Raw genomic sequence first — 445,673 nt, 5'->3', positions numbered from 1 at the left:
CCTCCTGGTCAGCGATCTCGGCCAAACCCAACTCAAGAACATCGCCGAGCCGATGCGGATCTATTCGCTCGAGGTCGGCGCCTCGGCGAAGGCGGGCGCTGTCACGCCCCTGGCCGCGCCCGTCCGACCTACCCCCCCGATAGGGCTTCCAGAAAAGCCTTCGATTGCCGTTCTGCCATTCACGAACATGAGCGGCGATCCCGAGCAGGAGTACTTTGCCGATGGGGTCACTGAGGACCTGATCACCGCGCTGTCGCGTATTCGGTGGTTCTTCGTGATCGCCCGCAACTCCTGCTTCGCCTACAAGGGGAAGTCCCCGGACATCCGCGCGGTGGCCCGCGAACTCGGGGTGGCATATGTGCTCGAAGGCAGTGTGCGCAAGGCAGGCAACCGCGTTCGTGTCACCGCGCAATTGATCGAGGGCGCCTCGGGCAATCATGTCTGGGCGCAACGCTACGACCGGGACCTGGAAGACATCTTCACCGTCCAGGACGAGATCACAACGACATTGGCCGGCGCGATTGAGCCGGAACTTGGCCGGGCCGACCGGGAGCGGGCAAGGGCCAAACGCCCGGACGACCTGCGAGCATGGGATCTTTGCCAGCGCGGCTTCTGGCACATCTACAGACGTACCGAAGCGGACCTTGCACAGGCGCAGCATTTTTTCCGCCAGGCGATAGAAGTCGATTCCGGCCTGGCTCGTGCCTATGCCGGTGCCGAGGAAGCCTGTTTCTTTCAGATCATAGGCGGCTACGTCGACACGGTGGATGCGAAAGCCAATGCACTTCGGTTGGCAGGGAGGGCAGTCGAACTCGACGGCCAAGACGCGTTCAACCGCTACGCTCTCGGACGAGCGCTGACGATGGTGCGTCGCCACGAGGCGGCCATTTTTGAGCTTCGCAAGGCGACCGAACTGGATCCAAGCTTTGCACAGGCCCACTACGCGCTCGGCATGGCGCTCTCCACCAGCGGACACCCGGAGCAAGCGTTGCCGCATATAGACATCGCGATGCGACTCAGCCCGCAAGACGCATACTATGGCCAGTTCTTGCTGCGAAAGGCGGAAGCCTGCCTCTTTCTGGGAAGGCTGGATGACGCGGTTGAATGGGCCGAACGGTCACTCCGCGAGCCCAATGTCCAATGGTCGCGGTGGGCCATCTTGTCTGCCGCTCAAGCACACCTCGGGCGCCTGGACGAGGCGCGGCGTAGCGTCGACGGGCTAAGGGCTCTGCGCCCCGATATAGATCTGGCATTCGTCCGCGACTATTGGCCGATCGCGGACATCGGAGCGCTTGATTGCCTGGTCGAGGGTCTACGAAAAGCTGGATTGCCGGACTGAACGCATGATCGCCGATATTGGCGCAAAACCGCTCGCGGTATGCTCGACGCGAAGGTCGGCTTTTCAGCCCAATCACCCCGAAAGGGGATCTTCCGCTGTCGGCCCGTTACTCGCCCGACTTGCCGCGGAATGAGGGGCTCGCGGTAGCTGTCAACCTCCATGTGACGGCGACGGGTGTAACTCGCTGCGCTTCACTCACGGAATATCAAACGTGACAGTGGTGGATGACCGTGACGAGGTCCAGAACGTACCTGCAATTCGGTCGCGCGTCGTAACCCCGATGTCCAACTAGGAAATGGACAGGATCTCGATTTCGCGCTGCCCTAGCTGGACAACGTCGCCAACGGTTTTGCCAATCAGCGCGATGGCAACCGGCGAACCATGCGATATGGAAGCTTGAGACGGGTTGGCCTCATCCTCGCCGACGATGCGGAAGGTCTGAGTGCGGCCATCATCACGCTCGAAGGTAACGGTGTGTCCGAAGGCGATCACTTCATTAGAAGTGGGGACCGACATAAGCCGAGCCGTACGGACGCGTTCCGAATAATAGCGCATATCTCGAACCGGGACCGCCGACTGCCGTCGCCTCTCGTTGACATCTTCCAGCACGTTAGCGGCCTCGAGAGCCTGCTGAGCGCGAGCCAATTCATCCTGCAGCATCTTGAGGCCCGCGTCTGTGACGAGGTTGATCCGATCGGAGATAGGGCGAGCCGGCAGGATCGTTTCCGATGCTGCCTCGGCGCTTTCCTCCTTGGCAAAGGCTACGCTCAATTTGTCGGGACTCCGTGTCGAACACTATTAGTAATCGGATAACCTACAGCCGACAACAAAGTTGCAACAATTTGACGACTGGCTTGGGCAGAAACGGAATGTCCACGAGTGGTCGGTAGCGGCAGCGCTGCTCCCTTGCCTTCAATGCCAGAACCAAACGGTCCTCATTCGGCCTTCAGCGGCGCCAGAAGGGCTTGGCAATTTCCGCATTCACCTCAACCATGGTCAGCCCGATGTCGTCGATCAATTCGGGCGTCTCCCTGGCCATTCTTGCAAGCTGCCAGCGAAAATAGGCGCGCTTGTCCCATGCAGCGATCAGGCTCCTCAAGCCGTATCGGCCCGACGTCCCGGTCGCCACGACCGGCGGTACGCGAAGGTCGAGCTGCACGGCATCGCAAAGCTCGGATACGGTGGTCAGCATAGTTCTCATCCCTTTGCTCCTCGGCATGTGCCCTGTTAGGGGCATGCGAGAAGCTTCCGCCTCAGTCGGCGATCACGCCATCGGCCGGATGCTGTGTTTGGGGTCCTGCATCTGTAGTATTTTGCAGCAGATGCAGTTGAAACCGTGCGGATCCGATGGCAGGAAACCTTTCATGAACCGCATCGCGACGTCTTCACCGGCTGACGCGCTATCGGACCGCGAGCGCGCGGTGGCGGAAAAATTTGCCTCAGGTCTGACCTATCGCGAGATCGGCGAGGTGTTGTTCATCGCCCCTTCAACCGTCCGCACCCATCTCGCCGCGATCTATGACAAGCTTGGCGTCCGTAACAAGATAGCGCTCGCATCGCACTTCAACGGTCCCCAAGCCGCGCAGCCTGACGCATTTCCGTCCTTGTCCGACGAACTGCCGGTGCTCGCGGTGTTCCCGATCGAATGCCTGAATTCCGAAGAACGCTGGCACCGCTTTGCCGCCGGTCTGTCGTCGGATATCACCATCGACCTGGCGCGCTACGCGGATCTGCCGGTCATCGCTTTCCATACCATGCAAGCGCTGGGCAGCAAGCCCGCAGACTTCGCCGCCGACGGCAAGGCGTTGGGCGCCACCTATATGGTGTCGGGCCAGTTGCGCGCCGATGACCGTCGCATCCGCCTAACGATCGAACTGGCCGATGCGCTGAACGGCGTAAGCTTGTGGAGCGATCGCTTCGATCGCCCGATCGAGGACGTGTTCAACTTGCAGGACAGCCTGACCGACAGCGTCATCAATGTGCTGGCCGGCTGTGCTGGGGCTATCGCCACGGTCGGTCGCAACGCCATTCGCCGCAAGCCGCCCGCCAGTCTGCGCGCCTATGACCTCTATCTGCTGGGCGTCGAACAGCACAACACGTTCAGCCGCGCTGGCAATGCCGAGGCAATCAGGCTGTTTTCGCGCGCGCTCGAGCTCGATCCCACCTTGGTAAGGGGTTGGATTGAGCTCGCCTACGCCTATTCGATTCAGTCCTGTCACGGCTTCAGTGGCGATCTGAAGGGAGCGCTCGAGAGGTGGCGGACGGCGGTCGAAAATGCACTTCGGCTTGACCCAATGGATAGCAGCGCCCAGACTTGCCTCGGCGATCTCATGGGGTGCCTGGGCGATTTCGAGGCAGCGGAGCACGCCTACCGGCGCGCTTTCGAATACGGCTCCAATCATGCCGACACGCTTGCGCTGCTGGCTGGCAGCAGGGCGCTGGTCGCCGGCGATCCGGCCGAGGCGATATCGCTCATTGAGCGCGCCATGCGCCTCAACCCGCTGACCCCGCCCTGGTATTTCGGCATGCAGGGCCGAATCCTGTTCGCCGCCGGCAGGCATCGTGCGGCCATCGCATCACTACATAGGGGCACGCCGGATTCCCCAAATATACTGATGTTCCTGGCGCTGGCCCACGCGGCGGTTGGGGAGGGCTTGGAGGCGGCCGGGTTGGCGGCCCGGTTGCATACCGAGTTCCCGGAGTTTTCGGTCGAACGCTTCATCTCCGGCTACCCCGTGACCAACCCGGATGCCGTCAAGGCCATTCGTCAGGCGGCAAAGCTGGCGAAACTCGGATAAGTTGGCGCAGGAGCCGGGTGGTGCGCGCCGAACTGCTTTTCCCCCAACTCGGGCTTAGCGGCGCGGTTGTACCCCAGAAGCGCAGCTGGGACGTCGAGTTCGGACGCCCCAAGGTCGCCGCGTCCGCTTCGTGACGACCTGCCGGCCACAGGAGGGGAAGGCGCCGCGCAATAGCACGGCGCCTGTCGTTCAAGCGCGGCTGGAGGCAGCGACGAACGGATAGTCCGTATATCCCTCGGCGCCGCCGCCGTAGATGGTCTGCTGGTTCACCTCAGCAAGCGGAAAGGCAGTCTTCAGCCGCTCAACGAGATCAGGATTGGCGATATAGGGTCGGCCAAACGAAAAGAGATCCGCCGACCCCTGCGATAGTCGCGACGATGCGCGTTCGACGTCAAAGCCATTGTTCGCGATGTAGGTATTTCCGAATTTTGCTCTAAGGTCTGCGTAGCTGAAGGGAGCGACGCCCTGCAATCCGGCTGTCGCACTTTCAACAACATGGAGATAGGCAATTCCCAACTCGCCCAACTTTTCGGCAATGTAGTTGAATTGTGACTGCGGATCAGTTGAAAAGACCCCGTTAACCGGTGAGATGCGGACACCCGTACGCTCGGCTCCAACCTCCGCAGCCACAGCGGTCGCAACCTCGAGTATCATCCGAGCACGATTTTCGATCGAGCCGCCATAGGCGTCGGAGCGTTCGTTCGAACCGTCCTTGGCAAACTGTTCCAGCAGATAACCGTTGGCACCATGGACTTCGACACCATCGAAGCCTGCAGCAATTGCGTTGGCGGCTGCCCGGCGAAAATCAGCGATGATGCCATGAATTTCATCATGTTCAAGCGCGCGAGGTTCGGACACATCGACGAACGCATTGTTGACGAAGACTTTGGTCGCCGGCTTGATCGCTGAGGGCGCGACAGGCGCTTGTCCATTCGGCTGCAGATCCACATGCGACACACGTCCGACATGCCAGAGCTGCAAAAAGATATGCCCGCCTTTGGAATGCACAGCGTCGGTCACTTTTCGCCAACCGTGGATCTGGGCTTGCGTGTAAATACCCGGCGTATCCTGATAACCCTGCCCCTGCTGGGAAATCTGTGCACCTTCAGTTATGATCAAGCCTGCGGCGGCGCGCTGGGAATAGTATTTGGCGGCAAGGTCACCGGGGACGAATCCGGCGCCGGCTCTGTTACGAGTCAAAGGCGCCATGACGATACGGTTCGCCAAGGTCAGAGTGCCGAGCTTATAGGGTTGAAAAAGGGCGTTATCCGTCATTTTACGTCTTCCGTCTGGAGTTGCAGTCTCTGAGATGTCAGGTTTCGCGCTGGCAGACAGGCAGGCTCTAGCGACACCGGGTGCCTGTCCTCTTGGCGGAACGTTGCCGTCTCGCCACGGCGCTTTCTAAAGGGCAGTGCGGTAGCGTTCTGCGGCAAGGACTTGCGCAAATTCGGGAACCATCGTTTGGCGCGCGGCGTGATACGCATCCCACTGGGTGGCATCGTGCAGCGTTGGGATTGTCACACCCTCGCGCCGGTCGAAGCCGACCATTGCTGCGTCTACGAGTTCGTCTACTTCCATCACGGCCGGGAGCGTGTTGACGTCGATGCCAGCAAGCTCCCAGATTTCCGTTCGTGTCGCCGCAGGCAAGACTGCTTGTACATAAATGCCCTTGGAACCGAGTTCGAGGCTCAGTCCCTGGGAGAGGAACGTCACGAATGCCTTGGTCGCGCCGTAGACGGACATTCCGAATTCCGGGGCAAGCCCGACGACCGAGGAGACGTTGACGATCGCGCCGGAGCCTGCCTTGATGAACCGTGGCGCGACGGCACTGGCGAGGCGCGCAACCGCCGTCGCATTGAGCGCGATAAGCTGGGACAGATCACTGGCAGTTTGATCTACAAATGTCCCTCCTAGGCTCGCACCGGCATTGTTGACCAGGATCCCGATCCGATCATCGTCGCGCAGACGCTTTTCCACAGCTGCAAGATCGTCGGAGTTCGTTACGTCGGCCTGCAGAACATCGACGGCAACGCCATATTCATTGCGGAGCTGTTCCGAGAGAGCCTCCAGTCTTGCCTTGTTGCGGGCGACCAGAACCAGATCATGCCCACGTCGGGCAAAACGTTCTGCATACGCAGCGCCGATACCTGCGGAAGCACCGGTGATGAGGACGGTTTGAGTTTCAGTCATTCTCTTGCTCTCTTTCGATGAGGTGCTATATTGATGATGGCTATCATGATTGTTGCCTTAACATGATGACTATCATGAAAAAGTCAATGCCAAAGGTGGAGAAATCTGAAATGAAGGTTAGCCGCGAACAGATGGCCGAAAACCGCCAAAGAATCCTGGAGGTCGCAAGCCGATTGTTTCGAGAAAAAGGGTTTGAGGCAGTCGGCGTCTCGGAGGTCATGCAGGCCTTGGGACTAACGCATGGCGGCTTCTACGGTCATTTCAGCTCGAAGGATGACCTCATCGTGCAGGCGCTCGCTCACGCGCTTGGCGAACGCAGTGGCGCGACACTTCCCCTTGGAGCATACATCGACGAGTATCTGTCGCCGCGCCACCGCGACAACAGGGCTGGTGGTTGTCCTATCGCCGGGCTTGTCGCCGACACGCTGCGCCAGACACCAGAGGCCCGTGCGGCGGTGACAGATGGCGTGCGGGTACAGCTAGACTGGATGAGTGAGAAGTCTACAGAGGCCGCCGAAGCCGATCGACGACGCCGGGCGATCGGAAGTTGGTCCGCGATGGTCGGGGCAACTATCCTGGCCCGGGCCATTGTCGATCCCGACTTGTCGAGGGAGATCCTAACGGAGACCCTGGCCTGGATCGATGACCGCCCCCGCCGGCCCGCCTCCGCACTTTCAGAACGTCAATGAGGAACTATGGCGCACGGTTTCCGTGTCTCGCCGCCCTGTGACATGGTCATGCCATCGCCGGAGCAGTCGTGCGCTGGCGTCCAAAACCCCTGCCTCCAGCCGCGCAGCCAGCATGGCGTCGCTCCGTTGCATCGCCCGTGAGCAAAGGTGAACACGGGTGCTATCGTTTCATGGTGACGACGACCTTGCCCTTGGCGCGCCCTGTTTCGACGTAAGCCAGAGCCTCATTGGTCGCTTCGAAGGGAAAGACCCGATCGACAACCGGGCGGATCGCTCCGGATTCGACGAGGGAGGTGATTTTGCTCAGCTGATCACCTTGCGCCCGCATGAACAGGAACGAAAACCCCACGCCCCGGCGCTTGGCTTTGCTCCGGATGCCGCGACTCAGCAGGCGCAGCACCAGCCTTAGCACCAGGTTCAGTCCCTGCTTCCTGGCAAATTCCGGATCCGGCGGACCGGAGATGGAGATGAGCTTGCCACCCGGTTTCAGCACAGTCAGGGACTTTTCAAGCGTCTTGGCGTCCTGGCTATTCACCACGACGTCGTAGCCCGACAGGACTTTCTCGAAGTCATCTTTCCTGTAGTCGACGACGACATCGGCGCCGAGACCCTTGACCAGGTCGGCACTCGCCGCGCTCGCTGTTGTCGCAACGGTCGCGCCGAGGTGTTTTGCCAGTTGGATGGCGAATGTCCCGACGCCGCCGGAGCCAGCCTGGATGAAGACCTTTTGGCCTTTCTTCATGTTTGCCCTCTCGATGAGAGCCTGCCAGGCAGTCAGGCCAACCAGAGGAATAGAAGCCGCTTCTTCCATGCTGAGGTTCTTTGGCTTCAGGGCCACGTCGGCTTCATCGATTGCTATGAATTCGGCGAATGTCCCGATCCGGCCATCACGCGGCCGCGCATAGACATCGTCGCCGGGTTTGAACTTGCGGACTTTCGGTCCCACCCGGACAATCGTCCCGGCCACGTCGTGGCCCAGGATGAAGGGCCGGCGATAGGGCAGGATGAGCTTGAACTCTCCGGTCCTGATCTTCGAATCCAGCAGGTTCACCCCCGCGGCATGGATCTCGACCAGGATATCGTTTTCCCCGAGCTGCGGCACCGGCATCTCGGCCAACCGCAGGATGCCTTTCTTGTTATATTTGTCGACGACGAATGCTTTCATGGCAGTTACTTTCTAAAATTGTTTCTTGGGCGCTAGGCCGCGAGGAAAGACTGGGCTTTCGGGACGAAATCGGCGTAGTTCTGGAAGACCCCGCCATGCCCGGCATCCGGGTAGATCACCAGTTGTGCCCCCGGGATTCGCCGGGCGAGATCGTGGGTATTGCTGCTCGGCACCATCCTGTCCTGGTCGCCATTCGCAACCAGGGTAGGAATGTGGATAGCGCTCAGATCTTGCGGCGCCTGCAGTCCATAGGCCTTGATCGCCTTGAGTTGCGCACCGAACGCGCTCAGCGATATCGGCTTGTCCCGGTTGGTCCGGCGCTCCTTCAACCGCTCCAGAAATGCGTTCGCGGCGCGCCGCCCATTCAGCGTCGTTGTGAAGAAGAGATAGTATTTCGGATCCCGAAAAGTCAGCGCGCCCTTGATCATGTCCACGATCGTCAGCGACGTCACCTTGTCGATGCCTTGGCCACCGGCCGGCCCCGTGCCGGCCAGGATGAGTTTGCGCACGAGCCTGGGCTCGGTCAGCACAATCTCCTGCGCCACGAAGCCGCCGAGCGAAAAGCCGAAGAGATCGACTTCTTCGAACCCCAACGCCCGGATAAAAGCGACCGCATCCCGTGCCATCTTGGAAATGGTCGACGGAGTTTTGCCACCCGAAGCACCAATGCCGCGATTGTCGAAGGCAATCACCCTCCGGGCCGCAGCGAGGCCATCGACAATGCGTGGATCAAAGTTGTCCAGCTGGGCGGCCAGATGGTTGAGCAGGATCACCGGCACGCCCGTCCTGGGCCCGAGTTCCCGGTAGACAAATGCGGTTCCGCCGACATCGACAGAGCGAGTTGGCGCGTCTTGGAACAATGCCGGGGAACGGGGCGGCTTATTGAGTGTATGTGTCATGCTTGGCACCTCCGTCTTGTGGGGCCTGGCCAATTGCGTTGTGGTTGCTGGTCGCATGTGCGTGAAATCCTTCTCCTCGCTGACGTTCAGACCGGCAGGCGGAACTGATTGCGCAAGGTCTTGTCGAACATCCCCGCGGGGGCAAAGCGGCGCAGCAGGCTGACCTGCCGCGCAGCCTTGCCCGCGGTGTAGCGCCGTCGCGGACGGGCATCGGTCGCGGCCTTGACGACCACATCCGCCACCACTTCCGGCCGATCGGCCTTGGGCATCACATCGCGAAGGAGAGCGTCGACCCCGGCCCGAGCCTGATCGTATTCCTTCAACAGCGAATCCGGTTCGATGCCGTTCTGGTCGAAGACGGTACGCACGTATGCCGGCTCGATGACCGAGACACGGATATTAAATGCACGAACCTCGTGGTCGAGCGATTCCGAATAGCCCTCGAGCGCGTGCTTGACCGCCGAGTAATGCGCTGAGTATGGGGCGGGTACCAATCCCAGAATCGAGCCGATGTTGATGATGCGCCCTTCGCCGCGCCGCCGCATCGACGGCAACACCGCGTTGGTCATGCGGATGACACCGAACAGGTTGACGTCGAACAGGGCCTGCACCTGTGCGATCGAGGATTCCTCGGCGCCTCCGAGCAGGCCGACGCCGGCATTGTTGACCAGCAGGTCGATCCGGCCGGTCCGCGACAGCACCGTCGAAACGAGTGCAGCGACGGCTTCACCGTCGGTCACGTCGCAAGCCAGCATGGTCACCCCGTCCGGCCCGTCGCTGGCTTGGCGGCGGCTCGTCCCAAAGACAGTAAACCCCGCTCGCGCCAGGGCCTCGGCGCTGGCGTGACCGATGCCCGACGAGGCTCCGGTCACGACAGCGGTTTTTCCGGAATTCATATTCATTTCGTGCTCCAAACGCATGAGGGCTAGCTTTTTCGCCCCGATTAAATTACACTCATAATATCAAATTATGACCATAATGCAATAGCGGAAAGGAAGTGCAGCCATGCGCTACGAAAAGGGCCGAAAGGACGCGTCACGCGGCCGGATCATGGAGGTCGCCGCCGACCGTTTTCGCAGCGACGGCATAGCCGCGTCCGGACTGGCAACCATCATGAGCGACGCCGGGCTTACCAACGGCGCCTTCTATCCCCACTTTCAATCCAAGGCGGAGCTTGTCCGTGAAAGCGTGGCAGCGGCCATGGAGCTTCAGTCGCAGCAACTGGCCGAAGCATTGGCCGCCGGTGGCCCGGAGATGGGCATAGAGGCATATCTGTCAGCCGAGCACCGGGACAATCCGGAAAAAGGCTGCGCGTCTGCCGCGCTGCTGCCGGAGCTCGCGCGTCAGCCATCTGAAACCCGCGAAGTCTATACCGACCACTTGCTGACGTTGGTGCGCCAGCTGGCTGAAGCACTTCCGCAGGCCAGGGATCCGGAAGGCGCGGCGCTGGGTGTCTTTGCAACGCTCATCGGCGCGCTGCAACTGGCCCGCGCGGTGGAAGGAACGGAGTTGTCGGATCGCATCCTCGCGGCGGGGAAAGATGCGGCGCGGTCACTGATTAAGCCGCGTTAGGGGCAGCGGCCCATCCTTGCAAACGCCCCGACCTTGCCGCCCCTCGCAAATCCGCGCGAAGGCCGCGCACGCCACGTCCCAGGCGCTGGCGCAGGAGCGTGCGCGATGTTGCCCCGTCGATGTAGCCGACCTCGGCCGCTATGGCGTCGGGGCGGACACAACGATGCGCGCCAAGCCATCTCCTATCAGTGCGCGGTGCCACGACCGGAAGGACCAGCGTCTCCCACCAGCACCAGTTCCGCATCGTCGGCGACATAGCGGACATAGCGATAGTCGCGAATGAAGCTGATCCGCCCTTCCCGCCACTCCAGCCACGTGAAATAGCCGGGCTTCGGGTCGCTCCGCCGTTCGAACACCGCGATCACCTCGCGGCCCTCGAGCCAGGCCGGCGTCACCCATACGCCATCGTCCTTGGCATAGATTGTGAAGAACATGCCGACATCCGCGGCACCCGAGCGCGGCGGGTGCAGGGACTGATTGAGCTTCACGTCGTCGGCAAGCAGCGCGCGCAAGCCGTCCCAGTCGCGCTGGTTGAACAGGGTGACATAGCGGACCACGGCATCGGATGGGATGCGCGCATCGGGCAGCGGAGTGGCATCGGCATTGATCTCCCGAAGCCGGGCCCGACCACGAGCCAGATGCCCTTTCACGGCATCGACCGTGATATCCAGCAGGCCAGCGATCTCGGCCAGCGGCTCGTCGAGCACGTCTTTCAGGATGATGACGCTGCGCTGGAGGATCGGCAGTTCCGCAAAGCGCGACACCGCGGTTTGGACGGCTTGCCTGCGCATCAGCACCTCCACGGGGTCGGCTTCGGCGTCGTCGACAATTTCGAGGGCCGCCTCGATGGGCTCGGCAACGCGGATCGCGCGACTGCGCAGCAGGTCCAGCGCACGGTTGTGAGCGATCCGGAACAACCAGGGTCGCAGTTGCGGCACCTCGCACAGCTCGTCGAGGGCAATGAAGGCTCGGGCAAAGGTGTCCTGCACGACGTCCTCGCCGTCGATGACCGATCCCATCAGGCGCGAGCAATAGCGGTGCAGCTCGGGCCGCAACGCGACAGCAAGGGCAAGCAGCCCCTCCTGGCGGTCGTGATCCACGGCAGGTCCTCTATCGCTCAAGGCGTCGCGCCCTCCATGACCGTGACTCCCGCGTCGCCGTTGAGGCCGAAGACGACGCCCTCGGCATATTGCGGATCTTCCAGCACGGAAACCACCCTATCGCCAAACGCACGGGGCGGCATCGGCGCACCGAAGCGGGCGACGAATTGTTCCGGCGTGATGCCCATGGAGCCCGCGTAGGCGTTGGCCGCAGCATCGCCGATCCCGGTGCCGAGGATCATCTGGCGCGGCACGATCGCCTGGAAGCGGATTCCGAGGTTCTTCTCCTGCGAGACGCCATTGGCGTATTTGGCCATGAACCACAGCATGCGTTTGGAGCCACCATAACCGCCCGACATCTGCGATCCGGTAACGGCCGCGCCACTCGATCCCACCAGCACGCGGCTCCCCGGCTTCAGCGGCAGGTTGAGCGCTGCCTGCAGCCAGTAGAGTCCCGCCTTGACGTCGGTTTCCCAGGCCACGGAGAAGTCCTCCCACTTCAACTGATCCAACCGGCCCATACGAGGCGTCGCACCGGCATTCAGCGCCAGGATATCCGGACGAACCTCGCCAAGGATACGGTAAGCAGAGTCTTCGTCCGTAACGTCGGCGGCGATGGTGGCGACCCCGAGCCGCGCACTGACCGCTTCCAGCGCTTCGGCACCGCGGGCGACGACCGTCACCCTGGCGCCCTGTTCGACCAGCGCCTCGACCAATCCGAGGCCAAGTCCGCGGCTTCCACCGGTGACCACGACAGTTTTATCCCTGAGGTTCATTGAGCCTGCTCCAATGCTTGACTGAAGCTATGACGTTTGACGTTCGGGAAAAGAGTCAGCCCTGCCGCGCGGCTCGGGCGTCAGAGAGGAGAAATCGCCTGCGGATGTCTTTACCCCATAGGCGCCGTAAAATGATCAAAATCAGAGCAAGATCCGCCGACTCCCCATGGTTTCGGATGCATTTGGAACCCGACCGTTACCGCTGAGCTCAATAGCCAGACCAGTGTGCGAGTGCAGGTCGAGGCATGGCGGGAATGCAAAGCGACGACTCCATCATTGCAGGCTGGGCGAAAGCGCGATGACAATCGGATGGTCACTGAGCGTAATTTCGACCGAACGCACGTTGCTCAGTGTTCCGACAGGCTCAACGCCAAGTGTTGGATCGTAGGTTCGTACCGACGCGCGCGTCTCGCCAAATTGGACCGTCACACGATCTTGACCGCTCAACCGTTCGCCCCACACAATAAGTTGGAACGTGCCGTCGCTGTCCTGCAGGAGTAGATCGTGAACGGTCTCGGGTTGATCTGCGATCGTGAAGTCGAGTTGGCCGGGTCTGGCGAGGATACCTTTGTCCGCCAAAATCGTCGTAAGGTTGTGAAGGTAGATCGCGGCCAAGCGGCGTGAATAATCAGCCTTGTAGAAGCCAAAAGATTGGTTGCCGTCTTCGTCGCTGCGGTCCCGCAACAGATAGACCGATGTATAGGCGTAGCCGCGCTTGAACTGCGCGAGGTACAGGCTCATCAAATTCAAGCCGTGCATTTGCTCCGTGACCGGACCTCCGATCTTGGTCCCGGTCTCGGTCGAGACACGCGGCAGGGTATTGAGTTGCTCCTGGGTATAACCCCGAAACCCTCTCGCCCACGTGACGCCGAAGTTGCCGAATAGCCCGTCCACTCTGGCTGCGGCGGTCGGATCGGCAGCGTGCCACGTCTTGTTGTCCGCCGGATACGGCGAATGTGGGTGGTAGATGTAGTTGTGCACATTGGCGTAGTCGGCATACGTCGTGCCGTCCGGCATCTTGGTTTGTGCGCCGGGCGGGATCGTAAGGAACTGAAGGCCGACATTGTCTCGCTGCGCGCCGGGTTCGGAGATCGACCAGACAGGATACTTCGCAAGGACCGGATCACTTTTGACAGCCTGATAGAGATCGCGCTGAAGCTTTGCGACCGCCATCCACGAAGTCTCCGCACCGCCGCCTTTCTCGCCCTGATAGGTGACACCCCAGGTGTTCGGCTCGTTGTTGCCCTCGAACGCGAGTAGCGCGCCGGCATCAGCGAGCACCTTACCTGTTTCGACCAACTTCTTCACATCCGTCCCACCACTGACCAATCCCCAACTCAGGCGCACGCCGGTTTCGCGATGTAGATCCAGAAAGGTTTGGATGGTTGTGGGACCCTTGTCGCTCAGACCTTCTATTCCCGCCCTTACCCATCGAAAGCCGCAATAGCGGACCATTTCGACAGTCCTGGCCAAAGGCTGGCCTCGATCGGGGAATGTGGTAACGACGCCGATGCTATTGAGAAAGTCGTTCGTCGCAACGGCGGTTTTGGGCGCTGCCAATGAATGGCGAGGTGATATCGACACCACAGCCAGCGCCACCCATGCGCCGACGAGGGAGCGAAGCATTTTGGACGGATTGATCATCACCTGGGACTTCAAGCCTCCTCTAACCCGCATGTCGCCACGGCGCATCGCCCGCCTTGGCGAGCCGATCAATTCTCACCGGCCGCGCGCTCGGAAACCTAAACAGAGTACCGCTGATGATGTCGCTCCCTCGATTTGTCGCCTGTGGGATCTCATACCGGTTCCGGGTGAAGCCGCACATATCGCAATTTGGATGAATCATCGACAAATGGGGCACAACGCGTCGGACTTGACCCGGAGGGGTATGGAGCTTGTTCAATACGTCGCGCGGGGTCTCTCATGGCACGACCGACCGGCCGGTCGAGGTCCTAAAGATCGAGAGTGACCATCATGCCGCGGACTTCGGCCATTTCGAGCAGCAGGTCCTGCAGGCTTTCGTCCAGTGCGGCACCGGTCAGCGCCAAAAGCTCGGCAATGCTCTCTCTCATCGATATGACGGCGGCGCCGGTCTTCTCGGCGAGCAACCGCCCGATGGCCGTGCGGATCAGGTCGTCCTGATCAGACATCGTGTCACCACCCACAGCTCCACGGCCTCCCCCATACTCCCCATGCCTCACCGGCGCTTTCTACGACAGGGCGTGGTTTCCCTTACGGTATGATTTTTGAAGCGGCGTCCGCCGCTGTGCTCACGCCTGCAAATCATCTGAAAGCGGCCGATCGTCTTCAGGATTTCAAAACGACCCATTCCCCACCCTGCACAAAAGTAGCGGCCAACGCCGGTGCTAGCCAATAGCGCACAGCTTGGCTTCTGTCATGCAAACCAGCCAATGCCGCGGCGCAGCACAGGTAAAATCACTGCGCACCATTTTAAAACTTGACGCGTGTCAATTTTTTATAAAACATGCGGAAATGCTGGCAAGTCATCGGCCAGCGCTCTGGGAGGAGCAATGCCTGACACGAAAGAGCGCCCGAACCTGGGCCGCAACCTTCGCATCCGAAGGCCGGCATCGGCTTGTCGGCAACTCGTTACGCCAGGCGTTGGGGTCGCTTGCGTCGTGTCAGCCATTTCAGTCGCCGAACAGCGAACCTTATGCAGGTCGTCGAAATAATCAGGAGGAGGAAACCATGCGCATGTTCAATTGCCCGAAACTCAGCACAGGCCTGCTTGGCGCAGGCATGCTTGCAATCATCATCTCAACGCCCGTCCACGCCGAGGACGCGGCGAAAGTCGCCGCCATCGTCAAAGGCCTCGACAACCCATTCTTCCAGACCATGCAGAAGGGCATCGAAGAGCAGGGCAAGGCCAGCGGCGTCAATGTCAGTGTCCAGGCCGCCGCCAACATGGGTGACGCCACCGGCCAGGCCGACCGCCTGACCGCCATGGCCATGCAGGAATTCGATTGCTACCTGGTCAATCCGATCAGCGTCTCCAACCTCGTCCAGGCGCTGGTGCCTGTCGCCCAGAAGAAAAAGCCGATCGTCAACATCGACAGCACCATCGACGCCGAGCAGGCCAAAGCCGCCGGTTTTGCCGTTTCGACCTATATCGGCACCGACAACGTCGCCGCTGGCGCGCTGGCCGGCGAGGAGATGCTGAAGCTGGTGCCGAAAGGTTCCAAGGTCGCTCTCATTGCCGGCATCGTCGGCGATGTCGGCAGCAACGCCCGCATCAAGGGCTTCAAGCAGGCCGTCGAAGGCAAGCTCGAGGTGGTGGTGATGGTCAGCGCCGACTGGGACCGCGAGAAGGCGCTGACCGCCGCCACCGATATCCTCGCCGCGCATCCCGATCTCGCCGGCTTCTTCGCCGCCAACGACATCATGGCGCTCGGCGTCGAGCGCGCCGTCCAGACCTCCGGCAAGGACGTCAAGGTGATCGGCCTCGACGGCATCGTCGACGCGCTGAAATCGATCGCCGCCGGCGAACTCTCCGCCACCGTCGCCCAGTACCCCTATGTCGTCGGCGCCATGGGCGTCGAAGCCTGCGCGGTGGCCGCCAAGGGCAAGGAACTGCCCGCCAACGTGCCGGCACCGGTGCTGCTGATCAACAAGGACAATGCGGAAGCGTCCTTGAAGAACTTCCCGCGCCCCGGCGGCGACTATCCCGATCCCTTCCGCGAGATGCTGAAGTGAGCTTGCCTTCGGACAACGCACCCGCCGCCCATTCGGCGGGCGCGGCGGAGGAGAGCCGCCCCTCCCTGTCGGCTCTCCTCCTTGATCCCTCCTTCTGGGCCGACTGGGCATCCGTCGTCGGCCTGGTCGGCCTCGTCATCGTCTTCGGCATTGCCCAGCCGGTCTTTCTCAGCGTCGCCAATCTGCAGGCACTGCTGCTGGCGGCGGCGATCCTGGTCGTGCTGTCGATCGGCCAGACCTTCGTCGTCGCGACGTCAGGCATCGACCTGTCGCTGGCGGCCGCCGTCATGCTCGGCGCCATCATTCTCGGCCTCGTCAACGGCGCCGGTTACGGCATCTTCATCGCCTGCGTGCTCGCCGTCGCCGCCACCAGCGCCGTCGGCTTCCTCAACGGCCTGATAATCACCGCCGGAAAAATCCCCGATTTCGTGGTGACGCTCGGCACGCTGTCGGGCATCACCGGCCTTGGCCTCATATTGTCGGGCGGCGAGCCGACCATGGTCGGCTCGACCTTCCTGCTGCGCCTGGCGTCGGGTTCCTTCGGACCGTTCGGCTATCCGGTCTGGGTGGCGATCGCGGCCGTCATCGTGGCCCATATCGCGCTCTACCACACCCGCTTCGGCGTCCATCTGCTGGCGACCGGCGGCCAGACCGAAAGCGCCGGCGCGCTCGGCATCCGCACCGACCGGGTCAAGATCGCCGCCTATACGATTTCCGGTTTTTGCGCCGGCATCGCATCGCTGCTTCTGGTCGCGCGCATCGGTTCGGCCGAGCCGCTGATCAACACCAGCCTGCTCCTGAACTCTGTGGCGGCGGTGGTGCTGGGCGGCGTCAGCCTGTTCGGCGGCCGCGCCAGCATTCTCGGCCCGGCCATCGGCGCGCTGATGCTCACCGCGCTCGTCAACGGCCTGACTCTGCTCAACGTGTCGGCCTTCTACCAACCGCTTGCCGTGGGCGCCATCGTGGTGCTGGCGGCGCTGATCATGCGGTACCAGAAATGAGCGCTGCCAATCACATCCTCGCCGCCGATGCGATCATCGCCTGCGAAGGGCTGAGCAAGCATTTCGGCGGCATCCGCGCCTTCACCGATGTCGCCTTCCAGGCCCGCCGCGGCGAGGTCACCGCCGTCATCGGAGACAATGGCGCCGGCAAGTCGACGCTGATCCGCAGCCTGGTCGGCGTCCATCAGCCGGATGCCGGCAGCCTGTTCTTCGACGGTCGCGCGCGACCCTTCGCCAATCCCGACGAGGCGCGCAAGGCCGGCATCGAGACGGTGCACCAGAACCTGGCGCTGATCGACGAACTGACGGTCGCGCAGAACCTGTTCCTCAACCGCGAGATCGTGCGCCGCATCGGCCCCTTCGCCTTCCTCGACCGCAAGGCGATGAAACGCGAGGCCCGCTCCATGCTGTCGCGGCTGTCGATCAACGTGCCATCGATCAACCAGCGGGTGCGGCGCCTGTCGGGCGGCCAGCGGCAGGCGATTTCGATCTGCCGCGCCGTCGGCTCCGGCGCCAAGCTGGTGGTGATGGACGAGCCGACGGCCGCACTCGGCGTGCAGGAAACGGCCAATGTCGAAGCGCTGATCCGGCGCCTGCGCGATCAGTCGGTCAGCGTCATCCTGGTCAGCCACAATTTTGATCAGGTCCGCCGCCTGTCCGACCAGATCTGGGTGATGCGGGCGGGAAAGATGGTAGCGACCGTGCGCGCCTCGGAAACATCAGGCAACGAACTCGTCGCGCTGGTCACCGGCGCGGTGTGAAGACAAACAAGTTGGCTGAAGTTGAAACAGGAGTGTGCCGTGGCGGTGATCCGTGTCGGGCTTGTCGGTCTTGGAGAAGTCGCGCAGTCGATCCATTTGCCGGTGCTGAGCGATCAGCGCGACCGCTGGGTGATCGCTGGCGTGCACGACGTGTCGCCGAGCCTGGTGGCGCTGTGCACATCGCAGTACCCGTCGGCAAAAGCCTTCGAGACGGCCGAGGCACTGATCGCTTCGCCCGACATCGACGCGGTCTTCGTGCTGTCGTCCGACGACACCCACAGCCGCTTCGTGCGTGCCGCGATCAAGGCCAACAAGCATATCCTGCTGGAAAAGCCCGCCTGCCTGACGGTGCGCGAGATCGACGACTTGCTGGCGTTGATGCCGGGCTACGACAAGACGCTTTTTGTCGGCTACATGCGCCGCTACGCGCCGGCCTATCTGGCGGCAAAAGATGAACTGCCCGCCTTCGCCGACATCACCCATGTCCGCATCTTCGATCTGATCTCGGAAGGCCGGCATTTCCTTAGGAAAAGCCACAACGTCCTTTACCCCCAGGACATCGATCCTGCCCTGCTTTCGCGTGGCGCCAAGGAACGCGATGCGCTGATCCGCGAAGTCGTCGGCGCCGACGCGCCCGCCGATCTGGTGCGCGCCTATCGCGGGCTGACCGCGCTGTCCTCGCACCACATTTCGGCGATGCGCGGGCTGCTTGGCGAGCCGGCCCGCGTGCTTGCCGCGCACCGCACCAATGGCGGCGCCAACACCAGCGTCACCTTCGACTACGGGCATTTCGCCTGTCTGTATGACGCGGTGGTCGACGATCTCGGCCTGTTCGACGCCATGATCGAGGTGCGCTCCAACACCAGGCGGGTGCGCATCATCTACGACACGCCCTATATCCGCAGCCTGCCGACCCGGCTGGAGGTGACCGACGCCGGCCCGCTCGGCCCGGTGACCAGGGCCATCGCCCCGCTCTATGGCGACGCCTTCTCCAACGAGTTGGAGGCTTTCCACCGCCACATCCGCGAAGGCACCAGGCCACTGACCGACCTCGCCGATTCACGCCGCGATCTGGCGCTGATGGCCGATATCATCGAGCGGATGAAGGAGAGCGGCCGGCACTGAGCCTGTTCGAAACTCGCTCTGGTGAGTCATATGGTGGTGGTTTCGAGAACCGGCGCGCAGCGGACATTTGGGTCCGTGAGCACCGGAAGCGCAGAAAACGCCATCACATGGCCGCCAGAGTAGAGTTTCTACTTCCCGCAATGATGATCGTTGATCTTGTTCAATGCATACGCGTCGGGTCCAACGCGATCGTAGGAGCACGCGCCGGCCGCCGTGGTGACCAACTGCTGATCATAGTAACGCGGGCCGCCGAACAGGAAATTGATGAGATCGTCCCCGGCGGGAACATGGCGTTCGGATTGGGGCCGGTGATGCCGGTCGCCCGCGAATGCCGAGGCGCAAAAGCTTGAGCCTGTCGCGAAAGCAAGAGCCAAGATCGCAACGCATTTCGTGGTCATCGGCAACCCTCCCGGCAATTCGGAATCACACCATACATCCAAAATCGCCAGCCGGACAAAAGTTCCCAAAGACCGCGGTTTCGTGAGCCCGGCCAGACGCGATACCGCAGGAATGCCAAGTCCCGCCGAAGACCAACCGCGTTTGGCTCTTGCCGAAGCCGGCGGCCTCGCTCATCCATGACGCTGTGCCGACAGCCTTGGAACCAGCGATGACCGATGCCAGCCTTTATTTAGTCGAAGCGACGATCGACCAATTGCGCCGCGCGCTCGACGAGGGCACGGTGACCAGCGTCGAACTGGTCGGAGCGTATCTCAGGCGCATCGCCCATTTCGACCGCCACGGCATCACGCTGAATGCTGTCCCGGTGCTCAACCCAACGATGTTCGAGGAGGCCGCCGCTTCCGACCGGCGCCGCCGCAACGGCACCGTGCTCGGGCCGCTCGACGGCATCCCCTACACCGCCAAAGACAGCTACAAAGTCGCCGGGCTGACGATGGCTGCCGGCTCGCCGGCTTTCGAACATCTCGTCGCCAACGAGGATGCCTTCACCATCGCCCGGCTGCGCACCGGCGGCGCCGTGCTGATCGGCCTCACCAACATGCCGCCGATGGCCAATGGCGGCATGCAGCGCGGCGTCTATGGTCGCGCCGAAAGCCCCTACAATGCCGACTATCTGACCGCCGCCTTCGCGTCGGGCTCGTCCAACGGTTCCGGCACGGCGACATCAGCCAGCTTCTGCGCTTTCGGGCTTGGCGAGGAAACCTGGTCGTCCGGCCGCACACCGGCTACCAACAACGCGCTGGTCGCCTACACGCCGTCGCGCGGCGTCATTTCGGTGCGCGGCAACTGGCCGCTGGTGCCGACCATGGATGTCGTGGTGCCGCACACGCGCAGCATGCCCGACATGCTCGAACTGCTCGACGTGATCGTCGCCGACGACCCGGAGACGAGAGGCGATTTCTGGCGCGCGCAGCCCTGGGTCGCGCTGCCGAAAAGCTCCGACGTGCGCCCGCCGCGCTACACGGACCTCGCGCTTATGGGGTCGCTGAAAGGCATGCGGCTCGGCGTGCCCAAAATGTATATCGGCCGCGACAGCGGGGCCGATGCGCCCATCGAAACCCGCGCCTCGGTGCTTGCTTTGTGGGAGCAGGCGGCGGCCGATCTGAAGCAGCTTGGCGCCGAGGTGATCGAAGTCGATTTTCCCGTCGTCTCCAACTATGAGCGCGACCGGCCCGGCGCGCGCAGCATGGTCGAGCGAGGGCTGGTGCCGGAAGAATTCGCCGACCGCGAAATCTGGGATCTCTGCATCTGGGCTTGGGATGATTTCCTGCGCGCCAATGCCGACCCGGCGCTGCCCGATCTCGTCTCGGTCGATGGCGGAAAGATCTTTCCGCAGCCGCCGGGCACGCTGCCCGACCGCTATGAGGGCGGCTTTGACCTCTCGGAATATGTCGAGCGGGCGCGGTCCGGCGTCACACCGGTCGCGGAGATCCCAGCGCTCGCAGACGGCCTGAAGGGGCTGGAAGCGACAAGGCGGATCGATTTCGAGGACTGGCTGGACACGCAACGCATCGACGCCGTGGTGCTGCCCGCCGCCGCCGATGTCGGGCCGGCCGATGCCGACATCAACGAGGCGTCCGCCGCCCTTGCCTGGCGCAACGGCACCTGGGTCGCCAACGGCAATCTGGTCTGGCGCCATCTCGGCATCCCGACCGTCACCGTGCCGATGGGAACCATGGCCGACATCGGCATGCCGGTCGGCCTCACCTTCGCCGGCAAGGCCTATGATGACGAAAGGCTCTTGCGCATAGCCGGCGATTTCGAACGCTCCACCCAGCGCCGCCGCCGCCCGCCGCGCACGCCTGAACTGGCCGACGATGTCTTTTCGCACCGTCCCGGCCAAGCCGGGAACAGCACGGCGCCTGCGCTCTCCATCGCGCTTGCCGCCGAGACGCGGCCGTCCGGCGATCAGCACGAGATCGCCATCACGCTCGACCTGCCTGGCGAGGCGAACGAAGCGACCAGCGTCAAGGTGCACGTCAACGGAAAGGCCGTCGCACTGCAGCAAAGCGGTTTGCGCTTCAGCGGATGTGTGCTCGTCCCGGCCGCCGAACATCAGCGCTTCCACAGCGTCTGGCGCGGCTCGTACGGCTCGATCGTGACGGCAGTGGTGCGGCTGGAGGATGGCCGCACCGCCGGTGCCTATGCGGTCACCGGCGGCATCGGCTGAATATCGCCTTGCGGATCACGCGGCGTTCAGAGACCGTTTCGAAACTCGCTCCTGCGAGTCATATGGTGGTGTTTTCGAGAACCGGAGCGGAGCGTGCATTTTGAGTACGTGAGCACCGGAAGCCCAGAAAACGCCGCCAGATGGCCGCAGGAGTAGAGTTTCCAAACGGTCTCTCAATCCGTCCTGATCCAGACCCCCTTGGTGTTGAGATATTCGTCGAGATGCTCGGCACCACCCTCGCGGCCGTAGCCGCTCATCTTGTAGCCGCCGAAGGGTACCGCCGGATCGATCGCGTGATAGGTGTTGACCCAGACGGAGCCGGCGCGCAGGCGGTTTGCCAGTTGGTGCGCCTTGCCGACGTCGCGGGTGAAGACGCCGGCACCCAGCCCATAGGGCGTGTCGTTGCCGCGCCGCACCACCTCGTCCTGCGTATCGAACGGCAGCGCCGAAATCACCGGGCCGAAGATTTCTTCCCGGGCGATGCGCATATCGTCGGTCACGCCCGAGAACACACTCGGCGCGATGAAATTTCCCGCACCGAGCCCGCCTTCGGTGATGCGGTTGCCGCCGGTGACCAGGCGGGCGCCCTGCCTGGTGCCGTCCTCGATGAAGCCGGTGACGCGTTCGAGCTGCCTGGGCGAAATCAGCGGCCCGATCTCGGTTTCGGGGTCGGCGCCGTCGCCGATCCTGAGTTTTGCCGCATAGGCCGAGACCCGCTCGACGAATTCCTCGTAGATCGGCCGCTCGACGAACAGCCGCGAGCCGGCGATGCAGATCTGGCCGGAATTGGCGAACACCGACATCGCCGCTATCGGCACGGCGCGTTCGAGATCGGCGTCGGCGCAGACGATGACCGGCGACTTGCCGCCAAGCTCCAGCGAAACGCGCTTCATGTTGCCGGCCGAGGCGCGCAAAATGCTCTGGCCGGTCACTGTGGAGCCGGTGAACACGATCTTGTCGACGTCCATATGGGCGGCGAGCGGCGCGCCGGCCTCCGTGCCGGTGCCGGTGACGACATTGACGACGCCGGCGGGCACGCCGGCTTCCATCATCAGCGCGCCGATCAACAGCGGCGTCAGCGGCGCTTCCTCGGAAGGCTTCAGCACGATGGTGCAGCCGGCCGCCAGCGCCGGGCCGATCTTCCAGATCGAGGCGGCTGTCGGCGCGTTCCACGGAATGATCGCGCCGACGACGCCGACCGGCTCCTTGCGCGTGTAGGAGACGATGTCGCCCGGCAGCGAATTGCCGATCGTGTGGCCATGGATCGACGTCGCCATGCCGGCATAGAAGCGTAGCATGCCGAGCACGCGGTTCTTGTTGGCGAGCGTGCGCACGATGGGCATGCCCATGTCCGTCGTGTCGGAAAGCGCGATCTCCTCCCAGTGGCGTTCCATCAGGTCGGCGATCCTGAGCAGCAGCACCTGGCGCTCATAGGGCTTGAACCGGCTCCACGGCCCATCGAAGGCGCGCCGGGCAGCGGCCACCGCGAGGTCGATATCGCTGGAATCGGACAATGGCACGGTGCCGATCACGGCGCCGGTAGCGGGGTTTCGGGTCTCGAAAGTCCGGCCACTGCGCGCGTCGCACCAGGCGCCATCGATCAGCATCTTGCGGTGCCGGCCATCGATCGGCGTGTGCAGCGGCAGGCCTTTAACCGACACCGTCATGCTCCTGTCCTCCTTCCGCAACCGACCGACCTAGCGGGCGGCCCAGACAAGGCCACGCTCGACAATCAGCGCCATCTCCGGAACCGCGAACTCGTCGGCATTGTGTCCGAGCGCACTGTAAAAGACCTTTCCAGCCCCGTAGCGACGCTTCCAGACAACCGGCATGACGACACCGCCTATCCCGGGGAAATGTGCGTCGGTGAAGGTGGTCGTGGCCAGCACCTCGTTGCCCGGATCGACATGCATGTAATATTGCTCCGATCGATAGGCGAAATCACTGATGCCGCTGGTGATCGGATCATCCGGTCTGGTGACAGCGACCGTGTAGTCGATGATGTCGCCGGGATGGGCAACCCATTGGCCGCCGGTCATGAACTGATAATCGGTTTCGCTGCGGAAACTGTCACACATCGTGCCGTGAAAGCCGCCGAGCCCGCTGCCTTGGCGAACGGCGAGAACCAGGTTCTGAAGTTCGGCCTTTTCGATCGTCGACATCGTGATCACGGGCACGATGAGATCGAAGGAGGCAAGCGCCGGATCGGCGAACATCGCCGTGCCCTCGCCGAGCGTGACGTCGAATCCGTTGCGCTCAAGCAGCGCACGCACAACTTTCGCGCTCTGCTCCGGTGTGTGTCCTTGCCAGCCGCCCCAGGCAATCAAGGCTTTCTTCGGCATCTTGTCTCTCCCTGCACTATCCGCCCTGATCGATCCGAGGTCAGCGCCAGCCCAGCGCCGGAGCGACATGGGTCAGGATCGCCTCGATGACATGCGCGTTGTAGTCGACGCCGAGCTGGTTGGGCACGGTGAGCAGCAGCGTGTCGGCCTCGGCGATCGCCTCGTCCTGCGCCAATTCCTTGACGAGCACATCCGGCTCGGCCGCATAGCTGCGCCCGAAGATCGCCCTGGTATTTTCCTCGATGAAGCCGATCTGGTCGCTGCTCTGGTTGCCGCGCCCGAAATAGGCGCGGTCGCGGTCGTCGACCAGCGCGAAGATGCTGCGGCTGACCGAGACGCGCGGTTCGCGCTGATGCCCGGCCGCCTTCCAAGCCTCGCGGTAGATGCGGATCTGCTCGGCCTGCTGGACGTGGAACGGCTTGCCGCTCTCGTCGAATTTGAGCGTCGAGCTCTGTAGGTTCATGCCAAGCTTCGCTGCCCATTCCGAAGTGGCGTTGGTGGCCGCACCCCACCAGATACGCTCGCGCAAGCCCTCGGAATGCGGCTCCAGGCGCAGCAGGCCGGGCGGGTTGGGGAACATCGGCCGTGGATTGGGCTGTGCGAATCCCTCGCCCCGCAGCGTGTCGAGGAAGACCTCGGCGTGATGGCGCGCCATATCGGCGTCGCTCTGTCCTTCCGGCGGCACGTAGCCGAAGTAGCGCCAGCCATCGATCACCTGTTCGGGCGAGCCGCGGCTGATGCCAAGCTGCAGCCGGCCGCCGGCAATGATGTCGGCAGCACCGGCGTCCTCGGCCATGTAGAGCGGATTCTCGTAGCGCATGTCGATGACCGCTGTGCCGATCTCCATGCGGCTGGTCCTGGCGCCGACAGCCGCCAGCAGCGGAAACGGCGACGCGAGCTGGCGGGCGAAATGATGGACGCGGAAATAGGCGCCGTCCGCGCCCAGTTGCTCGGCGGCGACGGCGAGGTCGATGGACTGCAGCAGCGCGTCCGATGCCGACCGCGTCTGTGATTGCGATGAGGGCGTCCAGTGCCCGAATGACAGGAAACCGATTTTCTTCATGCCATGCGATATATGGAAGTGGCGGATGGATTGCAAAGCGGTTCGCCCTGGCTGCAGCCTCCCAGCCATCGCGGCGGATCGATGCTTTGCGAAGGGAGAAGCCGATGCTGAAAAGGACCTGCATCGTCGAGATCGAGGCGCTTGTGTCGCGCCCTTCGTCGCCATGTTGCTCGGCGTCGGCCAGCGACGCTGGTCCCATCAAATAATCCTGATCCGCGTGGCGCTCCCGTTGCGAAACCGGCTAGAAGTGGTAGCTACCATTGCATATAATTAAATCAACTTGATTTGTTTTCTGCGGAAAGTTTGTTGGTAACGCACACATGACCCCTAGGAAAGCCATCGCTGGCACCAATCTCGAACAGGCCAAGTCACACAATCGGCGCGTGGTGATCGAAGCGATCAGGACCAACGGCGCATTGTCGCGGGCAGCGATTGCGCGCCTGACGGCGCTGAGCACGCAGACCATCTCCAACATCGTCGAGGAACTCGAGCGGGAAGAGCTGCTTTGCGCGCAAGCCACGCTGAAGGGCGCGCGCGGCCAGCCGGCGGTCCCCTATTCGATCAATCCCGACGGCGGCTATTCGATCGGCCTGCAGCTCGACCACCAGCTGGCGGCGGGCGTCATCACCGATCTCTCCGGCACGGTTCGCGCCCGCATCGAGCGCCGGATCGACCGGCCGACGCCGGCGCAGGCGATGCCCCTGCTTGCCGCGATAGCCGGGGACCTGATGCGCAAGTTTCGTTTCGACCGCAACCGCCTGCTTGGCATCGGCATGGCGATGCCGGGCCCGTTCGACGTCGAGGGCATGACCTCGGTCGGACCGACCGCACTGCCCGGCTGGCAGGATTTCCCCGTCGCCGAGGAATTGCAGCGGCTGACCGGCATTCCAGTGACGGTTGAGAACGACGCCACTGCCGCCGCCATCGGCGAACGGCTCTATGGCGTTGCCCGCAACCTCAGCAGTTTCGTCTATTTGTTCATCGGCACCGGCCTTGGCGCCGGCCTGTTCCTTGACGGCCATCTCTACAAGGGCAGCCGCCACAATGCCGGCGAGATCGGCCACATGATCGTCAAGCCCGGCGGCCTCGAATGCGGCTGCGGCAAGCGTGGCTGCCTCGAACGCTATGTCTCGTTGCGTGCCGCCTATGAATGCCTGGAAATCCCCGACCCCGATCATGCCTCGCCGGAATTGCTCCAGGCATTGCTGGCCAATGGCGACAGCCTGGAAGCATGGGTCGCCCAGGCAATCGATCCGCTGCGCCAGGCCATCAACATGCTCGAACTGGCTCTCGATCCGGAAACCGTGGTCCTTGGCGGCTTCATGCCGGTCGGCGTCATCGAGCTTCTGGCGAGCCGGCTCGACCCATTGTACCTCTCGGTCAGCTCGACCAGCGCCCGCACCGTGCCGCGGGTCCTTGTCGGCGCTGCCGGCAAGGACACTTCGGTCCTTGGTGCCGCCGCGCTGCCGATCTTCTCCGAGACCAATCCGCAATTCGACGTTCTGCAGAAGCCGCATGCCGGCTAGGCTCTCAGGCTGCCCCCGTAGAGCACCGGCATCAGCCCGGCGAGCGCCTTGAACCGTTCCCAGGATTTCCGCTCCGGCCGCGTCCAGCCGGTTTCCGCCAGCGCCGAGATGCGGGGAAACACCAGCCGGTCGAAGACGGCGCGGTCGGTCATCGGCTCCGACCAGATGCAGGCCTGCACGCCGAGCAGTTTGGTCTTCTGATCGTCCGTCCAGCCCTCGACGGGATCGAAGCCATACAGCTTTTCCGGGTCGGACCAGCCGGCCCAGGCCGCACCCGGTTCCGACCAGGCCGGGCTGTTGGCCATGTCGAGGTAGTAGACCTGGCCGGGGCAGACCACCATCGCATAGCCCTCCCCCGCAAGGGCGGCCGAGGCTTCGACCGTTCGCCAGCCGCACAGGTAGCTTTTCTGCTTGTCGATGACGTTGCCGTGCGCCGCCTCCTGCCAGCCGCCGGTGATGCAGCCGCGAGACGCAAGGAACGATTGCATGCGCTTGAGAAACTCCGCCTGCAGCACCGCCGCGCCGGAGCCGTCGATCTCATCGGCGCCATGCGTGTTGGTGACCACGTTGAGACGCTTGGCATGTGCTGCCGCCAGCCCCTCGCCGCCAACCTCCGTGAGCCGCGCCAGCGCCAGCGGCGAGCCCGACCAGGCGCCCAGCGGCACCTCGTCGGCGCCGATATGGATGGTCTTGAACGGAAACAGTTCGATCAGTTCGTCGAGGATTTTTTCCAGCACATGGTAGGTTTCCGGCCGCGCCGGATTGATGCAATTGTTGGGAAACCCCTGCACGGAGAAGTACTCGCCGCTCTCGCCGGGGTCGCGCAGCTCCGGGATCGCCTGCAGCATCGCATAGCAATGCCCCGGTACGTCGATCTCCGGCACGACCTCGATGCCGAACTGGCCGGCCAGTTGAACGACCTCGCGCACGGCAGCCTTTCTGTAGTAGCCGCCGCTCGGCTCCGGGCCGGAGCCCAGCAAGGGCGGCACCGGCAGCCCATGGCCGCGCCATGCGCCGACCTTCGTCAACTCCGGATAGGCCGATATCTCGACCCGCCACGCCTCGTCGTCGGACAGATGCCAGTGGAAGCGGTTGAGCTTGTTCCAGGCAAGGATCCGCAGGAAGGTCTTGATCTCGGCCGTTGCATAGAACTGCCGGGCGACGTCGAGATGCGTGCCGCGCCAGCCGAGCGCCGGCTCATCACGGATTTCGCCCTCGGCCGGGAAGAGAAACGTCTCGGGGTGCGACCGCGCCCCGCGCAGGATCTGGCCGAGCGTGACCAGCCCGTAGACCAGTCCGGTTTTCGTCCCCGCCGAAACCGCGACGCCATCGGCTGAAAAGCGGATCGCATAGGCCTCCGGGCCAAACCCATCCGCGATGCCGAGATCGATCGGCAAGCCTCCTTCGGCCTCGTTGCGCACAATGCCTTCGACAGCAAACAAGCTGTCGACAAGGTCGCCGAACGCGCTGACCGCATCGGCGGCTGCCGCACCGTTCGGCAGAAGTGCCAGGCCTTGCGGAACCACGCGCCGGCCGGAGACCGCAACGGTTTGCGGCCACGGTATGATCGAGACCGGCACGGGCGCCCGCGCGGGAACCGGATAGATTTCGGCGCCGCGCTTCAACACCGCATTGTCGCCGATCGCCTTGGTCGGAACCAATGCAACGGGGGCTACGGTACCATCGGCAAGTACGAGGTAGGCAGCCGTGGCGCCGTCGGTCCAGTGCCGCAGCGGATAGCTCAGCCCATGCGCGGTGACGGTCCATGTCTCGTTCGGCTCCAGCACGAATCCGTCCGGCGGCACGAATTCGGAATGGTTGGACAGCCGCTCCGCCAGCCTGCCGCCTTCGACGGTGACAGCCGGATCGATGCGGGCCGGACCGCTGACGCACAGCGCAAACCCTTCAATCGCCTTCGACGACAAATTGGTGAGCGTCAGTGAATAGGCGAGCTTCTCGGTGGCGGTGGCCGGCGACCAGGTCGTTTCCAGACGAAATGCGGATTTGGATTGAAGTGTCATGATGAGCTTTCGAAATCAGTAATTGGTCTTGAGCAGGCCAGCATAGACCCCGGGCGCGGAATCCGGGATCTGCCTGGCGCCGACGGTGCGCTCGTAGAATTCGGACGGACCGACATCGCCGATGATGCCGTAGCCATAGCCCATGACGCGCATGTCGATCAGCGTGGCCAGCAGCAGCGCGTGGCCGATGCCGGCGCCACGCGCGGCCTCGTCGACGCCGGTCGGGCCGAAGAAGCCGCGCGCGATTGCATCGTAGACGGCAAAACCGACCAGCCTGCCGTCGCGTGTCGCCAGGAAGCACGAGACCGGCTGGCGCGAAAACGCCACCGTCGTCTCGCTCGACCAGCCCGCGCTGAATGTCTGCCGCACCCAGCCGGTCACCAGTTCGAGTTCCGGCGCCAGCGCCCGGCGGATGGTGACGGCGGCGCCCCGAATGCGCGCATCGAGTTCGGGATCGGGAGCAAGCAGCGAAAGATTGACGAGATAGTCCATGGAAACCCTGTGATTCAGTTCAGGAAACGGCGCCCAGCGCGCGGACGAAATGGTTGGGGCCGACCTGATCGACCTTGGCGCAGGATGGCCGGCTCAGCCGTCGCACCTCCTCGGCGTGGCCGAGGAAGCGCGCGCTGTCACCTGCCACGAACGGCCGGTCGGGGTCCGGCACCGCCGAAAGCAGCAGTTGCGTATAGGGATGGCGGGCATTGCCGATCACCGAGAGCGTGTCGCCCCACTCGACCATCTGGCCGGCGAACATGACGATCACCTCCTCGGCGACATGGGCGGCGGTGGCGATGTCATGCGTTATGTAGAGCAACGCCAGCTGCCGCTCCTGCTTGATGCGCGCCAGGAGTTCGAGGATGCCGAGGCGGATCGAGACGTCGAGCATCGAGGTCGGCTCGTCGGCGACCAGCACATCGGGCTGCACGGCGAGCGCACGCGCGATGTTGACGCGCTGGCGCTGGCCTCCCGACAGTTCATGCGGAAACTTGTGCGCGGTCAGCGCCGGCTCCAGCCCGACCCAGTTGAGCAGATCGGCGACGCCTTGCACCTGCTCCGCCTTGCTTTTGGCGTGGCCATGCAGCGCCAGCGGCCGCGCCAGATGATGCTGCACCGAGAACACCGGGTTGAGCGAGGCGAACGGATCCTGGAACACCATCTGCACGGCGCGGCGGTAGGCCTTTTCCTCGGCGGCCGTGCCGATCTGCGTGATGTTGCGGCCGCGGTAGAGCATCTCGCCGCCGGTCGGGGTGTCCATGCGCGAAATGATGCGCGCGCAAGTCGTCTTGCCACAGCCGGATTCGCCAACCAGCGCCAGCGCGCGGCCGCCTTTCAGCGACAGCGAAACACCGCGCAATGCCTGCACCAGACCGAAGCTGCGTTCGATGCCCTCCAGCCTGACGATCGGCTCGGCCGCAATGGCTGCCGGGGGAACAGTCGTCACCGCATTCATGCGATCGCGTCCTTCACCGCGGGGTGGCCGGGCAGTTGCGGGATCGCGCCCCAGAGCTTTCGAGTGTAGTCATGCGCCGGCGCGCGGCTGACCTGCCGGACATCGCCGACCTCGACCAGTTCGCCCTTCAGCATCACCCCGATCCGGTGACAGAGCTGCGCCATCAGATGCAGGTCGTGGGTGATGAACAGCACCGAGAAACCATAGCCGCGCTGCAGGTCGATGACCTGCTCAAGGATTTCGCGCTGCACGACCACGTCGAGCGCCGTCGTTGGCTCGTCCATGATGATCAGCTCCGGCTTCAGCGCCAGGCAGATGGCGATGACGATGCGCTGGCGCATGCCGCCAGAGAACTGATGCGGATAGTCGGTCAGCCGGCTGGCTGGAATGCCGACCAGCTTGAACATCTCTTCGGCGCGCGCCCGCGATTTCTCGCGTGTCGAGCCCGTGTGCCGGCGCAGCACGTCGTGGAACTGCGCCTCGACCCGCATCAGCGGATTGAGCGAGTTCATCGCGCTCTGGAACACCATGCCGATCCCCCGCCAGCGTACCTCCTGCAGCCGGCCTTCCGGCAGCTTCAGGAGATCCTGGCCGTCGAGCAGGATCTCGCCGCCTGCCACCCAGGCAGGCGCCTTGGCGAGCCGGGTGATGGCGTAGGCGATCGTGCTCTTGCCGCAGCCGGATTCGCCGGCAAGCCCGAACAATTCGCCACGGCCGATGTCGAAGGACACATTCTTGACCGCGCGGAAGGCGCCCTTGTCGAGCAGGTAGTCGACGCTGAGGTCACGGATTTGCAACAGCGCCTCGCTCACCGTGCCGCCTCCAGTTCGCGCTTGCGCAGGCGGCTGAGGCGCAGCCAGCGGCTGAGCGCCGGGCCGGAGCGCAGCTGCGGATTGGCGATCTCGTCGAAGGTGAAGTTCAAGAGCGCAAGGCCCAGGCCGACCAGTGCGATGCCGGCCGCCGGCGCGCTGATGTCCCACCACGCACCGACGATGATGGCGGACGAATTCTGCGCATTGTAGAGCATCGTCCCCCAGGTGACGTTGAGCGGGTCGCCGAAGCCGAGATATTCGAGCGTCGTCTGCGCGACGATGGCGTAGATGATCGAGCCGACGATGTTGATGCCGATCAGCGGCACCAGATTGGGCAGGATCTCGACAAAGATGATGCGCCAGGCAGGCTCGCCGACCATGCGCGCCGCGGTCACGAACTCACGGTTTCTGAGTGCCATCGTCTGCGACCGCGTCATACGCGCCCCCCACGGCCATGAGGTCAGCGCGATGATCATCATAATGGCGACCGGCCCGACCGTGCCCGCGAAGGAAGCGAGCAGGATCAAGAGCGGAATGTTGGGGATGACCAGCACCGCATTGGTGATGAGGTCCAGCGTCGCGTCGGTGCGGCCGCCAAAATAGCCGGCGACCAGCCCGATGATCGTACCAAGCGCGGTGATGAACAGGCCGGTGGCAAAGCCGACGGCCAGCGACGGGCGCGCGCCCCAGACGAATTGCGCATAGACGTCGCGGCCCATCTTGGTGGTGCCGAAATAATGCTCGACGGTTGGCGGCTGGTGCGAGCGGCCGACGCGCTCGCCCGGATCGGTCGGCGCCAGGATCGGCGCCAGCAGCGCCATCAGGCACAGCGCCGTGACGATGATCAGCCCGGCGACGGCCTTCTTCTGCCGCCACAGGAGTTGCCAACCGAAGTTCATGCCCGTTCCTCCCGGATGCGCGGATCGACGACACCGTAGAGGATGTCGACCAGCAGATTGGCGCCGAGCGTCGCCATCGTCATCAGCAGCAGCTGGCCTTGGATGACCGGATAGTCGCGCGCGACGCTGGCGGTGAACAGTGTCAGCCCGAGGCCGGGATAGTTGAAGACGATCTCGGTGACGATCGAGCCGCCGAAGACAGCGCCGAGCATAAGCGCCAGATTGGTCAGCACCGGCAGCATGGCGTTTCGCGCCGCATAGGAAAACATCACTGCGGTCTCGCCGAGCCCCTTGGCGCGGCCCATGGTGACATAGTCCTCGCCGAGCACCGATATCATCGAGGAGCGCATCGTCGTCTGAAACTCACCGATCAGATAGGGCGACAGGGTCAGCACCGGCATTACCGCGTGCCAGAAGACACTGCCGAAAAAGGTGAAGTTCAGGCCCGGATCGAGATCGGGATTGTAGGCATAGCCGACCGGAAACCAGCGCAGCGTTACGCCAAAGGTGAACAGGGTCGCCAATCCAATGATGACCGGCGGGATGGCGATCAGCACGACAGAAAACGGCGAGACGAACGCATCGAAGCGTCCGCCTCGCCGCCAGGCTGCCACTGCGCCGAGGGAGACTCCGACGCAGAGGGAAAAGATGATCGCCGTGGTGACCAGGAAGGCGGTCCAGCCGGCCGAACGGGCGAGGACCTGGGTGACGGTCTGCGGATAGTATTTCACCGACACGCCGAGATCGAACCTGGCAAGGCCGGTGATGTAGTCGACGAATTGCCCCAGGATCGGCTGTTCGACGGCGCCGAAGCGGGCCTTGATCGCCTCGATCGCCGCCGGGGTCGCACGCGGCCCGAGCTGCGCGATCATGCCGTCGACCGGGCTTCCCGGCATCAGCCGGGGAACGGTGAAATTCATCACGATGGCAAACAGGAAGGCGACGAAATAGACCCCAAGCCGTCGAAGAGGAATCCGCATCGGCTATTCCTTGTGCTCGGTTTCCTTCTCCGTCCGGCGGAGAAGCTGTCGCCGAAAGCGACGGGCGAAGAAGCGACTGCAGTCGTTTGTCCATGTCCGGCGTCTGGCCCCGCAGCGACCGCCACCGAAGCCAGAGACACTGACCCTTCTCCCCTCATGAGGGGAGAAGGGCGTACCGGTAGGCCTATTGTACCGGCTTCAGGCGCAGCAGATGCATCAACCGCATGCGGTTGTTGTCATGGTCCTCCGGGTTCATCACCGGTTCGTCCTTGGTCACCCAGCCGGTGAAGCGCTTGGTCGAATACTGGTACCAGGTCGGTCCGTTGAACACCGGCACGACCGGGAAATTGTCGGCGATGATCACCTGCACCTGGTCGAACAGCTTCTTGCGCTCCTCGTCGGTGGTCGCCTTGCGGTAGGCGTCGAACACCTTGTCCAGCTCCGGATTGGAGTAGCGCGACGGCGCACTGGTGATGCGCCCGGCAAAGGCCGTCGATAGCGACTGGTAGTAGCCGCGGAACGGCGTCGGTCCGTCGGCACGCGAGTTCATGACCGCATCGAACGAGCCATCGAGAATCTGCTTTTGCCACTGCTCGTATTCCGGCGTCGCCACCGAGGCGTTGATGCCGGCCTTGCGCAGGCCTTCGGTGGCGATCTGCACGGCATCGATCCAGTCGGTCCAGCCATTGGGAACGATGATCGAGAAGGCGATCGGCTGGCCCTTCGGCGTGGTGCGCATGCCGTCGGCGCCCTTCTTGTAGCCGGCGTCGTCAAGCACCTTGTTGGCCTTGTCGACGTCGTAGGTCATCCATACGTCCTTGTCGCCTTCGGCCGCCTTGTTGCGCCAGGCGTCGAAGCGCGGCGGCAGGCCGCTGGCGTGCAGATTGACCACCGGATAGCCGAAGCCGGCAATGTCGACCATCGCCGTCCGGTCCATGACCAGGCTGAAGGCGTGGCGGAAGTTGATGTCATTGAAGGCTTCGGCCAACGCCGGGTTGGCGGTCTTGAAGTTCATCTGGAAGGCGATGGTTTCCGCCGGCGGCTGCCAGTAGCCATTGTGGTCCTTGTCGAGCGCGACATAGGTCTTGTCGATCTCGGGCAGGAACGAGCCGATCCAGTCCATCGAGCCTTCCGGCAGCAATGCCAGCATCTGGTCGTTGCCTGAGATCTGCGGCAGCTTCAGGCAGTCGACATGCAGCGAGGCGGCATCCCAGTAGTTCGGGTTGCGGCACTGCTCGTAGACCTGCGGCGTGAAGCGGCGGATCTCGGTCATCGGACCCGACCCCACAGGCTTCTCGTTCTTGAAGGCGAGCGGATCGGCGACATCCTTCCAGATGTGCTCGGGCACGACAGGGAAATCGGCCATCGATTCGGGAAAGTGCGTGTCGACGTCCCTCAGCGTGATCTTCACCTCGGTCGGCGAAGGCGCTTCGACCGAGGCGACGCTGCCACCGACGCCGACAATGTCGACCGCCGGGTTCTTCAGCATCAGCTCGAGCGTGAATTTCATGTCGGCCGAGGTCAGCGGCTGGCCATCAGACCATTTGACGCCGTCGCGCAGCGTGTAGGTGATCGACTTCAGATCGTCGGAGAATTTGTAGCCCGTCGCCAGCCGGAAGATCGGCTTGCCGCTGTCATAGTCGTTGAAGATGACCAGCGGCTCATAGACGAAATCCATGGTGCTCTGCCGGCGCCCGCCAAGGTCGAACGGGTTGAAGTTCTGCACCCAGCTCGTCTGCTCCTCAATGTGCATGGCGAGCACCGATTCGGCGGACGCGGGCCGCGCGCCGAAGGAGAAAGTCGTGGCAATGGTCGCGGCGACGAACGCCGCGCTCAACAGCCGCCGGCGTGAAATGGCCGTCGACGGGTCTTGCGGATAACGCATGTGCGGGTCTGGCAGCCTGGCAGTCATACTTCGTCTCCCATTGTTGATCGGCATTTCCGCCTCTTCGGGCGAGTAACGTAAATCAATTTGATTTAATCCTAGGAGGTAAAGGGGGCCACCGTCAACGGCCCTGTTTGGCCGTCCCCATAAAGCGCGCTGCCCCGCCCTGTCGGGCTGGCAGCGAAGATGGAAGGATTTTGCCGGCGGAAGGATCGCGATCGCTATGCCGGGGGATTGGCATCGAGCCCTATCCTGGGCGCTCAACGCACCCGGCTTCGCAAGGTCACGACCGACAGGATGGCATTCCGCTCCGCCATCACCCCGTGATGGCGGAAAAAGATCAGGACCTACACATCACTATTTTCGAAGGCACCTATGCCTTGCGCGATGAGATTGGTCGCCATGACCAGGGAAACGATTGCGGCGGAATTGAAGACGACGACCCACCATTTGCCGCCGGTCAGGAAGCCGTAGCCGTCGGCGACAGCCAACCCCCAGTCGGCGGAAGGCGGCTGGATGCCAAGCCCGAGAAAGCTCAGCGTGGCGATCGAAAAGAACGCGTAGCCAAGCCGGGTGACGAGCTCGATCAGGATCGTTTCCCTGATATTGGGCAGGATCTCCAGGAACATGATGGCGAGCGCACCCTCCCCGCCAAGCCGGGCGGCGCTGACATAGTCGCGCTCTTTCTGCTCGCGCACGGCGGCGCGGACGGTGCGCGCCACCAGCGGCGCGTAGGCGATGGCGATCACCAGGATGACAGTCAGGTTCGATGGCCCGATCGCCACGAGCGTCATGGTGACGAGGACTATGAACGGGAACGCCATCAGCGTGTCGAGCAGCCGCGCCCCGATGGCATCGACGAGGCCATCGAAATAGCCGAGCACAAGGCCGATGATGCTGCCGGCGGCAACACCAGCAAGCGTGGCCAGCGGCGCAACCAGCAGGATGTCGCGCGACCCGACGACGATGCGGGACAGCACGTCGCGGCCGAGCTGGTCGGTGCCGAACCAGTGCAGGGCATCGGGCGGCGTCAGCATCGCGAGAAAATCCTCGGCATAGGGATCGTAGGGAACGAAGACATTGCCGAACAGCGCACAGGCGACCCAGAACAGCAGCGCCAGCGAACCGGCCACGACCGACGGGGGCAGTCGGGCAAAAGCACTGCCGATCCTGCGCGCTGCCGGCAGCCCGACCGCAGCGCGCCGCGGCGCGGGAAACTCCGCCAGATCCGTCATCACGATACCCGGCGGCGTTGCCGCGGATCGAGCAAGGCCAGCACGAGGTCGCCTGCCGCTGCCGAAAGCACGAATATTGCTGCCATCACCAGGACGCCGGCCTCAAGCATCGGGAAATCGCGGGCCTTGGCCGCGTTCAGTACCAGATTGCCAAGGCCCTGGATGCCGAACAGCGCTTCGATCACCACCAGCCCGCCAAGCATGTATCCGGTCTGGGTCGCAAGTACCGCGACGGTCGGCGTCAGCGCGTTGCGCAGCACGTGCCGAAAAATGATCTCGCGCCGCTCGAGCCCTTTCAGGACGGCGGTGCGTGTATAGTCGGCGGCCATCGCCTCGATCACGCCCGCCCGCGTCATCCGGGCGATATAGCCGGCAAGGTTCAGCACCAGCGGCAGCGCCGGCAGGATCAAATAATAGCCGTTCGTCCAGAAGCCGGCGCCATCGGGCGCGACACCCGAGATCGGGAACCAGTTCAGCCACAGACCGAAAACGATGAGCAGCATCAGGCCGGACACGAAGTCAGGGACGATGCCGAAGGAAACGCCCGCCATCACGATCAGCCGGTCGATCAAACGGCCGGCGTTGAGACCGGCGATGATTCCGGCGCCGACCCCCAGCGGAACGAGGAAAACCAGGATGATGCCGGCAAGCGCCGCGGAGCGCTTCAGGCTTTCCAGCACCAAGGGCGCCACCGGCGCGCGCATCGACAGCGAGGTACCGAAATCACCCGTGAGCGCGTTGCTGAACCAGTGCCAGTACTGGACGAGAACCGGCTGGTCGGCGCCCAGCCGCTTGTTCAGTTCCGCCACCGCTTGCGCGTCGGCGAAGGGCCCGAGCATGACGCGGCCGACATCGCCGGGCAAAACCTGCCCGGCAAAGAACACCAGGATGCTGACCAGCCACAAGGTCAGCAGAAGCGTGCCAACGCGCGCCGACAGAGTGCGGCCGGTCACCATCGCGTCTTGCCGCCTCGCTTGGACCCTGCCCCATCCCGATGCGATCGGGACAGGGCTCTGTTGCCGTCTTCCGACATCATGCCTGCACGAAGGTAACGCGGTCGAGCAGCAGATGCGAAATTGCGGTGAAGCGCACGCCCTCGACCTTGTTGCTGGTGATGCGGCTGTACTGCGAGAAGTAGCTGATGATCACTGGCGTCTCGTCGAGCAAGAGGTTTTGGATCTTGCCGGCGGCCAGGCGCTGCGCCTGGAGGTCACGTGCCTTGGAATAGTCGAGCAGCAAGGCATCATAGGCCGGGTTGTTGAAATGGGCTGCGTTCCAGGCCCCCGAACTCTTCAGCGTGGCGTTGAGGAAGATGTCGGGCGTGCCGCGATGGCCGAAATCGGTGATGCCGAGAACTGAATCCAGCCAGGGCGAGCTGCCGAACGTCGCCGAACCGTAGTAGGCGTCCTGCGGCAGAACATTGAGCTTGACGTCGATGCCCGCCTTCTTGGCGAAGTTCTGGATCAGCACGGCATAGTCGGGAATGTCATAGGCACGCTCGGTGGTCAGCGTCACCTCGAAGCCGTTCGGCACGCCCGCCTCGCCAAGCAGCCGCTTGGCCTCGGCGATGTCCTGCTTGCGCTGCGGCACCGACGGATCGGCCGAGGGGAAGATCGGCGCAAACGGGGTGTCGTTGCCGGCGATGGCACGGCCTTTCAGCAGCCCCTTTACAATCGCCTCGCGGTCGAGGGTGAGCGCCAGTGCGCGGCGGATGCGCTTGTCGGTGAACGGCGCCTGGTCGGTGCGCAGATGCACCTCGTCATGCGAGCTCGCCTGCACGCTGAGGAGCTTGAAATTGGGATTGCCTTCGATCGCCAGTTCGAGCCGCGTCGTGCTCGGGATGACATCGAGCTGGCCGGCCTGCAGCGCCAGCACCTGGGCCTGCTCGTCGTCGAAGAACTTGATCTCGACGCGGTCAGGCAGCGCCTTGTCGCCCCAATAGTCGGTATTGCGCACGAAGCTTGCGCCTTGCTTGGGACGGAAGGATTCCAGCTTGAACGGGCCGGTGCCGTTGAACGTCTTCTCGAAATCACCGGCATAGTCGGCCGGCAGGATGACGGCATTGTAGACGTCGGAGGAGACATAGAAGGGGAAGTTGCTGTTCGGACCGTCGAGATCGAAGGCGACGGTCTCATCGTCGACCAGCTTGGCGCCACCCTTGGACAGGATGCCCTTGTAGGCCGACAGTGCCGACGAGCCGCTGGCCGGATCGACAAGCCGCTCGAAGCTCGCCACCACGTCCTTTGCGGTCACCGCGCGGCCATCGTGGAATTTCACCCCTTGCCGCAGTTTGAAGGTCCAGCGACTGGCCGTCTCGTTGGCCTCCCAGGACAGAGCAAGCTTCGGTTGCAGCCCGTCCTTCGGATCGTCGAGGATCAGATATTCGCCGACCTGGCTGATCACCCCGATGCTGGCCGGATCTGTCACCGAGACCGGATCGATCGCCTTGGTCGGCTGGCCGAGGCCGACGCGGACCGTGCCGCCGCCGGCAGCTGCGGCGCGTGCGGCTCCAAGCCCCTGCGAGGCGGCAAAGCCGGTGAGGCCGAGCAGCGCGGCATATTTCAGGAGATCCCGGCGCTTGAGAAAACCGCCCTGATATTCGTCGACGGCGACATTCCAGATGTCTCCCGACAGATTGCGAAGTGCGTCGATGTCGTTGCGTCCAGTCATGTTGAAACCCCTGTCTGAAATGAAGATTGAAAGAATGCTCTAGGCGACGGGTTCGCCGTCGAGATGGATGCGGTCCACCGCCTGCGGATAGAAGGCGACGAGACCCTTGATCTTGGGCATCTCGGCGATCGGGTCGCGGTAGCTCCAGGCGATGTCCGGGCGCACCGAGCCGTCGCTCAGCAGGCCCGACCAGTAGGAGGCGATGCCCTTGTAGGGACATCGCGTCGTTGTGGCAGACGCCGTCAGCCGCTGCAGATTGATGTCATCCGGATGCAGGTAGAAGCGCGTCGGCAGATGCGTCTCGAACAGCAGCACCGGGCGGTGGCTGTCGGCGATCGGCGCGCCGTCGAACCAGACCTGCACATGGCTCGAGCTTTGCAGCACGTCGATGCGCGCGTAGGGATCGCGCGCATGGACGAAGACCTCCTCGTCCTCCTCGAACCACTGGTCGACGAGCTTCCAGCTGAAGGCGATGCGCCCGGCCAGCGGCGACAGGTTTTCACCCGGCGGCGACACGAACGACCAGGCCGCGTTGGCGCTCCGCCTGTCGCCGGTATCGATGTCCCAATAGGCGGTCTCGCCACCGACCGCGTGCGGTTCGCGATGCAGCGAGGGCTTCAGCACTGAGGCATCGACCGACGCCACCGGAAAGAAGTAGATCGGCAGGAAATGGTTGGAGCGCAGCACCAACACATTGCGGCTGTCGGCGATGATGCGGCCGCCGAACTTGACGCGCACGCGCTTCGGGCTGTGCAGGACATTGATGAGGTGCGGAGCGGTCGCTTCGCGCGGCTGCAGTCTTGGTGCGGCGGTCATCATCGGTCTCCGGGGTCAGGACACGGCGCGCGCAGTGTCGCGCTGCTCGGCGAAGCGGTTGGCGGGCCGCGCCAGGCCGAAGCGGTCGCGCAGCGTTCCCGGTGCGTATTCGGTCGGGAACACGCCGCGGCGCTGCAGCTCCGGCACCACCTGTTCGGCGAAATTCACCCAGTCCTCCGGCAGCAGCGGGAACATCAGGTTGAAGCCGTCGGCGGCACCCGAGACGAACCAGTCCTGCAACTGGTCGGCGATCTGTTTCGGCGTGCCGGCGAGGGTCGGCACCGAGCCGCTGTTGGCGAGCTTGCGCGCGATCTCGCGCAGGCTGAGATTCTGCTTCGACCACTGCTTGACCCGGTTGAGCGACGTGCGCCCGCCATTGAAGGTGCTTTCGTCCGGCAGCGGCGGCAGCGGTCCGTCCGGCGGATAGACGGAGAGATCGATGCCGCTCCAGCTGGACAGAAGGTCGATGCCGACCTGATCGGGAAGTAAGGTCTGTAGATACTCCTGCTTTTCCCGGCCTTCCGCCTCGGAGGCGGCGACGATCGGCAGAATGCCGGGCAGGATCTTGAAGCTCTCCGGCCGCCTGCCGTGCCGGGCAAGGCGCTCGTTGATATCCTGACGATACTTGATGCCGTCTTCCTTGGTGCTGTAGATGGCGAAGTGCGCATCGGCCTGGGCCGTGGCGAAGTTCTTGCCGTCCTCGGACGAGCCGGCCTGGACGATCAGCGGATGACCCTGCGGCGGCCGCGAGACATTGAGCGGCCCGCGCACCTTGAAATGCTTCCCCTTGTGATCGATGGGATGGACCTTGTCGGGGTCGGCGAAATAGCCCGATGCCTTGTCGATCAGCAGCGCCTCGTCTTCCCAGCTGTCCCACAATGCCTTGACGATATCGAGGAATTCGGCCGCTCGCTCATAGCGGAACGCATGTTCGATATTGCCGTCGCGGCCGAAATTGCGAGCCTCCTCGTCCATGGCCGAGGTGACGACGTTCCACGACGCCCTGCCCTTGCTGATATGGTCGAGTGAGGCGAACATGCGCGCCACATTGTAGGGCTCGCTGTAGGAGCTCGATGCCGTGGTGATCAGGCCGATATGCTTGGTGACGCCGGCCAGCGCAGACAACAGCGTCAGCGGTTCGAGGCGGGCATTGGCGTAGTGAGCGACGCCGCTCTTGACCGAATCCCAGATCGACACGTGGTCGGCGACGAAGATCGTGTCGATCCTGGCGCGCTCGGCCGCCTGCACGAGATCGCGGTAGAAGTCGAAGTCCAGCACCTCCCGGCCAGGTGCTCGCGGGTGGCGCCACGACATGCGGTGATCGCCCTGCGGGTTGAAGAAAAATGCGCTGAGGATCATGTGATCTCGAGCCATGCCGGCCTCCTTCCAAATCCGCTCCGGAGACCGTCGCGCTGCTTCGGCAGGCGGCGACAAATCTCTCCTGAGCGATGAAAGGTAGATTGCGTTCCAGCTTTATTCGAGTAATTTTATAGAGATTATGTATTGCGAAAGCGGAAGCGATTGCCCTCGATGGCGGCGCTCGAAGAAAGTGGTTTCAAGCTCCCAATGTCCTCCTCGGTTCTCAAGGTAGATCAGCTCTCCGTCGCCTATGACGGGCGCAAGGGATCGCATCCCGCCGTCAGCGGCGTGTCGCTGCACATAGGCGAAGGCGAAGCCCTTGGCCTGGTCGGCGAGTCCGGATCGGGCAAAAGCTCGGTGGCGCTCGCCATCCTGCGCTATCTGCCGAAGAACGCCCGCATCGCGGCGTCGGCGCTGGAATTCCAGGGCCGCGAAATCCGCAACCTTTCCGCCGAGCAGTTGCGCCAGCTGCGTGGCAATCATATCGCGGCCGTCTACCAACACCCGGGTGCTGCCCTCAATCCAAGCATGACGATCGGCCGGCAGATCACCGAGACGATCATGCGGCATCGCCCGGTTCGCCACGACGAGGCCCGCGCGCGCGCCGCCGAACTGCTCGGGCGGGTCCGGGTCAGCCATCCGGACCGGGTGCTGGATCTCTATCCGCACGAATTGTCCGGCGGCATGCAGCAGCGCGCCAACATCGCCATTGCCATTGCGCTCGACCCGTCGCTGCTGGTGCTGGACGAGCCGACGACGGCGCTGGACGCCAGCGTCCAGTCCGAGATCATCGCCATCCTCTCCGATCTGCGCAAGGATCACAAAACCAGCGTGCTGTTGATCAGCCACGACATCAACATGATCCGCCGGTCCTGCGACCGGGTGGCGGTGATGCAGTCGGGAGCGGTGGTCGAAAGCGGCGACGCCACTGACGTCTTCGACAACCCAACCCACGCCTACACGAAGGCGCTCATCGCCTCGATCCCGGCCCTCAACTACACCAAACGGGACGGCAGGCTGGCGGAGACGGACGGACCCAGTCTGGCCGCAATCCAGCTTGAAGACGCCGGCGCACGGAAAGAGCGCCGGATCGCGATCGCCTGCAAGGGCATCAGCCACTCCTTCGGCAGCCAGCCAGTGCTCAGCGATATCGACCTCGACATAGGCCAGGGTGAAACCTTCGGGCTGATCGGCGAATCCGGTTCCGGCAAGTCGACCTTAGCGAGGATCGTCACCGGCCTGCAGACACCAGACTCCGGATCGGTCGAGCTGTTCGGCAGGACGGTCGCGCCGCGCGTCGAGAAGAGAAACCTTGCCGAACGGCGCGACGTGCAGATGGTCTTCCAGTCGCCGGATCGCACCCTCAACCCGCGTCAGCGCATCGGCAGGATCCTCGGCCGTCCGCTGCGGCGGCTCGCCGGCCTTCGCCGCAGCGAGGTGAGAGCCCGCGTCAGCGACCTCTTGCAGTCGGTCCGCCTCGCCGGCACCACGGCCGAGCAGAAATCGCGATCGCTGTCCGGCGGCCAGCGGCAACGGGCGGCCATCGCACGGGCCTTCGCCGGCGTGCCGAAGGTCGTCGTGCTCGACGAACCCACCTCGGCGCTCGACGTTTCCGTCCAGGCGACCGTCCTCAACCTGCTTAACGACCTGCAGCGCGACAAGGACACGACCTATCTGTTCATCAGCCACGACCTCAGGGTCGTGCGCTACATGGCCGACAGGATCGGCGTGCTCTATCGCGGCCGTCTGGTCGAAACCGGTTCATCCGACCAGATCTTCCAGGGACCCAATCACCCCTATACGCAACTGCTCCTGGCGGCGTCCTCCGATGAAGCAGCGCCGAAACTATCCGCGCCGGTCGAGATCGAGACCATCGGCATCGCCAGCAAGGGATGCTCCTTCGCCGATCGCTGCCCCCTGGTGCTGCCCGATTGCAGAAAGGCGGAGCCACCCGCCAGGCAGGTCGCGGCCGGCCACCGGATCGCCTGCTGGCGGCAGGGGTCGTAAACGGACCACCCGCGTCGAACACCGCAACGGCGCGTTTCCGGTCAGGCACAGTGCGATGCCGTCATTGGCTCTTGAACGGCCAAGCCGGACACGCGTAACATCGCATCATCTGAACTGAGTCTGCTTCATTCATCCGGGCCAAGTCCCGGATTGGTCTGGATATTTCCCTTGCATACGCAAGCAACCAGCGGCGCCGAGAAGCGCGGCAAATCGTTTGCCCATGTGGCGGAAGCCTCCTGGGGCAAGGGCCTCAGCACCTTGCTCCGTATCGTGCGCATGACGCTGCGCCATCCCTGGCAAGTCGCGATCACCCTGGTCTCGACCTTCATCGCCGCGACGCTGCAGCTTTTCATTCCCCGCCTGCTGGGACGCGCCATCGACCAGGCGCAGGGCGTCATGGCCGCGGGAGCCGGTGCCGCGGCGGAGCACGCGCTGTGGAACACAGCGCTTACACTGCTCGTCGTCAGCATCCTGCGCGGCCTCTTCACCATGGCGCAGAACTATTTTGGCGAGGCCGTTGGCCACCGGACCGGCTATGAACTGCGCCTGGCCTTCTACGAGAAGATCCAGCGCCTGAGCTTCTCCTTCCACGACCGGGTCCACACCGGCGATCTGATCACGCTCGGCCTGCTCGATCTCGACGGCGTGCGCATGTTCTTTTCCACCGGCATCCTGCGCGTCGTCCTGCTCGGCGTGCTGATCGGCGTCGGCGCCTATCTCCTGATCAGCACCGATCTGGTGCTTGGGTTGTTGAGCCTGAGTTTCGTGCCGTTCGTCGCCTGGCGCTCCTCGGTCACCCAACTGGCGCTGCGCAGCACCTGGCTGACTTTGCAGCAGCGACTGTCGGTGCTGAGCCGCGTGATGGATGAGAACCTCGGCGGCATTCGTGTCGTGCGGGCCTTTGCGGCACAGCGGCACGAGCTGGAAAAATTCGACCGCGCCAAGCAGGACGCGCTCGACCTCGCCAACCAGCGCGTCGATATCCGCGTCGGCAACACCAGCGCCATGAACTTCTCGTTCCTGGCCGCCATGGGCCTGGTGCTGTGGTTCGGCGGCCAGAAGGTGATTGCAGGCCAGATCAGCGTCGGCACGCTGGCCCAGTTCCTCACCTTCATGACCATCCTGCAGATGCCGGTGCGCCAGATCGGCCTGATGGTCAACTCGTTCGCGCGCGCCTCGACCTGCGGCACGCGGCTGTTCGAACTGCTCGACGCCGAACTCGACATCGAGGACGCGCCCGGCGCCAGGGACCTCGCCGTCACCGATGGCGTGCTGCGCTTCGACAATGTCGGCTTCCGCTATGCCGGCGCGGGCGGCCGGCCGACGCTGTCGGGCATTTCCTTCGAGGCGAAGTCCGGCGAAACCGTCGGCATCGTCGGCCCGCCGGGCAGCGGCAAGTCGACCATCGCGCATCTGATCCCGCGCTTCTACGATGTCACGTCAGGCACCATCACCATCGACGACCAGGACATCAGCAAGGTCACACTGCAATCGCTGCGCAAGGCCGTCGGCGTGGTGCAGCAGGACGCGTTCCTGTTCACCACCTCGATCGAGAACAACATCGCCTACGGCAATCCCTGGGCGCGCGAGACCCGCATCGGCCAGGCAGCCGAATTCGCCCAGTTGCACAACTACATCATCGGGCTTCCCGCCGGCTACACCACGGTCGTCGGCGAACGCGGCGCGTCGCTTTCCGGCGGCCAGCGGCAGCGCCTGACCATCGCGCGCAGCCTGATGCTGCGGCCATCGGTGCTGGTCTTCGATGATTCGACCGCGGCCATCGACGCCGGCACCGAGCAGCGGATCCGGGCGGCGATGAAGCGCTTCGCCAAGGATCGCGTGACGCTGATCATCTCGCACCGGCTGAGCTCGCTGATGCATGCCGACCAGATCCTGTTCGTGGAGGGTGGCCGGATCGTCGAGCGCGGCACGCATGAGGAGTTGCTGGCGCTCGGTGGACGCTATCGCGCACTCTACGACCTGCAGCTGCGGCCGGACGATGAGCGGCCCGTGGCGGGAGCAATTCTAGGAAAAGTGGAAACCGGTTTTCCGTCCGGAATCGCGTCAAAATCAAAGAGATAGAGCCGCGTGATGTCGACACAGAGCGACGACGAGAAGGAAGACACCAGCAGGCGGCCGACAAAGGCTGTCGTCGGCTCGCACCGCGACGAGGAAGAGGTTTTCGGCAAGGCCTACGACCCGCGCATCGTGCGGCGCATCTGGAGCTTCGTGAAGCCGTATCAGGGCCGGATCTTCATCTCGGTCGCCGCCGTGCTGGTGTTCACGCTGACCCAGCTGGCGATCCCGCTGGTCATCCGCTACGCCATCGACCACGGCATGGCGGCTGGCAGGCTCGACCAGTCGGTTATGATCTCTGCGATCGGCGCTTTCACGCTGATCATTCTCATCAACTATGCCGCCAGCCATGTGCAGGAAAGCGTCGTCGGCAAGGTCGCCGAGAACGTTCTGTCGGACCTGCGCCGCGCCATGTTCAGCCATCTGCAGCGGGTCTCGCTGAGCTTCATGGACAAGACCGAGGTCGGCCGGCTGATGTCGCGCCTGCAGGGCGACGTCAATTCGATGCAGGAATTCCTCGAGACGTCGGTGATGTCGGTGGGCGACATCGTGCTGTTGTTCGGCATCGTCAGCGTGCTGCTCTGGCTCGATTTCCGGCTCGGTCTGCTGACGCTGTCGACCATGCCGGTGCTGTTCATCGTGCGCCTGTTCTGGCTGCCGCGCGCCAAGGTCGCCTTCATGGCCGCGCACGAGACCAACTCGATCGCCAACGGTGCGCTTGCCGAAGGCATCCATGGCGTGCGCACGGTGCAGAGCCTGGAGCGCCAGCACGTCAATTTCGACCTTTATGACGAGAAGGTGCTGGCCAATCTCAATGCCCATTTGACGTCGGCGAAGTACGCGCAGGTGATGGTGCCGATCGTCGACACGCTGACCGGCATCGCCATGGCGACGGTCATCGTCGTCGGCGGTTCGATGGTGCTGTCGCACAGCCTCGACGTCGGCGTCATGGTGGCGTTCCTGTTCTACATCCAGCGCTTCTTCGACCCGATCCGCTCGCTCACCATGCAGTACAGCGTCATGCAGCGCGCCATGGCCTCGGGCCAGCGCATCTCCGAAGTGCTCGATGTGCCGGTGGACGTCAGCGACAAGGATGGAGCAGTCGCCCTGTCGCGCGACATGGACGGCTCGGTCGAGTTCAGGAACGTCACCTTCGGCTACCGGCAGAACCAGCCGGTGCTGAAGAACATCTCCTTCCGCGTCAATCCGGGCGAGACCGTCGCACTTGTCGGGCCGACCGGATCGGGCAAGTCGAGCTCGATGGCGCTGGTGCACCGCTTCTACGATGTCTGGTCAGGCCAGGTCCTGGTCGGCGGACATGATGTGCGTGACCTGACCCAGGACTCGCTCGGCGATCAGGTGGCCATGGTGCTGCAGGAGCCGTTCCTGTTCTCCGGCTCGGTGCTGGAGAACATCCGCTACCACAAGACAGGCGCCAGCCGCGAGGAAGTGGTCCGCGCAGCACAAGCCGTCGGTGCCCACGACTTCATCGAGAACCTGCCCGAAGGCTACGACACCGAACTCGAACAGCGCGGCGGCAATCTCTCGCTTGGCCAGCGCCAGCTGATCAGCTTCGCGCGGGCGCTGGTGGCCGACGCCAAGATCCTGGTGCTCGACGAGGCCACCGCCAGCATCGATTCCTACACCGAGATGCTGATCCAGAAGGCGCTGATAACACTGCTGGAAGGCCGTACCGGGCTGGTCATCGCCCACCGGCTGGCCACCATCCGCGGCGCCGACCGCATCATCGTCCTGCAGAACGGCGAGATCATCGAAGGCGGCAACCACGAACAGTTGATGGCACGAAAAGGCCTCTACGCCCGCCTCTACAACATGAACTATGCCTCGTTCGACGACATCTCGGAAGGCGAGTTGGAGCTGGACGCGGCGGTCGGCAAGGCAACATGACCGTCGACGACGACAGCCGATTTTTTGGCTTCAGGGCTTAACTTTCGCGGCAGCGGTTTTTACATGTTGGACAGCTGGGGACGATCGAGCTTGAGGAGGCTCCCTTGCAGCAACCAGAAGACATCGCCGCCCGCAGATTGGGCATTCTCATCGAGCAATATGTGGAAGCGCGCAAAAAGCGCTACGACTATGTGTCGACAGAGCAGGCCTACCGGGCCATCCGGCAGGTCCTCAAACCTGCCATTTCCGATCGCGAACTCGACGACATGGTCGCCTCGCTTGCCGTCAAGAACGGGCTGGCGGTGGTTTTCGATCGCCAGACCAAAGCCGACGATCGGGCGCCAAGTACATAGACATCAGCAGTGATTTTCAGGTGGCCATGCGAATTCGCTTGCCATGCGGGTTCACTTAATAGCATGTTAAGTGAACCCTGAGATCACCATGAAAATTGCCGAGGATCACATCCCAGACGACAGCGCCACGTCCAGCGCGGAAGCGCGCCGGTCGACGGTGTTGGGCAACCGCATCAAGGCCTATCGCACCGCGCGGCGCCTGACGCTGCGCCAGCTCGGCGACATGATCGGCACCACCGCCAGTTTCCTGAGCCAGCTCGAGCGCGGCCTTTCCGGGGCCAACACCAGCACGCTTATGCTGATCGCCAATGCGCTCGGCATCGGCCTCGCCGATCTTTTCGACGAATGCGAAGTGTCGCCGCACGCGGTGCTGACACGCGCCGAGCGGCCGGCGCTGCCGACCAGCGAAGGCTACCGCAAGACATTGCTGTCGCGCCGGCCAATCCGTGAGATGGAAGTCTATTGCGGCGAATTCGCCGTCGGCGGCTCGACCGGCGACGTGCCCTACACGCATGGCAACGCGCACGAAATGTTCCTCGTGCTGCGCGGCCGGGTGCAACTGACGCTCGGCGACGAGAGCTTCATCCTCGAAGAGGGCGACAGCATCGAATATGCGACCTCGACGCCGCACAGGACCATCAATGTCGGCAACACGGTCGCCGAAGTGCTGTGGATCATCGCACCGCCGACAAGCGGCGCCGTCGATCTCGACCAATATGTAGCCCGGAAACCACTCGCAGCCGGGCTGCCAAAATCAAACAGCGAGTCATCGGAGGGTTAGAAAATGGGAAGCAGATCAATAGTCACCGGATTTCTCGGTGCAGCCGCACTTGCCTTGATTACAGCCGCCGCGGCTCATGCGCAGAGCGCGCCGCCGGCCGGCACCGTGGTGGACGGTTCGTTGAAGGGCAAGACACTGACCTTCGTGTCCTATGGCGGCATCTACCAGGACGGCCAGGTCGCCGCCCTCAAGGAGTTCGTCGACAAGAGCGGCGTCAAGCTGCTGAACGATGGGCCGACCGAAATCGCCAAGCTTCAGGCGCAGGTCGAGTCCGGCAATGTGACCTGGGATGTCGTCGACACCGACGATTTCCCGCCATTCGTGCATTGCGGCAAACTGTTCCAGAAGCTCGACCTGACCAAGCTCGACGTTTCGCACATCCCGGCCGGACAGGTCGGCGAATGCAGCGTGCCGGCGATGAACTACGGCACCGTGCTGATGTACAAGAACGCGACCTATAAGGACAATCCGCCGAAGGACTGGAAGGATTTCTTCGACACCAAGAAATTCCCCGGCACGCGCGCCATCGATGGCAGCGGCAGCCCGATCGGCGGTCTGATCGAACAGGCCATTCTGGCTGACGGCGGCTCGGTCGACAACATGACCCCGGCCGACATCGACAAGGGCATCGCCAAGATCAAGGCCATCGGTCCGGACACGATCTTCTGGAAAACCGGCGCCGAGTCCCAGCAGCTCGCCGAATCCGGCGAAGCCGACATGATCATCATGTGGACCGGCCGCGCCATGACGGCGGTCAAGAACGGCGCTGCCTATACGCCGGTGTGGAAGGACTGGCTGGTCGTCATGGATCAGCTGACCATCCCGGTCGGGGCCAAGGACACCGACGCCTCCTACGCGCTGATCAACGCCTATCTCGGCAAGAAATCGCAGGAGATCCTGACCGAGCAGACGTCCTACTCGCCCATCAACACCGAGGCACAGCCCAAGGTGGACGCTTCCGTCGCCGCCTTCCTGACCAACACGCCGGAACACGCCAAGCAGGGCTACCAGCAGAACATCAAGTTCTGGGTCGCCAACTTCGCCACAGCGTCCGACAAGTGGACGGCGCTGATGGCCGGCAACTGAGCCGGCTGAACGCCAGGGTGAAGGCGTGAGCCAGACATGGCATACGCTGGCGGCCGGGGGTGAAAATCCCCGGCCGGTGGGTGCCCTGCAGGGGCCGCAACGGCGCCTGCGGCTTGCCGCCTATCCTTCGCTGCTGGCGTTGCCGGCCCTGCTCCTGCTCATCGCCGCGATGGGCTATCCGCTGCTGACCGTCACCCTGCGCAGTTTCTCGGATCCCGCCTGGGGCCTGCAGAATTACGTCTGGTTCTTTTCCACGCCGGTGAACGTCACGGTCCTGTGGCGCACCTTTTCCATCGCCGCCTGGGTCACCATCGTCTGCGTCATCGCCGCCTATCCCTATGCCTATCTCATGACGGCGGTCGGGCCGCGCATGCGGCTCGTCCTCATCCTGTGCGTGCTGGTGCCGTTCTGGGTAAGCGGCGTGGTACGCACATTGGCCTGGGTCATCCTGCTGCAGGATTCCGGCATCATCAATTCCATCATCAGGCTGCTCGGCTTTGACTCGGTAAAGCTGATCCGCACGCAGACCGGCGTGGTGATCGGCATGGCGCAGGTGCTGCTGCCGTTCATGATCCTGCCGCTCTATTCGGTCATGCGCGGCATCGACCTGCGCCTCGTCCAGGCGGCGCGCAGCCTCGGTGCGCGGCCTTCGCTCGCCTTCCTGCAGATCTATCTGCCGCTGTCGCTGCCCGGCGTTTTCGCCGGCGCCATCATTGTCTTCATCCTGTCGCTCGGCTTCTACATCACGCCGGCACTGCTTGGCGGACCCCGCAGCACCATGCTGTCGACGCTGGTTCAGAGCCAGGTGCTCAGCCTGCTCAACTGGGGCCGTGGCGGCGCCATGGGCGTCGTGCTGCTGGTCGCGACCTTCGTGCTGCTGGCGCTCGCCGCACCGCTGATGCGCCAGCGCCACAAGCAGGCGTCGAGATCATGAGGCTAGCCCCGTTCCGCATTCTGCTCGGCCTGTTCTGCCTGCTGGTCGCGGTGTGGCTGGTGATGCCGACGCTGGTCATCATCCCGATGTCGTTCAACGAGAAGAAGTCGCTTGCCTTCCCGCCGTCAGGCTTCTCCTGGCAGTGGTACGAGAATTTCTTCACCAACCCCGATTGGCTGTCCAGCTTCTTCAATTCGCTCAAGGTCGCCGGCCTCGTCGCTGTCGCCGCCACGCTCCTCGGCACGCTGGCCGCACTTGGCCTCAGCCGCATGAAGCATTCAGGCGCCGGCCTGCTGCGCGCCATCCTGATCACGCCGATGATCGTGCCTGGCGTGGTGCTGGCGATCGGCATCTATGCCGTCTATCTCGACTACCATCTCGTCGGCACCACCACCGGCTTCGTCATCGCGCACACGATGCTGGCCATACCCTTCGTCATCATCGCCGTATCTGCGAGCCTCGAGGTCTTCGACGTGCGGCTGGAGACGGCGGCGGCAAGCCTTGGTGCGGACCGCTTCACCGCGTTCCGCACCGTGACCTTGCCGTTGATCGCGCCCGGCATCCTGTCGGGACTGCTGTTTGCCTTCGTCACCTCCTTCGATGAAATCATCGTCGCGCTGTTCATCACCAGCCCGTATCTGAAGACCTTGCCGGTGCAGATCTTCACCAGCATCACCCGCGACGCCGACCCGACCGTAACCGCCGTCGGAACGATCATTTTCATTGCCACGACGCTGGTGATCAGTGCCGGGCTGATCATCAGCTCGAAATCGACGAGGGGTTGAGATGGCTGCGTCCAACAGCAAAGAACGTGGCGCGGCCATCGACATCAAGGGCGCAACCAAGCGTTACGGCAATTTCACCGCGCTCGACGATGTCAGCCTGCATATCGAGCCGGGCGAGTTCATGACGTTGCTGGGCCCGAGCGGCTCGGGCAAGACCACCACGCTCAACGTCGTCGCCGGCTTCACCGACCTGACCTCCGGCGACCTCGCTGTCGGCGGCAAAAGCATCGTCGCGTTGCCGGCGCACAAGCGCAACATCGGCGTCGTCTTCCAGCACTACGCGCTGTTTCCGCACATGACCGTCGGCAAGAACGTCGCCTATCCGCTCACCCTGCGCGGCATGGACAAGCAGACGCGTGATCGTCTCGTCGCGCGCGCCCTCGACATGGTCAAGATGGCCGACTTCGCGCATCGCTATCCGGCCGAGCTTTCCGGCGGCCAGCAGCAGCGCGTGGCGCTGGCGCGCGCCATCGTCTTCGATCCGCCGCTGCTGCTGATGGATGAGCCGCTCGGCGCCCTCGACAAGAAACTGCGCGAATGGCTGCAGCTGGAAATCAAGCGCATCCACCGCGAACTCGGCACCACTTTCGTCTATGTGACGCATGATCAGGAAGAGGCGCTGGTGCTCTCCGATCGCATCGCCGTGTTCAACCGGGGGCGCATCGAACAGGTCGGAACCGGGCGCCAGCTCTACGACGAGCCGGCGACCTTGTTCGTGGCGAAATTCATCGGCGAATCGACCAGTTTGCGTGGTGATTCCCAAACGTCGGGCGGCGAGACCAGCCTGACGATTGCCGGCCAGAAGATCGTTGCCGGCGGCAGGCTCGCCGGCGGCCAGAAACCGGTGGTGCTGCTGCGGCCGGAAAAGCTTTCGCTTGCCAGCACGAAGACGCCTCCAGCCGCCGGGCAGAACAGCCTCACCGGTCAGGTCAGCGAAGCGATCTATCTGGGCTCGGGTTCGAAATACCAGGTGACGCTCGGCGATGGTTCGGTAGCCATCGTGCGCTCGTCGCTGGAGGCCACGCCCTTCTCGATTGGTGACGCGGTCGATCTGCGCTGGTCGGTCGTCGATGCAAAACTTCTTGCCGACGACGACCGCGCCGACATGACGATGACCTGACCGCTCCCTCCCCCGCAGGATTTTTAGACATGGACGCCAAAGTCAACGGCAACGTCTCGTTCTGGTATGCCGACATTGGCGGCCTGCCAGCCTATCGCGCGCCGCTTCCGGGCGACCTCGAAGCCGATGTCTGCATCGTCGGCGCCGGCTACACCGGCCTGTGGACGGCCTACTATCTGAAGCAGGCCGATCCTTCGATCCGTATCGCCATCGTCGAAAGGGAATTCGCCGGCTTCGGCGCGTCCGGCCGCAATGGCGGCTGGCTGTCCGGCGGCTTCAGCTGGTCGCGCGAGAAATATCTGCAGACATCGACGCGCGGCGCCGTCATCGACATGGAAACCGCCATGCATGGCACGGTCGACGAAGTGATCGCAGTGACCGAGGCCGAAGGCATCGATGCCGATATCCGCCGCGTCGACAATCTGACGGTTGCCACCAACCCGCCGCAGCTGGAGCGGATCAGGGCCGCCTATGCCGACGCGATCGGCTGGAGCGTGCCACAGGAGCGCGTCAGCCTGATCGGCCAGGCAGAGGCCAAGGCCCGCATCGACATCCGGAACGTGCTTGGCGGTTATATCCACCACGGGACCGCCCGTGTGCAGCCGGCCAAGCTTGTCCGCGGCCTGTCCGAAGCAGCCGAGCGGCTTGGCGTGCCGATCTACGAGCAGACGACCGTGACGAATATCGAGAAGGGCAAGGTCACGACCGATCGCGGCACGGTGCGCGCGCCGATCATCATACGCGCCACGGAAGGGTTCACGGCCGGGATATCAGGCAATGAGCGGCTCTGGCTGCCGCTCAACAGCGCGCAGATCATCACCGAGCCGCTGCCGCAATCGCTGTGGGACGAGATCGGCTGGCAGGGCCACGAGCTTCTGGGCGACGCCGCGCACGCCTATTGCTACGCGCAGCGCACCCGCGAAGGCCGCATCACCATGGGCGGACGCGGCGTGCCCTATCGCTACGGATCGCAAACGGACGTGCGCGGCCAGACGCAGCAGGCGACGATCGAAAGCCTGCACGCAATCCTCACCCGCCTTCTGCCGCAGACGAAAGGGCTTCGCATCGACCATGCCTGGTGCGGCGTGCTTGGCGTGCCGCGCGACTGGTGCACGACCGCCGGCCTCGACCTTGAGACCGGCATTGGCTGGGCCGGCGGCTATGTCGGGCTTGGCGTGTCGAGCTCCAACCTTTCCGGCCGTACGCTGCGCGATCTCATCTTGCGCCGCGACACCGAACTGACCCGCCTGCCCTGGGTCAACCGCCAGGTCAGCAAATGGGAGCCGGAGCCGATGCGCTGGCTCGGCGTCCACTCGATGTATCAGCTTTACCGCGTCGCCGACCAGCGCGAGGAAGCCGGCCTCCGGCACACGTCGAAACTGGCCGCCATCGCCGACCGCATCACCGGGCATTGAGCCCTGCGACGCCACACATCGGATTCAAAAACATTTTCAGTGCCTGCCCGGAGACTGTCATGACCGACTTCCAGACCTTCGCCCATCTCGCCTCGATCGATCTCGGCGAGCCCGAGCCCAAGCCGACCTCGATCAGCGGCGATCAGCTCGAAGCGTCGAGGACACTGTGGACCTCACCGGACGGCACGCTGGAAGTCGGCGTCTGGGAGTGTACGCCCGGCCGGTTCACCGCATCGCGCGACAGCAATTCCGAAACCTGCCACATCGTATCGGGCCGGGTCTCGCTGCATGGTCTCGATGGCCGCAGCAAGGACGTCGGCCCCGGCGAAATGCTGGTGCTGCCGAAAGGCTGGAAGGGCGAATGGACGATCCACGAACCGACGCGCAAGCTTTACATCCTGCACTTCGAGGCGGCGTGAGCTAATCGCCGTTCCCGGCGGCGTTCGGCCTGCCTTCTATTGCCTGCCGCAATGCATCGTTGATCCGATCCTGCCAGCCGGGCCCATCCGCCTGGAAATGGTCCAGCACGGCTCGATCGATCCTGATCGAAACGAGCTCCCTGACACCTGGCGCGGCCGAGGGCTCGCGAACCGGGGCAACCGGCTTCTTGATCGGCTTGAAGGCGGCTTCCGCCGCCGTCATCGGATTTGTCGGTCGGCGCGGGGGATTTGCCATTGGGTGACCCTGACTGGAGACAATTCATGCTCGCCGGGAAGGCTCAAGCTTGCGCCAGCATAGCCCAACTAGTGCCATCGCGCAGGCCCATTCGGCCAGGACCGTCTCGATCCCCGCACGGCGCGGTTCGCGTGCCGCCTTCGCGGCACGCGCGCTGCTGCTCGTCACTCGGCGGCCTGAAGAATTTGTGCGTCGACGATGATCCTGATTTCGGCACGGCAAGAGCCGCAATTCGTGCCGGCATGCAGGGCAGTGCCGATCGCCTCGACGCTGGCGCAGCCGCCGCGCACTGCCTGCGCGATCTGGTTGGCGCCGACGCCGAAACAGGAGCAGACGATGGCGCCGCGGTCGACGTCGACCCCGCCCGGCCGCCCGGCCACGATCGCCAGCCTGCCGCGCCGGTCGGCATGATCGGCAGTCAATTGTTCCGCCGCCCAGCCGCGCGACACCGCGACCGGACCGGGCGCGACGAACAAGGCGCCGGACAGGTGATCGCCGTCGAAAGCCGCGATGCGATGCTGGCCGGCATCGCGGTCATGATAGGCGAGCATTTCGGCGGCCCCCGGCGGCGTGCCGAACAAGGCTCCGGCGAAGCCGGCCCAGTCGATGTCGTCATCTCCAAAGGCAAGTTCGACCCGCCAGCCACCCCTGCACTTGGCCACGGCCCAGTAGCTTGCCGTATCAGGCGCCGGCCTCTGCCGCATCACGGCGAAGCCAAAGGCTTTCGCGGCGAATTTCTCGATGCGGGCGGCGACATGTTTCAACGCCGGCTGGCCGGAGACCGGATCGGTGAGCGGCGCGGTCAGCGCGTCGAGCCGGCCCTTAGCCGAGAACTGATCGGTCCAGTGCATAGGCGCAAACAGGCTGCCCTGGCGCTGGCGTGCCGTCACCAGCGCGCGCACCAGCACGTCGCCGCGTGGGCTGGAAACGCGCACGATGTCGGCGTCGCCGATGCCGAAGCGCAGCGCATCAGCCGGGTGGATTTCGACGAAGGGTTCGGCAATGTGCTGGGACAGCCGCGGGCTTTTGCCGGTCCGCGTCATGGTGTGCCAGTGATCGCGGATGCGGCCTGTGTTGAGGATCAGCGGATAGTCCGGGCTGGTACGGGTCTCGACGCTGGGGCGAATGGCGATGAAGCGCGCCTTGCGGTCGGGCGTGTAGAAATTGCCGTTAGCGAAGAAGCGGCTGCTGGAAGGGCCATGTCCAGCCTGGGCGCCTTCCTCTGGCTGACGTCCGGCTTGAACTGGGCCCGGCGCTGGCCACTGGAACGGCTCAAGTGCTGCGTAGGCCTCTGCATCAACCCCCGCAAAGGCACCAATGTCGAAATCCCGCGCGCCGTCATTCTCGAACCCCGACAGCGCGGCGTGCTCGGCAAACACCTCCGACGGCGTCGCATGCGAAAATGCCTCGTCAAAACCCATCCGCTTGCCGACTTCGGCGACGATCTGCCAGTCGGGCCGCGCCTCGCCGGGCAGGTCCAGGAACGCGCGCTGGCGCGAGATGCGGCGCTCCGAATTGGTGACGGTGCCGTCCTTCTCGCCCCAGGCGGCGGCGGGCAGCCGGACATGGGCGTGGCGGACGGTGTCGGTCCTGGCCAGCACGTCCGACACCACGACGAACGGACAGGCCTTGATCGCCGCTTCGACGGCATCGGCGTCAGGCATCGAATCGACTGGATTGGTGGCCATGATCCACAGCGCCTTGATGCGCCCGTCGGCGACCGCCTGGAACATCTCGACCGCCTTCAGGCCGGGCTTTTCGGCAATGGCCGGCGCAGTCCAGAAGCGCTGCACGCGCTCGCGGTGTTCTGGATTTTCGATCTCCATATGGGCGGCCAGCATGTTGGCCATGCCGCCGACCTCGCGGCCGCCCATGGCGTTGGGCTGGCCGGTCACCGAAAACGGCCCTGCCCCCGGCCTGCCGATACGGCCGGTGGCGAGATGGCAGTTGATGATGGCGTTGACCTTGTCGGTGCCCGACGACGACTGGTTCACCCCCTGGCTGTAGACCGTCACGGTCCTGGAGGTCGCGGCGAACAGGCTGTAGAAACGGCCAAGCTCGTCCTCGCCAAGGCCCGTGGCAGCGGCGACGCCGGCAAGGTCGAGCGCCGATGCCGCGAAAAGCGCCTGCCCGAAACCGGTCGTGTGCGCCGTGATATAGGCACGGTCCAGCGCGTTGTGCTGGCCGAGATAGGCGAGCAGCCCGGTGAACAGCGCGACGTCGCCATCGGGCGCGATCGCCAGGTGCATGTCGGCGATGTCAGCGGTCATCGTGCGGCGCGGATCGACCAGCACGATCTTCATCTCCGGCCGCTTTTCCCGGGCCGCCACGATGCGCTGGTAGAGCACGGGATGGCACCAGGCGAGATTGGAGCCGACCAGCACGATCAGGTCGGCAAGCTCCAGATCCTCGTACGTTCCCGGTACGGTGTCGGAGCCGAAGGCGCGGCGGTGGCCGGCGACCGACGAGGCCATGCACAGGCGCGAATTGGTGTCGATGTTGGCCGAGCCGACAAACCCTTTCATCAGCTTGTTGGCGACGTAATAATCCTCGGTCAGCAACTGGCCGGAGACATAGAAAGCGACGGCATCGGGGCCGTGCTCGGCGATGGTTTGCGAGAAGGTCGAGGCGACAAGGTCGAGCGCCTCGTCCCAGCCGGTGCGGCGGTCGTGGATCTCGGGATAGAGCAGCCTGCCGTCGAGATCGATGGTCTCGGCCAGGGCCGAGCCTTTGGAGCAGAGCCGGCCGAAATTCGCCGGATGGTCGGGGTCGCCGCGGACGGACACTTGCCCGTCCGCGGCGACCTTCGCCAGCACGCCGCAGCCTACCCCGCAATAGGGGCAGGTGGTCCTCACCTCGCGCGCTACGTCAATCTCCATGGTTCAGGCCGCGCGGCTGGCCAGCGCTTCCAGCGCAATGAACAGACGCTCGCCCTCGACCCGCACCGGAATGGTGCGCACCGCGCCCTCGTCCGCGCCCAGTGCCTTGCCCGTCTCCAGCGAAATCACCCAGCTGTGCAAGGGACAGGTCACCGCCGTGCCGTGCACGATGCCCTGGCTGAGCGGCCCGCCCTTGTGCGGGCAATGGTCGTCGATGGCATAGACCTGATCGTCGGCGGTGCGGAAGATGGCGATCTTGCCTTCCGGCGTGTCGACGCAGCGCGCGCCACGGCGGGGGATGTCTGACAGCGAGCCTATCGATACCCAGTTCATCTCCATCACTCCGCCGCCTGCGCAAACCCGACCGAGGCCATCGGCCGGAACTCGTGCTTGTCCTTGCCGGACACGCGTTCCGACCACGGGTCGACCTGAGCGAATTTCTGGCTGAAGACGAAGCGATCGAAATAGGCCTTGCGCTTCTCGCCATCGTCCATGATCTGGCGCTTGATCTCGGGGATCCCGATGCGCTTGGCCCATTTGTAGATGCGCTCGAGATAGCGGCCCTGCTCGCGGTACATCTGCGTCAGCGCCACGATATGCTCCAGCGCCTCGTCCTCGGTCCTGACCAGGCCGAGCACTTCGGTGCCCTTGATGTCGAGACCGGCCGCCCCGGCGAAATGGATCTCGTAGCCACTGTCGACGCAGATGACGCCGACATCCTTGCAGGTCGCCTCAGCGCAGTTCCTCGGGCAACCCGACACCGCCATCTTGACCTTGGCAGGGGTCCACGAGCCCCACATGAATTTTTCGATGCGGATGCCGAGGCCCGTCGAATCCTGCGTGCCGAAGCGGCACCAGTCGGAGCCGACGCAGGTCTTCACGGTGCGCAGGCCCTTGGCATAGGCGTGGCCGGAGACGAAGCCGGCCTGGCCGAGGTCGGCCCACACCGCCGGCAGGTCCTCCTTGCGGATACCGAGCATGTCGATGCGCTGGCCGCCGGTGACCTTGACCATCGGAATCTCGAACTTGTCGACGACATCGGCGATGGCGCGAAGTTCGGCAGCGTTGGTAACGCCGCCCCACATGCGCGGCACCACCGAATAGGTGCCGTCCTTCTGGATGTTTGCATGGACGCGCTCGTTGATGAAGCGCGACTGGTAGTCGTCGGCATAGTCGTCCGGCCAGTCGCAGACGAGATAGTAGTTGAGCGCCGGCCGGCATTTGGCGCAGCCACAGGAAGTCGTCCATTCCAGCTCCTGCATGACGGCTGGAATGGTCTTCAGGCGCTTGGCCATGATCAGGCGGCGCACTTCGTCATGGCCGAGCGTGGTGCAGCCGCACATCGGCTGCACGGCGGCCGGGTTGTATTTGTCGCCGATGGTCAGCACCATCAGCTTCTCGACCAGCCCGGTGCAGGAGCCGCAGGATGCGGATGCCTTGGTGTGGGCGCGCACATCGTCGAGCGAGGTCAGGCCCTTGGCCGTGATCGCGCCAGTGATCTTGCCCTTGCATACGCCGTTGCAGCCGCAGATTTCCGCATCATCCGGCAAGGCTGCAACGGCCGCCATAGGGTCCAGCGGGGCACCCCCCTGGTAGGACTGGCCGAAAATGAGCGTGTCGCGCATCTCCGATATGTCGGTCTGCTTCTTCTTGAGGTCGTTGAACCAGGCGCCATCCGCCGTCTCGCCGTAGAGCACGGTGCCGATGATGCGGTCGTCCTTCAGCACCAGGCGCTTGTAGACGCCGGCCGCCGCATCGCGAAGCACGATCTCCTGGCGGTCCTCGCCCTCGGCGAAGTCGCCGAGCGAGAACAGGTCGATGCCGGTGACCTTGAGCTTGGTGGGCGTGTCCGAATGGACGAAGGCCGCAGCCCCGTCGCCGGCAAGCTGGCTGGCGGCGACGCGCGCCATCTCGTAGAGCGGCGCGACCAGCCCATAGACCTGGCCATTGACCTCGGCGCACTCACCGAGCGCGTAGATATCGGGATCGTTGCTGCGCATGCCGGCGTCGACGACGATGCCGCGATTGACGGCAATGCCGGCCTCCTTCGCCAGCGCCGCGTTCGGCCTGATACCGACAGCCATCACCACCAGCGTCGCCGGGATGACTGTGCCGTCGGCGAGCTCAATTTGCTCGACCTTGCCGTTGCCGGTGATCGCCTGCGTGTTGGCCTTGGTGATGACCTTGATGCCGCGCTGCTCCACCGCGCGCTGCAGGAGGTAGCCGGCGGCTGGATCGAGCTGGCGCTCCATCAGCGTCGGCATGACATGCAGCACGGTGACGTCCATGCCTTGCGAATTCAAACCGGCTGCGGCCTCGAGCCCGAGCAGGCCACCGCCGATGACCACCGCCTTGGCCCGCGACTGGGCCGCCAGCATCATCGCCTGGACGTCGTCCAGGTCGCGATAGGTCAGCACGCCCGGCAGATTGTGGCCGGGCACCGGGATGATGAACGGCACCGAGCCGGTGGCGATGACCAGCTTGTCGTAAGGCTCGGTCACGCCATGATCGGACATGACGGTCTTCGTCGCCCGGTCGATGGCGACGATCTTGTGACCTTTGTAGAGGGTGATGCCATGCTTGATGTACCAGCCGTCGCCATGGATGATGATTTCCTCATAGGCCTTTTCGCCCGACAACACCGGCGACAGCATGATGCGGTCGTAGTTCACCCTGGGCTCGGCATTGAAGATGGTGACCTGGTAGCGGCCGGGCGCCTTTTCCAGGAGATGCTCCAGCATGCGCCCGGGGGCCATGCCGTTGCCGATGATGACGAGTTTTTCGGTCATGGTCCTGATCCGCTCCAGTCTCACTCAGCCGCGTAGGAAAGGGCTGGAGCTTCGGCAGCCGCCACGCGCTCCATCCGCCGGATGCTGAAGTGCATCCAGGCAAAGCCAGCGACGACGATCACGAAGAGCAGCATGAAACAGCTCGACCACAGGCCCGTGAGGTCGTTCAGCGCGCCGAAGGCGATTGGCAGCACAAAGCCACCGAGCCCGCCAATCATGCCGACAAGGCCGCCGACCGCGCCAACGCTGCCCGGATAGTAGGCCGGGATGTGCTTGTAGACGGCAGCCTTGCCGAGGCTCATGAAGAAGCCGAGGATGCTGGCGACGGCGATGAAGGCGACCGGCCCGATGGCGAAGTGGAAGGCGATCGGTCCGCTGGTGCCGTGCACGACATAGTCCGCGGGGGGCAGCGACAGGATCAGCGTGGCCACGGCAGACACCGCGAAGGTCCAATACAGCACTGTGCGAGCGCCGATCCGATCGGAAAGCACGCCGCCATAAGCACGGAAGATGCTTGCCGGGATCGAATAGGCTGCGCCGATCATGCCGGCGGTCGCGAGCCCGAAGCCGTAGACACCGATCAGATAGCGCGGCAACCACAGCGATAGCGCCACGAACGCACCGAAGGCGAAGAAATAGTAGAAGGCGAAGCGCCAGACCTGCAGGTTCTTGAGCGGCGCGAATTCCTGCCAGAAGCTTCTCGGCGGTGCGACCTTGCCCGCGCGGCGCTCACGGATCACCGGATCGTCGCCGGTCGTGAACCAGAAAACGACGGCCATGACGACGAGCGCGGCTGCCCAGATCTGCGCAACCGACTGCCAGCCCCAGGCGAGAAGAACGAACGGTGCCAGGAACTTGGTGACCGCGGCGCCGACATTACCGACGCCGAAAATGCCGAGAGCCGTTCCTTGCTTGCCGGCGGGGAAGAAGCGCGAGACATAGGCGACACCAACGGCGAAGGCGCCGCCGGCGAGCCCGACGCCGAGCGCGGCGATCAGCATCTGCCCATAGGTATGCGCAAAAGCGAGCAGAAAGGTCGCGACCGCCGCTGCAAGCATGGTCGCCGTGTAGACCAGCCGTCCGCCGTACCGGTCGGTCCAGATGCCGAGCACCATACGCACGAGCGAGCCGGTGAGGATCGGCGTGCCGACGAGCAGGCCGAACTCCGTCTCGTTCAGCCCCAGCTCCTGCTTTATGCGCACGCCGATGATTGAAAAGATCGTCCACACCGCGAAGCAGACGGTGAAGGCGATGGTGGACATCGTGAGTGCCTGCCGGGAAGCATTGTCCTGGCTCGGCGCGGCTGGGAGATTTGCGGTCATTGTCAGGCTCCGGATTGCGGCGTGGGAGGCACCGCCCTTGTCTCTTCGTTCGCGAATGTCAGCGGTGCGGTATCGGCGAAATTGTTGAAACCGACCTTTGCGCGAACACGTCGAGACCCTTGCCGTCAGTCTTGGCGCCCGCGGGAAAGAGGAGGAGCGCGGCGGTGAACAGCGCCGCCGTCAGCGCGCTGCTGGCCAGGAAATCGCGGCGCGTGAAGTCCGCGAGGGACGCGCCAGTTCCGATCCGTTTCGTCATCGTCGTCTCCGGTTGGGCGCCGCTTGGGACCAGCGCCGTCGTTTGCGTGTTCGGTCAAAACAAAAAAGCTGCCGGCCAGGCCGCACGCGTCCCTCCATCCGGGATCGCGCATTGACCTGAGCGGCAGCTTTGCCTGTAGCGCCCGCCATTGGACGCCGTGTCACTTGGCCCTACGGACCTACGTTCTCAAAAGCAGGAAGCGTGCCAATTGGACAGCGCTCTGAATTATCGAATGAAATCAACGTGAACCGCAGCCGAACGACGTTCGACCAAGCCCGGCGACGGTTCAAAGATTAATCAGAATGCCTTGCACGGCAGCATAATATTTGTGCAATGCGGTAGACTGCCCATTGCCGATGCAGATTGCCAATTGCCGATGGTGAAGTGTCTGTCGCTCATGATGCTATTCCGCGGCTTCGACGAAGCGGTGGCGTTCGTAGAGGAACTTCAGTACCGCCTCGCGGCAGCGCAGGAAGGTGCGGTCCGAAGAGAGTTCGACGCGCCGGCGCGGGCGGGCGAGCGGCACCGCAAGCACCTCGCCGATGGTCGCCGCCGGACCGTTGGTCATCATGACGATGCGGTCGGAGAGCAGCACCGCCTCGTCGACGTCGTGGGTGATCATGATCGTCGTCGAGCCGAGCCGCGAATGGATGTCCATCACCGCGTCCTGCAGATGGGCGCGCGTTAGCGCGTCGAGCGCGCCGAACGGCTCGTCGAGCAGCAGGATCTTCGGCTCCATGGCCAGCGCCCGGGCAATGCCGACGCGCTGCTTCATGCCGCCCGAGATTTCAGCCGGGCGCTTGTCCCTGGCGTGCGCCATCTGCACGAGGTCGAGATTGCGCATGATCCAGTCATGCCGCTCGGCCTTGCTTTTGCTGCGGCCGAAGACTTTCGACACCGCCAGGTTGATGTTCTCGTAGACGGTCAGCCACGGCAAAAGGCTGTGGTTCTGGAACACCACGGCGCGTTCGGGTCCGGGGCTGTCGACCTCCTTGTCCTCGAGCAGCACGGCGCCGGCGGAAACCTTGGTCAGGCCGGCGATCAAATTGAGCAAGGTCGACTTGCCGCAGCCGGAATGACCGATGATGGAGACGAATTCGCCCTTGTCGATGGTCAGCCTTATGTCTTTCAGCACCTCGCTGACCTGATTGCCGCGGGCAAAGGTTTTGTCGATATGGTCGAGTTTCAGATAGGCCGTCATCGCCCTCTCCTCACTTTGCCGTTGTGCCGCGGGTGACGAAGGCGCCGACCGCCGCGACCAGGCGGTCGAGGCAGAAGCCGGTGACGCCGATATAGGCGAGCGCGACGATGATGTCGGGCAGCCGCGACGAGTTCCACGCGTCCCAGATGAAGAAGCCGATGCCGACGCCGCCGGTCAGCATTTCGGCGGCGACGATGGCGAGCCAGGACAGGCCGATGCCGATCCGCAAGCCGGTGAAGATGTAGGGCGCCGCTGCCGGCACCATGATCCTGGCGAAGAACTCGAACTGGTTGAGCCGCAGGATGCGCGCGACGTTGCGGTAATCCTCCGGGATGTTGCGCACGCCGACGGCGGTGTTGATGATGATCGGCCAGATCGAAGTGATGAAGATGACGAACAGCGCCGACGGGCTGGAATCGCGAAACGCCGCCAGCGACAGCGGCAGCCAGGCCAGCGGCGGCACGGTGCGCAGGATCTGGAACACCGGATCGAGGCCGCGCATCGCCCAGATCGACTGGCCGACCAGCGCGCCGAGCGCGACGCCGACGATCGCCGCCAGGCCAAAGCCGATGGCGACGCGCTGCAGTGAGATCAGCACCCGCCACGCCAGCCCGATATCCTGCGGGCCATTGTTGAAGAACGGATGCGCGATCAAGTCGTAGGCCTCGTTCCACACCTGGCTCGGCGGCGGCAGGCTGGCGGTCGGCGACGAGCAGGCGATCTGCCAGACGATCAGCATGAGGGCAATGACGATGGCCGGCGGCACCAGCGCACTCGCCAGTTTGCCGGCGATCACGATCGGATCGAAGCGGCGCCGCGCCTTGACGGTCAAGGCGATGACCTCCGCTGGCTTGGCCGGAAACGCTTTCACCGTTGTGTCCTCGATTGTCTGGATCGACATGTCTGGGAAAACTCCGTGCGGCAGGTCCTGGATCGGAATTGAAGGCGGCAAGCGGCGCCATGGGCGCCGCTTGCGCCGACTATGCCGAGGCCTTGATTTTCAGGCTGTCGAGATAGGCGGACGGGTTGGCCGGATCGAAGATCTTGCCGTCGAAGAAGGTCTCGGCGCCGCGCGACGAGGACGCCGGAATGTCGGCTGCCGCGACCCCGAGGTCCTTGGCCGCCTCGCGCCAGAGATCCTCGCGGTTGACCTGATCGACCAGCGCCTTGATGTCGGTGGTCGGCGCGAACTTGCCCCAGCGGATGTTCTCGGCAAGGAACCACGAGTCATGGCTCTTGAAGGGGTAGGACACGCCGCCCTTCCAGAACTTCATGTAGAGATCGGTTCCGGTGGCGACGCGGCCATTGCCGTAGTTGATGTCGCCCTTGAGGCGGCCGATGATGTCGGCGACAGGCACGTTCATCCATTGCCGCTTGCCGATGATGGCGGCCATCTCGTCCTTGTTCTCCTTGGCCTCGCACCATTGCTGGGCTTCCATGACGGCCATCAGGATGGCCTTGGTGGCGTTCGGGTATTTGTCGATGAATTCGGCGCGCAGGCCGAGCGCCTTTTCGGGGTGACCCTTCCACACTTCGCCGGTCGTGGCGGCGGTGAAGCCGACGCCCTGGTGTACGAGCTGCTCGTTCCACGGCTCGCCGACGCAGAACACGTCCATGTTGCCGACCTTCATATTGGCCACCATCTGCGGCGGCGGCACGACGATGGTCGAGACATCCTTGTCAGGATCGATGCCGCCGGCGGCCAGCCAGTAGCGCAGCCACAAATCATGGGTGCCGCCCGGGAAGGTCATGGCAGCCTTGACCTCCTTGCCGGCCGCCTTCTTGGCGGCGAAGGCGTCCTTCAGCTTCGAGGCATCGAGACCGACGCCGGTGCCGGCATATTCCTGGGCGACCGAAATGCCCTGGCAGTCGTAGTTGAGCCGCGCCACGATCGCCATCGGCATCGGCTGGTTGTTCTGCGTTACCTTGCCGGTGTGCATCAGGTAGGGCAGCGGCGTCAGGATATGCGCGCCGTCGATGCCGTTTGCAGCACCCCCGAGCATCAGATTGTCGCGCGTCGCGCCCCAGGAAGCCTGCTTGAGCACCTCGACATCGGGCATGCCGTATTTGGCGAACAGGCCCTTCTCCTTGGCGATCATCAGCGGTGCGGCATCGGTCAATGCGATGAAGCCGAGCTTGGCGCCGGTGACTTCCGGCGCGGTCGTGGCGGCGTAGGCGCCAGAGGGGAAGAGCTTGCGGGCCGCCATGAACAGCCCCGCCGTCAGCGCGCTGCTGGCGAGGAAATCGCGACGCGTCATGTCCTTGAGTGTCGTTCCAGTTCCGATCCGTTTCGTCATCATCGTCTCCCGTTGGGCACTGCTTGGGATCAGCGCCGTCGATTGCGTGTTCGGTCAAAACAAAAAAGCCGCCGGCCAGGCCGCGCGCGTCCGTCCATCCGGGATCGCGTGTTGACCTGAGCGGCAGCTTTGCCTGTGGCGCCCGCCATTGGACGCCTGTTCCGTGACCCGAGAAGAGTCTGCTTATTGCAAAGCAGGAACCGTGCCAGTTTCGCAATGGATAACAAAAAACAATGAGATCAACGACATGTCACAATCGTCAGTGCGCCGGCCCGCCGGGTGAGCAAGCCAAAGATTGTTCATTAGCGCAGGTGGACGCACAATTTTTGTGCAATGCACAAGAATGGCGCGGAAATGATCAGGCTTCCGCGCGGACCGATTTCTGGCCGGCAATATAGGCGCCGATCTCGTCGGGATCGAAGATCTGGCCGTCGAAGAAACCATCGGGACCGAGCACCAGGCTTGCCCCCGCCGAACCGACCGGAGTCGCGGCCTTCAGCGCGCCCTCGACCTTGGCATTGGCACCGGGAAGTGCGACGCCAAGCGGCTTCAGCGCCGAACGGTAGAGGTCGGGACGGTAGCAGTCGCGGGCGATGGCGAGATTGTCCGGCGTGTGTTCGACATGCCCCCAGCGGACCATCTGCGTGTAGAACCACAGCGCATGGCTCTTCCAGGGAAAGTTCGCCGCCTTGTCGAAGGGCAGGAAGAAGTCGTCGATGGTCCGCTCGGCGCCACCGCCCAACTCGAGGCGTCCCGTCAAGATCGGCATCTGGACTGCCGGCGGTAGGCCGAGGAAGCCGGGCTGCGCCATCACCGCGGCCAGTTCGCCATGGTTGGCCGGATCCTGGCACCAGCGCGCCGAGTGGTGCAGCGCGCGCAGCAGTGCCGCCAGCGCCTCGGGGTTCTGCTCGGCCCAAGCCTTGCGCACGCCGATCACCTTCTCCGGGCTGTTGCGCCACAACAGTGCCTTCACGGTGACGATATGGCCGGTGCCGGCGGCGACCGAGGCGCTGTTCCAGGGCTCGCCGACGCAGTAGCCGTCGATGCGGCCGGCGGCCAGCGCGTCGGCCATGAAGGGCGGCGGCACGATGACGATCTCGATCTCGCGCTGTGGATCGATGCCGCAGGCGGCGAGCCAGTAGCGCAGTTCGTAATTGTGCCCGGAATGCGGATGCACCACGGCGAAGCGCAGCGGGTCGTGGCCGGCCACCGCACGCTCACGGATGAGCGCGCCAAGTGCGGCACCGGCGCGCGCCGGATCGAGATCGGGCGCAGCACCATGCGCTGCCATGCCGGCCCAGACGGCGTTGGAAATGGTGACGCAATTGCCGCCGAGACCGAGGGAGAACGGCACGATGGTCTCGGAGGCGAGCGGCGTCAGCCCGAGATTGCAGGCGAGCGGCATCGGTCCCAGCATGTGCGCGAGGTGGAAGTGGCCGATGGCGATACGGTCGCGGATGTTGGCCCAGGACGTCTCGCGGTGCAGCGTCAGGTCGATGCCTTCCCGCTCGGCGAAACCGAGTTCGCCGGCCGCGACCAGCACGGCGCTGTCGAACAGCGGCATGAAGCCGGCGGTGATCTGATGCCTGGCGCCCATGCTCATTCGTCCTCCGCCGGTCCCAGCAGCCCGGCGGCGGTCACCAGGCTCTGGGCGATGTCGCTTATCTTGCGGTTCTGGTTCATCGCCGTCTTGCGCAGCAGCGTGTAGGCGGCCTCTTCGCTGAGGCCGCGCGACTTCATCAGGATACCCTTGGCGCGATCGATCACCTTGCGGCTCTCGAGTTCGCTGCGCGCTTCTTCCAGTTCGCGCGCCATGCGTGAAAAGGCGTTGAAACGACTGACCGCCATGTCGAGGATCGGCTTGACGCGCTCCTGCCGCAAGCCGTCGACGACATAGGCTGAAACGCCGGCATCGACCGCCGCCTCGATCGAGGCCTGGTCGGAGCGGTCGACGAACATAGCGATCGGCCGCTTCACCGCGCGCGACAGCTGGAACATGTTTTCCAGCATGTCGCGGTTCGGATTTTCGAGATCGATGACGATGACGTCGGGCTGGATCTCGGCGATGCGCCGCGCAATGCCGGTCACGTCATGGACGACGGTGACCCGCTCATGGCCGGCCTCGCGCAACCCCGCCTCGATGATCGCGGCGCGGATGCGGTTTTCATCGATCACCAGGACGGCGAGTGCGGTTCGAACCATGCCCTGCATTGTCACCAAGCGAACGAATTGTGCAATGCGGGATGATCCAAAGCTCGCAACATTCGCCGAGCATGGCGATGGTTTTGCCGGCCTGCACCTCATGGGCGTTCTGCTTGTTGAACAGGCCTAGCGCGGCATCTGGGGCACCCGCAACTGCTGCAGCGTCAGCCTGAACAGCCGCTCACCTTGGCGCGGTCAGCGCTTTGGGCGGGTGTTGTCGCGCTCTCCGGTGCCAAAATCGCGGCACGGATCGGTTTCACGTCAGCCCATCCGCAACAAAACCTGTGGCTAATCCCCCCTCCCCGCCTTCGCGAATATCCGCATCACCTCAGCATTTGTAGTAGTCTCAGCCTGAAAATCTCGGCTGAGAATCAGCCGGGGTGGCGGGCGGCTGGTTGTGGCGACACTCAACGCGCAGGTTCTGGATTTTTTCGACTGGTGGCTCGATGAGTTGCGAGGCGTCTGGTCGCGGGTCGCGCCCAGGCAAAAGCAATCTTCCACAGGCGATTGGATCGTCAGCCTGGCGGACGACGGCATCCGCGCCCGCGAGGCCAACGGGCCGGAGTTCCAGTCGATCCCGCTGGCGCTCACGGCGTCCTCGGACGAGATCCTGGCACTTCTCCAGGGCGGGCCTCGGCGCAAGCGACCGAGCTTCGACATCGCGATCCAGCCCGGGCTGTTCCTGACCCGGCAACTGGCGGCGCGGCGGCTGCCGCTTCGGCAGGCGCGCGACATGGCCGAGCTCGACCTTCTGGCCTCGACGCCGATCGACCCGGCGCAGGTGCATGTCGTCTTCGCCAGGCAGGTCGAGCAGGACTGCGTCTACCATGTCGTCAAGGCGAAGACGCTTGCCGCGGTCCTTGACACGGTTCGCCGGGCCGGCGGGTCGGTCCGCTGCCTGACGCTGTCGCAACCGGAGAGCAGGCTGCGGGCCGATCCGCTCAGCCTCGCCGCCATCTGGCCACCGACCGCGCGTGACCGGCGCGCCAGGACCGTCTGGGTGACGGCCTGTTCGATGCTGGCCGCGGCAGCGCTCGTCACCTTCGCGCATGCGCATTGGCGCACCTGGCAGGCCGGCGCGGAACTCGACGCGCAGATCGCCGACGCACAAGTATTGGCCAAGGCGGCACGCACCGCGCTGCAGAAGCGCCAGACCGGCATCGAGCAAATTGAAAAGATCCGCACCGAAAAGAAAACGACGGCGTCGCTGGTGCGCGTCTGGGCCGAGCTGACGCACCTGCTTCCCGACTCAGCCTGGCTGACCGATCTGTCGGCCAGGGGCGACGACCTGACCATCACTGGGTTTTCCGCTTCCGCCGCCGAGCTGATCAAGCCGATCGACGCATCGCCGCTGTTTTCGGCGCCCGAATTCGCCTCGCCGGTGGTCAGGGTTCCCGGCCAGGACGGCGAACACTTCACCATTTCGGCAAAGATCGGAGCGCTCTGACCATGCTCTCCGCCATCCTCAACACCAGCCCGCTGGTCCGTCGCCTGATAGCGCTCGCCCTCGCGGCGGTGACGGCCTGGGTCCTGGCCTGGGCGGTGCTCGCGGGGCTCGACAGCGTCGCCTCGGCGCAAGCCGGGATCGAGGAAAAGCGGGAGCTTCTCGGCCAGTTGCAAAGCGTGGCGGCATTGGCAAAGCGCCTCGACAGCGCCGCCAGCCCCGTGGCGGCGGCAAATCCCGAGTTTCTCACCGGCGAAAGCGAAGCGATCATTCGCGGTGGGCTGCAGACCCGACTGAACACGATAGCCACTACCAATGGGGTGAATGTGCTATCAGCCGGCAATGCGCCGCTGTTGAGCGAAGCCGGCGTCGATTACATCGGGCTGCGGGCAAACCTTTCGGGGCCGCTGGAAGGCATTCACAACGCCATTCTCGCCATCGAAACGTCGCTGCCGGTGCTGTTCATTCGCGAGGCCACGCTGCGCACGACCGATGTCGGGCCGGTCGCAGGGCGCAGCGGAGACCCCGAGATTTTTGCCGAGATTCTGTTTTACGGCCCGCTGCAAACGGCGGTGGCGCCGGCGCCCGGCGGGGTCAAACCATGACCGGGAAATTCGCCGGCCTGGCGATTGCGGGCTTGATCGCGGGCCTCGTCCTGGTCAACGTCGCGCTCTACGACACGCCGGTCGACATCTCACCTGTCGCTTCCGGCAAGGGACATGACGGCGGCGTGGCTTCGGCGACAGGATCGCTGCAATTTCCAGAGGGTGGCGATTTCAGCGAGACGTTCCAGCGGCCGCTATTCACGCCGACACGCCGGAAATTCGTGGCCCCGCCGGCCGGGCCGCCGCCGGTCGAGGTTGTCGCGGCCGCCGTCGAACAAGCACCGTCACCCCCCGAGGCCCCGCCCGCCGCCGCGCCTTCGCTTCTGGGCATCAGCATTCACGGCGGGGCGGCAAAGGCCCTGCTGCGCGTCGCCGGCAGCGAAACCGCGATCTGGTACGGCAGTGGCGAGACCGTCGACGGCTGGACGGTGTCGGCGATCGACAAGGATCAGGCCGTGCTGGAGCGCAACGGCAAGGTGGCGCGGGTTCCGCTCTATCCTCCATGGAAGAACGCCCCGCCACCACCCCCAAATGCTCAGCTACCGGCCCTGAATGTCCCGCTGCCAGCCACGAATGAACCGCAGCTATGAGCGACCGCCACGAAACCCCAGACACAGGCGGCGACGGCGCGAGCAGCGGCTTTTCACTGGTCGCCGTGCTGGTGTTCATGCTGATCGTCTCGGCAGTCGTCGTCCCCTTCGCCGTGACCGCGAAAACGCGGCTGATGATCGCCAACAACGAGGTCGAGCAGGAACGCCTGTCGCTGCTTGCCGAAGGCCTGGGCAATGTGGTTGCGAGCGAATTGGTCGGTGGCTCGGGAGCGAAAACATTCCCGCTGGATTCCACACCCGCGGCGTGTCGGGAGGGAGACTTCAGCTTCGATGTCCGCGTCCAGGATCATGACGGGCTGATCGACCTCAATGCCGCGGACGATCAATTGTTGGCGCTTGGTTTCGCATCGCTCGGCTTCGAGCGGGAGAGAGCCCAAGCCTTGGCCAAGGCCGCGATCCGGTTTCGTGACAATGCCACGCTGTTGGCTGGCCAGCCCCAATCCAGAAGCCCTGTCGGACCGCCCGAAGACAAGCTGGCGCCGTTCGAATCGGTTTCCGAACTGCAGGAGTTTTCAGCACTTGCGTCGACCCCCTTGCAGACCCTCCACGCTGTTTTCACGGTCAACTCGGAGCGCGGCACGATCAGCGCCGATCGTGCGCCGAACCGTCTTCGCGCTGCTCTTGCCGGCAGCAGCAGCGCGTCGGTCACTGAAGCGGCGGCCGATGCATCGGCCTACACGGTCGACGTGGTGGTAAGACGCGACGAATCCGGCATCACAGGCGAAGCCGCGTTCATCATCAAGAGGTCTCCGGTCAGCCCCACGGCATTCCAGCGCGTCTCCCGGAGCCCGGTCACCGACCCTGGCACACTGCCAGCCGTCGCCGCCACCGCCGACTGTGAGGTGCTTTTCGGCACTGAGGCGGCGCAGCTCCTGCACGGGTGGAGCTCATGAACGCTTCTTCGCAGCCCCTTGGCCAGACCCAGGGGATCGAAGCGTTTCTTGCCTTTCTCGAGGGTGAGAAAGTGCTGACCGCGCACGCGGCCCAGCGCGCTTTGGGGGCATCGCGAACATCCGGGCACCCGTTCGATACGGTGATGACCGAACTCGGCCTGATCGGCGAGCAGGAGCTTGCCAACAGCCTCAGCCGCTACCTCAACGCACCGACGCCGGTCGAGATTCCCGAACAGGTCAGCCCCGAATTGCTGGCAGGCGTGCCGCTGGCCTATCTGCGCGAAAACGCGATCCTGCCGCTGCAGATGGATGCCGAGCGGCTGGTTGTCGCCGTGGCCGATCCGTTCTCGTCGGCAACCATCGACGCGCTCGCCTTTCACTATGAGCGGACACTGGCGCTGCGCATATTGCCAAGGCGCACGATTGGCGAATGCATCGACCGCATCGAGCAATCGGTCATGGCGGCCGTTTCAAATGGCGGCAACGGCGGCGAAACCCTGGATTTCGGCCCCGACGACCTCGAACGGCTGAAGGATTTTGCCCGCGAGGCGCCGATCGTTCGCTTCGTCGCCGAGACCATCCACAAGGCGGTCGATGCGAGAGCCACCGACATCCACATCGAGCCGCTCGAGGATCACGTCCGCATCCGCTTCAGGCATGACGGCATGCTGTCCACCGTCGACACCGCATCGATTGCGATGCTGTCCGGCATTTCCACCCGCATCAAGATCCTGTCGCGGCTCAACATCGCCGAACGTCGCTTGCCGCAGGATGGACGCATGCGCATTGCCGTGCGCGGCCGCGACATCGACCTGCGCGTCTCGGTCATTCCGTCGATTCACGGCGAAGCCATCGTGCTTCGAATTCTCGACCGCGCCGGGGTCGAATTGCGGTTGGAGAAACTGGGTTTCGACGGCGCCGCGCAAGCGAAAATCCGCAACATGTCGCAAGCCGCCAACGGCATCGTGCTGATCACCGGGCCGACCGGAAGCGGCAAGACGACGACGCTCTACTCCATCCTCGCCGAGCGTTCGCGACCGGATGTCAAGATTTTCACCGTCGAGGACCCGGTCGAATACCGGATGGCCGGCATCACCCAGCTGCAGGTCAATCCGGCGATCGACCTCGACTTTGCCGCTGCCCTGCGTTCTATCCTGCGGCAGGACCCCGATATCATCCTGCTCGGTGAAATTCGCGACCGCGAGACGGCGCAAGTCGCGGTCCAGGCGGCCCTGACCGGCCATCTGGTGTTTTCGACACTCCACACCAACAGTGCGGCGGGGGCGCTCACGCGCCTTCGCGATATGGGCATCGATGGCTATCTGCTCGGCGCGACGATCCGAGGCGTCATCGCACAGAGGCTGTTGCGTCGCATCTGCCCGACCTGCCACGGCGCGGACCAGACCGTTCCAGCCTGCCGCACCTGCAACGGCTCCGGCTACAGCGGGCGCACGGTGACCTACGAAATGCTGCAGGTGTCGCCACGCATCGCCGAGCTCATCGACCAGGGTGCCGGTGAAATGGAGATCGGGAAAATTGCCGCCGAAGACGACCTCGTGCCGATGTCCGTCCACGCAACCGCACTTGCCCGATCGCAGATCACCACGATGGACGAAGTCCGGCGTGTCATCGATCTCGCAGGAGGCGGCTGATGCCGGCCTTTGCCTATCGAGCCTATCTCGTCGACGGTAGCACCGAGACCGGCGTTCTCGATGCTTCGACCAAGCAGGAGGCCGCCCGCAAACTGGCGCAGCAGGGCCGCCGTTCCTATCATCTTGCCCCGGTGAACGGCGAGAGGCAGCAGCTTCGCCTGCCGGGGCGCAGCGCGCTGACTTTTACCCGCAGGGTCGATCTCGGCCGTCTGTTTTCCGAGCTCTCGGTGCTTCTGAACGCCGGTTTCACTGTCGATCGCGCCTTGAGCGCGGTTATTTCGGGCGAACCCAACCACCAGCGGCGCCAACAGCTGCAATCGGTGCTCGATCACACGACAGGCGGCCGGCCGATCGCCGAAGCATTCGCCGGCATGCCGGGCATGACCTCCGACGTTGCCGCCTTGCTCGCCAGCGGCGAGCGCAGCGGCAAGATGGCCTATATATGCCAGCGGCTGGCGGATACGTTTGAGGCGACAGCCAAGCGCCGTGCGGCAATCGTCGAGGCTTTGGCCTATCCGGCTTTCCTGCTGCTGGTCATGAGCGGTGCGCTGGTCATTCTGGCGACGGTTCTGGTGCCGGCACTGGAACCTATCTTCGAAGGCTCATCCGCGCCAAAGCCGTTCACCATGACCATGCTTTCGGCGCTCGGCACGGTATTCAGGGACTATCCGTTCGTCTTCCCGCTGGGGGCGGTCCTGGCCCTGCTTTCCTATCTTTTGCTGTCCCGGTCCGCCGACGCCAGAAAGCGCCTGTCGCATTTGCTGTTGAAGATTCCGCTGATCGGCCCGCTGGTCAAGGATGCGGTGATCGCGCGCTATCTGGAAACGCTTGCGCTGCTGCTCGGCAATGGCGTGGCGATGACCGAGGCGCTTGGCCTGGCCGCCAAGGTTTCCAGGCAGAGCTCACTGGCGGCGAGCTTTGCAACGATCGAAGAAACCGTCGCGAACGGCGCCCGCCTGCATGGCGCGATCGTCAAGGCGGGGATTTTCGACAACGCCACGATGTCGCTGGTCTCGCTGGGCGAAGAGGCGAATGCACTTCCGGTGGTGCTGGATCGCGCCGCGAAAATGCTTCAGCTGACGCTGTCGCGGAGGATCGACACGGTGCTGAAGCTGTTGACGCCGGCGCTGACGATTTCGCTCGGTTTTCTCGTCGGCAGCCTGGTCATTTCAGTGATGACCACGATCCTCAGCATCAACGACCTGGCGCTGCAATGACAGCGCCGGGAGCCACCGCGCCGGCGGACGCAACGGCCGGATTCACACTGGTCGAAATGCTGGTCGTGCTGGCGATCATGGCCCTTGTCGCGGCTATAGCCGCACCGGGGCTCGTCAGCAATTATCGGACCAGGAACGTGGAGACGCTGGCCGGCGAGATCACCATGCGGCTGCGCCTGTCGCGCACATCGGCAATCGCCAGCGCCAGGCCGAAGCAGGTCGTTGTCGATCTCGGCGCTCGTGTCATCCGTTTTGGCGAGCGAGACATCGTCACCCTGCCGGACGACGTCAAAATGACGGTCGTCACCGGCCAGGAGACTGTCGTCGCTGGCCGGCAGACGGTCCTGACCTTCCTTCCTGACGGCAGCGCTTCCGGCATGGATATCTCCCTGCAGAAAAAGGGACGGACTACGCGCATCGCCGTCAACTGGCTGACCGGGCTTCCAACGTGGCGCGCACTGCCATGACAGGACCATCGTCGCGAGCCTCCTCCGAAGACGGGTTCTCGATCCTGGAGATGATCGTCGCCATGACCATTCTGGCGCTTGTGCTGGGCATCGCCAGCCAGTCGATCGTGCTGGCGAGCCGCAGCATCGCCGCCGCCAAGCGCCAGGTCGAAGCCGCCAGGACCGTCCGTATGATGCTGGCCGACTACGAAGCCCACGTCCAACCCATGGCGCAGAACATGACGCAAACCGGCTGGACCCTGAAGACCCGCACGATGGACGTGTCGAAGGCAAAGGTAACCGCTGTTCTCATCGAGAAGACCGGTGGAGCGTTTCCAGGCAGGTCGTTTTTGACCTTCGTGCCCGTGCAGGACCCGGCGCGCCGATGAGCGGCCTGTTCTCTCGCGCTCGCTCGAAGGTCCGCGCCGATCGCGGACGGTGGCGTCTGTCAGGCGCCCCTCCGCTCGGCCGCAAATCGCCGCCGGGACCATCCGCGTCGGTTGAGGGTTTTGCGCTCATCGACGTGTTGGTCGGACTGGCCCTGATCGGCGTGATCACATCGCTGATGATGGTCTTCCTGAGCCAGGCCCGAACGATGGTGCGTATTGAAAAGGCAACCGAATTCCAGATGGAGGTCGACGCCGCATCGCGGTTTCTTGAAACCGCGATCAGCCACGCCGAGCCATTGCCACTGTCCAAGTCGTCGCCGGATATGGTGCTTTATCTCAACGGCGACAGTGCCCGGATCGAATTCAACGCCGTCCAGGCGATCGGCTTCAAATCCTCCGCACTGCGCGAAATAGCTGTTTCGCTTGGCGATGGTGGCCACGCCGGAGGCGCGCTGGCCATTGTCCAGAAGACACGGCGCGGCAGCGGAGCCGGCACGTCGACGCAGAGCCAACCGGTGCGGCTGATCGGCGGTGTGAGTGCCATGAAATTCGAATATTTCGACGGTTCGGCGGCGGCCTCATCGTGGTCGCCGAGCTGGAATGTGCCACGGCGCCTGCCCGCCGCCGTGCGGTTCACCATCTCGGTTCTGCGGGATGGTGCGGCCTATTCGGCGAGAGGTTTTGCACGCCTCGACCTGGCACATGCCCAGGTGCAGCCGCGCACGAAATGAAGACCTCGTTCCTGTCGGAATGAAATCCGGTCAGTTGGTGACGTCCTGGTCTTCGCCGGTTCCATCCGGCTTGCCGTCTTTGCCAAAGGTGCGGATGATCACGCCGCTCGCATCGGCCTTCACTTCGTACGAATAAGGCCTCCCCCACGGATCCTTCAAGCCGGTTGTTCCCTTGAGGTAGGGGCCGTTCCAGCGCGCTTCGCCGGCGGGCGCCGTGACCAAAGCCGAGAGCCCCTCTTCCGCGGTCGGGTATTTCGCGTTGTCGACATAGTAGAGTTCGAGCGCACTTTCGATGTTGCGAATTTGCGCCTTGGCCGCATTGGTCCGGGCCGAGCCGAGATAACGCAGGACCTGTGGCGCGGCGAGCGTCGCGATCAACGCGATGATGGCCAGCACGACCAGGAGCTCGACCAGGGTGAAGCCGCTTTCGCGATCGTCGCGTTCGCCGACAGATTTTCTGGCGCGCCCTTCGGAAGCGTGTTTGTCGGAAGGTTTGATAAAGCGCAGAGTGATCATCAGAGCAGTCCCATGTTCAAACCGGCAAATTGCTCCAGCGCCCAGCTGCAGCCGAGGCCGATGGCGACAAATGGACCGAAGGCGACGCGGGCCCGCGCCGCCGCAGGCCCTGTCGCAAGCACTTGCCCGCCGACGAACAGCAAAGCGCTGGCGCTGGCGATGAACAGCAGCATCGGCAGCAGTAGCGGGCTGATCCAGCACGCGGCGGCGGCGAGCATCTTGACGTCGCCGAGGCCGAGACCGATCCTGCCGGTCATCAGGAAATGACCGCGTCGGATCAGCCAGGCAGTGGCAAGAGTCGCGGCGGCGAACAGTAGCCGCACGGGGACGCCGTCTGCGTCTGTCGCCATCTGGTAGCCAAGGCCGACGCCAGCCAGAGCCAGGTTGAGCCCGTCCGGGATGATCTGCCTGCGGAAATCGGCAATTGAAATGGCGACGAGAATAGCCGCCAGGGCGACCGTCGCAGCCAGCACCAGAGATGGGTGCGTATCCATCGTCAATACGCCAGCCTCTTCAGATCCTGTTGCAGCTTGGTGCCGCCGCGCCGCTTCTGGATCGGTGTCTGCAGGCTGATCTTGCCGCGGAATTCGTCCGTCACTTCACGGGCTTCGTTGATGTCACGGACCACATGCGGCCTGATAAAGATGATCAGTTCGGTGCGTCCGATGCTGTCCGTCTTTTGCTTGAACGCGTTGCCGATAATCGGGATATCGCCGAGGATAGGCACTTGCGTGCGGTCGACATTGTTGCGCGACTGGATGAGACCGCCCAGCGCCAGACTCTCGCCATCGTTGACCAGGACGCGGGTCTGGATCTTGCGCTGCTGGATGGTCGGCGAATCGATGCCGGAGCTTGTCGTCTTGGTCACATTGCTGACCTCCTGCTCGATGTCGAGCATGACCCTGCCGGCATTGTTGATGCGTGGCGTTACCGTCAGGATGACGCCGGTGTCCTTCATCTCGACCGAAACGACCGGCGAGCTGCCGAGCGTCTGGTCCACCACTTGCCGTGTGGCGATCGGCACCTGGTCGCCGACCTGTAATATCGCTTTCTGGTTGTTCAGGGCCATGATGGTTGGCGCCGAGATGACATTGACGTCTGTGATGCTGGACAAAGCGTTCAGCGTCACCTGGATATTGTCGGTTGCGTAGCTCCAGTTGAAGCCAGGCAGTGCTGCCGCGGCAACTCCCTTTGCCACATCGGACACCGAGATCTTCATGCCACCATTCTCGAAGAACCAGCGCAGGCCGTATTTCAGGTCGTCGTTGAGCGTGACTTCGGCGATGACGGCTTCCAGCATGACTTGCGTCGGCAGCACGTCGACCTTGGTCAGGATCTGCTCGATGCGTTCATAGTCGCGCGCCGTGGTCTGGATCAGCAGCGCATTGTTTTCGATATCGGCGACGACCGTGGCGTGGGCGGGAGGCTGTCCGTCCTGCGCGGGCAGCGAAGGCGAAGGCCCAGTCAACGGCACCGGCGTGACGCCGTCCGACTGCATGGCGATCGGTGTCTGGTCGGGCGACACGCTCGAGCCGCCCGAGTCTCCTTCGGTCTTCACCGTGGTGCCGAGGACGGAGCTCAGCACCGCGGCCAGCTCCTTGGCCGGACGGTTCTGGATCTGGTAGACGAAGAGCTGGTTTTCATTGGTCTCGGCCAGTCTGTCGAGCTTGTTGATCCACGTCGCGGCACGGGCGAGATAGGCCGGGCGCGACGTGATCACCAGCACCGAATTCAGCCTGTCGTTGGGAATGAACTGGATGAGCTTGGCGCCCGGCCCATCCTTGGTGCCGAAGATCGAATCGAGTTCGGCGGCAACCGCTTCCGGCTTGGAGGTCTTCAGCGGATGAAGCGCCACGGACATGCCGCGCATCCAGTCGACGTCGAACACCGAAACCGCTTCGCGAATGGCATTGAGGTCGCTGTCGTTGCCGGCGACGGTGATCAGGTTGCGGGTGGAATCGACCCGCAGCACCGAGCCCTGGCGGGTAATCGGTTCGAGAATGGTCTTCATTTCGTCAGCGGCGATGAATTGCAGCTGCAGCACCTGCACCTTGACGCCGGGGCCCGACGGCGAAACCGACGGCACGCTGACCGGCGGCGTGCTCGACATGATTTCGGAAAGCGGCACGACTTGGTAGGTGCCGGCGCGGTTGGTGATGCCGGCACCGTTCACCGCGAGCGCCGATTGCAGGATGTCGACCAGCGCATCCTTCGACACCGGCTGCGAGGTCTGCAGCGTCACCGTGCCTTGCACGCGCGGGTCGACGATGTAGTTGAGGTGCAGCGCGTCGCCAAGCACAGCCTTGGCCGCCTCGGTAATCGGCGCATTGACCAGATTGAGCTCGAACTGGCCCGAGCCGTCGGTCGTCACCTTGGTGACAGGGGCGCCGGAGGAGACGAATTGACCCGAGCCCTGATACTGCGCACCGTTGAAGCGCCGCGCCTGGCCGGCGGCCGACGTGACGGCGCCAGGCCCGGTATATCCCGCCCGCAAGGGCGAGTTCTTGGCGTGCAGGCTGTCGATGGTTTCGGTGAAGAAGTCCTTGCCCGGCGCCGACGTGCAGCCAGCAATCGCCAGCAGCGTGCACAACACGACGCGATGACACGGCTTGATCGACATTCACCCGATTCCCCTAGGTTTTTAGTCTAGGGCTTCTTGCAAGCGGATGTTTGGAATGATGGGGGTATTCGGGGTCTATCCACAGGGATGGTGGCGAAGGGCGGGGACAGTAGAACTGCGGAACTTGACCACTTCTGGCGGGTTTATCCAGTTGACCATCGGGCGCCAGAAATGCCGTCGACCGTGATCCGAAACACCAGATACGATCCGGCAACCCGAACGCTCTCCGTCTGGTTTGTACCGAGCGGCAATCGCTATGACTATGAGGATGTTGCCCCGGCGACTTATGCCGCTTTCAGAAAAGCCTCCTCAAAGGGCCGTTTCTTCAACGAATTCATTCGGAATCGCCACAGATATCGTCGTTTGGGGAAAAGCAGGAAGCCGGGGGATCGAGTGTTTTAGGGCTACAGTCCCGACAGCTTCCAAGCAGAGGTCGGGTGAGGACACGTGCCGATCCTCACCTCGACCAACTCAGAACATGATCCTTTGCCTCAACCACGCAAGGAAACCGTTTCCTTCAACTGTTGCGCGAACTCGTTTGGCAGCCCAATGCGCTTTCATGGTAGCGCCGACATGGCAATCGCAGACGATCTCGTGCAGTTGCCAGTCGCTCAGTTTGAAGAAACGCCTGGCCTCGCCATACGTGTCATCTTTCAGGCCCGACGCGCGCAATACCGGGTCGTCGAAGGCAACGGCAATTGCTGATCCGTCCCCACGCAAGCTGGCACGTTCTTCCATGTGCAAATATTCGGTACCTGTAAACGCGGCAACGCATCGCTCGGGGTTTTGCTCGAGAAGTTCGGCCCAGCGCTCGATACGCTGGTTCCGTGTCATTGCCGAATACGCCGCCGAAGATTCAATCTTGGCGACCGCATGCAGTTCATCGAGTGTCTGGTGTTTCATGGCCGGCTCCTGTTCGAGAGGGAAACGCCCACGCCTTCAAGCAAATTATCGCGCGCTGATGCTTCGACAAGAGCCGGAAGCCGCAGCAAGAAACCTATATTCGACACCGTTCAGGCCGGGTCGGCTGCGATCATGAACACCTACCCGGCGGTCATGGCAGAGCCGGTAGCGCAGCCCCGGGTCAGTTGCCAGGTCGTCGCCGCAACACCGATGGCACCCTGACATTGGTCATCCAGACAACAAGCTGGATTGATTGGCCATCGTCGGTGCGCCGATCAAGATCTTTGTGTTCTTGATTCTCGAATGAAGCCCACCGGCGCAAAGCGCCGCTGCGCGCCCGCGCCTCTCACGAGGAGACCGAGCGCCGGCAAACTGGAGAGTCTGGTGAGCGCGAGTTTGCCGACGCTCGGTGGTCGCAGCGCCCGGGGGGGTTGGGGTGTTTTTGGGGCTGCGGCCACAGTACGTTAGCACAAGCTAATATAGAGGTATATGGCCATTTTGCTGGCTAACCCCGACATCGCCGGTTTGATGAAGGCGCGTTTTGCTGCGCTTCAGATCACCGGGCCAGAGTATTCGCAGGCGCGCCGGCGTTCGATCACCGAAATGAAGACAAGGAAGGAAATAGCATCGGCGTCCTACGCCTGTAGGCCTCGTATTCGGGGAAGGCCGATTGCAGGACCTTTTCCTCATTGACCAGCCGCCGATATTGGAAGGTGAGAGCAATCGCGCAAATTGCAACTGATTGCCATGTCGGAATGCGCAGGACAATGCCGAGCATGACGATCGCCTCGCAGGCATAGAGAGGGTGCCGCACGATCCGGTAGGGGCCTGCTGTGACAAGCCGCCTGGCCTGGGCGACGATGCTGAACGATCTGCCGAGCCACCACAGGCACAAGATGCAAAGCGCGAAACCGCCGAGGATGATGAAGTCCGCAACCAATTCAAGCTGCGGCGGGATCTGGACACGAGGCACAAGCACCAACGTCCCAATGGCGAAGCATCCAATCAGCGCCGAGATTCGGGGTTCAATTCCCTGCGCTGTCTTCACCGGCGGAAGACGCGTCACGGTTGAAACACCCATGAGCACCATGAAGCCGAGAGCGGCAACATCCGCCGCAAAGTCGACGCTGGATGCTGTCGTCCACACAATATCGCGCAGAACCAAGATCAGAGCTGCCACCTTGATGACCGCGCCGAATGTGAAGTAAAATGTCAGCGTTGCGCGACCGATAAAGTCACGCGTCGCTGGTGGCGGGAGCAAGCGCATGGATCGCTGAAGAATGCCTTCCTGAACACCTTCCGGCGACGTCTCAGAGCAAACGGATATGCGATCCCTTTCAGAATTGGAAATGTTCATTTGGAGCCCCACCAACAAGATGCAATCCAAGCATTTTGCCGGCTCCACGGCAAGTTAATGGTTCCCAAAGGGTTAATCTGGTTATCAAAACTTCGGCGAAATCCACCGAGTGATTTTGTAAATTAGCCCCGTTAGGCAAATAGACTGCCAGGGGCGATAAAGCTGCTTACGATCTGGAATGCGATCGTACATATCGACGCCAGGGCAATCGGCACTCCAAACGGCACAACACCTTTGCGATCCAAATGCTGAATGTATACGCGGAAGGCGCCTTCCGGCAGCAGCGTTGGGTTTTTCACGACCAGCGCCGTGACGAGAGCAAAAAGCAGCATCAGAAAGGAAAAGACGACGAGCGCGCTGCCACCGATCAGAAAAGGCACGGTCGCCATCAGCTTGATATCGCCGGCGCCAACCTTGCGCAGCACCCAGAAAGGCAAGAGCGCGACAAACAACAGAAGCCCGGCAGCGGCACACAACCCCATGTCCAACCAGGATCCGGACTGCAGCGACAGCAGCAACTGCGACCCTGCCCCCAGGCAGAGCAGCAGCAGAACGTCGCGATTGGCTATCTCCTGGGTGGTGAAGTCGAGCCACGCAATCCTTGCCAGCAGGGGAATGGCGAGCGCCATCAGCAGCAGCGATTCGACAAGCAGCATGCTAGCGCTCGATATTCTGCACGCTCGACGACAAAAGCTTCAGATTGTTGGTCACCGTCGGATCGTTGGGCGCCAGTTCATACGCCTTGAGGAAATTCGCGCGCGCATCCTGCAGCTTGCCGCGCAGCAGGTAGGAATAGCCGACGTTGTTGTAGTATTCCGGCGTCGCGCCAAGCAGCTTGAAGGCTCGGGCATAGGCCCGATCGGCGAGGTCGAAGCGGTGAATGCGGTCGCTGCAGGCAGCCAGCCCCATCCACGCGTTACCGTCATTGGGCGACAGTTGCGTCGCCTTGAAGAACAAGGCGCCGGCATTGCCGTAGTTTTCCGCGCGGAACTGGTTCTTGGCTTCGGCCACGGCCTGGTCCGAGGCGTGATATTCGACGTCGCTGACCGTCTTCAGCCCGTCGAAAGCATCGCCAAAGGACGTTACGTCGCCTTTCGACGGCTCGTTGGTGCGAACGACACCATCGAGGGTGTCGTTCGTTTGACAGCCCGCAAGGACCATCAACAGACTGGCTACGGCTGCGAGGCGCATTGGCCCTGTCATTTTATCCCCCAAGAGCGCTCCGACTCAGCTCATTTTAGGACCAAAGCATATATACAACTAGAAGAAAACGCCTTTCATTCGGATGACGACCGGCAGCATAACAATCATCATCACGACTGGAAAGATGCAAAGACCGAGCGGAATCATCATCTTGACCGGAAGAGCGTTAGCGATCTCCTCCGCACGCAGGATTCTCTGACTGCGCATTTCGTCGCTGTAGACCCGCAAGGCGTCTGTCAGGCTGGTGCCGAGCTCTTCCGATTGCCGGAACAGCACCGCCAGGGATCTCGCCTCTTCGAGACCGATTCGGTCCGCGAGCTCGCGCAGAGCTTCCCGCAACGGCTTGCCGGCGCGCAACTGCAAATTCATGATCGTCAGCTGAATGCCGAGCCATTTGTGGGTGGCGGCAAGTTCTGTTCCGACGCGCTCGACCGCCGCCTCGAGGCTCATGCCGGCATCGGCGCAGGTGATCATCATGTCCATGAAATCGGGAAAGCCACGGCGGTAGACCTTCTTTTGTGCGCTCTCGAACCGATCCAGAGCAATGCTTGGTATGACTATGCAGGCCAGCCCGAACACGGCAGCGATGGCAAAGGCTACGACTCCTGGTACCTGAGACGGCAGTATACGCGACAGAACAGCGTACATCACGGAGAAGCCTATCAAGACCGCACCCAGGCGCGACAGGGTGTAAACCGCCGGCGCGGTTGATTGATAGAAGCCGGCACGGAAAAGCTTCGCGTCCAGGGCGCTGGGTTCGTCCCGTTCCTTTTCTATCGACCGGAAATATGCGTCGACCGGAAGCTGCGCCGAAATCTTGGCCAAATGGTCCTGGCCCATCAGCGAGCGACGGCTGGCAATTCCCTCGGCCAGCAGGCTTTGCGCAACCAGCTTCCGCGTCTGCATGGCCGGAAGGATTATCAATGCGCCGAACAAGAAAATCGCCATCGCCGCCATGAAAACGGCGAGCGAGATGAGCAGTCCCGAATTCTGAAGGCTTGCAAAAACGGTCATGGCGCCCTCCTCAGAAATCGAAATTGATCATTCGAAACATGATGAAATCGCCCAAAAGCGCCAATATTCCAAATATCACGAATACCGGCGTTATCAGCGGGCTACCCCAAATATCTCCATAATAGCTGGGGGCAACTAAAAAAAGTATTCCAAACATAACGAAGGGAAATAGAGATATTATCCATGCCGATGCTCGGCCCTCGGCGGAAAGCGCCTTGATCTTCAGCCTCAATTTCTGCCGCTCGCGGAGCGAAGATGAAAGATTCGATAGCATCTCGGTCAGGTTGCCGCCGGTCTTGGCCTGAATGGAGAGTGATATGGTAAGGAGATGGAGACCTTCGAAGCCGACGCGTTGCGAGAGTTTGCGCACGGCCTGTTCAAGGCTGAGTCCAAAGGTGATTTCGTCGGAGACGATGCCGAATTCGGTGCCGAGCGGGTCGGGCATCTCGCGTGCCACAAGCCCGATTGCCACCGATGTCGGATGACCGGCACGCAACGAACGCACGATCATGTCGAGTGCGTTGGGAAGTTGGGCGGCAAATTTCTGGATTCGCTTGTTCCGCGCACGGCGCAAGACGAGAAGCGGCAGGATAAGGCCGACGACAAAAAACGCGATGATCCCGACAACAGTCGAAAAGCCCAGAACCAACGGCAAAACCAGTGCCGACACCAGACCGGCCAACAGGAATACCGCTGCAAAGGCCAGCGGGTTGCCGGTTATGCCGGATTGCGTGTAAAGTCGGTTGAGCGCGACTGCACCGAAGATGTAGTCGCCACTCGCCGTCAGGCCACGTTCCTGCAACAGCCCCTGCAATGTCTGTTCGGCCGGGGCCTCCTCTTGCAACCGCTTGATACGCCTGTTGACGGTGGTGATGCGCGCGCGCCGCCCTGAAAATGACACGTAGAACGATTCCGCGGCGAGAATGACCGAGGCCGCTGCCAGCACGTAGATGAAGTAGAGCAAGGTCTGTCCGGTCGGCATCAGAGCGGAACCTGAGGATTGAAGGCATCCTTGGCGAACTGATGGCCAAGCGTCGCCGCCTCCTGGGCGAAGCGCGGTCGAACACCGGTGGCGCGAAAGTCACCGATAATGGAGCCGTCGGCGCCGACATCGCGGCGCACGAAATGGTAGATTTCCTGAAGCTGGATAACATTGCCTTCCATGCCGGTGATCTCCGATATGGACGTTACGCGCCTGCCGCCATCCGAAAGACGCTGCGTCTGCACGACAATATCGATGGCCGAGGCAATCTGCGCCCGGATGGAATCGTTGCTCATCGGCATGCCGGCCATGCCGACCATCTGCTCCAGCCGCGAGATCGCGTCGCGTGGCGTGTTGGCGTGGATTGTGGTCATCGACCCCTCGTGGCCGGTGTTCATCGCTTGCAGCATGTCGAAGGCTTCCTCGCCGCGCACCTCGCCCACGATGATCCGATCGGGCCGCATGCGCAACGCGTTCTTCAGCAACTCGCGCTGGCGCACCTCGCCCTTGCCCTCGACATTGGGCGGACGCGTCTCCAGCCTGCCGACATGCGGCTGTTGCAGTTGCAGTTCGGCCGCATCCTCGATGGTGATCAGTCGCTCTCTCGAGGGGATGTAACTCGACAGAGCGTTGAGCAAAGTCGTCTTGCCGCTGCCGGTGCCGCCCGAAACCAGGATCGACTTGCGCGACTGCACGGCGATGCGCAGGAGATCGACCATCGGCGGGCGGATGGAATTGAATGCCATCAGGCGCTCGAGCGAATAGGGATTCTTTGAGAATTTGCGGATCGACACCAGCGGCCCATCCACCGAGATCGGCCGCACCGCGATGTTCACGCGCGAGCCGTCGGCCAGCCGCGCATCGACCATCGGCGCCGATTCATCCACGCGCCGCCCGATTGCCGAGACGATCTTGTTGATGATACGCAGCAGATGCGCCTCGTCGCGAAAGCGTATCCCTGTCTCCTCGATCACACCATATCGCTCGATGAAGACGCGCTTGTGGGTGTTGATCAGGATGTCGGCAATCGAATCGTCCTTGAGCAACGGCTCGATCGGCCCCAGCCCGAGCATCTCGTCGGCGGTGTCGCTGGTCAGTTGGTCGAGTTCGCGGGCATTCAGCGGCACGTTGCGGGCACGAACGAACTCACGCACGATCGGGCGGATTTCGTTCAGGATCTCGTCCTTCGACGCTGTATCAAGCGCCGCGAGGTTGAACCGGTCGATCAGATGTCGATGGAGTTCCACTTTCAAGGCCAGGAATTCATCGCCATGCGGCGCAAGATCGGGGATTGCTGGCGTTGGCGTCACAACGGGCAGCGGCGCAGCTTGCGCCAGCGGCTCGGCTGCCCCCTTGATGAAACGGCCTAACATTTTGTGCTGCCCCCGAATTCTGGTTCCCTGAGATTATTTGTTGACCGCGAGCTGCGCGCACCGCCGGCCTGGCCCATCTGGGTCATGCCGCATGCACGATCCTGAGCCGGTCTCGCGAACCGCTCCCCGCTCCCCGCCTGCCCCTTTTCCGATCGCCTCGTCACAACGATTAGCCCCCGCTAAATTCGTAAGGCATAAACTAACCATTAACCACGGGAGGGGGCAAGCGTCTGGCGGCGAACCGCAAGTCAATACTTGCAACATAGTTAAGCAGGCTCTGCCGAAAATATCGTTTTGATTTTGCCTGAAGCGCCCACTCACCCAACCTCACGGAACCTTACAAAATCGCAACAGGTGGCGCGGAGCCATGAACAAGGCGTAACCCCTTAGATATAAAGGAATATGCGATACACCTAATGTATTAGCGGCATACCCCGAACTGGGACTGAATTATGAACGAATGGTTAAGAACTCTCGAAAGATTAGTCGAATCAAGCTCTTGATAAAATCAGAATCGGCTTGTGACGCGATAGATCAGGTATTCAATCGTTAACGAACCCTTAATCCGATTTGACTCTGCTTTTTCGCGAGACCTAGGATCGAGATGACGGGGGATGCTTGGGTATGGGATTTCATCTCTGGCTCGTCTCGTCGGGTTCAAACCTCCAAAGGGAGAAATTGACATGAAGAAGCTCATGACGATGACCCGGCAGTTCCGCGACGACGAAACCGGCGCTGCCATGGTCGAATACTCGATCCTGATCGGTCTGATCAGCGCCGCGGCAATTGCGGCGATTGTTGTGGTCGGTACTTATGTGTCCACGTCGTGGAACACGCTGACCAACGTGCTCAACTCCGCGGCCTAACGACATTTTGGGCTAAGGCCCGGTCCCGGCTCCACGGGCCCAGCATCTCGTCGGCGGTGCCGCTGTCAATTGGTCGAGTTCTCGAGCATTCAGCGGCACGTTGCGGCAACGAACGAACTCACGCACGATCGGGCGGATCTCGTTCGGGATCTCATCCGTGGACGCTGTTTCAAAGCGCCGATTGGCGATGAATTCCTTGCCTTGAAAGTGGATTTCCATCGACATCTGATTGACCGATTTAACCTCGCGGCGCAAGATCGGGGATGCTGGCAATGGCGTCACAACGGGTAGCGGCGCGGGTTGCGCCAGCGGCTCGGCTGGCCCTCAAAGAAACGGCCTAGCATCCCCGAATTCCCTTGTCCTGAAATTATCTGTTGGCCGCGCGGGCGGATGCTCGATGAAGAACGGTTTCAGTGTTCTCAGTGCATGGAATTGCTCCAGGACGCCGGAATTGGCTGCACCGTGGAACACCACATAGTCGACGCCATCGGGCAGTTGATCACCCTTGACCGCGTCCCAATGTTGCCATCTCGCGGGAAGGTTGCGAGATCTCTATGCGAGGAGCGCTGCTGTCCCCTAGTCGGAAACCATCCGCTTGCGTCAGGGACGCCCGAGTGGTTCAATTGATGGGCTTTGGGGGAACTATCCGATGAAGAAGACTTGGCGCAAAACGTATAGCGAATTGATCCCGCCAAGCACAGATCGCCTGATCCCGATAATCATCGTGCTCGTCGGCTTGATCTTCTACTTTTCCAACAGAGACCCGCATTTCCGCGAGGCTGCCACCCGTTTCTGGGATGGCTTATGGCGCTAGATTATTCTTCGCCTTCAACGCGACGAATTGGCATGTGTGCGATCGCAATCGCAGGGTTTGCAGTTAGGCTGGTCTTTCGTGATCACGTCACGAACGACACTACCGTCTATCTCCTGCCATGGTACGATCAGGCGTTGAATGGGGGCGTCACGGCACTCGGCAGGGGCCTTACAAATTATGCACCGTTCTACAGTTACCTGCTGCTGGTTGCGACTGCATTCGACGGCCTCCTGTCGCCGCTCTTGCTCGTCAAGAGCATCTCCTTTGTCTTCGAGTTGGGCTGTGCAGTCGTCGTCTACATGATGGTCGCGGCTATTACCGGCTCACGCTTTCGTGCGGCGATCGCCTTTGCCGCGATATTGCTGGCACCAAGCGTCCTTTACAATGGAGCCATGTGGGGCCAGGCCGATTCCATCTGGACGTTCTTCGTCCTGCTCAGCATCTATTGGATCGCTGGTGAGCGTTACCGCCTCGGCGTTTTGGCTTTTGCGTTCGCCGTCAGTGTAAAGCTGCAGGCCGTATTCCTGGGGCCGTTGATCTTCGCCCTTGTCCTGAGACGCAGGTTACATTGGGCATGGCTGGCCTCAATCCCGGTCGCCTATCTATTGCTCGCACTACCCGCATTGATCGCCGGACGCCCGGCGATGGATATCCTTCTGATCTATTTCAGGCAGGCAGAATTTTTCCACGAACTATCGATGAGCGCCCCGAACCTCTGGCTGTTCGTCCCAACGGAATTCTATGCCCTCGGCGTAGGTGTCGGGTTGATCGCCGGTGCGGTCGCTGGCCTCCTGCTCTCCGTCGCAATTTCGCGGCGCGAGTGGTCGGCCGAGACCGTCGTCATTTCGGCGGCGACATCTTTGATCCTGATGCCATGGATACTGCCGAAGATGCATGACCGATATTTCTACGCCTTCGAGCTTGCGTCGATCGCGTTGGCATTCATAACGCCGCGACTGGCCATCGTCGCCATCATTTCGCAGATGGTGGCGGTGCTTACCTATCTCACCTTCGATGTCCAGAGAGGGATGGCCCTGCTCGGCCTCCCGCTCGCTGCTATCCTGAACACCGCGACGGTCATGTTCGTTGCCGCAGCTTTTTTCTCAGGCCGTATCAATCTCAGAGCCTACGCCTGCGCGGTTGCCGCAAGTCTGACAGTGTACGTCATATGGGTTGTCGGGATCACCGCATTTATTGACACCCCGCAGTTGTTCAAATGGTGGCCAGCTTACCGGTTCGATGTAGCTGGTCTGCTTGGCTATCTTGCAGTGACTATACCGACAACCGCCCTAGTGTACGGTTCGGTCGGGCGCACTAGAATGCGGCTGAAATGATCCGCCTCTAAAGCCGGGATCGCGCCACGCCCCACAGGCCCCTTGTGGCGGGCTCCAGCCAATTGCCGGTATGAGCCCAAGCGGTCGGCGAACGAGAAGCCAATACTTACAACATAGTTAAGGCCCCGCCCCCCGAAAATATCGTTTTATTTTGGCTGAGGCGCCCTTCCACCCAGCCTCACGGAACCTTACAAACCGCAACAGATGGTGCGGTGCCATGAACAAGGCGTAACCCCTTAGATATAAAGGAATATGCGATACACCTAATGTATGAGCGGCGTACCCCCAACTGGGATCGAATTGTGAACGAATGGTTAAGAGCGCTTGAAAAATTAGTCGAATCAAGCTCTTGCTTAAATCTAAATCGGCTTATAGCGCGATAGATCAGGTATTCAAACGTTAACGAACCCTTAATCCCATTTGACTCTGCTTTTTTGTGGGACCTAGGATTGAGATGACGGGGGATGCTTGGGTATGGGGTTCATTCCTAGCTCTGTCTCGTCGGGTTCAAACCTCCAAAGGGAGAAATTGACATGAAGAAGCTCATGACGATGACCCGGCAGTTCCGCGACGATGAAAACGGCGCTGCCATGGTCGAATACTCGATCCTGATCGGTCTGATCAGCGCCGCGGCAATTGCGGCGATTGTTATAGTCGGTACTTATGTGTCCACGTCGTGGAACAAGCTGACCCTCGCGCTCAACTCCGCGGCCTAACGACAATTTGGGCCCGGGCTTGTCCCGGGCCCAAAATTCTACAAGGGGCGACGAGTGTTTGCCCGGGGAATCTAAGGGGCTAGGGCCATGCGCGCAAATACAGTTATCATGATTGTTCTCGCCGGCGTGTTCGGCGTTCTTGCGGTCGTGCTCGCCAACTTCTGGTTGGCAAATCAACGCAGCGCGATGGCGCAAACAGGTAATATCCCCCACGATACGGTCGTCGTGGCGGCGGAGGCGCTGAAGTTCGGTGACATTCTGACCGCCGAGAAATTGCGCGAAGTCGAATGGCCGTCGGGCGCGGTTCCGGCCGGCGCTTTCAAGACCACACAAGAACTTCTCACCAAAGACCTTCCGGCCGGCGGAGGCAACAAGCAGGCATTGCAGGCGATCGGCGTCAACGAGCCTGTCCTCGCCACCAAGATCACCGGCCCCGGCCAGCGCGCCACGCTTTCGGCAGTGCTCGGCGAAGGCATGAAGGCGGTTTCCATTCGCGTCAACGACGTGCTTGGCGTTGCCGGCTTTGTCTACCCCGGCGACCGGGTCGACATTTTGCTGACGCGCACGGTGCGCGTCAATGATGGCCCGGACCAGAGTTTTGTCGACGTGCTGCTGCAGAGCATGAAGGTGCTCGCCGTCGACCAGGTTGCGGACGAAAGCAAGGACAGCCCAACGGTCGTCAAATCGGTGACGCTCGAGGTCAGCACCAAGGACGCGCAGAAGCTGACCTTGGCCGCCGGCGCCGGCCAGTTGTCCCTGGCGCTTCGCCAGGCAGCGGCCAGCAAGGGCGAGACGACCGAGCGCGTGACCCTTTCCGACTTGACCGGGGAAATGCCGGCTGACGTGGCCAAAAGGCAAGCCGACCTCGCCAAACAGGCTGCAGCCGACGCTGCTGCCGCGGCCGATCGCCAGCTCGCGGAGGACGCGCGCAAGCGTGCCGACGACAAGATCGCAGGATTGGCACAGGCAGTCGACAGAGTCGGAAACAAGCTCGACGATCTGAGCAAGATCAAGCCGGCTCCGGCCGTGGCAACGGCCCCGGAAGTCCACGAAGTTGTTAAGGAAGTAGTCAAATATGTCACACCCGAGCCGCCGTCGCGTGCTAGTGTGGGCGTTTTCCGGGGCGTGAAGCTTGAGACGTATGACGTGCCGAGACAACCATGATAAGGTGCAGTGAATAAAGTGGCTGCCACCGGCGAATAAAGTGGGGCTGCCACCGGCAGCGAGTGGGGAGTTGGGGATGCAGGGGTCTTGGTTGAGGATGGCGGTGGCCGCGTTGTCGTGTCTGGCAGCGCTGTCGCTTTCGAGCCTGGCGGCCGATGCCGCAGACCGTTTCATCGACGTGTCGAACCCCAGCGTCCATAAGGTCTTCCTGCCGATGTCGCAATCGGTCACGATCCAGGTGAATGCCAATCTGGGCGACATCGTCGTCGGCGACGAGAAGATCGCCGATGCCCAGCCGATGACCGACCGCACGCTCTATGTCATCGGCAAGGGCGCCGGCACCACCACGGTCAATCTGTTTTCCACGGACAAGCGTTCGCTCGGCGTTATCCAGATCGAGGTCGGCGTCGACGTCAGCGACATGGCGCAGGCGATCCGCCAGGTGGCGCCCAAGTCGCGCATCGAAGTGGGCTCGGTCAACGGCAGGGTCAGGCTCGGCGGTCACGTCAAGGACGGCGCCACGCTGGCGGCGATCATGGCCGTTGCTCAGCAATATGGTCCCGACGCCATCATCAATTCCGTCATCGTCGACGACAGCCAGCAGGTCAATTTGGAAGTGCGCGTGCTGGAAGCCAAGCGCAACACCGGCCGCGATCTCGGCGTGTCGATCAGGAGCAGGAACGGCGATGGCACGACCCGTACCGGTACTGGTGTTGCTGCTGTCGACGAGGACAATGTCGTGCTCGGGCCGGGCGCCCTGCTCAGCGGCCTCCTGTCCAACTCCTCTCCCTTCGGAGCGCTGATCACTCGCGTTATCGACAGCAACATCAAGGTCGATCTGATCATCGAGGCGCTCGAGTCCAAGGGTGCGGTGCGCACGCTCGCCAACCCCAACCTCACCACGCTATCCGGCGAGCAGGCCAGCTTCAACGCCGGCGGCGAAGTGCCTATTCGCACCCTCGACAAGGACGGCGAGATAAGCATCGTCTACAAGCAATTCGGCGTCAATCTGCTGTTCACGCCGGTCGTACTCGACGACGGTAAGATCCATATGAGCCTGTCGCCGGAGGTCAGCGACCTGACCGGCTTCACCACCGCCGGCGATCCGATCTTCACCAACCGCAAGCTGTCGACAGTCGTCGAATTGCGCGACGGCCAGAGCTTCGCCGTCGGCGGGCTTTTGTCGAGCAAGACCACCAAGCTGCAGGACCAGGTGCCGTGGCTCGGCCAGGTGCCCGTTATCGGGACGCTGTTCCGCAATTCGAGCAACCAGAAAGAAGAGACCGAGCTGGTCGTCATCGTCACGCCGCACATCGTGCGGCCGGTGAAACCCGGCGAGCAGCTGGCAACGCCATTCGACAAGACGCGGCCGGCCAACGACCCGGAGTTCTTCGTGCTTGGCCAGCTCGAGGTGAACAAGGACATGATCCGAAAATATGAATCGGGCGACGGCGTTACCGGCCCCTATGGCCACATGCTGGATTTCAAATCGAAGGACAAGATGCTCTATGTCAAGAAATAGCGCCTTGATCCTCGTGCTGAGCACCGGTCTGCTGTCAGGCTGCGCCGCGGACTATTTGAACAACTACGATACGGTCACTTTGGCCGCCGGCGACACGCAGAAATACAATTCGCTGCTGCAGACGGTCGACCCGTTCAATCCGGCCTCCAAAAACACCAGGATCGAAGGCGACGGCACGCGCGCCGCCGCTGTTGCAACCCTCTACAAATTTCCGCCGCCGCCGCCGCCACCGCCAGCGATCACGGTCAATGTCGGCGGGGCGGGTGTGACGACGAACCAGTGAATTGAGATGCCGTGAACTGAACAGAAGGATGCGGTTTTAGTGCGCCAGGCCATACGAGGGAACCTGGCGACAGGGGAGCAAAGAGTAAGGCCATGCTGCGGACCATTCGCGCGTTCTGGCACGATCAGAGAGGAATAGCGCTGATCCTCGTCAGCGTCACGCTGCCGGCGATCATCGGCTTTTCCCTGCTTGCGATCGACATGAGCCGGGTCAACAACCTACACAACGATTTACAGAAGGCGGCAGACGCGTTTTCGTTGGCTGGGGCGGCGGAACTTGACGGCTTGCCCGGTTCATGGGCTAGAGCCGAGCGCGCCATGGCAAATCTGGTTATCAACGAGGCCACTTTCACAACCGTTGGCGTTACTGGCCGGTTCAATTTGACTTCCGGGCCACCAGTCGGCACCGCACGATGCAACAGCGCCGGCAACATTTCGTGGTGTTTCCTCAAGAGTTTGCCAACGTCTGACGGCACGGCGATCACCAGCGCAAACTATGCCGATGCAATTCAAACTGTTGGGGAAGACGAGACGCGATTCATTGAAGTGAAGGTGATACCGACTGGTTTCGCCGCGATTTTCCCCGCGTCGTTTCTGACGGGCAACTCGGCAAGCAACGCCTTCAACGTTGCTGCCGCGTCGGTCGCCGGTTTCACGTCGGGCGTTTGCGATTACACGCCCGTTTTCATGTGCAACCCGTATGAGGATACAAGCCTCACCGGGGGTGTCACACTGGAACAGGCGGCGCAAACCAGGCAATACCGTCGCCGCCAGATCAAGCTGCGCGGAGACGGGGCTTACGCTCCCGGCAACTTCGCTTTCCTGGCTTCGCCGTTTGGCAACGGCGCACAGCAGCTCGAAAAGATGCTCGCTGACTCCAAGCCGCAGAATTGCTACTCGCGCGACGGCGTCGACACTGAGCCGGGACAGAATTCCGGTCCGGTGCTAGATGGCATCAACTCGCGCTTCGGCATCGATTCATCCTCGTTCTCGGACGGACCTGCGGTCAATGTGCGCAAGGGTGCCAAGAACTGGGACCAGTACGTCAAGAACAACAAGGTCGACTACGAAACGGACCCGACCAGAGGCATCGGGCTTGAACGCGACTCGTGCCAGATCTCAGGCACATGCACCATGATGGGCACCCGCATGGGTGCCGGCGATTGGAACTTCGCGCGCTACTGGGCTGCCAATCATCCGTTACGAGCCGTGCCTTCGGCTCTATCTGGAACCGGAAACGATCTCCCGACGCGGTATGAGGTCTATCGCTATGAGATCGACAACAACATTGTTTCGGACGCGTCCGTCGGCGGCGAACAAGGCACCCCGCCGGCTGGAGCCCTCACGCCGATCGCAAACCCCGATCGCCGGTTGCTTTACGGTGCAGTCCTGGACTGCAATGCAATTCAGGCTGGGGGCCTGAGTTTCAATGGCCGCGTAAATGTTCCGGCCAGGAGATTTGCCAGTTTCTTCATCACGGAGCCCATCATCGACGGCAAAGACATCATGGTGGAACTCGTCGACATCACAGGCAAGGGCGGCAGTGGCACGCTCGACAACTTCCTGCGCGACGAACCGCAGCTTTACCGGTGACCGCGATGTTCAAGATGCTGTCCCGATATCTCAGTCGATTTCGCCACGACCAACGCGGCGCGGTGCTGGTCGAGATGACCCTGATCACGCCGCTGATGCTGTTCCTGTCGGCCGGGGTGTTCGAGTTCGGCAATCTGATCCATGACAAACTACTGATGGAGGCCGGGCTTACGGACGGCGCGCGCTATGCAGCGCGCTGCAACAGCAAGCTGTATACAGACGCGGGGCTGACGATCGACTGTGCGGCCGTGGCCAAAAATATTGCGGTGTACGGCAAGCCGACGGTGACACTGGCGGACAGCCCGCGCGTCAGCGGCTGGACGACATCGGATGTCACGGTGACCTTGAACAACTCCTGCCAGGACGCCGTGTCGTCGACTGGCGTTACCCAATATCGCTCCACCACGGCACAAGTCTGCGCCGTCCGCGCGGCCGGCACCTACGCATACACCGGGGTCGGGATGCTGTCGATCATCGGCATCGGCCCACTCACGCTTCATGGCGCCCACGACGAGCGGTTGATCCGGTTCTGACCATGATCCAGCGTTTTGCAAAATCGGAAGACGGCGCGGCGATGGTGGAAATGACCATCGTCTCGTCGCTGCTGTTTGCGCTTGTCCTCGGCTTCGTCGATTTCGGTTACGCGTTCTATCAATGGAACGAGGCGACCAAGGCCGTGCAGGTCGGCGCCCGGCTGGCGTCGATCTCCGATCCGGTTGTCAGCAATCTGACGGCCGCCGCCCCCATCTCAGCGCCGGGCGCCCCAGTCGCGGCTGGCGCCTACGGGCCGTTTGTCTGCAAGTACACCGGAGCCACCGGTGCATGCAGCAATGGCGGCACATTCGATGCTGTCGCCTTCAGCCGTATCTTCCGCGGCGACACCGCAAACACCGCCAATGACGTCTGTCCGGCGCTGGCCGCCAACCAGCGGCCAGGCATGTGTCACTTCTTCGCGGGACTGCACCGCGACAACGTCGTCGTCACCTACTCGGCCACCGGCCTCGGCTACCAGACCCGTCTGGGCGGACCCGTGCCGACGATCACCGTCAACCTGCAGAACCTGACCTTCCAGTTCTTCTTTCTGAAAGGACTTATGGGTTTTAATGACATCTCCATGCCCTCCATGCTGAGCACGGTCACGGGCGAAGATCTGAAGAGCGCAGCGCCAACATGAACGCCATCAACACCAAGGTTACGCCGACCAAGCGAAAGCAAGTGGCGTTATTTTCGTCGGATCCGAACTTCAAGCGCGACGTGGCGACACGGCTCGATGCGCTGGCCATCTACGATGTCCGGATTTCCGAGACGGGTGACTTTCTCAAGGGTCCGCCCGCGGAATCGCGCCCGGGGATCGTCATCCTCGATCTCGGCAATGGCGAGTTGCTCGGCAGGCCCGGCATCGTCGAGGCGCGCGCCCTGTGGGCGACCGTGCCGCTGATCGCCGTTTCCGGAGAGCTGACCTCGGAACAGACGCGCGTGCTGGTGCGCATGAACGCCTCGGACTGGCTGCACAAGCCGCTCGACGGCAAGGAGTTGCTCAACGCGGTGACCTTCCACGACACCGGCAACCAGGGAACGAAAAGCCGGATCATCACCTTCATCGGCGCCAGCGGTGGCGCCGGCGCCACGACGCTCGCGCTGTCGGCGGCCGAATTCCTGGCCTCGAAATCGACCGAACGCGCGGCGTCCACCTGCCTGGTCGATCTCGATTTCCAGAGCGCCAATTGCGGCGCCTACCTCAACCTGTTCAACCAGTTCGACCTTGCCGGCATCATCGGCCAGCCGGAACGGCTCGATGTCGAACTGATGGATGTCATCAAGCTGTCGCGCCCGTCCGGCCTCACCCTCTACGCGTTCGAGAGGCCGCAACTGCCATTCGAGCCGCACGGCAGCGATTTCGTCTTCCGGCTTCTGGACCTCGTCGCCTACCGCTTCGACGACATCGTCATCGACCTGCCCAATCTCGAAACGCCCTGGCACAATTCCGTGCTGTCGACGAGCGACGAGATCTTCATCGTCTTCGAACTCAATGTCGCTTCGCTGCGGCAAGGCAAGCGGCTCTACAGGAAGATCCGCGAGCTGCGCGGCAATGCGGTCAGCATCACGCTGGTTGCCAACAAGCACAAGCGCAAATGGTTCGGGAACCATTTCTCGCGCAGCGAGCTCGAGAAGATCTTCAAGGCGCCGCACATCAAGTCGGTCGCACTGGACAACGCCCTTCTGACCGACGCGCTGAACAGGGCCATCACGCCTTCCGAAGTGGATGGGCGGGCGCGCTTCAACAAGGATCTCAGTCGGATGTTCAAAGAGCGGCTCGATGAAGCTGCCCGATAGACATCGGGTCGCCACGAGGCTGGCCGGCGCCTGCGTGCTCGGCATGGCGCTGGCGCTGTCCGTCCAGGACTTCGCCGGCGCGCGTTCGGCGCTTTCGGATCGTCCGCCGCTGCCGGCGATGGGGCCCAGCCTGCGCAAGACGGTTGCCTTCGCAACCACCGAGCAGCCCGGAACGATCATCATCCGCAAGAACGAGAAGGCGCTTTACCTGGTGACCCGCCAGGGCCAGGCGCTCCGCTACCAGATCAGCGTCGGACGCGACGGGTTTGGCTGGACGGGCGTCGTCAAGGTGGGAGCCAAGACCGAATGGCCGGAGTGGCGCCCGCCGCAGGAAATGCGCGCCCGCCAGCCGGAGCTGCCGAAAATGGTGCCCGCCGGCCCCTACAACCCTCTCGGCGCAAGGGCGCTCTATTTGCTGCGTGACGGTCGCGACACGCTCTACCGGATACACGGCACCAACGATCCGTCTGGTGTCGGTTTTGACGGGACATCGGGATGTTTTCGGCTTACCAACACCGATGTGATCGATCTTTTCAAGCGCGTCGCGGTCGGCGCAAAGGTGGTTGTTCAATGACGACGATCAGCGAACCGGAGATGCCGACGATCATTGCCGAGCAGCATGAACCGCCACTGCTCGACCGGACCACTAGCCGCTCCCGGCTGGCAATCGCGGTCGGCGTCGGACTGACGCTGTTTGCCGTCCTCAATGCCACGGCCGCCGTCTATCTCTTCCGGGGGATCTCCGACCTGCGCGTCGTCGAGGCGCGGCTCGAGGAACTCGGAGCGTTCGAGCAACGGATCTCAGCACGGCTCGACACGGTCAACAACGGCTTCCAGAGCCGGTTCGAGAAACTGGACCGCCAACTGCAAGGCAGCTTCAACGAGATCAACAGCAACGTTGCCCAACTGGCACTGACTAGGCCGATCGCCGGCGGCGAGGCCACGCCGGGTGCGGTGGAGCCGCCGCAGATGACCACCAGCACGCTGGCGGAAGCGCCCGAAGCTCTCGAAGGCGAAAGCGCGAGCGAACCCGGTGTCATCGAAGCGCCGCGTGCGCCCAGGAAAAGGGCCGCACCGGCAGCGCCCCCTCCCCCAAGCTCCAACTACCAGCGCATCCAGCAGGCTGACGGCAAGGTCACTTACCGCAGGATCAATTAGACCTTGTAGGGCATAGACTTGGCGGGGACGCAGGCGGCGAATGCTGCCTGGAATGGTTTAGATATCCCGCTGCAGGGCCAGGATGCGGACGGTCCGGGCTTCGGACCGCGCCCGCGCTTCGGCGAGGAAGGCGACGTGGCAGTATGCACACGCCGCGGTGCCCAGAAGCAGCACCAGGCTGCTCTTCAAGGTGAAATCAACCGTCAGCGAGAACGGAAGACCGCTGGGCGACGTGAACGCGGCGATCGTGCTCGCCGTTTCCGAGTTGCCGCCGACCGCGATCATCAGCCCGGCGAAAATCAAGGCGACGTGGTTGGCGAGGAAGAAGAAAGCCGACTTTCTGGTGTGGCACGCCATCCAGCAGGCGATCGCTGCGGCAGCAAGGACGGCCGCGTCGACAGTCATCGATTCACCCAGATTGAAATCGATCTGCTGCCAAAGCATCGTCGACCAAGGGCGCAGTTCAAGCCATATCCACCATGCGGTGGGGCTGGCTGGATAGGTTCCCAGCAAGACGGTCGCCATGCGCTCCGCTGCCAGGATCGCAAGAATGAGAAACGGGAAGGCAAAAAGCAGAAGCGGCTTGCGTTTCATGTTCCCCTCGACAATCTGCCAGTCAAGATAGACTGCATAGATTGCTCAAGGCTTAACGGCCCTCACCGCCACTGGCAGTAAAGCCGATCGTTGTCGTCGCAATGAGCGAAGTCTTTGCGGCCCGGACAACGGCCCCACCGAGACCAGTGTCTCGATGTGACAGTCAAATCCGGATCCGATTATGGACTTTCCCAAGAACTGATATGGAAGGTCGAATCGCAGAGCAGTTGGCTGTCGAACCTGGTACGGACGCGTCCGCTTACTCAATTGGGCGATGCAACTACGCTCTATTTGGTACTCATCACTGCTGATCGATCTTGCTAGGCTCACGCCGTGAGCTTTGTGCTGCGCGTGGTCCGTGAGCCTTTGTGCTGCGCGTGGTCAGTGAGTCATGGAGGTCCAGTGATGGATCATGTCCACAGGTCCAAGCCGGATTGCCACAGCCCTGCATTCCACGGCGGTAACCGGCGATTCTCAACCACGGCAGCCTCGTTTCACGACACCCGCAAGAGGTCGCGCGGCGCCACGATAAGCCTCATCCCGTTCTGCCTCATCCTGTTATTTGGTGCCCCAGCAAGGGGTCAATCGGAGACTGACGACAGGCTCGTCCCCCAAGACACTGTCGAGCTGAAGGTCTCGGGGTGGGATGCCTTGCGCGGCGGTGTTACGGAGGGCGTGGAGCTCAACGGTGCTTTTACGATCGGTACAGCCGGGGCGCTGGACCTTCCGGTCATTGGGCACGTTCCGGCTGCGGGTCTGCGTGAGAGTGAATTGGCAAAGCTGATCACCGATCGCCTACAGGCCAGAAGTGGGTTCGACGTGCGTCCCGTCACGACCGTCCAACGCAGGCAATCGGCAGCGTCTTCGGGCGACGCCAAGGTCGAAGGACACCCGCTCGGGGCGCCACCAGACGTGAACGGTTCTCGCACATTGGTGGCGGCTGCCGCGACCGGGCTAGAACGGGAACGATCCAAGACGGATGCGTCACCGGATGAACTATCGGCCGTTCGCAAGGAGCTTGAGGCGGCTCGCCAGCAGGCGTCTGCAGATCGTCAGTCCGCAGACAAGGTGGAGCAAGTTCTCCGCAGCGAGCTGGAAGCGGCGCGAGAACAACTTGATATGATGCGGCGCGTCACAGCCGACGCAGGCGTGCGGGCGCGTGCGATTGCAGACGCGACGGCTCTTCAAGGGCAAGCCCTTGACGAGCAGAAGCAAAGAGCCGAACGGCTCGCGCAGGATCTGGCGACGGTGCAGCGCGAAGTCGAAACCTTGCAGGCCAAAGCCGCTCTCGCCATCCACGAAAAGGCCGAAGCACTCGGAGCTCACCAGGCTGCGGAGGCATCCTTGTCTGGAGCGAGGCGCGCGCTTGACGAGGAGCGGCAGAAGGTTGAGCGCTTCGAACGCGATCTTGCCGCGGCACACCAATCTCTTGATGTTCTGGAGGCAAGCGGAAAACTGGCCGCGGCTGCACAAGTGGCCAGCATTCAGGGCCGCCAGGTTGCCGAGGCCGCTGCAAAGCGAGCCGGCGAAGAGCTCGCATTGGAACGCGGGAGAGCAGATGCTCTCGAGCGCGATCTCGATGTCGCTCGCCAGGATCGCGACGCGGCAAAAGACGAAGTCGCCCGGCTCTCTGCTGCTTTGGAGCAACAGCGCGAAAGCGCCATTGTCCTAGCCCGCGACCTCGCTGCGGCGCAAAACGAAACCGACATCCTGAAAGCGCGCGATGCGCCTCGCGATCAGCGCATCGAGCCCGCTCCCAAAGCACCCGCCGGTGATCGCGCAGGCCCTCGTACCAGTGCACTCACAGGGAAACGGGCCCGCGAGCCCGAACGGCGTGAAATCCGCAAAGTGGTGGTCCGCAAGTCACCGCGACCTGTTCGGCTGACGACGATTAGTCTTCCCGCCGCGTTGCTCCCGACGAGGGCGCCATTGCGCCCAGCACAAGGAATATGGTGATGCGCAAGTTTCTGGCTGCCGCATTGGCGATCGCAGTTGCGATCGGGCCTGCTTCGGCTCTTGATGCAGGCCTTGGAGGCAAAGTCGGTGGTATCGGGGTCGGCGCCGGCCTGGGCGTTGGCTCGGGCGGCGCCTCCGTTGGCGTTGGTGCGAGCGTCGGCGGAATCGGGGGAGCAACCGTTGGAGGATCGGTCGGCACGAGCGGGGGATCGGCGAGCCTTGGCGGCAACGTCGGTGGCGTCGGGGTCGGCGCCGGTCTGGGCGCCGGCTCGAACGGCGCCTCCGTCGGTGTAGGCGCGAGCGTCGACGGAATCGGGGGAGCAACCGTTGGAGGGTCGGTCGGCACGAGCGAGGGATCGCTTGGCGCCAACGTGGGAGCCGGCACCAGCCTCGGCGGCGTAAGCGGCGGCGTTTCGGCGCCCGCTGCGGGAGACCAATCAGCCGGTGCTGGCGCAGCTCCGCCCGGCACGGTAAGTGGTCGAGCGGACGCTGCGTTGGGGGGCGCCACAGGGCCAGCGAGTGTCGGTGCCGGCAAGAAGGCGGCTGCCATAGTCGTGGCCAGGGGCGTGCGACACGCAATCGCCCTACCACGCAGCCTCTGGCCTTCCAAAGGTGGTCGCGACACGTTCGGGTCGAGCACCACAGCCTATCCCATGCGACGGCTTCCGGTGCCGTCAAAGGCGATACCTGGCACTCCGCCTGCCGTGGTTCGCGTCTGCCGTCAGGCGATCATGGCGGCTGCGAAGCCCCTTGGCGCCGTGCGTGTGCACGCAGCCAGCGCAGGTGCCCTGCGCCGGCATCGTCGCGGCGCCCTCACCGCACCGATTGAGGTGCGGATAGACTATGCAAGACAAGGCGGCATCGAGGTTCGGCAGGCGCGGGTCGGATGTCGCCTCGACGCGGCGGGCTGGGTCGTCGCGGTGATATAGGTTTGATGAATCTGGCTGGTGTCCGACGTCTCACTGGCAGCCACCTCACCTGCGCCGGCGGGCAGAATGTCGCGGCCGATCGCGCAGTATCGGCCACCAGCTCTCCGGCTGCGAGCGCCTGATCAGGCGCTCGGCCGGGACGCCGCGCGTGCCCTACAAGGCGACCCGCCGTCACTACGCTGCGATCTACGCCAGGCCGGCGCGATGCATTCCGCATTCGCCTAGTTCCTTGCGATCGACCAGAAGGACGTGGCCGACAACCTCAAGCCGATGGAGACGAAGCTGACGATGCCTGTGCTCCGCATCGGCGCCGAGAAGGTCTTCGGCGCCAACGTGGCGGTGCAGATGCGCGACGCAGCGACGAACGTGCAGGAAGTCACCGTGCGGAACGCCGGCCACTGGCTGATGGAGCGCCTGCGGCGACGATCGCCGCGGTGAAGGGCTTCCTCGCAGCGCAGTGAGTCCGGCGGCCGCTCCTTCGCCCAAGCCACCTCGATGCCCGTGGATCGCAGGAGCGAATGCAGGGCCATCAGCGGACCGTGGCATCAGTGATAGGGATCTCAAGCCGTGCGAGGCAGCCCGCCCGCGTGACGCTGGCAACAGGGAAGTTAGAACGGCAGAACCACTGAAGTTGGTAACCTAGCTTGAAACTGCCGGAGCCGCCGGTGTCCAACGCCAAAAGTTACAAAACGGCCGCAGAACCCTCCGGGCGCGGTGCGCTCAATCCTTGGCGAGATTGCGTCTCATGCCGCATGAGAAAACGCTCTGACAAGCGAATGATCGCAATCAACAACAGATTGATGACCAGATAGAGTATTCCGGCAATGGCGAAAATCTCGAAGATTGCGAAGGTCTGACTCATGAGCCGCTTCGCATAACCAGTGATTTCGAGCACAGTAATCGTGGATGCCAAGCTTGTGCCTTTGACGACAAGAATAAGCTCATTTCCATAAGCTGGCAGCGCTTGGCGGATCGCAAGTGGGAACTCGATGCGACGGAAACGCAGCATACGCGACATGCCGCAGGCCTGGGCCGCCTCGACAAGACCTGCCGGGACGGACATCAATCCTCCGCGCAGAATCTCGGACGTATATGCGGCGGTGTTGAGCGCAAGTGCCAGTACAGCGCAGCGCGAACCATCGCTGATGATCCACCATAAGAGAGCATTATCCCTGATCAGGGAGACTTCCCCAAGCCCATAGTAGAACAGGAAAATCTGCACCAGCAGCGGCGTTCCGCGAAAGATATTGCTGTAATATTTGGCGAAGCCTGACAGGAAGCGATTCGCAGATAACCTCATCAGGGCCAATCCCAGACCAAGATTGAAGCCTATCAGAACCGAAATCAGTGTTAGCGCGGCCGTAACCCATAGGCCTTTGAGCAGAACTGGAACCGCGAGCTGGATGAGGTCCATCGTGTTACTTTCTTGTCCGGAGCCTGAGCACGCGTTCGATCCCGTCGAACCCGGCTTGGCTTACAAGCGTGACGACAAGGTAGACGACGGCCGCGATCAGATAAAAGATGAACGGATGGCGGGTGGAGTTTGCACCTACGTATGAAATACGCATCAACTCCTGAAGGCCAACCACCGAGACCAAGGCCGTATCCTTGATGGTGGTCTGCCAGACGTTGTTTATACCGGGAACTGCGATGCGCAGCATCTGCGGCGCGATAATTCGGCGAAAGATACGGCTACCTGGCAGCCCGAGAGCGCGCGCAGCCTCGATGTGCCCGTTGGGAATCGCTCCCAATGCCCCACGCACGACCTCGGTCGAATATGCGCCAGAGATAGCGCCGATGGCGATCACTGCGATGACGAAGGCGTAGCCGCTCTCCGCTACCCCTGCGTAGCCGAAAGCGGTGACGACCTTCGTCACGAATTCAACCGAACTGAAAAACAGCAGGTAAATAATGAGCAGTTCAGGAACGCCGCGCACCACCGATGTGTAACCGTCGACTAGAACTGAAAGGGGAAATATTCTGGCCCACTTGATGAGACCGCAAACGATGCCGATCATCAGCCCGGCCGCCATACTGACCACGCCTACGGCAATCGTTATCGCAGCACCTCGCAAGATGGCGGTCACCCAACCAGCTTCCCAAACCTGCCAGAGACCGAATTCCATCTGAGTTGCCCTAGTCTGCCGCGCTAAAGAGACAAATTTGGATGTGAACCGCGCTGGCCGAGATTGTCAGCCCCGAGGCCGGCGCCATCAGACGAGCGGTAAGCCCGACTTTCGCATGCGCCTGGCTTGGCCAGGCGCACGCGGTGTCGTTTTTGAACGCTGTTATTTGCAGGGCCGGGAAATGTCCGATTTGAACCATTTCTGGCTGGCCTTGCCGATCGAGCCGTCAGCGATCAGCTCGCAAAGTGCCTTGTCGATATTGGCCTTGAGCTCGGTGTTCTCCTGCGCGATGCCAACGCCTATTCCCTCGCCAAGCGTGGGATCGAACGTGCTCTGGATCTTGACGCCGACCAGCTGGAAGTTTTTGCCATCCGGTTTGTCCAGGAAGTCCTGCAGCGCGGATTGATCAGCAAAAGCAGTGTCGATACGACCACTCGCAAGGTCGATCTGCATTTGGTCGAGCGTATCGTATGTTTTCAGGTCGGCATTCGGCGCACGCTTCTCAAGAAAATGGGCGTGTTCAGGTCATTGATGGCGTATATGTAGGAGCTTAACCGCTCCTCGGCCGAAGGCTGGGGAACCATGAATTCGAGCGCGATGAACCCAAAGGTGTCCGCGGTGACGACACCGGTGTAGTTGCCTTGACTGTCTTTCTCAAACTCCATGCCCGGCAGCGCAGGGAACTTGTCGGTTCCCACGCCGAAAGCCTTCATGGCAAGCTCATTCAAGAAGGCGCGGTTGTATGCATACTGGACAATAAAGGGACGGTTGGGGACGGCTTGTCTGAGCTCGTCTGGCGTGGGGAGGCGGTTCTCTTCGAACTGATAAGGCGACCACCCCCCGATCACTTTGACCCACTGGCCATCTGGTGTTCGTTTGGCTTGTTCGCTCAGCATTTCCAGCGCCCGCTGTAACGTAGGCACCCCGTCCCACCTTACGGTGTAGTTGTAGCTGAACTCATTGAGCACATGGATGTGTGCGTCATGCAAACCGGGTACGAGACGCTTGAGACCGGCATCGATCACCTGGGTGTTGGGCCCCTTGAGGCTCAGGATCTCGGAATCAGTTCCGACCGAGTAGATTTTGCCGTCTTTGACGGCAAGCGCCGATGCTGAAGGCTGAGAGGGTGCCGGTGCTGATCTTCGCGTTGAATACAATCAGATCAGCACCGGCTGGTGTCTCTGCAGGTTGAGCGTACGCAACGGCAATCCACATCGTTGCGGCCAGTAGGGTGATTAGCCATTTCATAGGGATGGTCTCCAGTGGGCGGTTAGGGCGCGAGCAGGAAGGGCCTCGAATTGGGCTCGCGTCCGGCGGCAGAACCTCGGCGGGAAATCGAAGATTTGCCGGCGATGTCTCGCGATGCCGTCAGCAATGTCAAACTTGCTCGGGGCCGAATAGCCTGTTTTATTTGATGAAAAACATCGGACTGACCGATGGATCGCGGAGAGCGCGCTTCTGGATGGTCTCGCCAAGTTCGTGACCTGTAATTTCTATTATCTTCAACCTTAGCGTATCAGGCAGGCCGCCGGCCCGAAACTCTACCCGTCGATAACCGCCGATCGAAATCGGCGTGATTTATATTTATTTTCGGTTACTTAGGTCGCATTCTAGCGCAAATTCGGCGGCTTCCGGATGGGGTTCCAAATCACTTCGCTTCGGTTTCGCGATCAGGGCCGACGAAAGCTAGGCCTATGCCCGCCAGATGCGAACCAGCGTGCTCCGTGAGTGCCCGCGACACTGCACTTCGCGCGCGATAAGGGATTTCTGTTCAAACGCCGTCCAGAAAGCCGCCAGTAAAGCCGGCCCGACGGAGTCCACTAATTATGTGGGGAGAGCGCGACACGATCTCCCAGAGGAAGCCGGATCTGTAGTTTTCGATCATTAGGGCGATTGGCCCCTGATTGATGCCTATATGCTCGGGGGCGACCCAGCCTCGTTGCGAACCGTCGTCGCAGAGTGTCGGGTTGAAACTGGCCGTGAAGCCGTAAGGATGGTCGTCACGCAGTCCGATCTTGTGGAAGTGACGAAGTGCCGGCATGACGATCTCAGGGGCAAAAGGCAGAGACGCTGCCGTAGCCCATGGCGATAGCGTACCATCGTCGGGTCCACTGGGCGCACCTCGCGCCATGTAGCCATGGAACATGCGCCGTTTGCCATTGATCGTTCGGCGCAGAGGCCCCGGACCGTCGCTCGCCGTTATGCCCCAACTGTTTTCGTGATAACCGCTGAAACCTCGAGGATTTTCGCAGGCGTAACTACGCTGAGCATAGGTTGCGCGGCGGCTATTCTCGAAATAGTCGATGCCGACTTGACGCATCGGTGCGTCCTGCATGCCACGGAAATCGATCCAGATGTGCGACATTTGGTGAATGAAGAGTGGTCCGGCGTGAAAATGCTCTTCGCCCCCGACTTCTGCCCAATGGTATCCGCTGGAGCGGGCTTGAGGGCAGGTGTCCTGGGGGATCGGATGGGTCGGCGACCCCAGCGCTAGAACGTACAGGATCAGGCTTTCGTCGAAGCCGGTCCACCGATGCCGCAGAAATCCCTGGTGCGGCTTCCAGCCATGGGTGAGCGTGGCCCCGCCGTTCAGCGCCCAGGCCCAGTCGACACGGCGATAGAGCCGGTCAGCATAGTTGCGGATCAAGACCTCGGTCTCGCTATCCTCCTGGTAGTATGCGGCTGCGGTGACGATACCCGCCATGAGAAGCGCGGTGTCGATTGTCGAAAGTTCGCAATTCCAAACCCGGCGACCCGTATCGATATCGAGAAAGTGGTAGAAAAAGCCTTTATATCCTGAGGCATCAGGCTCGCGCCCCTGAGGCAGTTCGTAGAGGAATCGGAGGGCGTTCAGCGTATAGTCCGCCGCTTCCTCGCGCGTAACTACTGAGCGAGCGATGCCTAGCGGGAGAGCACTTAGGCCCATACCAGTTGCTGCTATCGAGGCTGGCGCGCCGTCTCGATTTCGGTCGCGAACGAGACCGTTCTTTGAATTGACGACCTCAATGAAGTACTGGAACGAGGCATCCTGCAGATCGGCCAGCAAGGCTTCGTCCGACCACTCAGCCTGCTTGTCCGGCTCGACACCAACCTTGGGCAATTTTTACAACCTATCGATCCTGCTCATGCCAAACTCTCGCGTCCGGAGGGGAAGTCGAAATCGCAGTCGGGTCCAACGGGAACGATGCCGCTTGGATTAAGCCAGAGATGGCTGCCATAATAGTGACCCTTAATGTGCTCGAAATCGACGGTCGGGCGAATAGCAGGATGCCTGAAGAGATCTCGCGTGTAAGCCCAGAGCGCCGGATAATCGACCAATGCCTGTCGGTTGCATTTGAAGTGCCCGTGATAAACCGGATCAAAACGCACCAGTGTCGTAAACAGCCGGATATCCGCTTCAGTCAGAATCCCGCCGACGAGGTAGCGTTGCTGCGCTAGTCGCTCTTCGAGCCAGTCGAGCGTCTCAAAAACTTCGCCGACGGCTGTCTCATAGGCCGTTTGTGTCGTGGCAAACCCGGACCTGTAAACGCCGTTGTTGAGACATGCGTAGACACGTGCGTTGACGGCATCGATCTCGTCGCGATGGTCTGCGGGGTAATAGTCGCCGTCCGCAGCGCCCACGCCGTCAAAAGCGGTGTTGAACATACGCAGGATATCGGAGGATTCGTTCGAAACGATCCGGCGATGGACTTTGTCCCATAGCACAGGCACGGAGACGCGCGACGTGCAATCCGGATCCGAAATCGTGTAGATCTCGTGCAGGAATCTTGCGGCGTTCACCGCGTCGGAACTGACGCCGTCACCGGGATCGAAGGTCCAACCATCTTCGCCCATCAGCCAGTGAACGACGGAGACGTCGATCAAATCGGTGAGGCCCTTGAGGTTGCGCATGATCAGGGTTCTATGCGCCCAGGGGCAGGCGAGCGAGACATAGAGGTGGTAGCGGCCGGGCTGTGCCTTGAACGGGCCGCCTCCTGCAGCGGTGATCCACTCGCGAAAGAGAGACGGCGGACGGCGCAGTTCGCCGTCAGTCAGTACGGTCTCCATTCCGCTGCGCCGCCATGCACCAGAGACCAGCTCACCCATGATAAGGCGCCTTCCCGAGCGCTGCTCTGACCGCCGGAGCGACCTCGGTGCCAAGCAACTCGATGGAGCGTTGCATCGCCTCGGTCTCCAGCATGGCGGAACTCATCTGGAAGGTGAGGCGGGAAATGCCGCCGAGCGCCTTGTCTGCAGCGATGATCTTGTCTCGCACCGTTTGTGGGCTTCCGATCAGGAAGGCACCATGCGGACCACGCATGGCATCGAACTGGGCGCGGGTTGCGGTCGACCAGCCGCGCTCGCGGCCGATCTCGGTGAACATATACGCCCAGCCCGGGAAGAATGCATCACCGGCGCCCTTGTCCGTATCGCCGACGAAGCCCATTGCGTGAATCCCGACCTTCAGCGCCTCAGGTGCATGGCCTGCGCGATGCCCGGCCTCCCGGTAAAGGTCGATAAGCGGACGAAACCGATCGAAACTGCCGCCGATGATCGCGACCATCAGCGGAAGACCGAGGCTTCCTGCGCGCGCGAAGGACTGCGGTGTACCGCCGACGCCGACCCAGACCGGCATTTTGGCCTGATGCGGGCGCGGGAAGACGCCCTGACCGGTGAGGGCCGGCCGAAAACGGCCCTTCCACGTCACGTTCGTCTCTTCGCGCAGTTTGAGAAGGAGATCCAGCTTCTCGACAAAAAGCGCGTCATAGTCGTTCATGGCAAAGCCGTACAAAGGATAGGCTTCGCCGAAGGAGCCGCGTCCGACAACGATCTCGGCGCGACCTTTGGAAATCAGGTCGATTGTCGCGAAATCCTGAAAAACCCGTACCGGATCGGCGGCACTCAGTACTGTCACGGCACTGGTGAGCCGGATGCGTTTGGTGCGCGCCGCAGCGGCAGCCAGAATGATGGCGGGCGCGGAATCAAGAAATTCCACGCGGTGATGTTCGCCGATGCCGAAGACATCGAGACCTGCTCGATCTGCGGTTTCCACCTCTGCAAGCAACGCCTCCAATCGGTCTGCAGGCGGCACGGTCTGGCCGGCTGCAGGGTTGGGAATGGTTGCTGCAAAACTGTCGATACCAATTTCCATGTTCATTCCAGTGTCGTGTTCGATCGGGACCAGGGGGGCCGGTCAGTGATGACCGGCCCATCTTCGTTTTACGCCGTGCGAAGACGGCGGGCATCGAGGCTGAGGGCACCTGCTCCAAATGCTGCGACCTGTAGAAGCCCGCCGGTGATGGAGATGTTTTTCAGGAAGTGGATCATCTGGTTCTGGTCGGCAAAGTTACTGTGGAAGAGCACAGCCGCCGTCAACGTAAAGGCCGCCAGTGCAAGGCTGGCGATACGGGTCTGGTAACCGACGAGAAGCAGAAAGCCGCCACACACTTCGACGACGATGGCAATCAGATAGGAGAGCATCGGCAGGGGTAGCCCGACCGACGCAATATACCCTTGCATGGCTTCCGGCGCGCCGACTTTGCCGAGCCCGCTGAGGATAAAGAGAATGGCGAGCAGCAAACGGCCGACGGCCGCGAACAGGTTGGTCTGGGACATGATGTATCGAGCCTCGGTCTCTGGGATGGTTGGGAAGCAGATGGGGGATCAGGCGGCGAGCGCCTGGATCTGCGTCTTGGCGCCAGCGATGGCTGCGGTCTTGGCATCTTCGCCGAGCGCCAGGCCTTCTGCGCGGATGATTGTCACGTCGGTGAGGCCGATGAAGGCGAGGACGCCGAGCAGGTATGTTTCCTGGTGATCGAGACCTGCAGCAGGGCTTTCACCGGTGTAGACGCCGCCGCGCGCCGATGCCACGAAGACCTTTTTGCCCTTGACGAGCCCTTCTGGGCCATTGGCGCCGTATTGGAACGTGCGGCCGGCAACGCAGACCCGATCGATCCAGCCCTTCAGCTGCGTCGGGATCGTAAAATTGTACATCGGTGCGCCAATGACGATGATGTCGGCGGCAAACAGATCGTCGATATAGGCGCTGCCGGTGGCCAGGTCCTGGCCAAGCGCGGCATTGCCGACCTCGCCGCCCTGGAAGACGGCCATGTGCGCATCCGAGAGATGCAAGGCCGCGTCAACGACGAGATCCCGCCGAATGACACGGGCGTCGGGGTGCAGCGCCTGTTGCTTGGCGACGATTTCCGCCGTGAGCGTGCGGCTCACCGAGTAGCCGCCGAGAATGCTGGAATCGATATGAAGAATGGTTGTCATAGGATGATTCTCCGGCCGCCCGGTCAGGGAAGCTGTGAAAGTGCGGGACAGGAATTTCTTGATGGCGTTGAGCATAGAGCAATCACATGCCATGGCTTCCTATCCCACGAGAAGCCGGTATATCTTGATGCTATCCATCGGTAAAAATGATGGATGGTGTCAATGGCATTTGAAGCTGCGCCGAGCGCAACAGGCCCCGACTGCATCGGCTGACTGTCTCGGAGGGTGCCGCACATCGACATAGACGAAATTCGCTGCCGCCCGCGCGTTCGAATGCAATAGCGGTGCCGATCCCGTCGCCGGTGTGTCAAATGCGACGTGTGCATGAACAAGGTCGGCATGTATTGTGCGACGAGATCTATCGGTTGGGCCGATAAGAGGAGAAAAACATGCTTGATGGCGTATCTCTTGATCAACTGCGCACCTTTGTCGCCGCCGCTGATGAAGGAAGCTTTTCAGCCGCCGCCCGCCGCTTGAGGCGAACCCAGTCCGCTGTCAGTGAGAGTATCGCGAATCTCGAGGCCCAGCTTGCCGTGACGCTGTTTGATCGCTCATCTCGCTATCCGCGACTGACGACGCAGGGAGATGTGCTGCTTGCCGATGCGCGATCCGTTGTCGGTGCTGTGGATGGCATGAAGGCCCGTGCGAAGGGCATCGCCGGGGGGCTGGAGTCTGAGCTCACTGCAGTGATTGACGTCTTCTTTCCGATCGCGGCGATTGCCGATGTTTCACACGCGTTTCGGGCAGAATTCCCGGCCACCCCGTTGCGGCTCTATGTCGAAGCACTGGGGGGCGCGGTCCAGCCGGTTATGGATGGCCGGGCGAGTTTTGGTCTGGTTGGGTCATTGCCAACATTGCCTCCCGGCCTGCTGGTCGAGCGTATCACAAGTGTCGAGTTCGTTATGGTCGCCGCGGCACGACATCCGCTGGCGTCGCATGAGGGTTTGATCCCACGGGAAGAGCTGGCACATCACGTTCAGCTTATATTGACGGATCGATCTGAACTCTCAGCCGGCCGTGAGTTCGGCGTCATGTCGCCCTCGACCTGGCGCTTGGCCGACCTCTTCGCCAAGCATGCTTTTCTTGTCAGTGGTCTTGGCTGGGGAGGGATGCCCCTACACGCCGTTGAAAAAGACATTGCCGAAGGCCGGCTGATCAAACTCTCGATCGAGGATATACCGCCAGATGGATTGAAGCTGCCAATGTCGGCGGTTTATAGAGTAGACGCTCCACCTGGACCCGCCGGGCGTTGGATGATCGACCGTCTCAAACAGCACTCACAGTAAAATCGGGTAAATATTGAATCCACGACAATTCGACTGTGGAATGGTGATGATTGCATACCAGTGGCGACCCGTTTGGTCACTGTGTCTTGCGCGTGCGACAGTGTTTGGGTTTGTCCATTCAATATTCTCCGATAAGGATTTTTCTCCTCCGTAGCTCGCCGACACCGTAACTTATGATGGAGCATTACGGTTGAACACCAAAACCAGTTCTTACTGCTAGGCTGACGGTATCTGCCTTTCACTCGGCCTTGGGCGTCACCGAGGTAGCCATGCCGCTTAGTCGCGCAAGAAGCCAGCGGCCGGCCGGCCCCAAGGGTTCATCCCGCCGATGTGCTACAACCAGCCGTAGACTTACAAGCCGCTGAAAGCCGTCGCTTTTAATCGGCAGCTTTACGAGGCGACCGGCAGCCAAGTCGTCCTCGACCAGCGCTTCAGGCAGGCTTCCCCATCCGATACCAGCGAGAATGAGAGAATGTCGGACCGATTGCTCGGTGACGCGCCAGGTGTTCAGTGCCGCCACCTGGACGTCCTCACCTGCCATCGCCGACGAGGTGATGACGGGCTGGGGACGAACAGGAACCATGTTCGCCTGCGAGCAGGCGTCCGTCTCGCCGGATATCCTTTGCACCTCGAAAGGCCTGACCGGCGGTGCCATCCCGCTGGCCGCCACGCTTGCGACCGATGCCATCTTCCAGGCCCATTATTCCGTGAATCGGCAGAAGACCTTTTTCCACTCGAGCTCCTACACCGCCAATCCGATTGCCTGCGCGGCAGCACTCGCCAATGTCGAGATCTGGCGTGACGAGCCGGTGACCGAGCGGATCGCGGCCTTGAGCGCGAGGCAGGCCGCCGGACTTCGACGCTTCCGCAACAACCCCTTCTTCAGCGACAGCCGGGCGACCGGCACGATCGCGGCGCTCGATCTGCGCGCCGGCTCGGCCGGCTATCTGGCTGAGATCGGCCCGAAGCTGCGGACTTTCTTCCTCGACCAGGGGCTGCTTGTGCGCCCGCTCGGCAACGTCCTCTATCTCCTGCCGCCCTATTGCATCACCGGCGAAGAATTGGACGGGCTCTATGACGCCATCGAGGAGGCCGGCGAACGCTTCGGTTCGAGACCATGAGCAGGTCGTCGCGCATTCTCGGATTTGGCCATCACGCGCCTGGGCGCAAAGTGGCGAATGCCGAGATCGAGAGCCGTCTCGGCCTCGAACCGGGCTGGATCGAAAGGCGTACCGGAATCCGCTCCCGTTTCTGGGCAACGGACGAAGACACGCTGTCTGGTCTTGCCACGCAGGCCGGCGACATGGCCCTGACGAATGCCGGCATCGACCGCAGCGACATCGGTCTGCTGCTGCTTGCCACCTCGACCCCCGACCACCTTCTGCCGCCCAGTGCACCCTTGGTCGCCCACAGGCTCGGCTTTGGCCGCGCAGGCGCGGTCGATCTAACCGGCGCCTGCGCCGGTTTCATCTATGCGCTGATGTTCGCCGACGGCTTCACCCGCCTGCACGGCAAAGCGAGCCTTGTCATCGCCGCCAACATCCTCAGCCGCCGCATCAATCCAGCCGAGCGCGCAAGCTCGGTTCTTTTCGCCGATGCCGCCGGCGCCCTGGTGATCGGCCCGTGCGAGGACCCCGATCGCGGCATTCTCGGCGCTTCGGTGGATTCCGACGGCTCGCGCTACGGGCTGATCCAGATTCCGGCAGGCGGAAGTAACATCCCGTTCCATGGCGACCTCGATCTCGGGCAGACCCGTATGACGATGACCGACGGCCGCGAAGTGTTCGCCAAGGCTGTCGAGATAATGACCGATTGCTCGACAAGCGCGCTTGCCGCTGCCGGAGTGCGACCACAGGATGTCGGCCGGTTCGTGCCGCATCAGGCGAATGCCCGCATTTTCGATGCGGTCGGGAGGAACCTTGGCATAGCGGATCATGTAATCGTCAAGACGATCGCCGACTACGGCAATTCTTCCGCAGCAACGATCCCGCTCTCGCTCTCGCTGGTCCATCAGACGGAGCCATTTCGGTCGGGTGAAAAAATACTCCTTGCAGCGGCAGGTGCCGGCCTCAGCGGCGGTGCACTCGTCGTCGGAATTTAGCGGGCAACCCGGCCCCCAATGGGACGGCAAGACTGACCTTGTACGATCGATAGGGACAACGGAACCAATGCGAAAAATAGTCGCCGGCAAGCTGCACGGTATCCACGTCACCGAAGCGAACCTCAACTACCATGGTTCGATAACGCTCGACCCTGTCCACTGCGAGGCAGCCGGGATCCTGCCCATGGAATTCGTGGAGATATGGAACAAGGATTCCGGTGCGCGGATTTCGACCTATGTCATTCTTGGCGAGCGAAGCTCGCGGTGCTGCATCCTCAACGGTGCTGCCGCCCGCACCTGCCAGCCTGGCGACCAGATCATAATCTGCAATTCCATCTATCTGGATGAAGAGCAAATCACTTCGCTGAAGCCGCGGATCGTCACGTTCGACCAGGACAACCACATACGCGACCGCCTGAGTTACTCCGTCGATCTGGACGCAGATGGCCGATACAGTTTCTCCATCCTTGACGAGGCTAATGCGGCTTTGGCCATTCCTGCCTTGGTCTCCGGTGCCTGACTTGCACCGACTTAGCTCGAGCTTTTCCGTAGCGGTCGTGTGAGCCCGCTCGCCGGTTGCATGAAATAGCTGCGCATTCATCCAACCGAGCAGCAAACGACGCACTACAGGGGGAAGGCGCAACGACGCCGGATGGCTGGAGAGGCTAGGCTGCCATCTCCTGGTTATCCCGGAACAAAATCTGGACGGATTTGTCCGATCGAAAAAGTCGGTGGCGAAAAGTGGGACAAAAAAGCAGGAAGAACTCCGGCAAATCAATACCTGCTTAGAGGTGGTGGTGCCCATAGCCGTGGCGGCTACTTTGTGGCGCAGCAGCGACCGTTTGCATGGTATCCGGGAGGTCTGCTCTTGCGGCGCCGCACCCGACTTTAATGGCCGAGTTGCGGCGCATTGCTGCCATTCGGTAGAAGATCCATGCGGTCAGCGAGTGGCTGGATCAGCTTCTTGAATCAATTTGGGCGAACCGCTTCGTAACCTATTGACAAATAACGATTATGTTAGTCGCAGAGGGACGTCGTCTTTTCAACAAAATCAAACAGTTAGCGAGTGGTTCGCTACACCATATCCTCCGTATGTTCTCGTATGGTCTGGCGAACCGAACAAGGAGCCCGACTAATGCAGACCACGAATCCGCGAGCCGGATTGAAGAGACCGACACGCCGCAGCCCGGAGTATCTCGCAAGCCTCCCCAGTGCCAATGGCGACCGCGAGCCCGGTTTCAGACGATGGCGTCGATCACTTCTGTCTGTTCATCGATCAAAAAGCGGGTCCGGGCGTTGACCTGCAGCGGATTCGAGTGGCGTTCGCCGTCTGCCAGTGCCACAGTCCGCCAGCAATCGGCGGGGCGAAAATGGCACGCGTAGTGATCATTGGCGGCAGCGGGCATGTCGGCACGTACCTCGTGCCGCGGCTGGTCGAGGCCGGATATGAAGTGGTCAATGTCAGCCGCGGCCAGCGCGCGGCCTATACGCTGAATGCGGCGTGGAAATCGGTCAAGCCAGTGATGATCGACCGCGACGCGGAGGAAAAGGCTGGCACCTTCGGCGAGAAGGTCCGCGCTCTGAAGGCCGATATCGTGGTGGACATGATTTCCTTCACCCTCGACAGCACCATGCAGATCGTCGGCGCGCTGCGAGGCGAGGTGCAGCACTTCCTCCATTGCGGCACCATCTGGGTCTATGGGCATAACACCGCGATCCCGGCGAGAGAGGACCAGCCGAAAAATCCGTTCGGCAGCTATGGCACGCAAAAGGCCGAGATTGAGACCTGGCTGCTCAACGAAGCCAGGCGAAACGGGTTTCCAGCCACGGTGTTTAGGCCCGGCCATATCGTGGGGCCTGGCTGGGAGCCGCTCAATCCGGCCGGGCACTTCGACGTCGGCGTGTTCTCCCAGATCGCCCGTGGCGAGCCGCTGGTGCTGCCCAATCTTGGCAATGAGACAGTGCACCACGTGCATGCCGACGACGTAGCACAGATGGTGATGCGAGCCATCGCGAACTGGAGCAACGCGGTGGGCGAGGCCTTCAACACCGTCTCGCCACAGGCGATCAATCTGCGCGGCTACGCCGAGGCCTTGTACAACTGGTTCGGCCACGCCCCGCAGCTGAGCTACGAGCCGTTCGATACGTGGAAGGGCAAGCAGACCGAAGAAAACTGGCGCGCCACCTGGGAGCACATTGCACGCAGCCCGAGCCATTCAATCGCCAAAGCGCGGAACCTCCTGGGATACGACCCGCGGTATTCGTCGCTGCAGGCGGTGTATGAGTCCGTCGAGTGGCTGGTGGCGAATGGGAAACTCAGCCGGTAGTAGTGCCCGGATACTTCACGCGGCCGATCGGCCCCAGCTTGACCCACTGCGTCTCCGCCGCAAAGCTGGGCGTGACCCATCGCCTGGTAATAGCCACCCATCACGCCGAAAGGCATTTCGGTCCGACCGTTCTTGACAAGCATGCCGGGGATAATGGTGTGCATCCGTAACAACTACGCATTCCGGCTCGCGGAGGGGAAGGCAGGAAGCTCATCGGGCGATTGACATAAGCGGCAAGAGAAAGGCCGACCTGCTGGCTCGCGCCGCGGGCATGAAAACGGCTCGCATCGCGGCAAAACGGCCCTGCAGACCAAGACCATTTCGCGCAATAGGCGGCGTTACGGACTTGCGATCGCCACAGTCAGTTAGCAGCCTACTTCGGCTGGACAAAAACGTCGTTCGGAAAGGTCGTGTAGTTCACGATTAGTCGAATGTTTTTCACATCCGACACACACACGGTGTTGTCCTCGGCGGTCAACTGCTTGGTGGATGTAAAGGGTGACCCGAGGGTGAAACCGAAACCAGGATTCCCACCGATTGGCATACCCGAATCGGCTTGCCATCGGAAGGCTTCTGTCACGTCCCACTCGCCGCGGCGAATCTGGGTCGTTCCCGGCTTGGTGTTGAACGGCATCAGACCTTTGGGCCCTCCCCGGTTCTGCCAATCGATATTGGGGACACGGACCGTGACACACCCTGTAGGCTTGTCGACCGCCGCACCGCTCCCGCCCTGCCAACAATTACTGTAGGGAGAGCCAACAAACACTGTGCAGGCCGCGAACGGAGCCTCGTCATATGTCAGGACGACCCGATCAAGTCGTTTGCTGGGGATTTGCCTGTATGGCCCTGTATCGAACCCCACCGTGTGCTCAACGATGAACGACATGCAAGGGTCGTTGCCCCATTCGCCTTGACCGAATCCCACTTTCCCCTGAATGGGGCCTGGGAACGCGTTATACTTAACGCAGGTAACCCCATGGCCCGTAAAAGAGCCGATAACTGGCGTATCATGAAAAAGTCGGTCCTGCCACGAATCCCACGCCGAGTTTGGGGTAATCGTGAGCGTATGGTGCTCCTCAGCTGGGGCAGCGAGCACTTGGTGACTGGTCACGCCGAACCCGCAAATTGCCACGATTAAGAGGTACCGTCTGATCTGCTCCATTGCTTCCTGCTCCGCTCGCGAAAATCTTTCTGCTTGGATAGAAGTGCAAGGGGATCCCTATGGAGTTCCTGGTCCTCCCCCGCCACTTGAGCCAGCTGGGAGCACCTCTCCAGTAGCTCCCGGGATTTGGCTAATCGGGATTGTTCCCGTTCGAACCGGCATTAGCGCATAATTTTTTTGGTCGCCGCCTCTGCCGCACCATACCCAGCCCTTTCCCCCGGGCACTGCGTCCCCTTCGACCTGGCACCAATGGTCCTTCCGCTTGACCAAGAGGTTGACGGTGCTGTTGGCCCGCAAGTGCTCCTTCCGAGGCTTCCCTTCGCCGCCCGGATGGTCGTACACGTCCACGTCGAGCGGAACTGAGACCATTTCCGCCGCGGTACTGATCGCGGGTAAACTTACGAGGTGTAGCGCTGCCACTGCTGCGCCGCACACAAGACCCCAAAGCAATCGGCTCTTCATTCAAGGATACTCCCTTGTACCGGATCAGGGTAATATGGACCTGACAAGAGTCTGTCTCAGTCCGCACGCACTGCGACCTAATCTAAATAGCAGGCTGTTAAAAAACTGTTTTGCTCACGGAACGCGTCAGAATCAGACCGAGCACGCTGCCGATCTCTCGGACCTATCGAACCAAGGAGCGCGTGGTCGGTCTGCCTGCACCTGATCAGCCCGGGTTCAAGGAGGCTTATCACGCTGCCGTTGAAGGCCGAAAAATCCCTAAGGCGTCCGTCGCCAGGATGCCGGGTGCTGCCCTGCCAGGCACATTCGGCGCGGCCACCCAGAGGCTAAAAGTATCGGTCAAATGGCTGGCCCACGACGAAGCCACAAGACGAAAGAACACTCGTCTAATCGATGAGTTCCTGGACCTGCGGGTTGTGCCTGACCATTCGCTTACCTGGCGCGACGTGCCGGTCAAGAATCTCAGGCGTGCCCATGTCGAAGAACTTCTGGGCCGTTTCATTGCCACGCCTCACAAGGCCAAGCACCTGTTGGTCGCAATTCGCAAATTGGTCTATGTCGGGCTGCGCCAGGATTGGATCGAGACAGACCCTACCGCTTCGGTTGAATGGCGGCCTGCCTATACCGGTTGGAAGGCGTGGCCTCGCGAAGCAATGGAACAATTTGAACGGCGCTGGCCAGTCGGTACTTCCGCGCGCACGTGCTACGGGCTTGCTCTTTGGCTTGGCAATCGTCGAGGCGATGTCGCAGGCTTGCGATGGGACCAGCGCGTAACCCACCGCGTCCTGATCGATGGTGTCGAGCGCCAATTCGACGGATTTGATATTGTTCAGTCCAAGAACAAGGGACGGACCGGCGGCAAGCGGCTTTTCGTTCCAGTAACTCCCATGCTCGCTGAGATCCTAGACTCCGCGGACCGGCGTGGCGAAACAGTCCTAGTCACGGGATATGGCCGGCCTTTCTCGGCTAAATCTCTGACCGGTGCCATGGCACACTGGTGCGCTCTCGCCGGCTTGCCGAAGGGCCTTACGCTGCACGGCCTGAGGAAGTCACTCGGGGTCTATCTCGCCGAAGCAGAGGCATCCACCAGGCAGATGATGGACGTTCTCGGCCACGACGACATCCACCATGCAGAGCTCTATTCCCGGGAAGCATCGCAGGTGCGTCTGGCTGTGCAGGGCATGGACCGAGTCGTACGGCTGGTGACGCGGAAGCCGCTGCTTGGCGAACCTGTTGGCGAACCTCGTGGCGAACCCGTCAATAAGTCATTGATAAATAACGATAATGGTGGGCCCGGAGGGACTCGAACCCCCAACCAAGCGGTTATGAGCCGCCGGCTCTAACCATTGAGCTACAGGCCCCACGCGGGCTGGATTAATGTTTTTCGCATCGCGGCACAAGGCTTTCCCGTCAGGCTTCCGCAGATCGCCCAAATCAACCCATAATCGCGCTCTACGCGACCTTTGCGACTTGATCGCAGACCAAGGAGATTTTCATGACCAGACACCTTTTGCCGCTCGCGCTCGCCGCTGCAATCGCTTTTCCGGCGATGGCTGGAGCCACCGATTTGCCGACGCCGCCCCGCATCATTGTGTCAGGCGAAGGCGAAGCAACCGTAGCCCCCGATCTGGCGGTCCTGACGCTCAGCGTCATGCGCGAGGCCAAGACCGCGCGCGCAGCGCTCGACGCCAACAACGACGCCATGGCCGCCGTGATCGCGGCGATGAAGTCGGCCGGCATCAAGGATCGCGACCTGCAGACCGCGGGCATCCAGATCAATCCGCGCTACAACTACACCAACAAGCCGGACGGCAGTCAGGAAGCCGAACTCGTCGCCTATCAGGTGACCAACACGCTGTCGGTGCGGGTGCGCGATGTCGACAAGACGGGCGAGATTCTGGACAAGGCGGTGTCGCTCGGCGTCAACCAGGGCGGCGGCATCGCCTTCACCAACGACAACCCGGCGGCGACCGTCACCGAGGCCCGCAAGAAGGCGGTCGCCAACGCCATGGCCAAGGCCAAGACGCTGGCCGAAGCCGCCGGCGTCAGCATCGGCCGGGTGCTCGAGATCACCGACCAGAACATCGCGCCGATGCCAATGCCGATCAACGCCAAGGCGTTCGATGCCGCAGCCGGTGCCGCGGCTCCGGTGCAGGCTGGCGAGAACTCCTACAACGTCCAGGTCACCGTCACCTTCGAGTTGAAGTAAGCGGCGTTGACGATCCTGGACCGAGCCTTGCTCGGCCCAGGATATACCGTGCATGAAAAACCCCGCGGGATTGCTCCCGCGGGTTTTTTTCGAGCCACACCCTTCAGACGGAATGGGGCTCAGCTACCTGCCGACCTTCGAGAAGGTCGTGTCTTCGAGCTGATCTCAGCGATAAATCACCGGGCAGCCGCGATCATTTGCGAACACGACGACAACACGGTCGCCGTACTGGCGGCCCGCCACCTTTACCGTACGACGGTTGACGTCGACGATGCGGACACGGTGGAGACCCATGCGCTCGGCCTTGTCGAGGGCACGGTCCGGCGAACAGCCACGGCGCCACTCGCCACGGCGTTCATCGCGGCGATGACGATAGCCGTCGTCACCCGCATAGACGCCGAAACGCGTGTCGTTGTTGTTGCCGAAGCCGAGATACAGGCTGTCGGCGTGAGCGGGGATGGCCGCCAGCGTGCCGAGGCCGACCAGTGCCGAAAGGGCTGCCGTCTTCATGGTGTTGAACATCGTCTTCTCTCCTTGTTGCGGGCTCTCGCCCGTCCTCGTGAACCGATGGGGGGAGAATGCACTTGTCTGTCTGAACTTATTGCGAACCGGCTGTTCATCTCCGGTTCATGTGGCGAAAAGGCATTCGCCGGGCATTTACCATCGACCCTTGCCGAGGTGAATGTTCCAAAACGCCTCAGCCAGGGCCCGGTTCCCAATCCAGCAGATCAGCTTGAAGATCAGGGCTCGTCGTCGCTGCGCGAGCTGCCGTTCGTCGTCCCTGCGCGAGCCTAGGGCTCGTCGTCCAGCATGTAGTCAAAATAGTCTTCCGGCTCGGCCAGGTCGGTCTCGCTCGCCTTGACCCGGCCGCGCATTGAGATTCCGGCTTCATGCACGGTCTCGGCGCTGCCCGACACCAGCCGGTGCCACCAGTAGAGATCATGGCCCTCGGCCACCAGCCGGTAGGCGCAGGTGCTGGGCAGCCAGCTGATCGTGCGAACATTCTGCGGCGTCAGCCCGACGCAGTCGGGAACGCGCGCCAGCCGGTTGGCGTAGTCCGAACAGCGGCAGCTCTGCGCATCGAACAGCCGGCAGCCGACGCTGGTCCAGTAGATCTCGCCGGTATCCTCGTCCTCTAGCTTTGACAGGCAGCATTTGCCACAGCCGTCGCACAACGATTCCCACTCGGCCGGGCTCATCGCCTCCAGCGCCTTGGTTTTCCAGAATGGCGTTTCCATTCCCGGGATGTGGCCCCAGCCGCCGGCAAGGTCAAGCACGACGAAGGCCCAAAATGCGGCGGTCACCAGGAGGAATGACACGAAGTTGCCTTCAAAAGGTCGGCCATTCGCCCCGTACGGCCTCTATCCCAACCAAACTGGAACCAATCGGCCCGAGATCGGTTTCGGCAAGGATGGGACCCCACAAGGAGAATTTTCGATGAAACGCCAACCACGGATTCTGGCAGGCACCGCACTTGGCCTGCTGATGGCATCCGCGCCGTTGGGCGCGTTCCCGCTTCAGGGAAGCGGCCCCGCCCAGCACACGTCAGCCGCGTTCATCTTGGCGCAGGCAGCGTGCGCCGAGGGCGAATCGGCCGAGGCCTGCGCGCAGAAGCAGCAAGCGGAGCCGAAACAAAAGCACGAACGCAAAAAGGCCGAGCCGGAGCAGCAGGCGGCGCCCGCCCAGAGCGAGCAGCCCGCAGAGCAGGCGCAGCCGCGCAAGAAGCGTGAGCAGCAACAGCAGACGGAGTCCGCCCCTGCCGAGCAGGCCGCTCCAGCCGTCGAGGAGCAGCAGCCGCGCAAGAAGAAGCGCGATCAGCAGCAGCAGACCGAGCAGGCGCCGGCGGAGCAAGCCGCTCCAGCCGCCGAACAACAGCAGCCCCGCAAGAAGAAGCGCGACCAGCAGCAGCAGACTGAGCAGGCGCCGGCGCAAGCGGCACCCGCGGAGCAGGCAGCACCGGCTGCTGACGAACAGCAACCGAAACCGCGCAAGAAGAAGCGCGATCAGCAACAGCAGACCGAAGCCCCGGCCGGAGAGGCACCCGCCGGCCAGGCCGAACCGGCCAACGACAACCAGCAGGTCGAGCAGCCCAAGCCGCGCAACAAGCAAAAGCAGGATCAGCAGGCCGCGCCGACGGAGGTAGCGCCAGCCGTCGAGCCCGCGCAGAAGCCTGAGAAGCAGAAGAAGCCTGTCGAGGTAGCCAAACCGGCCGTCGTGCCGGAAGCCGCGCCGACGCCGACCGAGAAGGCAGCTCCTGCCGGCGAACAGCCGGCCGCCCAGGGCGAGCAACCGCAGGACAAGACCAAGAAGCGCAAGAAACCGGTTGGCGAGCAGCCTGTCACCGGCGAGCAGCCTACGACGGCCGAACAACCGGCCAGTGGCGAAAAGCCTGCCACCGCCGAACAGCCAGCCAATGGCGAGACGGCCGCGCCTGTCCAGGGCGAGAATCCTGTGCAGGGCGAAGCGCCTGCCGATCCGAACGCCGCTCCGGTTCTGGACAGCCAGAAGGATGCCGAGCGCAAGGGAGGCAGGAAGCAGGGCAACAAGAATGCCCAGCAGAATGGTGGGCAGAATGCCCAGCAAGGTGCCGATCAGAGCGAGAAGCCCGTGGTCGCTCCTGTCGATCAGGGGCCGCCGCCCACCGACGACAAGGCCGCCCAGCAGGAGATCAAGCCCGAAAAAATGGTCCCGGTGACGGAGGAAAAAGGCACGCGTGTCGATCGTGCGCCCGACGAGAACATCCGTGACCGCCGCCGGCCCAAGGGCGTCGACGTGCTCAAGGAGATCGGCGACCGCGTCATCATCCAGCTCAACAACCAGACGATCGTCCAGAGCAATGACGGTCCGCGTATGAACCGCGGCGCCAAGGACGTCTACTACGAGGATCTGCCGCAAGGCCGTACACGCGAGACGGTCGAGCGCGCCAATGGCGTCCAGATCGTCACCATCCGCAACCGCTACGGTGATGTCATCCAGCGTTCGCGCATCACGCCTGATGGGCGCGAATATGTGCTGAGCTATGTCGACGAGCAGGACTATCAGGACGAGGGCGACTGGCGCGATCCCGGCGACGACCTGCCGCCGATGCGGCTGACCATCCCGCGGCGGGAGTACATCCTCGATTCCGAGGACGTCGAGAGCCCGGACGACTACTACACCTTCCTCGAACAGCCGCCGGTGGAAAAGGTCCAGCGCCTCTATTCGATCGATGAGGTCAAGCGTTCGGCCCGCGTGCGCGACATTGCACGCCGCGTCGACCTCGACACGCTGAACTTCGAATTCGGCTCGGCCTCCATCTCCGACACTGAGGTGCAGAAGCTCGAAGGCGTCGCCGGCGCCATGGAGAAGCTGTTGAAGAAGAACCCGGCCGAGACCTTCCTGATCGAAGGTCATACCGACGCCGTCGGCAAACCGGAGGCGAACCTTGCCCTATCCGATCGCCGCGCCGAATCGGTGGCGGAGGCCCTCACCAATGCCTTCGGCATCCCGCCGGAGAACCTGACGACGCAGGGCTATGGCGAGGAGTATCTGAAGGTCAACACGGCCGCGCCCAACCGTGAGAACCGGCGTGTCGCCATTCGCCGCATCACCTCGCTGGTGGCGCCGGTCGCCAGCAACAATTGATCTGCTTTTCCAGAGGCTTGAGAAGACTTCTGGAATCAGATCGGCAAGAAAGGATCCATCCCGGCCTACCGGGATGGGTCGGACCGCGGACAGCATCCCGGTTCAACAAGAATTGTACCGGCATTAGAGCCGGCTCATTGAATCGAAGGCTTGCCCACCCCAGATTCTGACCAGGGCATCCCTGCCCCGTCCCGACTCCAGCGGGACGCATTGAGCCCCGCCGGTCCCTCACCGGCGGGGCTTTTTGTCTTGCAAACGGGGGCGACCTGATCGAAATACGACCCACTGCCGTACGGCCACTATCCAAAGAGAACCAACCGGAACCACTGCATGAAGCGTCTCGAACTCGCCATCGAATCGATCATCCTTGCCTCGCGCTGGCTGCTGGTCGTCTTCTATCTCGGGCTGGGCGTGGCGCTTGCCATCTATGCGCTGTCCTTCGGCAAGAAGCTCTACGAGTTCGTCACCGTGGCCTTCACGCTCGACGACACCGACACCATCCTGAAGATGCTCGGACTGATCGATGCCGCACTGGTCGCCTCGCTGGTGGTGATGGTCATCATCTCGGGCTACGAGAACTTCGTCAGCCGCTTCGACGATGAAGACGGCGGCGTGCATTGGCTGGGCACGATCGACGTCGGTTCTCTGAAGGTCAAGGTCGCCTCGACCATCGTCGCCATCTCCTCCATCCACCTCTTGCAGGTGTTCCTCAACTCGTCCTCCTACTCGACCGACCAGCTGATGTGGCTGACCATCATCCACCTCGCCTTCGTCGTCTCGGCGTTCATGCTCGCCTATATCGACCGGCTGATGGGTCTGAGCAAAGGCAAGAAGGGCGAGGAGTGAGGCTGGCGCCTGCCCGGGCGTTGAATCACTCCGGCAGGATCGTCACCCTATCGCCTTGCAAGAGCAGGATTTTCCGGTGATCGAGGATTGGCTGTTTGGCTGCCTCGAGTCTCTAATAAATCCCCTTGATCTTCGTATCCGTCCGCGCAAACACCTCGTCCGGCACAAAGAAATCCCCGGCCAGCGGCCCGGTCGCACCTGGCGCATAGACCGAAAAGTCGCTGACGCCCTCGGCGCGCAGCACCTCTTCGTCGATGTAGAAATTGCCGGTCGCCTCGCGTGATGGCCGCATGAAGATCGCGTGCGCGGCATCGGCCATGATGTCGGGCGAACGGCTCATCGCCGCCACCGTCGCGCCGCCAAGCAGATTGCGCACTGCGGCCGTGTCGATGGTCGAGATGGGCCACAGCGAATTGACCGCAATGCCGTCCCTGGCGAACTCGACACTCATGCCCAGCGTGCACATCGACATGCCGAACTTGGCCATGGTGTAGGCAACGTGGTTCTTGAACCATTTGGCCTTCATGTCGAGCGGCGGCGCCAGATTCAGGATGTGAGCATTGCCGGCCAACTTCAGGTGCGGAATGCACATTTTGGAGACGAGGAAGGTGCCGCGCGTGTTGATCTGGTGCATCAGATCGTAGCGCTTCATGTCGGTTTCCAGCGTGCCGGTGAGCTGGATGGCGCTGGCATTGTTGACGCAGATGTCGATGCCGCCGAACTTTTCCACGGTCCTTGCGACCGCCTCTGCAACCTGCGCCTCCTCACGGATGTCGCACAGCACAGGCAGTGCCTTGCCGCCGGCCTGCTCGATCTCTTCAGCCGCCGTGTAGATCGTGCCCGGCAGCTTCGGATGCGGCTCGGCGGTCTTGGCGGCGATCGTCACATTGGCGCCGTCACGCGCGGCGCGCAGCGCGATCGCCAGCCCGATGCCGCGCGACCCGCCGGAGATGAACAGCGTCTTTCCCTTCAGCGACATTTCCTTGCGCCTCCCTTGCAACATGGCAGGCGCAAACCTTTGCGCGGCAGGGGACCGCAGCGCAAGGCCCGAGGCGCTGGATGCCGAGTTACGCTGCGTAGGGTTTGTTACTAGACCAGCACCAGCCCCTGGCGCATCGCAATGGCAATGGCGTCGGTGCGGTTGGCGGCACCGAGCTTGATCAGGATCGCGGCGACATGGAACTTCGCCGTGTGCACGGAAATGTTCAGCCGCCGCGCGATCACCTTGTTGGGCGCGCCCTCGGCCAGCAGCGCCAGCACTTCAGCCTCGCGTGGTGACAGCGAAGGCCGGGCAGCGTGCTCGTCGGAGGCTACATCCTCGAACGGCTCACCATCGCCGGCATGGAAATCCTCATTGCGCCCGCGACTACCATCGCCCGATACGCAATAGCCGGCCGCCGCCAGCCGCGCCGCGGCGGCGATCAACAAATCGTCCACACCCGCGGGCAGTATCGCCAACACCTCGCCGGCAGGCCGCTCGCGGCTGCCCGACAGCAGCACCCTTGGCGTGGAGGCTGGCACGGCGTCACCACTGCTGTCGTCAACGATGGCGACATCAGCGGTACCGCCGCCAGCCACGACCGGCAGCAGGTCGTCGCTCGCGGCGAGCGAGGCAGCCAGGCGCTCGGCGCGCCCCGCATCGCCAAGCGCAACCAGTACCACCAGCCGCCGCGAGGCGGCGCCGTCATGCATGATCCGGTCGCTGGTGGGCGTGTCCATCACTCCTCTCAGGAAAGCGGCTTTTCGCCGATGGTCAGCACGACGTCGCGCTGTTCGCCGCCGCGCACGACGCCGAGCGTCACCGAAGCGCCGGCGCTGTCCGGTCCGAGCCTGCGGATCAGGTCGCGTGGGCCATGCACGGCCTCGCCGTTCCACGCAACGATGATGTCACCCAGCGAAAGACCGGCGGCCTTGGCCGGGCCTTCGTCGTCGAGGCTCATCACCATCGCGCCATGCGCGTCGCGGTCGCGCACCGGATGCAGGCCGGCGCCGAGATAGCCGCGCGCGACATGGCCCTTCTCGCGCAAGGTCGCAACCGCCCGCTCGATCGTCTCGTACGGCATGACCAGCGCCCGGTGGCGCGGCCCGAACAACAGCATGCCGATCAGCGCGCCCTTGGCGTCGAGCACCGGGCCGCCCTCGAAACGGCCGCCGGCACCGACGGCAAGATTGATGCGCTGGTCGATGGTGCCACCACGCATCGAGCGCCAAGCCGGGCCGACCTCGCCGACCGAGCCCGACACGACCAGCGCCGATCCCTGGCTGTTGCCGATGGCGATGGCGATGTTGCCGGGCCGCACCGCATCGGCCTTGGCAAGCGTAGGCGTCGTGGCCGCATTTGCCGGCTTCAGCAGGGCGACGCCGGTGGAAGGATCGCGGCCGACCAGTTCAGCCTTCACCGTCTCGCCCGACGCCAGCGTCAGCTCGATCTCCTCGCCAGCCTCGACGGCTTCCTCGGCGGTGACAAAATAGCCGTCGCGCCAATGGAAGGCGCTTGCCGTGCGATGATGATGCGCGGCGAAACTCGCCGTTGCCGGCGCCGCCTTGGCGGCGAGATCGGCAATGGCCTGGGAAAATGCGCTGAGATTGAAATCGCTCATAGTGGTCTCCTGGGTTTCTTGCATAGCCCAGATATCGCTCGGCAGCGCGCTTGAAGGTACTCGCCTGACGGCTAGTTGCTGGTTTGACTGGCCATCTGGTCAGGTCGCGGTGGTTCCACCCGCTCCGCACATATAGTCATCGTTACGACTGAAAACACGGAGCCCGCCATGGCCCTCGCCGCCGCCCAATCCGACGACACGCTGCTCGATGCCTATTCGACGACAGTTGCCGACGCCGTCGACCGCATCGGCCCCGCTGTCTGCCGCATCGAGCGCATTGGCGGTCAGGGCGGCCAGGGTTCCGGCTTCGTCATCGCGCCGGACGGGCTGGTCGTCACCAATTTCCATGTCGTCGGCGATGCGAAGACGGTGCGCGTCTCGATGCCGGACGGCGCCTCCCGCGACGGCCGCGTACTTGGCCGCGATCCCGACACCGACATCGCGCTGGTGCGCGCCGACGGCAGCTTTGCCGATGTCGCCCCCCTTGGCGATTCCAAGCGGCTGCGGCGCGGCCAGATCGCCATTGCCATCGGCAATCCTCTCGGCTTCGAATGGACCGTCACTTCGGGCGTCGTCTCGGCACTCGGCCGCTCGATGCGCGCCTCCACCGGTCGCCTGATCGACGACGTCATCCAGACCGACGCAGCGCTCAATCCCGGCAATTCCGGCGGGCCGCTGGTGTCGTCGGCCGGCGAGGTCATCGGCGTCAACACCGCCATGATCCACGGCGCGCAAGGCATCGCCTTCGCGGTCGCCTCCAACACCGCCAACTTCGTCATTTCGGAGATCATCCGCTTCGGCCGCGTGCGCCGCGCCTTCATCGGTGTTTCCGCCGACACGACGAACCTGCCACGCCGCGCAGCCCTCCTGTCGCAAGTCTCGACCAGCACGGCGGTGCGCCTGCGTAGCGTCGAGAAGAATGGCCCGGCGGCCAAGGCCGGCCTGAAGGAAGGCGACATCATCGCCGCCATCGACGGCCGCCCGGTCACCGGCGTCGACGATTTGGTGCGCCTGCTCGACGCCGAGCGAATCGGCCACGACACGCTGTGCACCGTCGTGCGCCGCACCGGCGTCAGCCAGGTAAGTGTGACGCCGGTGGCGCGTAGCTGAGGTCTCGCTGCTCGAGCACCCGCCCAAGCAGCGACACCAATAACGCCGCCAGTTCGCCGGTCGGGTCGAGGTCGGGATCGAAGATCGTCATGTCCATGCCGATGCAGGCAGGACCGGCAACCAGTGCGGACAGGATAGCGACGAGATCGTCGGGATCGATGCCGGGACTGCCGGGCGAATCCACCGCCGGCATCACCGCCTGGTCGAGCACGTCAATGTCGAGATGCAGCCAGTAGGAAGACTGCGCCAGCGTTGCCCGGGTCTTTCCCAACACCCTCGCCACGCCAAGCTCGCGCGCCGCAAAGACGTCGATCAGCGTCATGGCGGTGGAGCTGATGTCCGGCCAGGCGAAGTCGGCATCACGGCTCTCCCGTTCGCCGATCTGGATCACCCGTTCGTCGGCCACCAACGGCCCGGCAATGCCTGGCCACTCGGTCAGCAGCGGTTCGCCGCGCCCGGTGGCGAGCGCGAGATCAATGCCGGCGGCCGAGCCGAGCGCGGCATCGGCATCGTAGTTGCCGGGATGACGGAAATCGCTGTGACCGTCGACATGCACCAGGGCCAGTGGACCGGACCGCCGTGCGGCCGCCAGCGCGCCAAGCAGGATCGAACAATCGCCGCCGATTCGCCCTGTCCGATCGCGCCGGCGACAAACTCGGCGAGCTCCAGATTAAACCGGCGGATCGCAGGGCCATTGCGCAGTCGGGTGCCCGGCTGCGGTTCGGTGCCGTAGGCGGGCCGTTCGAGATCGACCACCTTGGCGGGCGCAACCACCTCGACCAGGCCGGCCTCGCTCAGCGCCTGCGGCGCCCGCCATGTCCCCGGCACATGGCCGGGCCGCAGCGGACGAAGACCAAGGTTGGACGGGGCGCGGATAAGGCAGATTTCACGCATGGAAGAGCCTGGGTTTGCCAAGCCCACCATAGACCGCGAATGCCCGCCAGGTCACGCAGCCGGAGCCGCCGCACATCTCTGCCGACAGTTGCTGCCAGATTCAGGCACCCCCGGTAAATTGCGCCTGAAACTCCGGGCTCGGCGGGATCGGCTTGATCACGTCGATCAACACGCCATTGGGGTCCTTGGTGATGAAATGGCGCTGGCCAAAGGGCTCGTCGCGCAGGCTGCACAAGATCGGTAAGCCGGCGGCGGTGATCCGTTCGTAGACAGCATCTGGGTTCCTGACCTCGAAATTGATCAGCAGGCCGGACGTGCGACCCCGCCCCTCTTCGGGAATCGTTTCATGATCGCCATGGACGATGCCGAGATTGACGCGGCGATCCTCGGCCGATTGCAAATGCACGTACCAGTCGCTCTCAAACAGCGGCTTGAAGCCGAAATGCTTGATATAGAAGGCTTTTGTGCTGGCAACATCGCCTGTCATCAGCACCGGGTAATAGCTCGTGGTCTTCATCTTTCCTTCTCCCGTCAAACAACATACAGTCTGCATGTAAGTCGAAATAACATACAGGCTGCATGCATGCAACAGGATTCCACGCGCCGCTCCAACCGCGACCGCACCGAGGCGACCCGCGCCGACCTGATCGCCGCGGCGCGCAAACTGTTCACCGAAAAATCCTATGCCGAGACCGGGACGCCCGAGATCGTCGCCGCGGCGGGCGTCACGCGCGGCGCGCTCTATCACCATTTTGCCGACAAGCAGGCGCTTTTTGCCGCCGTGGTCGAGCAGGAAGCGGCAGCTGTCGCCGAAGAGATCGAGCGCGCCTCGCCGCCCTCGTTGTTTGCCCGCGACGCGCTGATTGCGGGGTCGGATGCCTATCTCGCCGCCATGCGCGCGCCCGGCCGCACGCGGCTGTTGCTGCTCGATGGTCCGGCCGTGCTCGGCCGCGCCGCCATGGACGCGATCGACGACCGCCATGGCAACCGCTCGCTGCGCGAGGGGCTGGTCGCGGCAATGCGGGCGCAGGCGATGACGAGATTGCCGGCCGAGGCGCTGACCGCGCTGCTTGCTTCCGCCTTCGACCGCGCGGCGCTGGCTATCGAGGCCGGCGCGTCAGCCGAGGATTACCGCGCCGTTCTCATGGCGCTGATCGATGGATTGTCTCCGGCTCCTCATCCGGCACCTCGCCCGGCTCGAACTCGTTGAAGCAGCCGAGCTGGCGCTTGAACTGCTCGATCAGCCAGGCCGCCGCCGGCTTCGGGCTGCTGTCGCTGCGATGCATGGCAAACAGTGGCGAGTTCACCTCCCTGAAAGGCTCGAGGTCGATTTCCACCAGCCGGCCACTGGCCAGATCGTCAGCGATCAGCCAGCGCGGCAGCCCGCCCCAGCCCAGCCCCTCGCGCATCAGCATATGCTTGGTGCGCATATCCGTAAGCCGCCAGGTTCGGTAGGCGAAGACACCGAAGTCGCGTCCCTTCGTGCGTTCGGACTGGTCGGTGACGACAAGCTGGATGTGTTCGCGCGCATCCTCGATCGCCACCGGCTTCGGCAGCAGCGCCAGTGGGTGGCTGGGCGCAGCAGCCAGCACGATCGACATGAAGCCGATGCGCACAAGATGGACATCATCGACCTCGCCCAGCAGGCCGCCAATGCCGAGATCGGCCTGTCCATTGACGACGTGATCCGGGATTAACCCAAGCGAGCCGATATGCAGGCGCAGCATCACGGTCGGAAACTGCGCCTCGAATGCCTTCAGCACCCGAACCAGCACTGGCGAAGGCAGCGCAGCATCGACCGACAGCGCGACTTCGGCCTCCAGTCCCTGATGGTGGCCATCGGCACGCGAGCGGATCCGCTGCAGCACGCCGACCATGCGCCGTGCATCTTCCAGCATCGCCCGGCCGATCTCGGTCAGCTGCGGCTCGCGCGTGCCCTCGCGCTCGAACAGTTTCAGCCCAAGCTGCGCCTCTAGGTTGGCGATGCCATAGCTGATGACCGATTGCGCCCGGTTGAGCTTGCGGCCGGCGGCCGAGAAACTGCCGGTTTCGGCGACAGACAAGAAGATTTGCAGTTGGTCGAGCGTCGGGTTGGGCTGCATGGCCATATCCACTTTATGGATGGATTGTATAGAAAATATACCAGTTTCTCAAATGGGTCGATGGCCCCATATCAGCCGGGACAAATTATTCCAACCCTGGAGAGCCAACATGTCCATCCTTCTCGTCACATCGAGCCCGCGCGGCGCTGCTTCGCACTCGACCCGCATCGCCACGGAATTCGCTGAAAAGCTTGTCGCCGCCGACCCGTCGAACACGCTGGTCGTGCGCGACCTCGTCGCCAACCCGCTGCCGCATATCGATGCCGACTATTCGACCGGCATCTACACACCGGCCGAAGCGCGCACCCCGCGCCAGGCTGAAGTGGTCGGCGTTTCCGACGTCGTGCTCGACGAGCTTTTCGCCGCCGACACGGTGATCCTCGCCACCGGCTTCATCAACTTCAACATCTCCTCGACGTTGAAGTCATGGGTCGATCACGTCGCCCGCTCCGGCAAGAGCTTTGCCTATGGCGAGAACGGCCCCAAGGGCCTCGTCACCGGCAAGAAGGTCTATATCGTGCTGGCCTCGGGCGGCATCTACTCCGAAGGTGCCGCCGTGCAGATGGACCACGCCATTCCCTACCTGCGCAGCGTGCTCGGCTTCATCGGCATGACCGATGTCGACGTCATCCGCATCGAAGGCGTCGGCATGGGTCCTGACGCGGTCATCGCCGCGCTCGCCAAGGCGACCGCCAAGGTCGATGCCGTGGTGGCAGCCAGCAGGGATGTTGAGGCAGCCGCGTAAAGCACTGATCGTCATCCGCATCGAAAAGGCAGGCGCCCTCGCCTGCCTTTTTCGTTCTAGCCGATGAGGTGTCTCAAAAGGCCCGCCGAAGCGACCCCTACCAACACAGTCGGCAACATCGAAAGCCGCGTTGCAGCGACAAAGGTAATGGCCAGCGCCAGAAGGTCGGCCGGGTTCCTCGACACGAAGGCCGGCGCGATCACCGAGATCAGCACGCAGCCGGGTGCTGCTTCCATCACCGCCGTCGCGCGGGCGCTGAGCGTGCGGTTGCGCAGCACCACATAGCCGCCGATCCGGGTCAGATAGGTGACACCGGCCATCAGCACGATGGTAAGCAGGGTCGCCGCGTCGATCATGTTTCTCTCCAGAGGAACCAGGCCGAGACCAGCCCTGACACAGCGCCCGCGGCGACATACCAGGCGCCGGGAGCAAAGAGGTAGACCAATGCCGCGACGACCAGGCTGACCAGCCAGGGCCGCGCGGCGGCCACGCCCTTCCACATGCCGCGCATCAACACCAGGAAAACGGCCGGGAAAGCCATGTCGAAACCATAGGTCTCGACATGGCCCAGCATCGGGCCGAGCAAGGCGCCCGTCGTGGTGAAGACCACCCAGGTGAGATACATCGCCAGCGCCGCGCCCATATAATAGCGCGGGCTGAAAGCCGGCGTGACACCGGCCGCGGCACGCTGTCTGGCATCGGCAAGGCCCAGCGCCCAGCTTTCGTCGCATAGGAAGAACAGCGCAGGAAACATCTTGCGCCGCGGCAGGTGGCGCAGGAACGGCGCCAGTGCCGCCCCCATCAGCAGATGCCGGCTGTTGACCAGGAAGGTGATGGCGACGATGAGCACGATGTGCGGCGGCGACGTCCACAGCTGGATCGCAGCGAATTCCGAGCCGCCAGCAAAATTCAGCCCTGTCATGGCCGACAGTTCGACAACGCTCAAACCTTTCTGGGTGGCCTGGGCGCCAAGCACCAGCGCATAGGGGATGGTGCCGAACAGCACCGGCGCGCACGACGCCACGCCACGGCGGAACTCGGACCTCGAACCATCGCCTGCCGTCTCGACTGCCTGTGAAATGCTCATGGTTTTCCACGGGCTGGCCTCGCGGCCGCCGCTTTCGGTTGCGTTTGAAATCACGTGATGTCGGCAGCAACCATACTGATAACGTCTCGCAATTTGGTTGCGAAGATTGTTGTACTTCATCGAATTTTGGCATTGACTGCCGCAAATTGCCAAACGAATGGAATCCATAGCCATGAAGCTGGACGAGATCGACAAGCGGATCCTGCGGGCGCTGCAGCGTGATGGCCGCATGGCCAACAACGATCTGGCCAACGAAGTCGGGCTGTCGCCATCGCCTTGCTTGCGGCGCGTGAAGCTGCTGGAGGAAGCCGGCGTCATCGACCGTTATGTCGCCGTGCTCAACCCGGCCAGTATCGGCAAGGGCCTGACCTTCTTCACCCGCATCTGGCTGAAAGCGCAGGACGAGGACACGATCGAGCATTTCGCCACTGAAGTGGCCAAGCTTCCGCAGGTGATGGAATGCTACCTGATGCTCGGCGATTGCGATGCCATGGTGCGCGTGGTGGCGGCCGGCATCGATGACTACCGCCGCTTCCAGTCCGAGCATCTGAGCCGCATCAAGGGCGTGCAGAACGTCAAGACCGACGTTCCCAGCCAGACGATCAAATACACGTCGGAACTGCCGATCTGACGCATGCCGCTCAAAGCATATCCTTCGGGCTCGACTCGGGGTGTGAAGCGGCTTTGGGACAACGCCCGTCATCCAAATTGAAAAGCCAGACGCTTCGGCGCCCGCCTTTCTGCTTCAGGGTGAACCATCCTGGCGTGAGATTTTCGGGCCAAGCGAGCCAATCAATGGAGTGGCCCCGACAGACGGAGTGGCCCTTGTGCAGAAATAGATCGCACTGGTGGTTGCCATGCTCGACAGCGTAGCGAAGACATAAGCAAAAGGCAGCCAGTGGTCGGACAGCGCCAAAGCCACGACCGTGAAGAAGGCCGCGAAAGAGAACGACCCGACGATAACGCCACGCAACAGATTAGCGGCGGCGGGCGCTCGGCCGCTGATGATGGGTGAACATCGCCAGGACAAGAACGAATACGGGAAACGGTGCCACAAGCCCACTGAGCTCCGGCCCAAGGTATCTGGTCGATAGGGTGATCAGAAAGACGAAGCCAGTCGAAACGGCCATCCGGGCGGGAAGGTCCCATCTGGGCGCTATCCTGGCCAGTGCTTCCATATTCACCGGTTTGGTGAGGAAGGACAGGAAGAACAACGTCACCAGAAGCAGCCCAATAGCCTGCGCGAATGTCCAGGCGGACAGGTTCCAGATAAAAGTGGCGAGAAAGAAGGCGCCGACTCCGGTGATCATGCTGACCCAGCAGTTGAAGCGCCTGGCGGCGCGGGCATAGACGAAGCAGAAGATGCACGTTGACACCTGGCCCACCAGATTGCCCACTGCCGCGTGCTGAGCGAACGCCGCACCATTTTCCAATGCGGTGAAGACCGATACGGGGCCGGTCACCAATGGAATCCCCATCAGCAGCCCGCCCACCGCCGGCCCGAAACGCCGGCTCAGCAATGTGAGACAGAGGATAAGGAGCGGCGTGCTGAGCAGCTTGAAGACCAAGATCATGAAACGGATGTCTTGGCCTTGTCCGACCGCCCTGAAGAAAGATCGCCCATCAATACCGCAGCAAGTCAGCCGATGCCACACCGATCATGAATAGCGCCGGCGGAATGCGGCCCGGCCGACGGGAAAACACCGTCACGTCAAACTGGATAAAAAATGCAACCGGATTGTAGGATCGGCCTCTGCGTCAGCGTCCTTCGGGATGCAAGCAGCGCGTAGCGCTGCCCTCTGGCATGGGAGAAAAACATGAACCTTTCCTATCGTTGGGTCATCGTCGCGGCTGGCGCGCTGATGTCCTGTGTCGCCATCGGCACGATGTTTTCGCTGGCGATCTTCCTCGAGCCGATGGCGATCGACACCGGCTGGTCGCGCGCCGGCATTTCGAGCGCCATGACGCTCAACTTCCTGGTGATGGGCCTCGGCGGCTTCGCCTGGGGCGCCCTGTCCGACCGTTTTGGCGCCCGCATCGTCGTGATGATCGGCGCGGTGCTGCTCGGGCTGGCGCTGGTGTTGGCCAGCCGCACCGGCTCGCTGCTGACCTTCCAGGTCACCTATGGCGTGCTGGTCGGCCTCGCGGCCAGTGCCTTTTTCGCGCCGATGATCGCGCTGACATCAGGCTGGTTCGACACCAACCGCAGCCTTGCGGTTTCGCTGGTCTCGGCCGGCATGGGCGTCGCTCCAATGACGATCTCACCCTTCGCCCGCTGGCTGATCTCGGCCTATGACTGGCGCACCGCCATGTTCGACATCGGCATCACCGCATGGGTGCTGCTGTTGCCGGCCGTGCTGCTGGTCCGTCAGCCGCCGAAGCCGGCCGTGGCCGATATCGGTTCCGCGCCGGTTGCCGAGGGCGCCGGCCTGACGGTTGGCCAGGCGCTGCGCTCGCCGCAGTTCATCGTGCTGGGGCTGACCTTCTTTGCCTGCTGTGCCGCGCATTCCGGGCCAATCTTCCACATGGTGAGCTATGCCATGCTGTGCGGCGTGGCGCCGATGGCGGCGGTCTCGATCTACAGCGTCGAGGGCCTTGCTGGCCTGGGCGGCCGGCTTCTCTACGGCGTGCTTGCCGACCGGTTGGGCGTCAAGCCGGTGCTGATCGCCGGCCTGGCGATCCAGGCGATCGTCATTGCCGCCTATCTCAGCATCAGCCAGCTCGGGCAGTTCTATATGCTCGCCGTCATCTTCGGCGCCACCTATGGCGGCGTCATGCCGCTCTATGCGGTGCTGGCGCGAGAATATTTCGGCCAGCGCATCCTCGGCACCGTGTTCGGCGCTGCAACCATGCTGTCCAGCCTCGGCATGGCGCTCGGACCGTTGGCCGGCGGCATGGTGTTCGATGCCTATGCCAACTATTCCTGGCTGTTCATCGGCTCCGCCATCATCGGGCTCGGCGCGGTCGGCATCGCCATCGCCTTCCCGCCACTGCCGCGCCGGGAACTGCAGACCGCGTAATCTCGGGGTTACGTGAGATTGTTTGTTCGTGAGAAATGGGCTTTCAGCACGGCCCTAAATTTTTGCATGGTCTTTTCGGTTGTCTGCGCATCGGCAGCCGCAAAGCCCATGACAAGACCGTTCTGTTTTGTGCCGTGACGATACTGGATCGATAGAGCCGAGACGTTGATCCCTTGCTGGAGCAACGCCTCGGCAATGGCCGCGTCGTTACATTTCTCGCGGAAAATGCCGACAACCTGAATGCCGGATTCGGTGGCATGGAAATCCAGCCATTCTCCTATATGCCTTTGAGCGCTTTCCAGGAAGAACTGGCGCCTTTCCGCATAGAGACGCCGCATGCGCCGGAGATGGCGGGTAAAGTGGCCCTCGTTCATGAAGTCCGCCAGCGCAGCCTGGGCAAGCAATGGGGCGAACTGGCCGGTCACGCTCAGCGCCGAGACGATTGTATGGTCTATTGCCTTGGGCGCCACCAGAAAGCCGAGGCGCATGGCCGGAAACAGGATCTTCGCGAAGGTTCCGACATAGACCACCCGGTTTGATGCACCGATGCCCTGCAGCGCCGGAATTGGCTGCCCTTGAAAACGGTATTCGCCGTCGTAGTCGTCCTCGATGATCCATGAACGCCAGGTCTCGGCCATGTGCAGGAGATTGAGCCGCTGTTCCATCGGCATGGTTATGCCCAGCGGGTGATGGCAGGAGGGCGTCACGAAAATCATGCGCGGAATGACGGGAGGCGGATCGAGGTTCCAGCCAGCATTGCCCACGCGCAGCGGTGCCAGTTTCGCCCTCGCCGAGACGAAAGCCGAACCCGCTCCGTAATATCCTGGCTCCTCCATCCACACCGTGTCGCCTTCATCGATCAGCAGGCGGGCCAGGAGATCGAACGCCGACTGGGCACCGTTGGTCACGACGATCTGCTCGGCGGTGCACCGAACGCCCCGCGAAGCGGTGAGATAGCGGGCTATCGCCTCGCAAAGCGGTGGATAGCCTTTGACGTGATAGGTCCCGAAAAGGTCGATATGCGCGAATTTTGCCCGGCGGCTGAGCAGTTTCGACCAGGTGTTGAACGGGAAATTATCCGGGTCCGGCATGCCGGGATGAAAGGCAAGCATGCCGGGCCGGCCGTGATGATATGGCTGGGCGAGCATGGTCTGCCCGCGCAGAGATATCGGGTTCTCGTCCTCGGCCGACACATGCTCCGCCGCGGTCGAACGGGTCGGCAGATCCATGACCAGCGAGGGCCTGCGTGGCCGGATGGCCAGATAACCTTCCAGCGCCAGCTGGTCGCAAGCGGCAATCACCGTGTTGCGGCCCACCTGCAGATCCCGTGCCATGACCCGTGTCGAGGGCAGCGCGTGGCCGCTCGGCAGCAAGCGCCGTTCGATCAGGCTGCGCAACTGGGCATAGAGCTGCCGGTGCAGGTTGGCGGAACTGCCGCGATCCAGTGCGATGCCGTCGATCGGAAAACTGGTCTTCATCCTGGTTCCGAAAAATCAATGCAATCTGGTTCTAACAATGGAACCAAAGCAGTCCTAGGCTCAAGAAAAATGCGTTCGGGTTCAGATGGGGCTGACCGATGCAGTGCATAAAGGTGGGAGTGATCGGTGCGGGTGGCGTCGCCCAGGTCGAGCACATTCCGAATCTGCTCAGATTGCACCGGCAGTTCGAGATCCTCGGCGTCTATGATCCTTCGCGCAAAGTCCGCGCCTTTGTTGGAGAGGAATTCGGACTTACGACATTCGCCGATCTAGACCAGCTTCTTGCCATGCCGCTTGACGCTGTGGTCATAGCCTCGCCCGATGCCTTGCACTGGGAACAGGCTCTCGCCGCCTTCGCCAGGGGGCTGCACATCTTCTGTGAAAAGCCGCTTTGCTATAGCGCCGAGGATATCGACGACTTGATCGCCGCCAGGGATCGCGCCGGCAAGGTGCTTCAAGTCGGCTACATGAAGCGTTTCGATCCGAGCTACGAGGCGGCGCTGAAAATGCTGCCAGGCACGGCGCGGACGCTTCGCTACATCTCGGTCGAGGTCAATGATCCCGACGCGTGGCCGTTCGTGCGGCATCACTCCACATGCCGGGGCGACGACGTGGCGGCGGGGTTGGTTGCCTCGACCGAAGCCAGGCAGCGCGAGCAGGTGGACCGCGCGGTGTCCGGTTTGGACGATCCCGACGCCTTTCGCGGCTTTGTCGGCGCCTATTGTTCGGCGATCGTGCACGACGTGAACGCGGTCCACGGCTTGCTCGATGCACTGGGGATCGCGGAGGGTGACATTGTCGGCGCCTCGCTTTTTGCCAGGGGCGAAGGCGCCCAGGGTGCCGTGCGGCTGCTCGGCGGCCAGGCGCTGTGGAACATGGTTCATCTGGCCGTACCTGGGCTCGCCGACTACCGCGAGCGCATAACCCTCTACTTCGACCACGCCTCGCTCGAACTGGAATTTCCCTCGCCCTACCTCAATCACCAGGCGACGCGGCTGACCATCCGCACCAGCGACGGCCACACCCTGTCCAGCCGCGACATCCGCAGCGGCTACGAAGAGGCGTTTGTCGAGGAGTTGAAAGGTTTCTGGTCGGCGATCGTCGAAGGCACGCCGGTGCGCAACACCGCCGAGCACGCCCGTCGCGACATGACGCTGCTGGCCGGGCTCACGCGGCATCACCTTGCCCAACTCAAGCAGCCAGGAGTTCGCCCGTGACGGTTCGCATCGGCATCAATCCGATCACCTGGAGCAACGATGACGTGCCCGAACTCGGCGGCGACACGCCGCTTGAGGTCTGTCTTAGCGAAACCAGACAGGCCGGCTATTCCGGCACTGAACTTGGCGGCAAGTTTCCGCGCCGGTCGGCTGACCTGAAGCTGATCATGGAACGCTATGGCCTTGCCGTGATTTCCGGCTGGTATGATGGCCGCTGCGACGAGAAGGATGTCAGCGCGGAAATGGATGCGATCATGCCGCATCTCCAACTGTTGAAGGATATGGGCTCGACCCATGTTGTCTATGCCGACACCTCGCGCGGGCGTCATAACGCCATCTGGGGGCCGATCTCGCAGCGCCCGGCCCTGAGCCCGCAGGAGTGGCCGGCCTACGGCCGCAAGCTGACCGCGCTGGCCGAGCGGATGGCGGATTTCGGCGTGCGCATGGCCTTTCACCACCATATGGGAACCATCGTCGAGACCGATGCCGAGGTGGGCCTGCTGATGCGGCACACCGGCGAGGCGGTTGGCCTGCTCTACGACACCGGCCATTCGATATTTTCGGGCGGCGACCCGCTGGCTTTGATCAAGGCGCACGTCAAACGCGTCGTGCATGTGCATTGCAAGGACGCGCGCAAAGCCGTCCTTGATCGTGCCCGCGCGCAAGACATGAGTTTCATGGGCGCGGTCATGGAAGGGATATTCACCGTTCCCGGCGACGGGTTCATCGACTATCCGGCCATTTTGCGCGTGCTTGCCGACAACGGCTACAGCGGCTGGCTGGTCGTCGAGGCCGAGCAGGATCCCAGCAAGGCCAACCCGCTGACCTTTGCGACAATGGGATTCCAGAACCTGTCGCGCATGGCCAGCGAAGCCGGATTTACCATCATGGAATGATCGGGGCCGCCATGCGGCCTCTGGGGAACCAGTGCTGATGAATGAAACTGGACAAAGGTGTGCGAAGATCGAGGTCAGGTAATAACAACACACCTTGAAGGGGCAACTGGACTGCCGACCGTAACTGCGGCGGCGGAAAACAAACAGGAGGTTGTTATGTTTTCACTTGCGAAATTGATAAAGCCTGCGCTCGGCCTGCTGGCCGGCGTCACAATGATGGCGGCGGCCACCAGCCTTGCGGCCGCCGACGAGACGCACGTGGTGTTTGTAACCCATGGCCAGAGCGGCGACCCCTACTGGTCGGTGGTGAAGAACGGCATGGACGACGCGGCCAAGACTCTGGGCGTCAAGGCCGAATATCTGGCGCCGGAAACCTTCGACATGGCCAAGATGGCGCAGATGATCGACGCCATTGCAGCCTCGAAGCCAGATGGGATGGTTGTTTCGATCCCTGACGCCGCGGCCCTTTCAACTCCGGTCAAGAATGCCATTGCTGCCGGCATCCCGGTCATCGTCATCGATTCCGGCGGCTCGAAGCTGACCCATGATCTTGGCGGCCTGCTGTTCATGGGACAGGACGAATTTCAGGCCGGCGTCATGGCCGGCGAGCGCATCAAGGCGCTCGGCCTCACCAAGGCGGTCTGCGCCAACCACGAGGTGGGCAATTCCAGCCTTGACGATCGCTGCGCGGGCTTTGCCAAGGGCCTGGGCGTCGACGTTCCGGTGATGAATGGCGTCATCGACCCGACGGAAATGAAGAACCGCATGATCGCCTACATGACCGCCCATGCCGATACGCAGTTTATTCTCGCTGTCGGCGCCAGCGGTGCCGAACCGACACTGGCCGCGCTCGATGAAATGGGCCTCGGGGGCAAGGTGAAAACCGGCACGTTCGATCTGTCTCCCACGATCCTGCAGGCCGTTGTTGACGGCAAGATGGAGTGGGGCATCGACGCCCAGCAATATGCCATGGGCTATATCCCGGTCGCGATGTTCGACCTTTGGAAGAAGTACAAGATCATGCCGATCTCCGACTATCCGACCGGTCCCGGTTTCGTCACCAAGGACACTGCCGCCTCGGTCATCGACCTGGCAAAACTGGGGAAGCGTTGACTGCTCGCGGCCGGGCCTCGGCCCGGCCGCTTTCACCGATGAAGGTAACGCATCCATGGCTGCAGAGATTCGCGACGAGCGGGTCCGGTCCGTCTCCCGCCTGAGCCGTCTGCTGAGCAGGCCGGAACTCGGTGCGGCGGCCGGGACCGTTCTGGTCTTTGTGTTCTTCGCCATCACGGCGGGAAATACGGGACTTTTCAGTGCCAAGGGGATCATCAATTTCCTCGAGGTCTCGGCCCAGCTTGGCATTCTCGCCGCACCCGTGGCCCTGTTAATGATCGCCGGCGAGTTCGACCTGTCGGTTGGCTCGATGATTGGCTTTGCCGGAATCCTGATCGCCATCCCCTCCGTGTTCTGGGGCTGGCCGATCTGGCTTTCACTGCTGTTTTGCTTCGCAGTTTGCGGCGGTATCGGCGCGCTCAACGGGCTTGCCGTTGTCAGGACCGGACTGCCCTCCTTCATCGTCACGCTCGGAAGCCTGTTCATGCTGCGCGGCCTGACGCTCGGCCTGACGCGCGGCATATCCGGGCGAACCCAGGTGTCGGGCGTGCATGAACTGGCGTTGCACGATCCTCTCAACAGCCTGTTTTCGGGACAGGTGTTTTCCGGCCTCATCGCGTGGCTTTCGGACATCGGCCTGGTCGGCAAGCGGGCCGACGGCTTGCCGTCGATCTCCGGCATTCCAGTGTCGATCGTCTGGTGGATCGTACTGACCCTGCTCTGCACCTGGTTGCTGACGCGTAGCCGCTTCGGCAACTGGATCTTCGCCGCCGGTGGTGAAGCCAATGCCGCGCGCAATCTCGGTGTGCCGGTGGCGCGCACCAAGATCACGCTGTTCGTCATGACGGCCATGGCGGCCGCGCTTTTTGCGGCGATCCAGGTCCTGGTCACCGGCTCGGCCGACACGTTGCGCGGCACCCAGAAGGAGTTCGAGGCCATCATTGCCGTCGTCATCGGCGGCACGCTGCTCACCGGCGGCTACGGATCGGCAATCGGCGCCATGTTCGGCGCGTTGATCTTCGGCGTGGTGCAGATGGGCATCTTCTACACCGGCATAGACACGGACTGGTTCAAGCTGTTCATGGGCGCCATGATGGTCATCGCGGTGCTGTTCAACAGCTATGTGCGCAACCGCGCCATGAGGAGCCGGTGATGACCGAGCCCTATGTCGAACTGAAGTCGGTCAGCAAGTATTTCGGGTCGGTCGTTGCACTGAAGGATGTGTCCTTCGACGTATGCCCCGGCGAGGTCCATTGCCTGCTCGGCGACAATGGTGCGGGCAAGTCGACGCTGATCAAGACGCTGTCCGGCGTCTACGCGCCCGACGAGGGTGAGATCCGCGTCCAGGGCAAGCCGACACGATTTGCGTCGCCGGCCGATACGCGCAACAGCGGCATCGCAACGGTCTACCAGGACCTGGCTCTGGTGCCGCTGATGAGCGTGGCGCGAAACTTCTTTCTCGGGCGCGAGCCGATGCGCAAGTTCGGCCCGATCAGCCAGTTTGACGCCGAGTTCGCCAACCGCACCGCGTATGACGAATTGTCGGCGATGGGCATCCAGCTGCGCGATCCGGAACAGCCCGTCGGCACGCTTTCGGGCGGGGAACGGCAGTGCCTGGCCATCGCCCGCGCCGTTTATTTCGGCGCCAAGGTGCTGATCCTGGATGAGCCGACGTCGGCGCTGGGGGTGCATCAGGCGTCCGTGGTCCTGAAGCTCATCGTCCAGTCCAAGGCGCGCGGCATCGGCGTCATCTTCATTTCCCACAACGTTCATCACGCTTATGTGGTCGGCGACCGCTTTACCCTGTTGAAGCGGGGCAGATGCACGGGCACCTACGCGAAAAGCGAAATCGATCGCGATCAGCTGCTCAATCTGATGGCCGGCGGCAAGGAGCTGGTGGATCTGGAACAGGAGCTGAGCAAGGTCGCCAAAAGCAGTCCCGCGTAGGCTAAGCAGATGGTCAAGCGTTGAAGCGGAGCTACCCGAATATCCGCTCGCCCTGCTCGTCGACCAGCTGGATGCCCTTCTTGATCGAGATGTCGACGGCGTCGTCGAGCCCGGCGAAGCGGTCGGCGCGGATGAATTTGTGCTCCTTGATGACGCCATCGATCTCCTTGGAGACGATGCCGCAGGTCTGGTACTGGCCCTCGGCCTTGTAAGGCGTGGCGCTGATCAGGAAACCCTTGTGCTCAACCTGCTTGGCTGGCGCGGCACTTTTTGGTTCACCAGCCTCAGCACCGCCACCGCCGCCGAAAAGACGTTTTAGAAAAGACATCGCTCAAATCTCCCTGTTCGCCTTGCAAATCGCGGCCTGCCCTGTTCGCGATTCACGGCGTTGTTGTCCCAGCATGCGCGAATGTGCCGCCGCGTTCCAGCCCCCTGATGAAGACGTCGACCAGCAGGTCGATCTGCTGGCCGATCTCGTCCGCCTGCCGGCGGACCGATTTGGCCGCATAGCCGCTGGTGACGATGCCATGCACGCTTGACCAAAGGGTCCGGGCAGCGATCCGGCGCGTCTCATCGTCAAGGTCGAAGTCGCCGCCGGCAAGCACGCCGGCAATGATCTCGAACAGCTGGTCGAGGCGCGCTTCATAGGCATCCGGCTCGGTGCGCACGGCGCGCCGGCGGTTGAAGGCGAGCAGCGCCGGCCAGCTGCCGGGATGCACTTCCACGAAGCGCACATAGGCGCCGGCGAGCGCCAGCAGGCGTTGGCGAACATCCGTCACTCCGCGCCGACCGAGATCGGCCATCGCCGCCGCACCCGCTACGCCCAGCCGGTCGAGCAGCCGCATGTTGACGGCACGGTGCACCTCATCGAGATCGGCGAACAGATTGTAGACCGACCCGACCGAGATACCCGCCTGCTCGGCGATGGTCCTCGCCTTCAGATTATCCATGCCGCCGTCGTTGATCAGCGTCTCGGCAATGGCGAGCACCCGCTCGCTCATCTCTTCCTTGTCCAGTGCCATATCGATCCTTCTTGCCTGCGCGTCCACTGTGACGCGCCACGCTCTCACAGCCTCGTTCTTTCCTTTGTTTACCATATCCTGGAATTCGTGAACAGCGTTCAAAAACCTCTTGAACAATGTTCATTTCCTGTTATGTTGGGTTCGTGAACACGTTTCAACCACTTGGAACGAAGGGAGAAGAAAATGCTTAGCCTGATCAGAACATTGCTCGACGGCGCCAGTGCGCGGGCCGAGGACGGCCTCAAGGACCGCTTCGCCATCGACCTTCTGGCGCAGCGGATCCGCGACGCCGAGACGGGTCTCACCGCCGCCAAGCAGACGCTTGCCTCATTGATTGTCCGTCAGCGTGCCGAACAGGCCAATCTCGACCAGCTCGATCGCCGACACGCCGATCTGGAAAGACGCACAATCAGCGCGCTGGCCGCGGGCAACGACGCGCTTGCCGAAAGTGGCGCGGCAGCCGTTGCCGAGCTGGAGAACGAACGCGAGGTCCGCCGCGCCACCGTGCATAGCCTTGGCGAGAAGACATTGCGGATGCGCGTTTCGGTGGAGCGGGCGCATCGCCGGATCATCGACCTCAACCAGGGCATGATCTCGGCCCGCGCCATCGATGCCGAGCGCAAGGCGCAGTCACGCCTCGTCAGGTCGATCGGTCAGTCGGCAAGTCTCAACGAGGCCGAAGACCTTTTGGCCCGCATCAAGGCAGGCAGCGACCCATTCGAGGAGGCCGGCATCCTCGACGAGATCGATGGCGAGCTGCGGCATGAGGCTATCCGCGACCGCCTCGCCGACGCCGGGCATGGCCCAGCGGTGAGAGTGCGCGCCAAGGACGTGCTCGAGCGCCTGAAGACCATCAACTGAAAACGCATTTCCAGACCTGATTTCCATCAACCCAAATCCATCAAAGCCACGTTTCGTCAAACCAACGGAGAACTTCAATGAACGCCAACCAGACCTACATCATGTTCAACACCATTTCGGTCGGTGCCGCCTATTTCATGCTCGGCTTGTCGCTGTGGCTGGCGCCGGTCGACCTGTCGACCAAGGGCTATTGGGCCATGGGCATCCTGCTGCTCACCGGCAGCCTGGTGAACCTGGTCAAGTACCGCACCGACGAGCGCCTGTCGGCCGAGATGACCGCCAAGATCGAGAAGGCCCGCAACGAGAAGCTGATCAGCGAGTATGTCGGTAAGGAATGATCCAGCACGCCTGGAGATGAAAAAGCCCGGGTCTCCCGGGCTTTTTTGTCTGTGCTGGATTAGACGGCCTCAGCTGCGCGACAGTGCCTCCAGCGCCTCGGCGGCGCCTTCGAGAATGGCGATCGCTTCGGCCTGCTTGTCGGCCGGGGCATCGACGAAGTCGCCGAGGGCCGCGCGCAGCCGGTGCCGCACGGCGCGGAACTCGTCACGCGCTTCCGAGCGGCCGCCACGACGTCCGCCCTCTTCGCTCTCGTCGTTCCAGCCGAACCAGTCGCGCGCCTTGGCCATCTTGCGGCCGAAGCGCTCGAGATGCTCGAGCACCCCGTCGATCATCTCGCGGTTGTCGTTGAGATGCGCCTGTCCGGCTTCGGTGATCGAAAACACCTTCTTGTTGCCGTCGGCGGCGGAGGCGGCATAGCCGGCCTCTTCCAGGAAGGTCAGCGTCGGGTAGACCACGCCCGGGCTCGGGCTGTAGATGCCGCTGGTGCGCTCTTCGAGGGCCTTGATGATGTCGTAGCCATGGCGCGGCGCCTCGGCCAGCAGCGACAGCGTGATCAGCTTGAGGTCGCCGTCGGCCAGCATGCGCCCGGCGCGGAACATGTCGCCGGGGCCACCGCGTCCGCCGCCACGACCGCCATGGCCGAATGGACCGAAACCGCCGCCACGGCCGCCGAGCTTGCCGGCCATGTGCATGAAAGCGCGCAACGGGTGCTCGCCAGAATGATGATGTCTGTGCATTGATTGCTCCTTGAGTTCTATCTTACGATATATCTTAATTAGGCGCACCAGACGCTGGAGTCAAGATATATCTTACGATGTATCTGACTGCCGCGCCAGAGGCTTGATTTTGCCGAAACGTGCCGCTAGAAGGCCCACGGGCAGCTCGGCTGCTCCGTAAGCGTCTGACGTCAAGCAACGCATCCAACCCCGGTCTTTCCGGGCAATTGCGCCGATCACCGGCGAATGGATGCCAAATGCGAGCGACCGGACACTTCAGGGAACCTCCCAAAATGACTGCAAGAAATCGGCGCAGGAAGCTGCCTGCGCGCTATGCTGCCATCCTCAGCCCGCTGGTGCTGTCGCTGTTGATGACCTTCATCGTCTCGCTCATCTCGACGCTGAAAAGCCTTGGTTTCCACCCCAACCTGCCGTCCATCTGGATGACCGCATGGGGCCTGTCCTGGCTGGTGGCGTTTCCGACGCTGCTGCTGGTGCTGCCGGTGGTGCGCCGCATCGTCGGCGCGCTCTGCGAGCCGGCCGGCCGATAAGGCACGGCGACTGGAGGTCCGCCAATGTTTTCCTCCATTCGCCCTGGTCACCGATGACGAGCCGCTACCAGCGGCCCCTGCGGCGGTTCCAGGCGTAGAGCAGGTCGGCGAAACGATCATAGGCAAAACGCGTCAGCGGCAAGACAACCGGATTGCCGAACAGCATGGCCAGCCAGCCCTCGCCCGGCGTTATCAGCCACACGGCAATCGCGACATCGGCGCCGACCAGCAGCCGGCCGTCCGCGTCGGTGGCGTGCAGCCGGCGGCGGATATCCGCGAGCGACGCGCCAGATCCGGCAAGTGCTGCCGGTTCAAGGTTGATGTCGCGAAACTCGATCCGCCCGGCCCTGACCGCTTCGAGCAGGCGCCGCTTTTGCCGGCTGATGCCGGCATCGCAAACCGGACAGCGCGTGTTGTACCAGACGGTCAGCAAAGGCTTGGTTCGTTGTTCGGGCATGATGCTTCCAAAAACCCGCACCTGTTTTTTGGGATCATGCTCAGCCGTGGCCATGCCTGTGGTGCAGGTCGGGATAGTGCGGGTGCCGGTGACGCATGGGCGCATGCCGGTGCCAGTGCGAATGCGGCTCGCTCACCGGTCCGTCATGATCGTGCTGGTGGTGCTCGTCATGCACATGGCTGTGTTCGTGCTCCATTTCCTCGTGCTCGTGCTCGTGCTCATGGCGTTCCGACAGATGCAGCCAGAGGCCGACGCCCATCAGAAGCCCGGCGACCGCCAGCCTGAGCGTGACGGCGTCACCCAGGATGGCGATTGCCAGCAGCGCGCCGATAAAGGGGGCGAGCGAGTAATAGGCCCCTGTCCGTGCAGTGCCGAGATGGCGCAGCGCCACGATGAACATCACCAGGCTGACCCCGATGGCAAGGAAGCCGACGGCCGCGGTGACAGCGACGATTGACATCGGGGGAAACGAAGTCCCGCCGGCAAGCGCCAGCCCGACATTGACGACACCCGCCACCAGCCCTTTGAGCATGGCGATCATCACCGGGTCGGTGGCCGAGATCCTGCGTGTGAAATTGTTGTCCAGCCCCCATGCCAGGCACGCCGCGGCGACCAGCACGGCGCCAAGGTTGAAGGTGACGCCTTGACCTTGCCACGACAGCAGAACGGCACCGGCAAGGATGGAGAAGGCGCCCAGGAGCAGGCGCCGGTCGACATTCTCACGGTAGACGAGCCAGGCGATCGCCATCGTCGCCAACCCTTCGAGGTTGAGCAGCAGCGCGGAACTGGACGCGGTGTTGAGGCTGAGGCCGAACATCAGCAGCACCGGCGCAACGATACCACCCATGCCGATTGCCAGGGCCAGCCAGGGAATATCCCCAGCGGTCAGCTGCGCCTCGCCGGCTGCAGCCTGCTTGCCTCGAAGCAAGCGATACAAGGCCAGCCCGGCACCGGCGCCGAGATAGAGCAGGCCAGCCAGTATGAAGGGGTTGACGCTGTCGAGCAGCAGCTTGCAGAGCGGCGGCGCCGCGCCGAACAGGATGGCTGAGCCAAGAGCAAGCGGCACGCCGGGCCACAGATGCGCATGTGAATTCGGTTCGGACATGGCCGCATTCTAGTGCATGTCGCCCAAACCGCGCAGCGGTTTTGGGACAACGATATGCATGAAACAGAGACTTGAAGCGCGTCGGCTGAACGATCAGGCGCCGTCAACACTGCGCCTGATCGTCAAACTGTCCATCCCGCTTTTCAGGGCTCTATCCGAGCGAGGTGATGATCTCGCGGTAGGCGAATTCGGGGAAGGCTTTCAGCGTCCGCGTCCTGATGTTGCCACTCGCCGCCAGCATCAGCGAGAATCGAGCCAGCACCGCGTCGTCGGGCGCTTCGAGCACCGCCACCATGTCGTATTCACCCATGGTCAGATAGAACGCCTTGAACGATCCGCCCATGTCTCCCAGCTGTTTCCTGGCGGCGTCGAGTCGTTTCGGTGAATCGCGCACATTTCTGGCGCCCTGTTCCGTCCAGTTCATCAGCACGATGTAGCTTGTCATGCACACCTCCCTCCGGGCCACGGAGCACGGCGGCTTCGCCGGGGCGGGCATCCGGGTTTGTCGCCCAGAAAATGCATCCGATGCGAAACTATCCTCCCGCGGCGAACGTCCTGCAAGGACTACCGCGCCGGCGCCCTATTGCCGGGTGAAGGCGAGCCTCGCGCCAAGCGCCTTGAAGGCTGCGGCAAAGCGACCGTAAGACAGTCGGTGCCGACCAGCGAAAGTCGGTTCAAAAACCCGCCTGGTTGCGGCAATCTCCGTCGTGGCCGTCGATCTGGCGAAAATCCCCGGCCGACGTCCGAAACCGATCCAGCTGCCGGAGAGCTTCATGCGCGAGACCATCGATCTGCCGCCGGAATCGATCGAAAGTCCTGCTGCATGGACCGGCGAGGAGATGGCGAGGCATCCCCAGCATTGGCTGATCGAACTGGATGCGCGGGACGTCGCGGAACTGGAATTGGCGGCAACCGGCTTTCTCGCTGGTTCGCAGGACATCGGTAACCTGACAAAGGCCGATTTTCCGCTGCCCCGGCTTGCCGGTCATCTTGCCGCCCTTCGCGAAAAACTGATCGTAGGCATTGGGTTCGAGGTGCTTCGCGGTCTCCCGGTGGAGAGATACTCCGCGCAAATGGCGGCAACGATCTTCTGCGGGATTGGCGCGCATCTGGGAAGCGCACGATCCCAGAATGCCCAGGGCCATATCCTCGGCCATGTCCGCGACATCGGCGCCGACGCCAAGGACGCCACGACACGCATATACCAGACCTCGGAACGCCAGACATTTCACACAGACTCGGCCGATGTCGTCGGATTGCTCTGCCTGCGCGATGCCATGCAAGGCGGCGAATCTTTGCTGGTAAGCACTGTGACGATCTACAACGCGATGCGCAAAAGGCGACCCGATCTGGTCCGCCTGCTGTTTGATCCGATTGCGACCGACCGGCGCGGCGAGATACCGGAAGGGGAAAAGCCCTATTTCGAAATCCCGATCCTCAACTGGCATGCGGGATTGCTGACCGGAATCTATCAGCGCCAATACGTCGACAGCGCGCAGCGATTCCCGGATGCGATGCGGTTGAGCGCCGCCCATGTCGAAGCGCTGGATCTCTTCGACAGCCTTGCCAACGACCCGAAGCTAAACCTGTCGATGCGGCTGCGGCCCGGCGACATGCAGTTTGTCTACAATCACTCGCTGCTTCATGACCGCATGGGCTTTCGGGATTGGCCAGACCAGGACAAACGACGCCATATGCTGCGCCTGTGGCTGTCGGTCCCGGGCGACCGTCCGCTGCCTGAGTGCTTCAGGCAACGCTATGGCTCGATAGAGATCGGCAATCGAGGCGGCATCATCGTCAAGGGGGCGCGGCTGAACATGCCGTTGTAGGAGCAATTCGAGGACAAGTGTGAAACGCCCTCCGCCCCTGAATTATAGAGCGGTCCGGCGTTTCCTTGATGAACCACTTGAAACGAAAAAGGGCGCCAATCGGCGCCCTCAACTCTTCGCAACAGACAAATCCCAACTCAGCTATCCAGGAAGCTCCGCAGCTTGCGGCTCCGGCTCGGATGCTTGAGCTTGCGCAGCGCCTTGGCCTCGATCTGGCGGATGCGCTCGCGGGTGACCGAGAACTGCTGGCCGACTTCTTCCAGCGTATGGTCGGTGTTCATGCCGATGCCGAAGCGCATGCGCAGAACGCGCTCCTCGCGCGGCGTCAGCGAGGCCAGCACGCGCGTCGTGGTCTCGCGCAGATTGGCCTGGATCGCTGCGTCGATCGGCAGGATCGCCATCTTGTCCTCGATGAAATCGCCCAGATGCGAATCCTCCTCGTCGCCGACAGGCGTTTCGAGCGAGATCGGCTCCTTGGCGATCTTCAGCACCTTGCGCACTTTTTCGAGCGGCATGGCGAGCTTTTCGGCCAGCTCTTCCGGTGTCGGCTCGCGGCCGATCTCGTGCAGCATCTGGCGCGAGGTGCGCACGATCTTGTTGATCGTCTCGATCATGTGCACCGGAATGCGGATCGTGCGCGCCTGGTCGGCGATCGAACGCGTGATCGCCTGCCGGATCCACCATGTCGCGTAGGTCGAGAACTTGTAGCCGCGGCGGTATTCGAATTTGTCGACCGCCTTCATCAGGCCGATATTGCCTTCCTGGATCAGGTCGAGGAACTGCAGGCCGCGATTGGTGTATTTCTTGGCGATGGAGATGACGAGGCGCAGATTGGCCTCGACCATTTCCTTCTTGGCGATCGCGGCTTCGCGCTCGCCCTTCTGCACCTGGTTGACGATCTTGCGGAATTCCAGGATCGAGATCGCCGTTTCGGTGGCCAGATGCTGGATCTCGGCACGCAGGTCGCGGATGGCGTCCTTCTCGTTCTTGGTGAATTCCTTCCAGCCGCGCGAGGTCAGGTTGCCGATCGCGCGCGTCCAGTTCGGGTCGAGCTCCGAGCCCTGATATTCCTTCAGGAACTCCTCGCGGCGCACGCCGTAGCTTTCGGCTAGCCTGAGCAGCTTGCCCTCGTTCTGCACCAGGCGCTTGTTGATGTCGTAGAGCTGCTCGACCAGCGCCTCGATGCGCGCCGTGTTGAGCGACAGCGACTTCACCGCCTTGATCAGCTGGTCCTTCAGCTCCTTCAGCCGGCGGTCCTGGCTGGGCGACAGCGTGCCGGCCGCGGCCAGCCGGTTCTCGACCTGCTGGTCCTGCAGCTTGCGCAGCTTCTTGTAGGTGTCGGCGATGACGTCGAGCGTCTCCATCACCTGCGGGCGCAGTTCCGCTTCCATCGCCGCCAGCGACAGGCTGGCCTCGTCCTCGTCTTCCTCGTCGTCATCGACCAGCCCGCGCGTGTCGGCGCCGACATTGGTGACGTCTTCTTCCTCGTCGCGCGAACGGCGCGGCTTTTCCTCGACCTTGGCTTCCTCGATGCGCTCGACCACCGGCGCCTGCTTGGCCTCGGGACCGGCATAGGTGGCTTCGAGATCGATGATCTCGCGCAGCAGGATCTTGGATTCGTTGAGCTCGTCGCGCCAGATGATGATGGCCTGGAAGGTCAGCGGGCTTTCGCACAGACCCGCGATCATCGTCTCGCGGCCGGCCTCGATGCGCTTGGCAATGGCGATTTCGCCCTCGCGCGACAGAAGCTCGACCGAGCCCATCTCGCGCAGATACATGCGCACCGGGTCGTCGGTGCGGTCGGTCGGCTCTTTCTTGGTGGTGGTGGCGGCAACGGCGGTGCCGGTCTGCTCGGCCAGCTCGTTGGCGTCTTCCTCGGCGTCGGCAGCGGTATCGCCGGCCTCCGGCTCCTCGCCCTGCTCGTCGTCCTCGACCACGTTGATGCCCATGTCGGACAGCATCGCCATCGTGTCCTCGATCTGCTCCGAGGTCACTTCCTCGGAGGGCAGCACCGAGTTCAGCTCGTCCATGGTGACATAGCCGCGCTTCTTGGCGGCCTTGATCATCTTCTTGACAGCATCATCGGAAAGGTCGAGCAAAGGCCCATCGGTGGCGCCTTCGCGTTCGGTTTCGACCTCTTCCTTTTCCTTTGTCGCCATAGTCTTTATCTTCTCCTAGCGGCCGGACATCTAAGCCGCGTAAGCTGTCGGACCAGTCAAATCGGATGCGCTCGCTTATGAAACGCGCTTCACCGGGCCAGTAACTGCATCTATCGTTAAGTCCAGATTAACCCTGATATCTGTGGCAGGCAGCCTGCCTGTCCAGTGGACCAGTACCTCACATCGCCTATTTCCCGTCGACGCGGGTGCGGGTTAACGTTTCGAATCGTCCTGATTCCGCCATTCTGCCGGAAGGTCAAGCGCCTCTCGCATGATTCGCATGAAAAAAGCGAATCAATTACCCGACTTAGCCCGCCACGCGCCATTTGGACGCGCAACAACGCCTTCACATTTCACTCTCTTACCAACCCCGTCCCGCCGCTGGGCCGGCAAGGGCTCTGTCTTCATGTGGTGGAAGCCACGACCTTGTCCGAAAACCGGTCCCACTTTTCGGGATCATGCTTTTGGTGGAAGCATGACCTTGTCCGAAAACCGGTTCCCACTTTTCGGGATCATGCTCTAAGCCCGCCCGGCCCTGCCCGAGGACACGCCGAATCCTTCGATCAGCGCTTCCGTCGCTTGTACATCCTGGAATTGCGCCTGAATTTCGATCAGGTGCCGGTAGTTTTCGTCTGTGGGATCGGTGGCGAGCGCCGCTTCCGCCTGTTTCAGCTCCTTATGTAAGGTGCGCGCGCTGCGCTGCAAGTGCAGTGCCTGGCTGAAAGCGTCGCGGGCATCCTCGAGCGCGGCGGTCTCCAGCGCCGGCCATTGCCGCGCCCGCCGGATCAGTCCGACCGCCCGCTCCCAGATCTCGGCGCAGCCGGCGCGCTCGATGGTGGAGATAACGGCCTGGCGGTCATTGGCCATGTCATGCGCCATCGCATCGAGGATGGCGCCGTGCAGCCGCCTCAGATCGGAGTTGGCGAGATCGAGAAACTCGATATGAGCGAAATTCTCGTCGATCAGCGCCGGATGGTTGACCAGCGCGACGATGATCGTCGCCTCGCGCATCGACATTCCCTCGTTGCCGCGCTTGACCAGTGCCGATTGGCCAAGGCTTTCGGTGATCGCGATGCGGCCGCCACCAGCCTTGGCGAACTGTCCGCCGGGCGCGGCCTTGCCCTGGCCGCGCTCGCCTGGCCTGCCCCCATCTTGCCGACCTTGGCGCGCACTGCGCTGGTTGCCGAAGAAGCTCAGCACGCGCTCGCGCATCTCCTGTTGATAGTGGTAGCGCAGGCTTTCGTCGCGAATGCGGCTGGTCAGCTCGCGCAGCGTCTTCTCCAACTCCGCCCGCCGCTCCGGCGTATCGAAGACGCCGCCCGCGGTCTCGCGCATCCACAGAAGATCCGCCAGCGGCCGCGCCTCGGCCAGTACGATGCGGAACGCATCCGGCCCTTCGGCCTTGACCAGGTCGTCGGGGTCCTTGCCTTCCGGCAGCAGCGCGAAGCGTGCCGAGCGCCCGGCCTGCACCGAGGGCAGCGCCATGTCGGCGGCGCGCCACGCCGCCTTAAGCCCGGCCTTGTCGCCGTCGAAACACAACATCGGCTCCGGCGCCATGCGCCACAGCAGTTCGAGCTGGTTTTCTGTGAGTGCCGTGCCGAGCGGCGCCACGACGTTCTCGAAGCCGGCCTGCGCCAGCGCGATCACGTCCATATAGCCTTCGACGGCAATCACGGTGCCGCCCTTGGCCAGCGCCTTGCGCGCGCGGGCGAAATTGTAGAGCACATTGCCCTTGTGGAAGAGCTCCGTATCGGGCGAGTTCATGTATTTGGCCAGCGCATCGGGCGCCAGCGCGCGTCCGCCAAAGGCAATGATCTTGCCGCGCGAATCCGGGATCGGAAACATGATGCGGTCGCGGAACCAGTCATAAGAGACCGGGATGTCGTCGCCGTGGCGCACCAGTCCGCAGGCCTCGATATCGGCCTTGGGAACACCCCTGGCGGCGAGATGCTCCTTGAGCGCATTGCGGCTGTCGGGCGCAAAGCCAAGCCGGAACGATTGCTGCGTCGCCGGTGTCAGCCCACGGTCGCGCAGATAGGCGCGGGCTTTCGCGCCTTCCGGTCCCTGCAGCCGCTCCTGGAAGAAGGCGGTCGCCATCTCCATGACATCGGTCAGGCTGGCGCGTTCCTTCTCGCGCCGTTCCTCCTGCGCATCGCGAACCGGCATCGGCACGCCGGCCATGTCGGCGATCTTCTCGACCGCCTCGGGAAAGCTCATGCCGTCGAGTTCGGTCAGGAACTTGAAATGATCGCCCGACACCGAGCAGCCGAAACAATGATAGCGGCCCTTCTTGTCCTCGCAGTGGAAGGACGGGCTCTTCTCGCCATGGAACGGGCAGCAGGCCCAGTAGTCGCCGCGCGGCGCATTGGTCTTCTTCCTGTCCCACGCGACGCGCTGGCCGATGACCGATGAAATCGGCACGCGGTCGCGGATCTCGTCGAGGAAGGCGGGCGGAAAGCGCATCGGGAAACTCGTTTCGCCTCCATATAATCATGCCTGCGAAGTCCGACGACCCCTAATGCGGGCCATACCCGGTTTCCACAGGGCAAAAAGAAAGGCGGCCTTTGCGGGCCGCCTCCTTTCAAGTTCCAGCCTTGTGCCGGCTCCGCCAGGTCTACTGCGCGGCAAGCGCGCCGAAGATGACGCCGGAGAGGACGCCGACCAGCACATAGTCATTGCCGACGCGGATCCATTCCTGGCCGCGGCCGGGGCGATGCAGGCCATAGCGGCCATAGTCGCGGATCGGCTGGTGACGCTTCCAGCTGGAATATTTCTGGCCATTGCGCCAGTTGTTCCGCTTCACGACGACCTTCTTCTTGAAGACGCGCTTCTTCACATCTTGGTGGCCGGGCTTCTGCCAGTCGACCTGGCTGTAGTTCGACTGCGGAGCGTTCGGTGCATTCATCGGTGCGGCCTGGCCGGTGAGCGACGTGGCGGCCAGCATCGAGAAAGCGAGGGCGGAAAGGACAATGCGTTTCATGGGAGGTCTCCTTGGTTGTCGATGTCCGAGGGATAGCCACCCACCGATGAACCGAAACTGAACGCCTGCATTACAATTGTGTAATGAATTCCTCCATTTACCCCAGAAAATTGAACATCATCGCAAAGGCAGCAGCCGCCGTGCCACAGCAACCATTTGCGTGTCCGTCCATTTTCCGACACCGCCTGTCGCGCGGCAACGGCCCCTCGAAATCGACAAGATTTTATTATCCGGCTAAAATAGTCGGGTTATTGTCGGTCACTGCCATGAATATGATTCGCAACTTCGCTTTTGCCCCCGATCGCCGCGCCGTCCGCGTTGCGGGCCCCGTCCGCACATGGGCGGTGAAATGAGCGGTTCCGTCGTCCTTCTGCATCTGGCCGGCGCCGTGGCGCTGATGCTATTTGCCACACGCATGGTGAAGACCGGCGTCGAACGCGCCTATGGCGATGTGCTGCGCCACAAATTGCGCGCCACCATGCGCAATCCGATCATGGCGGTGCTGGCCGGCACCGGCCTCGCCATCGCCCTGCAGAGCTCCACCGCCGTCACGCTGCTGGTCGGTTCCTTCGCCGGCTCCGGCATCGTCTCAGGCGCCGCCGGCCAGCTTGCCGTGCGCGGCGCCGAGATCGGCTCGGCGCTGGTGGTCAAGCTGCTGACCTTCGATCTCACCCTGCTGGTGCCGCTCTGCCTGATCACCGGCACGGTGATGTTCATGGCCACCGAGCGGCGCGACTGGCGCCAGTCCGGCCGCATCCTGGTCGGCATCGGCCTGCTGATCCTGTCGCTTGAAATGATCGGCCAGGCATCGGAGCCGCTGCGCAACAGCCAGCTCATGCCGGTGATCATCAACTACTTCTCCAGCGATTCCATCACCGCCTATCTGCTGGCGGCGCTGATCACCTGGCTGTTCCAGTCGAGCATCGCGGCGGTTCTCCTCATGGCGACGCTGGCCGGCCGTGGCGTGATCAGTCCGGAACTCGGCGTCGTTCTCATCCTCGGCGTCAATCTGGGCTCTTCCATCATCGCGCCGATGCTGACCCGTTCGGCCGGGCCTGCCGTGCGCGTCGTGCCGATCGGCAACCTCTTGATGCGCGGACTTGGCTCGCTGGTCATGCTGGTGCTGTTCATGACCTTCAGGCCGCAGGTCGCCTTCCTCGGCGCGACGGCGGCGGACCAGATCGTCAACGCCCACATCCTGTTCAATGTGCTGATCCTGCTCGCCGGCCTGCCGCTGGCCGGGTTCGTCTACCGCGCCTCGGAGAAGATCGTGGCACTTGGCACCAAGGCCGTGCCGGCCGCCACGCTCGACGTCGTCGAGCTTTCAGCGCTCAACGAAAGCGCGCTCGACGTGCCGAGCCAGGCATTGGCCAACGCCACGCGCGAAGTGGTGCGGGTCTGCGAGACGGTCGAGATCATGCTCAAGCGCATCATCGAGCTCTATGAGAGCGCCGACGCCGACAAGATCAAGGCACTGGCAGCCCTTGACGACCGCGTCGACCGCAAGCACGCAGCGATCAAGCTCTATCTGGCCAAGCTTACCAGGAATCCGCTGACCGAGGATGAGGCCCTGCGCTGCCAGGAACTGATCGGCGCGTGCGTCAAGCTGGAGCAGGTCGGCGACATCATCGTGCGCAATATGCTGGTGCATGTGAAGAAGAAGTTCGAGCGCGGGCTGGAATTCACCGACGAGGGCTGGAGCGAATTGTCCGCTTTCCATGGCTCGGTACTCGCCAATGCGCGGCTTGCCTTCAACGTGCTGGTATCGCGTGATCCCGAGACCGCCCGCCAGCTGGTGTTGGAAAAGGACCGGCTGCGCGACCGCGAGAAGGAAACCAGCGCCAGCCATTTCGTACGGCTGCGCGACGGCACCGCCAAGAGCGTCGAGACCAGCTCGATCCACCTCGACACCATCCGCGACCTGAAGCAGATCAACTCGCTGCTGGCGTCGATGGCCTATCCCGTGCTCGAAGAGCGTGGCCTGCTCACCGGGTCGAGGTTGAAGGCGAGCTGATTTTTGCGACGCCTTCACCGTCCTCGTCTCGGCGGCAAAATACCTTTGCTCTGTTTCCACCAGTCGGGATATGGGTCGGCTGGCCCAACCTTTCGGAGGAAATCGATGGACACCCATTCGCGCAGTTTCGCCAAGGCGCTTTCCTGGCGCGTGACCGGCACCATCGACACGATGATCATCTCGCTGGTCGTGACCGGAAGCATCAAGCTCGCTGCAGCCATTGGCCTGACCGAGGTCTTCACCAAATCGCTGCTCTATTATTTCCACGAGCGGGCGTGGCTCAAGATACCATACGGACGCAAGGCCCCGGCTTAGCCACCCCGGGGCGCGACTCGGTAACGCGAGAGTTCGATCAAGAAAACCTAAACCGGCGTCCACAATTTCTGGATTGCCCGCGACGCCCATCCGTGGTTTGAGGCCGTTCCAGCTAGGGCCTTCCCCATGTCGCTTCCGCTCATCGCCCTGTTCATTGCCGCCTTCGCTTTCGGCACCACCGAATTCGTCATCGCCGGCGTGCTGCCGCAAGTGGCCGAAGGGCTTGGCGTTTCGGTTCCCTCCGCTGGCTATCTCGTTTCCGGCTACGCCTGCGGCATCGCCATCGGCGGGCCGCTGCTGGCGCTCGCCACCAAGGCGCTGTCGCGCAAGACCTTGCTGCTCGGGCTCGCCGTCGCCTTCACCATCGGCCAGGCGGCCTGTGCGCTGGCGCCCGACTTCACCTCGATGCTGCTTCTGCGCATTGCCGTGGCGATAGCGCATGGCGCCTATTTCGGCGTCGCCATGGTGGTCGCCGTTGGCCTCGTGCGCGAGGACCAGCGCGGCATGGCGGTTGCGGTGATCCTGTCCGGCCTCACCGTTTCCAATGTCATCGGTGTGCCGGCCGGCACCGCGATCGGCAACATCTGGGGCTGGCGCGCGACCTTCTGGGTGATGTGCGCGCTGGGCGTGGTGGCAACGCTTGCCATGGCGGCCCTTTTGCCGCGCACCACCGGGTCGTCGACCAAGCCCGCCGGCCTGGCGCGCGAGGTTCGCGTGCTGGCGCGCCAGCAGGTCTGGACCTCGCTGATCCTCATGCTGATGCTGATGATCGGCCAGTTCGGCCTGTTCACCTACATCACGCCGACACTGCTCGAAATCACAGGTCTTGATGAAGGCCTGGTGCCGTGGGTGCTGCTGCTGAACGGCGTCGGCGCCACGCTCGGCGTCTTCCTCGGCGGCAAGCTCTCCGACTGGAAGCTGATGCCGTCACTGATCACAATGCTGGCCCTGCAGGCAGTAACGCTGGCGGTGATCTATGCCGTCAGCCCCTATCCCGTGCCGATGGTTGTCGCGATCGTCATCTGGGGCGGTCTCAACTTTGCCATCGGCACGCCGATCCAGACCCGCATCCTGGCCTGGACCGCGGATGCGTCCAACCTCGCCTCCTCGCTCATTCCATCCGGCTTCAATGTCGGCATCGCGCTTGCAGCATCGCTGGGCGCGGCCATGCTGAATGGCGGCTATGGCTACCGCAGCCTGCCGTTGCTTGGCGCCATCGCCATGCTGGTCGCCGTCGCGGTGGCGCTCGCTTCTTATGTCTGGGAGGGACGCAGCGACGCCACGCCGCCGCTGACGGCCCCAGCCGAGTAGAGCACGCGGCAAAGGCGCTCATCCGCGCCAGCGCAGCAGGCGCATGGCGTTGGCGGTGACCAGCACGGTGGCACCGGTGTCGGCCAGGATCGCCGGCCACAGGCCGGTGATGCCGGCAATGGTGGTGACCAGGAACACCGCCTTCAGCCCCAGCGCCACGGTGATGTTCTGGCCGATGTTGGCCATCACCGCGCGCGACAGCCGCACCATGCGCGCGACATCCATGACCCGGCCATGCAGGATCGCAGCATTCGCCGTTTCCAGCGCCACATCGGTGCCGCCACCCATGGCGATGCCGATATCGGCTGCGGCCAGCGCCGGTGCATCGTTGATGCCATCGCCGACCTTGGCCACCTTCAGCCCCTCGCGCTGCAGCTCTCCGACGATGCGCTGCTTGTCCTCAGGCAAGAGCTCTGCCCGCGCCTCGATGCCGAGCGAAGCGGCAATGGCTTCGGCGGTGCGGCGGTTGTCGCCGGTCAGCATCACCGTGCGGATGCCCTCGGCCTTGAGCGCCGCAATGCCGGCCGCCGCATCCGGCCTCGGCTCATCACGCATGGCGATCAGCCCCGCCACCACGCCATCGGCCACCAGCACCGAGACAGTCTTGCCCTGGCCGTTGAGGCTGTCAACGGCAACGCGCTGCGCCTCGGTCATCACGGCCCGTTCCGCCGCTGCCGAGCCGGAGCCGAGGAAGACCGCGACGCCGCCGACGCTGCCCTCGACGCCCTTGCCTGAGATTGCCTTGGCGGCCAAGGCAGGCGGCACCGGCGCCCGGTGGGCCTTGGCTCTGCCGAGGATCGCCATTGCCAGCGGATGGCTGGAGACCTGCTCGAGTGCTGCCGCCAGCGCCAGCACGGTGCGTTCGTCGCGCCCATACGCCACGATGTCGGTGACCACCGGTTTGCCGGTGGTCAGCGTGCCGGTCTTGTCGAAAGCGATCGCGGTGATCTGGCGAAAGCCTTCCAGCACAGCACCGCCCTTCATCAACAGGCCGCGCCGCGCGCCGGTCGCCAGGCCCGCGGCGATCGCCGCCGGGGTCGAGATGACCAGCGCGCAGGGGCAGCCTATCAACAGGATCGCCAGGCCCTTGTAGATCCATTCGCTCCAGTCGCCGCCGATAAGCAGCGGCGGCAGCAGCGCCACCAGCGCGCCGACCGCCAGCACGGCAGGCGTATAGATGCGCGAGAAGCGGTCGATGAAGCGCTCGGTCGGCGCCTTGGCCTCCTGCGCCGCCTCCACCAGCCGCACAACGCGGGCTATGGTGTTGTCCGACGCGGCAGCCGTCACCCGCACCTTGAGCACGCCGTCGGTGCTGATCGTGCCGGCGAAGACAGTTTCCGCGATCCCCTTGCGCCTCGGCGTGCTCTCGCCGGTCACCGGCGCCTCATCGATATCACTCGACCCCTCGACGATCTCGCCATCGGCCGGGATGCGATCACCCGGCCGCACCACGATCACGTCGCCGACCGCAAGGTTTTCGGCTGGAACTTCGGCCGTGCCGCCGGCCCGCTCGACAAGTGCCGTCTTCGGCACCAGGTCGGCAAGACCCTGGATGCTGGCCCGCGCGCGGCCGGCGGCGACGCCTTCCAGGAGTTCTCCGATCAGGAACAGCACCACCACGGCGGCGGCTTCCTCTGTGGCGCCGATCATCACGGCGCCGGCGGCGGCGATGGTCATCAGCATCTCGATCGAGAACGGCGTACCGGCCAGCGCGGCCATCAACGCGCGTCGGGCGATCGGCACCAGGCCGACCAGCAGCGCGGCCAGGAAAACCCAGCGTTCGGCCGCCGGAAACAGATGGCCGATGCCGTAGGCGGCAACAAGTGCCGCGGCACAAGCCAGCGTCAGCATAGCGCGTCGGGTGCGCCACCACGGCTGCCCCGGCTGGGCATCGCCGTGGAGATGGGCGGCTTCGGCTGTCGGCCTGGCCGGTTGCTTGCCAGCGTCATGGTTGTGGCTCGCATGATCGTGGCCCTCGTGATCACGGCCTTCATGGTCATGGCCTTCATGGTCATCGTGGCCGTGATCAGCGCGCGCCTTGCCCGACACCGGCACTGTGCGCGCCTCCGCCCTGACGATGCCGTAGCCGAGCCGCGCCACCTGCTGCAGCACCTTGTCTTCCGGCAGTGCGCCGCCGTGACTGACCGTCATGCTGGCGCCGGTCACCGAAACCGAGACATCGGCGACACCGTCGAGGCGGCGCACCGCCGTATCGATCTTGGCCGCGCAGGAGGCGCAGTCCATGCCGCCGATCCTGAACCGTGTCTGCCTGATACTTGCCTGCTTGAGGGGCGCCGTCATCGCATCACCTGTCTGCCTTGCCCGCGCGGCGTGCCGCCGCATGGGCCTTGAACCCTGATGCCAGGCACTGTAATTGCTCTAGTCACTAGAGCTTCAAGAGGCAAAATTCATGTTTTCGATCGGTGATCTTTCGCGCAGCACCGGGGTCAAGGTGCCAACCATCCGCTACTACGAGCAGATGGGCCTGGTTGCCGCACCCGAGCGTTCGGAAGGCAACCAGCGCCGCTATGGCAGGCAGGAGCTGGAGCGGCTGGCCTTCATCCGCCACGCCCGCGACCTCGGCTTCGCCGTCGAAGACATCCGCTCGCTGATCGAATTGAGCGGTCATCCCGAACAGCCTTGCGGCCACGCCGATCGGATCGCCGGCGAGCAACTGATATCCGTCCGGGAGAAGATTGCCCAGCTCAAGCGGCTGGAGTCCGAACTCGAACGCATCGCCTCCTGCTGCGACGGCAAGACGGTCGGCGACTGCTACGTCATCCGCGCCCTGTCCGACCACGCGCTGTGCGCCGACGAGCACGGGTGAGGACGGGTCGGGCTACAACTCGATCCGGAACCGCAGGCTTTCCACCCCACCATAGGCTGCATCCTCGAAGAAGCGCTCGACGAGCTTGCCGCCATTGGCAAGGATCACCTTGTGCGAGGCCGGATTGCCCGGCTTGGCGGTGATCTCGACATAGGGCAGGCCGACTGCCCTCGCCTCGCCCAGCATCAGCCGCAGCGCCTCGGTGGCGTAGCCGCGTCGCCGCTTCCACGGTACCACCGCATAGCCGATATGGCCGAGCACGTGCGGCGGCAGCGCTGCCGTACCCTGCTGCCAGCGGAAGCCGATCGAACCGGATGCCTCGCCATCCCAGATCCAGCGGCGGAACCCCGGCAGGCGCGGCACCTTTCTGCCGTCGGGCAAGGTGATCGGGCCGCCCTTGGCCTGGGGATCATCGAGGTCGGCGAGAAAAGCCACCGGATCCCTTTCGATCGCGGCAAGCTGCTCGCGAGTCGCTTGCTCGAGCCGCACATTGTCCGGCGACCACCCACGTTCGAGCGCCGCCTTGTAGGACGGCAAATGTTCAAGCGCGGGTTTGACGATTTCGACCATGTTGCACCGGCGGAGAAGTTACGCCGATAAATAGCAGCATTGCCCGGGAGGACACGGTCCACCAAGGCGCGGTCTCTTGCGACAAGGCCGCGTTCCCATCGCTGGAAACGCGGCCCTGGTCTTTTGCCCTTGGGAGGAACCGACGCTCCGGCCCAGCCATTTCCAGGCCGTGCCGGACTGTCGTTATGTGGGCTCAGGCGATGTCGAAACGGTCGGCGTTCATCACCTTGGCCCAAGCCGCCACGAAATCCCTGGTGAATTTCGCCTTGGCGTCCGCCGTCGCATAGACTTCGGCCAGCGCGCGCAGCTGCGAGTGCGAGCCGAAGATGAGGTCGGCGCGGGTGCCGGTCCACTTGACTTCACCGGTCTTGCGGTCGCGGCCTTCGAACACGTCCTTGGCGTCCGAGGCGGCCTTCCACTCCGTGCCCATGTCGAGCAGGTTGACGAAGAAATCGTTGCTCAGCGTTTCCGGCTGCATGGTGAAGACGCCGTGCTTGGACTGCCCGGCATTGGCCCCGAGAACGCGCAGGCCACCGACGAGAACCGTCATCTCCGGCGCCGTCAGCGTCAGCAACTGCGCGCGGTCGACCAGCGCCTCCTCGACGGTCAGCCGCTGCTTGCCGCTGACATAGTTACGGAAGCCGTCAACGGTCGGTTCCAGCGGCGCGAAGGAGTGGATGTCCGTCTGCTCCTGCGAGGCATCCATGCGTCCCGGCGTGAAGGGAACCGTCACACCGTGCCCGGCGGCCTTCTCGATGGCCGCTCCGCCGCCGAGAACGATCAGGTCGGCAAGCGAGACCTTCTTGCTGCCGGTCTGCGAAGCATTGAACTCCTTGCCGATCGCTTCGAGCTTGTCGAGCACCTTGGCGAGTTCAGCCGGCTGGTTGACGGCCCAGTCCTTCTGCGGCGCAAGGCGAATGCGCGCGCCATTGGCACCGCCGCGCTTGTCGGAGCCACGGAAGGTCGAGGCCGACGCCCACGCCGCCGAGACCAGCTGCGACACCGACAGGCCCGACGCCAGGATCCTGGCCTTCAGCGCCGCAGCGTCCTCTTCGTCGATCAGCACATGATCGACTGCCGGAATGACGTCCTGCCAGGGCAGTTCCTCCTTTGGAACCAACGGACCGAGATAGCGCACGAGAGGGCCCATGTCGCGGTGCGTCAGCTTGTACCAGGCGCGTGCGAACGCGTCGGCGAACTGATCCGGATTCTCGTGGAACCGCCGCGAGATCGTCTCGTAGGAGGGATCGAACCGCAGGGCGAGATCGCTGGTCAGCATCGAGGGCGCGTGGCGCTTGGCCGAATTGTGCGCATCGGGCACTGTGCCGGCGCCGGCACCACCCTTCGGCGTCCACTGGTGGGCGCCGGCCGGGCTCTTGGTCAATTCCCAATCGAAGCCGAACAGATTGTCGAAGAAGTCGTTGCTCCACTTGGTCGGCGTCGTCGTCCAGGTCACTTCCAGGCCGCTGCCGATGGCGTCGCCACCCTTGCCGGTGCCGAACTTGCTCGCCCAGCCGAGGCCTTGCTGCTCGATGTCGGCGCCTTCCGGCTCCACGCCCACCAGCGTCGCATCGCCCGCACCATGGGTCTTGCCGAAGGTGTGGCCGCCGGCGATGAGCGCGACGGTCTCCTCGTCGTTCATGGCCATGCGCGCGAAGGTGTCGCGAATGTCACGCGCCGAGGCGAGCGGATCGGGCTTGCCGTTCGGCCCTTCCGGGTTGACATAGATCAGGCCCATCTGCACCGCGCCGAGCGGATCCTGGAGATCGCGGTCGCCGCTGTAGCGCTCGTCGGCCAGCCACTTGCCTTCCGGACCCCAATAAATGTCTTCCTCGGGCTCCCATACGTCGGCGCGGCCGCCGGCAAAACCGAAGGTCTTGAAGCCCATCGATTCCAGCGCGACGTTGCCCGTCAGGATCAGAAGGTCGGCCCAGGAAATCTTGCGGCCGTATTTCTGCTTGATCGGCCACAACAGCCGCCGGGCCTTGTCGAGGTTGACGTTGTCCGGCCAGCTGTTCAGCGGCGCGAAGCGCTGCTGGCCGGCCCCGGCGCCGCCACGGCCGTCGGCGATGCGATAGGTGCCGGCGCTGTGCCAGGCCATGCGGATGAACAGCGGCCCGTAATGGCCGAAGTCGGCCGGCCACCACTCCTGCGAGTCCGTCATCAGCGCATGCAGGTCCTTGATCACAGCGTCGAGGTCGAGACTCTTGAATTCCTCGGCGTAGTCGAAGGCCTCACCCATCGGATCGGACAGCGGCGACTGCTGATGGAGAATCTGGACATTGAGCTGATTCGGCCACCAGTCGCGGTTGACCCTGCCAACGGCGGTGTGCACGACCGGGCATTTGCCCGTGCTGGGATCGTCAGTTTGTGCGTCCATGTTTTTCTCCGATCGTGGCTGTGTTGAGCTGTTTTCAACTGCTGCGTGAACAAGGACAATGGATGTCCCTGGAAGCGGTCCGTTTCATGGCTGGCGCAATGACCATATGCCCGATACGCGACCGAATATCTTGGATGTCCTGTTGCTGGGGGACCCTGGACGAAGCCGTCCCGGCTGCTCCTCATCTCCCTTGCAGATCCTATAGCAAAGCTGCGCGATTAATTTAAGTTGGATTTCCTGATTGCAGCGATAAGATCACATTATGACAAATCTGACATTGAAGCAGCTGCGCTATTTCGAGGCGCTGGCGCGGCACAACCACTTCGGACGCGCGGCGGACGCCTGCGCGATCTCCCAGCCCGCCATCTCGGTGCAGATCAGGGAGTTGGAGGAAACGCTGGGCACGGAGCTTTTCGAAAGAGGTCCGCGGCAGGTTCGGCTGACCAATTTCGGCGAAGAATTTGCCTTGCGCGTCCGCGACATCCTGCGTTCGGTGGACGAACTCGCCGACCTCGCACGCTCTTCGCGCGACAGGTTGGTCGGTCGGCTGCGCATTGGCGTCATCCCGACGATCGCGCCCTACCTCCTGCCGACCATCATTGGCAACCTCTCAAGCATGCATGATGGCCTCGATATCCATGTGCGCGAGACGCAGACGCAGAAGCTGATCCAGGAACTGGCGGACGGTCGGCTGGACGCCGCCATCGTTGCCTTGCCGGTGTCCGAACCGTCGCTGACGGAAATCGTGTTGTTTGCCGAGAACTTCGTGCTGGTCCGGCCCGGCGAAGACGAGGGAAAGCCGGTGCCCAATCGCGAGATGCTGCGTGAAATGCGGCTGCTTCTGCTGGAAGAGGGTCATTGTTTCCGCGACCAGGCACTGTCCTTCTGCAACATGCATTCGACACGGCCACGCGAGTTGCTGGACGGCAGTTCGCTGTCGACCCTGGTCCAGATGGTCAGCGCCGGCATCGGCGTTACCTTGATCCCGGAAATGGCCGTGCCGGTGGAGACACGCTCTGCATCGGTCTCCATCGCACGCTTCAGGAGTCCCCAGCCGTCGCGGACGATCGGCATGGTCTGGCGCAAGACCAGCCCGATCGCCAAACAGCTGCTGCGGATTTCCGAAGTCGTTCGTCAGTCGGCCGACACGCTGCGCGCACAGCACAATCCGACGCCGATTGCGCACCTGCTGAACCTGACGGCTGCCGCCCAATGAAGGCAGCAGCGGCGGCCGGATCGTCAACTCGACGCCTGGAACCGGATTTCGCCCTTGTTCAGGAAGCAGGTCTTGTTGAAGAGCGACAGATCCAGCGGGTTCGGCAACCGCACATCGCTGAGATCGGGAACCGGCTTGGTCGCCGGATCGTATGACCGATCGATCTGCGAGATGAAGACGAGGATCAATCCCTTCTCTCGGGCAAAGTCTTTCAGTGTCCGAACCTGCGCCATCAGGTCGGGATTTTCCCGCCTCTGATCGAGCAGCTGCAGATAGTCGATGACCACCAGCGTACCGCGTGGCGCCTGGCCCATCGTCTTGACGATGTGGTCGGCGCTGATGGCATCGGAATTGTCGAACACGAACCGGTCGTTGAACTGCGCCGGCTCCGCCCCGATGGCGCGAAACCGGTCGAGCACATCCCTTTCCGTATACTCCAGTGTGAAGAACACGCCGCGATTGCCGGACTTCATGGCTTCGATCGCGAGTTCGAGGCTCATCAGCGTCTTGCCGTGGCCCGGTCGTGCGCCGACCAGAACCAGGTCGCCGGGCTCCAGTTGCGCAAACAGTCTGCCGGCGGGCCCCGCCGCCTCGGCTGCCTTGGCCGCAAGCAGGCTCCAGCTGGCGAAACCTTCCCGTGCCGCAACACGGTCAAGCGCTTCGTGCAGCGCAATCCCGCCCTCGCGCGACAACAGCCTGGCTTGACGCTTCAGATGGTAGATGGGTGCGGACAGCTTCATCGCAAAACCTCCTGGTGCGAGCAGTTTTCGCAACCCCTCCTTATGCCTGGTGCTCGAACAGTCGGTTCAGTGATCGGATGACCCCGCATGCATAATGCTTCCCCGGCGGAGGGAGGAGGAGTGGGCCGCGCCAGAATCAAAATGATAGCGCAATCCCCGCGGATCGAAAATCGCCTGTGTCCGACACAAGTGAACCCTGTCCGGCGGCAGAATCAACGCCACCGCCCTGCCCAGCCAGGCGATCGCCAATGTCACCCCCGGCTGCCATGCTGCATATTTCGTAACGTGCAAGCTTCCTTGCGAGGGCGCTAAACAAGATGTGTTTCGCCGATTGGCGCGAGGCGATTTATGATTGCTTCCGGTGACAACACCGCGATGATTCGCAAGATGGCTTTGGCGGGAGAAGTGATCCGATGCGATTGAGATCTGTCCCTCTGGGTGTCGTCGCCAGCCTCCTCCTCGTCGTCGTCGCCTTGACGGTATCGGCGCGGTCGTTTGCCGCGCTGCAGCCAGCGGATGTTCCCGCCTGGCTGCAGGCCCATGTCGGCGACGGCGACGGGCAAATCTCAAAGATTGTCCTGGAGCGGGCGCGGGCGCTTTACCTGAAAAAAGTAGCGCAAGGTGCCGTCGAGAACCCTTGTTACTTCGCCATGGATGCCACACGTCCCGGCGATCTGGGCAATGGCGTGCCCGGGCGCCGGTATTATGTCATCTGCGAAGCCAGCCAGTCGTTCCGCGCGATCTCATCGGGTCACGGCGGCGGCCGGAATCTGAAAGGCACTGTCGATTTTTCAAATGGCAGGCGGTGCTCGAAGAACTTCGGCAATGCCATGGATTCGGAACTCACTGCCGGCGGGGCCTATATGACCCGTGAGTCGAAAACGTCGTTCAAGGGCTTCTATCGCACCGGCGCGAAACAAGACGCGGCTTTCCTGCGCACCTTCATACAGTTTGACGGCGAAGGTGAAGCCGCCAACGCCAGGCAGCGTGTGATCGGCGGCCACGCAGCGCAGGTGCTGCGCGGCATGTGCCTGCGCAAAAGCCCGAACAGCTCATACGCCGACCATGACGGTTACGTGCCGTTTGGCAAGCTGGTGGATTACGCCGGCGGCCGCAGCAATGGCTGCACCAGCTGGTCGCCGGCGGACGCGCAGCAGATCATCTCAATGGTGAAGGACAACCCGACGACGCTCTACATCTACCCTGAATCACGCGATATCGCCGCAGTGGCGGCCAACCGTTCGCAGTCGGGCGGTAGACCCTACTGGAACGCGTCCTGTTTGAAAGAAATCGGCGCTCCAAAATTCTGGCCGCGAAAAACCCTCGAGCCGATGATTGCTCAATACAAAAAGGATCATCCGGCACCGCCATCGCAGCCGCTGCCAATTTGCAGGGGGTCTTGAAGTCCCGCACCCGAAGAGGCTGCGAACTTCACTGGTGGTTTCGCGCGCCCGTTCACCGCAGAAAATCGAGCACGGCCTGCATGAAATCGGCATGGTATTCGACATTGGACAAGTGAACAGCGGGCAGGACAACCAGCTTCGCGCCAGGCACCGTCGCCGTGATCAGCTCGCTGTGGCCGGCAGCCGTCACAGTGTCATGCTGGCCGGCGATCACCAGCGTCGGCCGGGAGATTAGCGCCACCGTACGGCGAAGGTCCGCATCGCGAACCGCCGCGAACAGGCCCGCCAGGCCTTGCCGTGGGATCATATCCAGCAGGAGGCGCCAGCGTTGCGCCGTGCGCTCGAGCCGCGGAAACGGCCCGGTAGGGTCACCAGCCAACCAGCTAGCCAAGGGCGCAAACCGACGACTGCAGGCAGCCGGGCTACGGCACCTGCGTGATTCTGCCGCTGCCCCTTACCTCCGAACGCCGCATGGTCGGGTGCCCATACAGCTCTACGTCACCGCTGCCGGAAATCGAAACGTCCGCATCCGCTTGCGCGGTTATCTGCGCATCGCCGCTGCCACGAATCTCGATCTGTGCGGATTGGGCAATCAGGTTTTTGAGCCGCCCCGAGCCCGACCCGGAAATCTCCAGACCGACCGTCTGGGCGGTTCCGGTGGCAGCGACGCTGCCGCTGCCGCGGATGCTCAAGCGCAGTTCAGGCTGATTGATCTGCGACAAGGTAACGTCGCCGCTGCCGAGCACCTTCCAGTCTGAAATCGGCGGCCCCGACAGGTTGACATCGAACCGGGGCGCGAACCAGCCCGGCTCGCAGTCCAGACTGAGCCTGCTGCCTTCCATCCGCACATGGTCGAGCAGCGCTGGGTCGCCGGTTACGACGGCCTCGGCCTTGTCCCCCGGCTGGTAGTGAACCGAAGCCGGCAACTCGATCGTCAGACTGTCGCCGGCGCTGAAGGGCAATGTGATCTCTTTTCTGGTGGATGTGGCCGCTCCGCAGGTGGATTGCCCGCCAATCCACGCCCCCCCGGCATGGACCCAATCCGGTCCGGAAAGGCCAATGCCCAGAGCCAGAAAGACGACGGCGCCGATCAGTCCGGCAGTGGCGACGAATGCCAATTTTCCAGTCATTGTCGGTTTCCTTCAACGTAATGACAAACAACGCTCAAACGCGGTTGCGGTCCGATTGAGTGAGACGGGAATGCAGCCGCGCATAGCGCCCGAGGACCCGTATGCCCGCACTCGAGCCTAGTAACAGCAAGGCGCCGCCACCGAGCAGGCTGCTGACCAGTCCGGCGCCGATGAGCAGGCGACCCAGCGTAGCTGTGAGCGTCCCGCCGCTGGAGAACACCAGTGCGGTGAGAATGATCTTGACGCCGAGCGCACCGATGGCGACGAGCGTGATGCCAAGGCCGAGCGCAAGGACGGCCGCGATGATGAGCAGCGGCAGCAGGAAGACGATGTCGACGAAGGCAAGACCGGCCAGGGCGAGCGTCGCCGCCAACATGTTCGACACGCTCCAGTGGGCTTCGAAGCGGCGCAGCCCGGCCTCGGCCTGCAACTCGCGGGCAAGCCTGGCCGGATCACCCAAGGCAGAAGCGACCTCAGCTTCGCTGCGGCCCGAGGCATCGGCGAAATGAGCGCTGTAGTCGCCAACAATATCCTCGATCTCCTGAGGCGGCAGGCCGGCGAGCCCCACTCTCAGCGTGCGCAAGAAGGCATCCCTGGTCATGGCAAATCCTCGAGAAGTTTATCGACCGCGCCCGCGAACGAGCGCCAGTCACGGCTATGAGCTTCGAAAGCCTTCTGACCCAGCGGCGTGAGCCGGTAATATTTGCGCGGCGGCCCGCTGCTCGACTCGACGATGCGGGTCGCGACCAGGCCGTCATTCTGCATCCGCCGCATCAGGGGATAGATCGTGCCTTCCCCCATGCTGACCGCGGCGACCAGCGTGCTGGCGATTTCATAGCCATAGCTTTCGCCCCGCGACAGCACGGCCAGGACGCACAGATCAAGCGCGCCTTTTCGCAACTGCACCTGGATCGAGTCGGTCATGGCAGATCTCGGTTTCCAGAGGTGTATATAACACGCTACCTGTTTATGCAAGGTAGTGAATGGGCGTTCCTCGGCGGCTCGCGCAATCGGGAGGCGGGAGCTGTGCTCGGCGAAAAAATCCGATCAATGCGCGAGGTCGCGTGCCGCCGCGACGTCAGCTACCTGTTTCATGGAAAGAGTTCAGGACTTCCGTGCGCCTTTGCGGGGACCCTTACTGCAACAGGCCCTTGACGATGCCGCTCGCCTTGCCGAAATCCATCTGGCCGGCATATTTCTGCTTCAGTGCGGCGATCACCTTGCCCATGTCCTTCTGGCTGGCCGCACCCGTCGCCACGATCGCCTCGCGCGCCGCCGCGGTCACCGCGGCATCGTCCAGCTGCATTGGCAGGAAAGCGCGGATTATCTCCATCTCGCCACGCTCCTGCGCGGCCAGTTCCGGCCTTTTGCCGTCGTCGAACGCCTTGGCCAATTCCTCGCGCTGCTTCACCATCTTGGCCAGGATCTGCAGGATCTCCTCATCGCTGGCCGGCTCCTTGGCGGAACCGCGATTGGCGATGTCGCGGTCGTGGATGGCCGCCTGGATCAGCCGCAGCGTCGGCAGCCGGTGCTTGTCCTGCGCCTTCATCGCACTCTTCAGGGATTCGGCGATTTTGCCACGCATGGTGCTTTCTCCTTCGATCGGCGCGGACAATAGCGCCGCGAGCAGGCCAAGGCAAACTCTGATATTGTCAGGCAAGCTACTGATATTGCTTGACGAAATAATTCGGATCTCGATTTCGCATGATCATTGACCGCTCTGTCCCCTTCCCCTATGTACTGGGCCTTGCATGAACTGAAGCCTGAGTGCGTGAAAGCTGCGAAATCGCCGCTTTGCGCCGTTTGCTGCGCAGATGGCCCGCCGGGCCGGTTGAAGCGCGCAGCCTCATAGGAGTGCCGCATGGCCGAGATGACCGCCCCCTGGGCAACCGAAAAGCCGACTGCCCTTCTGGTGCTGGCCGACGGCACCGTCATTGAGGGTCGCGGCCTGGGCGCCACCGGCTCCGCCGTCGCCGAGGTCTGCTTCAACACCGCGCTGACCGGCTACCAGGAGATCCTTACCGACCCGTCCTATGCCGGCCAGATCGTCACCTTCACCTTCCCGCATATCGGCAACATCGGCACCAATGACGAGGACATCGAGGACCTCAATCCGGTTGCCCGCGCCGGCGCCGTCGGTGCCGTGTTCAAGGCCGAGGTCACCAACCCGTCGAACTACCGTGCCGGCACCGGTCTCGACCAGTGGCTGAAGAAGCGCGGTATCGTCGCCCTGTCGGGCATCGACACCCGCGCGCTGACCGCGCTGATCCGCGAAAAGGGCATGCCCAACGCCGTCATCGCGCACGCACCCGACGGCGTCTTCGACCTCGACGATCTGAAGCAGCGCGCCGCCGCATGGTCGGGCCTGATCGGGCTCGATCTCGCCAAGGAGGTCACCTCAGGCCAGTCATCGGTCTGGCGCGAGACGCCATGGGTCTGGAACGAAGGTTTTGGCGAACAGGCGGAGCCCTCGATGCATGTCGTTGCCATCGACTACGGCGTCAAGCGCAACATCCTGCGCCTGCTCGCCGGCCTCGGCGCCAAGGTCACCGTGGTGCCGGCCAACACGGGCGCTGAAGAAATCCTTGCCATGCAGCCCGACGGCATCTTCCTCTCTAACGGCCCCGGCGATCCGGAAGCCACCGGCGACTATGCCGTGCCGGTGATCCAGGACCTGCTGAAGACCGACATCCCGGTGTTCGGCATCTGCCTTGGCCACCAGATGCTGGCGCTGGCGCTGGGCGGCAAGACCGCCAAGATGCATCAGGGCCATCACGGCGCCAACCATCCGGTCAAGGACCACACCACCGGCAAGGTCGAGATCGTCTCGATGAACCACGGCTTTGCGGTCGATGCCGACTCGCTGCCCGCCGGCGTCGAGGAAACCCATGTCTCGCTGTTCGACGGTTCCAACTGCGGCATCACGCTGACCGGCCGGCCGGTGTTCTCGGTCCAGCATCACCCCGAAGCCTCGCCGGGCCCACAGGATTCGCACTATCTGTTCCGCCGCTTCGTCAATCTTATCCGCGAAAAGCGCGGCGAAGAATTGCTGGCCGAGCGGGCTTAACTCGAGCCGTTAGCGCTGCCCCTCGTCTGGTTGCCGTCATCTTCTCCCCTTCAACGGGGAGAAGGGGCTGGCCGCAACCTTGGCACTTTCTTGCAACGTCGAAAACTGGCGAAAGCCACGGCGCGGCTTCTTTCTCCCCCGTTCTACGGGGAGAAATCCCGGCAATGAGCGGCAGCGCAAACCTCTGCCCCAAGGGACATGTCACAATCACGTCGCGCCTTCGGAAGGTCTACGCCACCGGCCGGCCTTCGCTGGCTTCCAGGATGGCGAACCATTGCTGGCGGTCGAGGCTGATCTCCAGCGCGTTGACCATGGCGGCCAGCCGCTGCGGCTTCATCGTGCCCAGCACCGGCACCAGCTGCGCCGGATGGCGCAGCAGCCAGGCGATGGCGACGGCGGCGAGGTCGCCGGCACCGATCTCGGCGGCTACAGCCGCAAGCGCTGCACGCACCCGCGCTTCTCGCCCTTCCTTGCCGGTGAACAGCGAGCCGCCGCCGAGCGGTGACCAGATCATCGGCGCATAGGAAAGCCGCTGTGCGTGATCGAGGCTGCCATCGGTCAGCGGCGACGTCTTCAGCACCGACATTTCGATCTGATTGGTGGCGAGCGCGAAGGGCAGCCGCGAGGCCAGGAGATCGAACTGCGACGGCGTAAAATTGGAGACGCCGACCGCCCTCACCTTGCCGGATTTGACCAGCCCGGCCAATGCCGCCGCCGTGTCGTCGGCATCCATCAGCGGATCCGGCCGGTGCAGCAGCAACAGGTCGAGATAATCGGTGCCGAGATTGGCGAGCGAGCGGTCGACCGAGGCCGCGATATGGGCGGCACTGGTGTCGTAGTGCTTCAACCGGTTCTGAGGCCGGTTGTCCGACGCCAGCATGATGTCACATTTCGAGATCAGCTCGATGTCTTCGCGCTTGCCTTTCCAGCGCGCCAGCCCGGCACCGAAGGCCGCCTCGACCTCGTAGTTTCCATAGATGTCGGCATGGTCGAAGCTGGTCACGCCAAGATCGACGGCGGTGCCGATCAGCCGGGCCACCGCTTCGGCATCCGGGCTGACGGCGCTGTCGAGCAGGCGCCAGGCGCCGAAAACCAGCCGCGACAGCGATAGCCCGTCCTCGGTCAGGGCAATGCGGCTATCGTGGCTCATATCTGCGCTCCATCTTCCGCGACGCCGGCAGTGACGTTTCTGAGCGGCGCCGGTCTGGCCACTTTGGTGACGAAGACGATGAGCGCCAGCGTCAGGAAAAACGCGCCAACCAGATAGGGCGCGCCGCCGAAGGTCACAGGCGCATTCGGCCCCGTGAACCAGGAAAAGATCGCCGTATAGAGCAGCGGCGTGATGATCGAGGTGATCGAGAAGATCGAGGTCATCGCACCTTGCAGTTCGCCTTGCGCCGAAGGCGGCACCTTGGCGGCGGCGAGGCTCCTCAGCGGCGGATCGGCCAGCGCTTCCAGACAGCCGACGACGATCACCGCATAGATCATCCAGCCTTGCGACGCGAAGGCGTAACCGAACGCGCTGAGCGCCGTGAAGGCAAGGCCGATGACCGCCGTCTTCCACTCGCCAAGCATGGGAATGACGCGCGGCAGCACCGTCGCCATGACGATCGCGCCGCACAGACCGAAGGCGCCAAGCGAGAAGCCGATCTGCTGCTCGCTCCAGCCATAGCGGTAATTGGAGACGAACGACCACACCGCCGGATACATCATGTGCCCGAGCGTCATCAGAAAGAAGACAAGCCCGACCCAGCCGATGCCTTTGTACTGGCGCATCTGCAGAAGCGTCCCGACCGGGTTCGCGCGTTTCCAGTCGAAGCGGCGGCGGTGCTTGTCATCGAGCGTTTCCGGCAACAGGAACAGCGCGATCAGGAAGTTCACGAAAGCCAGCCCGGCAGCGAAATAGAACGGCACGCGCGGCCCGAACGTGCCGAGCAGCCCGCCCAGAACCGGTCCGATGACGAAACCGACGCCAAAGGCGATGCCGAGCAGTCCGAAATTCTTCGCCCGGTTCTCATCATTCGAGATGTCGGCGATGAAGGCGGATGTCGTCGAATAGCTGGCACCCGAAATGCCGGCCAGCACGCGGCCGATGAACAGCATGGGATAAGACCAGGCGACGGCGCAGATCAGATTGTCGATGGAAAAGGTCAGCACCGAGGCGAGCAGGATCGGCCGCCGTCCGAACCGGTCGCTCAAGCCGCCCATGATGGGCGCGAAAAAGAACTGCATCGCCGCATAGACGAAGAACAGCCAACCACCCTCGATCGCCGCGCCGCTGATGCTGACGCCGGTCAACTCCCTGAGATAGGCCGGCAGCACCGGCATGATCATGCCGAAGCCGATGATGTCGAGCAGCAGCGTGGTGAAGACGAGCGCAAGGCCCCGTCTGGCGGTTTTGGGGTCGATCATGAAGGGTCAAGCTCCTCTGCTCGCCCTGGGGCGCAGGCGGACGCACCTTATAGGCGAGCCCGCCGCAAGGAACAATGAGGGAACAGGCCGAAGTTCTTCATCCTGACATCCCCTGACGGTGCCTTCGCCGTCAGATCAGCCTCGAGAAACAGTCTCTCAGATTGGGCCGCTCAGCGTGTTGCAGTCCGAAAGCTTGCCGCTCTTGTAGCCACGCGTCAGCCAGGTCTGGCGCTGCTGCGACGTGCCATGGTTGAAGCTTTCCGGCACGACATAGCCCTGCATCTTCTTCTGCAGCGTGTCGTCGCCGATCTGCTTGGCGGCATTCAGCGCGCTTTCGAAATCGCCTTGCTCCAGTATGCCTTTCTGCCCCGTGTAATGCGCCCACACCCCGGCGAAGCAGTCGGCCTGGAGTTCGATGCGGACCGACAGCTGGTTGGCATCGGCTTCGCTCATGCCTTGCCGCATCTGGTTGAACTTGGACATGATGCCGGTCAGGTTCTGGACGTGGTGGCCGACCTCATGCGCGATCACATAGGCGCGGGCGAATTCACCCGAGGCGCCGAACTGCTGGTCCAGTTGCTGGAAGAAGGTCATGTCGAGATAGACCTTGTGGTCGCCGGGACAATAGAAGGGCCCGGCCGACGACGAGGCCGAGCCGCAAGCCGAGCGGATCTGGCCGCTGAACAGAACCAGCTTCGGGTCCTCGTAGGTCAACCCCTGAGACTTGAAGATGCCAGTCCAGGTGTCTTCGGTCTCGGCCAGCACGGTGGCGACGAACTGCTTCATCTCGTCATTGGCGGGCGCACCCGCGCCGCTGTCCTGGCCGCCGCTGTCGTCGGTGATCTGGCCGCCGCCGCCCGGCAGCAGTCCGCCATCGCCACCGCCGAGGATCGTCGACGGATCGAAGCCGAAATACCATCCGGCGAGAACAACCAGGATGACCAGAAAGATGCTGCCGCCGCCGCCGGCACGGCCGCCGATCGGGATGCGGAACTGGCCGGGGCTGCCGCCGCCGAGACCGCCGCCGCTGTCGCTGCGGTCGTCCTCGATATTGTCACTCTGACGACGGCCTCTCCAGAGCATGGCAACTCCTCGTGCTGCAAACTTCCCCGTTGTTCCGGCAAGGCCGGTTCAACCCAACAAACAATTATCCCAATGGTTGCACCAAGTCACAGCATTTTTCGAGGCTGATATGGCGGCCTCGCCACTCTGGCCGAGACCAGGGAAGGCCTGTAGCATCGCCGCAAACGGAGGGGTACGCGAGGCTTGAAGACCATCGGTGAATTCCTGTCGCTGCTCGCGGCACTGCTCTGCCTTGGTCTCACAAGTGCCGGCGCGGTGACGCTCGATTCCGGCGTTGCCGTCACCGATCCCGCCACCTTGCAGGCGCTGGAGCGTGGCGGCCTGTCGATCAGCCGCCTGCTAGGCCCGGCACTCGGCCTCACCCGCGACGTCGACAATCGCGGCCTGTTTTCGGTGCCGGCGCTGGCGACGGTGCGCGACACCGTAAAGCAGCAGATCGCCGACGAGCCGAAGACCAGCCCCGACCCCTATGTCGCGGCCATGGCGAAGTCGACGGACACCAGTCCGAAATTCAATCCGAAATACATCGATGACGACGGCTCGACGCTCGACCTGACCGGCGTCGTCAACCGCATGGACCGGGGCTATCTCGGTCATACCGAATGCGGCGAGGTCCGGCTGATCTACCGCTTCCACTATTCGGTCGCGGAAAAGCCGGTGAAGGGAAAGGTCAGCCAGCGCATTTCCTCGCGCCTGCCGCTGACCATGAGCCTGGTGTTCAACGCCAAGCCGACGCGAGCGCAGGCCCGCGCTTCAAAGGACCTGCCGAGCGCGACGGACGCGTCCTGTGCCGACGTCGCCGGGCGCTGGCTTGCCGCCGGGCGGAAGGACCTTGCGCCGGATCAGCTCGCTGCCTGGCTGCGCTCCGACGAAGGCCCACTCTCCGGCGCCATGCTGAATTCGTCGCAGATCATGCGGCTCGAACTCAACATGCAAGTGCTCAGGCTATCGGCCTCGACGCGGCGCGATTTCGGCGGCCATGCCGAGTATCTGCTGAAGATCTTCAAATGGGATCCAGCCGCCTCGAGCTTCTACGAATCGAAGATGGAGAACCAGATCGACCGGGCGACGGTTCTGGCCGACAAGCCGGCCTTCGCCAAATGGCTGCTCACCGACCGCAACATCTACGACCTCGACCATGGCCGGCTGGTCATCGACGAAAAATTCCTGGCCAAAAGCGCCGTCTCCGTCGCGCCCGGCGGGCTGAGCCGGTCGCAGAACAACATCGCCTACGGGCTGGTCGAAGACGCCGATATCGACCAAGCGCTGAAGGACTATGTCGCCAGGGGCAACACGCTCGCCACCATAAAGTCGGTGGCCGGCTTCGAACTGCGGCTCAACGAGATGACCTGCACCGGCTGCCACCAGACGCATGGCATTGCCGGCTTCCACTACACCGGCGCCGACCCGGCCAGCGAGCCGCGCCGCAATGCCGTCTTCGTGCCGGGCTCGGCCGTGTTCTTCGCCGACCTGCCACGCCGCCGCGCCATCGTCGAGCAGTTTGCCGCAGGTGGCCATCCGGATTTCACGCGCGGCTTCGCCGCCCGCCCGGACCAGAAATATGCCGAGGCGCTGAAAGGCACCGACCTCTACGATGGCTGGGGCTCGATCTGCTATCGCGGCGAGGATCCAAGCTTCAAGGACTGGAGCTGCGGCGAAGGCCTGCGCTGCGCCGGCGTCCACGAAAGCGCCATCCATCCGGGCTTCGGCACCTGCGTCAGCGAGGCTGGCACGGCAGTCGGCGATCCCGTCGAGTTTGGCGAGATAAGAATGTCGGCATGGGGCAGCGACCAGTATTGCCGCCTGTCGCCGGCCACCGCCAAGGCATGCGCCATCGATCCGGCGCGGGACAAGAAGCCGCTGGTCAAGCTCGCCGGCTATGGCGCCGCGCGCCAGCGCTATGACAATCCCGAACAGAAGACCGGCGGCTTTCCCGGCGGCATGCTGCGCAAGGCGAGCTGCGACAAGCTTCCCGACGAGGCGACGTGCGGCCGGTTGGCCAAGACCGGTTTCAACGACTGCATCGCGTCGGGCAAGGACCACAAATTCTGCACTAAGGAATTCACCAAGACCGCCGGCCTGCGCGCCTGCGACAAGGCGCACCCCTGCCGCGAGGACTATATCTGCACCGCAGGCTATGACGATCTGCCCCAGGCCAAGCCTGGCACAGGCACATGCATCCCGCCCTATTTCATCTTCCAGTTCCGCGTTGACGGCCACCCGCGCAGCTGGGTCCAAGATGTCAAGGAGTGAGCCACATCCCAACAGGCGGCATTCGCCTACAACCGCTCACATCGGTCTGACAACGTCAGCATAACAGGTGCCGTTGTTTATTTCTGCTTGGTGCCGGCGCTCTTGCCATCAGAACTTTTCGAGCGCTCCTCGAACCGCGCGGCGCCCTTCTTCAGCGGGTGGCCGGTCTCGGCCTCGGTCTTGCGCTCGTCCTTCGCCGCCGCCTGTTTCAATCCCTTGGCCGCCTGCTTGCCCTTTGCGGTCGGTGCCTGTTCAACGCCCATCGCTTCCTCCCTTGGCGCGCGCCAATCGCGCGGTGTCAGGAGCAACGTGTATAAGATCAGGCGGTTCCGGCGGCTCGTCGCTGGTCGGGAGCTGACGTGGCTCAGCGTGCCGCCGTCATCGCCTTGCGGAACGCTTCCAGCGTCTCGGCGCTGACATGGTGCTCGATGCCCTCCGCATCGATGCGCGCGGTCTCGGCACTGACGCCGAGCGAACGCAAAAAGGCTTCCACCGTCTGGTGGCGGATGCGGCTCTCCACCGCGACCTTGCGGCCTGCATCGGTCAGGAACACGCCGCGATAGGGCTTTCTCGACACCAGCCCATCGGCGCACAGCCTGGTCAGCATCTTGGCCACCGTCGGCTGGGCGACGCCGAGCCGTGCGGCGATATCGACCTGGCGGGCCTCATTGCCGTCCTCGATCAGGTCGGCGATCAGCTCGACATAGTCCTCGACCAGCGCGCTGCGGCGCGCTTCGCGCGTCTGCCGGAACCCTTCCGAATGGACGTCGGCGTCAGGCAGCGGCTTCTCGCGCGGGACCGGTCTGTTCTTCAGCGCCAATGCGCGCTCCTCCTGAGACTTTTGCCGTCCATGCATTCATAGCACGGGCTCTGATTCTTCAGGCCGTTTATTTGCATTCCCCCGCAGGTGCAACCGGTGTCTGCGGTTGCTCCTGTTGTGCCATCACCAGGAGCTCGAATAAAAAGCACCGACAATGAAATATAGCATATTGCATAATGTTGAGCCATAGCATACGTTAAGACAACATCAGCACGTCTCGCGGAAAGCCCCCCTTATGTCTGAAGTCGAAGCCACAGCCTCCCGATCCACGTGGCGGTTCGCCAGGCCCGAGGACGACGATCAGCCCAGCCTGCGCGAGGTCAATTCCTCCATCAGCGTGCCGAGTTCGGGCGTCTGGTTCCGCCGGCTGTTCGCCTTCATGGGCCCCGGCTACATGGTCTCCGTCGGCTATATGGACCCGGGCAACTGGGCGACCGACCTCGCTGGTGGCGCGCAGTTCGGCTACACGCTGCTGTTCATTATCATGCTGTCCAACCTGATGGCGATCCTTCTGCAGGCGCTCGCCGCCCGCCTCGGCATCGCCACCGGCCGCGACCTCGCCCAGGCCTGTCGCGCCTACTATCCCCGCCCCGTCAATTTCATGCTGTGGATCGCCTGCGAGCTGGCCATCATTGCTTGCGACCTGGCCGAAGTCATCGGCACGGCGATCGCGCTGCAGCTTCTGTTCGGCATTCCGCTGATCGGCGGCGCCATGCTCACTGCACTCGACGCCTTCCTGGTGCTTCTCTTGATGAACAAGGGTTTTCGCTACCTCGAGGCCTTCGTCATAGCGCTTTTGATCATCATTTTCAGCTGCTTTGCCATCCAGATCTTCGTCGCCGCCCCGCCGGCCGGCTCGATCCTGCATGCCATGTTCGTGCCGTCATCCGAGATCATCACCAACCCGGCGATGCTCTACATCGCCATCGGCATCATCGGCGCCACCGTCATGCCGCACAATCTCTATCTGCACTCCTCGATCGTGCAGACACGCGCCTATGAACGCACCGACAAGGGCAAGCGCGACGCCATCAAATGGGCAACGACGGACTCGACCATCGCCCTGATGCTGGCCTTGTTCGTCAACGCCTCGATCCTGATTGTGTCGGCGGTCGCCTTCCATGACACCGGCCATCAGGACGTCGCCGAGATCGGCCAGGCCTTCGAGCTGCTGTCGCCGCTGCTGGGTCTCAGCATTGCCTCGATCCTGTTTGCGGTGGCGCTGCTCGCCTCGGGCCTCAACTCGACCGTGACGGCGACGCTTGCCGGCCAGATCGTCATGGAAGGCTTTCTGCGCCTGCGCATCCCCAACTGGGCACGCCGGCTTCTGACACGCGGCCTCGCCATCATCCCGGTGGTGATCGTCACCGCGCTCTATGGCGAAAAAGGCACCGGTCAGTTGCTGGTGTTCAGTCAGGTCATCCTGTCGATGCAGTTGCCCTTCGCGGTCGTCCCGCTGGTGCAGTTCGTCTCCGACAAGAAGAAGATGGGCAACCTCGCCATTCCGCGCGGCGTCGCCGTACTGGCCTGGGTGGTCGCCGCGGTCATCCTGGTGCTTAACTTCAAGCTGCTCTACGATACCATGTTCGGGATCGGCTGAGTCCCGAAAATCGACTGCCCCGGCCAGAGATAGTCCCGCGACAAATCGGCAATCCGCACTATCTTGTCCCGCGTGACCGGGATCGAAGACATCAGGAAGTTCTACGCGCGGCTGATGGCCGCCAATTCCGGCTCGCCTGATCCGCGCCTGGAGGCGGCGTTCGCCGAGGTGCCGCGCGAAGCGTTCCTCGGCCCCGGGCCGTGGACGGTCATCGCCGGCAACGGCAGGATAACAACGCCGAGTGCCGATCCGGCCCACGTCTACCAGAACGTGCTGGTGGCGCTCGACGACGCCAAGGGCATCAACAATGGCGAACCGTTCCTGCACGCCATGTGGATCGGGAAGCTTGCGCCGAAACCTGGCGAGGCCGTTTGCCACATCGGCGGCGGCACCGGCTACTACACCGCGGTGCTGGCCAGGCTGGTTTCGCCCGGCGGTACCGTCACCGCTTTCGAACTGGACAAGCACCTGGCCGTGCTCGCGCGACAAAATCTCGAAGCCTATGGCAATGCAACCGTCGTCCACGGCGATGCCGTGACGACGCCCCTGCCGCCGTCCGACATCATTTATGTCAATGCCGGCGTCGCCGCGCCGCCGGCGGGATGGCTGAAGGCGCTGCGGCCAGGCGGCCGCATGATCTTCCCGTGGCGCCCGGCCGAGCGCGTCCCGCTGGCGGTGATCGTGACCCGGACCGAAAGAGGCTTTGCCTGCGATCCCTTCATGCGCTCGTGGTTCATTCCATGTGTCGGCGCCTCGGTTGCAGACCATGCGGCGAAGATCCCGACGCGCGAGCAGGCCGCGCGCAGCCGGTCGATCTGGCTGACATCCGACAAGGCACCGGACCGCACCGCCACCGCCATCTTCGGCGAGGTCTGGTTCTCATCGCGCAGCCTCGATGCCAGGCCTCGCGGTTGACGCATCGAGCGTGGGCTTGCCAAAATTTTGCAAGCGATGTCGGACGGACTGCGGGTCACCCGTCCTTGGGCTGAAGTCCGGCCGCGACGGCGTGGATTGAAAGAAACGGGAGCATGGACAATGAGAAAGATCATCGCCGCGACATTCGTCAGCCTCGACGGGGTCATGCAGGCGCCCGGCGGTCCGGAAGAGGATCCGGTCGGCGGCTTCAAGTTCGGCGGCTGGACATTCCACTACTGGGACGATGCCATGGGCGCCTTCATGGGTGAGACCTTCGGCAAGCCCTTCGACCTGCTGCTCGGCCGCAAGACCTACGACATCTTCGCCGCGCACTGGCCGTATCGGGACAACGACCCGATCGCCGAAAGCTTCAACGCCGTCACCAAATATGTGGCGACGCACCGGCACGACACGCTGACCTGGAACAACAGCCAGTCGCTGGGCGACGATGTCGTGACGACACTGCGCCAACTCAAGCAGCAAGACGGCCCCGACCTGCTCATCCAGGGGTCGAGCGACCTGATCCAGACCTTGCTGGCCAATGATCTGATCGACGAGGTCAGCCTGCTGATCTTCCCGCTGGTTCTGGGCAAGGGCAAGCGGCTGTTCGGCAACGGCACGCTGCCTTCCGCCCTCAAGCTGACCCGCTCGCAGGCTTCGAGCACCGGTGTCATCATGGCGACCTACGAGCGCGGCGGCGAGATCAAGGTTGGGTCGTTTGCGCCGGAGAAGCCATCCGAGGCAGAGATCGAACGGCGCAAGAACTGGAAATAGCAGAACCCCAGTTCTATCCTCAAGCCGCCTGCGGCCGCCGCGCCAGCCCATCGCGGATATGGCGCGCGAACTCCTGCGCCGCAGGCCCGACGCCGTGCATGGGCAGGTGCAGGTTGATGGCAAAATTCGGCAGCGGCGGCAGTCCGGAATCCAGGGGCACTATGTCGAGATCGGGCGGCACTGTCGACGCTAGCCAGGTGGTGACGGCAAGATCCGAGCGCACCGTCGCTGTCGTCGCGTCGATGTTGCCGTTCTCGAACACGGTGCGCCATTCCAGCCCATGCTCGCTCAGCGCCGACAGCACCGCTGGCCGGAAGGCGCAGGTGTCGGCGACGATCGAGACCGGCAGCGGCCGCTTGGCGAGGGCGACGCCGCCTTTCGCGCCGACCCAGACCAGCCGGTCGATAGCAAGGCACTCGCCCGCCGTCGGGCCGACCCGTTCCTCGATCACCGCAAGGTCGATGGTTCCACCTGCAAGGGCAGCTGCCAATTCCGGCGACGAGGCGCAGACCAGCGATATCTCGACCTGCGGATAGGTCTCGGCATAGGTCTTCAGCACCGGCGCCAGCAAGGTGCCGACAAGGTCGTAGGGCACGCCGAGCCGCACCTGGCCGGCCACCGGGGTGCCCGCCATTTCGGTCCAGATCTCGTCATTGAGGCCAAGCAGCCGCTTGCCCTTGCCGAACAGCCGCTCGCCGGCGCGCGTCAGCCGCAGGCCGCGCCGGTCGCGCTCGAACAGGCTCGAGCCGAGCGCCTCCTCCAGCCGCTTGACCTGCTGGCTGACCGCACCTTGCGTCAGATGCAGGGCATTGGCTGCCGCCGTCATGCTGGCCTTGTCGGCGACGGTGACGAACGTGCGGATCAGCGCCATGTCGAGATTTCGGATCATGGTTGCATTATACTTGCTAATGCAAACTATGGCAAACATTGCATTTACTGAAGTCGGCGCGTGGCTAGGATAGCCGCATGCTCGAGCCCATCATCCCCCTCATCCTGTTTGCAATCGTCGCCACCACCACGCCCGGCATCGCCACGACCCTGTCGACGGCGTCCGGCGCGCAGTTCGGCTTTCGCCGCTCCGTGCCTTTGCTGGTCGGCAGCGCCGCTGGCCTCGCCACCGTGACCGGCGCTGCCGCCGCCGGGCTCGCCGGCCTGCTGCTTGCGGTGCCCTCGCTGCAACTGGCGATGAAGGTCATCGGCTCGCTCTATCTCGTCTGGCTGGCGATGAAGATCGGCCGCAGCGGACCGCCCAACCTGGATGTGACCATGGCCAGACCGAACAGCTTCCTCGGCGGCGCCGGCATTCAATGGATGAACCCAAAGGGCTGGGCCATGGGGCTGGGCGCCGCGGCCTCTTTCGCGGCCTTGGCCACCGGCCCGATGCAACTCGCACTGCTGCTCGGCGCCACCTTTGGCCTGGCGGCGGCTGCCTCGCTGTCGCTGTGGTGCGTGGCCGGTATGCTGCTTGCCCGGCTGCTCAAGACCGAGTGGCAATGGCGCGCGCTCAACATCGTGCTGGCGCTGGTGCTCGCCGCCTCGATCATTCCGATGTGGCGGTCGGCCTAGAGCCAACCGCCACGCTCTCATCAAGCCGCGTAGCGGGTCGCCGGCTTGTCGGCATGCAGGCTGCCGAAGAAGGCTTGCCGCGCACCGAGGAAAGTGTCCAGCTTGGCGGCGTCGGCAAGCCCCGGCACGGTGACGGCTTCGCCCTTGGCCAGGCCGACAAGTGCGGCATCGACCAGATCGTCGGCCGTCATGACGATCTCCTGCGGAAGGGTGTCGATATCGCTGCCGGCGAGCTCCCAGAAATCGGTCCGGGTCGCGCCCGGCAGCACGACCTGCACCTTCACCCCGGTATCAGCGACTTCGCGCTGCAGGGGTTCGGTGAAGTTGACGACATAGGCCTTGGTGCCGCTGTAGATGCCGCCGAACGAAGTGTCGAAGGCAAGCACCGAGGCGATGTTGACGATGGCGCCACGGTTGCGCGCCACCAGCCCCGGCAGCACGGCACGGGTCAGCCGCGTCAAGGCAATGACATTGACCTTGATCATGCGCTCGGCCGCATCGGCATCGGCGGTCGCCACCACCTGCTGGCCGCCTATGCCGGCATTGTTGACCAGCAGCGTCACGCTGTCGTCGGCGGCGATCGCCTGCTCGACGCGGCGGATGTCATTGTCGTCGGCGAGATCGGCGCTGATCACGCTGACCTTGCGGCCATAGGCATAGCGCAGCTTCTCCGCCAGTTCCTCCAGGCGGTCGGCGCGCCGCGCCACCAGCACCAGATCATAACCCTGCCCTGCCAGCCGGTCGGCATAGACCGCGCCGATGCCTGCCGAAGCACCGGTGACGACCGCCGTACCCTTGTTGCTCTGTCCACTCATTGTCCTGTTCCTTCTTCGACCGATTTGCTGCGCTTCAATCTGGCCGCCGGCAACCGTGGGCAACCGCCCTCGCCTTGCGGCAAAGCCATCCGATTTCATTTAGTGGTATATACCACCATTAATGAAATAGGTATATGCCACTATCTTGTCAATGATCGGAACGGGGATTATTTGAGGGGCAGCGGTCGGGCGTGATGCAGCCGTCGCCGAGAGAAAAAATGTCAAAAGACACCTTGCCCGGCCTGACTCTCTGCAACAACGCCATGCTGCGTCGCGCGGCGCGCAAGCTTGGCCAGTTCTATGATGATGTGATGGCGCCCTCGGGCCTGAAAGCCACGCAGCAAGGCCTGCTCTATCAGATCCATATCGGCAACGAGCCGGCGATGGGCGCCATTGCGGCGTCGCTGATCATGGATCTGTCGGCGCTCGGCCATACGCTGAAGCCGCTGATCCGCGACGGCTATGTCGAGACCTTTTCCGATCCCGACGACCGCCGCATCAAGCGCGTGCGGCTGACGCCGCGGGGTCTGGTCAAGCTCGATGAGGCGATGAAACTGTGGCACGTCGCCCAGCAGCGCTTCGAGGACGTGGTCGGCAAGGAACAGGCGGCAAAGCTGCGCGCGGTGCTGGATGACATCGCCGCGCTGGATTTTGATTTGCCGCCGGCCACCTAGGGCAATTCCAGGAAAAGTGTGAAACGGTTTCCGTCCGGAATTGCGTCAAAGAAATAGCCGGCCGACGATTCTAGACAGACTCTACTCGGCAGGCATGGCGATCGGCCGCGCCGCCCAGCGGCCGGCCAGCACGATGCCAAGCCCGATCAGCGGGAAGGCTGCGGCGACCAGGCCGAGATCGGCCGGCGCGCCGTAGCGCAGCACGGCACCACCGACCACGGCGCCCAACGCCACGCCGAGATAGAGCGCCGAACCGTTGAGCGACAGCACGATCGGAGCGGCATCGGGCGCCAGCTTGATGATGCGGCTGGCCTGCGCCGGCGGGAACGCCCAGCCGACTATGCCCCACGGCACCATCATCGCCATCAGCGCCGGCCCGGCAATATGTGGCGGCAGGAAGGTCGGGATGACCGACAGCATGACCAGCATGGCGGCGCTCAGCGCCAGCGACCAGCCGACGGTGCGGGTCGCGCCGAAACGGTCGGCGGCCTGGCCGCCGGCAATGTTGCCGATCACAGCGCCGACACCGAAGGCGAGCAGCATGCCGGGCAGCGCGATCTGGCTGAGCCCGCCGCCCTCGATGGCCAGCGGCGCGACATAGGCAAAGACGGTGAAGGCGCCGGTCAGCGCCAGCAATGTCGTCAGAAGGATCGGCATCACTCCGGGACGCATGGCTGCCGCCAGCCTGCGCTTCAGCGGCAGCCTGGTGCCGACGATGCCGCGCGGCAGCCGGTACCACAAGATGGCGCCGGCAAGCGCGCCGAGGCCGGCAATAGCGTAGAAGGTGCCGCGCCAGCCGGCGAAGGCCGCCACCAGCGCGCCGAGCGGCGCACCGACGGCGACGGCCACCGTGGTGCCGCCGACGACGACGGCGATGGCGCGGGCCCGGTGGTGGTCATCGACCAGCGCCACGGCGGTTCCCTGCGCGGTCGCCGCGAACAGCCCCGACGACAGCGCCATGACGATGCGCGCGATCAGCAGAAGCTCGAAGGAGGAGCTGAGGGCGGCGGCGATGTTGCCGATGACGAAGAACACCAGCGTCCACAGGATGACGCGGCGCCGGTCCCATTCGCCGGTCAGCGTCGCCAGGATCGGCGTGCCGATTGCATAGGCGAGCGCGAAGGCGGTGATCAGCGTGCCGGCGAGTGGAATGGAGATGCCGGCATCCGCCGCGATGTCGGGCAGAAGACTGGAGATGACGAAGCCTTCGGTCGAGATCGTGAACGATCCGAGCGCAAGCCAGAAGAGGCGCTTGTCCATGGGGCGGTGTCCTTAGTTCAAAAGTTATTGAACAATTGGACATAACAGGGCATGATGTCAATGAAGCCAGGGAAAAATAGCTGAACCCTCCTGACAGCCCTGTGTCAGCACGGTCGGTCGGCACGGATCATGAAACGGAGACCAGTGTGCGGGGCCACGGCGGGATGGATGCGTTGAAATCGGCCCGAACTGTGCTTAGGTTCCAGCCATGACCTTGCCCCACCCCAATACCGACCAGATCAGCCTGCCGATCGTGCTCGGCGTACTCGGCGACCCGACCCGGCTCGCCATCGTGCGCTATCTCGCAAGCAAGGAAGGCGTGCCGCTGAACTGCAGCCAGTTCCTCGATCTCGGCTCGAAGACCAATCTCAGCTACCACCTCGCCAAACTGCGCGAGGCCGGCGTCACCCGCGCCGAAGTGGTCGGCACCAACCGGATGATCACTCTCCGCCGCGCCGACCTCGACGCCCGCTTCCCCGGCCTGCTCGACAGCGTTATCGCCGCGGCCGGCGCTGAGCCGGCGCTGCCGGCGGTCGGTGGCCACGACCTCGAAATCCCCGCCTGAGGCTGTTTCCCCGCCCTCGCTTGAGAAACGTTGCCTCACCACCGGAGCCACAAAAATGCGCATTGCCGTCCTCGCCGATATCCACGGCAATGTGCTGGCGCTGGACGCCGTGCTTGACGATCTTCGGCAGCGCGGCGGCGCCGACCTGACCGTCAATCTCGGCGACAGCGTTTCCGGTCCGCTGTGGCCGCGCGAGACGATGGAACGGCTGCAAGCCCTCAACCTGCCGACGGTGCGCGGCAATCACGACCGCCGTGTCGCCCGTGATCCGGCCGACGAGACCATGTGGGCTTCCGACGTCTACGCGCAGGAACGGCTGACGCAGCCGCAGCTCGAGGTGCTGTTCGCCCAGCCGCTGACGCTCAAGATCGCACCCGGCGTGATCGCCTTCCACGCCCGCCCCGACCATGACGAGAAATATCTGCTCGATGCGATCGTCGATGGCCAATTGGTGCGCGCGCCGCTGGCGGCGATCCGGCGGCGGCTGAAGGCGCTCGACCCGGCCTGCCGCATCGCGCTGTGCGGCCACAGCCATCGGGCAGAGCTGATCCGCATCCCCGATGGTCCCGTCATCTTCAATCCCGGCAGCATCGGCTGCCCCGCCTATGACGATTCGACGCCGTCGGCGCATGTCTCCGAGCAGGGCTCGCCGCATGCGCGCTATGGCATCGTCACCCTGGGCAGTGCGGAACAGCCCGACCGTTTCGAGGCTATCGCCGTCGACTACGACCATGAGGCGGCGGCCAGACAGGCCGAACAGGCGGGCCGACCGGAATGGGCCCACGCGCTCAGGACGGGGTTCATGCCGGCCGGCTGAACTGGCTCACAGACGAAACGGCGGTCGAATTTTCGGGCTTACATGGCAGCGCGTCGTCCCCTATAAAACCGGCCGGGCATGCGGCGGGCTCGACCCGCAGCGTGCACGGTGTCTTTGAGTATCAGGGCACGGCCAAACGATGAGGCGCACAGTCACGCTCCGAACAACCCTGCATGCGCTGATTGCCGTTCCGCTGTTGATGGCGGAATGGCCAGCCGTTGCCGAAGAGGCGCCGGATCTCGTCATTTCCATCGTCACCGGCCTGGCGCCGGACGATCTTCTCAATGTCCGCACGACCGCATCGCCGACCGGCAAGGTCGAAGCGCGCCTGGCCGGCGGCGCCAGCGTCACCAATCTCGGCTGCAATGACATCAACGGCCACAAATGGTGCATGGTCGAGAGCACTGGCAAGGAGAAGTTGAGCGGATGGGCGCCGGCGCGCTACCTCACCCCCCTCAATCCGGCCCCCTATGTCGAAGGCCAGGCAAGACCGGCCGACGGACCGGGGGTCGCCTCCAGTGGCAACGGCAACGAGGCCGAGCAGGCATCGGCGCCGAGCGCACCGCCGTCCGACCTGGCGGCGCGTCTGGGTGGCGCCGGTCCGGTGGCTGGAGCAGAACGCACGCAGAAATCAGCCGCCGAAATCGGCCGGACGGCCATGCAGGATGCCTACGGCCTGGCCTTCGCTGCGCAGGAAAACCCGACGACCGGCGAGATCGAAGAGCCGGTCGCGGCCTGGGCATCCACTGCCCCGCCACCTGACTCCCAGACCGTCGCGCGGCTGGAACCGCCGTCCGGCCATGCCGCCAATGAAATTCCGTGCGCCCGTTATGTCGGCGAACCGATGACGCGTTGCGAGGTCAGCGTCGTGCACAAGGGCAGCGACAATGCAGACGTCACGGTCACCTGGCCCGACGGCGGCACCCGCGTCATCTCCTTCGTCGCCGGCCAGCCCGCCGGCTCCGACGCGCGCAGCGACTTCCGCTTCACCCGCGAAGGCAGCCTGAACATGATCCGTGTCGGCGTCTCCGAACGCTTCGAGATCACCGATCGGCTGGCGCTGGGGGATTAGGTTTCAGGCAGCAGGCAGTAGGGAATAGGCATTGGGCGCTGAAACCTCCCCCAACTGCCCATTGCCTACTGCCTACTCCCCTCATTTTCGGGGTTACATCGGGCAAACTCTTCCCTATAAGGCCCTCCTAGCCTGATACCAGAATCGCGAGCACAACCGGCCGGGTCTTCCCGTCCCGGTTTTTTGTGCAAGCCGCCCGCCGAACGGAACTTCGCCATGCCAAGACGCACCGACATCAAGTCGATCCTGATCATCGGGGCCGGCCCCATTGTCATCGGCCAGGCCTGCGAGTTCGATTATTCCGGCACCCAGGCCTGCAAGGCGCTGAAGGAAGAGGGCTTCCGCGTCATCCTGGTCAATTCCAATCCGGCCACCATCATGACCGACCCGGAACTGGCCGACGCCACCTACATCGAGCCGATCACGCCTGAAGTCGTCGCCAAGATCATCGCCAAGGAGCGACCCGACGCGCTGCTGCCGACCATGGGCGGCCAGACCGCGCTCAACACCGCTTTGTCGCTGCGCCGCATGGGCGTGCTCGACCGCTACAATGTCGAGATGATCGGCGCCGATGCGCATGCGATCGACAAGGCCGAGGACCGCGCGCTGTTTCGCGAGGCGATGAAGAAGATCGGGCTCGAAACGCCGAAGTCGATGCTGGCCAACGCCACCGACGTCAAGAACACCGACCGCAAGACGCATGAGGCCGAGCGCGCCGCCGTCAAGGCCGAGGCCCCGGCCGATCTCGACGCCGCGCTCGACGCGCTGGAAACCCGCTGGAACCTCGGCGAAGGCGATCGCAAGCAGCGCTACATCAGCCATGCGATGGCGATCGCCGCCCAGGCGCTCGACCATGTCGGCCTGCCAGCCATCATCCGCCCGTCCTTCACCATGGGCGGCACCGGCGGCGGCATCGCCTACAACCGCGCCGAATTCTACGAGATCGTCCAGTCCGGCCTCGACGCCTCGCCGACCACCGAAGTGCTGATCGAGGAAAGCGTGCTCGGCTGGAAGGAGTATGAGATGGAGGTTGTCCGCGACAAGGCGGACAATTGCATCATCGTCTGCTCGATCGAGAACATCGACCCGATGGGCGTGCACACCGGCGACTCGATCACCGTCGCCCCTGCCCTGACGCTGACCGACAAAGAATACCAGATGATGCGCAACGCCTCGATCGCGGTGCTGCGCGAGATCGGCGTCGAGACCGGCGGCTCCAACGTGCAGTTCGCCGTCAACCCGGCCGATGGCCGCCTCGTCGTCATCGAGATGAACCCGCGCGTCTCGCGCTCCTCCGCCCTGGCCTCCAAGGCGACCGGTTTCCCCATAGCCAAGATCGCAGCCAAACTCGCCGTCGGCTACACGCTGGACGAGCTGGAGAACGACATCACCGGCGGCGCCACGCCGGCGTCCTTCGAGCCGTCGATCGATTACGTCGTCACCAAGATCCCGCGTTTTGCCTTCGAGAAATTCCCCGGCGCCGAGCCGGTGCTGACCACCGCCATGAAGTCGGTCGGCGAAGTCATGGCCATCGGCCGCACTTTCCAGGAATCCTTGCAGAAGGCTTTGCGTGGACTTGAAACCGGCCTCACCGGATTGGACGAGATCGAGATCCCCGGCCTTGGCCATGGGACTGCGCCCGCCAACCATGCCGACGACCGCAACGCCATCCGCGCAGCATTGGGCACGCCGACTCCCGACCGGCTCCGCATGGTCGCGCAGGCGATCCGCATGGGCACCTCGCTGGAAGACGTGCACGCCATGTGCAAGATCGACCCGTGGTTCCTCGAGCAGATCGCCGGCATCGTCGCCATGGAAGCCCGCATCCGCGAGCACGGCATCCCTGAGGACGCGGTCAATCTGCGCACGCTGAAGGCGATGGGCTTTTCTGACGCCCGCCTCGCTTCGCTGACCAAGAGCGACACCGAGGTGATCCAGAAGGTCCGCGAAAAGCTCGACGTTCACCCGGTCTACAAACGCATCGACACCTGTGCGGCCGAGTTCGCCTCGCCCACCGCCTACATGTACTCGACCTATGAAGTGCCGTTCGCCGGTGCGCTGGCCAACGAGGCGCAGGTCTCGTCGCGCAAAAAAGTCGTCATCCTCGGCGGCGGCCCGAACCGCATCGGCCAGGGCATCGAGTTCGACTATTGCTGCTGCCACGCCGCCTTCGCGCTGCGCGACGCCGGCTACGAAGCGATCATGATCAACTGCAACCCGGAGACCGTGTCGACCGACTACGACACCTCGGATCGGCTCTATTTCGAGCCGCTGACGGCGGAAGACGTGCTGGAGATCCTGCGCGCCGAGCAGGCCTCGGGCGAACTGGTCGGCGTCATCGTCCAGTTCGGCGGCCAGACGCCGCTGAAGCTGGCCGATGCACTGGAGAAGGCCGGCATCCCGATCCTCGGCACTTCGCCCGACATGATCGATCTGGCCGAAGACCGCGACCGCTTCCAGAAGCTGTTGCACAAGCTCGGCCTGACCCAGCCGAAGAACGGCATCGCCTACTCAGTCGAGCAGGCGCGCCTCGTCGCTGGCGAGCTCGGCTTCCCGCTGGTGGTGCGCCCGTCCTATGTGCTGGGCGGCCGCGCCATGCAGATCATCCACGACGAGGGCATGCTGCAATCCTACCTGCTCGACACCGTGCCGGGCCTGGTGCCGGAGGACATCAAGCAGAAATACCCCAACGACAAAACCGGCCAGATCAACACGCTGCTGGGCAAGAACCCGCTGCTGTTCGACACCTATCTCTCGGGCGCCATCGAGGTCGATGTCGATTGCCTGTGTGACGGCAAGGCGACCTTCGTCTCCGGCATATTGGAGCACATCGAGGAGGCCGGCATCCATTCGGGCGACAGTGCCTGCTCGCTGCCGGTGCATTCGCTGCCTTCGGAGTTGGTCGACGAGCTGGAACGCCAGACAGCGGCACTCGCCCGCGCGCTCAATGTCGGCGGCCTGATGAACGTGCAGTACGCGATCAAGGACGGGACGGTCTATGTGCTTGAGGTCAATCCGCGTGCGTCGCGTACCGTGCCGTTCGTCGCCAAGACCATCGGGCGGCCGATAGCGAAGATCGCCGCCCGCATCATGGCCGGCGAGACGCTGGAAGACGCCTTCGCCCATTACGGCGCCATGCCCGACCCCAGGAACCCCGGCCACATCGCGGTCAAGGAAGCGGTGTTCCCCTTTGCCCGTTTCCCCGGCGTCGACATCTTGCTCGGCCCGGAAATGCGCTCGACCGGCGAGGTCATGGGCCTCGACCGCGACTTCGCGCTCGCCTTCGCCAAGAGCCAGTTGGGCGCCGGCGTCGACCTGCCGCGCTCCGGCACGCTGTTCGTCTCGGTGCGCGACGAAGACAAGAAAGGCATATTGCCGGCCGTCAAGCGCCTGGCCGGCCTCGGCTTCAAGGTGATGGCAACCTCGGGTACAGCCCGCTTCCTCGCCGAAAACGACGTCGTCGCCGAGAAGATCAACAAGGTGCTGGAAGGCCGCCCCCACATCGAGGACGCCATCCGCAACCGCCAGGTCCAGATCGTCTTCAACACCACGGACGGCCAGAAGGCGGTTTCGGACTCGAAATCACTGCGCCGCGCCACCCTGATGCAGAAGGTGCCGTATTACACGACGCTGTCGGGTGCGGCTGCGGTGGCGGAGGCGATTGCGGCGCTGAAGGCGGGGAGCCTCGAGGTCAGGCCTCTGCAAGAGTATTTTGCTTAACTTTGTGCCCGCTACTTTTGGGAGAATATCAAGCGACTAAGTTCTGGGCTTGTAACGGCGGGAGGGCACAGCCGGCCCCTGTCTAACCCGTAAATGTGTGGCGCTGGCTCACGCCACCGCCACACACTCGATCTCGATATCGAACTCCATCGGCCATGACGCCACCGGCACGAAGCTGCGCGCCGGCGGGTTGACGCTGAAGTACTTGGCGTAAACCCGGTTGATCGCGCGTTGTAGAAGCCGGAATTGACTGCGTAGATGCGCACCATCACCACGTTGTCCAGCGAGGTACCGGCCGCCTCCAGGCAATGTTTCAGCGCCTTCAGCGAGGCATCGGTCTGCGTTTCGATGTCGCCGCGCACCATCTCGCCGGTCACCATGTCCACCGGCGGCGTCGCCGAGATGAACACGAAGCCGTTGGCCTTCACCGCTGTCGAACAGGGCAGGCCAAGCGCCCGCACCTTGGCCGACATGACCGGCACTTCGATGACTTCCTTCTTCATTGGCAATCCTCCCTTTGTTTACAGGGAGCTTATCGCGCCGCCGGCCGAACGCCAGAGCCGAGCCATGGTCCAGGCCGGCTCAGCTCACGCCACCGCGACACACTCGATCTCGATATCGAACTCCATCGGCCATGACGCCACCGGCACGAAGGTCCGCGACGGCGGATTCTCGGGAAAATGCCTGGCATAGACGCGGTTGATGGCGTTGTAGAAGCCGGAATTGACGGCATAGATGCGCACCATCACCACATTGTCGAGCGAGGTGCCGGCCGCCTCCAGGCAATGTTTCAGCGCCGTCAGCGACGCCTCGGTCTGCGTTTCGATGTCGCCCTTGACCAGTCTGCCGGTCAAGATATCGAGCGGCGGCGTGCCGGACACGAAGACCAGCCCGGCGGCCTTGGTCACCAGCGACAGCGGCACGCCCAAGGCACGCACAGCCGCCGACAGCACCGGCACTTCGACGATTTCCTTCTTCATGGCAACCTCCCTCTCCTGCATTTTGCAGGGAGCTTATCCGCCTGCCTTGGGAAGGCCAGTGCCGATGCTCGGTTTAACCAGACCATGATCCCGAAAAGTGGGAGCCGGATTTCGGATGAGATCATGGTCAAACAAGGACATAGAGCCCCATCCCGATTCCATCGGGATGGAACGGGCTCTAGAGAAAACCGATGAACCGTCCGGCGAAAAGCACCGAGGTCCACAGCAGCATCGAGAACACAGCCAGGATGGCGGCGGTCTCGCCTGTCGGCTCGTCACCGCCTGTTGCGCGGCAGACGCGCAGGAAGGCGAGGAAGTTGACGCCGGCAAGAAGGATGAGTGCCATCTTGGCGAGGAAAATCGGCATCGCCGCATATGTACTCGCCTTGACTGAAAAGAGCAGCGAGCCTGTGACAAGCGCACCTGCGAACACACCCAATGCGGTACGGCGCAGCAGCGCAACGAACGCCGCGTGCGGCAGCGAGCGGAAGGCGCCGCAGATCCTGAGGTCCATGAGAACGACGCTGGTCAGCAACGCGCCGATCGACATGATGTGGAGCCCATTGACTATGGGATAGGCGACGAAGGAGGCCTTCAGCCACCGCGCGAAGGTGAGTTGCTCGATGCCGGCGAGGAACTCAGCCATTCAGGCCGGTGGCACACGGTCGGGATAGACATCATACGTCTTCCCCTTGACGATGACACGGACCGCTTTCATGCGCTTTTCGGTCGCGTCGAGCGAACGGTTGCCGATCGCGGTCACCTCGTCGCCGACCTTGGCAACCTCCTCGGTGAAGCCGGCGGCGATCGTGCGGGGCGGCGGCGCCATCTCTACCCGCCAGGCCTCTCCCTCCGCATCGACATCCAGCGTGGCGTGCGGATTGCCGATATAGATGGCCGTGATCTTGCCCCTGAGTTCGAAAAACCCGTCCTGCGTCCACGACCAGCCATGATGGGCATAGGCTGCGGTGCCGGCGGCTAGCATCACGGCCGCTGCCAGCGCGACGCTGCGAATCCCGTTGAAAGGTGACTGCATCACTCGTCTCCTCGGTTCATCCAGCAGGCATCCGAGACTAGGACACGGCGCGGCAACGTCAAATCACATCGGACGAAAGACCGGCACCGCAGGCGCCCGCTCGATCACCGGCATGAACGATCCGGCCTTGCTAATGACATCCATGCGCGCCACTCTCGCCTCCGCTGGCCGCTCTTCTCCCAGGCTGAAGACCGGACTCCCATCTGAACGAGGCAAACCATGAGCAGCATGAGAGACCGTCAGGAAGGCTTCGAAAAGAAGTTTGCGATGGACGAGGAAACGAAGTTCAGGGCGATGGCGCGGCGTAACAAGCTGCTCGGCCTGTGGGCCGCCGAAAAGCTCGGCAGATCCGGTGCGGACGCCGACGCCTATGCGAAAGAAGTGGTGCACGCGGACTTCGAAGAGGCAGGCGACAACGACGTGTTCCGCAAGGTACGCGCCGATTTCGATGCGGCAGGCGTCGACCAGTCAGATTCTCAGATACGCGCCGCTATGGAAGAACTGCTGGTGACCGCGGTCGAGCAGATCAGGACGACCTGAGCACGCTCAGCTTTGATCTGGATAGGGCGTGCCATCCTTGTGCAGGAAACGACCGTCGGCGCTCGGGCTCGTCATGTCGATGTCGGAGCATGTGATGACATCGTCGGGGTTGCGCGAGCCGACCTCCAGATAGAGCGCCGTCGTGGACGACCGGTTGATCAGGTGATGGCCGTTGCCGCTGTTTTTGGCGAAGGTCGCGCAGTCGCCTGCCTTGAGCAGCGTCTCGCCGCCGTCCTCGACCAGCGTCAGTTCGCCTTCCAGCACGGTGACGAACTCGTCCTCACGGCTGTGCCAGTGGCGCTGGCTGGACCAGCCGCCGGGCGGCAAGGTCATCAAATTGACGCCGAAATCGGTGAGCCCGCCAGCATCGCCCAGCCGCCGCCGCGTGCGGCCGGCGCAGGGTTGATCGAAAGGCGCGGGGTAGCCGGAGCCCTTGCGGACGGGCACGGCTGACAGATCGATCTTGGGCATCGGTGCTTCCTCGGGTTGTGCCGACATTGTAGTTCATCGCGGAGCGATGAAGCGCCTGCCGTGGTGCTCTACGGCGCTGTAGAGCGCTGATCTTCGGGTAAGGCGTGCTCCAACTCGGCGACGCCTGAAGGCAAGCCCTCCTAGTGACAGCACGCCTCGCCATATTGCAGCTGCTCGTGCCAGTTCGGCCGGCCCTCGGGTGTGAAATCCATCAGGTTCCACAGCGTCTCGCAGGTGCCGACGCCACGCGGATCCTGGCCTGGGTCCGTTGGCGCGAAATCCAGTTCGGAACTCCAGAAATGGCGGATGCCGTCGGCGTCGCGATGGAACACCGACAGCAGCGGCGACTGTGCGCCGTCGGCCGTCTCGGCATTGTAGTCGCGCTTGAAGCCGTTGTTGGCCGACGACACCAGCCGCATGTTGCGCCAGCCGCGGTCGCGGCCGAGCGTGACCAGGTTCTCGAGCGCGGTTTTCGCCACCACGGCGAAATTGAAGCCCGCGGCTTCGAGATGGCCGACCGCGCTGTCGAATTGGTCGAGCAGCGCCGTGCAGGATGGACATGGCTGGTCCGGCCGTGCGAGCTTCGCCGTGCCGCCGCTGGTCGCCACGTCGCGCGTCTCCCGCGGGTGGCGGGGAAACATCATGTTGTAGAGGATGAGGGTATCCCTGCCCGGCGCAAACAGCTCCGACAGCTTTGCCTTCGCCGGCTTGCCGTCCGGTCCCAGCGCGTCGAACTCATAGTCCTGCGGCACCAGCCCGCCGGGCGGCAGCGCGCGGCGCGCAACCGCAACCTCTTCCATGGCGCGGCGCAGCCCTATTTCCTTCTGCAGCAGTTTTTCGCGGGCGGTGCGGTATTTGGCGGATTCGTTGGGAAAGGTGATCATGATCGGCTCCTTCGGTCGCGGCGCCGGCGTCCCGGCGCGGTTGCTCTGCGACCCAAGGACGTTTGGCGGCGATCGGCTCCGACATTTCTGCGAACGGCCAAACGACTTTCTCGCAGCGGAACCTCCCTGACTTTCCAGCATTCTCACCACAGGATAAGCCGGCGGATCTGGGGGGACCAAATGCACGACGACGATGGCGACGAGATCAACCTGCGCTGCCCGCAAGTGGTGGCCGACAATGCCGCCAAGGGCCTCAGGCTGCGCACAGAATTCGGCCGTGGCGGCACCGAGATCGGCGTGGCCCGCGCCACCGAACTGAAGAACCGGCACAAGCTCTCACCCTCCACCATCCGCCGCATGGTCAGCTATTTCGCCCGCCACGAGGTCGACAAGCGCGGCAGGAATTACGGCAACGAGCAAAACCCGTCGGCCGGCTATATCGCCTGGCTGCTGTGGGGCGGCGACGAAGGCCGCGCCTGGGCGCTGGACCTCAAGCGGAAGATCGGCAACGCGCCGGACATCTGAGTGATCGGCTCGGCCTCCGCTATGGCTCCCTGCCCTTCCGGCGTTCAAAGCCTTTGAAACGTCCACTGGACGTTTCAATCCGCCCGAAGGGCAGATCGGGGTTTCATCGTTCGTCGCTTCAATCGACAAATCGTTGTCGATTGATCGGCTTCGTCCTCACCCCTTGACCCCGCCGGCGGTGAGGCCGGAGACGATCTTGCGCTGGAAGATCAGGACCAGCACCACCAACGGCACCGTGACGATCACCGATGCGGCCATTATGTTGCCCCATGGTATCTCGAACTGCGAGTTGCCGGAGAGCAGCGCGATTGCCACCGGCACGGTCCGCTGTGCGTTGTTGGAGGTGAATGTCAAGGCAAAGAGGAACTCGTTCCACGCACCGATGAAGGCCAGCAGCCCGGTGGTCACCAGCGCCGGCCACATCAGCGGCAGGAAGACCCGCGTTATGATGATCCACGGCGTCGCGCCGTCGAGGATCGCCGCCTCCTCGACCTCGATCGGCAGGTCGCGGACGAAGGTGGTGAGCACCCAGACGGTGAATGGCAAAGTGAAAATCATGTAGGAAAAGATCAGCGCGAAGAGCGAATTGTAGAGGCCGAACGTCCGGATCAGTTCGAACAGCCCGGCCAGCACCGCCACTTGCGGGAACATCGACACCGACAGGATGGTGAACAGCAGGGCCGAGCGGCCGCGAAAGCGAATGCGTGCGAGCGCATAGGCGGCGGTGACGCCGAGAAACAGCGAGAGGACGACGACCGCGCCCGAGACGAACAGCGAATTCATCAGGTTGCGCACGAAGGTGCCTTCGGTCAGCACGTTCCTGTAGTTGGCGAGACTGACCGTCGTCGGCCAGAGATCGGTCCGGAAGAGGTCGGTTCCTGATTTCAGGCTGGTGACAATGGCGTAGTAGAACGGGAACACCGCGACGAAGACGATCCCCCCGACCAGCAGGTAAAAGGCCGTGCGCTTCAGGATCCACATGTCAGCGGCCTCCGTCCAGGCTTATCCGGCCGATCCGGATGGTGACAATGGTGAGCAAAGCGAGGATCAGGAAGAGCAAGGTCGAGGCGGCGGAGCCATAAGCGAACTTGTCGAACTCGAACAGGTTCTCGCGGGCGAACACCGACATCGATTTGGTGTGCACATTGTTGGGCGTCAGCACATAGATCAGGTCGAAGATGCGCAGGGCATCGAGGGCGCGGAAGATCACCGCCACCATCACCGCCGGGCGGATGAGCGGCAAGGTCACCCTCCAGAAAATCTGCCTCGGGTTGGCGCCGTCGAGCTTCGCCACCTCGATGATCTCGCCCGGCAGCATCTGCAGCGCGGCGAGGATGAGCAGCGCCATGAACGGTGTCGTCTTCCAGATATCGACGATGAGGACGGCCGCCATCGCGGTGTCGGCGCTGGCCGTCCAGGCGATCTTGCCGCTGATCAGGCCGAGGTTGAGCAACACGACATTGATGATGCCGAACTGGTCGTTGAGCATCCACTGCCACATCTTCGCCGAGACGATCGTCGGGATGGCCCAAGGGATGAGGATTGCCGCCCTGACGATGCCGCGGCCAGCGAACTCGGCATTGAGAACCAGGGCAACGATCATGCCGAGGATCGTCTCGCAGGTCACCGAAATCACCGTGAAACGCACCGTGTTCCAGACGGCGCGCCACCAGACAGGGTCGACGAGCAGTCCGTCATAGAGGGTCCGGCCGCTCGGCATGCGCAGCACCGAGAAATAATTGGCGAAGCCGACCCATTGGCGCGTGTCGAGGTCGGCCAGCGAGGCGTCGGTGAAGCTGAAATAGACCGTGCGGGCGAGCGGCCAACCGGCGACGGCAGCGAGCACCAGCAGCATCGGCGCCAGGAACAGCCATGCCGAGCGCACACGCTGGCGCATCAGCCGCGAGGGCGGGCGCCGGACCGCGGCAGTGTCAAGCGCCGGTTCCGCTCTTGCCATCGCAGACCCGCTGGCTCTTGCCTCCTGCTGGCTTGGATGGCTCGGCCGGCTTGGCCGCTGTAGAGTCACCAGGCGCTGCCCTTCAGCTTGGTCAGCGAAACTTCGAGATCGGCCAGATTGTCGGCGGCGCTGCCTTCCCCCGACATGGTCTTGTGGACGGCGTTCCAGAACTGGCTCGACGCCTCGTTGTACTTGATCTTGACCGCGGCCGACGGGCGCGGCACCGCGTTGAGGAAGACCTGCTTCCAGCGCGGAATGATCGGCTGTTCCCGGGCGATGTCGGCATCGTCATAGAGCGCCTGGATGGTCGGCAGGTTGGACGTCTTCAGCGTCCGGTACTTCTGCATCTCGGGCGAGGCGATGAACTTGACCAACTCGATCGCCGCTTCCGGGTTCTTCGAATATTTAGACACCGCAAGGTTCCAGCCGCCCAGTGTCGCGGTCGGCCGGGCGCCTTCGCCCATGCCCGCAGGCAGAGGCGCCACGTCGAACTTGCCCTTGATCGGCGAGCCTTCGCCGTTGCCGAGCGCATAGGCATAGGGCCAGTTGCGCATAAAGACCGCGTTGCCGGTCTGCCAGACTCCGCGCGATTCCTCTTCCTGGTAAGCGAGTACGCCGGGAGGCGAAATGGTTCCAACCCATCCCTTGGCCATGTCGAGCGCGGCCGCCGCTTGCGGATTGTTGATGGAGATGGTGCCGTCCGGTTCGATGATCTGGCCGCCGCCATTCGACACCACCCATTCGAGCGCGTCGCAGGTCAGTCCCTCATAGGCGTTGCCCTGAAAGACGAAGCCCCAGATATCCTGGTTGCCCGCCGCACGCTCCTTGTCCATCACCAGCTTGGCGGTGTCGGCCAGCTCCTTCCAGGTGGCTGGCACCTTGGCGCCGTATTTGTCGAGGAGATCCTTGCGGTAATAGAGCGCCGGCGCATCGGTGAAGATCGGCAAGGCGACGAGCTTGCCGTTGACGGTCTGCGACTGGATGATCGACGGGAAATGCGCGCCGACGATGTCCTTGGTTGCTGCGGTCAGGTCGACGAGTTGGCTGGCGAGCTGCGGCGCCCATATGACATCGGTCTGGTAGACGTCGATGTCGCTGTTTCCGGCGGCAAGCCACAGCCTGTACTGGCCGAACTGGTCCGTCGTCGACGGCGGCATGACGACGATGGTGACCTTGTTGCCGCTCTCCTTCTCGTAGCGGTCGAGGATCTCGCGAAGCACCTTGATGCCGTTGCCGGTGTCCCCCGACACGATCGACAGGTCGGCAGCCCGCGCCTGCGTGCCAGCCAGCATGGCGGCAACCGAAAGCGCCAGGAATGCGTGAAAAAGCTTCATGGCGGTGGATCTCCCTTTGCAACTGGCAACGGGAGACTTCCCACGCGCCGGCAGCTTGTCAGACCCCACCCTGCATTGAATGCGGAGCGGCGCTTTGGGTTCCCAACGCAAGCCATTCCATTCCTGATGATCGGCATGACCGGCGATCAGCCGACCCACGCAGCCTAGCCTTCCCAGGCCACAGGCTTCATCCCCAGCCGCTCGTAGAGCCGGACGGCGGCAGGGTTCTCGACCGTGTTGGTCTTGAGGTCGACATAATCAGCGCCGCGATCGCGAAAGGCGCTGAAGGCGTGCCACATCAGCGCCTCGGCAATGCCCTTGCCCCGCGCCTCGGGGTGGACCGCGAGGTCCTTGACGAAGGCCGAGGTCCAGCACAGCGCCGCTGCGGCAAGCCGGCCCTTGACGTCGATGACGAGGAAACAGAGCGCCGGATCGAATTCAGGATCGCCTGATATACGCGGCCACCAGTCCTCGAACGGGCCATCGGCGCCGTCGTCGAACACTTCGGTCAAAAGCGCATGCAGCGCCGACGCGTCACCGGGCTCGAAGCAGCGCATGACAAACCCCTCCGGCCAGTGCGGAAGAACCAAGGTCTCGTCGAGGATCTTGCGCAGCCGGATGTCGTTCAGAGCCGGCGGGCGCGGTTCAGGCATCGCGCTCAGGCGTCGGGCTGCAGGCGGCGCTGGCGGTCGTGGCCGAGGCCGGTCGCTTCGAGCAGGCCCTTGCGCTTGGCGTCGAAATAATAGCCGGTCTGATAGAGCCAGTCGGCGCGCTTGGCGTTGCCGCCGGCCACAAGCCATGCGCCGCGCAGATATTTGACCGCGTATTTCAAATTGGTCTCGGCGTCGAACAGGCCCCTGGCCGGTCCGTCATAGCCCATGCCGCGCGCCGTCGCGTGCTTGATCTGCATCAGGCCCCAGTGGCCGTTGTTGTAGGCTTTCGGGTTGAAGGTGCTCTCGCGTTGACGACATGACGTACCAGGTCGACCGGCACCTGGTAGAGTGCGGCATATTTCTCGATCAGCCGCTCGACATCGCCGCGCACGCCCGGCGCGTGCTCTTCTTGCACGGGCGCCATGGGGAACTGGACAAGGGCAGCCGGATTCTGCGGCACGACATAGGCGACCTGCTGCACATCGGGCACGACTTTCCGGTCGCCCTTGGCGGTCGCCGGCATGATGAGCCTGGCGGTCGTATAGGTCTCGGCCGCCTTGATCGGCTCACTCGCATTCGCCGGCGGGGGCGCCTGCCAGGCATTGGCGGTCATGACGGCGGGCACTGCCGGCGCTGCCGGGGTCGATCCGGCAAAGGCCGCGGTCGCTGCAGCCGGCTGGACGGCGGGATCGAGTGCCGGCGTGGTCGGGCCGGGCGTCAATTCAGCCGTCTGAGCAGGTGCGATCCCCGACGATTCTGGTAGCACCGAAACCGTCTCAGGCAGCGGTATGGTGAAGCCGGCATCAGCGCCGGCGGCGGTCGCGGTTTCGGTCAGGGCAGGCGCGGACTTCATCTGCGAGGTCGACGTGCAACCACTGACGCTGGCGGCGGCCAGGATCACGCCGATCGCGATAAGAGTGTGTTTTGCTGGCAAGCCGCGCTCGGGTCCGATTTGTCCGGTTGTTAAGAAATCCCTTACACCAGCGATTCATGACCGGCAATCGGGGCCATCAGGTGGTTTTCGGGTGGCGGGACTTGAGGCCTGATGCCATATTGTTCTGGATATGTACCGGGTCGAGTCCCGGTTTTCGCCACTTTGCGGAAAGGAGCGCATCATGGAAACGACACCTTCGATCACAGCCGGCCACACAGTGTTAGAAACAGTGATCGGTTTCATGGGCATCGCCTGGAGTGAAAAGGGCCTGATCCGGCTCTGCCTGCCCGAAAGCAGCCGCGATGCGGTCGAGCGGCGCCTGCTGCGCCATGGCGGCGTTTCCGCCTCCACAGCGCAGCCGCCATGGGTCGTCGAGCTGATCGCCGCGATCAAGGCCTATACGGCCGGCGAGGACGTCGACTTCACCGGCGTGCCGGTCGATCTCGACGGCGTCGACGACTTCCGCCTCGCCATCTACGACGCGGCGCGAAAGCTGGGCTATGGCGAAACCACCACCTATGGCGAGTTGGCCAAACGCGCCGGCCATGGCGGTCTGCCGCGCGAAACCGGTGCTGCCCTTGGCGCCAATCCGGTGCCGCTGGTCATCCCTTGCCATCGCATTCTTGCCGCCGGCGGCAAGATCGGCGGCTTCTCGGCACCCGGCGGCTCGAACACCAAGGAGAAGATGCTGGCCATGGAAGGGGTGCGCGTCGGTCCGCCACCGCCGGCGCAGGTTTCCTTCGGGTTTTGAACGAGGCGCACCGGACGGAAACCCGCTTCACACTTTTCCTGGAATGGCTCTAGTTGTTGTGGAAGAACCGCCGGCGGAAATGCCGATCATTGTCCGGCCGCTTGCAGTTGTAGACCGGACAGGACTTCGTGTCGGCGCTCGGCACGTAGGCGCGTGTCCTCACCTCGCCCATGGTACAGAATTGCTGGCTTTGCACATAGCGGTCGTAAAGCGGCAGGCCCGGCACCCGGGTCGACTGGTAGCGCAGGATGACGGCGCCATGGCGCGCGATCGTCGACTGGACCTTGCCGCAGCTCATATGCGTCGGATCGTAGCGCGAGATCGCCTGCGCCTCGGCGGCCACCAGCGTCAGGCAGGCGGCAAGTAGAATGGTTTTCATGATCCTCTCCCCTCTCCCAAGCGAGCGGATGGAGCGCGCGAGGGCCCGATCCTGTTGCGACGCTCTCACGCGATTGGGGCGGCCATTGGGCGGCCTTTTGATCACGGCTTTCTCACGCAGTCTTGTTTTTCGTGCGAAAGCAGACTATATGCGTCCCATTGATATTTCGGCCGATCGATCCGGGCCTCGCGATATTCGCGTTTGCTGACGTCTATCTCCAAAATCTCGATACACACCGGCTGGACCTCGGTCCGGTCAATCTAAAGCAAATGTGAAGGACTATCTAAATGGCAACTGGAACGGTCAAGTGGTTCAACGCCACCAAGGGCTTCGGCTTCATCCAGCCTGACGCGGGCGGCGCGGACGTTTTCGTCCACATCTCCGCTGTCGAGCGTGCTGGACTGTCGACCCTGGTCGAAGGCCAGAAGATCAACTTCGAGATCGAGCAGGACCGCCGCACTGGCAAGTCGTCCGCTGGATCTCTGAGCAAGGCAGCCTGATTTTGCGAATGGCGCGCGCCGGGCGAGAGCCCGGGGCGCGCGGCAAGTCACGGATGTACTGACAGTCGCGCGAGAAGCGCGCCGGAGCGGAAAGACCCGACAAGCTGGATCAGCAGATAGCTGCCAGCCCGGACCAGACGCTCCCGATCAGGCTACCGAAAATGGGAAGGCGGGATTTATCCCGCCTTTTTGTTTGTCTGGGGTGAGGAGTGGTCCGCGCAGCGGACGAAAAGCCAATTGCTTGGCTTTCGAACGACGAACGCCCGGCAGGGCGATGACGGGCAGTGCGGCCTCAAGGCTGCCCGCCGCCAAACCCAATTGTGAAAAAGGCTGGCGCTGCCCCTGATCTGGCTGCCGCCATCTTCTCCCCATAGGGACGGGAGAAGGATGCTTTCGCCGAAGTTTTTTGGCCAATCGCCGAGTTAGCCCAGCCATTCCATCGGCACGTGCCCCGGATCCGCCTCAACCCTCTTCAGCCAGCCCGCGACCGCTGGATAGGCGTCGAGTTGGAAGCCGCCCTGCTCCGCCGTGTGCGTATAGGCATAGAGCGCGATGTCAGCGACGCTGAGCGCGTCGCCGGCAAAGAAGGCACTGTTTTCCAGATGCTTGTTCATCACGCCGAGCGCCTTGTTGCCGCGCTCCAGCGTCACCGCCAGCCGCTCCGGCGTCGCATCCCTGGCGCGTTCGGGAAAGGTCAGCAGCGCCTTGCGCACGGCGATGTAGGGCTCGTGGCTATATTGCTCGAAGAACAGCCATTGATAGGCCAGCCCCCGCTCATATTTGTCCGCCGGCAGGAAGCGCGTGCCTTCGGCGAGATAGAGCAGGATGGCGTTGGATTCGGCCAGCCGCCGGCCATCGTCGAGTTCGAGCAGCGGCACCATGGCGTTCGGGTTCTTGGCGACATAGTCGGGCTTGCGGGTGTCGCCGGTGTGCGAACTCACCTCGACATTGGTGAAGGTGAGCCCAAGCTTGGCCATCAGCAGGCGCGGCTTGTAGCAATTGCCGCTGTCGATCATGCCGTAAAGGATCATTGTCAGTCCTCGAAGCGCTGCCTCTGCCGGCGCGATTATCGCAGCGACTCCAGCCGCAACCAATGATTTGTTTTGGCACGACCATCAGCGCCGCTGATGTGATGAACTTTGCAGGCCGCTCAAGGGCGTGTTGAGATTCAGGTCAGGCCGGAGCCGAGAATTGTGGATTCCGAGAACCGGAGCGGAGCGTACTTAAAGTACGTGAGCACCGGAAGCGCAGGAATCCGCCATTCGCAGGCCTCATCTGAATATCGACGCGCCCTAGCCGAACAGCGGCACCACCTTGCTATCCCTGCCCAGCAGCGTGTCGATGGCGAGCGGCTTTTCGTCGAAGATGGTGCCAGCAAGTGCCGGCCGGGCGAGAAGAAAACCCTGCAGCAGGTCGACGCCGCCTTCGAGCGCAACGCGCAGATGGGTGGGCTGCTCGATGCCTTCGACCAGCACCTTGGCACCGCGGTCGTGCAAGGTCGAAACCAGCGGGCGGAAGAACCGCTCGGCGGCGGCATGGCGGCAGAACTCGGCGAACCAGGTGCCGTCGATCTTGACGATGTCGGGATGGAGCAGGCTGACCCGCTCCGCGGTCGAGTGGCCGGTGCCGAAATCGTCGATGGCAACGCGCATGCCGTCGCGGCGCATTTCGCGCACCAGCCTGGTGAGAAGCGCGTCGTCGGCCGCCTGTTCGGTGATTTCGCAGACCAGCATGGCTGGCGCGAGGCCGAACTCGCCGAGATGCCGGGTCATCAGCCGGATCTCGGCCAGCGCCCGCCCGGGATGGTCGTTGATCAGCGGATTGTAATTGAAGAACAGATCGAGCCCGTCGACGCCGATGTTGTGAAAATTCCTGAGGTGCAGCGCCCGGCACATTGTCTCGACAAACAGCCGGTCGGAGGCGGCAATGCTTTCGAAAAACACCTTCGGCGCACTGGGGCGGCCGGCACGGTGCGGCTCGATCAGCGCTTCGACCGCGACGGCGTGAAGGAAGCGGCCTTGCGGTGCAAAAATCGGCTGATAGGCGCTGCGCAGCCGGAACTCGCCATGGATGCCATACTCGATGCCGACCTCGTCGGCAAAGATCGCATCGCCGACATTGCGCCGCCGCTCGGGCCTCATGGCGTCACCCTGCGCCCGAAGGCTTTCGCCCCCCGCCGCGTTGCTTGCGGTGGAGCCGGTTGGACAGGCGCGGCTCCAACGACCGCGGCGGTGGGGTGCTGCGTGGTTTTGCCGAAGACGCGAAAGCTGGTCGGCGCCAGCTCGGGCCGCGCCAGCACGAAACCCTGCACCATCGACGCTCCCGATTTCTCGGCGAGTTCCAGTTGCCAGCCCTCCTCGATGCCCTCGAACACCGTGCGGATGCCTTGCTCCTCGAAGCTTTTGACCATGGTGGTCAGCAGCGCGAAACCGGCCCCGGACTCCATCAGCTGCGTGATCCAGTAGGCGTCGAACTTGACGATGTCGGGCTTCAGCTCCCTGATGCGGTTGATGTCGGAATCGTCGGCGCCGTAATCGTCGACGGCGATGCGAAAGCCGTTGCCCCTCAGCGCGGCGACGAAGCTGTGCAGGGTTTCCTGCGACGCCGACCGCTGCTCGGTCACTTCGCAGACCACCCGGCCTGGATCGATACCAGCCTCATGCAGCACCAGCCGCATTTCGCGCAAGGCATTGTCGGCAACGATCCGCTCGGTGAACACCGACGGGTCGAAATTGACGAAGATCGCCGCCTCCTGCGGCAGGCAGGCGCCGGCGTTCAGAAGGTGCAGCGTCCTTGTCAGCGCCTCGATATGCAGGCGATCGGCGGCCGGGCAGGTGCTGAAAAAGCTCATCGGCGATTGCGGCTCGCCATCGCGGAACGGCCGGATCAGCCCTTCGAACGCGGCCACCGACAGCTTGCCTTCGTTGAAGGCAAAGATCGGCTGGAAGGCGCTTTGCAGCGTGTAGATGCCCCAGACACCGGTGGAGGTGCCGTCGTCCTGGCGGATGATGTGGGCAAGCCCGATGCTGCGCGACACGGTTCCTCGCTCCGCGAAACTGGCGGATTGGTGTGCGATCCTGCCACGCAAGCGTCTACCGCTCGTTAATGAATTTATTGTTGCCGATCACGGGTCCTTGAGATCTGGATCAGCCGACAATGCTTGCACTGCGCGACATCATGCGACATGAGAAGCGCCGCGGCCGTTCCTGGCCGTGCCGATCCTCTATGGAGAGTTCAAGGTCATGGCCTTTCTTGCCGACACCCTTTCCCGCGTAAAGCCTTCCGCCACCATCGCGGTGACGCAGAAAGCGCGCGAGTTGAAAAATGCCGGCCGTGACATCATCGGCCTCGGCGCCGGCGAGCCTGATTTCGACACGCCCGACAACATCAAGAATGCGGCGATCGAGGCGATCCGCCGTGGCGAAACCAAGTATCCACCGGTTTCGGGCATCGTGCCGCTGCGCGAGGCAATCGCGAAAAAGTTCAAGCGCGAGAACAACCTCGACTACAAGCCCGAGCAGACCATTGTCGGCACCGGCGGAAAGCAGATCCTGTTCAACGCCTTCATGGCGACACTGAACCCCGGCGACGAGGTCATCATCCCGCGTCCCTACTGGGTCAGTTATCCCGAGATGGTGGCGATTTGCGGCGGCACGTCGGTGTTTGCCGATACGTCCATCGACAACGGCTTTAAGCTGACCGCCGCTGTGCTGGAAAAGGCGATCACGCCGCGCACAAAATGGCTGCTGATGAACTCGCCGTCGAACCCGTCGGGTGCTGCCTACACCGAGGCCGAACTGCGCGCGCTGGCCGACGTGCTGTTGAAGCACCCTCATGTCTGGACGCTGACCGACGACATGTATGAGCACCTGACCTATGGCGACTTCGTCTTCAAGACCATCGCCGAGGTCGAACCGAAGCTCTACGAGCGCACGCTGACCATGAACGGCGTGTCGAAAGCCTATGCCATGACCGGCTGGCGCATTGGCTATGCTGCAGGCCCCGTCCAGCTGATCAAGGCGATGGACATGATCCAGGGCCAGCAGACATCGGGCGCCTGCACCATCGCCCAATGGGCGTCGGTCGAGGCGCTCAATGGCCCGCAGGACTTTATCGCCAGGAACAAGGCGATCTTCCAGGGCCGGCGTGACCTCGTCGTGTCGATGCTCAACCAGGCGCGCGGTATAACCTGCCCATCGCCGGAAGGCGCCTTCTATGTCTATCCGTCCTGCGCCCAGCTGATCGGCAAGAAGACCAAGGCCGGCAAGGTGATCGACACCGACGAAACCTTCTGCTCGGAACTGCTCGAGGCCGAAGGAGTCGCGGTGGTGTTCGGCTCGGCTTTCGGCCTTGGTCCGAACTTCCGCATCTCCTACGCCACTTCGGAGACGCTGCTTGAGGAAGCCTGCACCCGCATCCAGCGCTTTGCGGCATCGCTGACCTGATCAGCCAGTCTTGAAAGTGAAAACCCGGCTTCACCGCCGGGTTTTTTGTTGCCAGCGACTTCTGCTTCGCCTCGCTGGCCGAAAGCGCCTCGGGCTTGACTAGAATTCCCGAATTCCTCACCGGCTTGGCACTCAGCCGCCATATTGCGCTGGCGTCACCTCCTCCAGCCAGTCGGCGTGGACGCCGTCCAGCGCCTCTTGCATGGCAATATGCGTCATCGTCGATTTCGGCGCCGCGCCGTGCCAGTGCTTTTCGCCAGGCGCAAAGGAAATGACATCGCCGGCCCTGATTTCTTGGACCGGCTCGCCCCATGTCTGGGCAAGGCCGGCGCCTGAGGTGACATAGAGTGTTTGGCCGAGCGGATGCGTGTGCCAGTGGGTGCGCGCGCCCGGCTCGAAGCTGACCAGCGTGGCCCGCAGCCGCGCCGGCGCCTCCTTCTCGATGATCGGCGTCTGCAGCACGCGGCCGGTGAAGTACTTTTCCGGCGCTGCGATGGTCGGCACGCTGCCGCAGGCAATGATCTTCATGGTGGTGATCCTGGAACTGGTGAAGCGATCGGCAACAAACACCGCCCGACCTTGAGGCAAAACCGCATTTGAGGCGAAACGCATTCTCGGCCGATATCACCCCTGGCGCAACCGGCCGTTTCGCCCGCCGCCGCAAGACCCGTTTTCTCACCCTGGCCATGGCCGCTGGCGGCAATCGGTTCCAGGTTTTTTCCGGCCGCCCGCGGCGTAACGCCAGGCTCTATTTTTCTTGCTCTGCCGGCAAACAAGTGGGACGATGGCTTTGGGCAGGTGGCGAAACCAAAAGAACCCCGCCCGCGACGGTCGAACAGGCCGGCCGCCGCTCAGGACCGATCGACCACGCCTGAACCATGCATGCCAGTCGGTCCTACGGGAAACGCCTGAGTGGAGGTCAGTCATGGGTACTCGCGCCGGAGGACGACGCACGGGACCGAAATGCATTGCCATAGTCGGTCCCTTCGCAAGCGGTAAGACGACACTTCTCGAAGCCATATTGGCCCGCACGGGCTCCATCCCCCGACAAAATCCCGTCTCATCGGGCAACACCGTTTCAGATTATTCGCCGGAGGCGCGCGCCCACGCCATGAGCGTCGAGGCGACGATCGCCACCACCGAATTCATGGGCGAGCAGATTACCTTCGTCGATTGTCCCGGCTCCATCGAATTCTCCTTCGAGGCCGAACCGGTGCTGGCCGCATGCGACCTCGCGGTGGTCGTTGCCGAGGCCGACGAAAAGAAGATCCCTGCCCTGCAGCTGATCATGCGCAAGCTCGACGATCTCGGCGTGCCGCGTATCCTGTTCCTCAACAAGGTCGACAAGGCAATCGCCGGCGTGCGCGACACGCTGAAGATGCTGCAGCCGGCAAGCTCGGTGCCGTTGCTGCTGCGCCAGATTCCGCTGCGCAAGGACGGCGTCGTCATCGGCTCGATCGATCTCGCGCTGGAGCGCGCCTACATCTATCGCGAATATGCCGAGAGCGAGGTGGCTGAGATACCCGGCGACGACAAGGCGCGCGAACTGGAGGCGCGCTTCTCGATGCTGGAGACGCTGGCCGACCATGATGACCAGCTGATGGAACAGCTGCTCGAGGAGATCGAGCCGCCCAAGGACGCCGTCTTCGACGACCTCGCCGCCGATCTGCGCGATGGCGCGGTAACGCCGGTGCTGATCGGCACCGCCGAGAAAGGCAACGGCGTGCTGCGCCTCTTGAAGGCGATCCGTCACGACGCACCCGACATCGAGGCGACCCGCAAACGACTCGGCGCGCCTGATGGCGCGGCAACGGTGGCTCAGGTGATGAAGACAATCCATACGCCGCATGGCGGCAAGCTGTCGGTGTCGCGCATCCTATCCGGCCAGGTCGTCGACGGCTCCGAACTCTGGCTGCCCGGCGGCGACACGGCGAAAGTTTCCGGCATCTACCGAATGCTCGGCAAAGACCAGGTCAAGCTTACCATCGCCAAGGCCGGCGACACCGTGGCGCTGGGCAAGCTGGACGAGGTCAAGACCGGTCAGACTCTGACCTCGGCCAAGGGCGGTACCAAACAGCTGTTCGAATTCGAGCCGCCGCAGCCGGTCTTCGCATTCGCCCTGCGCCCCAAGGAGCGCAAGGACGAGGTGAAGATGTCGGCCGCCATCCAGCGGCTGGCGGAGGAAGACCCCTCGCTCAGCCTGCGCCACAATCAGGACTCGGCCGAGACCGTGCTGTCAGGCCATGGCGAAATGCATCTGCGCGTCGTGCGCGAGCGGCTGGAGGGCAAGAACCAGATCCCGGTCGAAGGCCATGCTCCGGCGGTGCCCTATCGCGAGACGATCCGCAAATCGGCGCAGCAGCGTGGCCGTCACAAGAAACAGTCCGGTGGCCATGGCCAGTTCGGCGACGTGGTGATCGAGATCAAGCCGCTGCCGCGCGGCACGGGCTTCCAGTTCACCGACACCATTACCGGCGGCGTCGTGCCGAAGACCTACATCCAGTCGGTCGAGACTGGCGTGCGCGACTATCTGAAGTCCGGCCCGCTCGGCTTTCCCGTCGTCGATGTCGCGGTCAATCTTTCGGACGGCTCCTACCACGCGGTCGATTCCTCCGACATGGCCTTCCAGATGGCGGCCAGGCTGGCGATGAAGGAAGGCATGGCCGCCTGCTCGCCGGTGCTTCTGGAACCGGTGATGAAGGTCGAGATCGTCACGCCGTCCGACGCGACCTCGAAGATCATCGCGCTCATCCCGCAGCGGCGCGGCCAGATCCTCGGCTACGACGCGCGGCCTGACTGGCCGGGATGGGATGTCGTCGAGGCAACCATGCCGCAGGCCGAGATCGGCGATCTGATCATCGAATTGCGCTCAGCGACCGCGGGCGTCGCCAGCTATCGCGCCGTCTTCGACCACATGGCCGAACTCACCGGCCGTCTCGCTGATGAGGCGATGAACGCCAACGGCAAGGCTGCTTGATTCCGTCGCGGTGCCAACGCCCCTCGAACCTCGGTTCGAGGGGCCAAAATGAAAACGACGCCCGGCGGGACCGGACGTCGTTTTATTGCGGACCGTTTCCTTGGGAGGTAAAAACGGCAGGTCCGCCGCATCTGGCGCCGCCGAGCTTCGGCGGCAGAAATGGTTCGGACGCGGTAGCCGCCTGAGCCCGGGCCGTCCGAGTGATGCCCCCATCTCCCGCACGACCACACCGCGTCCTATGGTCTGCATAGCAGGTGTTGGGCGTCCGTGTCATGTTACCTGAGGTTACATGACACTGTTACGCGGCAATTCTGACAAATTTTTGAGTTGCCCAGGCAGGGCTCCGGCAACAAAAAAGCCGGATCAACGAAGATCCGGCTGAGTTTGATTGGAAGTGCCTGTTAAGGCTAACCTCCAGAGGGGAACACTCGAGGGCGCTAATGGGAGGAGAACGCGCCCAGGAGATGATCTATATATGTGCTCATCATGCCCAAGAAACAAGCATCTATTTTGCAACACACGCATGCAAAAAGACGCAGGCTGTGGTCTAACCCGTATCCGAGACCAATAGGACCAGCAAAATCACCGAAAACGAGCGCTAGGTGCCCCGATTCACACTACAGAATCGCCAATCACGATCGGTTTCTGGTCTGAAATGTCAAAATCGCGTGATGACTTGGAAGCAGGCAGCACGCGTTCATTTCTCAGGCAGTCAAGGGGAAGCATCCAATGCGTACGGTTTCGGCGATTGCCGGCAGCGCGGCATTCTTCGTCGCCGCACCCGGCGTGGTTGCCGGGCTCGTGCCCTGGCTGTTGACCGATCGTTGGGGCTTGCCATGGTCGAGTCTGCCGGGCTTTGTCCCTGTCGGCGGCCTCCTGATCGTTGCCGCGATCGCTGCGCTGCTGCATGCCTTCGCCTGCTTTGCGCTCGAGGGCCTGGGCACGCCCGCTCCGGTCGCGCCGACCGAGAGACTGGTGATCGGCGGCATTTACCGCCATGTCCGCAACCCGATGTATGTCGCGGTGCTGTCGATCATCCTCGGTCAGGCGCTGCTGTTCTCGAGCTGGACGCTTGCCGCCTACGCCGTCATCGGCGCGATCGCCATGGTGTCGTTCGTCAGGGTCTACGAGGAGCCGACATTGGCCCGACGCTACGGCGCGCAATACGAGACCTACCGCCAAAACGTGCCCGGCTGGCTGCCGCGGCTGACACGCTGGCGTGGCTGAGCCGAAGAAACGAGCGGCCTCAGGATACGTTGAGATTGAGGTCAGGCCGAGCCGATCGACATGACCTCAGAAGGACCAGCTACGGGCCTTGGCAATGATGAAATCGCGGAACACATGCAGCTTGGCCTGGTTCTTCATCGCATCGGGATAGGCGAAATAGGTGTCGAAGGACGGCACCTCGGTCTCGGGCAGCAATTGCACCAGGTCGGAGTCCTTGCTGATCACATAGTCGGGCAGCATGGCGATGCCGGCACCACCTTGCACCGCACGCTTGATCGACAATATGTCGTTGATCTGCAGCGTCGGCACCCTTTGTCCGCCTTCGAAATCGCCAACCGTTTCCAGCCAGTTCAGCTCCGACAGATGCGACGGCACCGGCACGCCGAAGGTGACGATGCGATGGCTCTTCAGCTCGGCCACCGAAGCCGGCTTGCCGTGCTTGGCGACGTAGGTGGGTGAGGCATAGAGGTGGAAGTGCACGGTGAACAGGCGGCGCTGGATCAGGTCCGGCTGCTGCGGCTGGCGCAGCCGGATGGCGCAATCGGCTTGGCGCATGGTGAGGTCGAGCTCCTCGTTGGCGAGGATCAGCTGCAGGCTGATTTCGGGGTAGAGCTCGATGAACTCCTGCACGCGCTCGGTCAGCCAGCCGGCGCCCAGCCCGACGGTGGTCGTCACACGGAGCACGCCGGAGGGGCGATCCTTGGTCTCGGTCAGCCGCGACTTGATGGTCTCGAGCTTCATCAGCACGTCATGCGCCGTGCGGAACAGCATTTCGCCCTGCTCGGTCAGCACGAGACCGCGGGCGTGGCGGTTGAACAGCGGCACGCCGACATCATGCTCGAGCGCGCTGACCTGCCGCGAGATCGCCGATTGCGACAGATGCAATGTCTCGGCCGCGTGGGTAAACGACCCCGCCTCTGCCGCAGCGTGAAACACGCGTAGCTTGTCCCAGTCCAACGCCATGATACCCCTCGTTCTGTTTTTGGCGTCTGAATGAAAAATCAGGCTTTTACACGGCGTTTCTAAGCCGCTTTCTGAACTCTTTACTCCGCCGCTTCGCGGTGCACTTCGATACCGGCCAGATACTTTTCCGCCTCGAGCGCTGCCATGCAGCCGAGCCCCGCCGCCGTCACCGCCTGGCGGTAGATGTCGTCGGTCACGTCGCCCGCCGCGAACACGCCGGGCACGTCGGTGCGGGTCGAATCGGGCGCCGTCCACAGATAGCCGTTCGGCTTCTGCTTTAGCTTGCCGGCAAACAGCTCGACCGCCGGCGCGTGGCCGATCGCCACGAACACGCCGTCGACCTTGAGATGCGTTTCCTGGCCGGTCACCGCATTGCGCAGCTTCAGCCCCTCGACCGAAGGCGGCAGTGGCGTCTTGCCGGGACGACCGGTGATCTCGTCCACGATCGTGTCCCAGATGACGCGGACATTGTCCTTCTTCAGCAGCCGCTCGCGGAGGATGCGCTCGGCGCGGAAATCGTTGCGCCTGTGGATGACTGTCACGCTCTTGGCGAGGTTCGACAGATAGAGCGCCTCTTCCACCGCCGAATTGCCGCCGCCGATCACCGCGACATCCTTGCCGCGATAGAAGAAACCGTCGCAGGTGGCGCAGGCCGACACGCCGAAGCCCATGAATGTCTGTTCAGTCGGAATGCCCAGCCATTTGGCTTGCGCACCGGTTGCGATGATCAGCGCGTCGGCGGTGTAGGTGGTGCCGGAATCGCCCTTGGCGCGGAACGGCCTCACATTGAGGTCGACCTCGGTGATGATGTCGTTGATGATGTCGGTGCCGACATGTTCGGCCTGCTTCAGCATCTGCTCCATCAGCCACGGACCCTGGATCGGATCGGCAAAGCCGGGATAGTTCTCGACGTCGGTGGTGATCATCAGCTGGCCACCCTGCTGCAGGCCGGCGACCAGCATCGGCTTCAGCATGGCGCGGGCGGCGTAGATCGCCGCCGTGTAGCCGGCGGGGCCGGAACCGATGATGAGAACGGGCGCGTGCTTGGTGGTCATATGGAAGCCTCTGCGGAGGGCTGCCGGCAATTGCGGCATGGAAAACTCGTCGATATCGCGCGTAATGTAAGTGTTGCCCACGACGCCAGCAAGGCAGGTTGGCGTTCGTCCCCGGAAAGCTTTGTCGCACCCTGTCCCTGCTTTGCCCCTCCGAAATATTTCGAGCAAGGGATGGAATGGACAGCGAAGTCGTTTAATTACAAAATCACGCAAGATTCTTGCGTATTGCCCCTGACTTATCGAGAGCCCTCATGCCGCTCAAGGCCGATCTCGACGCCATCGACTGGAAGATCCTGCGCGAACTTCAGGCCGATGGGCGCATGACCAATGTCGAACTGTCGAACCGCGTCGGCATTTCGGCGCCGCCTTGTCTGCGCCGCGTCAAGCGGTTGGAGGAAGCCGGCATCATCCGCGGCTACCGCGCCCTGCTCAACGCGCCGGCGCTTGGCCTCGATGTCGTCGCCTTCTGCCTGATCGGCCTGCATCACCAGGCCGACGCCGAGCTGCGCACCTTTGCCGAACGCACCCGCAGCTGGCCGATCGTGCGCGACGCCTGGATGGTGTCGGGAGAATCCGATTTCCTGCTGCATTGCGTGGCGAGCGACCTCGGCGCCTTCCAGACCTTCGTCATCGAGGAGCTGACGTCGACCCCGAACGTCGACACGGTGCGCACCGCGCTCACCATCCGCCGGGTCAAGGACGAAGGGCTGGTCTCGTTTGCACAGCCTTGAGGCCGGTCGACGGCAGCCCCACATCGTGCCTGGCCGATGCGGGCTGCGGGCTTTGCCATATCAGAGCCGCTTTGGCATTCGATGGGCTCTGGTGTAGAAAGCCTGATCGTTCTGCCGTGGCCGTCCGGAATTGCGTAAAAGCAGATGGCGCAAGCAGCTTAAATTCCGAGAGCAGTGTGCCGTGGATGGGACTATGACTCGATTTTCTAGCCCGGTTTCGGCGCTTGTCATCTGCATGAACGAAGCCAAGATGATCGGGCCGTGCCTGGAAAGCGTCGACTTCTGCGCCGAGATCGTCGTCGTCGATTCGGGTTCGACCGATAACACCCTGGACATCATTCAGGAGTTCATCGCCAAGGGCTACCCGATCAGGCTATTCCACAACGACTGGCCGGGGTTTCCACGTCAGCGGAAATTCGCGCTCGATCAGGCTACGCAGCCATGGTGTCTTTCGATCGAAGCCGATGAGGCCGTCGACGACCTGCTCAGGCAGTCGATCATGACCGTGACGCAGCCCCAAAATGACGTCTTCGACGGATGGTACGTAAGGCGTCGCGACAAGTTGAAGGGCTATGGCTATGCACACCGCTGGGTGCTGCACAACCGCCTGCTGCGTCTTTTCCGCCGTGACAAGGCCACCATGGACATCAACTTGCGGGTCCATGAATCGTTCGAGGTGCCGGGCGAAACCAACACGCTTGAAAGTGGCGTGCTGTTGCATCGTCGCGAAGTGACTGTCGCGGAGGACCTGGCAAGGGCCAACACCTACTCCAGCCTCAAGGTTGCCACGCTGGTCGAGAGAGGCCAGAAGCCTGGCCTGATAAGGCTGGTCCTGTCACCGCTCGGCAACTTCCTGAAGTTCTACGTGGCCAAGCGCTACTTCCTGTGCGGCCGGCATGGCTTCGTCTATTCGATGATGGTGATGGTGTATTCGTTCGCCACCGAGGCCAAGCTTTATGAAGCTTCGCGAGACAACGATCCGGACTTGAGCGGTCACGACTCGCCTGACACGGCGCCCAGTGCCGCTATTGCGGCGAGCAGGCCGCCGAAATCCTCGCGGTAGCACCAGGGCCTGACCGCGAAGCCGGATTGAACGGCCGCTTCGCCGTCGACCAGCCAGCCCTGCGAGAGGCCGGCGCGCTGTCCCGCCTCCATGTCCGCCTGCTTGTCGCCGACGATCAGCGAACGTCGTAGATCGAGCCCGAGACGTCTGCCCGCCTCCAGCAGCATGCCTGGATTGGGCTTGCGCATCGGATGGTCGGCGATCGCAAGCGGCCCCTCGCCCGCCTCGTGATAGGCGCAGGCCAGGACCATGTCGACGGACGCGTTGTCGGCGGCGAGCAGGTCGAGCACGCGGCCGTTGACCGCGGCGAACTCGCTCCAGCCGAAATAGCCGCGCGCGATGCCCGATTGGTTGGTGACGATGATGACGGGAATGTTGGCCTGATTGGCGACACCGATCGCCGCGGCGATATCCTCGCGCAGCACAATTTCGGCCGGATCATCGGGATAGTCGGTATCGACATTGATGGTGCCGTCGCGATCGAGGAACAGCGCCGGAGTGCCGGCCGGAAAAATCCTGGCGCCGATCCGCTCGACCCACAGTCCGGGCTCCTGGAGCGGATAGGGTCCGGACTTCACGACAGCGTCCGGTCAGCCATTGCTGAGACGCGCTTCGACCACTTCGCACAGATGATGATAGAGGCACAGATGCCCCTGCTGGATGATCGGCGTCGAGGTCGAGGGCACGTTGAGCAGGATGTCGGACAGCGGCTTGAGCTTGCCGCCGGTGTCGCCGGTCAGGCTGATCACCGTCATGTCCATCATCCGCGCCTGTGCGGCGGCGGCGAGGATGCTCGGCGAATTGCCACTGGTCGAGATTGCCAGCAGGACGCCGCCCGCCGAGCCATGCGCCTCGACCTGGCGCGAAAACACCGTGTCGAAGCCGTAATCATTGCCCCAGGCGGTCAGCACCGCGGCATTGGCCGGCAGCGCGATGACATTGTAGGCCTTGCGCTCCTTCAGGAAGCGGCCGACCAGCTCGCCGGCGATGTGAATGGCATCGCTGGCGGAACCGCCATTGCCGCAGATCAGCAAGGCCTTGCCCGACGAAAGTGCCGTCACGACGGCGCTCGCCGCCCGCTCCATCTCGCTGGTCAGGTCGCGCTCGACCATGGCGGAAATCGCGGCCGCCGAGCGGACCAGGTAGTCGTTCAAGTCAGACATGAATTCCTCAGCTTGTGGTGCCGCCGGCACGCAATTTGCCAATGGTGCTGGTGGTGCTTTTGCCGGCGACGAGATCGACCAGCACGACGCGCCCGCCCGCCTTCTGCACCACATCGGCACCGACCACGGTGTCGATCGTGTAGTCGGCGCCCTTGACCAGTATGTCGGGCAGCAGCGCTCCGATCAGCGCCAGCGGCGTATCCTCCTCGAACACCACGACCGCATCGACCGAGGCAAGGGCGGCGAGCACGCAGGCGCGGTCATGCTGGTCGTTGACCGGCCGCCCGGCACCCTTCAGCCGCCGCACCGAGGCATCGCTGTTGAGGCCGAGCACCAGCCGGTCGCACTGGCTGCGCGCCGCGTGCAGCAGACTGACATGACCGGCATGCAGTATGTCGAAACAGCCATTGGTGAAGCCGACGCTCAGTCCTTCTTCCTTCCACGCCGCCACCATGCGCGCGGCCGACGTCGCATCGAGGATGGCGTCCTTGTGGGCGGTCGGTCCATGCGAACGGAACAGCGCGCCGGTGAGCTCCTCGACCGTCAGCCGCGCGGTGCCGCGCTTGCCCACCACGACGCCGCCGGCGGCGTTGGCGATCGAGGCCGCGGCAACAGGATCGGCACCGGCGGCCAGCGCCAGCGCGAAGCTCGCGATCACTGTGTCGCCGGCGCCCGAAACGTCGAACACTTCGCGCGCCTGGGTGGCGATGTGGCGCGCCTCGGTCGGGCCGACCACGCTCATGCCCTTTTCGCTGCGCGTTGCCACGACGAAGTCGAAGCCATGCGCCGAAATCAACTGGCGTGCCGCCGCCACGATCTCCTCATCGGCGAACACCGCATGGCCGACAGCTTCGCCAAGCTCCTTGCGGTTGGGGGTGATGGCGGTCGCTCCGGCATAGCGCGCATAGTCGCGGCCCTTCGGGTCGACCAGCACCGGCTTTCCCGCCTCGCGGCAGATGGCGATCAGGTCGCCGGCGACGCCGTCGAGCAATGTGCCCTTGCCGTAGTCGGACAGTATGACGATGTCGGCGCGCGTCAGCGCGTCGCGGAAATGCCGGATCAGGCTCGCCCGCTCCGCGACGCCGAGCGGCTTGATCTCCTCCTCGTCGAAGCGCAGCACCTGCTGGTTGAGAGCGCTGAAGCGGCTCTTCGACGAGGTCAAGCGGCCACGCTCCTGCGCCAGGCCCGCCGTGTCGGCGCCGAGTTCGTGCAGCATGCGCACGAGATTGTCGCCGGCGGCGTCGGTGCCGATCACCGACACTGGAATGGCAGATGCGCCGAGCGAGACGATGTTGGCGACGACATTGCCGGCACCACCCATCGTCGAGGTCTCACCGCGCCCGTGCAGCACCGGGATCGGCGCTTCCGGCGAGATCCGCTCGATGACACCATTGACGAAACGGTCGAGGATGAAGTCGCCGACCACCAGCACGGTGGCCTGGCCGAATCGCGCAATGGCGCGGTGCAGGGGTTCGGGAGAAGGCGGATTGTGCTTGATCATGTCACTGGCAACGCGTGGAAAGGCCGATTTCAATCTTGCTGGGTATCATCAATTGACGGGCCCGATCGTTCATGGCGAAGCCGATATACCGCAATTCCGCGCAGCGCAACGGCAGGCCATGGCCGCGATGGCCCGGGCGGTCAGCTCTTCTGCAAGGCGACATGGACACCCAACCCGACCAGAACCGCGCCGCCGGCCCTCTGCATCAGGCGCTGTGCGCGGCTCGAGCGCCGCAAACGGCCGATCACGGCACCCGCCAGGAACACGCCGACGACGTCGGCCGAAGAGAACATCAGATTGACGATAGTGCCCAACACCACGAATTGCAGCCAGACCGGGAATGCCGCCGAGGCGTCGATGAACTGCGGCAGGAACGCCATGAAGAAGATCGCAGTCTTGGGATTGAGCACCTCGACGGTGATGCTCTCGAAAAAGGCACGGCGGGCGGACTTCCGCTCGATCGAGGGCAGCGCCGCATCGCCCTCCACGCGCTTGCGGAACAGCGAAACGCCGAGCCAGATCAGGTAGAGCGCGCCGACCAGCTTGACCGCCATGTAGAGCGTCGGCACCGCGTGAAACAGCACCGACAGGCCGGCGGCGGCGGCGAAGACATGCACATAGCCGCCCAGATGAATGCCAAGTGCCGCCGTCAGGCCGGACCAGCGGCCGCGCGCCATCGTCTGCGCGGCTGCGTAGAGCATGGCCGGGCCGGGAATGTAGGCGAAGATCGCCGTGGTGGCGAAAAACGCGATGAGCAGTTCGGTCGATGGCATTCTTTTGTCCTCACGATCATGCCAGGCGGCACATACCGACAGAAGCGGAAGCTTTGCGGCGCCACTGTGACATCCGCTCCACTGCCTGCTTTATCGACAGCCCACCCTGCCTCCCTTATAAGGGCCGGAATCGGCAAGCGAAACGCGTATCAGGGCCAACAATATGATCATCGTCACAGGCGGCGCCGGCATGATCGGCTCCAACATCGTCGCCGCGCTCAACGCCGAAGGCCATGACGACATCCTGGTCGTCGATGACCTGACCGACGGGCACAAGATTTCCAATCTCGCCGATTTGCAGATAGCCGACTATCTCGACAAGGATGATTTCCTGCCCCGCATGGAGGCAGGCTCGCTCGGTCGCATCGAAGCCGTCTTCCACCAAGGCGCCTGCTCGACCACCACCGAATGGAACGGCAAGTTCATGATGGAGGTGAACTACGCCTTCTCGAAACGGCTGCTGCATGCCAGCCAGACGCTGCGCGTGCCGTTCCTCTACGCTTCCTCGGCGTCCGTCTATGGCGGTGGCGCCGAGTTTCGCGAGGATCCGGCGTTGGAGCGGCCGCTCAACGTCTATGCCTATTCCAAGAAGCTGTTCGACGACTATGTCAGGCGCACCGTCTTCGATGCCGACCATTCGCAGGTTGCCGGCCTGCGCTACTTCAACGTCTATGGCCCGCGCGAGGCGCACAAGGGCGCCATGGCCTCAGTCGCCTTCCACCTGTTCAACCAGGTCGAACGCGGCGAGAATCCGAAACTGTTCGGCGCCTATGACGGATTCGGACCGGGTGAACAAAGCCGCGACTTCATCCATGTCGGCGACGTCGCCGACGTCAATCTGTGGCTGTGGAAGCGGGGCGAAAGCGGCATCTTCAATTGCGGCACCGGCCGCGCCCAGCCGTTCCGCGCCATCGCCGAAACGGTGATCGACACGCTTGGCAAGGGCGAGATCGAGTTCATCGAATTTCCCGACCACCTCAAGGGCAGCTACCAGAGCTTCACGCAAGCTGATATGTCCCGTTTGCGCGCGATCGGTTACAATGGCCAATTCCGGACAGTGGAAACCGGTGTCAGAGACTATGTCGAATGGCTGAAAGCCCAACGATCCTCGTGATCGGCCCACGCTGGGTGGGCGACATGGTGATGGCGCAGTGCCTGTTTTCGGCGCTGAAAGAGCTGCATCCCAACGCCGCGATCGATGTGCTTGCGCCGGCCTGGGCCGCACCGCTGGTCAAGCGCATGCCCGAAATCCGCCAGCAGATCGACTTTCCGCTCAAACCCGGCGCGCTCGAATTCACCCATCGCCGCCGTTTCGGCCGCCTGCTTCGCGGCCGCTACGACATGGCTTATGTCCTGCCGGGCAGCTGGAAATCGGCACTGATCCCATTCTTTGCCCACATTCCGCGCCGTTTCGGTCATCTGCGCGAAATGCGCTATGGCCTGCTGACCGACATCGTGCCGCTGCCCGATGCCGTCAAACGACGCACCGCGCAGGCCTATTTCGGCCTCGCACAGGGCGGCAGCTTCCGGGCGCCACGTCTGACCGTGGACATCAAAAGCCAGGTCACCCTACTCGACCGTTTCGGGCTGGCGCCGCAGAAATTCGTTGCCCTGATGCCTGGTGCCGAATTCGGCCCGGCCAAGCGCTGGCCGAGTGAAAGCTATGCCGGGCTTGCCCGTGACCTTATGGCGAAGGGCTTGAAGGTGGCGCTGTTCGGATCGAAGAACGACCGCGACGTGACGGCGGAGATCGTAGCCCTTGCCCCTGGCGTTGTCGACCTCGCCGGCCAGACGCGGCTGGAAGACGCCATCGACCTGATATCGGCGGCAAGACTGGCGGTGTCCAATGACAGCGGACTGATGCATGTCGCCGCCGCCGTCGGCACGCCGATCGTCGCCGTCTACGGCTCGACCTCGCCGCAAAATACGCCGCCGCTGGCCGAGCGCCGGGAACTGGTCTGGCTCGGCCTGTCCTGTTCGCCCTGCCACCAGAAGGTCTGCCCGCTCGGCCACCTCAACTGCCTGAAGACGCTCGAAGTCGGGCAGGTAGCGGCGGCGGCGGAGCGCCTGCTGGAACTGCCGGCGGCCGCATGAAGGTCCTCATCGTCAAGACGTCGTCGATGGGCGATGTCATCCACACCTTTCCGGCGGTCGAGGATGCCCGCCTCAACCGGCCGGACGTATCCTTCGACTGGTGCGTCGAAGAGGCATTCGCCGGCATCGTGGCTTTGCATCCGGCGATCGACAGGATCCACACGGTGGCGATCCGGCGCTGGCGCAAGGCACTGCTCGACGGCGACACCTGGCGCGAGGCGGCCGCGTTGCGCCGCGCCTTGCGCGAATGCCGCTACGACCTCGTCATCGATGCGCAAGGTCTGCTGAAATCGGCTCTGGTGGCACGACAGGCCGGCGCACCAATCGCCGGCTTCGACCGCTCGAGCGCGCGCGAACCGTCTGCGACGCTGTTCTACGACGCCACCAACACCGTGCCGCGCGACCTGCACGCCATCGAACGGACGCGGCGGCTGTTCGGGCTGGCGCTCGGTTACCAGCCCGATCTTTCGGCACTGGATTCCGGCATCGTGCCGCCAGTTAGCGATATCGCGGGCATCGGTGGCAGAACCGCCTTCCTGCTGCACGGCACCAGCCGCGAAGACAAGAAATGGCCGGCCGAAGACTGGATCGAAACCGCCCGCCTGCTGGTTGAAAGGGAAATGACGCCGGTCACCACCTGGTCGAACGAACGTGAGAAGGGCGTGGCCGAAGCAATAGCCGGAGCCGTTCCATCCACGATCCTGGTGCCCAAATCGCCGCTTGCCGACATCGCCGCGATCATCGGCCGCTCGACCTTGGTCGTCGGCGCCGACACCGGTCTCACCCATCTCGCCAGTGCCTTCGGCCTGCCGACGGTTGCGGTGTTCCTAGCGACCGAGCCCGGTCTCACCGGCCCGCGCGGGCCATATGCGTCGACGCTTCTGGCGGCGCCTGGGGAACGAGTGACGCCGGCGAAGGTGATGGCGGAGACCGAAAAGCTATTGGCACTCAAATTACGAGCGCCGGCTTAGGACCTTTCAGAAGCTCTGGCGAATAGCGCGGTTCTTCGGCGTCGCCCCGCGACGAGAGGAGCGTACTTTTAAGTACGTGAGCACCGGAAGCGAAGAAACCGCGCTAGTCGGCCTCCAGAGTAGAATTATCAAAGGTCCTAGATGAACTGCACCTGGACGATCTCATAACCCCTTGCACCGCCGGGCGCGTTGACCTCGATGGCGTCGCCGACTTCCTTGCCGATGAGCGCGCGCGCGATCGGGGAGGAGATCGAGATGCGGCCGGACTTCACGTCGGCTTCCTGGTCGCCGACGATCCGGTAGGTCTTCTTTTCCTCGGTGTCCTCGTCAACCAGCACCACGGTGGCGCCGAACTTGATCTTGTCGCCGGTGAGCTTGCTGACATCGATCACTTCGGCGCGCGCGATATAATCTTCGAGCTCGTTGACCCGGCCCTCATTGAGGCTCTGTGCCTCTTTGGCGGCATGGTATTCGGCATTTTCGGAAAGGTCGCCATGCGAGCGCGCCTCGGAGATGGCCTCGATGATGCGCGGCCGCTCTTCCTGCTGACGCCAGCGCAGCTCTTCCTTCAATGACGCGAACCCCTCGCCTGTCATCGGGACCTTGTTCATGATGCCTGACCTTTCCTGCCGCCACCCCCGCGTTTCGGGGAAAGCCTTGTCGATGGGTACAAAAAGAAAACGGTCCGACAGCCTCGGGCTAACGGAACCGTTTCACCGCAATTTCCTTGAATATAGCAATCTTCGCGGGTTTTTCACGCCAAAAAATCGGTTTTGCAAAAATCATCTACCGCTTTCACAAATGCCGTTGCTGCTTTTGCAAATGCGGTCGGGGTCAAATGCCAATTGCGGATGGCCGGCAACAAAAATCCGGCCGCGATCGCTCGCGGCCGGATTGAGAAGCATAGGGGGCCGAATCAGCTCCGCATGAAATGATCGATCTGCTCCGACAGCATGCCGTATTCGCGCGACCCCTTGCCGGTCCGCTTCTCGATCTCCATCAACTGCTGCTGGGCGCCGGCCAGATCGCCGATCTGCAGATGCGCCTCGCCGAGATACTCGCGCACCAGTGTATAGTTGGGATCGATGCGCAGCGCTTCCTCATAATAGCCGAGGCCGACGGTGACGCGGCCGGAATGGCGGTGCGAGTAACCGAGATAGTTGAGGATGCGCGGATCCTGCTTGTTGGCGGCGAGGCTGAGCACGGCGATCGCCTCGTCATAGCGCCCGGCCAGCGCCAGCGCATGGCCTGCATCATAGATGCTGTCGTCGTCCAGCATGCCTTCCTGGGGTGCGACGCACTTTTTCTTCTTCTTGTCCCAGACTTCGCCCTTCTTGCACTGGGTGACAGTCTGATCGCTGCCACCACTGCTGCCGGCGGTGAACGCCGGAACGGCAAGGAACTGCAGCGCGACAAGGGCAGTCGCCGCCTGGATCAGCATTCTTTTATGCATCGAAGCCTCCTTGAGGGGTGAGAATGCAACACTAACGCCGGATGGCCTGGGTTTCATCCCGGAAAAAAGCATACGGCAGAACATCAGGTGACGGATGCTGTAAATCCGCTATCATCCAAGCAAACGACCTGACGGAGACGGCCCGTGCAGCGGCGGCTTGAAAAGGACTGGGAGCTTTCGATCGGCCCCGACACCGTGCGCCTGTTTATCCTCAAGGCCAAGGCACTGAGTGCCGCCGTCAACGAGGATTATGCCGATGGCGCCGAGCATGAGGTCGAACTCGATGGCGAAGCGCATGCCAACCACCATCATGACGGCCTCGCCGAGGAGAGTTCCGAAAACCTCACCGAGGAAGAGCTGCGTGAGCTGATCAACGATCTCAATGTCGATGAGGCAGCCGAACTGGTCGCGCTGGCCTGGGTCGGTCGCGGCGACTACGACGCCGCCGAATGGGTGGACGCGCTTGCCGCGGCGCGCGAACGCGCCAACAAACGCACGGCGAAGTATCTGCTTGGCATGCCGCTGCTTGCCGACTGGCTGGAGGAAGGGCTGGAAGCGATCGGCGCGTAACGCCGTGGTTACCGTTCGTGATGGGGCGCAGGCAACCTCCTTGCGTTGGCGCCGTTGACGGCGATGGCGTCGTTTATCTTTTCCCAAACCTGCAGGGTAGCATTGGTCGTGGCCGTCACGGCTATGCTGGTTGCGCCAGCCGACGCCAGGCATCGCCACCGGCACCACAAGCTGCGTGCGCCGCATGTGGAGCAGCCGCTGACACCGCGGGTCGACCAGCCGCTGAAACGGCGGGCCGAGCGACCGCCGAAACGGCGGAGCGAGCTGCAGGTCAAGCCGAGCCAGACACAGCAGAAAACGCTGGAGCCGCTGCCATCGCTTGCCGTTGTTCCCGTGCCTGAGCCACGCCCGCCGGACGCGCCGAAGGCCGACGCTTCGAAGACCGAGGGCAGCCAGAAGACGGAAGCTCCAGGGAGCGGCGCAGCGGGCCGGTTTAATGAAGGAAAATCCCATCAAAAAAAGCAGGCGCGCCCCGAACCGTCTGCCGACGCGGAAAGCGAGCCGGAGCCGCCGCCTGTAGCACCGACGCCGCCACAAAAGCCCGACACCGCAGAACCTGAGGTTCAGCCGCCGGCCATCGCCCCGCAACCGCCACAAAAGCCGGCCGATGCAGGCGACAAGAAAATGCTCCCCGACCCGCGCTCGGCCGATCTTCCCGACGCGAAAATGCCGGAAGAGGAAGTCGCTTGCCGCGAGCGGCTGAAGACGCTCGGCGTCGAGTTCGAGGAGCACAAGGCGGAAAGCAATCCCGAAATCGGCTGCTCGATCCCTTACCCGATCGTGCTGAAGTCACTTGGCAAGTCGATCGCCATCGCTCCCGGCACCGAGCTCAATTGCCCGATGGCCGAGGTTGCCGCGCGTTTTGCCGCAAATGTCATCCAGCCAGCCGCGAAAGCCGATTTCGGCGCCGATCTGAAATCGATCAACCAGGCATCGGCCTTTGTCTGCCGGCCGCGCAACGGCACAAGAAAACTGTCGGAACACGCCTTCGGCAACGCACTCGACATCGCCAGCTTCACGTTGTCGGACGGCAAGAGGATCGACGTTGGCCCGACGCCGCCGGAAAAGGACGCGAAATTCCTCAACGCCGTGCGCAAGGCCGCCTGCGGGCCGTTCAAGACCGTGCTCGGGCCAGGCGCCGACCCCGACCATGCCTTGCATTTCCATCTCGATCTCGAACCGCGCCGGCATGGCGGCACATTCTGCCAGTGAGCGTTGGCCAGTGCCGCAATTCAGCCGCAGGCGTGAACGCAGGCGCTGAGTTTTCCTTTACCCTTGATCGTTAAAATGCCGGATATCTGGAAACAGGATTCCGCCGATGGCCGGCAAATTTCGTGCTGTGTTTTTCGCCGCCGCGCGCCAATCGAAGCCTGCAGCGATGCTGGTTGCCGGCCTTGCCCTGGCGGCCGTTTCGGCCTGCAACACCGGCAGCGTGCTGTCACTTGAACCGGCTGTCGATGTCGGCTCGCAAACGGCTGCCGTGCCGCAGTACACGGGCATGCAGAAGCTTGTCCCCTCCAATCCCTACATGACGAGCGCCGCCTATCCGCGCATGGATGAGCCGATGTCGCCGGTCGAACAGATGCCGGCCAGCGAAACCGACTGCCGCCAGCAGCTGAAGCGCCTCGATGTCGCCTACACCGATCTGGCGCCGATCCACGAAGGCCAGTGCGGCATCGATTATCCGGTCAAGGTCTCGGCCATCGGCAACATCCAGATGAAGCCCGCCGCGACACTGACCTGCGACATGGCCGCCACCTTCGCCGGCTGGACGAAGAACGAACTCGTTCCCTCCGCCCGCTGGCGCTATTTCTCCGGCGTCAAGACGATCCACCAGGGCTCCAGCTATTCCTGCCGCACCATTGCCGGCGAAGGCGTGCTGTCGGAGCATGGCAAGGGCAACGCGCTCGACGTCATGAGCATCGAGCTCAACAATGGCGACGACATCGATGTGCGCAAGCCCGGCCTGTTCGCCTTCCGCACCCGTGGCTTCCTCAACAACGTGCGCGCCGACGGCTGCCAGTATTTCACCACCGTGCTCGGCCCCGGCTACAATTACGACCACCGCAACCATTTCCATTTCGACATCAAGAACCGCAGGAACGGTTATCGCGCCTGCCGCTAGAGCAATTCCAGGAAAAGTGTGAAACGGTTTTCCGTCCGGAATTGCGTCAAAACAAAGAGATAGCGTGGTTCGCCGTTTCCGTGAAACGGTGAATCGCTCTAGAACATCGACCAGCGTGCCGGTACCCTTTGCCGGCGGGTCAAGACACCGCGTAAAGTGATGCCGGAACGTTCGGGCGGCGGTGATGAGCCAGCGAAGTTTTCGGCGACGCGTTGCAATCTGGGTGGCGGCCTTCCTGGCCGCCTATCTGGCGCTCGCCTATTTTGCCGCGCCGGAATTCTGGACATTCCGGGATCGCGGCTTTCGCACCCAGCGCTTCGAGATGGTGACGCACACCCCGCAGGGCATTCCGGGCGACCCGATCAATGTCGGTCTGGTCGGCACGCAGAAGGAGGTGGTCCACGCCTTCGCTGTCGCCGGCTGGGACACCGCCGACGCCATTACACTGAAGACGGCGATCGAGATCGGTGAGAGCGTGCTGTTTGACCATCCCTATCCCGATGCGCCGGTCAGCCGGCTGTTGTTCGACGGCCGCGCGCAGGATCTCGCTTTCGAAAAGCCGGTCGGAGCCAGCGCCGACCGGCGCCATCATGTCCGCTTCTGGCAGACCAGCGCGACCGGCGATGACGGCCGGCCGCTATGGCTGGGCTCGGCCAGCTTCGATCGCGGCGTTGGCCTGAGCCACGACACCGGCGCCATCACCCATCACATCGGCCCCGACATCGATGCCGAACGCGATTTCCTCATGCGCGACCTGGCCACCGCCGGCATGCTGATATCGACCAGCGACATTGCAGGCGTCGGCGCCACCAAGACCGGGCGCAATGGCGGCGGCGATCCCTATGTCACCGACGGCGAGGCCGTTGTCGGCGTGTTGAAGCAACTGCCATGAGATCATGTGTTCTGGGACCAGATGGTCCGGGATCGAACTGAAATTGCTCGTGAGCTTTCCGATGCCGCGAGGCGATGTCGGTTGAGAGCTGCAACTGTCATTTTCTAAAAATCATGGCGGACTATTTTCGAAAACCGCGCCGCAATGCTATGGACCGCTCATGCTATACGTCGAAATCGCTATCGTGGTCGTCCTCATCTGTGTGAACGGCCTTTTGTCGATGTCCGAACTCGCCATCGTCTCGTCGCGCCCGGCCAGGCTCAAGGCGATGATCGACCGCGGCGTCAATGGCGCCGGCCGTGCTCTTGAGCTTGGCTCCAATCCCGGCAAGTTCCTGTCTTCGGTGCAGATCGGCATCACTTTGGTCGGCGTGCTCTCCGGCGCGTTTTCGGGCGCCACGCTGGGCGACCGGCTGGCCACCTTCCTGGCCTCGAACGGCATGCGCGAAACCGTCGCCGATCCGCTCGGCGTCGGCATCGTCGTCGCCATCATCACCTATTTCTCGCTGATCATCGGCGAGCTGGTGCCCAAGCAGATCGCCTTGCGCGATCCCGAGCGCGTTGCCGCGCGGGCGGCGCCGGCAATGACCATCCTCGCCACCGTCTCGGCCCCCCTGGTCTTCCTGCTCGACATTTCCGGCCGCGCCATATTGTGGCTGCTCGGCCAGCGCGGCGAAAGCGAGGAGAAGGTCACCGACGAGGAGATCAAGATGCTGGTCGCCGAGGCCGAGCACCACGGCACCATCGAGTCCGACGAACGGCGCATGATCGCCGGCGTCATGCGGCTTGGCGACCGCGCCGTGCGCGCCGTGATGACGCCGCGCACCGAGGTTGACTGGATCAATTTGCAGTCAGACGAGAGCACCATTCGCAAGCTTTTGATGGAAACCCAGCATTCCCGCCTGCCGGCGGGCGACGGCGGCGTCGATGTCATGGTCGGCGTCGTCCAGACGCGCGACGTGCTCGCCGCACTGCTTGCCGGTCGCGTGCTCGACCCGCGCAGGCATGTGCGTGCCGCTCCCATCGTCTATGACCAGGCCGACGCGCTGGATGTGCTGCAGAAGCTCAAGGAATCCGACGTGCCGATGGCGCTGGTGCATGACGAATACGGCCATTTCGAAGGCATCGTCACCCCGGCCGACATTCTCGAAGCCATCACCGGCGTCTTCCGGGCGGATACCGACGCCGGCGACGAGGAGAATGCCGTCAAGCGCGAGGACGGCTCGTGGCTGCTCGCCGGCTACATGCAGGCCGACGAGATGGCCGAGGTTCTCGGCTTCGACCTGCCGGAAAACCGCGACTACGAGACCGTCGCCGGCTACGTGCTGTCGCACATGCACCATCTCCCGGCGACCGGCGAATGCGTCGACGCGCAGGGCTGGCGCTTCGAAGTGGTCGACCTCGACGGCCGCCGCATCGACAAGCTCATCGCCACCCGCCTGCCCGGCGCGCACCGCGAGGTGGTGCGGTGACGATCAGCGCAATGTAGACCATTCGAGGGTTGGCTTTTCGGCCCACCCCGGCTTGGGATTTTTCCCCTAGGTATTTGCGGTACCCGGAGCTAGCATGGGCCCACTGGGAGGTGGGCGATGACAAACGTCTCGATCCGCCGGGCGGACTTCATGATGGTCCTCGCCTACGCTTCGGACCTTGCCACCGGCCATTCTCGCGACTTCGCGCTGAAATCCTGCGTGCTTGCAATGCGGATCGCCGAGCTTGCGGGCGTTTCCGATGAGGTTCGGCGCAATGCCTACCACCAGTCGATGCTGCGCTATGTCGGCTGCAATGCCGACACGGACCTTCTGTCGGCCACCTTCGGCGACGAAATCGCGCTCCGCCAGGATCTCGTCGGTCTCGACATGGGCAATCGTGCCGAACTGGGCAGGGTTTTCGTGCAGGCCTTCAAGCGGTTATACTACGATCTCGATCCTGACGCCCAGGCCAGGGCGGTCGAGGCCGCGATGTCGCAGGCGCTCGCGGTGGCCCGCCCGGTGCTCACAGCGCATTGCGAGGTCGCGCAGCGGATCGGCGAGCGGCTCGGCCTGTCCGACGAGATCCGGCGCAATCTTGGACAGATCTACGAACGCTGGGACGGCAAAGGCCTGCCGCGTGGGCTGAGTGGCGAGGATGTCCTGCCCGCCGTGCGCCTGATCACATTGGCGCAGGATGCGATTGCGCTCAGCGATGCCCTCGGCATCGACGAGATGGCCGAAACCATCGCCAGTCGCGGCGATGGCCCATACGAAGCGGGTCTGGCCCGGCTCGTCTCGGCTAACGCGGCGGGCCTGATGGAGGGCATCGGCGCGACGGTCGACCGCGAGACCATTTTGGCGCTTGAGCCCGATCCGCCGGTGACGCTGGATGAGGGGGCTTGCGATGAGGCGTTCCTGGCCATAGCCGACATGATCGACATGCGCATGCCGTTTACCCAGGGCCATTCGCGGATGGTGTCGGAACTGGCCACGGGTGCGGGGAAACGGATCGGGCTGCCCGACCCTGACGTTCGCGCGCTGCGCTGGTCGGGCTGCATCCATGATATCGGCGAACTGGTGGTACCGGTGGCGACCTGGATGCGCAACGGCCCGCTGTCTGTCCGCGAGCGCGACGCGGCACAACTGCACGCCTATTACGGCGAACGGGCGCTGGCCTCGTTCGGCCGCGAGGGCGATGCGGTGGCCGCCCTCGTGCTTCGCCATCACGAACGCCTGGATGGCTCGGGCTATCACCGCAAGGTCGGCGCCTCCGATCTGTCCCCGGCGGCAAGGATCCTGGCCGCTGCCGAAGCCTTCCAGACGTGGCGCGAGGAACGTCCGCACCGCAAGGCGCTGTCCAGCGAGGCGGCGGCGACACAGCTGCGCGCCGCGGTACGTGACGGTTGTATCTGCCCCGACGCCGCGGAGGCCGTGTTGTCTTTCGCGGGCCAGCAGTCGCGCCGGGCTTTGCCGCGGGCGCTGGCCGGCATGACGCCGCGCGAAATCGAGGTGCTGCGCCTGATCGCCGCCGGACTGACGGCGAAGGAAGCGGCACGCAAACTCGATATCTCGCCCAAGACCGCGGACCACCATATCCAGAGCGTCTATTCCAAGATCGGCGTGACCACCCGCGCCGCGGCCGCTCTCTACGCGGTCGAGCATGGCCTTATCCGACCGGGCGAAACGCAGGCATAGGGAATCCACCCCATGTGCGCCTGATCCGAGACGCGCATCGTGATCCTGTCGACGGACCAATGGTGGCCGCGACCGACAGGAGGAAATCAGATGCTTCTCGCAACGACCAAGGTGGCTGATGTCGACCACTTCATCCGTATCTTTTCAACCAAGGGCGCCGACAAGCGCCGGCTGCACGGCTCGAACGGCGCAACCGTCTTCCGCGACCCCAGCGAGCCCGACCGCGTCTGGGCGATCTTCGACTGGGACGCCGAGGGCTGGAAGAATTTCGTGTCGGATCCGGAAGTGCCCGCGATCCTGCAGGAAGCCGGCCATGTCGGAAAGCCGCAGGCGGCACTGCTGCTCGGCCACTACGAGGCCTGAGGTCCCGCACTGCGTGCCGCCTGCCACCCGGCGGCGGCGCGCCCGACGAACCCCCATATTTGGAGAAATGAAATGGATCCGAAACCCATCAAGATCGGCCTTATCGCCGAACTCACCGGCCCGTTGTCATTCATGGGCATCGCAAATGCGAACCTCACCACCATGCTCGTCGACGATATCAACGCCAAGGGCGGCTTGCTCGGCCGGCCGCTGGAGCTTGTCATCGAGGATGGCGAAACCATCGACGGCGTCGCCAAGGCAAGGACCGCAAAACTGATCGACGTCGACAAGGTCGATGTGGTCGTCGGCGGCATCTACAGCTCGACCCGCCAGGCCATCAAGAGCGAGGCGGTTACGCGGGGCAGGACGCTCTACATCTACACCGAGCAGTACGAGGGACAGGAAAACGATCCCCTGATCTTCTGCACGGGGCCTGTGCCCGCGCAGCAGGTTGAACCGCTGATACCATGGCTCATGAACAGCACCGGCGCGAAGAGGTTTTATTTGCCGTCGGCCGACTACATCTGGCCCCATTTGCTGAACAAGGCCGCGAGCCGGGTGGTGCGCGCCAATGGCGGCGAGATCGTCGGCGAGGAGTATTTTCCGCTGGACACCGTCGATTTCCGGCGGACGGTGCAGCAGATCATGGCGAGCGGCACCGACGTGGTTTTCAACACGATCGTTCCGCCGGGTCTGACGCCGTTCCTCGAAGAACTGCACAAGGCCGGTTTCGGCAAGCGCGGCGGCAAGATCGTCTGCACCTACTTCGATGAGAACTTCTTCAATCTGGTGCCGTTCGAGCAGATCGAGGGCCTCTACAGCTGCCTCGACTATTACCAGGAACTCGACGATCCGTTCGGTCGCGCGCTCTTGCGCCGCTACGGCGACCGGTTCTCCGGCAGTGCTATGTTGACCGCCGGCAGCGGGTGCACAGGCCACTACCGGGCGATCAGGATGTGGGAAGCGGCGGTGGAGGAGGCCGGCACGGTGGAGCGCGACGCGGTCATCCGGGCGCTCGATCACGCCCGCATAATCGAGGGACCGGGCGGCCCGGCCGAAATGGTTCCCGGCCAGCACCATGTTCGCATGAACATGTACATCGCGCAGGCGCAGGCAGGTCGATTCCGGGTTGTGAAGAACTTGGGTCTGATCGATCCCAATGAGCGTGCGCTTGGCGACGAACTGCAACCAAGCAACGCAGGCTGACTCGGGCGTTGATCACTGTTCTTCCAGGTGGCGGGGCGGATAGATGGTTGCCCTCGCCACCGGCGATCCGCTTGTGAGCACAAGTCGAGCAGGATCCTAAGGTATCATCACAACACTCAAGCCATCAGCACGACCTTGCCCGTCGAGCGGCGCTCGTCCAGCAGCCGGTGCGCTTCTCCCGCTTGGTCGAGCGGGAAGCGGCCGCCGATCGCAACGTGCAGCCGGCCGCTCGCCGCCAGCTGGAACAGCTCGGACAGGCTGGCTTTCAGCACGTCGGGGGAGAGCAGCGGCAGCAGCGCGAAACCTCTCAGCGACTGGTTGCGGCCGATCATCGCTTCCAGGTCTGAAGCCCCGAGTGCATAGCAGCCGAGCGCCGCGAACACCAGCTCACCGCCAGGTGACAGCGCCTGCAGCGACGCAGCCGTCAGCTTGCCGCCGACCGTGTCGTAGATGATGTCGGCGCCCTGCCCGCCCGTGATGTCGCGGACACGGGCGGACCAATCCGGCTTGATATAGTCGACGGCGGCATCGGCGCCGAGCGACAAAGCGAGATCGAGTTTTGGATTGCCGCCGGCGGCCGCGACCACCTGGCGTGCGCCCTTTAGCCGGGCCAGTTGGATAAGCAACGAACCGACGCCACCCGACGCGGCCAGCACCAACACCGACTTGCCGCCGGGCGGACTTTGCCGAACCAGGTGAAGGGCTGTAAGGCCTTGCACCATCACCGCCGTCGCATCCTCGAACGACAGGGTGTCCGGCAGAGGCACGACCAGATCGGCGTCGATCGTCACCTGCTGCGCATAGCCACTGTGAGGACGCTGTGACACGAACAGCGGCGCGGCGACGCGGCTTCCCAACAGCGCGACATCCACCCCTTGCCCAACGGCCTCGACGACGCCTGCCGCCTCGACACCCAAAATCATCGGCAGCTGAGGCGTCACCGCGTAGCCATCCCTGCGCATCAGCACTTCGAAGAAGTTGATCCCAGCGGCGTGGACGCGAACCAGCACCTCGCCGGCCAGCGGCGCCGGCGATGGCAGGTCGATCACCTCGAGCACGTCCGGGCCGCCGAAGCGGCTGAGTTGAATGGCTTTCATGGCAAACTCCTATTGCGCTGGCATCGGCCACGGTTTGCCACTATCTGCGGAGCCTCGACTACACACTCATTTGTCCCCTGCTGACCGGGAGGTGACCATGGCCAATCCGAGCAAGAAAATGCCCGTCAAGAGATTGCCGATGCTGCCGGCGGAACGCGCGCTGAAAGTGATCGCCGGGCGCTGGAAGGCGGTCATCCTCTACCACCTCTTCGATGGCCCGCGGCGGCTGTCGGCACTGAAGGCACTGATGCCCGGCATCACCCAGAAAGTGCTGATCCAGCAGCTTCGGGAGATGGAAGAGCACGGCGTCGTCCGTCGCGAAATCTTTGCCGAAGTGCCTTCGCGCGTCGAGTATTCGGCAACAGGCCTCGGCCTCAGCCTCGAGCCGATCCTGCTGGCGCTCTGCCAATGGGGCCAGCACCACGCCGACGAACTCAACGAGATGGATCGCCTCGCCGATTGCATCATCCGCCCAAGGCCGGCGCGGGAGACGCACGCCTCCCACAATTGAAAAAGGGCGGCGCAAGCGCCGCCCCGGATCCTTGGGAGGATAATTCGAACCCGCGCTCAGGCCGCCTTGACTTCCTCGGCGACGGCGTCGGCCTGACGCGCGGCCTTGAGCACCTTGGCCCACCAGGCGACGTCGTTGACCAGTGCCGTGGCGGCCTGGTTCAGGTGCTCGAGATCCTCCAGCTTCTTCTCGCCCTGTCGGACGGCGAGGAAATCGCCCCAGGCGATATGGACAGCCGACTTGACCGGCGCCATCTGCAATTCGACCGCATGCAGGCGGAGCTGCTCGACGGCGCGGGCGCCGCCGACACTGCCATAGCCGACGAAGCCGGCCGGCTTCTTGTTCCATTCGTTGGCGGCGTAGTCGATGGCGTTCTTCAGCACGGCCGTCGGACCATGATTGTATTCGGCGGCGGTGAAGATGAAGCCGTCATATTCGGCGACCTTCTTCTGCCAGCGCTTGGCCACTTCGTTCTGCGACGGCGCCCAAGCGGAGGATGCGACCTCGTCGAAGAACGGCAGCGGGAAGTCGCGCAGGTCGACGACATCGACGTCGATGTCGGCATGCGATTTGGCGATCTTGGCGATCCACTGGGTTGGCACGTCGGCGAAGCGCGCGGCGCGCGTCGAACCGACAATGATGGCGATCTTGGGTTTTGACATGGGGGGCTCTCCTTGCAAGTAAAGCTGGTATCGTTTGGATACCGGCGCTATATGAGATACTGTCAACTCGATGCGCAAGGAGGCACCTTTTTGTTACTGAGGAACCCGCTCAACACCGAAGATTGCCGCGCCGTTTCGGAAATCCTGCAGCGCGTCGGCGACAAATGGACTGTTCTGGTGGTCGGCAAGCTCGGCCAGGGACCGTTGCGATTCAATGAGTTGCGTGCGGCTGTCGGCGGCATTTCGCAGAAGATGCTGACCACCACCTTGCGCGGATTGGAGCGCGACGGCTTCGTCACCCGCACCGTATTCCCGACCATACCGCCGCGCGTCGATTACGAGCTGACCGAACTCGGCCATGAGTTGCTGATCCCGGTCAGCGCACTCGGCGAATGGGCGCGCATCAACACCACGCGTGTGCGGGCAGCGCGTGAGAAATTCGACGAGATGCACACCTGAAACCCTTGCGTTGCAAGGTTTTTCGCCGACGGCTGCGCCGGCGGAATTTCCATTCCGTCGGGGGCTGTTGATCCGGTTTCGGGTCTGGCTTTCAGACGAACGCCGTCAGCGGACAAGGTCAAGGCCACGGCGGTACCTCCCAGCGGCGTTCAGCAATCGTTGACTGATTGTCTTCGTTCATCAAAAGACCGTGCGGCGGCTCGTTTCGCATCTGCCGCGCGATCACCCCGGCATGGTCAGCTTTCCGCCGGAACCGCCTTTGGCTTGCCCTCGCCATCCAATGCCACCATGACGAAATCGGCATGGGTGACCTTCTCCATCAGGTCGGAGAGGTAGCGCTGCGCCCAGGCCTCGACCTTGAGCGTCATCGAGGTGCGGCCGACGCGCTCGACATGTGTGTAGATGCAAAGCGTGTCACCGATTTTCATCGGCTTGGCGAACGACATTTCCTTGACCGCCGCCGTCACCACGCGGCCCTTGGCGCGCTCTGCCGCACGGATGCCGCAGGCCAGATCCATCTGCGCCATCACCCAGCCGCCGAAGATGTCGCCGGCCGCATTGGCGTCCGAAGGCATGGCCAGCGTGCGCAGCGTCAAATCGCCGAGCGGCCGTCCTTCAGCGTACTGCACCATGGGGAAATCCTTCGAGGTCAATTGCCCTCGATCCCGTAGCGTCAAGGCGCCGACAGGTCAACGCGCCGATGGACAATGTCGCGTCCTACCGCCGCCCGCATTGCCCAGCGAAGCTCACCTGGCCGCTAGAAGTAACGCTCGAGGTTCGAACGAATGCGATCCAGGACGTTGGCCCCGGACAGGTCAGGAGAGAATTCTCTGCCGGTGATCGCCTCATAGGCCTGCGCATAGACCCTGGAGGCCTGTTCGACGATCTCCTCGGGTATGTCGGGAATCGGATCGCTGTAAGGATCGCACCTTGCCGAGACCCACGACCGGATGAAATCCTTGTCGAAGCTCTCCGGCCGGCTGCCACTTGCGAGTGCCTGTTCGTAACTCTTTGCGATCCAGTACCGGCTGCTGTCCGGCGTATGGATCTCGTCGGCAAGGATTATGGTCCCATCCTTGTCCGTGCCGAATTCATATTTCGTGTCGGCGAGGATGAGACCGCGTTCGGCGGCGCGCTGCTGGCCGCGGGCGAACAACTGCAAGGCGTAGCCTGACACGGTATCCCACTGCGCCGGCGTGAGAAGGCCCTGTTCAAGGATCTCGGCCTTGGACAGGGGCTCGTCATGGCCACCATGCGAAGCCTTGCTCGTCGGCGTGATGATCGGCTCGGCCAATTTTTCATTGTCGCGCAGGGCGTCCGGCAGGCTCAATCCATACATGTCCCGATCACCGCGCCGGTACCTTGTCAGGATCGAGGTGCTGGTGGTTCCCGCCAGATAGCCACGCACGACGATCTCGACCGGCAGGATGTCGAGCCTTGTGCCGACGACGACGTTCGGGTCGGGGTATTCGAGAACATGGTTCGGGCAGATATCGGCGGTTTCCTCGAACCAGTACCGGGCCGTCTGGGTTAGGATCTCGCCCTTGAACGGGATCGAGGCCAGGATGATGTCAAAGGCGCTGATGCGGTCGGTGGCGATGATGATGCGCCTGCCGTCCGGCAAGTCGTAATTTTCGCGGACCTTGCCGCTGTAATGGCCCGGCAGTTCCGGAATGAAAGCGTCAGGAAGGGTCCGCATATGATGTTCCGCCTTCCCGAAGTTGATGGATGTCATCGCATAAGCCCTCGACCCCAGGCATATCAAGCAGGATTGTCAGCCTCTCAATCCAAACCTTGTATCGGCAGTCGCTTTTTTCACAACGCATGCCGGATGGCGCGGCGTCGTTGCGCGCCCGCCGCGTCTAGGCTGCAGCCGGATTTCCGGAGCCGCCCACCAATCATGCAGACCTATGACTTCATCATCGTCGGCTCCGGCTCGGCCGGCTCGGTCCTGGCGGACAAACTGTCGGCCTCGGGGCGATTTTCCGTGCTGGTGCTGGAAGCCGGCGGCACCGACCGCCGCTTCTACGTGCAGATGCCGCTCGGCTACGGCAAGACCTTCTTCGATCCCGCGGTCAACTGGAACTACAAGGCCGAGCCGGACCCGGGCCTAGCCGGCAATGCCGACCACTGGCCGCGCGGCAAGCTGCTCGGCGGCTCGAGCTCGATCAACGCTATGGTCTGGATCCGGGGCGCGCGCGAGGATTTCGATGCCTGGGCAGCCGCTGGCAATCCCGGCTGGGGCTATGACGACCTGTTGCCCGCCTTCAAGGCGCTGGAGGACAATCAGGCCGGTGCCGACGCATGGCGCGGGGTCGGCGGCCCACTGCATGTCACCGACTGTTCGGACGCCGTCCATCCGCTGACCAAGCGCTATCTCGCCGCCGGCCAGCAGGCCGGCCTGCCGCTCAACCCGGATTTCAACGGCGCCGCCCAGGAGGGCGTCGGCGTCTACCAGATCTCGACCCGCAACGGCCGTCGCATGTCGGCGGCGCGCGCCTTCCTGCGCCCGGCGATGAAGCGCGCCAACGTCCGCGTCGAGATGAATGCGCTGGCGACCCGGGTCCTGTTCGAAGGCAAGCGCGCCGTCGGCGTCGAATATCTGCAGAACGGCGAGACCAGGACGGCGCGCGCCGGCCGCGAGGTCATTCTGTCCGGCGGCTCGGTCAACTCGCCGCAGCTTCTGCAGCTGTCCGGCGTCGGACCGTCTGCTCTGCTGGGCGGTCTCGGCATTCCCATCGTCCACGCCAACGAAAACGTCGGCGCGCATCTGCAGGACCATGTCGGCATCAACTACACTTTCAAGGGCAGGCTGCCGACGCTCAACCAGACGCTGCGGCCATGGTGGGGCAAACTGCTGGTCGGCATGCAATACATCCTGACGCGTTCGGGGCCGCTGTCGTTGTCGATGAACAATGCCGGCGGCTTCTTCCGCACCGATCCGGCCGCGACCCGCCCCAACATGCAGCTCTATTTCCAGGCCTTCTCGACCGTCATTCCAAAGAGCGGCGAGCGCCCGATCCTGACGCCCGATCCGTGGCCGGGCTTTTCCATCGGCCTGTCCAACTGCCGCCCGTCGAGCCGTGGCGAGATCATGATCCGCTCCAGCAACCCGCGCGACTATCCCAGGATATCGGCTAACGCCTATTCGACTGAGGCCGACGTCGCCGAGATGCTCGACGCGGTAAAATTCGTGCGCAGGATCGCCTCGATGCCGGCAATGGCCGAGATCATCGAGGAAGAGGTTCTGCCCGGCCCGTCGATCACCTCCGACGCCGACCTGATCCAGGATTTCCGGAAGCGCTCGGGCACCGTCTATCACCCGGTGTCGACCTGCCGCATGGGGCCTGATCCCTCGCGCGCCGTCGTCGATCCACGCCTCAAGGCGCACGGGATCGAGGGCCTGCGCGTCATCGACGCCTCGATCTTTCCCGACAACATCACCGGCAACACCAACGCCGCCTCGATCATGACCGGTTGGAAGGGCGCCGAACTGGTTCTGGAGGACCAAGAATGAAAATCACCGACGTCAAGACCTGGGTTGTCAGCAACCCGCCGCCCGGCATCGGCGGCAAGTATTTCATCTTCGTCAAGCTGACCACCGATGGCGGCGTGGTCGGTTATGGCGAGGCCTACAACGCCACCTTCTCCGCCCATGTCACGGCGAAAATGGTCGAGGACATGGCCGAGCGTTATCTGATCGGCCGCGATCCGCACGACATCGAGAACTTCTTCCGCCGCGCCTATTCGTCCGGCTTCACCCAGCGGCCGGATGTGTCCGGCATGGGCTGCTTCTCGGCGCTGGAAATGGCCTGCTGGGACATCATCGGCAAGGAGGCCAACAAGCCGGTCTACAAACTGCTCGGCGGCCAGGTGCACGAGACGCTGCGCTCCTACACCTACCTCTACCCGCACACCGGCAGCGTTCACTCCGAGGATGCGCGCGGCAAGAACGTCTACAACGACCCCGATCTCGCCGCTGCCTGTGCGCTCGAATATGTCGAGCAGGGTTTCAACGCCGTCAAGCTCGACCCGGCCGGCCCCTACACCGCCTTCGATGGCCACCAGCCGCGCCTTGTCGACATCGACCTGTCCACCCGCATGATCAAGGCCATCCGCGAGGCGGTCGGCACCAGGGCCGACATCCTGTTCGGCACCCACGGCCAGTTCACCGCATCGGGCGCGCTGCGCATGGCGCGCGCCATCGAACCCTACGACCCACTGTGGTTCGAGGAGCCGGTGCCGCCCGACATGCCCGAAGTGATGGCGCAGGTGGCTCGTGGCACATCGATCCCGATCGCCACCGGCGAGCGGCTGACGACCAAGTTCGAGTTCGCCCGGGTGATTGAGAACCGTGCCGCGACCATCCTGCAGCCGGACCTCGGCCGTTCCGGCGGCATTCTCGAAACCAAGAAGATCGCCGCCATGGCCGAGGCCTACCACATCCAGGTCGCGCCGCATTGCTATTGCGGACCGATCGTGGGTGCCGCCAACATCCAGCTGGCGGTGACGCTGCCCAACTTCCTCATCCTGGAATCGCTGAAACAGTGGGATGGTTTTCACGCGACGCTGCTCACGAAGAAGATCGAATGGCAGGACGGCAACGTCATCCCGTCGAAGGAGCCCGGCCTTGGCGTCGAGCTCAACGAAGCGGTCTGCGACGCGCATCCCTACACCGGCAAGGAGCTGCACCTGCAGATGATGCAGACGCCGCTGATGCCGTGAGCGAAAGCTACGCCTTCATCGGCCTCGGCCATCTCGGCGGCAACCTTGCCGCCAGCCTGATCCGCAACGGTTTTGCCGTCACCGTCTTCGACCGCGATCCCGCCGCCGTCGAGCGCCTCGTCGCGCTCGGCGCCACAGCCGCCATCAGTCCCGCCGAGGCTGCCGCCAGAGCCGGCAACGCCATCACATGCCTGCCCTCGCCCAAAGTCAGCGAAGCGGTGCTAGCTGGCCCCGGCGGATTGCTCGAAGGACTGCCCGAGGGCGGCAGCTGGATCGAGATGTCGACCAATGGCCGCGACGAGATCGTGCGCCTTGCAGCCCTCGCCTCAGCCAACGGCATCGACACATTGGAATGCCCGGTCACCGGCGGCGTGCACCTGGCGGCGGTTGGGAAAATCACCGCTTTGGTCGGCGGCGACGCGGCGCTCTATGCGCGCCACCGCGCGGCCATCGAAGCGATGTGCGCGAAGTCGTTCCTGATGGGTCCGGTCGGCTCGGCGGCGGTGATCAAGGTGATCACCAACATGCTCGCCTTCATCCATCTCGTTGCCGCCGGCGAGGCATTGATGCTGGCCAGGCAGGGCGGGCTCGACCTCGCCCAATCCTACCACGCCATCGTTGCCTCCTCCGGCAACAGCTTCGTCCACGAGACCGAAAGCCAGCTCATTCTCAACGGCTCCTACGACATCGGCTTCACCATGGACCTGGCGCTGAAGGACCTCGGCTTCGCGCTCGCCATGGCTGAACAATCCGGTGTGCCGCTCGACCTGGCATCGCGCGTCAACGCGATTTTTGAACAAGGCAAGGCGGCCTATGGCGGCGGCGCCTGGTCGACCCAGATCGTCAAGCTGCTGGAAGATGCCGTTGGCACCGACCTGCGCGCGCCCGGTTTTCCGGCCAAGCTCGAAGTCTGACGCCAGCAGGAAATCAAGCGATTTCAGGGTGTTGGGCCCATCACCGGATTCACCTGAATCGATCTGTTAACGACTTGAATCAGTACCTGAGTGTCAGCGCGCCGGGCAGGATCTCGAAAGTCGCGGGTATGCGTCCCGGCGACTCGCCGTCTATGTCGACCATCGCGCCGTTCTTCTCGACATCGCCGAGCGGCTCGACCACCACTTTCCTGCCGCGCAGGATTGTGATCGCCGGATGGTTGCGGTGGCGTCCGCCATAGAGCAGCCGGATATCCCAGATCAGCTTCAGCTTGCCGGCAGCGCGCAGGATGACGATGTCGAACTGCCCGTCTGTCAACTCGGCATCCGGCGCGATCATCATGCCGCCGCCGAAGAACTTGCCATTGGCCACAGCCACCAGCGCCATGCGCGCTTCGACCGGCGCGCCGTCGTCCACCGTGATCCTGACATCCTGGAACCGATAGCGGACGAACTCGACCACGGTGCGCCACAGGAACAGCGCCTTGGCCGACATCTTGCCCTTGCGCTTGTCGGCATTGACGGCGCGGTCGGTGGCGCCCGACAGCCCGAGGCTGGCGATGTTGATGAAGTGGCGGCTGGCCAGCGCGCCATGGTCGTCGATGTAGCAGATGCGTCCGGCGTCGACCTTCCGAGCCTTGGCCTCGGCTAGCCGCTTCAGCACCGCATCCACCTCTTTCGGCAGGCCCAGCCCGCGCGCGAAATCGATGCCGGTGCCGCACGGCAGCAGGCCGAGCTCGGTCGTCCTGCCGCTTTCCTTGGACGCCTGCAGCAGCCCGTCGGCCACTTCGCTGGCGGTGCCGTCGCCGCCCGCCGCGATCACCAGGTCGAAACCGCTCGCCGCGAGATCGAGCGCCAGCCGCTCAGCGTCGCCTTCGGCCTGCGTTTCGCGCAGTTCGAAATCGCCGAAATGCTTTTTCAGCGATGCGGCGACCTCAGGCCAATGCCGTTTCAACCGGCCGCCACCGGCAATCGGATTGAGAACCACCCCGACTTTCAAGCACATCCTCCCGCAGGGACATCACGGCGCCCGGCGCCTCGAGAATCCTTTGCCGGCATTGAAGACCGCGCCCGCCGGCAGGGCAAGGCCGAATGTCCGCGGATACCGCTCACCATGACGGATCAGGAAGTCGCGTTATCCCTGGTTGATCCCCGATAACCCCGTTATCCACAGGGCCGCGGCCATTCCCCACGACCCTTACCCGGCGTAAGTTCAACCCATCTCAGGCGGCTACCGATCGCCCAGCCGAAAGGCGAAGTGAAAGGCGGATTTCCTGAGGCCCGTACGGCCCAGATCGAAGAGCAGGCTCGCCTGTTCGAGGGGCGGATGCCGAGACCTACGGGGCCGCGGAAAGCGTGCCAACGCCGACGGCGGACCGATGCTGCCATGAAGGACGGCAAAAACCTTCGATGGTGCGCAGGGCAAAGCCCGCAAGGGTGTAGACCGGCGTGGTCCCGAACGGACGCTGCTCTCGGGCGGCGGACTGGCAGGACCGTCAAAATCAAGGCCGGCATGGCGCGACGACTTTGCGGAAGTTGCTGCCGCGACCGTGTCCTGATCTGACAGGGAGGCGCTGGGAGAAATCCCGGCGCCGACTGTCTTTTTCTCCCCTCCATGTCCTTGCCGGTGATCTTGCCGGCGCCGCTTCACCGCGCGCCAAAATCGGTTAGTATTGCTGCGTCGTCAGAGTCTGTTTGCAAAACAGGCTCGCAGAAGGGGGATACTTCATGACGTTGATCCAGAAGCTTGCCGTTGCCTATGCTTTCCTGTTCTTCAGCGTCGTCGCCATCGGCTACATACCGGCGTTCAACGATGCCAACGGCAATCTGTTCGGCCTGTTCTCGCTGCAATGGTATGACGACCTGCTGCACGCCTTCTCCGGCGTCTGGGCGCTGGCCGCTGCCTTCATCTCGCACCGCCAGGCCGTGTTCTATTTCAAGCTGTTCGGCTCGGTCTATCTGTTCGATGGCGTCCTCGGCCTGGTCACCGGTTCCGGCTGCCTCGATGCCGGCATCTTCATCAACGGCTTCCGCTCCCTCAACGATATCGAATTCCCGGCCCGCTTCTTCGCCAACCTGCCGCACATCGTCATCGGCGGCTTCGCCGTCTATGTCGGCTTCTGGCTGTCGAAGCGCATACACGACCACTTCGCCACGGCCTGATCGGGCATGTTCCTGTTCCGCTGGCTGAAGCGCATCATCAAGGCGATCCTGTGGTTGATCGTCATCGTCATCCTGATCCCGATCGTCGGGCTGAGCTATGGCTTCCTGACCACGTCGTCACTCGACAAGGCGCCGCTGCCCGGTATTGCCGACGGCGCTCCGCCAAAGGCCTTGGCCGACAAGGTTCGCACCGAAATCCCCGGCTACCAGAGGCCGGAGGAATCGACCTTCCTCACCTACCCGGAATGGGCGATCGTCTACGCCGCGCGCGAATATGCCGGCTTCGTCGACAAGAACCAGCCGAGCGGCTTTCCCTACTGGTCCTATGTTGGCCGCTTCTGGCAGGACTACGCCATGGTGATCCGCGCCAGCTCTCCCTACAAGTTCAACTTCGCCAACCACCAGATGCTGGTCATCATCGGCACCAGCCACAGCATCGAACATATCTTGCAATGGGCCTATGAGAACACCGTCGGCCGCATCACCGAGGCAACCGCCGGCAAACGCACCGCCGCCGACATCTATCAGGCCAAGGTGGCGGCCGACTATGCCGCTTTCCTCGACCAGGTGCCGTGGTATCAATTTCCCTATGCCGAGAAGCGCGCCGGCCTGTTTGCCGTGCAGCCAGCGCCGGGCGACAGCTCCATCCGCACCAGCGAACGCAAGCTTGCGTTCGGCCTCGCCGATACCATCAAGCAGGGCTACGCCGACCTGATCAAGCAGGCACTCGCAGCCACATCCCCACCAGCCTTCCTCGATATCCACGTCTGGGCCAAGGGGCCGGTCGGCGAAGCGACGCACAACGAGCCCGACACCTTGCTCGAGCGCGACTTCGGCGCAGACGGCACCGTCTTCGTCACCAAACGCTATCAGGTGTTTACGCAGATGATCCCGCGCCTGATCGACAAGGGCGTCTCCTTCGTCGAGATCGGCGGCAATGACGAGATCATGGTCACCGTGCTCTCCACCGACTCGATCGCTGTCCCCGATGGCATCCGCATCCTGTTCAGCTATCCGCTGCCGGCCGATCCAGCCACACGCCGCACCGGGCTGACCGTCGCGGTGCGCAAGCTGCATCTCGTGCTGCCGGCTCTGATCAAGTCAGGCGCCAGGCTCGAACACGTCTATGATTATTGAGACGATAGTCTGGCCATGCGTCGGTTGATCCGCATCGTCGGCTGGCTCGCGCTCACGCTGGTCGTGCTCATTGTGGTCGTGCTTGTCGGTTTTCGTGGCGCCGCGGCGCTGCGCGAGAACCTGTCACCCGAGGAAGCAGCCCCGGCGGGAGCGCTGTTCGTGACGGTCGACGGCCTGAAGATTCACTATCAGGTCTGGGGGCCCCAGGATGGGCCGCCGCTGCTCCTGTTCCACGGCACGGCCTCCTGGGCCGAGACATACCGCGATATCGCCGCGCCATTGGGAGAACAGGGCTTTCGCGTCATAGCGCCCGACATGCCTCCCTTTGGTTATTCGGAGAGACCCGCCGACCAGGATTATTCGCGCGCCGCCCACGCAAGACGCGTCCTCGGTTTCGCCGACGCGCTCGGCCTTCGCCATTTCAGTGTCGGTGTCCACTCCTATGGCGGCGGTGGCGTGATCGAAGCGGCCTTCTCGGCCCCGGCTCGCATCGACGCGCTGATCCTGCTCGACGTGGCACTTGGCCTCGGCCGGACCGAGGCACCGGCCCTGCCGTTCGCATCCTTCCTGAACAGCGACTGGCCACGCCAGTTGCTGACCGCCTCGACCTTCACCAACCCGCTTATGGTCGGACCGGGCCTGCGCTCCTTCATTGAGAACGACGACGTGGTCACCGCCGAACGTATCGCGATCTACGCAAGGCCTCTCAATGTTGAAGGCACCACCAATGCGGTTGGCCACTGGCTGTTTACCGGCCTGTTCAACGACGAGCGAAAATCCCTGGCCGCCAACCCCGCGAACTATCGTACCTTCACGCCGCCCGTTCTCGTCATCTGGGGACGACAGGATACGACCACGCCTCTCCAACAGGGTGAAGAGATTGCCTCGCTGTTTCCGCATGCCGAACTGGCGGTTCTCGATGGCGTCAACCACATCCCGCAGGTCGAACGACCGCACGACGTGGTGCGGCTGATCGCGAATTTCCTCAAGCGAATCTTGCCGGCCACGCGATAGTTCGACTGTTCGGCGCTCCGCCACGCTCATTCCACAATCGCGGCCAAATCCCGCCTTGTTCGCGCGCGATTGATGGTTGCATGTCACCCAAGAGTGGATACCGGTTCAGGGACAACGACATGCGCTGAAGTGGGCTGCCAAGGGGCATCTCGAAGGGACAAGACCGTGATCAAGACCGCCCTTGTCGCCATGACCATCGTCGGCTGCGACTGCGACGCCAAGCTTTGCGAATATATCGGCGAGACACCGGCCAAGTGGTCGACCGTCGCCGAGTGCGAAGCGGCGATGAAGAGCCAGATGCTGCACGAGCGCAATTTCAACTATCCGCTCATCTCCGGCATTTGCCGCGCGAAGGGCTCCTCGTCCTCTTCGCAGCTGGCTGCGACCGCGTCCCGACCTGAACTGAAGCCCGCCAGCCGGGCGGTTGAGCCCGAAAGCCCGCTGCCGCCGGAATTGAGCCATCGGCCGAGCGTTCCCGTCGGCTCGCCGACGACGGCCATGGAAGCGGCCGCCGCCCGGCCCGTCGCCTATGAACAAGTGGTCGATGGCGGAACCGGCGTGCTCTATCGCACGAAGAACGGCTACGCCGTGGTCAAGACCGATCTTGGCCGCGCCGCCTCAGCGACCGCCGACATGGCGAAACGTTCGGCGAACTGGCTGGCTGGCTTGGTGCCGAAGGGCCTCTGATCCCTATAGCTTGACCTTCAAGCTCTGCCAGAATTTGTCGATCAACGGCTTTTCGGTCGCCGCGTCCTCGCCGGCAACACGGGTGATGAACAGCAGCCCCCGATCGGCAAGGCCGAAGCCGACGATCTCGAAATCGGCGGTGCCGGTGCGTGTCTTCACCTTGGCGAGAATGCCGGTCAGTTGCTTGCCGTCGGCAAGCTTGCGCGTCGTCGGCTCCTGCGTCAGCGTCGCACCAGCCTGCACCGATTCCTTGGTCATCTCCTGCAGCATCAGCTGGTTGAGCGACACCGGATTCATCTTGCCGTATTCCTGCACGACGACGATCGTGCCCAGCGCCGAGGCCATCAGATACTGCGTGATGTTCTCGCCGAGATCGGTCTTGGTCACCGAAATGTCGCTCGGATGGACGAAGGAAAAACTGTCGCCGGAAAAGGTGGCGAAGTCGTTGCGCTCCAGCGTCACCTTGCTCTGTTTGCCACCCGGCAGCGTCACATCAGTGCTTTCGCCGGGATCGATGTCGACCGTCACGCCGTCGATGGTCAGCTTGAAAGCCTTGAGATCCTCGGCGTGGACCGGTCCAGCGCACAGCGCGATGAGGGTGAGTGCCGCCGCCGATACCATCCGCATTGGTTGTTCTCCTGACGTCTACGCCACCCCGCTCAGTGCCTTGATGGCACGGTAGAAGGTCGAGGAAAACAGTTCCGTCGGGTCATATTGCCGTTTCGAGGCGAGGAAGGCCGGCAGCTCGGGATAGGAGACCAGCAATTCCCTGGCGGTGTAGTGCAGCTGGTAGGGCAGGAAGAACCGCCCGCCATGCTTGATCGTCACGTCGATCAGCGCCCGTGTCAGCGTCCGCATTTTCGCATTGCCGTCGGCATCGGTCGGCTGGTTGATGTAGAGCACAAGCGAATAGGCCGGCTCCGGCGCGTAGGTCAGCGCGACATCCTCCTTGTGGACGATGCGCACCGAGGCATTGAGCACCGGCAACGGCTGGTTGCGCAGGATCTCGCGGGCCTCGGTGATGAACTCGATATAGGCGGCGCGCGGGATGAAATACTCGTGCAGGATGTCGGTCTCATCCATCTGATCGTTGAACAGATAGGGCACCGAATCGTGCATCGGGTTGTTGCGGGTGACAAGACAGGCCTCGCCTTCGGCCATGGCTGAGGTGCGCGCCACCGTGCAGCTTTCGAATTTCGGCTCCAGCGTCTTTTCGGTGAACCATTTCAGCTCCTGGAACAGGCTGCCCCATTTCGCCAGATTGATGATCACCCGCTTCAGCCCGACCGAACCTGGCTCGCCGATCTCAGGCTGATCGGCCGGCGGCTGGTCGGCGACCTTGTCGTAGCGGTAGACGATCATGTCCTCGAGGAAATTGCCCGGCGCGGTCGACAGGTGGCCGTAGAACAGGCCGATCTCCTTGTTCGGCTCCAGCACATCGGCGAAGAATTTCGGGAAATCGTCCGATTTGATGATTTCGCGCGAGGTGCGGTAGACCACGTTGTCGACGATATCGAGCGTCGCCTCGAGCACCACGCCGAACAGGCCATAGCCACCGACGACGTGGCGGAACAGGTCGGTATTCTCGCTCGGCGAGCAGGTCGTCACCGAACCGTCGGCCAGCATCACCCGCATCGAGCGGATCGAGCCGGCAACCGAACCGGCCTGGTGGTCCATGCCATGCGCGTTGACCGAGATCGAGCCGCCGACCGAGAAGATGTCGGTCGACTGCATCGCCTTCACCGCGAAGCGGGGATGCAAAAGGTTCTGGATATCATGCCAGCGCGCGCCCGGCTGCAAGGCCATGGTCTTAGTCGCGGCGTCGACCGTCACCTTGTTGAACTTTCTGAGGTCGAGCACCAGCGCGTTGTCGTCGAAGGCATGGCCGCCCATCGAGTGGCGGATGGCGGCCAGCGACACTTTCAAGCCGTTGGCGCGCGCGAAGGCGAGCGCCTGGGCGATGTGGTCCTCCTCGGTGACCTCGACCACGCCATAGACCGGTGTCATCGACAGGCCGCTGGCATCGTTGATGTCGCCACCCTTGGCCGACCACGGCAGCGAAGCATCGAAGGCCGGCGGGCTGGCAATTGGCTTCAGCGGCAGCGCGATGCCGTCGATATCGGCGATGCGGCCTGCGTTCTTCGGTCCCGAAGGCCCGCGCGCCAGCCGCGCCACCGTGGTGCCGCCCCACAGCACCGCGCCGCCGACGACAGCCGCACCCAGCAGCAATCGCCGCGACAGGCGAAACCCTTTTTGTTCCTCGGCCATGACTATCCCCCGACGGCCAAGGGATAGCGCGGCTCTTTGGCAAAAACCATAGCGGCGCTGTCGGGGCAGCGCTCCGCCTGGTTGCCTGGCGTTGAGTGGCGAAGACCATGAAAGTGGCCGATCCCCGAAGGAACCGGCCAGGTAGTGTGGAACAGGGTCTGAAAAGTTCAGTCAGCAGGTCTGCTGACGCACGCGCGTCTACGAAGCCTTCTTGATCGACGTCACCATGCCGGTCTTGTCATCGACAGTCACCGCCACCTTTGCGCCAACCTTCAGCTTTCCGACCGCCGCGTCCGGCGACAGCTGGTAGATCTTGCCGTCGTCGAGGGTGATCGACTTGGTCGTCGGGTCGACGGACTGGATGGTACCCTGAACGGTTGCGGCATAGGCCGTGCCGAGGAAGGCGAGCATAGCGACGGTGGTTGCGAGGGTCTTCTTCATCGTTGGCACTCCGTGTCTGTTTCGGTTTTCCGGGCTGCCATCTTGGGAAACGACAGCACCGAACAACCCGAAACTGGACCGGAAAGCTCGGCCCGAGCAAATCACGTTGAGTGAATTTTTGCAAACAATATCATAGGCTTAATTCCGACACATTGCTGATGGCGGACGCGATTTCCAATCGCTTCAGTCTCCCCTAAGCGCACTTCTTGCCACGGAAAGAGTCATTTAGCGATTGCGGCGGGCGGCTTTCGACCACCATGCAGCCGCCGCAATCCACCTCGGGCGGCATCACGGAACAGACTGCTGACCGGTCATCGGCACAAATTTTGTTTCATGGATCAGTTGAAACCGGCCGCAAAGCGAATGAAACTCGCGCTCTGGTTGCAAACCAGGAATGGATGCCGGATGGTGTCAACCGTTGCGATGAAGGGGGCCCTCGATGAAGTTTGCAGTCCGGACCATGATAGGACTTATGCTGGCGTTTGCTCCCGGATTGGCCGGCGCACAAGCCACGGATCCGGACGACGACAAGACGGTGATCTTTACTCCCGGCGACCCCGAGATGGCGGCAGCGACCGCGAAGGCGCTCGCCAGCCTTGATGAATTCCTGGCTTTGTCCGAGGCTCCTCCCTCCGGCACGGACAGGTTCAAATTGAAGGTCAAGGTGCGGGAGGGGAGCGTCACCGAACACTTCTGGGTCATACCGTTCCGCCGCACCGATGCCGGATTTGCCGGCCTATTGGCAAACCAGCCGGAGAAAGTGCACAACGTCGTCCTCGGCCAGAATATAGAATTCACCAGGGGCGATATTTCCGACTGGGGATACACGCGCGACGGGCGTCAGGTCGGCAGCTTCACTGTCTGTGTGATGTTCAAGAAAATGTCGAAAGAAGAAGCAGACTACATGCGCGACAAATACGGCTTCGACTGCTGACGCGATTAACCGATCTCGTCTTTCGCGCCGATCTTGCGCACAAGTGCTGCCGTCGCCAGCATGGCGCCCATGTCCGCGATCATCGGTGCGACATGCCTGGTGTAGTCGAGCGGCACAGAGATAGCCGGCAGCTCGAAGAAATTCTTCGTCTGCGGCAACAGCAGGAAACCGTCGCTGCCGTTGAGCGCGACCCGGGCCGGATCGTCCGGCCAGGTTTCGCCAAGCCATTTCAGTGCCTGCGCCAGGCGGCCGGTCACCAGCGGCCGTGCGGCCTCGATGTTGTCGGTGCGGAATTCATAGGCGGCGTCGAGCTCCGGCACACCGGACGACAGGTCCTGCATCTTGCTGGCGAACATGCCGCGGAAGAAGCCGACGACCGCATTGGTCCGCCGCGTCGCCACCAATATTCCCGGGAACGGCTCGATCGCCTCGAAAGCGACGATGACACCCTTGAAGGCCGTCGAAGAACCCTTGCCCGACCCTTCCCGCAATTCTGCTTCGTAAAGCTCGAACGGAAACTCCTCGTAGCGGCCCGAAACGACATCGTCGAACGACTGCCGGTTGAAGGCCCCGACCGCCTCGCGCGGCAGCCGGTCGAAAGAGTTCGGCCGCCCTCCATGCTGGTAACGCATATCCGCGATGAAGCCGAAGATGATCGGCAGCAGCGTTTCGCGGAACGATTGCTGCAGCCGCCTCGCCGGTTTCATGGCCTGGAAGTAGAGCAGGATCGATGCCGCGAAGCCAATGACATAGAGAAACACATGCGGCGTCGAGAACCATTGCTCGTTGGGATCGGCGACCTTGTTGAACAGCCAGGCGACCAGCACCAAGAACACCAGCACCAGGCCGACGAACAGCGGCACCCGCCAGCGGACCCGCCGAACCGCCGAAGCCCTCGCCGCCTCATAGGTCTCGATGTCTTTCCGGATGCCGGCCGTGATCGCCTCGCTCGGCATGAAATCCGCTGTTTCCATCGCCACCCCCGCAAGCCTGACTATGCCAATGCATGATAGTCGGTTTTGCAGGGGCCGCCAGACGGTTAGGCGGTGACACCGTCCTGGCTTGGGGGAGAAGGAAAGATAGCCCGCAGCCGACCCTCCACCTTGCCGCGCACTCGCCCCTTCAACCCTTCCACCAGGACCAGTCGCTCATGATCGCCGGAGCGCAGCCGCACAAAGGGATGTAGCCGGTAAGACGCAACGGCGCCGCGTGTATCGGCATCGGCACTGACATCGACGACGAAGATCCCGCCGATGCGGCCCGGCCATGGCTGGCGGGCAAGGGCGGTGCCGAGGAAATCGCCGAGCCCATAGGCGACGATCGTCCGACCGATCCGCTCCACCGGCTGCACGACATGGGCGTGATGGCCGGCGATCAGCCCGACGCCCTGCCCGGCCAGCCGCCTGGCCAGCGCCTGCGTTTCGGCGCGTGGAAAATGCCGGAACTCCCAGTCCCAGTGCGGTACCGCACAGAGAAGGTCGAGACCATGGCGCGGCCACTGCGCTGCATCGCACTCCATCGACACGCGGCCGGCGAACAGGTTTTCATTGGCGTTGCGCCAAAGCGTGAAGGCGGCGAAGCCCAATGTCAGGGGCCCGACGGGGACGGCGTCCACGGGACCGCCGGCGACCAGGCCGACGGTACGGATGCCGAGCCGCTTCAGCGCTGCCAGCGTGTCGTCGAAACCGGCGACGCCCTGGTCGAGCACGTGATTGTTGGCCAGCGACAGCACGAGTTTTTCGCGTGGGATGCCGGCGGCCGCCAGCGCCTGGCTTAGAAAGCGCTCGCTCATGGCATGGTGCGTGCCGAGCTTTGTCCCCAGCACGGAGCTTGGTCTGTCCACGATCGGGCTTTCGCAATTGCCGATCACCAGGTCGGCAGCGCCGAGCAACGCCTTGATTGCCGGGTCGCAGTCAGGCGCACTCCGGTTGGCCACCGCCGAGATGTCGCCGATGAAGGCGAGCCGCACCGCCTGCTTCGGCGGTGGATCGAGCATGGTTGCCGCGGCTGACGCAAAGCCGTGGACGTCGCCGCCGAGCGACGGCTTCAGGAAACGGGGCAGCCACGACAGTTTGTAGGAAAGCGGATAGTTCGACACGCCCATGCCCAATCGTTTGCCCTGTGTAGACTGTCCATCTCAAGGGTTGAAGCGCAACCGTCGACAATCGTGCAACGATGGCGATCTGCGCCGACAGGCGCGGCGCTGCAAATACGTGTATGGTCGCATGGCGCGACCAACGCATGGGAGGAAAAGATGACACGAACAGCAAGCCTGCTGGCATCCGCCTTCATCCTGCTTGTGCCTTTGTCTTCCGCGCGCGCCGCAATGCCCGAAGCGGCAACCGCTTTGTTCGAGGCCAAGACCGTGGCCGCGCGCGACACTGCCCTGTCGACGCTGGAGGCGGCCGCGCCAAAAGATCCGGCATCTGCCTATGCGGCCGGCGCAGGCGAGTTCTTCACCGCGCTGGAGCTGCTGGCCAATGGCCTGCACCGCCACGGTTTCGAGAGCCCGCAATCCTTCATGCTACCCTTGATGCGGCTGCCGGTGCCGGACAACCCCAACCCCGAGCCGCTGACCTACGAGCAGTTCCGCGCCATTCTGGTCGCCTTCCGCGAGCGGCTGGAGAAATCCGCCGCAACGCTGGGCTCGGTGCCCGCCGATGCCGATATCGGCATGGCCATCGACCTCACCCGTGTCGGCATCGACCTCAACGAGGACAGCACGATCACGCCGGATGAGAGCATGGCCGCCATCATGGCCTCGCTATCGCGCGGCGGCAGCGTGCCCGACGACGCAGTCCCTTCTCTGACCTTCCGCTTCGATCGCGCCGACGGCTATTGGCTGCAGGGCTATGCCGAGTTCCTGATGGCGCAGGCCGATTTCTGGCTGGCGCATGATTTCAGGAGCACCTTCGACGGCTCGTTCCACATGCTGTTCCCGCGCGCCAAACTGCCGTTGCAGGACATTCTCGTGCCGCCGAGCGGCGACATGGGCAGCACCATCTTCTCGTCGGAATGGCGCATTGCCGATTTCATCTCGCTGGTGCATCTCGTCAACTGGCCGGTGGCCGAACCGGAACGCCGGCAGGCGGCGCGACGCCACCTGCTCGAAATGATCCGGCTGTCGCGCGAGGACTGGAAAGCGATCCGCGCCGAGACCGACAATGATCGCGAATGGCTGCCCGGACCGCAGCAGAAGGGCGAAAACCCACTCACCGGCCTTGAAGTCGGCGAGGAGCAGGTCGAGGCCTGGCTCGCCACCTTGACCATGGCCGAGGATCTCCTGGAAGGCCGTCTGCTGCTGCCGCATTTCCGCATCACCGGCAAGGGCATCAACATGAAGCGCTTCTTCGACGAACCAAAACCCTTCGACCTGGTGCTGTCGATCACCGGCCCGGCCATCGCGCCCTATCTCGAAAGCGGCAAGATCCTGACCAGCGACGATTTCGACCAGATCCAGCGCCAGTTCGGCGGCGCAGGGTTCCTGACCTTCGCCCTGTGGTTCAACTAGGTCGCTGGAAGGAACCTAGAAAATAGCGCCCTGATAGAGCACTGCTTCCGCCTCCTCCGGCGCAAAGCGGCGGCCCAGCGTGCGAAACGCGCTGTGCACACGCCGTCGCGGTCGATGTTGCAGCTTCTGAGATGCCGCACCGCCAGCGTCGGGCGAAGGCGCTGCGACCATGCATGACACGCTGGTGACCTTTGCCAAAACCAAGCACTTCAATCCGATTGCACTGCCTCCCAAAACAAGTCATGGCCGTCGAGAGCCGACCGTGCGGACGGATAAATTGTGGCAAGGAGGGCAACAGTTTTGCCGGTCACGACGGCCTCTTCGGCAATGCTCAATGGCGCGCGCTGTTGTCGCAGGACTCGCTGAACGGCCTTTTGGATAAATTAGCAAGAGCTGTTTTGCTTGACTTGGGCGGCAAAAACAGGCAGCAAAACAGCATTGGAGGGGCTCCAATACCGCGTTCATGGTCGTGGACAGGCCTTCTAGGGCACAAAGTCCACGTCTTCTCGTTAGGTTTTGAGAGGGATTGGTTAACCAACTTTGTCCATATTTTGAAGCAATCGGCAACTAACGACAGGCGCGGCAAACGCGTCGGGGACCACCTGGGATCACTCACAGAATGGTCGTCGCGGCTATCACAGCCGCGGACGTGGGAGCCGATTGGAGCAAGATTGGTGCATGGCGTTCTTGAGTAAAAAAATTGTCGGGGATGTGCGTTGGGACGGCGAGACCGCCTGTGACGCGCCACGTTCCCCTTCCCTCACCCCTGAACGGATCGTCCGCTGGGTCGCGGTGCCCGGCGTCAGCGCGGCCATTGGCCTGTGGCTGGTCGGCACCATGGCTGGCCTCAGTTCCGTCGGCGCTTCGCTGTCGGCGACATCAGGTGGCCTGCCACAGACGCTTTCGATGCCGAGGTCGCTCGCCTTGGCCGATCCGCTGAAACAACGTTTCCTGACATCTTCGGCGCCGTTCGTGCTGGCCAATGCCCATGGCGGCACAGAGGCGCTGCATGACCATGCCGTGCAATGCGGCGCCCACTGCTTCAAGCTGGCGGGGGTCAGCCCGCCGGCGGAGAAATCCGCTCGCCTCGTGGTCCAGGCAAAGCCAGCCCCGATGGCCGTAAAATCGAAATCGCAGGAGCGTTTCGAACGCATGGAGGCGTCGCTGTCGCCGACCAGGCTTGCCGCTGCCTTCGCTAGCGTGGGAAAACCTGTCGTCGCAGCCAACGCACCCTCGCGCCCCGTCATTTCCACTGTCGCGCCGCAAATTGCCGAGGCATCCCTGGTGCCATCCGTCAAGGTCATGGCCAGCTTGGCGGATGACATGCCGGCTCCGGCGGCGGAACGCTTCGCCCGGATGGATGCCGGCTCCGTCGTCGTGCAGACGGCGCCGCAGCCGATGGGCTTTGCCCAGCCGGATGGGGAGACGCCAGACAACGCGCAGTTGGCGCTTGCCCTCGCCCAATCGCTGCCGGTCGACGACGAGGTCGCCTCACTACAGCCGATTGAGGAATCCTCGGCCGATGTCGCGGTTTCGCCTGTCGAAACCCAACAGGAACAGCCCGGCGATACCCCCTCGCTGTCGGATGCGCTGATCGACGACGTGCCGTTGCCGACCCGACGCCCTCAGTTCGACGCGCTGCAGCAGCCCAAGGTCATGCAGCCGTCGAAGCCCGTCGTCGTGCAGCAGTCGAAGCCCGCCCAGCAGCAGAAACCGGTTCGTGAGACGGTGCAGCAAGCCCAGCCGTCCAAGCCGGCGCGGCAAGGTCGGCCGGCCGATGGCGGCGACGTGCTGGCCTATGCCAAGCCGGACACACCTTCGGGCGGCCTCGGCAAGGCATTCAAGAATCTGTTCAACGCGCCCGGCGGCTCCAGCAGCGGAGCCAGCAATGGCGTCGCCGTCTACGACATCAGCGCCGGCACCGTCTACATGCCTGACGGCTCGAGGCTCGAGGCGCATTCGGGCATCGGCGCCATGGCGGACCAGCCGCGCTATGCCAACCAGAAGAATCGCGGCCCGACACCGCCCAACACCTACAATCTGTCGCTGCGCGAGTCGCGCTTTCATGGTGTGGAGGCCTTGCGCTTGACACCGGTCGATGGCCGCAACAAATACAATCGCGACGGCCTGCTGGCCCATACCTACCTGCTTCGGGGCCGCTACGCCCAGTCGAGCGGTTGCGTCGCCTTCAAGGACTATGCGCGCTTCCTCGCCGCATTCAAGAAGGGCAAAATCAAACGCCTCGTTGTGGTGCCGCGCCTGTCGTCTTCGCCGACGCGGGTCGCATCCGCCGCTAGGGGCGCGTAGTGCGAAAAGGCATTCGGTAACACCCTATCGCCGGCTCCTGACAGCCTACTGTCAGGAGCCGCGTCGTCTGATAGGCCTGTCCCCACCGCACTCTTTCCATTTTGGCCAAGACCTCCCATATTCGGGACATGGCCAAATCCCCCGATAAGAAAACGCCGCCGACGGCGAATGACGACCGCGCCGCACCGAAGCGGCGCAGCCCGCTGACTGATTTCCTCGACGCCTCGGAGCCGCTGCACAGAGGCGGCTTCGCCGAGATGCCGCAGCCTGAGTTGTCGGGCACCCCGCTGACCGGTTCGATCGCCGATTGGGCCGAGCAGATCGAGCAGGAGGCCGAGAAAGAAGGGCGTCTCGTCGGCAAGGGCGATGGCGGCAAGTCGCCGAAGCCATCGAAGAAGATCCCCGAGCGCTCAACCTCGCCGGGTCGCAGTTCGCGCGGCACCTCGATGGGTGGCGCGGCGACCGCCAGGGAACGTACCGCCGCCGGTCTCAACCCGGTCGCCGGCCTCGACATTTCGCTGGAAGACGCCGAGACGATGGCCTCGGGCAGCGTCACCGCAACGGTCGCCGCGCTGTCAGCGCTGATCGAATCCGGCAATCCCCTGCACAAGGACGGCGTGCTGTGGACGCCGCACCGCCCTGCCCGCCCGGAAAAATCCGAAGGCGGCATCGCCATCAAGATGGTGTCGGATTTCGAACCGGCCGGCGACCAGCCGACGGCGATCAAGGACCTGGTCGAAGGCGTCGACAACAGCGACCGCACCCAGGTGCTACTCGGCGTCACCGGCTCTGGAAAGACCTTCACCATGGCCAAGGTGATCGAGCAGACGCAGCGCCCTGCCCTGATCCTGGCGCCGAACAAGACGCTGGCCGCGCAGCTCTATTCCGAGTTCAAGAAATTCTTCCCGGAAAACGCCGTCGAGTATTTCGTCTCCTACTACGATTACTACCAGCCTGAAGCCTACGTGCCGCGCACCGACACCTTCATCGAGAAAGAATCCTCGATCAACGAACAGATCGACCGCATGCGCCATTCGGCGACGCGCTCTTTGCTCGAGCGCGACGACGTCATCATCGTTGCCTCGGTGTCCTGCATCTACGGTATCGGCTCGGTCGAAACCTACACGGCGATGACCTTCCAGATGCAGATCGGCGACCGGCTCGACCAGCGCGCGCTGCTCGCCGACCTCGTCGCCCAGCAATACAAGCGACAGGACATCAACTTCGTCCGCGGCTCGTTCCGCGTGCGCGGCGACACGATCGAGATCTTCCCTGCCCACCTTGAGGATCGCGCCTGGCGCATCTCGATGTTCGGTGACGAGATCGAGCAGATCACCGAGTTCGACCCGCTGACCGGCCAGAAAACCGGCGAGCTGAAAAGCGTCAAGATCTACGCCAATTCGCACTATGTGACGCCGCGCCCGACCCTCAACCAGGCGATCAAGTCGATCAAGGAAGAGCTCAAGCACCGGCTGGTGGAACTCGAGCGCGCCGGCCGGCTGCTGGAGGCGCAGCGGCTGGAACAGCGCTGCCGCTTCGACCTTGAGATGCTCGAAGCCACGGGCTCCTGCGCCGGCATCGAGAACTATTCGCGCTATCTGACCGGCCGCCAGCCGGGCGATCCGCCGCCGACCCTGTTCGAATACATTCCCGACAATGCGCTGGTCTTCATCGACGAAAGCCACGTCACCATTCCGCAGATCGGCGGCATGTATCGCGGCGACTTCAGGCGCAAGGCGACGCTGGCCGAATACGGCTTCCGCCTGCCGTCCTGCATGGACAACCGGCCGCTGCGCTTTGAGGAATGGGATGCCATGCGACCACTTTCCGTCGCCGTCTCGGCGACACCAGGCGGCTGGGAAATGGAGCAGGCCGGCGGCGTCTTCGCCGAGCAGGTCATCCGCCCGACCGGGCTGATCGACCCGCCAGTTGAAGTGCGCCCGGCGAAAAGCCAGGTCGACGATGTCGTCGGCGAGATCCGCGAGACCACCAAGGCCGGCTACCGTACACTGGTGACGGTGCTGACCAAGCGGATGGCCGAGGATCTGACCGAATATTTGCACGAGCAGGGCGTGCGCGTGCGCTACATGCACTCCGACATCGACACGTTGGAGCGCATCGAGATCCTGCGTGACCTGCGGCTCGGCGCCTTCGACGTGCTGGTCGGCATCAACCTGCTGCGCGAGGGCCTCGACATTCCCGAATGCGGCTTCGTCGCCATTCTCGATGCCGACAAGGAAGGTTTTTTGCGTTCGGAAACCTCGCTGATCCAGACCATCGGCCGCGCGGCCAGAAACGTCGACGGCAAGGTCATCCTCTATGCCGATCAGGTCACCGGCTCGATGGAGCGGGCGATGGCCGAAACCAGCCGCCGCCGCGAAAAGCAGATGGAGTGGAACGCGGCCAACGGCATCACGCCGGAATCGGTCAAGTCGCGCATCTCGGACATTCTGGATTCGGTCTACGAGAAGGACCATGTCCGCGCCGACATCTCGCAGTTCACCGACAGCGCAGGCGCCATGATGGGCAACAATCTCAAGGCCCATCTCGACGCCATGGACAAGCAGATGCGCGACGCCGCCGCCAATCTCGATTTCGAGAAGGCGGCCCGCATCCGCGACGAGATCAAGCGGCTGCGCGAGATGGAACTGTCTATCTCCGAAGACCCGCTGGCCAAATATGCCGATATGGAGAGCCCTGTCTCGGGCCGCGAGAAGGGCAAGCACAACAAGGGCCGCGCCATCCACCGGACGGCCGACGACCAGGGAAACATCCCTGTTTTCGCAGTCAACAAGCCGGAGGGGACCGCAAACGATCGCGTCAAATCGGCCCTGTTCCGCAAGCCGGCGCTCGACGAGATGGGCGCCGATGGCGCGGTACCGGTGAAGAAGACGCTATTTTCGAAACCGTCGCTCGACGCCATGGGGCCAGGCACCGACATGCCTACGCCTGCCGGCGCCGTGTCGCGCTCACTGTTCAAGAAACAGTCGGCCGAGGAAGCGCACGGCTCCGACTTCGGCATTCCCGGTGAGCCGACCAAGCCGCTGTTCAAGAAGAACTCGCTCGACGAGATGACCGTGCGGCGCACGGAAACGCCGATCGAAGGCGACAAGCCGGTCAAGCGCGAGCGCGCCGGCATCGGCTCCTATGAGGACCCCGGCGACGCGCGCCGCGAGAAACGCCGGCCAGGCAAGACCGGCAGGCCGGGGAGGTAGCACACCTCTCCCGTCTCCCCTTGCGGGAGAAGGTGGATCGGCGCGGAGCGCCGAGACCGATGAGGGGTGCTGGAAGGAATAATGCGTTGGTGTTTTCTGGAACGCCCCTCATCCGACCTCGCTTCGCGAGGCCACCTTCTCCCACAAGGGGAAGGCAGGCGCGTCCTTCGGTGCAATGACGTTCCCGCTTTGCGACACCTGGACCATGCGTCTGCCCTTGTCAGTTGCATGTCGAAACGATACGGGCCGTGCAGCCTCTCCGCTTCCAGCCGCAAGAAACTCCCACGATCCACGAACCATGAAACCCAAGGACATCGCCGCCTACGTCTTCTTGGCCGTCACCTGGGGCCTGTCGTTCCTGGTCCTGCTCAAGGTGGTGCATGCCTTTGGCTGGATCGGTGCGGTCACTTTGCGGTCGCTGATCGCCGGCATCACGCTGTTGCTGCTGGCGGGGGCAACGAGGCGCCGGCTCGACTTCAGCGCCGGCTGGCGGCCTTTCGCGGTGGTTGGCGCGACGACGGTCGCGGCACAGCTGATCGGCCTGTCCTATGCCACGCCGCGCATCGGCACGGCGATGGCGGCCATCCTCGTTGCCGCGATCCCGCTGTTCTCGATGATCATCGGCCAGTTGTGGGGGCTCGAGCGCATCACCGTTCGCGGGCTGGCCGGGCTGCTGCTCGGTGCCGCCGGCATCATCGTCCTGGTCGGCTTCCCCGCCGTGCCCGTCACGGCATCTTTCGCGTTCGGCTGTGCCGCCTCGCTGTTCAGTTCCTTTTCGGCGGCGTTCGGCAGCAACTACGCCAACCGCCATCTGCGCTCGGCCGGCTCGCTCGAACTCACCAGCGCCGCCTTCCTGTTCGGCGGGCTGATGACGCTGCCTCTGCTGCTGGCCGTGCCAGTTCCGGCGATGCCGCGCGCCATCGACTTTCTCTATCTGGCCCTGCTCGCCTGCGTGATGAGCGCGCTGACCTACGTCGTCTATTTCCGGTTGGTCGCCAGCATCGGCGCCACCAGGACGATCAGCGTCGAGTTCGCCGTGACCGTTGTCGCGATCCTCGTCGGCACGGTCATGCTTGGTGAGTCGCTGACCATCATCCAGGGCCTCGGTGCCGTGGCGATCATCGCCGGCTGCGTGCTGGTGCTGGACCCATTCCCGCGCCGGGTGAAGGCGGTAGCCTTGCCATCGGCCCCGCCTTTGATGTAGTCAATCACCACACTCGAACGTTTTGAAAGGAGGGCTCACGTGTTTACGTTTTTTCGTCACCATCGTCAGCGTGGCCCGATTTCTGCCCTGCGAGCTAGCTTGCAGGGCTGACCAGGGACGGTCCGGGTTTTTCCCGCTTCGATTTTTTGGTCTGCCCTTCGTGGTGCCGCAACGCCTGTTCTGATGGCCAGCACGCGCACCGTCAAAGTGCATTGGACCGGAGTTGTCTCCGGCAAGACCAGAGAAATCAAGATGGCCCTGATCAGCCTCAAATCCCTCGGCGTCACCATGAGTGCGCCGCTCTTTGCCAATCTCGACCTCACCATCGGCGCCGGCGACCGGCTCGGCATCGTTGCCGCCAACGGCCGCGGCAAGTCGACCTTGCTCAAATGCCTGACCGGCGAGATGGAACCGACCTCCGGCGACATCACCCGCACGCGCGGCCTGCGCGTCGGCCATGTCGAACAGTCCGTTGCATCAGCCCTTCTGAGCCGCACGTTCCATCAGGTGGTGGCCGACGCCTTGCCGCCGGAGCAGGCCGAAAGCGAGCTGTGGCGGGTCGACGTGGTTCTCGATTCGCTCGACGTGCCGGAGCCGATGCGCGAGCGAGAAATGCAGGCGCTGAGCGGCGGCTGGCAGAGGCTGGCGCTGATCGCCCGCGTCTGGGTCACGGATCCGGATGTGCTGCTGCTCGACGAGCCGACCAACCATCTCGACCTGGCCAGGATCAGCCAGCTCGAGACCTGGCTGAACACGCTGCCGCGCGAGGTGCCGGTGGTGATCGCCAGCCATGACCGCGCCTTCCTCGACGCCACCACCAACCGGACGCTGTTCCTGCGCCCGGAACAGTCGCCCGTGTTTGCGCTGCCCTACTCCCGGGCAAGGCAGGCGCTCGACGACGTCGACGCCTCGACCGAGCGAAAATTCCAGCGCGACATGAAGGTGGCGCAGCAATTGCGCCGGCAGGCCGCCAAGCTCAACAACATCGGCATCAATTCGGGCAGCGACCTTTTGACGGTCAAGACCAAGCAGCTCAACCAGCGCGCGGAGCGCCTGGAAGAGGCGGCGGCTCCGGCGCATCGCGAGAAATCGGCCGGAGCGATCCGGCTTGCCAATCGCGGCACCCATGCCAAGGTGCTGATCACGCTCGACGACGCGGCGGTGGAGACACCCGACGGCACGCTGCTGTTCAGGACCGGCAAGCGCCACATCTGCCAAGGCGACCGTATCGTCCTGCTCGGCCGCAACGGCGTCGGCAAGTCGCGCTTTGTCACCCTGATCCGCAACGCCATCCTTGAGCCTGAAACCGTGCAGAACGTGAAGGTGACGCCGTCGACGGTGCTCGGCTACAGCGACCAGGCGCTGTCCGGCATCAGCGGCGACGACACGCCGCTGGCGATGGTCTCGCGCCGCTACGATGTCGGCGAACAGCGCGCCCGCTCGCTGCTCGCCGGTGCCGGCGTCGGCATCGACATGCAGGAGCGGAGGATCGGCGTGCTGTCGGGAGGCCAAAAGGCGCGACTGATGATGCTGGCGCTTAGGCTCGCCAACCCCAACTTCTATCTGCTCGACGAGCCGACCAACCATCTCGACATCGATGGCCAGGAAGCGCTGGAAGCCGAACTGCTGGCGCATCAGGCAAGCTGCGTGCTCGCCTCGCACGACCGCTCCTTCATCCGCGCCATCGGCAACCGCTTCTGGCTGATCGAGAAGCGGCGGCTGACCGAAGTCGAGGACCCGGAAGATTTCTTCCGCTCGGTGGCCGAAGCGGGCGGCTGAGGAACCAGAGACATGGGCCGCATGGCGATGCGGCCCATGTTTTCGCATTGTCCCTGCAAAATTTTCGACGCTCTGTCGGATCGCCTGAACTTGCCGCGTCCTTGGGATGCCGACAAGATGATGCCGGCTTCAATCGAGGAGAAAGCATCATGTCCATTCTGTCATCCATAGGCCGCATCGCTACCAGCTACGCCGCCACCCGCGCCCGTCACCGCAGCCAGCGCGAGCTGCTTTCCCTGCCGATCGAACTGCGGAAGGATATCGGCTGGCCGGAAATCGTCATCGACGCGGAGAACGGTCCGCGGATCTGCAGGGCGCCTTAACGCATGAGGGTCGGGAGTGGCGTCGTTGGCGCCGGCTGCCCAAAGGCGACCGCTGGTCAATCATGCGTATCGCCCGAAAGCGGCGTCGCCTGCATCGATGCCCGCTTTTCGAAAGCCTCGAACCAGTGCGTGAGCACCGCCCGCGAGCGAAAAGGCGGAAGGTGACGAAACGCCATCCAGGACAGCGTGGTGGCCAAGGCGATATGGCCGACATGAAGCAGCGCTTCGTCGTCCAGCACGCTTTCGAGCCAGTCGTAACTTGCCTCGATCTTTTCCCGGTATCCTTCGGCAAGTGCACCATAACGCAGCTGTTCGGGTCTCCTTTCCGTCTCCCAGCGCAAGGCAATGCCCGTCTGCGCCAGACCCTGAGCGACCGATTGCAGCCGCAACGCCTGCCAGCGCGCCTCGCCGTCTTGCGGCAGCAAGTTGCGGCCGCCGTGCAGCGTGTCGAAGTAGGCGCAGATGACATCGGAATCGAAGATCGGCGACGCGCCGGGCCGCAACAGCACCGGCACCTTGCCGAGCGGATTTTCGGCGTAGACGCTGGCATTGCGCAATGTCGGGCTGGTCTCGTGATGAATGACCTCGAGCCGATCGGCAATGCCGACCTCGTGCGCGAAAACGAGCGCCTTGCGCGCGAAGGGCGAATGGGTCTGGTAATAGAGGATCATGGTCGTCTCGAGGGCGTGAGGAAGCGACGTAGCCCACCTGTTCTATCCTGCGAGCCGCGAGGATTGCGCTCTGATTGAGGCCCGCCGACGCAAGTTCATTTCACGGCTCCCGCTGAAGACCAACGGCTACCAGGTCTGTGCGGGCGGCTTGCGAAAAATTTCCACGGCCATGTAGGATTGCCGTCACCTCATGCGTCCTATGGTTCGCAAGGCCAGCCAAACGCAAAGAGGAGCAAGACATGACTGACCAGACCCCCGTTCAGCCCGCGGCGAAAGTGCTCGGCGGATTGACCCCTTATCTGCAGGTGGACGGCGCCTTCAAGGCCGCCGAATTCTACAAGAAGGCCTTCGGCGCCGAGCAGGTATTTGCCTATCCGGCCGACGAACAAGGCCGCACCATGCACATCCATCTTCACATCAACGGCTCGACGCTGATGCTTTGCGACGCCTATCCCGAGCACGGCCATCCGCATCAAAAGGCGCAGGGCTACACCATGCAGCTCCATCTCGATGATGGCGACATCGATGCCTGGTGGCAGCGCGCCGTCGATGCCGGCTGCGAGGTGGTCACGCCATTGCAGGTGATGTTCTGGGGCGACCGCTGGGGTCAACTGAACGATCCGTTCGGCGTGGCCTGGGCGATGAACGCACCGGCGAAGTAGGTTTTCTCATCGAGCAGCAACGCCCTTGCCGCCGGCGAGGATGATGCGCTCACCTGCGCCGGGTTGCACCCCTGCCGGCCCGGCGTTCTATTTCAGCAAAGGAGACCCACCATGTCCTATGTCGATGGCTTCGTGCTTGCCGTGCCCAAGGCAAAACTCGACGACTACAAGAAGCTCGCCAACACCGGCGGCGCCGTCTGGATGGAACACGGCGCTCTCGCCTATGTCGAATGTGTCGGCGACGACGTGCCTTATGGCGAGACCACCTCGTTCCCGCGCGCCGTGCAGGCCAAGGAGGACGAGATCGTCGTCTTTTCCTGGATCGTCTATGAATCGCGAGAAAGCCGCGATGCCGTCATGGCCAAGGTGATGGCCGACCCGCGCCTGACGGCCGACTGGGCGACGATGCCGTTCGACGGCAAGCGCATGATCTTCGGCGGCTTCAAGCCGTTCATGGAGCTGTAGGCGTCCGCGTCAGTCCAACTTGTCCAGCAGCGGCTTGAGCCGATCGCCATAGCGCTTCCACAAATCGACCGAGCCCTGATACATCGGCTGGCGCACCTGCGCAGCGGAAGCCGTGCGCACCGGCCGGTCGGTTTCGTGGAACGACAGGACAGCATCGTTCCATGGCAGGCCGAGATGGGCGATCAGCGCCCGCGTCTGCCCTTCCTGGTCGGCGACGAAATCCTCATAGCGCACATCATGCACCACCCCAGGCAGCACGGTATGCCAATGCGCCATGATGTCGGTGTAGAGGTTATGGAAATCGGCGAGCTCGCCGAGGTCGTAACCGTAGCGGTGGCTGTCGCCGCGGAAATGCACCTTGTAGATCGACAGGCACGTCGCCGCCGCATCGCGCGCGCAATGGACGATCTTCGCCTTCGGCAGCATCAGATGGAGGAAGCCGACGAGCAGGAAGTTGCCCGGCATCTTGTCGGTGACATGCTTGAAGCCGGGATAGCGGGCGCGCAGCATATCGAGATACGCCTCGCCAGCCTCGGCAAAAGCCTTGTCGGGCATGTCGGCGATCCCTGCAGGAAAGCCGCCCTTCATGGACAACGGAAACTGCTTGCCGACCGCCGTTTTCAGGATGCTGAGCTCGCCAGCGCCATAGACCTGGGGATGGCTGGCGATGATCTGCTCAATCAGCGTCGTGCCGGAGCGCGGCATGCCGACGACGAAGATCGGCGTGTCGTCACTGATCGTGCTCGGCCGGTGTTTCTCGAAGAAGCCGGCATCGAAGGTGGCCTTCATCGCCTCAAATTCGGCCCGCGTCCTGGCCGGATCGTAGTCGATGCCCTTGCGGCGGATCGCATTGCCTTCGGCGAAATAGTCGAAGGCCCTGCCATAGTCTTTCAGATCGTCATTGGCCTTGCCGAGGCCGAAGGACAACTGCATGCGCGCCAGACTGTCCTGCGGCGCCTTGGCATGCTGGGCCTCCATGCTGGTCAGCTCGACATCACGCTCCTTCTGGCGCTTGACCTGCGTCAGCAGCAGCCAGGCTCTCGCCATGCCGGGGTTGATCGCCAGCGCCTGCCGGAAATGATCGGCCGCTTCATCGAGCTTGCCCTTTTCCATCAGCCCGACGCCCAACCCGTGCAGCAGGTCGGCATCTTTCGGGCGGATGGTCAGGGCCTCGCGAAAGACGGCCAGCGCCTCGTCCAGCCGACCGGCCTCCTGCAGCGTTTCGGCAAGTCCGATGCGGGCGCGAGCATGGAACGGATTGCGCCCGATCGTGCCGCGGTAGATCTCTTCGGCCTCCTCGAACTGGCCGAGCTGCTTCAGTGACGAACCAAGATTGTCGCGCGCCGCGAGCTGGTCCGGCCGGATATCCACCGCACCGCGAAAGAAATCGATTGCCGCTGCGATGCGGCCGAGATCGCGCATCACCGTGCCGAAATTGTTGAGGAAATCGGGATTCGTCGGCTGCAGGCTCACCGACTGTTCGATGAGATCCAGTCCCTCTTCGCTGCGCCCGGTCTGGTGGAGCAGCAGGCCCAGGAAATGCGCCGCAGCCGCGTGATTGGGCTTGCGCGCCAGCACCTGACGGTAAAGCGCCTCGGCTTCCTGCCGGCGCCCGGCCTGGTGCAGCTGCAGTGCCTGCTGCACATACTGGTCCAGCCCCAGCGGCGGCTGTCCTCCAGCGCCAGATCTGGCTCCTGCACCCGCCGCTCTTCTCTGATCTCTGTTGATGGGAAACCTGCCGTGTTTGTCTGCCTGCCGCGATCTAGGCCATTGGCGCGACAGGTTCAAGTCTTCACGTGGTTTTGCGCCCCCCCTCAGCCGGTGTGGACGATCAGATCAGCCGGTTGGTCTCGGCAACCTGTCTGGCCCGCCTCACGGTGCCGTCGGTATCAGCGATCGTTCGCCTTGCCGCCTCATCGCTTCTGATGGTCAGCCGTGCTGTCTTGACGATCATCGGCTTGCCATTCGGGCCAACGGCATGGGCGTGCAGGATGGCTGGCTTGATGATCGGGTTGATCGCTACGGTCGTGCCTCTCGGGGTTCTGACGGAAACCATGGCTTTTGTCCTTTCGAAAATAAATAAAATACAAGTGCCGGGACAATCGTCCCAGCATAATCCTAAGCATTTTTTTAGAAGCGCCTGATCCATATCAGAATTTTTCAAATGGTTACAGCGATCTATTTTTTAGATAAGCCGAGTGTTTTTTAGAAATCTTCTTGAACAATTGGGTCTGACGAGCTATGTAAGCAGGATCGCTTTGGGCCAGAATTGACATATCGCGGCGTCAGAGGTTCTCGACCCGCCAATCTCATTCCAATCATCGATACCGGGCGCGCGGCAGATTCGCTCCGCGACCATTTCTCATTCTTCGAAAGACCCACATGAACACCGGAACCGTGAAGTTCTACAATGGCCAGAAGGGCTTCGGCTTCATTCAGCCGACCGATGGCGGCAAGGACGTTTTCGTCCATGTCAGCGCGCTGGAGCGCGCCGGTTTCCCTGGCCTCGCCGAAGGCCAGAAGCTGCAGTTCGACCTGGAGCGTGACACCAAGGGCCGCGAGTCGGCCGCCAATTTGCAACTGATCTGATCCGGCCGAATTCGATGAACGCTGACCACGGATGTACTGGCAGCTCTCGAAAGAGGCTTATTTCCAGCGATTGCCGGAAATAGGAAAGCGGGGCTCGTCCCCGCTTTTTTGCTTTCAGGCGGCTGTTTACGTCGCGCCGCGAGGCGCAATGCTTTCCGGTTGATGCCGGGAAACATCAAGGCCGGAAACATCAAGGTAAGACAATGCCGGACCGCACCACCCACTCCATTGTCCATTTCGCTGCACCCTTCGTGCTCGGCGGACTGGAGGGACAGCTGCCGGCCGGTGACTACGACGTCGATCACGACGAAGAGGTGATCGAGGGTATGTCGCGGCTTGCCTGGCGCCGCGTCGCCACCTTCATCCATCTGCCGGCAAGGGCAGTGAAGAACCCGACAACCAGCCAGCTTGTCGCCATCGACTACCTCGAGCTCGAAACAGCGCTGAAGCGCGACCGGGAGAATGCAGCATGATCCGTTTCCAGCAGAATGCGCGCCCGCGCACCGACACGCCCTCGCACCAGTTTGCGATCGGTCAGACTGTCCGCATGAAGAGCCGCACTGGTCTCGTCCAGAAGACCGCGGAACTGTTCCAGATCAAGAGCAGGCTGCCGGTCAAGGATGGCTCGCCGCAATACCGCATCCGCAGCGAGCAGGAGACCCATGAGCGGGTCACCACCGAAGACAATCTCGAACCGGCAGACAATCCGGTTGCTACTGGCAACCCGGTTGTCACCGACAACCCGGTTGTGGCCAGCAACTCGGTCGTCTGAGACCTATGTCGCCCAAAAGTGCGCAGCGGTTTTGGGACAACGACATGTACAAAACAATGACCCTAAGGCGCGTCGGATAAGACGCGCTTTGGCAAAGCCAACCCAGCACGCACCAGGAGCAGGACATGTCCAAAGGTCAACAGCGAAGCAATCGCGAAACGCGCAAGCCGAAGAAGGACAAGGTCGTGGCCAAACCCGCCTCCCCGTTCGGCTCGTCGGTCAAGCAGGCCGAGAGCAGCCTGAAGCCGAAGTCGAAGGGCTGACAGCCCAGGGGCGCCTCGTGCGCCCCCCGTCGCCCACTATGTAAGGCGGCGGACTGACGCAACAGGCCTGCGCAACACACCCCCGCACGGAGGCGCGCTTGAACTTCGTCATCGAGTTCTACCGGTCGCGCGACGCCGACGAAGCCACGCTCGACAAGGTGTCGCTGGAAGCGCCGAATCTGCGCGCCGTCCTCCAGGGTGCCACCGCGCTGTTCCATACGCTGGCCATGCCGCAAATCCCCGATCGCCTGCGCATTTCCGACGACAACGGCAGCGAGCTCTACGCCGGCCCGGCCGATGGAGCCTATCCGTCGGAGGTGTGAGCGAACGCCTCGGTTTTCCCTACTCCCCTTGTGAGAAGGCAAGACACGCCCAGCCCCCTCAGCACGGTCCGTCGCCAACGACGCGATAGTCCGCGGCGCGGGCTTCGCAGGAATTGGGGAAGGTCCGCAGTTCGCCATGCCGGCGCGCGCACACGGGAGCGTATTCGCGGGTGCAGAATGTCTGCTCTTCACCGCCGCCGCCGCCACCGCCGTCGCGGCACGGGCCGTCGCGCACGATGCGATAGCCGGCACGGTCGGCAAGGCAGGCATTGGCGAAGGTCTGGCGGTCGCCACCGCGCCGGGCGCAGACCGGCTCGTATTGCCTGCTGCAATATTGCGGTTCGGGCCGGGGCGGACGCGGACCTGGTCCCTCGTCGACGACGACGGTGCAGGCGGCAAGAATTGCCGACAGGAACAGGACGGCAAAACCTTGCCGCGAAAAGGTTGCCGCCAGAAACTTCATGTTGATCTCTCCCTCGATCCCGTCCCGGGAAGACGATCCTCGCCATTCCCTTGCCAAATGCAACCCCTGTTCGCACCCCCACGGCAACGCCGCCAGGGGCTGCGGCAGCTATCATCCCATCTCGCAGGCACCATCGCACCTGGCCCATTCGTGGCCCGGTTCTGGCCGATGACCCAGCCTGCAACCAAGCCTATGTCCAGCCGCATCGATGCTCAGGTCAGTCGATCCATGCGTCGGGATGCGCCCAGTGTGGCGGCCCGCGGCGCTATCTTGCAACCATCACGTTTCCGTGCGATAAATTCCGTGTTCGGGCATTTGCGACCCGGAGAGCGGAACGTTTTGGACGACCTTTCCCCGATACTGTGAATCTCTGACGGCCCCGTTTTCGGCGGGGGGTTTGACCATGCGCCAATGCATGACTGCCGAAGCAACCACCGGGACTTGCCCATTGCGCCAGGCGGCGGGCAGGACCACCAGACTGAACGGGTGAAGGAGTTTCCCCAATGGCCCAGACCGGCACCGTTAAATTCTTCAACGCGACCAAAGGCTTCGGTTTCATCACGCCCGATGGCGGCGCCAAGGATGTGTTCGTCCATATTTCCGCGATCGAGGCCTCCGGCCTGCGCACGCTCGTCGACGGCCAGAAGGTCACCTTCGACGTCGAGCCGGATCGCATGGGCAAGGGCCCCAAGGCCGTCAACCTCCGCGCTGCCTGAGCCATCGGCACGCCGCACGTCTCTCGGACGTGCGACGGAGGCTCCAATGCCTGGACCTGGCTTGGAGAGGGATTTGAATTTTGAAAGGCGCGGCGGTTATCGTCGCGCCTTTTTCGTGTTGCGAGTTCAGCCCAATGCATGTCGCTCAAAAGCGCACAGCAGCTTTGAGACAACGACATGCATAAAAACAAAGGTTTAAAGTGGGTCGCGCCCGAATCCCTTACAAGCGCGGCGCGCTTCAGGGCCCGCAAAACTTTCTCTTGCCGATAGCGCTAAAATAAAGGACAAATTTCCACTCGGGCATTTGCCGGCCCGAGACTGGACTTTATGGGATCAAAGGAGCTTCCCATGCCGCAGACCGGCACCGTCAAATTCTTCAACCATGCCAAGGGCTTCGGCTTCATCACGCCCGATGATGGCGCGAAGGATGTTTTCGTCCATATTTCAGCCGTGCAGGCGTCAGGTCTTCCTGGTCTCGAGGATGGCCAGAAAGTGTCCTTCGACACGGAGCCGGACAAGCGTGGCAAGGGCCCCAAAGCCGTCAATCTGTCGGTCGGCTGAGCCGGCTTCAGACAGGCGATGGCTCCGGCTGGACAGCCCCGCTCCCTTGAGGGGTCTTTTACGCTTGTTTTGACATGGATGCGTCGAAATCCGTTCAGCCCCGGTTCAGCCATGGTCGCATATTAGTCTTTGGTAAAGCCGGCCCGCATCCCCCCGAAACTGCACGGGCCGGTACGAAGGAGACAGACATGAACCGAATTTTCAAGACCGCCGTCCTGTCCGCTGCCGTGGTCGCCACCACGCTCGCGACCTTACCCGCTGCCAACGCGGGTGACTGGCGCCGTCACGGCCATCACGACAACGGCGACGCGATCGCCGCCGGCGTCCTCGGCCTTGCGGCCGGCGCGCTGATCGGTGGCGCGTTGGCCAATGACCAGCCCCCGGCCTACGCTGACCGCTACTACGATGACGGTTACTACGATCGTGACGTGGTGGTACGGCCGGCGCCGGTCCGCCGCTACTATGCAGAGCCGAGGGTTGTCTACAATGAAGGCTACGCCGAGCCGTGGACCCGTGGCTGGTATGACTATTGCTCGGATCGCTACCGTACCTTCAACTCCCGCACCGGCACGTTCACCGGCAATGACGGCGAACAGCATTTCTGCACGGCCAACTAAGATCAAGGGCTTCCCTGCCCCAAACAAAAAAGCGATGACCGCGAGGCCAGCGCTTTTTTGTTGTTGGGCTCGACGTCCCAGATTTCTCTTGAGTTCGGCGCTGCCCCTTAAAGCGCGTCGCATGGATCCGTTTCGACGCGACCGGCTTTAAGTCAGAAAAGGGTTGGTCCGGCGCTCCTCGCCGAAGCGTCCGCCGGGACCATGGCCGCATATGAAGCCGGTGTCGTCGCCGAGCGGCAGGAGCTTGTCCTTGATCGAGGCGATCAGCGCCGCATGGTCGCCGCCCGGCAGGTCCGTGCGGCCGACCGAGCCGCGAAACAGCACGTCGCCGACATGGGCGAACTTGGCCGCGCGGTTGTAGTAGACGACATGGCCGGGCGCATGGCCGGGACAATGCAACACCTCGAACACATGCGAGCCGAACGACACAGTCTCGCCTTCGGTCAGGAACCGGTCGGGCACGCAGTTGCGCGCACCGGCGATGCCGTAACGCCTGCCCTGGTTTTCCAGATTGTCGAGCAAAGACTTGTCGGCTTCATGCGGGCCGATGATGTCGACGCCGAGCGCCTCCTTCAACTCCATGGCGCCACCGGCATGGTCGATATGGCCATGCGTGATCCAGATGGCCCCGGCTGATATCGCATTGTCCTTCAGCACCGCCAGCACCTTGTCGATGTCGCCGCCCGGATCGACGACCACCCCATGCTTGTCGTCCATGTCGAACAGGATGGTGCAATTCTGCTGGAACGGTGTGACCGGCACGATGCCGGCATTGAGCTGACCCATGATCGTCCTTTCGCTATTCCAGCGTGATGTAGAGGCGCGGGCGAAGGGCGTCCACCCCTCGCAAGACCAACAATCAGTCGCTCTGAAAACGAAAATGGGCGGCCGAAGCCGCCCATTTAGAACACCTAGACCGAATAGCTTACTTCTTCATGGCGCCCATGACCGCGCCGAGAATGCCGGTCAGGATCGCGCCGCCGCCGGCACCGCCGATGATGTTGTTGAGGTTCAGCGCGCTGCCAAGACCGCTCGTTGCCGCTGCCGCAGCCGCCGGATCGACCGCGCCGCCACCAAGCAGGCTGCCGAGGATCGCCGCACCGCCGACGCCACCAATGGCTCCACCCAGGATTTTGGGAAGCTGACCCATCGCCGCCGTCTTGAGCGCCGCACCGACCGCCTGACCACCGATGATACCCGTAATCACCTGTATAATGATCGGAAGAAGCGTGTTCATGTCCATATGATTAGTCCCTCCATAGCTGCCAGCCTCCCGGGCCGACAGCTTCATGAGACGCCGAATTGGGTGAAAGTCAAATGCAGAAACGCTTAAATAAAAGGGGCGGCCCCAAAACCGCCCCTGCTTGCTCGAAAAGCTGTGACTATCGTTATTCTGCTGCGATCGCGTGCTTGGGCTGAACCGCAGCAGAATAGTCATTCATGAGATTCTTGGCAATTTCACCGACCTCGAATCGGTATGGTCCGATCTCCGAAACCGGTGTCACTTCCGCTGCCGTCCCGGTCAGGAAGCATTGCTCGAAGCCTTCGAGCTCTTCCGGCATGATGGCGCGTTCGATCACCTCCAGGCCGCGATCCTTGGCCAGGCCAATGACCGTGCGGCGGGTGATGCCGTCGAGGAAGCAATCCGGCTTGGGCGTATGGATCTTGCCCTCCTTGACGAAGAAGATGTTGGCGCCGGTTGCTTCCGCGACCTGACCGCGCCAATCGAGCATCATGGCATCGGCATAGCCCTTGGCCTCGGCAGCGTGCTTGGACATGGTGCAGATCATGTAGAGACCGGCGGCCTTCGACTTGGACGGCGCCGTGCGCGGGTCGGGCCGGCGCCATTCTGCGACGTCGAGGCGGATGCCTTTCAGCTTCTGCGCCGGATCGAAATAGCTCGGCCACTGCCAGATGGCGATAGCGCAGTTGATGCGGTTGTTCTGCGCCGAGACGCCCATCTGTTCGCTGCCGCGCCAGGCGATCGGCCGGACATAGGCGTCCTGGAAACCCTGCTTCTTCAAAAGCGTGGTGGAAGCGTCGTTGAGCTCTGCCACCGAATAGGGAATCTTGAAGCCGAGCAGGCGCGCCGATTCATGCAGGCGCTCGGTGTGTTCGTTGAGCTTGAAGATCTCGCCGCCATAGGCGCGCTCGCCCTCGAAGACGGCGCTGGCGTAGTGCAGGCCATGGGTCAGCACGTGGATCTTGGCGTCACCCCATTGGACGAACGCGCCATTCATCCAGATGAAACCGTCCAGTTGATCGAAAGGAACGGATGCCATGGTAACCTCCCGCGGGCGGCAGCCCGCATAGTGTTGTATCATTGTTGTTTCGTGTCGGGCCGCGCAAAGCGGCTTTTATGCTGGAGCGTAAGCGGATAATGGCGCTCTGGCAAACTCAGGAAGTTCCGGAAAAACCGGCTTCGCTTGCCTTTTCGTTCGCAATCCGCCCAAAAGCTTGTCAAAAATTACCATTGCAGGGAAATTACGTCAATAGTACTGACATAATCTCTCTTTCAAGCGGAGAAAAGATGACGGATCGAAGCCACGCAGCCGGGAAACCGATCAGGACGGCAATCACCGACGAGGACGGCATCGACTTCGCCATCATCGAACTCTTCTTCTTCGCCTATCGTGACTTCACCTCCGATCCGGATCAGATCCTGGCCGATTACGGCTTCGGCCGCGCCCACCACCGGGTGCTGCATTTCGTCAACCGCAGGCCGGGCCTGACGGTCGCCGAACTGCTCGACGTGCTGAAGATCACCAAGCAGAGCCTGGCGCGGGTGCTCAAGCAATTGATCGACACCGACCATGTCGTGCAGTTGCAAGGTCCGCGCGACCGCCGCCAGCGCGAGCTGTATCCGACAGCCAAGGGCCGCGCGCTGGCGCTGGCGCTGGCGCGGCCACAGTCGCGCCGCATCCATGCTGCATTGGGAGATTCCGGAGTCACCGAACGGACCTTGGTGGAACGGTTCCTCGAAGCGATGGTCAATCCGGAACTGAGAGCGCAGATCGACGTTGGGTCCGCAAAAATGTCAGGGAAAAGCCATGGAGAGCACTGAACGCGTCGATCACGCGGCCGCACCGGACGACGATGCGCCGCATTTGCTTGTCGTCGACGACGACACCCGCATCCGTAATCTTCTCAAGCAGTATCTGACCGAAAACGGCTTTCGCGTCACCGTCGCCGGCAATGCCGGCGAAGCCAGGCGCAAGCTTGCCGGCCTGGACTTCGATCTTCTGATCCTCGACGTGATGATGCCCGGCGAAACGGGCGTCGACCTGACCAAGTCGCTGCGGGCCGAAAAGAACGTGCCGATCCTGATGCTGACGGCGCTGTCGGAAACCGACAGCCGCATCACCGGGCTCGAAGCCGGTGCCGACGACTATCTGCCAAAACCCTTCGATCCGCGCGAGCTGATCCTGCGCATCAACAACATCCTGCGCCGCGGCGGCCCGGCGACCACGCCGAAGGTCGAGCAACTGGTCTTCGGCCCCTACACCTTCCAGATCGCCAGACGCGAACTGAAGCGCGGCGGCGAGGCTCTGAAGCTGACCGACCGCGAGCAGGAGATCCTGGCGATCTTCGCGGCTCGCGCCGGCGAAACCATCCCGCGCCACGAGCTGGTCGGCGACGATTCGGAGGTTGGCGAGCGCACCATCGACGTCCAGATCAACCGCCTGCGCCGCAAGATCGAGCGCGATCCGTCCAATCCGGTCTGGCTGCAGACCGTGCGCGGTATTGGGTATCGGCTCAGCGTGGAATAGAATGCCGCCCGCGGCCGGCTGAACGGTCGCGGGCAAGCGAAAAGAGCGAATGGCAACCACGGAATTGCAACAGCCGGATAATGGCGGCTTGAGCGCACGCGCCGCGCGGACGCTGAAGGCGGTGCCGCGCGCCTGGAACCGGTTCTGGCGCCTCGTTTCGCTGTACATGCCGAAGCGGCTCTATGCCCGCTCGCTGATCATCGTCATCGCGCCGATGATCCTGCTGCAATCGGTCGTCGCTTTCGTCTTCATGGAACGCCATTGGGCGACCGTGACGCAGCGCCTGTCGCAGGCCACCGTGCGCGACATCGCCGCCATCATCGACTTGATCGAGACCTACCCGCACGACACCGACTACGCCAACGTCATCCGCATCGCCCAGGACCGCATGCAGCTGAAGGTCGACCTCCTGCCGCCCGACCCGTTGCCCGCACCTGGTCCAAAGCCGTTTTTCTCAATTTTGGATGATGTTCTCTCGGCCGAAATCACCCGCCAGATCAACCGCCCGTTCTGGATCGACACGGTCGGCAATTCCAACATCGTCGAGGTGCGCATCCAGCTTGAGAACAGGGTGCTGCGCGTCTTCGTGCGCCGCAGCCAGGCCTATGCCTCGAACACCCACATCTTCCTGATCTGGATGGTCGGCACCTCGCTGGTGCTGTTGATGATCGCCATCCCCTTCCTGCGCAACCAGATCCGGCCGATCCTGACGCTCGCCGAAGCCGCGGAAAGCTTCGGCAAGGGCCGGCCGATGCCACGCGATTTCCGGCCGCGCGGCGCCGAGGAGGTTCGCCGCGCCGGCTTTGCCTTCATCCAGATGCGCGAGCGCATCGAACGCCAGATCGAGCAACGCACCGCCATGCTGACCGGCGTCAGCCATGACCTGCGGACCATCCTCACCCGCTTCAAGCTGCAGCTGGCGCTGGCCGGCGGCAAGGCCGACACCAAGGCAGCGCTCGACCAGGACATCGACGACATGCAGTCGATGCTCGAAGGCTATCTCGCCTTTGCCCGTGGCGAGGCTTCGGAAGACGCCGGACGGTTCGATCTCGAGGCCTATTTCCGGAAGCTCGACGAGGAAGCCAGGCTACGCAAGCGCAAGCTGTCGACGACGCTGACCGGCGACCGCGATGTGCATGTGCGGCCGAACGCCTTTGCGCGGCTGATGTCCAACGTCATCGGCAACGCCTTCCGCTATGCCAAGACGGTGGAGGTCAACGCCAACCATGGCCGCGGCTCGTTGCTGGTCACCATTGACGATGACGGCCCGGGCATCCCTGCCGACCGGCGCGAAGACGTGTTCAAGCCCTTCGTGCGGCTCGACGAGGCGCGCAACCTCGATGCCAGCGGCACCGGGCTCGGCCTGTCGATTGCACGCGACATTGCCCGCAGCCATGGTGGCGACATCACCCTCGACGACAGCCCGCTCGGCGGCCTTCGCGCCGTGATCAAGGTTCCCGCTTAGGCTGGCCAGATACAGGGCTTCATCCGCCCGTCATGAAACCATGGTCAAGAGCGCGCATGAAGCGCGCGACCTCCATTGATTCGGCCCCGCCGCCTCACTTCGATCCCGTGCCCGCCCGGGTGCGTTGGAGCGAAGCGAGAGCCACGGGCTGGTCGCCGTTCCGTCATCGTCTCAAGGCAACCGTCGACCTTTCGAGCAAAGGGCCGCCATGCGCATATTGATGGTCACCGACGCCTGGCGCCCACAGGTCAATGGCGTCGTCCACACGCTGGAGCGGCTCACCGAAACGCTGAAATCCTTCGATGTCGCGCTGGATTTCCTGACGCCCAACATCTTTCGCACGCTGCCCCTGCCGACCTACCCCGACATCCGCCTGGCGCTGACCACGCCCGGCCATGTCGCGCGGCTGATCGAAGCCGGCAAGGCGGACCACATCCACATCGTCACCGAGGGACCACTGGGCATCATGGCGCGGCGCTATTGCCGCAATGCCGGCCGGCCGTTCACCACCAGTTATCACACCCGCTTTCCCGAATATCTGAGCGCGCGCCTGCCGGTCCCGGAAAGCTGGGCCTATCGCTGGCTGCGCGATTTCCACAATTCCGGCCAGGGCACGCTGGTTGCCACCCAGTCGCTCGCCGACGACCTTGCGGCACGTGGCTTCAACAAGCTGCGGCCCTGGACGCGTGGCGTCGACACCGACCATTTCCGGCCGGACAAGAAGAAGGAACTCGGCTTCCCCGGCCCGGTCTTCCTTTGCGTCGGCCGGGTCGCCATCGAAAAGAACCTCTCGGCCTTCCTCGACCTAGACCTGCCCGGCAGCAAGGTGATTGTCGGCGAAGGTCCCGAGCTTGCCAGGCTCAAGGCGAAATACCCGCAAGCGCATTTCCTCGGTCACCGCCCCAATGACGAACTGGCTGAGATCTATGCGTCGGCCGACGTCTTCGTCTTCCCCAGCCGCACCGACACGTTCGGCAATGTCATCATCGAGGCACTGGCCAGCGGCACGCCGGTCGCCGCCTATCCGGTGACCGGTCCGATCGACATCGTCGGCGACGGTTTTGGCGGCGCGGTGTCGACCGACCTGCGCGAGGCGGCGCTCGCCGCCCTCGACGTCGACCGCGCCGAGGCGCGCGAACGCGCCATGCGCTACAGCTGGAAAGCCTGCGCCGAAATGTTTCTCGACACGGTCGAGGATGCACTCGGCACGACCCGGAAGCTGGCCGCCTGAGAAACGTCGCGGCTTAGGATGTGTTGGGATTCAGGTCAGGCCTGAGAATGGTGGGCTCCGAGAACCGGAACGGAGCGTGCGTTTGGGTACGTGAGCACCGGAAGCGGAGGTATCAGCCGTTCGCAAGCCGGCCTCACCTCTGACCATCGACGCATCCTAGAACAGCCGACCGCCATTCGGCACCTTGCGCTCGATGGCGCCGAGCACCACGGCGCCCTCCTCGTCGGGAAAGCCAAGCGTCAGCACTTCCGACATGAACGGGCCGATCTGGCGCGGCGGGAAATTGACCACCGCGAACACCTGCCGGCCGATCAGCGTTTCCAGCGCATAGTATTTGGTGATCTGCGCCGACGATTTCTTGATGCCGATGTCGGCTCCGAAATCGATCTTCAGCTTGAACGCCGGCTTGCGCGCCTCCGGAAATGGCTCTGCTTCGACGATCGTGCCGGCACGGATGTCGACACGATCGAAATCGGCGAAACTGATCTCGGGCTTACGCTCGTTGCTCGAACTCATCTCGGTCTTGTTTGCCTTGGCTCAGGCGTTGCCGTAGGTCTCGAACAGCACGCCGGCCAGCGCGTCCTTGGCCGAGGTCCCCGACCAGACGACGAACTGGAAGGCCTGGAAATAGCATTCGCAAGCTTCCAGCGCCGACGACAGCAACACCTCGACCTGCTGGCTCGACGGCTCGACCCCGCCGGCCAGGAGCAGCGACTGGCGGAACATGATCGCGCCCTCCTGCTCCCAGAGGTCGAAATGACCGAACAGCATCTGCTCGTTGATCAGCGAAAGCAGCCGCATCACTTCGAGCGCGCGAGCCTCCGGCACCTTGATATCGAAGGCGCAGGCCAGGTGCAGCGCCTCGAAATCCTCCATCCACGAGAAGGATACGTGATAGTCGGTCCAGCTGCCGGCAACCGAGATCGAGATCTCGTCATCGCCTGCCCGCTCAAAGGACCAGTCGTTGTTGTGGGCCACCTGCTCGATAACATCCACCGGATGGATTTCGCGGGAGAATTCGAGTTCGAGAAGTTCCATGGAATGCTTCCTGTCGTTCTGAGGAGCGCCGCCACACGCTCCGCGGGAGGGCACACACAACGAACAATCTTGTCTAGAACTCGGACGGCCAGGACTTCACGACGCAAAGACCCCAGACCGGACCCCACCGCCCGGCCACATGACCCGGCTCCGAATCATGCAACAAATTCAGTCTATTGATCGGGAGTCGCGTGAACAGCCCAATTTTTCGCACTGCGTCATTCGCATGTGGAAAGCCGCTGTCACAAAGATTCACGCAATGCCGTTAAGCGATTCACGGCAAAGCGCTTTTCAGGATCGGGCTATGTGGAAAAGTTTAATGATTATTTTTTTGCGCGGGGCTTTGCCGCCGCCGCCGGTGTGGCTTGTCCGGTCAATTCGGCAAGTTTCGCCTCGAGCACCTCGATGCGCTCGGCAAGTCGGGCGTTTTCTTCCCGAGCCTTGGCAGCCATCTCGCGCGCGGCCTCGAACTCTTCGCGCTGCACCACGTCCATCGTGTTGAGGATGCGTTCCGCCTGGCCCTTGAAGGCGGTCTCGACCTCGCGGCGCACGCCTTGAGCAGCGCCGGCGGCATCGGTCATCAGCTTGGCGAATTCATCGAGAATGCGGTTCGGTCCGGTCGACATGGCAAATCCTCGCTTACCACAATTGAGTTAGTAGCGCGGCACTTGGAATGCAAGCATGTTGCGCCCTGGTGCGGCATCAAGTCGAGAGCGTCCGGCTTGCCTTGACCCTGCCAAAACCCTGCCGCATGGTCCGCGCCCAAACGCGATCGCAACCGAGAGTTCCCCGTTGAACGACTATTTCCTGCTGCCGTTGGCCTCCCTGCCCTTTCCCAACATCAACCCGATCCTCATCCAGATCGGGCCGCTGGCGGTGCACTGGTACGGCATTGGCTACATCGTCGGCATCCTGTTTGCCTGGTGGTACGCCAAGCGGCTCGCCGCCAATGCGAAGCTGTGGCCGAACGGCGTCCTGCCGATGAAGCCGGAGGATCTTGATGATTTCATCGTCTGGGCGGCCATCGGCGTGGTGCTGGGTGGACGCACCGGCTATGTGCTGTTCTACGATCTGCCACGCTACATCGCCCACCCGCTCGATATCTTCGCGGTCTGGCAAGGCGGCATGTCGTTCCATGGCGGCCTGCTCGGCGTCATCCTGGCCATGATGCTGTTTTCCATCAAGCGCGGCATCCGCACCTGGTCGCTGTTCGATGTCGTGGCCGCCGGCGTGCCGGTCGGCCTCGGCCTGGTGCGCGTCGCCAACTTCATCAATTCCGAACTCTGGGGCCGGCCCACCGACGTTCCGTGGGCGATCGAATTCCCCAATGGCGGGCCGTTCGCCCGCCACCCGAGCCAGCTCTACGAGGCCCTGCTCGAAGGTTTGGTGCTGTTCCTCGTCCTGCGCATCCTCACCCATTCGCGCCTCAAGCTGAAGACGCCGCGCTTCGTCGGCGGCGCCTTCATCTGCGGCTATGGCCTGTCGCGCATCTTCGTCGAGTTCTTCCGCGAACCCGACCAGCAGCTGGGCTATCTCCTTGGCACCAACTGGCTGACCATGGGCATGATCTTGTCGTCGCCGATGGTGCTGGTCGGCATCTGGGCGATGCTGACCGCCAAACCGGTGACGAAGACGCAGCCGGCATGACAAGGCTGAAAACCCGCATCGTCGACCTGATCGAGGCGTTGGGGCCGCTTCCCGTCAACGAATACATGGCGCTGTGCCTGTTCGATCCCGAGGATGGCTACTACACGACGCGCGAGCCTTTCGGCGCGGCTGGCGACTTCATCACGGCGCCCGAGATCAGCCAGATGTTCGGCGAACTCGTCGCCGTCTGGCTTTACCAGGCCTGGCAGGCCAGCGGCCGGCCGCTCCCTCTGACCATCGCCGAGATTGGCCCTGGCCGCGGCACGCTGATGAAGGACATGCTGCGCACCCTGTCGCGGCTCGATCCGGCCCTCACCAACGGCGCCACCTTTGCCATGATCGAGACCAGCCCGCGCCTGACAGAGGTGCAGAAACAGACGCTTGGCGCGACACCCTTCGCGATCGGCTGGCACGAGACCATCGACACGCTGCCACGGCAGCCGATTTTCCTCGTCGGCAACGAACTGTTCGACGCCGTGCCCATCCGCCAGTTCGTCCGCGCCGGCGCCGGCTGGCGCGAGCGCATGGTCGGCCTCGACGAGACCAACGAGCTGCGCTTCTTCGCCGGCGCCGGCTCGGTCGACCCGACGCTGCTGCCTGACGACGCCGCTGACGCGCCGCACGGCGCGATCGCCGAGGTCGCGCCAGCCCGCGCAGCCCTGATGACGGCGATTGCCGAACGCATATCCAGGCATGGCGGCGTCGGCCTGTTCCTTGACTATGGCCACCTCCAGCCGGGTCTCGGCGACACGCTGCAGGCCTTGCGCAACCACAATCACGAAGATGTGCTGGCCAATCCCGGCGAGGCCGACCTGACGACCCATGTCGATTTCGCCGCCCTTGCCGCAATCATCCGCGCGCATGGCCTCGACGCCCATCTGTCGACGCAAGGCGACTTCCTGCTCGGCATGGGCATTCTCGAGCGTGCCGGCCGGCTCGGCGCCGATGCCGACCAGGCGGCGCGCGACAAGATCGCCGACGATGTCGAGCGCCTCGCCGGTCCGCAGGCGATGGGCGAGCTGTTCAAGGTGCTTGCCATCCTGCCGCGCGACGTGGCCGTCCGGCCCTTTGCCACGGCGGATTGACTTTTCACTGCTGCCCCTCCCAATCTCGCGTCCGGCAAAGAACGGTCGAACCGCCGGCCAAGCTCTGCCCCGCCTTCTTTTCGACGAAGCACTTTTTCTTGACGAAACCGCCCACACGGACAACAACGCCCGCATGCTGAATCAGACCAAACCGGATCCCGTTCGGTCGCCCCTGCTGGACAAGGCGCAGGCGCAAGGCATCCGCCACGGCTATTTCACCCGCGTCGGCGGTGTTTCCAGCGGCATCTACCAGGGCCTCAACATCGGCACCGGATCGAATGACGACCAGGCGCTGGTGGCCGAAAACCGCAGCCGCGTCGCCGCCTGGATGGGCGTGCCGGCAAGCCATCTGCTGACCGCCTGGCAGATCCATTCGCCCGACGTCATCATCGTCAGCGAGCCCTTTGCCGGCCAGCGCCCCAAGGCCGACGCCATCGTCACCGACCGGCCGGGCATCGCCGTCGGCGCCTCGACCGCCGATTGCGGCCCGGTGCTGTTCGCGGATGCTGAGGCGCGCATCATCGGCGCGGCACATGCCGGCTGGAAAGGCGCCTTGACCGGCGTCCTCGAAAACACCATCGCGGCGATGGAAAGCCTCGGCGCCCGCCGCGAAAACATCGTTGCCGTGCTCGGCCCCTCGATCGGCCCCGAGAACTATGAGGTCGGGCCGGAATTCGTCGCCCGCTTCGTCGAGGCCGACGCTGGAAATGACAACTATTTCGCGCCCTCGGCAAATCCCGGCCATGCGATGTTCGACCTCAACCGCTACACGGTCGACCGGCTGGTCAGGGCCGGCGTGGCCGCTGAAGGCCTCGGCCGCTGCACCTATGCCGAGGAAGAGCTGTTTTACTCCTACCGGCGCACCACGCACCGCAAGGAGCCTGATTATGGCCGGCAGGTTTCGGCAATCGTTTTGGAGGGGAAATAATGGCGCTGCATTTTGAACGATCGGAATTTGACGCGCGGCGTGACCGGCTGATGATCGAGATGGCCGAAAAGAAGCTCGACGCCATCCTGCTGTTCGCGCAGGAAAGCATGTACTGGCTGACCGGTTACGACACGTTCGGCTTCTGCTTCTTCCAGTGCCTGGTGGTGAAGGCCGACGGTTCGATGGTGCTTTTGACCCGCTCGGCCGACCTGCGCCAGGCGCGCCAGACCTCGATCATCGACAACATCGTTCTGTGGACCGACCGCAATGGCGCCAATCCGGCGGTCGACCTGCGCAATCTGCTCAACGAGCTCGACCTGCTCGGCGCCCGCATCGGTGTCGAATACGACACCCATGGGCTTACTGCCTTCAATGGCCGTCGGCTGGACGAGCAGTTGCAGACCTTCGGCCAGATCGCCGACGCGTCCGGCATTGTCAGCCGGCTGCGCCTGTTCAAGAGCCCGGCCGAGATCGCCAAGGCCGAGAAGGCCGCCAACCTCTCCGACGACGCGCTGGACGCTGCCTTGCCGCTGATCAAGCAGGGCGGCGACGAAGCGCTGATCCTGGCCGCCATGCAGGGCGCGATCTTTGCCGGCGGCGGCGACTATCCGGCCAACGAATTCATCATCGGCTCCGGCGTCGACGCGCTGCTTTGCCGCTACAAGTCCGGCCGCCGCAAGCTCACCAAGAACGACCAGCTGACGCTCGAATGGGCCGGCGTCTTCAACCACTATCATGCGCCGATGATGCGCACGGTGCTGACCGGCAAGGTCTCGAAGCGCCATCAGGAGCTGTTCGACGCCGCCCGCGCGGCCCTTCTGGCCGTCGAAAAGGCGATGACGCCTGGAAACAGCTTCGGCGACGTGTTCGACGCCCACGCCCGCACCATGGAGGCGCACGGCCTGACCAAGCACCGGCTGAATGCCTGCGGCTACTCGGTCGGCGCCCGCTTCACGCCATCCTGGATGGACATGCCGATGTTCTATCAGGGCAACCCCGAGCCGATCGCGCCGCACATGACGCTGTTCGCCCATATGATCATCATGGATTCCGACACCGAGACGGCAATGACGCTAGGCCGCACCTACCTGACCACCGAATCCCAGCCGAAGCCGCTCTCCCGCCATGATCTCGACTTGATCGTACAGTGAATCCATAATGGGAGGCGTTCTTCGCCAAGGAGTTAGAAGGCAAATGAGACGATCGCATGTGACGACCGTGTCATTGCTTGTGGCATTGGCTCTTGGCGCCTGCACCAACGCAAAGGACGTTCTCGAACCCTCTGCCATCACCCCGCCGGCGACCTCGACGCCAGCCCCCCAGGGCAGCGCCGCCGCCGTCCCCGCCCCGTCGCCCGCCGACCCTGCCACGACCACGTCGGGCGCTCCTGCAACCGCCGCCACACCGGTCACGCCAGCCCAAAGCGCTGCCGTCCTGTCGAAGACCCGCCTGCAGATCGCGCCGATCGTCGGCGCTTCGGTGGAAGCCGCGACGCCGCTAACAGCGGAGCTGCAGACACGTGCCAGGCAGCGCGGCATCACGCTGGCCGGCAGCAGCGACCAGACCGCGACCCATGTGCTCAAAGGTTATTTCTCGGCGATTTCGGAAGGCAAGGACACCACCGTCATCTATGTCTGGGACGTCTACGACCCGGCCGGCAACCGCCTGCACCGCATCAACGGCCAGATGAAGGCGCCTTCGGTCAATGGCGCTGACAGCTGGAAGGCGGTCTCGCCGGCCACCATGCAGACGATCGCCGACCAGACCATCGACCAGTTCGCGGCGTTTCTTGGCGGCAAGGCGGGCTGAGGTGTTGCCGGCCCGCGATGGCGCGAAGCTTTCTTAGGATTAGCCGGCGGATTCCCGATCTCGGCGCTTGCAATACCGGCGCGGGCCGCTAAAAGCCCGGTTAAAGGGCGCAGGCGAGTCCGTCAGGTCTCGCCATCCTCCACCAGGAACCGTGCATGAAACTCTTCGCGGGCAATTCCAACAGGGTGCTGGCCGAGGCGGTCGCCCGCTATCTCAACATCCCGTTGGGCAAGGCCAGTGTCAGGCGCTTCGCCGACCAGGAAATCTTCGTCGAAATCCAGGAAAACGTGCGTGGCGAGGATGTCTTCATCCTGCAGTCGACCTCGTTTCCAACCAACGATCACCTGATGGAACTGCTCATCATGATCGATGCCTTCATGCGTTCGTCGGCCAAGCGCATCACGGCGGTGATTCCCTATTTCGGCTACGCCAGGCAGGACCGCCGCGCCTCCGGCCGCACGCCGATCTCGGCCAAGCTGGTCGCCAACATGATCACCCGCGCCGGCGTCGACCGCGTCTTGACGCTCGACCTGCATGCTGGCCAGATCCAGGGCTTTTTCGACATCCCGACCGACAATCTGTTCTCGGTGCCGGTGATGGCCCGCGACGTGAAGGCGAAATACAAGCAGCTCGGCAATGTCGTGGTGGTATCGCCCGATATCGGCGGCGTGGTGCGTGCCCGCGCGCTGGCCAAGCGCTTCGATGCCCAACTGGCCATCGTCGACAAGCGCCGCGAACGTCCCGGTGAATCGGAAGTCATGAACATCATCGGCGCTGTCGCCGGCAAGGATTGCCTGCTGATCGACGACATCGTCGATTCCGGCGGCACGCTGTGCAATGCCGCCGATGCGCTGCTGGCCAACGGCGCCACCAGCGTCACCGCCTATATCACCCATGGTGTGTTGTCGGGCGGCGCCGTCGCCCGCATCAGCGGCTCGAAGCTGCAGGAACTGGTGATCACCGATTCCATCCAGCCGACGCAAGGCGTGCTCGACGCGCCCAACATCCGCGTCATCTCGATCGCCGACCTGATGGGCGAAGCCATCTCGCGCACGGCGACCGAGGAATCGGTTTCGAGCCTGTTCGACTAGACTCGTCCCGAAACAGCCTCAACCTTCGAAATAGCTGGGACGATCGAGGTCGGCAATCAACCTAGGCTGTGTCGGCTGCCATCCCAGCACATTGCGGGTCTGCTCGCTGGACGCAGGCCAATCCATGCCGAAGAAGTGGCCGAGGAAGCCGAAATGGTCGGCTGCTTCCTCGCGGGTTTTGGACACCACCGGCAGGTTCAGGCGCCGGCCGATGATGTCGGCGATCTCCCGTGTCGGCACGCCCTGGTCGGCGACGCCGTGATACCGGGCTCCGCCGGCCCCCTTCTCGAGCGCCAGCCTGAAGAGCGTGGCGGCGTCGAGCCGGTGCACCGCCGGCCAGCGGTTCATTCCGTCGCCGATATAGGCCGAAACACCCTTTTGACGCGCGATGTCGATCAGCATCGCAACGAAGCCGTGATCGCCGTCACCGTGGACCGACGGTGACAAGCGCACCGCCGAGGCGCGCACACCGCGCGCCGCCAGTGCTTCGGCCGTAACTTCCGAAGCACGGGGATAGGAGGCGGACGGAGGAACAGGCGCGTCGTCCTCGCTCGCCATGCGGCCGGCCGGCGTCAGCAGCGCCAGCCCGGAGGTGACGAGCAAGGGCCGCTCGGAGCCTTCGAGCTCCGTCCCGAGCGTCTCGATGGCGCGCCGGTCCGCCTCGCAGCTTGCCGCGAATTTCGAGAAGTCATGATTGAAGGCGGTGTGGATGACGCCATCCGAAAGGGCCGCCCCGCTGCGCAGGCTCTCCAGGTCCTCGATATCGCCGCGATGCGCCTTGGCGCCAGCGGCGACGATCGACCTGGCGCCTGCATCCGAACGGGCAAGACCGAGCACCTGATGGCCCGCTCCAACGAGCTCCCTAACAACCGCGGAACCGACAAAACCAGTGGCACCGGTTACAAAAACACGCATCGCGATTTCTCCTTTGTTTTAGTCAAGGGCCGTATGGGCAGCCCGTTGCCGAAGGAGATACGGGATTGAGGAAATACGATCTATGCTGTAAAGTCCGTATTATCTTCGCAATCGTCCGGAACACCCATGGATCCGCTCTCAGACGTGCTGTCGCTGCTGAAGCCGCGCAATTATTTGTCCGCCGGCCTGGAGGCCGGTGGCGACTGGTCGATCCAGTTCCCCGACCAGCAGGCGGCCATCAAATGCGGTGCCGTGGTGTCAGGCGAATGCTGGCTGTCCGTGGAGGGCGTCTCGGATGCAGTCCGGCTGGAGGCGGGTGACTGCTTCCTGCTGCCGCGCGGCCGGCCCTTCCGCCTTGCCAGCGACATGGAGCTGCCGGCGGTCGACGCCCGCACGATCTTTTCCCCTGCCCGCACCGGCGGCGTCACCTCGCACAATGGCGGCGGCGATTTCCTTCTGGTCAGCAGCCGCTTCGCCCTGTCAGGCGACCATGCAGGCGTCCTGTTGCGGATACTGCCGCCCATCGTCCACATCCGCAGCGACTCGGACCACTCGGCGCTGCGCTGGCCGGTGGAGCGGATGATGCAGGAATTGCGCGAACGGCGGCCCGGTGGCTTTCTCATCGTCGAGCATCTCGCCCACATGATCCTGATCGAGGCCTTGCGCCTGCATATGGCGGAGGGCATCCGAGGCGGCGTCGGCTGGCTGTTTGCCCTGGCCGACAGGCAGATCGGCGCGGCGATCGGTGCCATGCACGACGATCCGGCGCATGGCTGGACGTTGCAGGCGCTGGCCGAGCGGTCCGGCATGTCGCGATCGACCTTTGCGCTGAAATTCAAGGCCATGGTCGGCGCCTCGCCGATGGACTACCTGACGCGTTGGCGCATGCTGCTGGCCGGCGACAGGCTGGCGAGTTCCAGCGATCCCGTTTCCGTCATTGCGCTGTCGCTCGGCTATGAATCCGAAAGCGCCTTCAGCACCGCCTTCAAGCGGGTCATGGGTTGTTCGCCACGCCAACATGGCCGTGGCCGGGAACCGGCTTCCGCCTCACATGGCGGGGAGACCGTCCACACCAGCCTGCCCGAGCCGGTCGCGGGTTGAACCGCCGGGCATCACGACGAAATCATGGGCTTTCGGGTCGAAGCGAACCGCTTGGCCGACGAATGCCATCGCCGCTGTCGCGTGCGCCGCGCATATAGCCGCGCGGCGCGGCACCCAGCATGCGCTTGAACATGGTGATGAAGGCCGGCACGCTGTCATAGCCGAGATCGAGTGCCACCCTGGTGATCGGCTCGCCGTCGGCCAGCCGCGGCAGCGCCGCGAACAGACAGGCCTGCTGGCGCCATGTCGACAGCGACAGGCCGGTCTGGCGTTGGAAGGCGCGGGTGAAGGAGCGGCGGCTCATGCCGGCGGCATCGGCCCACTCGTCGATCGTCGCATGCGGCGAAGGTGCCGCCACGAAGCGCCGGCAGAGCGTCGCCAGCCTGGGATCGGACGGGAACGGCAGGCCGAGCGGCCGTTCCGGCAGGGTCGGGATTTCGTGCAGCAGGAGGTTCATGATCAGCCCGCTACGTCCTTCCAGCACGCCGCCCTGCGGCAACTTCTCGGATTCCACGATCAGGCTGTGCATCAGGTCGGTGACGCCGACGACGCGCAAGCCTTCCGGCAGCCCGGGAATAGCCTTCGGCATGACATAGACCGAACGCATCGAGACATCGCCCAGCATCTCGACGGAATGTTCGGTACCGGCCGGAATCCACATCGCGTGATCGGGCGGCACCATCCAGCGCCCATGCCGTGTCGTCACCAGCACGACGCCGACCAGCGCATGCAACAGCTGGCTGCGGCTGTGGCGGTGTTGCGGCACATGGTAGCCGTCGGGGTATTCGGTCGGCAGGGCCACCGCCGGTCCGACCACTTGCTCCAGCCACTGCCAGCGACTTTCGTGCAATTGCCCGAGATCGGCATTGCCGGCGTGAAAGATTTCCCTGCCATGAGGCATTGGGTATGGCCCACTTGCGAAACTATTGGACCAAACCACGAAAGAAGTCGTCTCGCAAGCAGCTTATAAGGCAACCGTCCTCCAAGGCGGGCCGCGAGAGCGTCCGCCATGTTGCCCTGCGGGCATGCCCGCCAAAAAGACCACGGAGCCTGCTTTGACCGATACGACAGCCGCCAGTGTCGCGCCACCCGCGACAGCCAGTCACGCTTCAGCCCAGGCGACGGCCTTCACCGTCATCCTGGCGGTGAGCTTCTGCCATTGCATCAACGACATCATGCAGTCGCTGCTATCGGCCATCTATCCCTTGCTGAAAGAGAATTACGGCCTCGACTTCTGGCAGATCGGCCTCCTGACCTTCACCTTCCAGGTGACCGCGTCGCTGCTGCAGCCGGTGATCGGCATGATCACCGACAAGCGGCCGATGCCCTATTCGCTGCCCTACGGCATGGCGTCGTCGCTGATCGGCCTGGTCGTGCTGGCCTATGCCGGGCATTACACGCTGCTTCTGATCGGCGCCTCGCTGATCGGCATCGGCTCGGCGATCTTCCACCCGGAATCCTCGCGCATCGCCCGCTTCGCCTCCGGCGGCCGGTTTGGCCTGGCGCAGTCGCTGTTCCAGGTCGGCGGCAATTTCGGCCAGTCCATGGGGCCGCTGCTGGCCGCCTTCATCGTCGTGCCCTTCGGCCAGGAAAGCATCGCCTGGTTTGCCGTCGGCTCGCTGATCGGCATCGTCGTGCTGTGGCAGGTCGGCGGCTGGTACAGCCGTCTGCGCGCCGCGCAAGGCAACCGCAAGACAGCAAGCTTCGTCTCGCCCTTCCCGCGCCGCAAGGTGATGTCGGCATTGGCGGTGCTGACGCTGCTGGTGCTGAGCAAGAACGCTTACATCGCCAGCCTTGCCAGCTACTACACCTTCTACTCCATCCATAAGTTCGGCGTTTCGGTGCAGATGTCGCAGGTCATGCTGTTCCTGTTCCTCGGCGCCTCGGCACTGGGCATCCTGCTCGGTGGTCCGTTTGGCGACCGCTATGGGCAGAAGGCGATGATCTGGTTCTCGATCGTCGGCGTGCTGCCCTTCACGCTGGCCCTGCCCTACGCCAACCTCGAATGGACGATGGTGCTGACGGTGCTGATCGGCCTGATCCTGTCGTCGGCCTTCTCCAACATCGTCGTCTTTGCGCAGGAGTTGGTACCGGGACGTGTCGGCATGATCGCCGGCATCTTCTTCGGCTTCGCCTTCGGCATGGGCGGCATCGCCGCCGCCGTGCTCGGCGTCGTCGCCGACATGAAGGGCATCGAGTTCGTCTTCCAGATCTGCTCGTATTTGCCGTTTCTTGGACTGCTGACCGTGTTCCTGCCGAACATGAAGGAAGCCAGGAAGCTGGAGGCGGCGATCAGATAATATCAGCTGGTGTTCGGGACATTGACGTGAGGGCGTGGCAGCTGCCATGCCCTCAATTGTTCTTCGTCATGCGCCGGGTGAAAAGCCTGCTATTGTTCGAAAACGCACAAATGGCGCTGCTAGGCTGGTCAGCGAACGCCTTCAAGTTGAACATAAGGCACCGGGCTCTGCGCGACTGATCGATGCGCAGCGCTCCGAGTGAGGAAAGGCATCTGTTATGTCCAGACTCAAAGGCAAGGCCGCGCTGATTACCGGCGGCACCAGCGGCATCGGCCTGGTGACGGCGCGGCGTTTCATCGAGGAAGGCGCGCGCGTCGCCATCACCGGCACCAATGCGGGCCGTCTCGAGGAGGCGCGCAACTTCTTGGGCGGCGATGTGCTTGTCATCGCCGCCGACGCCGGAGATGCCGCCGCCCAAAGCGACATTGCAGGGCGGATCGGGGAAACCTTCGGCAAGCTCGACGCTCTCTTCCTCAACGCCGGCATCGCCGATCTGCGCCCGCTTGGCGACTGGACCGAGGCAGCGTTCGACAGGAGCATCGATGTCGACCTCAAGGGGCCGTACTTCCTGGTCAAGGCGCTCCTTCCCCTGTTTTCGAACCCGTCGTCGATCATCCTCAGCGGCTCGGTCAACGCGCATATGGGAATGGCAGGAACGCACGTCTATTCGCTGGCCAAAGCAGGCATGATTTCGCTGGCGCGAACGCTGTCTGGCGAACTGATAGGGCGCGGCATCCGCGCCAACGTAATCAGCCCGGGCCCGATCGACACACCGCTCAACGACAAACTTGGGCTGGATCCGGCAGCGGCGAAGGCACGCGCGAAAGCGGTGGTCGGCCTGGTGCCCGCGGGCCGTTTCGGAACCGCCGAGGAAATTGCCAATGCGGTGGTGTTTCTGGCTTCGGACGAATGCCCGTTCATGGTCGGTGCGGAAATGCTGATCGACGGCGGCCTGAGCATTGCCTGAATCGGCAGGGCCTTACACGGATGCACCCGCCACATGGCGGGTGCATCTTTCTGTCTAGCGAAATCCTAGGCCTTGAAGAAGGCCAGCAGGTCGGCGTTGATGATATCGGCATGGGTCGTGGCCATGCCATGCGGGAAACCCTTGTAGACCTTGAGTTCGCCCTTCTTGAGCAGCTTGATCGCCAGCAGCGCCGAGTCGGCGATGGGGACGATCTGGTCGTCGTCACCGTGCATGACCAGCACCGGCACGTCGATTGCCTTCAGGTCCTCGGTAAAGTCGGTCTCGGAGAAGGCTTTGATGCAATCATAGTGTGCCTTGGTGCCACCCATCATGCCCTGGCGCCACCAATTGTCGATGATCCCCTGCGAGACTTCCGCGCCCGGGCGGTTGAAACCATAGAACGGGCCGGCCGGAACATCGCGAAAGAACTGCGCGCGGTTGGCTGCCTGTGCGGCACGGAACCCGTCGAAGACCTCGATCGGCAGGCCGCCGGGATTGGCCGGGGTCTTGAGCATGATCGGCGGCACCGCGCCGATCAGCACCGCCTTAGCGACACGACCACCCGCGCCATACTGGGCGACATAGCGCGCCACCTCACCACCGCCGGTTGAATGGCCGACATGGATGGCGTCCTTGAGGTCCAGATGCGCCGCCAGTGCCGCGACATCGGCGGCATAGGTGTCCATCTCGTTGCCGATATCCGTCTGGGTTGAGCGGCCGTGGCCGCGGCGATCGTGGGCAATGACCCGGTAGCCCTTGGACAGGAAGAACAGCATCTGGGCATCCCAGTCATCGCTGCTCAATGGCCAGCCGTGATGGAAGACAATCGGCTGACCGGTTCCCCAGTCCTTGTAATAGATCTGCGTTCCGTCCTTGGTTGTGATCGTGCCGCTGCCGGAGCCGGGCTTGGATTGCGAGGTCATCTCAATCTCCCTTTGATTGCTGTCGCGATAAACAGTATCGCGATATCTATACGCCTAGCGCAGCTCGCTCCCCTTGTCCATGGGAAATATTATCGCGATATCATTTTTCGTGGTACCGAGTTGAAGGCCATATCGGCAAGAAGGAATGCGTCGTGCCTCTCCCGTTGGACAATCAGCTCTGTTTCACCCTCTACGCCACCAGCATGGCGATCAATCGCACCTACAAGCCGATGCTGGACGAGATGGGGATCACCTATCCGCAATATCTCGTGCTGAACGCGTTGGGCGAGACCGACGGCATGTCGGTCGGCTCGATCGCCCACCGGCTCGCTTTGGAATCGAGCACGGTCACGCCGCTGGTGAAGCGGATGGAACAAGCCGGGCTGGTGACCCGCCAACGCAGCCAGGTCGACGAGCGCCAGGTGCAGGTCGACCTGACCGCAACCGGACGCGCGCTGCTGGTCCAGTGCAACTGCCTGAATGAGACCCTGATCGAGCGCTCGGGCATGACGCGGGCACAACTCGATACCCTGAACCGGCAGATCCAGGCGTTGCGCGACGCGTTGACCGGGGCCCGATAAGCCCGGATGCTGGAAGGAGGCGCGGCCGCAATGCCGCCGCCCGCGCCGCTATCATGCGGACTTGAGGACGGTAAATGGGCGTTTGCGAATGGTCCGCTTGGCCTGGAAACTGACGGCGGGAGCGGGACGGCCGACATGAAAGCCCTGGACCTTGTCTATGCCGAATTCGCTCATAAGGGCCATCTGCTCGTCGGTTTCCACGCCTTCGACCAGGATTTTGTGGCCGCGATTTCGGACCAGGGTAATGATGTCCTGGAGCATTGCCCTGCCGTTCGGGGTGCTGCAGTCGTGAAGGAACGAGCGGTCGATCTTCACCGTATCGAAATCGATCAGACGAAGCCACGAAAGGCCTGCGAAGCCCGTTCCAAAGTCATCAAGCCATATCTTGATCCCGAGCAGCTTCAGGTCGCTGATGCAGCGAAGAATGTCCGAGTGCATCTCCATCTCCAGCCCTTCGGTGATTTCGAAGGCCAGCCTGCTGCCGGCGACGCCGGTCTCGCCCAAAATCGCGACAGACGTTGCGAAGCCAGGTGTCTTGAGCTGAATTGGAGAGACGTTGACACTCACGACACGGACATGGTCGTCCGCCAGAAGCTCGGCACACACTGTCCTGATTGCCCAGCGCCCGAGTGCCAGGATCGCGCCGGTTCGTTCCGCGACGGGAATGAACAGGCTCGGCGGAACCGATGTTCCGTCCAGCATCTTGAGGCGCATCAGAGCCTCTACGGCCTCAACCCGGCCTGATTTGACATCCTGGATCGGTTGATAAACGAGCGAAACCAGATTCTGGCCAACCGCGATCTTCAGCAGAGCTGCAATATTCTCACTCTCGTCGCTGCTCTGGGGATCGGTCGGGTCAAACAGCCGGGCACAATTCCGACCACCGGCTTTTGCCAGATAGAGCGCGCGATCGGCTTCGTGGATGATCTTCTCCAGCTTGGCGCCTGTCTGCGTCCTGGTGAAGGCAGCGCCAACGCTCACTGTCACAATGGAGACCCCGTCCCGCGCCGCAGCTCGTGGGTAAGCGCCAGGTTCTCCACCGTGCTGCAAATGGCTTCCGCGAGATCCATGATCTGCTCTTTTTTCTCCACGCGAGCCAGGACAATGAATTCTTCACCGCCGTAGCGGCCGATAGAGCCATTGTACTGCTTGATCATCTCGCTAAGGGCATTGGCGACATGGATCAGGCAACGGTCGCCTTCCTGATGGCCGTAGCAGTCATTGAACTTTTTGAAGAAGTCCACGTCGATGAGGATCGCTCCAAAACTGGTGCCAACCCGCTGCCAGTCGCTCCAGTAATCCCGCAGCTTTTCGTCGATCGCCCGCCGGTTCTCCAGACCCGTGAGTGGATCGGTCCGCGACAGTCTCAGCAGGGCCTTGCCGCGTTCGGTCGCCTCGTTGTGCTGAATTTTGGCTTCCAGGGCATTCAGGAAGACGTTGAAGCGCTCCTCATTCAGTTTCCAATTCACGTATGAGGTAAACGTGAAGCAAGAGATGTAGAATGTCCCAAACACCATTTTGTAAGTTAGCGTAGAAGGCACAAAGTAGTTTACGATGTACAATATACATAATATTATAGTTGAGGTTATAATAGAAACCTTAAATCTAAATGTGAAGAATAGATTGGCACTCATCATGAAGATGGTGCCGAAGACCATATAGTAGGAGACACTTTCCTTTTCCGCCCCCATGACTGCTGGGGACAACCAGCCGACATAGCCAAAGATAATGGCCCCGGCGCAAGTTATGTCGAGCCATTCCGTCCCGACGCCCCGGCGAAGCTGCTCTTCCAGGATCAAAAGCGCGGTCAGTCCGACCGCGAAGCGCGCCGTGATCGTGTAGGCGGCCACATCTGGAATGAGCAGGAGGTCCGTTGCCGAAAACAGCACATAGATGGCAACGGCCATCCAAAGCCCGGGCCTGGCTTCCCCTCTTCGCGTCGTTTGGGCTTCCGTGCGGTAAAGGGCGCGTAGCTCGTCGGACGCCAGTTCGTAGCGCGGTTCGTACGGTTCCGCATCAACAGCTTCGGCCAATACGGATGCCACGCGTTCGTCCATCACACCAAACCCCGGTTGAAGAGGATCTTGTATTCCGAACTCATCTCTAGCTTCTGCCCCCACGCAGGCCGGCTCCTCGGGACGTGACAGCGATTGCGACGCCGGACAAACAAATGCAATCGCGCAAGACAAGTTTCCGTTAACTCGAACGCGGAATCCGACCCGGAATCTGACTAACGATCGAACATGGTTTGCGGGAAATTAATCATACCGATAAAATGCGTTCGACCCGGCATTGGCAAATGGAGCATTCTACGCAATAAGTTAACTGACTGTTAACTATGGAGTGATGCGTTGCAAACCGTGTTTGATGGCAAAAGCCTGATTACTGCCAAGATGATCGCCAACAGTCTCCGTCGAGGAACGCTTGAGCATCACGGCGAAGCATTCGAAAACGCTCGCGTCGAACTCGCCCTCATTCTCCACGCGACACACCAGCAAATCGAACAGCGAAAGGACCCCGCCGAGATCATTCGCCGTCTGATGTCGTACCTCAACGCGACGCGTTCCAAGGTTCATCCCGACGTTTGGCAAGCATTGATACCGGTGGTGCAGAACCACCCGATCCTGGAGTACTTTCTCGAGGATCCACTGACGCGCTGGTCCTTCAGCAAGCCCAGAGGGTATTCTGGCGACGCGGAGTTGCTCGACTACATCTATTGCGATCCGCACGTGGCCGAGAGCGTGGCAAACGCCTCGGAGATCGGCAAGGCGCTTTATACCCATACCCAGGACGTGCCGTCATGCGTCGCGGCCCGGGAACGACGCGATCTCTTGACCCGGTACGTCGATGAGAGTGCGGCCAAGAACGGAGCGCAAACCGAGGTTCTGGCGATCGCGGCCGGCCATCTGCGGGAGGCCAATCGTTCGACCGCCTTGGCGGAGGGCCGCCTCAAGCGTTGGGTTGCGCTCGATCAGGATCCTCAGAGCGTTGGATTGATCGCGCGCGACTTCCAGGGCACCGCGGTCGAGGCCATCGACGGCTCGGTGCGAACCGTGCTCACCAGGGGCCACAAGCTGGGCAAGTTCGACTTGATCTACGCTTCCGGCCTTTACGACTACCTCGCGCACAACGTCGCCGTGAAGCTCACGAAAACCTGCCTGCAGATGTTGAAGCCGAACGGGACATTCCTGTTCGCGAACTACGCGGAGGGCAATCCTGACGCCGGATACCGCGAAACGTTCATGGACTGGGTGTTGCTGCTGCGATCGGAGGTCGACATGTGGAACATCGTCAATGCCAGCGTCGACCGCAACGCCGTCAACGCTCAGGTGTTCTTTGGCGAGAACCGCAACGTGCTGTACGCCGTGATCGAAAAGCGCGGCTAGCCTTTGGCTTGCACCTCCGGCCGCCTTCCGCTATAGAGCCGCCACCCGCGTAGACACCCTTGGAGGCAACGCGGCGGAAAGCCGCCTCACCCGGCGGCTTTCGACGTTTACGGCCAAGCACGTTGCCGGCCGCGAACGCTCCAGAACAAACCGAAAGGAAATGCCATGAGCCACGACACTTACGAGCTCAAGGCCGAAGCACGCGAACAGGTCGGTAAGGGGTCCGCCCGTGCAGTTCGCCGCAACGGTAAAGTGCCTGCAGTAATTTATGGTGACAAGCAGCCTCCCCTGGCCATCGCGCTCACCTACAAGGACATCTACTACAAGATCCATGGCGGCGGGTTTCTGACCACGATCGCCACGATCGATGTCGACGGCAAGAAGATCCAGGTCCTGCCGAAGGACTTCCAGCTCGACCCGGTCAAGGATTTCCCTGTCCATGTCGACTTCCTGCGCATCGGCAAGGACACCCAGGTCAATGTCGACGTGCCTGTCCACTTCATCAACGAGGACAAGTCGCCCGGCATCAAGCGCGGCGGCGTGCTCAACATCGTGCGTCACGAAGTCGAGTTCCACTGCCCGGCCAATGCGATCCCGGAATTCATCACCGTCGATCTCACCGGCACCGACATCGGCGATTCGATCCACATCTCGGCGGTCAAGCTGCCGGCCGGTGTGAAGCCTGTCATCTCCGACCGCGACTTCACCATCGCGACGATTGCCGGTTCTTCGGCGATGAAGCCGGAGACGGAAGTCACGGCTGAAGTAGCGACCCCTGAAGCGGCGCCTGCCGCCGAAGAGAAGTAACTCTTTCACGCCCGGAGCAGACGATGCTGCTGTTTGCAGGTCTCGGCAATCCGGGCGCGAAATACGCCGATAACAGGCACAATGTCGGTTTCATGGCGGCGGACGCAATCGCCCGCCGCCATTCCTTTTCGCCCTGGTCGAAGAAGTTCCAGGGCCTGATCGCCGAAGGCACGCTTGCCGGCGAGAAGATTATCCTGATCAAGCCGCAGACCTTTATGAACCTGTCCGGCCAATCCGTTGGCGAAGCGCTGCGCTTCTACAAGCTCGGCCCTTCGGCGCTGACTGTCTTCTATGACGAGATCGACCTTGCCGCCGGCAAGCTGCGGGTCAAGGTCGGCGGTGGTTCCGGCGGCCACAACGGCATCCGCTCGCTCGACCAGCATGTCGGCAAGGACTATCGCCGCGTGCGCATCGGCGTCGGCCATCCCGGCGTCAAGGAAATGGTGCATGGCCATGTGCTTGGCGATTTTGCCAAGGCGGACCACGAATGGCTGGACGTGCTGCTCGACTCGATCGCCGACGACGCCGGATTGCTGGCCAAGGGCGACGACAATTCCTTCATGAACCGCGTGACTCTGGCTTTGCGCGACAAGCTCGTGCCGACCGGCGACGATGACCGCCCGCCGCCCAAGGTGCCGAAGGCCCAGAGCCCAAAAGGCCAAAGCCACGTCCGCCAGGCGCGCCCGCAGCAGCCGGCGGTCAAGCTGCCGGAAAGCGGCCCGATGGCCGCGATGCTGAAGAAACTCTTCGGCAACAAGGACTGAGTGCAGGAGCATGCGGCGTTACAGGGCTTGACGATCATCCGCCCTATCGCCCATAGCCCTGATCAAATTTCGATTTCCCGATAGGACCGGACAAAAATGGGTTTCAAATGCGGCATCGTTGGCTTGCCCAATGTCGGCAAGTCGACGCTTTTCAACGCGCTGACCAGGACGGCGGCGGCGCAGGCCGCCAACTATCCGTTCTGTACCATCGAACCGAACACCGGCGAAGTGGCGGTGCCCGATCCGCGCCTGCAGAAGATTGCGGCCATCGCCAAGTCGAAGGAGATCATCCCGACCCGCATCTCCTTCGTCGACATCGCCGGCCTGGTGCGCGGCGCCTCGAAGGGCGAAGGGCTGGGCAACCAGTTCCTCGCCAACATCCGCGAAGTCGACGCCATCGTGCATGTGCTGCGCTGCTTCGAGGATGACGACATCACCCATGTCGAGGGCCGCATCGATCCCGTTGCCGACGCCGAGACGGTCGAGACCGAGCTGATGCTCGCCGACCTCGACAGCCTCGAGCGCCGCATCGTGCAGATCCGCAAGCGCGCCGGCAGCAAGGACAAGGAAGCGACCACCGTGCTGCCGCTGATGGAAGCAGCCCTTGAGTTGCTGCAAGCCGGCAAGCCGACCCGCATCCTGCTCAAGGGCATTGCCGCCGAGGACCTGCGCATCCTGCAGGGACTGAACCTCCTGACCTCGCATCCCGTGCTCTATGTCTGCAACGTGGCCGAGGCCGACGCCGCCACCGGCAACGAGCACACCCGAGCCGTGGAGACGATGGCCGCGGCGCAAGGCGCCAGCACCGTGGTGATCTCGGCCGCGATCGAGGCGGAAGTGGCCCAGCTCTCGGACGAGGAGGAGATGGAATTCCTCTCCTCGCTCGGCCTCGACGAACCCGGCCTGAACAAGGTCATCCGCGCCGGCTACGAGCTGTTGCAACTGATCACCTATTTCACCGCCGGACCGAAGGAAACGCGCGCCTGGACCGTGCACAAGGGTGCCAAGGCGCCGCAGGCGGCCGGTGTCATCCACACCGATTTCGAGCGCGGCTTCATCCGCGCCCAGACCATCGCCTACAACGACTTCATCACGCTCGGCGGCGAAGTGGCGGCCAAGGAAGCCGGCAAGGCGCGCGACGAAGGCAAGGAATATGTCGTCCAGGACGGCGACGTCCTGCTGTTCAAGTTCAACACCTGAACCAGCCAACAGCCTTGGTATCGGCCTCGTGGTCGATCGCGGTCGCGCACGCCGGGCATGTGGCAACGCTGGCATGCTGACGAAGGTTGCCGTCCCACCCCCCTTCGCACACGAGGAAGGAGCCTTGGCCTTCGCTGCTTTGGCCTGCCTTGACCTTGTCACATCGCAGGTCTAATCGGCTGGGGCACACGGTCGGCGCTTTCGGCGAAAGTGCCCGTCTCGTGCAATCCGACATGACGCGTCCGTTCAGAACGCACCCTTTGGCCCCAGCAAGGGAGACCCGGCGATGATCAAGGCCTTCGTCGTGGACAATGACCGCCTGCGCGCCGTCGATGATCTCCTGGCAAACAGCGACACTGTCGTCTGGGCCGACCTGCTCAACCCGACAAAGGAAGAGGAAGCAACCATCGAGAGCTGGCTCGGCGTCGCCATTCCGACGCGCGAGGAGATGGAAGAGATCGAAATTTCGAGCCGCCTCTATGTCGAGGACGGCGCCTACTTCATGACCGCCACCCTGCCTGCCCAGACCGAGATCGACGACCCACTGATGTCGCCGGTCACCTTCGTGCTGGCCGGCGCCAGGCTGATCACCGTGCGCTACCACGAACCGAAGGCGTTCAAGACCTTTCCGCAGCGCGCCGAAAAGGTGGCGACGGGTTGCACCAGCGGCGACACCATCCTGATCGGCTTGCTGGAGGCGATCGTCGATCGCCTGGCCGATATTCTGGAGCGCGCCGGCCGTGACATCGAGGCAATCTCGCGCGATATCTTCGAGGCGAGATCGACCAAGGTTTCCAAGCGCAATCGCGACTTTCAGGAGCTCCTGAAAGCCATCGGCCGCAAGGAGGACATCGCCTCCTCGATCCGCGACAGCCTGATCTCGCTGCAACGCCTCGCCGGCTTTTTCGCTCATGCCTCGACCCGGACCAAGATGAGCAAGGACACCAAGGCGCGCATCAAGACGCTGTCGCGCGACGTGCTGTCGCTCGCCGACCACGCCACCTTCCTGTCGCAGAAGATCAGCTTCCTGCTCGATGCCACGCTCGGCATGATCTCGATCGAGCAGAACGCCATCATCAAGATTTTCTCTGTCGCCGCCGTCATCTTCCTGCCGCCGACGCTGGTCGCTTCGATCTACGGCATGAATTTCGACGTCATCCCCGAGCTGAAATGGGAACTGGGCTACCCCTTCGCCATTGCCATGATGGTGCTGTCGGCGATCCTGCCCTTCTGGTATTTCCGCCGCCGCGGCTGGCTCTGACTGGTCCGCCAAAGGCCGTGCAGCCACGACGTGGCGCCATAGAAATCTCTTGACCAAACGGCGCCCTGCCTGCATCCGGAAACCCCGATCCGAAATCGTGGGTCTATGAACCGGATACCAGACATGACCGCAAAAACCTGGGCCTATGAGGATTTCGTCGAGGGCACATCGCTCGATCTCGGCAGCAAGCTGGTCAGCGCCGCCGAGATCATCGAATTCGCCGGGGAGTTCGACCCGCAACCAATGCATCTTGATGAAGAGGCCGGGAAGGCCAGTATCCTTGGCGGGCTGGCGGCGTCGGGCTGGCACACCTGCGCCATGTTCATGCGCATGCTGTGCGATGCCTTCCTGCTGGACTCCACTTGCCAGGGCGCGCCCGGCGTCGATCAGGTCAAATGGAAGAAGCCGGTCCTGGCCGGCGACATGCTCACCGGCAGCCTGGTGGTCGTTGCCAAGCGCCTGTCGAAATCGAAGCCGCAACTCGGCTTCGTGACGATGCGCAGTGAACTCCTCAACCAGCGTGGCGAAAGCGTCTTCGAGCTCGAGAACTCCGTCATGTTCCTGCTGCGTGATGCCGCCGGGAGCCGTTCATGACCCTCGACGAATTCTTCCGCATCGGCACCACCGTTACCCTGGGCTCGCATACATTCGAGCCCGAAGCGATCAAGGCGTTCGCCCGCAAATACGACCCGCAGATCTTCCATATAGACGAGGAGGCCGCGAAGAAAAGCGTGCTCGGCGGGCTCTGCGCGTCCGGCTGGCACACCGCCGCGACCTGGATGAAACTCAATCTGGAAAACCGCATGGACGCCGAGGTCGCGGCGTGGAGCGGCCCCGGCCCGGTGCCGGAATTCGGCCCCTCGCCCGGCTTCAAGAACCTGAAGTGGCTGAAGCCGGTCTATGCCGGGCAAACCATCACCTTCACGCGCACGGCGCTTTCCCACCGCCCGATCGCATCGCGCCCCGGCTGGCGGCTGCTGGCGCTGCGTTCCGAGGCCTTCGATTCGGCCGGCGACAAAGTGCTGGAGTTCGAAAGCGCCGTATTGGTGAAGGTGGAGTAGCCGGTTCGCGTAAGCGAATTCATCGTGCCAGTGGCACGATGAAGGGCCGACGAACGCCGGGACGCTGCGAAGCAGCGGGGAACCCGGCCGGGCGGTTGAAATCGGTCATCTGCCCTTCGCATAGCTCAGGGCGTTCTAAGCCCAGGGGAGAAGGTAAGAAGCGCCACTCAGTGGCCTTCAAACCCGATCAGCGTCCTCACCGGCACACCGAGCGCTTCGAGCTTGGCGCGGCCGCCAAGGTCCGGCAGGTCGATGACGAAGCAGGCGGCAAGGATGTCGGCGCCGATCTGGCGCAGCAGCTTGACCGCCGCTTCCGCGGTGCCGCCGGTGGCGATCAGATCGTCGACCAGGATCACCTTCTCGCCGGGTGAGACGCCGTCCTTGTGCATCTCCATCTCGTCCAGCCCGTATTCCAGGCTGTAGGCGACGCGCACCGTCTCGAAAGGCAGCTTGCCCTTCTTGCGGATCGGCACGAAGCCGGCCGAGAGCTGATGGGCGACGGCGCCGCCTAGGATGAAGCCACGCGCTTCGATGCCGGCGATCTTGTCGATCTTCTGGCCGGCATAGGGATGCACCAGCTCGTCGATGGCGCGGCGGAAGGCGCGAGCATTGCCGAGCAGCGTGGTGATGTCGCGAAACAGGATGCCGGGCTTGGGATAGTCCGGGATGGTGCGGATCGCGGCAAGCAGTGTGTCTTCGAGGGAGGATTTCATGGTTCGAGATTACCTGAAACGGAGGTTCTTGCGCGACAATTGTTCGATCGAACTGCAGCCCATCAGCTTCATTCCGCGTTCGATCTCGACCCGCATCTGTTCGAGCGCCCGTTCGACGCCTGGCTGGCCGGCCGCCGCCAGCGGAAACAAATAGTAGCGGCCGACGCCGACCGCCTTGGCGCCGAGCGACAGCGCCTTCAGCACATGCGTGCCGCGCTGCACACCGCCATCCATGATGACGTCGATCCGGTCGCCGACCGCATCGACGATCTCGGCAAGCTGGTCGAAAGCCGCTCGCGAGCCATCCAGTTGGCGGCCGCCGTGGTTCGACAGCACGATGCCGCTGCAGCCGATCTCGACGGCGCGCCTGGCATCCTCCACCGACATGATGCCCTTGAGGCAGAACGGGCCCGACCATAGCCTGACCATCTCGGCGACATCATCCCACGTTATCGACGGATCGAGCATCTCGGTGAAATAGCGGCTGATCGACATGGTGCCGCCCCCCATATCGACATGCTCGTCGAGCTGCGGCAGCTTGAAGCCCTCATGCGTGAAATAGTTTAGCGCCCAGCCCGGCTTGAGCGCGAACTGCGTCATCCCGGCCAGGTTGAGCTTGAAGGGAATGGCAAAGCCGGTGCGTTTGTCGCGCTCACGGTTGCCGCCGGTGATGCTGTCGACGGTCAGCATCATCACTTCGACGCCAACCTCCTTTGCCCGCTGCATCATCGCCCGGTTGAGGCCGCGATCCCGGTGGAAGTAGAACTGATAGACCTGCGGGCCGCTGCTGATCCTGCGCACCTCCTCGAGGCTGATGGTGCCAAGAGAGGACACGCCAAACATCGTCCCGTATTTGGCGGCGGCCTTGGCGACCGCCCGCTCACCCTGATGATGGAACAGCCGTTGCAAGGCGGTCGGCGAGCAGTAGACCGGCATCGCCAGCTTCTGGCCCATCACCGTCACCGACATGTCGATCTCGCTGACCCCGCGCAGGACGTTGGGAACCAGGTCGCAGGTCTCGAAGCTTTCGGTGTTGCGGCGATAGGTGACCTCGTCGTCCGCCGCGCCGTCGATGTAGTTGAAGATCGGCCCCGGCAGCCGTTGCTGCGCCATGCGGCGGAAGTCGGAAAAATTGTGACAGTCGCTGAGCCGCATCATCGATTCCAAATGCCATGGTGAGGCGAGCCGTCGCCATCGTTTCCTGCGTCGAATATCAACCGGAAGTCATCGTGCCAACGGCCTAATTGCCAAGCTGCCGCCCGAGCCCTGGCCGCGAGCACAAAAAGGGGCGCCCGAAGCGCCCCTTTCATCGAAAATCGACTGCCGGCGAAGATCACATGCCGAGATCGGAACGAAGCTCGGCCTTGGCCACCTCGTATTCGGCTTTGAAGTCATCCCGGTTGAGCAGGACCGCGGCAATGACGTTGCCCGAAATCTTGCCCATCTCGATATCGGAGGCGTAATGGATGCCGCCGACCTCACGATTGTGGGCGTATTCAGCCGCACGCGCCATGATCGCGGCGCGCTTTTCCGGAACCATGTCGGACAGGATGATGCCCATCATCGTGCCGACGGTCGCGTGGCCCGAAGGCCACGAACCGGAGCTCGACAGCTTGACCGCGGGCTTGACGAGGTCGCTGAGCTGGTGCGGACGCGGACGCTTCCAGACATCCTTGGCCGGATCAACGACAGCGCCTTCTGTGGCCACCACGCGATCGAAGAAAGCGCTGAATTTCGGCAGTGTCTCCTTGTTGAATCTCGGCCCCATGACGTTGGCGAAGCGCCAGACATTCTCCTCGGCATCGGCAACGGCGCTGGCCACCATCTCGGGCGTGCGCGTCACCTGCAGCGTCAGCACCTCGCCGAGTTCGGCCTTGGTCTGCGCCGAATCGTTTGCCGGCGGCGGCGGCAGGATCATCGTCAGGTCGATATCCTTGCTGGTGACGAAGGGCTGGGCGTCTTCCGCTTGCGCGGCCGAGCCGACGATGAGCAGCAGCAGGCCTGCCGCGAGCGATGCGTATCTTTTCATGGGTGCGATCCTTTGATGAGAGCGGCACAGGATCGCCAGACGCAAGTGACGGCCATGTGACACCACCGCTCTCCACAAATGCAAAAGGGCGCCTTTCGGCGCCCCTTGCGATCACATGGCTGTGTGCGGCTTAGTGCGCCACGCCTTCCCACACCTTGCGCTTGGTGAGATAGACCAGCGCGCCGAACAGGAGCAGAAACACCAGCACGCGGAACCCGGTCTTCTTGCGGTCTTCCATGTGCGGCTCGGCCGCCCACATCAGGAAGGCCGACACGTCACGGGAATACTGGTCAACGGTCTGCGGCGCGCCGTCGTCATAGGTCACCTGGCCGTCGGAGAGCGGCTTGGGCATTTTCAGCGACACGCCGGACATGAAGTACGGGTTGTAGTGGGTGCCTTCCGGTATCACCATGCCGGCAGGCGGCGTCTCGTCGTAGCCGGTCAGCAGCGAGTGGATGTAGTCGGGCCCGCCCGCGGCATACTGGGTGAAGATGTCAAAGACGAATTGCGGAAAGCCGCGCTCGACGCCGCGTGCCTTGGCCAGCAGCGACATGTCGGGCGGAGCGGCGCCGCCATTGGAGGCAGCGGCGGCTTCCTCGTTGGCGAAGGGCGCCGGGAAATGGTCGGACGGCTTGCCGGGGCGGTCGAACATGTCGCCGGCATCGTTGGGGCCGTCATGGATCGTGTACTCGGCCGCCAGCGTCTTGATCTGGGCGTCCGAATAGCCGAGGTCCGAAAGCGTGCGGAATGCCACCAGATTCATCGAATGGCAGGCCGAGCAGACTTCCTTGTAGACCTTCAGGCCGCGCTGCAGTTGCGCCTTGTCATAGGTGCCGAACGGGCCGGTAAAGCTCCAGTTCATCTCCTTCGGCTCGTCGATCGGGAAATGCGTCGGCGCGGCCGCGTTGTGTGCCTCTTCGGCGGCGATCGCCCAAGTGGCTGCGGCCCCAGTGCCGGCGGCCACAAGGCCGATCAGCGCCAGCGAGGTGAGAATCTTCTTCATGCCAAATCCCCTTAGATTCTCTACCGCTCAGCCCTTGGTCTCTGGTGCGGCCGCTGCACCCGCCGGATGCCCGCTGCCGCCCTTGTTCTTCTCGAGCACAGCCTCGGTGATCGAGTTCGGCAGCCTTCGCGGCGTCTCGATCAGGCCGAGCACCGGCAGCGCAACCAGGAAGAAGGCGAAGTAGAACAACGTCGCCATCTGCGCCATAAACACATAGCTGCCTTCGGCAGGCTGCGAGCCCAGCCAGCCAAGCAGGATGGCATCAGCCACGAACAACCAGAAGAACAGCTTGTACCAGGGCCTGTAGACCGCCGAACGCACCTTGGAAGTGTCGAGCCATGGCACCAGGAAAAGCATGACGATGGCGCCGAACATGCACAGCACGCCGCCGAGCTTGGAGTTGATCGGCCCGACATTGAAGGTGATGGCGCGCAGGATCGCGTAGAACGGCAGGAAGTACCATTCCGGCACGATATGGGCCGGCGTCTTCAGCGGGTTGGCGACCGTGTAGTTGTCGGGATGGCCGAGATAGTTCGGCAGGTAGAAAACGAAATAGGCGAAGAAGAACAGGAACACGATCATGCCGAACGCGTCCTTGATGGTCGCGTAAGGGGTGAAGGCGACGGTGTCGGTCTTCGACTTGACCTCGATGCCGGTCGGGTTCGACTGGCCGACGACATGCAGTGCCCAGACGTGCAGGACGACGACACCGGCGATCATGAACGGCAGCAGGTAGTGCAGCGCAAAGAAGCGGTTCAGCGTCGGATTGTCGACGGCAAAGCCACCGAGCAGCAGCTGCTGGATCCATTCGCCGACCAGCGGGATGGCGCTGAAGAAGCCGGTGATGACGGTGGCGCCCCAAAACGACATCTGGCCCCAAGGCAGCACGTAGCCCATGAAGCCGGTCGCCATCATCAGCAGGTAGATGATGCAGCCGAGGATCCACAGCAGCTCGCGCGGCGCCTTGTAGGAGCCGTAATAGAGGCCACGGAAGATGTGGATGTAGACGGCGATGAAGAAGAACGACGCGCCGTTCGAATGCATGTAGCGCAGCAGCCAGCCCGAATTCACGTCGCGCATGATCTTTTCGACCGAGCCGAAGGCGAGATTGGTGTCAGCCGTGTAGTGCATGGCAAGCACGATGCCGGTCAGGATCTGCGCCACCAGCATGATCGCCAGGATGCCGCCGAAGGTCCACGCATAGTTCAGGTTGCGTGGCACCGGATAGGCGATGAAGCTGTCATAGACCATCCGCGGCAGCGGCATACGGGCGTCGAACCAGCGTTCGATACCGGTCTTGGGCGTATAGGTCGAGTGTCCCTCGCTCATCGAAATATCCCCTGCCTCAACCGATAAGGATCTTGGTATCGGAAATGAATTTGAATACCGGCACCGCCATGTTCTCGGGCGCCGGGCCTTTGCGGATGCGGCCGGCCGTATCGTAAACCGAGCCGTGGCACGGGCAGAACCAGCCGCCGAAATCGCCTTCCTGGCCGAGCGGAATGCAGCCCAGATGGGTGCAGACCTGAACCATGACCATCCAGGCTTCCTTGCCGGGCGTGGTGCGGTTGGCGTCGGTCGCCGGCGCATCGGCTGGAAGGTTCGCGTTGCGCGCGATCGGATCCTTGAGGTCTGCCAGCTTGACCGCCTCGCCGTCCTTCATCTCCTGCTCTGTGCGGTTGCGCACCACGACAGGCTTACCACGCCATTTGACGATCAGCGACATGCCCGGCGTCAGCGAGGCGACGTCGACCTCGACGGAGGCCAACGCCAGCGTCGAGGCGTCGGGGCGCATCTGGTCGATGAACGGCCAAGCGAAGGCACCCGCGCCGACCACTGCGGCCATGCCGGTGGCGACGTAGAGAAAATCACGACGGTTGGGATCCTGGATGTCGGTTGCGCTCACGGGTGCCTGATCCTTTCGCCTCTTCCGCGCCGGTGGCTGAGCCTTGTTCCCCGCTCAATTGCGCCAACCCGACTGCGCATGGCGAACAGGCTTGCGAATTCCTCCGGCATTTGGACTTCGGTTTATGCGTGAAGCCCGTTTTTGTCCAGACGGGTGAAGGCACAAGGGCAGATTGTCGCGGGGACAAAATCCGCCGCCTGGCACCGCGATGCCGAATGGCCGCCGAAGATCGCTAAACAACAGGGAAACAACCGCAATTCCGGGCTTCGCCGCCACCTCGACACCCGACACGGGCCTGGTCTATCCTCGCCGCCATGGCACACGTCATAGACCGCGACACTTGGGCTGTTCGCTCCGACCGCTGGAAGGGCGAGCTGCAATGCGGCGCCTACGGTTCGAACTCCTGCCTGATCTTCAACTATCTGCCTGATGTCGGCGGCGGTCCGCGGCTGCACGCGCATCCCTACGCAGAGATCTTCATCATCCGCCAGGGCACCGGCCTGTTCACGGTCGGCGACAAGGAGATCGAGGCATCCGCAGGCCAGATCGTGATCGTTCCGCCCAACATGCCGCACAAATTCACCAATCTCGGCCCAGGTCCGCTGGAAACGACCGACATTCACGAGAACGGCAGTTTCATCACCGAATGGCTTGAGTGACCATGATCCCGAAAAGTGGAAACCGGTTTTCGCTGGAGATCATGGTCGAACAAACAGACAGATAGAGCTATTTCGCGCCAAGCCTGACCAGTACCGCCTTCGGGATGTTGTATTCGCGGATGACGGCGTCGTGCTTGCGCAAGCCGCACAGTTCGCGCTGGATGAAATAGCCGTGCACCGCTTCGGCGGCATCCTTGAGAAGCCTGGGGCGCAGCTGCTCGTCGCCATTGTCGCGCAGCCTGGCCAGCGTTTCCTCGACCCGCTGGCCGGCGCGGCCGAGTGCGGCCGCCTTCTCGGCGAGGATCTCATGGCCGAGCGCATCAAAGGCGGCTTCGGCGGCAGAGGCGCCGGCGAGATGAGATGGCGGACGCAGCGACATTTCAGCCCCCTTTCCCAAAAATCATGCGGTGTGTGACGAATTCTTCGCCCGCCACCGGCAGAAAGCCAAGCCGCTCATAGAAAACGAAGGCTTCTTGCGGTGCGCGGGTGTTCAGCACGGCGAAATAGGAACGGGCCCTGTCGATGACGGTCTCGACCAGCATACGGCCAAGGCCGGTTCGGCGGTGACGCGCACTGACGAACAGGTGCCGGACCCGGCCCTGGTCCCCGCCCTCGAAATAAGGATCGATGTTCAGCCCGCACACGCCGGCGAGTTCCCGGCCATGCCATGCCCCGTACAGCGCCTCGCCCCGCTTCAGGAACTTGTTGCGGCCGGCTGCCCAGCCATCTGCCAGGCGCACCAGCATCCAGTAGCCTTCCAGCCGGCTTTCTTCCTTCAGCGCGTCGAACGCCGGCGTGGTTGGCCGGAGCCGCTTGAGCACGTAGCTGCCCTCCGCCGATCCAGCCATATCCTCACTCCGCCGGCCGCGTCTCTTCGAGCACGCTGTCCTCATGGTAGAGGAAGCCGCCGGACTGCCGCTTCCACAGCCGCGCATAGAGCCCGTCGAGCGCCACCAGTTCGTCATGCGTGCCTTGCTCGACGATACGTCCGCCGTCGAGCACCACGAGCCGGTCGAGTGCCGCGATGGTCGACAGCCGGTGGGCGATGGCGATGACCGTCTTGTTCTCCATCAGCCGCGTCAAATTCTCCTGGATCGCCGCCTCGATGTCGGAATCCAGCGCCGACGTTGCCTCGTCGAGGATCAGGATCGGCGCGTCCTTAAGGAAGACGCGGGCGATCGCCACGCGCTGGCGCTGGCCGCCCGACAGTTTGACGCCGCGCTCGCCGACAAAGGCCTCGTAGCCGGTACGGTCCCTGTTGTCGCGCAAGGTCTGGATGAACTCGTGCGCTTCGGCCTTCCTGGCCGCCGCGATGACTTCGGCGTCGGTCGCGTCAGGCATGCCGAGCTTGATGTTGTCGCGCAGCGAACGGTGGAACAGTGCCGTGTCCTGACTGACGACGCCGATATTGGCGCGCAGCGAATTCTGCGTCACATCGGAAACGTCCTGACCATCGATGGTGATCGACCCGCTTTCCAGATCGTAGAGCCGCAGGATCAAATTGGCGAGCGTGGTCTTGCCGGCGCCGGATGGTCCGACCAGCCCGACCTTCTCGCCCGGCCGCACGACGAGGTCGATGCCGTTGAGCACGCCGAACCCCTTGCCGTAATGGAATTCGACATTTTTCACCTCGATGCGGCCACCGGTAACCACGAGCTCTTTGGCGTCGGGCGCATCGGTGAGGCCGAGCGGCTGCGAGATCAGCGCCTTGGAGTTTTCCAGCACGCCGAGATTCCGCAATATGCCGTTGAGCTGCATCATCAGCCGGCCGAGCAGCATGTTGAGCCGAAGCACCAGCGACAGCGTGAAGGCGACCGCGCCCACGGTGATCGAGCCTTCGAGCCAGAGATAGACGGCAAAGCAGCCGATCGTCGTGATCATGATGCCCGACAGCGTTGTCAGCGCCATGCGCACGCCGGTCAGCCGGCGGGTGAACGGGCGCAGCGCGTCGAGATAGATGTCGAAACCGTTCTTGATGTAGCGGTCGTCGCCGTCGGCCGAGAACAGTTTCAGCGTCTGCACGTTGGAATAGGAATCGACGATGCGGCCGTTGATCATCGAGCCGGCCTCAGCGGTTTCCTCGGCATGCTTGCGGATTGCCGGCACATAGAGCTTGGCCAGCCAGCCGAAGGCGGAGATCCAGATCACCACCAGCCCCGCCAGCCTGAGATCCAGCCCGGCGACCAGCGCCAGCGTCGTCACCGTATAGACGATCATGAACCAGACGACCTCGATGAAGCTTTCCATCAGGTCGCCGGTGGCTTGCCCCGCCTGCCAGACCTTGGTGGCGATGCGACCGGCGAAATCATTCTGGAAGAAGGCGTAGGACTGGCGCGACACGTGGCGGTGCGCCTGCCAACGCACCAGATTGTAGAAGCCGGGCGTGATCGTCTGTTCGTCGACCAGCGCCGACAGGCCGACGACGACGGTGCGGATGACCAGCACCACCGCGATCATGAACACCAGTTCAGGACCGGCGGCGGTCCACAGCGCGTGCCAGCTGCGCTCACTGGGAAGCTGGTCGAGAATATCGACCAGCCGCCCGACGAAGTAGAACAGGCCGGCCTCGACCAGCGGCGCGATGCCGCCGATGACCAGCATGGCGAAAAAGGCGAACTTCGCCTGGCCGACATAGTGCCAGAGAAAACCGCCGACGCTGGTCGGTGGCCGAAGATTCGCGGGCTCCCTGAACGGATAGACCCAGTTCTCGAACCAGCGATAGACGGCAGTCATCATTCGGCAGCTTGGCCCTTTGCAAGTGCGTCATTGGCGACGTCGGCCGGGCCATCCTCGAGCAGGAAGCCGCCCGACTGGCGCTGCCAGAGCTGCGCATAGAGCCCGCCGCTGGCAACGAGCTCGTCATGAGAGCCTTCCTCGATGACCCTGCCCTTGTCCATCACCACCAGCCTGTCCATCGCCGCGATGGTCGACAGCCGGTGCGCGATGGCGATGACGGTCTTGCCTTGCATGAGCTTGTAGAGATTCTCCTGGATCGCCGCCTCAGCCTCGGAATCGAGCGCCGACGTCGCCTCGTCAAGGATAAGTATCGGTGCGTCCTTCAACATAACGCGAGCAATGGCGATGCGTTGCCGCTGGCCGCCGGACAATTTGACGCCGCGGTCGCCGACATGGGCGTCGAACCCTTTGCGGTCATTGGCATCCGAAAGCCCGACGATGAAGTCCAGCGCCTCGGCGCGCCGTGCTGCCTCGACAAGCAGTTCGTCGCTGGCATCTGGCCGGCCATAAAGGATGTTCTCGCGCACGGAGCGATGCAGCAGTGAGGTGTCCTGCGTCACCATGCCGATCTGGGCGCGCAGCGAATCCTGTGTCACCGCGGCGATCTCCTGACCGTCGATCAGGATCTTGCCGCTCTCCAAGTCGTAGAAACGCAGCAGAAGGTTGACCAGCGTCGACTTGCCGGCGCCCGAGCGGCCGACGATACCGACCTTCTCGCCGGGCTTCACCGTCAGCGACAGGCTCTCGATGACACCCTTCTGCTTGCCATAGTGGAAGCGGATGTCGTCGAAGCGGATCTCACCCCTGGAGACGGCAATGTCCTTTGCACCCGGCCGGTCCTCGACCAGGCGTGGCAGCGAGATCGAGGCGATGCCGTCCTGCACCGTGCCGATGTTCTCGAACAGGCCCGACATCTCCCACATGATCCACTGCGACATGCCCCACAGCCTGAGCACCAGCCCGATGACCACGGCGACCGCGCCGATCGTCACCGACTGGCCGAGCCACAGCCACAACGACAGCGCGGTGACCGAAAACAGCAGCAGCGAATTCATGATGTAGAGCAGGCCGTAGAGCACCGTCACCAGCCGCATCGACCGGTAGACAGTGTCGAGGAAGCCGGCCATGCCCTCCTTGGCGAAGGACGCCTCGCGGCGAGCATGGCTGAACAGCTTGACCGTCTGGATGTTGCTGTAGCTGTCGACGACGCGGCCGGTCATGGTCGAGCGCGCATTGGCCTGTGCCTCGCCGACCTTGCCCAGCCGCGGGATGAAATAGCGCAGCAACAGGATGTAGCTGATGAGCCAGACAACAAGCGGCGTCGCCAGCCGCCAGTCGGCCGAGCCGACGATGAACAGCATGCCAAGAAAATAGACGATGACGTAATTCAGTACATCGATCAGCTTGATGACGCATTCGCGCACGGCGAGCGCCGTCTGCATCAGCTTGGTGGCGATGCGGCCTGCGAACTCGTCCTGGTAGAAGCTCATCGATTGTTTGAGCAGGTAGCGGTGCACCTGCCAGCGGATGCGCATGGGATAGTTGCCCATCAGCGTCTGCTGGTTGAGCAGCGAATGGAGCCACACCGTGCCCGGCAGCGCGAACAGCACGATGAAAGCCATGCCGGCGAGTTTCCAGGCTTCGGTCTGAAGGAAAGTCTCGCGATTCTGGCCCGACAGCCAGTCGACGATGCGGCCGAGGAAGCCGAACATCCACACTTCCGCGATGGCGATCGCCGTCACCAGCACCGCGTCGATAAGGATATAGGGCCAGGCGCCGCGTGTGTAATGCACGCAGAAGGCCACCAGCGTCTTGGGCGGCTCGACCGGTTCCGCTGCCGGGAACGGATCGAGCCTTTTTTCAAACCAGCCAAACAACATAGATCATGCTCACAAATCTGTTTCCGCTTACGCGGCACGCGAACGTACGATGTCCCCGGAACGCATGGCGTCGCTGGCCGACGGACCGGAATCATCCGGGCCGTCGGCCTTGCTTTGCGCAATATAGGGGCTCGCGGGCATTTCGCCGACAGGCTCTTTTGCTGATCCTGACGGCGTACTGTCCACGATCCGGAGCTTCGGCCCGGGCCGCATCAGTCGGATCAGCCGGCGCACCAGCGACGGCCGGCTGTGGTCGGGAACCGCGCTCGAGAAATCGACATCCGGCAGCATGCCGCGATGCGGCCGGCGGCGGACTTCGGCATGAACCGCCGACGAATAGGTTTCTCCGATCAGCAGCGCCCAGGTCGCCATTTTCCGGTCGTGCAGGCTCCTGGAGCCAGGTATTCTGTAGGGATCGAACATCGGCCCGTCCTCCGTGTGAAAATAGAGATAAAAGGGCGAATCCATATCGTCCGCCGGCATTCGGCCGGAGGCATGGATTGCGTCGGTCGAGACATGACGGCGAGCGTCGGTCCGGACTCGTTCAGGTTGGGCGGTCAGCCCCTTTGACAGTTTGAAAAACATCGCAGGATTCCTTCGAGAGCCGAAAAAGCGTTTCGGCGGGAATCGGTGCGATCAAGTCTTAGAGCGTCAGGAGAATCGTCGTACCGAAACCGCCGTGGGGCGTACAAGCCCACAAGAGGGGCGCTGGATGTGCATGGTCATCATGAATTTCCCCTCCATCGGTTCGGGTTGACAATGGTCGGCATATACAAGACTTCGCAGAAAATGGCCACCCGCAGGTCCAGCAATTTCCAAAACCGCGAGCCCGCTGTGGCCGATCTGCCACTTATTAGAAGGACGCGGAAATGAACGATCGTCTTCGCATCGCGCTCTATCAGCCTGACATCGCCGGCAACACCGGAACAATCCTGCGCTTCGCCGCGTGCCTCGGACTTGACGTCGACATCATCGAACCGGCCGGCTTCCCGCTCTCCGACCGAGCGCTCAAGCGAGCCGGCATGGATTACCTCGAAATGGCTGATCTGACCCGGCATGTCGACTGGCACGCCTTCGAGAACTGGCGCAAGGCCGGCGCGCGCCGGCTGGTGCTCCTGTCGACCAAGGCCGCGATTCCCTATACGAGCTTCCGTTTCGCCAGTGGCGACATCCTTTTGTTCGGCCGCGAATCCGCAGGCGTGCCGGATCCCGTCCATCAGGCGGCGGATGCGCGCCTGACCATCCCCATGCAGGGGGCGGCGCGCAGCATCAACGTCGCGCTTTCCGTCGCTATGGTGGCGGGCGAAGCCCTCCGGCAGCTTGGCTAGGAGTTCGCTGTCAACTCCCGTCATCTTGACCCAGGCGCACGTCGCCGTCTCCTTCGTTTGCACATCCAGGCCTTCTTCGCTACAAGCTCAACTTAACTTGAGGTCAAGCGGAAAAATTGGAGCGGAAAAGTAGCGATGGCGCCGGTAACGGAATTGACGGTCGGCCAGGTGGCTATGCGCAGCGGGGTGGCAGTGTCGGCGCTGCATTTCTATGAAGCCCGTGGCCTGATCAGCAGCCACCGCACATCGGGCAACCAGCGCCGCTACGGCCGCGACGTGCTGCGCCGGGTGGCGATCATCAAGGTCGCGCAGGAGGTCGGCATCTCACTGGCCGAGATCGGCGCGGCCTTGGCATCCCTGCCCGAAGGCCGCACGCCGACGCGCGACGACTGGAACCTTTTGTCGACCGCCTGGCGCGACGGGCTCGATCACAAGATCGCCCAACTCAAGAAACTGCGCGACGGGCTGACCGACTGCATCGGCTGTGGCTGCATGTCGATCGACAAATGCCCGCTGCGCAACAAAGGCGACCGGCTGGCAAGGCAAGGCACCGGCGCGAGGCGGCTTATGGCTGGCTGAGCCCCCTTTGTCGGGGAGCATGCGCACTTCAGTCTGCCGCCGGCAACCGCCTGATGGTGAACTCGATCAGGTCGCCCGGCCGCTCGAACCAGCTTTCGATCTCGGTCCAGTAGGCCTGCTTGGGAAACCGTTCGAACCATTCCTTGGCCTTGAGACGCGCATCTGAACGCGGCAGGACGAAGGTCTCGCGCAGAAAACCGTCCCGCGGCATGCGCACGCGCTCAGCCCGGCTTTGATCGAGCCTCTTCTTCAGGCCATCCAGCGGCGGTCTTGCCGGGGTGCGCACGAAACAACTCCCTTGCACCTTAATGACACTTGACCCTTGCCCCTAAGAGATTAGGGATCGCGCCGGCAAAAGACGAGTCATTTGTAGGGACTAGCTGCCCACAACCGGAGACGGCACTTGGAACGACCTGAAATACCGGCAGGACTGCCCGCCGACATCGAACAGAAGAAGATGAAGGCGCGCCTGTGGTTCGAGGCGCTGCGCGAACGCATCTGCGGCGCCTTCGAGCAGATCGAGGAGGATCTTGGCGGTCCGCTGGCCTCGTGGTCGCCGGGCCGTTTCGAAAAGACGCCGTGGGAACGCGATCAAGGCAAGGGCGGCGGCGGCACCATGTCGATGATGCATGGCCGCGTCTTCGAGAAGGTCGGCGTCCACACTTCGACGGTCTTTGGTGAGTTCTCACCCGAATTCAGGAAGCAGATGCCCGGCGCCGAGGAAGACCCGCGCTTCTGGGCATCCGGCATTTCGCTGATCGCACACCCCTGGAATCCCAATGTTCCGGCTGTGCACATGAACACGCGCATGGTCGTCACGTCTAGCCAATGGTTCGGCGGCGGCGCCGATTTGACGCCGGTGCTCGACCGCCGCCGCACCCAGGACGATCCCGATACCATCGCCTTCCACCGGGCCATGCAGTTCGCTTGCGAGAAGAGCCCCGAGGTCGCCGACTATCCGAAATTCAAAGCATGGTGCGACGAGTATTTCTATCTGCCGCACCGCAACGAGCCACGCGGCACCGGCGGCATCTTCTTCGACTGGCTGCATTCGGGCGAGGACAAGGGCGGCTGGAATGCCGATTTCAACTTCGTCCAGGATGTCGGCCGCTCCTTTCTCGTCGTCTACGGCCACCTCGTGCGCGCCAACTTCAACGAGAACTGGACCGACGGCGACCGTGACGAACAACTCATCCGCCGTGGCCGCTACGTTGAATTCAACCTGCTTCACGATCGCGGCACCATCTTCGGCCTGAAGACCGGCGGCAATGTCGCGTCGATCCTCTCCAGCCTGCCGCCCGAGGTCCGCTGGCCGTAACAAAATGGTGAGCGCGATGTGAGCCGCATTGATGTCCCATTTGCTCGAAATGGGCAGGGAATGTGGCACGCAGCACCCCGAAAAATTTCTTTTTCGTCTAATAGGCGATTGAAAAGACTGGCCTATTTGTTGCGCCGGGTCGGGAAGCGCCGGCGGTTCGCCCGAGCGCAATTCCAGGAAACGAAACCGGTTTCCGTCCTGAATTGCGTCAAGACGAAAGCGAACCGCGACCCGACGCGACCGGACGGCCCAAGACGATGCGGGACATCTTCGTTAAGAGGATGCCCGCCTTCCCAGGAGTACTTCGCAATGCGCAAGATCATTGTTTCGGCTGCCGCCGCTGCCCTTCTCGCCTCCGGTTCGGTGGCATTCGCCGCCGTCAAGCACACCACCGGAACGATCAAGACCTTTGACGCGACGGCCATGAGCCTGGTCCTCGATGACGGATCGTCTTTTACGCTTTCCAAGACCTTCAAGGATCCTGGCCTGCAGGTCGGTGAAAAGGTCCGCGTCTCATGGGAGATGAGCGGCAAGAACAAGGTTGCCGAGGCCGTCAAGGTCGCAAAGTGACGGCCTGACTGCCACGGCAGGACGAGACGATGTCTGGTCCTGTCTCGGGGTAGCGCTAAAAGGCGGAGCAGCTGCTCCGCCTTTTTGCCGTTGACCGCAACCAATACCACCCCATCTGTGTTATGGTTTTCACCCTGCTCCCGGTCCGAAGATTCAACCTTGGACCATGAGCCAAAAAAGTATCGGAGCCTCAGGCTCCACGGAGGAAAAGGAGAAATCCCATGAAGCAATTTCACTGCGGGTCGCTGGTTCCCGGCTGTGACTGGCACACGCGTGCCGACGAGGAGGCCGAGGTCATGCGCCGCGCCGTCGAGCACATGCGCGAGACGCATGGTGAGACGGTCATCCGCGAGACGATGATCGAGGCGATCCGCTCCCGCATCGAGAAGGCCCGCGACGCGGCGTGATCCCACCAATTCCCGGAAAAGTGTCCCGCGGTCTTTCTGTCCGGAATTGCGTTTGACAGATACTCTACCCGGCTTTCAAGGCTTCTGCGGCGCGTTCAAGCAACGCGCCGCGATCGGGCGAAAATCCCGCTTCGACCCATTCCGCCTCAAGGTTCTTGAGGATTTCGCCAAGCTTCGGCCCTGGAACTGCCCCGAGCGCGGTCAGATCGGCGCCCTTTAGCGGAAACAACGGTTTTTCCCATTTCAGGGTGAAGGCAAGCAGGCGCGAAAAACCACCGGCTTCAAGCAGCGCGTCATTGTCCTCGACAGCGCGCACCCGCGCCGCCGCAAGCGACAGCCGCAGGCGGTCGGCAAACCCTTGCCGGTCGCCACGATAGAGCCGCTTCGCCAGTTCGCCCTCGGTCGTCTTCGGCTCGACGGCAGTGGCCAGCGCCCAGTGGCGCAGGCGATCCGCTTCGGCAGTCGAAAACTTAAGTCGCTCGGCGAGCGTCTTCACGCGCGCCGCATCCGGCGGCACGATCGCTTCCAGCCTGAGCAGAGGGTCTGGTGCCCAGCCCAGATCCTTCTCGGCCTTGGTCAGCCCATGGATCGCATCGATGCCCCATTTCTCGCTTTCCGGCAGCGCGGCGGTCAAGACGCTGGCCTGCCGCATCCACAGCAGCGCCCTCGAGGGATCAGGCGCCGACAACAGCTTCTTCAGCTCCGACCAGATGCGCTCGGCCGAAAGCTGGGCCAGCCCTTGCTTCAGCCGGGCACAGGCTTTCAGCCCCTCGGCATCCGGCCGGCCATCGCCATACCAGGCGAAGAAACGGAAGAAGCGCAGGATGCGCAAATAGTCCTCGCGGATGCGCGCTTCCGCATCGCCGATGAAGCGCAGCCGGCGCGCCTCGATATCGGCGATGCCGCCGACCAGGTCGATGACAGCGCCGTCGGCCCCGGCATAGAGCGCGTTGATGGTGAAGTCGCGCCGCTCGGCGTCAAGCTTCCAGTCGCGCCCGAACGACACCTTGGCGCGACGGCCATCGGTCTCGACATCGGCGCGCAAGGTGGTGATTTCATAGGGCTTGCCGCCGGCGACAACGGTGATCGTCCCATGCTCGATGCCGGTCGGCACCGCCTTGAAGCCTTCCGCCTCGGCGCGGCGGATGGTCTCCTGCGGCAGACACGTGGTGGCGATGTCGATGTCGGCGACCGGCTGGCCCATCAGCGTGTTGCGCACGGCACCGCCGGCGATACGTGCCTCTTCACCACCTTCCGTCAGCGCGGCCAGCAGGCGCTGCAGATGCTTGTCGCCGAGCCAGTCGGCCCTGCCCGCGATCGAGACACTCACGCATAAAGCCTTTCGTAAAGCGCACGGATGATGCCGGCGGTGACGCCCCAGATGCGCCGGTCGCCATAAGGCATGTCGTAGAAGAACCATTCGAGATCGTTCCACATGCGGCTGTCGCGCTTGTGGTTGGCAGGGTCCATCAGGAAATGCAGCGGCACTTCGAAGGCGGCATCGACCTCGTCGGCATTCAGGGCGAGCTGGAAACCGGGCCGCACGATGCCCAGCACCGGCGCGATGCGGTAGCCGCTACCGGCGACATAATCGGGCATGCGGCCGATGATCTCGATGCGATCCGGGGCAAGGCCGATCTCCTCGAAGGTTTCGCGCAGCGCCGCCGCTTCCGGACTGGCATCGGTCGGATCGATGGTGCCGCCGGGAAAAGCCACCTGCCCCGAATGGTCGCGCAGCCTTTCGGCCCGTTTGGTCAAGAGAACCGTCGCATCGCCCTCATGATCGACCACCGGGATCAGCACCGCGGCATTGCGCAGCGGCTTGCCCTGGTTGAGGCGCGGATGGCCGGGATTGAAACGATGATCGCCATAGTCGTCGCCGGCATGCGCATCCGGCTGCGCGGCAAAGCGCGCGCGAAAATCCGCTGACGAAAATGGCGCTGGCGGCACCTGGTCCATCACGTGCTCAGCCGCTTCAACTGGTCCGCCGGCATGATCGGAAAGACCGCGCCTTTCGAGCGCACGGCAAACATGGACTTGCCGCCGATTTCGATCTCCTCGCCATGCCCGACCAGCTCGTACATCACCGGCCGCGCCACCAGCGCCTCCAGCCGCCCCCGAACCAGCACATAGGGCTTCAGGCCGCCGGTCTCGTTCTCGTCGACGAAGCGCAGCGGCCGCTCCGGTCCGGCTTCGACCACGTCGCCGACATTGGTGCGGAAGGTGATGATCTGTGCCTCGCCGCTGCCCGAAACATCCATCTCGACGGCGATGAACGGGGCATCGGCGACGCGGATGCCGACCCGTTCCACCGGTGTCACCAGATAAGTCCTGCCGTCAGGGTCCTTTCGCAGCACCGAGGAGAAAAGCTGCACCAGCGGCATGCGCCCGATCGGCGTGCCCAGATAGAACCAGGTGCCGTCGGCCTTGATTTCCATGTCTAGATCGCCGCAGAAGTCGGGATTCCAGCGCTCGACCGGCGCCGCGCCCTTGCCGGCGCGGGCCGCGCGCGAGATCAGTGCCTCGAGGCCGCGCGCCTCAGTGGCGGTCGTAAGGCTTTGTTCGCGATGTTCGGAGTGTTCCGTCATGGTCACGAAATAGTCACTGTTGTTCCGCTTGTCAGCCTAAGTCTGTGATTTAAGTTCGAACATAGGCGCCACGCGAGGCCGAATCGCGGCAACCTGTGCTATGGTGCGGGCCGGTATTTCCAACCACAAGGATCGATGCTGCATGAGCGTGATGGTCAAGGAAAGCCCGATCAGCGAAAAGGACATGATCGCCGAGGCCGAGAAGGCGCTGGCCGACATCTCCAGGATCCGCGACGGGGTCGGCCGGGTCATCTTCGGCCAGGAAAGTGTCGTCGAGCGCACGCTCGTGGCGCTGCTGGCCGGCGGCCATGCGCTGCTGGTCGGCGTACCGGGCCTAGCCAAGACCAAGCTGGTCGAGACGCTGGGCGTCGTGCTCGGCCTCGATTCGCGCCGCATCCAGTTCACGCCCGACCTGATGCCGTCCGATATCCTCGGCTCCGAGGTCATGGAGCAGGACGAATTCGGCAAGCGTTCCTTCCGTTTCATCTCCGGGCCGATCTTCGCCCAGCTTCTGATGGCTGACGAGATCAACCGCGCCTCGCCGCGCACCCAGTCGGCACTGCTGCAGGCGATGCAGGAGTACCACGTCACCATTGCCGGCGCCCGCCACGACCTGCCGGCGCCCTTCCATGTGCTGGCGACGCAGAATCCGTTGGAGCAGGAAGGCACCTATCCTTTACCCGAGGCCCAGCTCGACCGCTTCCTGATGCAGGTCGACATCCTCTATCCCGAAATCGAGGCAGAGCGCCGCATCCTTCTGGAAACCACCGGCATCGAGGACGCGAAGGCGCAGAACGTGCTGCAACCGGTTCGGTTGAAGGAAATCCAGACGTTGATCCGCCGCATGCCGGTGCCGGAAAGCGTCGTCGAGGCGATCCTGACGCTGGTGCGCTCGGCACGTCCTGGCCAGGGCAATGCCGAGACCGACAAGCATGTCGCCTGGGGCCCCGGCCCGCGCGCTAGCCAGGCGCTAATGCTATGCACAAGGGCGCGCGCGCTCTACGATGGACGGCTGGCGCCCTCCATCGACGATGTCCGTGCGCTGGCCGAGCCGGTGCTGCAGCACCGCATGGCGCTGACCTTCGCCGCCCGCGCCGAAGGCACCAGCGTTCGCGACGTGGTGGCGAAGCTTGTGAAAGGGATTTGATGGCGCGCATCGGCGAGGTCCAGGCTCCGGCAGCGACGCGCGACGCGCTCGCCCGTGGCCGGTTGCGGGCCTCGCTTGTGCCCGACCTGCTGGTCGAGGCGCGCCGCATCGTCAACACGGTGATCGCCGGCTGGCATGGCCGCCGCAAGCGCGGCATCGGCGAGAATTTCTGGCAGTTCCGGCCCTATGTCGAAGGCGATTCCTCGCGCATCGACTGGCGCCGCTCGGCCCGCGACGACCATACCTATGTGCGCGACCGCGAATGGGAGGCTGCCCATACGGTCTGGCTGTGGGCCGACCCCTCGCCGTCGATGCTCTACAAGTCGACCGGCGCCAGCGTCTCCAAGCAATCGCGCGCGCTGGTGCTGACATTGGCGATGGCCGAGTTGCTGTCGCGCAGCGGCGAGCGCATCGCCTGGCCGGGCCTCACCGATCCGTTCACCGCCCGCAACGGCGCCGAGCGCATCGCCGCCCAGCTCATGCACGCCGGCGAACTGCCGGCAAAACCCGATTTGTCCGACATCCGCCGCTTCTGCGACATCGTCATCGCCAGCGACTTCCTCGACCCGGTCGAGGAAACGATGGCCTGGCTCGACGTGCTGGCCCGCCACGGTGTGCGTGCCCACCTGATCGAGGTCGCCGACCCGGCCGAGGAAACCTTCCCCTATGCCGGCCGCACCGAGTTCACCGATCCCGAGACCGGCGACAAGCTGACCGCCGGCCGCGCCGAGATGCTCGGCAATGAATACCGCCTGCTCTACACCGCCCGCCGCCACGAACTGGCTGCCTGGTGCAAGCGGCTCGGCTGGAGCTTTACCGTCAACCACACCGATCGGCTGGCTTCCGACGCACTGGTGCGCCTGCACCTGGCGATGACCGCCGACGGCGGCCATGCCGGGCTGACCTCTGGTCATGCCGGGCTGAGCGGTGGCGGTCAGCCCGGAAAGGCCGTCGCATGAGCTGGCTGCCGCTCTCCTTTGGCGCCCCCATGGTGCTGTGGGGCCTGCTGGCGCTGCCGGTGATCTGGTGGCTGCTGCGGCTGACGCCGCCCAAGCCGCAGATGGAAATCTTCCCGCCGCTGAAGATCCTGGCGCGCGTGCTGAAGCGCGAGGAGACGCCGCAGCAAAGCCCGTGGTGGCTGACGCTGCTCAGGCTCCTGATGGCCGCCCTCATCGTCGCAGCACTTGCCGAACCGGTGTTCAACCCGCGCGAGAAACTGCCGGCCGAGGGTGCGGCCCTGGCGCTGGTCATCGACAATGACTGGGCAAGTGCCGCCGACTGGAACAAGCGCGTCGCCACCGCCGAACGGCTGATCAACGACGCCGGTTCGAACGGCGTGCCTGTCATCATCGCCTTCACCGCAGAAAAGCCCAATTCGGAAATCGGACCGTTCGATGCCGCCGCCGCCCTCGACCGGCTGCGCGCCGCCAAGCCGCGACCGATCCCGACCGACCGGCCCGGCGTCTATGCCCGCGTCGCCGGCGTGCTGGACAGCTTGCCCGGCGCCAGCGTCGCCGTGCTTGCCGACGGCCTGGCGGCAAAAGGCGACCAGGCCGCCTTCAACACGCTGTTGTCGAAAAATGCCGCCCGCGTCGTCTGGGCCAGTTCCGACCGGCTGTCGCTGACTGGCCTGACCACCGCCGACAATCAGGTCGATGGCTTTGCCTTGACCGCCATCCGCGCGCCGGGCGACCCGGCCCCGGCGCAAGTCACGGCCGGCGCCTTCGACGACAAGGGCCGCCGCATCGCCGACGCGACGCTGACCTTTTCGCCTGGCGAAACCACCGCCACCGGCACCATGGCGGTGCCGTTCGAGTTGCGCAACGACTTCGCCTCGATCGCGCTCGACGGTGAACGCCAGGCCGGCGCCGTGCGCGTCCTAGACGAAAGCTCCAAGCGCCGTCGCGTCGGGCTGCTATCGCAGGCCGAGGCTGACCAGGCGCAGCCGCTTTTGTCACCGCTCTACTACATCAGGCGCGCGCTGCAGCCCTTCGCCGATCTTGTCGAACCCTCCAGCGCCGACCTCGCCGACGCAATCCCGCAGATACTCGACCAGAAGCCGGCGATGATCATCATGGCCGACATCGGCACCATTCCCGCACAGGTCCGGCAAAGGCTGGTCGACTGGGTCGACAATGGCGGCACGCTGGTGCGTTTTGCCGGGTCACGGCTGGCCGCCGCCGGCAATGACGACGACCTGCTGCCGGTCCGCCTGCGTACCGGAGAGCGTTCGCTCGGCGGCGCGCTGTCCTGGACGTCGCCGCAGCCGGTCACCGAATTCCCCAAGGCCGGCCCGTTCGCCGACCTCGCCCCGCCCACCGAGGTAACTGTCAGCAGGCAGGTGCTGGCGGAACCGACACCCGACATCGTCGAGCGCACCTGGGCGGCGCTCGCCGATGGCACGCCGCTGGTCACCGGACTGAAGAAGGGCAAGGGCACGCTGGTGCTGTTCCATGTCACACCCGAGGCGACCTGGTCGAACCTGCCGATCTCGGGCAGCTTCGTCGAAATGCTGCGCCGCATCGTGCAGCTGTCGCGCAACCAGGGTGCGGCGATCGCCAATGCCGAAGCCGCCGCCACCTCGCTGGCGCCCTACCGCATGATCTCAGCCGACGGCTCGCTGGTGCCGCCGACACCGGACGCACGGCCGCTGGTGCCGGGTCCCGCGCTGGCGGTGACCTTCGAGAACCCGCCCGGCCTCTATGGCTCCGAGACCGGCGTCTTCGCCCACAATTTGCTCGATGCCGCGAGCACGTTCGCGCCGCTGGCGCGCCCGCAAATCACTGTCTCCGTCACATCGATCCAGTATGCCTTTGACGAATCACGCAACCTGAAGGGTGCGCTGGTCGCGGCCGCCCTGTTGCTGATGCTGCTCGACACGCTGGCGGTTTTCTGGATCGGCGGCCTGTTTACACGCCGGCCGCGCCGTGCCGGTGCCGTGGCCACCACCGCCGCGATCCTGATTGGCCTCGGCGCACTGTTTAGCCATGCCGACCTTGCCCGCGCCGACGACGCCAAGCCGGGCGACGAGGTTGCCATCGAGGCCATATCGAAGACCCGCATCGCCTATGTGCTGACCGGCGTGCCGGGCGACGATTCGATCAGCCGCGCCGGGCTCGAAGGCCTGACCCGTTTCCTGGTCGAGAAGACAGCACTTGAACCGGGTGCGCCGGCCGGCATCGACATTGCGAAGGACGAGCTGTCTTTCTACCCGCTGATCTACTGGCCGATTGATCCGGCCGCACCCATGCCGAGCCAGGCCGCGATCGCCCGCATCGACGCCTATATGCAGCAGGGCGGCACTGTGCTGTTCGACACCCGCGACCAGTTCGCCAACGGCATCGGCGCCGATTCGACCAGCCCGGCGACGGAGCGGCTGCGCGACATTCTCGGCAATCTCAACGTGCCGCCTCTGGAACCGGTGCCGTCAGACCACGTGCTGACCAAATCCTTCTTCATCCTGCCCGAATTTCCCGGCCGCTTCAGTGGCAGCCCGCTCTGGGTCGAGGCCTCGCTCGACGCCAGCAATGCCGAGAACCGGCCGGTGCGCACCGGCGACGGCGTCTCGCCGATCATGATCACCGCCAATGATTTCGCCGGCGCCTGGGCGGTCGACGAGAATGGCGATCCGTTGCTGCCGACCGTGCCGGCGGACCCGATGCAGCGCATCTACGCGCTGCGCGCCGGCGTCAACATCATGATGTACATGCTGACCGGCAACTACAAATCCGACCAGGTGCACGTGCCCATACTGCTTGAACGGCTGGGGCAGTAGGATGACGTTCCTCGTAGCGCTCCCTATGCGGATCGACCCTCCCCACACGGGCGAGGGTAACGCATGAACTGGTCGATCTCGCTCGAACCGCTGATCTCCTGGCCATTGCTGGCCTTGGTGCTGGTGCCGCTGGCGCTGCTGGCGCTCGTCGGCCTGTGGTTTCGCCAGCGTGGCGCCATCTTCCGTTTCGTCGCCCTGCTCGCGCTCGCCGCCGCCCTGTTCAACCCGGTGTTCCTCAACGAGGAGCGCGAGCCGCTGAAAAGCGTTGTCGCGCTCATCGTCGATCGCAGTCAGAGCCAGGATATCGGCGACCGCACCGAACAGACCGACGAGGCGCTCGCCGGGCTGCAGCAGCGTCTTGGCCGCTTCAAGCAGTTCGACGTGCGTGTTGTCGAGGCCGGCAAATCGCAGGCCGCCGAGGAGCGCACCGAGACACGGCTGTTCGGCGCGCTCGAAGGCGCCTTCCGCGACGTGCCGCCGTCACGCATTGGCGGCGCCATCATGATCACCGATGGCGAGGTGCATGACGCGCCCGCGGGCGCACCCGATTTCAACGCCCCGCTGCATGCCCTGATCACCGGCAACGACCACGAAAAGGATCGCCGCATCCGCTTCGAGAACGCGCCGCGCTTCGGCCTTGTCGGCAAGCCGCTCGACATGACCTACCGCGTCATCTCGACGGAAAACGAGACCGGCCCGGTTGATGTCCGTGTCTCGGTCAATGGCGAGCAGGTCGCGGTCGAGCATGCCACCGTCGGCCAGGCCATGCCGCTGCAGGTGACCATTCCTGGCGCCGGCCGCAACATCGTCGAGCTCGCCATCGACCGCCAACCGGGCGAACTGACCGACACCAACAACCGCGCCATCGCGCTGATCGACGGCATTCGCGAAAACCTGCGCGTGCTGCTCGTCTCCGGCGAGCCACATGCGGGCGAGCGCACCTGGCGCAACCTGTTGAAATCCGACGCCTCGGTCGATCTCGTCCATTTCACCATTCTGCGGCCGCCGGAAAAGCAGGACGGCACGCCGATCAACGAATTGTCGCTGATCGCCTTCCCGACCCGCGAGCTGTTCGTCGAGAAGATAAAGGATTTCGACCTCATCATCTTCGACCGCTACCAGCACCGCGACGTGCTGCCGATCCTCTATTACGACTACATCTCCGAATATGTTGAAAAGGGCGGCGCCTTGCTGATCGCGGCCGGCCCCGAATATGCCGGCGAAAGCTCGATCGCGCGCACGCCGCTGATGTCGGCCCTGCCGGCAATGCCGACCGGCGAGGTGGTCGACAAGGCCTTTTATCCGCGCCTCACCGATCTCGGCCAGCGCCATCCGGTAACGCGCGGGCTCGACGGTTCGGCCACCGAGCCGCCGCACTGGAGCCGCTGGTTCCGCACCATCGGCGTGCAGAATCCCGAAGGCGAGATCGTGATGAAGGGCGCCGACAACCGGCCGCTGCTGCTGCTCGACCGCAAGGGAGAAGGCCGCGTCGGCATGCTTCTGTCCGACCAGGGCTGGCTGTGGGCGCGCGGCTTCGAGGGTGGCGGCCCGCATGTCCAGCTCTACCGGCGCATCGCCCACTGGCTGATGAAGGAGCCTGAGCTCGAGGAAGAGCGGCTGACCGCCGACGGCCGCGGCATGGTGTTGGAAATCCGCCGCCAGACGATGGCCGATGATCCAGGCCCGGCGCAGATCATCACACCTTCCGGCAAGACACTGACGGTCAAGCTCGAGAAATCGGAGCCCGGCGTCTTCCTCGGCAGCGCCGAAACCAGCGAGATCGGCCTTTACCAGGTGGCCAATGGCGACCTTACTGCGCTCGCCCATGTCGGGCCGGTCAACGCGCCGGAATTCGCCGACGTCATTTCCACCGAAAACCGGCTGAAGGCGCCGGCGGAAGCCACCGGCGGCAGCGTGCGGCGGCTGGCGTCATCCTCGGCCCTTGGCAGCGACGTGACGCTGCCTTCGATCGTGCCGGTGCGCTCGGCCGGTGATGCATCCGGCAGCGACTGGATCGGCCTGCGCACGACGGACGACAGCGTGCTCAAGGCCGTCTCGCGCGTGCCGCTGTTCGGCGGCTTCCTCGGCCTTGGCCTGCTGCTTCTGGCTATGGGTTCGATGTGGTACCGCGAGGGGCGGTAGGACTACTCTTCGGGCTCGGTCGTGAACAGCAGCGGATAGCCCTTGGCCTTGCCGGCATCGGTGGCCCGCGTCGCCTTGGTCTCGGCCACATCCTTGGTGAAGACGGCAACGACGCAGACCCCACGCCGATGCGCCGTGATCATCACCCGGTGCGCCTGGTCCTCGCTCAGCTTGAACTCGCCCTTCAGCACCGTCACCACGAATTCGCGCGGCGTGAAATCGTCATTGATGAGGATGACCTTGTAGAGCTTTGGCCGCTCGGTCTGCGGCTTGACCTGGGTACGCGGTTTTGTGGTGATTTCAGGCATTCGAACCGACAATTTGCGTAAGCGACCTGGCTCGCATTCTGGCATCGGCGAGAGCGGCCGTCTATTTTGATTGGCGCGCAAAAACCGGTGTCCGACGGGTGCGGCCACTCACAACTATGTGGGAAAGTGTCGGTTGCCGTTCAACGGTCCTGACGGCCGAACATCCGACGCCCCGGAATCAGCCGCGCGGCCGTGACGGACGGCATATCGGACCGAAGGCGGTTTCCGCCCGCATCCGCCCGGCGTTCCAGCCATGCCGCGATCGGCCAAGCGGCGACGCAGATCAGCGTTGTGCCGGTGAGCACGATCAGCAGCCAGGTCTGTGCCGGCGTGATGTAGTCCCAGTTGGTGGAAATCGCCGGCGCGAACAGCGAAGGCTCGGTGCGTCCGCTGGCCGGGTCCGGCACCGGGCTGGCAGTGAACAGGATCACCACCCTGGCGGCGCCAGTGGCAACCAGGCCGCCGAACACAATCGAGCGCAAAATGGACGAAAGCCGCTTTTTCATGCGGACTGCCCTACACGGCCGGCATTGCAAACGGGTTAAAGTCGGTCAAGGCGGAAGCTGCCGGCGCCGGGCTTCAGCCAAACATCCGGACCCATCCGTCCGCTTCATCGCCGATACGGGGGCTTTCAGCGGTTCGGACAGGAAGAAGGCCGCTCCAGCCGAAACCAGCTGGAGCGGCCTTGTCACTAGGCAGGCATGTTATGCCGGACCTGGATCAAGCCTTCGGGGCGTCCTTCTTGACGGCCTTCTTGGCAGCCTTCTTGTGCTTCTTGACCGTCTTCTTGACGACCTTCTTCGGAGCAGTCGTGGCCGGAGCGGCGGTAGCCGGAGCGGTGGTCGTGGTGGCAGCCGGAGCAGCGGTCGTGGTGGCAGCGGCGTTGCCGAGAGCCGGCATCGAGAAGGCGAGAGCGACGGCAAGACCGGTGGCGGAGAGGAGGGACTTTTTCATGGCTTCATTTCCTTTTTATGCGGGTCGAATTTTCGAGCGTCACTGAACCGGGTCGTTCGGTGTCACTCCAAGCAGCTTCAAAGCGTTGGCGAGCATCCGGATGCCCTGTGCCTGTTTCTTGGCGGCGCAGTACCGGTTACCCTTTCTCTGAAGTGCCTTTGCCGCGGTGACCTGCGTTGCCGTGGCGTGGGTTTCGAGGGCTTCATCAAATTGGTGGCTGAGATTGGCGCACCGTTCGCTCCGGGTGGTGGGCGTCACCTTTGCGTCCGATTGTCCGACAGCGGCAGTAACCAGGCAAATGCCCAGCAACGCACCCAACAAACTGATCGACAACCTTGGCATCGGTTTTTCCGTAAACCCGGAGACTAGCGTCGCAGCCGATGACCTGACCGCCACGAGATCAGTTATGCCGTTGAATTTTTTCAGGAGTTTTTCTGAACTGTAGAATTTTGTTTCTGGATTGTGTCTGAGAAAGCCGGTGTGAACCCATCATCACCACTGGCCAACATATGGCCTGAATTCTATCGTGTGGGTTGCGACAGAAGGGCTTGGCAATCAACAATGACAGGGCTGCTGTGAAATCCGACGCACACATACTGATCGTCGACGACGACAAGGGCATCCGCGACCTGCTGCAGGAATTCTTCCAGAAGCGGGGCCTGCACACCTCGGTTGCCGCCGACGGCACCGAGATGGAGACCATCCTGCGCCGGGCGCAGGTGGACCTCATCGTCCTCGACGTGATGCTGCCCGGCAAGAGCGGGCTGGAGCTGTGCCGCGACCTTCGCGCCCAGTATTCGACACCGATCATCATGCTGACCGCCGTCACCGAGACCACTGACCGCGTCGTCGGGCTGGAGATGGGCGCCGACGACTATGTGCCCAAACCGTTCGACCCGCGCGAGCTGCTGGCGCGTATCCGCGCTGTGCTGCGGCGCAACGGCGCCGCCGAACCCAAGCGCGCCACCAGCAAGCAGATCTACCGTTTCGCCGGCTGGACGATGGACTGTTCGCGGCGCCGGCTGATCGCGCCTGACGATGTCAGGGTCGAGCTGACCATGGCGGAATTCAACCTGCTGCAGACCTTCGTCAAGAGCGCGCAGCGTGTGCTGACCCGCGACCAGCTCATCGAACTGTCCGGCGGCGACAGCGACTACTCCTTCGACCGCAGCATCGATATCCTGGTCAGCCGGTTGCGGCGCAAGATGGAAGACGACCCGAAAACGCCCAAGCTGATCCTGACCGTGCGCAGCGGCGGCTACCAGTTCCTGCCCGAGACGACCTCCGAATGAGACGTTTCCTGCCGCAGACCCTGCCTGTCTGGGTGCTGCTGATCGTCATTGCCGGCCTGCTGATCAGCCAGGTCGCGACCCTCTACATCGTGTCGCGCGACCGCGCCGCCGCCAACGACGTCGTCGACCTCTATCGCCTCAACGACCGTGCCTTCTCGCTGGTGCAGCTCATGCACGACGCCAGTCCGGAGCAACGCAAGGCGACGGCGACCGGTCTGTTCAATGCCACCTACGCGCTCACCGTCACGGACACGCCGGCGGTGACCTCGTCGATTGCCGGCGACGACGAACTGGCGGAACTCGAAGACATCCTCGTCGGCCGGCTGTCGAAGTTCGGCATCACCGATGCGCGCGTGCGGCGCGATCCGGCGACGCGCGAGGCCGACGATGCCACCGGCATGGCGCCGGGACCCGATATCGGCCAGGTCGAACGCGACCTCCTGGTGCTGGCCGCCGACTTCGCCCAGAGCGACAAGCTGACGGCGTCGCTGCGCTTCGCCGACGGCCAATGGCTGAACTTCACCGAGCCGATCACACCCGTCGGCCCGATCCTGAGCTTCGACAGCCTGCCGCTCTATTCGCTGATCGCAGGCCTGGTGGTGATCATGTCGATCTGGTCGCTGCGCCGGCTGACGGCGCCCTACCGGATGATGGAAACCGCCGTGAACCGGATCGGCAAGGATTTGAAGAGCCCGCCGATCGCCGAGAGCGGCAGCCGCGAGGTCCGTGCCGCCGCCAAGGCGATCAACGCCATGCAGACCCGGTTGCGCGAATATGTCGAGGACCGCGAGCATCTTGCGGCGGCGCTGGCGCATGATCTGCGCACGCCGATGACACGGATGCGCCTGCGCCTGGAGCTCTTGCGCAAATCGGCGGTTCGCGAGGCGCTGGCGCACGATCTCGCCGATGTCGAGAGCATCGCCAGCTCGGTGATCGACTTCGCCACCTTCGAGGTAACCGAGGAAAAGAACGAACGCATCGACTTCTGGTCGCTCGTGGAGTCGATCGCCGACAGCTATGATGAGGTCTCGTTCGACGACGACACCCGCTCGCGTGGCCTGATCTGCATGGCGCGGCCGGTCGCGCTCAGGCGCTGCGTCACCAATCTGATGCAGAACGCGATCACCTACGGCAAGAAGGCGCATCTCTCGCTGCGTCGGTCGGAAAACATGATCCTGCTTACCATCCGCGACGAGGGGCCAGGCATACCGCAGGCGCAGATCGATGCCGTGTTCGGCTCTTTCGTGCGCCTCGAACAGTCCCGCAACCGCCAGACCGGCGGTCTCGGCCTCGGCCTGACCATCGCCCGCAACATCGCCCGCGCCGCCGGCGGCGAGGTCCGCCTGTCCAACAACCCGGGCGGTGGCCTGCTGACCGAACTGCGCCTGCCGCTGGCGGCCTGACGCCGCTCGCCCCCAAAGACCCTCGCAAGCGGATCTTTACCGCCGCAGCACCGCGCTCAGCACGTCGCGGATGCCGATGGCGCCGACAAAGCGCGACTGGTCGTCGAACAGCGCCACCGGTGCGGTCTGCGAACGATGCATGGCCAGCATGACGGTTTTCAGCGAGGTGCCTGGATTGGCCCAGAACACTTGCGCCGCTTCCTCCGACTGGGCCTCGACATCGGCGCACGACACCCAGACCGCCGGCTTGCCGTCGCGTTCGGCGGCCGCCACCAGCCCGTGCTCGTCGATCTTGAAGCGCGTCGTCTTGCGCCGGTCGAGCCATACCCAGCCATTGTCGCCGTGCTCCAGGTCACGACGGTCGCGCATGACGTTCCAGGCGGTCAGCACCGACAGCGGATTCACATTGGCGATGAAGTCGCGGACGTAGTCGTTGGCGGGCCGCAGCACGATGTCCTCCGGCGCGCCGGTCTGCACGATGCGTCCGCCTTCCATGATGGTAATGTGGGTGCCGATCTTCAGCGCCTCCTCGAGGTCGTGGCTGACGAAGATGATGGTCTTCTTCAGCTCGGCCTGCAGCTGCAGCAATTCATCCTGCAGCTTGGTGCGGATCAGCGGATCGAGCGCCGAGAACGGCTCGTCCATCAACAGGATCGGCGCCTCGGTGGCAAAGGCGCGCGCCAGGCCGACGCGCTGCTGCATGCCGCCCGAAAGCTCATGCGCGTATTTCTTCGACCATTGGTCGAGATTGACCAGCTTGAGCTGGCGTTGCACGCGCTCCTTGCGCTCAGCCTCCGGCACGCCGGCAAGCTCAAGGCCGAGGCCGACATTCTCCTCCACCGTGCGCCACGGCAGCAGGCCGAATTGCTGAAACACCATGGCGACCTGCTTCTGCCGCAGCCTTCTCAGCGTCGCCTCATCGCAGGTGACGACGTCGACCGTGCCGTCGCCGTCCTTGACCAGCACCTGGCCGCGCGAAACGACGTTCAACCGGTTGACGGCCCTGAGCAGCGTCGATTTGCCGGAGCCGGACAGGCCCATCAGCACGGAAATCTCGCCCTCATGCACGGTCAGGCTGGCGCCGGCACAGCCGAGCACATTGCCGGTCTTTTCGAGGATCTCGGCGCGGGTGGCGCCGGCGTCGACCATCGCCAGAGCGCCGGCCTGATCCTGGCCGAACATGATGTCGACATTCCTGAAGTCAACGGCGACGGTCATTTCTTGCCTCCCACGCCGATGCGCGTCATCCGGTCTAGCACGATGGCGAGCACGACGATGGCGAGGCCGGCTTCAAGCCCGAGGTCGATCTTGCGCGAACCCAGCGCCCGGTTGATTTCGGTGCCGAGGCCGCCGGCGCCGATCAGTGCGGCAAACACCACCATCGACAGCGACAGCATGATCGACTGTGTCAAGCCCGCCATGATGGTCGGCAGCGCCGAGGGCAGCTCCACCTTCCAGAGCAGCTGGCTCTTGGTGGCGCCGAACGCCTCGCCCGCCTCGACGATCGACTTCGGCACCGAGACGACGCCGAGATGCGTGAGACGAACCGAGGTCGGAATGACGAAGATGATGGTGACGATGAGGCCGGGAGCATTGCCGAGGCCGAACAGCGTCAGCACCGGGATCAGGTAAACGAAGGTCGGCAGCGTCTGCATCAAGTCGAGCACCGGCAGCATGATGCGGTAGACCTTCGGCTTGTGCGCGGCCCAGATACCGAGTGGCACACCGATGGCCATCGAGGCGGCGGCAGCTGCAACGACCAGCACCAGCGTCTCCACCGTCTGCTTCCAGAGGTTCTGGTTGAGGATGAACAGCAATCCGAGAAAGACGGCCACCGCCAGGCCTCGCGATCGCTGCAGATAATAGGCAAGCAGCGCAATCAGAGCGATGAGAAGGACGGGCGGTACCAGCAGCAGCGTGTCGACCACTCCGTCGAGCAGGAAATTCAGGCCGCCGGAGAGGCCGCGGAAGAAAGTGTTGAAATTGTCGGTGAGGAAGGTGAAGAACGCTTTGCCCCACTCGCCTATGGGGATCTTATAACTGACAAAGAATTTTGAAATCGGATCCATCTTGCCCCTCTTTGGCAGTCGCCGTCCTTGCCGGACGGTCATCTTGTCACAGGATATGAAAAAGGGCAGCCCTTTCTACAGTGACTGCCCTTCTTGATCGGTCACGCCGAACGCAAGGCCGGCTCAGCTTCCGAGCGCAGTCTTCACGGCTGCAGCCGAGTTGCCGCCATCGAAAGTGGTCACGCCGGCAATCCACGGAGCAACCGCGTCCGGATGCTTCTTCAGCCAGTCGGTCGCGGCCGTGTTGGCGTCGGCGCCCTTGAGGATCGCGTCCATCATCTCGCCTTCCATGTCGAGATTGAACTTCAGGTTGGCGATGAACTTGCCGGCATTCGGGCACTCGGTGGTGTAGCCCTTGCGCACATTGGTATGCACGGTGGCGGCGCCGAAGCCGCTGTCGCCCATGCCATCGAGATAGGTGATCTTCATGGCACCCATCACCGGATGCGGCGTCCAGCCGAGGAAGGCGATCCACTCGTTGTTCTTGATCGACTGCTCGGCCTGGGTGAGCATGCCGGCCTCCGAGGATTCGACCAGCTCGAAGCCTTCGAGATTGTCCTTCGGGTTCTTGATCATGTCGAGGATGATGCGGTTGCCGTCATTGCCGGCCTCGATGCCATAGATCTTGCCGTCGAACTTGTCCTTGAACTTACCGAGGTCGGTCAGCGTCTTGACTCCGGCGTCCGCCACATAGGTCGGCACGACGATGCCGTAGCCGGCGCCACTGAGGTTTTCGCTGATTGTCTCGACCGAACCGTCGGCGGTGTAGTCCTTGATGTCGTTGGTCATCGACGGCATCCAGTTGCCGAGGAAGACATCGAGATCCTTGTTCTTCAGCGACGCCATGGTCACCGGCACCGACAGCTGGATCGTCTGCGGCTCGTAGCCGAGCGCGGTCAGCAGCACCGAAGCAACGCCGGTCGTCGCCTGGATATCGGTCCAGCCGACATCCGAAAGACGCACCGCCTTGCAGCTTGCCGGATCACCGGCGAAGGCAGCGCTCGTGGACAGCAAAGCCGCCAGGCCGAGGCCGGCGACAAAGGAATTCATACGCGACATAGATATTCTCCCATTGCGATTCTTTGGCGAAGCGAAGTTACGGTTTCTCTGCCCGCCTTGTTTCGTCAACCAAACACCATTCTGGTGTGGTTTCAAGCATCAAGGCAATCACGATCAACGGCGCGGGCTGGCCAATCAGCGACACGCTTCCTGCTTTTGCACTTCGCGGCCGTCGTTTTTTGGGGGCGGGGGTCGTTTCTTGGGGGAATGCGGCCCGCGCCCCCTCCCCGCGCGGCAGCAAGTCGGCTTAAAAGGGCGGCATGGCCAAGCTGTATTTCCACTATGCGACGATGAACGCCGGCAAGACGACAATGCTGTTGCAGGCGTCGTACAATTATCGCGAGCGCGGCATGCGTACCATGCTGTTCGTCGCCGGCCACTACCGAAAGGGCGACAGCGGCCTGATCTCGTCGCGCATCGGCCTGGAGACGGAGGCCGAGATGTTCCGCGACGGCGATGATTTGTTCGCCCGCGCCGCCGATCACCATGAGCATACGACCGTGCATTGCGTTTTCGTCGACGAGGCGCAGTTCCTCGAGGAGGAGCAGGTCTGGCAGCTCGCCCGCATCGCCGACCGGCTGAACATCCCGGTCATGTGCTATGGCCTGCGCACCGACTTCCAGGGCAAGCTGTTTTCCGGCTCGCGCGCGCTGCTGGCCATCGCCGATGACCTGCGCGAGGTGCGCACCATCTGCCGTTGCGGCCGCAAGGCGACGATGGTGGTGCGCCTGGGCCCCGACGGCAAGGTGGCACGTCAGGGCGAGCAGGTGGCGATCGGCAAGGATGTCTATGTCTCGCTCTGCCGCCGCCACTGGGAGGAAGAGATGGGCCGCGCCGCGCCCGACGATTTCATCGGTTTCACCCAGGGCTGACGGGCCAGCGGCCAAATGCATGTCGCCCAAAAGTGCCCAGCGGTTTTGGGATAACGATAGGCATAGGCAGAAAACAAAGGCCCTGCCCGGTGCGGCCGATCTGGCATCCCTCCCCATCCCGCCGCGATGCAGCGTTTGTTAAGGCCTCGGTCCTATAAGACCGCCAGCCAGAGCCCTCCGGGGTCAGCCATGTTTCGAGCCGCTTCGTGCGCCAGCACTCTTCTCCTTGCCACCTCGCTTGCCGCTCATGCCGGCGGTGATCCGGCACTGGGCAAGCATGTTTTCAACCGGTGCATCGCCTGCCATGAAGCGACCACCGACCGCGACAAGGTCGGCCCGCATCTGCTGGGCGTCGTCGGCCGCACCGCTGGCAGCGCGGAGAGCTTCCTTGGCCACTATTCGGAAGGCATGAAAAGCGCCGGTGCCGCCGGACTGGTCTGGGACGAAGCCAACCTCGCCGAATATCTCAAGGCGCCCCGCCTCAAGGTGCCCGGCAACAAGATGATGTTTGCCGGCCTGACCAACGACGACGACATCGTCAATGTCATCGCCTATCTGAAGGCCGATCCCAAGCCGTGAGCAATCGCCAGTGCGTTGCATGACGACGCCGGCTTCGCCGGATATGTTGCACCGGCAACTGGATCAGTTCCATGTCGAATTTCAGGGCATCCGCGCCGGCGGAAATTGACTGCTTTGCCGGCACAGAAGTTCAATGGCAGTTGAACTACGCTTGACCTGCAAGCTAATCACGCCATGATCCCGCCTTCACTATCTTTCAAGACCGTGGCGGATTTTTTTGTTTTCGGGCCGGGTCTTGTCTTGCGTCTTTCAATCCCCGGATGCCCCACATATATTCGCCGCTGTTCGCGACCAGCGACGTGATGCCGAAGCGGGAGGCCCCAATGGCGACATTGCAGAATTTCGATGCCGAAATTGCCAAGACCAAGCAGGTCGTGCAGGACATGCGCACCAAGATCGAGCAGTCCGGCACCGTGCTTGATACGCTCGCCACCGCCGACAAGAAGATCGGCGACGCCAATTTCGACATCGAGAACGCCCGCATCGAGGACGTGCTGAAGCAGCAGAAGGTGATGGAAGGCAACATCGCCGACCTGATCATCGGGCTGGAGGACGCCACCAACGTCTTCGGCGCCGAGTTCGAGAGCATGAAGAACTACACCGGCTGGGAAAATTTCATCGGCGTCTTCTCCAGCCAGAGCAAGCAGCGCATGCGCACCGATCGCGTCCGCAACATGTCGCTGGCCGGCAATCTGCAGGAATTGCTGGCCAAGTCCGACACCATTGTCGGCATCCTGAAGGCGCAAAAAGAGGTCCTCGACCAGCGCTACAAGACCTCCGAGGCCAGCCTGTCTCAGGTCATCGAACGTCGCAAGACCACCATGTCCAACCTCGAAGCCGTGCAGAAGCGCATCGAGGAACTCAACCCGATGCTGCTCGACATCGAAAACAAGATCGCCGCGTCCACCAGCCAGAAGGACCGCACGCAGCTCGAAGGCGAGCGCTCCAAGCTGGCCACGGAATACAACGAAAAGCAGGCCAAGGAGCAGGAGCTGCTGGCCGAGAGCCAGACGCTGGAGCGCTACACCTCGATGTTCCAGACCTTCGTCGATTCGCTCAACAACCAGATCGCCGCGCAGTCGACGCTGATCAACAAGCTGACCATCGATACCGAACAGCGCATCGTGCTTTACAAGGCGCTGGAAGATTCGCTGAAGACCGCCGCCCAGCAGGACGTCGCCCACAAGATCAACACGCTGGGCAGCCAGGTCGACAACACCGCCGAGGAAACCATGGCCGGCATCGGCGCCGCGTCGCAGAAGCACATCGGCGATCTGCTCGAAATGCACGAGAAGAACATGGTCGCCAGCGCCGATATCCAGCGCCGCAAGAAGTTGGCCGACGATGCCTTTGCCCGCCGCTTCGACGAGGTGCTGAAGAAGCACAACTCGGCAAACTACGTGCAGTCTTAGGGGTGACAGGACTGCCCGCGAGCGCACAGGCATGACCCCCGAAAACGAAGCGGCCGCACGGTATTTCTCCGCCATCACGGCCGCATTGAGCGGCCTTGAAGTGTTCATGCGCGACGACCGCTCGCCGCTCTACCGGCATGGCATCGTCGCCAAGATCGTCGCCGAATACATCGCCCGGCTCGACAAGTCCTTTTCCTGCTGGCGCAACCGGCTGGGGTTCATGGACACGTTCCGCATTTCGCGCGCCGAAAGCGGCTTTCCGGTCTTCCAGAACCTGCTCGAACTGGAAAACGACCGTCGCCAGGCCGACGCGCGGCTTGCCAACATTCCGCTGGCCGGCGAGTTGCGCGAGGAAATGGCCGACTTCATCCTGCGCCACAAGGAATTCCCCGAGGCGCTGCAGAAGTCGATGGCCGAACGGCTCTATCTCGAGGACGTGAAAAGCGAGAACACGTTCGGTCCGTTCACGCTGGCGCAGACGGCCAAGGTCTCGGTCAATCCGAAGACGGCGCGGCCCTATTATCTCGTCCACTGGGCGACGTTCGACGGCAGCGCCAACCTGCCGCTTGTCTACATGGTGACGGTGGAGGATTCTTCCGAAGCCATGGTGCGCCAGCTCGTCGACAGCAACGGCAAGCTCAATGACAAGGTCGACATTCCGCTGCCGGTCGACGGCTTGCTCAATCCCGAGCTTGCCCACCGTTTCGACGATTTCACCGAGAAGAACTCGGCCTACACGCTGTCGCCGGCGACCATCGCCGTCAACCTCGACAAGGATTTCGAGCCGCTGCATCCCAAGCAGCTGCGCCGCGTCGTGCTCGGCCCCTTCTATTCGGCGGGGATCACCGACAACAATTCGACGGTGACCGAGGTGCTGGCCAAGGTGCGCAAGCCGGAAAATGCCTGGCTGCTGACCTGGACCATCCAGGAGGTCTATTCCAAGGGTGAGAAACCCGGCCGCAAAGGGCTGTTTTCGAGCGAGAAGACGACCCAGGAATTCTTCATCAACACCGACGACCTGGAAGCTGCGCGCCAGGGCGTGTCGAGCTACGAGAACCATGCGCTGATCCCGCACGAGGCCTACCAGGCACTCTACGCCGCCGGCGAAGCGCAGAAGATCTTCGCCGGCTACAAGGTTCACATCCTGTCCAACGGACAGGTCATCTCAGACGTCTGACCGTCACACCACGGAGCACACTTCATGGATACCGGCCTGACCACCATCCCGGAAGCGTCGATCGAGAAGCACCGCGCCACCGCGCAGAGCTTCATCACCCGCATCGTCGTGCTGGAGGATCCGTCGCGCGAATCCGGCACGGCACTGGCCGGCACCAACCGCCGCTTCGTCTCAACCGTTTCGGTGGGCTCGGTGCGCCGCACACGTGAGGTCGAGCTGTCGAAGACCGTCGGCGCCGTCCATCCCGACGACCAGTTGTTGACCATCCCGCAGCACACGCTGTTGTTCCGCGCCCGGCGCGGCACGGCGATCGCACTGGCCATCTCGGACGTGTTTGCCGAAGGCTCCGACCTCGAAAGCCTGCAGGCAAGGAACACCCGTGCCCCGCTCGAAGGCGACGAGGCGTCGACCTTCAAGAAGCTCTTGTCGGCCTCGGCCTACATCTCGGCTTTCAGCCTCGCCTCGTACCTGTTCCAGCTGATCGACAGCGACGGCGAGGCGCCCAACGACATCCCCGAACCGGACTTCCTGTTCGACACGCGGCAGGATGCGGTGAAGTCGATCCTGGCCGGCCTCGACAAGGCGATATCGGGTTCGTCCGACGACACCGACCTGATGACCAGGGCTCGTGCCTTCGCCCGCGTTGCCGTCGATGGACTTCTGGCGCGCAAGGGCCGCTTCGACGGCATCGGGCCGTTCGAGAACGCCCATATCCACATCGATGCCGACGATTTCACCCTCGACGGTTTCGACGTCGCGCCCGGCAAGCGGTCGAAGCCGCTGGTGATGACCTTCAAGAAACCGGAAGAGGTGGTCGGCAACCACATCGCCAAGTACCAGTCGGTCAAGCTCGCCAGGATGCTGATGGCCTACGACTTCGAGCGGGAGCTGAACCCGTTCGTCGAGCTCGGCGGCTTCCTGTTCACCTTCATCGGCGATGGCGCGCCCGGCACCGGCAAGACGACGCTGATCCAGATGATCGCCGGCCTCGTCAACGGCTACTGCCAAGTCGCCGGCTATCCCTTCGCCTATGAGAATTTCGGCGTCGACCAGATCTCCTCCTACCAGGGCAAATCAGGCCAGAACTGCCGGCAGTTCATCAACAATGTGCTGAACCCGCGGGTCATCGGCTTCGGCACCATCGACGACATCGACCAAGTGGCGGCGCGCCGCTCCGACGACCGCGCGTCCGCCGGCCAGCAGGAGATCACCGGCGTGTTGATGGATGCCTTCGCCGGTGCCGGCACCGTGGTGCGCGGCAACTGCTCGTTCGGCATGTTTTCCAACTATCCCGAAAATGTCGACGATGCGCTGCGCCAGCGCGCCGGCGCCCGCTGGCTGGTCGACGGACCGCAGACGCGCGACGACTATATCGACATCTTCGTGCTGCTCGCCGGCAAGAACCACGAGATCCCGCTCGGCGACCACGATCTCTACGCTGCGCAGGAGATCCAGCGCGCCGTGACAGAAGCCTATGAGGAGCATGAGAAGCCGCAGGAAGACGGCCTGATGAAGGTCTACGAGCGCCACATGAAAGAGAACGGCGCGCCGAAATCGATGGCCGACATCGGCACCTATCTGCACCTGATCAAGGATGCCGAACCGCGCTTCACCGGCCGCGCCATCAAGAACGTCACCGACGCCATCAAGATGCGCGCCATGGACATCGAGCTTCCCGACGACTGGTTCGAGAAGCCGGAAGCCTTCATGCACAAGGGCTATGACGAGAAGAAAGCGATGATCGAGGAACTCCGCGGCCCGTTCTCGATGGACATGGTCATGCAGGAAATCAACCGCTACGCCGATTCCGAGTTCCGCTATTCCGACAAGTCCGACGACTCCGCCGTGGAAAAACTGCTGCGCGACGCCCGCCTGCGCGAACGCGCTGCGCGCGAGATGGAGGAAATGAAGAAGAAGGGGCTGTGGAATGCGTGATCTTCCTTCTCCCCGTTCACGGGGAGAAGGTGCCCGAAGGGCGGATGAGGGGCAGCGCGATGCGAGGCGGTAATGAGCCAAAGGTGGCGAGAGCTCGTCAGCTACGGAAATTCGAAAACGAGGCCGAGGAAAAACTGTGGAGCGAATTGCGCGGACGGCGATTGAATGGCCACAAATTTCTTCGTCAACTGCCAATCGGTCCATATTTCGCAGACTTTGCCTGCCGTGAAGCCAACCTGGTTGTGGAAGTCGATGGAAGCCAGCACGCAAATCAATCTCATGATCGATACAGGGACGAGACCATGAACAGGAATGGCTGGTCGGTATTGAGGGTGTGGCACGCTGATGTCCTAGCGGATCGCAAAAGCGTGCTGGAGACGATTGTTGCGGCCTTGGACGGTCGGCTCGATAACAAAATGATTGCCGTCGACGCTAAATTTTTGCCCTCTTCAACGTCAGAGGAAAGATGATGAGCGTTTGCGTCGCCCCTCATCCGCCCGTCGGGCACCTTCTCCCCGTGAACGGGGAGAAGGAAGGATGACCACCAAGAAACCCGATCTTCTGCGCGACAATGAGCTGATCTATGGCCGGCTGCTGACGGTCGACGAGCCGCATCTGGTCCAGCGTTACAACAAGGCGCTGGCCGCGTTCGGCTTGAAGCCGACGAAACTCAAGAGTTTTCAGATCGACCGCACCGGCTTCTCGCCCGAAGTGGCCGAGGAATGCGGCGACTATGATTATCTCGACCCCAACGAGGTCAATCGCCGTTTCATCATCCTGACGCCGTCACAGATCGACCTGCCGGTGGTGCACACCGCCTTCTCCAACACTTCGCAGCTGATGTTCGAGTTCATGTCCAAGAACCAGCGCGCCATCGACGCGCTGACCATCAAGGACGTCATCTACGGCGAGATCGAGGATTCCGTTCCCAAGGTCAACGACATCGAGGACCTGTTGTCGATCAGCCAGGTCGAGTTCAAGGTGCTGTCGGCCGAGGACGTGCTGGGCAAGGCCGCCGAACTCGGCAAGCTCGTCGACCGGCTGAAGCAGGAGCCCGACGCCTGGCGCGACAACGCCATGCTGACCCGCATGGTGGAGCTCGCCAAGGTCTGCGGCGACATCCGCGAGAACGCGCTGGTGCCCGACCAGGTGATTTTCCGCCACAATGCCTACTGGACCAGCCATTTCGGCGGTCTCTACGTGTTCGTCGATCCAGACATGACGACGGTGATCGGCGATCCGGCCGCACCCGGTTTCCGCCGCTCGCGGCCATGGCAGGTCAGCTATCTCTCGATCAAGGACGCCGACAAGGTGTTCAAGTTCCTCGCCACCACCGGCCGCATCGAGCTGCCGCGCGCCTCCTGGATCGAGGCCTCGGGCTATCTCGAGCACCGCGCTGAAATGGTGGTGCGCGCGCTGATCCGCGACGCCGAGCCCGACCGCAACCTGACCGACGTCGACAAGGTCTGGCTGCAGACCTGGATCCAGAGCCATGCCGACCTGATCACCCGGGACGGCAACTTTCCCTTCCTCAACGCCGCCAAGCGCGAGATCGCCCAGCTCGGCCACCTCAAGATAGAGGATGTGTTCCCGCAGCAGCGCTTCCTGGTGATCCGCGCCAAATCAGACCATCCCGACGCCTGGCTGACCAACCGGCTGATCTCGGATTTCGTGCCGTCGGACTTCGTCTCGCGCTACATCTTCAACAAACAGGGCTTCTACAAGGACTATGACGGCTTCAGCGACGCCTGGCGATCGCATGTTGTGGACGTTCTCAAAACCACATATTTGAAGGACAAGGTGGCGTTTCGCACACGCCTCTACGGCCTGACTGACTAGAACGAAATGAACCGTCATTTCGTTCTAACTTGTTGTTTTGGCGCATGATGTTATCCAAAAAGTCTGCAACTTTTTGGCATCATGCTTTGAGGGGGTGACATCGCCATGCTCGATCCGATCGTGAACTTCTTCACCCGGATTTTCCAGTGGATCGGCCGTGGCATCGGCCTCTTGGTCGGCGTCATCCTGTGGCCGTTCCTATGGGCCGGACGCTGGTACACGCAGCGCGGCTGGATCCTGAAGGCGGTGGTCGGCGTCGCCCTGCTGGTGCTGATCGGCCTCTATGCCAACTTCTTCTACGCCACCCAGTGGTGGAACAATTTCAACCCGAACTATCCCGACACCTACACTTTCGAGAAGCGCAACGTGTCCGCCGGCGAACAGGTTGCCGCTGGCGCCGGCACGGATACAGCCAAGACCTGCGGCAACTCCGGCATTGCCCAGATCGCCGCCGACCTGACCGACTTCAACGTCAACCAGAATGCCTGGATCTCGTCGATGATCCTCTACAAGCTCGGCCTGTTCGGCATTGACTGGGACCACACGCCGTGGATGGACAACAAGGCCTCGTTCCAGCGCGGCATCAACCAGGCGGTGCGGCGCACCGCGACCGAACTCGCCGACAATCTCGGCCGCGTTCGCACCACCTCGCAGATCGACAGCGATCTGCAGAATGCCCGCGGCAATCTGCAGTTCGACGAGGAGACCTGGTATTTCGGCCTGAACCCGTTCGGCCCCAAGACGCCGACGCCAAGCTATTACCGCGACGCCGTGCGCATGCTGCGTTCCTTCAACGCTCGCCTCGCCACCTGCCAGGCGACCTTCGACGCCCGCGCCGACAATCTGAAGCAGTATATCGACCGCATCTCATCCGACATCGGCTCGACCTCGGCGATCCTCAAGGAGCGCGCCGAGAACCACAACAATGGCTGGTTCGACTTCCGCGCCGACGACCGTTTCTGGTTCGCCTATGGCCAGCTCTACGGCTATTACGGCCTGATGAAGGGTGCCCAGGCCGACTTCGAGGACGTCATCAAGGAAAAGCATCTGCAGAACCTGTGGGACACGATGGACTCGCAATTCGTCTCGGCGCTGCGCATCCAGCCCTTCATCATCGCCAATGGCCGCGAGGACGGCTGGATCATGCCGACGCATCTGACGACAATGGGCTTCTATGTGCTCCGGGTGCGCTCCAACATGGTCGAAATCAGCAACGTGCTGACACAGTAACGCTGCTCCGCCACGGCCATCGCGATGGCGAATTTGCGCCGTCGCTTCTGTCGCATTCCGTGCATTGTGCGGCTGTTTTGAGACGGCGGAGCGCCGCGTCCTCTGGCTTCTATACGGCGCGGTAACGGAGCCAGGAAGAACCGATGACAGGTCGGCCGATCCGCAGAGGAATTTTCTTCATAGGAAACATAGTTGCATGCAAGTTGACGCCGCGGCAGCGACAGGGTTAGAACATGCCCGCGCCCGGTTCCAACCTGTTTGCGAGTGAGATCAAACCCGTCCCCTCCACCGTTCAATCCAGAGGAAAGCCGTCATGGCCGAAGTGAAGTCCGACATCGAAATCGCGCGCGGCGCCAAAAAGAAGCAGATCCAGGAGATCGGCCAGAAAATCGGCATTCCGACTGAACACCTTTTGCCCTACGGCCACGACAAGGCCAAGATTTCGGCCGAGTTCATCAAGTCGGTGAAGGGCAACAAGGACGGCAGGCTGATCCTCGTCACCGCCATCAACCCAACGCCCGCGGGCGAAGGCAAGACGACGACCACGGTCGGTCTCGGCGATGGCCTGAACCGCATCGGCAAGAAAGCGATCGTCTGCATCCGCGAGGCTTCGCTCGGCCCGAATTTCGGCGTCAAGGGCGGTGCCGCCGGCGGCGGCTACGCACAGGTCGTGCCGATGGAGGACATGAACCTCCACTTCACCGGCGACTTCCACGCCATCACCACGGCGCACAACCTTCTGTCGGCACTGATCGACAACCACATCTACTGGGGCAACGAGCTCGGCATCGACACCCGACGCGTCGTCTGGCGCCGCGTCATGGACATGAACGACCGGGCGCTGCGCGAGATGATCTGTTCGCTCGGCGGCGTCGCCAACGGCTTTCCGCGCGAGGGCGGCTTCGACATCACCGTCGCCTCGGAAGTGATGGCCATCCTGTGCCTGTCCACCGACCTGAAGGACCTTGAAAAGCGCCTCGGCGACATCATTGTCGCCTATCGCCGCGACAAGTCGGCCGTCTATGCCCGCGACCTCAAGGCCGACGGCGCCATGGCCGTGCTGCTCAAGGACGCCATGCAGCCCAACCTGGTGCAGACGCTGGAGAACAACCCGGCCTTCGTGCATGGCGGCCCGTTCGCCAACATCGCGCATGGCTGCAACTCGGTGGTCGCCACCACGACGGCACTGAAACTGGCAGATTATGTCGTCACCGAAGCCGGCTTCGGCGCAGACCTTGGCGCAGAAAAGTTCTTCGACATCAAGTGCCGCAAGGCCGGCCTGAAGCCGGCAGCAGCGGTCATCGTCGCCACCGTGCGCGCCATGAAAATGAATGGCGGCGTCAAGAAGGAAGATCTCGGCAAGGAAAACGTCGAGGCGGTGAAGAAGGGCTGCGCCAACCTCGGCCGCCATATCGAGAACATCAGGCAGTTCGGCGTGCCGGCGGTGGTGGCCATCAACCATTTCTATTCCGACACCGACGCCGAGATCCAGGCGATGAAGGACTATGTCGCCTCGATGGGCGAAGAGGCGATCCTGTGCAAGCACTGGGCCAAGGGCTCGGCCGGCATCGAGGAACTCGCCAACAAGGTGGTGGCGCTGGCCGAATCCGGTGCCTCGCAGTTCGCGCCGCTCTATCCCGACGCCATGCCGCTGTTCGAGAAGATCAACACCATCGTCCAGCGCATCTATCGCGGCTCGGAAGCGATCGCCGACAAGTCGGTGCGCGACCAGCTGCACGCCTGGGAGCAAGCCGGCTACGGCCACCTGCCGGTCTGCATGGCCAAGACGCAGTACTCGTTCTCGACCGACCCGAACCTGCGCGGCGCGCCGACCGGCCACACCGTGCCGGTGCGCGAGGTCAGGCTGTCGGCCGGTGCGGGCTTCGTCGTCATCATCTGCGGCGAGGTCATGACCATGCCAGGCCTGCCCAAGGCGCCGTCCTCGGAGAAGATCTTCCTCAACGAGATGGGCCAGATCGAGGGCCTGTTCTAGAGCAATTCCAGAAAAAGTGTGAAACGGTCTTCCGTCCGGAATTGCGTCAAACACAGGATCCTTCAATTCCAAACCGCAAAGGGCGCCGCATCGCTGCGGCGCCCTTTTTTGTTTCCGGATATTGCTATGCGGCGTTGCGCGACAGCGCCCGCTGGTTGGAACCGAAGATCGTGTCGCGCTCCGGCAGTGTCCCGGTCTTCAGGCACTCGACCCATTCGCCGGTCTTGAGCACCGCCGCGAAGCGCGACTGCAGGATGATCGTGACCACGCGGTGGATCTCCTCGGCCGAAGCGTAGCCGGCGCTGTTGGCATAGGGCACCGAGCCGGTCGCGTCGGACAGGAACTCGACGGCAAAGCCCATATGGACGGCGTGGATGATGGTCGACAGGTCGCAATTGTGCGTCATGTAGCCGACCACCGTGATCGTATCGATGGCCTGGGCGCGCAGCCAGTCCTCCAGATCGGTGCCGGTGAAGGCGGAAGGCAGGTTCTTTTCGACATGGTGGTCGCGGCTGCGCCTGGCGATCTCGGGGTGCAGTTCGCCGCCATGGCTGCCCTTGGCGAAGATCGGCGATGTCGCGGGCGCCATCTGCTTGACGACCACCACCTTGATGCCGGCTGACGCCGCCGCATCCATGGCGCGTGCCACATTGACGACACTGTCGCGGAACGGCGGATGCTGGATGGCGAGATTACCGCCATCGTAGTCGTTCTGGACGTCGACGACGATCAGCGCGCGGCGCGGCGTGGTGTTGGCTGGGTCAGTCATGGTGTTTTCCTTTCCGGCTTGAATGCGAATGGGGCCGAAAATAGGTGGGTCGCCAAGCAGTCGAAAGTGTCCCAATTGACATCATTCGAAAGAATTGGGACAATCCCATCTTAGCCGCTGGAAGCATCATGACCGACCCGATCATCGCCGTCCTTGCCTTCGACGGCATCAGCCCTTTCCATCTCTCGGTGCCATGCCTGGTGTTCGGCGAGGACAGGACGGCGCTTGGGCTGCCGCGCTTCGAGTTCCGTATCTGCGCGGTCAGGGCAGGTCCGATCCACACCGAAGCCGGACTGACCGTTGCCGCACCGCATGGGCTCGAGGGCCTCGACGGCGCAGACATCGTCATCATCCCGAGCTGGCATCATCTCGGCGAGGCTCCAGCGCCAGTGTTGATGGAGGCGCTACGCAGAGCGCACGAGCATGGCGCATTGATTGTCGGCCTCTGCCTGGGAACTTTCGCCATTGCCGCGGCCGGGCTGCTGTCAGGCCGCCGTGCCGCGACGCACTGGGCCTATTCCGAGCGGCTGCAGAAACTCCATCCCGACATCGCGGTCGATGCCTCGGTGCTGTATGTCGACAATGGCGATGTCGTGACATCGGCCGGCGTCGCCGCCGGCCTCGACTGCTGTCTCCACATCGTGCGCGCCCGCTATGGCGCCGAAGCGGCACTGCGGCTCGCCCGCCAGATCGTCCTTTCCCCGCATCGCCAAGGCGGGCAGGCGCAGTTCATCGAGCACCCGGTGGCGAGGGGTGCGAATGCCGACCGTTTCACCCAGGCGCTCGACGCGGTTCGCGCCACACTTGGCGAGACGCACAGCCTGGACCGCGTCGCCGAAGCCGCCGGCCTGACCCGGCGCACCTTCACCCGCCGCTTTCAGAAATCGATCGGCACCAGTTTCGGCGAATGGCTGACCAGCCAGCGGATCGAACTGGCGCAACGGTTGCTGGAGGCCACGGAGAAATCGATGGACATGGTGGCCTTCGAGGCCGGCTTCGGCAGCGCCACCTCACTGCGGCAGCATTTTTCGGCACGGCTCAAGACGTCCCCGGCGCAATACCGGCGCGAATTTTCCAGGCGGTCCGATCAGAAGGACGAACGCACGGCGCTTTTGTCCTGATCTGTTCAATCCCGCTTGACCGCCCGTGCCGGATTGCCGACCGCCGTGGTGTTCGCAGCCACGTCGCCGGTCACCACCGCGCCGGCACCGATGATGGCGCCATCGCCGATGCTGACGCCGCCAAGGATGATCGCGCTGCCGCCGATCCAGGCATTGCTGCCGATCTCGACCGGCCTGGCGATCTCCAGCCCCGCTTGCCGCCCGGCGGCCTCCTTGTGGTGCTCGGCGCAATAGATCTGCACGTTGGGGCCGAGCAGCGTTCCCTTGCCGATGCGCACGCATGCCGTGTCGAGGATGGTGCAGCCGGCATTGAGAAAGACGCCGTCCCCAAGAAAGATGTTGAAGGCGTAGGCGCAGTGAAACGGCGCCTCGATGCGGGCGCCCTCGCCCGCTTTGCCGAGCAGTGCCTTCAAGCCCGGCCCGAGGTTTCCACGCTGCCGTGGCGGCAGCGAATTGTGCTCGAAAACCGCGTCGCGCGCGCTGACGCGCAGTGCCTCGAGTTCGTCATCGAGGCAAGTGTACCATTCGCCGGCCACCATCTTTGCGCGCTCGCTTTCAGCCATGACGATGTCTCCCTGTGACGCCCTTGCCAAAGCACAATTGCAGTGAACGGGAAAGTGCCAGCGTCCCGCAACACCGGGCGCAAATCCATTCGAATTTTTCGAAGTCATGTGCTGGTCAAATGCCCGGCCTATGCTAGCCTGTTCTTGCAAGGCTGTCCTGGCCGGCGATGAGGGGATCGACCATGTTGTATATTCTTGCACTTCTGATCGGCGTCATTGCCGGCCTTCGTGCCATGACCGCGCCGGCTGCCGTCGCCTGGGGCGCCTATCTCGGCTGGCTGCCGGTCGCCGGCACCTGGGCCAGCTTCATGAGCCACTGGGCCGCTGTCGGCATCTTCACCATCCTTGCCATCGTCGAGTTGGTCACCGATCAGCTGCCGTCGACGCCGAGCCGGAAGGTGCCGCAGCAGTTCGGCGCCCGCATCATCATGGGCGCCTTCACCGGCGCCGTCATCGGCGCCACCGGTGGTTCCACCATCGGCGGCCTGATCGCCGGCGCCATCGGCGCTGTCATCGGCACGCTGGGCGGGGCCGAAGCACGCGGCCGGCTGGCGGCCGCCTTCGGCAAGGATCCGCCCGCCGCCTTCATCGAGGACGCCGTGGCGATCATCGGCGGCCTGCTGATCGTAGCGGCGGTGGCATGACGGCCAAGACTTTCGACGCCATCATCATCGGTGCCGGACAGGCCGGCCCGTCCCTGGCCGGCCGGCTGAACGCTGCCGGCATGAGCGTTGCGCTGATCGAGCGCAAGCTGGTCGGCGGCACCTGCGTCAACACCGGCTGCATGCCGACCAAGACCATGGTCGCCAGCGCCTATGCCGCGCACCTTGCCCGCCGCGCCGCCGATTATGGCGTGACGCTCGGTGGCCCCGTCGGCGTCGACTACAAGGCGATCAAGGCGCGCAAGGACAAGGTATCCAACGACGCCCGAACCGGGCTCGAAACCTGGATCGCCGGCATGGACAAATGCACGCTCTATCGCGGCCATGCGCGGTTCGAATCCGCCAACACGGTGCGCGTCGGCGACGACCTTTTGACCGCCGAAAAAATCTTCCTCAACACCGGCGGCCGCGCCTCGGTGCCGGACCTGCCCGGCATCAACGACATCGACTACCTGACCAACTCCTCGATGATGGATCTCGACGTGCTGCCGCGCCATCTCATCGTCGTCGGCGGCAGCTATATCTCGCTCGAGTTCGCGCAGATGTTCCGCCGCTTCGGCGCCGAAGTCACCGTCATCGAAAAGAGCCCGCGCCTGACCGGCCGCGAGGACGAGGACGTCTCTGCCGCCATCCTGTCGATCCTCGAAAACGAAGGCATTGCGGTTCATGTCGGTGCCGACGACATCGGCTTTGCCAGGCAAGGCAAGGACATTGCCGTCACCTTCTCCGCGGGCAAGCCGCCTGCGGTCGGCTCGCATGTGCTGCTGGCTCTAGGGCGCACACCCAACACCGACGATCTCGGCCTCGACAAGGCCGGCGTCGAGGTCGACAAGCGCGGCTTCGTTGCCGTCGACGACCAGCTGCGCACCAGCGTGCCCGGCATCTGGGCGATGGGCGACTGCAACGGCAAGGGCGCCTTCACCCACACCTCCTACAACGACTACGAGATCGTCGCCGCCAACCTGCTCGACAACGATCCACGCAAGGTCAGCGACCGCATCGAGGCCTACGCGCTCTACATCGACCCGCCGCTCGGCCGCTGCGGCATGACCGAGGCCGTGGTGAAGAAATCCGGCCGCCGGGCGCTGATTGGCCAACGGCCGATGACCCGCGTCGGCCGTGCCATCGAAAAGGGCGAGACGCAAGGCTTCATGAAGATCCTGGTCGACGCCGACACCAGGGAAATCCTCGGCTGTTCGGTGCTGGGACCCGGTGGCGACGAAGCGGTGCACTGCGTGCTCGACCTGATGTACGCCAAGGCGCCCGTCGACACGCTGGCGCGTGCCGTGCACATCCATCCGAATGTCTCGGAGCTGCTGCCCACCATCGCCCAGGCGCTGAAGCCGCTGGCCTGACGTACCGGCCATCAAGCTCTCGACTTTATGCATTGCTGCATTGCAGCAATGCATGTTGCGCGTGGAAAGAGTCTACGCGCATTCTCGGATTGAACCGATTCAGTCTGGACGCTCCATGCCCTTGCCGATCCTTGCGCTTGCCATTGCGTCCTTCTGCATCGGCACCACCGAATTCGTCATCATGGGCCTGTTGCCGGAGGTCGCCGCCGACCTCGGCGTGTCCATCCCTTCGGCGGGCCTGCTGGTCACCGGCTATGCGCTCGGCGTCGTCTTCGGCGCACCGATCGTTGCGATGGCCACCGCGCATCTGCCGCGCAAGCCGGTGCTGGTTGGCCTCGCCACGCTGTTCGTCGTCGGCAATCTGTTCTGCGCCATCGCACCAAACTACTGGATGCTGATGGCCGCACGCGTGTTCACCGCCTTTGGCCATGGCGCCTTCTTCGGCATCGGCTCGGTCGTTGCCGCCAGCCTGGTGCCGCGCAACAAGCGCGCCAGCGCCATCGCGCTGATGTTCGCCGGGCTGACGCTGGCCAACATCCTTGGCGTGCCCGCCGGCACCGCCCTTGGCGAAGCCTTCGGCTGGCGCGCCACCTTTTTGGCCGTGGTCGGCATCGGCCTGATCTCGGTCGCTTGCATCGCCTGGCTGGTGCCATCCGACGTCACTGAACCGAGCGGTGGCGGCCTGCGCGGCGAGCTGCGCGTGCTGGGCAAGCTGCAGGTGTGGCTGGCGATGCTGATCGCGGCGCTGACCTCCGCCAGCCTGTTCACGGTCTTCACCTACATCAAGCCCTATCTGACCGACGTCTCTGGCTTGTCCACCTCGGCGGTCACCTGGGTGCTGTTGCTGTTCGGTGCCGGCATGACCATCGGCAACATCATCGGTGGCAGGCTGGCCGATTGGAAGCTGATGCCGACAGTCATCGGCACGCTGCTGCTGATGACGCTGCTGCTGCTCGGCTTCACGCAGTTCGGCGCCATAGCCAGCGTCGCCATCGGCATCGTCTTCCTGTGGGGCCTGCTCATCTTCGTCGTCGTGCCGCCGCTGCAGATCCGCGTCGTCGAGGCGGCTTCCGAAGGACCCAACCTCGCCGCCACGCTGAATCAGGGCGCCTTCAATGTCGGCAATGCCAGCGGCGCCTGGATCGGCGGCGTGGCACTTTCGGCGGGCGTTTCCTATGCCAATCTGCCGCTGGTCGGCGCCGCATTGGCACTGCTTGCGGTCACCGTCGCGGTGCTGTCGCAGGCGCTGGATCGGCGCACACCTGTCCCTCTGCAGGCACCGGCTGAATAACCGCTTGCGCCCATAGCGCGGCCGGCTGGACCAATCGACATCGGCACCTTCAACTGGGCATGTCTTGTCGCTCTTGATGGAGGAAAATCATGCAGAAATCGATCGAACGCATCGCCGGCGAAAGCGAGGGTGTTTCCTACGAATTTCCGCTGTTCCGCTTTGCCGGAACCGACAAGGCCGCTCCGTCGGCCTATCTGCAGGCGGCGCTCCACGCCGGCGAGTTGCCGGGCGTCGTCGCCATCGACGCGCTGATGCCTATGCTGGCCAAGGCCGAGACCGAAGGCCGCATCAAGGGCGACATCGCTATCGTGCCCTGGGCCAACCCGATCGGCCGGGCGCAATATCATTTCGGCGAACATCAGGGACGCTTCCATCTCGGCACCCGCACCAACTTCAATCGCGGCTTTCCGTTGCTTGCCGCGCCCGATGCGGCACTCCTGCCTGACACCACCCTTGGCTCAGTCGACCAGCGGCTGAAGACCCGGCTGGTGCAGCTGTCGCTCGGCCACGACATCGTGCTCGACCTGCATTGCGACGATGAGGGCCTCGCCTATCTCTATGTCCATACCAGCCTGTGGCCGGCAATGGCCGATTGCGCCGCCGCCATGGACGTCGACGCGGTGATGCTGTGGAGCGAAGACACCGACGGCACGTTCGAGGGCGCCTCGATCATGCCCTACCAGAACGTTCCCGGTGACGTGGCGAATCTCGATCGCCGCGTCGCCACGACGGTCGAATACCGCGGCATCCTCGATGTCGACGGCGCCTTGGCCGCCTCCGACGCCGAAGGCCTCTACCGGCTGCTGGTGGCGCGCGGCGTGATCACCGATACCGCCCTGCCGGTACCTGGTTCTTTCACCGGTGTCGTGGCCCCGTTGGAAAACATCGACATGATGCCGGCGCCTCGGGCGGGTGCCGTGCTTTACGACGTGAAGCCCGGTGACCGCGTCGCCAAGGGCGCTCGCCTCGCCACCATCGTCCATGCACCGGGTGAAACCGATGGCCGCACCGAAGTCTTCGCGCCGCAGGACGGCATCATCCTGACCCGCCGCTCGCGCCGCATCATCCGCGCCGGCGAGGATCTTTTGAAACTCGTCGGCGACAGCAGGAGCGCCGACGCCAGATCAGGCACGCTTGAGGACTGAACTAACCCGAAATGGCCAGCCGCGCTTTTGGGTACGGGAGCACCGGAAGCACAGGAAACCGCCATTTGCAGGCTGGCATCACCTGAATATCAGCATGCCCTAGCCTGAAATAGCCAGCCGCGCCTTGCCCTCCAGCCATTCGGCCATCTGCCGGTATGGCACCGGGCCGTGGCTGATGCGGGCAACGCCGAGTTCCGCCAGCCGCTGGCGCGGCGGCACATGCGCCAGCGCAATGATGTTGACCGGCAGCGCAATTGCCTTGCACAGCGCCTCGATCAAGCCCTCATCGCCAAGGCCCGGCGCAAAGAAACCGTTCGCTCCAGCCTTTTCAAAGGCATGCGCCCGCTCGATCGCCTGGTCGAGCAGCGCCTTGTCGTGGGTATCCGGCTTCGCCTTGAGGAAGATGTCGGTTCGGGCGTTGACGAAGGCCGGGACACCCGAGGCCTTGACCGCTGCTGCGGCGGCTTCGATCCGCTTCACCTGGACGGCGATGTCGTGCAGGCCCGTGCCGCCGACAATCTGATCCTCGAAATTGAAGCCGATGGCGCCGGCCTGTATGGCATGCGTCACGGTGCGGGCGACGGTTTCCGGATCGACGCCATAGCCACCCTCGAGATCCATGGTCACCGGCAGGTCGACGGCGGCAACGATGCGCCTGATGTTGTCGAGCGCCAACTCCAGCGGGATTTTCTCGCCGTCGGCGTATCCAAAGGCCGCAGCCACCGGCCAGCTCCCCGTGGCGATCGCCTTGGCCCCTGCTTTCTCGACGATCTTGGCCGAGCCCGGATCCCAGGCATTGTAGAGAACGATCGGGTTTCCCTTGACGTGGAGGGAATGGAACGTCCGTGCGCGGTCGATCTGCTCGGTCATTGGTGTTTTTCCCATGTTTCTGCTGTTGGACATCCAGCCTAAGCAGGACCGCCGGCTGTGGCGATGTGCCATGAGCTGCAGAAGGGGCAGCCACCGGACAGATTTTCAAACCTGTTGCGCATCCTGGTTTTCGCAGCTATGGATTTCGCCATGAACATGCGTTCGACCAAGACCATTTGGTGGTGGGCCTGCTGACAGCGGCCTGTTCGAACGCGTGCGCGTGAAAATAGAGGGTGGCCGCAGCGGAATGTCCGGGCGGCCATTTGTTTTTTCAAGCCATTCCCGGGTCCGTTGCCCCAAGAAGCTGATGGAGACGGCAATGACGATGAAGGTTCTGGAAAACGGGGCAGAGAGTTTCGTGACGGCGGGTGGCATCACCATCACCCGCGAACGCCACGACCGGCCCTATGCGGGCGCCATCGACGCTTATGTCGACGGGCTGAATGCGCGCCGGGGCGCCGTGTTTTCCTCGAATTACGAATATCCCGGCCGCTACACGCGCTGGGACACCGCCATCATCGATCCGCCACTGGTGATCTCGGCGCATGGCCGCGCCATGCGCATCGAGGCGCTGAATGGCCGTGGCGAGGCGCTGTTGCCGGTCATCGGCAAGGCGCTCGGCAGCCTGGCCGATGTCACCATCGCCGAGAACTCGAAGAAACTGATCCGCCTCGACGTCGCCAAGCCGGGCCGGGTCTTCACCGAGGAGGAGCGCAGCCGCGTTCCCTCTGTCTTCACAGTGCTGCGCGCCATCACCGCTCTGTTCAAGACCGAGGAAGACGCCAATCTCGGCCTCTACGGCGCCTTCGGCTACGACCTCGCCTTCCAGTTCGACCCGGTCGACTACACGCTCGAGCGCAAGCCAAGCCAGCGTGATCTTGTGTTGTTCCTGCCCGACGAGATCCTCGTCGTCGACCACTATTCGGCCAAGGCCTGGACCGATCGCTACGACTATGCCGGCGACGGGTTTTCGACCGAAGGCCTGCCGCGCGATGAAATCGCCGAGCCGTTCAAAAGCCCCGACCGCATCCCGCCGCGCGGCGACCACGAGCCCGGCGAATACGCCAATCTGGTTCGCAAGGCGATGGATTCGTTCAAGCGCGGCGATCTGTTCGAGGTCGTGCCCGGCCAGATGTTCTATGAGCGCTGCGAGACGCAGCCGTCCGAGATTTCGCGCAAGCTGAAGGCCATCAACCCCTCGCCCTATTCCTTCTTCATCAATCTCGGCGAAGGCGAATATCTGATCGGTGCCTCGCCGGAAATGTTCGTGCGCGTCAACGGCCGCCGCGTCGAGACCTGCCCGATCTCCGGCACCATCAAGCGCGGCGACGACGCCATTTCGGACTCCGAGCAGATCCTGAAGCTGCTCAATTCGAAGAAGGACGAATCCGAGCTCACCATGTGCTCGGACGTCGACCGCAATGACAAGTCGCGGGTCTGCGAACCGGGCTCGGTGCGCGTCATTGGCCGTCGCCAGATCGAGATGTATTCGCGCCTGATCCACACCGTCGATCACATCGAGGGGCGGCTGCGCGAAGGCATGGATGCATTCGACGCCTTCCTGTCGCATGCCTGGGCGGTCACCGTCACCGGCGCGCCGAAACTATGGGCCATGCGCTTCATCGAGCAGAACGAGAAGAGCCCGCGCGCCTGGTATGGCGGCGCGATCGGCATGGTCAATTTCAACGGCGACATGAACACCGGCCTCACCCTGCGCACCATCCGCATCAAGGACGGCATTGCCGAAGTGCGCGCCGGCGCCACATTGCTCTTCGACAGCATTCCCGAGGAAGAAGAAGCCGAAACCGAACTGAAGGCATCCGCCATGCTCTCCGCCATCCGCGACGCCAAGACGGGCAACTCCGCCAGCACAGAGCGCACCACCGCCCGCGTCGGCGACGGCGTCAACATCCTGCTCGTCGACCACGAGGACAGCTTCGTCCACACGCTGGCCAACTATTTCCGTCAGACCGGCGCCAACGTCTCGACCGTGCGCACGCCGGTGCCTGAGGAGGTCTTCGACAGGCTGAAGCCCGACCTTGTCGTGCTGTCGCCCGGCCCCGGCACGCCGAAGGATTTTGATTGCGCCGCCACCATCAGACGAGCCCGCGCCCGTGACCTGCCGATCTTCGGCGTCTGCCTTGGATTGCAGGCGCTGGCCGAAGCCTATGGCGGCGAACTGCGGCAACTGCATGTGCCGATGCACGGCAAGCCGTCGCGCATCCGCGTCTCGAAGCCGGGCATCATCTTCTCCGGCCTGCCCAAGGAAGTCACCGTCGGCCGCTATCACTCGATCTTTGCCGATCCGGTGCGACTGCCCGATGATTTCATCGTCACCGCCGAGACCGAGGACGGCGTCATCATGGCGTTCGAGCACCGCAAGGAGCCGATCGCCGCGGTGCAGTTCCACCCGGAATCGATCATGACGCTCGGCCACAATGCCGGCATGCGCATCATCGAGAACATCGTCGCCCACCTGCCGCGCAAGGCCAAGGAAAAGGCCGCCTGACGAACATGGCCGAAACCGGGAACACGATGGCGATCGCGGCCAAGGCCGCGGCGAAGCGCAAGGTCGCCAACCTTGCCTTCTGGTCGATCATCATTGCCGCCATCGTGCTCGGCCTGAAGCTCGTCGCCTGGTACATCACCGGCTCGGTGGCGCTCTATTCGGATGCCCTGGAATCGATCGTCAACGTCATTGCCTCGATCGCGGCCTTCTGGGCGATCCAGGTCAGCTACAAGCCGGCCGACCAGGACCATCCATTCGGCCACCACAAGGCGGAGTATTTCTCGGCCGTGCTCGAAGGCGTGCTGATCGTGCTCGCGGCACTGCTGATCCTCAACGAGGTCTGGCGCTCCTGGCAAACCCCGGCGCCGCTTGAACAGCCTTGGGAAGGTCTTGCCGTCAACGGCGTCGCCACGGTCATCAATGCCTTCTGGGCGTGGACGCTGATCCGCGCCGGCAGGGCCGAGAAATCGCCGGCGCTGGTTGCCGACGGCAAACACATCATGACCGACGTGGTGACTTCGATCGGTGTGTTCGGCGGCCTGGTCGGGGCGATCCTGACCGGCTGGCAGATCCTCGACCCGGCGCTTGCCGTCCTCGTGGCACTCAACATCCTGTGGCAGGGCTGGCATGTCATCGGCTCGTCGATGAACGGCCTGATGGACCGCGCTGTCGACACGGCAGAGCACATGCACATCCGCGACGTCATCTCGGCCAATTGCAAGGGCGCGCTCGAGGTGCATGACCTCAAGACGCGCATCGCCGGCCGCGCCACCTTCATCGAGTTCCATCTGGTCGTCGATGCCGACATGTCGGTGGGCGCCAGCCATGTCATCTGCGACCGCATCGAGGACGCGCTGAAGGCCGAAATCCCCTCGGTGCGCGTCACCATCCATGTCGAGCCCGACGACGAAGCCAAACTGCCGAAAGGCACGACCGCCGTGCCGTTCGCCTGAGGTCAGCTCACGGCGCGCAGGCCGATTGCGGCATCGGCTGCAGCCGGTAGATCTTGTCGTCGGACTTCGTCTTGCCATCGGCGGCCTTCGAGCACAGGTCGACGATCGCCAGGCTGCTGTTGGGATTGGCCAGCATCATCATGCCGTTGGCGCCGCGCTTGAGAAAAATCTCCTTCTGCGCGATGTCGCAGGAAAAATCGCTCATCTTCGAGCTCGCCGCGCAACGCCACTGGTCGGCCTCGCCCTGGCAGGAATAGGTCTGCGTGACCTTGGCCGATTTCTGCCGCGTCGTGACGGTGACGGCAATGTCGGCGCCATCGGGCCAGTTGGCTGCGTCGCCTCCTGAAGCAAAAGACGCCAGTTCCACCGAGCCGCGGAAAACCCGGATCGACTGCGTCAACTGGTCGGGGTGGGAAGCCATATGCGCTGCATCGTAGTCGCGTCCATAGCAGAAGGCCTGGTCCGGCTTCAGCCGTTGGCGCAGCGGCGGCCCGAGCGCCGGGTCGATCGGATCGATGCGCGCGAACTCCGCCTTGCAGGTCGCTGCCGGCATCGGGTCGAGGCGGAAATTGTCATCCTCCTTGCCCAGCGCCTGCCTGTCATATTCCGCCGCGCCGAGTTCCTCTTCCGATCCGGCATCGAGATAGAGATCTGGCTGTACGTCGGTGAGGATCAGGCGTCCTTTGTCATCGACTTTCAGTGACGCCAGGGTGCGGTCGCAATCCATGCCGCAATGGATCGGGCCTGTCTTGCCGTCCTCCGACTCGTGGTTGCACCAGCCGCCGGCCCATTCCGGTGCCTTGGCGCCGCGCACGGTGGTGGCGACGAAGGCATTGTAGGACGAGTCGGAATTCGCGGCCGGCTCCTCATTCGGCCGGCTGACAGGATCATGGCCGTAGTAGAAGAAGATCCGCGCCACCTTCTGCTTCGGATGTGCCTTGAGGTGCGCGGCGTCATAGACGCGGCCGAAACAGGCGTCGGCGCCGTTAGGGCTGAGTTCGGTGAGCTTGAGCGCATCATCGGCTCCGGCCTTGCCAGCCAGCAGACCGAGCAGTGCAACACCCCAGGCGACGCGCGCCAATACCTTGCCTAACGCCATGTGACCCTCCTCCGCATCGACAGGACGCGACGTCAATTTATGCTAGTATTGCGGCCGGAGCCACGCATTTTGCGGTGAGCCGCCAAGCGGAGGAGGATGCGATGCGCCGGCGCGATATGTTCCGCACGGTTCTTGCCGGAACCGGAACGCTTTTTGGCCTGCGGATGGTGCAGGCAGCCGCGACGGAGCCCGCCAGGCTGAAGGTCGCCTACCACCTCAGCGATCTCGACAAGGTCAATTTCGTGCTCGGCAACATCAAGAACCACTATGATGGCACCGGCGGCAATATCGACATCGTGCTGGTCGTGCATGGTCCAGCCCTCGCCGCCTTCAAGTCGAAAGGCATTTCGGCCGCGATTTCCGGCCGCTTCGCCAGCCTCGTGCAGCAGGGGCTCAACCCGCATGCCTGCGCCAACACCATGCAAGGCATGGATGTTTCGCTGACCGACCTGCTCGACGGTTTCCATGCCGCCGACAAGGGTGGCGTCGTCAAACTCGCCGAACTGCAAGGCCAGGGCTACGCCTATCTGCGCCCGTAAGGCTTGAACATCCGGGTGGCAACGGCTTACGAAGGACGGGCGGACATCCGGAGGAACAGCAGTGCCAGCCACCACCTCACTCAACATTCCCGATCTCGCCGGCAAGGCGGTGCTGGTCACCGGTGCATCGACCGGCATCGGGGCGGCCCTGGCATCGGCCTACGCCGCGCAGAAATGCAAAGTGGCGCTGCACTACAATTCGAGCCGCGACGCCGCCGAGAAGCTGGCCAAGACCATTGCCGACGCAGGCGGCGAGGTATTCCTTGTCCAGGGGGATTTCTCCGTTCCCGCCGATGTCGAACGCGTCGTCGAGGACAGCGCGCAGCATTTCGGCCGTCTCGATGGGCTGGTCAACAATGCCGGCGGCATGCTTGGCCGCGTGCCCTATGCCGAGCAGACCGAGGCGCATTACGACGCGGTGATGGACCTCAATGCGCGTTCGGTGCTGACCGGCTCGCGCAAGGCGATCCCGTGGCTCAAGAAACAGGGCGGCTTCATCGTCAACACCTCGTCGATCGCCGCGCGCAACGGCGCCGGCGGCGGCGCTGGCCTGTACGGTTCGGCCAAGGCCTTCGTCTCCAACGTGACCCGCGGCATGGCCAAGGAGCTGATCGGCTTCGGCATCCGCGTCAACGCGGTGGCGCCGGGCACAATCCTGACGCCGTTCCACGAGCGCTATTCGACCGACGAGCAGATGAAGGGCATGGTCGTCACCATTCCACAGGGACGTGCCGGCACCGCGCAGGATTGCGTTGGCGCCTATCTGTTCCTCTCTTCCGATCTCCTGAGCGGCTACATCACCGGCCAGGTGATCGAGGTGAATGGCGGCCAGTTGATGCCTTGAGCGGCTATCTGCATACTGGCGATCTGCATACTCTTGTCGAAGACTTCAAAGGGAGACAAAGGAATGTACGGACTGATCGGCAAGATGCGGGCGTCGCGCGGCCAGCGCGACGCGGTCATGGACGTCCTGCGCGCCAGCACCGGCGCCCTGCCGGGTTGCCTGAGCTATATCATCGCGCGCGATCCCGCGGATGCCGATGCGATCTGGGTCACCGAGGTGTGGACCGACGCCGAAAGCCACAAGGCCTCGCTGCAGCTTCCCGAAGTCCAGGCGGCGATCGCCAAGGCGCGGCCGTTCATCGCCGGCTTTGAATTCCAGGTCGAGACCCACCCTGTCGGCGGCTTCGGCCTGGCCGATGGCAAGACCGGCTGAGGGCAGGCATCCTTTTTCGGCGCAGCGGGGTTCGCATCGCCCCGCTTCGGGTCTAAGAGCGAACCATGGATTCCTCGGCCGAGCCGCCACCCCCGGATCTGCCCACCATTGAGCGCATGGCGCGGATGCGCAAGCTCTGGCAATGGCTGGCGATCCTTACCGTCTCCGCCCTGTTTGCCGGCGCGCTGGAACTCGCCGCCCTGCCCGCGGCGCTGCTGATCGGCCCGATGCTCGCGGCCATCGTCGCCGGCACCAATGGCGCCACGGTGCGGGTGCCACGTCTTCTGTTCGGCGCCGCCCAGGCGATTGTCGGCTGCCTCGTCGCCAGCTCGATCTCGGCCGATATCTTTCCGGTCTTCTACCAGGAGTGGCCGCTGTTTCTCGGCGTCGTTGTGGCCACAGTGACGGCCTCCAGCCTGCTCGGCTGGCTGATCAGCCGCTGGCGCATCCTGCCCGGCACCACCGCCGTCTGGGGCTCGTCGCCGGGTGCCGCCACCGCCATGGTGCTGATGGCCGGTGCCTTCGGCGCCGACCAGCGCCTCGTCGCCTTCATGCAATACCTGCGCGTCATCTTCGTTTCGATGACGGCGGCCCTGGTGGCAAAGATGTGGGTCGACACGTCGGGCGTCGAAATCCCGCCCATCATCTGGTTTCCGCCGATCGATCCACAAGCCCTCGCCGCCACCATCGGGGTAGCGCTTGTCGGCGGCCTCCTGGGAAAGCTGCTCAGGCTGCCCTCGCCGTTCTTCCTTGGCACCTTCATCTTCGGCACCGTCATCCATCTCGGCCTTGGCGTGGAAATGCAATTGCCGCCATGGCTGCTGGCGGTGAGCTACGCGATGGTCGGCTGGTCGATCGGCCTGAATTTCACCCGGCCGATCCTGCGCCATGCGACGCGCGCCTTGCCGCAGATCATTGCGTCGATCGTGGCGCTGATCGCCTTTTGCGGCGGCCTTGCCTTCATGATCAGCCATCTGCTCGGCATCGACCCGCTGACCGCCTATCTGGCGACAAGCCCCGGTGGCATGGACAGCATCGCCATCATCGCCGCTGCCGCCCAGAACGTCGACATCTCCTTCGTCATGGCGTTGCAATCGGCGCGCTTCCTGATCGTGCTGCTGATCGGGCCAAGCGTCGCGCGGCTGGTGGCCAGAAGCGTCAGGCAATAGGCAAAGCCGCCTCCCCTGAGCCCACAACCCGACTGTCATTCGACGACCCGGTTGGTCGAATCCCCGTCAGCGGTGCCGCTGTGCAAGAACCCAGCGACAGCTTGGGTAGCAGCGGCAAAAAATACTTGACTAACACACTCATATTTGAGAGCGCGGGAGCGCAATCCTGCATGAGACAGTGGAGACGAGTTGATGCGAACGCGGCCGACGACATGGCGCCTGGGTATATCATTGCTGGGTGGCGCGGCGATGCTCGCCCAACCCGGCGCAGCACTCGCCCAGGACAGCGAGACCGCCCCCGTCCTTGGCAAGATCGAGGTGACCGCGCAGAGCAACGAGATCCTGGTCCAGGATGGTTACGTCGCCAAGAAGGATCGCATCGGCACCAAGATCGATACGCCGATTGCCAGGATTCCGCAGGCCATTTCGGTGGTGACGCAGAAGCAGATCGAGGATCAGAAGCCGCGCACGTTGAACGAAACGCTCGGCTACACGGCCAGCGCCAATCCCAACAGCTTCGGCTTCGACACCCGCTACGACGCGTTCTTCCTGCGCGGCTTCCAAGCCTTCTACAACGGCATGTTCCGCGACGGGCTGCGCCAGTACAACGGCCCCTCGGCCTGGTTCAAGACCGAGCCCTACGGCATCGAGGGCGTCACCGTCCTGAAGGGGCCGGCATCGTCGCTGTACGGCGTCAGCGGCCCGGGTGGCATCGTCAATGTCGTCACCAAGCGTCCCAAGGATGAGCCCTTCCGCGAAATCGAACTGCTCGCCGGCGAGCACAACCGGTTTCAAGCCGCGCTTGACGCTTCCGGACCGGTGACCGAGGACGGCAGCATCCTCTATCGCTTCACCAGCCTCGGCCGCAAAAGCGAGACCGAATTGCCTGCCTATCCCGACGACAAGATCTATCTGGCGCCGGCTGTCACCTTCAAGCCGGACGAGGATACGAAGCTGACAATCCTCGGCGAATATTCGAAATCGGTAACCGGCGGCACGGCGGCCTTCTACAATTCGAGCTATGGCGTGCTGTCCAACGTCTATGAGGGCGATCCCGCCTGGAACGATTTCACCCAGAGTCAGGGCCGTATCGGCTACGAGTTCGAGCACCGTTTCAACGACCTGCTGACGGTGCGGCAGAACCTGCGCTACAACGCCGTCGACAGCGACATCGAGTACAGCGGCCATTACTCGATCGGCGCCGACCAGCCACTGCAGCGCTACTGGGGCCACTACACCGAGGCGATGAGGAACTTCGTCGTCGACAACATGGCGCAGTTCGAGTTCGACACCGGCCCGATCAAGCACACCGCTGTCGGCGGCATCGACTATGCCTGGTCGGACTATGATGCCGGCAGCGGTCTGTCCTATGTCTCGGTCGACGACATCAAGGCGGCAGCTGTTCCCCATTCCGGCGGACAGCAGATGAACCAGCTCGGCGTCTACCTGCACGACCAGATGGAGTGGAACGACTTCACCCTGTTCACCAGCGGTCGCTACGACTGGGTCGACACGACCTCCACCGCCGCCGACTTCAGCACATCCAGGCAGAAGGACAGCGCCTTTTCCGGCCGGGTCGGCCTGTCCTATCAGACCGAATGGGGCATCACGCCCTATGTCAACTATTCGACCTCGTTCTCGCCGAACATCGGCTTCGTCTATGACGACGTCGCCAGCACCGTCGGCCGCGTCGCTCGACCGACCATCGCCACGCAGAAGGAGATCGGCGTCAAATACGAGATGTCAGAACATAATGCCACCGTCAGCGCCGCGCTGTTCGACATCGACCAGAAGGACGGCGTCGTCTTCGACGCCTCGACCGGCATCAACAAGCAGCGCCAGCTCGACCTGAATTCGCGCGGCGTCGAACTGGAAGCCAATGCCTCGCTCGACAACGGCTTCAGCTTCATCGCCTCCTACACTTATCTGCGCGTCAGGATCGAGCGGGGCGCCGAGGAAACCGCAGGAAAGGAGCTGTCGGCGACCCCAAATCATATCCTGTCGCTGTGGGGCCACCACCAGTTCGAGAACGGCACGCTGGAAGGCCTGGGGCTCGGCGCGGGCGTCCGCGTCGCCGGCTCGAGCTATGGCAACGACACCAACACCTTCAAGAACGACGCACGCGCCTTCGTCGACGCTTCGCTCTCCTACGATTTCGGCACCCGCAATCCGAAGCTCGAAGGCGTCAAGCTGCAGCTCAACGCCAAGAACCTGTTCGACAACCGGCAGACCATCTGCTCTGCCGGCTATTGCTACCGCGACGAGGGCCGCTCGCTGTTCGCCAGCCTGCGCTATCGCTTCTGAAGGAAGGCTGGAGCCGGTTTCCATCCCGATGGACTCGGGATGGGGCTCTATCTTATTGTTTGAGCCTGATCTTTTCCGAAAACTGGACTCCCCTTTTCGGGATCGTGCTTTTAGCTCGCCCTCGGATGGTGACAGGCGACGAAGTGGTTCTTGTCGACGAGCGAAAGCACGGGGCGTTCGTGGCGGCACACCGAAGTCGCCGCCACGCAGCGTGTATGGAAACGGCAGCCTGACGGCGGATCGAGCGGGCTCGGCAAATCGCCCTTGAGCATGATCCGCTGGGCCGGCCGGTTGTCGACGTCGGGAACCGGCACCGCCGAGCGAAGCGCCATGGTGTAGTGATGTCGCGGCGCCGAAAAGACGGCGTCGACCGGTCCGGTTTCGACGATCGAGCCCATATACATCACCGCCACTCGCGACGAGAACTGCCTGACCACCGAGAGGTCGTGGGCAATGAACACATAGGTCAGGTTGAACTCGTCGCGCAGATCGGAAAGCAGGTTGATGATCTGCGCCTGGATCGATACGTCCAGCGCCGATACCGGTTCGTCGGCAACGATCAACCGCGGCCGCAGCGCCAGGGCGCGCGCGATGCCGATGCGCTGGCGCTGTCCACCCGAGAATTCATGCGGAAAACGCTGGGCATGATCGGGAAGCAGTTCGACGCGGACCAGCAGATCCTCGACGCGATCCGCCATTTCCGATCGCGACAGCTTTTCGTGCACGCGGAACGGGTCCGCCAGGAGATCGCCGACGCGGCGGCGTGGGTTGAGCGAGGCGGCGGGATCCTGGAACACCATCTGCATCTGGCGGCGTATCGGCCGGAGCTGCCGTTGCGAGGCCCTGGTGATGTCCCGGCCCTCGAATTCCAGCGACCCGGAGGTGATTTCGGTGAGCCGGACCAGGCAGCGTCCCAGCGTCGATTTTCCGCACCCCGACTCGCCGACGATGCCGAGCGTCTCGCCCGGGAAGATGTCGAGCGAGATCTGCTCCACGGCATGGACGATCCGCCGTTGGAAGGGTGAGCGCCCCACCGGATAGTGTTTCGATAGATCGTTGGTCCGCACCAGCGGTTGGGGCCTGGTCTCGGTCATGCCGGCACGGCCCTGGCGGCAAGCGTCCGGCGCAGATCCTGACGGCTATCCTGCGGAAGAAAACAAGCCGAGCGGTGTCCTGCCACGCCGCCAAGCGAAGGCTGCTCGGCACAGGCCTCGTGCCGGAACGTGCAGCGCGGTCCGAAGGCGCAGCCCTGCGGCATCTGGCTAAGTTTCGGCGGACTGCCGGGGATGGCTGTCAGCCGCGCGGGACGCGGACCGTGCATCGGCGGAATCGAGCCGAACAGGCCCCATGCATAGGGGTGAAGCGGTTCGCGGAAAAGCTGGCCCTTGCCGCCCTCCTCGACAACGCGCCCGGCATACATCACCAGCACGCGATCGGCGACTTCGGCGACCACGCCGAGGTCATGGGTGACCAGGATCACGGCGGATCCGAAATCATCGCGCAATCGAGCGATCAGCTCCAGGATCTGCGCCTGCACCGTCACGTCGAGCGCCGTCGTCGGCTCATCGGCGATCAGCAGCGCCGGATTGCAGGACAGCGCCATGGCGATCACGGCGCGCTGGCGCATGCCGCCGGACAGCTGGTGCGGGTAGCGGTCGACGGCACTGTCGGGGTTCGGCAATCCAACCGCGTCGAGCAAGTCCACCGCCCGCTTGCGCCCGGCGGTGCGCGAAACCCGCTCGTGCGCGCAGATCTGCTCGATGATCTGGTCGCCGATCGTATGAACCGGCGTCAGAGCCGTCATCGGATCCTGGAAGATCATCGCGATCTGCCGGCCGCGAATGGCGTCGAGCGCACGGCGCTTGAGCCCCAGCAACTCCTGGCCGAGAAAACGCACCGACCCGGTGACGACGGCATTAGGACTGCTGATCAGCCCCAGGATGGCAAGAAGGGTCTGGCTCTTGCCCGAGCCGCTTTCACCGACGACACCGATGATCTCGCGCGGCGCGAGCGAAAACGAGACGCCGCTGACGGCAGGCACCACGCCACCCTCCGTGCGGAATGAGACGCAAAGGTTCTCGACGACCAGCAGCGGCCTGTCAGTGGGCGTCTTGTCAGTGGGCATCTCTAACCCTTGGATCGATGAAGACAAAGGCGACGTCGACGATGAAATTGGCCATGACCACGAAGAACGAGGCATAGATGACTGTCGCCAGGATCATCGGCAGATCGAGCGTCTGCAAGGCCCCGTAGGTGAGCTTGCCGACCCCTTGCAGGCCGAAGACCACCTCCGTCAGCAAGGCACCGCCGCCGACCAGGGCGCCGAAATCAAGCCCGAACATAGTGACGAAGGCGACGAGCGAGGTTCTGAGCCCGTGATGCAGCAGCACCCGCCGCTCGCCGATGCCCTTGGCGCGCGCGGTTCGGATGAAATCCTCCTGCATGGTCTCGATGATCGAGGCCCGCAGCACGCGGCCGTAAAGTCCGATGTAGAGCGTGGCGAGCGTGAACCAGGGAATGACCAGCGCCTTGAACCAGCCCCAGGGATCTTCGGTAAAGGGGATATAGCCGAGCGGCGGCACCCACGAGAACAGCCAGCTGTCGTGCCAGCGGCTCTGTGTGACCAGATTGGCGACTTCGCCCAGCCAGAAGACCGGGATCGATACGCCGATCAGGCTGAGGATCATCAGCGTCCGGTCGAGCCAAGTGCCGCGCGTCGCCCCGGCGACCACGCCGACGATCAACCCGCCGAGAACCCAGAACACAGCAGCGCCGAACACCAGCGACAAGGTGACCGGGATCGCCTCGAGCACCGTGGGAACGACCTTCTGGCCGCGATTGACGAAGGAGGTCAGGTCACGGCTGATGAACAGCCGCTTCATCATCAGCGCATATTGGACCGGCAGCGGCCGGTCGAGCCCGAAATCGTGCCGCACCTGGACCAGCGTCTCCTGCGAGGCGTTGCGCCCGGCAATACGCGCCGACGGGTCGGCGCCAGGGGTGGCGAAAAAGATCAGGAAGGCAACGACGCTGATGCCGAACATCACCAGCACCATCTGGCCGAGTCTGGAAACGAGCGCCGTCAGCATCAGGCGACCCTGATCGAGGATTTCGGGTCGAGTGCGTCGCGCACCCCGTCGCCCAATATGTTCAGCGCCAGTACTGAGATGACGATTGCCAGCCCCGGCGCCAGCGCGACGATCGGGCGCGAATAGAGAAGCCCCTGGCCGTCCTGGATGATGGTGCCCCAGCTGGCGTCGGGCGGCTGCACGCCTATGGACAGGAAGGACAGTGAGGATTCCGTCATCATGTTCAGCGCCAGGATGAGCGGCACGAAGACGATCACCCGGGTGATCACATTGGGTAGGATGTCATACAACAGGATGCGCCAGGGCGACGCGCCGATGCCGATCGCCGCCGTGACGAACTCGGCCTGCATCAGCGACAGGACATGGCCACGGATGGGCCTGGCGACATAGGGGACGTAGACGATGCCGATGATGAAGATCGGCAGCCAGAGACTGCCGGAGCGGATTTCGATCGGCCCGATGGTGATGCTCTGCGTGATCAGCACGATCGATAGAGAAATCGCCAGCAGGAAGATGGGAAACGCCCATAGCACGTCGAGAATGCGCGACAGCAAGGTATCGACCAGCCCGCCGAAGAAGCCGGAGACGACACCGAGCATTGTCGCCAGGCCAAGACATATCAGCGCCGCGGCGCCGGCGATCAGCAGCGAATTGCGTCCGCCGTAGAGCAGGCGCGCGGCGACATCGCGGCCCTGATTGTCTGCGCCCAGCATATAGGGCCCGAAATCCCAGGTCGGTCCGAGCGGTGTGAACCCCAGGCCAAGGCCTTCGGTCGAAGGCTCCAGCACCTGCCTGGTTTCGCCGTTTATGACGATCTCGCCATTGAGATTGGTGGCGAAAGGATCGGTCCGCGCCACATGGCGGGCGTAAAGGGGGGCTGCCAGGCAAGCAGCGGTGATCAGCACCAGCACACCGAACGCCATGATGGCTGCTCGATCGGCCTTGAGCTTGCGCCAGGCGGTACGCCATGGCCCCTCGGCGCCCCGGCGGTTCCGAACCAGCGCTTGCCCGACACTCGTATTGTCCATGATGGATATGAATTTCAGATCGGCGGGAAAAGCAACCGCGGCGGAAGATTGCGCATCGTTCCGCCGCGGATCGGACTGGGCCTGATCACTCAACCCCCGATCACTCGACCCATGACTGGCTCATGATCCAGTAGAATTGCGGGCTGAAGACGAAATTCTTCAGCCGCGGTGAGATCAGGTCGACGCGCTTGGGTGTGAAGAGCACGGCCACCGGCGCTGCGTCGGTCACCGCCTTGTCGACGGCAGTCCACAGCTGCGCACCCTTGGCCGGGTCGGCGATCGTGGCGGTCTGCGCCTCGCTCATCTTCTGGTCGATCGACTTGTCGCAGAAGCCGGAGATGTTGACCGAGGCGTCCGAGCCGGGGGTAAACGAGGCGCAGCTGAACAGCACCTGCAGGAAATCCGAAGGCGCGGGATAGTCCTGGAACCACTGCGAGATGGAGATCTGCACCTTGTTGTTGGTGTTCTGGATGTAGGTGAACTGGATGTTCTGGGAGATCGGCTTGACCGAGGTCTTGTAGCCCAGGCCGTTCAGCACATCCTGCAGATACACGCCGATCGATTTCGACACTTCGGTGTCCTCGGTGATGATCGTCACCTCCTGGCCGGCCGTGCCGGAGGCGGCGACCAGCGCCTTGGCTTTCTCCAGGTCAGGTGCGGACCATTTCTCGCCGGGATTGGCAGAGAATGGGCAATAGGGCGCGTAGGACGGGAAATCCGGCGGCAGGATCTGGCAGGACGGCTGCGCCAGATTGCTGCCACCGAACAGCTTGACGATCGCCGCGCGGTCGATGGCGTAGTTGACGGCCTGCCGCACGCGGATGTCGTTGAAGGGCGCCAGATTGGTGTTCATCGGCGCGTACCACATCGCGGTCAGCGGATGCAGGGATACCTGTTTGGCGTATTTGGTGCCCAGTTCCGCCAACCGGTCCGCTGGTGGCGGATCGAACATCCAGTCGGCCTGGCCGTTCTCCACGGCAGTGACCGCCGCCTCGTCCGTGAGACCGAAGCCATAGTCTATCTCGTCGGGATACCCGGCCGGCTGCGCCTCCTTGCTCCATTCCTTGAAGTGCGGATTGCGCACCATCTTGAGCAGGCTGTTGGGATCGTAGCTGGCGATCATGTAGGGCCCGGTGCCGGGAATGGGCACGGTCCCCGAATCCTTGAGAGGCGCCTCGGTGGGCAGGATCGCCGCATGCGGGATCGAGATCTTCTGCAGGAAGTCGGGATCTGGCGCCACCAGGTTGAAGGTGACGGTGCTTGCCGCCTCATCGGCAACGACGCCGCCCTCGAGCGTGCAGGTCGCCGGCGTCTTGAGGCATAGGTCGGCGCCGACGATGCCGTTGTAGAGCGTGCCCGTCGTCGGACCGCTGATCTTGAACATGCGCTGGAACGAGGCCACGACATCGGCCGTCGTCAGGTCCGACCCGTCAGAGAACTTGATGCCCTTGCGCAGCTTGAAGACGTATTTCTTGCCGCCGTCTTCCGGCTTGGGCAGGCTTTCGGCAAGGTCTGCCACCACCTCGAAACCGGTCTTGTCGCCGGTCTTGCGGAAGGTCACCAGCCCGTCATAGAGGATGTAGTTGATCTGGAAATATTGCAGCGTGTAGTTGATGTGCGGATCGATCGTGCCGGCTGCGGCATTGGCGAGAAGCTTGAGCGTTCCGCCGACCTTGCCTTCCTGTGCTACTGCACCGGTGATGGGCGCCATCAGCATGAGGCCAGCCAGGCCGGCACCGGCCATCATTGCGCTAAAAACCTTCCGGGATCGCATCGTCTTGCTCCTCTAGGGAAAGTGGGTGATCCGCAACGTGCGCCAGGCACACGCCGGACCGTGATCCATCGCACACAGCCTATGGCGCTCGAAACCCGCCGGGATAGCTGTGAATTAAGATAGTTTTGACCCTCCGGACGCGTCGCGGTCGACAAGCTGTGATCGCATATTGCTCATTTGTTGGGCATTTGGCGAACATGCCCGTTTGACAAACATTGGCCGGCGAGTAAGCTTTTGCTCATGCAGGGTGTGTCCGGCGATTTCGAAAGTGAATTTCACATAGGGATGGATGTCGACGCCGCGATGGCGGCAGCGATGCGCGTGCTTGCGCCCGCAGGCTTCACCTCGCTGATCTACGACTATACGCCGGTCCCGGTAAGCCATGACGGCGAATTGATCACGCCTTCGCTGATGGCGCTCGCCAACGTGCCGACCGGCATGCAGGATCTCTGGTGCAAGGGTGGCTACTATCAGATCGATCCGGTGCAGGAGGCGGCACTCGCGGTGTCACGGCCGTTCCTGTGGTCGCACAAGGGGTCGCAGAGCCCGGTCATGCGGCGCATCCTCCAGCGCAAGCATGATCCGGTGGTAGGCTACCTCCTGGACACCAAGATGACTTGCGGCGTGACGGTGCCGATCCGCTTCGACGGCGGCGATCTCGCCACCTTCACCGCAATCCGCCTCGATCCGGAACCGCATTTCGAAGCCGAGGCACAGATGATGTTGCCCGGCATTGGCGACCTTGGCCACCTGTTCCATGATTGCGTCTATGCCGGTTTCGATCAGCGCACCAGGACAAGCCAGTATTTCCACCTGACATCGCGGGAACGCCAGTGCCTGAGCCTCGCGGCTTGCGGGTTGACGGCCAAGCAGATCGCCCATGAGATCTGCCGCAGCGTGCCGACAGCGACACTGCATCTCAACGCCGCCAGCCGCAAGCTCGGCGCCCGCAACCGCTTCCACGCCATCGCCCTGGCGGCCCATTACCGGTTGCTCGGACCGATCAGCCAGGGCCAGAACCTCTCCCGCCGGATCAGTCAAAACTAACGTTATTGCTAGCTGGTCGGCTGCCGGTCCGCCTCTGTACCCTTTGCCGCGAACAACTCGGAGACCGCTGATCGGCGGTCGCCGCCGAGCCAGCAGGGCGGAGGAACACGATGGATAATCTTGCAGTATCGGAAGGTTTCAGCGTCTACGGACCATACAAGACTTGGTACCGTGTGACAGGCGACCTGGGTTCCGCCAGGCTGCCGCTGGTCGTTGCCCATGGCGGGCCCGGCTGCACCCACGACTATGTCGACAGCTTCAAGGATATTGCCGGCTTCGGCCGTGCCGTGATCCATTACGACCAGATCGGCAACGGCCGATCCACCCATCTGCCGGACAAGGGCGGCGACTTCTGGACTGTTGAATTCTTCCTTGGCGAACTGGATGCGCTGCTCACCCATCTGGGCATCCAGCAGCGCTATGCCCTGCTTGGCCAATCCTGGGGCGGCATGCTCGCCGCCGAGCATGCGGTGCGCCGACCATCGGGCCTCAAGGCGCTGGTGCTCGCCAACTCGCTTGCCTCGATGAAGCTGTGGGTCGAAGGCGCGAGGCAATTGCGCGCCGAGCTGCCGGCCGAGGTGCGGCAGGCGCTCGATCGCCACGAGGCGGACGAGACGACTGACCATGCCGACTACCTCGCGGCGACCCGGGCGTTCTACGACCGGCACGTCTGCCGCGTGGTGCCCTGGCCGGCCGAGGTGGCGCGCACCTTCGCCGCCATCGACGCCGATCCCACCGTCTATCACACGATGAATGGTCCCAACGAATTCCACGTCATCGGCACTATGCGCGACTGGACGATCATCGACCGGTTGCCACTGATCGAGGCGCCGACATTGGCCTTTCGCGGCTTTTTCGATGAAGCCACGCCAGCCTGTGTCCAGCCCTTCCTCGACCATATTCCCACGGTCGAAGGCCATGTCTTCCCGCTCTCCAGCCACATGCCGCATGTCGAGGAAAGGCAGGATTGCATGGCCGTCACCGAGGCCTTCCTGGCCCGCCATGACTGACTGCCGTTTCGCGCGGTGACTGGAGATCGATTACTCTTCGCCGCCGTCACCCTCGCCGCCACCGTTCGCGTCTTGCACGCCGCGGCGCCAATAGGCGGTGACCAGATGCCTGTCGCGCGCCAAGCCCCACTCCTTGCGCACGATCTTGCGAATCTCGCGGAAATCACCGAATTCGCAACCGGCCCAGACAAAGAGGCCGTCGGCAAGCGCCATGTGGCTGCGCTCGCGCAAGGCGGCCGGCAACAGGCCGGCGGTGCCGGCCTCGCGGTCGTGCCGGTAAAGCCAGGTGACGTCGATATTGTCTCCTTGCGCCAGCGCGATCCGGTCTTCCGGACCGTCGACCTCGATGAGTGCCTCGGCGCGGCTTGACGGCGGCATATGCTCGAGGATCCTGGCAATGGCGGGCAGTGCGGTATCGTCGCCGACCAGCAGCAGGGTCCCCACCACGGGGGCTTCGCCGCCACCGGGTCCGATCATGCCGAGGACGTCTCCAGGCTCTGCGTTCTGCGCGAAGGTGGCGGCCGGCGTGTCCTGGCCGGGGTGCAGCACGAAATCGACATCGAGCCAGCCGCTTGCCGCATCCACCGCGCGGATCGTGTAGACCCGCACGGTGAGCGCGTCCTCGTCCGAGGGCCAGACAAGCAGGCCGTCGGCGCCGATCGACGGCCAGACCGGCTGCCGGCCACGCGGCGGCAACAGCAGCCGCATGTGCAGGCCGCCATGGGTAAACCGGCCGAGATCCGTGCCGGCAAAGCGCAGCCGCTGCAGGTGCGGCGAAATCCGCGTCGACGATATCACCGTGATCTCGCGGAAAAACACCGGCGTGCCGGCATCGCTGCCGTCGCCTTGCCAGCGCAATCCGCTGGCCGTGCCGAGATGCTCGGCAACGTGGCCGGCCACCGTCATCTTCATGTAGGACAGGCAGGTTTCATCGATCGCCGCGACACGGACCAGCATGCCGCCATCCTCGAGCGTGGCGATCAGCGACCCATAGTGCAGGCGAAGCTCCCAACGATCGGCAGCGCCGGTATCGACCTCGAACTCGACGTGCTCGGCGCGCAGCCGCTCCATCGCCGACCGGGTTGCCTTATCGCTGATGCGGGTTTGCGCGCTCAGTTGGTCCATCGCCCAGCCTTTCGATAGCGGTTGAAACGAAGCTGCCAAGAGATTTCAGCGTCGCCATCATCGGGCATGCCACAGCGTCATCGGCGTTTCCACAAGAAACTTGATGAACATAATCATATTTTATTTGTTGATTGGGAGGCACCAGGGAATGAGGCCGGGACTATGCCGGCGCAGGCTCGCTATCGTCGAGGTCGAAGCGCAGACGCCCGGCATCGATACGCAGGCGCAGGTGGCGATACTTCACGAAGTAGCGAATCCCGACGAGCGCCGCCGCGAACCCGGTAACAGCGCCCACACCAAGCGCCCAGCGTGGACCGAAATCATCGGCTACCCAGCCGACCATCGGCGCGCCAATAGGAGTGCCGCCCAGCGCAATAGCCAGCAGGATCGCCATCACCCGCCCACGCATGGCAGGCTCGGTGGAGAGCTGCACCAGGCCGATCGTGGAGGTTGTCACTGTCTGCGCGGAGACGCCGATGATGACGAGCGCGAGGCCGAACAGCCAGTAGTTGGGCATCGCCGCAGCCAGCGCGAAACCGAAGCCAAAGATCGCAGCACCCGCCAGAAGAAATGCTAGGCGGGGTTGCTCGCGCCGCGCGGCCAGCAGCGCGCCGATAACCGATCCGATCGCCATAATCGACGTCAACAGCCCGTACTGGCTGGCGCCCGCGTGAAAGACCGAGACCGACATGGTTGAGATGAAGATCGGGAAGTTGAGCCCGAATGTGCCGATAAGGAAAAGCATGAGCAGGATAGCTTTGAGATCGGGACGCTTCCAGACATAGCGGAAACCTTCCACAAGGCTCCCCCGGCTTCGCTGTGCCTTGTCCTTCAGGTGAAGTTCGCCGACGCGCAGCAGGCAAAGCGAGGCAAGGACGGCGGCAAACGAACCCGCGTTGATCAGGAAGACCCAGCCAGAGCCGACCGAAGCGATGAGAACCCCGGCGACAGCCGGGCCAATCATCCGCGCGGCGTTGAACGAGGTGGAATTCAGCGCCACCGCGTTCGACAGATCGGCCTCACCGACCAGATCGGAGACGAATGTCTGGCGCGCCGGCGCGTCGAAAGCCGTTGCGCAGCCAAGCAGGAACGCGAACACGTAGACGTGCCACAACTGGACGAGCCCGGCGACGGTAAGCAGACTGAGGCCCAGAGCAAGCAGGCCCATGGTGCCTTGCGTGGCGAGCAACAGCTTGCGCCGGTCGAGATGATCGGCGGCAAAACCCGTCCATGGCAGCAGCAGGACCTGCGGCGCGAACTGCAGCGCCATCACCACGCCCATGGCGATCGCGTTGTTGTGGGTCAGCTGGGTCAGCACCAGCCAGTCCTGCGCGGTACGCTGCATCCACGTTCCCACATTGGACACGATCGCGCCGCCAGCCCAGACCCGATAGTTGAAATTGGCCAGCGAACGAAAAGTGCCTTTTGCCGGACCGCTCATCCGTCCACCGTGGAATTGCCACCGTTGAAGCGGCCGAAGTGGCGCGCCGAAAACAATCCTATCAGGAGGGCGCCCAGTCCCAGTGCGACGGCATCAGCCGTGGATCGCAGGTCGAAATCTCCGACGCGGATCACCAGGAGATAGCTGATCGCCAGGTTCAGAAACCCCCAGAGCATGTTGACGGTCGAAGAGGAATGCCCCTCGCCGCGCGGCTTGGCGAACGGGCTTTGAAAAGATCGCCCCATCACGCCGCTGACATAATGCGGCACGGCATTCGCCAGAAAGGCGCCACCAAACAGATAGGACACAAAGTCGATCCATTGCATTTTCAGGCACTCCTCTTCGCCAAGAGATCAAGGATGTCCCGTGTCGTGCCGGTTTCGCCCAGCCTTGGGAAAACATTCGCGATGCTGCTGGCGTGGGCATCGAGGCTCATGTCGGTCATGGCGTCGAGCGCCAGCGTGACGTTGAACCCGAGATCGCGGGCATGACGCGCTGTCGCCTCGACACCCATGCTGGTGGCGACGCCGGCGATCACCACCTGGGTAACGCCTTTGCCCTTCAGCCAGGCTTCGAGATCGGTGTTGACGAAGGCGCCCGCCGTGCGTTTGGTCACGATGTGGTCCCCCGGCTGCTGCTGCAATTCGGCGACAAGATCGGCCCAGCCAGAGGGAAATTCCGGCAGGCGAGGCGCTTGCTCGTTACGGCCCGGAGGCGCGCCGGTAACGTTGACGAGCACGACCGGCAAGCCGTAACCGCGGAACGCTTCGGCGAGCGTGCAGGCCTGCTTCACGACTTCAGCCATCGGATGGACAGCGGGCAAGGAGACGATGCCTTTCTGCAGGTCGATGATGATGAGTGCCGTTTTCTGGTCAAGCGTGGTGACGGCCATCCGTGTTTTCCTTCCGATGATTGGAACAGCGGCGCGTTGGACGCCTGACGATTGGTCAGAAGTCGGCGAGGCGTCTGAGCAGTTTGACGGCGCCTGCGAGTTGCTCCTGCTCCTCGCGGTCAAGCTTCGACTGAATGGCGCGGAACAGCCAATCCTGCCTAGCCGCCCGTCCGGTCGCGATCATGTCCCGGCAGGCCGGTGTGAGCGACAGGAGGGTCTGCCGGCCATCGGCCGGATCCGGCGCACCTTCCACCAGACCGGCCAATTGCAGCGCTGAAACAATAGCGCCCATCGATTGCGGGCGCATGTCCTGGGAGCGCGCCAGCGTCGTGACCGTCGCCGGACCCTCTCGGTCCAAATGCAGCACCACTGACTTCTGCGACGAGGTCAGATCGCCGGCGCCCGCCTGTTCACGCAGGCGACGGATCAGCCTGCCGGCGACGACCCGAAGTTCGGCCGCCAAAGCCATCGCATACATAGTTTCGGGGTCGTTCTGCGGAGGCACTTGATCCTTCATGCTGCTTTGTAGCAGATATGAAGGTAAGCTTCAAAGTTTGACTTCACATTCGGCAATCACAAGGCCGTGACCTCAGGCCGGCCAAAGGCCGTGCCCCTGCCGGCTATCGAGGCGCCGCAAGGCGTTCGGGAAGGAATCGACGAAAACGCGCACCTTCGGCGACAGATGGCGATTGGAGGGCCACAGCATCCGGAACTGGCCACGGTCGTCGACACGCAGTTGCTGGTGACCGGCAAAGTCGGTGAAACGGTGCAACATTTGCCGACGGCCAGCACAGCCGTTCTGGTCGGGGCCTACGAGACGGCGTTCGACAGGCTGCTGATCGTGCTGGCGGCAATCACCATCGTTACCGCCCTTGTCGTCTTCCTTGGCCTGCGTCGCGGATCGGCGGCGGAACACGAGACCGTCCCGCTGCCGGCGTGCCAGGAAGGGTAATGTCAGTTAATGACAAGGCTCGCTATGCGGTCGCCATCCAGCGTGAAGGTCATGTCGCCCTCGCCGTTGAAGCCCTTGCCCCTGACGGCAATGCGGACGCGATAAGTGCCTTCCGCCGGCGTGATGCTGACGATGCTGAGATGGGACTTCACGCCGATATTGTCCGACTGGTTCCAGCGCGCGATCTGCTCGCGGCCCTGGAAAGACCGGCCCCAATCGCTCAGGAATGCGTCGTCGGCAAAGGTGCCAAGAAAGGCCACCGTGTCGCCTTCATTCGTGACCTCGACGAAGCGGCGGATGGGGTCGGGCGTGGTCATCAATCCAGCCTATGCATAAGATCATCATCCAGCCAGCGGCCGAAGAAATAGACCAGTTGCTTGTGCCACCATGGCCAGTCATGGCTGACGTCGCCGCCCCAATAGTCGACCCAGGCCGGAATGGACTTGTCGCGCAGGATCTGTTCCAGCTTGCGCGTCTCGACCAGCATGCGTTCTTCCCAGGCGCCCTGCCCGCAGCAGAAGATCAGCCTGAGCGCCTTCAGGCGGGCTAGCAGTTTGGGGTCGACGATGCCCGGCAGATAGTCGAGCGGCGAGTTGTAGAAGATGTCGCCTTCAAGCGCCTTGCCGAAGAAGTCGCGAGCCGAGTAGACGCCCGACAGCGCGATGACGCCGCTGGCGAGTTCGGGAAAGCGGAAGACGAAATTCGACGAGTGGTAGCCGCCCATCGAACAGCCCGAGAACAGCGGCTTAAGCTTGCGCCCGCCATTGGCTGCTGCTGCCGTGGACAGGAATTCCGGCAGCGCCTCTTCGCGCATATAGCGGAAATAGGCCTCGTGGCGAGCGATCCGGTGGGCCGCATCGGCATGCTTGTCGAAGAACGATTCCGAATCGATGCCATCGACCGTGAACAGCTGGATACGGCCGGTGTCGATGAACTCGGCCAGTGCCCCCACCCCGCCGGAATCCTCGAACTGGTAGAACCGCCCTTGCGAAGTCGGAAACACCACCACCGGCCGGCCGGCATGGCCGTAGCGCTTGTATTCCATGTCGCGGTCGAGATTGCGGGCGAAATTCTTGTGGTAGGAGATGTCCATCGCCTCACGCCTTTTCCGCGTGGATGTAGGCGACCGCTTCGCGCAGCGCCGCCGCGTCCTTCGAGCGCATCTGGTAGGCGTAATTTCCCATGGCGCGGCTGAAAACCTCTTCGATGGCCTGATGGTGGACGATCTTGTCGCGATGGGCGGCTAGCACGTCCTCATGGCTGTGCAAATAGCTGAGCCGCCGCTTGCGGCTGGCATAGGCGGTGAAATACTTGCCTTCGTAGGGGCCGCCGGCGGCATCTTTCACCACCATGTCGGCCCATGCCGCGTAGACGTCGATGTCGAACGTGTAGTTGATCGCATCGGTCATCCAGGCGCCCGGCGGACGCATGTTGACTTCCAGTGCGATGACGCGGTCGTCCCTGGTCTCGAAAAGCTCGATGTGGAAGAAGCGTTCGCGCACGTCGAACGCCTTCAGGATCTTGCGGCCGGCCTCCTCGACCGCCGGGCTGATCTGGGGAAAGCAGGTGTAGCTCATGTGGCGATCCTTGTTGACCACCTCCATGACGCTCTGGTCGTAGCGGTGGCTGGCGGCCAGCACCACCTCGCCATCGCGGTTGACCAGCCCGTCGAAAGTCACCACCAGCCCCTCGATGAACTGCTCCATGACGAAGGTCACATCTTCGGGCTTGTCCCGGAAGAACTGGTCGAGCTCCCTGGGGTTGGAAATCTTGAAGGTGTTCGAGGCGCCCGAGCCGCTGTCGGGCTTGACCACCACCGGATAGCCGACGCGGCGGATGAAGGTCATGGCGCCGGCGCGGTCGGAGCATTTGCGCTGCGCGATAGTGTCGACGCCGCTCTTGCGGAAGAAGGCGCGCATGCGGCTCTTGCGCTTCAAATTCTTCACGAAGTCGAGCTTGGTGCCATAGATGTTGAAGTCGGTGCGGATGTTGGCTTCCAGCTCCAGCCAGTGCTCGTTGAGCGATTCAAAGCGATCGATGCGGCCCCATTTGTGGATGAAATGCCCTATCGCCCGGAACACCGGATCGTAATCCTCCATGTCGGCGACACGGTAATATTCGCTGAGCGCCGCCTTCAGCTTGCCGTCGAGCACGTCATAAGGTGCGTCGCCGATGCCGAGCACCCTGGCCCCGGCCTTCTTCAAGCGGTCGCAGAAATCCGCGCCATTGGCGGGAAAATGCGGCGAGAAGAACACGAAATTCATGGATGATCCCCCTCCCGGAAACAGGACATCGCCGCCCCGTCGACGCCCAAGTCTGGCGCATTTGCGGCGTGTGGGGAAGAGCACTCGCGTTAGGGATATTATCCAACGGTTTCCGGCCCGCTATGCCGGCCCACTTGCCTCCCACAAGCCGCTCCTGTATGAGAACCGCCATGAACACGCGCGCCACCAAAGCTTCCCGTCCGACCGGTTTTTCCGGCGAGACCGTGCGCGCGCTGGCTTCGACCCTGCTTCTTCTCGGCCTTATCGGCGATCGCCGGGTTCGCTGAAGGAGCGCCCGGCGGTCGAACCGCCGCGCAAGCGCATGCTCCTTGGCCAGTCACAAAATTGGCAAGTCACATCAAGCGAACGAAAATCTGGTAAAGGCGCCGCTCGCCATCAATCCACCCCGAGGGTGGACCTGTGAGCCGCCGGGAGAAACGACGATGAACGCACGAGAAGAGATCCGCTCCGATGTCGCGGCAACGCGGGGCATGCCGGATGCAGCCCGCAAGTACCAACCCTACCCCACAGTAGGCCTCACCGACCGCACCTGGCCCTCGAAGGTCATCGACAAGGCGCCGATCTGGTGCTCGGTCGACCTCCGCGACGGCAACCAGGCGCTGATCGATCCGATGGGTCACGAGCGCAAGGCGCGCATGTTCGCGCTGCTGCTCGACATGGGCTTCAAGGAGATCGAGATTGGCTTCCCGTCGGCCTCGCAGACCGATTTCGACTTTGCCCGCTGGTGCATCGAGGAAGGCAACGTATCCGCCGACGTCTCGCTGCAGGTGCTGGTGCAGTGCCGGCCCGAATTGATCACCCGCACCTTCGAGGCGCTCAAGGGCGCCACCAACCCGATCGTCCATTTCTACAACTCGACCAGTGAGTTGCAGCGCCGCGTCGTCTTCGAGAAGGACGTCGGCGGCATCAAGCGCATCGCCACCGACGCCGCCAAGATGATCACCGACATGGCGGCCAAGGCCGGCGGCGGCTTTCGCTTCGAATATTCGCCGGAGAGCTTTACCGGCACCGAGCTCGAAGTCGCGCTGGAAATCTGCAACGCCGTCACCGAGATCGTCAGGCCGACGCCCGACAACAAGCTGATCATCAACCTGCCGTCGACGGTCGAGATGTCGACGCCCAACATCTATGCCGACCGCATCGAATGGATGTGCCGCAACCTCGACAACCGCGAGAACCTGCTGGTCTCGCTGCATCCGCACAATGATCGTGGCACCGGCATAGCCACCACCGAACTCGGCCTGATGGCAGGCGCCGACCGCGTCGAAGGCACGCTGTTCGGCAATGGCGAGCGCACCGGCAATGTCGACATCGTCACGCTGGCGCTCAACATGTACACGCAAGGTGTCGATCCGGGGATCGACTGCTCCGACATCAACCGGATGAAGGATGTCTACGAATATTCGAACCAGTTGAAGATCCCCGAACGCCACCCCTATGTCGGCGAGCTTGTCTACACCGCCTTTTCCGGCTCGCACCAGGATGCCATCAACAAGGGCATGAAGGCGCTGAAGAAGGCCAACACGAGCCTGTGGGAAGTGCCCTATCTGCCGATCGATCCGGCCGATGTTGGCCGCAGCTACGAAGCCATCATCCGCATCAACTCGCAGTCGGGCAAGGGCGGCATCGCCTATGTGCTGCAGGCCGACTACGGCCTCAACCTGCCGCGCAATCTGCAGATCGAGTTCAGCCAGGAGATCCAGGCGATCACCGACGCCGAGGGCAAGGAGGTGCCGGCCAGACGCATCCACGATCGCTTCCTCGAGACTTATGTCGACCAGCCGGGCTTGCGGGTGAAATTCCTCGATCACCACACTTATCCCAGCACCGAGACCAAGGGCCGGCGCGTCGTCGAGGCGGTCATCCTCGACAACGGCAAGGAGGTGACGATATCCGGCACCGGCACCGGCCCGATCGACGGCTTCGTCGATGCGCTGTCGCGCCATCTCGGCGTCGAGATGTCGGTGCTCGACTATTCCGAGCACTCAATGCAGCGCGGCTCGAACGCCTCGGCCATCTCCTATGTCGAGATGGAATATCCCGATGGCAAGCTGTTCGGCGCCGGCATCAACACCAACATCGTCGCCGCCTCGCTGGAAGCTGTGGTGTCCGCCGCCAACCGGATCGTTGGCCGCAAGGCAGGCTGAGGTGCGTGGCCCAAAAGTGCTTAACGGTTTGGGCGACATGCAGAAAACAAGGACCTAAAGCGCGTCGTTCAACGCGACGCGCTTTAGGCCCATCGGCACGAAGACCGGAACCCGGTTTTCTGGCCGATTCTTCGGGTGCCCGTTCAAGTCACCGGGTGTGACGCGCGTCTCGTCGGACGCCCGGCGTTGCGGACCAGGCCGCCGTTTTTGCGACTGTTCTCAGGACCATTAACCACCGATGAATAATCCGGTGGGGTACGTGATCGCATAATGGGGTGTATACTTGTATGGCGGTGCGGGAACTATATGATCGCACCTCAACCTGTGCCGACTTCGAGAGGATCGACACTTGCAGCATGCCACGCCTGCCGCCCCCGCAGTGCGCGAGACACTGGAGCGACTGCTTGCCAGCCAAACGTTCGGACGGTCCGAACGCGCGCGCAAGCTATTGCGGTATCTTGTCGAACGCGAACAAGCCGGCGAAGCCGACAGGCTAAAGGGCTTCTCCATCGCCATGGATGTTTTCGGCAAGGACGGCGATTTCGATCCGTCCACCGACGCAGTGGTGCGGGTTCAGGCGGGCAGGCTGCGCGAACTTCTGCAGCATTATTTTGCCAATGAGGGCGTTGCCGAACCTGTCCGCATCGCCATTCCGCGCGGCGGCTATGTCCCTGCCTACGAATTGAACGCGATCCGGCTGCCGGCTATCCCCGAACTCGCGCTGAATGGCGCCGCCACCGATCAGGCCACCGACGCCGGCACGGGCATGCCGGATGCGTCGCCGGCTTCCGCGACGCCTGCCCCCTCGGTGGTGCGCCATCTCCGCTTCTTCTGGATGGCGATCACTCTGGTCATCGCGATGCTGGGTGTGCTGATCCTTCGTCAGGGCAGCAGTGCCTTGCTGGCTGGCGGCGACATGTCGGCGCCGCTCGAGGCCGCCGGCGCAACCGGCAGCATCGTGCCATCGGCAATGGCTGACGCCCTGCCGCTGGTCCATATCGACCTCAAGGCCGAAGGCGCCGATGCCGGCCGTGTCGCCGCGTCGCTGCGCGCCGGCCTGAGCGGCTTCGATACGATCGACTTCATCGGTCGCGACACCGCCACCGATCCGGCCGACGATGCCACCAGCTTCATATTCGACATCCTGCCTGGACCGAACGCAGGTGATATCACGATCGAACTGCAAAGCATGGCGTCCGGACGGGTGCTTCTTTCACGCAACCTGACCCCTGCCGACAGCGCACCCGCCGCGGTCGAAGACCGTATCGCCGACATGCTAAGCTCGGCCCTTCCCGCCTCGGGCACGATTTACAACTATATCGAGCAGACCGGCGCGCCAAACGGTCTGACGCAATGCCTGCTGCTCAACGACAAATATTATCTCGACCAGAACGCCAGGACCCATGAGGCTGCCTATCGCTGCCTCGAGACCTTGGTCAATGGCGGAACGAAATCCTCGCTCGTCTATTCGGAACTTGCCTCCCTGCATCTCGAAGCGGTCTCCGATCATTATGCCTATCCGCCCAATGCGACGATTGAAAAGGCCGTGGAGTTCGCCCATCGCGGCGTGCAGATGGGGCCGACCAGTCCATACGCGCATCGCTCCTACGGCTACGTCAGTTCTCGCCTTGGCAATACGGACGAAGCGATCCGCTGGATGCGCAAGGCCTACGAACTCAATCCCTACGATCTCGGCATGGCTGCCGCTTACGGCTACGGGCTGATCTTCGCCGGCCGATACGCCGAGGGAACGCCGATCCTTGCCCATGCGGCGGAGACCTTCAGCGGCCACTCGACATGGTGGGACTACGGGCTGTTCGTCGGTGAGTTCATGCTCGGCGACATGAACAAGGCCATCGCGGCCAGCATGGCACTGAGAACCACGGCAACGAAATCACACTATCTGGCGGCGCGGTTGATCGGCGCCAAGGCTGCCGGACAGGACCATCTGGTGAGCACGCTGCTGGGCGAACTGAACGCCGAGTTCCCTAAATTTGCCGCCGATCCGCGCGCCACCTTCGTCGAGCGGAAATATCCAGCCGACCTGACCGACCGGCTGGTCCAGGCCCTGCGCGCCGCCGGGCTCGGCAACGCAAGCTGACCGCAGTCGACGTTCACGGATCGGGCGCGCCGCGTCCCAATGTATTTCCTGCGCTCCGGTCGCCGAATGCCGGTTGGTCGCCGAGTTCCGTCCATAACCGTACAAATCGCGAAGATTTTACTGGTCATCACGCCAGACTAGGAGCAATTCAGCCAAAGTTGGTGTCGCGCATCCCGCAATAACAAAAATCAGCTTCATGACCGCATCGCTTTTTGCCGCCGAACAGGGTGTTGGCTCGAAGGCCATCGTCCTGTTGCATGGTTTCGGCGGCTGTCACGATGTCTGGCGCGAGGTGATTTCCTCCCTGGCGCCTTCCACGCGCACGCTGGCCTACGATCTGCCGGGGCATGGGCTGTCGCTCGATTTTCCCGCGGCCGGTCCGGCCAAGGTGGCGGCAAGAGCCGTGCTCGCCGATCTCTCGCAACGTGCGCTGAAGCGCGTTCATCTCGTGGGTCACTCGATGGGCGGTGCGGTGGCGATGCTGATGGCGTTGGCCGAGCCGGGGAAAGTAGCCTCGCTGACGCTTCTGGCGCCGGGCGGCCTTGGCCCCGAGATCAATGGACCGTTGTTGCGCCGCTATGGCGGTGCCGCGGACCGGTCCGCGATCCGCGCCTGCCTTGCCGCCATGTCCGGGCCCCACAGCCCGCCCCAGAAGCGTATCATTGACGTGCTTTGCCGAATGCGCGGACGTCCAGGCCAAGTGCCGAAGCTGGTCGAGATCGCAGCCGCCATGACCATGGACGATCGGCAAGGCGTCATCCCGCGCGATCGTCTCGACGCGCTGAACATGCCGGTGATGGTGGCGTGGGGAACCGACGACGCGGTGCTGCCTTTCACCCAGGCGGATGATCTGCCGGCGCATTTTCATGTGCACCATGTGCTGGAGGCTGGCCATATGCTGGCCGAGGAAGCGCCCGACCTCGTCGCCGAGATCATTCGCCGCAACACCAACCGGCGCGCCAGGCCGCGTCGCCAGAAATTCGCCGCAGCGGCCGGCTGACCTTTTCGCGCACAACACTGTGCCGAACACGCCTCGATCCCATCGATCTCGCCAGTGCATTTTGCCGGAGCCTGTGTTAACCCCGTGTTAACCAAACCCGCGAGGCAAACGCCGATGAAGGAAGCAGGCGAGAAGACCATCGATCAGTCGAACAAACTGTCCGAAGCCGTCCGTGACGTGAAGAATGCTTTCGCCGACCGCGACGACGTCGTCGTCGATATGCGCGAGGCCCACCGCATGCGCCTCGATCTGCTTGCCGCCGAACTGGCGCCGGTTTTTGCCGACGTTCCCACCGACATGGACAATTTCGACTTTGTCGTCTCGTCCGGCTTGCAACCGCGCCTGTGGATCGACGCCGTCAGCCATGTCGCCATGGGACGCGATCGCCGCACCTATCGCTTCCTCAAGGATACCCGCATCGGCCGCGTGGTGCTTGCCGAGTCGACCGACATGAAGCCCGTTGCCGACCAGGTGACGCGCTATGTCGCCGAGCGGATCGTCGAGCGTCAGAGGATGATGGAAGGCGGGGTCGAACTGGCTGTCGCCGGCATGAAACGCGCCGATGTGTTGGAAGCCGAACCGCCACTGCGGTCGACGACGCGCAGCAAGCGCTGGTCGGCCTTTCTGTCCGGGCTTGGCATGACCGCCGCCGGCGCGCTGGTCGGACTGGCGGTGTCGGTCGTCCTGTTCTGGGACCGCGTCGTCGCCATGGTTCTCAGCTTGCGGCCATAGCCGCGCCAGCTTCCGCGCCAAGCTCCAGCGTCTGCAGATCGGATGGCGGTATGGCAGGCCCAGTCAGGCCGCGCCGCGTCAGCCGAATCCGCCAATTGCCCTTTTCGCCATCGATGTCGAACAGATTGTACTGCGCCGCCGGGTGTTTGCTGCCTGGCGCCTGGCCGGCGGCAGCGACGCCGACCACCGGAACCCTGGCGCTTCGGGTGCCGATGAAGAAGAGCGACGGCAGATGCGAATGGCCGTGCAGGACAAGTTCGGCGCCATGGCCGCGGATGATCTTGTGGAAGCGGGCAATGCCGAACAGCCGCTTGTACTGCGGGACGGCGCCGCGCACCGGCGGATGATGGATCATGATCGCGCGAAACAGCCCTTGTCGGGCCGTCGTGTCGAGCAGCTTGCCAAGCCGCTTCGCCTGACCCTCCATGAAGAAGCCATTGGCCATGAACGGCGCCGTGGCACGCGCCGTCGAGACGCCGATCAGCGCGAGATCGCCGCGCACGCGTAGATAAGGAAAGGCGTTGCGGTCGACCGCCGTGTTGACGCCGTCGCCGCTCATCCACGCCGCCCAGGACCGGCAGACCTTGTCGAAGGCGCCGGGCACATAGGCGTCGTGGTTCCCGGGAACGACCGAAACATCATGCGGCGATCCCAGCGTCTCCAGCCAGTGCCTGGCCATCTCGATTTCGCCGTCGAGCGCCAGGTTGACCAGATCGCCGGTGATGGCGAGGTGGTCAGGCGTGTTCGCCTTGATGTCGGCGACGATCGTGTCGATGACGGCATCATGCATGTGGCGGCGGCGGTTGCGCTGCCAGTTGACGTAGCCGAGCACGCGCTTGGAGGCGAGATCGCGATAGGATACATCGGGGAGCGGCCCCAGATGGACATCGGAAATATGCGCGAGCCTGAACATCCATCCTTCATAGGCGACGGGCGCCCCGCTTTCCACTCAAGGTTTCCTTTCCACCCACGGTTTCGCACCTGATGGCGACGAACCCGGAAGATGCCTTCCGCCAGACCGGCTGGGCGGGCCTCAGGGCCCGGCTGTTCCATCTCTATTTCGTGCTGCGTCGGCCGATGACGCTTGGCGTGCGTGCTCTCGTCCACGACACCGCGTCCAATTCCATCTTCCTCATTCGCCACACTTACGTGCCGGGCTGGCAGCTTCCCGGCGGCGGCGTCGAGGTCGGCGAGACGCTTGCCGAGGCGCTGGCACGCGAACTGGCCGAAGAAGGCAACATCGCACTGACGTCGCCGCCAGCGCTGAAGTCGATGCATTTCAACCGTCGCGCCAGCCGGCGCGATCATGTCGGTTTCTATCTGATCGAGCATTTCAGCCAGAGCGCCCCGAAGCTGCCGGACCACGAAATCGCCGAGTCGGGCTTCTTTCCCCTGGATCGTTTGCCAGGCGGCACCACGCCGGCAACGCTGCGCCGGATCGCCGAGGTTTTTGGCGGCGAGCCATCGTCGCCCTACTGGTAGGTCACGCCGCCTTCTTGAACCGCATCCGGTCATGCGGCGCGCCATAGTCGAGTTCCGGGCCAGCCGGCACGATCCGCGTCGGATTGATGGTCTCGTGGCTGCCGTAATAATGCGCCTTGATGTGGTTGAGGTTCACGGTCCCGGCGACGCCAGGCACCTGGTAGAGGTCGCGCAGATAGTTGGGCAGGTTCGGGTAGTCGGCGATGCGACGCAGATTGCACTTGAAATGGCCGACATAGACCGGGTCGAACCGCACCAGCGTCGTGAACAGCCGCCAGTCGGCCTCGGTGATGCGATCGCCCACCAGATAACGTTGCCTTGAGAGGCGGTCGTCCAACGTGTCGAGTGCCGAGAACAGCTCGCCGAACGCTTCCTCATAGGCGCCTTGCGTGGTGGCGAAGCCGGCGCGATAGACGCCGTTGTTGACCGCGGGATAAACCAGCGCGTTGATTGCATCGATCTCGCCGCGCAGCGGCCGCGGATAGAAATCGAGGCTGGCATCGCCCCATTCGTCGAAGGCCGAATTCAGCATGCGGATGATCTCGGAGGATTCGTTGGAGACGATGGTCTGCTCCTTTTTGTCCCACAGCACCGGCACCGTCACCCGGCCGGAATAGGCAGGGTCGGCCCTGGTGTAGATCTGGTGCAGAAAGTCGAGGCCGTAGAGCGTGTCGCCGGTTGCGCCGTCCTGCACCAGGAACGTCCAGCCATTGGCACCCATGAAATGATGCACCACCGACACCGAAATGATGCCTTCCAGCTTCTTGAGCGCGCGAAAGATCAGCGTCCGGTGCGCCCACGGGCAAGCGAGCGAGACATAGAGGTGATAGCGGCCGGGCTCCGCCTTGAAGCCGCGGCTGCGGCCCTCGGCCGGCGTACCGTCGCGGGTGATCCAGTCGCGCCACCGCGATTGCGTCCGCACGAACTTGCCGCCGCTGTCCTTGGTGTCGTACCAGCGGTCCTGCCATTTGCCGTCGACCAGCAATCCCATCGCATGTCCTTTCCTGCTTGCGTTCCATGTAGGGCGCGAAGCCACGCCGTGAAAATCATCTGGCGATGAACAGACCGTCAAGCGGTCGGGTGGACCATCAAGCCGCCGATTGCAGCGGCAAGAAATTGGTGCTAGCGGACAATCCGCATGTTCGACTTTGCTTTGATCCGGTTTGACCGACGACGAAAGGGCGCCCGCGCTTGATGAAGCGCTGACTGGCGAATGCTGCCGTTTGCAGCAAACCTTTCCTCCCTATCGGAACGCAAAGACCATGAGCCTTGCCGACGTGAAATACCTGCCGGAAGCCCCGGCGCATGACCTCCAGATCGAAGCCATCAACGACGAAGCCTTCGGGCCTGGCCGCTTCGTGCTGGCCGCCTACAAGATCCGCGAGGCCGGCGGGCACGAGCGCTCGCTGTCCTTTGTCGCCGTCGACGGCGACCTCGTCGTCGCCTCGGTGCGCATGACCCGCGTCGCCGCCGGTGCCGGCCGCGCATTGATGCTCGGGCCGCTTGCGGTGCGGCCTGCCTTCAAGAACCTCGGCATCGGCCGCCGGCTGGTGGCGATCGCGCTGGAAGCGGCCGCCAAGGCCGGCGCGCCGGCCGTGATGCTGGTCGGTGACGAGCCCTATTACGGGCCGCTCGGCTTCAAGCGGATCCCGCGCGGCCAGATTTCGATGCCGCGTCCTGTCGATCTCGACCGATTGCTGTCGCATGAGATCGCGCCGGGCGCGGTCGCCAGGCTGTCGGGCGAGGTCGGCCACGCCGATCAGGCCAGGATAGCCGAGCCCCTCGCAGCGATGGCTTGACCTTCGCCGCCGATCTGGCGCCTGATCGGTCCCACTGTCCCAGAGATCAAAGGATGCCAGCATGAACCCGAATGGCCAGATCGCGATCGTTACAGGCGGCGGCTCCGGTCTTGGCGAGGCAACGGCGCGCGCGCTGGCCGCCAAGGGCGCCCGCGTCGCCATCTTCGATGTCGGTATTGACCGCGCGGTCAAGGTCGCGGCCGAGATCGGCGGTATTGCCGTTCAATGCGACGTCAGCAGCGCCGACAGTGGAACCGCCGCTCTCACCGAGGTCACGGCCAAGCTTGGCGAGCCGCGTATCCTGGTCAATTGCGCCGGCATCGCCATCGGCGTGAAGACTATTGGCAAGGACGGCCCGCATCCGCTCGATCAGTACCGCAAGGTGATCGAGGTCAATCTGATCGGCACGTTCAACATGATCCGCCTCGTCGCCGAGCACGCGTCAAAGCTCGAGCCACTCCAGGGCGGCGAGCGTGGCGTCATCGTCAACACCGCGTCGGTCGCCGCCTATGACGGCCAGATCGGTCAAGCCGCCTATGCAGCCTCCAAGGGCGGCGTCGTCGGCATGACTTTGCCGGTGGCGCGCGATCTCGCCCGCTCCGGCATCCGCGTCTGCACCATCGCGCCCGGCATCTTCAAGACGCCGATGATGGCCGGCATGCCGCAGGAGGTGCAGGATTCGCTGGGCGCCGCCGTGCCCTTCCCGTCTCGCCTAGGCGAGCCATCCGAATATGCAGCACTTGCGCTGCACATCATCGAAAACCAGATGTTGAACGGCGAGACCATCCGCCTCGACGGCGCCATTCGCATGGCGCCGAAATAGCCGGCATGAGCGCCGGCCTGTCCGCTGCCGGGAAGACCGGTCCGCTTGCCGGACTGAAGGTGATCGAGATGGCCGGGCTTGGCCCCGTGCCCCTGGCCGGCCTGATGCTGTCGGAGATGGGCGCCGAAGTCCTGCTCGTCGAGCGAGCAGGATCGAACCGGGCTCTCCCGTCGCTGCCGAATGACTACAACATCGACCGACACGGCCGATCCATCCTGCGCCTCGACCTGAAGCGCCGGGAAGGCGTCGAGCTGGTGCTGCGCCTTGCCGAAAAGGCGGACATGTTGCTCGAAGGGTTTCGCCCCGGTGCCATGGAGCGGCTGTCGCTCGGCCCGGAAGCGGTGCTGGCCCGCAATCCGGCGCTGATCTACGGCCGCATGACCGGTTTCGGCCAGGATGGACCGCTCGCGGGCCGCGCCGGCCACGACATCACCTATCTCGCCTATTCCGGCCTGCTGCATTCGATTGGTCATGCCGACGGCCGCCCCGTCCCGCCGCTCAACCTCGTCGCCGACTATGGTGGCGGCGCCATGATGCTGGTTGCCGGCGTGCTGGCCGCCCTGTTCCAACGCTCGCGCACGGGCAAGGGCGAGGTAATCGACGCGGCGATGGTCGAAGGCGCCTCGATGCTGGCGGCGCCTGTGCACGCCCTCATGGCCGCCGGATTGTGGAGCGACAGGCGCGGCGCGAACCTGCTCGATTCCGGCGCCCCCTTCTACGACACCTATGAGACATCAGACGGACGCCATGTCGCCATCGGTTGCCTCGAGCCGCAATTCTTCGCCGAATTCGCCAGTCTGCTGCCGCTCGACGAGCGCTTTGCACGCGGCCAGTACGACAAGGCCCTGTGGCCGTCGATGCGTGCAGCCATTGCCGATCGGGTCCGGCAGAAATCTCGCGACGACTGGGACCGGCTGTTTGCCGAAACCGATGCCTGCGTTGCCCCCGTTCTGTCGCTGCACGAGGCAAAGCACCACCCACACAATCGGGCGCGCGACGCCTTTGTGATGGCCGGCGGACTTGAGCGCCCTGCGCCGGCGCCGCGTTTCTCCGGCTCGCGGCCGACACTGGCGGCCAGGCCCGCCGATAACGATCTCGTCCCGTCGACAGTGCTGGCGCGTTTCGGGTTCTCGAAAAACGAGATTGACGGCCTTGTCAAATCCGGTTTGTTTGACAGATAAGCGGAGAAGGTAAATCAACTTATTGCGGTGGTATCTTGGACGAACCGAAGAAGGACGTGATCCGCGAGACCGACGTCGAGGCGATCCGACTGGCCAAGACGCTTCTGCGCAACGCCCGCTTTGGCGCGCTGGCGGTGATCGAGCCGCAAACAGGTTCGCCGCTGGCCAGCAGGGTCGGTGTGGCCACCGACATCGATGGCGCGCCGCTGATCCTGGTGTCGATGCTCTCGGCGCACACCGGCGCCTTGCTCGCCGATGCACACTGTTCCCTTTTGCTTGGCGAACCCGGCAAGGGCGACCCGCTGGCGTACCCGCGCGTGACACTGGTCTGCCAGGCAGCACGGCTTGAGCGCGGATCGAGCGAACACACCCGCGCCGAGCGCCGTTATCTCAACCACAATCCCAAGGCGAAACTCTACGCCGGTCTCGGCGACTTTTCGATCTTCCGCCTCGAGCCCAATCGCGCCAGCCTCAACGGCGGCTTCGGCAGGGCCTATCAGCTCGATCGATCCGATCTGCTTACCAGCGGACCGATCGTCGAGGACCTGGCGGCGAGTGAACAATCCGCCATCGACCATATGAATGCCGACCACCTCGATGCGATTGCCGTTTATGCACAGCATTTCGCGAAAGTGTCCGGAAACGGCTGGACCATTGCCGGATTCGACGCCGATGGCATGGATCTGGTGTCGGGTGACGATGTTTGCCGGGTCTTCTTCCCGCAATCCTTGGCAGCAGAGCCCAAATTACGTCCCATTCTGGTCGAAATGGCTAGGGCCGGCCGGGCCGCGGCCGACGCCAAAATTGAACTAAATCATGCTGAATAAAAAGCAACACTTGAGATTTGAAGGAAATGTTCTACCTTTTAGCGGTGACGCTGAATCGCAGCGCCCATTCACGACTGAGGTTATGGAATCAGATGCCATTGCCCCCATGGCGTCAGGATGAACAAGAAGCATGGGGGATCGATGGTCTCGACTAAGCTAATCGCCAATGCCGGATCGGCAGCCGAATTTCTCATGCTGATGGGCAATGAGAAACGGCTGTTGATCATGAGCTATCTGATCGACGGTGAAATGTCGGTCGGCGCCATCGCCGAGAAGGTGATGCTCAGCCAATCCGCCCTGTCGCAGCATCTGGCCAAGTTGCGGGCGCTCGACCTCGTCGACACCCGCCGCGACCGGCAGATGATCTACTATTCGTGCAAATCCGATGCCGTACACGAACTGCTCGGCATGCTGGACGGCATTTTCGGCAGCGGCAAGGAAGACCTCTCCCAGATGGCGCATCGTTTGCGCCGCGCCGGAACCTGACCCGCCCTATAACCACCTGCCTCGCGACGCTTTCAGGGCGATGTGCGTCCAACCGGGCGCACAGAGGTGGCTGATCATCATGAATTGTCGCATCGTGCTTTCCGAACCAAAGTGAGCCTCGGCAATCGGCCCGGATTTTCCGCCGATGCGGTGGCCGCGAGGAACGCATGGATCCCATTCGCATCGACGACCCGCAAGACCCGCGCGTTGCCGCCTATCTCGATATCCGCGAGCGTGACCTCGCCGGCCGGCAAGGCCGCTTTATCGCCGAAGGCAAGGTGGTGCTCGACCTGCTGCTCTCGACGGGGCGCTTTGGCGCCGAATCGGTGCTGATCCTGGAAAACCGTCTGGCCGGCCTCGACGGCATCCTGCGCAAGGCGCCGGCGGACCTCCCGGTCTATGTCGCCACCGGCGCGGTGATGGATGCAATCGCGGGGTTTCATATGCATCGCGGCATCCTGGCCATAGGCCGCAAGGGGACACCGCAGCCGGCCGAAACGCTGATCGATGCCTTGCCGGCCCGGGCGCTGGTCGTGGTGCTCGTCGGCATCGCCAACCATGACAACATGGGTTCGATCTTTCGCAACGCCGCCGCCTTTGGCGCCGATGCGGTGCTCATGGATGCGACCTGCTGCGATCCGCTCTATCGCAAGGCGATCCGCGTTTCAGTCGGCGCCGCGCTCAAGATCCCCTTTTCGTCGTTCACCGACGCCGACGGCTTCACGGCAATGCTCGCACAACGGGGCTTCGAACAATTCGCGCTGTCGCCACGCGGGCAGACCGACATACGCGATGCGCAGCCGAGCGAGCGCCTGGCGCTCTATCTCGGCACCGAGGGCGACGGCTTGCCGGACAGCCTGCTTGCACGCCTGCACACCGTGCGGATCTCTATGTCGGAAGGCTTCGACAGCCTGAACGTCGCCGCGGCGTCAGCCATCGCGCTGCATCATTTCTCGGCAAACAGGAACTGAAGTTCAGCTTGTTGCAGCCTTCTGCAGCGCCCGCACTCGATCTGCAAGACTGCGGTCACCGTTGCCGGAGCGTGCATCCGACGGTGCCGCCAATGCCTTGGCGATCGGCGAATCAGGCCCCTCGAGCTTGGCCGTGAGGTGAACGACCTCCGCTGCCAGTTCGTTCATCTGCTCGCGCAAGGCGGAGCTGCCATCCGCCGGATTGGACGCGGCCAGCGCGGTGAGATCCGCCTTCAACCGCTTGTTCTCGAGCGCCAGCGCCGTCAGCCTCGCCTCGAGCCGTTCACGATCGCTGTCGAGCTTGGCGATTGCCTTGTCGACGTCATCGCTCGTGGCGACGTCACCGCCCTTGCCGACCAGCCGCAAGGCCGGCGTGCCATCCTCGGCTTTCGACTTTTCGCGCAGCCGCGCCAGTTCCTTTTCGCGACGGTCGAGCTTGTCCTCGCGATCGGCCAGCGTCGCCATCAGCCGTTCGAACTTCTTGTCGAGTTCGGCGGTCCTCTTTTTCTCAGCTTTCAGGGCGTCGCGCGCGGCCTTGCTTTCGGCTGCGATTTCCTGGCCGCGCCGGTCCGCTTCCTTGCGCTGGCCACGCAGCAGCGCAATGTCACTGGCGAGCTTCTGCATCTCGGATTCGCGCGCCACGAGTTCGATCTGCCGGCTGCTGGAGGAGAAGCTGGCGTCGTCATACATGCGCCCCAGCTTTTCGAGCTCGAGCGCGCGCTTCTCCAGCTTGCGTTCGGTTTCCTTGAGCCGGTCCGACAGGCGGTGCAGCTCTTCCTCGCGCTGCCGCAGCATTTCGCTCTTGGCACCCAGTTCGCTCAGCGCCTGGTTCTTGTTCATGCGTTCGATCGCCAGGCCCTTCATCGCCTCGTGGCCGCGACTGATCTCGACGAGCTGTTCTGCCGCCTTCTCGCGCAACGCCTTAACGTTGATTTCGAGGCGGCGCGTCGACATGGCGTATTCGGCGCGGACGCGATCCTTGTCCGCCAGGATCTCGGTTTGCGTCAGAGGTATCGAGGCTTCGATGCGTTTGCGCGTCAGGGCGACGGCACGGCGCCATATCGCCGGAGCAACCATAAGCGCCAGAAAGCCGGCGCAGAGAAAGCCGAGGACGAAGAACAGGACCGACTGAACCAAGTGACTACCCGTTTGTGGACGGCAACCGCCAATGCTGGATTGTGCCACGTTGGCATGACGGAAATCCAGCGTTGCGGCAAGCGTTTGCCGCAACGGAACGGGTTTAGCTCAGAACGGATTCCACGTCGCGCGTTCGGTAAGCTTCAGATAGCCGAGATTGACGCCGAGCCGGGCACCAACGCCGGTGCGTATCGGCACCAAAATCACATTGTTGTTCTTCAGCACGTTGAAGCCGACGCCTGCCACCACATAGGCCGAACCGGCGACGCCGCCGTAGCGGTTGTAGAGGTTGCCCACATCGTCGAGATTGTAGACCAGCATCATCACCCGCGACCCCTCGCCGCCGAAATCCCAGCCGAGTGAGGGGCCTTGCCAGAACACTTTGTGATCGCCGGCATTCTTGGTGTAGAGCGTGCCTTCGCCATAGGTCAGGCCGCCGATCAGCGCGCCCGAGCCCTCTTCGCCCAGCAGATAGCCATTGGGCAGGCCGTAGGAAGCAAAAATCTTCTCGACGACCGTGGCGAGCCCGCCCGATGTCGCGCCGAAGAACTTGTGACCGGAATCGACAATCTCTTGAGCGGTGTATTCCTGGGCCCGCAAGGCCGAAGTCGAGAACACGAGAACGCCCATGAGCGCGATCGCCATTGACACGACACGGACAAGAGTCCGGTCTGGGATGACGCGGAAAAAAGTCCGGTCGTAGAATCGGGAAAACATGCTTCCAATCTCCGTCAGGGAGCACTTTCGCCGACGCCTCACACCCTGTACGGCTCTTTTAGCCGGCCGTTAAGGGTAACTGTTACGGGCAAACTATGCCGTAATCCTTTTTCAACCATTAAGCTCCCACATGAACATGGCGGTTCAAAGGCTGTCGGGATCGCTCAAACGGGCAAATGGGTGGCCGCCGGCCTCGTGAACACGCCATTTGTCACAACCACAATTTTGGATTTGTTGCTGCACGCACGGGCGCTGTGTATTCAGAAAGCCCAAGGGAGAGAGTGCGTGATTCGTGTGGGCAGGCGACGATCGATCGCGCGGCCATGAGCTAAGAAATTTTGCAGGGATTTTCGCCGATGGCCGATCTGTTCACCCTTTCCGCACCCGATTTGGCAGCGCTGTTGTGCAGCCGGGTCTGCCACGACATCATCTCGCCGGTCGGCGCGATCAACAATGGACTCGAACTGCTCGACGAAGGCGGCGCCGACGAGGACGCCATGAAGCTGATCCGCCAGAGCGCCCGCAACGCTTCGGCCCGCCTGCAGTTCGCCCGCATCGCATTCGGCGCTGCCGGATCGGCCGGCATGTTGATCGATACCGGCGACGCCGAAGCGGTCGCCATCGCCTTCCTCAAGAACGAAAAGCCGGAACTGAGCTGGAACGGGACCCGTGCGCTGCTGCCCAAGAACAAGGTCAAGCTGCTGCTCAACCTGATTCTCGTCGCCAACGCCGCCATTCCGCGCGGCGGCAAGCTTTCCGTGACGCTGGAAAACCTCGAAACCGAGCCGCGTTTCTCGCTTGCGGCGAGCGGCCCGATGCTGCGCGTGCCGCCGAAATTCCTCGAACTGCATTCCGGCCACAAGCCGGAGGAACCGATCGACGCTCATTCCGTGCAGCCCTATTACACGCTGCTTCTGGCGCGCGAAGCCAACATGACGATCTCGATCCACGCGACGCCGGAAGAAATCGTGCTTTCAGCGGCCTGAAATTCGCGCCAATTCCTCAGGGAAGCGAAGTATTTCAATCCGCAATACCTGCGGCAGCGTCTCGATCGAGGCGAGATGAGCTTCACCGGGCTGGTTGGGTCGAAGCATTGCGAAGAACAGTCCGCGCACGGCATCTTTGCAAAAATTTTACCTAAACGCTTTTCGGCTTCTTTACCAGATCGGTCTATGGTGCACTTCGGATGCCCCGACGCTACCGGATTGCCACAAGGCAAAAGGACCCGGAAATGAAACGCTGTATGTTCGTCGACGATTCAAGCGTCATCAGGAAGGTTGCAAAACGCATCCTGGGTGGTTCCGACATGGTTGTCATCGAGGCAGCCAGCGGACTTGACGCGCTCGAGATGTGCGCTGCCGATATGCCCGACATCATCGTCATCGACGGCGCCTTGCCGGATGTGGCGGCGGTCGATCTCATCCGCCGCGTGCGCGCCATGGAGAGCCCGGTAAGGCCGCAGATCCTGATTTCGCTGGTCGAGCTCGATATCGCTTCGATCATGCGGGCCAAGCGCGCCGGCGCTCAGGGCTATCTCCTGAAGCCATTCAACCGGCCGCAACTGCTCGAGCGTTTTCGCGCCTTGAAGATCGCCGCCTGATGCGGCTGGCCTGGAGCAATTCCAGGAAAGCATGTAACGGTTTTCTCGGGAAAAGCGCGTAGCGCTTTCCTCAGGGAATTGCGTAAAAACAAATAGTTATCAGCCCATCGCGCAAAAAACCCGGCCGGAGCCGGGTTTTTTGTCGAAGAAAAGTTCGGACGGTGTTCGCCGCTCAGGCGCTGACGCGGATGTCTTCCGGTTCGCGCAGCACATAGCCGCGACCCCAGACCGTCTCGATGTAATTCTGGCCGCCTGATGCCGCGTCGAGCTTCTTGCGTAGCTTGCAGATGAAGACGTCGATGATCTTCAACTCGGGCTCGTCCATGCCGCCATAGAGGTGGTTGAGGAACATTTCCTTGGTCAGCGTGGTGCCCTTGCGTAGCGAGAGCAGCTCCAGCATCTGATATTCCTTGCCGGTGAGGTGCACGCGCTGGCCGCCGACTTCAACGGTCTTGGCATCGAGGTTGACCACCAGGTCGCCGGTGGTGATGACCGACTGGGCATGGCCCTTGGAGCGCCGTACGATGGCATGGATGCGGGCGACCAGCTCATCCTTGTGGAACGGCTTGGTCATGTAGTCGTCGGCGCCGAAGCCGAGGCCGCGTACCTTGTCCTCGATACCGGCCATGCCGGAGAGGATGAGGATCGGCGTCTTCACCTTGGACAGGCGAAGCGTTCTCAGGACTTCATAGCCCGACATGTCCGGCAGGTTGAGGTCGAGAAGGATGATGTCGTAATCGTAGAGCTTGCCTAGATCGACACCCTCTTCGCCGAGATCGGTCGTGTAGACATTGAAACTTTCCGATTTCAGCATCAGTTCGATGCTTTGTGCGGTTGCACTGTCATCTTCTATCAGCAGAACACGCATTTCATTCCCCTTTTCTGCTGCCGGACCATTTCACGACCCGTCCAGGCCCGGAGCAGTGGTTGCCTTGTGCAGAGGCTGCCATCAAATGGTTAACAAAACCTAATTTCCCGTCCATCACGGTACCAGATTTTTTAACCTCTTTCTACACCCTCTTGAATCTAATAACGAATCCAGACCCAAATTCCTAATGCAACACATTAACAACCTGGACTAAGTGACTCCAGGGACTCATTGACGCGGCTCCCACATCGGCGGCCGGAATTTTTACCCGGCCTTAAGTCCTGACCCGTATGATTAACAATGCCCGTAAACGAATGGTTACCGCCGGCAAAAAACTTTAGGGTTTTGTTTCCCATAGTTCGGGGAAAGCCGGTGGACACGGGTGACGCTTGGGCCTTTCCAAGAGGTTTGGACGATATGTGCGGGTGTGCGTTTCTGGGAGTACCGAATCATGAAGTCACGTGAAAACCTCGTTCGGCTGAAACAGTTTCAGGTGAATGAGAAGCGGCGGCAGCTGCTGCAGCTCGACATGATGATCGCCGAGTTCGAGCGCATGGCCGTCGAACTGGAGCTTCAGATCACCGCCGAAGAAAAGAAAGCCGGCATCACCGACATCAACCATTTTGCCTACCCGACCTTTGCCAAGGCAGCGCGCTTGCGTCGCGACAACCTCAGAAATTCGCAAAGTGACCTCGCCCAGCAGCGAAGCACTGCCGAATCATTACTCGGCGAAGCTGAAGCGGAGCTTTCCAAGGCTGAGATGCTCGAATCACGCGACACCAAGATTCGCGAATCCGAGGTCGGCGGCCGCAGCGCCATGATCGGCTGAAGCCCGGCCTGTCTGTAAAGTTGGCGCTTGTCCCTCGGGCGGGCGCAGCATCCAGGTTTTCAGTTAAGCCGACTGAAAGCTGCCCTAGGCGGCCAAACCGCCTTCGTTTTCGCCAGTCGCCCGCGCCCTCGCCTCCTTGATGTCCGGCGCATGCTGTTCCGACCACGACCTGATCTGGTTGAGCAGTCCCGCCAGGTTCTGGCCAAGCTCGGTCAATTCATATTCGACACGCGGCGGAATGACCGGGAAGATCTCGCGCCGAACAAGGCCGTCGCGCTCAAGCACCCGCAGCGTCTGCGTCAGCATCTTCGGCGTGATGCCTTCAAGCTTGCGGGCGAGCTCGCCATTGCGCAGCCGGCCTTTGCGCAGCGCGCAAACCACCAGATACACCCATTTGCTGGCCAGCATCTCGAGCACCGTGTGCGAAGCACATGTCCGCCGGTACGCATCATAGCCGAAAGGGGAATCGTCTTCACTATCCATGAAGTACCTATGTATCAGAAAGGTACATACTAGACAAGAGGATATTACTATCCAAATGATAGTGGCACCAACCAGCAGGAGACATCCCATGCGTGCCGTTATCCAGAATTCCGTCGGCGGACCCGACGTCCTTGTCATCGCCAATCGGCCCGACCCCACACCACAGGCCGGCGAGGTGCTGGTCCGCGTCAAGGCAGCCGGCATCAATCCGGTCGATGGCTCCGTCCGCGCCGGCAATTATTCCCTGCTCGGCGAGCCGCCCTTCATCCTGGGCTGGGATATCTCAGGAACCGTCGAGGCGCTGGGCGCCGGCGTCTCTGGCTTCAAGGTCGGCGACGAGGTGTTCGGCATGCCGCGCTTCCCCAAGCAAGCCGCCGCTTATGCCGAACTTGCGGCTGTGCCTACCGATGAAATCGCACTGAAGCCGAACGGCGCCGACCACATCCAGGCAGGCGCATTGCCGCTGGCGGGCCTCACCGCCTGGCAAGGCCTCGTCCGCCATGGCGGGCTGAAATCAGGCCAGCGCGTGCTGATCCACGCCGCAGCCGGCGGCGTTGGCCACCTGGCGGTGCAGATCGCCAAGGCGCGCGGCGCTTACGTCATCGCCACCGCCAGCCCGCAGAAGCTCGATTTCGCCCGGTCGCTCGGCGCCGATGAGGTTCTCGACTACACCAAGAGCGATTTCGCCGACAAGGTTCGCGACATCGATCTCGTACTGGAGCCTATCGGCGGCGACCATGCCGAACATTCGCTGAAGGTGCTTAAGCGCGGCGGCGTGCTGGTGTCATTGCTCAATGTCAGCGACGCGACGAAGGTGCAGGCCAGCGCGCAGGGCATCCGGGTCGAGCGCATGTCAGTCGTGCCAGACCGTGAAGGCCTGCTGGAACTCGCCCGGTTGATCGATGCGAAAAAGCTCGTCGTCCACGTGGCGAAAAGCTTCCCGCTTGAGCAGGCAGGTGCTGCTCACGCCTTTCTCGCCACCAGGCCGATCGGCAAAGTGGCGCTGACGGCCTGAGCGCCAAAAGAATCGCTTCGAAAACAAAAGGGCGCGGAGTGCCGCGCCCTTTGATCGTGTTTAGACCGACTCTAATGCCGGTATTGCTGGATGCGCGTCGTGCGCAGCCCGGCAAGGCCATACTCGTCGATCGACGCCTGCCAGGACAGGAATTCCTCGGTGGTGAGCTTATAGCGCTGGCATGCTTCGTCAAGGCTCAAGAGCCCGCCGCGCACCGCAGCAACCACTTCCGCCTTACGCCGGATAACCCAGCGACGTGTATTCGTCGGCGGCAGATCGGCAATCGTAAGAGGGCTGCCGTCAGGCCCGATAACATACTTGACTCTCGGTCTAACCAGATCGGTCATCGTACTCTCTACAAAAAACTCAAAGACCCAATCCCCGCCACGTTACCGCCACAGCTTTAAAAATTGCCTAAGCAGACCCTAATGACTAGGTAAGGATCATGAACGCCGCGTTAGTCTTTTCGTCGGCATTTGAAACATCCGCCCGGAAGCGCCGGCGCCGCGCGGAAAAATCTTTCCATTCGCCGGACCGGTCGCTAGTCGATCGGCCAAGCTGGCGTAGCCGGAGAGCTTGACCTATATTCCCGTCATTGGCATTCAGGCGCCGCGCAGAACGAAAGAACCATGAACAGCCTCGATCTTCCCGGACGTCCCGAAAACACCCGCATCGTCGTCGCCATGTCGGGCGGCGTCGACTCGTCCGTCGTCGCCGGCCTGTTGAAGCGCGAGGGCTATGATGTCGTCGGCGTCACATTGCAGCTCTACGACCATGGCGCGGCGACGCACCGCGCCGGCTCATGTTGCGCCGGGCAGGACATCGACGATGCCCGCCGCGTCTCCGAGACGCTCGGCATTCCCCATTATGTGCTCGACTACGAGGAACGCTTCCGCAAGGCGGTCATCGATCCCTTCGCCGAAAGCTACGTCGCCGGCGAGACGCCGATCCCCTGTGTTTCCTGCAACCAGACGGTCAAGTTCGCCGATCTTCTGGCCACAGCCAAGGAGCTTGGTGCGGACGCTTTGGCCACCGGTCACTACATCCGCTCCGGTGCCAATGGCGCCCACCGCGCGCTCTACCGGCCGGTCGACGCCGACCGCGACCAGAGCTATTTCCTGTTCGCCACCACGCAGGCGCAGATCGATTATCTGCGCTTCCCCCTCGGCGGCCTGTCGAAGCCGCAGGTTCGCGCCATCGCCGAGGAGATGGGGCTGACGGTTGCCGCCAAGCAGGACAGCCAGGACATCTGCTTTGTGCCGCAGGGCAAATATTCCGACATCATCGCCAAGCTGAAGCCGGCTGCTGCCAATCCGGGTGACATCGTCCACATCGACGGCCGCTTGCTCGGCCGCCACGAGGGCATCCTGCGCTACACGATCGGCCAGCGCCGCGGCATCGGCATCGCTTCCGGCGAGCCACTTTACGTCGTCCATCTCGACGCCGACCGCGCCCGCGTCGTGGTCGGCCCGCGCGAGGCGCTGGAGACGCACAAGATCTATCTGCGCAACATGAACTGGCTGGGCGACGGGCCGCTTGCCGATGTTCCCACCGGTGGCCTGGAGCTGTTCGCCAAAGTCCGCTCGACGCGCCCGCCGCGCCCGGCCGTGCTGCATCACCGCGCTGGCGCCACTTGGGTGGAACTGGTCGACGGCGAGTCCGGCATCGCACCCGGACAGGCCTGCGTGCTCTATTCCGATGACGGCAACCAGGCGCGCGTGTTCGGCGGCGGCTTCATCGAGCGTTCGGAGCGTGGCGCGGAGGCAGAGGCAATGCTGACCCGGCTTGCCGCCAGGCCGGCGCAGATCCCCGCCGAGTAATCCACTACCCGCTCAGCAACTGTTTCGAAATTCGCTCGATAGAGTCCAAACGGTCTCTCAGGAATTGGGCGTGGTATGCGTGACCGTCCCCGCGGTCAGGATGCGCAGCACCCTGATCGCTTCCTCGCCGCTGGTGCGCGGCTCGGCTCGCGTCTCGATGCAATGGATGAAATGCTCCAGCTCACGCGTCAGCGGCATGCCTTGTGCAACCGCGACATAGGATGGCTCATTGGTGGTGAAGGCCCATTGGCCGCTGTCCTGCCACACAGCGTGGCGGTAGACGGCAAGCTTGCGTTCCCATGGTTCGACGTCGTCGAACACCGCCATCGCCTTGGTGCCGACCACGGTCAGCCGTCGCTCGCGATAGGGGTTTAGCCGCGAGGTGAAGAGATGGCTGCGCAGGCCGTTTGGAAAACGCATGTGCAGATGCGCGAAGTCGCTGAGATTGTCGAGCAGGGCGGCGCCCTCGCCGCGCACCTCGATCGGCTCGGTGCCGGTGATTGCCAGGATCATAGACAAATCGTGCGGCGCCAGGTCCCACAGCGCGTCGTTCTCGGTGTGGAACTTGCCGAGCCCGAGCCGGTGCGAATGGATGTAGCGGACTTCGCCGAGCTCGCCCTTGTCGATCAGCCCTTTCAGCGTCTCGAAGGCGGGATGGAACCGCAAGACATGGCCGACCATGAAGACGCGGCCATTGTCCTTGGCCGCCTGCACCGCGCGCTCGGCGTCCTCGACGGTCAGCGCGATCGGCTTTTCCACCAGCACGTCCTTGCCGCCTTCGACGGCGCGCACGGCAAGGTCGGCATGGAATTGCGGCGGCAACGCCATGACGATGGCGTCGATATCGTCCCGGACGAACAACTGGTCGGGCTCGATCGCCAGGCAGTCCTGCTCGCTGGCGAAGCCTTCGGCGCGAGCCGGGTTGACGTCGGAGACCGCGTGCAGCGCGCCGAGCGCCTTGAGGGTGCGGATGTGGTTGCTGCCCCAGTATCCGCAACCGAGGACTGCAATGCGCGGTTTCATCTGTTTCAAACTCTAAGAACTCGTGGCCGAGACATAGCGACGTGCCCCCACGAACTCAACCCGGCGGCGGCAACCAAATGTCTGCGCGGCAAAGCTTTTCGACAATGACAATAAGCCGGCAAGCCGGTTGCTTCGAAGCTTGACAGGCTCACCCTCCCAACCTTATATCCGCGCGACCTTGGCGAACGCCCCCGACATGCCTTTCGATTTGAGGCGGATTTCGGGCCTTTCGCCGCCCTGGCGGGGTAGCTCAGTTGGTTAGAGCACGGGAATCATAATCCTGGGGTCGGGGGTTCAAGTCCCTCTCCCGCTACCACTCTCAAAGTCCAAACAATTCTCCGGTGCGGGATGTGCGGCCGAAAACTAGCGAGAGCGGAAACAACGTTCCCGCCCAAACTGTTCTCCGAATGCCCGTCATTCTCCGAAGCTGGGGAGTGGCCCCAAAAATCCCCAGGTTTTGAAAGCAGCAATATCAATGCCTTAGCGCCGGCCTTGCTGAGGGCAGTTTTGCGGTTCGCTCGCCTGTCAAAAAACCACAACTAGGCCATCGTTCGCTAGGTCCGGCTTGCACCACTACGGACTTCGCCAAGCCACTACTCGGACGTCGCGTTTTGGGCCGACATCGGACGTGCGGTTACGAGGCTCGGAATGTCCGAAGCGGACCTTCGGTGCCCTGCGTATATCGAGGTGAACTGACCCGTTGCGAACGTCAGGGGCAAAAAGGGCGTGAAACGTGGCCGGCCGTGTGTCGCCTTCTCCTGAGGCTAGGAGGGAAAGGCACCAAGCTGTATCAACAGGCCGAGCAGGTCTGGCTGGCCGTATTCCTTGACGATCTGGCCATTCTCCAAGTGATAGATGTTCAGAGCCTGGACGCTGATTGTCTTTTGAGTTGGCGGCACGCCCATGAACGTTCCGGTGTGGGTGCCGTTCATTGTGAGGCGGGCGGCGACCTTATCTTCCTCGGCAATCGTTTCTTCCAACGTCCATTGGATGTCGGAAAAGCCTCCTCGCATCATTGCGACGATCGCCATATAGCCCGCAGGCCCGATCATCGGCTCTGGCCTTCCGGGGACATGGAAAATGGCATTCGGCGAGACGAGTTCGTTCGCCAGCTTTTCATCCGCCGCGTTGATGAACTCGACGAATTTGGCCATGAAGGAGGTGGCGGTGCTGCTCATAACAAATGTCCCATTTGGCTGAAGCCGCGTTAGCAGCGATCGAGGGGCGTCTACGCTCTGCATAGAGCGGGATCAATCGCTGCAACCGCTGTTGACCTACAACAAATTTGCTCGAATGCACTCCGCGCGGGACTGGAGATGATCCGGCAATCGCGCCGCTACCGTCCGAATTTGGCAACGGCGAAATCCAAGAAGCTCCTGAGTTTAGCCGTTACGCGGCGGTCGTGAGCGTAGATCACATTGAGTGGCCGCGTCGGCGGATGATAGGCCGGCAAGATCCCAACCAATTCGCCGCTTGCCAGTGCCTTAGTCACCACTTCGCTCGGCTGCAGCAAGACGCCCACCCCAGCTACCGCCGCACTAAGCAGGGGCTCGCCATGATCGGCCATCACGCGGCCCGATATCGGAACCACAATCCGTCCATCCGGGCCGTCGAACGTCCAGTGCGTTCGCAACTCAGTGTGGGAAAAGCCAAGACATTCGTGCTGTTGAAGATCAAGCGGGTGCGTGATGGCTGAATGTGCCTGCAGGTATGCAGGGGCGGCGCATAGGACCAGCCTATAGGGAGCCAAGGCTCTGGCGATGAGGCCGCTGTCGGCAAGTTCGCCGGTTCGAAAGACCGCATCATATCCCTCGTCAACAACGTCGACCGCTCGATTGGAAAGCGTCAATTCGATTGAAATCTGCGGATGGGCCTTCAGATATTCCGGCAGACAAGGACTTAGGCTGTGCATGCCGAAGCTGACCGGAGCGTTGATTCTCAGCCTGCCGGTCGGAACCGACTTTGTCTCTTCAGCTAGCCCCTCTGCCGTTTCAACTTGGGCGAGGATGTGCTTGGCCCGCTCATAATAGCCACGTCCGAAGTCAGTCATACTCTGCCGACGTGTGGTGCGGTTTAGAAGGCGCACCCCAAGATGGTCCTCCAGCGCGCGAACGTGCTTCCCGACCAGCTGCGGCGAGGTCGACAGGGCTTCCGCCGCCGCTGAAAAGGACCCGAGTTCCACAGCCTTCACGAATAGGGTCATGCTGGCGAAACGGTCCATTTTAGCCAATTCGTTTCAAGTGTTGTTCGCTGATGCCGATTTATCTCGATTGCGTTTCATATGGAAGTGCCATCGCCGGCCCGATAGGAAATCCCCTATGGCCGTTCGCGCGGGACAAATGCTGCTTTAAGGAAGCGAAATGCCAATGTTTAAGAGCAATTTCGACAAGGTTCCCGAGCACATCTACGCCTCGGCAGCATCTTGTTTGAACGGTCGGCTGGATCGTCGCGAATTCCTGGCATTGGCAAGTGCGTTCGGCGCATCGGCGCCTCTGGCCTACGGGCTGATCGGTGCATCGTTGACGCCGGCACTGGCGGCGGAGCCCAAGCGCGGTGGGACCCTAAAGGTAGCGATGTTCGTCAAAGACCCGAAGGACCCGCGGACAGCGGACTGGTCGGAGATTGCCAATGCTGAACGCCAGACGCTCGAGCCGCTCGTCAAGTATACCACCGACTACACTTTCGAAGGCCGCCTGCTCGAATCCTGGGAGGTCAACGACAATGCGACGCAGTTTGTCCTCCATTGCAGGCACGGCGCCACCTGGAACAATGGCGACCCGTTTACGGTCGATGATGTTGTCTTCAATCTGCGACGTTGGTGTGAGCGGGATGCTGCCGGCAACTCCATGGCCGGGCGGATGGGCACGCTCATCGATCAATCAACCGGCAAGTTGCGCGAGACGGCCATCGAACGCCTCGATGACATGACCCTGCGGATCACACTTCCACAGCCGGACATTACGTTCATTCCTACTCTGGCCGACTATCCGGCCCTGCTGGTTCACAAAAGCTTCGACGAAAAAGGCGCGACCTTTAGCGCATGCCCAATCGGAACCGGACCGTTCGAGTTGGTTTCCTACGATGTTGGCGTCCGCGTCGTTTTGAAACGTCGCACAAATGGAAAATGGTGGGGCGGCGAACCGCACCTCGATGGCATCGAGTTCATTGATTACGGGTCCGACCCGAACGCAACCTTGGGAGCGTTCGAAGCCAACGAGATCCACACGAATTACGAATCGCCGGTAGACCAGGTGGCAGCCTTAAATGGACTTGGGCTGGTAAAAGGTGAGGCGGCGACCGCGGGCACGTTGTTGGCCCGGATGAATGTCACCAACAAACCCTTTGACGATCAGCGGGTGCGCAACGCGCTGCAGTTGGCCGTGGATAACAAGGTTGTGCTTGATCTTGGCTATAGCGGCGCCGGCGATGTGGCGCACAACCACCATGTCTCTCCAATTCATCCCGAGTACGTCGAGCTGCCCGTGGTCGGGCGTGACATCGACAAGGCCGGCCGGTTGCTTCAGGAGGCCGGCCGCGCGGACTTCGAGTTCGAGCTCATCACGGCCGACGAGGACTTTCACCGGAATTCGGGCGACGCTATCGCCGCTCAGTTGCGTGAAGCGAAGATCAAGATCAAGCGCACCGTCCTGCCGGGATCAACCTTTTGGAATGATTGGACGAAGTACCCGTTTTCGATGACGACCTGGAACATGCGGCCACTCGGCGTCCAGGTCCTTGCCGTCGCATATCGGACGGGCGAGGCCTGGAACGAATCGGCGTGGTCAAATCCCGAATTCGACGCCAAGCTCAATGCCGCACTTGCCATTCCCGATGCCGAGAAGCGCAAGGCTCTGATGAAGGACATCGAGGCTATGCTGCAGGATGCCGGGATTCTCATCCAGCCCTACTGGCGAAAGCTGTACAAGCACTGGGTCCCAGCCGTCAAGGGTGTCCGGGTCCATCCGACGCAGGAACACGAATACTTCGATGCCTGGCTGGATGAAGGCTGAACCCGGAACCAGCTGTCATGCAAAGCGGAATGCGATCGATCGTCATCAGCCGCTACGGCGGTCCGGAGGTCCTTGAGTGGAAGACCGTTCCGGTCGTTTCGCTACGCGCCTCGGAGATCAGGATCAGGACCATCGCCGCCGCAGTCAATCACACCGACCTCGAGATAAGGGCGGGCAACTGGCCTATCCGCAAGCCAGCGCCTTTTCCATACGTGCCCGGCGTGGAAGTCGTAGGCGAGGTGGTTGAGGCGGGGTCTTCCGCGGGTCGTGCACTTGTTGGCCAGCAGGTCATCACGATGATGCAGGGCCTCGGCGGGGTCCGGGCCGATCGGCCAGGGGGTTATGCCGAGTTCGTGACGGTCGATGCCAGTGCGGCAGCTCAACTACCCGCCGGCACGGATCCGCTGGCTATTGCGGCGATTGGGCTAGCCGGCGTCACCGCCCACGAGGGCTTGCAACGCCTCGGACCGCTCGATGGACGGCACGTCATGGTCACCGGCGCGGCAGGCGGCGTGGGCTCGGCGGCGGTTTCGCTTGCCAGTGCGCTCGGCGCACATGTGCTGGGCCTCGTCTCGCGGCCGGAGCAGGCCGATTACGTTCGCGCGCTGGGAGCCGAACGGGTCTTGGCTTCGAAGGCCGGTGAACTGTCTCTGGTCGAGCCGCAAAGCCTCGACGGCGTTTTCGATACGGTGGGCGCAGCCGTGTTTGAAACATCGGTCTCCGCCCTGAAACCTGGCGGGACGATGTCCCTTGTTGGCGCGGTAGGGGGTAGTGATGTCCGGTTCGATCTCTGGAACCTGATCCGGCCGGTATCGCTGACTGGCTATTCAACAGAGAACCTTGACGGGACGGCACTTGAAGCCGCCATCGCAACGCTGGCGCACCTTCTCGCCCAACGAGCTATGCGGACACCAGAATGGACAACGATGCGGATCTCTGAGGCTTCCCTTGCACATGCCGCGCTCGAACAGGGGGGAGGCAAGGGGCGTATCCTGCTGGTGCCTTAGACCCTGCCGATACCGACGCGGCGATTGGCAGCTTTTGGCGCATCCATGACCTCCCGGCACTGTCGCCGGCGTGTCGGCTTTAAGGTAAGTGGCAGAGCCAGCTTCAATGGCCAATTTGAGGCGCATTGCTGCCATTCCATGGTCGCAAATGAAGGTCTCCAACGGCTCAAAACTTTGCCGTAGCACTGGCAGTTCCAAAGTGGATCACCGGTCGTAAGCTACGCGACCGGATTGTGCATCGCCAGGAAGACAGCCGTTTCCTCGAAAAACTGGTCGTAGGCTGACGTGCCTTCAATGAGCACGTGGTTATTTCCCGGCAGTTCGACGAACATCGCCCCCGGAATGAGTTTTGCCATCAGGCGGCCCTCCTCGATCGGCACGACGCGATCGCCCACGCAATGCAGCACGAGCGTTGGCACACGGACCCTCTTTGCCAGCTCTGTCACCTCAACTTTGCTGTTCATTTGCCAAAGTCGCATCGCCGCCTTGGGGCTCGTGGCAATGCGCTGTAGTTCGTCAAAGCTCGCCATAATCTCATGTGGGGCGTCGGGGATGAACGTCGAAGTGAAGAAATGCCTGAAAACAGGATTCGGCGAGCCCCAGCCGTCGCGGATCATCATCGCCCCGGCTTCATATAGCTTCCTTTGGTCGAGACCCGGTCGCTTTAGCCGACCTCGGACAAAACCACCCAGCAGGACGAGACATGTCACTTGCTTCGGATGCTCTACAGCATAGCGCACGGAAAAGGCGCAGGCTTGCGAGATGCCGAGAAGCGCGAACCGATCCACCTGTGCAGCGGTCGCGACTGTGGACATGTCATCGGCCATTGCATTTTCCGATATAGTCTCAACCTCCCAGTCGGAGAGGCCGTTTCCGCGTTGATCGAACCGCACGAGATGGCAAAACTTGGCGAGCTTCGCGAGCATCGGACGCCAAATTGGACTGTGCCATTCATACTCAAGATGGTTCAGCCAGTTCGGACCCTTCAGCACCGGCGCTCCCTGGCCAATGCTGGCCCAAGCCAGTTGCACACCGTCCGACGCCGTCGCGAACTGCACCCTCTGATGCAGCGCCGCCTCGACAGGTCGAGTCGTCTGCAGCGCCGCGTCGGGCGTCCACTGCCAGACACGGATGGGTCGGGAGATGTTCTTTACCCGCTGGTTGCCCATGTCACGGAAGGGGACTTGGATCCGGTCCTCGACTGCCTGATGCACAATGTCCGAGACGCACACGCCGCCCGGCTTGGCGAGCCCCTCTAGCCGCGAGGCCACGTTTACGCCGTCGCCGAAGACATCTCCGTCCTCGAAGAGGACGTCACCGAGATTGATCCCGACGCGGTAAAGGATTTGGGTGTTCTCGGGCTCACCGCTGTTCCGCTCCGCCATCGATCGTTGGATTTCGACAGCGCTCTCAACCGCCTCGACGACGCTCGCAAACTCGACGAGCAGGCCGTCCCCCGTGGTCTTGACGATATTGCCCCGATGCGCCGCGATGCTGGGCCTGACGACCTCACCAATATGTGCCTTCATGCGCGCAAGCGTGCCGGCTTCGTCCACCTCCATCATCCGGCTATAGCCGGAAACATCCGCGGCAAGGATCGCCGCAAGCTTCCGCTCGAAAGGGTCGGCCACGTCAACCATCCCGCAGCGTACGGGTCGAGCAGCCCTTTTGTCGAGCTGCATTCCTAGCCACGGGCCTCGATGTGCTGCAGCGTTCAGATGCAAAGACCGTACGAGATCGATCGAGCTTCAAACTCATGGCGAGATGTCCGTTCATGGGCACGACCAAGACATTGTCACCCGCTATGTCGCTTTCGGCGCCAGCGATCTATCGATATGACCGAGATGCGGCGCATTGCTGCCATCCGCAACGCGGACGATGAAGGTCACCGCAGGTCAGACCTCACAACCAGCAGGCATTGCGCCGTTGGCGCTCCCACTCAACGGGAAAGCCGCGCACCAGCGGCTGCAATTGCATCTTCGGAGGCTGTAGCCCGTCGAGGACTGCCTCAACGTTGCGGTTCGGCTCGGATCGCGCGTTGCGACGCTGCAAACACGAGCGGTACGGGATACAATTACCGGAGCGAATGCGTCCCCGGGATGGCTCAAATGTCCTCTGTCGATTCTCTCGCCGCGAGATTATTGTCGGCGACATTGATGTTCGATCGGGCGTCGTTACTGGCGCTCGAGGCTTTGGCTGCCGAATCCGACCGTCGGGTCCTGAGGCGCGGTGAGGTCCTGGTTCGCGAAGGCGATCCATCGGACAGGTTCTTCGTCGTGCTGTCCGGTCGCTTTACGGTACACAAAGGAGATCCGATTGGCACGGTCGCCGAGATCGCACAGGGCGAACTAGTCGGCGAAATTGGTTTCTTTGCAGGGCTGCCCCGTACGGCTACTGTCCTTGCAGCGCGCGATTCGATCGTCCTTGAAATCAGTCGTAATCATTTCGAGAAGGCGGCCGAGGCTTTGCCGAACCTGAGAGAGGCGGTCACAATATCTCTGGCGCGCCGGTTCGCCACGCAATCTCCGATTTTGTCACGTCTCCAGAACCCTGCCAAGATCCGAACGCTTGCCGTCATTGCAGCCGGCGGAAGTCGCATCTCACCGGTTTTCATCGGGCGCCTACAGCAAGAGTTCGGCGCGGTCACGCGCGCTCAGTTCGTTTCCCGGCTAGACGTCCACGCGAAGTTCGCAGGTCGTCCGATCGACGGCCAGCCGGTCCTTAACTGGTTGAACGAACTGGAGGCGCAAGCTGAATTCGTTGTCTACGTCGCCGATGAAGAACCTAATGAATGGACACGAGTCTGCATTCGCCAGGCCGATACCGTCCTGTTGCTGGCGAACGCGTCCTCCTCGCCTCGCTTGAACGCGTCCGAGGAATTGGCGCTATCGGTCCATCCACCATCGACCGGTCGGCTTGTCCTAATTCACGACAATCGCTCGGCTGCGGTCTCCGGCACCTCTGCGTGGCTCGATGAGCGTCCCTATGTCGGCCAGCATCATCATGTTGCGCTGGAGGACGAGGCTGATATCCAGCGCCTGGTTCGATTTATTTCCTGCAAGGCACGTGGCTTCGTGGCGGCGGGGGGTGGGTCCCTGGGCAGCGCCCATCTGGGCGTCTACAAGGCCTTCGTCGAGGCGGGCGGGCGCTTCGACTATCTCGGCGGGACGAGTTCCGGAGCGGCGATGATGGCCGGCTTCGCAAGAGGGTTGGACGCGGAGCAGATCGACCGCGGCACGCACAACGTATTTGTCAAGAGTCGGGCGTTTCGGCGCCCCACCTTGCCGCGTTTCGCGCTTCTAGATCACAAAACCTTCGATCGAGCCCTTCGGGAGGAATACGGCGACGTTCTGATCGAAGATCTTTGGCTTCCGTTCTTTGCGCTTTCGACCAATCTGAGCAGCCGTCAGCCCCATGTCCACCGTCGTGGAAAACTCTGGCAAGCCGTTCGGGCATCCGGCTCGATCCCGGGTGTCCTGCCGCCGTTCTTTACGGCTGACGGCGATATGCTAGTGGACGGCGCCATCATGAACAATTTGCCGCTGGAACAGATGAGGAAACTCAAGACCGGCCCCAACGTCATCGTGAGCTTTGGGTCCAGTGGACCGCAAAAATACCACATCGACTATGACCACATCCCCGGAAGATCGGAACTGGCGGTCGCGCTGCTGAACCCTTTCGGCCGTGCCCGCTTGCCGCAGGTTCCGAGCATGCTTCAGGTTATTGCCGCGAGTATGCTGGCACACGGGCCGCAGGACCTTGCCGTCGGCGACGAGGATGTCTTGGTCTGTCCGCAGGTTTCGAGCACGATCGGGTTCATGGATTGGAGGCGGCATTCCGAGTTGTTTTCGGACGCCTACGACCGCACGGCGCAATGGATCGAGGAACGGCTGCTCCAGAACGACTCAGGGCTCCGGGCGGTGCTGGGTAACGCACATACTTAGGACTGGCGCCAGCCACGCTGATTCCGCCGCGTTCGTCGACTGGATCAGGTCGGAGGTCGAAGCTTAACCGGATCCGTCATGGGGTTGGTGGAACTCCAGCACGTGCGATGCCTGCGCGCGCGTGAGGTCTCAAGTCCCCCTTATCTCATGAACCCAGCCATGCGGATCGGGAGCTTGACCGCGCTGGATGCCGACCAGCCGTTCGCGAAGCCTTCTGGTGGTGTGGCCTGTCTGGCCTCCGGTGATCTGAAGCTCCCCGCCGCCAAACTTGACCGTGCCGATGCCAGCAATGACGGCAGCGGTGCCGCAGGCGAATGCCTCCTTCAACCTGCCGCTCGCGGTATCGGCTTTCAACTCTTCGAACGAGTAGGGCCGCTCATGCACGGTCATGCCGGATTCAGCGGCAAGCTGGATCACGGCATCTCGGGTAATGCCGGGGAGAATCGTGCCCAGCGCAGGCGTGACGAGTGAACCGTCCTCCATCACGAAGAACACATTCATGCCACCAAGCTCTTCAATCCAGTGGCGCTCGGATGCGTCGAGGTAGATAACCTGAGCGCATCCATTGCTTGTCGCTTCAGCTTGCGCGGCAAGGCCGCTCGCGTAGTTTCCGCCACATTTCACATCTCCGGTTCCACCGGGCGCGGCGCGCGTATACTGCTCTGAAACCCATATGCTCACCGCCCTCTCGCCGCCCTTGAAATAGGGGCCGACGGGCGAGGTGATGACGCAGAAAATATATTCCTTCGCGGGCCGCACACCCAGGAACACTTCGGTCGCGAACATGAAGGGGCGGATATAGAGGCTGCCGTCGCCATCGGGAATCCATTTCGCGTCGGTGGCAACCAGGGTCTCCACGGCCGCGATGAAGTCGCTCACCGGCAGTTCCGGCATAGCCAGCCGACGCGCAGAGTTGTTGAACCGCTTTGCGTTTTCCTCGGGTCGGAAGAGCACAGGCCGTCCATCGGTGTTTCGATAGGCCTTCATGCCCTCGAAGATCTCCTGCCCATAATGCAGGACGGCGCTGGCGGGATCGAGGGCAAAGGGCTGCCGCGCCTTTATCGTCGAGGCGTGCCAGCCGGCATCGGGGTTCCAGCGGGCAACAGCCATGTGGTCACTGAACAGCGTACCGAATCCGGGCGCTTCAAGGGCCTTGAGACGGTCAGCCTCGGGATATGGACTCGCACTCGGCGTAACCTCGAAAACCAGCGGAGAAATTTGGTCGGACATCGTTCTTTTCCCTTTTAACGGATTTTACTTTGAGCCGTGCGATTGTCGACCTGGCTGCAGGACTTTCCCGGCCTTTCGGTGGAGATGACGAACGGACGGCAAAAGGCGAAGCAGGCTGATGCCGCCACCCAGCACAGCCAGCGCGGCGCCAAGCCAGATGGCGACCTCGACGCCGTTTTCCGGCCACGTCGAAAGACAGAACGCCACCGCCGCTGCTCCGATGGACTGTCCCAGCAATCGCGACGTAGCCAGTATCCCACCCGCGCCGCCGCTGCGGTCGCGTGGGGCGCTGCTCATCAGCGCGACCATGTTGGGTGACTGGAAGAACCCGAAGCCCACGCCGCACAGGAACAAGCGCCAGCCGACGTCGAACACGCCGGCAGAGCCCGGCATGGTCACCAGAAGCCCGAGACCGACAGCGAGGATGACCAATCCCGCAAATCCCAGGATGCCGGGGGCGATGCGATCGGCAAGCGGTGCGGCAACCAGCGTCATGAACGCCAACGCCGCCGGCCAGGGCGCGATCAGAAAACCGGCTTCGACCTGCGTGAAACCCATCTCGAACGTAAACAGGAAGGGCAGCACCACGAAGACCAGGCCCTGAACGGCAAAAGCGCAGATCGAGGTCGCTGCCGAAAGGGTAAAGAGTGGGATCCTGAACAGATCGACGGCGAGGATCGGCGCGGTCCGTCCTGTTTCGCGCCGGCGAAGCCAATATCCGCAGATGAGACCACCAGCGAAGGCGAGCACGACCGGCTGCCAGCCGAGATGCGCCATGCCGGCGATGGCGAACAGAAAGCACGCGAACATCGCCGCGCAGAGGAGTGCCGAAGCCGGATCGAACGGACGGATGTTGCGATCGGTGGCAGGCAGGCTGATGATGCCAAAACCAAAGGCCATCAGGGCGATCGGAACGCTCAGAAGGAACAGCCAGGGCCATTCCGCTACCGAGAGAACGGTCGAGGTCGCGGTAGGCCCGACCGTGAAGGCGATGCCCACGATCATCGCATAGAGGCCGAGCCCACGCCCGAGCCTTTCCGGCGGATAGAGCGTTCGGATCAGCGCCGGGGTCGTGGCCGAAATAGCGGCCGAGCCCAGCCCCAGCAAGGCGCGGCCCGTCATCAGGGCCAACAAGGAATCCGCGAGACCCGCGGCGAGAGAGCCGAGCGCGAATACCAGAAGGCCAACAAGAAAGATCCGCCGATGACCGTGGATCTCGCCAAGCGCCGCAAGGGGCAACAGGGCGGCGATCACCGCGAGGTAGTAGACGTTGATGATCCAGATCGTCGTGGCGGCGGGTACGCCGAGCCCAAGCGCGATCGCCGGAACGGCCGTGCTGGTGAGCGAGATGTCCAGCGTGATGATGGCGACCCCGAGCATCACGGCGACGAGGGCCATCACATTCATCCGGGGCCGGACAAGCGGAACGTCAATCGCCATACTAGCCGACCCGATCACCGGAGCAGGTGTCAGGCCTTGCAGGGCCTTGGCGCAAGAAGACCGAGTCCGGGCTCTCGCCGACAATCTTCTCGTAGATTTCCGGATCGGTCGCGCCCTCGCAACCAAACAGAACGACCCTGCTGTTCCCGTCCAGCGAAAGTGCCTTGCGCAGGCGCTCGTCACCCGCGGCCTGGATAAGCACGCCCATACCACCCGCGGCAGATTCTCCGCAGACGATCGGAATGTCGCCGTTGCCTGCCGCCAGCGCCCGCATCGCATCCTCGACCCAGCCGTCGGGAATCCGCAGATAGTCGCTGCCAAGCCATTCCATGATCGCCCACGCCGCCGGCGAGACCTCGCGGCAGGCAAGCCCGGCCATGATCGTTCTCAGCGACCCGGACGATGGGGTCGGACGATTGTTCACCGCACTCTGGAACAGGCAATCCGCCTCATTCGGCTCGACCATGACGAACCGCGGAGTAGCGCCCTTCAGGCGCGTCTGGAATCCGAGAAACACCGCGGCGGCGATGCTGCCGACGCCGCCTTGCATGACGACATGCGTGACCTTTTCGAGTTCGGGGATCTGTTCAAGTGCTTCCTCGACCATCACCATATAGGCCGCCATCACATTGCGCGGGATGGGCGACTGGAAATTGTCCCAGGATGTGCTGCTGACGAAATGCCAGCCATTCATCCGGGCGTCTTCCTTGGCGCGGGCGACCGAAGCTTCATATTCGCCGTCGATACGGATGACGATCGCTCCATAGCGCTCCATCGCTTGCTTGCGGCCCGGGCTGACATGCCCGTGAATGTAATCGACGCAGCGGCATCCGAAGGTCTTCGCGCCATAGGCCAGTCCGCGCCCCTGGTTGCCATCTGTCGCCACGCAGACCGTGACCCGCTCGGTGATCGCCCGGAACTCGCCGGACCGGAGCTGCTCGTGCGTCGGACGTGTCCCGGTCGCGCGCTCGACCTCGTCAGCCAGAATGCAGGCGACCGTATAGGGAGCCCCAAGCGCCTTGAAGCTGCCCAGATCGCGGCCAAAGCGCTGGCTTTCATCCTTGTAGAATATCTTCGCCACGCCAAGGCGCGATGCCGCCGCGTCCAGCATATGCAAGGGCTGCGGCTCGTATTCGGGCCAGCTGTGGATCTCGTCGACCGCCTTGCCCCAGCCCTGGAGGTTGCGGACCGGCTCCCCGGCCCGCGCCTCTGTCTGCGGCGCAAAATGAAGCGCGTTGAAGTGATGTGCGAAACTCTCGTTCATTTGGGCGCTCCGACAGACAATGGGCAGGGTCATGGATTTTCCAGTGAAACTCGGGGGCGCCCTTCAGGGGACAGCGATCGACCGGGGAGACAGCCGCCATCCCAGCTTCACGCCAAGGGTGCCGATCACGATCAAAACCATCCCGATGGCCTGCGGCAGACCGAGAAGACGATCGAAGAACAGCCAGTCCGTCGTGATTGCCGTCAGCGGGTTTACGAAACTGAGGACGGCGATGACAGGTGTCGAGACGCGAGGATAGGCCGAATAGATAAGGACCCAGGCGATGCCCGTATGCACCACGCCGATCACAGCTAGCCAGCCCCAGGACGGCAACGCGATGTCCTGATGGAAATTGACAAAGGGGGCGAAGATGATGACGCCGACAGTTGTTTGACAGAGCGCGGTGATCTCGCCGCGTTGCCCCGCCAGCCCCTTTCCGGCAATCGCCGTTATCGCATAGAGGAAAGCCCCACCCAGCGTTATCAATATGCCCAGCAGCCAGTTCGGGTTGACCTGTGCGGAGGACAGCGAAAGGCCGCTGGCGAGGGCTACGCCAAAGAAGGCGACGACCAGCCAGATCATCTGATCGCGCGTCACCCTCTCCTTCCAGATCACTGCACCGATCAGCAGGATCAGGAACGGCTGAATATGAAAGAGGATGGTGGCGGTGCTGATCGAGGTCAGCATGAGCCCGCCGAAGAAAGCCGCCCAGCTCAGGACGAGACTGGTCCCGGCAACCGCCCCGAGAGCCAGATTCCTGGCGGTTAGCGTGCGGTCCGGCAGAATCCCGGTCGCGAAACACCAGACCAGCAGGAACAGCGCCCCGATCGCGCTGCGCCAGAACACGATCGTCATCACGTCGAGGCCCGTCGCCAATACGGCCGCGCCCACGGTGCCGATCAGCACCAGGCCAAGGGTCAGCCTCATGATATCACGGTTCGAATTTACCGAGTCACCCACACTTCAGTCCTGTTCGCTTGCGATAGGTGGAAGTGCGCTATGGACGTCTATCGGTCAAACGAATAGAATATATAGACCCTATTCGTTTATCTGATAGTGATATGGCAAAACCTCTCGATCTTGACCTTTTGCGAACGCTGGTCGCCGTCGCCGAAACCGGCAGTTTCTCGAATGCCGCAATCCGCGTTGGGCGCAGTCAATCGGCCGTCAGTATGCAAATCCAGAAGCTGGAGGGCATTCTCGGAAAAGACCTTTTGGTGCGCGGCGGACGAACGATTGTTCCCAATCGCGCGGGAAACGACCTGCTGGCCTATGCACGGCGGCTGTTGAAGCTCTCGGATGAGGCATGGGCCAGCCTGACGCGGCCCGGCGTCTCAGGCACGGTACGACTTGGCGTGCCAGAGGATTATGCGTCCCTGTTGTCCGGCACACTTGAGAAGTTCGGACGAGACTTCCCCGGCGTGACCATAGAGCTGGTCTGCGAGCCGTCATACGTGCTGACCGAAGCGGTCGAGAACAAGGCGATCGACATTGCGGTTGTCACACGCTTTGCCGAGCAGCCCGCAGAAGTCTTGCGACGAGAGCCGATGGTATGGGTCGCATCGTCTACCCACGCCGTCTGGGAAAACAACCCGCTTCCCGTGGCGCTCTTCCAGACATGCGCGGCCCGCGCCAACATCCTGAAAGCCTTGACGGACGCAGAGAGAAGCTACCATTGCACCTATTCAAGCGCGAGTCTGTCCGGCCTGGTAACGATTGTTCAGGCGGGCCTTGCCGTCGCCGGTCTTGCCCAATGCAGCGTGCCGCCATCATTGACCATCATCGGCGAGAGCGAAGGACTGCCTCCCTTGCAGGAGCTGGAGATCGGCATCCTGCGGAGTGCGACTGACGAGAGCGCGGCGGTGCAGCGCTTTCACGACGCTCTTCGCCGAGATTTGGCCCATGCAGGACATGCCGCGACCCTGCAGTTTCATCCGGCGCATGCCAGAGCCTGACATGGCTGTCGTTCTCATCCCCGGCTTCATGCTCAACCGCGACCTTTGGTCGGACATTGCGCCGGCGCTTGTTCCCTTCGGACCGTTGATCCATTCCGATCCCGGAGCCGGAAATTCCATCGAAGACGTGGCGAGACTTACGCTGCAAGCAGCGTTCTCTTAGATTTCATGCGCGGACACGAGAGTTCGGACACACGCGTCGACAGACACTAAGTCCGCCGCAAGGCAGCCTTGTAGGAGCCAGCTCCACTCTCACGCCCTGTTCACAGCGCCCGTTCCAAAATCCGGCGATAGCCTTCTTGTGAAAGCATTTGCGGGCCGGTGGCCAATTCAACTGGTCAACGTTCGACCAAGGCCTCCATTTCATCGGGGACAAAAAAGGAGCGCGTCGCGCGGTGCGGCACGATGCCGAAAGCTCGCGCCAGAGCACGGATGACTGCCATACGGTAGTCAATCGTGACGGCTGCTCCCGGCGCGGCACCGTCAAACCCATGGTAGACACCGGGAACAACATGAAGCTCGACCGGGACCCCCGCATTGACCAGTCGCCGTGCATATTCCAGGTTCTCTTCGACGAAAAGATCGATCGAGCCAACCCAAATAAAGGCCGCGGGAAGCCCGGCAAGATCGCCGACGCGGCCTGGCACCGCCCCCGCCGGAGTTGAGGGACCTCCAGCCGGCATTCCGAGAAATGCAGACCAGCCCATGCGGTTGTACTTGGCTGTCCAGCAGAATGTGCCGATATGCCCCGGAACGTTTCGGCTGCTGCCGGTGCGGTCATCCAACATAGGGTAGGTCAGGCACTGGAAGAGGATCGGCACCTCGGCGCGATCGCGGGCCGCGATGGCAAGCATGGCGGCAAGGCCGCCGCCGGCGCTTTCGCCCTGGACCGCGATGCGGGTGGGATCGATGCCGAGTTGGTCGCAATGGGCATGGAGCCATTTCAGCGCCGCGTAACCATCCTCCAGCGCGCCGGGATAGGGCGTCTCCGGGGCAAGTCGGTAATCGACTGAAGCGATGACGCAATCGAGCGCCATGGCTTGGGCCTGCAGGACCGGCACATATTCCTCCGCGGTGCCCACGATGAATCCTCCGCCATGCATGTGGAGAATCGCCGGGCGGCGTCCATCCGAGTGGGAGTGGATCAAGAGAATTCGGACATCCGGTGCGCCTTCGTGACCCGGAACCATGTACTCGCTGACTTCGGGCTTCCGAGCGCGGGCGGGCACGTGTGACGTGTCCGCGGCCCAGGCCGACCGCAGGTCAGGAAGAACCTTTGCCAACACTTCGGGACTGATGCTCTCTTCGGCACCCGTCAGAAAATCCGGGTCCCGCGCCGTGAGCGCGCCAAGGGCCTCGCGGAGTTCCGGACGGACGAGAGTGAACGGATCCGGGCATGACGGCGCATGAATTCGGGAAGGCATTCCTGACACGTCCTGTCTGGCATGCTGTAAGAGGTATCGGGGCGGCAACGGTCTGCCGCCGCCCCGACCCGGCGCGGGAGTGGCAGTCGTCAATTTTTGCCAGCATAGTCAGCCATATTGGCCGGCGTCACGAGCTCGAACGGAATATAGGTCAGGCGCGGTACCTTTTCGCCTTTCGCCAGTTTCAGCGCGGTATCGAGTGCAGTCGTCCCGATGGCGCCACCGTTCTGAAATACGGTGACATCCAGATCGCCAGCTTCCATCGCGGACAATGCGTCCCTCGTCGCATCCACACCGACAACGACAACGTCCTTCATGTCGATGCCCACGGCCTTCATTGCCTGGATCGCGCCAATGGCCATCTCGTCATTGTTGCCGAAGACGAAATCGGGCTTCTCGCCGGTCGACAGCCAGTTCGTCATCAGATCCTGACCCTTGTCACGCGACCAGCTTCCCGTCTGCTCGTCGATGATGGTCATGAATTTGCACATGTCCATGGCGATGACGTCCTTGACATCCTTGGTGCGCTGCACGGCGGCGGCATGGGACAGATCGCCCATTAGAATGTAGCCCTTGGCGCCTTTGCTTTTGCCCTGCGCGCGCAAGATCTTGCAGGCCTCGAATGCGCCAAGGGTGCCGGACTCGATCTCGTTGGCCCCGACATAGGCTTCGCTATCAGGTAGCGCTTCAAGGTTGATCGGCTGGAGGTTCATGAATACCAGCGGAACATGCGCCGCAGCCGCGGCGTCCGTCAGAGATTGCGCAGCCGACGTGTCCACCAGCGTGACCATGATCCCGTCGACGCCGGAGGCGATGAAGTTGTTGATCTGGTCAAGCTGCTTGGCCACGTCGTTTTGTGCGTCCTCGAACTGCACATCCACACCACCAAGCGTCTCGGCATATGCCTGGATCTTGTTGCGCATGACCGTCTGGTAGTTGTCGTCGAATTTCGCGAGGCTCACACCAATCGTCTTTGCCCAAGCGGCCGTGGACATGAATGCGAGTACACTTGCGGCAATTGCGAGCCTTCTCATGGAAATTCCTCCCATTGGGGTGTCAGTCGACCTTTTGCTCCTGACCTGAGCGAAGCCGTGGTCCCGATACGAATCGTTGGCTGGTGCGACTGCTTTACGTTTGAATGACAACACGGCTTCCGCGTCGACAGCTGATGTATTTTCCATCAGGATGCCAGGCCTTTGCGTTGTGGGGCACCGTTGGGAGTGGTGAGGCGAGATGAATGAGGAATTGGTCTCGGCCAAGAAAATCAGGCGCGGACCCTCAGTGAGCGAGATCGCCAAGATTGCCGGGGTTGGAACCGCTACCGTCGATCGGGTGCTCAATGCGCGAGGACAGGTCGCACTCGGGACCCGCACCAGGATCCTGGAAGCGCTGGCTACTCTTCAGCAGCCGCACAGCGACAAGCGCAAGAGAATTGCGTTCATCTGCGAGTCCGGCGACAGCTTCAACCGGTCCCTAAGCGAGGCGATCGCGGCGGTGGCTTGGCGACGCCAGGACCTCGAATTGACGGTGTGCACCTTTTCGTCTTTTGACGTGCAGCTCATCCCATTCGCGCAGCGTATCGAGCGAGAGGCCGACTTGTCCGACGGGATCGTGATCGTGGCGCGCGAGGATCCGATCGTGACGCGTGCTGCCCGGGCGGTCATGCGGCGCAAAAAGCCCGTGGTGTGTCTGGCCACCGACCTTGCGCGCTCGTCCAGGCACGGTTTCGTCGGCAGCGACGAACGCAGCGCCGGCGCCGCGGCGGCTGGACTGATCGGACGACTGATAGTGAAGAGCGACGGGCGGGTCCTGTTCATCGCTTGCGGCACCTATCATGCCGCCAAGGACCGCGAGGAAGGATTCCGTTCCACGTTGGAGCAGGAGTTCCCAGATCTCAGGATCGTCCATAGGATCGACGTTAGAAACGAACCCGAACTGACCTATCAGGCGATCAGGAGGTTTGTTGCGGAACACGGGGTGCCGGATGGGATCTACAGTGTCGCAGGAGGAAACTCAGGTGTCGGCAAAGCCCTCGTCGAACTTGGGATCGGAAGCCTGGTCGTCTTCATCGGTCACGAGCTCAATGCAAATTCGCGTGCCCTCCTGCGGTCCGGCGTCATGGATTTTCTGATCGGGCGCGATCAGGAGCGCGAGGTGATGCTCAGCCTGGCGATGATCGAGGCGATCCTCGATGAGAGGCCGCATCACAATCGCGACGAGAACCAGGTGCGCATCATCTGCAAACACACCTGCGACTGAAATCGCACCCGCTCCTGCGGCTGTCCCGTTCACCGCCACGACGGGGGGCGAATTTCCTTCATTCCCGAACGCGAAGCTTGTCCAACGTTGCGGACGCGCGCGGACGCCAGCTTCGTAAGAAACAGCTCAAGCAGCGGGAGGACTCAGCCGCAAAGGCTGATAAAGATCATTGCAGCCTTGGGGACTGCCGTCAGCTATGTTTGCTTTCGGGAAGATCATAGTTCGCTTCGGACGGCGTGATTGAGGCGCGAAGCTGTCGTCCGCGTCGTGGAAAACGTTCGTCGGCTTCGGGTCAGACTTTGCCGTTCACCACCGGTCTTTGCAGCACCAAGACAGGTCCATCACGCCCAACACCGTAGAAAATACCGCAAGTCTTCTGAATGGAGGGAAAGGCGGTAGCGCCCTCCCGCTACCACTCTCAAAGTCCAACAATTCTCCGGTCCCTCATGACTTCCCGCAAGCCCGGCAGGGCCGGATGCCCTGGGGCAGCGACACGACTGGCAAGCGGTTCGGCAAGCGTTTCCATCCGCTCTCCCGTGAGTGCCAAAGGCCGCTCAGGAAATCGTTGCCTCGGAGTCAGACTTGGCGATGTCGACATCTTCGCGCAGGCCCATGGCTATACTCTTCTGCTTGTCAAGATCGATGCGGCGACGTGCGATCTCTTCAGCCGACAGGCGCGCGATGTTGCAATAGTCGAGCTTCCAGTCGGGATTGGAACTCCACGCGAGCGGCGACTGCACGGTGGTGCGCGAGGTCGGCGCTGTCTCCAGCACCTTGAGAGCAAGCTCCAAAGTGAAAGCCTGCGAGTTGGAATCCCTTGGCCGACCAGCCCCATTCCCGAGCGGGAAATCGGAGAACAATAGGCGCGGCACGCCGACGTATTCGACGATGTCCTTAGCGCAGCCCATCACCAGCGTAGCAATCCCGTTCTGCTCCAACATGCGGGCGGCGAGGCTGACACTCTGATGACACACCGGGCAGTTGGCCACCAATATGGCGACGTCCACACGATCTGCCTTGCAGCGAGTTAGAATGTCCGGGCAGTCGACTTCAAGTGTCACACGATGACTACGGTTTGTCGGCAGCCCGTGGAAGTGTGGGGCTATTGAGCCGATGCGGCCACGCAATGCCGCGTGTCGCAGTTCCGGCAGCGGAAAATACGTACCAGGGTCCTCGGCCGTCGTGTGCTTGCGGTCAATGGCGACGTGGGAGATGCGCAGGTCGTAGTCTTGTGAACTGTCGCCAGAGTATGCGCTGTAGAACTTCGCGGCAGCGTTGTATGGTGCGCCAGGGCCTTGATCCCCCTTGGCGGGTTGAAAGGGCGCCGCAGTCGTGATGATGGTAACCCGACATTGCGCGAGCGGCTTGACAAGCGGCTGGAATGGCACCTGCGCGTAGTGCGCCCACTCGTAGGGCGCACCGTACCCTAGCGCCACGTAGTATTCACGGGTCCTTTGCATGTAGGGGATCGGCGCATCATGAGCGGGTGCGAAGTCGAACCTATCGGCACGCTCGCGGGTCATCGCTGCTGACTCCTTTGGTGCTGGTCCGGCACACAACTGTATAGACACGGGCCGCAACAGCAACACCTTCAAGAGTTAGTGGCCGGCCCGGAAGTCCGCCATGTCCCGTGGCCCTATTCACAATGTCCGGAATTGGGCGCAAGGCTGCCTGTGGCCTTGGCAATTGCGATGTCTGCTTTTGGGATGCGGCTAAGTTGGTCCCTACGACCGAGATGCCGCGCGAAGCAGTCGTTCAAGATGGGTGGCCAGGAAAGGATTGGTACGGACTACCTGTCGCTCCAGTCTTGTCATGGCTAGCCGAGGCGTGCGACCAGGCGCCCACTTCCGAGCGGCTCACGATCACACTACCCGCCTTGATTTCGCGCTGCATGCGCTGTCCCAAAGTTTCAATATCGACCTCAGCGGCCGTCGCAACTCCCCGGCTCTGGATTTCCGGCAGCATCGTGACAATGAGTTCGGCGGTCTGGTGTGACCATTCGAATCCGCCCTTGGTTCCCCCAACAACCGCCTCCATGTGCATTGAGGGCGCGGGCAATCCAGCCGCACGGAATGCCGCATCGAGCTTGATACCCATATTCGTCTCGATACCGCTGCGCCGAAAGGTGTCGACGATCCAACGACAGAGAGGTCGTAGGTCGGCGCCGGCGGGCTGGATCGACAGCCATCCCAATCCGGCTCGTGGAAGACGATGGTCCCTCCAGGCCGGACATGACGAGCGACGCCACGCAGCATGGTGACAGGATCGGCTTGAAACATCAGAACGTAGCGGCCGATCACGGCGTCGAACGGTCGGTCGAACGAGAGTGCCGCGGGATCGCCTTCACGAAAGCTGACATTCTGGATCGGATGCTCCGCCGCGCGCCGCTCTGCCGCCGCAAGGGCCGCTGGGGCCCGATCTGCGCCGACGACCTGACCTTCGCTGCCAACCATCTCGGAAACCAGGAATGTAACGTCGCCCGCGCCACAGCCGACGTCGAGCACGCGCATCCCGGGACTCATGCCCGCAGAGAGCAAGATTCTTCGCGTGATCGGGTTAATGATGCCGGCCTGATGGCTGAGACGCCTAATCTCGCGATCGGAATGGACGAGAATATACGGGACGCGAACGTCGGCACGACCACCTGCGACTTCCATCGCCTGCCTCCCCTCATAAGATCGTTCCCCAAATAGGGACATCGCGTTCGTCAACGACTATGCGCCGATGCGGCAGCCAGTCAACGAGACTGGCTGCCGGGTAGTGTCTCAGTTTGAAATTTGACGCCGACCCGGTTGCGGTGGTCGGCCAAAGCCATCACATTGGCTCCAGAATGACGACCGTTGAAAACCTTGCGAATCTGGAACGCGAGTTCACGTCTGTGGATGGCTTTTTCATGAAGCTCCACCAGCGCGAATTTGATCCTCAAGCGGCAACGCGTTTTGTATCTCTGATGAAAACCCTAAGCCTCTCCAGTAACCACGAGGCCAACTATGGACTTCTCTGGTTTTTATGGGGAGCGCAGATTGATCTTGAAAACGCCGTCGCACACGGTATCGGCGGCGCGAAACTCACAGAACTGCGGGAGGGCCTGTTTCCAGAGTTCGCCCGCATATTTGACGCAGAGCTTCACGGTCTAGTGGAGCGGTTAAGGATGATAAATGCCAACCGGTCCTAAAGGCCAGGCGCCCCGCCGACGTAATCGGCAATGCTGTCCGCGTCATGCGCATTGCTACCGGCGATGAAGCCGACGACGTGCAGGACGACGGCAAGAACGCCGCCGCCAAAGAGCTTGGCTCTAAGGGTGGAAAGAAGCGCGCCGAGAACATGACGCCAGAGCGGCGCGCCGAGATCGCCAAGAAGGCGGCGGAAAAGCGGTGGGCGAAAGACTAGTTCAGTGTGTCTGCTGAGCCTGTTTGGAGGCCACAAGCCGCTTGCGCTGCCGCTTCACGAAATCTTCCAAGGCCTCAAGCAGAACATCGTCAACCTCCCCGCTGGCGACAAGCTTGAGATACGAGACACTACCGGCTGCCGACCTCATTGCGAATGTCGCTTCAGGGTCAAATCGCGTCTTGCGACGCTCGCAACTGAACGGCGGCAAAAGGGTTGAACTCGGTCGTGTAGAGATTTGGGTTGGAGGCGAGAGCGCCTGGCCATGAGGTCCCGAACTGTGAACCAGGTGTCGGGTCGGGCGCGCCTCATAGGGGCCCATAGCCCGCCACCGACAATCCCGGGGGGCGGAGTGACCGCCACGATCAGAGGGACGACAACGACGCCGCTGGGCGGTCAAAGAATCATGGTGCAGCGCAACAAAGATGTTGCGTTGCACACAAACTTCCGTTAGGTAATGCTAATACAAATGCGAAGGCTTCTAAAAAGTCGCCCCCAAACGAAGGATGGAACGATGTCCAAGACCACTGAAAAGACCGCTGAACTTATCGAAAACGCGTACCCCGCTTTTGATGCCTCCAAGGCCATCGAGCAGGTTAGCGCTTTCACGGAAAAGGGCGTCGAGCAGTCGAAAGAAGTTCTCGCCAAATTCAAGGCGGATTCGGAGATGACCCAGAAGGCTCTCGAGACGAGCTTCGCATCCGCCAAAGCCGCTTCCAGCAACTTGTCGCTGAAGACAATTGCCGTTCTGCGCGCCAACACCGAAGCCGCCTTCTCGCATTTCGAAGCCCTAATTGCCGTAAAGTCGCCTTCCGAATTCGTTGAACTGCAGACCGCGTTCGTCCGTAAGCAGGTTGAAAGTGCCGTCGAGCAGACCAGGGAACTTCAGGCCGTCACGACCAAAGCCGTCGAGGACGTATCCAAGCCGATCAAGTCCGCCTTCGAGAAGGCGGTCAAGGACCTCAAGGTCGCCTAGCTTTTTCTGGGGCGGATAGAGCGGGGCGGGTGTCACGGCTCTCCACTGGGAGAGCCGTGACTACTTATGCACTTGCCAGTCCTCTTCCTTCAATTCGGCTTCGTCCTTCAACTTCGGCCAGTCCGCGCCGTGCTTGCGGAGAAGGCGGCGCGCCTGATTGGGCGACAAGGCCGCAACTTCAATGAGGTGCTGAACCTCTAGTTGCTGGCCCTTTGCTGCCGGGCTCGCGCCGCTTGATTTCTTGACGGCCATTTCTGCGTCCTTCCCCGGTGTATCAACCAGATGAACGAGCACCGGTCCCAAAACGGTGATGGCCTTCGTTGCCGAAACTGTCGTCGGCGCGACGGCGGGCGCGGTGCCGCCGGTGGCCGACTACTTCCGCCGGATCCGCGACATCTGCGACCGCTACGGTGTTCTTCTGATCCTCGATGAGGTGATGTGCGGCATGGGCCGCACCGGAACGCTTCATGCCTGCGAGCCGGAGGGCATTGCTCCCGACCTGATGACGATCGCCAAAGGGCTCGGCGGCGGCTACCCAGCCAATCGGCGCGGTTCTGCTCAACCAGAAAATATTCGATGCGTTTTCAGGCGGCTCGGGTCTTTTCCAGCATGGTCACACCTATATCTGCCACCTGATGGCCTGCGCGGCGGCGCTTGCTGTTCAGGAGGTCATCGCCCGCGACAGGCTTCTCGACAATGTCAGAGCCATGGGCGTGCATCTGTCGCGTCGGCTTGGTGAGCGTTTCGACAACCATCCCAATGTCGGCGACATTCGCGGGCTCGGCCTGTTCATGGGCGTGGAACCGGTGGAGGATCGCTCGACCAAGGTGCCCTTCGACCCCAAACGGAAGCTGCATGCGCGGATCAAGAAGGAAGCCATGGCGCGCGGCCTCCTGATCTATCCAATGGGCGGCACGATCGATGGGATCAATGGTGACCACGTGCTTCTGGCTCCGCCGTTCATTTGCGACGTACCGGCTATTGACGCGATCGTGGAACGGCTCGGCGATGCCATCGAGGCGTATTGCGAACATCACCAAACTAGACCGGAACTGCGTGAAGGCAGCGAGTCAGATCATCACCGTCAGGCGAAGTTCGCGCACCCCGTGGCCAAGGTCCACTTGGGGCCAGTTCACAACTATGCAGGCGGGGTGCCTTAACGTCCGCTTCCGACTATTTGGGCCTTAAAAGGTGCCGGTCCGACGACCTCGCGTCGATGATCAGCTGGTGGCTTAGCTCGTCACCGAGATGACAGCCTTCGTCGACTCGATAGGAAGCTGGCGATGGCGCCATTTGGCAGCGTGAGGCATCGTCTCGCGGTGCTGAAGTCAAAAGCCAATTGTGAACCACGGATTGGCGTCGTCGTATCCGAGACGCGGCTTTGCCGTGCCATTGTCCGGCGACGTGGCAGTTCCGGTCGAACTGCAGTCCAGCTCTGGAACAGGCTTCTTGGCCGAATGTTTGGAAGAGCATAAGGAAGCAGCGTCACTGACCGCCACCTTCTTCTCCTTGGCAACAGCGACACTGGTCGCGGCAAACACGATAGCCGCGCAAAATATAGCCACTCTCATAGGATTCCCCTTCGTCACGCGTTGCAGACGCGAGCACATGACGCTACGTCATTTTAATATTAGCAACAACAAATATAGGACGGTCCCATCTCATTCAAAAGTGGTAGCTTGCAACTCGCTGGCGGCCCCGCAATCAGTTTGGGCAAGACGCGCAGCGGCGCACGTCGACCGGGAATTTAGACCTGGTGACGGTCAGGTCCATGGCCGGGTATGGTCGACAAGGGCACGGCAGAACTGGTGAGCAAACACCGTGCGCCGCGAGGCGCCAAACCACTTGTGTGAGGGCCCGAGGCAATTGCGCTCGTCATCGGAGTTAGGCTTCGGCGGTAGCGGACGGGATTTCACATTGATTTGATTGGCTTTTTCGTGGGCCAAAATCATCAATATTCCCGCGATGTTCCGCACGGTCTCACGGCCTATGCCGACCATGGTGCCGGATTCTTTCACCCAAAGGCCTGGCTGGCCAATGCGTAGGTGACGACTGGCAACTTTCCGGGATCTTGCCCTCCCGCGACCGCCCATGGCTGGCCAAGCCACATGCTGGTCACCGTGTCATAGACCGGCAAGCCTGACCGCGCTACGAACTCCGGGAACGGGCCCGTCTCCTGCCGCGTGTCGAGGCGCAGAAACCGCCCGGCATGCTCCGCGATATGCGGCGCCGTGACGGCAATCGCATCGTCGTCCGTCTCAGCCACCACCGGCCCGACAACATGCCCGCGTCCGAAAGGACGACAAAGAGCGAAAGCCTGGATGCGGCCTTCGCGCAGGAGCGCCACGCCCTTCGAAACATCCAACAGCCGCGCCAGCAGCGCGGAACGATCAGCGCCGTAGGCGCTGCGATCGAGTTCGACGAGCCGGGCCAGATCGGAATGCTCGACGTTGCGCAGGATCGCTCCGTCGGGCAGCGATGCGATCGCGGGCATCAGCGCTTCGCCCTGGCACTGGTAGACGAGCCGCGCGGGAGCAAAACCAAGAGACAGATAGAGCCGGCGCGCGGCTCTCGTGGCGTTGAGCCCAAGGCTGCGAGAGCCGATCCGCGCCAATACGTTGTTCATGATCCAACCGCCGGCACCATGAGCCTGCAGGCGGGGCGAGGTGATCATCATGCCGACAGTGGCGAAACCAGCGCCGAAGGGAAACCACATGGCCGTGCCGACGACGCGCCCGATTTCGTCCTGGGCAGCGATCCCCTCGCCCGCTTCCAGCAACATCTGCCAGTCCTCGGCCCGATGCGGCCAGCCGACGCTGATCGATAGCGCATGCAGCTTTTCGAGCTCAACGCCGGCGATGTCGCCGACCTTCAACTCGAAGGAACTGAGCCGAATGGATTCCGCTGCCTTCAATGACGCCTCTCGGGGCAAATTTGATGGACCTGACTTCCTCTCGTCAAGCATAGCCATCTAAATCACAGAATCCGCTTCAGATGAGGCTGTATTCGAAACTTTTCACTGTAGATCAACGGCTTTCCGCATCCAGGGCCTCGAGCGCGTCCCTATGGTGAGCGGAAGGCTCCCGGAAAGCGCCGACACCCCGCCAGTTTGCAGCACGAGGATCCGCAATGTCTCCCTTCGTCCGACACCGCGAGATAGCGACATGACGGCCGAGGAAATCCTTGCCCGGCTTGTTGCCTTTGCCTCGGTCGTCGGCCAGCCCAACCAAGCGATCGTCGAGTGGATCGCCAACTATGCCGAAGGCTGCGGCGCGAAGGTCACGATCCTCCCCGGGCCGGAGGGCGACCGGGCGAACCTGTTCGCCACGATCGGCCCGGCAGAGGTGCCGGGGTTCATCTTGTCCGGTCACATGGATGTGGTCCCGGCCGGCGAGCCGGGCTGGACAACCAATCCGTTCACGCTGCGCACCGAGGGCGAGCGGCTCTACGGACGCGGTACAAGCGACATGAAAGGCTTCCTGGCCTGCGTGCTGGCCGCCCTGCCGGCGCTGGCCGCCCGTCCTCTTGTCCGACCCATCCACCTCGCTTTCTCCTATGACGAGGAAGCTGGCTGTCGCGGCGTGCGCCATCTGATCGACGCCCTGCCTCAGCTCTGCACGAAGCCGCAAGGCTGCATCGTCGGCGAGCCGAGTGGCATGCGCGCAATCCGTGCCCACAAGGGCAAGGCTGCGGCTCGGATCGAAATTCGCGGCCGTTCGGGCCACTCCTCGAGGCCCGATCAGGGGCTGAACGCGATCCACGCCATGGCTGCGGTCCTGACCGAAGCCGTGCAGAGCGCCGAGGCGCTCAAGGCCGGACCTTTGGACGCGAGCTTCGCGCCTCCCTATTCCTCGCTCCAGATCGGCGTAATTGGCGGCGGACAGGCGCTGAACATCATTCCGGACTTCTGCGTCGCCGAAATCGAGGCGCGGGCCATTGCCGGTGTCTCGCCCGCCGCATTGCTGGCTCCCATTCAAGCAGCCGCGGCAGCGCTCACCGCCCAAGGGTTTGATGTCAGCTGGGACCTTCTGAGCGAATATCCGGCGCTCTCGCTCGCCACCGGAGCGCCGCTTGCCAGCCTGCTGCGGGACCTGACCGGGCACGAGCCGCTTGCCGCGGTCAGCTATGGCACCGAGGCGGGGCTGTATCAGGCTGCGGGAGTCGAGGCGATCATCTGCGGGCCGGGCGACATCGCACGCGCGCACCGCCCGGACGAATATATCGAGATCGGCGAGATGGCTGCCTGCCTGCGGATGATCGAAGATCTGGGCGAGCAGCTTCGCTCCTGAAACCTGCTGCCCGGCCGCGGTGAATTTCGGCGTGATCTGCCGTCAGGCCAAGCGGCTTCAACGCATCCTGCGGCGCGCGGCGGGCCAAGCTCAATCATTGCCTTGCCTTGGAGACCTGAATGGCCTTCCTGATCAATTCCGATCCCGAGCGGGTCCGGATCTTCGCCGACGAATTCGCCCGGGAATTGCCGGCGCTGCGTTTTGCCGCCGACCCTGCGGCGATCGACAAGACCGAGGTGCGCTATCTCCTGACCTGGTCGGCGCCAGAGAATCTCGGCAGTTTTCCCAATCTGGAAGTGCTGTTCTCGATGGGTGCCGGCGTGGATCAGTTCCGCGCCGACCTCCTGCGCGCGAAAGTTAGGCTGGTGCGGATGGTCGAGGAAGGCATCATCCGCATGATGCAGGAATACGCCGCCCTCGCCGTGCTGGCGCTCCATCGCGACTTGCCGGTCTATCTTGCCCAGCAGGCACGCAGCGACTGGCAGCCTCGCCCGGCCGTGCAGGCAACGGAGCGGCGTGTGGGTGTCCTCGGCCTTGGCATGCTGGCATCGGCCGTGCTCGATCGGCTGCGGCCCTTCGGCTTTGCCCTGTCGGGCTGGAGCCGGTCGGCGCGCGACATCCCCGGCGTGCGCTGCCATAGCGGCCAATCGGGGCTGAAAACGTTCCTCTCGCAGACCGACATTCTGATCTGCCTGCTGCCGCTGACCTCGGAGACACGCGGCTTCCTCGATGCCGGCCTGTTCGCCAGCCTGCCCGCCGGGGCGAGTCTCGTGCATGTCGGGCGCGGGCCGCAGCTCGACCACGCAGCGCTGCTGGCCGCGCTGGACAGCGATCATCTTGCCGGCGCAGTGATCGACGTGACCGATCCCGAGCCGCTGCCGGCGGACCATCCGTTCTGGCGCCATCCCAAGATCCTGCTCACCCCGCATGTGGCCAGTGTCACGCAACCTCAGACGGCGGCGAAAGCGGTGGTCGCCAACATTCGCCGGCATGAAGCCGGACTTGACCCCGTCGGTCTCGTCGACCGCAACCGGGGCTACTGACCCTCGCGCCAGAAAGGCAATCCATGTCCCTGCTCAAGACCATCGATCCGAAGCCGCAAGGCGCGCCCCGGGAATCGAAAGCCCTGCCCGATCGCCTGATCTCCGGCGATCCCTCTTTCAAGACCTGGGCACAGGACACCGCACGCGACGGCACGATCCACACCGGCATCTGGGAGGCGACCCCGGGCGAGACGCGTTCCATCAAGGGAACGAGCTTCGAATTTTGCCACATCCTCGAAGGCGTGATCGAGCTGACCGATGACGGCGGCGAGACCGTCACCTACCGTGCTGGCGACAGCTTCGTCATGAAACCGGGTTTTACCGGGATATGGCGGACGATCGAGACCGTGCGCAAGATCTACGTCACCGTGACGGACTGATCTCTCGGATCGCCCCGCGAACCTGCCTCGAGAGTGGTCCGAACCTCCGAAGATTGCGCTGAAAATCGGCATCAAACAGGATATTCCATTGCAGGCCTCGTCGCAGTCGATGCAAACTGTGGGTCGATGCCGGCTAGAGTTGCCCTGTCCTCACGACAAGGCGCCACCATGTCCCTCAGCTTCGATCCCGACGTACTTGCGCTGCCGCAGGGCCACTTCATCGGCGGACGGTTCATCCCCGCCGCCGGCGTCCTGCCGATGCATCGCCCGTCGGACGGCGCGGCCTATGCGGACTGTCCGGTGGCCGATGTTGAATTGGTCGACCAGGCCGTCAACGCAGCCAAGCACGCACTCAAGGACAGCGGCTGGGCAGGCCTGCGCCCGCGCGAACGCACCCGCGCCCTGCAGCGCTGGGCCGACCTGATCGAGGCAGAGGCGGAGACGCTGGCCCGGCTGGAGGCCGTCGCCTCCACCCGGCCCGTCGGCCAGTTGATCGACGGCGATATCGCGATCACGGCCGAGCAGATCCGCTTTTTCGCCGAGTTCGCCGACAAGGAAGGCGGCGACCTGGTGCCGACCGCCGACGCCAGCCTGGGAATGATCCTTACCGAGCCCTACGGCGTCGTCGGCGCGATCACGCCGTGGAACTTCCCGCTTTCGATGGCCGGCTGGAAGCTGGCGCCGGCACTGGCCGCGGGCAATGCCGTGGTGCTGAAGCCCTCGGAGATGACCCCATTCTCGGCGCTCTACATAGCCGAACTCTCGGTCCGGGCCGGCCTGCCGGTTGGGCTCATCAACATCGTTCTGGGAGACGGCCCGACCACCGGCAACGCGATCACCGGCCATCCGGAGATCGGCAAGATCAGCTTTACCGGATCGACCGCCGCCGGCGCCGCGATCATGCAGAACATAGCCCGTACTGGCATCAAGCCGATGACCCTGGAATTAGGCGGCAAGAGCCCGCAGCTGGTCTTTGCCGATGCCGACCTTGATCTCGCGGCGGCGGCCGTCGCGCAAGGCATTCTGTCGAACGCCGGCCAGGCCTGTGTCGCAGGTTCGCGGTTGATCGTGGCCGAGGCAATAGCGGAGCCGCTGGCAAAGGCCATCGCCGCGCACATGGCGGCGATCCGCCCCGGCCCGACCTGGGACGAGGCGACGCGCTATTCGCCCATCATCTCGGAGCGCCAGCTCGGCCGGATCGACGCCATCGTCCAGGCCGCCATCAATGCCGGCGCCGAATGTCTGGTTGGCGGCAAGCGGCTCGACCGCGAGGGCTATTTCTACGCGCCGACGCTGATTAGCGGTGTCAGCCAGTCCTCACCGGCGGTGATCGAAGAGATATTCGGGCCGGTGTTGACCATGCAAACCTTCGTCGAGGAAGAGGAGGCGCTGGCGCTGGCCGACCACGAGACCTATGGGCTCGCAGCCGGTGTCTTCACCCGCGATCTATCCCGCGCCATCCGGGTGACTAAGCGTCTCCAGGCCGGCACCATCTGGGTCAACCGCTACAACCGATCCCGCGACCACATCCTGCCGACCGGCGGCTACAAACGGTCCGGCATCGGCAAGGACCTTGGCCGCGAGGCCTATCTGGCGAACCGCAAAAGCAAAAGCGTGCTGATCGACCTTTGAGATCGAGGGACGGGATATGAAGAGCTATTCCATTGCGCTGATCCCCGGTGACGGCATCGGCAAGAGCGTCACCGAAGCGGCGTGGCAGGTGCTGGAGGCCGCGGCCGGCAGCTCCGGCTTCGCGCTACAGGGCCAGCACTTCCCCTGGTCCTGCGCCTACTACAAGGAAACCGGCCGGATGATGCCGGAAGACGCGATCGAGACCTTGCGCGGCTTCGACGCAATCCTGCTCGGCGCGGTCGGCTGGCCGGCGGAAGTACCGGACGCGGTGTCGCTGCACGGACTGCTTCTGCCGATCCGCAAGGCGTTCGTGCAATACGCCAACATCCGGCCGCACCGGTTGCTGCCCGGGGTCGAGGGGCCGCTGAAGGCCGCCAGCTTCGACATACTCTGCGTCCGTGAAAACACCGAGGGCGAATATTCCGGCGCCGGCGGCCGCGTGCACCAGGGAACCGGCGACGAAGTCGCGGTCGAGACCTCGATCTTCACACGCAAGGGCGTCGAGCGGATCCTGCGCTTTGGCTTCGAGCAGGCGCGGTTGAGGAAAGGAAAACTCGCTTCGGTCACCAAGTCGAACGCACAGAAATACTCGATGGTGTTCTGGGACGAGGTGACGGCGCGCCTTGCCCCTGAATATCCCGACGTCCACGTCACCAGCTACCATATCGATGCCATGGCCGCGCGGATGGTGATGGCGCCCGACAGCCTCGATGTCGTTGTCGCTTCCAACCTGTTCGGCGACATCCTCACCGATCTGGGCGCGGCGATCCAGGGTGGCCTCGGCTTCGCCGCCTCCGCAAACATCAACCCGGATCGCAGCGCGCCTTCGATGTTCGAACCGGTTCACGGCTCGGCCCCCGATATCGCCCATCTCGGCATCGCCAACCCGATCGCGGCAATCTGGTCTGGGGCGATGATGCTCGGCCATCTGGGCGAACACGGCGCGGCGGCAAAGGTCATGGCTGCGATCGAAGCCGCGACTGCGCGCGGCATCGGCACGCGGCCGGGCCAGGACCGGACGGAGACGATCACCACGGCCGTGCTGGCCGCGCTTGCCTGAGCCGGGAGGGAACGACATGAAGGAATTGAAGGACAAGGGGCTGTTCCGGCAGCAATGCCTGATCGCCGGGGCGTGGCAAGACGCGGCCTCGGGCGCCAGCGTCGACGTGAGCGATCCCGCCACCCAGGCAGTGATCGGCTCGGTCCCTGATGTCAGTGGGGCTGAAACCCGTGCGGCGATCGAAGCAGCGCAGGCGGCCTTCGGTCCCTGGCGTGCGAAGACCCATGCCGAACGCGCCGCGCTGTTGGAAGCATGGCACGGTCTTATGATCGAGCATGTGCAGGATCTCGCCCGCATCCTGACGCTGGAGCAAGGCAAGCCGCTGGCCGAGGCAGCAGGCGAAATCCGTTACGGCGCTTCCTTCGTCAAATGGTTCGCTGAGGAGGCGCGGCGGATCGGCGGCACCACCATTCCCTCGCCGACGCCGGATCGGCGCATCGTGGTGCTGAAGGAGCCGGTCGGCGTCTGCGCCATCATCACGCCATGGAACTTCCCCAATGCCATGATCACCCGCAAGGTTGCCCCTGCCCTGGCAGCGGGCTGCACCGTGGTGGTCAAGCCATCGGAATTCACTCCGTTCTCGGCGCTGGCGCTCGGCGTCCTGGCGGAGCGCGCCGGCATTCCCGCCGGCGTCATCAACATCGTCACCGGCATGCCGGCGGACATCGGCACCGAACTGATGGCCAACGAAACGGTGCGCAAGATCTCCTTCACCGGCTCGACCCGCGTCGGATCGTTGCTGATGCGCGGCGCAGCCGACAGCATCAAGCGCCTCAGCCTCGAACTCGGCGGCAACGCGCCGTTCATCGTCTTCGACGACGCCGATCTCGACCTCGCCATCGAGGGTGCCATCGTGTCGAAGTTCCGTAATGGCGGGCAGACCTGCGTCTGCTCCAACCGCATCCTCGTGCAGGCTGGCGTCTACGACGCCTTCTCCGACAAGCTCGCCGCGCGGGTATCGGCGATGAGGGTGGGGCCAGGCACCGAACCCGGCGTCGAGATCGGACCGATGATCAACGCCGCGGCAATCGACAAGATCGACCGGCATGTCAGCGACGCGCTGGCCAAAGGCGCCCGCGTGCTGTCGACGACCCCCGCGATGCCTGAGGGCAGGCAATATGCGACGCCGATGGTGCTGGGCGATGCGACGCCAGACATGCTTCTGGCCGGCGAGGAAACGTTTGGCCCGGTCGCGCCGCTGTTCCGCTTCCAAACCGAGGCCGAGGCCATCACGCTTGCCAACGGCACTCCCTACGGTCTCGCCGCCTATTTCTACACTGAGAGCCTGAAGCGGTCATGGCGGGTGGCGGAGGCGCTGGAATTTGGAATGGTGGGGCTGAACACCGGCGCGATTTCCACCGAGGTCGCACCCTTTGGCGGCGTCAAGCAGTCGGGGCTCGGGCGCGAAGGCGCACAATGCGGCATCGAGGAATATCTGGAAATGAAGACCTTCCACATCGGCGGGCTGGGCTAGAGCAATTCCAGGAAAAGTGTGAAACGGTTTTCCGTGCGGAATTGCGTCAAGACGAAGAGATAGAGCGGTTCGCTGTTTCCGTGAAACGGCGAACGCTCTAGGTCGGCTGCCGACCGCTACTGTAAGCGGTCGAGGGCCTTGTAGTAGAGCCCGACGATCGGCAGGAACCAGGGCTTGCCGAAGTGACCGGGGACCGCAGGCCAGGCAAGACCCGCCACCGGGTTGCGATCGGCCTTTCCCAGGATGGCGTCGGCCATGATGATCCCCATATGGGTAGACATCTGCGCGCCATGGCCGGAATAGCCCATGGCAAACCAGAGACCATCGGCGAAGCCGGCGCGCGGGAACCGGTCCTTTGTCAGGTCGACCAGCCCACCCCAGCAATAATCGATCTCAATCTTGGCCAGATGCGGGAAGATCTGCGCCAGGCTGGCGCGCAGGATCGCGCCGCTCTTCTCGTCCGACCTATGGTCGGAAGTGGCTGAAAATCGCGCCCGCCCACCGAAGATCAGGCGGTTGTCCGGCGACAGGCGAAAGTAGTTGCCGATATTCATCGAGGTGACGAAAGTCCGGTTGCCCGGCACCGTTGCCGCGATCTCAGCCGGAGAAAGCGGCCTTGTGGCGATAATGAAACTGCCGACCGGCACGATGCGGCGACGGAAATAGCCAAAGGCACTGGTGGTATAGGCGCCGGTCGCCAACAGCACATTGTCGGCGCTGATGATGCCGGCGGGCGTCGTCAGTTCATGCCCGCCCGCGCCCGATCGGTGACCGGTGACCGGCGTGTTCTCGAAGATCGTTGCGCCATGCCGCACCGCGGCTCCAGCGATGCCCGAGACGAACCGCCCCATATGCATCATCGCACTCTTCTTCGACAGCATCGCGCCATGGAAGGCCGTAGAGCCGATCTCGCTTTTCAGGTCCGCCGCCGTCAGCAGTTCGGTGTCAGGATCGACCTCGCGGTTGACGGCCTCGAAATTGCGGGCGATCGCCTCGAAATGCGCCGGCTTGGAGGCGAGCTTCAGCTTGCCCGCGCGGCGGAAGTCGCAATCGATCCCCTCCTCCGCGACGATGCGCTCGATCGTATCGACGGAATCGTCGAAGGCGCGGTAGAGCGCCACGGCGCGCTCGGTTCCGAGTTCGGACTTCGCGGCGAGGAAACTATGGGCGAGGCCGTTGTTGAGATGACCGCCGTTGCGGCCCGAGGCACCGCAGCCGACACGGCCCGCCTCCAGCACGACCACCTTGGCGCCTGCCTTGGCCAGATGCCGCGCTGCCGCCAGGCCGGTGAAGCCGCCGCCGATGACGGCCACGTCATAGCGGCCCTCGGCCGATTCTTCGGCCGCTCCACCGAAGACCGGGGCGGTGTCGTGCCAGTAGGACTCGAACTTCATCCTGGAAACCCCGTCAGAGCCCGACAACGCCGGGCAGGCCCGAAATGTCCTTGATCTCGGTATATTCATAGTAGGGGTTGGCGGGCTCGTGGCCGCGATTGACCCAGACCTTGTGCTTGATGCCCAGATCATAAGCCGACATCAGGTCGTAGCGGAACGAAGAGGAGCAGTGCAGCACGTCCTGCGGACCGCAGCCCAGCATGTCGAACATGTATTCGAAGGCCTGGAAGCGTGGCTTGTAGGCATTGGCCTGCTGGGCGGTGTAGACGGCGTGGAAGGGCGCACCGAGCTTTTCCACATTCGACATGATCTGCTCGTTCATCGCGTTTGACAGGATGACCAGCGGGATTTCCTTGGCGACCTTTGCCAGACCGGCCGGCACGTCCGGATGCGGGCCCCAGCTGGGCACCGTGTCGTAGATGGCGCGCGCGTCCTCGGCGCGGAAGGTGACGCCATTCCGGCGGCAGGTGCGCTCGACGGCGTTGTGAAGGACTTCGTTGTAGGGCTTCCAGTCGCCCAAGATTTCGTCGAGCCGGAAGGCGGCGAAATTCTTGATGAACTGCGCCATTCCCGGCGCGTCGAGCTGAGCTCCGTAGATCTTCTGAGCGGCCTCGGCCATCTGGAAATGGGTGAGCGTGCCATAGCAGTCGAAGGTGATGTATTTGGGCCGGAACTGTGACATGTCGCGATAAGTCCTTCCGTATTGCCGTGCGGGCCAGATTGCCGTGCGGGCCTGTGCGTCATCATAGGCAGAGACATCCCCGTTCGATCACCGCAATTGCAGCCATTGAAAGCAGAAAGTTCCGTATCGTTGCCGCCATGGCGGAAAGTTGTGCCGTCTTCACCACCCCTGGGGATCGGACAAGCGTTGCGGTCGTCGACCTGCGGCAGAAGATGCGGCGAACACCGTAACGGACGGCGGAAGATACCGCGCCCTCCACGTCGTCGGGACGATCTTCTTTGCCGTCGGGTCTATCACAGGGGCAACGAACCATCGGGAATGAGGCCATGCAGACAGACGAAATCACACTGGTGGCTTTTGCCCCTGAGCATCTCGACAGCGCGGTGGCCCTGTCGTCCCAGGCGGGCTGGCCGCACAGGCGGGAGGATTGGGCGATGATGCTGGCGCTCAGCACCGGCATCGTCGCGCTGGAAGGTGAGCGGGTCGTGGGAACCACGCTGGTCACGCGCTATGGCGATGCGGCCGCCACCATCAACATGGTGATTGTCGACGCGGCGATGCGCGGCCGGGGGATCGGGCGCAAGCTGATGGATTTCGCCCTGCAGCAGAGTGAAGGCCGCGAATGCCGGCTGATGGCGACACGGGAAGGCCTGCCGCTTTACGAAAAGCTCGGCTTCCGGGCGACGGGCCAGATCGTGCAGCATCAGGGCATGCCCGGCGAAGCCCTCGCCGGCAAAGATGTCGAGTGGGCGACGGCGGACGATGTCGCCGCGCTCGTGGAGCTGGACCACTCTGCCTGCGGTATGGATCGCGGCGGTCTGATCAGGTTGCTGTTCGAACAGGCGCGCCTCGCCGTTCTGCGCCAGGGTGGAAAGCCAGTCGGGTTTGCGGCGCTGCGCGTCTTCGGCCGGGGCAAGGTCGCGGGGCCGGTGGTAGCCGAGACGACCGACGACGCCCGAAGCCTGCTCTCGTTCCTCTTTGAGGCCAGCCCCGGCGCCCTGGTGCGCGTCGATACATCAGAGAGTTCGGGCCTGTCGCCGTGGCTTGCCGCCCAGGGCCTGGCCAGTGTCGGCGGCGGCGTCGCCATGCGCAGGGGCGGCAGCACCGCCGCCCGCCCGGCGCCGCGCGTCCAGACCTTTGCCCTGGCCAGTCAGGCCCTTGGCTGAACCCGGAGGAAGACATGCTGAGCAATTCCCTGATCGAACTCGACCGCGCCCATCTGGTGCATCCGGTCGCCTCCTATCGCTGCCATGAAAGGGCCGGCGTGCGTGTGCTGAAATCCGCCACCGGCGCCACCGTCACCGATGCGACCGGTCATCAGATGATCGACGGTTTTGCCGGCCTGTGGTGCGTCAACGCCGGCTATGGCCAGGAAAGCATCGTCGAAGCGGCGACCCGGCAGCTGCGCGAACTGCCTTACGCTACCGGCTATTTCGGCCTCGGCTCCGAACCCGCCATCCGGCTGGCGGCGGAACTTGCCGAGCGAGCGCCGGGCGACCTCAATCACGTCTACTTCACGCTAGGCGGCTCCGATGCCGTCGATAGCACGATCCGTTTCATCCATTACTACCAGAATGCCCGGGGCATGCCGGGGAAGAACCAGTTCATATCGATCGAACAGGGCTACCATGGCTCGTCGACGGTGGGTGCCGGTCTCACCGCCCTGCCCGCCTTCCATGCCGGCTTCGGCGTGCCGCTGGACTGGCAGCACAAAATTCCGTCGCACTATGCCTATCGCAATCCGGCGGGAAACGATCCGCAGGCGATCATCGCCGCCTCGGTCGCCGCACTGCGCAACAAGGTGGAAGAGCTCGGCCAGGATCGCGTGGCCGCCTTCTATGCCGAGCCGATCCAGGGATCGGGCGGCGTGCTGGTGCCGCCGCCGGGCTGGATGAAGGCGATGCGCGACCTGTGCAGCAAACTGGACATCCTGTTCGTCGCCGACGAGGTCATCACCGGCTTCGGCCGCACCGGTCCGTTGTTTGCCTGTTCCGAGGACGACATCGTCCCGGACCTGATGACCACCGCCAAGGGCCTGACCTCGGGCTATGCGCCGATGGGCGCGGTTTTCATGTCCGACCATGTCTATGACACGATCGCGGACGGCGCGGGCGAAACCGCCGTCGGCCACGGCTATACCTATTCCGCGCACCCGGTCAGTGCAGCTGTCGGCCTCGAGGTTCTGCGGCTCTATGAAGGCGGCCTGCTGGACAACGGCCGCAAGGCGGGAGCCCAGCTGATTTCTGGCCTCGAAAGCCTCGCCGATCATCCACTAGTCGGCGACGTACGCGGCCGCGGCATGCTGGCGGCGATCGAGCTGGTCGTCGACAAGCAACGCAAGACCCCGCTGCCGCCGGCGGCCAGTCCGTCGCGCCGGATATTCGACCGCGCCTGGGACAACGGGCTTATCATCCGGGCTTTCGGCAATGGCGTGCTGGGCTTTGCCCCTCCGCTCTGCTGCACGGAGGCCGAGATCGATGCCATCGTCGAGCGCACGCGGATGACTCTCGACCAGACGTTGGAAGACCCGGACGTCCGCGCCGCCATGGCGTAAACCCGAGAGGTACGCGCTATAGCGGGAACAGGCTCTTGAGCGGCATGTAATTCTTGACGATCGGCGACTTCAGCACGACGAAGCTGAAGTATTTGTCGATGCCGATATCCATGTCGGTAAGCCGTTCCATGATCGCCTGATATTCGGCGATTCCCGCAGTGACGAATTTCAAGAGATAGTCATAGCCGCCGGAAACGAGGTGGCATTCGACCACCGAATCCACCTTTTCAACGGCGGCGAGGAACCGCGCGAAGTCGATCTGGCGATGGTTCCTCAGCGTGACTTCGGTGAAGACGGTGAGTGTCTGTCCCAGTTTGGCGATGTCTATCTGGGCGGAATAGCGGACGATATAGCCTTCGGCCTGCAGCTTCTTCACCCGCATCAGGCAGGGGCTGGGCGAGAGATTGACCAGCTCCGCCAGTTCCACATTGGTGATGCGGCCGTTCTTCTGCAGTTCGTAGAGGATCTTGATGTCGATCCGGTCGAGTTTCATGCAGGGTCCAAGGCAAAGGCTCGGCACAGCGCCGGCGGATCTGATCGAAGCATATTATGCCGAAGCCAAGCAGGAGCAAGGACAAACGGCTGCCGCCGCTTCCGGCAATTCCAGGAAACCTGCACCCAAACGCACGTTTGAACAGTTCGTACGGTGTCCTGAGGTCTTCATTCTATGCATTTTGTCGGGCTGCCGCGTGCTATTGCTCGATATGCGCTAGCAGAATCCCCCGTCGGCAGAGCCCCTGGCCAAAGGAAATGCTGCTGCCTGCCGATCTGTGGCAATCGTACTCCGGCGCGGAGCGGTAGAGTGGTCGCCGCTGCCGGAGATTTCACATGCCTGCCCCGCTTCTGCATATCGAAACGACGCCTGCCTTGCCGGCAACGGCCGATGTGGTGGTGATCGGCGGCGGCATCGTCGGCGCCTTCGCGGCATATTACCTGGCCCGGCGCGGCATGCGGGTGGCCTTGCTGGAAAAGGGCCGGATCGGCGCCGAACAGTCCAGCCGCAACTGGGGTTGGTGCCGGCAGCAGAACCGCGACGCCCGGGAACTGCCGATGGCCACGGCAAGCCTGGCGCTCTGGGATCGGCTCGCCGCCGAAACCGGCGAGGAGGCGGGTTTTCGCCGCTGCGGACTGCTCTATCTCAGCAACAACGAGGCCGAGATCGAAGGCTGGGCCCGCTGGCGCGACTTCGCACGTGGCGCCGGCGTGACCACTTGTATGCTCAGCCCCAACGAGGCGAACGAGCACGGAAAAGCCACCGGCCAACGCTGGAAGGGCGGTGTCTTTTCGCCCTCCGACGGAACAGCCGACCCGTCCCGCGCAGCACCCGTGGTGGCGCGCGGCATCCTGAAGGCCGGCGGCAGCGTCCACCAGATGTGCGCCGCGCGCGGCATCGAGACCGAAGCGGGCCGCGTCAGCGCCGTGGTCACCGAAGCGGGCACGATCCGTACCGGAACCGTGGTGCTGTCGGCGGGCGCGTGGGCCTCTTCGTTCTGCCGCCAGCTCGGCATACGCTTTCCACAGGCGTCCGTCCGTTCCTCTATCCTCTCACTTGCGCCTGGACCGTCGGGGCTGCCGGATGCGCTGCACACCGCCGATATCTCCGTAACCCGGCGCGGGGACGGCGGCCATACCTTGGCCATCAGCGGCCGCGGCAGCCTCGATCCGACGCCGCAGCAGCTGCGTTTCGCCCGTGAATTCATGCCCATGTTCGCCCGCCGCTGGCGCAGCCTCGCACCCGGTACCTTGCAGGCATGGCGGGCCGCACATGAGACGCTGGCGCGCTGGCGGCTCGACGCGCCGACGCCGATGGAGCGCAACCGCATTCTCGACCCGAGCCCGAACCAGCGGCTGATCCAGGAGACCTACCGGCGCGCCTGCCAGTTGCTGCCGGCGCTGCAAAATGTGCCAGTCGCGGCCAGTTGGGCCGGCTATATCGACAGCACGCCGGACGGCGTTCCTGCCATCGGTGAGGTCGAGGGGCTTCCTGGCTTCATCCTGGCAGCAGGCTTCAGCGGCCACGGCTTCGGCATAGGCCCTGGCGCGGGCCACCTGATCGCCGATCTCGTAACCGGCGCGCCCCCTCTGGTGGATCCCATACCCTATCGTCCGGAACGGTTCGAAGCATCCGCCTGGGGCAAGGTGGCTGAGTTCTAGGGCGGTTCATCGTTTCAGGGAAACGCAGAACCGCTCTATCTCCTCGTTTTGACGCAATTCCGGACGGACGGACCGTTTCGCATTTCTTGAAATTGCCCTAGGCGCCAACGCCCATGGCGAGCAATTCCCGCTCCTCCAGATGGCAAAGGATCTCGCTTCCCTTCGACAGATGGCGGATGGGCGGCGCCAGCACGTCGCAAACACCGAGCTTCCTCACCGGACAGCGTGGCACGAAGGGACAGCAGTTGGATTGCGCCAACAAGGCCGCCACGCCCCCATCCGCCTCGGCAGCCTTTTTGCCGAGCCCGTCCAGCCAGCCTGTCCGCAGTTCTGGGATCGAGGACACCAGCAGGTCCGAGTAGGGATGAAGCGGCATCGCGCGCATTGCCGATCGGCTGCCGGCTTCCACCTTGCGCCCGGCATAGAGCACCATCACATCGTCGCAGATCGCGCGCACCGTCGACAGGTCATGGCTGATGAACAGATAGGATAGTTTCAATTCCTTGCGCAGCTCGGCCAGCAGATCGAGGATGGCGGCGGCCACGACCGTGTCGAGGGCCGATGTCACCTCGTCGCAGAGGATCAGCGCCGGCTCCGCCGCCAGGGCGCGGGCGAGGTTGACGCGCTGCTTCTGGCCGCCGGAAAGTTCGCCGGGGTATCGGTCGGCGATGTTGGCCGGCAATTGCACCAGATCGAGGAGCCGGCGCACCCTCCGGGTCCGTTCCGCGCCTTTCACCTCATGATAGAAGGTCAGCGGCCGTCCGAGGATCTGTGCGACCGAGCGGGTTGGGTTGAGGGCCGTGTCGGCCATCTGGAAGACGATCTGGATATTGCGCAACTGATCCTTGGAGCGCTGCGCCACGGATCCGGCCAAGGTTTCGCCGCGGAACTTCACCGTTCCGCCGGCGGCGGGAAGCAGTCCGGCGATGACGCGAGCCAGCGTGCTCTTGCCGCAGCCGGACTCGCCGATGACACCGAGATTCGTGCCCGGCTGTAGGCTGAGCGCGACATCGTTGAGCACCGTCACATTGGGCAGGCCGTTCGGACCGGATCTGCCATAACCCGCGACCAGCCCTTCGACCTCGAGCAGGGGCAGTTCCTGTTGCTTCTCGGCGGGCGGAGCGGCCTGGGCGTGCACGGCGGGATTGGCCGCCGCGAGCAGGCTGCGGGTGTAGGGGCTTTGAGCGTCCGTCAGAATCTGCCCGGTCGGGGCGCTTTCTTGAATGGAGCCATCGCGCAGGACGATGATGTGGTCGGCGATCTGCGCCACCACCGCCAGGTCGTGGGACACATAGACGCCGGTGGTGTTACGCTCGCGGATCACCGACTTGAACGAGCGCAGCACTTCGATCTGGGTGGTGACATCGAGTGCCGTCGTCGGTTCGTCGAAGATCACCAGCTCCGGTTCCGATATCAGAGCCATCGCCGCCGCCAGGCGCTGGAGCTGGCCGCCGGAAACCTGATGCGGGTAACGCAATCCGACCCCTTCGGGATCCGGCAGCGCCAGCGCGCGAAACAGCTCCACCGCCTTCGCTTCCGCTTCGGCCCGCGGCGCCAGCCTGTGGATCATCGCGCTTTCCACGACCTGCGACATGATCGTCCTGGCCGGGTTGAAGGCGGCAGCCGCACTTTGCGCGATGTAGCTGACATTGCGGCCGCGGATCTTTGCCTTTTCTGCTTCCGACAGGGACAGGATCTCGCGGTCGCCGATCCGGATCGTGCCGCCTGTGATGCGGCAGCCGCTGCGGGCATAACCCATCAGGGAAAGCGCAATCGTCGTTTTGCCGGAACCGGACTCACCGATCAGCGCGACGACCTTTCCGCGCGGAACCGTGAAGCTGATATCATGCACGATCGACGTCTCTCGGCCGCTGTCGCTACGGGCGATGACGCGCAGGTTCTTGACTTCGACGAGCTCGCTCATGGCAGACGATCCCGCAGCCGGCGCGGAAGATTGTCGATCGCCAGATTGACGCTGATCGTCAGCGAGGCAATGGCGAGCGACGGCATGATGACGGCAGGCGCGCCATAGGCCAGCCCGGAGACGTTCTCGCGCACCAGCGCGCCCCAGTCGGCGTTGGGCGGCTGCACCCCAAGACCGAGGAAGCTGAGGCCGCTGAGCAACAGCACGATGAAGACGAAGCGCAGGCCGAAATCGGCCAAAACCGGTCCGATCATGTTGGGCAGGATCTCTTCGCGCACGGTGTAGAAGAAGCCTTCTCCGCGCGCCTTGGCAACCTGCACGAAGTCGAGTTCATTGATGTTGACGGCGAGCGCGCGCGCTATGCGGAAAGAGCCGGGAAAATAGAGAAAGGCGAGCGTCCCAACCAGCACCGGGAGCGAACTGCCGATCGCCGCGATGATGACGAGACCGAACATCAAATGCGGGATCGCAATCAGCGCATCTATGCCGCGGCTGACGATGGTATCGAACCAGCCACCCAGCACCGCGCTAATCATGCCGAGCGCGACGCCGATGGTGCAGGCGATGAGGGCGGCCGCGATCGAGACGCCGACCGTGTATCGCGCGCCGAGAATGATGCGGCTCATCATGTCGCGACCAAGGTAGTCGGTGCCGAGGAGGTAGTCGCGGCTCGACGAGGTGAACACGTCCATGCTGACGATCTTGCCGATCGGGTACGGCGCAAGCCAGGGACCGACGAGTGCAATCACGACCCAAAACAGGATGATGCAGAAGCAGACCGCGCCGACCACGGAGATGGTCAGGCCGCCTGCGCCAAGCATCGTTCGCCGGGCCTCGGGAATGGTATCGGTGTGCTTGGTCATTTGTATCGCAGACGCGGGTTGGCGAGGATCGCGCATATGTCGGCTACGGTGACGAGGGCGAGATAGCCGAAGCAGAAGATCATCGCGCAGGTTTGAATGAGAGGCATGTCGCGGGTGGCAACCCCGTCCACCATCAGCTTGGCGATGCCCGGGTAGTTGAAGATGGTCTCGACGATGATGACGCCGCCAAGCAGGTACGACAGGCTGAGCGCGACGGCATTGGCGATCGGGCCGATCGCATTGGGCAGCGCGTGCGTCAGCACCGCACGAACCCGGCCGGCGCCCTTGAGTGTCGCCATCTCGACGAATGGCTGGCCGAGCGTGTCGATCAAGGCGGCGCGGGTCATGCGGATCATCTGCGCAGAGACAACGAAGCTCAGGCTGATGACCGGCATTGCGAAGACACGCAGCAATTCGCCGAGCGAGTGGACGTCGTTGGCGAAGGAAAGTGCCGGAAACCAGTGCAAGCGCACGGCAAAGATCAGCACGGCAATGGTTGCGACCATGAATTCCGGCACCGAGACGACCGCAATCGTGGCAAAGCTGACGAGCCGGTCGTAGAGCGTGTTTCGCCACATCGCCGCGGTGATCCCCAGGGCAAGGGCGATCGGAACGGAGAAGGCTGCGGTGACGCCGGCAAGCAGCAGCGTATTGTGAAGGCGGCCGCCGATCAGCGTGACGATCGGAATGTCGTTGACCAGCGACGTGCCGGGGTTCCCCGTCATCATCCCGCCCAGCCAGATAATGTAGCGAAGCACGGCAGGCTGATCGAGATGCATGGCTTTGCGCAGGCCAGCGACCGCTTCAGGCGTAGCAGCCTGACCCAGGACGATCTGCGCCACGTCGCCTGGCAGCATGTTGGTCGCCACGAAGACGACCACCGAAACGATCAGCAGCGTCAGCAGGGCCACGCCGAGGCGGGTCAGGATCATGCGCGTTATCATGCCGTGCAACTCCAGCGGAATGCGGGCGAAGCGCGGGTGGCGAGCCACCCGCGCCAGGTCGGCGGCGTCAGCCTTCGAGCCAGACGTTTTCCGAAAACGCAAAGCCCATCATACCACCGGTGGCCATCGGCTTCAGCCCCTTGAGCTTGGAGCTGTGAGCGTCGATGTTGCTGATAAAGACCGGGATCGCGACGCCGCTCTCCTCGTGCGCCATCTTCTGCAGTTCGCCGTACATCTCCTTGCGCTTGGCGTCGTCGCGTTCCTTGCGGGCCTCGACGAGGATCTTGTCGAAACGCTCGCTCTTCCAATGCGATTCGTTCCAGGGCGCGTTCGATGTGTAGAGCAGCGAGAACAGGATATCGGCGGTCGGTCGGGGATTGATGTTGCCGAAACAGATGGGCGCCTTCAGCCAGTAGTTCGACCAGTAGCCATCCGCAGGGACCTTCTGGATATCGAGATCAAGGCCGATCTGGGCCGCGGACTGCTGCAGCAGCACCGCCATGTCGATGGACTGGTCGGCGGCCGTCGAAGCAACGACCGGGATCCTGGTGCCTGCCAGCGACGACTTGGCAAGCAGCGACTTGGCCTTATCGGGGTCGTAGGCACGCTGCGGCAGATCGGCATTGTAGAAGCGGTTCGTCGGCGGCACCGGCTGGTCGTTGGCGACCTCGGCGTAGCCGCGGTAGATCGCCGTCTTGATCTGCTCGCGGTCGAGCAGCAGCTTGATCGCCTCGACGAAATTCGGATCGCTGCCCGGCGCGGTGTCGAGCCGCATGTTGAGATCGGTATAGTTGCCCGCCGTCGTCGTCAGGAGGTCGAAACTGCCGGCCTGCTTGATCAACTGCGTCGAGCGCGGATTGATCGACCCGATCAGCGCGACGTCGCCCGACAGCAAGGCGTTGACGCGGGCGTTCTCGTCGGGAATGGCGAAGAACTCGACCTGGTCGAGATAGGGTCCGGTGCCCTTCCAATAGTTCTCGTTGCGCACGGCGACGGAATGCACGCCGGGCTGGAACTCCTTGCACTTGAAGGCGCCGGTACCGTTGGCGGTGGTGAAGTCGGTCGTGCCCGCCTTGACGATCAGGAAGTGGAACGTGCCGAGAATGACGGGAAGATCGGCGTTCGGCCCGGTCAGGACGATGCTGACCTCGTTGTCTCCGCTCTTCTTGACCTCGCCGATCTGGTCGGCAAGCGACTTGGCCTTCGACCCTACTGCCGGGTCCTTGTGCCGGCTGAGCGAATAGACGACGTCGTCCGGACCGAAGGTCGAACCGTCGTGGAAAGTCACGCCTTTGCGCAGCTTGACGGTCCAGGTGACGGAATCCTTGGTGTCGAAGCTCTCTGCCAGGTCCATTTGCGGCGACAGCTTGTCATCGAGGCTGGTAAGCCCGTTGTAGAAGCTGGTGCAGCGCACATAGTCGGTGGACAGGGATTGTTTGGCCGGATCGAGCGTGTCGGTCGTGCCGCTCGAGTAGCCTGCAGCACGGATGCTGCCGCCTTTCTTCGGCGTGTCGGCATAGGCCTTGGTGGCAGAGCCCAGCACCGTGCCGGCAAGTGCGGCTCCCATGCCGCCAGCCAGAAGCATGCCGAGGAGCTCGCGCCGCGTGGCGCCGTGGCGGATGGCGCTTTCGATCCGGGCGGTGTCGGCCGGGCGCAAAATCTTGTCAAAATCGGGTTTCATCGTGTCAGCCTTTCGTTGAGCCGGCCGGCCAGGCTTGGCACGCACCGGAGACCATTCTGGTTCATTTCAAGCGCCCGAAGGCACCTCAGGCGATGACATTCAGTGTGGCTGTCTTCCCATCATTCCCATTCCTTTTCCCCTTTTGGTTTCTTTGGTCTTGTTATGATCTTGGCGCCGCCGTTTGAGCGGACGCGGGTATCGCAGGCGTGTTCAGGCGACGCGATCCAGGCGGTCCTCATCGACCGCGTCGGCCAGTTCGGCAAGTGTCGAGAAATGGTGGTCGGGCACCGTCAGCCTGGCGGGTTCGAGCGTGCCGCCAAACCCCTTCAGTCCCTTGCGCCGCTCGATCCAGCAGACGGTGTAGCCAAGCTCGCGGGCCACGCCGATATCGTGATACTGGCTCTGCGCCACATGCAGGATGTCCTTCAGGCCGAAGCCCCAGGCGCTGATCCGGCCGCGGGCAAAGGCGAAGAATTGCGGGTTGGGCTTTTCCAGGCCGACATCATCTACTGTGACCGTGAGATCGAACGGATTGCCAAGTGTTTGCGAAAAATGCGCCAATGCCCAGTTCTGAGCGTTGGTCATGGCGACCAGCTTGAACCGCTTGTGCAAGCGGGCAAGCGCCTCGACCGAATCTGCGAAGGCCGGCCAGTCCTTCACGGATTGGCGCAGGCCTTGCGCCGCCTCATCCGTGGCCGGCAGGCCGAGCGCCCGAGCGATTTCGAGGTAGCAGCGGGCGAGATCGTCCGGAAACAGGCCGGCACCAGGCATGGCACGCGCCTTGCGATAAGCGGTCAGAACCGTTTCGCCATCGACGGACAGTCCCGCCTTTTCGGCGACGCCGCGCACATAGCGGGCGATACCCGTTTCGAAATCGATCAAGGTTCCGACGACATCGAAGGTCAGCACTTTGAAGTCTTTTTTCACGTGCATGCGCCTTTTTCCGAGGGGCTGCTATTTTTCCGAGCTTATGGCATCCGGACGGTTTGAATGGCTGAACAGACGGGCTTTCACGGCAGAGAATTCTGAACTGGCCGCGAAGTCGCAATATTGCGCGGCGCTGGCTTGCTCCGTTGCCGTCCAGCGATCACCGCCGAAACGGCAAGGATGTTCTCAGCCAATTTGTCGTCGTCGATCGAGCCAGGACCGTTGTGGAAACCCGATGGTCTTGACATTTTGTCTCCAATTTTTTTGTAAGATTGAGCAATCGTCAGTACGATTTAAGCTTAAATTTCCGCGCACAATCGATAAGCGTCATAAATAGAGGAATATATATCCCGACTGGAGACCGCATCACCAATACGATATAGATTGAACTTTCCACGCAGCTGACGTTCTTCTACAAAATCATCCTGATTGCCATTGACAAGGAACGCAGTCGATACCCCATCGTTTGCAGACCTGGACCTCAGATCCTGGTAAATTTCTTCCGCCGGAATGGTCCCGTTTTCGATGACCACCTGTGAGGCGGCAAAGGTCGTTTCCGTGTCCGTCAACTCGTTGCGGAAGATTGCCGTCAAGCCGTTGCCCTGGCGGGCAACCTTGATCAGCCTGACGTCCACCAGTGTCCTAATGCCGAGTTCCGAGATGCGTTTACGGAAGCTGGCCTTTTCGGGATAAGGCATCTCCACCGCCACGGCGTCATCGGGGGTCGCGAGACTGACCGACTTGCCCTGTCTGGCAAGCTGGAGGGCACAGGACGGTGCCGCCTGGCGCCCGGTCCCGTCATAGATGAGGATATCGTCCTTGCTGGATACCGTTCCGGTCAGCAGGTCCCAGGCACTGTCGCAGAGTTCGGCCCCTTCCAGCCATTCCAGGTCGGGAACACCACCGGTTGCCACCACAATGACGTCCGGGCCTTCAGCAACCACGGTATCGGCGTCGGCATATGTATTCAGGCGAACATCGACACCGAGGCGTTCAAGCTCATTTGACCGCCAGTCGACGATACCGAGCAGATCCCTTCGCTCGGTCGCCGACGCCGCGACCAGGATTTGCCCGCCAAGTTTCGCGCCCGCCTCGAACAGGACGACAAGATGTCCCCGCTCGGCGGATACTCTGGCTGCCTCCAGGCCGGCTGGCCCACCACCCACGACAACGACCCTTTTGAGGCTGGCGGCGCGATCGATCGTGGAACTCAGCGTGGTCTCTCGACCGCTCACCGGATTGTGGATGCAGTTCACCTTTTTGTAGAGGCAGTAGGTGGCGCCAACGCATGGACGGATCCGCTCTTCTTCACCCCGCAGGATCTTGTTGACGATATCCGGGTCGGCGATGTGCGCCCGCGTCATGCCGATCAGGTCGACGATATTCTCCCGGATCGCATGGCGCGCGGTCGCCACGTCCCTGATGCCCGCCGCATGAAGCAGGGGAAGTCTCGTCTCTCTCCGGAAGTTTGCGACTTGCGACAGGAACGGGGCACTGCGCTGGAACATGCCCGGCATGTTGTGCTCGGCCAACACCAGATCCGTATCCATGCGCCCGTAGATGCAGTTGAAGAAATCAACGTGCCCTTCCGTCTCGAACAGGCGGGCAAGCTGGAGACAGTCCTCGAAGTCCGAGCCTTCGTCGGTGCCTTCATCGATCGCGAAACGAATGCCGACAATCATATCGTCGCCGACAGCCTTGCGGATCGCCTCGTGAACCATCAGGCCAAATCGCGCCCTGTTCCGGACAGAACCGCCATAGGCGTCGGTGCGCTTGTTCGTCCTCGGCGAGAGGAACTGACCGATCAGATGGCCACCCGTTACGGTCTCGACCCCATCGAGGCCGCCTTCACGGCACCGGACAGCGGCAGAGGCGTAATCCCTGATGATGCGCCGGATATCCGCCTCGTCCATTTCCTTTGGAAAGTTCCGGTTGCGCGTCTCGCGGATCCGCGACGGGGCAACCGCGGGCAGCCAGTTCCCCGCATAGGCCGTTGCCCGCCTGCCCAGATGCGAGACCTGCGACATCACGGCCGCACCATGCTGGTGGATGCGTCGCGCCAGCGACTGCAGATGCGGAATGATCTCGTCGCTGGACAGATTGAGCTGCCCGCCGCCCCAGCTCGAGTCCGCAGAGGTCATGGCCGAGCCGCCGATCATCGTCATGGCGAGACCGCCGCGCGCCTTCTCTTCGTGGTAGCGTTGATATCGCTCCAGCGGCATCCCGCCTTCATCCAGCATCGAGGCGTGGCTGGTGCTGATCACGCGGTTGCGGAACTCCAGCTGCTTGATCCGGAACGGGTTGAGAAGCGGGTCGGCGCTTGTCCCCGGGGTCTGGCCTTCCGTGAGGTGGTTCATTCGCGTTGTCCTGAAACCACGGCTTGGCCCGCCCGGGCCGGCACGTCACGTACCGGGCCGTTCGAGCGCGGGCTGCGAGCCGCTCGAACACCGCCGCTTCAGTCATCTTGTACATTTCCGAGCGGTTCAGAAGCTTGAAAAAGCACATGGCCACATACGCTGTGGTTATGACCATGGTTCTGCGGTCACCTCTTGCGCGTCGTGGCGGTTCGCAAACAGTACCAGGTTTCTCGCAACGGATCGCCGGACGGCGCTGTTCTGTTTCAATTTTCGGTTATATGATTTGCGTCAGGGCATATGAAAAACGTATGCCCCTCACCTCCAAAGACGCTCGCGCGGTGTGATAGCCTGAAGACGTTTTCAATGCGGGACAACAGGGATCCATGGTGGCATTGTCCAAGCTCATCCCCTCGGCGAGAGGCCTGTTTGTTTTCGAGGCCGCGGCACGAACCGGCAGCTTCACCATCACTGCCCGTGAGTTCAATGTTACCCAGCCTTCCATCAGCCGAACCATCGCCCAGTTCGAAGCCGAATTGGGGATGCGGCTGTTCGATCGCGGCCCGACAGGGCTTGCTCTCACCGATGACGGCCGGGTCCTCCACGCGGCCGTCCGTGAGGGGCTCAGCCAGGTTCGCGACACCATTTTGATGATCCAAGACCAGAAGAAAGCCAGCAAACCACTGGTGACCCTGTCACTCTCAAGCTCATTCGTCACGCATTGGCTGGTGTCGAGGTTAGGAGCTTTCAACGCCACGTTTCCGAACGTTGATCTGCGCTTTGATTTGATTGCGGGCGTCATGCGCGGCATGCCGGACAATGTCGACCTGGGAACGCGGATCGTTGGCGATGACGATACTCAGTATCACCGGTGGGACTTTTCACCGGAAATCATCCTTCCGGTATGCAGTCCTTCCTACCTTCGCGCGCATGGCAAGCTTGATCACGATGGCGACGGTGACGGCCACGTCTTCTTGCATCTTACCGATCACCATTCGCAGCAATGGGCCGACATCTGGGGAAACGTGGCGAACCGCAAGACCACCAGGGGGACGTGGCTGGAGTTCTCCGACTACGCGGTCATCCTCCAGGCCGCTCTCAACGGCGAAGGCGTTGCGTTTGGCTGGCTTAGTGTCACCTCGACCGCACTGCTGAAGGGGATGTTGGTTCCTGCATCGGATCGCCTCATCAACACGGGGCGCCATCACCGCCTGATCGCTCCCCGTTCAAGGCCCCTTCGGCCTGTTGTGGCGGAAATCGCCGACTGGTTGAGATCGCAAATGATGGCAGACGTCCACGCGCTCCAACCTCTGCTTCAATCGGCAGCCACGCACGACTGACACCGCCCGCCGCCATGTCGCGTCGTCCCGCGCTGGCAGGCTTGTCCCGGATCATCCACAGAAGTGGCGAAAGGTCTTCAGCCAGTTGCCGCCCATGATCGCCGCTGTCTGTTCGCGACCGTAGCCGCGGTCGAGAAGGCCCTGCGTCAGGTTCGGCAGTTTGGTGACCGTCTCGATGCCGACCGGATAGGACTGCCGGCCAAAGCTCGAAAGCGGGCCGAAAATGTCCGGGCGGCGGGTGCGCCAGGTGACGACGCTCGGAGGCGCGACGACCGACGCCTGCTCCTGGTATTTCTCGACATAATCGACGCCGATGCCGACATGTTCGGGGCCGACCAGCCGGACCAGGTGATCGACATGGTCGAGGAAGTCTTCCAGCGTCGGGGTGCCGTCAGCCAGCGATTGCGGCAGACCGCAGACGCCGATCATGCCGCCCTTCTCGGCCATCGCCTTGACCGTGGCGTCTTCGGTGTTGCGCCCGTTCGACCGCAGCCCGTCGGCATTGGAATGCGTGCAGACCGGCGCCCGGGCCAATGCGGTGGTTTCGGCGCGCGTACGATGGCCACAATGCGACAGGTCGATCATCAACGGCAAGGAGTTGGCCAGCGCCACCAGTTCCTCGCCAAGATAGCTGAGGCCGGCATCGCGCCGTTCACCGCATCCGTCGCCAAAGATGTTGGCTGTCGTGTAGGCAAGGCCGAGCACGCGCAGCCCCATTCTGGTCAGCAATTCCAGCCGCCAAAGCTGGTCGTCCAGCATGGTCGCGCCCTGGGTGCCGAAAACGACGCCAAGCTTGCCGGCCTGTTTTGCCGCCAGCATGTCGTCGGCCGTCAGGCACAGTTTCAGGTAGGCGCTCTTCTCGATCATCGACAGATAGCGCTCCGCATTGCGCATCACGACATCCCAATTCTCCTCCAGGGCGAAGGTGACATTGGTTGCATTGACGCCGCCGGCCAGCGTTCGTTCGGCATATTTGTCCTCGAGCACATAGGCGATGGACAGCGCGTCGAAGACGAATATCTCGTCGTGGAAGCGCCGCGTCTCGTCGCTGGCTTGCCCGGTGGCCGGGCGGACGGCCGATACAACTGACATCTCTATTTTCTCCTTGATCAATTCAGGCTGAAACCGAGCGGGCGGCCTCGACCGCAAACCGCTTGATGTGGAATGGCTCGATCGGCGTCGTGGTGGAGCCTCGGTCGATCAGCTCGGCCATCACGTCGCCGACCCCTGGGCCGAGCTGGAAACCATGGCCGCAAAACCCGAAGGCGTAATAGAGCCCGGACACCCGAGCGCTAGGCCCCATGATGGGAATATCGTCGGGCAGGTAGCTCTCGATGCCGCTCCAGGTGCGGATCACCCGCATGTTGGTGAGCGCCGGCACCA

Annotated in this window: 439 protein-coding genes, 2 tRNA genes and 7 pseudogenes (2 of these 448 cut by a window edge); 227 read left to right on the top strand and 221 right to left on the bottom strand. The window is 63.1% G+C overall.

The features are described 5' to 3' along the window. Nucleotides 1–1,339, top strand: the 3' portion of a protein-coding gene (locus tag AC1RZR_RS14410; protein ID WP_481829062.1) for an adenylate/guanylate cyclase domain-containing protein. It extends 443 nt beyond the left edge of the window; only the last 1,339 of its 1,782 coding nucleotides appear in the window; its start codon lies off the left edge, out of view; it ends in the stop codon at nt 1,337–1,339. Between the two features lie 288 nt (nt 1,340–1,627). On the opposite strand, the gene greA (AC1RZR_RS14405) is transcribed toward AC1RZR_RS14410, so the two are convergent. After that, the gene (greA, locus tag AC1RZR_RS14405; RefSeq protein WP_477270924.1) at nt 1,628–2,110 is read right to left on the bottom strand and encodes a transcription elongation factor GreA; all 483 of its coding nucleotides are present in this window, start codon (nt 2,108–2,110) and stop codon (nt 1,628–1,630) included. 175 nt (nt 2,111–2,285) lie between these two features. Then, on the bottom strand, nt 2,286–2,531 hold the full coding sequence (locus tag AC1RZR_RS14400; protein WP_481828700.1) for a DUF1127 domain-containing protein: 246 nt from the start codon (nt 2,529–2,531) through the stop codon (nt 2,286–2,288). A 43-nt stretch (nt 2,532–2,574) separates the two neighbouring features. Between AC1RZR_RS14400 and AC1RZR_RS14395 the strand changes: the two genes are divergently transcribed. Beyond that, entirely contained in the window at nt 2,575–4,137 is a 1,563-nt protein-coding gene (locus AC1RZR_RS14395; protein WP_481828699.1) for a LuxR C-terminal-related transcriptional regulator, read from the top strand. A 189-nt stretch (nt 4,138–4,326) separates the two neighbouring features. Here AC1RZR_RS14395 and AC1RZR_RS14390 read toward each other — a convergent pair whose 3' ends face one another. Both AC1RZR_RS14390 and AC1RZR_RS14385 read right to left on the bottom strand, forming a co-directional pair. Then, nucleotides 4,327–5,412, bottom strand: coding sequence for an alkene reductase (locus AC1RZR_RS14390; protein WP_477270918.1), 1,086 nt, complete (start codon nt 5,410–5,412; stop codon nt 4,327–4,329). A 126-nt stretch (nt 5,413–5,538) separates the two neighbouring features. Beyond that, nucleotides 5,539–6,327, bottom strand: a complete 789-nt coding sequence (locus AC1RZR_RS14385; RefSeq protein WP_481828698.1) for an SDR family NAD(P)-dependent oxidoreductase — start codon at nt 6,325–6,327, stop codon at nt 5,539–5,541. A 110-nt stretch (nt 6,328–6,437) separates the two neighbouring features. Between AC1RZR_RS14385 and AC1RZR_RS14380 the strand changes: the two genes are divergently transcribed. After that, nucleotides 6,438–7,016, top strand: coding sequence for a TetR/AcrR family transcriptional regulator (locus AC1RZR_RS14380; RefSeq protein WP_481829061.1), 579 nt, complete (start codon nt 6,438–6,440; stop codon nt 7,014–7,016). 160 nt (nt 7,017–7,176) lie between these two features. On the opposite strand, the gene AC1RZR_RS14375 is transcribed toward AC1RZR_RS14380, so the two are convergent. From AC1RZR_RS14375 to AC1RZR_RS14365, 3 genes are all read right to left on the bottom strand, one after another. Then, nucleotides 7,177–8,181, bottom strand: coding sequence for an NADP-dependent oxidoreductase (locus tag AC1RZR_RS14375; protein WP_477270914.1), 1,005 nt, complete (start codon nt 8,179–8,181; stop codon nt 7,177–7,179). Between the two features lie 32 nt (nt 8,182–8,213). Then, complete coding sequence (locus tag AC1RZR_RS14370; protein ID WP_481829060.1) at nt 8,214–9,080, bottom strand: alpha/beta fold hydrolase; 867 nt, start codon at nt 9,078–9,080, stop codon at nt 8,214–8,216. Between the two features lie 86 nt (nt 9,081–9,166). Then, entirely contained in the window at nt 9,167–9,982 is an 816-nt protein-coding gene (locus AC1RZR_RS14365; protein ID WP_477270910.1) for an oxidoreductase, read from the bottom strand. Nucleotides 9,983–10,085: 103 nt separating this feature from the next. On the opposite strand from AC1RZR_RS14365, the gene AC1RZR_RS14360 reads away from it, so the two are divergent. Beyond that, on the top strand, nt 10,086–10,652 hold the full coding sequence (locus AC1RZR_RS14360) for a TetR/AcrR family transcriptional regulator (RefSeq protein WP_477270908.1): 567 nt from the start codon (nt 10,086–10,088) through the stop codon (nt 10,650–10,652). A 185-nt stretch (nt 10,653–10,837) separates the two neighbouring features. Here AC1RZR_RS14360 and AC1RZR_RS14355 read toward each other — a convergent pair whose 3' ends face one another. The 4 genes from AC1RZR_RS14355 to AC1RZR_RS14340 all read right to left on the bottom strand — a co-directional run bounded on the left by AC1RZR_RS14355 (nt 10,838) and on the right by AC1RZR_RS14340 (nt 14,678). Beyond that, nucleotides 10,838–11,773, bottom strand: coding sequence for a sigma-70 family RNA polymerase sigma factor (locus AC1RZR_RS14355; protein WP_481828697.1), 936 nt, complete (start codon nt 11,771–11,773; stop codon nt 10,838–10,840). Beyond that, on the bottom strand, nt 11,770–12,528 hold the full coding sequence (locus AC1RZR_RS14350) for an SDR family NAD(P)-dependent oxidoreductase (protein ID WP_477270906.1): 759 nt from the start codon (nt 12,526–12,528) through the stop codon (nt 11,770–11,772). The genes AC1RZR_RS14355 and AC1RZR_RS14350 overlap by 4 nt, the downstream gene beginning before the upstream one ends. A 273-nt stretch (nt 12,529–12,801) precedes the next feature. Continuing rightward, a complete protein-coding gene (locus AC1RZR_RS14345) occupies nt 12,802–14,172 on the bottom strand; it encodes a glycosyl hydrolase (RefSeq protein WP_481828696.1) in 1,371 nt (456 codons plus the stop codon). Between the two features lie 308 nt (nt 14,173–14,480). Beyond that, nucleotides 14,481–14,678, bottom strand: a complete 198-nt coding sequence (locus tag AC1RZR_RS14340) for a hypothetical protein (RefSeq protein ID WP_477270902.1) — start codon at nt 14,676–14,678, stop codon at nt 14,481–14,483. Between the two features lie 559 nt (nt 14,679–15,237). On the opposite strand from AC1RZR_RS14340, the gene AC1RZR_RS14335 reads away from it, so the two are divergent. Genes AC1RZR_RS14335 through AC1RZR_RS14320 form a run of 4 tightly spaced genes read left to right on the top strand, consistent with a single transcriptional unit; the run spans nt 15,238 to nt 19,129 of the window. Then, nucleotides 15,238–16,242: a sugar ABC transporter substrate-binding protein gene (locus AC1RZR_RS14335; RefSeq protein WP_477270900.1), complete on the top strand. Its 1,005-nt coding sequence runs from the start codon at nt 15,238–15,240 to the stop codon at nt 16,240–16,242. Next, nucleotides 16,239–17,243, top strand: a complete 1,005-nt coding sequence (locus AC1RZR_RS14330) for an ABC transporter permease (RefSeq protein WP_477270898.1) — start codon at nt 16,239–16,241, stop codon at nt 17,241–17,243. Before AC1RZR_RS14335 ends, AC1RZR_RS14330 begins: the two co-directional genes overlap by 4 nt. Next, the gene (locus tag AC1RZR_RS14325) at nt 17,240–18,004 is read left to right on the top strand and encodes an ATP-binding cassette domain-containing protein (RefSeq protein ID WP_477270896.1); all 765 of its coding nucleotides are present in this window, start codon (nt 17,240–17,242) and stop codon (nt 18,002–18,004) included. Before AC1RZR_RS14330 ends, AC1RZR_RS14325 begins: the two co-directional genes overlap by 4 nt. A gap of 39 nt (nt 18,005–18,043) precedes the next feature. Further along, nucleotides 18,044–19,129 (top strand): Gfo/Idh/MocA family protein, encoded by a 1,086-nt coding sequence (locus AC1RZR_RS14320; RefSeq protein WP_477270894.1) that lies wholly within the window; start codon nt 18,044–18,046, stop codon nt 19,127–19,129. 128 nt (nt 19,130–19,257) lie between these two features. On the opposite strand, the gene AC1RZR_RS14315 is transcribed toward AC1RZR_RS14320, so the two are convergent. Then, nucleotides 19,258–19,596 carry a hypothetical protein gene (locus AC1RZR_RS14315; RefSeq protein ID WP_477270892.1) on the bottom strand — a complete coding sequence of 113 codons (339 nt, stop codon included), beginning with the start codon at nt 19,594–19,596 and terminating at the stop codon, nt 19,258–19,260. A gap of 140 nt (nt 19,597–19,736) precedes the next feature. On the opposite strand from AC1RZR_RS14315, the gene AC1RZR_RS14310 reads away from it, so the two are divergent. Next, entirely contained in the window at nt 19,737–21,758 is a 2,022-nt protein-coding gene (locus AC1RZR_RS14310) for an amidase (RefSeq protein WP_481828695.1), read from the top strand. Between the two features lie 173 nt (nt 21,759–21,931). Here AC1RZR_RS14310 and AC1RZR_RS14305 read toward each other — a convergent pair whose 3' ends face one another. From AC1RZR_RS14305 to AC1RZR_RS14295, 3 genes are read right to left on the bottom strand one after another with little or no spacing between them, the layout of a single operon-like run. Next, the gene (locus AC1RZR_RS14305; RefSeq protein WP_481828694.1) at nt 21,932–23,425 is read right to left on the bottom strand and encodes an aldehyde dehydrogenase family protein; all 1,494 of its coding nucleotides are present in this window, start codon (nt 23,423–23,425) and stop codon (nt 21,932–21,934) included. Between the two features lie 30 nt (nt 23,426–23,455). Next, complete coding sequence (locus tag AC1RZR_RS14300) at nt 23,456–24,100, bottom strand: ThuA domain-containing protein (protein WP_477270886.1); 645 nt, start codon at nt 24,098–24,100, stop codon at nt 23,456–23,458. Between the two features lie 40 nt (nt 24,101–24,140). Beyond that, on the bottom strand, nt 24,141–25,163 hold the full coding sequence (locus tag AC1RZR_RS14295; protein ID WP_481828693.1) for an LLM class flavin-dependent oxidoreductase: 1,023 nt from the start codon (nt 25,161–25,163) through the stop codon (nt 24,141–24,143). Nucleotides 25,164–25,483: 320 nt separating this feature from the next. On the opposite strand from AC1RZR_RS14295, the gene AC1RZR_RS14290 reads away from it, so the two are divergent. Then, entirely contained in the window at nt 25,484–26,689 is a 1,206-nt protein-coding gene (locus tag AC1RZR_RS14290; protein WP_481828692.1) for an ROK family protein, read from the top strand. Here AC1RZR_RS14290 and AC1RZR_RS14285 read toward each other — a convergent pair. The 12 genes from AC1RZR_RS14285 to AC1RZR_RS14230 form a co-directional block, all read right to left on the bottom strand. Further along, complete coding sequence (locus tag AC1RZR_RS14285) at nt 26,686–28,710, bottom strand: beta-N-acetylhexosaminidase (RefSeq protein WP_481828691.1); 2,025 nt, start codon at nt 28,708–28,710, stop codon at nt 26,686–26,688. The two genes, AC1RZR_RS14290 and AC1RZR_RS14285, sit on opposite strands and share 4 nt — an antisense overlap. 15 nt (nt 28,711–28,725) lie before the next feature. Then, entirely contained in the window at nt 28,726–29,202 is a 477-nt protein-coding gene (locus tag AC1RZR_RS14280; protein WP_481828690.1) for a GNAT family N-acetyltransferase, read from the bottom strand. 19 nt (nt 29,203–29,221) lie between these two features. Then, nucleotides 29,222–30,160 carry an ABC transporter ATP-binding protein gene (locus AC1RZR_RS14275; protein WP_481828689.1) on the bottom strand — a complete coding sequence of 313 codons (939 nt, stop codon included), beginning with the start codon at nt 30,158–30,160 and terminating at the stop codon, nt 29,222–29,224. Next, nucleotides 30,157–30,972 (bottom strand): ABC transporter ATP-binding protein, encoded by an 816-nt coding sequence (locus AC1RZR_RS14270; RefSeq protein WP_481828688.1) that lies wholly within the window; start codon nt 30,970–30,972, stop codon nt 30,157–30,159. The genes AC1RZR_RS14275 and AC1RZR_RS14270 overlap by 4 nt, the downstream gene beginning before the upstream one ends. Then, complete coding sequence (locus AC1RZR_RS14265) at nt 30,969–31,871, bottom strand: ABC transporter permease (RefSeq protein WP_477270872.1); 903 nt, start codon at nt 31,869–31,871, stop codon at nt 30,969–30,971. Before AC1RZR_RS14265 ends, AC1RZR_RS14270 begins: the two co-directional genes overlap by 4 nt. Continuing rightward, nucleotides 31,868–32,851 (bottom strand): ABC transporter permease, encoded by a 984-nt coding sequence (locus AC1RZR_RS14260; protein WP_095091099.1) that lies wholly within the window; start codon nt 32,849–32,851, stop codon nt 31,868–31,870. Before AC1RZR_RS14260 ends, AC1RZR_RS14265 begins: the two co-directional genes overlap by 4 nt. A gap of 184 nt (nt 32,852–33,035) precedes the next feature. After that, a complete protein-coding gene (locus tag AC1RZR_RS14255) occupies nt 33,036–34,736 on the bottom strand; it encodes an ABC transporter substrate-binding protein (protein WP_481829059.1) in 1,701 nt (566 codons plus the stop codon). Between the two features lie 347 nt (nt 34,737–35,083). Next, entirely contained in the window at nt 35,084–35,971 is an 888-nt protein-coding gene (locus AC1RZR_RS14250) for an ABC transporter permease (RefSeq protein ID WP_481828687.1), read from the bottom strand. Continuing rightward, nucleotides 35,971–36,927, bottom strand: a complete 957-nt coding sequence (locus AC1RZR_RS14245; RefSeq protein WP_481828686.1) for an ABC transporter permease — start codon at nt 36,925–36,927, stop codon at nt 35,971–35,973. The genes AC1RZR_RS14250 and AC1RZR_RS14245 overlap by 1 nt, the downstream gene beginning before the upstream one ends. A gap of 76 nt (nt 36,928–37,003) precedes the next feature. Beyond that, nucleotides 37,004–38,641, bottom strand: coding sequence for an ABC transporter substrate-binding protein (locus AC1RZR_RS14240; RefSeq protein ID WP_477270866.1), 1,638 nt, complete (start codon nt 38,639–38,641; stop codon nt 37,004–37,006). A 39-nt stretch (nt 38,642–38,680) separates the two neighbouring features. After that, nucleotides 38,681–39,457 (bottom strand): DUF427 domain-containing protein, encoded by a 777-nt coding sequence (locus tag AC1RZR_RS14235; RefSeq protein WP_481828685.1) that lies wholly within the window; start codon nt 39,455–39,457, stop codon nt 38,681–38,683. A 15-nt stretch (nt 39,458–39,472) separates the two neighbouring features. After that, nucleotides 39,473–40,831 (bottom strand): LLM class flavin-dependent oxidoreductase, encoded by a 1,359-nt coding sequence (locus AC1RZR_RS14230; RefSeq protein ID WP_481828684.1) that lies wholly within the window; start codon nt 40,829–40,831, stop codon nt 39,473–39,475. Nucleotides 40,832–41,023: 192 nt separating this feature from the next. Here AC1RZR_RS14230 and AC1RZR_RS14225 point away from each other — a divergent pair, with 192 nt between their 5' ends. The 11 genes from AC1RZR_RS14225 (at nt 41,024) to AC1RZR_RS14175 (ending at nt 53,700) form a co-directional block, all read left to right on the top strand. Then, a complete protein-coding gene (locus AC1RZR_RS14225) occupies nt 41,024–42,823 on the top strand; it encodes a dipeptide ABC transporter ATP-binding protein (RefSeq protein WP_481828683.1) in 1,800 nt (599 codons plus the stop codon). Between the two features lie 168 nt (nt 42,824–42,991). After that, nucleotides 42,992–44,905 (top strand): ABC transporter ATP-binding protein, encoded by a 1,914-nt coding sequence (locus tag AC1RZR_RS14220; protein WP_481828682.1) that lies wholly within the window; start codon nt 42,992–42,994, stop codon nt 44,903–44,905. Between the two features lie 9 nt (nt 44,906–44,914). After that, nucleotides 44,915–46,807 (top strand): ABC transporter ATP-binding protein, encoded by a 1,893-nt coding sequence (locus AC1RZR_RS14215; RefSeq protein ID WP_481828681.1) that lies wholly within the window; start codon nt 44,915–44,917, stop codon nt 46,805–46,807. A gap of 104 nt (nt 46,808–46,911) precedes the next feature. Then, nucleotides 46,912–47,160 (top strand): hypothetical protein, encoded by a 249-nt coding sequence (locus AC1RZR_RS14210; RefSeq protein ID WP_481828680.1) that lies wholly within the window; start codon nt 46,912–46,914, stop codon nt 47,158–47,160. Between the two features lie 88 nt (nt 47,161–47,248). Next, nucleotides 47,249–47,941 carry a helix-turn-helix domain-containing protein gene (locus AC1RZR_RS14205; protein WP_477270852.1) on the top strand — a complete coding sequence of 231 codons (693 nt, stop codon included), beginning with the start codon at nt 47,249–47,251 and terminating at the stop codon, nt 47,939–47,941. Nucleotides 47,942–47,944: 3 nt separating this feature from the next. After that, on the top strand, nt 47,945–49,027 hold the full coding sequence (locus AC1RZR_RS14200; protein ID WP_481828679.1) for an extracellular solute-binding protein: 1,083 nt from the start codon (nt 47,945–47,947) through the stop codon (nt 49,025–49,027). Between the two features lie 76 nt (nt 49,028–49,103). Continuing rightward, nucleotides 49,104–49,961, top strand: coding sequence for an ABC transporter permease (locus AC1RZR_RS14195; RefSeq protein ID WP_481829058.1), 858 nt, complete (start codon nt 49,104–49,106; stop codon nt 49,959–49,961). Further along, nucleotides 49,958–50,746, top strand: coding sequence for an ABC transporter permease (locus AC1RZR_RS14190; RefSeq protein ID WP_477270848.1), 789 nt, complete (start codon nt 49,958–49,960; stop codon nt 50,744–50,746). Before AC1RZR_RS14195 ends, AC1RZR_RS14190 begins: the two co-directional genes overlap by 4 nt. A gap of 1 nt (nt 50,747) precedes the next feature. Next, entirely contained in the window at nt 50,748–51,866 is a 1,119-nt protein-coding gene (locus tag AC1RZR_RS14185) for an ABC transporter ATP-binding protein (RefSeq protein WP_481828678.1), read from the top strand. 29 nt (nt 51,867–51,895) lie between these two features. Further along, nucleotides 51,896–53,281, top strand: a complete 1,386-nt coding sequence (locus tag AC1RZR_RS14180) for an NAD(P)/FAD-dependent oxidoreductase (RefSeq protein WP_481828677.1) — start codon at nt 51,896–51,898, stop codon at nt 53,279–53,281. Between the two features lie 59 nt (nt 53,282–53,340). After that, nucleotides 53,341–53,700 carry a cupin domain-containing protein gene (locus tag AC1RZR_RS14175; protein WP_477270842.1) on the top strand — a complete coding sequence of 120 codons (360 nt, stop codon included), beginning with the start codon at nt 53,341–53,343 and terminating at the stop codon, nt 53,698–53,700. 1 nt (nt 53,701) lies between these two features. On the opposite strand, the gene AC1RZR_RS14170 is transcribed toward AC1RZR_RS14175, so the two are convergent. The 11 genes from AC1RZR_RS14170 to AC1RZR_RS14120 form a co-directional block, all read right to left on the bottom strand. Further along, on the bottom strand, nt 53,702–53,956 hold the full coding sequence (locus AC1RZR_RS14170) for a BrnA antitoxin family protein (RefSeq protein ID WP_477270840.1): 255 nt from the start codon (nt 53,954–53,956) through the stop codon (nt 53,702–53,704). 164 nt (nt 53,957–54,120) lie between these two features. Further along, nucleotides 54,121–56,835 carry a nitrate reductase gene (locus AC1RZR_RS14165; protein WP_481828676.1) on the bottom strand — a complete coding sequence of 905 codons (2,715 nt, stop codon included), beginning with the start codon at nt 56,833–56,835 and terminating at the stop codon, nt 54,121–54,123. A 3-nt stretch (nt 56,836–56,838) separates the two neighbouring features. Continuing rightward, nucleotides 56,839–57,174 (bottom strand): nitrite reductase small subunit NirD, encoded by a 336-nt coding sequence (gene nirD, locus AC1RZR_RS14160; RefSeq protein ID WP_477270836.1) that lies wholly within the window; start codon nt 57,172–57,174, stop codon nt 56,839–56,841. Further along, nucleotides 57,174–59,624 carry a nitrite reductase large subunit NirB gene (gene nirB / locus AC1RZR_RS14155; protein ID WP_481828675.1) on the bottom strand — a complete coding sequence of 817 codons (2,451 nt, stop codon included), beginning with the start codon at nt 59,622–59,624 and terminating at the stop codon, nt 57,174–57,176. The genes nirD and nirB overlap by 1 nt, the downstream gene beginning before the upstream one ends. 20 nt (nt 59,625–59,644) lie before the next feature. After that, entirely contained in the window at nt 59,645–60,946 is a 1,302-nt protein-coding gene (locus AC1RZR_RS14150; RefSeq protein WP_481828674.1) for an MFS transporter, read from the bottom strand. 58 nt (nt 60,947–61,004) lie between these two features. Then, nucleotides 61,005–61,202, bottom strand: coding sequence for a hypothetical protein (locus AC1RZR_RS14145; protein WP_477270830.1), 198 nt, complete (start codon nt 61,200–61,202; stop codon nt 61,005–61,007). Nucleotides 61,203–61,605: 403 nt separating this feature from the next. Next, nucleotides 61,606–62,403 carry an ABC transporter ATP-binding protein gene (locus tag AC1RZR_RS14140; RefSeq protein ID WP_477270828.1) on the bottom strand — a complete coding sequence of 266 codons (798 nt, stop codon included), beginning with the start codon at nt 62,401–62,403 and terminating at the stop codon, nt 61,606–61,608. 10 nt (nt 62,404–62,413) lie between these two features. Further along, a complete protein-coding gene (gene ntrB / locus AC1RZR_RS14135; protein ID WP_481828673.1) occupies nt 62,414–63,304 on the bottom strand; it encodes a nitrate ABC transporter permease in 891 nt (296 codons plus the stop codon). 79 nt (nt 63,305–63,383) lie between these two features. Beyond that, nucleotides 63,384–64,700: a CmpA/NrtA family ABC transporter substrate-binding protein gene (locus AC1RZR_RS14130; RefSeq protein ID WP_481828672.1), complete on the bottom strand. Its 1,317-nt coding sequence runs from the start codon at nt 64,698–64,700 to the stop codon at nt 63,384–63,386. A gap of 358 nt (nt 64,701–65,058) precedes the next feature. Next, nucleotides 65,059–66,297 (bottom strand): CmpA/NrtA family ABC transporter substrate-binding protein, encoded by a 1,239-nt coding sequence (locus AC1RZR_RS14125; RefSeq protein ID WP_481828671.1) that lies wholly within the window; start codon nt 66,295–66,297, stop codon nt 65,059–65,061. A 2-nt stretch (nt 66,298–66,299) separates the two neighbouring features. Then, nucleotides 66,300–66,902, bottom strand: coding sequence for an ANTAR domain-containing response regulator (locus tag AC1RZR_RS14120; protein ID WP_379098428.1), 603 nt, complete (start codon nt 66,900–66,902; stop codon nt 66,300–66,302). Nucleotides 66,903–67,299: 397 nt separating this feature from the next. On the opposite strand from AC1RZR_RS14120, the gene AC1RZR_RS14115 reads away from it, so the two are divergent. From AC1RZR_RS14115 to AC1RZR_RS14075, 9 genes are all read left to right on the top strand, one after another. After that, a complete protein-coding gene (locus tag AC1RZR_RS14115; protein ID WP_481828670.1) occupies nt 67,300–68,349 on the top strand; it encodes a PilN domain-containing protein in 1,050 nt (349 codons plus the stop codon). A 2-nt stretch (nt 68,350–68,351) separates the two neighbouring features. After that, the gene (gspM, locus tag AC1RZR_RS14110) at nt 68,352–68,951 is read left to right on the top strand and encodes a type II secretion system protein GspM (protein ID WP_481828669.1); all 600 of its coding nucleotides are present in this window, start codon (nt 68,352–68,354) and stop codon (nt 68,949–68,951) included. Continuing rightward, nucleotides 68,948–69,541 (top strand): hypothetical protein, encoded by a 594-nt coding sequence (locus AC1RZR_RS14105; protein WP_481828668.1) that lies wholly within the window; start codon nt 68,948–68,950, stop codon nt 69,539–69,541. Before gspM ends, AC1RZR_RS14105 begins: the two co-directional genes overlap by 4 nt. A 77-nt stretch (nt 69,542–69,618) precedes the next feature. Continuing rightward, nucleotides 69,619–70,455 (top strand): hypothetical protein, encoded by an 837-nt coding sequence (locus AC1RZR_RS14100; protein WP_481828667.1) that lies wholly within the window; start codon nt 69,619–69,621, stop codon nt 70,453–70,455. Further along, nucleotides 70,452–72,107, top strand: a complete 1,656-nt coding sequence (locus tag AC1RZR_RS14095; protein ID WP_481828666.1) for a GspE/PulE family protein — start codon at nt 70,452–70,454, stop codon at nt 72,105–72,107. Before AC1RZR_RS14100 ends, AC1RZR_RS14095 begins: the two co-directional genes overlap by 4 nt. Continuing rightward, a complete protein-coding gene (locus AC1RZR_RS14090) occupies nt 72,107–73,324 on the top strand; it encodes a type II secretion system F family protein (protein WP_481828665.1) in 1,218 nt (405 codons plus the stop codon). The genes AC1RZR_RS14095 and AC1RZR_RS14090 overlap by 1 nt, the downstream gene beginning before the upstream one ends. Beyond that, nucleotides 73,321–73,791: a GspH/FimT family pseudopilin gene (locus AC1RZR_RS14085; protein WP_481828664.1), complete on the top strand. Its 471-nt coding sequence runs from the start codon at nt 73,321–73,323 to the stop codon at nt 73,789–73,791. The genes AC1RZR_RS14090 and AC1RZR_RS14085 overlap by 4 nt, the downstream gene beginning before the upstream one ends. Then, the gene (locus AC1RZR_RS14080; protein ID WP_481828663.1) at nt 73,788–74,159 is read left to right on the top strand and encodes a PulJ/GspJ family protein; all 372 of its coding nucleotides are present in this window, start codon (nt 73,788–73,790) and stop codon (nt 74,157–74,159) included. Before AC1RZR_RS14085 ends, AC1RZR_RS14080 begins: the two co-directional genes overlap by 4 nt. Further along, nucleotides 74,156–74,890: a PulJ/GspJ family protein gene (locus AC1RZR_RS14075; protein ID WP_481828662.1), complete on the top strand. Its 735-nt coding sequence runs from the start codon at nt 74,156–74,158 to the stop codon at nt 74,888–74,890. Before AC1RZR_RS14080 ends, AC1RZR_RS14075 begins: the two co-directional genes overlap by 4 nt. Nucleotides 74,891–74,920: 30 nt before the next feature. Here the strand turns inward: AC1RZR_RS14075 and gspG are convergent, their stop codons facing one another. The 3 genes from gspG to gspD are packed head-to-tail and all read right to left on the bottom strand — an operon-like array spanning nt 74,921 to nt 78,026. After that, entirely contained in the window at nt 74,921–75,406 is a 486-nt protein-coding gene (gene gspG / locus AC1RZR_RS14070; protein ID WP_477270801.1) for a type II secretion system major pseudopilin GspG, read from the bottom strand. After that, a complete protein-coding gene (locus AC1RZR_RS14065) occupies nt 75,406–75,900 on the bottom strand; it encodes a prepilin peptidase (RefSeq protein ID WP_481828661.1) in 495 nt (164 codons plus the stop codon). Before AC1RZR_RS14065 ends, gspG begins: the two co-directional genes overlap by 1 nt. A 2-nt stretch (nt 75,901–75,902) precedes the next feature. Further along, a complete protein-coding gene (gene gspD, locus AC1RZR_RS14060; RefSeq protein ID WP_481828660.1) occupies nt 75,903–78,026 on the bottom strand; it encodes a type II secretion system secretin GspD in 2,124 nt (707 codons plus the stop codon). An 87-nt stretch (nt 78,027–78,113) separates the two neighbouring features. Here gspD and AC1RZR_RS14055 point away from each other — a divergent pair, with 87 nt between their 5' ends. Next, complete coding sequence (locus AC1RZR_RS14055; protein WP_481828659.1) at nt 78,114–78,428, top strand: KTSC domain-containing protein; 315 nt, start codon at nt 78,114–78,116, stop codon at nt 78,426–78,428. A 69-nt stretch (nt 78,429–78,497) separates the two neighbouring features. Here AC1RZR_RS14055 and AC1RZR_RS14050 read toward each other — a convergent pair whose 3' ends face one another. The 7 genes from AC1RZR_RS14050 to AC1RZR_RS14020 form a co-directional block, all read right to left on the bottom strand. Next, nucleotides 78,498–78,929: a hypothetical protein gene (locus AC1RZR_RS14050; RefSeq protein WP_481828658.1), complete on the bottom strand. Its 432-nt coding sequence runs from the start codon at nt 78,927–78,929 to the stop codon at nt 78,498–78,500. A 595-nt stretch (nt 78,930–79,524) separates the two neighbouring features. Further along, complete coding sequence (locus AC1RZR_RS14045; RefSeq protein ID WP_481828657.1) at nt 79,525–80,286, bottom strand: methyltransferase family protein; 762 nt, start codon at nt 80,284–80,286, stop codon at nt 79,525–79,527. Nucleotides 80,287–80,417: 131 nt separating this feature from the next. Continuing rightward, nucleotides 80,418–80,942: a prepilin peptidase gene (locus AC1RZR_RS14040; RefSeq protein ID WP_481828656.1), complete on the bottom strand. Its 525-nt coding sequence runs from the start codon at nt 80,940–80,942 to the stop codon at nt 80,418–80,420. Nucleotide 80,943: 1 nt separating this feature from the next. Further along, nucleotides 80,944–81,489: a tetratricopeptide repeat protein gene (locus AC1RZR_RS14035; RefSeq protein WP_481828655.1), complete on the bottom strand. Its 546-nt coding sequence runs from the start codon at nt 81,487–81,489 to the stop codon at nt 80,944–80,946. Between the two features lie 57 nt (nt 81,490–81,546). After that, a complete protein-coding gene (locus AC1RZR_RS14030; protein WP_481828654.1) occupies nt 81,547–82,503 on the bottom strand; it encodes a type II secretion system F family protein in 957 nt (318 codons plus the stop codon). A 10-nt stretch (nt 82,504–82,513) separates the two neighbouring features. Further along, nucleotides 82,514–83,485, bottom strand: a complete 972-nt coding sequence (locus AC1RZR_RS14025; RefSeq protein ID WP_481828653.1) for a type II secretion system F family protein — start codon at nt 83,483–83,485, stop codon at nt 82,514–82,516. Then, nucleotides 83,485–84,858 (bottom strand): TadA family conjugal transfer-associated ATPase, encoded by a 1,374-nt coding sequence (locus AC1RZR_RS14020; protein ID WP_481828652.1) that lies wholly within the window; start codon nt 84,856–84,858, stop codon nt 83,485–83,487. Before AC1RZR_RS14020 ends, AC1RZR_RS14025 begins: the two co-directional genes overlap by 1 nt. Before the next feature lie 683 nt (nt 84,859–85,541). Between AC1RZR_RS14020 and AC1RZR_RS14015 the strand changes: the two genes are divergently transcribed. After that, nucleotides 85,542–85,724 carry a Flp family type IVb pilin gene (locus tag AC1RZR_RS14015; protein WP_481828651.1) on the top strand — a complete coding sequence of 61 codons (183 nt, stop codon included), beginning with the start codon at nt 85,542–85,544 and terminating at the stop codon, nt 85,722–85,724. Nucleotides 85,725–85,736: 12 nt separating this feature from the next. Here the strand turns inward: AC1RZR_RS14015 and AC1RZR_RS14010 are convergent, their stop codons facing one another. Continuing rightward, nucleotides 85,737–85,979 (bottom strand): hypothetical protein, encoded by a 243-nt coding sequence (locus AC1RZR_RS14010; RefSeq protein WP_481828650.1) that lies wholly within the window; start codon nt 85,977–85,979, stop codon nt 85,737–85,739. 394 nt (nt 85,980–86,373) lie between these two features. Between AC1RZR_RS14010 and AC1RZR_RS14005 the strand changes: the two genes are divergently transcribed. The 12 genes from AC1RZR_RS14005 (at nt 86,374) to AC1RZR_RS13950 (ending at nt 96,641) form a co-directional block, all read left to right on the top strand. Next, nucleotides 86,374–86,538 (top strand): hypothetical protein, encoded by a 165-nt coding sequence (locus AC1RZR_RS14005; RefSeq protein WP_481828649.1) that lies wholly within the window; start codon nt 86,374–86,376, stop codon nt 86,536–86,538. A gap of 32 nt (nt 86,539–86,570) precedes the next feature. Next, on the top strand, nt 86,571–87,872 hold the full coding sequence (locus tag AC1RZR_RS14000; RefSeq protein ID WP_481828648.1) for a hypothetical protein: 1,302 nt from the start codon (nt 86,571–86,573) through the stop codon (nt 87,870–87,872). Between the two features lie 533 nt (nt 87,873–88,405). Then, a complete protein-coding gene (locus tag AC1RZR_RS13995) occupies nt 88,406–88,588 on the top strand; it encodes a Flp family type IVb pilin (RefSeq protein ID WP_481828647.1) in 183 nt (60 codons plus the stop codon). An 87-nt stretch (nt 88,589–88,675) separates the two neighbouring features. Next, nucleotides 88,676–89,752: a Flp pilus assembly protein CpaB gene (gene cpaB / locus AC1RZR_RS13990; RefSeq protein WP_481828646.1), complete on the top strand. Its 1,077-nt coding sequence runs from the start codon at nt 88,676–88,678 to the stop codon at nt 89,750–89,752. Between the two features lie 76 nt (nt 89,753–89,828). Then, nucleotides 89,829–91,274 (top strand): type II and III secretion system protein family protein, encoded by a 1,446-nt coding sequence (locus AC1RZR_RS13985; protein WP_481828645.1) that lies wholly within the window; start codon nt 89,829–89,831, stop codon nt 91,272–91,274. After that, on the top strand, nt 91,261–91,557 hold the full coding sequence (locus tag AC1RZR_RS13980; protein ID WP_481828644.1) for a hypothetical protein: 297 nt from the start codon (nt 91,261–91,263) through the stop codon (nt 91,555–91,557). The genes AC1RZR_RS13985 and AC1RZR_RS13980 overlap by 14 nt, the downstream gene beginning before the upstream one ends. A gap of 92 nt (nt 91,558–91,649) precedes the next feature. Then, nucleotides 91,650–93,149, top strand: a complete 1,500-nt coding sequence (locus AC1RZR_RS13975; RefSeq protein ID WP_481828643.1) for a pilus assembly protein TadG-related protein — start codon at nt 91,650–91,652, stop codon at nt 93,147–93,149. Between the two features lie 5 nt (nt 93,150–93,154). Further along, entirely contained in the window at nt 93,155–93,682 is a 528-nt protein-coding gene (locus AC1RZR_RS13970; RefSeq protein WP_481828642.1) for a TadE/TadG family type IV pilus assembly protein, read from the top strand. 2 nt (nt 93,683–93,684) lie between these two features. Next, complete coding sequence (locus AC1RZR_RS13965) at nt 93,685–94,323, top strand: TadE/TadG family type IV pilus assembly protein (protein WP_481828641.1); 639 nt, start codon at nt 93,685–93,687, stop codon at nt 94,321–94,323. Continuing rightward, nucleotides 94,320–95,483 carry a CpaE/TadZ family protein gene (locus tag AC1RZR_RS13960; RefSeq protein ID WP_477270764.1) on the top strand — a complete coding sequence of 388 codons (1,164 nt, stop codon included), beginning with the start codon at nt 94,320–94,322 and terminating at the stop codon, nt 95,481–95,483. The genes AC1RZR_RS13965 and AC1RZR_RS13960 overlap by 4 nt, the downstream gene beginning before the upstream one ends. Then, nucleotides 95,467–96,057, top strand: coding sequence for a L,D-transpeptidase (locus AC1RZR_RS13955; RefSeq protein ID WP_481828640.1), 591 nt, complete (start codon nt 95,467–95,469; stop codon nt 96,055–96,057). Before AC1RZR_RS13960 ends, AC1RZR_RS13955 begins: the two co-directional genes overlap by 17 nt. Then, entirely contained in the window at nt 96,054–96,641 is a 588-nt protein-coding gene (locus AC1RZR_RS13950) for a hypothetical protein (protein WP_481828639.1), read from the top strand. Before AC1RZR_RS13955 ends, AC1RZR_RS13950 begins: the two co-directional genes overlap by 4 nt. Before the next feature lie 57 nt (nt 96,642–96,698). On the opposite strand, the gene AC1RZR_RS13945 is transcribed toward AC1RZR_RS13950, so the two are convergent. After that, entirely contained in the window at nt 96,699–97,235 is a 537-nt protein-coding gene (locus AC1RZR_RS13945; protein WP_477270758.1) for a hypothetical protein, read from the bottom strand. A gap of 405 nt (nt 97,236–97,640) precedes the next feature. Here AC1RZR_RS13945 and AC1RZR_RS13940 point away from each other — a divergent pair, with 405 nt between their 5' ends. From AC1RZR_RS13940 to AC1RZR_RS13930, 3 genes are all read left to right on the top strand, one after another. After that, the gene (locus AC1RZR_RS13940) at nt 97,641–99,191 is read left to right on the top strand and encodes a polysaccharide biosynthesis/export family protein (protein ID WP_481828638.1); all 1,551 of its coding nucleotides are present in this window, start codon (nt 97,641–97,643) and stop codon (nt 99,189–99,191) included. After that, entirely contained in the window at nt 99,191–100,120 is a 930-nt protein-coding gene (locus AC1RZR_RS13935; RefSeq protein WP_481828637.1) for a hypothetical protein, read from the top strand. The genes AC1RZR_RS13940 and AC1RZR_RS13935 overlap by 1 nt, the downstream gene beginning before the upstream one ends. 249 nt (nt 100,121–100,369) lie before the next feature. Beyond that, nucleotides 100,370–100,558: a hypothetical protein gene (locus tag AC1RZR_RS13930; RefSeq protein ID WP_481828636.1), complete on the top strand. Its 189-nt coding sequence runs from the start codon at nt 100,370–100,372 to the stop codon at nt 100,556–100,558. Between the two features lie 244 nt (nt 100,559–100,802). Here the strand turns inward: AC1RZR_RS13930 and AC1RZR_RS13925 are convergent, their stop codons facing one another. From AC1RZR_RS13925 to AC1RZR_RS13885, 9 genes are all read right to left on the bottom strand, one after another. Continuing rightward, nucleotides 100,803–101,534: an ABC transporter permease gene (locus tag AC1RZR_RS13925; protein ID WP_481828635.1), complete on the bottom strand. Its 732-nt coding sequence runs from the start codon at nt 101,532–101,534 to the stop codon at nt 100,803–100,805. A 4-nt stretch (nt 101,535–101,538) separates the two neighbouring features. Continuing rightward, nucleotides 101,539–102,246, bottom strand: a complete 708-nt coding sequence (locus AC1RZR_RS13920; protein WP_481828634.1) for an ABC transporter permease — start codon at nt 102,244–102,246, stop codon at nt 101,539–101,541. A gap of 162 nt (nt 102,247–102,408) precedes the next feature. Next, nucleotides 102,409–102,699 (bottom strand): type 2 periplasmic-binding domain-containing protein, encoded by a 291-nt coding sequence (locus AC1RZR_RS13915; protein WP_481828633.1) that lies wholly within the window; start codon nt 102,697–102,699, stop codon nt 102,409–102,411. A 23-nt stretch (nt 102,700–102,722) separates the two neighbouring features. Further along, entirely contained in the window at nt 102,723–103,403 is a 681-nt protein-coding gene (locus tag AC1RZR_RS13910) for an amidohydrolase family protein (RefSeq protein ID WP_481828632.1), read from the bottom strand. Nucleotides 103,404–104,017: 614 nt separating this feature from the next. Then, nucleotides 104,018–105,346, bottom strand: coding sequence for a glucoamylase family protein (locus tag AC1RZR_RS13905; RefSeq protein WP_481828631.1), 1,329 nt, complete (start codon nt 105,344–105,346; stop codon nt 104,018–104,020). A gap of 23 nt (nt 105,347–105,369) precedes the next feature. Next, nucleotides 105,370–106,332, bottom strand: a complete 963-nt coding sequence (locus AC1RZR_RS13900) for a glutathione S-transferase family protein (protein WP_481828630.1) — start codon at nt 106,330–106,332, stop codon at nt 105,370–105,372. Beyond that, the gene (locus AC1RZR_RS13895) at nt 106,325–107,377 is read right to left on the bottom strand and encodes an LLM class flavin-dependent oxidoreductase (protein ID WP_481829057.1); all 1,053 of its coding nucleotides are present in this window, start codon (nt 107,375–107,377) and stop codon (nt 106,325–106,327) included. Before AC1RZR_RS13895 ends, AC1RZR_RS13900 begins: the two co-directional genes overlap by 8 nt. A gap of 68 nt (nt 107,378–107,445) precedes the next feature. Next, the gene (locus AC1RZR_RS13890; protein WP_481828629.1) at nt 107,446–107,841 is read right to left on the bottom strand and encodes a DoxX family protein; all 396 of its coding nucleotides are present in this window, start codon (nt 107,839–107,841) and stop codon (nt 107,446–107,448) included. 48 nt (nt 107,842–107,889) lie between these two features. Beyond that, nucleotides 107,890–108,501: an FMN-dependent NADH-azoreductase gene (locus tag AC1RZR_RS13885; RefSeq protein WP_481828628.1), complete on the bottom strand. Its 612-nt coding sequence runs from the start codon at nt 108,499–108,501 to the stop codon at nt 107,890–107,892. Nucleotides 108,502–108,890: 389 nt separating this feature from the next. On the opposite strand from AC1RZR_RS13885, the gene AC1RZR_RS13880 reads away from it, so the two are divergent. Next, the gene (locus AC1RZR_RS13880) at nt 108,891–109,787 is read left to right on the top strand and encodes a LysR family transcriptional regulator (protein ID WP_481828627.1); all 897 of its coding nucleotides are present in this window, start codon (nt 108,891–108,893) and stop codon (nt 109,785–109,787) included. A 238-nt stretch (nt 109,788–110,025) separates the two neighbouring features. Here the strand turns inward: AC1RZR_RS13880 and AC1RZR_RS13875 are convergent, their stop codons facing one another. Continuing rightward, the gene (locus tag AC1RZR_RS13875) at nt 110,026–110,328 is read right to left on the bottom strand and encodes a LysR substrate-binding domain-containing protein (protein ID WP_481828626.1); all 303 of its coding nucleotides are present in this window, start codon (nt 110,326–110,328) and stop codon (nt 110,026–110,028) included. Between AC1RZR_RS13875 and AC1RZR_RS13870 the strand changes: the two are divergent. The 4 genes and pseudogenes from AC1RZR_RS13870 to AC1RZR_RS13855 form a co-directional block, all read left to right on the top strand. Continuing rightward, nucleotides 110,327–110,908 (top strand): annotated as a pseudogene (locus tag AC1RZR_RS13870) (aminotransferase class III-fold pyridoxal phosphate-dependent enzyme); the annotation flags it as partial. The gene AC1RZR_RS13875 and the pseudogene AC1RZR_RS13870 overlap by 2 nt on opposite strands. Beyond that, nucleotides 110,905–111,888, top strand: a complete 984-nt coding sequence (locus AC1RZR_RS13865) for a 3-oxopimeloyl-[acyl-carrier-protein] synthase BioZ (protein ID WP_481828625.1) — start codon at nt 110,905–110,907, stop codon at nt 111,886–111,888. The pseudogene AC1RZR_RS13870 and the gene AC1RZR_RS13865, both read left to right, overlap by 4 nt. A gap of 67 nt (nt 111,889–111,955) precedes the next feature. Further along, nucleotides 111,956–112,408 (top strand): aspartate 1-decarboxylase, encoded by a 453-nt coding sequence (gene panD, locus AC1RZR_RS13860; protein WP_481828624.1) that lies wholly within the window; start codon nt 111,956–111,958, stop codon nt 112,406–112,408. A gap of 850 nt (nt 112,409–113,258) precedes the next feature. After that, nucleotides 113,259–114,215 carry an NAD-dependent epimerase/dehydratase family protein gene (locus AC1RZR_RS13855; protein ID WP_481829056.1) on the top strand — a complete coding sequence of 319 codons (957 nt, stop codon included), beginning with the start codon at nt 113,259–113,261 and terminating at the stop codon, nt 114,213–114,215. 373 nt (nt 114,216–114,588) lie between these two features. Here AC1RZR_RS13855 and AC1RZR_RS13850 read toward each other — a convergent pair whose 3' ends face one another. Then, on the bottom strand, nt 114,589–115,101 hold the full coding sequence (locus AC1RZR_RS13850; protein WP_481828623.1) for a hypothetical protein: 513 nt from the start codon (nt 115,099–115,101) through the stop codon (nt 114,589–114,591). A gap of 1,016 nt (nt 115,102–116,117) precedes the next feature. Between AC1RZR_RS13850 and AC1RZR_RS13845 the strand changes: the two are divergent. Then, nucleotides 116,118–116,933: pseudogene (locus AC1RZR_RS13845) on the top strand (tyrosine-type recombinase/integrase); the annotation flags it as partial. 191 nt (nt 116,934–117,124) lie between these two features. Here AC1RZR_RS13845 and AC1RZR_RS13840 read toward each other — a convergent pair. Then, nucleotides 117,125–117,200: transfer RNA gene (locus AC1RZR_RS13840), tRNA-Ile, on the bottom strand. Nucleotides 117,201–117,334: 134 nt separating this feature from the next. On the opposite strand from AC1RZR_RS13840, the gene AC1RZR_RS13835 reads away from it, so the two are divergent. Beyond that, the gene (locus AC1RZR_RS13835) at nt 117,335–118,048 is read left to right on the top strand and encodes an SIMPL domain-containing protein (protein WP_477270551.1); all 714 of its coding nucleotides are present in this window, start codon (nt 117,335–117,337) and stop codon (nt 118,046–118,048) included. 165 nt (nt 118,049–118,213) lie between these two features. Here AC1RZR_RS13835 and AC1RZR_RS13830 read toward each other — a convergent pair whose 3' ends face one another. Beyond that, a complete protein-coding gene (locus tag AC1RZR_RS13830; RefSeq protein ID WP_477270549.1) occupies nt 118,214–118,570 on the bottom strand; it encodes a hypothetical protein in 357 nt (118 codons plus the stop codon). A 269-nt stretch (nt 118,571–118,839) separates the two neighbouring features. Beyond that, nucleotides 118,840–119,286 carry a YcgN family cysteine cluster protein gene (locus AC1RZR_RS13825; protein WP_477270953.1) on the bottom strand — a complete coding sequence of 149 codons (447 nt, stop codon included), beginning with the start codon at nt 119,284–119,286 and terminating at the stop codon, nt 118,840–118,842. 199 nt (nt 119,287–119,485) lie between these two features. Here AC1RZR_RS13825 and AC1RZR_RS13820 point away from each other — a divergent pair, with 199 nt between their 5' ends. After that, nucleotides 119,486–121,672: an OmpA family protein gene (locus AC1RZR_RS13820; protein ID WP_481828622.1), complete on the top strand. Its 2,187-nt coding sequence runs from the start codon at nt 119,486–119,488 to the stop codon at nt 121,670–121,672. Between the two features lie 330 nt (nt 121,673–122,002). Further along, nucleotides 122,003–122,518, top strand: a complete 516-nt coding sequence (locus AC1RZR_RS13815) for a TIGR00645 family protein (protein ID WP_477270545.1) — start codon at nt 122,003–122,005, stop codon at nt 122,516–122,518. Between the two features lie 112 nt (nt 122,519–122,630). On the opposite strand, the gene AC1RZR_RS13810 is transcribed toward AC1RZR_RS13815, so the two are convergent. The 3 genes from AC1RZR_RS13810 to AC1RZR_RS13800 all read right to left on the bottom strand — a co-directional run bounded on the left by AC1RZR_RS13810 (nt 122,631) and on the right by AC1RZR_RS13800 (nt 125,118). Continuing rightward, on the bottom strand, nt 122,631–123,497 hold the full coding sequence (locus AC1RZR_RS13810; protein ID WP_477270543.1) for an SDR family oxidoreductase: 867 nt from the start codon (nt 123,495–123,497) through the stop codon (nt 122,631–122,633). A gap of 110 nt (nt 123,498–123,607) precedes the next feature. Next, nucleotides 123,608–124,237: a helix-turn-helix transcriptional regulator gene (locus tag AC1RZR_RS13805; protein WP_481828621.1), complete on the bottom strand. Its 630-nt coding sequence runs from the start codon at nt 124,235–124,237 to the stop codon at nt 123,608–123,610. Nucleotides 124,238–124,245: 8 nt separating this feature from the next. Then, complete coding sequence (locus AC1RZR_RS13800; protein ID WP_481828620.1) at nt 124,246–125,118, bottom strand: S1C family serine protease; 873 nt, start codon at nt 125,116–125,118, stop codon at nt 124,246–124,248. Nucleotides 125,119–125,286: 168 nt separating this feature from the next. Here AC1RZR_RS13800 and AC1RZR_RS13795 point away from each other — a divergent pair, with 168 nt between their 5' ends. Beyond that, nucleotides 125,287–126,228, top strand: coding sequence for a S1C family serine protease (locus AC1RZR_RS13795; RefSeq protein WP_481828619.1), 942 nt, complete (start codon nt 125,287–125,289; stop codon nt 126,226–126,228). On the opposite strand, the gene AC1RZR_RS13790 is transcribed toward AC1RZR_RS13795, so the two are convergent. After that, complete coding sequence (locus AC1RZR_RS13790; protein ID WP_481829055.1) at nt 126,191–126,832, bottom strand: arginase family protein; 642 nt, start codon at nt 126,830–126,832, stop codon at nt 126,191–126,193. The two genes, AC1RZR_RS13795 and AC1RZR_RS13790, sit on opposite strands and share 38 nt — an antisense overlap. A 390-nt stretch (nt 126,833–127,222) precedes the next feature. Further along, nucleotides 127,223–127,639, bottom strand: coding sequence for a VOC family protein (locus AC1RZR_RS13785; protein ID WP_481828618.1), 417 nt, complete (start codon nt 127,637–127,639; stop codon nt 127,223–127,225). 66 nt (nt 127,640–127,705) lie between these two features. Between AC1RZR_RS13785 and AC1RZR_RS13780 the strand changes: the two genes are divergently transcribed. Beyond that, nucleotides 127,706–128,332 (top strand): TetR/AcrR family transcriptional regulator, encoded by a 627-nt coding sequence (locus tag AC1RZR_RS13780; protein WP_481828617.1) that lies wholly within the window; start codon nt 127,706–127,708, stop codon nt 128,330–128,332. Here AC1RZR_RS13780 and AC1RZR_RS13775 read toward each other — a convergent pair. Beyond that, entirely contained in the window at nt 128,265–129,224 is a 960-nt protein-coding gene (locus tag AC1RZR_RS13775; RefSeq protein ID WP_481828616.1) for a LysR family transcriptional regulator, read from the bottom strand. The genes AC1RZR_RS13780 and AC1RZR_RS13775 overlap by 68 nt on opposite strands. Before the next feature lie 109 nt (nt 129,225–129,333). Between AC1RZR_RS13775 and AC1RZR_RS13770 the strand changes: the two genes are divergently transcribed. Further along, nucleotides 129,334–129,969 (top strand): FMN-dependent NADH-azoreductase, encoded by a 636-nt coding sequence (locus tag AC1RZR_RS13770; protein WP_481828615.1) that lies wholly within the window; start codon nt 129,334–129,336, stop codon nt 129,967–129,969. Nucleotides 129,970–130,025: 56 nt separating this feature from the next. Here AC1RZR_RS13770 and AC1RZR_RS13765 read toward each other — a convergent pair whose 3' ends face one another. Both AC1RZR_RS13765 and AC1RZR_RS13760 read right to left on the bottom strand, forming a co-directional pair. Then, the gene (locus AC1RZR_RS13765) at nt 130,026–130,325 is read right to left on the bottom strand and encodes an AzlD family protein (RefSeq protein ID WP_477270525.1); all 300 of its coding nucleotides are present in this window, start codon (nt 130,323–130,325) and stop codon (nt 130,026–130,028) included. Next, entirely contained in the window at nt 130,322–131,056 is a 735-nt protein-coding gene (locus tag AC1RZR_RS13760; RefSeq protein ID WP_477270523.1) for an AzlC family ABC transporter permease, read from the bottom strand. The genes AC1RZR_RS13765 and AC1RZR_RS13760 overlap by 4 nt, the downstream gene beginning before the upstream one ends. A gap of 172 nt (nt 131,057–131,228) precedes the next feature. Between AC1RZR_RS13760 and AC1RZR_RS13755 the strand changes: the two genes are divergently transcribed. Next, on the top strand, nt 131,229–131,687 hold the full coding sequence (locus AC1RZR_RS13755; RefSeq protein ID WP_378917654.1) for an Lrp/AsnC family transcriptional regulator: 459 nt from the start codon (nt 131,229–131,231) through the stop codon (nt 131,685–131,687). 346 nt (nt 131,688–132,033) lie between these two features. On the opposite strand, the gene AC1RZR_RS13750 is transcribed toward AC1RZR_RS13755, so the two are convergent. Next, a complete protein-coding gene (locus AC1RZR_RS13750) occupies nt 132,034–132,624 on the bottom strand; it encodes a hypothetical protein (RefSeq protein ID WP_481828614.1) in 591 nt (196 codons plus the stop codon). A 249-nt stretch (nt 132,625–132,873) separates the two neighbouring features. On the opposite strand from AC1RZR_RS13750, the gene AC1RZR_RS13745 reads away from it, so the two are divergent. Beyond that, nucleotides 132,874–134,076: an MFS transporter gene (locus AC1RZR_RS13745; protein ID WP_481828613.1), complete on the top strand. Its 1,203-nt coding sequence runs from the start codon at nt 132,874–132,876 to the stop codon at nt 134,074–134,076. Nucleotides 134,077–134,084: 8 nt separating this feature from the next. Here the strand turns inward: AC1RZR_RS13745 and mocR are convergent, their stop codons facing one another. Beyond that, nucleotides 134,085–135,554, bottom strand: a complete 1,470-nt coding sequence (mocR, locus tag AC1RZR_RS13740; protein ID WP_477270518.1) for a rhizopine catabolism transcriptional regulator MocR — start codon at nt 135,552–135,554, stop codon at nt 134,085–134,087. 98 nt (nt 135,555–135,652) lie between these two features. Here mocR and AC1RZR_RS13735 point away from each other — a divergent pair, with 98 nt between their 5' ends. The 5 genes from AC1RZR_RS13735 (at nt 135,653) to AC1RZR_RS13715 (ending at nt 140,727) form a co-directional block, all read left to right on the top strand. Further along, the gene (locus tag AC1RZR_RS13735) at nt 135,653–136,771 is read left to right on the top strand and encodes a Gfo/Idh/MocA family protein (protein ID WP_481828612.1); all 1,119 of its coding nucleotides are present in this window, start codon (nt 135,653–135,655) and stop codon (nt 136,769–136,771) included. After that, nucleotides 136,768–137,667, top strand: a complete 900-nt coding sequence (gene iolE / locus AC1RZR_RS13730; RefSeq protein ID WP_481828611.1) for a myo-inosose-2 dehydratase — start codon at nt 136,768–136,770, stop codon at nt 137,665–137,667. The genes AC1RZR_RS13735 and iolE overlap by 4 nt, the downstream gene beginning before the upstream one ends. Nucleotides 137,668–137,823: 156 nt before the next feature. Further along, nucleotides 137,824–138,780: a rhizopine catabolism ABC transporter substrate-binding protein gene (locus tag AC1RZR_RS13725; RefSeq protein ID WP_477270512.1), complete on the top strand. Its 957-nt coding sequence runs from the start codon at nt 137,824–137,826 to the stop codon at nt 138,778–138,780. A gap of 55 nt (nt 138,781–138,835) precedes the next feature. Beyond that, complete coding sequence (locus AC1RZR_RS13720) at nt 138,836–139,933, top strand: ABC transporter permease (RefSeq protein WP_481828610.1); 1,098 nt, start codon at nt 138,836–138,838, stop codon at nt 139,931–139,933. Next, a complete protein-coding gene (locus AC1RZR_RS13715) occupies nt 139,933–140,727 on the top strand; it encodes an ATP-binding cassette domain-containing protein (RefSeq protein WP_477270508.1) in 795 nt (264 codons plus the stop codon). Before AC1RZR_RS13720 ends, AC1RZR_RS13715 begins: the two co-directional genes overlap by 1 nt. 31 nt (nt 140,728–140,758) lie before the next feature. On the opposite strand, the gene AC1RZR_RS13710 is transcribed toward AC1RZR_RS13715, so the two are convergent. Together AC1RZR_RS13710 and AC1RZR_RS13705 are read right to left on the bottom strand one after the other, a co-directional pair. Continuing rightward, nucleotides 140,759–141,055 (bottom strand): HlyU family transcriptional regulator, encoded by a 297-nt coding sequence (locus tag AC1RZR_RS13710; RefSeq protein ID WP_379100554.1) that lies wholly within the window; start codon nt 141,053–141,055, stop codon nt 140,759–140,761. Between the two features lie 52 nt (nt 141,056–141,107). Beyond that, nucleotides 141,108–141,749, bottom strand: a complete 642-nt coding sequence (locus AC1RZR_RS13705) for a TetR/AcrR family transcriptional regulator (protein WP_477270506.1) — start codon at nt 141,747–141,749, stop codon at nt 141,108–141,110. Between the two features lie 183 nt (nt 141,750–141,932). Here AC1RZR_RS13705 and AC1RZR_RS13700 point away from each other — a divergent pair, with 183 nt between their 5' ends. Next, on the top strand, nt 141,933–142,610 hold the full coding sequence (locus tag AC1RZR_RS13700) for a PspA/IM30 family protein (RefSeq protein ID WP_477270504.1): 678 nt from the start codon (nt 141,933–141,935) through the stop codon (nt 142,608–142,610). 77 nt (nt 142,611–142,687) lie between these two features. Then, nucleotides 142,688–142,948, top strand: a complete 261-nt coding sequence (locus tag AC1RZR_RS13695) for a YiaA/YiaB family inner membrane protein (protein WP_379100560.1) — start codon at nt 142,688–142,690, stop codon at nt 142,946–142,948. Nucleotides 142,949–143,017: 69 nt separating this feature from the next. On the opposite strand, the gene AC1RZR_RS13690 is transcribed toward AC1RZR_RS13695, so the two are convergent. Continuing rightward, nucleotides 143,018–143,686 (bottom strand): PadR family transcriptional regulator, encoded by a 669-nt coding sequence (locus AC1RZR_RS13690; RefSeq protein WP_477270501.1) that lies wholly within the window; start codon nt 143,684–143,686, stop codon nt 143,018–143,020. Nucleotides 143,687–143,958: 272 nt separating this feature from the next. Between AC1RZR_RS13690 and AC1RZR_RS13685 the strand changes: the two genes are divergently transcribed. Continuing rightward, entirely contained in the window at nt 143,959–144,216 is a 258-nt protein-coding gene (locus AC1RZR_RS13685; RefSeq protein WP_477270499.1) for a DUF2798 domain-containing protein, read from the top strand. A gap of 64 nt (nt 144,217–144,280) precedes the next feature. Here AC1RZR_RS13685 and AC1RZR_RS13680 read toward each other — a convergent pair whose 3' ends face one another. From AC1RZR_RS13680 to AC1RZR_RS13670, 3 genes are all read right to left on the bottom strand, one after another. Next, a complete protein-coding gene (locus tag AC1RZR_RS13680; protein ID WP_481828609.1) occupies nt 144,281–144,673 on the bottom strand; it encodes a thiol-disulfide oxidoreductase DCC family protein in 393 nt (130 codons plus the stop codon). Nucleotides 144,674–144,713: 40 nt separating this feature from the next. After that, nucleotides 144,714–145,778, bottom strand: coding sequence for a DMT family transporter (locus tag AC1RZR_RS13675; RefSeq protein ID WP_481828608.1), 1,065 nt, complete (start codon nt 145,776–145,778; stop codon nt 144,714–144,716). 151 nt (nt 145,779–145,929) lie between these two features. After that, a complete protein-coding gene (locus tag AC1RZR_RS13670; protein ID WP_111543731.1) occupies nt 145,930–146,223 on the bottom strand; it encodes a GYD domain-containing protein in 294 nt (97 codons plus the stop codon). Nucleotides 146,224–146,551: 328 nt separating this feature from the next. Between AC1RZR_RS13670 and AC1RZR_RS13665 the strand changes: the two genes are divergently transcribed. Further along, the gene (locus tag AC1RZR_RS13665) at nt 146,552–147,607 is read left to right on the top strand and encodes a TauD/TfdA family dioxygenase (RefSeq protein WP_481828607.1); all 1,056 of its coding nucleotides are present in this window, start codon (nt 146,552–146,554) and stop codon (nt 147,605–147,607) included. A gap of 137 nt (nt 147,608–147,744) precedes the next feature. On the opposite strand, the gene rpoD is transcribed toward AC1RZR_RS13665, so the two are convergent. From rpoD to AC1RZR_RS13650, 3 genes are all read right to left on the bottom strand, one after another. Next, complete coding sequence (rpoD, locus tag AC1RZR_RS13660) at nt 147,745–149,766, bottom strand: RNA polymerase sigma factor RpoD (protein WP_379100570.1); 2,022 nt, start codon at nt 149,764–149,766, stop codon at nt 147,745–147,747. 519 nt (nt 149,767–150,285) lie between these two features. Then, the gene (gene dnaG / locus AC1RZR_RS13655) at nt 150,286–152,229 is read right to left on the bottom strand and encodes a DNA primase (protein ID WP_477270490.1); all 1,944 of its coding nucleotides are present in this window, start codon (nt 152,227–152,229) and stop codon (nt 150,286–150,288) included. A gap of 151 nt (nt 152,230–152,380) precedes the next feature. After that, nucleotides 152,381–152,746 (bottom strand): RcnB family protein, encoded by a 366-nt coding sequence (locus AC1RZR_RS13650; protein ID WP_477270488.1) that lies wholly within the window; start codon nt 152,744–152,746, stop codon nt 152,381–152,383. Between the two features lie 349 nt (nt 152,747–153,095). Between AC1RZR_RS13650 and AC1RZR_RS13645 the strand changes: the two genes are divergently transcribed. The 3 genes from AC1RZR_RS13645 to AC1RZR_RS13635 all read left to right on the top strand — a co-directional run bounded on the left by AC1RZR_RS13645 (nt 153,096) and on the right by AC1RZR_RS13635 (nt 156,386). Continuing rightward, a complete protein-coding gene (locus AC1RZR_RS13645) occupies nt 153,096–154,760 on the top strand; it encodes a Na/Pi cotransporter family protein (protein ID WP_477270486.1) in 1,665 nt (554 codons plus the stop codon). 105 nt (nt 154,761–154,865) lie between these two features. Next, the gene (locus AC1RZR_RS13640; protein WP_477270484.1) at nt 154,866–155,075 is read left to right on the top strand and encodes a DUF2061 domain-containing protein; all 210 of its coding nucleotides are present in this window, start codon (nt 154,866–154,868) and stop codon (nt 155,073–155,075) included. A 126-nt stretch (nt 155,076–155,201) separates the two neighbouring features. Beyond that, nucleotides 155,202–156,386, top strand: a complete 1,185-nt coding sequence (locus AC1RZR_RS13635; RefSeq protein WP_477270482.1) for an MFS transporter — start codon at nt 155,202–155,204, stop codon at nt 156,384–156,386. 18 nt (nt 156,387–156,404) lie between these two features. Here AC1RZR_RS13635 and AC1RZR_RS13630 read toward each other — a convergent pair whose 3' ends face one another. Then, a complete protein-coding gene (locus AC1RZR_RS13630) occupies nt 156,405–158,687 on the bottom strand; it encodes a heavy metal translocating P-type ATPase (protein WP_477270480.1) in 2,283 nt (760 codons plus the stop codon). Between the two features lie 109 nt (nt 158,688–158,796). Here AC1RZR_RS13630 and AC1RZR_RS13625 point away from each other — a divergent pair, with 109 nt between their 5' ends. Further along, complete coding sequence (locus tag AC1RZR_RS13625) at nt 158,797–159,213, top strand: MerR family transcriptional regulator (RefSeq protein WP_477270478.1); 417 nt, start codon at nt 158,797–158,799, stop codon at nt 159,211–159,213. Nucleotides 159,214–159,225: 12 nt separating this feature from the next. Here AC1RZR_RS13625 and AC1RZR_RS13620 read toward each other — a convergent pair whose 3' ends face one another. Then, the gene (locus tag AC1RZR_RS13620) at nt 159,226–159,783 is read right to left on the bottom strand and encodes a GNAT family N-acetyltransferase (RefSeq protein ID WP_477270476.1); all 558 of its coding nucleotides are present in this window, start codon (nt 159,781–159,783) and stop codon (nt 159,226–159,228) included. A 193-nt stretch (nt 159,784–159,976) separates the two neighbouring features. After that, a complete protein-coding gene (gene katG / locus AC1RZR_RS13615; protein WP_477270474.1) occupies nt 159,977–162,163 on the bottom strand; it encodes a catalase/peroxidase HPI in 2,187 nt (728 codons plus the stop codon). Between the two features lie 262 nt (nt 162,164–162,425). Here katG and AC1RZR_RS13610 point away from each other — a divergent pair, with 262 nt between their 5' ends. Beyond that, a complete protein-coding gene (locus AC1RZR_RS13610; protein ID WP_477270472.1) occupies nt 162,426–163,379 on the top strand; it encodes a hydrogen peroxide-inducible genes activator in 954 nt (317 codons plus the stop codon). A gap of 23 nt (nt 163,380–163,402) precedes the next feature. Here AC1RZR_RS13610 and AC1RZR_RS13605 read toward each other — a convergent pair whose 3' ends face one another. Beyond that, nucleotides 163,403–164,119 carry a DNA helicase gene (locus tag AC1RZR_RS13605; protein WP_477270470.1) on the bottom strand — a complete coding sequence of 239 codons (717 nt, stop codon included), beginning with the start codon at nt 164,117–164,119 and terminating at the stop codon, nt 163,403–163,405. A gap of 413 nt (nt 164,120–164,532) precedes the next feature. Between AC1RZR_RS13605 and AC1RZR_RS13600 the strand changes: the two genes are divergently transcribed. Then, complete coding sequence (locus tag AC1RZR_RS13600) at nt 164,533–165,522, top strand: hypothetical protein (RefSeq protein ID WP_477270468.1); 990 nt, start codon at nt 164,533–164,535, stop codon at nt 165,520–165,522. A gap of 52 nt (nt 165,523–165,574) precedes the next feature. Here the strand turns inward: AC1RZR_RS13600 and AC1RZR_RS13595 are convergent. The 5 genes and pseudogenes from AC1RZR_RS13595 to AC1RZR_RS13575 form a co-directional block, all read right to left on the bottom strand. Next, nucleotides 165,575–165,829, bottom strand: a pseudogene (locus tag AC1RZR_RS13595) (3-oxoadipate enol-lactonase); the annotation flags it as partial. A gap of 115 nt (nt 165,830–165,944) precedes the next feature. Continuing rightward, nucleotides 165,945–166,652: a GIN domain-containing protein gene (locus tag AC1RZR_RS13590; RefSeq protein WP_477270466.1), complete on the bottom strand. Its 708-nt coding sequence runs from the start codon at nt 166,650–166,652 to the stop codon at nt 165,945–165,947. 34 nt (nt 166,653–166,686) lie between these two features. Further along, complete coding sequence (locus AC1RZR_RS13585; RefSeq protein WP_477270464.1) at nt 166,687–167,253, bottom strand: DUF1700 domain-containing protein; 567 nt, start codon at nt 167,251–167,253, stop codon at nt 166,687–166,689. Then, nucleotides 167,250–167,576 (bottom strand): PadR family transcriptional regulator, encoded by a 327-nt coding sequence (locus AC1RZR_RS13580; protein WP_477270462.1) that lies wholly within the window; start codon nt 167,574–167,576, stop codon nt 167,250–167,252. Before AC1RZR_RS13580 ends, AC1RZR_RS13585 begins: the two co-directional genes overlap by 4 nt. Before the next feature lie 211 nt (nt 167,577–167,787). Beyond that, a complete protein-coding gene (locus tag AC1RZR_RS13575) occupies nt 167,788–168,237 on the bottom strand; it encodes a GatB/YqeY domain-containing protein (RefSeq protein WP_481828606.1) in 450 nt (149 codons plus the stop codon). A gap of 276 nt (nt 168,238–168,513) precedes the next feature. On the opposite strand from AC1RZR_RS13575, the gene carA reads away from it, so the two are divergent. Next, the gene (carA, locus tag AC1RZR_RS13570; RefSeq protein WP_477270458.1) at nt 168,514–169,719 is read left to right on the top strand and encodes a glutamine-hydrolyzing carbamoyl-phosphate synthase small subunit; all 1,206 of its coding nucleotides are present in this window, start codon (nt 168,514–168,516) and stop codon (nt 169,717–169,719) included. Nucleotides 169,720–169,948: 229 nt separating this feature from the next. Here carA and AC1RZR_RS13565 read toward each other — a convergent pair whose 3' ends face one another. From AC1RZR_RS13565 to ypfJ, 3 genes are all read right to left on the bottom strand, one after another. Further along, complete coding sequence (locus AC1RZR_RS13565; protein WP_477270456.1) at nt 169,949–170,869, bottom strand: aldo/keto reductase; 921 nt, start codon at nt 170,867–170,869, stop codon at nt 169,949–169,951. Beyond that, complete coding sequence (locus AC1RZR_RS13560; RefSeq protein WP_477270454.1) at nt 170,866–172,131, bottom strand: TCR/Tet family MFS transporter; 1,266 nt, start codon at nt 172,129–172,131, stop codon at nt 170,866–170,868. Before AC1RZR_RS13560 ends, AC1RZR_RS13565 begins: the two co-directional genes overlap by 4 nt. 156 nt (nt 172,132–172,287) lie before the next feature. After that, nucleotides 172,288–173,214 carry a KPN_02809 family neutral zinc metallopeptidase gene (gene ypfJ, locus AC1RZR_RS13555; protein ID WP_477270452.1) on the bottom strand — a complete coding sequence of 309 codons (927 nt, stop codon included), beginning with the start codon at nt 173,212–173,214 and terminating at the stop codon, nt 172,288–172,290. Nucleotides 173,215–173,397: 183 nt separating this feature from the next. Here ypfJ and AC1RZR_RS13550 point away from each other — a divergent pair, with 183 nt between their 5' ends. Further along, entirely contained in the window at nt 173,398–175,467 is a 2,070-nt protein-coding gene (locus AC1RZR_RS13550) for a hypothetical protein (RefSeq protein WP_481828605.1), read from the top strand. A 77-nt stretch (nt 175,468–175,544) separates the two neighbouring features. On the opposite strand, the gene AC1RZR_RS13545 is transcribed toward AC1RZR_RS13550, so the two are convergent. After that, complete coding sequence (locus AC1RZR_RS13545) at nt 175,545–175,730, bottom strand: hypothetical protein (RefSeq protein ID WP_477270448.1); 186 nt, start codon at nt 175,728–175,730, stop codon at nt 175,545–175,547. A gap of 101 nt (nt 175,731–175,831) precedes the next feature. After that, nucleotides 175,832–176,287, bottom strand: coding sequence for a manganese-binding transcriptional regulator MntR (gene mntR / locus AC1RZR_RS13540; RefSeq protein ID WP_379100619.1), 456 nt, complete (start codon nt 176,285–176,287; stop codon nt 175,832–175,834). A 235-nt stretch (nt 176,288–176,522) separates the two neighbouring features. Between mntR and AC1RZR_RS13535 the strand changes: the two genes are divergently transcribed. The 3 genes from AC1RZR_RS13535 to AC1RZR_RS13525 all read left to right on the top strand — a co-directional run bounded on the left by AC1RZR_RS13535 (nt 176,523) and on the right by AC1RZR_RS13525 (nt 179,576). Next, on the top strand, nt 176,523–177,887 hold the full coding sequence (locus tag AC1RZR_RS13535) for an Nramp family divalent metal transporter (RefSeq protein WP_477270445.1): 1,365 nt from the start codon (nt 176,523–176,525) through the stop codon (nt 177,885–177,887). A gap of 72 nt (nt 177,888–177,959) precedes the next feature. Then, nucleotides 177,960–178,802 carry a protein-L-isoaspartate O-methyltransferase family protein gene (locus tag AC1RZR_RS13530; protein ID WP_477270951.1) on the top strand — a complete coding sequence of 281 codons (843 nt, stop codon included), beginning with the start codon at nt 177,960–177,962 and terminating at the stop codon, nt 178,800–178,802. A gap of 120 nt (nt 178,803–178,922) precedes the next feature. Then, nucleotides 178,923–179,576 (top strand): dihydrofolate reductase family protein, encoded by a 654-nt coding sequence (locus AC1RZR_RS13525; protein WP_477270443.1) that lies wholly within the window; start codon nt 178,923–178,925, stop codon nt 179,574–179,576. A 19-nt stretch (nt 179,577–179,595) separates the two neighbouring features. On the opposite strand, the gene AC1RZR_RS13520 is transcribed toward AC1RZR_RS13525, so the two are convergent. Next, on the bottom strand, nt 179,596–180,465 hold the full coding sequence (locus AC1RZR_RS13520; protein WP_477270441.1) for a LysR family transcriptional regulator: 870 nt from the start codon (nt 180,463–180,465) through the stop codon (nt 179,596–179,598). 77 nt (nt 180,466–180,542) lie between these two features. Between AC1RZR_RS13520 and AC1RZR_RS13515 the strand changes: the two genes are divergently transcribed. Then, nucleotides 180,543–181,142 carry a LysE family translocator gene (locus AC1RZR_RS13515; protein WP_481828604.1) on the top strand — a complete coding sequence of 200 codons (600 nt, stop codon included), beginning with the start codon at nt 180,543–180,545 and terminating at the stop codon, nt 181,140–181,142. 20 nt (nt 181,143–181,162) lie between these two features. Here the strand turns inward: AC1RZR_RS13515 and AC1RZR_RS13510 are convergent, their stop codons facing one another. Continuing rightward, a complete protein-coding gene (locus tag AC1RZR_RS13510) occupies nt 181,163–181,957 on the bottom strand; it encodes an SDR family NAD(P)-dependent oxidoreductase (protein WP_481828603.1) in 795 nt (264 codons plus the stop codon). Between the two features lie 218 nt (nt 181,958–182,175). On the opposite strand from AC1RZR_RS13510, the gene AC1RZR_RS13505 reads away from it, so the two are divergent. Beyond that, entirely contained in the window at nt 182,176–182,631 is a 456-nt protein-coding gene (locus AC1RZR_RS13505; RefSeq protein ID WP_477270435.1) for a MarR family winged helix-turn-helix transcriptional regulator, read from the top strand. A gap of 81 nt (nt 182,632–182,712) precedes the next feature. Here the strand turns inward: AC1RZR_RS13505 and AC1RZR_RS13500 are convergent, their stop codons facing one another. Then, nucleotides 182,713–183,891, bottom strand: a complete 1,179-nt coding sequence (locus AC1RZR_RS13500; protein WP_477270433.1) for an MFS transporter — start codon at nt 183,889–183,891, stop codon at nt 182,713–182,715. Nucleotides 183,892–184,099: 208 nt separating this feature from the next. Here AC1RZR_RS13500 and AC1RZR_RS13495 point away from each other — a divergent pair, with 208 nt between their 5' ends. From AC1RZR_RS13495 to carB, 4 genes are all read left to right on the top strand, one after another. After that, nucleotides 184,100–184,456, top strand: a complete 357-nt coding sequence (locus tag AC1RZR_RS13495) for an ArsR/SmtB family transcription factor (protein ID WP_379100639.1) — start codon at nt 184,100–184,102, stop codon at nt 184,454–184,456. Nucleotides 184,457–184,511: 55 nt separating this feature from the next. Next, nucleotides 184,512–185,273, top strand: coding sequence for a metallophosphoesterase family protein (locus AC1RZR_RS13490; RefSeq protein WP_481828602.1), 762 nt, complete (start codon nt 184,512–184,514; stop codon nt 185,271–185,273). 139 nt (nt 185,274–185,412) lie between these two features. Further along, nucleotides 185,413–186,345 (top strand): SH3 domain-containing protein, encoded by a 933-nt coding sequence (locus AC1RZR_RS13485; protein WP_477270428.1) that lies wholly within the window; start codon nt 185,413–185,415, stop codon nt 186,343–186,345. 216 nt (nt 186,346–186,561) lie between these two features. Further along, a complete protein-coding gene (gene carB, locus AC1RZR_RS13480) occupies nt 186,562–190,065 on the top strand; it encodes a carbamoyl-phosphate synthase large subunit (RefSeq protein WP_477270426.1) in 3,504 nt (1,167 codons plus the stop codon). A gap of 108 nt (nt 190,066–190,173) precedes the next feature. Here carB and AC1RZR_RS13475 read toward each other — a convergent pair. The 4 genes and pseudogenes from AC1RZR_RS13475 to AC1RZR_RS13460 form a co-directional block, all read right to left on the bottom strand. After that, nucleotides 190,174–190,568: pseudogene (locus AC1RZR_RS13475) on the bottom strand (RidA family protein). Nucleotides 190,569–190,652: 84 nt separating this feature from the next. Continuing rightward, nucleotides 190,653–191,045: a RidA family protein gene (locus AC1RZR_RS13470; RefSeq protein WP_477270425.1), complete on the bottom strand. Its 393-nt coding sequence runs from the start codon at nt 191,043–191,045 to the stop codon at nt 190,653–190,655. A 178-nt stretch (nt 191,046–191,223) separates the two neighbouring features. Next, on the bottom strand, nt 191,224–191,691 hold the full coding sequence (locus tag AC1RZR_RS13465) for a DUF6644 family protein (protein WP_477270423.1): 468 nt from the start codon (nt 191,689–191,691) through the stop codon (nt 191,224–191,226). Continuing rightward, nucleotides 191,692–192,081 carry a DUF6152 family protein gene (locus tag AC1RZR_RS13460; protein ID WP_477270421.1) on the bottom strand — a complete coding sequence of 130 codons (390 nt, stop codon included), beginning with the start codon at nt 192,079–192,081 and terminating at the stop codon, nt 191,692–191,694. A 219-nt stretch (nt 192,082–192,300) separates the two neighbouring features. On the opposite strand from AC1RZR_RS13460, the gene AC1RZR_RS13455 reads away from it, so the two are divergent. After that, nucleotides 192,301–192,621, top strand: a complete 321-nt coding sequence (locus AC1RZR_RS13455) for a DUF1476 domain-containing protein (RefSeq protein ID WP_477270419.1) — start codon at nt 192,301–192,303, stop codon at nt 192,619–192,621. Between the two features lie 6 nt (nt 192,622–192,627). On the opposite strand, the gene AC1RZR_RS13450 is transcribed toward AC1RZR_RS13455, so the two are convergent. Together AC1RZR_RS13450 and AC1RZR_RS13445 are read right to left on the bottom strand one after the other, a co-directional pair. Next, nucleotides 192,628–193,092 (bottom strand): cupin domain-containing protein, encoded by a 465-nt coding sequence (locus tag AC1RZR_RS13450; protein WP_477270417.1) that lies wholly within the window; start codon nt 193,090–193,092, stop codon nt 192,628–192,630. Between the two features lie 140 nt (nt 193,093–193,232). Further along, nucleotides 193,233–193,976, bottom strand: a complete 744-nt coding sequence (locus tag AC1RZR_RS13445) for a DUF899 family protein (protein WP_477270415.1) — start codon at nt 193,974–193,976, stop codon at nt 193,233–193,235. Nucleotides 193,977–194,156: 180 nt separating this feature from the next. Here AC1RZR_RS13445 and AC1RZR_RS13440 point away from each other — a divergent pair, with 180 nt between their 5' ends. Continuing rightward, complete coding sequence (locus AC1RZR_RS13440; RefSeq protein WP_477270413.1) at nt 194,157–194,501, top strand: hypothetical protein; 345 nt, start codon at nt 194,157–194,159, stop codon at nt 194,499–194,501. Between the two features lie 156 nt (nt 194,502–194,657). Here AC1RZR_RS13440 and AC1RZR_RS13435 read toward each other — a convergent pair whose 3' ends face one another. From AC1RZR_RS13435 to AC1RZR_RS13410, 6 genes are all read right to left on the bottom strand, one after another. Further along, the gene (locus tag AC1RZR_RS13435) at nt 194,658–195,482 is read right to left on the bottom strand and encodes a carbohydrate ABC transporter permease (protein WP_477270411.1); all 825 of its coding nucleotides are present in this window, start codon (nt 195,480–195,482) and stop codon (nt 194,658–194,660) included. A gap of 1 nt (nt 195,483) precedes the next feature. Further along, on the bottom strand, nt 195,484–196,458 hold the full coding sequence (locus AC1RZR_RS13430) for a carbohydrate ABC transporter permease (RefSeq protein WP_477270409.1): 975 nt from the start codon (nt 196,456–196,458) through the stop codon (nt 195,484–195,486). Between the two features lie 65 nt (nt 196,459–196,523). After that, nucleotides 196,524–197,792: an ABC transporter substrate-binding protein gene (locus tag AC1RZR_RS13425; protein WP_477270407.1), complete on the bottom strand. Its 1,269-nt coding sequence runs from the start codon at nt 197,790–197,792 to the stop codon at nt 196,524–196,526. Nucleotides 197,793–197,956: 164 nt separating this feature from the next. Continuing rightward, nucleotides 197,957–198,445, bottom strand: coding sequence for a GNAT family N-acetyltransferase (locus tag AC1RZR_RS13420; protein WP_477270405.1), 489 nt, complete (start codon nt 198,443–198,445; stop codon nt 197,957–197,959). 5 nt (nt 198,446–198,450) lie between these two features. Beyond that, a complete protein-coding gene (locus AC1RZR_RS13415; protein ID WP_481828601.1) occupies nt 198,451–198,702 on the bottom strand; it encodes a lysozyme family protein in 252 nt (83 codons plus the stop codon). After that, nucleotides 198,702–199,379 carry a lytic transglycosylase domain-containing protein gene (locus tag AC1RZR_RS13410; protein WP_481828600.1) on the bottom strand — a complete coding sequence of 226 codons (678 nt, stop codon included), beginning with the start codon at nt 199,377–199,379 and terminating at the stop codon, nt 198,702–198,704. The genes AC1RZR_RS13415 and AC1RZR_RS13410 overlap by 1 nt, the downstream gene beginning before the upstream one ends. 181 nt (nt 199,380–199,560) lie before the next feature. Between AC1RZR_RS13410 and AC1RZR_RS13405 the strand changes: the two genes are divergently transcribed. Then, complete coding sequence (locus AC1RZR_RS13405) at nt 199,561–200,130, top strand: methylated-DNA--[protein]-cysteine S-methyltransferase (RefSeq protein WP_477270401.1); 570 nt, start codon at nt 199,561–199,563, stop codon at nt 200,128–200,130. 49 nt (nt 200,131–200,179) lie between these two features. On the opposite strand, the gene AC1RZR_RS13400 is transcribed toward AC1RZR_RS13405, so the two are convergent. Continuing rightward, entirely contained in the window at nt 200,180–200,509 is a 330-nt protein-coding gene (locus AC1RZR_RS13400) for a hypothetical protein (RefSeq protein ID WP_379100676.1), read from the bottom strand. A gap of 287 nt (nt 200,510–200,796) precedes the next feature. On the opposite strand from AC1RZR_RS13400, the gene AC1RZR_RS13395 reads away from it, so the two are divergent. Continuing rightward, nucleotides 200,797–201,009: a cold-shock protein gene (locus AC1RZR_RS13395; protein WP_010910991.1), complete on the top strand. Its 213-nt coding sequence runs from the start codon at nt 200,797–200,799 to the stop codon at nt 201,007–201,009. Between the two features lie 422 nt (nt 201,010–201,431). On the opposite strand, the gene AC1RZR_RS13390 is transcribed toward AC1RZR_RS13395, so the two are convergent. The 3 genes from AC1RZR_RS13390 to AC1RZR_RS13380 form a co-directional block, all read right to left on the bottom strand. Further along, entirely contained in the window at nt 201,432–202,040 is a 609-nt protein-coding gene (locus tag AC1RZR_RS13390; protein WP_477270398.1) for a glutathione S-transferase family protein, read from the bottom strand. A 261-nt stretch (nt 202,041–202,301) separates the two neighbouring features. Further along, nucleotides 202,302–203,150, bottom strand: coding sequence for an EAL domain-containing protein (locus AC1RZR_RS13385; RefSeq protein WP_477270396.1), 849 nt, complete (start codon nt 203,148–203,150; stop codon nt 202,302–202,304). Next, nucleotides 203,147–204,046 (bottom strand): EAL domain-containing protein, encoded by a 900-nt coding sequence (locus AC1RZR_RS13380; RefSeq protein WP_477270394.1) that lies wholly within the window; start codon nt 204,044–204,046, stop codon nt 203,147–203,149. Before AC1RZR_RS13380 ends, AC1RZR_RS13385 begins: the two co-directional genes overlap by 4 nt. 205 nt (nt 204,047–204,251) lie before the next feature. Here AC1RZR_RS13380 and AC1RZR_RS13375 point away from each other — a divergent pair, with 205 nt between their 5' ends. Then, nucleotides 204,252–205,454, top strand: coding sequence for a pyridoxal phosphate-dependent aminotransferase (locus tag AC1RZR_RS13375; RefSeq protein WP_477270392.1), 1,203 nt, complete (start codon nt 204,252–204,254; stop codon nt 205,452–205,454). Nucleotides 205,455–205,586: 132 nt separating this feature from the next. On the opposite strand, the gene AC1RZR_RS13370 is transcribed toward AC1RZR_RS13375, so the two are convergent. Next, nucleotides 205,587–205,982 carry a (R)-mandelonitrile lyase gene (locus AC1RZR_RS13370; RefSeq protein WP_477270390.1) on the bottom strand — a complete coding sequence of 132 codons (396 nt, stop codon included), beginning with the start codon at nt 205,980–205,982 and terminating at the stop codon, nt 205,587–205,589. 397 nt (nt 205,983–206,379) lie between these two features. Between AC1RZR_RS13370 and AC1RZR_RS13365 the strand changes: the two genes are divergently transcribed. Both AC1RZR_RS13365 and AC1RZR_RS13360 read left to right on the top strand, forming a co-directional pair. After that, complete coding sequence (locus tag AC1RZR_RS13365; RefSeq protein ID WP_477270388.1) at nt 206,380–208,431, top strand: elongation factor G; 2,052 nt, start codon at nt 206,380–206,382, stop codon at nt 208,429–208,431. A 729-nt stretch (nt 208,432–209,160) separates the two neighbouring features. Next, entirely contained in the window at nt 209,161–209,658 is a 498-nt protein-coding gene (locus tag AC1RZR_RS13360; protein ID WP_477270386.1) for a methyltransferase family protein, read from the top strand. A gap of 66 nt (nt 209,659–209,724) precedes the next feature. Here AC1RZR_RS13360 and AC1RZR_RS13355 read toward each other — a convergent pair whose 3' ends face one another. Together AC1RZR_RS13355 and trxB are read right to left on the bottom strand one after the other, a co-directional pair. Beyond that, entirely contained in the window at nt 209,725–210,621 is an 897-nt protein-coding gene (locus AC1RZR_RS13355) for a LysR family transcriptional regulator (protein ID WP_379100701.1), read from the bottom strand. A gap of 80 nt (nt 210,622–210,701) precedes the next feature. Continuing rightward, nucleotides 210,702–211,676 carry a thioredoxin-disulfide reductase gene (gene trxB, locus AC1RZR_RS13350; RefSeq protein ID WP_477270384.1) on the bottom strand — a complete coding sequence of 325 codons (975 nt, stop codon included), beginning with the start codon at nt 211,674–211,676 and terminating at the stop codon, nt 210,702–210,704. A gap of 251 nt (nt 211,677–211,927) precedes the next feature. On the opposite strand from trxB, the gene AC1RZR_RS13345 reads away from it, so the two are divergent. Both AC1RZR_RS13345 and AC1RZR_RS13340 read left to right on the top strand, forming a co-directional pair. Further along, entirely contained in the window at nt 211,928–212,407 is a 480-nt protein-coding gene (locus AC1RZR_RS13345) for an Lrp/AsnC family transcriptional regulator (RefSeq protein WP_477270382.1), read from the top strand. 193 nt (nt 212,408–212,600) lie between these two features. Beyond that, nucleotides 212,601–213,470, top strand: a complete 870-nt coding sequence (locus AC1RZR_RS13340) for a glycosyltransferase family 2 protein (RefSeq protein ID WP_477270380.1) — start codon at nt 212,601–212,603, stop codon at nt 213,468–213,470. Here AC1RZR_RS13340 and AC1RZR_RS13335 read toward each other — a convergent pair. The 4 genes from AC1RZR_RS13335 to AC1RZR_RS13320 form a co-directional block, all read right to left on the bottom strand. Further along, on the bottom strand, nt 213,401–214,048 hold the full coding sequence (locus tag AC1RZR_RS13335; RefSeq protein ID WP_477270378.1) for a D-glycero-alpha-D-manno-heptose-1,7-bisphosphate 7-phosphatase: 648 nt from the start codon (nt 214,046–214,048) through the stop codon (nt 213,401–213,403). The genes AC1RZR_RS13340 and AC1RZR_RS13335 overlap by 70 nt on opposite strands. A 12-nt stretch (nt 214,049–214,060) precedes the next feature. After that, nucleotides 214,061–214,633, bottom strand: a complete 573-nt coding sequence (locus AC1RZR_RS13330; RefSeq protein ID WP_477270376.1) for a D-sedoheptulose-7-phosphate isomerase — start codon at nt 214,631–214,633, stop codon at nt 214,061–214,063. Nucleotides 214,634–214,640: 7 nt separating this feature from the next. Further along, nucleotides 214,641–216,134 carry a D-glycero-beta-D-manno-heptose-7-phosphate kinase gene (gene rfaE1 / locus AC1RZR_RS13325; protein WP_477270374.1) on the bottom strand — a complete coding sequence of 498 codons (1,494 nt, stop codon included), beginning with the start codon at nt 216,132–216,134 and terminating at the stop codon, nt 214,641–214,643. Between the two features lie 140 nt (nt 216,135–216,274). After that, complete coding sequence (locus AC1RZR_RS13320) at nt 216,275–216,907, bottom strand: LysE family translocator (protein WP_477270372.1); 633 nt, start codon at nt 216,905–216,907, stop codon at nt 216,275–216,277. 163 nt (nt 216,908–217,070) lie between these two features. Between AC1RZR_RS13320 and rfaD the strand changes: the two genes are divergently transcribed. From rfaD to waaC, 3 genes are read left to right on the top strand one after another with little or no spacing between them, the layout of a single operon-like run. After that, on the top strand, nt 217,071–218,021 hold the full coding sequence (rfaD, locus tag AC1RZR_RS13315; RefSeq protein ID WP_477270370.1) for an ADP-glyceromanno-heptose 6-epimerase: 951 nt from the start codon (nt 217,071–217,073) through the stop codon (nt 218,019–218,021). Further along, nucleotides 217,994–219,001: a lipopolysaccharide heptosyltransferase II gene (gene waaF / locus AC1RZR_RS13310; protein WP_477270368.1), complete on the top strand. Its 1,008-nt coding sequence runs from the start codon at nt 217,994–217,996 to the stop codon at nt 218,999–219,001. Before rfaD ends, waaF begins: the two co-directional genes overlap by 28 nt. Further along, nucleotides 218,998–219,972 carry a lipopolysaccharide heptosyltransferase I gene (gene waaC / locus AC1RZR_RS13305; RefSeq protein WP_477270366.1) on the top strand — a complete coding sequence of 325 codons (975 nt, stop codon included), beginning with the start codon at nt 218,998–219,000 and terminating at the stop codon, nt 219,970–219,972. Before waaF ends, waaC begins: the two co-directional genes overlap by 4 nt. A gap of 137 nt (nt 219,973–220,109) precedes the next feature. On the opposite strand, the gene greA (AC1RZR_RS13300) is transcribed toward waaC, so the two are convergent. Together greA (AC1RZR_RS13300) and AC1RZR_RS13295 are read right to left on the bottom strand one after the other, a co-directional pair. Beyond that, on the bottom strand, nt 220,110–220,583 hold the full coding sequence (greA, locus tag AC1RZR_RS13300) for a transcription elongation factor GreA (protein ID WP_379100728.1): 474 nt from the start codon (nt 220,581–220,583) through the stop codon (nt 220,110–220,112). Nucleotides 220,584–220,888: 305 nt separating this feature from the next. Beyond that, nucleotides 220,889–221,425, bottom strand: coding sequence for a tetratricopeptide repeat protein (locus AC1RZR_RS13295; protein ID WP_477270364.1), 537 nt, complete (start codon nt 221,423–221,425; stop codon nt 220,889–220,891). A gap of 144 nt (nt 221,426–221,569) precedes the next feature. Between AC1RZR_RS13295 and AC1RZR_RS13290 the strand changes: the two genes are divergently transcribed. From AC1RZR_RS13290 to AC1RZR_RS13255, 8 genes are all read left to right on the top strand, one after another. Continuing rightward, entirely contained in the window at nt 221,570–221,995 is a 426-nt protein-coding gene (locus AC1RZR_RS13290; RefSeq protein ID WP_111542941.1) for a DUF3775 domain-containing protein, read from the top strand. A gap of 186 nt (nt 221,996–222,181) precedes the next feature. After that, on the top strand, nt 222,182–223,207 hold the full coding sequence (locus AC1RZR_RS13285) for an extensin-like domain-containing protein (protein WP_477270949.1): 1,026 nt from the start codon (nt 222,182–222,184) through the stop codon (nt 223,205–223,207). 106 nt (nt 223,208–223,313) lie between these two features. Beyond that, the gene (locus AC1RZR_RS13280) at nt 223,314–224,120 is read left to right on the top strand and encodes an extensin-like domain-containing protein (RefSeq protein ID WP_477270362.1); all 807 of its coding nucleotides are present in this window, start codon (nt 223,314–223,316) and stop codon (nt 224,118–224,120) included. 184 nt (nt 224,121–224,304) lie between these two features. Continuing rightward, on the top strand, nt 224,305–225,012 hold the full coding sequence (locus tag AC1RZR_RS13275) for an LssY C-terminal domain-containing protein (protein WP_477270360.1): 708 nt from the start codon (nt 224,305–224,307) through the stop codon (nt 225,010–225,012). A gap of 160 nt (nt 225,013–225,172) precedes the next feature. Continuing rightward, nucleotides 225,173–226,483, top strand: coding sequence for a hemolysin family protein (locus tag AC1RZR_RS13270; protein WP_477270358.1), 1,311 nt, complete (start codon nt 225,173–225,175; stop codon nt 226,481–226,483). 117 nt (nt 226,484–226,600) lie between these two features. Further along, nucleotides 226,601–228,178 carry an HD domain-containing phosphohydrolase gene (locus tag AC1RZR_RS13265; RefSeq protein WP_481828599.1) on the top strand — a complete coding sequence of 526 codons (1,578 nt, stop codon included), beginning with the start codon at nt 226,601–226,603 and terminating at the stop codon, nt 228,176–228,178. A gap of 90 nt (nt 228,179–228,268) precedes the next feature. After that, complete coding sequence (locus AC1RZR_RS13260) at nt 228,269–228,541, top strand: hypothetical protein (RefSeq protein ID WP_027024197.1); 273 nt, start codon at nt 228,269–228,271, stop codon at nt 228,539–228,541. Between the two features lie 72 nt (nt 228,542–228,613). After that, complete coding sequence (locus AC1RZR_RS13255) at nt 228,614–229,747, top strand: substrate-binding protein (RefSeq protein ID WP_477270351.1); 1,134 nt, start codon at nt 228,614–228,616, stop codon at nt 229,745–229,747. Between the two features lie 116 nt (nt 229,748–229,863). Here the strand turns inward: AC1RZR_RS13255 and AC1RZR_RS13250 are convergent, their stop codons facing one another. Beyond that, nucleotides 229,864–230,844 (bottom strand): quinone oxidoreductase family protein, encoded by a 981-nt coding sequence (locus AC1RZR_RS13250; protein ID WP_477270349.1) that lies wholly within the window; start codon nt 230,842–230,844, stop codon nt 229,864–229,866. A gap of 97 nt (nt 230,845–230,941) precedes the next feature. On the opposite strand from AC1RZR_RS13250, the gene AC1RZR_RS13245 reads away from it, so the two are divergent. Next, nucleotides 230,942–231,355, top strand: coding sequence for a winged helix-turn-helix transcriptional regulator (locus tag AC1RZR_RS13245; protein WP_481828598.1), 414 nt, complete (start codon nt 230,942–230,944; stop codon nt 231,353–231,355). 56 nt (nt 231,356–231,411) lie between these two features. On the opposite strand, the gene AC1RZR_RS13240 is transcribed toward AC1RZR_RS13245, so the two are convergent. Beyond that, on the bottom strand, nt 231,412–232,017 hold the full coding sequence (locus AC1RZR_RS13240; protein WP_477270345.1) for an NADPH-dependent FMN reductase: 606 nt from the start codon (nt 232,015–232,017) through the stop codon (nt 231,412–231,414). Between the two features lie 90 nt (nt 232,018–232,107). Here AC1RZR_RS13240 and AC1RZR_RS13235 point away from each other — a divergent pair, with 90 nt between their 5' ends. Further along, nucleotides 232,108–232,476 (top strand): winged helix-turn-helix transcriptional regulator, encoded by a 369-nt coding sequence (locus AC1RZR_RS13235; RefSeq protein WP_477270343.1) that lies wholly within the window; start codon nt 232,108–232,110, stop codon nt 232,474–232,476. A 236-nt stretch (nt 232,477–232,712) separates the two neighbouring features. On the opposite strand, the gene AC1RZR_RS13230 is transcribed toward AC1RZR_RS13235, so the two are convergent. After that, nucleotides 232,713–233,108: an acyl-CoA thioesterase gene (locus AC1RZR_RS13230; RefSeq protein WP_379100772.1), complete on the bottom strand. Its 396-nt coding sequence runs from the start codon at nt 233,106–233,108 to the stop codon at nt 232,713–232,715. A 125-nt stretch (nt 233,109–233,233) separates the two neighbouring features. Next, entirely contained in the window at nt 233,234–234,175 is a 942-nt protein-coding gene (locus AC1RZR_RS13225) for a phosphoribosylaminoimidazolesuccinocarboxamide synthase (protein ID WP_477270341.1), read from the bottom strand. Between the two features lie 201 nt (nt 234,176–234,376). On the opposite strand from AC1RZR_RS13225, the gene AC1RZR_RS13220 reads away from it, so the two are divergent. The 3 genes from AC1RZR_RS13220 to AC1RZR_RS13210 are packed head-to-tail and all read left to right on the top strand — an operon-like array spanning nt 234,377 to nt 238,115. Then, nucleotides 234,377–235,993 carry a GMC family oxidoreductase gene (locus AC1RZR_RS13220; protein ID WP_477270339.1) on the top strand — a complete coding sequence of 539 codons (1,617 nt, stop codon included), beginning with the start codon at nt 234,377–234,379 and terminating at the stop codon, nt 235,991–235,993. Further along, complete coding sequence (locus tag AC1RZR_RS13215) at nt 235,990–237,201, top strand: mandelate racemase/muconate lactonizing enzyme family protein (RefSeq protein WP_477270337.1); 1,212 nt, start codon at nt 235,990–235,992, stop codon at nt 237,199–237,201. The genes AC1RZR_RS13220 and AC1RZR_RS13215 overlap by 4 nt, the downstream gene beginning before the upstream one ends. Further along, nucleotides 237,198–238,115 carry an NAD(P)-dependent oxidoreductase gene (locus AC1RZR_RS13210; protein ID WP_477270335.1) on the top strand — a complete coding sequence of 306 codons (918 nt, stop codon included), beginning with the start codon at nt 237,198–237,200 and terminating at the stop codon, nt 238,113–238,115. Before AC1RZR_RS13215 ends, AC1RZR_RS13210 begins: the two co-directional genes overlap by 4 nt. A 79-nt stretch (nt 238,116–238,194) precedes the next feature. Here AC1RZR_RS13210 and AC1RZR_RS13205 read toward each other — a convergent pair whose 3' ends face one another. Continuing rightward, complete coding sequence (locus AC1RZR_RS13205; protein ID WP_477270333.1) at nt 238,195–239,133, bottom strand: diacylglycerol/lipid kinase family protein; 939 nt, start codon at nt 239,131–239,133, stop codon at nt 238,195–238,197. Nucleotides 239,134–239,861: 728 nt separating this feature from the next. Here AC1RZR_RS13205 and AC1RZR_RS13200 point away from each other — a divergent pair. The 4 genes from AC1RZR_RS13200 (at nt 239,862) to AC1RZR_RS13185 (ending at nt 243,134) form a co-directional block, all read left to right on the top strand. Then, nucleotides 239,862–240,296 (top strand): hypothetical protein, encoded by a 435-nt coding sequence (locus tag AC1RZR_RS13200; RefSeq protein WP_477270331.1) that lies wholly within the window; start codon nt 239,862–239,864, stop codon nt 240,294–240,296. A 6-nt stretch (nt 240,297–240,302) separates the two neighbouring features. Further along, a complete protein-coding gene (locus AC1RZR_RS13195) occupies nt 240,303–241,433 on the top strand; it encodes a hypothetical protein (protein ID WP_477270329.1) in 1,131 nt (376 codons plus the stop codon). A gap of 15 nt (nt 241,434–241,448) precedes the next feature. After that, a complete protein-coding gene (locus AC1RZR_RS13190; RefSeq protein ID WP_477270327.1) occupies nt 241,449–242,447 on the top strand; it encodes an alpha/beta fold hydrolase in 999 nt (332 codons plus the stop codon). A gap of 165 nt (nt 242,448–242,612) precedes the next feature. Further along, nucleotides 242,613–243,134 carry a hypothetical protein gene (locus tag AC1RZR_RS13185; protein WP_477270325.1) on the top strand — a complete coding sequence of 174 codons (522 nt, stop codon included), beginning with the start codon at nt 242,613–242,615 and terminating at the stop codon, nt 243,132–243,134. 3 nt (nt 243,135–243,137) lie between these two features. On the opposite strand, the gene AC1RZR_RS13180 is transcribed toward AC1RZR_RS13185, so the two are convergent. From AC1RZR_RS13180 to AC1RZR_RS13170, 3 genes are all read right to left on the bottom strand, one after another. After that, nucleotides 243,138–243,761: a hypothetical protein gene (locus AC1RZR_RS13180; protein WP_477270323.1), complete on the bottom strand. Its 624-nt coding sequence runs from the start codon at nt 243,759–243,761 to the stop codon at nt 243,138–243,140. An 18-nt stretch (nt 243,762–243,779) separates the two neighbouring features. Next, a complete protein-coding gene (locus tag AC1RZR_RS13175) occupies nt 243,780–245,402 on the bottom strand; it encodes an FAD-binding protein (RefSeq protein ID WP_477270321.1) in 1,623 nt (540 codons plus the stop codon). A 198-nt stretch (nt 245,403–245,600) separates the two neighbouring features. Further along, a complete protein-coding gene (locus AC1RZR_RS13170) occupies nt 245,601–245,843 on the bottom strand; it encodes a DUF1344 domain-containing protein (RefSeq protein ID WP_379100806.1) in 243 nt (80 codons plus the stop codon). A 439-nt stretch (nt 245,844–246,282) separates the two neighbouring features. Here AC1RZR_RS13170 and AC1RZR_RS13165 point away from each other — a divergent pair, with 439 nt between their 5' ends. Next, a complete protein-coding gene (locus AC1RZR_RS13165; RefSeq protein WP_477270319.1) occupies nt 246,283–246,777 on the top strand; it encodes a YegJ family protein in 495 nt (164 codons plus the stop codon). A 5-nt stretch (nt 246,778–246,782) separates the two neighbouring features. On the opposite strand, the gene AC1RZR_RS13160 is transcribed toward AC1RZR_RS13165, so the two are convergent. Further along, a complete protein-coding gene (locus AC1RZR_RS13160; RefSeq protein ID WP_477270317.1) occupies nt 246,783–247,751 on the bottom strand; it encodes a hypothetical protein in 969 nt (322 codons plus the stop codon). A gap of 65 nt (nt 247,752–247,816) precedes the next feature. Continuing rightward, nucleotides 247,817–248,875 (bottom strand): CapA family protein, encoded by a 1,059-nt coding sequence (locus tag AC1RZR_RS13155; protein WP_477270947.1) that lies wholly within the window; start codon nt 248,873–248,875, stop codon nt 247,817–247,819. Nucleotides 248,876–249,031: 156 nt separating this feature from the next. Here AC1RZR_RS13155 and AC1RZR_RS13150 point away from each other — a divergent pair, with 156 nt between their 5' ends. The 6 genes from AC1RZR_RS13150 to AC1RZR_RS13125 all read left to right on the top strand — a co-directional run bounded on the left by AC1RZR_RS13150 (nt 249,032) and on the right by AC1RZR_RS13125 (nt 259,116). Beyond that, nucleotides 249,032–250,288 carry a hypothetical protein gene (locus AC1RZR_RS13150; protein WP_477270315.1) on the top strand — a complete coding sequence of 419 codons (1,257 nt, stop codon included), beginning with the start codon at nt 249,032–249,034 and terminating at the stop codon, nt 250,286–250,288. Between the two features lie 678 nt (nt 250,289–250,966). Beyond that, on the top strand, nt 250,967–252,595 hold the full coding sequence (locus AC1RZR_RS13145) for a DUF2778 domain-containing protein (RefSeq protein ID WP_477270313.1): 1,629 nt from the start codon (nt 250,967–250,969) through the stop codon (nt 252,593–252,595). Nucleotides 252,596–252,723: 128 nt separating this feature from the next. Beyond that, nucleotides 252,724–255,810: an excinuclease ABC subunit UvrB gene (gene uvrB / locus AC1RZR_RS13140; protein WP_477270311.1), complete on the top strand. Its 3,087-nt coding sequence runs from the start codon at nt 252,724–252,726 to the stop codon at nt 255,808–255,810. A 298-nt stretch (nt 255,811–256,108) separates the two neighbouring features. Continuing rightward, nucleotides 256,109–257,014 (top strand): DMT family transporter, encoded by a 906-nt coding sequence (locus AC1RZR_RS13135; RefSeq protein ID WP_477270309.1) that lies wholly within the window; start codon nt 256,109–256,111, stop codon nt 257,012–257,014. Nucleotides 257,015–257,266: 252 nt separating this feature from the next. Then, nucleotides 257,267–258,793, top strand: a complete 1,527-nt coding sequence (locus AC1RZR_RS13130; protein ID WP_477270307.1) for an ABC-F family ATP-binding cassette domain-containing protein — start codon at nt 257,267–257,269, stop codon at nt 258,791–258,793. A gap of 149 nt (nt 258,794–258,942) precedes the next feature. Beyond that, complete coding sequence (locus AC1RZR_RS13125; protein WP_477270305.1) at nt 258,943–259,116, top strand: hypothetical protein; 174 nt, start codon at nt 258,943–258,945, stop codon at nt 259,114–259,116. Nucleotides 259,117–259,172: 56 nt separating this feature from the next. Here AC1RZR_RS13125 and AC1RZR_RS13120 read toward each other — a convergent pair whose 3' ends face one another. Further along, complete coding sequence (locus AC1RZR_RS13120; RefSeq protein ID WP_477270303.1) at nt 259,173–259,787, bottom strand: glutathione S-transferase family protein; 615 nt, start codon at nt 259,785–259,787, stop codon at nt 259,173–259,175. Between the two features lie 239 nt (nt 259,788–260,026). Between AC1RZR_RS13120 and AC1RZR_RS13115 the strand changes: the two genes are divergently transcribed. Together AC1RZR_RS13115 and AC1RZR_RS13110 are read left to right on the top strand one after the other, a co-directional pair. Next, nucleotides 260,027–260,449, top strand: coding sequence for a VOC family protein (locus tag AC1RZR_RS13115; protein WP_477270301.1), 423 nt, complete (start codon nt 260,027–260,029; stop codon nt 260,447–260,449). A gap of 111 nt (nt 260,450–260,560) precedes the next feature. Then, complete coding sequence (locus AC1RZR_RS13110) at nt 260,561–260,914, top strand: DUF1428 domain-containing protein (protein ID WP_481828597.1); 354 nt, start codon at nt 260,561–260,563, stop codon at nt 260,912–260,914. 9 nt (nt 260,915–260,923) lie between these two features. Here the strand turns inward: AC1RZR_RS13110 and AC1RZR_RS13105 are convergent, their stop codons facing one another. Beyond that, the gene (locus AC1RZR_RS13105; RefSeq protein WP_477270299.1) at nt 260,924–262,558 is read right to left on the bottom strand and encodes a tetratricopeptide repeat-containing sulfotransferase family protein; all 1,635 of its coding nucleotides are present in this window, start codon (nt 262,556–262,558) and stop codon (nt 260,924–260,926) included. A gap of 187 nt (nt 262,559–262,745) precedes the next feature. After that, nucleotides 262,746–262,970, bottom strand: a complete 225-nt coding sequence (locus AC1RZR_RS13100) for a hypothetical protein (protein WP_477270297.1) — start codon at nt 262,968–262,970, stop codon at nt 262,746–262,748. A 326-nt stretch (nt 262,971–263,296) separates the two neighbouring features. On the opposite strand from AC1RZR_RS13100, the gene AC1RZR_RS13095 reads away from it, so the two are divergent. The 5 genes from AC1RZR_RS13095 to AC1RZR_RS13075 all read left to right on the top strand — a co-directional run bounded on the left by AC1RZR_RS13095 (nt 263,297) and on the right by AC1RZR_RS13075 (nt 264,861). Further along, nucleotides 263,297–263,503 carry a cold-shock protein gene (locus AC1RZR_RS13095; RefSeq protein ID WP_379100846.1) on the top strand — a complete coding sequence of 69 codons (207 nt, stop codon included), beginning with the start codon at nt 263,297–263,299 and terminating at the stop codon, nt 263,501–263,503. 203 nt (nt 263,504–263,706) lie between these two features. Continuing rightward, complete coding sequence (locus AC1RZR_RS13090; protein ID WP_477270295.1) at nt 263,707–263,976, top strand: hypothetical protein; 270 nt, start codon at nt 263,707–263,709, stop codon at nt 263,974–263,976. Further along, complete coding sequence (locus tag AC1RZR_RS13085; RefSeq protein ID WP_477270293.1) at nt 263,973–264,275, top strand: hypothetical protein; 303 nt, start codon at nt 263,973–263,975, stop codon at nt 264,273–264,275. The genes AC1RZR_RS13090 and AC1RZR_RS13085 overlap by 4 nt, the downstream gene beginning before the upstream one ends. Before the next feature lie 125 nt (nt 264,276–264,400). After that, on the top strand, nt 264,401–264,538 hold the full coding sequence (locus AC1RZR_RS13080) for a hypothetical protein (protein WP_164482279.1): 138 nt from the start codon (nt 264,401–264,403) through the stop codon (nt 264,536–264,538). A 98-nt stretch (nt 264,539–264,636) separates the two neighbouring features. Continuing rightward, nucleotides 264,637–264,861 (top strand): hypothetical protein, encoded by a 225-nt coding sequence (locus tag AC1RZR_RS13075; protein ID WP_477270290.1) that lies wholly within the window; start codon nt 264,637–264,639, stop codon nt 264,859–264,861. A 58-nt stretch (nt 264,862–264,919) separates the two neighbouring features. Here AC1RZR_RS13075 and AC1RZR_RS13070 read toward each other — a convergent pair whose 3' ends face one another. After that, on the bottom strand, nt 264,920–265,324 hold the full coding sequence (locus tag AC1RZR_RS13070) for a Kazal-type serine protease inhibitor family protein (RefSeq protein ID WP_477270288.1): 405 nt from the start codon (nt 265,322–265,324) through the stop codon (nt 264,920–264,922). 503 nt (nt 265,325–265,827) lie between these two features. On the opposite strand from AC1RZR_RS13070, the gene AC1RZR_RS13065 reads away from it, so the two are divergent. From AC1RZR_RS13065 to AC1RZR_RS13055, 3 genes are all read left to right on the top strand, one after another. Further along, complete coding sequence (locus AC1RZR_RS13065; RefSeq protein ID WP_006202520.1) at nt 265,828–266,040, top strand: cold-shock protein; 213 nt, start codon at nt 265,828–265,830, stop codon at nt 266,038–266,040. Between the two features lie 348 nt (nt 266,041–266,388). Next, complete coding sequence (locus AC1RZR_RS13060) at nt 266,389–266,601, top strand: cold-shock protein (protein ID WP_013530020.1); 213 nt, start codon at nt 266,389–266,391, stop codon at nt 266,599–266,601. Nucleotides 266,602–266,789: 188 nt separating this feature from the next. Further along, nucleotides 266,790–267,218 carry a BA14K family protein gene (locus AC1RZR_RS13055; RefSeq protein WP_477270286.1) on the top strand — a complete coding sequence of 143 codons (429 nt, stop codon included), beginning with the start codon at nt 266,790–266,792 and terminating at the stop codon, nt 267,216–267,218. Between the two features lie 147 nt (nt 267,219–267,365). On the opposite strand, the gene AC1RZR_RS13050 is transcribed toward AC1RZR_RS13055, so the two are convergent. The 3 genes from AC1RZR_RS13050 to AC1RZR_RS13040 all read right to left on the bottom strand — a co-directional run bounded on the left by AC1RZR_RS13050 (nt 267,366) and on the right by AC1RZR_RS13040 (nt 269,500). Then, nucleotides 267,366–268,004 carry an MBL fold metallo-hydrolase gene (locus AC1RZR_RS13050; RefSeq protein ID WP_477270285.1) on the bottom strand — a complete coding sequence of 213 codons (639 nt, stop codon included), beginning with the start codon at nt 268,002–268,004 and terminating at the stop codon, nt 267,366–267,368. Between the two features lie 139 nt (nt 268,005–268,143). Beyond that, nucleotides 268,144–268,461: a hypothetical protein gene (locus tag AC1RZR_RS13045; RefSeq protein WP_379101007.1), complete on the bottom strand. Its 318-nt coding sequence runs from the start codon at nt 268,459–268,461 to the stop codon at nt 268,144–268,146. A 145-nt stretch (nt 268,462–268,606) separates the two neighbouring features. After that, nucleotides 268,607–269,500 (bottom strand): branched-chain amino acid aminotransferase, encoded by an 894-nt coding sequence (locus AC1RZR_RS13040; RefSeq protein ID WP_379100864.1) that lies wholly within the window; start codon nt 269,498–269,500, stop codon nt 268,607–268,609. Between the two features lie 248 nt (nt 269,501–269,748). On the opposite strand from AC1RZR_RS13040, the gene AC1RZR_RS13035 reads away from it, so the two are divergent. The 4 genes from AC1RZR_RS13035 (at nt 269,749) to AC1RZR_RS13020 (ending at nt 273,684) form a co-directional block, all read left to right on the top strand. Next, on the top strand, nt 269,749–270,282 hold the full coding sequence (locus AC1RZR_RS13035; RefSeq protein ID WP_379101010.1) for a MarR family winged helix-turn-helix transcriptional regulator: 534 nt from the start codon (nt 269,749–269,751) through the stop codon (nt 270,280–270,282). Further along, nucleotides 270,269–270,988 carry a response regulator gene (locus AC1RZR_RS13030; protein ID WP_095090873.1) on the top strand — a complete coding sequence of 240 codons (720 nt, stop codon included), beginning with the start codon at nt 270,269–270,271 and terminating at the stop codon, nt 270,986–270,988. The genes AC1RZR_RS13035 and AC1RZR_RS13030 overlap by 14 nt, the downstream gene beginning before the upstream one ends. Before the next feature lie 49 nt (nt 270,989–271,037). Then, on the top strand, nt 271,038–272,453 hold the full coding sequence (locus AC1RZR_RS13025; protein WP_477270282.1) for an ATP-binding protein: 1,416 nt from the start codon (nt 271,038–271,040) through the stop codon (nt 272,451–272,453). A 208-nt stretch (nt 272,454–272,661) separates the two neighbouring features. After that, nucleotides 272,662–273,684 carry a glycosyltransferase family 4 protein gene (locus AC1RZR_RS13020; RefSeq protein WP_477270280.1) on the top strand — a complete coding sequence of 341 codons (1,023 nt, stop codon included), beginning with the start codon at nt 272,662–272,664 and terminating at the stop codon, nt 273,682–273,684. A gap of 156 nt (nt 273,685–273,840) precedes the next feature. On the opposite strand, the gene AC1RZR_RS13015 is transcribed toward AC1RZR_RS13020, so the two are convergent. The 3 genes from AC1RZR_RS13015 to AC1RZR_RS13005 all read right to left on the bottom strand — a co-directional run bounded on the left by AC1RZR_RS13015 (nt 273,841) and on the right by AC1RZR_RS13005 (nt 275,348). Continuing rightward, entirely contained in the window at nt 273,841–274,200 is a 360-nt protein-coding gene (locus AC1RZR_RS13015; RefSeq protein ID WP_477270278.1) for a tRNA-binding protein, read from the bottom strand. Nucleotides 274,201–274,221: 21 nt separating this feature from the next. Further along, a complete protein-coding gene (locus AC1RZR_RS13010) occupies nt 274,222–274,722 on the bottom strand; it encodes a type III secretion system chaperone family protein (protein ID WP_006202532.1) in 501 nt (166 codons plus the stop codon). A 323-nt stretch (nt 274,723–275,045) separates the two neighbouring features. Continuing rightward, complete coding sequence (locus AC1RZR_RS13005; RefSeq protein WP_477270276.1) at nt 275,046–275,348, bottom strand: accessory factor UbiK family protein; 303 nt, start codon at nt 275,346–275,348, stop codon at nt 275,046–275,048. 166 nt (nt 275,349–275,514) lie between these two features. Between AC1RZR_RS13005 and lgt the strand changes: the two genes are divergently transcribed. The 6 genes from lgt (at nt 275,515) to AC1RZR_RS12975 (ending at nt 281,282) form a co-directional block, all read left to right on the top strand. Further along, nucleotides 275,515–276,369 carry a prolipoprotein diacylglyceryl transferase gene (gene lgt / locus AC1RZR_RS13000; RefSeq protein WP_477270274.1) on the top strand — a complete coding sequence of 285 codons (855 nt, stop codon included), beginning with the start codon at nt 275,515–275,517 and terminating at the stop codon, nt 276,367–276,369. Beyond that, a complete protein-coding gene (locus AC1RZR_RS12995) occupies nt 276,366–277,454 on the top strand; it encodes a class I SAM-dependent methyltransferase (protein WP_477270272.1) in 1,089 nt (362 codons plus the stop codon). Before lgt ends, AC1RZR_RS12995 begins: the two co-directional genes overlap by 4 nt. Before the next feature lie 133 nt (nt 277,455–277,587). Next, entirely contained in the window at nt 277,588–278,382 is a 795-nt protein-coding gene (pgeF, locus tag AC1RZR_RS12990) for a peptidoglycan editing factor PgeF (protein ID WP_477270270.1), read from the top strand. Next, nucleotides 278,382–279,533 carry a M24 family metallopeptidase gene (locus tag AC1RZR_RS12985; protein WP_481828596.1) on the top strand — a complete coding sequence of 384 codons (1,152 nt, stop codon included), beginning with the start codon at nt 278,382–278,384 and terminating at the stop codon, nt 279,531–279,533. Before pgeF ends, AC1RZR_RS12985 begins: the two co-directional genes overlap by 1 nt. A 43-nt stretch (nt 279,534–279,576) precedes the next feature. Then, on the top strand, nt 279,577–280,191 hold the full coding sequence (locus tag AC1RZR_RS12980; protein WP_481828595.1) for a hypothetical protein: 615 nt from the start codon (nt 279,577–279,579) through the stop codon (nt 280,189–280,191). A 155-nt stretch (nt 280,192–280,346) separates the two neighbouring features. Next, nucleotides 280,347–281,282, top strand: a complete 936-nt coding sequence (locus tag AC1RZR_RS12975; protein ID WP_019860650.1) for a ribose-phosphate pyrophosphokinase — start codon at nt 280,347–280,349, stop codon at nt 281,280–281,282. Between the two features lie 18 nt (nt 281,283–281,300). Here the strand turns inward: AC1RZR_RS12975 and AC1RZR_RS12970 are convergent, their stop codons facing one another. Then, the gene (locus AC1RZR_RS12970) at nt 281,301–282,197 is read right to left on the bottom strand and encodes an SDR family oxidoreductase (RefSeq protein ID WP_481828594.1); all 897 of its coding nucleotides are present in this window, start codon (nt 282,195–282,197) and stop codon (nt 281,301–281,303) included. 126 nt (nt 282,198–282,323) lie between these two features. Here AC1RZR_RS12970 and AC1RZR_RS12965 point away from each other — a divergent pair, with 126 nt between their 5' ends. Then, a complete protein-coding gene (locus tag AC1RZR_RS12965; protein WP_481828593.1) occupies nt 282,324–283,298 on the top strand; it encodes an AraC family transcriptional regulator in 975 nt (324 codons plus the stop codon). Nucleotides 283,299–283,320: 22 nt separating this feature from the next. Here the strand turns inward: AC1RZR_RS12965 and AC1RZR_RS12960 are convergent, their stop codons facing one another. Then, the gene (locus tag AC1RZR_RS12960; RefSeq protein ID WP_481828592.1) at nt 283,321–284,199 is read right to left on the bottom strand and encodes an AraC family transcriptional regulator; all 879 of its coding nucleotides are present in this window, start codon (nt 284,197–284,199) and stop codon (nt 283,321–283,323) included. A 124-nt stretch (nt 284,200–284,323) separates the two neighbouring features. Between AC1RZR_RS12960 and AC1RZR_RS12955 the strand changes: the two genes are divergently transcribed. Together AC1RZR_RS12955 and AC1RZR_RS12950 are read left to right on the top strand one after the other, a co-directional pair. Further along, nucleotides 284,324–285,598 carry an MFS transporter gene (locus AC1RZR_RS12955; RefSeq protein WP_481828591.1) on the top strand — a complete coding sequence of 425 codons (1,275 nt, stop codon included), beginning with the start codon at nt 284,324–284,326 and terminating at the stop codon, nt 285,596–285,598. A 217-nt stretch (nt 285,599–285,815) separates the two neighbouring features. After that, entirely contained in the window at nt 285,816–286,565 is a 750-nt protein-coding gene (locus AC1RZR_RS12950; RefSeq protein ID WP_477270256.1) for an SDR family oxidoreductase, read from the top strand. Between the two features lie 65 nt (nt 286,566–286,630). Here the strand turns inward: AC1RZR_RS12950 and AC1RZR_RS12945 are convergent, their stop codons facing one another. Next, a complete protein-coding gene (locus AC1RZR_RS12945; protein WP_477270254.1) occupies nt 286,631–287,488 on the bottom strand; it encodes an alpha/beta fold hydrolase in 858 nt (285 codons plus the stop codon). A gap of 152 nt (nt 287,489–287,640) precedes the next feature. Here AC1RZR_RS12945 and AC1RZR_RS12940 point away from each other — a divergent pair, with 152 nt between their 5' ends. Next, a complete protein-coding gene (locus AC1RZR_RS12940) occupies nt 287,641–288,069 on the top strand; it encodes a MarR family winged helix-turn-helix transcriptional regulator (RefSeq protein ID WP_481828590.1) in 429 nt (142 codons plus the stop codon). Between the two features lie 51 nt (nt 288,070–288,120). On the opposite strand, the pseudogene AC1RZR_RS12935 reads toward AC1RZR_RS12940, so the two are convergent. Then, nucleotides 288,121–290,114 (bottom strand): annotated as a pseudogene (locus AC1RZR_RS12935) (putative bifunctional diguanylate cyclase/phosphodiesterase). A gap of 306 nt (nt 290,115–290,420) precedes the next feature. Here AC1RZR_RS12935 and AC1RZR_RS12930 point away from each other — a divergent pair. The 7 genes from AC1RZR_RS12930 to AC1RZR_RS12900 all read left to right on the top strand — a co-directional run bounded on the left by AC1RZR_RS12930 (nt 290,421) and on the right by AC1RZR_RS12900 (nt 296,548). Beyond that, a complete protein-coding gene (locus AC1RZR_RS12930; protein WP_481828589.1) occupies nt 290,421–291,455 on the top strand; it encodes a class I SAM-dependent methyltransferase in 1,035 nt (344 codons plus the stop codon). A gap of 165 nt (nt 291,456–291,620) precedes the next feature. Then, nucleotides 291,621–292,262 carry a 50S ribosomal protein L25/general stress protein Ctc gene (locus AC1RZR_RS12925; protein WP_477270248.1) on the top strand — a complete coding sequence of 214 codons (642 nt, stop codon included), beginning with the start codon at nt 291,621–291,623 and terminating at the stop codon, nt 292,260–292,262. Nucleotides 292,263–292,285: 23 nt separating this feature from the next. Continuing rightward, on the top strand, nt 292,286–293,026 hold the full coding sequence (pth, locus tag AC1RZR_RS12920) for an aminoacyl-tRNA hydrolase (protein WP_481828588.1): 741 nt from the start codon (nt 292,286–292,288) through the stop codon (nt 293,024–293,026). Nucleotides 293,027–293,122: 96 nt separating this feature from the next. After that, nucleotides 293,123–294,226 (top strand): redox-regulated ATPase YchF, encoded by a 1,104-nt coding sequence (ychF, locus tag AC1RZR_RS12915; RefSeq protein WP_477270244.1) that lies wholly within the window; start codon nt 293,123–293,125, stop codon nt 294,224–294,226. A 286-nt stretch (nt 294,227–294,512) separates the two neighbouring features. After that, nucleotides 294,513–295,487 (top strand): magnesium/cobalt transporter CorA, encoded by a 975-nt coding sequence (corA, locus tag AC1RZR_RS12910; RefSeq protein ID WP_477270242.1) that lies wholly within the window; start codon nt 294,513–294,515, stop codon nt 295,485–295,487. 123 nt (nt 295,488–295,610) lie between these two features. After that, on the top strand, nt 295,611–296,081 hold the full coding sequence (locus AC1RZR_RS12905) for a MaoC family dehydratase (RefSeq protein WP_477270240.1): 471 nt from the start codon (nt 295,611–295,613) through the stop codon (nt 296,079–296,081). Then, nucleotides 296,078–296,548, top strand: a complete 471-nt coding sequence (locus AC1RZR_RS12900) for a MaoC family dehydratase (protein ID WP_477270238.1) — start codon at nt 296,078–296,080, stop codon at nt 296,546–296,548. Before AC1RZR_RS12905 ends, AC1RZR_RS12900 begins: the two co-directional genes overlap by 4 nt. A 167-nt stretch (nt 296,549–296,715) precedes the next feature. Here the strand turns inward: AC1RZR_RS12900 and AC1RZR_RS12895 are convergent, their stop codons facing one another. From AC1RZR_RS12895 to petA, 6 genes are all read right to left on the bottom strand, one after another. After that, complete coding sequence (locus AC1RZR_RS12895; protein ID WP_111542869.1) at nt 296,716–297,261, bottom strand: adenine phosphoribosyltransferase; 546 nt, start codon at nt 297,259–297,261, stop codon at nt 296,716–296,718. Between the two features lie 9 nt (nt 297,262–297,270). Continuing rightward, a complete protein-coding gene (locus AC1RZR_RS12890) occupies nt 297,271–298,416 on the bottom strand; it encodes an alpha-hydroxy acid oxidase (protein WP_477270236.1) in 1,146 nt (381 codons plus the stop codon). A gap of 178 nt (nt 298,417–298,594) precedes the next feature. Continuing rightward, nucleotides 298,595–299,290: an acid phosphatase gene (locus AC1RZR_RS12885; protein ID WP_477270234.1), complete on the bottom strand. Its 696-nt coding sequence runs from the start codon at nt 299,288–299,290 to the stop codon at nt 298,595–298,597. Nucleotides 299,291–299,420: 130 nt separating this feature from the next. Further along, entirely contained in the window at nt 299,421–300,293 is an 873-nt protein-coding gene (locus AC1RZR_RS12880; RefSeq protein WP_477270232.1) for a cytochrome c1, read from the bottom strand. A 27-nt stretch (nt 300,294–300,320) separates the two neighbouring features. Continuing rightward, nucleotides 300,321–301,622, bottom strand: a complete 1,302-nt coding sequence (locus AC1RZR_RS12875; RefSeq protein ID WP_477270230.1) for a cytochrome b — start codon at nt 301,620–301,622, stop codon at nt 300,321–300,323. A 16-nt stretch (nt 301,623–301,638) separates the two neighbouring features. After that, nucleotides 301,639–302,199, bottom strand: coding sequence for a ubiquinol-cytochrome c reductase iron-sulfur subunit (gene petA, locus AC1RZR_RS12870; RefSeq protein WP_379100948.1), 561 nt, complete (start codon nt 302,197–302,199; stop codon nt 301,639–301,641). A 314-nt stretch (nt 302,200–302,513) separates the two neighbouring features. Here petA and AC1RZR_RS12865 point away from each other — a divergent pair, with 314 nt between their 5' ends. Then, a complete protein-coding gene (locus AC1RZR_RS12865) occupies nt 302,514–302,858 on the top strand; it encodes a cupin domain-containing protein (protein WP_477270227.1) in 345 nt (114 codons plus the stop codon). Nucleotides 302,859–302,925: 67 nt separating this feature from the next. Here the strand turns inward: AC1RZR_RS12865 and AC1RZR_RS12860 are convergent, their stop codons facing one another. The 5 genes from AC1RZR_RS12860 to AC1RZR_RS12840 are packed head-to-tail and all read right to left on the bottom strand — an operon-like array spanning nt 302,926 to nt 307,846. Further along, nucleotides 302,926–303,237 (bottom strand): DUF6665 family protein, encoded by a 312-nt coding sequence (locus AC1RZR_RS12860; RefSeq protein WP_477270225.1) that lies wholly within the window; start codon nt 303,235–303,237, stop codon nt 302,926–302,928. 1 nt (nt 303,238) lies between these two features. Beyond that, nucleotides 303,239–303,706: a GNAT family N-acetyltransferase gene (locus tag AC1RZR_RS12855; protein ID WP_477270223.1), complete on the bottom strand. Its 468-nt coding sequence runs from the start codon at nt 303,704–303,706 to the stop codon at nt 303,239–303,241. Nucleotides 303,707–303,710: 4 nt separating this feature from the next. After that, the gene (locus AC1RZR_RS12850) at nt 303,711–305,594 is read right to left on the bottom strand and encodes an ABC transporter ATP-binding protein (RefSeq protein ID WP_481828587.1); all 1,884 of its coding nucleotides are present in this window, start codon (nt 305,592–305,594) and stop codon (nt 303,711–303,713) included. Further along, on the bottom strand, nt 305,591–307,474 hold the full coding sequence (locus AC1RZR_RS12845) for an ABC transporter ATP-binding protein (RefSeq protein ID WP_481828586.1): 1,884 nt from the start codon (nt 307,472–307,474) through the stop codon (nt 305,591–305,593). Before AC1RZR_RS12845 ends, AC1RZR_RS12850 begins: the two co-directional genes overlap by 4 nt. Before the next feature lie 27 nt (nt 307,475–307,501). Further along, a complete protein-coding gene (locus AC1RZR_RS12840; RefSeq protein WP_481828585.1) occupies nt 307,502–307,846 on the bottom strand; it encodes a hypothetical protein in 345 nt (114 codons plus the stop codon). 497 nt (nt 307,847–308,343) lie between these two features. Here AC1RZR_RS12840 and AC1RZR_RS12835 point away from each other — a divergent pair, with 497 nt between their 5' ends. Together AC1RZR_RS12835 and soxR are read left to right on the top strand one after the other, a co-directional pair. Further along, nucleotides 308,344–308,802, top strand: coding sequence for a tRNA (cytidine(34)-2'-O)-methyltransferase (locus AC1RZR_RS12835; protein ID WP_481828584.1), 459 nt, complete (start codon nt 308,344–308,346; stop codon nt 308,800–308,802). A gap of 135 nt (nt 308,803–308,937) precedes the next feature. Then, nucleotides 308,938–309,381 (top strand): redox-sensitive transcriptional activator SoxR, encoded by a 444-nt coding sequence (gene soxR, locus AC1RZR_RS12830; RefSeq protein ID WP_481828583.1) that lies wholly within the window; start codon nt 308,938–308,940, stop codon nt 309,379–309,381. A gap of 28 nt (nt 309,382–309,409) precedes the next feature. Here the strand turns inward: soxR and AC1RZR_RS12825 are convergent, their stop codons facing one another. Beyond that, nucleotides 309,410–309,667, bottom strand: a complete 258-nt coding sequence (locus AC1RZR_RS12825; RefSeq protein ID WP_013529975.1) for a hypothetical protein — start codon at nt 309,665–309,667, stop codon at nt 309,410–309,412. A 117-nt stretch (nt 309,668–309,784) separates the two neighbouring features. On the opposite strand from AC1RZR_RS12825, the gene hemF reads away from it, so the two are divergent. The 3 genes from hemF to AC1RZR_RS12810 all read left to right on the top strand — a co-directional run bounded on the left by hemF (nt 309,785) and on the right by AC1RZR_RS12810 (nt 311,676). Further along, a complete protein-coding gene (gene hemF, locus AC1RZR_RS12820; protein ID WP_481828582.1) occupies nt 309,785–310,699 on the top strand; it encodes an oxygen-dependent coproporphyrinogen oxidase in 915 nt (304 codons plus the stop codon). A gap of 309 nt (nt 310,700–311,008) precedes the next feature. Next, complete coding sequence (locus AC1RZR_RS12815) at nt 311,009–311,269, top strand: DUF1344 domain-containing protein (protein WP_379100973.1); 261 nt, start codon at nt 311,009–311,011, stop codon at nt 311,267–311,269. A gap of 221 nt (nt 311,270–311,490) precedes the next feature. Beyond that, nucleotides 311,491–311,676, top strand: a complete 186-nt coding sequence (locus AC1RZR_RS12810) for a DUF1059 domain-containing protein (protein ID WP_172348929.1) — start codon at nt 311,491–311,493, stop codon at nt 311,674–311,676. Between the two features lie 64 nt (nt 311,677–311,740). Here AC1RZR_RS12810 and AC1RZR_RS12805 read toward each other — a convergent pair whose 3' ends face one another. Genes AC1RZR_RS12805 through AC1RZR_RS12795 form a run of 3 tightly spaced genes read right to left on the bottom strand, consistent with a single transcriptional unit; the run spans nt 311,741 to nt 314,264 of the window. Then, nucleotides 311,741–313,006, bottom strand: coding sequence for a CCA tRNA nucleotidyltransferase (locus AC1RZR_RS12805; RefSeq protein WP_481828581.1), 1,266 nt, complete (start codon nt 313,004–313,006; stop codon nt 311,741–311,743). Then, entirely contained in the window at nt 313,003–313,635 is a 633-nt protein-coding gene (locus tag AC1RZR_RS12800) for a CoA pyrophosphatase (protein WP_481828580.1), read from the bottom strand. The genes AC1RZR_RS12805 and AC1RZR_RS12800 overlap by 4 nt, the downstream gene beginning before the upstream one ends. Further along, entirely contained in the window at nt 313,635–314,264 is a 630-nt protein-coding gene (locus AC1RZR_RS12795) for a DUF1285 domain-containing protein (RefSeq protein ID WP_481829054.1), read from the bottom strand. The genes AC1RZR_RS12800 and AC1RZR_RS12795 overlap by 1 nt, the downstream gene beginning before the upstream one ends. Before the next feature lie 142 nt (nt 314,265–314,406). On the opposite strand from AC1RZR_RS12795, the gene AC1RZR_RS12790 reads away from it, so the two are divergent. From AC1RZR_RS12790 to AC1RZR_RS12775, 4 genes are all read left to right on the top strand, one after another. Next, nucleotides 314,407–315,411, top strand: coding sequence for an AAA family ATPase (locus AC1RZR_RS12790; RefSeq protein WP_477270203.1), 1,005 nt, complete (start codon nt 314,407–314,409; stop codon nt 315,409–315,411). Next, nucleotides 315,411–316,370, top strand: a complete 960-nt coding sequence (locus AC1RZR_RS12785; protein WP_481828579.1) for a DUF58 domain-containing protein — start codon at nt 315,411–315,413, stop codon at nt 316,368–316,370. Before AC1RZR_RS12790 ends, AC1RZR_RS12785 begins: the two co-directional genes overlap by 1 nt. Continuing rightward, nucleotides 316,367–319,186, top strand: a complete 2,820-nt coding sequence (locus tag AC1RZR_RS12780; protein WP_481828578.1) for a DUF4159 domain-containing protein — start codon at nt 316,367–316,369, stop codon at nt 319,184–319,186. Before AC1RZR_RS12785 ends, AC1RZR_RS12780 begins: the two co-directional genes overlap by 4 nt. Before the next feature lie 63 nt (nt 319,187–319,249). Beyond that, on the top strand, nt 319,250–321,328 hold the full coding sequence (locus tag AC1RZR_RS12775; RefSeq protein WP_481828577.1) for a hypothetical protein: 2,079 nt from the start codon (nt 319,250–319,252) through the stop codon (nt 321,326–321,328). Nucleotides 321,329–321,330: 2 nt separating this feature from the next. Here the strand turns inward: AC1RZR_RS12775 and clpS are convergent, their stop codons facing one another. The 4 genes from clpS to AC1RZR_RS12755 all read right to left on the bottom strand — a co-directional run bounded on the left by clpS (nt 321,331) and on the right by AC1RZR_RS12755 (nt 322,932). After that, a complete protein-coding gene (clpS, locus tag AC1RZR_RS12770) occupies nt 321,331–321,636 on the bottom strand; it encodes an ATP-dependent Clp protease adapter ClpS (protein WP_111542847.1) in 306 nt (101 codons plus the stop codon). Nucleotides 321,637–321,776: 140 nt separating this feature from the next. Then, the gene (locus tag AC1RZR_RS12765) at nt 321,777–322,142 is read right to left on the bottom strand and encodes a hypothetical protein (RefSeq protein ID WP_481828576.1); all 366 of its coding nucleotides are present in this window, start codon (nt 322,140–322,142) and stop codon (nt 321,777–321,779) included. Between the two features lie 214 nt (nt 322,143–322,356). Continuing rightward, the gene (locus AC1RZR_RS12760; RefSeq protein WP_477270193.1) at nt 322,357–322,590 is read right to left on the bottom strand and encodes a hypothetical protein; all 234 of its coding nucleotides are present in this window, start codon (nt 322,588–322,590) and stop codon (nt 322,357–322,359) included. Between the two features lie 39 nt (nt 322,591–322,629). Next, nucleotides 322,630–322,932, bottom strand: a complete 303-nt coding sequence (locus AC1RZR_RS12755; protein ID WP_477270191.1) for a hypothetical protein — start codon at nt 322,930–322,932, stop codon at nt 322,630–322,632. Nucleotides 322,933–323,165: 233 nt separating this feature from the next. On the opposite strand from AC1RZR_RS12755, the gene AC1RZR_RS12750 reads away from it, so the two are divergent. After that, nucleotides 323,166–323,882, top strand: coding sequence for a response regulator (locus AC1RZR_RS12750; RefSeq protein WP_477270189.1), 717 nt, complete (start codon nt 323,166–323,168; stop codon nt 323,880–323,882). Beyond that, a complete protein-coding gene (locus tag AC1RZR_RS12745) occupies nt 323,879–325,285 on the top strand; it encodes an ATP-binding protein (protein WP_477270187.1) in 1,407 nt (468 codons plus the stop codon). Before AC1RZR_RS12750 ends, AC1RZR_RS12745 begins: the two co-directional genes overlap by 4 nt. A 36-nt stretch (nt 325,286–325,321) precedes the next feature. Here the strand turns inward: AC1RZR_RS12745 and choV are convergent, their stop codons facing one another. The 3 genes from choV to AC1RZR_RS12730 all read right to left on the bottom strand — a co-directional run bounded on the left by choV (nt 325,322) and on the right by AC1RZR_RS12730 (nt 328,413). Next, nucleotides 325,322–326,503 carry a choline ABC transporter ATP-binding protein gene (gene choV, locus AC1RZR_RS12740; protein WP_477270185.1) on the bottom strand — a complete coding sequence of 394 codons (1,182 nt, stop codon included), beginning with the start codon at nt 326,501–326,503 and terminating at the stop codon, nt 325,322–325,324. Next, the gene (gene choW / locus AC1RZR_RS12735) at nt 326,500–327,354 is read right to left on the bottom strand and encodes a choline ABC transporter permease subunit (RefSeq protein ID WP_111543714.1); all 855 of its coding nucleotides are present in this window, start codon (nt 327,352–327,354) and stop codon (nt 326,500–326,502) included. Before choW ends, choV begins: the two co-directional genes overlap by 4 nt. A gap of 123 nt (nt 327,355–327,477) precedes the next feature. Further along, a complete protein-coding gene (locus tag AC1RZR_RS12730) occupies nt 327,478–328,413 on the bottom strand; it encodes a choline ABC transporter substrate-binding protein (RefSeq protein ID WP_481828575.1) in 936 nt (311 codons plus the stop codon). Nucleotides 328,414–328,673: 260 nt separating this feature from the next. Between AC1RZR_RS12730 and AC1RZR_RS12725 the strand changes: the two genes are divergently transcribed. From AC1RZR_RS12725 to AC1RZR_RS12685, 9 genes are all read left to right on the top strand, one after another. Then, nucleotides 328,674–329,285 carry a thymidine kinase gene (locus AC1RZR_RS12725; protein WP_477270180.1) on the top strand — a complete coding sequence of 204 codons (612 nt, stop codon included), beginning with the start codon at nt 328,674–328,676 and terminating at the stop codon, nt 329,283–329,285. 189 nt (nt 329,286–329,474) lie between these two features. Beyond that, on the top strand, nt 329,475–329,864 hold the full coding sequence (locus AC1RZR_RS12720) for a c-type cytochrome (protein ID WP_477270178.1): 390 nt from the start codon (nt 329,475–329,477) through the stop codon (nt 329,862–329,864). A 323-nt stretch (nt 329,865–330,187) separates the two neighbouring features. Beyond that, entirely contained in the window at nt 330,188–331,276 is a 1,089-nt protein-coding gene (locus tag AC1RZR_RS12715) for a hypothetical protein (protein WP_477270176.1), read from the top strand. A gap of 31 nt (nt 331,277–331,307) precedes the next feature. Beyond that, on the top strand, nt 331,308–332,453 hold the full coding sequence (locus AC1RZR_RS12710) for a hypothetical protein (protein ID WP_477270174.1): 1,146 nt from the start codon (nt 331,308–331,310) through the stop codon (nt 332,451–332,453). Nucleotides 332,454–332,477: 24 nt separating this feature from the next. Further along, nucleotides 332,478–334,388 carry an AAA family ATPase gene (locus AC1RZR_RS12705; RefSeq protein ID WP_477270172.1) on the top strand — a complete coding sequence of 637 codons (1,911 nt, stop codon included), beginning with the start codon at nt 332,478–332,480 and terminating at the stop codon, nt 334,386–334,388. Nucleotides 334,389–334,447: 59 nt separating this feature from the next. Next, nucleotides 334,448–334,858, top strand: a complete 411-nt coding sequence (locus AC1RZR_RS12700) for an endonuclease domain-containing protein (RefSeq protein ID WP_477270939.1) — start codon at nt 334,448–334,450, stop codon at nt 334,856–334,858. A 67-nt stretch (nt 334,859–334,925) separates the two neighbouring features. Continuing rightward, entirely contained in the window at nt 334,926–336,227 is a 1,302-nt protein-coding gene (locus AC1RZR_RS12695) for a DUF6638 family protein (protein WP_477270170.1), read from the top strand. A gap of 105 nt (nt 336,228–336,332) precedes the next feature. Continuing rightward, nucleotides 336,333–337,457 (top strand): DUF2333 family protein, encoded by a 1,125-nt coding sequence (locus tag AC1RZR_RS12690; RefSeq protein WP_477270168.1) that lies wholly within the window; start codon nt 336,333–336,335, stop codon nt 337,455–337,457. Nucleotides 337,458–337,770: 313 nt separating this feature from the next. Further along, nucleotides 337,771–339,450, top strand: a complete 1,680-nt coding sequence (locus AC1RZR_RS12685; RefSeq protein ID WP_111542831.1) for a formate--tetrahydrofolate ligase — start codon at nt 337,771–337,773, stop codon at nt 339,448–339,450. Nucleotides 339,451–339,574: 124 nt separating this feature from the next. Here the strand turns inward: AC1RZR_RS12685 and AC1RZR_RS12680 are convergent, their stop codons facing one another. Then, a complete protein-coding gene (locus AC1RZR_RS12680) occupies nt 339,575–340,219 on the bottom strand; it encodes a cysteine hydrolase family protein (RefSeq protein ID WP_477270166.1) in 645 nt (214 codons plus the stop codon). Nucleotides 340,220–340,347: 128 nt separating this feature from the next. Between AC1RZR_RS12680 and AC1RZR_RS12675 the strand changes: the two genes are divergently transcribed. Then, nucleotides 340,348–341,340, top strand: a complete 993-nt coding sequence (locus AC1RZR_RS12675; RefSeq protein ID WP_477270164.1) for a GlxA family transcriptional regulator — start codon at nt 340,348–340,350, stop codon at nt 341,338–341,340. A 5-nt stretch (nt 341,341–341,345) separates the two neighbouring features. Here AC1RZR_RS12675 and AC1RZR_RS12670 read toward each other — a convergent pair whose 3' ends face one another. Then, nucleotides 341,346–341,903 carry a sugar O-acetyltransferase gene (locus tag AC1RZR_RS12670; RefSeq protein WP_477270162.1) on the bottom strand — a complete coding sequence of 186 codons (558 nt, stop codon included), beginning with the start codon at nt 341,901–341,903 and terminating at the stop codon, nt 341,346–341,348. Between the two features lie 182 nt (nt 341,904–342,085). Between AC1RZR_RS12670 and AC1RZR_RS12665 the strand changes: the two genes are divergently transcribed. The 4 genes from AC1RZR_RS12665 (at nt 342,086) to AC1RZR_RS12650 (ending at nt 346,356) form a co-directional block, all read left to right on the top strand. After that, nucleotides 342,086–342,547, top strand: coding sequence for a DUF4126 domain-containing protein (locus tag AC1RZR_RS12665; RefSeq protein ID WP_477270160.1), 462 nt, complete (start codon nt 342,086–342,088; stop codon nt 342,545–342,547). Continuing rightward, the gene (locus AC1RZR_RS12660) at nt 342,544–343,920 is read left to right on the top strand and encodes an FAD-containing oxidoreductase (RefSeq protein WP_477270158.1); all 1,377 of its coding nucleotides are present in this window, start codon (nt 342,544–342,546) and stop codon (nt 343,918–343,920) included. Before AC1RZR_RS12665 ends, AC1RZR_RS12660 begins: the two co-directional genes overlap by 4 nt. A gap of 115 nt (nt 343,921–344,035) precedes the next feature. Continuing rightward, nucleotides 344,036–345,211 carry an MFS transporter gene (locus AC1RZR_RS12655; RefSeq protein ID WP_477270156.1) on the top strand — a complete coding sequence of 392 codons (1,176 nt, stop codon included), beginning with the start codon at nt 344,036–344,038 and terminating at the stop codon, nt 345,209–345,211. Nucleotides 345,212–345,300: 89 nt separating this feature from the next. Then, on the top strand, nt 345,301–346,356 hold the full coding sequence (locus AC1RZR_RS12650; RefSeq protein WP_477270154.1) for a M14 family metallopeptidase: 1,056 nt from the start codon (nt 345,301–345,303) through the stop codon (nt 346,354–346,356). A gap of 99 nt (nt 346,357–346,455) precedes the next feature. On the opposite strand, the gene AC1RZR_RS12645 is transcribed toward AC1RZR_RS12650, so the two are convergent. Continuing rightward, nucleotides 346,456–347,226 carry an isocitrate lyase/PEP mutase family protein gene (locus tag AC1RZR_RS12645; RefSeq protein ID WP_477270152.1) on the bottom strand — a complete coding sequence of 257 codons (771 nt, stop codon included), beginning with the start codon at nt 347,224–347,226 and terminating at the stop codon, nt 346,456–346,458. A gap of 319 nt (nt 347,227–347,545) precedes the next feature. On the opposite strand from AC1RZR_RS12645, the gene AC1RZR_RS12640 reads away from it, so the two are divergent. Both AC1RZR_RS12640 and AC1RZR_RS12635 read left to right on the top strand, forming a co-directional pair. Continuing rightward, nucleotides 347,546–349,735, top strand: a complete 2,190-nt coding sequence (locus AC1RZR_RS12640) for an anthranilate synthase (RefSeq protein WP_477270150.1) — start codon at nt 347,546–347,548, stop codon at nt 349,733–349,735. 5 nt (nt 349,736–349,740) lie between these two features. Further along, nucleotides 349,741–350,688, top strand: a complete 948-nt coding sequence (locus AC1RZR_RS12635; protein WP_379102091.1) for a cation diffusion facilitator family transporter — start codon at nt 349,741–349,743, stop codon at nt 350,686–350,688. 7 nt (nt 350,689–350,695) lie between these two features. Here AC1RZR_RS12635 and AC1RZR_RS12630 read toward each other — a convergent pair whose 3' ends face one another. Further along, a complete protein-coding gene (locus AC1RZR_RS12630) occupies nt 350,696–351,787 on the bottom strand; it encodes a hypothetical protein (protein ID WP_481828574.1) in 1,092 nt (363 codons plus the stop codon). A gap of 101 nt (nt 351,788–351,888) precedes the next feature. Here AC1RZR_RS12630 and AC1RZR_RS12625 point away from each other — a divergent pair, with 101 nt between their 5' ends. The 5 genes from AC1RZR_RS12625 (at nt 351,889) to AC1RZR_RS12605 (ending at nt 357,015) form a co-directional block, all read left to right on the top strand. Beyond that, nucleotides 351,889–352,326 (top strand): DsrE family protein, encoded by a 438-nt coding sequence (locus AC1RZR_RS12625; protein ID WP_477270145.1) that lies wholly within the window; start codon nt 351,889–351,891, stop codon nt 352,324–352,326. Between the two features lie 61 nt (nt 352,327–352,387). Beyond that, nucleotides 352,388–353,170, top strand: a complete 783-nt coding sequence (locus AC1RZR_RS12620; RefSeq protein ID WP_481828573.1) for an SDR family NAD(P)-dependent oxidoreductase — start codon at nt 352,388–352,390, stop codon at nt 353,168–353,170. 63 nt (nt 353,171–353,233) lie between these two features. After that, nucleotides 353,234–353,542 (top strand): putative quinol monooxygenase, encoded by a 309-nt coding sequence (locus AC1RZR_RS12615; protein WP_183462547.1) that lies wholly within the window; start codon nt 353,234–353,236, stop codon nt 353,540–353,542. Nucleotides 353,543–353,607: 65 nt separating this feature from the next. Then, nucleotides 353,608–354,711, top strand: a complete 1,104-nt coding sequence (locus AC1RZR_RS12610) for an AbrB family transcriptional regulator (RefSeq protein WP_477270140.1) — start codon at nt 353,608–353,610, stop codon at nt 354,709–354,711. Between the two features lie 192 nt (nt 354,712–354,903). Further along, the gene (locus AC1RZR_RS12605) at nt 354,904–357,015 is read left to right on the top strand and encodes a TonB-dependent siderophore receptor (protein ID WP_477270138.1); all 2,112 of its coding nucleotides are present in this window, start codon (nt 354,904–354,906) and stop codon (nt 357,013–357,015) included. A 110-nt stretch (nt 357,016–357,125) separates the two neighbouring features. Here the strand turns inward: AC1RZR_RS12605 and AC1RZR_RS12600 are convergent, their stop codons facing one another. The 5 genes from AC1RZR_RS12600 to AC1RZR_RS12580 all read right to left on the bottom strand — a co-directional run bounded on the left by AC1RZR_RS12600 (nt 357,126) and on the right by AC1RZR_RS12580 (nt 362,906). Next, nucleotides 357,126–358,109 carry an ABC transporter ATP-binding protein gene (locus tag AC1RZR_RS12600; protein ID WP_477270136.1) on the bottom strand — a complete coding sequence of 328 codons (984 nt, stop codon included), beginning with the start codon at nt 358,107–358,109 and terminating at the stop codon, nt 357,126–357,128. Beyond that, a complete protein-coding gene (locus AC1RZR_RS12595; RefSeq protein WP_477270134.1) occupies nt 358,106–359,140 on the bottom strand; it encodes an ABC transporter ATP-binding protein in 1,035 nt (344 codons plus the stop codon). The genes AC1RZR_RS12600 and AC1RZR_RS12595 overlap by 4 nt, the downstream gene beginning before the upstream one ends. Beyond that, nucleotides 359,130–360,104 (bottom strand): ABC transporter permease, encoded by a 975-nt coding sequence (locus tag AC1RZR_RS12590; protein ID WP_477270132.1) that lies wholly within the window; start codon nt 360,102–360,104, stop codon nt 359,130–359,132. The genes AC1RZR_RS12595 and AC1RZR_RS12590 overlap by 11 nt, the downstream gene beginning before the upstream one ends. Beyond that, nucleotides 360,104–361,132 carry an ABC transporter permease gene (locus AC1RZR_RS12585; RefSeq protein WP_477270130.1) on the bottom strand — a complete coding sequence of 343 codons (1,029 nt, stop codon included), beginning with the start codon at nt 361,130–361,132 and terminating at the stop codon, nt 360,104–360,106. Before AC1RZR_RS12585 ends, AC1RZR_RS12590 begins: the two co-directional genes overlap by 1 nt. A 100-nt stretch (nt 361,133–361,232) precedes the next feature. Continuing rightward, entirely contained in the window at nt 361,233–362,906 is a 1,674-nt protein-coding gene (locus AC1RZR_RS12580; RefSeq protein WP_477270128.1) for an ABC transporter substrate-binding protein, read from the bottom strand. Between the two features lie 285 nt (nt 362,907–363,191). On the opposite strand from AC1RZR_RS12580, the gene AC1RZR_RS12575 reads away from it, so the two are divergent. Continuing rightward, nucleotides 363,192–363,953 carry a helix-turn-helix transcriptional regulator gene (locus tag AC1RZR_RS12575; protein WP_481828572.1) on the top strand — a complete coding sequence of 254 codons (762 nt, stop codon included), beginning with the start codon at nt 363,192–363,194 and terminating at the stop codon, nt 363,951–363,953. Between the two features lie 110 nt (nt 363,954–364,063). Beyond that, nucleotides 364,064–364,963, top strand: a complete 900-nt coding sequence (locus AC1RZR_RS12570; RefSeq protein ID WP_477270124.1) for a proline iminopeptidase-family hydrolase — start codon at nt 364,064–364,066, stop codon at nt 364,961–364,963. A 30-nt stretch (nt 364,964–364,993) separates the two neighbouring features. Here AC1RZR_RS12570 and AC1RZR_RS12565 read toward each other — a convergent pair whose 3' ends face one another. The 5 genes from AC1RZR_RS12565 to AC1RZR_RS12545 all read right to left on the bottom strand — a co-directional run bounded on the left by AC1RZR_RS12565 (nt 364,994) and on the right by AC1RZR_RS12545 (nt 368,926). Beyond that, nucleotides 364,994–366,088: a siderophore-interacting protein gene (locus AC1RZR_RS12565; protein ID WP_481828571.1), complete on the bottom strand. Its 1,095-nt coding sequence runs from the start codon at nt 366,086–366,088 to the stop codon at nt 364,994–364,996. A 160-nt stretch (nt 366,089–366,248) separates the two neighbouring features. Further along, nucleotides 366,249–367,529, bottom strand: coding sequence for an MFS transporter (locus AC1RZR_RS12560; RefSeq protein WP_477270120.1), 1,281 nt, complete (start codon nt 367,527–367,529; stop codon nt 366,249–366,251). Continuing rightward, entirely contained in the window at nt 367,526–367,855 is a 330-nt protein-coding gene (locus AC1RZR_RS12555) for a hypothetical protein (protein WP_477270118.1), read from the bottom strand. Before AC1RZR_RS12555 ends, AC1RZR_RS12560 begins: the two co-directional genes overlap by 4 nt. Nucleotides 367,856–367,857: 2 nt before the next feature. Next, complete coding sequence (locus AC1RZR_RS12550) at nt 367,858–368,421, bottom strand: cysteine hydrolase family protein (RefSeq protein WP_477270116.1); 564 nt, start codon at nt 368,419–368,421, stop codon at nt 367,858–367,860. A gap of 55 nt (nt 368,422–368,476) precedes the next feature. Further along, nucleotides 368,477–368,926, bottom strand: coding sequence for a MarR family winged helix-turn-helix transcriptional regulator (locus AC1RZR_RS12545; RefSeq protein ID WP_477270114.1), 450 nt, complete (start codon nt 368,924–368,926; stop codon nt 368,477–368,479). A gap of 177 nt (nt 368,927–369,103) precedes the next feature. Between AC1RZR_RS12545 and AC1RZR_RS12540 the strand changes: the two genes are divergently transcribed. Continuing rightward, complete coding sequence (locus tag AC1RZR_RS12540) at nt 369,104–369,373, top strand: hypothetical protein (protein WP_477270112.1); 270 nt, start codon at nt 369,104–369,106, stop codon at nt 369,371–369,373. A gap of 2 nt (nt 369,374–369,375) precedes the next feature. Here AC1RZR_RS12540 and AC1RZR_RS12535 read toward each other — a convergent pair whose 3' ends face one another. From AC1RZR_RS12535 to AC1RZR_RS12525, 3 genes are read right to left on the bottom strand one after another with little or no spacing between them, the layout of a single operon-like run. Next, nucleotides 369,376–369,690: a nuclear transport factor 2 family protein gene (locus AC1RZR_RS12535; RefSeq protein ID WP_477270110.1), complete on the bottom strand. Its 315-nt coding sequence runs from the start codon at nt 369,688–369,690 to the stop codon at nt 369,376–369,378. Then, nucleotides 369,690–370,466, bottom strand: a complete 777-nt coding sequence (locus AC1RZR_RS12530) for an esterase family protein (protein ID WP_477270108.1) — start codon at nt 370,464–370,466, stop codon at nt 369,690–369,692. The genes AC1RZR_RS12535 and AC1RZR_RS12530 overlap by 1 nt, the downstream gene beginning before the upstream one ends. 4 nt (nt 370,467–370,470) lie before the next feature. Further along, nucleotides 370,471–371,637 carry an ATP-grasp domain-containing protein gene (locus AC1RZR_RS12525; protein ID WP_477270106.1) on the bottom strand — a complete coding sequence of 389 codons (1,167 nt, stop codon included), beginning with the start codon at nt 371,635–371,637 and terminating at the stop codon, nt 370,471–370,473. Nucleotides 371,638–372,080: 443 nt separating this feature from the next. On the opposite strand from AC1RZR_RS12525, the gene leuA reads away from it, so the two are divergent. The 4 genes from leuA to AC1RZR_RS12505 all read left to right on the top strand — a co-directional run bounded on the left by leuA (nt 372,081) and on the right by AC1RZR_RS12505 (nt 377,638). Then, nucleotides 372,081–373,805, top strand: a complete 1,725-nt coding sequence (gene leuA, locus AC1RZR_RS12520; protein ID WP_477270104.1) for a 2-isopropylmalate synthase — start codon at nt 372,081–372,083, stop codon at nt 373,803–373,805. A gap of 349 nt (nt 373,806–374,154) precedes the next feature. Next, nucleotides 374,155–375,906, top strand: a complete 1,752-nt coding sequence (locus AC1RZR_RS12515) for a tetratricopeptide repeat protein (protein WP_477270102.1) — start codon at nt 374,155–374,157, stop codon at nt 375,904–375,906. A 196-nt stretch (nt 375,907–376,102) separates the two neighbouring features. Further along, the gene (locus AC1RZR_RS12510; RefSeq protein ID WP_477270100.1) at nt 376,103–376,906 is read left to right on the top strand and encodes an alpha/beta fold hydrolase; all 804 of its coding nucleotides are present in this window, start codon (nt 376,103–376,105) and stop codon (nt 376,904–376,906) included. A 114-nt stretch (nt 376,907–377,020) separates the two neighbouring features. Continuing rightward, nucleotides 377,021–377,638, top strand: coding sequence for a hypothetical protein (locus tag AC1RZR_RS12505; protein WP_477270098.1), 618 nt, complete (start codon nt 377,021–377,023; stop codon nt 377,636–377,638). On the opposite strand, the gene AC1RZR_RS12500 is transcribed toward AC1RZR_RS12505, so the two are convergent. Continuing rightward, nucleotides 377,622–378,551, bottom strand: a complete 930-nt coding sequence (locus AC1RZR_RS12500; RefSeq protein ID WP_477270938.1) for a metallophosphoesterase family protein — start codon at nt 378,549–378,551, stop codon at nt 377,622–377,624. The genes AC1RZR_RS12505 and AC1RZR_RS12500 overlap by 17 nt on opposite strands. 71 nt (nt 378,552–378,622) lie before the next feature. Between AC1RZR_RS12500 and AC1RZR_RS12495 the strand changes: the two genes are divergently transcribed. Further along, a complete protein-coding gene (locus tag AC1RZR_RS12495) occupies nt 378,623–379,120 on the top strand; it encodes an NUDIX domain-containing protein (protein WP_477270096.1) in 498 nt (165 codons plus the stop codon). A gap of 1 nt (nt 379,121) precedes the next feature. Here AC1RZR_RS12495 and AC1RZR_RS12490 read toward each other — a convergent pair whose 3' ends face one another. After that, nucleotides 379,122–380,111, bottom strand: coding sequence for a glutathione S-transferase family protein (locus AC1RZR_RS12490; protein WP_477270094.1), 990 nt, complete (start codon nt 380,109–380,111; stop codon nt 379,122–379,124). Nucleotides 380,112–380,382: 271 nt separating this feature from the next. Between AC1RZR_RS12490 and AC1RZR_RS12485 the strand changes: the two genes are divergently transcribed. The 6 genes from AC1RZR_RS12485 (at nt 380,383) to AC1RZR_RS12460 (ending at nt 385,207) form a co-directional block, all read left to right on the top strand. Continuing rightward, nucleotides 380,383–380,919: a GNAT family N-acetyltransferase gene (locus AC1RZR_RS12485; protein WP_477270092.1), complete on the top strand. Its 537-nt coding sequence runs from the start codon at nt 380,383–380,385 to the stop codon at nt 380,917–380,919. Between the two features lie 61 nt (nt 380,920–380,980). Further along, the gene (locus AC1RZR_RS12480; protein ID WP_477270090.1) at nt 380,981–381,742 is read left to right on the top strand and encodes a 3-hydroxyacyl-CoA dehydrogenase; all 762 of its coding nucleotides are present in this window, start codon (nt 380,981–380,983) and stop codon (nt 381,740–381,742) included. Between the two features lie 5 nt (nt 381,743–381,747). Next, entirely contained in the window at nt 381,748–382,923 is a 1,176-nt protein-coding gene (locus tag AC1RZR_RS12475; RefSeq protein ID WP_477270088.1) for a CaiB/BaiF CoA transferase family protein, read from the top strand. Nucleotides 382,924–382,958: 35 nt separating this feature from the next. After that, nucleotides 382,959–383,750 carry a HugZ family pyridoxamine 5'-phosphate oxidase gene (locus AC1RZR_RS12470; RefSeq protein ID WP_481828570.1) on the top strand — a complete coding sequence of 264 codons (792 nt, stop codon included), beginning with the start codon at nt 382,959–382,961 and terminating at the stop codon, nt 383,748–383,750. A gap of 141 nt (nt 383,751–383,891) precedes the next feature. After that, nucleotides 383,892–384,236, top strand: coding sequence for an ArsR/SmtB family transcription factor (locus AC1RZR_RS12465; protein ID WP_379102148.1), 345 nt, complete (start codon nt 383,892–383,894; stop codon nt 384,234–384,236). Nucleotides 384,237–384,403: 167 nt separating this feature from the next. Then, the gene (locus AC1RZR_RS12460; protein WP_477270084.1) at nt 384,404–385,207 is read left to right on the top strand and encodes a TrmH family RNA methyltransferase; all 804 of its coding nucleotides are present in this window, start codon (nt 384,404–384,406) and stop codon (nt 385,205–385,207) included. A 3-nt stretch (nt 385,208–385,210) separates the two neighbouring features. Here AC1RZR_RS12460 and AC1RZR_RS12455 read toward each other — a convergent pair whose 3' ends face one another. Next, nucleotides 385,211–386,344 carry a coiled-coil domain-containing protein gene (locus AC1RZR_RS12455; RefSeq protein WP_477270082.1) on the bottom strand — a complete coding sequence of 378 codons (1,134 nt, stop codon included), beginning with the start codon at nt 386,342–386,344 and terminating at the stop codon, nt 385,211–385,213. Nucleotides 386,345–386,452: 108 nt separating this feature from the next. Continuing rightward, entirely contained in the window at nt 386,453–386,989 is a 537-nt protein-coding gene (locus AC1RZR_RS12450; protein ID WP_379103241.1) for a DUF1134 domain-containing protein, read from the bottom strand. 428 nt (nt 386,990–387,417) lie between these two features. Between AC1RZR_RS12450 and chpT the strand changes: the two genes are divergently transcribed. Both chpT and AC1RZR_RS12440 read left to right on the top strand, forming a co-directional pair. After that, nucleotides 387,418–388,047, top strand: coding sequence for a histidine phosphotransferase ChpT (gene chpT, locus AC1RZR_RS12445; protein WP_477270080.1), 630 nt, complete (start codon nt 387,418–387,420; stop codon nt 388,045–388,047). A gap of 245 nt (nt 388,048–388,292) precedes the next feature. Beyond that, the gene (locus AC1RZR_RS12440; protein ID WP_477270078.1) at nt 388,293–388,661 is read left to right on the top strand and encodes a response regulator; all 369 of its coding nucleotides are present in this window, start codon (nt 388,293–388,295) and stop codon (nt 388,659–388,661) included. A gap of 172 nt (nt 388,662–388,833) precedes the next feature. Here AC1RZR_RS12440 and ctrA read toward each other — a convergent pair whose 3' ends face one another. Beyond that, nucleotides 388,834–389,529 (bottom strand): response regulator transcription factor CtrA, encoded by a 696-nt coding sequence (ctrA, locus tag AC1RZR_RS12435; RefSeq protein ID WP_006203583.1) that lies wholly within the window; start codon nt 389,527–389,529, stop codon nt 388,834–388,836. Nucleotides 389,530–389,980: 451 nt separating this feature from the next. On the opposite strand from ctrA, the gene AC1RZR_RS12430 reads away from it, so the two are divergent. Beyond that, the gene (locus AC1RZR_RS12430; RefSeq protein WP_111542795.1) at nt 389,981–390,358 is read left to right on the top strand and encodes a flagellar export protein FliJ; all 378 of its coding nucleotides are present in this window, start codon (nt 389,981–389,983) and stop codon (nt 390,356–390,358) included. 84 nt (nt 390,359–390,442) lie between these two features. On the opposite strand, the gene AC1RZR_RS12425 is transcribed toward AC1RZR_RS12430, so the two are convergent. Further along, nucleotides 390,443–390,841, bottom strand: coding sequence for a winged helix-turn-helix transcriptional regulator (locus tag AC1RZR_RS12425; RefSeq protein ID WP_477270075.1), 399 nt, complete (start codon nt 390,839–390,841; stop codon nt 390,443–390,445). Between the two features lie 88 nt (nt 390,842–390,929). Between AC1RZR_RS12425 and AC1RZR_RS12420 the strand changes: the two genes are divergently transcribed. Further along, nucleotides 390,930–391,856 (top strand): NADP-dependent oxidoreductase, encoded by a 927-nt coding sequence (locus AC1RZR_RS12420; protein WP_477270073.1) that lies wholly within the window; start codon nt 390,930–390,932, stop codon nt 391,854–391,856. 71 nt (nt 391,857–391,927) lie between these two features. Here the strand turns inward: AC1RZR_RS12420 and sciP are convergent, their stop codons facing one another. Next, complete coding sequence (gene sciP, locus AC1RZR_RS12415; protein ID WP_013529904.1) at nt 391,928–392,203, bottom strand: CtrA inhibitor SciP; 276 nt, start codon at nt 392,201–392,203, stop codon at nt 391,928–391,930. Between the two features lie 282 nt (nt 392,204–392,485). On the opposite strand from sciP, the gene mnmA reads away from it, so the two are divergent. Beyond that, nucleotides 392,486–393,676, top strand: coding sequence for a tRNA 2-thiouridine(34) synthase MnmA (gene mnmA / locus AC1RZR_RS12410; RefSeq protein ID WP_477270070.1), 1,191 nt, complete (start codon nt 392,486–392,488; stop codon nt 393,674–393,676). Between the two features lie 57 nt (nt 393,677–393,733). Here mnmA and AC1RZR_RS12405 read toward each other — a convergent pair whose 3' ends face one another. Then, the gene (locus tag AC1RZR_RS12405) at nt 393,734–394,699 is read right to left on the bottom strand and encodes a Gfo/Idh/MocA family protein (RefSeq protein ID WP_477270068.1); all 966 of its coding nucleotides are present in this window, start codon (nt 394,697–394,699) and stop codon (nt 393,734–393,736) included. 239 nt (nt 394,700–394,938) lie between these two features. Here AC1RZR_RS12405 and AC1RZR_RS12400 point away from each other — a divergent pair. After that, nucleotides 394,939–395,015, top strand: a tRNA-Met gene (locus AC1RZR_RS12400). Between the two features lie 448 nt (nt 395,016–395,463). On the opposite strand, the gene AC1RZR_RS12395 is transcribed toward AC1RZR_RS12400, so the two are convergent. Continuing rightward, a complete protein-coding gene (locus AC1RZR_RS12395) occupies nt 395,464–395,853 on the bottom strand; it encodes an ester cyclase (protein ID WP_481828569.1) in 390 nt (129 codons plus the stop codon). A gap of 182 nt (nt 395,854–396,035) precedes the next feature. Continuing rightward, the gene (locus AC1RZR_RS12390; RefSeq protein WP_477270046.1) at nt 396,036–396,920 is read right to left on the bottom strand and encodes a LysR family transcriptional regulator; all 885 of its coding nucleotides are present in this window, start codon (nt 396,918–396,920) and stop codon (nt 396,036–396,038) included. Between the two features lie 139 nt (nt 396,921–397,059). Here AC1RZR_RS12390 and AC1RZR_RS12385 point away from each other — a divergent pair, with 139 nt between their 5' ends. After that, the gene (locus tag AC1RZR_RS12385) at nt 397,060–398,709 is read left to right on the top strand and encodes an ABC transporter substrate-binding protein (RefSeq protein WP_481828568.1); all 1,650 of its coding nucleotides are present in this window, start codon (nt 397,060–397,062) and stop codon (nt 398,707–398,709) included. A gap of 29 nt (nt 398,710–398,738) precedes the next feature. Next, nucleotides 398,739–399,716, top strand: a complete 978-nt coding sequence (locus tag AC1RZR_RS12380) for a quinone oxidoreductase family protein (protein ID WP_477270042.1) — start codon at nt 398,739–398,741, stop codon at nt 399,714–399,716. A 218-nt stretch (nt 399,717–399,934) separates the two neighbouring features. On the opposite strand, the gene AC1RZR_RS12375 is transcribed toward AC1RZR_RS12380, so the two are convergent. Then, entirely contained in the window at nt 399,935–401,347 is a 1,413-nt protein-coding gene (locus AC1RZR_RS12375) for an alpha/beta fold hydrolase (RefSeq protein ID WP_477270040.1), read from the bottom strand. 477 nt (nt 401,348–401,824) lie between these two features. On the opposite strand from AC1RZR_RS12375, the gene AC1RZR_RS12370 reads away from it, so the two are divergent. Continuing rightward, nucleotides 401,825–403,660, top strand: a complete 1,836-nt coding sequence (locus tag AC1RZR_RS12370) for a patatin-like phospholipase family protein (RefSeq protein ID WP_477270038.1) — start codon at nt 401,825–401,827, stop codon at nt 403,658–403,660. A 129-nt stretch (nt 403,661–403,789) separates the two neighbouring features. On the opposite strand, the gene AC1RZR_RS12365 is transcribed toward AC1RZR_RS12370, so the two are convergent. The 4 genes from AC1RZR_RS12365 to AC1RZR_RS12350 all read right to left on the bottom strand — a co-directional run bounded on the left by AC1RZR_RS12365 (nt 403,790) and on the right by AC1RZR_RS12350 (nt 408,521). Beyond that, complete coding sequence (locus AC1RZR_RS12365) at nt 403,790–404,890, bottom strand: branched-chain amino acid aminotransferase (RefSeq protein WP_477270036.1); 1,101 nt, start codon at nt 404,888–404,890, stop codon at nt 403,790–403,792. Nucleotides 404,891–404,914: 24 nt separating this feature from the next. After that, the gene (locus AC1RZR_RS12360; protein ID WP_477270034.1) at nt 404,915–406,288 is read right to left on the bottom strand and encodes an MFS transporter; all 1,374 of its coding nucleotides are present in this window, start codon (nt 406,286–406,288) and stop codon (nt 404,915–404,917) included. A gap of 43 nt (nt 406,289–406,331) precedes the next feature. Continuing rightward, entirely contained in the window at nt 406,332–407,594 is a 1,263-nt protein-coding gene (locus AC1RZR_RS12355; protein WP_477270032.1) for a diaminopropionate ammonia-lyase, read from the bottom strand. Nucleotides 407,595–407,657: 63 nt separating this feature from the next. Continuing rightward, nucleotides 407,658–408,521, bottom strand: coding sequence for a DMT family transporter (locus AC1RZR_RS12350; protein ID WP_477270030.1), 864 nt, complete (start codon nt 408,519–408,521; stop codon nt 407,658–407,660). A gap of 65 nt (nt 408,522–408,586) precedes the next feature. Between AC1RZR_RS12350 and AC1RZR_RS12345 the strand changes: the two genes are divergently transcribed. Together AC1RZR_RS12345 and AC1RZR_RS12340 are read left to right on the top strand one after the other, a co-directional pair. Further along, nucleotides 408,587–409,549: a LysR substrate-binding domain-containing protein gene (locus tag AC1RZR_RS12345; protein WP_477270028.1), complete on the top strand. Its 963-nt coding sequence runs from the start codon at nt 408,587–408,589 to the stop codon at nt 409,547–409,549. Between the two features lies 1 nt (nt 409,550). After that, complete coding sequence (locus AC1RZR_RS12340) at nt 409,551–409,712, top strand: hypothetical protein (protein WP_477270026.1); 162 nt, start codon at nt 409,551–409,553, stop codon at nt 409,710–409,712. A 175-nt stretch (nt 409,713–409,887) separates the two neighbouring features. On the opposite strand, the gene AC1RZR_RS12335 is transcribed toward AC1RZR_RS12340, so the two are convergent. Together AC1RZR_RS12335 and AC1RZR_RS12330 are read right to left on the bottom strand one after the other, a co-directional pair. Beyond that, nucleotides 409,888–410,973, bottom strand: coding sequence for an alpha/beta hydrolase (locus AC1RZR_RS12335; RefSeq protein ID WP_477270024.1), 1,086 nt, complete (start codon nt 410,971–410,973; stop codon nt 409,888–409,890). 89 nt (nt 410,974–411,062) lie between these two features. Continuing rightward, entirely contained in the window at nt 411,063–412,007 is a 945-nt protein-coding gene (locus tag AC1RZR_RS12330; RefSeq protein WP_477270935.1) for a sugar ABC transporter substrate-binding protein, read from the bottom strand. Between the two features lie 199 nt (nt 412,008–412,206). On the opposite strand from AC1RZR_RS12330, the gene AC1RZR_RS12325 reads away from it, so the two are divergent. Then, the gene (locus AC1RZR_RS12325; protein WP_477270022.1) at nt 412,207–413,232 is read left to right on the top strand and encodes a LacI family DNA-binding transcriptional regulator; all 1,026 of its coding nucleotides are present in this window, start codon (nt 412,207–412,209) and stop codon (nt 413,230–413,232) included. A 554-nt stretch (nt 413,233–413,786) separates the two neighbouring features. On the opposite strand, the gene AC1RZR_RS12320 is transcribed toward AC1RZR_RS12325, so the two are convergent. From AC1RZR_RS12320 to AC1RZR_RS12310, 3 genes and pseudogenes are all read right to left on the bottom strand, one after another. After that, nucleotides 413,787–414,755 (bottom strand): glycine reductase, encoded by a 969-nt coding sequence (locus AC1RZR_RS12320; RefSeq protein WP_477270020.1) that lies wholly within the window; start codon nt 414,753–414,755, stop codon nt 413,787–413,789. Nucleotides 414,756–414,987: 232 nt separating this feature from the next. After that, the gene (locus AC1RZR_RS12315) at nt 414,988–415,329 is read right to left on the bottom strand and encodes a hypothetical protein (protein ID WP_477270979.1); all 342 of its coding nucleotides are present in this window, start codon (nt 415,327–415,329) and stop codon (nt 414,988–414,990) included. Nucleotides 415,330–415,484: 155 nt separating this feature from the next. Next, a pseudogene (locus AC1RZR_RS12310) lies at nt 415,485–415,742 on the bottom strand (methyltransferase domain-containing protein); the annotation flags it as partial. A 260-nt stretch (nt 415,743–416,002) separates the two neighbouring features. Between AC1RZR_RS12310 and AC1RZR_RS12305 the strand changes: the two are divergent. The 3 genes from AC1RZR_RS12305 (at nt 416,003) to AC1RZR_RS12295 (ending at nt 417,595) form a co-directional block, all read left to right on the top strand. Further along, nucleotides 416,003–416,407: a hypothetical protein gene (locus tag AC1RZR_RS12305; RefSeq protein WP_477270018.1), complete on the top strand. Its 405-nt coding sequence runs from the start codon at nt 416,003–416,005 to the stop codon at nt 416,405–416,407. Nucleotides 416,408–416,451: 44 nt separating this feature from the next. Then, complete coding sequence (locus tag AC1RZR_RS12300; RefSeq protein WP_477270016.1) at nt 416,452–416,622, top strand: RNA-binding protein; 171 nt, start codon at nt 416,452–416,454, stop codon at nt 416,620–416,622. A gap of 511 nt (nt 416,623–417,133) precedes the next feature. Further along, nucleotides 417,134–417,595, top strand: coding sequence for a phasin (locus AC1RZR_RS12295; RefSeq protein ID WP_477270015.1), 462 nt, complete (start codon nt 417,134–417,136; stop codon nt 417,593–417,595). Between the two features lie 60 nt (nt 417,596–417,655). Here the strand turns inward: AC1RZR_RS12295 and AC1RZR_RS12290 are convergent, their stop codons facing one another. After that, complete coding sequence (locus AC1RZR_RS12290; RefSeq protein WP_477270014.1) at nt 417,656–417,847, bottom strand: hypothetical protein; 192 nt, start codon at nt 417,845–417,847, stop codon at nt 417,656–417,658. Between the two features lie 43 nt (nt 417,848–417,890). Here AC1RZR_RS12290 and AC1RZR_RS12285 point away from each other — a divergent pair. Continuing rightward, a pseudogene (locus AC1RZR_RS12285) lies at nt 417,891–418,617 on the top strand (aminotransferase class III-fold pyridoxal phosphate-dependent enzyme); the annotation flags it as partial. Between the two features lie 992 nt (nt 418,618–419,609). On the opposite strand, the gene AC1RZR_RS12280 reads toward AC1RZR_RS12285, so the two are convergent. Beyond that, entirely contained in the window at nt 419,610–420,560 is a 951-nt protein-coding gene (locus tag AC1RZR_RS12280) for a GNAT family N-acetyltransferase (RefSeq protein ID WP_477270933.1), read from the bottom strand. 199 nt (nt 420,561–420,759) lie between these two features. Between AC1RZR_RS12280 and argE the strand changes: the two genes are divergently transcribed. The 6 genes from argE (at nt 420,760) to AC1RZR_RS12250 (ending at nt 427,473) form a co-directional block, all read left to right on the top strand. Continuing rightward, nucleotides 420,760–421,884: an acetylornithine deacetylase gene (argE, locus tag AC1RZR_RS12275; RefSeq protein ID WP_477270012.1), complete on the top strand. Its 1,125-nt coding sequence runs from the start codon at nt 420,760–420,762 to the stop codon at nt 421,882–421,884. Nucleotides 421,885–422,003: 119 nt separating this feature from the next. Continuing rightward, nucleotides 422,004–422,927: a 2-hydroxyacid dehydrogenase gene (locus tag AC1RZR_RS12270; RefSeq protein ID WP_481828567.1), complete on the top strand. Its 924-nt coding sequence runs from the start codon at nt 422,004–422,006 to the stop codon at nt 422,925–422,927. A gap of 23 nt (nt 422,928–422,950) precedes the next feature. Then, nucleotides 422,951–423,307 (top strand): cupin domain-containing protein, encoded by a 357-nt coding sequence (locus tag AC1RZR_RS12265; protein ID WP_477270008.1) that lies wholly within the window; start codon nt 422,951–422,953, stop codon nt 423,305–423,307. 168 nt (nt 423,308–423,475) lie between these two features. Continuing rightward, entirely contained in the window at nt 423,476–424,939 is a 1,464-nt protein-coding gene (locus tag AC1RZR_RS12260) for an aldehyde dehydrogenase family protein (protein ID WP_477270006.1), read from the top strand. Between the two features lie 16 nt (nt 424,940–424,955). Further along, the gene (locus AC1RZR_RS12255; RefSeq protein ID WP_477270004.1) at nt 424,956–425,999 is read left to right on the top strand and encodes a tartrate dehydrogenase; all 1,044 of its coding nucleotides are present in this window, start codon (nt 424,956–424,958) and stop codon (nt 425,997–425,999) included. Between the two features lie 16 nt (nt 426,000–426,015). Next, nucleotides 426,016–427,473: an NAD-dependent succinate-semialdehyde dehydrogenase gene (locus AC1RZR_RS12250; RefSeq protein ID WP_477270002.1), complete on the top strand. Its 1,458-nt coding sequence runs from the start codon at nt 426,016–426,018 to the stop codon at nt 427,471–427,473. Between the two features lie 116 nt (nt 427,474–427,589). Here the strand turns inward: AC1RZR_RS12250 and AC1RZR_RS12245 are convergent, their stop codons facing one another. Together AC1RZR_RS12245 and AC1RZR_RS12240 are read right to left on the bottom strand one after the other, a co-directional pair. Further along, on the bottom strand, nt 427,590–428,867 hold the full coding sequence (locus AC1RZR_RS12245; protein WP_481828566.1) for an NAD(P)/FAD-dependent oxidoreductase: 1,278 nt from the start codon (nt 428,865–428,867) through the stop codon (nt 427,590–427,592). 13 nt (nt 428,868–428,880) lie between these two features. Beyond that, the gene (locus tag AC1RZR_RS12240) at nt 428,881–429,549 is read right to left on the bottom strand and encodes a haloacid dehalogenase type II (protein ID WP_481828565.1); all 669 of its coding nucleotides are present in this window, start codon (nt 429,547–429,549) and stop codon (nt 428,881–428,883) included. Between the two features lie 326 nt (nt 429,550–429,875). Between AC1RZR_RS12240 and AC1RZR_RS12235 the strand changes: the two genes are divergently transcribed. Beyond that, entirely contained in the window at nt 429,876–430,715 is an 840-nt protein-coding gene (locus AC1RZR_RS12235; protein WP_477269996.1) for a GNAT family N-acetyltransferase, read from the top strand. 14 nt (nt 430,716–430,729) lie between these two features. Next, nucleotides 430,730–432,103, top strand: coding sequence for an aspartate aminotransferase family protein (locus tag AC1RZR_RS12230; protein ID WP_477269994.1), 1,374 nt, complete (start codon nt 430,730–430,732; stop codon nt 432,101–432,103). A 16-nt stretch (nt 432,104–432,119) separates the two neighbouring features. Here AC1RZR_RS12230 and AC1RZR_RS12225 read toward each other — a convergent pair whose 3' ends face one another. Continuing rightward, nucleotides 432,120–432,596, bottom strand: coding sequence for an Lrp/AsnC family transcriptional regulator (locus tag AC1RZR_RS12225; protein ID WP_111548027.1), 477 nt, complete (start codon nt 432,594–432,596; stop codon nt 432,120–432,122). Between the two features lie 335 nt (nt 432,597–432,931). On the opposite strand from AC1RZR_RS12225, the gene AC1RZR_RS12220 reads away from it, so the two are divergent. After that, the gene (locus tag AC1RZR_RS12220; protein WP_477269991.1) at nt 432,932–434,257 is read left to right on the top strand and encodes an NAD(P)/FAD-dependent oxidoreductase; all 1,326 of its coding nucleotides are present in this window, start codon (nt 432,932–432,934) and stop codon (nt 434,255–434,257) included. Nucleotides 434,258–434,354: 97 nt separating this feature from the next. On the opposite strand, the gene AC1RZR_RS12215 is transcribed toward AC1RZR_RS12220, so the two are convergent. The 6 genes from AC1RZR_RS12215 to AC1RZR_RS12190 form a co-directional block, all read right to left on the bottom strand. After that, a complete protein-coding gene (locus AC1RZR_RS12215) occupies nt 434,355–436,181 on the bottom strand; it encodes an ABC transporter ATP-binding protein (RefSeq protein WP_477269989.1) in 1,827 nt (608 codons plus the stop codon). Continuing rightward, nucleotides 436,178–437,002 (bottom strand): ABC transporter permease, encoded by an 825-nt coding sequence (locus AC1RZR_RS12210; protein WP_477270931.1) that lies wholly within the window; start codon nt 437,000–437,002, stop codon nt 436,178–436,180. Before AC1RZR_RS12210 ends, AC1RZR_RS12215 begins: the two co-directional genes overlap by 4 nt. A gap of 38 nt (nt 437,003–437,040) precedes the next feature. Beyond that, nucleotides 437,041–437,988: an ABC transporter permease gene (locus AC1RZR_RS12205; RefSeq protein WP_379102270.1), complete on the bottom strand. Its 948-nt coding sequence runs from the start codon at nt 437,986–437,988 to the stop codon at nt 437,041–437,043. Between the two features lie 67 nt (nt 437,989–438,055). Then, nucleotides 438,056–439,669 carry an ABC transporter substrate-binding protein gene (locus tag AC1RZR_RS12200; RefSeq protein WP_477269987.1) on the bottom strand — a complete coding sequence of 538 codons (1,614 nt, stop codon included), beginning with the start codon at nt 439,667–439,669 and terminating at the stop codon, nt 438,056–438,058. Nucleotides 439,670–439,879: 210 nt separating this feature from the next. After that, a complete protein-coding gene (locus AC1RZR_RS12195; protein WP_477269985.1) occupies nt 439,880–440,602 on the bottom strand; it encodes an HAD-IA family hydrolase in 723 nt (240 codons plus the stop codon). A gap of 293 nt (nt 440,603–440,895) precedes the next feature. Further along, complete coding sequence (locus AC1RZR_RS12190; RefSeq protein ID WP_477269983.1) at nt 440,896–442,953, bottom strand: oxidoreductase; 2,058 nt, start codon at nt 442,951–442,953, stop codon at nt 440,896–440,898. Between the two features lie 383 nt (nt 442,954–443,336). Between AC1RZR_RS12190 and AC1RZR_RS12185 the strand changes: the two genes are divergently transcribed. Then, a complete protein-coding gene (locus AC1RZR_RS12185) occupies nt 443,337–444,290 on the top strand; it encodes a LysR substrate-binding domain-containing protein (RefSeq protein WP_477269981.1) in 954 nt (317 codons plus the stop codon). A gap of 51 nt (nt 444,291–444,341) precedes the next feature. On the opposite strand, the gene AC1RZR_RS12180 is transcribed toward AC1RZR_RS12185, so the two are convergent. After that, complete coding sequence (locus AC1RZR_RS12180; RefSeq protein ID WP_477269979.1) at nt 444,342–445,382, bottom strand: membrane dipeptidase; 1,041 nt, start codon at nt 445,380–445,382, stop codon at nt 444,342–444,344. 22 nt (nt 445,383–445,404) lie between these two features. After that, on the bottom strand, nt 445,405–445,673 hold the 3' end of the coding sequence (locus tag AC1RZR_RS12175; RefSeq protein ID WP_477269977.1) for an NAD(P)/FAD-dependent oxidoreductase. 883 nt of this gene lie beyond the right edge of the window; only the last 269 of its 1,152 coding nucleotides appear in the window; its start codon lies beyond the right edge, outside the window — the gene reads right to left on this strand; it ends in the stop codon at nt 445,405–445,407.

The organism is Mesorhizobium bavaricum, assembly GCF_056781655.1.
Note: the sequence above shows the minus strand (reverse complement) of the source record. Positions and strands in the feature narration are given on the sequence as shown.

What these genes read in the sequence shown, in the direction of transcription:
- AC1RZR_RS14400 (WP_481828700.1), bottom strand. Translation starts at nt 2,531, where the DNA reads ATGCTGACCACCGTATCCGAGCTTTGCGATGCCGTGCAGCTCGACCTT.
- AC1RZR_RS14395 (WP_481828699.1), top strand. Translation starts at nt 2,575, where the DNA reads ATGCGAGAAGCTTCCGCCTCAGTCGGCGATCACGCCATCGGCCGGATG.
- AC1RZR_RS14390 (WP_477270918.1), bottom strand. Translation starts at nt 5,412, where the DNA reads ATGACGGATAACGCCCTTTTTCAACCCTATAAGCTCGGCACTCTGACC.
- AC1RZR_RS14385 (WP_481828698.1), bottom strand. Translation starts at nt 6,327, where the DNA reads ATGACTGAAACTCAAACCGTCCTCATCACCGGTGCTTCCGCAGGTATC.
- AC1RZR_RS14380 (WP_481829061.1), top strand. Translation starts at nt 6,438, where the DNA reads ATGAAGGTTAGCCGCGAACAGATGGCCGAAAACCGCCAAAGAATCCTG.
- AC1RZR_RS14375 (WP_477270914.1), bottom strand. Translation starts at nt 8,181, where the DNA reads ATGAAAGCATTCGTCGTCGACAAATATAACAAGAAAGGCATCCTGCGG.
- AC1RZR_RS14370 (WP_481829060.1), bottom strand. Translation starts at nt 9,080, where the DNA reads ATGACACATACACTCAATAAGCCGCCCCGTTCCCCGGCATTGTTCCAA.
- AC1RZR_RS14365 (WP_477270910.1), bottom strand. Translation starts at nt 9,982, where the DNA reads ATGAATATGAATTCCGGAAAAACCGCTGTCGTGACCGGAGCCTCGTCG.
- AC1RZR_RS14360 (WP_477270908.1), top strand. Translation starts at nt 10,086, where the DNA reads ATGCGCTACGAAAAGGGCCGAAAGGACGCGTCACGCGGCCGGATCATG.
- AC1RZR_RS14350 (WP_477270906.1), bottom strand. Translation starts at nt 12,528, where the DNA reads ATGAACCTCAGGGATAAAACTGTCGTGGTCACCGGTGGAAGCCGCGGA.
- AC1RZR_RS14345 (WP_481828696.1), bottom strand. Translation starts at nt 14,172, where the DNA reads ATGATCAATCCGTCCAAAATGCTTCGCTCCCTCGTCGGCGCATGGGTG.
- AC1RZR_RS14340 (WP_477270902.1), bottom strand. Translation starts at nt 14,678, where the DNA reads ATGTCTGATCAGGACGACCTGATCCGCACGGCCATCGGGCGGTTGCTC.
- AC1RZR_RS14335 (WP_477270900.1), top strand. Translation starts at nt 15,238, where the DNA reads ATGCGCATGTTCAATTGCCCGAAACTCAGCACAGGCCTGCTTGGCGCA.
- AC1RZR_RS14325 (WP_477270896.1), top strand. Translation starts at nt 17,240, where the DNA reads ATGAGCGCTGCCAATCACATCCTCGCCGCCGATGCGATCATCGCCTGC.
- AC1RZR_RS14310 (WP_481828695.1), top strand. Translation starts at nt 19,737, where the DNA reads ATGACCGATGCCAGCCTTTATTTAGTCGAAGCGACGATCGACCAATTG.
- AC1RZR_RS14305 (WP_481828694.1), bottom strand. Translation starts at nt 23,425, where the DNA reads ATGACGGTGTCGGTTAAAGGCCTGCCGCTGCACACGCCGATCGATGGC.
- AC1RZR_RS14300 (WP_477270886.1), bottom strand. Translation starts at nt 24,100, where the DNA reads ATGCCGAAGAAAGCCTTGATTGCCTGGGGCGGCTGGCAAGGACACACA.
- AC1RZR_RS14295 (WP_481828693.1), bottom strand. Translation starts at nt 25,163, where the DNA reads ATGAAGAAAATCGGTTTCCTGTCATTCGGGCACTGGACGCCCTCATCG.
- AC1RZR_RS14290 (WP_481828692.1), top strand. Translation starts at nt 25,484, where the DNA reads ATGACCCCTAGGAAAGCCATCGCTGGCACCAATCTCGAACAGGCCAAG.
- AC1RZR_RS14285 (WP_481828691.1), bottom strand. Translation starts at nt 28,710, where the DNA reads ATGACACTTCAATCCAAATCCGCATTTCGTCTGGAAACGACCTGGTCG.
- AC1RZR_RS14280 (WP_481828690.1), bottom strand. Translation starts at nt 29,202, where the DNA reads ATGGACTATCTCGTCAATCTTTCGCTGCTTGCTCCCGATCCCGAACTC.
- AC1RZR_RS14275 (WP_481828689.1), bottom strand. Translation starts at nt 30,160, where the DNA reads ATGAATGCGGTGACGACTGTTCCCCCGGCAGCCATTGCGGCCGAGCCG.
- AC1RZR_RS14265 (WP_477270872.1), bottom strand. Translation starts at nt 31,871, where the DNA reads ATGAACTTCGGTTGGCAACTCCTGTGGCGGCAGAAGAAGGCCGTCGCC.
- AC1RZR_RS14260 (WP_095091099.1), bottom strand. Translation starts at nt 32,851, where the DNA reads ATGCGGATTCCTCTTCGACGGCTTGGGGTCTATTTCGTCGCCTTCCTG.
- AC1RZR_RS14255 (WP_481829059.1), bottom strand. Translation starts at nt 34,736, where the DNA reads ATGCGTTATCCGCAAGACCCGTCGACGGCCATTTCACGCCGGCGGCTG.
- AC1RZR_RS14250 (WP_481828687.1), bottom strand. Translation starts at nt 35,971, where the DNA reads ATGACGGATCTGGCGGAGTTTCCCGCGCCGCGGCGCGCTGCGGTCGGG.
- AC1RZR_RS14245 (WP_481828686.1), bottom strand. Translation starts at nt 36,927, where the DNA reads ATGGTGACCGGCCGCACTCTGTCGGCGCGCGTTGGCACGCTTCTGCTG.
- AC1RZR_RS14240 (WP_477270866.1), bottom strand. Translation starts at nt 38,641, where the DNA reads ATGACTGGACGCAACGACATCGACGCACTTCGCAATCTGTCGGGAGAC.
- AC1RZR_RS14235 (WP_481828685.1), bottom strand. Translation starts at nt 39,457, where the DNA reads ATGACCGCCGCACCAAGACTGCAGCCGCGCGAAGCGACCGCTCCGCAC.
- AC1RZR_RS14230 (WP_481828684.1), bottom strand. Translation starts at nt 40,831, where the DNA reads ATGGCTCGAGATCACATGATCCTCAGCGCATTTTTCTTCAACCCGCAG.
- AC1RZR_RS14225 (WP_481828683.1), top strand. Translation starts at nt 41,024, where the DNA reads ATGTCCTCCTCGGTTCTCAAGGTAGATCAGCTCTCCGTCGCCTATGAC.
- AC1RZR_RS14215 (WP_481828681.1), top strand. Translation starts at nt 44,915, where the DNA reads ATGTCGACACAGAGCGACGACGAGAAGGAAGACACCAGCAGGCGGCCG.
- AC1RZR_RS14205 (WP_477270852.1), top strand. Translation starts at nt 47,249, where the DNA reads ATGAAAATTGCCGAGGATCACATCCCAGACGACAGCGCCACGTCCAGC.
- AC1RZR_RS14200 (WP_481828679.1), top strand. Translation starts at nt 47,945, where the DNA reads ATGGGAAGCAGATCAATAGTCACCGGATTTCTCGGTGCAGCCGCACTT.
- AC1RZR_RS14190 (WP_477270848.1), top strand. Translation starts at nt 49,958, where the DNA reads ATGAGGCTAGCCCCGTTCCGCATTCTGCTCGGCCTGTTCTGCCTGCTG.
- AC1RZR_RS14185 (WP_481828678.1), top strand. Translation starts at nt 50,748, where the DNA reads ATGGCTGCGTCCAACAGCAAAGAACGTGGCGCGGCCATCGACATCAAG.
- AC1RZR_RS14180 (WP_481828677.1), top strand. Translation starts at nt 51,896, where the DNA reads ATGGACGCCAAAGTCAACGGCAACGTCTCGTTCTGGTATGCCGACATT.
- AC1RZR_RS14175 (WP_477270842.1), top strand. Translation starts at nt 53,341, where the DNA reads ATGACCGACTTCCAGACCTTCGCCCATCTCGCCTCGATCGATCTCGGC.
- AC1RZR_RS14170 (WP_477270840.1), bottom strand. Translation starts at nt 53,956, where the DNA reads ATGGCAAATCCCCCGCGCCGACCGACAAATCCGATGACGGCGGCGGAA.
- AC1RZR_RS14165 (WP_481828676.1), bottom strand. Translation starts at nt 56,835, where the DNA reads ATGGAGATTGACGTAGCGCGCGAGGTGAGGACCACCTGCCCCTATTGC.
- nirD (WP_477270836.1), bottom strand. Translation starts at nt 57,174, where the DNA reads ATGGAGATGAACTGGGTATCGATAGGCTCGCTGTCAGACATCCCCCGC.
- nirB (WP_481828675.1), bottom strand. Translation starts at nt 59,624, where the DNA reads ATGACCGAAAAACTCGTCATCATCGGCAACGGCATGGCCCCCGGGCGC.
- AC1RZR_RS14150 (WP_481828674.1), bottom strand. Translation starts at nt 60,946, where the DNA reads ATGACCGCAAATCTCCCAGCCGCGCCGAGCCAGGACAATGCTTCCCGG.
- AC1RZR_RS14145 (WP_477270830.1), bottom strand. Translation starts at nt 61,202, where the DNA reads ATGACGAAACGGATCGGAACTGGCGCGTCCCTCGCGGACTTCACGCGC.
- AC1RZR_RS14140 (WP_477270828.1), bottom strand. Translation starts at nt 62,403, where the DNA reads ATGACGGCCTATCTGAAACTCGACCATATCGACAAAACCTTTGCCCGC.
- ntrB (WP_481828673.1), bottom strand. Translation starts at nt 63,304, where the DNA reads ATGTCGATCCAGACAATCGAGGACACAACGGTGAAAGCGTTTCCGGCC.
- AC1RZR_RS14130 (WP_481828672.1), bottom strand. Translation starts at nt 64,700, where the DNA reads ATGACGAAACGGATCGGAACTGGAACGACACTCAAGGACATGACGCGT.
- AC1RZR_RS14125 (WP_481828671.1), bottom strand. Translation starts at nt 66,297, where the DNA reads ATGGGCGCCAGGCATCAGATCACCGCCGGCTTCATGCCGCTGTTCGAC.
- AC1RZR_RS14120 (WP_379098428.1), bottom strand. Translation starts at nt 66,902, where the DNA reads ATGGTTCGAACCGCACTCGCCGTCCTGGTGATCGATGAAAACCGCATC.
- gspM (WP_481828669.1), top strand. Translation starts at nt 68,352, where the DNA reads ATGCTCTCCGCCATCCTCAACACCAGCCCGCTGGTCCGTCGCCTGATA.
- AC1RZR_RS14105 (WP_481828668.1), top strand. Translation starts at nt 68,948, where the DNA reads ATGACCGGGAAATTCGCCGGCCTGGCGATTGCGGGCTTGATCGCGGGC.
- AC1RZR_RS14100 (WP_481828667.1), top strand. Translation starts at nt 69,619, where the DNA reads ATGCTGATCGTCTCGGCAGTCGTCGTCCCCTTCGCCGTGACCGCGAAA.
- AC1RZR_RS14095 (WP_481828666.1), top strand. Translation starts at nt 70,452, where the DNA reads ATGAACGCTTCTTCGCAGCCCCTTGGCCAGACCCAGGGGATCGAAGCG.
- AC1RZR_RS14090 (WP_481828665.1), top strand. Translation starts at nt 72,107, where the DNA reads ATGCCGGCCTTTGCCTATCGAGCCTATCTCGTCGACGGTAGCACCGAG.
- AC1RZR_RS14085 (WP_481828664.1), top strand. Translation starts at nt 73,321, where the DNA reads ATGACAGCGCCGGGAGCCACCGCGCCGGCGGACGCAACGGCCGGATTC.
- AC1RZR_RS14080 (WP_481828663.1), top strand. Translation starts at nt 73,788, where the DNA reads ATGACAGGACCATCGTCGCGAGCCTCCTCCGAAGACGGGTTCTCGATC.
- AC1RZR_RS14075 (WP_481828662.1), top strand. Translation starts at nt 74,156, where the DNA reads ATGAGCGGCCTGTTCTCTCGCGCTCGCTCGAAGGTCCGCGCCGATCGC.
- gspG (WP_477270801.1), bottom strand. Translation starts at nt 75,406, where the DNA reads ATGATCACTCTGCGCTTTATCAAACCTTCCGACAAACACGCTTCCGAA.
- AC1RZR_RS14065 (WP_481828661.1), bottom strand. Translation starts at nt 75,900, where the DNA reads ATGGATACGCACCCATCTCTGGTGCTGGCTGCGACGGTCGCCCTGGCG.
- gspD (WP_481828660.1), bottom strand. Translation starts at nt 78,026, where the DNA reads ATGTCGATCAAGCCGTGTCATCGCGTCGTGTTGTGCACGCTGCTGGCG.
- AC1RZR_RS14055 (WP_481828659.1), top strand. Translation starts at nt 78,114, where the DNA reads ATGGTGGCGAAGGGCGGGGACAGTAGAACTGCGGAACTTGACCACTTC.
- AC1RZR_RS14050 (WP_481828658.1), bottom strand. Translation starts at nt 78,929, where the DNA reads ATGAAACACCAGACACTCGATGAACTGCATGCGGTCGCCAAGATTGAA.
- AC1RZR_RS14045 (WP_481828657.1), bottom strand. Translation starts at nt 80,286, where the DNA reads ATGAACATTTCCAATTCTGAAAGGGATCGCATATCCGTTTGCTCTGAG.
- AC1RZR_RS14040 (WP_481828656.1), bottom strand. Translation starts at nt 80,942, where the DNA reads ATGCTGCTTGTCGAATCGCTGCTGCTGATGGCGCTCGCCATTCCCCTG.
- AC1RZR_RS14035 (WP_481828655.1), bottom strand. Translation starts at nt 81,489, where the DNA reads ATGACAGGGCCAATGCGCCTCGCAGCCGTAGCCAGTCTGTTGATGGTC.
- AC1RZR_RS14030 (WP_481828654.1), bottom strand. Translation starts at nt 82,503, where the DNA reads ATGACCGTTTTTGCAAGCCTTCAGAATTCGGGACTGCTCATCTCGCTC.
- AC1RZR_RS14025 (WP_481828653.1), bottom strand. Translation starts at nt 83,485, where the DNA reads ATGCCGACCGGACAGACCTTGCTCTACTTCATCTACGTGCTGGCAGCG.
- AC1RZR_RS14020 (WP_481828652.1), bottom strand. Translation starts at nt 84,858, where the DNA reads ATGTTAGGCCGTTTCATCAAGGGGGCAGCCGAGCCGCTGGCGCAAGCT.
- AC1RZR_RS14015 (WP_481828651.1), top strand. Translation starts at nt 85,542, where the DNA reads ATGAAGAAGCTCATGACGATGACCCGGCAGTTCCGCGACGACGAAACC.
- AC1RZR_RS14005 (WP_481828649.1), top strand. Translation starts at nt 86,374, where the DNA reads ATGAAGAAGACTTGGCGCAAAACGTATAGCGAATTGATCCCGCCAAGC.
- AC1RZR_RS14000 (WP_481828648.1), top strand. Translation starts at nt 86,571, where the DNA reads ATGTGTGCGATCGCAATCGCAGGGTTTGCAGTTAGGCTGGTCTTTCGT.
- AC1RZR_RS13995 (WP_481828647.1), top strand. Translation starts at nt 88,406, where the DNA reads ATGAAGAAGCTCATGACGATGACCCGGCAGTTCCGCGACGATGAAAAC.
- cpaB (WP_481828646.1), top strand. Translation starts at nt 88,676, where the DNA reads ATGCGCGCAAATACAGTTATCATGATTGTTCTCGCCGGCGTGTTCGGC.
- AC1RZR_RS13985 (WP_481828645.1), top strand. Translation starts at nt 89,829, where the DNA reads ATGCAGGGGTCTTGGTTGAGGATGGCGGTGGCCGCGTTGTCGTGTCTG.
- AC1RZR_RS13980 (WP_481828644.1), top strand. Translation starts at nt 91,261, where the DNA reads ATGTCAAGAAATAGCGCCTTGATCCTCGTGCTGAGCACCGGTCTGCTG.
- AC1RZR_RS13975 (WP_481828643.1), top strand. Translation starts at nt 91,650, where the DNA reads ATGCTGCGGACCATTCGCGCGTTCTGGCACGATCAGAGAGGAATAGCG.
- AC1RZR_RS13970 (WP_481828642.1), top strand. Translation starts at nt 93,155, where the DNA reads ATGTTCAAGATGCTGTCCCGATATCTCAGTCGATTTCGCCACGACCAA.
- AC1RZR_RS13965 (WP_481828641.1), top strand. Translation starts at nt 93,685, where the DNA reads ATGATCCAGCGTTTTGCAAAATCGGAAGACGGCGCGGCGATGGTGGAA.
- AC1RZR_RS13960 (WP_477270764.1), top strand. Translation starts at nt 94,320, where the DNA reads ATGAACGCCATCAACACCAAGGTTACGCCGACCAAGCGAAAGCAAGTG.
- AC1RZR_RS13955 (WP_481828640.1), top strand. Translation starts at nt 95,467, where the DNA reads ATGAAGCTGCCCGATAGACATCGGGTCGCCACGAGGCTGGCCGGCGCC.
- AC1RZR_RS13950 (WP_481828639.1), top strand. Translation starts at nt 96,054, where the DNA reads ATGACGACGATCAGCGAACCGGAGATGCCGACGATCATTGCCGAGCAG.
- AC1RZR_RS13945 (WP_477270758.1), bottom strand. Translation starts at nt 97,235, where the DNA reads ATGAAACGCAAGCCGCTTCTGCTTTTTGCCTTCCCGTTTCTCATTCTT.
- AC1RZR_RS13940 (WP_481828638.1), top strand. Translation starts at nt 97,641, where the DNA reads ATGGATCATGTCCACAGGTCCAAGCCGGATTGCCACAGCCCTGCATTC.
- AC1RZR_RS13935 (WP_481828637.1), top strand. Translation starts at nt 99,191, where the DNA reads ATGCGCAAGTTTCTGGCTGCCGCATTGGCGATCGCAGTTGCGATCGGG.
- AC1RZR_RS13925 (WP_481828635.1), bottom strand. Translation starts at nt 101,534, where the DNA reads ATGGACCTCATCCAGCTCGCGGTTCCAGTTCTGCTCAAAGGCCTATGG.
- AC1RZR_RS13920 (WP_481828634.1), bottom strand. Translation starts at nt 102,246, where the DNA reads ATGGAATTCGGTCTCTGGCAGGTTTGGGAAGCTGGTTGGGTGACCGCC.
- AC1RZR_RS13915 (WP_481828633.1), bottom strand. Translation starts at nt 102,699, where the DNA reads ATGCAGATCGACCTTGCGAGTGGTCGTATCGACACTGCTTTTGCTGAT.
- AC1RZR_RS13900 (WP_481828630.1), bottom strand. Translation starts at nt 106,332, where the DNA reads ATGGGTGAGCTGGTCTCTGGTGCATGGCGGCGCAGCGGAATGGAGACC.
- AC1RZR_RS13895 (WP_481829057.1), bottom strand. Translation starts at nt 107,377, where the DNA reads ATGGAAATTGGTATCGACAGTTTTGCAGCAACCATTCCCAACCCTGCA.
- AC1RZR_RS13890 (WP_481828629.1), bottom strand. Translation starts at nt 107,841, where the DNA reads ATGTCCCAGACCAACCTGTTCGCGGCCGTCGGCCGTTTGCTGCTCGCC.
- AC1RZR_RS13885 (WP_481828628.1), bottom strand. Translation starts at nt 108,501, where the DNA reads ATGACAACCATTCTTCATATCGATTCCAGCATTCTCGGCGGCTACTCG.
- AC1RZR_RS13880 (WP_481828627.1), top strand. Translation starts at nt 108,891, where the DNA reads ATGCTTGATGGCGTATCTCTTGATCAACTGCGCACCTTTGTCGCCGCC.
- AC1RZR_RS13875 (WP_481828626.1), bottom strand. Translation starts at nt 110,328, where the DNA reads ATGGCAGGTGAGGACGTCCAGGTGGCGGCACTGAACACCTGGCGCGTC.
- AC1RZR_RS13865 (WP_481828625.1), top strand. Translation starts at nt 110,905, where the DNA reads ATGAGCAGGTCGTCGCGCATTCTCGGATTTGGCCATCACGCGCCTGGG.
- panD (WP_481828624.1), top strand. Translation starts at nt 111,956, where the DNA reads ATGCGAAAAATAGTCGCCGGCAAGCTGCACGGTATCCACGTCACCGAA.
- AC1RZR_RS13855 (WP_481829056.1), top strand. Translation starts at nt 113,259, where the DNA reads ATGGCACGCGTAGTGATCATTGGCGGCAGCGGGCATGTCGGCACGTAC.
- AC1RZR_RS13850 (WP_481828623.1), bottom strand. Translation starts at nt 115,101, where the DNA reads ATGTCGTTCATCGTTGAGCACACGGTGGGGTTCGATACAGGGCCATAC.
- AC1RZR_RS13835 (WP_477270551.1), top strand. Translation starts at nt 117,335, where the DNA reads ATGACCAGACACCTTTTGCCGCTCGCGCTCGCCGCTGCAATCGCTTTT.
- AC1RZR_RS13830 (WP_477270549.1), bottom strand. Translation starts at nt 118,570, where the DNA reads ATGTTCAACACCATGAAGACGGCAGCCCTTTCGGCACTGGTCGGCCTC.
- AC1RZR_RS13825 (WP_477270953.1), bottom strand. Translation starts at nt 119,286, where the DNA reads ATGGAAACGCCATTCTGGAAAACCAAGGCGCTGGAGGCGATGAGCCCG.
- AC1RZR_RS13820 (WP_481828622.1), top strand. Translation starts at nt 119,486, where the DNA reads ATGAAACGCCAACCACGGATTCTGGCAGGCACCGCACTTGGCCTGCTG.
- AC1RZR_RS13815 (WP_477270545.1), top strand. Translation starts at nt 122,003, where the DNA reads ATGAAGCGTCTCGAACTCGCCATCGAATCGATCATCCTTGCCTCGCGC.
- AC1RZR_RS13810 (WP_477270543.1), bottom strand. Translation starts at nt 123,497, where the DNA reads ATGTCGCTGAAGGGAAAGACGCTGTTCATCTCCGGCGGGTCGCGCGGC.
- AC1RZR_RS13805 (WP_481828621.1), bottom strand. Translation starts at nt 124,237, where the DNA reads ATGGACACGCCCACCAGCGACCGGATCATGCATGACGGCGCCGCCTCG.
- AC1RZR_RS13800 (WP_481828620.1), bottom strand. Translation starts at nt 125,118, where the DNA reads ATGAGCGATTTCAATCTCAGCGCATTTTCCCAGGCCATTGCCGATCTC.
- AC1RZR_RS13795 (WP_481828619.1), top strand. Translation starts at nt 125,287, where the DNA reads ATGGCCCTCGCCGCCGCCCAATCCGACGACACGCTGCTCGATGCCTAT.
- AC1RZR_RS13785 (WP_481828618.1), bottom strand. Translation starts at nt 127,639, where the DNA reads ATGAAGACCACGAGCTATTACCCGGTGCTGATGACAGGCGATGTTGCC.
- AC1RZR_RS13780 (WP_481828617.1), top strand. Translation starts at nt 127,706, where the DNA reads ATGCAACAGGATTCCACGCGCCGCTCCAACCGCGACCGCACCGAGGCG.
- AC1RZR_RS13775 (WP_481828616.1), bottom strand. Translation starts at nt 129,224, where the DNA reads ATGCAGCCCAACCCGACGCTCGACCAACTGCAAATCTTCTTGTCTGTC.
- AC1RZR_RS13770 (WP_481828615.1), top strand. Translation starts at nt 129,334, where the DNA reads ATGTCCATCCTTCTCGTCACATCGAGCCCGCGCGGCGCTGCTTCGCAC.
- AC1RZR_RS13765 (WP_477270525.1), bottom strand. Translation starts at nt 130,325, where the DNA reads ATGATCGACGCGGCGACCCTGCTTACCATCGTGCTGATGGCCGGTGTC.
- AC1RZR_RS13760 (WP_477270523.1), bottom strand. Translation starts at nt 131,056, where the DNA reads ATGAGCATTTCACAGGCAGTCGAGACGGCAGGCGATGGTTCGAGGTCC.
- AC1RZR_RS13755 (WP_378917654.1), top strand. Translation starts at nt 131,229, where the DNA reads ATGAAGCTGGACGAGATCGACAAGCGGATCCTGCGGGCGCTGCAGCGT.
- AC1RZR_RS13745 (WP_481828613.1), top strand. Translation starts at nt 132,874, where the DNA reads ATGAACCTTTCCTATCGTTGGGTCATCGTCGCGGCTGGCGCGCTGATG.
- mocR (WP_477270518.1), bottom strand. Translation starts at nt 135,554, where the DNA reads ATGAAGACCAGTTTTCCGATCGACGGCATCGCACTGGATCGCGGCAGT.
- AC1RZR_RS13735 (WP_481828612.1), top strand. Translation starts at nt 135,653, where the DNA reads ATGCAGTGCATAAAGGTGGGAGTGATCGGTGCGGGTGGCGTCGCCCAG.
- AC1RZR_RS13725 (WP_477270512.1), top strand. Translation starts at nt 137,824, where the DNA reads ATGTTTTCACTTGCGAAATTGATAAAGCCTGCGCTCGGCCTGCTGGCC.
- AC1RZR_RS13720 (WP_481828610.1), top strand. Translation starts at nt 138,836, where the DNA reads ATGGCTGCAGAGATTCGCGACGAGCGGGTCCGGTCCGTCTCCCGCCTG.
- AC1RZR_RS13715 (WP_477270508.1), top strand. Translation starts at nt 139,933, where the DNA reads ATGACCGAGCCCTATGTCGAACTGAAGTCGGTCAGCAAGTATTTCGGG.
- AC1RZR_RS13710 (WP_379100554.1), bottom strand. Translation starts at nt 141,055, where the DNA reads ATGTCTTTTCTAAAACGTCTTTTCGGCGGCGGTGGCGGTGCTGAGGCT.
- AC1RZR_RS13705 (WP_477270506.1), bottom strand. Translation starts at nt 141,749, where the DNA reads ATGGCACTGGACAAGGAAGAGATGAGCGAGCGGGTGCTCGCCATTGCC.
- AC1RZR_RS13700 (WP_477270504.1), top strand. Translation starts at nt 141,933, where the DNA reads ATGCTTAGCCTGATCAGAACATTGCTCGACGGCGCCAGTGCGCGGGCC.
- AC1RZR_RS13695 (WP_379100560.1), top strand. Translation starts at nt 142,688, where the DNA reads ATGAACGCCAACCAGACCTACATCATGTTCAACACCATTTCGGTCGGT.
- AC1RZR_RS13690 (WP_477270501.1), bottom strand. Translation starts at nt 143,686, where the DNA reads ATGCACAGACATCATCATTCTGGCGAGCACCCGTTGCGCGCTTTCATG.
- AC1RZR_RS13685 (WP_477270499.1), top strand. Translation starts at nt 143,959, where the DNA reads ATGACTGCAAGAAATCGGCGCAGGAAGCTGCCTGCGCGCTATGCTGCC.
- AC1RZR_RS13680 (WP_481828609.1), bottom strand. Translation starts at nt 144,673, where the DNA reads ATGCCCGAACAACGAACCAAGCCTTTGCTGACCGTCTGGTACAACACG.
- AC1RZR_RS13675 (WP_481828608.1), bottom strand. Translation starts at nt 145,778, where the DNA reads ATGTCCGAACCGAATTCACATGCGCATCTGTGGCCCGGCGTGCCGCTT.
- AC1RZR_RS13670 (WP_111543731.1), bottom strand. Translation starts at nt 146,223, where the DNA reads ATGACAAGCTACATCGTGCTGATGAACTGGACGGAACAGGGCGCCAGA.
- AC1RZR_RS13665 (WP_481828607.1), top strand. Translation starts at nt 146,552, where the DNA reads ATGCGCGAGACCATCGATCTGCCGCCGGAATCGATCGAAAGTCCTGCT.
- rpoD (WP_379100570.1), bottom strand. Translation starts at nt 149,766, where the DNA reads ATGGCGACAAAGGAAAAGGAAGAGGTCGAAACCGAACGCGAAGGCGCC.
- dnaG (WP_477270490.1), bottom strand. Translation starts at nt 152,229, where the DNA reads ATGCGCTTTCCGCCCGCCTTCCTCGACGAGATCCGCGACCGCGTGCCG.
- AC1RZR_RS13650 (WP_477270488.1), bottom strand. Translation starts at nt 152,746, where the DNA reads ATGAAACGCATTGTCCTTTCCGCCCTCGCTTTCTCGATGCTGGCCGCC.
- AC1RZR_RS13645 (WP_477270486.1), top strand. Translation starts at nt 153,096, where the DNA reads ATGAGCGGTTCCGTCGTCCTTCTGCATCTGGCCGGCGCCGTGGCGCTG.
- AC1RZR_RS13640 (WP_477270484.1), top strand. Translation starts at nt 154,866, where the DNA reads ATGGACACCCATTCGCGCAGTTTCGCCAAGGCGCTTTCCTGGCGCGTG.
- AC1RZR_RS13635 (WP_477270482.1), top strand. Translation starts at nt 155,202, where the DNA reads ATGTCGCTTCCGCTCATCGCCCTGTTCATTGCCGCCTTCGCTTTCGGC.
- AC1RZR_RS13630 (WP_477270480.1), bottom strand. Translation starts at nt 158,687, where the DNA reads ATGACGGCGCCCCTCAAGCAGGCAAGTATCAGGCAGACACGGTTCAGG.
- AC1RZR_RS13625 (WP_477270478.1), top strand. Translation starts at nt 158,797, where the DNA reads ATGTTTTCGATCGGTGATCTTTCGCGCAGCACCGGGGTCAAGGTGCCA.
- AC1RZR_RS13620 (WP_477270476.1), bottom strand. Translation starts at nt 159,783, where the DNA reads ATGGTCGAAATCGTCAAACCCGCGCTTGAACATTTGCCGTCCTACAAG.
- katG (WP_477270474.1), bottom strand. Translation starts at nt 162,163, where the DNA reads ATGGACGCACAAACTGACGATCCCAGCACGGGCAAATGCCCGGTCGTG.
- AC1RZR_RS13610 (WP_477270472.1), top strand. Translation starts at nt 162,426, where the DNA reads ATGACAAATCTGACATTGAAGCAGCTGCGCTATTTCGAGGCGCTGGCG.
- AC1RZR_RS13605 (WP_477270470.1), bottom strand. Translation starts at nt 164,119, where the DNA reads ATGAAGCTGTCCGCACCCATCTACCATCTGAAGCGTCAAGCCAGGCTG.
- AC1RZR_RS13600 (WP_477270468.1), top strand. Translation starts at nt 164,533, where the DNA reads ATGCGATTGAGATCTGTCCCTCTGGGTGTCGTCGCCAGCCTCCTCCTC.
- AC1RZR_RS13590 (WP_477270466.1), bottom strand. Translation starts at nt 166,652, where the DNA reads ATGACTGGAAAATTGGCATTCGTCGCCACTGCCGGACTGATCGGCGCC.
- AC1RZR_RS13585 (WP_477270464.1), bottom strand. Translation starts at nt 167,253, where the DNA reads ATGACCAGGGATGCCTTCTTGCGCACGCTGAGAGTGGGGCTCGCCGGC.
- AC1RZR_RS13580 (WP_477270462.1), bottom strand. Translation starts at nt 167,576, where the DNA reads ATGACCGACTCGATCCAGGTGCAGTTGCGAAAAGGCGCGCTTGATCTG.
- AC1RZR_RS13575 (WP_481828606.1), bottom strand. Translation starts at nt 168,237, where the DNA reads ATGCGTGGCAAAATCGCCGAATCCCTGAAGAGTGCGATGAAGGCGCAG.
- carA (WP_477270458.1), top strand. Translation starts at nt 168,514, where the DNA reads ATGGCCGAGATGACCGCCCCCTGGGCAACCGAAAAGCCGACTGCCCTT.
- AC1RZR_RS13565 (WP_477270456.1), bottom strand. Translation starts at nt 170,869, where the DNA reads ATGAGCCACGATAGCCGCATTGCCCTGACCGAGGACGGGCTATCGCTG.
- AC1RZR_RS13560 (WP_477270454.1), bottom strand. Translation starts at nt 172,131, where the DNA reads ATGATCGACCCCAAAACCGCCAGACGGGGCCTTGCGCTCGTCTTCACC.
- ypfJ (WP_477270452.1), bottom strand. Translation starts at nt 173,214, where the DNA reads ATGCTCTGGAGAGGCCGTCGTCAGAGTGACAATATCGAGGACGACCGC.
- AC1RZR_RS13545 (WP_477270448.1), bottom strand. Translation starts at nt 175,730, where the DNA reads ATGGGCGTTGAACAGGCACCGACCGCAAAGGGCAAGCAGGCGGCCAAG.
- AC1RZR_RS13535 (WP_477270445.1), top strand. Translation starts at nt 176,523, where the DNA reads ATGTCTGAAGTCGAAGCCACAGCCTCCCGATCCACGTGGCGGTTCGCC.
- AC1RZR_RS13525 (WP_477270443.1), top strand. Translation starts at nt 178,923, where the DNA reads ATGAGAAAGATCATCGCCGCGACATTCGTCAGCCTCGACGGGGTCATG.
- AC1RZR_RS13520 (WP_477270441.1), bottom strand. Translation starts at nt 180,465, where the DNA reads ATGATCCGAAATCTCGACATGGCGCTGATCCGCACGTTCGTCACCGTC.
- AC1RZR_RS13515 (WP_481828604.1), top strand. Translation starts at nt 180,543, where the DNA reads ATGCTCGAGCCCATCATCCCCCTCATCCTGTTTGCAATCGTCGCCACC.
- AC1RZR_RS13510 (WP_481828603.1), bottom strand. Translation starts at nt 181,957, where the DNA reads ATGAGTGGACAGAGCAACAAGGGTACGGCGGTCGTCACCGGTGCTTCG.
- AC1RZR_RS13505 (WP_477270435.1), top strand. Translation starts at nt 182,176, where the DNA reads ATGTCAAAAGACACCTTGCCCGGCCTGACTCTCTGCAACAACGCCATG.
- AC1RZR_RS13500 (WP_477270433.1), bottom strand. Translation starts at nt 183,891, where the DNA reads ATGGACAAGCGCCTCTTCTGGCTTGCGCTCGGATCGTTCACGATCTCG.
- AC1RZR_RS13495 (WP_379100639.1), top strand. Translation starts at nt 184,100, where the DNA reads ATGACCTTGCCCCACCCCAATACCGACCAGATCAGCCTGCCGATCGTG.
- AC1RZR_RS13490 (WP_481828602.1), top strand. Translation starts at nt 184,512, where the DNA reads ATGCGCATTGCCGTCCTCGCCGATATCCACGGCAATGTGCTGGCGCTG.
- AC1RZR_RS13485 (WP_477270428.1), top strand. Translation starts at nt 185,413, where the DNA reads ATGAGGCGCACAGTCACGCTCCGAACAACCCTGCATGCGCTGATTGCC.
- carB (WP_477270426.1), top strand. Translation starts at nt 186,562, where the DNA reads ATGCCAAGACGCACCGACATCAAGTCGATCCTGATCATCGGGGCCGGC.
- AC1RZR_RS13470 (WP_477270425.1), bottom strand. Translation starts at nt 191,045, where the DNA reads ATGAAGAAGGAAATCGTCGAAGTGCCGGTGCTGTCGGCGGCTGTGCGT.
- AC1RZR_RS13465 (WP_477270423.1), bottom strand. Translation starts at nt 191,691, where the DNA reads ATGGCTGAGTTCCTCGCCGGCATCGAGCAACTCACCTTCGCGCGGTGG.
- AC1RZR_RS13460 (WP_477270421.1), bottom strand. Translation starts at nt 192,081, where the DNA reads ATGCAGTCACCTTTCAACGGGATTCGCAGCGTCGCGCTGGCAGCGGCC.
- AC1RZR_RS13455 (WP_477270419.1), top strand. Translation starts at nt 192,301, where the DNA reads ATGAGCAGCATGAGAGACCGTCAGGAAGGCTTCGAAAAGAAGTTTGCG.
- AC1RZR_RS13450 (WP_477270417.1), bottom strand. Translation starts at nt 193,092, where the DNA reads ATGCCCAAGATCGATCTGTCAGCCGTGCCCGTCCGCAAGGGCTCCGGC.
- AC1RZR_RS13445 (WP_477270415.1), bottom strand. Translation starts at nt 193,976, where the DNA reads ATGATCACCTTTCCCAACGAATCCGCCAAATACCGCACCGCCCGCGAA.
- AC1RZR_RS13440 (WP_477270413.1), top strand. Translation starts at nt 194,157, where the DNA reads ATGCACGACGACGATGGCGACGAGATCAACCTGCGCTGCCCGCAAGTG.
- AC1RZR_RS13435 (WP_477270411.1), bottom strand. Translation starts at nt 195,482, where the DNA reads ATGTGGATCCTGAAGCGCACGGCCTTTTACCTGCTGGTCGGGGGGATC.
- AC1RZR_RS13430 (WP_477270409.1), bottom strand. Translation starts at nt 196,458, where the DNA reads ATGGCAAGAGCGGAACCGGCGCTTGACACTGCCGCGGTCCGGCGCCCG.
- AC1RZR_RS13425 (WP_477270407.1), bottom strand. Translation starts at nt 197,792, where the DNA reads ATGAAGCTTTTTCACGCATTCCTGGCGCTTTCGGTTGCCGCCATGCTG.
- AC1RZR_RS13420 (WP_477270405.1), bottom strand. Translation starts at nt 198,445, where the DNA reads ATGCCTGAACCGCGCCCGCCGGCTCTGAACGACATCCGGCTGCGCAAG.
- AC1RZR_RS13415 (WP_481828601.1), bottom strand. Translation starts at nt 198,702, where the DNA reads ATGCAGATCAAGCACGCGACGGCGCGCGGCATGGGCTATGACGGACCG.
- AC1RZR_RS13405 (WP_477270401.1), top strand. Translation starts at nt 199,561, where the DNA reads ATGGAAACGACACCTTCGATCACAGCCGGCCACACAGTGTTAGAAACA.
- AC1RZR_RS13400 (WP_379100676.1), bottom strand. Translation starts at nt 200,509, where the DNA reads ATGAAAACCATTCTACTTGCCGCCTGCCTGACGCTGGTGGCCGCCGAG.
- AC1RZR_RS13395 (WP_010910991.1), top strand. Translation starts at nt 200,797, where the DNA reads ATGGCAACTGGAACGGTCAAGTGGTTCAACGCCACCAAGGGCTTCGGC.
- AC1RZR_RS13390 (WP_477270398.1), bottom strand. Translation starts at nt 202,040, where the DNA reads ATGATCCTTTACGGCATGATCGACAGCGGCAATTGCTACAAGCCGCGC.
- AC1RZR_RS13385 (WP_477270396.1), bottom strand. Translation starts at nt 203,150, where the DNA reads ATGAGGCCCGAGCGGCGGCGCAATGTCGGCGATGCGATCTTTGCCGAC.
- AC1RZR_RS13375 (WP_477270392.1), top strand. Translation starts at nt 204,252, where the DNA reads ATGGCCTTTCTTGCCGACACCCTTTCCCGCGTAAAGCCTTCCGCCACC.
- AC1RZR_RS13370 (WP_477270390.1), bottom strand. Translation starts at nt 205,982, where the DNA reads ATGAAGATCATTGCCTGCGGCAGCGTGCCGACCATCGCAGCGCCGGAA.
- AC1RZR_RS13365 (WP_477270388.1), top strand. Translation starts at nt 206,380, where the DNA reads ATGGGTACTCGCGCCGGAGGACGACGCACGGGACCGAAATGCATTGCC.
- AC1RZR_RS13360 (WP_477270386.1), top strand. Translation starts at nt 209,161, where the DNA reads ATGCGTACGGTTTCGGCGATTGCCGGCAGCGCGGCATTCTTCGTCGCC.
- AC1RZR_RS13355 (WP_379100701.1), bottom strand. Translation starts at nt 210,621, where the DNA reads ATGGCGTTGGACTGGGACAAGCTACGCGTGTTTCACGCTGCGGCAGAG.
- trxB (WP_477270384.1), bottom strand. Translation starts at nt 211,676, where the DNA reads ATGACCACCAAGCACGCGCCCGTTCTCATCATCGGTTCCGGCCCCGCC.
- AC1RZR_RS13345 (WP_477270382.1), top strand. Translation starts at nt 211,928, where the DNA reads ATGCCGCTCAAGGCCGATCTCGACGCCATCGACTGGAAGATCCTGCGC.
- AC1RZR_RS13340 (WP_477270380.1), top strand. Translation starts at nt 212,601, where the DNA reads ATGACTCGATTTTCTAGCCCGGTTTCGGCGCTTGTCATCTGCATGAAC.
- AC1RZR_RS13330 (WP_477270376.1), bottom strand. Translation starts at nt 214,633, where the DNA reads ATGTCTGACTTGAACGACTACCTGGTCCGCTCGGCGGCCGCGATTTCC.
- rfaE1 (WP_477270374.1), bottom strand. Translation starts at nt 216,134, where the DNA reads ATGATCAAGCACAATCCGCCTTCTCCCGAACCCCTGCACCGCGCCATT.
- AC1RZR_RS13320 (WP_477270372.1), bottom strand. Translation starts at nt 216,907, where the DNA reads ATGCCATCGACCGAACTGCTCATCGCGTTTTTCGCCACCACGGCGATC.
- rfaD (WP_477270370.1), top strand. Translation starts at nt 217,071, where the DNA reads ATGATCATCGTCACAGGCGGCGCCGGCATGATCGGCTCCAACATCGTC.
- waaF (WP_477270368.1), top strand. Translation starts at nt 217,994, where the DNA reads ATGGCTGAAAGCCCAACGATCCTCGTGATCGGCCCACGCTGGGTGGGC.
- waaC (WP_477270366.1), top strand. Translation starts at nt 218,998, where the DNA reads ATGAAGGTCCTCATCGTCAAGACGTCGTCGATGGGCGATGTCATCCAC.
- greA (WP_379100728.1), bottom strand. Translation starts at nt 220,583, where the DNA reads ATGAACAAGGTCCCGATGACAGGCGAGGGGTTCGCGTCATTGAAGGAA.
- AC1RZR_RS13295 (WP_477270364.1), bottom strand. Translation starts at nt 221,425, where the DNA reads ATGCATAAAAGAATGCTGATCCAGGCGGCGACTGCCCTTGTCGCGCTG.
- AC1RZR_RS13280 (WP_477270362.1), top strand. Translation starts at nt 223,314, where the DNA reads ATGGCCGGCAAATTTCGTGCTGTGTTTTTCGCCGCCGCGCGCCAATCG.
- AC1RZR_RS13275 (WP_477270360.1), top strand. Translation starts at nt 224,305, where the DNA reads ATGAGCCAGCGAAGTTTTCGGCGACGCGTTGCAATCTGGGTGGCGGCC.
- AC1RZR_RS13270 (WP_477270358.1), top strand. Translation starts at nt 225,173, where the DNA reads ATGCTATACGTCGAAATCGCTATCGTGGTCGTCCTCATCTGTGTGAAC.
- AC1RZR_RS13265 (WP_481828599.1), top strand. Translation starts at nt 226,601, where the DNA reads ATGACAAACGTCTCGATCCGCCGGGCGGACTTCATGATGGTCCTCGCC.
- AC1RZR_RS13260 (WP_027024197.1), top strand. Translation starts at nt 228,269, where the DNA reads ATGCTTCTCGCAACGACCAAGGTGGCTGATGTCGACCACTTCATCCGT.
- AC1RZR_RS13255 (WP_477270351.1), top strand. Translation starts at nt 228,614, where the DNA reads ATGGATCCGAAACCCATCAAGATCGGCCTTATCGCCGAACTCACCGGC.
- AC1RZR_RS13250 (WP_477270349.1), bottom strand. Translation starts at nt 230,844, where the DNA reads ATGAAAGCCATTCAACTCAGCCGCTTCGGCGGCCCGGACGTGCTCGAG.
- AC1RZR_RS13245 (WP_481828598.1), top strand. Translation starts at nt 230,942, where the DNA reads ATGGCCAATCCGAGCAAGAAAATGCCCGTCAAGAGATTGCCGATGCTG.
- AC1RZR_RS13240 (WP_477270345.1), bottom strand. Translation starts at nt 232,017, where the DNA reads ATGTCAAAACCCAAGATCGCCATCATTGTCGGTTCGACGCGCGCCGCG.
- AC1RZR_RS13230 (WP_379100772.1), bottom strand. Translation starts at nt 233,108, where the DNA reads ATGGTGCAGTACGCTGAAGGACGGCCGCTCGGCGATTTGACGCTGCGC.
- AC1RZR_RS13225 (WP_477270341.1), bottom strand. Translation starts at nt 234,175, where the DNA reads ATGCGGACCCTTCCTGACGCTTTCATTCCGGAACTGCCGGGCCATTAC.
- AC1RZR_RS13220 (WP_477270339.1), top strand. Translation starts at nt 234,377, where the DNA reads ATGCAGACCTATGACTTCATCATCGTCGGCTCCGGCTCGGCCGGCTCG.
- AC1RZR_RS13215 (WP_477270337.1), top strand. Translation starts at nt 235,990, where the DNA reads ATGAAAATCACCGACGTCAAGACCTGGGTTGTCAGCAACCCGCCGCCC.
- AC1RZR_RS13200 (WP_477270331.1), top strand. Translation starts at nt 239,862, where the DNA reads ATGACGTTGATCCAGAAGCTTGCCGTTGCCTATGCTTTCCTGTTCTTC.
- AC1RZR_RS13195 (WP_477270329.1), top strand. Translation starts at nt 240,303, where the DNA reads ATGTTCCTGTTCCGCTGGCTGAAGCGCATCATCAAGGCGATCCTGTGG.
- AC1RZR_RS13190 (WP_477270327.1), top strand. Translation starts at nt 241,449, where the DNA reads ATGCGTCGGTTGATCCGCATCGTCGGCTGGCTCGCGCTCACGCTGGTC.
- AC1RZR_RS13180 (WP_477270323.1), bottom strand. Translation starts at nt 243,761, where the DNA reads ATGCGGATGGTATCGGCGGCGGCACTCACCCTCATCGCGCTGTGCGCT.
- AC1RZR_RS13175 (WP_477270321.1), bottom strand. Translation starts at nt 245,402, where the DNA reads ATGGCCGAGGAACAAAAAGGGTTTCGCCTGTCGCGGCGATTGCTGCTG.
- AC1RZR_RS13170 (WP_379100806.1), bottom strand. Translation starts at nt 245,843, where the DNA reads ATGAAGAAGACCCTCGCAACCACCGTCGCTATGCTCGCCTTCCTCGGC.
- AC1RZR_RS13165 (WP_477270319.1), top strand. Translation starts at nt 246,283, where the DNA reads ATGAAGTTTGCAGTCCGGACCATGATAGGACTTATGCTGGCGTTTGCT.
- AC1RZR_RS13160 (WP_477270317.1), bottom strand. Translation starts at nt 247,751, where the DNA reads ATGGAAACAGCGGATTTCATGCCGAGCGAGGCGATCACGGCCGGCATC.
- AC1RZR_RS13150 (WP_477270315.1), top strand. Translation starts at nt 249,032, where the DNA reads ATGACACGAACAGCAAGCCTGCTGGCATCCGCCTTCATCCTGCTTGTG.
- AC1RZR_RS13145 (WP_477270313.1), top strand. Translation starts at nt 250,967, where the DNA reads ATGGCGTTCTTGAGTAAAAAAATTGTCGGGGATGTGCGTTGGGACGGC.
- uvrB (WP_477270311.1), top strand. Translation starts at nt 252,724, where the DNA reads ATGGCCAAATCCCCCGATAAGAAAACGCCGCCGACGGCGAATGACGAC.
- AC1RZR_RS13135 (WP_477270309.1), top strand. Translation starts at nt 256,109, where the DNA reads ATGAAACCCAAGGACATCGCCGCCTACGTCTTCTTGGCCGTCACCTGG.
- AC1RZR_RS13130 (WP_477270307.1), top strand. Translation starts at nt 257,267, where the DNA reads ATGGCCCTGATCAGCCTCAAATCCCTCGGCGTCACCATGAGTGCGCCG.
- AC1RZR_RS13125 (WP_477270305.1), top strand. Translation starts at nt 258,943, where the DNA reads ATGTCCATTCTGTCATCCATAGGCCGCATCGCTACCAGCTACGCCGCC.
- AC1RZR_RS13120 (WP_477270303.1), bottom strand. Translation starts at nt 259,787, where the DNA reads ATGATCCTCTATTACCAGACCCATTCGCCCTTCGCGCGCAAGGCGCTC.
- AC1RZR_RS13115 (WP_477270301.1), top strand. Translation starts at nt 260,027, where the DNA reads ATGACTGACCAGACCCCCGTTCAGCCCGCGGCGAAAGTGCTCGGCGGA.
- AC1RZR_RS13110 (WP_481828597.1), top strand. Translation starts at nt 260,561, where the DNA reads ATGTCCTATGTCGATGGCTTCGTGCTTGCCGTGCCCAAGGCAAAACTC.
- AC1RZR_RS13100 (WP_477270297.1), bottom strand. Translation starts at nt 262,970, where the DNA reads ATGGTTTCCGTCAGAACCCCGAGAGGCACGACCGTAGCGATCAACCCG.
- AC1RZR_RS13095 (WP_379100846.1), top strand. Translation starts at nt 263,297, where the DNA reads ATGAACACCGGAACCGTGAAGTTCTACAATGGCCAGAAGGGCTTCGGC.
- AC1RZR_RS13090 (WP_477270295.1), top strand. Translation starts at nt 263,707, where the DNA reads ATGCCGGACCGCACCACCCACTCCATTGTCCATTTCGCTGCACCCTTC.
- AC1RZR_RS13085 (WP_477270293.1), top strand. Translation starts at nt 263,973, where the DNA reads ATGATCCGTTTCCAGCAGAATGCGCGCCCGCGCACCGACACGCCCTCG.
- AC1RZR_RS13080 (WP_164482279.1), top strand. Translation starts at nt 264,401, where the DNA reads ATGTCCAAAGGTCAACAGCGAAGCAATCGCGAAACGCGCAAGCCGAAG.
- AC1RZR_RS13070 (WP_477270288.1), bottom strand. Translation starts at nt 265,324, where the DNA reads ATGAAGTTTCTGGCGGCAACCTTTTCGCGGCAAGGTTTTGCCGTCCTG.
- AC1RZR_RS13065 (WP_006202520.1), top strand. Translation starts at nt 265,828, where the DNA reads ATGGCCCAGACCGGCACCGTTAAATTCTTCAACGCGACCAAAGGCTTC.
- AC1RZR_RS13060 (WP_013530020.1), top strand. Translation starts at nt 266,389, where the DNA reads ATGCCGCAGACCGGCACCGTCAAATTCTTCAACCATGCCAAGGGCTTC.
- AC1RZR_RS13055 (WP_477270286.1), top strand. Translation starts at nt 266,790, where the DNA reads ATGAACCGAATTTTCAAGACCGCCGTCCTGTCCGCTGCCGTGGTCGCC.
- AC1RZR_RS13050 (WP_477270285.1), bottom strand. Translation starts at nt 268,004, where the DNA reads ATGGGTCAGCTCAATGCCGGCATCGTGCCGGTCACACCGTTCCAGCAG.
- AC1RZR_RS13045 (WP_379101007.1), bottom strand. Translation starts at nt 268,461, where the DNA reads ATGGACATGAACACGCTTCTTCCGATCATTATACAGGTGATTACGGGT.
- AC1RZR_RS13040 (WP_379100864.1), bottom strand. Translation starts at nt 269,500, where the DNA reads ATGGCATCCGTTCCTTTCGATCAACTGGACGGTTTCATCTGGATGAAT.
- AC1RZR_RS13035 (WP_379101010.1), top strand. Translation starts at nt 269,749, where the DNA reads ATGACGGATCGAAGCCACGCAGCCGGGAAACCGATCAGGACGGCAATC.
- AC1RZR_RS13030 (WP_095090873.1), top strand. Translation starts at nt 270,269, where the DNA reads ATGGAGAGCACTGAACGCGTCGATCACGCGGCCGCACCGGACGACGAT.
- AC1RZR_RS13025 (WP_477270282.1), top strand. Translation starts at nt 271,038, where the DNA reads ATGGCAACCACGGAATTGCAACAGCCGGATAATGGCGGCTTGAGCGCA.
- AC1RZR_RS13020 (WP_477270280.1), top strand. Translation starts at nt 272,662, where the DNA reads ATGCGCATATTGATGGTCACCGACGCCTGGCGCCCACAGGTCAATGGC.
- AC1RZR_RS13015 (WP_477270278.1), bottom strand. Translation starts at nt 274,200, where the DNA reads ATGAGTTCGAGCAACGAGCGTAAGCCCGAGATCAGTTTCGCCGATTTC.
- AC1RZR_RS13010 (WP_006202532.1), bottom strand. Translation starts at nt 274,722, where the DNA reads ATGGAACTTCTCGAACTCGAATTCTCCCGCGAAATCCATCCGGTGGAT.
- AC1RZR_RS13005 (WP_477270276.1), bottom strand. Translation starts at nt 275,348, where the DNA reads ATGTCGACCGGACCGAACCGCATTCTCGATGAATTCGCCAAGCTGATG.
- AC1RZR_RS12995 (WP_477270272.1), top strand. Translation starts at nt 276,366, where the DNA reads ATGACAAGGCTGAAAACCCGCATCGTCGACCTGATCGAGGCGTTGGGG.
- pgeF (WP_477270270.1), top strand. Translation starts at nt 277,588, where the DNA reads ATGCTGAATCAGACCAAACCGGATCCCGTTCGGTCGCCCCTGCTGGAC.
- AC1RZR_RS12985 (WP_481828596.1), top strand. Translation starts at nt 278,382, where the DNA reads ATGGCGCTGCATTTTGAACGATCGGAATTTGACGCGCGGCGTGACCGG.
- AC1RZR_RS12980 (WP_481828595.1), top strand. Translation starts at nt 279,577, where the DNA reads ATGAGACGATCGCATGTGACGACCGTGTCATTGCTTGTGGCATTGGCT.
- AC1RZR_RS12975 (WP_019860650.1), top strand. Translation starts at nt 280,347, where the DNA reads ATGAAACTCTTCGCGGGCAATTCCAACAGGGTGCTGGCCGAGGCGGTC.
- AC1RZR_RS12970 (WP_481828594.1), bottom strand. Translation starts at nt 282,197, where the DNA reads ATGCGTGTTTTTGTAACCGGTGCCACTGGTTTTGTCGGTTCCGCGGTT.
- AC1RZR_RS12965 (WP_481828593.1), top strand. Translation starts at nt 282,324, where the DNA reads ATGGATCCGCTCTCAGACGTGCTGTCGCTGCTGAAGCCGCGCAATTAT.
- AC1RZR_RS12960 (WP_481828592.1), bottom strand. Translation starts at nt 284,199, where the DNA reads ATGCCTCATGGCAGGGAAATCTTTCACGCCGGCAATGCCGATCTCGGG.
- AC1RZR_RS12955 (WP_481828591.1), top strand. Translation starts at nt 284,324, where the DNA reads ATGCCCGCCAAAAAGACCACGGAGCCTGCTTTGACCGATACGACAGCC.
- AC1RZR_RS12950 (WP_477270256.1), top strand. Translation starts at nt 285,816, where the DNA reads ATGTCCAGACTCAAAGGCAAGGCCGCGCTGATTACCGGCGGCACCAGC.
- AC1RZR_RS12945 (WP_477270254.1), bottom strand. Translation starts at nt 287,488, where the DNA reads ATGACCTCGCAATCCAAGCCCGGCTCCGGCAGCGGCACGATCACAACC.
- AC1RZR_RS12925 (WP_477270248.1), top strand. Translation starts at nt 291,621, where the DNA reads ATGAGCCACGACACTTACGAGCTCAAGGCCGAAGCACGCGAACAGGTC.
- pth (WP_481828588.1), top strand. Translation starts at nt 292,286, where the DNA reads ATGCTGCTGTTTGCAGGTCTCGGCAATCCGGGCGCGAAATACGCCGAT.
- ychF (WP_477270244.1), top strand. Translation starts at nt 293,123, where the DNA reads ATGGGTTTCAAATGCGGCATCGTTGGCTTGCCCAATGTCGGCAAGTCG.
- corA (WP_477270242.1), top strand. Translation starts at nt 294,513, where the DNA reads ATGATCAAGGCCTTCGTCGTGGACAATGACCGCCTGCGCGCCGTCGAT.
- AC1RZR_RS12905 (WP_477270240.1), top strand. Translation starts at nt 295,611, where the DNA reads ATGACCGCAAAAACCTGGGCCTATGAGGATTTCGTCGAGGGCACATCG.
- AC1RZR_RS12900 (WP_477270238.1), top strand. Translation starts at nt 296,078, where the DNA reads ATGACCCTCGACGAATTCTTCCGCATCGGCACCACCGTTACCCTGGGC.
- AC1RZR_RS12895 (WP_111542869.1), bottom strand. Translation starts at nt 297,261, where the DNA reads ATGAAATCCTCCCTCGAAGACACACTGCTTGCCGCGATCCGCACCATC.
- AC1RZR_RS12890 (WP_477270236.1), bottom strand. Translation starts at nt 298,416, where the DNA reads ATGCGGCTCAGCGACTGTCACAATTTTTCCGACTTCCGCCGCATGGCG.
- AC1RZR_RS12885 (WP_477270234.1), bottom strand. Translation starts at nt 299,290, where the DNA reads ATGAAAAGATACGCATCGCTCGCGGCAGGCCTGCTGCTGCTCATCGTC.
- AC1RZR_RS12880 (WP_477270232.1), bottom strand. Translation starts at nt 300,293, where the DNA reads ATGAAGAAGATTCTCACCTCGCTGGCGCTGATCGGCCTTGTGGCCGCC.
- AC1RZR_RS12875 (WP_477270230.1), bottom strand. Translation starts at nt 301,622, where the DNA reads ATGAGCGAGGGACACTCGACCTATACGCCCAAGACCGGTATCGAACGC.
- AC1RZR_RS12865 (WP_477270227.1), top strand. Translation starts at nt 302,514, where the DNA reads ATGGCACACGTCATAGACCGCGACACTTGGGCTGTTCGCTCCGACCGC.
- AC1RZR_RS12860 (WP_477270225.1), bottom strand. Translation starts at nt 303,237, where the DNA reads ATGTCGCTGCGTCCGCCATCTCATCTCGCCGGCGCCTCTGCCGCCGAA.
- AC1RZR_RS12855 (WP_477270223.1), bottom strand. Translation starts at nt 303,706, where the DNA reads ATGGCTGGATCGGCGGAGGGCAGCTACGTGCTCAAGCGGCTCCGGCCA.
- AC1RZR_RS12850 (WP_481828587.1), bottom strand. Translation starts at nt 305,594, where the DNA reads ATGATGACTGCCGTCTATCGCTGGTTCGAGAACTGGGTCTATCCGTTC.
- AC1RZR_RS12845 (WP_481828586.1), bottom strand. Translation starts at nt 307,474, where the DNA reads ATGTTGTTTGGCTGGTTTGAAAAAAGGCTCGATCCGTTCCCGGCAGCG.
- AC1RZR_RS12840 (WP_481828585.1), bottom strand. Translation starts at nt 307,846, where the DNA reads ATGGCGACCTGGGCGCTGCTGATCGGAGAAACCTATTCGTCGGCGGTT.
- AC1RZR_RS12835 (WP_481828584.1), top strand. Translation starts at nt 308,344, where the DNA reads ATGAACGATCGTCTTCGCATCGCGCTCTATCAGCCTGACATCGCCGGC.
- soxR (WP_481828583.1), top strand. Translation starts at nt 308,938, where the DNA reads ATGGCGCCGGTAACGGAATTGACGGTCGGCCAGGTGGCTATGCGCAGC.
- AC1RZR_RS12815 (WP_379100973.1), top strand. Translation starts at nt 311,009, where the DNA reads ATGCGCAAGATCATTGTTTCGGCTGCCGCCGCTGCCCTTCTCGCCTCC.
- AC1RZR_RS12810 (WP_172348929.1), top strand. Translation starts at nt 311,491, where the DNA reads ATGAAGCAATTTCACTGCGGGTCGCTGGTTCCCGGCTGTGACTGGCAC.
- AC1RZR_RS12800 (WP_481828580.1), bottom strand. Translation starts at nt 313,635, where the DNA reads ATGGACCAGGTGCCGCCAGCGCCATTTTCGTCAGCGGATTTTCGCGCG.
- AC1RZR_RS12795 (WP_481829054.1), bottom strand. Translation starts at nt 314,264, where the DNA reads ATGACGGAACACTCCGAACATCGCGAACAAAGCCTTACGACCGCCACT.
- AC1RZR_RS12790 (WP_477270203.1), top strand. Translation starts at nt 314,407, where the DNA reads ATGAGCGTGATGGTCAAGGAAAGCCCGATCAGCGAAAAGGACATGATC.
- AC1RZR_RS12785 (WP_481828579.1), top strand. Translation starts at nt 315,411, where the DNA reads ATGGCGCGCATCGGCGAGGTCCAGGCTCCGGCAGCGACGCGCGACGCG.
- AC1RZR_RS12780 (WP_481828578.1), top strand. Translation starts at nt 316,367, where the DNA reads ATGAGCTGGCTGCCGCTCTCCTTTGGCGCCCCCATGGTGCTGTGGGGC.
- AC1RZR_RS12775 (WP_481828577.1), top strand. Translation starts at nt 319,250, where the DNA reads ATGAACTGGTCGATCTCGCTCGAACCGCTGATCTCCTGGCCATTGCTG.
- clpS (WP_111542847.1), bottom strand. Translation starts at nt 321,636, where the DNA reads ATGCCTGAAATCACCACAAAACCGCGTACCCAGGTCAAGCCGCAGACC.
- AC1RZR_RS12765 (WP_481828576.1), bottom strand. Translation starts at nt 322,142, where the DNA reads ATGAAAAAGCGGCTTTCGTCCATTTTGCGCTCGATTGTGTTCGGCGGC.
- AC1RZR_RS12760 (WP_477270193.1), bottom strand. Translation starts at nt 322,590, where the DNA reads ATGAAAAAGTCCCTCCTCTCCGCCACCGGTCTTGCCGTCGCTCTCGCC.
- AC1RZR_RS12755 (WP_477270191.1), bottom strand. Translation starts at nt 322,932, where the DNA reads ATGCCAAGGTTGTCGATCAGTTTGTTGGGTGCGTTGCTGGGCATTTGC.
- AC1RZR_RS12745 (WP_477270187.1), top strand. Translation starts at nt 323,879, where the DNA reads ATGAGACGTTTCCTGCCGCAGACCCTGCCTGTCTGGGTGCTGCTGATC.
- choV (WP_477270185.1), bottom strand. Translation starts at nt 326,503, where the DNA reads ATGACCGTCGCCGTTGACTTCAGGAATGTCGACATCATGTTCGGCCAG.
- choW (WP_111543714.1), bottom strand. Translation starts at nt 327,354, where the DNA reads ATGGATCCGATTTCAAAATTCTTTGTCAGTTATAAGATCCCCATAGGC.
- AC1RZR_RS12730 (WP_481828575.1), bottom strand. Translation starts at nt 328,413, where the DNA reads ATGTCGCGTATGAATTCCTTTGTCGCCGGCCTCGGCCTGGCGGCTTTG.
- AC1RZR_RS12725 (WP_477270180.1), top strand. Translation starts at nt 328,674, where the DNA reads ATGGCCAAGCTGTATTTCCACTATGCGACGATGAACGCCGGCAAGACG.
- AC1RZR_RS12720 (WP_477270178.1), top strand. Translation starts at nt 329,475, where the DNA reads ATGTTTCGAGCCGCTTCGTGCGCCAGCACTCTTCTCCTTGCCACCTCG.
- AC1RZR_RS12715 (WP_477270176.1), top strand. Translation starts at nt 330,188, where the DNA reads ATGGCGACATTGCAGAATTTCGATGCCGAAATTGCCAAGACCAAGCAG.
- AC1RZR_RS12710 (WP_477270174.1), top strand. Translation starts at nt 331,308, where the DNA reads ATGACCCCCGAAAACGAAGCGGCCGCACGGTATTTCTCCGCCATCACG.
- AC1RZR_RS12705 (WP_477270172.1), top strand. Translation starts at nt 332,478, where the DNA reads ATGGATACCGGCCTGACCACCATCCCGGAAGCGTCGATCGAGAAGCAC.
- AC1RZR_RS12700 (WP_477270939.1), top strand. Translation starts at nt 334,448, where the DNA reads ATGCGAGGCGGTAATGAGCCAAAGGTGGCGAGAGCTCGTCAGCTACGG.
- AC1RZR_RS12695 (WP_477270170.1), top strand. Translation starts at nt 334,926, where the DNA reads ATGACCACCAAGAAACCCGATCTTCTGCGCGACAATGAGCTGATCTAT.
- AC1RZR_RS12690 (WP_477270168.1), top strand. Translation starts at nt 336,333, where the DNA reads ATGCTCGATCCGATCGTGAACTTCTTCACCCGGATTTTCCAGTGGATC.
- AC1RZR_RS12685 (WP_111542831.1), top strand. Translation starts at nt 337,771, where the DNA reads ATGGCCGAAGTGAAGTCCGACATCGAAATCGCGCGCGGCGCCAAAAAG.
- AC1RZR_RS12680 (WP_477270166.1), bottom strand. Translation starts at nt 340,219, where the DNA reads ATGACTGACCCAGCCAACACCACGCCGCGCCGCGCGCTGATCGTCGTC.
- AC1RZR_RS12675 (WP_477270164.1), top strand. Translation starts at nt 340,348, where the DNA reads ATGACCGACCCGATCATCGCCGTCCTTGCCTTCGACGGCATCAGCCCT.
- AC1RZR_RS12670 (WP_477270162.1), bottom strand. Translation starts at nt 341,903, where the DNA reads ATGGCTGAAAGCGAGCGCGCAAAGATGGTGGCCGGCGAATGGTACACT.
- AC1RZR_RS12665 (WP_477270160.1), top strand. Translation starts at nt 342,086, where the DNA reads ATGTTGTATATTCTTGCACTTCTGATCGGCGTCATTGCCGGCCTTCGT.
- AC1RZR_RS12660 (WP_477270158.1), top strand. Translation starts at nt 342,544, where the DNA reads ATGACGGCCAAGACTTTCGACGCCATCATCATCGGTGCCGGACAGGCC.
- AC1RZR_RS12655 (WP_477270156.1), top strand. Translation starts at nt 344,036, where the DNA reads ATGCCCTTGCCGATCCTTGCGCTTGCCATTGCGTCCTTCTGCATCGGC.
- AC1RZR_RS12650 (WP_477270154.1), top strand. Translation starts at nt 345,301, where the DNA reads ATGCAGAAATCGATCGAACGCATCGCCGGCGAAAGCGAGGGTGTTTCC.
- AC1RZR_RS12645 (WP_477270152.1), bottom strand. Translation starts at nt 347,226, where the DNA reads ATGACCGAGCAGATCGACCGCGCACGGACGTTCCATTCCCTCCACGTC.
- AC1RZR_RS12640 (WP_477270150.1), top strand. Translation starts at nt 347,546, where the DNA reads ATGACGATGAAGGTTCTGGAAAACGGGGCAGAGAGTTTCGTGACGGCG.
- AC1RZR_RS12635 (WP_379102091.1), top strand. Translation starts at nt 349,741, where the DNA reads ATGGCCGAAACCGGGAACACGATGGCGATCGCGGCCAAGGCCGCGGCG.
- AC1RZR_RS12630 (WP_481828574.1), bottom strand. Translation starts at nt 351,787, where the DNA reads ATGGCGTTAGGCAAGGTATTGGCGCGCGTCGCCTGGGGTGTTGCACTG.
- AC1RZR_RS12625 (WP_477270145.1), top strand. Translation starts at nt 351,889, where the DNA reads ATGCGCCGGCGCGATATGTTCCGCACGGTTCTTGCCGGAACCGGAACG.
- AC1RZR_RS12615 (WP_183462547.1), top strand. Translation starts at nt 353,234, where the DNA reads ATGTACGGACTGATCGGCAAGATGCGGGCGTCGCGCGGCCAGCGCGAC.
- AC1RZR_RS12610 (WP_477270140.1), top strand. Translation starts at nt 353,608, where the DNA reads ATGGATTCCTCGGCCGAGCCGCCACCCCCGGATCTGCCCACCATTGAG.
- AC1RZR_RS12605 (WP_477270138.1), top strand. Translation starts at nt 354,904, where the DNA reads ATGCGAACGCGGCCGACGACATGGCGCCTGGGTATATCATTGCTGGGT.
- AC1RZR_RS12600 (WP_477270136.1), bottom strand. Translation starts at nt 358,109, where the DNA reads ATGACCGAGACCAGGCCCCAACCGCTGGTGCGGACCAACGATCTATCG.
- AC1RZR_RS12595 (WP_477270134.1), bottom strand. Translation starts at nt 359,140, where the DNA reads ATGCCCACTGACAAGACGCCCACTGACAGGCCGCTGCTGGTCGTCGAG.
- AC1RZR_RS12590 (WP_477270132.1), bottom strand. Translation starts at nt 360,104, where the DNA reads ATGCTGACGGCGCTCGTTTCCAGACTCGGCCAGATGGTGCTGGTGATG.
- AC1RZR_RS12585 (WP_477270130.1), bottom strand. Translation starts at nt 361,132, where the DNA reads ATGGACAATACGAGTGTCGGGCAAGCGCTGGTTCGGAACCGCCGGGGC.
- AC1RZR_RS12580 (WP_477270128.1), bottom strand. Translation starts at nt 362,906, where the DNA reads ATGCGATCCCGGAAGGTTTTTAGCGCAATGATGGCCGGTGCCGGCCTG.
- AC1RZR_RS12575 (WP_481828572.1), top strand. Translation starts at nt 363,192, where the DNA reads ATGGATGTCGACGCCGCGATGGCGGCAGCGATGCGCGTGCTTGCGCCC.
- AC1RZR_RS12570 (WP_477270124.1), top strand. Translation starts at nt 364,064, where the DNA reads ATGGATAATCTTGCAGTATCGGAAGGTTTCAGCGTCTACGGACCATAC.
- AC1RZR_RS12565 (WP_481828571.1), bottom strand. Translation starts at nt 366,088, where the DNA reads ATGGACCAACTGAGCGCGCAAACCCGCATCAGCGATAAGGCAACCCGG.
- AC1RZR_RS12560 (WP_477270120.1), bottom strand. Translation starts at nt 367,529, where the DNA reads ATGAGCGGTCCGGCAAAAGGCACTTTTCGTTCGCTGGCCAATTTCAAC.
- AC1RZR_RS12555 (WP_477270118.1), bottom strand. Translation starts at nt 367,855, where the DNA reads ATGCAATGGATCGACTTTGTGTCCTATCTGTTTGGTGGCGCCTTTCTG.
- AC1RZR_RS12550 (WP_477270116.1), bottom strand. Translation starts at nt 368,421, where the DNA reads ATGGCCGTCACCACGCTTGACCAGAAAACGGCACTCATCATCATCGAC.
- AC1RZR_RS12540 (WP_477270112.1), top strand. Translation starts at nt 369,104, where the DNA reads ATGGCGATTGGAGGGCCACAGCATCCGGAACTGGCCACGGTCGTCGAC.
- AC1RZR_RS12535 (WP_477270110.1), bottom strand. Translation starts at nt 369,690, where the DNA reads ATGACCACGCCCGACCCCATCCGCCGCTTCGTCGAGGTCACGAATGAA.
- AC1RZR_RS12530 (WP_477270108.1), bottom strand. Translation starts at nt 370,466, where the DNA reads ATGGACATCTCCTACCACAAGAATTTCGCCCGCAATCTCGACCGCGAC.
- AC1RZR_RS12525 (WP_477270106.1), bottom strand. Translation starts at nt 371,637, where the DNA reads ATGAATTTCGTGTTCTTCTCGCCGCATTTTCCCGCCAATGGCGCGGAT.
- leuA (WP_477270104.1), top strand. Translation starts at nt 372,081, where the DNA reads ATGAACGCACGAGAAGAGATCCGCTCCGATGTCGCGGCAACGCGGGGC.
- AC1RZR_RS12510 (WP_477270100.1), top strand. Translation starts at nt 376,103, where the DNA reads ATGACCGCATCGCTTTTTGCCGCCGAACAGGGTGTTGGCTCGAAGGCC.
- AC1RZR_RS12505 (WP_477270098.1), top strand. Translation starts at nt 377,021, where the DNA reads ATGAAGGAAGCAGGCGAGAAGACCATCGATCAGTCGAACAAACTGTCC.
- AC1RZR_RS12500 (WP_477270938.1), bottom strand. Translation starts at nt 378,551, where the DNA reads ATGTTCAGGCTCGCGCATATTTCCGATGTCCATCTGGGGCCGCTCCCC.
- AC1RZR_RS12495 (WP_477270096.1), top strand. Translation starts at nt 378,623, where the DNA reads ATGGCGACGAACCCGGAAGATGCCTTCCGCCAGACCGGCTGGGCGGGC.
- AC1RZR_RS12490 (WP_477270094.1), bottom strand. Translation starts at nt 380,111, where the DNA reads ATGGGATTGCTGGTCGACGGCAAATGGCAGGACCGCTGGTACGACACC.
- AC1RZR_RS12485 (WP_477270092.1), top strand. Translation starts at nt 380,383, where the DNA reads ATGAGCCTTGCCGACGTGAAATACCTGCCGGAAGCCCCGGCGCATGAC.
- AC1RZR_RS12480 (WP_477270090.1), top strand. Translation starts at nt 380,981, where the DNA reads ATGAACCCGAATGGCCAGATCGCGATCGTTACAGGCGGCGGCTCCGGT.
- AC1RZR_RS12475 (WP_477270088.1), top strand. Translation starts at nt 381,748, where the DNA reads ATGAGCGCCGGCCTGTCCGCTGCCGGGAAGACCGGTCCGCTTGCCGGA.
- AC1RZR_RS12465 (WP_379102148.1), top strand. Translation starts at nt 383,892, where the DNA reads ATGGTCTCGACTAAGCTAATCGCCAATGCCGGATCGGCAGCCGAATTT.
- AC1RZR_RS12460 (WP_477270084.1), top strand. Translation starts at nt 384,404, where the DNA reads ATGGATCCCATTCGCATCGACGACCCGCAAGACCCGCGCGTTGCCGCC.
- AC1RZR_RS12450 (WP_379103241.1), bottom strand. Translation starts at nt 386,989, where the DNA reads ATGGCGATCGCGCTCATGGGCGTTCTCGTGTTCTCGACTTCGGCCTTG.
- chpT (WP_477270080.1), top strand. Translation starts at nt 387,418, where the DNA reads ATGGCCGATCTGTTCACCCTTTCCGCACCCGATTTGGCAGCGCTGTTG.
- AC1RZR_RS12440 (WP_477270078.1), top strand. Translation starts at nt 388,293, where the DNA reads ATGAAACGCTGTATGTTCGTCGACGATTCAAGCGTCATCAGGAAGGTT.
- ctrA (WP_006203583.1), bottom strand. Translation starts at nt 389,529, where the DNA reads ATGCGTGTTCTGCTGATAGAAGATGACAGTGCAACCGCACAAAGCATC.
- AC1RZR_RS12430 (WP_111542795.1), top strand. Translation starts at nt 389,981, where the DNA reads ATGAAGTCACGTGAAAACCTCGTTCGGCTGAAACAGTTTCAGGTGAAT.
- AC1RZR_RS12425 (WP_477270075.1), bottom strand. Translation starts at nt 390,841, where the DNA reads ATGGATAGTGAAGACGATTCCCCTTTCGGCTATGATGCGTACCGGCGG.
- AC1RZR_RS12420 (WP_477270073.1), top strand. Translation starts at nt 390,930, where the DNA reads ATGCGTGCCGTTATCCAGAATTCCGTCGGCGGACCCGACGTCCTTGTC.
- sciP (WP_013529904.1), bottom strand. Translation starts at nt 392,203, where the DNA reads ATGACCGATCTGGTTAGACCGAGAGTCAAGTATGTTATCGGGCCTGAC.
- mnmA (WP_477270070.1), top strand. Translation starts at nt 392,486, where the DNA reads ATGAACAGCCTCGATCTTCCCGGACGTCCCGAAAACACCCGCATCGTC.
- AC1RZR_RS12405 (WP_477270068.1), bottom strand. Translation starts at nt 394,699, where the DNA reads ATGAAACCGCGCATTGCAGTCCTCGGTTGCGGATACTGGGGCAGCAAC.
- AC1RZR_RS12395 (WP_481828569.1), bottom strand. Translation starts at nt 395,853, where the DNA reads ATGGCCAAATTCGTCGAGTTCATCAACGCGGCGGATGAAAAGCTGGCG.
- AC1RZR_RS12390 (WP_477270046.1), bottom strand. Translation starts at nt 396,920, where the DNA reads ATGGACCGTTTCGCCAGCATGACCCTATTCGTGAAGGCTGTGGAACTC.
- AC1RZR_RS12385 (WP_481828568.1), top strand. Translation starts at nt 397,060, where the DNA reads ATGCCAATGTTTAAGAGCAATTTCGACAAGGTTCCCGAGCACATCTAC.
- AC1RZR_RS12380 (WP_477270042.1), top strand. Translation starts at nt 398,739, where the DNA reads ATGCGATCGATCGTCATCAGCCGCTACGGCGGTCCGGAGGTCCTTGAG.
- AC1RZR_RS12370 (WP_477270038.1), top strand. Translation starts at nt 401,825, where the DNA reads ATGTCCTCTGTCGATTCTCTCGCCGCGAGATTATTGTCGGCGACATTG.
- AC1RZR_RS12365 (WP_477270036.1), bottom strand. Translation starts at nt 404,890, where the DNA reads ATGTCCGACCAAATTTCTCCGCTGGTTTTCGAGGTTACGCCGAGTGCG.
- AC1RZR_RS12360 (WP_477270034.1), bottom strand. Translation starts at nt 406,288, where the DNA reads ATGGCCCTCGTCGCCGTGATGCTCGGGGTCGCCATCATCACGCTGGAC.
- AC1RZR_RS12355 (WP_477270032.1), bottom strand. Translation starts at nt 407,594, where the DNA reads ATGAACGAGAGTTTCGCACATCACTTCAACGCGCTTCATTTTGCGCCG.
- AC1RZR_RS12350 (WP_477270030.1), bottom strand. Translation starts at nt 408,521, where the DNA reads ATGAGGCTGACCCTTGGCCTGGTGCTGATCGGCACCGTGGGCGCGGCC.
- AC1RZR_RS12340 (WP_477270026.1), top strand. Translation starts at nt 409,551, where the DNA reads ATGGCTGTCGTTCTCATCCCCGGCTTCATGCTCAACCGCGACCTTTGG.
- AC1RZR_RS12335 (WP_477270024.1), bottom strand. Translation starts at nt 410,973, where the DNA reads ATGCCTTCCCGAATTCATGCGCCGTCATGCCCGGATCCGTTCACTCTC.
- AC1RZR_RS12330 (WP_477270935.1), bottom strand. Translation starts at nt 412,007, where the DNA reads ATGAGAAGGCTCGCAATTGCCGCAAGTGTACTCGCATTCATGTCCACG.
- AC1RZR_RS12325 (WP_477270022.1), top strand. Translation starts at nt 412,207, where the DNA reads ATGAATGAGGAATTGGTCTCGGCCAAGAAAATCAGGCGCGGACCCTCA.
- AC1RZR_RS12320 (WP_477270020.1), bottom strand. Translation starts at nt 414,755, where the DNA reads ATGACCCGCGAGCGTGCCGATAGGTTCGACTTCGCACCCGCTCATGAT.
- AC1RZR_RS12315 (WP_477270979.1), bottom strand. Translation starts at nt 415,329, where the DNA reads ATGGGTATCAAGCTCGATGCGGCATTCCGTGCGGCTGGATTGCCCGCG.
- AC1RZR_RS12300 (WP_477270016.1), top strand. Translation starts at nt 416,452, where the DNA reads ATGCGCATTGCTACCGGCGATGAAGCCGACGACGTGCAGGACGACGGC.
- AC1RZR_RS12295 (WP_477270015.1), top strand. Translation starts at nt 417,134, where the DNA reads ATGTCCAAGACCACTGAAAAGACCGCTGAACTTATCGAAAACGCGTAC.
- AC1RZR_RS12290 (WP_477270014.1), bottom strand. Translation starts at nt 417,847, where the DNA reads ATGGCCGTCAAGAAATCAAGCGGCGCGAGCCCGGCAGCAAAGGGCCAG.
- AC1RZR_RS12280 (WP_477270933.1), bottom strand. Translation starts at nt 420,560, where the DNA reads ATGCTTGACGAGAGGAAGTCAGGTCCATCAAATTTGCCCCGAGAGGCG.
- argE (WP_477270012.1), top strand. Translation starts at nt 420,760, where the DNA reads ATGACGGCCGAGGAAATCCTTGCCCGGCTTGTTGCCTTTGCCTCGGTC.
- AC1RZR_RS12270 (WP_481828567.1), top strand. Translation starts at nt 422,004, where the DNA reads ATGGCCTTCCTGATCAATTCCGATCCCGAGCGGGTCCGGATCTTCGCC.
- AC1RZR_RS12265 (WP_477270008.1), top strand. Translation starts at nt 422,951, where the DNA reads ATGTCCCTGCTCAAGACCATCGATCCGAAGCCGCAAGGCGCGCCCCGG.
- AC1RZR_RS12260 (WP_477270006.1), top strand. Translation starts at nt 423,476, where the DNA reads ATGTCCCTCAGCTTCGATCCCGACGTACTTGCGCTGCCGCAGGGCCAC.
- AC1RZR_RS12255 (WP_477270004.1), top strand. Translation starts at nt 424,956, where the DNA reads ATGAAGAGCTATTCCATTGCGCTGATCCCCGGTGACGGCATCGGCAAG.
- AC1RZR_RS12250 (WP_477270002.1), top strand. Translation starts at nt 426,016, where the DNA reads ATGAAGGAATTGAAGGACAAGGGGCTGTTCCGGCAGCAATGCCTGATC.
- AC1RZR_RS12245 (WP_481828566.1), bottom strand. Translation starts at nt 428,867, where the DNA reads ATGAAGTTCGAGTCCTACTGGCACGACACCGCCCCGGTCTTCGGTGGA.
- AC1RZR_RS12240 (WP_481828565.1), bottom strand. Translation starts at nt 429,549, where the DNA reads ATGTCACAGTTCCGGCCCAAATACATCACCTTCGACTGCTATGGCACG.
- AC1RZR_RS12235 (WP_477269996.1), top strand. Translation starts at nt 429,876, where the DNA reads ATGCAGACAGACGAAATCACACTGGTGGCTTTTGCCCCTGAGCATCTC.
- AC1RZR_RS12230 (WP_477269994.1), top strand. Translation starts at nt 430,730, where the DNA reads ATGCTGAGCAATTCCCTGATCGAACTCGACCGCGCCCATCTGGTGCAT.
- AC1RZR_RS12225 (WP_111548027.1), bottom strand. Translation starts at nt 432,596, where the DNA reads ATGAAACTCGACCGGATCGACATCAAGATCCTCTACGAACTGCAGAAG.
- AC1RZR_RS12220 (WP_477269991.1), top strand. Translation starts at nt 432,932, where the DNA reads ATGCCTGCCCCGCTTCTGCATATCGAAACGACGCCTGCCTTGCCGGCA.
- AC1RZR_RS12215 (WP_477269989.1), bottom strand. Translation starts at nt 436,181, where the DNA reads ATGAGCGAGCTCGTCGAAGTCAAGAACCTGCGCGTCATCGCCCGTAGC.
- AC1RZR_RS12210 (WP_477270931.1), bottom strand. Translation starts at nt 437,002, where the DNA reads ATGCTTGGCGCAGGCGGCCTGACCATCTCCGTGGTCGGCGCGGTCTGC.
- AC1RZR_RS12205 (WP_379102270.1), bottom strand. Translation starts at nt 437,988, where the DNA reads ATGATAACGCGCATGATCCTGACCCGCCTCGGCGTGGCCCTGCTGACG.
- AC1RZR_RS12200 (WP_477269987.1), bottom strand. Translation starts at nt 439,669, where the DNA reads ATGAAACCCGATTTTGACAAGATTTTGCGCCCGGCCGACACCGCCCGG.
- AC1RZR_RS12195 (WP_477269985.1), bottom strand. Translation starts at nt 440,602, where the DNA reads ATGCACGTGAAAAAAGACTTCAAAGTGCTGACCTTCGATGTCGTCGGA.
- AC1RZR_RS12190 (WP_477269983.1), bottom strand. Translation starts at nt 442,953, where the DNA reads ATGAACCACCTCACGGAAGGCCAGACCCCGGGGACAAGCGCCGACCCG.
- AC1RZR_RS12185 (WP_477269981.1), top strand. Translation starts at nt 443,337, where the DNA reads ATGGTGGCATTGTCCAAGCTCATCCCCTCGGCGAGAGGCCTGTTTGTT.
- AC1RZR_RS12180 (WP_477269979.1), bottom strand. Translation starts at nt 445,382, where the DNA reads ATGTCAGTTGTATCGGCCGTCCGCCCGGCCACCGGGCAAGCCAGCGAC.